This is a genomic window from Frondihabitans australicus, assembly GCF_003634555.1.
Lineage (GTDB): Bacteria > Actinomycetota > Actinomycetes > Actinomycetales > Microbacteriaceae > Frondihabitans > Frondihabitans australicus.
Genome location: NZ_RBKS01000001.1, coordinates 113,994 through 566,317 on the forward strand (window position 1 = coordinate 113,994; position 452,324 = coordinate 566,317).

A 452,324-nucleotide genomic window follows, 5' to 3' on the forward strand; every position below is an offset into this window, starting at 1 on the left:
GGCTCGTCGGAGCCCGGCCGCGACCTGGCCGCGAGGTACGACGACACCATGATCTCGATGGTGCGCACAGGAGCCGAGGGACGCGCCTACCGAGACGACATGCGGGCTCGGGTCGCCGCCTACGGGCGCAACCCCGACGACGTGAAGTTCATGTTCCTCGCCACGCCCACCATCGCCGCCACCGATGACGAGGCCTGGGCGATGGTCGAGGCCGCCCGCGCCTACCGGGCCAGCGACAAGGGCATCGAGTACAACCTCTGGAACATGTCGTACACCTCGGGCGGCCGGATCGACTTCGGCGGCATCGACCCCGACACGCTGATCCGCGACATCGACCTGACGAAGCAGAACGGCGAGAACACGTCGATCAAGAACCTGTTCGAAGGGCACGAGGACAAGACGCTGCGCGAGGTCGTCGCGACGTCGCACCAGGTCTCGGACATGGGCCTGTGGGGCTCGCCCGACACGGTCGCCGGCAAGATGGAGGACCTCATGGCCGAGATCGGCGGCGACGGCTTCCTGATCTACATGCCGACGACGCGCATGAACTTCGCGCTCGTGGCCGACGGCCTGGCCCCGGCGCTGCGTCGTCGCGGGCTGATCCGCGAGGAGTACACCGGCGGCACGCTGCGCGACAACCTGCGGGCGTTCTAGCCGCCGTCGCCCCCCGACCCCCTGGGCAACAGGGGTGCGCCCCGACCCGTTCCCCCGCGGGCCGGGGCGCTGTCGTTCAGGTGGCGTCGGAGCGTCGCCGGAGGTGGCGCGAGATGCGGCCCAGCGCCTGGTTGATGAAGAAGCCGACCGCGCCCACCAGTGGCAGGAGGAGGACGATCGCCGACCAGATGACCTTGATCAGGGTGGGGCGCTCGCGACCTGCCCACACCACGATCAGGGCCGTGAGCTCGAGCACGGCGATGACCACGGCCGTGACAATCCGCTCGCTGCCGTAAGCGCTCTCGAACATGGTCGTCTCCGTTCTCAGCCGTACAGGCTGACGCTCGTGCCGCTGACGCGGATGCCGAAGGCGCCCGAGACGCCGCTGCCGATGTGGACCACGTCGGCCTTGTACGTCAGCTCCGCCCAGGCCGGGCCCGCGGAACTCTGAGTCGCGCGCTTCACCGAGGCGGACACGGAACAGCCACCGATGGTGTTGGCGCATCGGGCACTGCGCACGTCTCGGACTTTCGCCTTGCCTGATGAGCTCGTTTGGTAGTCGACGACGAACGACGCGTTGCTGAAGATGTCGCTGATGCTGATCTTGCAGTTCGTGTTCCAGCCGCCCGAACCCAAGCAGCCCGACTTCGAACTCTCGATTGAGGGCGCACCATCGTCCGCGCCCTCCGTGGACATCGTTCGCCGCGAGCCGTCTGCGAAGACGTCGACGACACTGGCGCCGTCATCGGCCGACGAGGACGAGACGGGGACAGCGTCAGGTCGCGCGGAATCAGGGATGGATCCGGCCTCGATCTTCGCGACGAGTGCGACCTGCGTCTGGGCGGGAACACCGAGCGCATCCATTCTCGCGTGGAGACCGGCTACCTGCTGCTGCGTGATCGCGACGGGTTCAGCGCTCGCCGGAGTCGCCCCGATGAGGCTGCAGGCGCCGACGGCGAGCAGGGACGCCGCTGCGACGAGCGATCGACAGGCGGGCTGGGAACGGGGCGGCATGGAAGGCTCCTTTGGCTTGCGCGACGCGAGGCCGAGCGGCCTCGTAAGGAGAATGTCAAATCAGAGCCTGGTATGTCAATAATGATCCAGCGTCAGCACTCGATCACGTTGACGGCGAGCCCGGCCTCCGAGGTCTCCTTGTACGACGACGCCATGTCGCGCCCGGTCTGCCGCATCGTCTCGACCACGGTGTCGAGGCTGACGAAGTGCGAGCCGTCGCCGAGCAGCGCCAGCCGCGTGGCGGCGACCGCCGTGCCGGCCGCGATCGCGTTCCGCTCGATGCACGGCACCTGGACGAAGCCGCCGACCGGGTCGCAGGTGAGTCCGAGGTGGTGCTCCATCGCGATCTCGGCCGCGTTCTCGACCTGGCGAGGGGTTCCGCCCAGGATCGCGGTGAGTCCCGCCGCGGCCATCGACGATGCCGAGCCGACCTCGCCCTGGCACCCCGCCTCGGCTCCTGAGATCGACGCGTTGCGCTTGTAGAGCGAGCCGACGACGGCGCTCGTGAGCAGGTAGTCGCGGACGACCCTCGCACGCGGCACCCCGGCGAACTCGATCGCGTAGCGGCCGACGGCGGGGATGATGCCGGCCGCGCCGTTCGTCGGGGCCGTGACGACGCGACCGCCGCCCGCGTTCTCCTCGTTCACCGCGAGGGCGAACGCCTGGAGCCACTGGGCCGGGGCATCGGGCAGCGCGGGTTCGGCCCGCAGAGCTGCCGCGACCGAGGCGGCGCGGCGCGGCACCTTCATCCAGCCGGGCAGCACGCCGGTGGCTGACAGCCCGGCGTCGATGCACCCCTCCATCGCGCGCCAGCGCTGCTCGAGCCCGGCGGCGACGGCGTCCGACCCGTGCAGCGCGCACTCGTTCGCCCAGGCGATCTCGGCGATCGACTCGCCGCGCGCCGCGCAGAGCGCGAGCAGCTCGGCGGCGGTCGCGAAGCCGAGCGGCGCCTCCTGGGCGGGCAGCGCTCGGTCGTCGTCGCCCTCGCGCACCACGAAGCCGCCGCCGACCGAGAAGTACGTCTCGCGGGCGAGCACCCGGCCCGACTCGTCGACGGCCGACAGCTGCAGCGCGTTCGGGTGCTGCGGAAGGCGCGTCAGCGGGGCGAGGGTGAGGTCGTCGTCGCCCCAGGCGAGAGGGTGCGCGCCGAGGAGGCTCACCGATCCTGCACCCTGGGCTCTGGCGAGAGCACCGCGGACCTCGTCGGGGTCGCACGTCTCGGGCGCGAGGCCCTGCAGCCCCGCGATCACGGCGTCGGGCGTGCCGTGCCCGAGGCCGGTCGCCGCGAGCGATCCGAACAGCGTGACCGTCACTCGACCCACTGCCTCCAGGCCGCAGGATCGGCCCACGCCCTCGGCGAAGAGCCTCGCCGCGCGCATCGGCCCGACCGTGTGAGACGACGACGGCCCCACCCCCACCGAGAACAGGTCGAGGGCGGAGACGTAGTCGGTGGTGCGGGTGGCGACGCTGCCGGTGGTGCTCATGCTCTCGACGGTACGCCTGTCCGGCCGGGGCACAGCACACACCCGGCCGGACAGGATTCTTGTGCGCCCCTAGAAGGCCAGGAGGTTCTCGCGGAAGGTGTCGTGCTCGTAGCCGTCGCGGATGAGCCCGCGGCGACGGAGCACCGGCGCGAGGCCGTCGCACACCTCGGTGAGGTTCTTGCGGGTGACGGGCAGGCCGATGAGGAACCCGTCGCCGCCGGCCTCCTGCACGGCCTCGTCCATCTGCGCCGCGACGGTCTCGGGCGACCCGACGAGGCGCACCGAACCGGTCGTGTCGCGCTGTGCGGGAAGGGCCTCGCGCAGGGTCTTGCCGTCGGCCTTGGCGAGGAAGGCCTCGATCACCGACTGGTGGCCGTTGCTCTTGCCCTTCAGCTCCTGCGGCAGCGGCTCGTCGAGGTCGAACTTCGCGAAGTCGAAGCCGGAGGTGTACGAGAGGTTCGCCAGCTGGGCGTCGATCGAGTCCTTGGTGGCGGCCAGCATGCGCTCGTTCTTCTCCTCGGCCTCGCGGTCGGTGTCGCCGAGCACCGGCTGCACGAGGAAGAGCACCTTGAGGTCGTCGGGGTTGCGGCCGAAGCCCGCGGCCCGGCGGCGGATGTCGTCGCGGTACTCCTTCATGGCGGCGACGCCGGGCGCCGACGCGATGAGCGTGTCGGCGTTCTTCGCGCCGAGGTCGCGGCCCTTCGGCGACCCGCCGGCCTGGCAGAGCACTGGGTGGTGCTGCGGCGACGGCACCGTGTTGAGCGGTCCGCGCGTCCTGTAGAACTGTCCCTCGAAGTCGACGTGGCGTACCTTCTCGTGGTCGGCGAAGACGCCGGTGGCCTCGTCGAGCACGAGCGCGTCGGCGTCCCACGACGACCAGAGCGCCTTGACCGCCTGCACCCACTCGTCCGCCATCTCGTAGCGGAGGTCGTGCTCGAAGTGCTGCTCGTAGCCGTAGTTCTGGGCGGCGGCGTGAGGCGACGCGGTCACGAGGTTCATGCCGACGCGGCCGTGCGAGAGGTGGTCGAGGGTGTTCATGAGTCGCGCCGCGAGGAACGGCGGGTAGAACGGCGTGGCGGCGGTGGCGATGATGCCGAGGTGCTTCGTGGCCGCGGCCAGCAGGGGCACGAGGGGCATCGGATCCTGCCGGATGATGGCCGTGCGCAGCGAGTACTCGAACGACGAGCCGAAGACGTCAGGAAGCACCGAGGAGTCCTCGAGCATCATGTAGTCGAACCCGGCGCGCTCGAGGCTCGTCGCGGCGTCGATGAACAGCTGCGGGTTGGCGACGTCGCGACCGACGTTGCCCGACCACTGCTCATTCCAGCCGTAGGCGCCGAAACCGTAGCCGAGGAACCAGCCCAAGTGGAACATGCATCATCCAATCTCTGTGATGCCTCCACTGTGGAGGGCGCTCGTTACAGCCGGAGCGCGGTCAGGTAACCGCTGATTGCGCGACCGAAGCCGCTGTTCGCGCGCCCGATGTTGCAGGCTTGTAAAAGGATTCCGCGACCCCTCAGAATCCGCTGGGAGCGCTGTTACCATCGGCTCACCACTCGAAGCCGCCTGGTCTGAGGGGGGCAGGCGCGGAAGGATCCGGAGCCTGCCATGACGATCGCACCGCAAGACCACCCTCGCTTCGCCTCGCACCGCGGGGTCGACGAGCAGCCCGTGACGACGGAGCACCCGCGCGCGAAAGGCGGCACCGCCCGTGGCCGCCAGATCTCCGCTCGCCGGGTGCGCGACCTCATCACGGCCTCGATCCGGGCCGGCCTCATCGACGCGGACGACCCCCTGGCCGAGGAAGACCTCATGGTCGTCTTCGACACCAGCCGCGGCTCGGTGCGCGCCGCCCTCACGCAGCTGAGCGAGATCGGCTTCGTCGAGCGGAAGCGCCGGGTCGGCACGACGGTCAACCGCATCGGCATCAGCATGCCCCTCACCGACATCCAGGCCGTCCACGACGAGGTCTTCATCGACATCATCGAAGACCGGGTGGTGACGAGCTTCCCGCTGGTGCGCGAGCGGCTCCAGATCGACGAGCCCGAGGTGCGCATGGTCGAGAACACCTTCACCGCCGACGACGAGGTGATCGGCCTCCGCTCGGCCTACTACTCGCGGCGGTTCTCGCAGGATCCCCGGGTCGTCCCCACGACCAGCCCCATGTCCGAGACGATCCGCGTGTTCTTCGGCGCCGACCCGGGCCAGGTCACCGTGTCGATGGGCAGCGACGCGGCCGACGCGCACACCGCCCGCGTGCTCGGCGTCGCCGAGGGTCACCCGCTCATCGTGCGCGAGATGACCTACTACTCCTCCGACGGCCAGCCGCTGCAGACGGTGTTCGACCGGTTCCGCGGCGACCGCGTGAGGCTCGAAGCGGTCACGAGCGTCGTCTGAAGGTCAGCGGGCGAGGAGCGCGGCGAGCTCCACGGGGGTGATCGCCGGATCCTGCGCCATGGGCACGCCGTCGAGCTCGGTGACGGCCGCGATCTGCCGGCCGCTCGACGACAGCCAGACGGCCGAGGCGCCCTGCAGTTCGGCCAGAGTCATCGAGCGGTACTCGACCTTCGCGCCGCGCGCCTCGACGTCGGCGAAGAACGCGCCCTGCGTCGTGCCCTTGAGCACGCCCAGCTCGACCGGGGTCGTGACGTAGACGCCGTCGATCAGGGCGATGACGTTCGAGTTCGGCCCTTCGAGCACGATGCCGTCGGTCGAGACGAACACGACGTCGTCCGCGCCCCGCCGCGCCGCCTCGCGGAGGGCCGCCATGTTGATCGCGTACGAGAGCGTCTTGGCGCCCTGGAGAAGCCACGGCGACGTGTCGGCCACGTCGCTGCGGTAGCCGCGGTCGAGCGTGACGACCCGGATGCCGCCCTCGCGAGCGGCCCGGTACGACGGCGACGCGAACACGTGCACCCAGCCCGTCGGCACTCCGGTGCCCTCGACCCCGCGCGTGAAGATCACCTTGGCGAGCAGCTCGGTCTCCGGCTCGTCGGCCAGGTCGGCAGCGCGCAGGATCGCCGATCGCCACACGTCGAGATCGGGCGCCGGCAGGTCGAGCATGCGCGCCGATCGGGCGAAGCGCTCCAGGTGGGGTTCGAGCGCCTGCGCTCGCCCGCCCACGATCCCGACGCTCTCGAAGATCCCGTCGCCGCGGGTGGCGGACAGGTCGGCGACCGAGACGTGGGGCTTCGCGGGATCGACCTGGTCGACCGAGACGACGGCGCCCGTGGCGTCGTGGGTGAGCAGGAGGAGCACCGGTGCAGTCATGTGTCCGACCGTACCGCTACGGTGGTCGGCATGGCTGGCAGAGCATCGCGCGGAACGGGTGTCCAGGCACCGAGACTCGACGACGTCGATCCGCAGGGCCTCCGCGCGGTCGACGCCGCAGGGCTGGGCGAACGCGAGACGCACGACGGCGAGCTGTTCGACGGCGGCGACGTCTCGGGCGCCGACCTCCAGGGCTCGACGTTCACGGAGTGCCGGTTCGACGGCGTCACCCTCGGCGGCGCGCTGCTGCGCGGCAGCCGCTTCGTCGACACGGTGCTCGCCGACCCGTTCGCGCCCGAGCTCAGCGCGGCGCGCACCACCTGGAAGCGCGTGCGCGTCGACCGCCCGCGCTGGGGGAGCGCCGAGCTCTTCGACGCCGAGTTCGAGGGCGCGCTGATCCAGGGCGGCAAGATCGACTACCTCAACCTGCGCCAGTCGCAGCTGACCGACGTCGTCATCGAGGGCTGCTCCATCGGCGAGCTCGACCTCGGCGGCGTCACGGCCACGCGGGTCGCCCTCCGCGACTGCCGCCTCGGCACCCTCGACCTCACCCGCGCGACGCTGTCGTCGTTCGACCTGCGCGGCGCCACGTTCGACCGTCTCGACGGCGTCGACGGGCTCCGCGGCGCGGTCGTCGACGAGTACCAGCTGGCGCTCCTGGCACCGCTGCTGGCGGCGCAATCGGGGCTCGTGGTGGCCTAGAGCCCGCGTCGAGGCCGAGCGATCCCCGATCCTGCGCCCCTGTCACGCTTCGGCCGGCGGCGCAATGTCATGTGCCGAAACGCGTAAGCAATCCGAAACAAAGCGGTGATAGCGTCGCCTGCAAGCAACGCGCTCCGGGGTCAGTGAAAATCTGTACCGGCGGTATAGTCCGCGACCCGCTCGCTTCCTGCAGAGGCCGATCTCTGAAAGGGGCGGGCGGCTGAACTGGTGCAATTCCAGTGCCGACGGTGAAAGTCCGGATACGAGGCAGCGCGCGTGCTCGCGAGCCGGTGCGCCCGAAAGCAGGGGCCGGCTCCCGAGCGGCGACGACGAGTCGACCTTCCCCGGAGCACACCACAGACCGGAGAAGAGATGTTCACGGGAATCATCGAAGAGCGCGGCGTCGTCACGCGAGTCGACGACGTCGGGGACTCGGTGCGACTCACCGTCCGCGGCCCGAAGGTCGTCGACGACGTCCACCACGGCGACTCGATCGCCGTGAGCGGAGTCTGCCTCACCGTCGTCGAGTCCACGGCCGACTCGTTCACGGCCGACGTGATGAAGCAGACCCTCGTGATGTCGACCCACGGCGACCTCGCCGAGGGCTCCCCGGTCAACCTCGAGCGTGCCGCCCGCGTCGGCGACCGGCTCGGCGGCCACATCGTGCAGGGCCACGTCGACGGCACGGCGACCCTCGTCGAGGTGCACCCCGGAGAGGCCTGGCGCCGCCTCCGCTTCTCCCTCAGCGACGAGCTCGCGCCCCTCCTCGTCGACAAGGGGTCGATCACCCTCGAGGGCGTCAGCCTGACCGTGAGCGACATCTCCGAGGCAGGAGCAGCGGACGGCTGGTTCGAGGTGAACCTCATCCCCGAGACCCTCGCCGCCACCACCCTCGGCGAGAAGCAGGTCGGCGACCGCGTGAACGTCGAGACCGACGTGCTGGCCCGACACGTGCGCCGCATGCTCCGGATCGACGAGGTCGCCACGGCCGCGCTCGACGCCAGCCCCGTCGCGACGGTGGGTCTCTGATGCCGACGACCGCGCAGGGCCCTGCCGCGCACAACACGATCGAGTCGGCCCTCGAGCACCTTCGTCTCGGTCGCCCCGTGATCGTCGCCGACGACGAGAACCGCGAGAACGAGGGCGACATCGTCCTCTCCGCCGAGCTCGCCACGCAGGAGTGGATGGCGTGGCTCGTGCGCTGGTCGTCCGGCTTCGTCTGCGCGCCGATGACCGCCGAGATCGCCGACCGGCTGGACCTCCCGCCGATGGTCGCGCGCAACGAGGACGCCCGGGGAACGGCCTACACGATCAGCGTCGACGCGGCCCGCGGGGTGACCACGGGCATCAGCGCGCACGATCGCGCGCACACGCTGAACGTCCTCGCCTCGGCGGACAGCGTGCGCGGCGACCTGCACCGGCCCGGCCACATCCTGCCGCTTCGCGCGCTGCCCGGCGGCGTGCGCGTCCGCTCCGGCCACACCGAAGCGTCGGTCGACCTGATGATCGCCGCGGGCCTCCGCCCTGTCGCGGCGATCAGCGAGATCGTCGCCGACGACGCGGCCGGCGACATGATGCGCCTGCCCGAGCTGATCGAGTTCGGCGCGCGCGAGGGCGTTCCGGTCATCACGATCGCCCGGCTGATCGCATGGCTCGATCAGCAGGATCTCCACGCAGTCACCACCACAGAAGGAGTCACCGCATGAGCGGCGAGGGAGCACCCCAGGCCCAGGACATCGACGGCACCGGAGTCCGCGTGACGATCGTCGCCGGAACCTGGCACGACGTCATCACCGACGGCCTCATCGCAGGAGCCCAGCGCGCCCTCGACACGATGAACGCCACGACGACACTGGTGCGCGTGCCCGGCAGCTTCGAACTGCCGCTGGTCGCGAAGGCCGCGCTCGAGAACGGCGCCGACGCGGTGGTCGCCCTCGGCGTCATCATCCGCGGCGGCACGCCGCACTTCGAGTACGTGAGCGACGCGGCGACCTCGGGGCTCACCCGGGTCGCGCTCGACACCGGCAAGCCGGTCGGCTTCGGCCTGCTCACCCTGGACGACGAGCAGCAGGGCCTCGACCGCGCGGGCCTGCCCGACTCCAAGGAGGACAAGGGCGCCGAGGCGGCGGCGGCGGCCGTCGAGACGGTCCTCACGCTCCGGAAGCTGACCTCTCCAGCTCTCGCGAACTAGTCGCGGCGGCGCTGTCGGCGCGTCGAGGCGCTGCCCTCAGTCTTTTCCGACGATGCGGGCGGTCGCCTCGCGGACGACCTCGGCTCGCCGAGCGGTGTCCTCGTCGCTGTGCGCGCTCTGCCACTGCGGCGTGACGAACCACGACAGCACGAGGCCGAACACGATCGTGCCGAGCTCGTCGGGGCGCCAGTCGAGCGAGATGTCGCCGGCCTCCTGCGCCGCGAGCATGGCCGAGCGACGGCCCTCGAGCTCCTCGTGGTTCACGATGCCGGGCGCGACATACGTCACACCCTCGATCTGACCCCAGAGCAGCATCCGGGCGTCGTCGATGTGCTCGGCGAAGTGCACGTACAGCCTCGATGCCCAGCCGGGCATGTCGTGCGCGTCGAACGGCACGGCCGAGACCCAGCGGTCGACGCTGGCGCCGAGCGCGGTGTCGAAGAGTTCGCGCTTCGTGCGGAAGTGCGCGTAGAGGCGTTCCTTGCTCGCCTCCGCCTCCCGGGCGATGGTGTCGATGCGTGCGCCGGCGAGGCCTCTCTCGGCGAATTCGACCTGTGCTGCGGCGAGGATGCGGTCTCGAGGGGGTGTGTCCCGGCGTGCCATGAGATGAGTGTATGGGCTACGGGGCATCTCCGAAACAGGCGGTTCGGTGGGTGAACGCGAGGTGACTCGGCTCCTGCGCCCTCAGCCCGCAGCGCGGGTCATCGGGACGTGCCAGATGTCGTCCTCGAGGAACCTCTCGCCCGACGTCACGAAGCCGAAGCGGCCGTACCAGGCCTCCAGGCGCTCCTGCGCGTCGAGGCGGGTGAGACGCCCCTCGCACAGCTCGACGGCGCGGGTCATGAGGGCGCCGGCGTGGCCTGCGCCGCGGGCTTCGAGGGCGGTGGCGACGCGCCCGATCCTGCGATCGTCGCCGTCGTGGAGCACCCTCACGGTGGCCAGCACGCGGCCGTCGTCGCCCTCCGTCCACAGCAGGACGGTGCCCGGCTCGGTGTCGCGGCCGTCGAGCTCGGGGTAGGGGCAGTCCTGCTCGACGACGAAGACGTCGACCCTCAGGCGCAGGATCGCGTACAGCGTCACGGGGTCGATCGTGGCCAGCGGGGATTCGTGGTGCGTGGCGGGCATGCTCCGACAGTAGCGGGCGGCCGATGGTCGCGGGTCCGGACAAAACCGCATCGATGTGGTTCTTTGGAGGCGGGATCAGGCCCACCACCGACCGCTTCTCACCCGTGAGGGGGAACGGCCGGCCATCGAGCCCGGCCTTCGCACCATGACCAGCACCGCTCCCCGTGCCGTGGGCCTGCAGCGACCCCGGCTCCGTTCCGGCCTCGATCCTCTCGACCCGCTGGATCCGCTGGTGACGAGCGCGATCACCTCGCCGGTCGAGCCCCGCACCGACGGCCGGGTCGTGGTGGTGGGCGACGTGCTCGACGACATCATCGTGGCCCTCGACCGGCGCCCGGCAGTGGGCACCGACACCGACGCCACCATTCGGCACCGCGCGGGCGGCTCGGCCGCGAACACGGCCGCGTGGCTCGCTTCGCAGGGGGTCGGCGTCGACTTCGTCGGGCGCGTCGGGTCGAGCGACCTCCACCGCCACTCGCTGCTGCTGCAGAACGCCGGAGTCACGCCCCGCCTCCTCCACGACCCTCTCGAGCCGACCGGCACCGTCGTCATCACCGTGGCCGGCACCACGCGCACGATGCTCACCGACCGCGGTGCCAGCGCCGGCCTCGAGCTCGCATCGCTCGACGGGGCGCTGTTCGACGGCGCCGCGATCGTGCATCTCACCGGCTACAGCATCGTGCAGGATCCGACACCCGACGCCTTCCAGCACCTCGTCGCGCGGGTCCGCGCCGCGGGGGCGCTCCTCAGCGTCGACCCGGCGTCGTCGGGCTTCGTCTCGTCGTTCGGGCCCGCGGCCTTCCTCGACCTCGTCGACGGCGCCGACCTGTTCTTCCCGAGCCTCGACGAAGGAGCGCTGCTCACCGGTCGTGACGACCCCGACGCGATCGTGCAGGAGCTCCTGCCCCGGTTCGGCGCCGTGGCGCTCACGCTGCCGGACGGCGGAGCGGTCGCCGGCCGACGCGGCGGGAAGCTCGTGCACGCGGCGCCGTCGACGGTCCGCCTCGTCGACCCGGTGGGCACGGGCGACGCGTTCAGCGCCGGGTTCCTGGCGGCCTGGCTGAAGTCGCCGAGCCTCGCGCTGTCGGTGCGGCGCGGCACGAAGCTCGCCGCTCGCGCCCGGGCCGTCGTCGGCGGTCGTCCCGCCCGCTGATTCGTGCCGCGACGCTCAGCGCCGGCGACCCGCTCGGGCCGAGAACGCGTCGAGGGCTTTTATGAGAAAAGCCTCTATCTCATAAAATGCGTCCTCATTCTTATGAGCTAGGCGTCTCGCCGCCGCCGGCGTCGCTCGCGCGATGACGGTAGACGCCGGCCGTGAGCGCCGCGTACGAGGCGGCCACGATCTCCCGCAGCACCCCGAGGTCGACGCCGTCGAGCCTCTTCAGATAGAGGCAGCCGGTCGTCGTCCGGTGCGGGCCGAGGCGCGCCAGCTGCTTCTCGTACGTGGCGCAGCCGTCCATGAGGTACACGACCAGGCCCGTCGTCCGCACTCCGAACGCGGCGGCCGCCGAAGAGCCCGAATGGCCTGAGGCGTACTCGTAGTCGTAGTGGCCGAAGCCGATGATGCCCGCGTAGGGGAGCCACGGCTCCTGCCCCGTGATGTCGGCGAACAGATCGAGGAGAGCTGCAGCATCCGCACGGCGGGCCGGCGGCGCCCCCTCGAGTACCGCGCCCACCTCGGCCGGGATCTCGGTCATGGCTGGCGGGGCGGCTCGGCGCGCACGACGAGGGTCTGCACGCGGGGCGGCGACTCGGGGGTGAGGCGGATCTCGATCCGGAGCGAGCCGCGCTCGCCGGGGAGGCGCCAGACGAGGTGGGAGGGCGCCGACGACTCCTCGCCGGCGGCACTCGCCACCACGAGGGAGGTGTCGTCGTGGGCGGGCGGCTTCACGAGCGGGCCGATCGAGCCGATGGCCTCGGCCCATGCGGCACGTCGGCTGGGGAACGGGATGTCGAGGTCGACGTTCTCGCTGAGGAGCGACGGGGGGATCTCGGCTCCTGCGGTCACCGCCTGCTCGACCACGGTGCGCGCGGCGGCGGTCTCGGGCCAGATCGTCGTTGCCGGGGCAGCCCCGACCTCGCGGAGGAGGCCGTGCAGAGCGGTCGTGACGGGCACCGAGACCTGCGCGTAGGTGGCGTTCTCGAACCCGACCACGCCGACCCCCGACGCCGGATGCCACCGCATGTGCGCCGAGAAGCCGGGATAGCCGCCCGAGTGCGACACGATCGGCCCCAGCTCGGGGTCGTGCTCGACCATGACGCCGAAGCCGTAGCCGATCGGGTTCGCCCGGCCGGGGATGTCGCGGTACGCCTGCTGCATCTCTCGCCTCGAGGCCCGCGAGAGGATTCCGGGGTGGTCTCCGGGAGCGTCGCCGTCGCCCTGGTCGAACGCCGACGCCAGCCACCGCGCCCACCGCGACAGGTCGTCGACGGTCGAGAACAGCCCCCCGATCGACGAGAATAAGCCCGGCCCCGAGAAGGCCAGCGGCTCCCACACGCCGCCCCGTCTCCGGTGCCCGATCGCCGTGTGCGCGAGACCACCCGGCACGGTGAACGTCGTCGATGCAAGGCCCAGGGGGCGCAGGATCCGGTCGGTCACCACGTCACGGAACGGCCGCCCCGCCGCCTCGGCGACCACCCTGCCGAGCAGCGCGTAGCCGAGGTTGGAGTAGGCGAACCGCGTCCCCGGCACGCTGTCGAAGCTGAGGCCGCGGCGCAGGAGCGCGTCGAGCTCGCCGTCGGTGATGGACTCCTGCCGGTCGCCCCAGGGGTCGTCGGTGGGGAAGCCGCCCGACATCGTCAACAGCATGCGCACCGTCGGCACGGGGGAGTCGAGCGTGGGCAGGCGAACCTCGGCGAACGCCGGCACGAAGTCGGTGATCGGCTGGTCGAGGTTCAGGGCGCCCTCGTCGCGCAGCGCGAGGAGCGCCGTCGCCGTGAAGCTCTTCGTGCACGAGGCGATGCGGTAGACGGTCGCCGACGTCGGCGGGACGCCCTGCGTGTCGCCTTCCTCGACGATGACTCCGGTGGACCCCGTGCGGACGAGGCCGGTGCGCGTGAAGACACCCCACGAGGAGCTGGGTGCGTGCTCCGGCGACGCCCTGTCGGCGAAGAGCCGCTCGACGGCGTCGAGCGCCGGACCCGGGATCGTGATGCTGCTCGTCGTCACGCGAGGCCCGCCTTCCGTCGCATGTCCGCGTACGCGTCGAGGGCGTGCGCGCGGCTCTCTTTGAGGTCGACGATCGGCTCGGGGTAGTCGTCGGTGTCGACCTCGGGCACCCAGCGCGTCACGTACTCGCGGTGCCCGTCGAACTTGTCGGCCTGCAGCACCGGGTTGAAGACGCGGAAGTACGGGGCCGCGTCGGCCCCGGAGCCGGCGACCCACTGCCAGTTGCCCGGGTTGTTCGCCTCGTCGGCGTCGACCAGGGTGTCCCAGAACCACTGCTCGCCGACGCGCCAGTCGACCAGGAGGTTCTTGATGAGGAACGAGCCCACGACCATCCGGACCCGGTTGTGCATGACGCCGGTCTGCCACAGCTCGCGCATGCCGGCGTCGACGAGCGGGATGCCCGTGCGGCCGTGCCGCCACGCCTCGAGATCGGCCGCGTGCGGCTTCGCCCACGGGAACCCGTCGAACTCGTCGCGGTAGTTCGCCGTCGCCAGATCGGGGTTCGCGAAGAGCACCGTGTAGTTGAACTCGCGCCACACGATCTGGCGCAAGAAAGCCGCCGCCTGCTTCTTCGCGCCGTCGCTCAGTCGGCCCTCGCGCACCCGGTGCCACACCTGGAACGGGCTGATCTCGCCGAAGCGGAGGTAGGGCGAGAGGTGGCTCGTCGTGTCGTCGGCGGGGAAGTCGCGGTCGCCGTAGTCGGCGAGGTCGTCTTTGAGGAAGACCTCCAGCACGCGGTGGGCTGCCGCCTCGCCGACGTCCCAGCGCTCGCGGAAACCGCCCGCCCAGTCGGGCTTCGTCGGGAGCAGGGCCCAGGAGCCGAGGTCGTCGCTCTCGGGCGCCGGCTTCACGCCCGCGATGTGCGAGGGCGCCGGGTAAGGGTGGCGCGGCTCCTGCGACTCGAGGCACGCCCGGTAGAACGGCGTGAACACCTTGAAGGGGGTTCCCGAGCCGGTCTGGATGGTCCACGGCTCGAACAGGAGGCTGCCCTGGAACGAGTGCGCGTCGACACCGGCTTCGCGCAGGCTGGTCTTGAGGGCGGCGTCGGCATCGCGGGCTGCCTGGCCGTATCGGCGGTTCCAGAAGACCGCGCCGGCACCGGTCTGCTGCGCGAGCTTCTCGACCTCGTCGGCGCCCCGGCCGCGGCGGAGGGTGAGGTGCGCGCCGCGCTCGCGGAGGTCGTCGGAGAGGGCGGTGAGGCTGTGGTGCAGCCACCACCGGCTCGCGGCGCCGAGGGGGCGGATGCCGGGAGTCTCGTCGTCGAGGACGTAGACGACGATCACGCTCTCGCCCCGCTCGGTCGCCGCGTGCAGGGCCGGATTGTCGCCGACGCGGAGGTCGTCGCGGAGCCAGACGATCGAAGGGGAGGTCACGCCTGACTAGTCTGCCCGGGCGGACTCGACGGCGCCCTCAGAATCGGCGGTGATTTCGGCGTCGCCGTCGGGGCCGATCGCGGGGCCGAGCCGGAGCTTCGTGCACAGCTCCATCAGCTGCTGCAGCTCGTCGTGGTCGAGGGTGCCGCCCACGCGACGCGAGATGGCGTCGGCATGGCGGACGGCCGTGCGCCGGTACAGGTCGGAGCCGAGCGGAGTCATCGCGACGACGATGCCGCGGCCGTCGCCCGGGTCGGTGAGCTTCTCGACGATGCCTTTCGAGGCGAGGCGGTCGACCAGACGGCTGATGCTCGGCTGCGTGAGCAGGAGGTGCTGGGTCAGCTCTTTGATGCGGGCTCGCTTGTCGGGCTGGTTCGACAGGTTGAACAGCACGTCGTACTCGTTGAACGAGATCTCGCCCGAGGGGAAGCAGGCTGTGAGCTGGCGCATGATCGTGACCTGGGCGCGGAACAGCGACTCCCACGCGCTCACCGCGAGAGCCTTGTCGGTCGTCGGCGGCGCCTTGTCTGCCGTGGTCGTCATGTCTCCTCCGTCCCCCTGCGAAGCCACCATTGTACGGAGTACGACGACCCGTGCGGTGCTAGACCTGAGGCACTCGGGCGGAGGGTCCGCCCGGTCTATCAGGGAGGTCGGCCATGACCGACGCAGTGCCGCCCGCAGTGCCACCGCGCACCTACCCGCAGGGCGTGCCGAGCTGGATCGAGGGTCGGCATCGTGACGTCGACGCCGCCGCCGAGTTCTACGGGTCGCTGTTCGGCTGGACGCTCACCGAGCGGCTCCCGCCCGGAGCGCCCGGCTCGTATCGCATCGCGACCCGCGACGGGCTCGACGTCGGCGCTCTCGCGTCGCTGCCCGAGGGCGGGTCAGCCGAGTGGCGCACCTACTTCGCCGTCGACGACGCCGATCGCGTCGCCGCGGCGGTGCGCGACGCCGGAGGCAGGGCTGACGACCCCGAAGACGCAGGCCCTGGCGGCTCCGCCGGGCGAAGCGTCGACTGCCGCGACGACCGGGGTACGCCCTTCGGCCTCTGGCAGGCTCGCGAACGGCTCGGGGCGCAGTTCATCAACCGCCCGGGAGGGTGGGTCTTCAGCGACCTGCGGACCGAGGATCCGGCTGCCCACCTCGCCTTCTACCGAGACCTCTTCGGCTGGGCCGTGACCGACATGGGGCCCGACTCGTCGCGCATGCTCGGGGTCCCCGGCTACGGAGACCACCTGGCGGCGACCAGCGACCCGCACATCCGGGAGCGCCAGGCCGGAGCGCCCGCGGGCTTCGCCGACGTGTTCGGTGCCGCCCGGCGATCGTCGGGCACGGCGACGTGGCAGGTCGGGTTCAGCGTCGCCGATCGCGATGCGGCCGCAGGCACCATCGAGCGGCTGGGCGGCCGCGTGCTGACGACGGCGGACGAGAAGTGGACGAAGCTGGCGGACGCCCTGGACCCGGAGGGTGCCGCGTTCACGATCAACCAGTTCGTGCCGCAGGGTTGACGGGCAGGTTCTCGCGAGGTCGCCGGTGGCCGTTAACGGACTGAGGGTCGGTCCCAGAGGCTGGGGACCGACCCTCTCCCTTGCACCAAGAGTGTCCTGCAATCACATTCAACTGACGCTGCCACAGCAAACAACTTCAGTGACATCAATCTATAACGGTGAGGTAACGGCGGTCTAGTTACCGAATCGTTATTTTCCTGAAAAGTCACCCAGAGGACACGTTCCGCGGCCTATGTCGGGGTACGCCGCGTCCGCCGCCCGGGGGACTTCGTGACCTCCCAAAAACGACTGCCCCGACGCGAAATCACGTCGGGGCAGTCGTTTTTGGGAGGTCTGGGGCTAGAAGACGTCGGGGCTGGGGGTCGAAGCCTGACGGATCGACACGTCGGCGTGACGGTCGAACCGGTAGCCGACGCCACGGACGGTGCGCACGATGTCCTCGAACGCGCCGAGCTTCGAGCGGAGGCGGCGCACGTGCACGTCGATGGTGCGCTCGTTCGGCACCTCGTCGTCGCCGGCCGACCAGAGCGACGAGATCAGCTCGGCGCGATCGATAGTGCGGCCCTCGCGCAGGACCAGGTACTGCAGCAGCTCGAACTCCTTGTAGGTGAGCGGCGCGATGTCGCCGTCGAGCAGGAGGCGCTTGCGCGAGATGTCGACGACCACGCCGCCCCGGGCGCCGGGTTCTTCGTCGACCTCGGTCTGGCGGCGCTTCGCGAGGGCCGCGGGATCCTGCAGCGCCAGGCGCACGACGTCGACGTCGCGGCCGCCCGCACCCTCCGGCGCGAGGGCGACGGCGGCGTGGGTCTCGGCCGCGGGAGCGAGCTGCTGCGTGAGGGCGCGCAGCTGCGAGACGATCTCGCCGAGGCTGGTGCCGGCCTCGGCGGCCTTGAGCTCGTCGATGCCGACGTAGAGCACGAAGCCGCGGGCCTCGGTGCCGTCGGGGACCGCGCGGAGCCGCGGGGCAGGAGCCGGAGCCGGCTCGACGGCGGTCAGGTGACGCGGGGTCTGGGTGGACGTAGGGGCAGAGGTGTCGAGTGCGAGAGACATGGGGGTTGTGTCCTTGGGACGAGGGGACGACCCGTTCGTCCGCTGACTCAGGCAGGTGTGTCGTCGCCGAGTGCGGAGAAGGAACGCGATCGTCCTGTGTGTGCCGCGAGGCTCTACACGCCGAGCGAAATGGGGCTCAAGGCTGTGGAGCGGGGAGGGATGCCTCGCCGGTGGGCGAGCCGTGCATCCGGAGTCACCTCGCGAGCGGGTGTGCTCGCACTGAGGTCGTCGGTCGCAGACAGCGGTATCAGGCCTGCAGGCCGGCGGAGACTCGGCGGGGGTCGACGTCTTTACAGACGATGCCGATCAGGCATGCATTCGACAACACATGACCGCGGCGGCGTCTGCCGACATCATGCCGGCGCTCACCACATGACCTCGGGAGACGAACGTCTCTCGGATCGGGGCATACGCGTGTGCAGTCATAGAGAGAATTGTTTCGTAATGCGACTCGCGGTGTCAACCCGAGGGGCGCAGGATCAGCGACACCCGTCCGTCAGATCGGTGCTCGCTCCGTCACGCCAGCCCGTACAGGCGATCACCTGCATCGCCCAAGCCGGGGACGATATAGCCCTTCTCGTCCAGCTTCTCGTCGACCGCACCCAGCACGATCGACACGTCGCGGCCGTGCATCGCCTTCTCGACCGCGGCGAGGCCCTCCGGCGAGGCCAGGATGCACACGGCGGTGACGTCGACCGCGCCGCGCTTCAGCAGGAAGTCGATGGCGGCGATGAGCGACCCGCCGGTGGCGAGCATGGGGTCGAGCACGAAGCACTGCCGGTTCGACAGGTCGTCGGGCAGGCGCTCGGCGTAGGTCGTGGGCTCGAGCGTCTCTTCATCGCGCATCATGCCGAGGAACCCGACCTCGGCCGACGGGATCAGCTTCACCATGCCCTCGAGCATGCCGAGGCCGGCGCGCAGGATCGGCACCACCAGCGGCTTCGGCTTCGCGATCGACAGCCCCTTCGCGGGCGCGACCGGGGTGACGATGTCGACCTCGGAGGTGCGGACGTTGCGGGTCGCCTCGTAGGCGAGCAGCGTCACGAGCTCTTCGGTGAGGGCCCGGAACGTCGCGGACTTCGTGGTCCGGTCGCGGAGCACCGTCAGCTTGTGGGTGATGAGGGGGTGGTCGGCCACGTGCACTCGCATAGGCTCGAGGCTAGCGGAGCCCCGACCGCCCCGCTCCCGCACGAGACCTATCCACCACGAGCCAGGAGGGCGCATGCCGACGACGGCCCCGACGCCGCCCGAGTTCGATGCGTGGATCGGCGAGTGCCTCGGCGAGGCGGCCGGCTGCGCGGTCTCGGGCGACGTGCCCGTCGGCGCGATCGTGGTCGACCCCGAGGGGCGCGTGATCGGTCGCGGTCGAAACGAGCGCGAGCTCCTGCAGGACCCCACCGCCCACGCCGAGGTGCTCGCGCTTCGCCGGGCGGCCGAGGCGATCGGCGACTGGCACCTCGTGGGGTGCACGCTGATCGTGACCCTCGAGCCCTGCCCGATGTGCGCGGGGGCGATCCTGGCGGCGAGGATCCCGAGGGTCGTCTTCGGGGCGTGGGACGACAAGGCAGGAGCAGCCGGCAGTCTCTACGACATCCTGCGCGACCGGCGCCTGCCCCACCGGGCGGAGGTCTACGCCGGCGTCCGCGCCGAGGAGTGCGCGGCGCAGCTGAACGCCTTCTTCGAGACCAAGCGCTGAGTCGTCGTCGGCGGCGCTAGTCGCTCGACTTCAACACGATCGTCTCGGTCGGAGGCTCGGCCGCCGTGGGGGAGACCCAGACGTCGGGCTCGACGTAGATGACGCGAGCCACGGGGACGGCTCCGCGGATCCTGGCTTCGATCTGGTTGATCGCCGAGGCCACGTCGGCGAGCAGCTGCTTACCGGGCATCGCGACCTTCACCGCCACGAGCAGCTCGTCGGGGCCGAGGTAGAGCGTCTTCATGTGGATGATGCGCTCGACCTCGGGGCCCGAGGTGATCGCCGAGCGGATGGCGGCCACGTCGTCGGCGGACGCGCCCTCGCCGACGAGGAGGCTCTTCGTCTCGACGCCGAGGATGATGGCGACCAGGATCAGCAGCACGCCGATCAGCACCGTGCCGATGCCGTCGAACACGCCGTCGCCCGTGACGACGGTGAGCAGCACCCCGAGGAAGGCGAGCACGAGGCCGGTGAGCGCCGCCGTGTCTTCCAGCAGCAGCACCGGCAGCTCGGGCGCCTTCGCCCGCCGGATGAACTGGAACCAGCCGAGCGAGCCCTTGTGCGGCCGCGCCTCACCCAGCGCCGTCCGCAGCGAGAAGCCCTCCAGGAACATCGCGATCACGAGGATCCCGAGGGGCAGCCACCACACCTCGAGCGGGTGCGGGTGCCGCAGCTTGTCGACGCCCTCGTAGAGCGAGAAGACGCCGCCGACGGAGAACAGGATGATCGAGACGACGAACGCGTAGACGTAGCGCTCGCGCCCGTAGCCGAACGGGTGCTCCTCGTCGGCCACGCGCCGCGCGCGTCGGCCGCCCACGAGCAGCAGGAGCTGGTTGGCCGAGTCCGCGATCGAGTGGATGCCTTCGGCGAGCATGGACGCCGACCCGGAGAAGAACCAGGCGATCAGCTTGACGAGCGCGATGCCGAGGTTGGCGCTGAGCGCCGCCAGGATCGCCTTCGTGCCGTGGCCGTGGCCGCCGGATGACGCCTCGTCGGTCGCCTCTGCCGTCTCGCTCATGGGTGCTCGCCTCGCTCGTCTCGCGCGGACCCGCGGACCCCGCCGGTCGCCCGTCAATCCTAGGATGGACGAATGAGCACGAGCCTGCCCGCCACCGCGATTCTCGGAGCCGGATCGATGGGAGGCGCCATCCTCTCCGGCCTCGTCCACCCCGACGTCACCGTCGAGGGCGGCATCCGGGTGACGAACCGCACCGAGCAGAAGGCCGTCGCGCTGCGCCACGGCGGCGTCACCTCCCTCGCGACCGAGACCGACCCGGCCGCGAACGCGTCCGCCGTCACCGGCGCGAAGATCGTCCTGATCGGCGTGAAGCCGTACATGGTCATCGACCTGCTCCGCGAGATCGCTCCCGTGCTCGAGGCGGGCACGATCGTCGTGAGTCTCGCGGCCGGTATCACGACGGCGGCGATGGAGGAGGTGCTGCCCGAGACGGTGCCGGTGCTCCGCTCGATGCCGAACACCCCGGCGGTCGTGGGCCTCGCGGTGACGGGCCTCGCGGCCGGCTCGCGCGCCTCCGATGACGACGTCGCGCTGGCCCGCCGCCTCTTCGCCTGCGTCGGCGAGGTCGTGACGATCCCGGAGGACAAGATCGACGCGCTCTCGACGATCTCCGGCTCGGGGCCCGCCTACGTCTTCTACCTGATCGAGCAGCTCACCCGCACGGCGGTCGACCTCGGGTTCACCGAGCGGCAGGCGGCGACGATGGTGCAGGGCACGTTCCGCGGCGCCTCCGAGCTCCTCGCGCACGAGGGCCTCGACCCCGCGGAGCTGCGCCGTCGCGTGACCAGCCCGAACGGCACCACCGAGCGGGCGGTGGCCGTGCTCGAGGAGGGCGGGCTCGCAGGGCTCTTCGACCGGGCGACGGCTGCGGCGCTCGCGCGCGCACGGGAGATCGCGGCCGGGCAGTAGCCGGGACCCCGGCGCCAATCTACCCCTGGCACTTATTGAGCCCGACTTTCTTCGTCAATGATTGCGGTCGCCACCTGGATGAGTGTCCTCACAACGGCCGTGAGCTCGAACAGTGCGTAAAAGGCGAAGGTAAATGCGGCTACGAATAGGACTACGTGGGTTGCTGAAGCTCCAGCTGGCATCAGGTTCCTACCGGTTCCGAGAAGGTAGGCGAGGAAGCACACCAAAACAAGAGCAACTTGGCTCATCGCGGCCCACGCGAATACGAACACGAGATTGCTCAACGCAGAAAATGGCATCTTCTGCGCCTGGATCTTCGACCACCTTCGAAGACGGTCAGGCCCCGGGACACCAAGCGCTAGAACACAACCAGACACGCAGGCTCCGAAGCTGAGCGAGGAAAACGTCAAGCCCACGCCAGCTAGTTCAGTGATCCGGAGGTCGCGTGCCGGAGTGAATCGAATCGTCGCAGTCAAAGTCACTGCGACAGCAATCGCCGCAAACAACGACACGTCTAAGAGAATGCTTCGGCGGCGTTTCCAGACTTGACTCCGCCAGAAGGCGCTCTCAGGAATCGCGGCCAAGCTTCGCTCCCTCGAACTCAGTAGGGCCCCAAACCAAATATCGGCCTCCCACCCATTTCGTCATACGACGAATCCCACCCTGCCGTCTTTCGTCGCGGCCTGCCTACTTGTCCACAGGCGCGTTGGTCGTGCCGACATTCACTGTGTCGAGAGCGGTTGCGTCGATCAGTTCGTGCGCGGCGCCACTTAGGGCCTCGAGGTCCGAGGCGGCGTCTCCCTTGGCGGGAAGGAGCACGTTCGCCTTCCGTTGAAATCTTCCCAAGCTGATTCGCTTCGTGCCTGCGTCTGCAGGTGACTTGCCTGTAACGGCCACATCCTTAAGCGACGTAATCGGTTTTCTCGCGAGCTCAATGATGTCGTGGATGATGCCGCTAGCTTTGGAGAGTTCACCGCCACGTGGCGCCGTCATTTCTATTTTCGCTTTCGACGCGCCCGACTTATCAGCGTACGCATGGACGTCAGCTTCGGTATCTCCCCAATCGAGGTTAGGGCGCGAAAGCACGATTTCGGCGGATTTGATTTCGGTAAGCCGTTCGACCTCAGCGGCAAACTCTGAACTTGGACTGGGATTGAGATCGATTCGCAAATTTGGGTAGCCCAAATCGCGTCCACGCAGCTCAAAATAACGTGCGATCAAGCCAATGCCGACGCCCGGTCGCTTACGCTCTGTGACGAGAATGCGACTTTCGGGATCCACAAAAATCCAGACTGCATTCACGATTAGGCCGTTCGACAACTCGATGACTTCGTCGCGACCTGTCGAATTGTCGTAGAAAAGGGGAAGCTCGGTGGCGCTTCCGGAAACAAAGCGGAGGGCCCCTGCGCCCGGTTTGACCTCATCGTCTTTCTCGTCACGAACGCGTTGCGTGACCGAGACCATCTGATCACCCACCTCGTATCGGATCCCGACCACGCTTTCGGCAAAAAACCTCTCGAAGAAGTCGGGGTAGTCAATGACACCCTCGTTGGTCCTTCCATGGATCGAGTAAGCCAACAAAGTGCGTCGTAGCGACGGCATCAGTTCCCCCATCTTGCTTTGCTGTCTCAGCCAGATTATCTGTTAGGTGCGGCCGCACTGGCTCCAGCCACGCCCTAGTCGCCGAGGCTCGAGAAGCGCTCCAGCTGCGCCTCGGTGCCCGCCACGATGAGGATGTCGCCCGCCGAGACGACGGTGTCGGGCGCTGCCTCCTGGAAGGCGCCGCCCGGGCTCTTCACGCCGGCGATCCGCACGCCGTTCTTGGCCGCCCCGGCGAGGTCTCCGATCCTGCGACCGATGGCCGGCCCGGGAGGGTGCATCTTGACGATGGCGAAGTCGTCGTCGAACTCGATGTAGTCGAGCATGCGGCCGGAGACGAGGTGCGCGGTGCGCTCGCCGGCCTCGGCCTCGGGGTAGACGACGCGGGTGGCGCCGATGCGGGTGAGGATCCGGCCGTGGGTGTCGGAGATCGCCTTGGCCCAGATCTGCGGGATCCCGAGGTCGACGAGGTTCGACGTGATGAGCACGCTGCCCTCGATCGACTGGCCGACGCCGACGACCGCGACCTGGAAGTCGGCGGCGCCGATCTGGCGGAGAGCGTCGATGTCGCGCGCGTCAGCCTGCACGGCGTGGGTCACGCGGTCGGCCCAGCGCTGCACCGTCGCTGTGTCGTCGTCGACGATGAGGACGTCGCGGCCCTGCCGCACCAGCTGGGCGGCGGTCGCCGAGCCGAAGCGGCCGAGGCCGATCACGAGCACTGGGGCGTCGGGGGCGATGCGGTCAGCCAACGATCGGCCTCTCTTCGGGGCGGGTGAACAGCTGCCGCCGCTGGCTCTGCGCCAATGCGACGGCAAGGGTCACGGTACCAACGCGGCCCATCCACATGGTCACGGCGAGCACGTACTTCGCCGCGTCGGGCAGGTGCCCGGTGAGTCCCGTCGAGAGTCCGCACGTGGCGAAGGCGGAGATCACCTCGAAGAGCACGTGCGACAGGCTCTCGCGGGTGATCTGCTGCACGACGATCGTGCCCACGGCCACGATCGTGGCTCCCCACAGTGCGACGCTGACAGCGAGGCGGAGGACGTCGGAGGGGATCCGGCGACCGAACGCCTCCATGCTGCGTCGGCCGCGCGCCTCGGCCACGGCCGCCAGGAAGAGCACGGCCAGGGTGGTCACCTTGATGCCGCCGGCCGTCGACGCCGAGCCGCCGCCGATGAACATCAGCATGTCGGTGACCAGCAGGCTCGAGTCGTGCAGGTGCGCGATGTCGATCGTCGAGAAGCCTCCCGAGCGCGACATCGCGCTGAGGAAGAACGACTGGAACACCGTCGCTCCTGCGTCGTCGTGGCCGAAGGTGCGCGGGTTGTCGTACTCGAGCGCGAGGTACACCACGGCGCCCAGGACCAGCAGGATCGCGCTCGTCGTCAGCGTCAGCTTCGTGTGCAGCGACCAGCGCCGCGGATGCCGCAGGTTGCGCGTGACGACGTAGATCACCGGGAACCCGACGCTGCCGAGGATCACGGCGATCATGATCAGCGTGAGCGCCGCGTAGTCGTGTGCGAACGCGTCCAGGCCCTGCGCGTTCGGCGTGAAGCCGGTGTTCGTGAACGCCATCGCCGAGTAGTAGAAGGCGTCGAAGAACGCGTCGCGCACCGGGATCCCGTCGGCGACGAGGCGAGGGAAGAGCAGGAGCCCGATCGCGCCCTCGATCGCCAGCGCGCTGAGGGCCACGGTCCGCAGCAGCCCGCGCACGTCGCTCAGCCGGACCGCCTGCACCTCCGGCACCGGCCCGGCGTGGGCACGCAGCGGATTCGTGTCGCTCGCCGCCATCAGCCGCGACCGCAGCCCGAGCCGCCGCGTCACGACCATGCCGAGGATCGACGCCAGAGTCAGGACGCCGATGCCGCCCACCTGGACCCCGACGTAGACGACCGTGTCGCCGAACGTCGACCAGTGCGTGGCCATGTCGACGGTCGTGAGGCCGGTCACGCAGATGACCGAGACCGCCGTGAACAGGGCGTCCGGCAGGTCAGTCGCCGTGCCGTCCGCCGACGAGACCGGCAGGATCAGCAGCACCGTCACCACGAGGATCAGCGCCGTGAAGACCAGGATCGCGAACCGAGCCGGAGACCGCCTCGCCACCTGGTCGAGCGACCGCCTGATGCGCGACGGCACCGCCAGCGCGCCTCCCGGCGACCGCTCGGTCGTGCTCACCGGCCCTCCCGAATTCACCCGAAGCCGCCATGGTACTCGGGCGGCACCATCAGTACTCTTCACAGCATGGCCGACATCTACGCCGTGATCGCCGACCCCACGAGGCGCGACCTGCTCCGCCTCCTGCTCGACCGGCGCGGGGAGGGCGCCGGTGCATCACCGTCTGCGGCTGCGCCCGCGACGCAGTCGTCCCCGTCCGCGCCGTCTCCGTCGAGCGGCGACATCAGCGTCGGCGACATCGTGACCGCGCTCGGTTTCAGCCAGCCCACCGTGTCCAAGCACCTCCGCGTGCTCCGCGAGGCCGGACTCGTGCACGTGCGCGAGGTGGGCCAGCACCGCTACTACTCAGTCGACGAGGCGCCCCTGACGGAGGTCCTGGCGTGGCTCGAGCCGTTCTTCCCCGATCCTTCGCCCGCGGTCGCTCCGGGCGCAGGAGCCGCGCGCACGTCGCCCGTGCCGGTGCCCGCCCCGCTCCGCAGAGCCGCCGGGAACCTGCCCGACCCGTCCGACGTCGGAGCGTCGCTCGGCCGCACCGTCGCCGGTGCCCGCAGCCGGATCCTCGACCCCGTGAAGAAGCGTCTGGGCCACCGCGAACAGGGGTAGCGAACCGGCTTTACATCGCGTCACATGCGCCCCTAAAGTAGCCACAAGGCACACGAGTAACACTCAGGCGCCCCTTAGCCCGCTCGTCGCGCCGCCCGGCCGACGAGCCGGAGAACCCCGCTCGCCGCACCCCTCGTCGACGAGCCAGATCACAAGGCAGGACATGTCCGACGACCTGACAGGCGTGCGCTTCCTCACGGTGGCCGAAGTCGCCGACATGATGCGCGTCTCCAAGATGACCGTGTACCGCATGGTCCACTCGGGCGAGCTTCCGGCGATCCGCTTCGGCCGCTCCTTCCGTGTGCCCGACTCGGCCGTCACGGCCGTGCTGCGCACCGGCATCGCCGACGTCGGCTGAGCGCCGACCTCGCCGGTTCGTCTTTCCCGGCCAGGCCTAGTAGACTCTCCCAAGGTATTTTTCCGCGGTTCTCGTTTTCAGGGCCCGGTGGTCCGAGTCCGATAACACGACAACTGTGAGGTGCCCTATGGGTTCTGTCATCAAGAAGCGTCGCAAGCGCATGGCGAAGAAGAAGCACCGCAAGCTGCTTCGCAAGACGCGCCACCAGCGTCGCAACAAGAAGTAGCGATACTCGCAAGCGGGCCTCATCCTTCGGGTGGGGCCCGCTTTCGTGTGTCGCGACTTCCGTGCTGGTTTGGCTCGCTCCGCTCGCGTGCGGGCTGCGCCCGCGGGCGGTGCTGGTTTGGCGGCCTCCGGCCGCGCGCGGCTGCGCCGCTGTGGCGCGTATCGTGGAGGAGTGCCCGTTCCCCACGTGACGCTGCTGACGAAGCCCGGCTGCCACCTCTGCGACGACGCCCGCCTCGCCCTCGAGGCGGTGCTCGACGAGGTCGAGTTCCGCGGCGCCCGCGACTACGACGAGCTCAACATCCTGGAAGACCCCGCGCTCCTCGACGAGTACGCCGAGGAGATCCCCGTCGTGCTCATCGACGGCCGCATCCACACCATCTGGCGCGTGGACCCCGACCGGCTGCGCACCGCCCTCCGCGCAGCGACCCCGAAGGCGGCCCGCCCGTGACCGTCAAGCACATCGTGGTGTGGACCGTCGATGCGGCGAGCGAGACCGAGAAAGCCGAGGCTCTCGCGCGCATCGAAGGCCTTCTCACAGGGCTCGTCGGTCGCGTCCCGTCGATCCTGAGCCTGACCGTCGGCCTCAACGGCGCCTACCCCGACCGCAACGCCGACATCGCGCTCGTCGCCGACTTCGCCGACTACGAGGGTCTGGAGGCGTACCAGCAGCACCCCGACCACCGCGAGGTCTCCGCGACGATCGCGACGCTCGTGTCGTCTCGCGCCGCGATCGACTTCGAGTACTGAGCCCAGCGGCTCCTACGGCCTTACGGCTCGAGGCGCGTCGGCCCGCGGAACAGGTACGTCGTCTCGCGGAGGTTCGGCAGCTTCAGCATGAGCATGAGCACGCGGGCCAGACCCATGCCGAACCCGCCGTGCGGCGGAACGCCGTAGCGGAAGAAGTCGAGGTAGCCCGCCAGCTCTTCCGGCTCGAGGCCCTTGTCGCGGGCCTGCGCCTCGAGGATCTCGACGCGGTGCTCGCGCTGGGCGCCGGTCGAGATCTCGGTGCCGTTGAAGATGAGGTCGTAGCTGTTCGTGAGCTGTGGGTTGCCCTCGTGGCGCATGTGGTAGAACGGCCGGATCGACGAGGCGTAGTCGGTGAGGAACACGAACTGGTGCCCGAACTCCTCCGCGACGTAGGCCGAGATCTGACGCTCGCCCTCAGGGTCCATGTCGTCGTCGGCCCGAGGCACCTCGTAGCCGCGCTTCGCCACGATCTCCTTCGCCTCGGCGAGGGGGATGCGCGGGAACGGCACCGTCGGCACCGCGATCTCGACGTCGAAGAGCTCTTTGATGGCGTCGCCGTGCTTCTCCTTCACCGCGGTAAAGCCGGCCACCAGGAGCTCCTCGTGCAGCTTCATGACGTCCTCGTGCGACTCGATCCACGAGAACTCGGTGTCGACCGAGGTGAACTCGGTCGCGTGGCGCGAGGTGAACGACGGGTCGGCGCGGAACGCGGGCCCGACCTCGAAGATCTTGCCGAATCCCGCCGACTGGGCCATCTGCTTGAAGAACTGCGGGCTCTGGGCGAGGAACGCGTTGCCCTCGAAGTAGTCGACGCGGAACAGCTCGGCCTTCGACTCGGAGGCCGACGCCATGAGCTTCGGCGTCATGATCTCGACGAAGTCGTGCTCGACCCAGTAGGTGCGCAGGGCGTGCAGGAACGTCGTCTGGATCTTGAAGATCAGGGCGTGCGCGGGCACGCGGAGGTCGAGGAACCGCCAGTCCATGCGCTTGTCGATGCCCGAGTCGTCGGCGATCGGCGTCTCGGGGATCGCGAGAGCGGCCACGTCGAGCGACGCGACCTTGACCTCGACGCCGCCGAGCTTCACGCGCTCGTCGTGCTTGAGGGCGCCCTCGACCGAGACGAACGAGCCCTGCGAGAGCGACGAGATCGTCGTCGACACCTCGGAGGCGACCTCCGCGCCGTCCTCACCGAACGTGCGCGGGTTGACCAGCTGCAGCGCGCCCGACTCGTCGCGGAGCACGACGAACTGCACCTTCTTCTGATCGCGCACCGTCTCGACCCACCCGGACACCCTGACGGGGCCGTCGGTCATGGTCTGGAGGTCTGCGATGAGGGTGCGTGTGGTCACGGTCCTCGACTTTACCGTCTGGGCCGAGGTCTCTCGATTCCGAGCGAGTGTCTGATCCTGCGCCCTGAGAAAAAGCCCGGTGGGAGGTGTGAACGCGCGCGCAATCTACACTGGATGCCGTGCCCGCGAACCAGATCCATCTCGTCCGTCACGGCGAGGTGTACAACCCCGAGGGCGTCCTGTACGGGCGCATAGAGGGGTTCGGGCTGTCGGTGCTGGGGCAGCGCATGGCCGAGGCGGCCGCCCTCTTCCTGCAGAACCAGCAGGCGCCGGTGAAGGGCCTGTTCGCCAGCCCGCTGCAGCGGACGCAGGAGTCAGCGGCACCGTGGGCACGGCGATTCGACCTCGCTGTCCAGACCGACGACCGCCTCATCGAGCCGACGAACAAGTTCGAGGGCCGGCGCACCTCGGTCAAGCAGACCCTGAGCCACCCCGTCGAGTGGCCCTGGATCGCCAACCCGCTGAAGCCCAGCTGGGGCGAGGCGTACGTCTCCATCGCGGCGCGAATGCTCAAGGCCGTCGACGCCGCCTGGCAGAGCGTCGACGACGGCGACGTCGTCCTCGTGAGCCACCAGCTCCCGATCTGGATGGTGCACCGCAGCATCACCGGCGCCCGACTCTTCCACGACCCGAGGCGGAGGCGCTGCTCGCTGTCGAGCATCACCACCCTCGAGCGCCGCCGCGGCGCGTTCGTCGAGGTGAACTACCGAGAGCCCGCCGCCACTCTGCTGGCGACCGCCGTCGATTCTGGAGCCGCGTGAACCCTGTGCCAACGTCCCCCCTGTCGAGACGGGCGCTGCTGCGCCTGGGTGCGCTCGGCGCGCTGAGCGCCGGCACCGCCGCGACTCTCGCCGCCTGCACCTCGAACAACAGCCTCGTGCAGCAGTACAACAACGGCTCCGACAAGAACTACATCTCCGGCGACGGCTCCGTCGAGGAGTTCAAGCCGTCGGCCCGCAAAGACCCGATCGAGTTCTCGTCCACGACCGAGCACGGCAAGACGATCACGCGCAAGCAGTTCGAGGGCAAGGTCGTGGTGCTGAACTTCTGGTACGCGTCGTGCCCGCCCTGCCGCGCCGAGGCTCCTGCGCTCGAGTCGCTCGCGAAGAAGTACGCCGGCAAGGCGCAGTTCATCGGCGTAAACGTGCGCGACGAGGCCGACACGGCCATCGCGTTCGAGCGCAGCTTCAAGGTGACCTACCCCTCGGTCATCGACGCGACCGACGCGAAGGTCCAGCTCGCCCTCGCCGGCCAGCGCGGCCCGAACGCCACGCCGACCACGATCGTGCTCGACCAGAAGGGGCGCGTCGCCGCGCGCGTGCTCGGCGAGATCAACAAGAGCATCCTCGACACCCTGATCTCCGACACGGTCTCCGAGGCCCAGTAGGTGTTCCAGGGCAACCCGTTCTACGACGCGGTGACCAGCGGGCAGATGGCTCTGGCGCTGCCCGTCGCGATCCTGGCCGGCATCATCTCGTTCATCAGCCCCTGCGTGCTCCCGCTGGTGCCCGGCTACCTCGGGTACGTCGGGGGCCTCACCGGCGGGTCGCAGGATGCACGGGGCAAGCGGGTCGACCGGGCCCGTCTCGTACTCGGGGTGCTCCTCTTCATCCTCGGATTCACCGTCGTGTTCGTCGCCCTCAACACCGGCGCCAGCCTCGTGGGCTTCTGGTTCCTGCAGTGGCGCACCCTCATCACGCGCCTCATGGGCATCGTGGTCATCGCGATGGGCCTCGTCTTCGTCGGGAACTTCCCGCTCTTCCAGCGCACGGTGAAGCTCTCGATCAGCCCCCGCACGGGCCTGGTCGGCGCCCCGCTGCTCGGCCTCGTCTTCGGCCTCGGCTGGAGCCCGTGCCTGGGCCCCACGCTCGCCGCGATCGTCTCGCTGTCGTACAGCTCGGGGTCCGCCTGGCAGGGCTTTCTTCTCGGGCTGTTCTACTGTGTCGGCCTGGGCGTGCCGTTCCTGTTCGTCGCCCTCGGGCTCGGCTGGATGTCCCGCTCGATCGCGTTCGTCAAGAGGCACATCCGTGCCGTCAACCTCATCGGAGGCAGCCTTCTCGTGGCAATCGGAGTTCTCATGGTCGCCGGGGTCTGGACGGACCTCATGTCCCGTTTCGGGGCGGTGATCGCGAACTATGGCACGGTCGTCTGACGACACCACCGACGAGCGCAACGACCCGCTGCGGCCGTCCGACCACTTCGACTCGAAGGCGCCCGACCCGTCGGTGACGCAGCCGAAGCTCGGGCCGATCGGCTACGCCCGGTTCTTCTGGCGGCAGCTGACCAGCATGCGCACGGCGCTGTTCCTCCTGATGCTGCTCGCGGTTGCGGCGATCCCGGGCTCGCTCGTGCCCCAGACGTCGTCCGACCCCAACGGCGTCGTCCAGTACAAGGCCGACCACCCGGCGCTCTACCCGTGGGTCAAGGGCCTCGGGCTCTTCCACACCTACACGACGCCGTGGTTCTCGGCCGTGTATCTGCTGCTGTTCATCTCGCTGATCGGCTGCATCATCCCCCGCGTGAAGCACCACCTCGAGGCGCTGCGAGCGGCGCCGCCGAAGACTCCGGTGCGCCTGTCGCGTCTCGCCGGGTTCCAGTCGCACCCGCTGATCCAGAGCGTCCCCGAGGGCAAGGCTCCGGTGTCGGCCGAGATCGCGATCGCCGGAGCCCGCACCCAACTCCGCCGCCTCGGCTACCGCACCAAGGTCTACGGCGACTCGGTGAGCGCCGAGCGCGGCTACATGCGAGAGACCGGTAACCTCGTCTTCCACATCGCCCTGCTCGGCGTGCTGGTGACGGTCGCCATCGGCGGCGGCTTCGGCTACACCGGCCAGCGCGTCGTCGTCGCCGGGCAGTCGTTCTCGAACGTGCTGGGCTCGTACGACTCGTTCAACCCGGGTCGCTGGTTCAACGACACGTTCCTCGAGCCGTACAACATCAAGATCGACGACTTCACGGTGAAGTACTCCGACCAGACCGGCAGCGCCTTCGGCACGCCGATCGACTACAACGCGAAGGTCACCACGACCGAGCCGGGGCAGAAGTCGAAGACGTCGAACCTCCGCGTCAACGACCCGCTCGAGATCGGCGGCGACCAGGTCTACCTGCTCGGCAACGGCTACGCGGTGAACGTCACCGTGCGCGACGGCCAGGGCAACATCGCCCTGAAGGACAGCATCCCGTTCCTGCCTCAGGACGCCAACCTCACGTCGCTCGGCGTCATCAAGGTGCCGGACGCCAAGCCGACCCAGCTCGGCATGATCGGCTTCTTCTACCCGACGGCCACGACCGGCCAGGGCGGCGCGCTGTCGTCGAACTACCCCGACCTGGTCAACCCGGTTCTCACGCTCGACGTCTACTCGGGCAATCTGCACCTGAACAACGGCGTGCCGAAGTCGGTGTACGCGCTCAACACCGACGACCTCAAGCCGATCGCCGTCACCAACGCCAGCGGCAAGGCCGGCGTCGAGAAGGCGCTGACGCTGACGCCGGGGAAGACCGTCAAGCTCCCCGACGGGCTCGGCTCGATCCAGTTCACCGGCGTGACCCGCTACGTGTCGCTCGACGTCCACCACGACCCGTCGCAGGTCTGGGTGCTCGTCTTCGCCGTGCTCATCGTCCTGGGGCTGCTCACCGGCCTGTTCGTGCCCCGGAGGCGCGTGTGGGTGAAGGCGGTTCAGGGCGAGAACGGCATCACCCTCGAATACGCGGGTCTGGCCCGCGGCGAAGACCCGACGCTCGAGAGAGCCGTCGACGATCTCGCGAAGAGACATCTGGCCTCGCTGGGCTCGGCACAGGCCGCCGATCGACGTAAGGTGAACTCGTGACCGAAGCACAACTCTCGACCCTCTGCCTGTACTGCGCGTACTCGGCGATGGCGATCTACGTGATCTCGTTCATCGCGTTCGGGCTCGACCTCGCGAAGCGGTCGGGCGAGGCGCAGATGGCGGCGACGGCGGCCCTCAAGGCGCAGGCGCAGCGCGCGCGGGCGGCGGTCTCGGGCGGCCAGCTGGCCATGGCGGGCGGCGGTTCCGCTGCTCCTGCGACCACGGTCCTCGAGCGCACCGACGTGCCGGACCCCGACCGTGCACCGCGCCGCTCGTCGAAGTTCGAGCGCGTCGGCCTGTCGATGATGGGCCTCGGCCTCGTCGTGCACATCGCAGCCGTGGTCTTCCGCGGTCTCGCCGCCGGGCGCGTGCCGTGGGCCAACATGTTCGAGTTCGGCCTCACCGGCACGGCCCTCATCGTGCTCGCGTTCCTCGCGGTGAACCTCATGGTCAACGTGCGGTACCTCGGCACCTACGTCATGGGCCTCAACATCGTGCTGCTCGGCGTCGCCGTAGTGAACTTCTACGTGCCGGTCAGCCCGCTGGTGCCGGCGCTCCAGTCGTACTGGCTGGTCATCCACGTGTTCGTCGCCTGCCTCGGCACGGCGTTCTTCGCGATCGCCGCGGGCCTCTCGGCGGCGCAGATCATCCAGTCGCGCCGCGAGGCCGTCCGCAACCCCAAGGTCAAGCTCTTCGACACGCTTCCCGGCGCCGACCGCCTCGAAGACCTCGCGTACCGCATCGCGCTGGTCGGCTTCGTGCTCTGGACCTTCACGCTCATCGCCGGCGCGATCTGGGCCGAGAAGGCGTGGGGCCGCTACTGGGGCTGGGACACCAAAGAGGTCTGGACGTTCATCATCTGGGTCATCTACGCCGGCTACATCCACGCCCGCGCGACGCGCGGCTGGCGCGGCGCCCGGTCGTCGTACCTGTCGATCGTCGGCTTCGCGGCCGTCATGTTCAACTTCTCGGTCGTCAACCTGTTCTTCAAGGGCCTGCACGCCTACAGCGGCCTGTAGACCCCGGCCGGCGGGCTGCCCGGCCTCCGGCCAGCCCGGCCCTCAGGCCGTCCGGTACGGCCGGAAGAACTCCCGGATCTCGCGGGCGTAGAGCTCGGGGTCTTCGATCGGCGCGAAGTGCCCGCCGTGGTCGGGCCGGCTGACCCATGCCAGGTCGGTCGTGGTGCGCCGCAGCCAGGCGTCGGGCGCCGGAGCCTCGACGTCGGCGGGGAAGAGCGTGTAGCCGGTCGGCACCTCGATGGTGCGGGCGAACTCCGCCTCGGGCATGTTCTCGACGGCGCGGTACATCCGCATCGACGAGCCGATCGTGTTCGTCAGCCAGATCAGCGTGACGTCGGTCAGCATCGTGTCGCGGTCGAGCACGCTCGAGCCGTCGGCACGGTGATCGCTCCACGACCGGAGCTTCTCGACCACCCAGGCGGCCAGGCCCGCGGGGGAGTCGGCCAGCCCGACGGCGGGAGTCTGCGGCTTGGTCGACTGGATCGCCCCGTAGGCCGCCTCGTCGCGCTCCCACGGCTCGCGCCCGCGCAGCCAGTCGCGCTCCTCGGCGGTCAGCGTCGCGGGGTCGTAGTCGGGTGTGGCCACGGCGTCGGTGCGGTGGACGGCGATCACGCGCGACGGGTGGTCGAGGGCGACCCAGCGGACGAGGTTGCTGCCCATGTCGCCGCCGGCGGCAGCGAAGCGCGGGTAGCCGAGGCGGTCCATGAGCCGCGCCCACAGGTCGGCGACGCCGGGGAAGGCGAGATCGTGCGGGGCCGCGTCGGAGTAGCCGAAGCCCGGCATGTCGGGCACGACGACGTCGAAGGCGTCAGCCGGGTCGGCGCCGTGGGCCCCGGGATCGGTCAGCAGCGGCACGACCTCCGAGTAGCGCCAGAACGAGTCGGGCCACCCGTGGGCGAGCAGCAGCGGCATGGCGGGCGCGTCGCCTTTCGCGCGCGCGTGGACGAGGTGGATTCCCAGCCCGTCGATCTCGGTGCGGAACCGCGGCAGCGCGTTCAGCCGAGCCTCGGCCGCCCGCCAGTCGAACCCGTCGGCCCAGTAGGCGACGAGGTCGCGCAGCTCGGCCACGTCGGCACCCGCCGACCACCCGAGGCCCTCAGGGGCGTCCGGCCAGCGGGTGGCGAGCAGCCGCCGCCTCAGGTCGTCGAGATCGGCCTGCGAGGCGCGAGGCGCGAACGGCACGAGGGCATCCGAAGAGGGCATGTCAGCACCCTAGGGCGCACCCCCGACACCGAGACGAGGGCTCAGGAGCCCGCGGCGAGCAGCTCGTACGAGGCCCGAACCCGCTCGAACCACCACCGGCGCCGAGCGTTTTCCGCGGCGTGCTCGCGCAGCAGGTCGACGTCGACGTCGATGCGCCGCACGTCGACTCCGCCGTCGCGCGGCAGCAGCGGCTCGCGCGCCACGTCGGCGGTGAGCATCGCGGCCGTGCCGAGTCCGCAGTCGTGCTCGAGCACGGGCACCGACGCGGCCAGGAAAGCGCCCATCGCCAGCCCGACCGACGTGTCGATCGCGCTCGACACCACCACGGGCAGCCCCGCCTCGGCGACGATGCCGAGCGCCGCCGTCACGCCGCCGAGGGGCTGCGCCTTCACCACGAGCAGGTCTGCGGCCCCCGCCCGCGCCACGGCGAGCGGGTCGGCGGCCTTGCGGACGCTCTCGTCGGCGGCGACTCGCACCCCGAGCGAGGTGTCCGCGATCCTGCGCCTCACCTCGGCCAGCTCGGCCACGGTCGGCACCGGCTGCTCGACGTACTCGAGCCCGAACGGCGCGAGCTCGGTCAGCGCGGCGAGCGTCTCGTCGACCGACCAGTTCGTGTTCGCGTCGATGCGCACGCGGCCCTCGTCGCCGATGAACTCGCGCGCCGCACGCACCCTCGCGACGTCGTCCGCCAGCGACTGACCGCGCTCGGCGACCTTCACCTTCACCGTGCGGCAGCCGGGATAGCGGCGCAGGATCCGCGGCACGTCACCCGCGTCGACCGCCGGAAGCGTCGCGTTCACGGCGACCCGGTCGCGCAGCGCCCTGGGCTCGGGCCCCCACCCGAAGTCGATCGTCGCGCGCAGCCAGGCCGACGCCTCGGCGTCGTCGTACTCGAGGAACGGGCTGAACTCGGTCCAGCCCCGCGGGCCCTCGACGAGCAGCGCCTCGCGGTGATCGACCCCGCGGAACCGATCCCGGAGCGGAAGCGAGACGACGTGGGCGTCGCGGAGCAGGTCGTCGAGCGCGGGGAACGGCATGGGTCCAGTCTGCCCCTCGGCGGGCCCGCGCTCGGTGGGCGCCCGGCCGGCGCTCGGTAGTCTTGCAGGCATGAGTACCGCGGTGTCCGAGCTGTTCGATCCGACCGAGTGGGTGGAGGCGACCGGGGCGGGCGAGCTGACCGACCTCACGTACCACCACGACGTGAACGGCCAGTTGGCACGCATCGCCTTCAACCGTCCCGAGGTGCGCAACGCCTTCCGCCCGCAGACCGTCGACGAGCTCGCGCGCACCCTCGACGACGCGCGCATGAACCCCCGCATCGGCGTCGTGCTGCTCACCGGCAACGGGCCGAGCCCGAAGGACGGCGGCTGGGCGTTCTGCTCGGGCGGCGACCAGCGCATCCGCGGCCGCGACGGCTACAAGTACGAAGGCTCGCAGGAGCACACGCCGGATCCCGCACGCAACGGGCGCCTCCACATCCTCGAGGTGCAGCGCCTCATCCGCACCATGCCGAAGGTCGTCATCGCCGTCGTCCCCGGCTGGGCGGCCGGCGGCGGCCACTCGCTGCACGCGGTCTGCGACCTCACTCTCGCCAGCCGCGAGCACGGCCGGTTCAAGCAGACCGACGCCGACGTCGGCTCGTTCGACGGCGGTTACGGCAGCGCCTACTACGCCCGGCAGATCGGCCAGAAGTTCGCCCGCGAGGTGTTCTTCCTGGCGCAGGAGTACTCGGCGCAGCGCGCCTACGAGATGGGCGCGGTCAACGCGGTCGTCGACCACGATCAGCTCGAGGTCGAGGCGCTGCGCTGGGCCCGGATCATCATGACTAAGTCGCCCACGAGCATTCGGATGCTGAAGTTCTCGTTCAACGCCGTCGACGACGGCCTCGTGGGCCAGCAGGTGCTCGCCGGCGAGGCCACGCGTCTCGCCTACGGCACCGACGAGGCCGTCGAGGGTCGCGACTCGTTCCTCGAGAAGCGCGAGCCCGACTGGTCGCCCTACCCCTGGCAGTTCTAGGGCTCTCGACGTGAAGCCGCTCCTCGCCCTCGACGCGCGCGACCCCGCGCGCATCGTCGAGGCGCTCCGCGACGCGCTCTCCGGGGGCCCCGCGATCAATCCGCGGGTCGACGACTCGGTGCCGTCCGACCTGCCGGCCGAGGTCGAGACGAAGATCGCGCTGGTCATCGAGACCAGCGGGTCGACCGGCACGGCCAAGCGCGTCGCGCTCTCGTCGGGCGCCCTGCTCGCCGGTGCGGCGGCGGCCGACGCGGCCCTCGCGGGCCCCGGGCAGTGGGTGCTCGCGCTGCCCGCGCACTACGTGGCGGGGACGAACGTGATCGTCCGATCGATCGCGGCCCAGACGGAGCCCCGGATCCTGCGCCCCGGCCACTTCGACCCCGCCGACTTCGTCGCGGCCGCCGAGGCTCTCTACGGGCCCGCTCGCCGGGACGCCCCCGCTCGGTACGCGTCGCTCGTGCCCGCGCAGCTGTCGACGTTGCTCGACGCCGGTGCGGGGGAGGCCCTGCGGCTCTTCGACGCGATCCTCGTCGGCGGGCAGGCGACGCCGGCCGTGCTGCGGCGGCGCGCTCTCGACGAGGGCGTCACGGTCGTCCGCACCTACGGGTCTAGCGAGACGAGTGGCGGCTGCGTCTACGACGGCGTGCCGATCGGCGCGACCCGGGCGGCGGTCGTCGACGGGCAGCTCGAGCTGTCGGGGCCGACGCTCGCCGAGTACTACCTCGGCGACCCGGCACGCACCGCGGCGACGTTCGTCGAGCGCGACGGAGTGCGCTGGTATCGCACGGGCGACGCCGGCTCGGTCGCGGCCGACGGCTCGGTGACCGTGACCGGGCGCCTCGACGACGTCATCATCTCGGGCGGCGAGAAGGTGTCGCTCGGCACCGTTGAGCGGGCCGTGCGCGAGGTGCCCGGCTTCGAGCAGGCCGTCGTCGTGCGGTGCGCGTCCGAGCGCTGGGGCGAGGTGCCCGTGGTCGTCGTGGCGGGGCGTCGGGGGCAGGAGCAGGCGGACCTCCAGATCCTGCGCCCCGCGGTCCTCCAGGCGGCCGGCCGCGCGGCTCGGCCCGACGCCGTCGTGTCGATCGACGACCTGCCCCTCCTCGCGAGCGGGAAGCCCGACCGGGTGGCTCTGACCGCGCTGGTGGCGTCGTCGCGGGCGGTGCGGCCCTCATAGCCTTCGCCGGTACCATCTTCAGGTGGCTTCGACGAAAACCAAGAGCAAGGGCAGGGCGGCCGGTCGTCCGGGAGGGCGCCCGGGCAGGCCCGTGGCGCGCAAGGCCACCGCGGCCGACTGGATCAGCGGTGCCCGCCCGCGCACGTTGACCCTGGCCGTCGCCCCCGTGGTGCTGGGCAGCGCCGCCGCCTCGACCGTGAACCGGTTCGACTGGCACCTCGCGCTCCTCTGCCTGCTGGTCAGCCTCTTCCTGCAGATCGGCGTGAACTACTCCAACGACTACTCCGACGGCATCCGCGGCACCGACGCGTACCGTCTGGGCCCACCCCGTCTCACCGGCGGCGGGGTCGCCAACCCGAAGCGCGTGCGCAACGTCGCCTTCGTCTTCTTCGCCGCGGCCGCGGCCGCCGGCATCGCGGTCGTGATCATCACGCAGTTCTGGTGGCTGCTGGCCGTCGGCGCGGCGTGCGTCGTCGCCGCGTGGTTCTACACCGGCGGCAAGCGGCCGTACGGCTACAACGCCATGGGCGAGATCTTCGTCTTCGTGTTCTTCGGCCTGGTCGCGACCGCCGGCACCACGTTCGTGCAGATGCACCGAGTGCCCGAGGTCGCGTGGGTCATGGCGGTCATGATCGGCCTGTTCTCGTGCGCCGTGCTCATGATCAACAACATCCGCGACATCCCGCAGGACCGTTTGGCCGGCAAGAAGACGCTCGCCGTCGTCCTCGGCGGCCGCTGGGCCCGCATCGTGTACGCGCTGTTCCTCGTGCTGCCGTACGTGCTGCTGATCTACTTCGCGTTCCTGTACTTCGGCGGCGGGTACGTCTACTTCACCGGGTTCCTCACCGCGCCTGCGCTGATCATCGGGGTGACGGCGAAGACCCCGGGCGAGATGATCCTGGCGCTCAAGCTCTCGTCGTTCTCGGCGCTCGCGTTCTCGCTCGCGCTGAGCGCGGTCGTGTTCTTCCTGCTGTAGCGGCCGAGTTCGGCGTCGGGAGGAACTTCTTCCGCCCAGCGCGTCGCCGTGGCCCAAGCCGCGCCGCCCGGGAGGAAGTCAGCGCGCTTCGGGAGGAGCTCGGCGCCGTCTCGCCTGCGGCGGGAGGAAATCGCGCCCCGACGAACGGCACGGGAGGATCGCACACGGAGACTTCCTCCCGAAGCGCGGGCGGCGCGGGTCTGGGAGCGCTCGCCGCACGTCCGGGAGGAAATCGCCGCCGTCTCGACGGCTCCGGGAGGAAGTCGCTCCCCGACGAACAGCCCGGGAGCGCTCGCCGCACGCTCGGGAGGAAGTTCCTCCTCCTGAGTCCCGAGGCGGGGGAGCGTGGGAGCTAGTCGTCCTCGGCGGGCGGGCCCGAGCGACGGGCGGGCGCCGGGCGGACGGTCGCGGCCGAGCCGTCGGCGCCGTCGAGCACGGCGTCCTCGATGTCCGAGTCCTCGTCGTGCTCCGGCACCGCGCGCCGGCGCTCGATCGACGTGGCGACGCCCGTGCGGAGGCGCCCGAGCAGGATGTACGACAGCAGGAAGCCCACGGCCGCCGCGATCACAGCAGCCCAGAGGTACGACAGCCCGATGCCGTAGAGCACCACGAACGGCACCACGAACACGGCGATGCGGGCAAGGGTGTACAGGATCGCGGACTTCACGCCGTGCAGTCTAAACGAGCGAGCCCCCGAGCCCCCTGGCAGAGGAAGTGGCGCCCTGCTGGCAGGCCGCCCCGCCCGGCGAGGGCAGAATGAAGACGTGCCCGACTCCGCCCCAGACCACCTCCCGGCCCCGACCGGAAGCCCCGCGACCGACTTCGCCGTGATCCTGCTCGCCGAGCTCGAACGGGCGGGAGTCCGCGACATCGTGCTGAGCCCCGGCTCTCGCTCGCAGGCCCTCGCGCTGGCCGCCGCCGAGTTCGAGCGCGCCGGCCGGCTGCGTCTGCACGTGCGGCTCGACGAGCGGTCGAGCGGGTTCCTGGCGCTCGGGCTCGGCGTCGAGCAGGGAGTGCCGGCCGCGGTGGTGACGACGTCGGGCACGGCGGTCGCGAACCTTCACCCGGCGGTGCTGGAGGCTCACCACTCGGGGGTTCCGCTGCTCCTGCTCACCGCCGATCGCCCGCTCGAGCTGCGTGGCATCGGCTCGAACCAGACCACGCACCAGCCCCGCCTCTTCGGCGAGAGCCTGCGGATGCTCCGCGACATCGACGCCCCCACCGACTCCGGCGTCGACCTGCCGGTGGTGCGCGAGCTGGTCCGCGAGGCGATGTCGGCGGCGCTCGGCCGCTCGTCGAGCCCCGACCGCCCGGCCAGCCCCGGCCCCGTCCAGCTGAACGTCGCCTTCCGCGAGCCGCTCTCGGCGCCCGTGACGAGCCTGCCGCCGATCGAGCCCGAGGCCGCAGGATCCGGCAGCCGCCCGGCCACCCCCTCCTCGCCCCTCACCCTCGCGGTCGACGACACCCCGGCGACGGTGGTCGTCGCCGGACACGCCGCCGGCCCCGACGCCGAAGAGACGGCGCACCGCCTGGGCGCACCGCTGCTCGCCGAGGTCTCGAGCGGCGCCCGCTTCGGCCCGAACCTCGCCCCCGCCTACCGGCAGCTCCTCGACGACCCCGAGTTCGGCGGCCGGGTGCGTCGCGCCATCGTCTTCGGGCACCCCACGCTCACCCGGCAGGTGCCGGCGATGCTGAAGCGGCCGGGCGTCGAGGTGATCGTGGTGCGGGGCCCGGTCCCGGAGGCGTACGACCCGTCACGGCTGGCGACCGTCGTCGACGCGGCCGAGGTGGCCCAGGATCCGCGGTCGCGCGACGAGGCGCACCGGCGGTGGGTGGGCACGTGGGTTCAGCGCGGCCGGGAGCTTCTGGGGGATGAGTCTCCCGCTGCTCCTGCGCCCGAGGCCGCCACCGCGACCGACCCTCGTGAGCGCAACGCGTTCCTCCGCGGCGAGGTCGACGCCCTGCGCCGGCCGATCACGCGGCGCGGGCTCGTCGAGGCGCTCTGGAACGCGACCTGGCCGCACGACCGGCTCGTGCTCGGGGCGTCCCGTCTGATCCGCGAGGCCGACATCGCCGTGCCCGGCAAGAAGATCGCCGTGCACGCGAACCGGGGCCTCGCCGGCATCGACGGGACGATCGCCACGGCGACCGGCATCGGGCTGGCGAGCCAGGCCGGCGGCACACACGGCGGCCGGCTCGGCTGGGCGGAGGGAGCGCGGGGGATCACCCGTGTGCTCGTGGGCGACCTCACCCTGCTGCACGACGCCGGGTCGCTGCTGTTCGGCGAGGGGGAGGCCAGGCCGCGGATCCAGGTGATCGTCGGCAACGACTCCGGCGGCACGATCTTCGACGGCCTGGAGGTCGCGGCGGTCGCGCCCGCCGAGGCGATGCGCCGCGTGCAGACGACGCCGCAGCAGGCGTCGTTCGAGCGGCTCGCCGAGGCGTACGGGTGGGACTACGTGCGTGTCACGACCTGGGCCGAGCTGGAGCAGACGCTCGTGGGGCACTCGGGCCCGGTGGTCATCGAGGTGCCGCTGGGCTGACGCGCCCGGCACTCAGGGTCCGCGCCGCGGGCATGCTGGGCTGACGCGCCCCGCGCCCCCGGGCATAGAGTCAGGCATGACCAAGGCGTGGAAAGTCGAACCGACCGAGTCCCTGCGGGTGTCGAAGGGCTTCACGCTCGCCGACGTCGACACGGGCGCGACCCCCGGCTTCACGGGCGGCAAGAAGTACGGCGAGCAGGTGCTCGAGACCGGCGCCGAGCAGCTGTCCGAGCTGCAGGAGCGACTGTTCGCCGACTCGCGCGCGGGCGGCACGAAGAGCGTGCTGCTCGTGCTCCAGGCGATGGACACCGCCGGCAAGGGCGGCATCGTGCGCCACGTCGTCGGCGCCGTCGACCCGCAGGGAATCCACCACCACGCGTTCAAGCGCCCCACCGAGGAGGAGCTCGCGCACGACTTCCTCTGGCGGATCCGCAAGGAGGCTCCCGGTCCCGGCATGATCGGCGTCTTCGACCGGTCGCACTACGAGGACGTCCTCGTCGGCCGCGTCCGCTCGCTCGCGCCACTCGAGGAGATCGAGGAGCGCTACGGCCAGATCGTCGCGTTCGAGGAGGAGCTCGCCGCTACCGGCACGACGCTGGTGAAGGTCATGCTGCACACCTCCGCCGCCGAGCAGAAGGCGCGCCTCGCCGAGCGGCTCGACCGTCCCGACAAGTACTGGAAGTACAACCCCGGCGACATCGACGAGCGCGGCCTCTGGGCCGACTACCAGGACGCCTACCAGATCGCCCTCACCCGCACCTCGACCGAGACGGCGCCGTGGTTCGTCGTGCCCGCCGACCGCAAGTGGTACGCGCGGGCGGCGGTGCAGCGGCTCCTGCTGAACGCCCTGAAGGGCCTGCGGCTCGACTGGCCGGCCGCGGAGTTCGACGTCAAGGCCGAGAAGGCACGCCTCGCCGCCAGCTGACCCCGAGCAGGGCGCAGGATGTGGCGCGCCGCCGCCCTAGAGCCCCGCGGCCGGCGACGCCCACGCGGGCCTCGCCGGCAGAGGCCGCCCGGGCTCTTCGGGCACCGCCCGCGACAGCGCGTCGACCACGGGCTTGAGCTTCATCGTCGTCTCGGCGACCTCGCGCGCCGGGTCGGACTCGGCGACGATGCCGGCCCCCGCGAACGCCCGGATGGAGACGGGGTCGCCCGAGGCCGAGTACGTCACCTGCGCGCACCGGAGCGCGATCGCCCACTCGCCGTCGCCGTCGGCTCCGACCCAGCCCACGGGGCCGGCGTAGCGCCCGCGGTCGAACGGCTCGAGGCGGCGGATCGCCTCCAGGGCGGCCGGCGTGGGCGTGCCCGCGACCGCGGCGGTCGGGTGCAGCGCCCCGATGAGGTCGAGCGACGAGGCGCCGCCGGTGAGCCGCCCGCGCACGTCGCTGGCCAGGTGCCAGACGTTCGGCAGACGCAGGGTGAACGGGGTCTCGGCGGTGACGATGTCGGTGGCGTGCGGCGCCAGCGACTGCAGCAGGCTCTGCAGGGCGAACGCGTGCTCGTCGAGGTCCTTCGGCGAGGTCGCGAGGTCGGTGGCGGCCTGCGCGTCGCTGCGGGCGTCGGTGCCGCGTGCGGCGCTTCCGGCGAGCACGCGTGCCGTGACCTCGCCGCCCTCGCTGCACACGAGCGTCTCCGGGCTCGACCCGATGAGTCCGTCGATGGCGAACGTGTACGTGTCGGGGTAGGCGGTGGCGAGGTCCGCGGCCAGGACGCGCACGTCGGCTCCTGCGGGCAGAGCGCCCTCCAGGTAGCGGGCGAGCACGACCTTGCTCACCTCGCCCCGCCCGATCGACTCGGTGGCGGCCGTCACGGCCGCGGCGTACTCCGTCGGGCCGAACGACTCGGGGGCGCGCAGGGCGACGGAGAACTCGGCCCCGAGGGTCGCCGGGTCGGCGTTCTCGCTCGCCACGTCGGAGGCCGAGCCGATCCGGGTGATCCAGTGCACGCCGTCGCGATGCCCGAGCACGATGCGGGGCACCAGGAGCACGCTCACGTCGCCCGAGAAGTCGTCGAACGCGAACGACCCGAACGCCACGAGACCCGAGCCGCCGAGCCCCACCTCGTCGTCGATCTCGGCCGCGGCGGCGATCTCACGCCAGGCCTGGGCCGCCTCCTGCATCCGACGCGGCCCGGAGAACTCGAGCCGGAGCGCGGTGCCGACCCCGGCGATGCCGTCGTTCCGCCGCACGAACGCGAGCGGGCGACGGGGGTCGACGAGCGTGAGCAGCGGCGTGATGTCGTCGATGCGGGTGGTCTTGACAGTCAGCGGAGCGGGGTGTGCGTCGGACTTCTGGTCGGTCACCTCCACATCGTAACGACGCAGGATCCGAGACCCGCTCGGGGTTGCGTCCACTCTGCCTGGGTGTTCGTCGTGCATCCCCCGCACGGCAGCCGTACACGGGTGGGGCGCAGACCGAGCCGGTAGGATCACGGGGTGACCAAGGCCGATATGAGCAAGCAGCCGAGCGAGGTCGCCTCCATGTTCGACGGGGTGGCCGCGCACTACGACGTGACCAACGACATCCTGTCGGCCGGCAACGCCGTCCTCTGGCGCATCGCCACGGTCAAGGCGCTGAGCGCGAAGCGGGGCGAGAAGATCCTCGACATCGCCGCCGGCACCGGCACCTCGTCTGCCGCCATCGCCAAGACGGGCGCCGAGGTCACCGCACTCGACTTCTCGGCCGGCATGGTCGAGGTCGGCCGCAAGCGCCAGCCGCACATCGAGTTCGTCGTCGGCGACGCTGAAGACCTCCCGTTCGGCGACGACACGTTCGACGCCGTCACCATCTCCTTCGGCCTGCGCAACGTCAACCGGCCGCGCACGGCGCTCGCCGAGATGTACCGCGTTCTCAAGCCCGGCGGCCGCCTGGTCATCTGCGAGTTCTCGACGCCGACCCTCGCCGGCGTGAAGCTCGGGTACCAGGCGTACCTCCGCCACATCCTGCCCGGCATCGCCAAGGTCACGTCGTCGAACGGCCCCGCCTACTCGTACCTGGCCGAGTCGATCGAGAAGTGGCCCGACCAGCAGGTGCTCAGCACGTGGATCCGGGGTGCGGGCTTCACGCGCGTCGCCCACCGCAACCTGACCGGCGGCATCGTGGCCCTGCACCGAGGCCACAAGCCCGCGACGACCAGCCGCCGCCCCGGTTCGGCCCCCGCCTGACCGGCCCGACAAGTCCTGAGGTGATCCTGTGACCCCGAGCGCCCCCACCGCACGACGCGCGTCGACTCTGACCGCGTCGCTGGGGCTCGCCGAGAAGCTCTTCTCGTCGACGGCCGAGCGCCGCCTGCTCAAAGACATCGACGCCGGCCTCGAGCGCGTCGAAGAGGGCCTCATGGTCGAGATGGCGTTCGGCGACGACCTCGCCGACGTCACCAGTCGCTACCTCCTCGCCGCCGGCGGCAAGCGCACCCGGCCGACGCTCGCTCTCCTCGTCGCGCAGCTCGGCGAGGGCGCGACCGACGCCGTCGTCTCGGCCGCGCAGGCCGTCGAGATCACCCACCTGGCCTCGCTCTACCACGACGACGTCATGGACGACGCGGTCGTGCGCCGCGGGGTCCCGAGCGCCCAGACGAAGTGGGGCAACAACGTCGCCATCCTCACCGGCGACCTCCTCTTCGCCCGCGCTTCGACGATCGTGGCCGACCTGGGGGTCGAGGCGATCAAGCTCCAGGCGCAGACCTTCGAGCGCCTCTGCCTCGGCCAACTGCACGAGACCATCGGCCCGCGCGAGGGCGACGACCCGATCGAGCACTACCTCGACGTGCTCAGCGACAAGACCGGCTCGCTCATCTCGATGGCGGCCAAGGTCGGCGTGATGTTCTCCGGCGCCCCGCGCGAGTACCTCGGCCCGGTCGCGGCGTTCGGCGAGAAGATCGGCGTCGCCTTCCAGCTCGTCGACGACGTCATCGACCTCTCGCCCCAGCCCGAGGAGACCGGCAAGCGCGCCGGCACCGACCTCCTCGCCGGCGTCGAGACCCTGCCCGTGATGTACCTCCGTCGCGAGGCGCAGACCGACGTCGACTCGGCGGCTCTGCTCAGCGAGATCGAGGCCAACGTCAAGGCTGCGACCGCCGGCGGGCACGTCTCCGAGGCCGATCTCCAAGACACGGTGACTCAGCTGCGCGAGCACGACGTCACCCGCCGCACCCGCGACGAGGCGCGCCGCTGGGCCGCCGCCGCCGTCGACGCGCTCGGGCCGCTGCCCGAGGGCACGGTCAGGAAGGCGCTCACGCGCTTCGCCGATCGCGTCGTCGAGCGCACCGCCTGAGCCGTCGGCTCCGAACCACCACGACCTCAACCCCGGTCGCCTCCGCGCGGCCACGAGCAAAATCCCGCAGGAGAGTGAACCCACCCGTGACCACGTTGCGCCTGGCCATCGTCGGAGCCGGCCCCGCCGGCATCTACGCCGCCGACATCATCCTGAAGGCCGAACGCCAGTTCGACGTCCAGATCGACCTGTTCGAGCAGCTCCCGGCGCCCTACGGCCTCGTCCGCTACGGCGTCGCCCCCGACCACCCGCGCATTAAGGGCATCATCACCGCGCTCCGCGACGTCCTCGACCGGGGTGACATCCGCATCTTCGGCAACGTCCGCTACGGCGTCGACATCACCCTCGACGACCTCAAGAAGCACTACAACGCGGTCATCTTCTCGACCGGAGCCATCAAGGACGCCGACCTCGACATCCCCGGCATCGACGCCGCGGGCTCGTACGGCGCCGCCGACTTCGTCTCCTGGTTCGACGGCCACCCGGACGTGCCGCGCACCTGGCCGCTCGAGGCGGCTTCGGTCGGCGTCGTCGGTGTGGGCAACGTGGCGCTCGACGTCTCCCGGATCCTGGCCAAGCACGCCGACGACCTCCTCCCCACCGAGATCCCGGCCAACGTCTACGAGGGTCTGAAGGCCTCGCCGGTCACCGACGTGCACGTCTTCGGCCGCCGTGGCCCCGCCCAGGTGAAGTTCACTCCGCTGGAGCTCCGCGAGCTCGGCGAGATGCGCGACGTCGACATGATCGTGTACGACGAGGACTTCGACCACGACGAGGCGTCGCTGACCGCGATCAAGACCAACAAGCAGGTCTTCGTCATCGACAAGGTGCTGAACCAGTGGCGCGAGCGTTCGGTCGGCGAGGCGAGCCGACGTCTGCACCTGCACTTCTTCGCCAAGCCCGTCGAGGTCGTCACCGACGACGCCGGCCGCGTCGCGGCGCTGCGGTACGAGCGCACCCGCCCCGACGGCGCGGGCGGCGTCGAGGGCACCGGCGAGTTCCGCGAGGTGCCGATGCAGGCGCTCTACCGCGCCGTCGGCTACTTCGGGTCGCCCCTCGACGGCATCCCGTTCGACGAGAAGCGCGGCGTGATCCCGAACCACGAGGGCCAGGTGCTCGACGACACCGACCACGTCGTGCCCGGCGTCTATGCCACCGGCTGGATCAAGCGGGGGCCCGTCGGCCTGATCGGCCACACCAAGTCCGACGCGATGGAGACCGTCGCCCACGTCATCAACGACCAGGCGAACTGGTGGTCGCCGGCCGACCCGTCGCCGGCCGCGATCGTGTCGCTGCTCGAGGAGCGCGGCGTCGAGTACACCGACCTCGAGGGCTGGCACCGCCTCGACGAGCACGAGATCGCGCTCGGAGCGCCCGAAGAGCGCGCGCGCATCAAGGTCGTGCCACGCGACGAGATGGTCGCCATCTCGCGCGCGGGTGCGCCGGTGGGCGCCACGGAGTAGAGCGGGCCAGGAGCGGGCGGTGGTGCGAGCCTCGCCTGCTCCTGCGCCCCTCGCCGTTCGCTAGCGGAAGTTGACGAACTGCAGCGACACGTCGAGGTCGGCGTTCTTCAGCAGCGCCATCGTGGCCTGGAGGTCGTCGCGGCTCTTCGACTGCACACGCAGTTCGTCGCCCTGGATCTGGCTCTTGACGCTCTTCGGGCCCTCGTCGCGGATCAGCTTGTTGATCTTCTTCGCTGCGTCTTGGTCGATGCCGTCTTTCATCGAGATCTCGATGCGGTACTCCTTGCCGGAGGCGTAGGGGTCGCCCGCGTCGATCGACTTCAGCGAGATGCCGCGCTTGATGAGCTTCGACTCGTACACGTCGAGGACGGCTTTCGCGCGCTCTTCCGTGTTCGCCTTGATGAGGACCTTCTCGCCGCTGGTCTCGATGGAGGCGCCGACGTTCTTGAAGTCGTAGCGCTGCTCGACCTCTTTGCGCGCCTGGTTGAGCGCGTTGTCGGCCTCCATCTTGTCGACCTTGCTGACCACGTCGAAAGAGCTGTCTGCCATGCGTCCAGCCTACCCGCCCCCGTCTGCCGAGCTTCCGACCCCGTGCGGCGAATGGCGGCAGGGGAGGCGACAGGGGCGGCGAGCGGAGGCGTGGTCGAGAGGGGGCCCGGAAGGCTGTATTGTTGATGCGCACCTTGGTGCATGGCAAGTTACCCAAGCGGCCAAAGGGATCTGACTGTAAATCAGCCGGCGTAGCCTTCGGGGGTTCGAATCCCTCACTTGCCACTCGATGCGAGCCCCGCGTGAGCGGGGCTTTCTTCGTCTCTGAGGAGAAGACCATGACGAACCCGACACCGGCAGAGCTGCGCACGATCGCATCCGAGATCGCACGAGAGGCCGGCGCGCTCGCAGCCCGCCGCCGCGCCGAGGGCGTCGAGATCGCGGCCAGCAAGTCGAGCCCCGTCGATATCGTCACCCACACCGACCGCGAGGTCGAGGCGCTCATCCGCCGGCGCCTCGAAGAGCTCCGCCCGGGCGACGGATTCCTCGGCGAAGAGTCCAGCGCCGGCGGCCCGAGCCCCAGTGCCACAGGGCTCACCTGGGTCGTCGACCCGATCGACGGCACGGTCAACTTCGTCTACGGCCACCCCACCTACACGGTCAGCATCGCCGTGGTCGAAGGCGACCCCGACCCGCTCACCTGGCGTGCGCTCGCCTCCTGCGTCTACAACCCGTCCACTGGCGAAGAGTTCGCCGCCGCCCGAGGCGAGGGCGCCACCCTGACCCTCCATCACGCGGCACCGGGCGCAGGAGCAGGGCCACACCCCCTCCACCCCTCGTCGCCCCCCGACCTCTCGCAGTCCCTCCTCGCGACCGGATTCTCGTACGACCAGGCCCGCCGCGCTGAACAGGGCGCGCTCGTGGGCCCCCTCGTCTCGCGCGTGCGCGACATCCGGCGCATCGGCACGGCCTCGCTCGACCTCTGCTACGTCGCCGCGGGCCGGCTCGACGCGTACGTCGAGCGCGGGCTTCAGCCGTGGGACCTCGCGGGCGGCGTCCTCGTGGCCGAGGAGGCCGGAGCCGTCGTGCTCACTCCCGAGGGGGCCCAGGCGAGCAGCGCGCTGTCGTTCGTCGCGGCTCCGTCGATCGCGGTCGAGCTGGGGGAGGCTCTGCGCGAGATCGGTTGGTAGGGCAATGAAAGTGCAACGAATCTAGTATTTCATATTCACATGAGGTAAGGTCGAGGTCGACCGCCCGACAGGCCCCGACCTGAGGACTCGCCCATCGTGATCTCTCGCCGCACCCCCGACGCTCCGCGCACGCGCCGCACCACCTGGCAGCCCGTCACCGACCCCGAGGTGCTGCTCGAGCGAGCGCGCCGGGTCGACCGGGCCCGGGCGGAGGGTCGCCGGGGGCGTCGTCGGGGCGAGAGTCGACGGATTCGGGAGCGGCTGCGCCGGCTCCTGCGCCCCTCGGTGCCGCGTACGAGTCCCGGCACGCGGATCGCCGCTGCCGCGGCAATCGCCGTCGTCGGCGCCTCGATCGTGTCGACCTCGGTGCCGGCCAACGCGTACTACGTCGACACCCCGGCGGGCGCCGCGGCGAAGTTCGCCTCCGCCGCGCTCGTCACCGATGCCCAGCCCCGATCGAACGCGGTCATCGCGGCGGAGCAGGCGCAGAGCTTCGTCGCCGAGGGTGCGACTGCGCCCGATGCCTCGCGCGACGGCTACCGCGTGACGGTTCCGGCGCCGAAGCCGGTGTCGTCGACCGGAGCAGGCTCGCCGATCGGCGGGGCCGCGTCGCGCGCCGTGCAGTGGCCGTTCCCCGGCGGTGCACCGATCTCGAGCGGCTTCGGCGCTCGACAGGTGGCGCGGTGCAGCTTCTGCTCGACGAACCATCTCGGGCTCGACTTCACGCCCGGGGCGGGCACGCCGATCCACTCCGTCGCGGCGGGCGTCGTGTCGCGCGTCGACCGGGGCTCGGGTGCTCTCGGAGTGAACGTGTGGGTCGACCACGTGATCGCCGGCCGCGCCGTGACGACCGTCTACGCGCACATGCTCGCCGGGTCGCCGGCCGTGGCGCCGGGGCAGCGTGTCGCCGTCGGCCAGGTGCTCGGCCGCGTCGGCTCGACCGGCAACAGCACGGGCGCGCACCTGCACTTCGAGGTGCACGTCGCGGGCCGAGCAGTCGACCCGCTGCCCTGGCTGCGTGCGCACGCCGGCTGACGCCGCGCTGCGCTGCGCCGCGCCGCCTGCGCGCCCGCGCGCCTTCCGTCGAGTGGCAGAATTCTGCTGATCCCGACGCTCCGGATCAGCAGAAATCTGCCACTCGGCGGAGGGGGAGCGGGCGGGAGCGGGAGCCCGCGCCTAGACCTGCAGCCAGACCGTCGCGTCGGTGGGCAGCGCCGGGCCCTCGAGCGGCACCGACGACAGCAGCACCTCGCCGACGGGCAGCTCGACCGGCACCGACCCCGTGTTCGCGATCACGGTGACGTCGCCGTTGCGGAACGCCACGACCGACGCCCCGTAGCCCGGCAGCCACTCGACGCTGCCGGCGCCGAGCGCGAACTCCTCGCGGGTCTGCAGTGCCAGGCGGTAGAGCTCCAGCGTCGAGCCGGGCACGCCCTCCTGCGCGTCGCGGGCGTAGGGCGCCCAGTCGGCGGGCTGCGGCAGCCAGGCGGCGCCGGTGGTGTTGAAGCCGTACGCGGGGGCAGACGCCTGCCACGGGATCGGCACGCGGCACCCGTCACGGCCGTAGCGTTCGCCCTTGGTGCGGAACCACGTGGGATCCTGCCGCGCCTCGTCGGGTAGGTCGATGGCTTCGGGGAGCCCCAGCTCTTCGCCCTGGTAGATGTAGGCCGAGCCCGGCAGGGCGAGCATGAGGGCCGACGCGGCTCGGGCCCGGCGGAGGCCCACGGCGCGGTCGGGCAGGCCGGGGCTCTTCGGCCCGATGCCCGAGCCCTGCGGGCTGTCGGCCGTGAGCGCGAGGCGCGACGCGTGTCGCACGACGTCGTGGTTCGAGAGCACCCAGGTCGACGGAGCGCCGACCGACGAGAACACCGCGATCGAGGCGTCGATGACCTCACGGATGCGGGTGGCGGTCCAGCCGCTCTCGAGGTAGGTGAAGTTGAAGGCCTGCTGCATCTCGTCGGGCCGCACCCAGTTGGCGAGCTTCGACAGCGGCTCGACCCAGGCCTCGGCCACCAGGATCCGATCGCCCTCGTACGAGGCGACCACGTCGTGCCAGGTCCGGTAGATCTCGTGGACCCCGTCCTGGCCCCACCACGGCGGCATCTCGGCCTCGCCGGTGCCGCCGCCCATGCTGCCGGAGCCCGCGGGCGGCGTGTAGTCGGGAAGCCCCTCCTTCTTGATGAGGCCGTGCGCGACGTCGATGCGGAATCCGTCGACGCCGCGGTCGAGCCAGAAGCGCAGCACGTCGAGGAAGTCGGTTCGGACCTCGGGGTTCGTCCAGTCGAGGTCGGGCTGCGACGTGTCGAAGAGGTGGAGGTACCACTGGCCGGGCGTGCCGTCGGCCTCGGTGACGCGGGTCCAGGCGTCGCCGCCGAAGACGCTCGGCCAGTTGTTCGGCGGCAGCTCGCCGTCGGCGCCGCGGCCCTCGCGGAACATGTAGCGGGCGCGCTCGGGCGACCCGGGGCCCGCGGCGAGGGCCGCCTGGAACCACGGGTGGTCGGAGGAGGTGTGGTTCGGCACCAGGTCGACGATGAGCCGCAGACCCTGGGCGGTCGCCTCGGCGCGGAGGGCGTCGAAGTCGGCGAGCGTGCCGAAGATCGGATCGACGTCGCAGTAGTCCGAGACGTCGTAGCCGGCGTCGCGCTGGGGCGACTTCGAGAACGGCGACAGCCACACCGCGTCGACGCCGAGGTCGGCGAGGTCCCCGAGGTGCGCGGTGATGCCGCGGAGGTCGCCGATGCCGTCGCCCGAGCTGTCGGCGAACGAGCGCGGGTACACCTGGTAGATCACCGCCGTGCGCCACCACTCGTGGTTCTGGGCGGTCAGGGTCGCAGGATCCGCGACACGGTCTTCGGGGAGGCTGTCGAGCGCGTCAGACGGCTCCGCGGTCTCGTCGAGAGGCATGCCTCAACGATAGCGGCGGCGCGAGGTGCGCTTTTCGGCACGGGCCCTCGATGTGGGAATCTGATCGGTTACGTTTACTGGACTCGATCTCGATTGGCGCGACCCTGGCTCTGCAGAACGACCTCTTCCCCGACGTCGAGCGGCCCTACCCGCTCGCGCTCGGCACGAACGTCTTCGGGTGGACGGTCGGCGCCCCGACCGCCCTCGAGGTCCTCGACGTGTTCGTCGACTCCGGCGGCACCGTCATCGACACCGCGGACGTCTACTCGGCCTGGCTGCCGGGCAACTCCGGCGGCGAGTCCGAGACGATCATCGGCCGGTGGCTCTCGCGCCCCGGCAACCGCGACCGCGTGGTGGTGTCGACGAAGGTCGGCCAGCACCCCGACGCCCCCGGGCTCACCGCCGAGAGCGTGCGCCGTGCCGTCGACGCCTCGCTCGCGCGGCTCAAGACCGACCGCATCGATCTGCTATTCGCGCACTACGACGACGACGACACCCCGCTCGACGAGACCGTCGGCGTCTTCAGCGAGCTCGTCGACCAGGGCAAGATCCGCTACCCGGCCGCGTCGAACTACACCGGTTCGCGGATGCGCCAGGCGCTCGCCATCGCCGACCGAGACCGCGCCCACCCGTTCGCCGCCGTCCAGCCCGCGTACAACCTCGTGCGGCGCGCCGACTACGAGGCCGACCTCTGGCCGATCGTCGACCACTTCGACCTCGCCGTCCTGCCGCACTCGACCCTCGCGAGCGGGTTCCTCACCGCGAAGTACCGCGACCTGCAGAGCCTGTCGGAGTCGCCGAGGGGGTCTCGGGCGCTGAGCTACCTCACGCCGAGGAACATCCGGATCCTGGACGTCCAGATGGAGATCGCCGAGGCCCATGGCGTGGCCCCGGGCGCCGTCGCGATCGCGTGGACGGCGTCGCGCCCCCACGTGATCGGGGCGCTCGCCAGCGCGCGATCGGCGATCCAGCTCGAGAACCTTCTCGCGGCGGGGTCGCTCGAGCTCTCGGCCGACGAGCTGGAGAGGCTGACGGCGGTGTCGGATCCTGCGCTCGCCGACGACGCCGACGAGCAGACCTAGGCGCCGGTCTAGCCCGTCTGCACCGCGGGCGTCAGCGGTGTGACCGTTCGCGCCGTGCTGTCCCAGCGGCGAAGCGCTGTGGCGCCGGCGGCGGCGAGGGCCGCGTCGTCATCGCGCAGCACCTCGACCGCCTCCGCGAGCTGCGCCGACGTGAGCCGCGACGCGAGCGTCACGTGCGGCGTCCAGTGCCCGGGCAGAGTGTGCGCGGCGTCCGGCCCGTCGCCGAGCACCTCGTGCACGGCCGCGTGCAGGCGCAGGAGCCGCGGCGTCACCACCGCGAGCCGAGCCAGCACGAGCCCGCGCGGAGGCCTGCCGAAGACGACGAGTGCGCCGAGCCCCACGGGCACCGGCAGGCTCGCGGCCACGGCGCCCAGCCGCACGTCGAACTCCGCCCCGAGCCGCTCCCGCGCGGCCAGAGTGATATGCGGCGCGTTCGTGTCGCCGGTGTGCCGTGCCTGACTGGGGAGGCCGGCGTCGGCGAGGCGCGCCCACTGCCGCCGGATCGCGCGGTCGGACTCGGGGTCGAGGAGGAGCTCGATGCTGTGCACCGTCTGATCCTGCGCCCTGAGGCTCCGCCGTCTCAGGGAATAGTCATCGCCGAACGGAGTTGTCTGGTGGAGACCCCCCGAACGACCCGGATTCCCCGGAACGACAAGGAGACACCTATGGCTGACGCACCCCGCACCACCCTCGGAACCAGCGACGTCGAGATCTTCCCGCTCAACCTCGGCGGCAACGTCTTCGGCTGGACCGCCGACGAGAAGGCCTCGTTCGAGGTGCTCGACGCGTACGTCGAGGCCGGCGGCAACTTCGTCGACACGGCCGACGTCTACTCGGCCTTCGCGCCGGGCAACGTCGGCGGCGAGTCCGAGACGATCATCGGCAAGTGGATGAAGGCGCGCGGCAACCGCGCCGACATGGTCATCGCCACGAAGGTCGGCATGCTCGCCGGCTACGAGGGCACGTCGCGCGAGACCGTCCGGAAGGCCGTCGACGAGTCGCTTCGCCGCCTCGACACCGACTACATCGACCTCTACTACGCGCACCGCGACTTCACCGATCGCCCGGTCGAGGAGGCCGTCGAGGCCCTCAACGAGCAGGTCGAGCTCGGCAAGGTCCGTCTCACCGGCGCCTCGAATTTCTCCGGCCAGCGCCTCGAGCAGGCCCTCCGCTTCGCCGAGAGCGAGAACCTCGCCAAGTACGCGGCGATCCAGAACCACTACAGCCTCGTCGAGCGAGCCGACGTCGAGGCCGGCACGCCGACCGTCGCCTCGGTCGCGCTCTCCGAGGGCGTCTCGGTGCTGCCGTACTTCTCGCTCGCCTCGGGCTTCCTCACGGGCAAGTACCGCGACGGGGTCGAGGTCGACAGCCAGCGCGCAGGATCCGCGTCGAAGTACCTCGACGACCGTGGCCGCGCCGTGCTCGCCGCCCTCGACGAGGTGGCGGCAGCTCACTCGACCTCCGTCACGGCAGTCTCCCTCGCCTGGCTCCTGGCGCAGGAGTCGGTGGCCGCGCCGATCGCCAGCGCGCGCACCACGCAGCAGCTGCCCGACCTCATCGCAGCCGTCGGCCTGGTGCTCACCGGCGACGAGGTGGCCGCCCTGTCGGCTGCGTCCGGGGCCCCTGTAGCTGCGTAGTTCCGGTCTTCCGTTCCGCTGAGATCGCACTCGTCGTCGCGCTTGCCGCGTGCAGCCGACAACGGGTGCGATCTCGTCGTTCGCGCCCCCGAACTGAGGGCGCGTCACGTGGCGAATCGGCCTCCGAACTCCTGCTATCCTCGACTGGTGCCATTCGCCGGGCGGCTCCGCCCGGGCCGTCTCGAGACGGGCATGGCTGGCACGCCCCCTTAGCTCATTGGTAGAGCACTTCCTTGGTAAGGAAGAGGTAGTGGGTCCGATTCCCACAGGGGGCTCAGTGCTCCCGCACGACACGCTGTGTCCCTCAACGACACTGAAGGCGGTTGACGCCAAAGCGGTAATGTGGGCACTAGTCGGCACTGTCTCTCGCAGACGATGTCGGCCGCGGCGGGGTAGCTCAGGTGGTTAGAGCACACGGCTCATAATCGTGGTGTCGCGGGTTCGAGTCCCGCCCTCGCTACAAATGCGTGATGGCTCCGCCCTCCAGGGCGGGGCCATCACGCATTTGTAGCGTCGGCGGATCGAGAAGCCGCTCCTGGGCCCCGGGCGAGCAGTCCGCGGCGCGACGGAGCGGAGCGGAGCCGCGTCGAGGCGGCTCAGCAGGGAGTCGAGTCCCGCCCTCGCTACAGTGCGAACTGTATGACGCAGTGCGTGATGGCTCCGCCCTCCAGGGCGGGGCCATCACGCATTTGTAGCGAGGGCGGGACCGCATCAGCTGAGCCAGCGCCGCATCGCTCGCACCTGGTCGTCGCCGCGCTCGAGCGGAAGCCAGTGCCCCGCCGGCACGTCGACGATCGTCAGGTCGGAGCACGCCTCGCGCATCGGGTCGCCCTGCCGGTTGCCGTCGATGCCGCAGATGAGGTCCCACTCGCCGTTCACGAACAGCACCGGCATGGCGAGGCGACCGCCGTCGATCGCCGTGCGCGCGTAGGCGACGTTGGCGTCGTCGTTGACGTACCAGGCGCAGGAGCTGCGGAAGCCCGTCGTCTCGAACGCGTCCACGAGCTCGCCGAAGTCGTCGAGCGGCCACAGGGCCGCGTCGGGCGCGGTCGCCGGGGCCCGGTGCGCCGAGCCGAAGCGACCGCCCCGGCGCGTCACCGTCGCGGACGGCGCCACCCGGCCGACCGCGGACGGATCGCCGGAGCGGTAGATCGACGCGAGCGACGCCGCGGCGTCGGCATCCAGGTCGGCCACCGCCCTCTCGAAGTCCGTCGAGTACTCGCGGTAGTAGTCCCACTGGCCGTCCGGGTACTCATCGTCGGGGTAGATGTCGCGGTCGACCAGCGGGACCAGCGTCGAGAGCGCGTTTGAGCGGGGGTAGTACGCCCACGAGGTGAGCACGACACCGCGGCAGCGTACGGGCTCGTGTGCCGCAAGGGCGCCGACCACCGCGCTGCCCCAGTCGTGACCCACCCACACCGCCGGCTCGCCGCCGAGATGGTCGTGCAGCTCGCCCATGTCGGCGACTGCGTTCTCGACCGTGTACTCCGCGAGGTCGGTCGGCGCCGACGAGGCGCCGAACCCGCGCAGGTCGGGCGCGACGCAGTGCCAGCCGTCGGCGGCGAACGCCTCGAGCTGCGTGCGCCAGATGAGGCCGATGCTCGGCCAGCCGTGGAGGAAGAGCATCAGGGGGCCGTCGGCGGGACCGCACTCGAGATACGAGGTCGTGTGGCGCGGCGTCGTGTGCGCGCGCCGGGTGAGAGGGTTCGAGGAGGTCATGCCTGCTCCTGCTTCTTCGTGGTGTCGGAGGCGCCGCGCCGACGGATCCGGGCGGAGGCGACGGATGCCCCCGCGACGAGGGCGATGACGAGGCAGCCGTAGCCGAGGGCGGTCGGCTCGAGACCGACGGCCTCGACGGCGAGACCGGCGACGAGCGCCGGGACGCTGAACGCGAGGTAGCTGACGATGTACATCGTCGCGAACACCTCGCCGCGGCTCTCGGGGGGAGCCTTCTCGCCCAGGGCGTTGACGGCGAATCGGAACGAGGCACCGAATCCGGCGCCGGCGAGGACCGAGCCCACGAGGTACACGGGCAGCGAGGAGCTGGCGGTCGCGGCCATCGTGACCGCGACTCCGGCGGCCAGCGCGCCGTAGCCGAACGGCTCTCGAAGCTGCGGCCGCAGCGCAGCCGACAGAGCGGTGCCGGCGATCCCCGAGGCGAAGAACACGCCGAGCACCAGACCGATCACGAAGTGGCTCGTCACGCCGAGGAGGTCGCCGATCACCGACGAGCCGAGCGAGAGGTAGAGCCCGGCGAGTGCCCACGTCGCACTGATCGACGGGGCGAGAGCCGCAAACGTGGGCGCCACCTCGACGGGCAGGGCGGCGCTGGGCACGAGCGACCTCCACACAGACGGTCGTGTGCCCTCATGCCCGTCGACGTTCCGCTCGGCTCCCTCGCGTCCGGGCTCGGGAACGAGCCAGACCAGGCCGGCGAGCACGACGTAGACCGCGCCGAGCACCCAGTAGACGAGTTGGCGGGGCAGAGGAGCGAACTCGACGAGGGCACCGGAGAGCACGGCGCCGATCGCGATGCCGAGGGGAGAGAACGCGCTGCTGACGACCGAGCCGATCACGGGACCCGGCGCCGCGTCGAGGATCATCGCGGTGATGGTGCCGGTGGCTGCCCCGACGGCGAAGCCCTGGACGATCCGTGCGACCAGGAGCGTGCCCGTGCCTTCCGCGCCGGCGAAGAGCATCATGCCGACGGCGAGCAGCACGAGTGCGGCGGACGCGACCGGCCGGCGCCCTACGATGTCCGACACGGACCCCACCGTGAGCAGGGCGACGAGGAGAGCCACGACGTACACCGCGAAGACGACAGTGAGCACGAGCGACGAGAAGCCGAACAACCGCTGGTAGACCGGGTAGAGGGGTGAGGGAGCCGAGGCTGCGCTCAGCGTCGCAGCCCCCACGGTCGCCGCGACGACGAAGGCGGCTGACCGACCGAGCATGACATTCCCCCTTGAAGCCGAATAGTTTGCTTTAAGCGAGTGTAGGCACGTCGTGATCTTAAAGCCAAGAACTTGGGGATAATGGTCACATGACCGATCGCCCCGTCGTGCGTCGCACGGGCGGCCGCAGCAGCCGCGTCCTGGACTCCATCTACACCGCCGTCGGTGAACTCGTCGGCGCTCGGGCGGAGAAGATCACCTTCCCCGTGATCGCCGAGCGGGCCGGGGTCAACCCGACGACGCTCTACCGACGGTGGGTCGATGTCGACGCGCTGCTGGAGGAGGTCACGGTCGCCGCCCTCACCCGCGATGCCGACGCGGCTCCCGACACCGGATCGGTTCGCGGCGACCTCGAGGAGTGGGCCGGACTCGTCGTCCAGGACGTCACGAGGCCCGAGCGCGTCCGCTTCCTCCGCGCCATGGTCGGCGCCCGGACCGACCTGATCACCCGGTGCCTGATCACCGAGAAGCGCCGAGACCAGGCGTCCGACGTCGTGGGCCGAGCCGTGGAACGCGGCGAGGCCGCTCCGTCGGTCGCCCAGATCCTCGACCACGTGATCGCGCCGATCTACTACCGCGTCGTCTTCGCGCTCGAGGTGACCGACGCCGACGCTCGGTGCCTCGTCGACGACGTCCTCGCCATGGCCCGCTGACGGGAGCTCGTCGATTCCTCGAGAGGCATCGCCGCCGGCGTGATCGTCGTGCCCTGGCCGGCTACTCCTTCACGAACCGCACGGCCAGCGGGTAGCGGTAGAAGCGCCCGCGGTTCGCGGCCACCGTGGCGACGCTGCCGAAGATCACCCGGACGATCTGCGTGGCGAAGATGAGCACGTAGCCGAGGAAGAACAGCCCGATGCCCGGTGGCACCCTGTGATCCGACGCGCCCGAGAGACCCGACGCGAAGACGGTCGCCCAGCCGATGACGGCGACGACGCCGAACAGCACCTGCACGATGAGCGCGGTCAGCTGGAAGTTCCACTCCGTGACCACGTGATTCCGCACGAACGGCCCGCGGTCGCGGTAGAGCACGAAGAAGATGACGGCGGGGATGAAGCCGAAGAAGATGCTCAGCAGGTGCGTCAGCAACGAGTACTGACGCTCCTCGCCCGGCTGCAGGGGCGGCTGCGTCGACGGCTGCGCATACGGATTCGGCTGAGGGGTGCTCATGCTCGGCACTCTAATACGCCGGCGAGCTGCACTCGCATGCGCTGCGGCCCGTACCCCGCTGGGCGCCGCCGACCGTGCCGGACGTAGAGTGACGCATGCCCGCGATTCGCGCCATCGAGACGGCCGTCCCCCGGGCGGTCGCCGATCAACGGGCCCTCCGCGATCTGCTCCTGGGCCAGCCCGGCTACGGTCGTCTCGGGCGCCGACTGGTCACCGCGGCGTTCGACAACTCCGGAATCGAGTCGCGTCATGTGGCGATCGAGGAGTTCGCGACAGGAGCCGCGGGCCCGAATCCGGACTTCTTCGCAGCCGGCCGCATTCTCGACCCCGGCACCCGCACCCGCAACGACGCCTATGCCGACGCCGCCCCGGCGCTCCTCGCCGCGGCCGCGTCCCGCGCGATCGACGCCGTCCCCGGTCTCACCCGCCGAGACGTCACCCACGTCGTGACGATCTCCTGCACCGGCTTCTTCTCGCCCGGCCCCGACTTCGCGCTGGTGCGAGACCTCGGCCTCGACCCCGGCACGCAGCGCTACCACCTCGGCTTCATGGGCTGCTGCGCAGCATTCCCAGGGCTCAGGATCGCCGACCAGCTCGTCCGGGCCGACCCCTCGGCCGTCGTGCTCGTCGCCTCGGTCGAGCTCTGCTCGCTTCACGTGCACCTGGACGACGACCCCGACCAGATCGTCGCCTCGTCGGTCTTCGCCGACGGCGCCGCCTCCGCGATCGTGACCGCGACCCCGCCGGATGACCCCGCGGACGCCGGCCGCGCGGGCGCTGCGCCGTTCCTCGACCTGGAGGCGTTCCAGACGTCCATCGTGCCGGGCAGCGAGGCGGAGATGGCCTGGACGATCGGCGACCACGGCTTCGACATGACCCTGTCGAGCTACGTGCCGAAGGTCGTCGGCCAGAGCATCCGCCAGACCCTGGCCCCGCTCCTCGACGGCGCCGAGGCTCCGGAGGCGTGGGCGATCCATCCCGGAGGCCGCAGCATCCTCGACCGCGTGCAGGCGGCGCTCGCGCTCGACGACGAGCAGCTCGCGCTCAGTCGCGACGTCCTGCGCCGTTTCGGCAACATGTCGAGCGCGACGGTCCTGTTCGAGCTGGCAGAGCTTCTGCATCAGGCGGGCGTCGGTGCGATGGGCCGGGCGAGGGAGCGACGATCGGTCGCAGCCGTCGCGTTCGGGCCGGGTCTCACCGTGGAGGCCGCGCGGCTGACGCTGGTCGTCGGCCGTGCGGCTCCTGCGCCCTCGGGGTCGGACTCGGTCGCGCACGACGTGGCGGCCGCCGCGACCCGGCCATGATCGATCTCTCGAGGCGTGAGACGGCGCTGCCTGAGCTCATGGACGACCCCGACTGCGACCTCGACGCCCTGCACCGCACCTACGGCCACTTCGTGCTGGTCAACCGCCTGGTCGCAGGATGGCGGCCCCTCTACCGGCGACGCATCCGGCCGCTGCTGAGCCCTGCCGGGGCGCCGACCACCCTGCTCGACCTCGGTTCGGGCGGCGGCGACGTCGCCCGGGCCCTCGCCGCGTGGGCCCGCCGCGACGGACTGCGGCTCGACGTGACCGGCGCCGACCCGGACGACCGCGCCCACGCGTACGCCACGGCGCAGCCGCAGCCGCCCGGGGTGACGTTCGTGCGCGCGGCGAGTCGTGACCTCGTTGCCGAGGGGCGGCGATTCGACCTCGTAGTGTCGAACCATGTGGTCCACCATCTCGATGCCGCCGAGCTGGCCGGGGTGCTCCGAGACAGCGAAGGCCTAGCGGGGCGGCTCGTGCTGCACAACGACATCGCGCGGGGGCGCCTGGCCTACGGGGCGTACTGGGCGGCGACCGTGGCAGGGTTCCGCGGGTCGTTCATCCACCCCGACGGGCTGCTGTCGATCCGGCGCAGCTATCGGGCCGACGAGCTGCGTCGCGCGATCCCGGCCGGGTGGCGCGTCGAGAGGCCGTGGCCGTTCCGCCTGGTGCTCAGCTTCACGCCCGGGGCGCAGGAGCACGCGAATGCGTGACGTGGTGGTCGTGGGCCTCGACGACCGAGCCCCCGCGGCGGAGGTGCCGAATGCGTGACGTGGTGGTCGTCGGTGGCGGACCCGTCGGAGTCTTCCTCGCCGCCCTCCTCGCCGAGCGCGGCCTCGACGTCTCCGTGTGGGAGAAGCGCCGCACGCCCGACTCTTCTTCTCGCGCCATCGGCATCCACCCGCCGTCGCTCGCGGCCTTCACCCGCATCGACGCCGCCGACGAGATCGTCGAAGCCGCAACTCTCATCCGACGCGGACACGCGCGCAGCCGGGGCCGCACCCTCGGCACCGTCTCGTTCGACCGCGTCCACGACGAGTTCCCGTTCGTCGCCTCCCTGCCGCAGCACGCGACCCAGGCCGTGCTGGAGAGCCGCCTCGCCGAGCTCGCGCCGCAGGCCCTCCGCCGCGGCGTCGAGCTCACCGGTCTCGACGATCACGAGCCCGACCGCGTGCGGCTGCAGGGGAAGTCGGATTCGGGCCCGGTCTTCGACGTCGCGCGGCTCGTCGTCGGCGCCGACGGCGCCCGGAGCGCAGTGCGGCACCTCCTCGGCATCCCGGCCGAGCTCGTCGCCTACCCCGACCCGTACGCGATGGGCGACTTCCGCGACGACACCGGCGACGGCGACGACGCCGTGGTCCACCTCGAGCCCGGAGGCGTCGTCGAGTCCTTTCCGCTGCCCGGAGGCATGCGGCGGTTCGTGGTCCGGACGGGCGCGGGGTCCGGGCGCCCCACGGCCGAGACGGTCGCGGCGCTCGTGCAGGAGCGGACGGGGCATGCGCCGGATCCTGCGACCAGCACGATGGTCAGCGCGTTCGTGGCCCGGCGACGGATCGCCGAGTCGACCGTGCGCGGCCGGGTGGTGCTGATCGGCGACGCCGCCCACGAGATCAGCCCGATCGGCGGGCAGGGCATGAACCTCGGCTGGCTCGACGCCGACGCTCTCGCGCCGCTGCTCGTCGCCGGGGCCACGCGCGACCGCCTCGACGCCCTCGACTTCGGCGAGTTCGAGCGGGCGCGCCGCAGGGCGGCATGGCGCGCTGCCAAGCAGGCGGAGTCGAACATGGCGATGGGGCGGCCCCGGTCGGGTCTTCGGATGGCGGCGCGCGACGTCGGGTTCAGCGTGGCGCTGGCGGGGCCGGCCGCTCATGCGCTCGCACGGGCGTACACGATGGTCGCGCTCTAGCGAGCCTGTGCCGCGAGAGGCGTCGGGTCAGCCCGCCAGCCTCGTGCCGCTGAGGACCAGCTCGACGGCGATCACGAGCGACGCCAGGATCACGAGGCGGAACAGCGTGCGATCCGGTGGGCGGGTCAGCACCAGCCGCACGCCGACCGCCGAGATCGCCAGGGCGACGACGAGGCCGATCACCGCGACGAGGCTGACGCCCGCACCGCCCGCGGTGAGCAGCGGGCCGACGAGCACCAGCACCGAGGCGAGCACGAGCGCCCCGAACGCGACGAGCCCCGACAGCCGCGCGCCGAGGCGGTGGGGGAGTCCGCGCACGCCCGTGGCGTCGTCGTCGGCGAGGTCGGGCAGCACGTTCGTGAAGTGGATCGAGACGCCGAACACTGCGCCGACCGCGGTGGCCCACCAGGCCGCGGGGGTGCCGTCCTGCGCGGCGAGGGTGACGACGTCCGGCTGGAGCCCGAACGCGACGACGAAGGGCACGACCGACGCGGCGGTCCGCTTGAGGCCGAGGTTGTACGCCCACCCCGAGGCGACGAGCACGAAGTGGCAGACCGCGGCGGCGCGGCCGAGTGCGATCGAGACCGCCATGCCGACCACGAACGCCGACACCGCGGCGCGGAACACGACCACCCGCGACACGCGGCCGTCGGCGACCGGCTTGTCGGTGCGCCCGGATGCCGCGTCGCGGCGCGCGTCGACCCAGTCGTTCGACCAGCCGATCGACAGCTGCCCGAGCAGCACGGCGACGGCGATGACGGCGATGCGGGCCGGCGGGTAGCCGAGCGACACGGCCAGGAGCGCGGCGAGGATCGTGACGGCGAGGGTCGGGCCGGGGTGCGACGAGAGCGCGAGATCCCTCGCTCGGGTGAGCATGCGCCTCAGCATACGGAGAACGCCGCTCACGGGCCCCGCCCGCGCGCAGAGCGCAGAGCCTCAGGCAGGCACGGCCCCGCACGAAGAATGGCCCCCGCTCTGCAGGCGGAGGCCATTCTGTGCGACCGGTCGGCACAGCATCCCCGTGGGCCCGATTGGAGGAGGGCCCGTGGCGGATCAGAACCCGGGTGATCTGCCGCGTCGGCAGAACGGTCGCGTACGTCGAGTTACCATCCCAGACGTGACGGTCATGGTACGCCTCTGTTGACACGGTGAACAGGGGGTCGACCCCTGATTTTCACCGGGTTCGCAGGAGCAGACGAGGCCCCGCCGTAGACTCGTGGCCGTGTCAGTGAACCCCGACCTCGCGGGGCGGACCTTCCCGCCCGTCGCCCCCTACCTCGTCGGCCGTGAGAAGATCCGCGAGTTCGCTCGCGCCACCGCGTCGACGAGCCCGCTCTCCCTCGACCCCGAGGCCGCCCGCAAAGCCGGCTACGCCGACGTCGTCGCGCCGCCGACGTTCGCGATCGTGGTGCAGGAGTCGACCCTCCAGCAGCTCCTCGCCGAGCCCGACGCCGGCATCGACTTCTCGCGCGTCGTCCACGGCGACCAGCGCTTCACCTACACGCGCCCGATCGTCGCCGGCGACGAGCTCACCGCGACGCTCACCGTCGCGGGCGTCAAGTCGCTCGGCGGCCACTCGATGGTCACCGCCGAGTCGGTCATGGTCGACGGCGCCGGAGCCCACGTGGTCACCGCCGTCTCGACCCTCGTCGTCCGGGGCGACGAATGAGCGCCGCGCTCGAGGTCGGCGCCGTCGTCGCCGAGAAGACGCTCACGCTCACCCGCGACTCGCTCGTCCGCTACGCCGGCGCCTCGGGCGACTTCAACCCGATCCACTACCGCGACGACGTCGCGACGTCGGTCGGCCTGCCCGGCGTGCTCGCGCACGGCATGCTCACGATGGGCGTGGCCGTGCAGCCCGTCGTCGACTGGCTGGCCTCCGAGTCCGGGCCGGGCGTCGGCGGCTGGGTCGCCGACTACCAGGTCCGCTTCACCCGACCCGTCGTCGTCGACCCCGAGACCGGTGCCGAGCTCACGATCTCGGCGAAGCTCGGGCAGGTCGACGAAGCCGCGAAGACCGCGCGCGTCGACCTCACCGTGACCTTCGACGGCCAGACCGTGCTCGGCAAGGCCCAGGTGCGAGTGGCCTGGGCGTGAGCGACGCCGCCGCCCCGGGGCAGCCCGTCCTCGCCGACCTCACGACGATCGGCGTGGGTGGCCCGGCCGTCCGCCTGGTCGAGCCGACCACCGGCGACGAGCTGCTCGCCGCGGCGCGCGACGCGTTCACCTCCGACGAGCCGTGGTTCGTCCTCGGCGGGGGCTCGAACCTCGTCGTGGCCGACGACGGCTTCGACGGCACGGTGATCCGCGTGGCGACGCGAGGCATCGAGGTCCTTTCCGAGACCGACGACGGCGTCAGGATCCGCGTGGCGGCCGGCCACCCGTGGGACGACCTCGTCGCCGAGACCGTCGCCCGCGGCTGGTCGGGCATCGAGGCGCTCTCCGGCATCCCCGGCTCCGTCGGAGCGTCGCCCGTGCAGAACATCGGCGCCTACGGCCAGGAGGTCTCGGCCACCGTCGTCTCGGCCGACTTCCTCGACGCCGACACCCTGGAGTTCGTCCGAGTTCCGCGCGCGAACATGGGGCTCGCGTACCGCACCAGCGTGTTCAAGGCCGGCCAGTCGCATCCTGCGCGCCCCGGGGTCATCACCGCCGTCGAGTTCGAGCTGCACAACGGAGGCGGAGTCTCCGAGCCTGTCGCCTACGCCCAGCTCGCCTCGGCCCTCGGCGTCGCGCTCGGCGACCGTGTGCCCGTCGCGGATGTCCGTGACCGGGTGCTCGCCCTGCGCGCCTCGAAGGGCATGGTGCTCGACCCGGCCGACGCCGACACGCGCTCCTGCGGCTCGTTCTTCACCAACCCGATCGTGTCGCCCGAGGCGCTCGAAGGGGTGCCCGCCGACGCACCCCGGTGGGAGTCGAGCCCCGAGGCGCAGGATGTAGCGGTTCCCCTCGGCGAGCTCCCCGCCCCGCCACCGCCCCCGGCCCCCGCGGCCGTGAAGCTCTCGGCGGCGTGGCTGATCGAGCACTCGGGAATCCCGCGCGGCTTCTCCCTGCCCGGCTCGCGGGCGGCGATCTCGTCGAAGCACACTCTGGCGATCACGAACCGCGGGGGAGCGACGGCCGCCGAGGTGACGGAGCTCGCGCGCTTCGTGCAGAGCCGTGTGGCGTCGGAGTTCGGCGTGCTGCTGCACCCCGAGCCGATCCTGCTCGGGGCGTTCCTCTAGCGGTTCGTCGGGCGCCGGCCAACACTGGTGAAATGTCAGTGGTCTGTGGTCCACTTGTCGCACTTGCAAGCGCGACGAAGGGCTTCTCCACATGGCTTCACGCACGCACAGGCCGCCCTCCGGCGGCGCCCCGGTCATCGAAGCGCGCGGTCTCGCACGCACGTTCGTCACCCGCAAGGGCCGGGAGAAGAGCGAGGTGAAAGCCGTCGCCGGCGTCGATCTCACGGTCTCCGACGGCGAGATCGTCGGCTTCCTCGGCCCCAACGGCGCCGGCAAGACCACGACGCTCCGCATGCTCACCACCCTGCTGCAGCCGACCGCGGGCACCGCGACGGTCGCCGGGCACGACCTCCTCGACGACCCGGTCGGCGTCCGGCGGTCGATCGGCTACGTGTCGCAGAGCGGCTCGACGTCGCCGGTCGCCCTCGCGGGGGAGGAGATCGTCGACCACGGCATGCTCTACGGCGTCTCGCGAGCTCAGGCCGAGCGCCGCGGCCGCGAGCTCTTCGACCAGCTCGACCTCGACGGCCTCTGGGGCCGCAAGCCGTCGACCATGTCGGGCGGCCAGCGGCGGCGCCTCGACATCGCGATGGGCCTCGTCCACGACCCCACGCTGGTGTTCCTCGACGAGCCGACCACCGGCCTCGACCCGCAGGCCCGCTCGAACCTCTGGACCCACATCTCCGACCTCCGCGAGAAGCGCGGCAGCACGGTGTTCCTCACGACGCACTACCTCGACGAGGCCGACGCGCTCTGCGACCGGATCCTCGTGATCGACCACGGCTCGATCGTCGCCAGCGACACCCCGGAGGCCCTCAAGCGCGGTGTCGCCGGCGACCTCGTCGAGCTGGTGGTCGCCGACGAGGCCTCCGTCCGAGTGGCCGCCGAGCGCCTCGCGGCGGCGGCCGGCGTCTCCGAGCGATCGGGGGACGACACGTCGGTGACGGTCGACGAGCGGCTGGTCTCGGCGCGCGTGCGAGACGCCGGAGCGCGTGTGCCCGAGCTCCTGCGGGCCCTGGATGCCGACGGCATCGCGCTCGAGTCGATCGAGGTGAGGCGGCCCACCCTCGACGATGTGTTCCTCGACCTCACCGGCCGCTCGCTGCGAGAGGGGGAGTGACCATGACCGCCTCGTTCTGGCGCGAGACCGGCATCGTGTTCCGCCGGCAGATGCGCATCGCGCTCCGCAACCCCGCGTGGGTGATCATCGGGCTCGTGCAGCCGATCCTCTACCTCTGCCTGTTCGGGCCGCTGCTCAAGCCGCTGGCCGGCCAGCTCGGCACGACCAACGCCTACACGCTGTTCGTGCCCGGCCTGCTCATCCAGCTCGGCATCTTCGGGGCCCTGTTCGCCGGGTTCAGCCTCATCGCCGAGTGGCGTGCCGGCGTGATCGAGGCCGAGCGCGTGACGCCCGCGAGCCGCACGGCGCTGCTGTTCGGGCGGATCCTGCGCGATGTCCTGCAGCTCTTCGTGCAGGGCGTGGTGCTGATCGGCCTCGGCTTCGCGTTCGGTCTCCGGGGCAACCTCGTCGGCATGTTCTTCGGGCTGATCCTCACCGTCGCCCTCGGCACGGCCTGCGCCGCCGCGTCCAACGCGATCGCGCTGACGACGAAGAGCGAAGACGTCATGGCGCCCCTCATCAACAGCGTGGCGCTGCCCGTCCTGCTGCTCTCGGGAATCCTGCTGCCGATGACCATCGCACCGCAGTGGCTTCAGACCGTGAGCGACATCATCCCGACGAAGCACATCGTCGACGCCGTGCGCGAGCTGTTCTCGGGCGCGTGGACCCTCGAGCTGCTCTGGGGCGTGCTGTGGACCGTCGTACTCGTCACCGCCGCCCTCTGGTGGGGCACCCGCACGTTCAGGAGAGAGAACGCCTAAGCGAAGAGCTTCTGGAGGCGCTGCACGCCCTCGAGCAGGTCGTCGTCGCCGAGCGCGTACGAGAGGCGGAGGAACCCGCTGGGCCCGAACGCCTCGCCGGGCACGGTCGCGACCTCGGCCTGGTCGAGGATCAGGTCGGCGAGCTCGAGCGACGTCGTCGGCGTGACGCCGCCCCACTCGCGGCCGAGCAGCCCGGTCACGTCGGGGTAGACGTAGAAGGCGCCCTCGGGGGTCGGGCAGTTCACGCCGTCGATCCTGTTGAGCTCGCGGACGATCACCTGGCGCCTCGCGTCGAAGGCCTGGCGCATGGTCTCCACCGACTCCTGCGAGCCCGTGAGTGCCGCGATGGCCGCGCGCTGCGAGATGTTCGACACGTTCGACGACAGGTGCGACTGCAGGTTCGAGGCCGCCTTGGTGACGTCTGCGGGCGCGATCATCCAGCCCACGCGCCAGCCGGTCATGGCGTAGGTCTTCGCGACGCCGTTCACCAGGATCGCCGTGTCGGCGAGCTCCGGCACCGCCTGCGTGATCGAGACGGCCTTGACGCCGTCGTAGACGAGGTTCTGATAGATCTCGTCGGTGATCACCCAGATGCCGTGCTCGAGCGCCCACTCGCCGATGGCTCGCGTCTGCTCCTCCGAGTACACGGCGCCGGTCGGGTTCGACGGCGACACGAACAGGAGCACCTTCGTGCGGTCGGTGCGTGCGGCCTCGAGCTGCTCGACGGTCACCAGGTAGCCCTGGTCGGACCCCGCGAACACCTCGACGGGCACACCCCCGGCGAGCTTCACGGCCTCGGGGTAGGTGGTCCAGTACGGGGTGGGCAGGATCACCTCGTCGCCGTCGTCGACGATCGCCGCGAACGACTGGTAGACGGCCTGCTTGCCGCCGTTCGTGACGATCACCTGCGAGGCGGTCACGTGAGTGCCGGAGTCGCGCAGCGTCTTCTCGGCGATGGCCTGGCGCAGGTCGGGGAGCCCGGCGGCGGGCGTGTAGCGGTGGTTCTTCGGGTCGCGGGCCGCGGCGACAGCGGCCTCGACGATGTGGTCGGGCGTCGGGAAGTTCGGCTCGCCGGCCGCGTAGCTGATGACGTGCTTGCCGTCGGCCTGCAGCGCCTTCGCCTTGGCATCGACCTTGAGGGTCGCCGACTCAGCGATCGCGGCGATGCGGGCGCTGAGGCGAGGGTGTGCGGTGGCGGACGAGGGCGTGGTCTGGGCCGAGCTGTTCACGCCGTCGAGCCTAGCCGGGAGGCCGCCGTAACACGACAGGCCGATCCTGGCCAACTGGACTTGCCCAGGAAACTGCACCTACACTGTTCTGCGGTGGTGGAATCCACCAAGCTTTTCCATGCCTGCGATGCATCGGTTCCGGTGCCGCGCAGACGACCGACCCGCAGGGGGTGGGCGAGAAGTTCGACCGGGTTCCGCAGATCCTAGGGCGGTGGCTCAATTGGTAGAGCAGCGGTCTCCAAAACCGCAGGTTGCAGGTTCGAGTCCTGTCCGCCCTGCAGCCCTGTCCGCGCACGACGCGCGGGCTGGACGAACGTCCGCGAGCGTGCAGCGCGACCGGGCAGTGTCCACAGGATTCATTGTCCTGAGGCACGAGTGACCTGGAAGGCAAGTGCGTAGTGGCGAGAAAAGACGTTGACGTTCCCGACGAGGACGTCGTCGCGATCGCGAGGGCCGACGGCGCCGCGCGTCGTGGGCGTTTCGCGCGGATCGCGCTGTTCATCCGCCAGGTCATCAACGAACTGAAGAAGGTCGTCACCCCGACGCGCCGCGAGCTGTTCGGCTTCACCGGTGTCGTGCTCGTGTTCGTCGTCATCATGATGGCGCTCGTCTTCGGTCTCGACACCCTGTTCGGTTTCGTCGTGCAGTACGTCTTCGGAAACGGCGTCAACGCCTCGTAACCCCGAGACCGGTCGGTCGTGACGATCGACCAGGTCGCAGGATCGGGTACACCCGCACGCAGACAGCACTCCGACAGCCCGCCCCAGACAACGGAAGAAGAAGCCTTGCCCAAGAACGAGCGCGACGACATCGATCTCGCCACCGCCGCCGAGCAGTCCTCGGAGGTCGAGGAGGTCCAGGAGGGCTCCTCGCAGACCGCCGACGAGGACAGCGTCGAGGCCGCCGAGCAGCGGGCCCTCGAGATCGACGAGACGAACGCCGAGGGCACCGACGCGATCACGAACCTCGACGACCTGCTCGACTCGCTCGACCAGTCGGAGGACGAGCAGGCCGACGCCGTCGTCGACGACGCTCTCCAGGTGAACACCGCCGACGACGCCGAGGCCGCCATCGAGGCGACCGAGGACGAGGAAGAGGTCGACGAGGAGGACGAGGCCGAGGTCGACCCGTACGAGGCCTTCCGCTACGAGCTCCGCGGCAAGCCGGGCAAGTGGTACGTCATCCACTCCTACGCGGGCTTCGAGCGCCGCGTGAAGCAGAACATCGAGAACCGCATGGTCTCGATGACCATGGAGGACTTCATCTACCAGGTGGAGGTCCCGATGGAAGACGTCGTCGAGATCAAGAACGGCCAGCGCAAGCTCGTCACGCGCGTCCGCATCCCCGGCTACGTGCTCGTCCGCATGGACCTCAACGAGGACTCCTGGTCGGTCGTCCGCCACACCCCGGGCGTCACGGGCTTCGTGGGCAACGCCCACAACCCCACGCCGCTCCGCTTCGAGGAGGCCTTCAACATGCTGAAGAGCCTCGTCCAGGTGCAGGAGGCCGCCCCGGCCGCCAAGGGCTCGTCGAAGGGCGCGAAGGCCGCCCAGCGGGTCATCCCGGCCGAGGTCGACTTCGAGATCGGCGAGACGATCACCATCAAGGAGGGCTCGTTCGCCGGCCTTCCCGGAACGATCAACGAGATCAAGCCCGAATCGGGTAAGCTCACTGTGCTCGTTTCGCTGTTCGAGCGTGAGACGCCTGTCGAGCTGTCGTTCGACCAGGTCACGAAGCTCTGAACCGACACAAGACTTTAGGCCGTCAGGCCTGAATCACCGGATCGAGCCCTTCGGGGCGTCCGGGAGAGCACGGTGCAACCGCACCGGGTTCGAATCCACAAGAGAGAAGAATCACATGGCACCGAAAAAGAAGGTCACTGGTCTGATCAAGCTTCAGATCAACGCCGGCGCCGCGAACCCCGCCCCGCCCATCGGCCCGGCCCTGGGTCAGCACGGCGTGAACATCATGGAGTTCTGCAAGGCGTACAATGCGGCCACCGAGTCGCAGCGCGGCAACGTGATCCCCGTCGAGATCACCGTCTACGAGGACCGCTCGTTCACCTTCATCCTGAAGACCCCGCCGGCCGCCGAGCTCATCAAGAAGGCCGCCGGCCTCGCCAAGGGCTCCGCCACGCCGCACACCGTCAAGGTGGGCAAGCTGACGATGGACCAGGTCCGCGAGATCGCCCAGACCAAGCAGGCCGACCTCAACGCGAACGACATCGACGCCGCGGCGAAGATCATCGCCGGCACCGCCCGCTCCATGGGCATCACGGTCGACGCGTAGTCCGTCCTCCACTCAGACAACCGTGGGAGAGCCGGCCAGGCTCGCAACCACACTCTCGAAATCAGGAGATTTCACATGGCTCAGAAGTCCAAGGCGTACCGCGCCGCTGCCGAGAAGATCGAGGCAGGCAAGCTCTACACCCCGTCCGAGGCCGTCGCGGTCGCCCGTGAGACCGGCTCGAAGAAGTTCGACTCGACCGTCGAGGTCGCGCTGAAGCTCGGCGTCGACCCGCGCAAGGCGGACCAGATGGTGCGCGGCACCGTCATCCTGCCGCACGGCACCGGCAAGACCGCCCGCGTCATCGTCTTCGCGACGGGCGCTGCGGCCGAGGCCGCCATCGCGGCCGGCGCCGACGAGGTCGGCGGCGACGAGCTCATCGAGAAGGTCGCCGGCGGCTACACCGCGTTCGACTCGGCCGTCTCGACCCCCGAGCTCATGGGCAAGGTCGGTCGTCTCGGCAAGGTGCTCGGCCCGCGCGGCCTCATGCCCAACCCGAAGACCGGCACGGTCACCCCGAACGTCGGCCAGGCCGTCAGCGACATCAAGGGCGGAAAGATCGAGTTCCGCGTCGACAAGCACGCCAACGTGCACTTCGTCGTGGGCAAGGCCGGCTTCACCACCGAGCAGCTCAACGAGAACATCGACGCCGCTCTCGAAGAGGTCATCCGCCTCAAGCCGTCCTCGTCGAAGGGCCGCTACATCACCAAGGGCACCGTCTCGACCACCTTCGGTCCTGGCATCCCGCTCGACATCAACGCGCTGTAGGCGACGGTCGACAGAAGGCCCGCACCCCCTCGGGGTGCGGGCCTTCTCGCGTCGTGCGCGTCAGCTACTCGTCGGCGACCCGCAGCACGAGCTTGCCCCGGGTGTGGTGCTGCGCGAGCCGACGGTGGGCGTCCGCGACGTCCTCGAGGTCGTACACGTCGTCGACGTAGACGGTCACGTCGCCCGAGTCGATCAGGCGCGCGATGATCGCGAGGCACGTGGCGTCGGGGGCGGTCTCGTAGCCGGTGAGCCTCGCCCCGGCGCCGTTCGCTCGATCCTGCAGCCCCGGCACCTCGCGCGGAGGAACGTGGATCATGGTGCCCCCGAGCCTCAGCACCTCGATCGATCGCAGCGCGACGTCGTCGTCGTCGACGAGGTCGATCACGACGTCGACGACCGGCACTTCGTCCTCGAACAGACCGGCCGTGTAGTCGACCACCTGGGCCGCGCCGAGCTGACGCAGCCACGAGGCGTTGCGCGTCGAGGCCGTGGCGATCACGTGCGCGCCGAAGTAGGCGGCGAACTGGACCACAAAGTGACCCACGCCACCGGCGGCCGCGTGCACCAGGATCCGCTGGCCCTCGTGCGCCTTGGCCACATCGACGACGATGCCCCACGCGGTGAGCGCGGCCAGCGGCACTGCCGCGGCCTCCACGTGCGAGAGCGACGCCGGCTTCCTCGCAACCGAGAGCAGCGGCACGCTCACGTACTCGGCGTATGTGCCCGCCGCACGGGGCACCGACGCGACGCCGTAGACCTCGACGCCGGGCTTCAGCGTGCAGGCGGCATACGGACTCTCGACGACGACGCCCGAGAAGTCGCAGCCGAGCACCGCGGGCAGCTCCGGGGTGCCGCAGGAGCCGACGCGTCCGGCGCGCGCATCGGCGTCGAGCGGGTTGACCCCGGCCGCGATCACGCGGACGAGCACCTCCGACCCGAGGCGGCTCGGCGTCGCGATGGTCGCCTCGGTGAGCACGTCCGGCTCGCCGTTCTCGGTGATGACCATGGCTCGCATCGTGGCGGTCAGGGTCGGCCTTTCGGTCGTCGTCTTCATCGAGGGCCTTCCGTGGTTCAGGCTGGCCGGGCTCTTCTCGCGGCCCGGCGGCGTCCTCTCAGTCAAGTGGCGGCGTGAGTCCGATGTGTTTCGGGGGTGTCAAGCCTCGGGAAACTATCGATACGCTGAAAGGGTGAGACTCCTCTTCGGTTCCGTGCGCCTCGCCGTCGCGGTCGCGGTCGTCATCGCCGTGGCGTGCCAGTGGGCGCTCAGCCTCAACTCGCCGGTCTACGCGTTCGCCAACTTCTTCGGCTACTTCACGATCCAGAGCAACCTCATCGTGGCCGCGGTCATGGCGATCTCCGGCGCGCTGCTGGTCATGAACCGGGTCCAGCCGCACTGGCTGGTCCTCGCGCGCGCCGCCGCGACGGCCTACATCGCGACGACCGGCGTGGTCTTCAACGTGCTGCTCGTCAACGCGAGCCTCGACCAGTCGTTCAGCCTGCAGTGGGCGAGCGACGTCATGCACCGAGTCGTGCCGCTCGTCGTCGTGCTCGACTGGGTCTTCTTCGGCGACCGCAGCCGGATCCGGTGGTCTCGCCTGTGGTGGTTCCTCGCCTACCCGCTCGTCTGGGTGGTCGTGATCCTGCTGCGCGGCCAGAGCTTCGTGCCCTACCCGTTCCTCAACGTCGTGAAGCTCGGCTGGGGCGTCGTGCTGCTCTACTGCCTCGGCATCGCCATCTTCATCGCGGGGATGTCCGCGATCGTCATCTGGCTGAGCAGGTATCGGATCCTGACGTCGCCGGCGATCGACCTGCAGACCGTCAGCGCACGGTAGCGGCGAGGGCCTCGAGCACCTGGTCGGCGAGGTGGATCAGCTGCTCGATCTCGTCGTCGTCGCGGTCGACCCAGCGGCACTCCGGCTCGGCGGCGATCGGCACGAAGTCGACGTGCTGCTCCCAGACGACGAGCGTGCGCTCGGCGCCGAGGACGTACTGCTGCCACCACACCTGGCGCAGGTACGAGCGGGGGATCGACCGCCACGCCTTGGCCGTGGTCTTGATCTCGGCGAGCTCGAGCGTGCCGTCGGCCCGGACCCCGACGCCGTCGGGCGTGGCCAGGTGCAGTCGCTGGCCGCGGGCGTGGAAGAGCTTCGTGCTCGGGTCGATCCGGTGGTGAACCTTCACCCAGCGGGCGATCTCGGGCTCGCGATTGCGACCGTGGTCGGTGTAGGCGTTGCCCGAGAAGGTCGAGCCGAACAGCTTCTCGTTCACGACGGCCCGCACCGCCGCGGGGCTGGACAGACGGGCGACGTCGGTCGCGGTGATGCCTCGGCTGCGCGCCCGCAGCCAGGCGACGCGGTCGGACGAGTCGGCCAGGATCCGGTCGGTGTGGAGCCTCGCGGGCAGCGGCTCGTCCCAGAGGGAGAGAGTCGGCTGCACGAGGGTCACCCGACCATTGTCGCCCACGCCGGGCGTCAGAGCGCTTCGGCCGCCAGGGTGTCGAGGCTTTCGGGCGCGAGCGCGTGGTGGATGGCGAGCATGCTCGCACCGAGGATCGCCGCGCGGTCGGCGGCGCGCGACTGGACGATCGTGAGGTGCTCGGTCGCGAGCGGCATCGATCGCGAGTAGACGACCTCGCGGACGCCGGCCAGCAGGTGCTCGCCCGCCTCCGACATCGAGCCGCCGATGGCGATGACGGAGGGGTTGATGAGGTTGACGCAGGTGGTGAGCACCTCGCCGATGTCGCGCCCAGCCTGACGCACGGCGCGGACGGCGTCGATGTCGCCTCGGCGCACGAGGTCGACCACGTCGGATCCCCGGCTCACGTCGATCCCCTCGGCGCGCAGCGCGGCGACGATCGCCGGCCCGGACGCCACGGCCTCCAGGCAGCCGGTGTTGCCGCAGCGGCAGGCGATGCCGTGCCCGCGGCTGACCGGGATGTGCCCGATGTCGCCGGCGATGCCCTGGGCGCCGCGCTGCAGCTGTCCGCCCGAGATGATGCCGGAGCCGATGCCGGTCGCGACCTTGAGGAAGAAGAGGTGGTCGACGTCGGGCCACGAGTACGTGCGCTCGCCGAGGGCCATGATGTTGACGTCGTTGTCGACGTACACGGGCACGTCGATGTGTCGTCGCACCCAGCCGGGCACGTCGAAGGCGTCCCAGCCCGGCATGATCGGCGGGTTCACCGGGCGACCGGTGGAGAACTCGACGGGCCCGGGCAGTCCGATGCCGGCGGCGATGAGGTCGCCGCGCGTGCGGCCGAGTCGGCCCAGGAGCCGGTCGACCTGCTCGACGAGGAACGTCAGGACGACCTCGGGGCCGAGGTCGATCGGCAGCCGCTCGCGGTGGCTGATGAGCTCGTCGCCGAGAAGATCGGTGAGCGCGACGTGCGCGTGGCTCGCGCCGAGGTCGGCGGCCAGGACGATGCGCGACGAGGGGAGCAGGGCGATGCGCGACGGCGGCCGACCGCCGGTCGAGACGGCATCGGCGACGGGGCCGATGAGGCCGAGGTCGGTCAGCGTGTCGAGGCGCAGACCGATGGTCGAGCGGGCCAGACCGGTGAGCGCGGCCAGCTCGGCGCGGGTGCGCGGGGCGCCGTCGCGGAGGAGCTGGAACAGGTCGCCTGCTCCGGTGGATCCGAGGGCAGACGAGCGGATCGCGTCTGACATGAAGAGAGTAAAGCACAGGTTCCGACGGCCGTCAGGAAAAGATGTCGATGAACACGCTACTTTTGCTTGACCATCGACAGAAGTGCCCCTAGTGTGAGACCCGATCGACGCGGATGCCCGCGCGCTCACGGTTTCGACGCACTCGACGAGGAGGCACGCGGTGACGACGGTTCCACTCTCCGTTCAGCTCTACACGGTTCGCGAGGCCATCGCCGCCGATCTCCCGGGCACCCTCCGCCGCATCGCCGACCTCGGCTTCACGCAGGTCGAGCCCTGGGGCTTCGTCGAGAGGGTCGACGAATACGCCGAGCTGCTGCCGGCGCTCGGTCTCGCCCCGACGAGCGCGCACGCGCGTCTGGTGGGGCAGGATCTCGGCCCCATCGTCGCCGCGGCGAAGCGCCTGGGCATCGGCACCCTCATCGACCCCCACATCGACGACGCCCGCTGGACCACCCGCGACGGTGTCGAGGGGGTGGCCGCCGACCTGAACGCGATCGCCGCCGAGCTCGCGCCCGAGGGCATCGCGGTCGGCTACCACAACCACGCGTTCGAGCTCGAGAACCTCATCGACGGCGTCCCGGCCCTCGAGGTCCTCGCCGGGCACCTCTCGCCCGAGGTCGTGCTCGAGGTCGACACCTATTGGGTCGAGGTCGGCGGGCAGGATGCCCCCGAGCTCCTCGGCCGACTCGGCGACCGGGTCCGCTTCCTCCACGTGAAGGACGGCCCCATCACGAAGGACGACGCGCAGCAGGTCGCCGTCGGCGCAGGCTCGATGCCCGTCGTCGAGATCCTCCGCGCAGCTCCTCGCGCGCTTCCCGTCATCGAGCTCGACGACCACACCGGCGACGTGTTCACGGCCATCGCCGACAGCGTCGCGTATCTCGAGAGCGTGCTCGGCTGAGCCGCCTCCCTCCGACCCTCATTTCCTCCCTTGTCCCCGACGCAGCAGAGAAAGTTTCTATGAACTGAGAGAGAAGTTTCTGGCTTCCTTGAGTTCGTCACACAGCGATAACAATGCGAAAACTCAACGAAAATGACGTTGACACGGATCGCAAGGTCGGTGAAGATGAAGCCAGAAAGCAGTGTTTCGACCGAAAAGTCCCACAGCATCACGACATTCGGTTCGAAAGTTTCTATTCAATGACGAATACAGCGTCGGGCGAAGTGGCCCGCGCGAAAGGACACTGACAATGGCTAACGAAAACACGGGTTCGGCTTTCAGCCGTCGCGCCTTCCTCGGCGGGGCTGTCGGAGCCGGCGCCGTCGCGTTCCTCGCGGCCTGCTCGTCGAGCGGCGGATCGGGCAGCGGCTCGAAGACGATGAAGTTCTGGAACATGCCCTGGGGCAACACCGACTTCAACACCCTCGACAAGAAGATCACCCTCGCCTACAAGCCCAAGAGCGGCCTGCCGGCGGCGACCTACCAGGTCATCCAGTGGGCGAACTTCACCCAGACCTTCTCCTCGGCCGTCGCGTCGAACACCGGCCCCGCCGTCTCCTCCGGCGGTGGCACGCAGGCGTTCCAGTACGCCGCTCAGGGCAAGATCGCCTACGCCGACGACCTCATCTCGTCGTGGGGTAGCAACGGCCTCAAGGCCGACTTCCTCCCGGGCCTCCTCGACACGATGAAGACCGACAAGGGCTACGCGGCCGTCCCCTACAACCTCGACATGCGTGTCGCGTGGTACTCGAAGTCGCTCCTCGCCAAGGCCGGCACCACGGTGCCCACCGACTGGCAGAGCTACCTCGACACCTGCGCCGCGCTCAAGAAGATCGGCGTCTACGGCTGGGGCCAGGGTTCCGGCTCGGGCAACTTCACCGGCTCGCACATCATGGTCAGCTTCATGATCAACAACGGCGGCGGTCTCTTCGACGAGAACCAGAAGGCCAACTGCGTCACGAACGAGAACATCGAGGCCATGAACTTCATGCTCGAGCTCGTCTCGAAGGGCTACACCGACCCCGCGTGCGCCACGTACACCTCGGCGAACGTGCAGGCTCAGTGGAAGGCGAACAAGTTCGGCTTCGGCTGGGACGGCGCGGCGCTCGACCAGAACGTCGGCGGCACCAAGGCGGCCGACCTCTTCGTCGCCGACCCGCTGACCGGCCCCTCGGGCAAGAAGGGCGCGCTCTTCTTCCCGAACAACATCATGATGTACAAGAACACCCCCTCCCAGAAGGGCTCGGAGGCGTTCCTCACGTACTACTACAAGAACATGCACACGCTGTGGACGTCCAACACCGGCGTCGGCCTGCCCGTGCTCTCCTCGATCGCCGACCTCGCCGGCTTCAAGAAGAACGCCAACGCGGTCAAGGTCATCAACGAGTGGCAGCCCATCTCGAAGACGTGGGCCGCCCCCGGCGGCAGCGCGCTCTTCTCGGGCGTCTCGGCTGTGGACGGCACGCCGGCCATGACCACCTTCACCCAGTCGATCCTGGGCGGCAAGGTCACGGCCAAGGCCGCCCTCACCACCCTGCAGAACGCGATCCTTTCGTCCGCGTCCTGACCCATCGATGCGACGTGGCGGGCCTGACTGCCTCCCCACGGATCCAAGCCATCACGAAGGAGTGAAGTCATGACGGCCAATAGCGTCGCAGACAATCTGAAGCGCGCCCGGCGCGGAGTCGGTATGTCCGGCTCCGGGTCGGGCGCGCCCCGCCCGGTCCGTAAGTCGAAGCGGTTCGGGCCCCGCACGTGGACGCTGCTCGCGTTCGCGTTGCCGTCGCTGGTGCTTCTGCTGCTGATCAACCTGTACCCGGTGATCTACGCGTTCATCCAGTCGCTGCACAACGGCACCCTGCTCGACGCCGGCCCGTTCGTGGGCCTGCACAACTACCTGAACATCCTGACGGAGCCGGCGTTCTGGAAGGCGGCGGAGTTCACGCTGATCTTCACGATCGTGGGTGTGTTCGGGTCGTGGATCGTGGGCCTGCTGCTCTCGCTGCTGCTGCGCACCTACATTCCGGCGAACAACCTGTTCAAGGTGCTGCTGCTGCTGCCCTGGATCGTGCCGGTCGTGGTGTCGGCGACGAGCTGGAACTGGCTGGTAGCGACCCCGCAGTCGCCGCTGCCGATCCTGTTCGCGCACCTCGGCTTCGGCAACGTGCTCTTCCTCGCCGACCCGTTCCTCGCGCAGGTCGTGGTCTGCGTGTTCAAGGTGTGGATCTCGTTCCCGTTCATGATGATGATGATGTCGTCGGCGCTGGCCGCGGTCGACACCAACGTGTACGAGGCCGCGAAGGTCGACGGCTCCTCCGGGTTCAAGACGTTCCGGTACATCACGATGCCGATGATCGCCCGCACCACGTTCGTGTCGTGGATCCTCATGACGATCTTCTGCGTGAACGACTTCCCGACCATCTTCCTGCTGACCGGCGGCGGCCCGGTCAACGCCACCCAGTCGCTGGTGGTCCTGGCGTACCTGACGGTGTTCCAGAACTTCCAGACCGGCCCCGGCATCGCGATCGCGTTCCTGATGACCCTGGTCCTCGTCATCATCTCGGTCGCCCTGTACCGCCAGATCCGAAAGGTGAACATCGAATGAGCACCCTCAGCGTCCGCCGCGCCCGCGTCGGAGACACCGCGAAAGGCAGCGTCACCGCGCGTCGCCGCCGCACCCAGACCGAGCAGCGCAAGCGTGGCGGCTGGTGGAGGTTCACCCTCATCCTCATCGTCACCGCGGTCGTCCTCGTCCCGATCGTCGCGGTCGTGGGCCTGTCGTTCCAGCCCGGTCTCGGGTCGACGGCGAACGGGTTCACGTTCGAGAACTACTCGCTGATCTTCTCCCAGACGGCGGTGCTGACCTGGTTGCAGAACAGCCTCACGGTCACCGTCGTCACGGTCGTGATCGCGGTCGCCGTCGCGGCTCCCGCCGGGTACGTCCTCAGCCGAGCGCGGAACAAGCTCGTGTCGGGGTACTCGCTGGTGCTGTTCGTGGTGCAGTCCCTGCCGGTGGTGTCGGCGGTGATCCCGCTGTTCATCCTGTTCTCGAAGCTGGGCCTGGTCGACAACCTCGTCGGTGTCACGATCATCTACGTCGGATCGACGATGTCGGTCGCGATCTGGATGATGGCGGCGTACTACGACTCGATCCCGATCGCGCTCGAAGAGGCCGCGTGGATGGACGGCGCGTCCCTGTTCGGCTCCTTCACCCGCATCGTGCTCCGGAACTCGCTCCCGGGGATCCTGTCGACCGCGATCTTCTCGTTCCTGCTCGCCTGGAACGACTACCTGATCGCTCTCGTGTTCCTCCGCTCCGACCCGAACTACACCCTCCCCGTGGGTCTCGAGACGTTCTTCCAGCAGAACGCGACGAACTGGGGTCTCGTCATGGCGGTCGCCGTCGTGATGATGCTGCCCCCGATCATCCTGTTCGCGTTCCTGAACAAGTACTTCTCCGTCGGCGGCATCGGAGGCTCCCTCGCCGGCCGGTAGGCCAGGCCCGCGCAACAACCTCGGCCGCCGACCGGACGCTCGGTCGGCGGCCGATGCACGCCCCCCGCGACGCAGTCGCCCTCACAGAAATCGGTTCCCTCTCGCATGTCTGACACCCAGCCACCGCTCCGCCGGAAAGCCCTCGTGGTGCGAGGGGGGTGGGACGGCCACCAGCCGGTCGAGGCGACCGACCTGTTCGTCCCGTTCCTGGAGGCGAACTTCGGCGAGGTCCGCGTCGAGGACTCCACGGCGGTGTACGCCGACACCGACTATCTCCAGGGCGTCGACCTCATCGTGCAGACGGTGACGATGTCGACGATCGAGAAGGAGGAGTTCGAGGGCCTCCAGCAGGCGGTCATCTCAGGCACGGGCTTCGGCGGCTGGCACGGCGGCATCGCGGACTCGTTCCGCAACACCTCGGACTACCTGCACATGGTCGGCGGCCAGTTCGCCACCCACCCGGGCAACGACCCGAAGGATCGTCTCGGCGAGCAGTCCGACAACTACGTGCCGTACACGGTGAACATGACCGCAGCTGCGGCGACGCACCCGATCACCGAGGGCCTGACCGACTTCGACCTCACGACCGAGCAGTACTGGGTGCTGCACGACGACTACAACGATGTGCTCGCCACGACGACGCAGAAGGTGCGCCCGTGGGATCCCTTCCACCGCGAGGTGACGAGCCCCGCGATCTGGACCCGCCTCTGGGGCGAGGGCCGCATCTTCGTGACGACGCTGGGTCACCACGTCGACATCCTCGAGATCCCGACCGTCCGCACCATCATCGAAAGGGGACTGCTGTGGGCAGCCCGCTGAGAGTCGGCGTCATCGGCGTCGGAAAGATCTCCGAGCAGTACTTCGCCAGCCTCCCGAGCCTGCCGAACCTGACCCTCGTCGCGGTCGCGGACATCGACGCGGCACGCACGAAGCAGGTCGCCGACGAGCAGGGCGTGCGCGCCCTCACCGTCGACGAGCTCCTCGCCGACGAGTCGATCGACGCCGTGATCAACCTCACCATCCCGGCCGCGCACGTCGAGGTCGGCATGAAGGCGCTCTCGGCCGGCAAGCACGTCTTCGCCGAGAAGCCCCTGGGGCTCAACCCCGCCGAGGCGCAGCCGATGCTCGACCTCGCAGCCGAGAAGGGCCTCCGGGTCGGCAGCGCGCCCGACACCGTCCTCGGCACGGGCGTGCAGACCGCTCGCCAGGTGCTCGACTCGGGGCTCATCGGCGACGCGGTGGGCGCGCAGGTGCACTGGTCCGCTCCCGGCCACGAGCGCTGGCACCCGTCGCCGCTGTTCTACTACCAGCCCGGCGGCGGCCCACTGCTCGACATGGCGCCGTACTACCTCACGACGCTCATCACCCTGTTCGGCCCGATCGTGCGCGTCACCGGTCTCGCGACGCGTTCCAACCGGGAGCGCCACGTGTGGACGGGTCCGCTCGAGGGCACCCCGATCCCCGTCGACATCGACACGCACGTCACGGCTCTGATCGAGCACGCGAACGGCGTCACCACGACTCTCACCGTGAGCTTCGAGGTGTGGGCCACGAGGTCGCCGCTGTTCGAGGTCTACGGCACGAAGGGCACCCTGGCCGTCCCCGACCCGAACCGGTTCTCCGACCCCGTCGAGGTCGCCACCCAAGACGAGCCCGAGTGGCACGAGGTGCCGGTGTCCGCAGGATACGAGAACGCCGGCCGCGGCTACGGCCTGGCCGACATGGCCCGTGCGATCGAGACCGACCGGCCCCACCGCGCCTCCGGCCAGCTCGCGTTCCACGTCCTCGAGGCGATGGACGCCATCCTCCGCTCGAGCGCCGAGAAGCGCGAGATCGCCCTCACCTCGACCGTCGACCGACCCGAGCCCGTCCCGCACGGGGCCGCGCCCGAGACCTGGTAGCCGCGACCGAGGCCCGGTTGCACGACACCTGACGGGAGCCCAGTACGATGACGACTGTGCCGCACACCCGCGACGAGGCCGAGCGCGAGGCACGCGCCACGCTCTCGGAGGTGGCCGAGCGCGCCGGGGTCTCCATCTCGACCGTCTCCAAGGTGCTCAACGGGCGCAGCGGGGTCTCCCTCGACACGCGCAACCGGGTGACCTCGATCCTGCAGGACCGCCAGTACAACCGGCGAAACACCGCCTCGCCCATCGCGCCGCTGCTCGAGCTGGTGTGCACGGCGCTCGACTCGGCGTGGATGGTCGAGATCCTCGTCGGCGTCGAGCGCATTGCGCGTGAGAGCGGCCTCAGCCTCGTCGTCACCGGCATGAAAGACCGCGGGAAGCCCTCGGGCTCGTGGATCGAGGGCGTCCTGCAGCGGAAGCCGGCAGGCGTGATCCTTGTGATCTCCGATATCTCCGAGGGCAATCAGCACCAGCTCCGCAGCCACGGCATTCCGTTCGTCATGGTCGACCCGGAAGGCGATCCTGCGCCCGACGTCCCCTCGATCGGCTCGGCGAACTGGATGGGCGGGTTCATGGCGACCCGGCATCTCATCGAGCTGGGGCACCGCGACATCGCCTTCCTGGCGGGCCCGCAGTTCTTCCTGGCCGCGACGGCGCGCATGTCGGGGTACCGGGCGGCACTCGCCGGAGCGGGGATCCCTGAGCGGCCCGAGCTCGTCGGGCCATTCGGCGAGTTCAGCGAGCCGGCGGGCCGCCAGGTGGCGCTCCGGATGCTCGAACGCGACGACCGGCCGACGGCGATCTTCGCTGCGAGCGACATGCAGGCCCTCGGCGCGTACGCCGCGGCGCGCGACCTCGGCATCTCGATCCCGGACGAGCTCTCCGTCGTGGGCTACGACGACCTCCAGGTGACGCGCTTCGCCGGTCCGCCCTTGACGACCGTGCACCAGCCGATGACGGAGATGGCGGAGGAGGCCACGCGCCTCGTCCTCCGCCTCCGCGAGGAGCCCGCGCTCAAGTCGACGCGCCTCGAGCTCGCGACCAGCCTCGTGGTGCGGGGGAGCACCGCGGCGCCGGCCCCCGCGGCGGACTCCGCCCCGGGCCCGCAGCGGGCCTCCGTCTCGGTGCACGACTAGCGATGGCGCGCGGGCTCCTGCCGGGGCAGAGGTGCCGGCTCCTGCTCGTCGACGTCGGTTCGGGTGAGACGGCGATCGTCTTCGCGAGCGATCGGATTCTGCTCGAGGCGCCCAACTGGAGCCCCGACGGCCGCTGGCTCGTCGTGAACGGCGACGGACTGCTCTGGCGGCTGCCGGTGGCGGGCGGCGCGCTCGAGCCGATCGCGATGGGCGGCGTGCCCGAGATCAATAACGACCACGTGATCGCCCCCGACGGGCGCAGCGTGCTCGTGAGCGCGCGCGACGGCCATCTGTACGACGTGCCGTTCGAGGGCGGCGAGGGGCGCAGGATCACACGATCGCACCCTGAAGGTCGCGGCTACAAGAACTACCTGCACGGCGTCTCGCCCGACGGCGAGACGCTCTCGGTGATCGTCGGATCCCGGCCCACCGCCACGTCGACGCCCGACGAGTGGCGCACGAACGTCGCGCTCGTGTCGCGCTCGACCGGCGAGACCGCGCTCCTCACCGACGACGACCACCCGGACGACGGCGCCGAGTTCTCGCCCGACGGCGACTGGGTCTGGTTCTCGACCGAGCGCTTCACGACGGCACCCGGGCACGCGCAGCTGGCCCGCATCCGCCCCGACGGAACGGACCTCGTGCGCGAGTCGCACACCGACACCGTCGACTGGTTCCCGCACCCGTCGCCCGACGGCGCCCGCCTGCTCTCGCTGTCGTATCCGGCCGGGACCCTCGGCCACCCGGAGAACCGTGAGGTGGTGCTCAGGATCCGCGAGCTCACCCCGGGTTCCGACGACACGTCGACGACGCGCGACCTCCTCGCGCTCTTCGGCGGCCAGGGAACCAGCAATGTGCCCGGCTGGTCGCCCGACTCCCGTCGTGTCGCGATCGCGGACTACCCGCTCGCCTGACCACTGCCCGGGTCGGCTACGCCTCGGTGACCTTTCCGCCCTTGAGGCGCAGGCGTCGCTCGGCGCGGCGGGCGACGGCCGAGTCGTGCGTCACGAGCACGAAGGTCAGGCCGCGGTCGCGCCACTGCCCCTCGAGGAGGTCCATGATCTCGTCGCGGGTGTTCTCGTCCAGCGCGCCCGTGGGCTCGTCGGCCAGCAGGACCTGGGGCTCCTTCACGAGGGCGCGTGCGATCGCCACGCGCTGCTGCTGGCCGCCCGAGAGCTCCGCCGGGAGGTGATCGCCGCGGTCGCCGAGCCCGACGGACTCGAGTGCGGCGAACGCCTTCTTCTTCTGCTCGTCGCGCGGCAGCGTCCCGTGCGCGAACGCGGTCTCGACGTTCTCGGCGGCGGTGAGGGTCGGGATCAGGTTGAAGCTCTGGAAGACGAAGCCGATCTCGGTGGCCCGGATGTCGGCTAGCTTCGAGTCGGGGAGCTTCGAGACCTGCTTGTCGCCGAGCACGACATCGCCCGAGGTGGGCTTGTCGAGGGCGCCGAGCATCTGCAGGAGCGTCGACTTGCCGCCTCCTGTCGGCCCCTGGATCGCGACCATCTGGCCCGTGGGGATCTCGAGCGAGACCTTGCTGAGCGCGGTGACGGTGCGCTTCTTCTGGACGTACGTCTTGGTGACGTCGGTGAGCGTGTACATGGTGTCCTTGTCTTTCGTCGTGGAGTCGGTCAGGCGACGCTGCGGAGCGCCTCTGCGGGGCGGAGGCGGGAGGCGCGCCAGCCGCCGATGGCGCCGGCGAGGAGGCCGCCGACGATGGCCAGCACGACCGCGATGACGATGATCTCGACCGCGACGGGGGCGTGGAGGGTGACGGAGGTGGTGGCCTTGGCCGCTGCCTGGCCGAAGCGTGCCGCGGCTCCTGCAGCGCCCTCCGTGCCGGTACCCGTTCCGGTGCCGGTCCCGCCCGCTGCGCCGCCCGGCGCGCCGCCTCCGAAGCCGCCGCCACCGAAGGCCGTGGTCGTCGTCGCCCCGCCGGAGAGCGTCGGGCCGATGATGTTGATGACGAGCACGCCGATCAGGCCGACGGCCACGCCGACGACGCCGCCGATGAGGCCCTGGACGAACGACTCGCCCGCCACCTGCCGCACGATGCGGCCGTTCGACCAGCCGATCGCCTTCAGGGTGCCGAACTCACGGGTGCGGCGGGTGACGCCCGACACGGTGAACAGGATCGCGATGAGGAACGCCGCCGCGAGGACGAGCACCGAGAGCCAGGTGCCGAGGGTGGAGACGAGGCTCGACGCCGTCGAGAGCGAGCCGGAGACGCTGGAGGCGAGGTCCGCTTCATCCGAAACGGTCGCCTTGGGCAGCGCCTTCTCGAGGGCCGACTTGAGTGAGGAGACGTTGCCGGCCGAGTCGGCCGTGACGTAGATGTTCGTCACCTTCCCGGTCTCGCTCGAGATCTTCTGGGCGGTGTCGAGCGGGATGTACATGTTCGACGCCGTCGTGGACGACGACGAGGTCGAGGCGACGAGGCCGATCACGGTGAACTTCGTCGAGCCGATGGTGACGGTGTCGCCGACCTTCTTGCTGTTGGTCTTGGCGTACGACTTGTCGAGGATCACGACGTCCTTGCCGGTGTCGGCGGCCTTGAACGTCCGGCCGCTCGACAGCGAGACGCTGGAGATGGGGCCGACCGCGTCGGCGGTGACGTCGACGCCCTCGATGGTCGTCGAGTCGAACGAGAAGTTGCCGCCGCCGAAGCCGCCGCCGGTGACGCCGCCGCCCTCGGTGCCCGTGCCGGTTCCGCGCTGGAACCCGCCGGTCGTGCCGGAGCCGCTGCCGGTGCTGGTCGACGGCTTCTGCGTCACGGTGCCCGAGAAGTCCGTCATCTGCAGAGAGAGCGTCGCCGCTGCGGACTTCACCCCGGCGGTCTTCTTCACCGTGGCCAGCTGCGTGGAGGCGAACGCGGCGGTTCCGCGGGCGACGGTGACGCGGCTCTGGCTCAGGTTGGTCGAGCTGCCGGATCCTGCGTTCCCGGTGGACGAGCCGCCGCCCGAGCCGAAGCTGAACGTGGGGCGGCCGCCGGTCGACGACGGGGTCTCGGCCTGGCTGATGGTGATGTCGGTGCCGACGCCGTAGACGGACTGCAGGACCGTCGCCTGGGCGGCCTTCACACCGCCCGAGAACGAGTTGACGATGATGACGAGCGCGATGGCCAGGGCGAGGCCCGAGGCGATGATGGCCGTCTGCTTGCGTCGATTGCTGAGCTCTCTGAACAGGTAGGTCCAGAACATGGGTCTCCTCGTGAGGTGGGCGTGCGTGTCGCAGGGGATGGAAGGGGAACGGCCACGCGCAGAGGGCGCAGATGTCGGCCGGTGCCAGAAAAATAGGCGGGGGCGCTATGGCGGGACTATCGCCGACTTCGCAATTACCTATGAAGGAAGTCCTGGGCAGGCTCATCAGGGCGTCACAGTGGGCTCATAGGAATCAGCAGATACTTGGAAAGGTGACCACTTCAGCCCCCATCACCTCACCCGCCGCGCCGCGACTGACTCGCGCTGACGGCTCGCCCCTCCGCGTTCTCGTGGTCGACGACGAGAACTCCCTCACCGACCTGCTCTCCATGGCCCTCCGCTACGAGGGCTGGGAGGTCAAGGCGGCGCCGGACGGCCAGACCGCCCTCACGCTCGCCCGCGAGTTCAAGCCCGACGCCATCGTGCTCGACGTCATGCTCCCCGACATCGACGGCCTGCAGGTGCTCGGACGCCTCCGCACCGGGGGCGACGACACCCCGATCCTGTTCCTCACCGCGAAGGACGCCGTGGAGGACCGCGTGACCGGCCTCACCGCCGGCGGCGACGACTACGTCACCAAGCCGTTCAGCCTCGAAGAGGTGGTCGCCCGACTGCGCGGCCTGATCCGCCGCTCGGCCGCGATGGTGTCGGAGGGCGGCGACTCGCGCATCACCGTGGGCGACCTCGTGCTCGACGAGGAGAGCTACGAGGTGTCGCGTGCCGGTCGCGAGATCGAGCTCACCGCGACCGAGTTCGAGCTCCTGCGCTTCCTCATGCGCAACCCCCGCCGCGTGCTGTCGAAGGCGCAGATCCTCGACCGGGTCTGGAGCTACGACTTCGGCGGCAAGTCGAGCGTCGTCGAGATCTACATCTCGTACCTCCGCAAGAAGATCGACGCCGGCGAAGAGCCGATGATCCACACGGTCCGTGGCGTCGGGTACGTCATCAAGCCCGTCTCGTGACCACTGTTCCGACCGCCTCGTCGCCGTCGCGGGCGTCCGTCGTCTCACGTTGGGCTTCGGCCTTCCGCGGGCCGATGACCCTGCGCCGACGCCTCGTGCTGTCGATCGTGGCGCTCGCCGCGGGGCTCGCGATCGTCATCGGCCTGCTGAGCGTGATCGTGCTGCAGGCCGTGCTCGAGAAGCAGCTCGACACGCAGGTGCAGGGCGCGCTCAACCGCGCGACCGAGCAGATCAGCGGCATGCCGTCACCGGGATCTGACTCGTCGACGATCCAGGACGGTCGAGGTCAGTCTCCTGGCACCCTCACGGCCATTGCTCTCGGCAAAGAGAATTACTACTCCAGCCGGGTCACGGAACAGGGCGAGCGTGTCTCCATCGACTCCGCCGTCGCCAAGAAGCTCGAGGCCGTCACGCCTGGCCAAGACCCGAAAACCGTCGACCTCGGCGGCACGGTCGGGCGCCAGCGGGTCGCCGCCGTAGCGCTCAACGGCACGACGCGCTCAGGAGCAGCGATCACGGTCACCGTGGCCGTCGCTCTTCCGCTCGACAGTGTCACCGGCCCCGTGTCCAAGCTGATCGTCGGCATCGCCATCATCGCCGCCGTCGGCATCGCGGTCTCGATCTTCGTCGCCATGTTCACCGTCAAGTACGCCCTCGGCCCGCTGCAGCGCATGGCCGAGACCGCGTCTCGCGTCGCCGAGATGCCGCTCGACCGCGGCGAGGTCGCCCTCGACGCCCGCGTCGACGAGGAGGACACCGACCCGCGCACCGAGGTCGGCCGAGTCGGCGCCGCCATGAACCGCATGCTCGGTCACGTCTCGCATGCGCTCACGGCCCGGCAGGAGTCCGAGAACAAGGTGCGACAGTTCGTCGCCGACGCCTCGCACGAACTGCGCACGCCGCTCGCCAGCGTCCGCGGCTACGCCGAGCTCACCCGCCGCATGGGCAAGGACCTCCCGGAGGACGTGGTCTACGCGATGGGGCGCATCGAGTCCGAGTCCGTGCGCATGACCAGCCTGGTGGAGGAGCTCCTGCTGCTCGCGCGGCTCGACGAGGGAACCGACCTCGTCCTGAAAGACGTCGACCTCACCCGCATCGTGCTCGACGCCGTCCACGACACGCACGTCTCCGACACCGATCACCGTTACGAGGTGACGGTGCCCGAGGAGCCGATCCAGCTGCTCGGCGACCCGATGCGCCTGCACCAGGTCGTGGCGAACCTGCTCGGCAACGCCCGCACCCACACCCCCGAGGGCACCGAGGTCTGGGTGACGCTGGAGCGCTACGAAGGCACGCACGAGGCGGTCGTGACCATCGCCGACAACGGCCCCGGCATCGATCCTGCGGTCATGCCCGTGCTCTTCGAACGGTTCGCCCGCGCGGACTCGTCGCGAAGCCGGAAGGCAGGATCGACGGGACTCGGCCTCGCGATCGTCCAGGCCGTCGTGCACAGCCATGGCGGAACGGTCACCGCCGCTAACGGCACCCCCGGCGCCGTCTTCACCGTGCGGCTGCCCCTCGTGCGCTCGCTTCCCCAGGGCGCCCCCGTCGATCTGCCTGCCCCCGAGCCCGCCCGCTCGTAAGCACGGGTGAGGTGCCACGATCTGCTGATGCACGGAGCCGTTCATCAGCAGATCGTGGCACCTCACGATGCGCGCGCGAGCGGGAGGTGGCGACGAAAGCGTGCCGCCAGGGCAGCCGGGCGCTGCAGGTCGAGTTCGGTGACGTGGAGGGTCCTCCACCCGGCGTCGGCGAAACGTTCGCGTCGCGCGATGTCGCGCCGGAAGGTCGACGTCGAGGTGCGATGATGGTCGCCCTCATACTCCACCCCGATGCCCAAGCTCTCGTAGGCGAGGTCCGGGCGCCCGAGGTAGCCTCCGTCGTCGGCGTACATGCGCCGGTTGAGCTCCGGCGGCTCGACGCACCCGGCCCTCACGATGGCCAGCCGGAGCGCAGTCTCCTTCGGCGACCAGGATCGGGGACGCACCATCGAGAGCGCCTCGGCCAGTTTCGCGGCACCCCGGCGCCCGGCCCACCGCGTCACGAGCTCGTCGAGCTGGCGCATCGAGCGGTAGCGCGCGGGCCCGTGGGGCGACCACTTCGACAGGAGTGCGTCGCCCATCACCACGAGGTCGTCGAGCGAGAAGCGCTCGGCGCACTGCGCCCACGCCCGCAGCGGGGCGACGATCGGCAGACCGCGATGGTCCAGGATCAGCACGTCGCGGCTGCGATGGCCGATGACTCCCGGCCGTCGCGGTGCGCGGCCGTCGCCGGTCGCCATGACGTGGAGAGTCTCGTCGTGCAGCACGTCGAGGGGCACCGGGAGACCCCAGAGCACCGCCGCCGTCGTGTGGCTGAAGCACTGGTCGCCGGCGAGGAGGGGCGCGTATTGGCGACACCGGTCGAGTGCGGTGACCGGTTCCTCGTCGGTGCACCGCAGACCCCAGTGTGGAGCGCGGAGATCGAGGGCCCGGAGCCGATGCGGGCGCACGCCGCGCTCGAGGGCATCGGCGACGCGGAAGCGTTCGCGCGGCAGGTCTTGGGGGAGCGGTTCGCGGAGCATCCGGCATGATCCCCTGGTCGCCCTCCCTCTCGCTGGCGCTGTCCACACGTCCCTGGAGGTTGTCCACAGCACGTGAGGTGCCGCGTTCTGCTGATCGGACGGCGCCGGTATCAGCAGAACGTGGAATCTCACCTGCCGACGGCGGAGTTGCGGAGGAGAAAGGGCTCGCCTATAGTGAACGAAGCCCAAGACCGCTGGATGCAGTCGCGCGCGCAAGTGCGAGACGGCCGAAGGTTCTCTCACGAGAAGTCCCGCGCAGGTGTGTACGGCAAGACCGGTGTCATCGACATCAGTGTCAAGGCTCTGCGCTCCTGCGCAGAGCCTTTTTTCGTGTGAGCGCCCGGGGGCTGCCAGCATTCACACGTTAGGAGCGACATGGCGAACAAGGAAGCTTCGGTCGCCGAGCTCACGGAGTCCTTCCGTAGCTCGACCGCCGTCCTGCTCACCGAGTACCGCGGCCTCTCCGTGGCGCAGCTGAAGAGCCTGCGCAACGGAATCCGTCAGGATGCCACCTACGCCGTCGTGAAGAACACGCTCACCAAGATCGCCGCGAACAACGCGGGCATCAGCGCCTTCGACGCTGAGCTCGTGGGACCCTCGGCGATCGCCTTCGTGCACGGAGACCCGGTCACCGTCGCGAAGAGCCTGCGTGACTTCGCCAAGGCGAACCCCGAGCTGATCGTGAAGGGCGGTTACTTCGACGGTAACCCCCTGACCGCAGCCGAGGTCAACAAGCTCGCCGACCTCGAGTCGCGGGAGGTGCTGCTCGGCAAGCTGGCCGGCGCCTTCAAGGCCTCGCTGTTCGGTGCGGCCTACCTGTTCAACGCACCGCTGTCGCAGGCCGTTCGCACGGTCGACGCGCTGCGCGCGAAGCAGGACACCGCGGCCTGATCCGGCCCGCAGCAGTACTCACACCACCACACTTCAGCACTACCAACTAGGAGAAAATCATGGCAAAGCTCAGCCAGTACGAACTGATCGACGCTTTCAAGGAGCTCACGCTCATCGAGCTCTCGGAGTTCGTCAAGAAGTTCGAAGAGGTCTTCGAGGTCACCGCGGCCGCTCCGGTCGCCGTTGCCGGCCCCGCCGCTGCCGGCGGTGGCGCTGCCGCCGAAGAGGTCGAGGAGAAGGACTCGTTCGACGTCGTCCTCGAGTCGGCCGGCGACAAGAAGATCCAGGTCATCAAGGAGGTGCGCGGCCTCACGAGCCTCGGCCTCGGCGAGGCGAAGGCCGTCGTCGACGGTGCCCCCTCGACCGTTCTCGAGGGTGCCAACAAGGAGACCGCCGAGAAGGCCAAGGCTGCCCTCGAGGCTGCCGGCGCCACCGTCACCCTCAAGTAGTCGCGACGCAGGAGCGACTACAAGACAAGCACAGGGCGACCCCCGTGCAGGTCTAGCTTCAGGCCAACCCCGGTTCGAGAGAGCCGGGGTTGGCCTTTTTCTGCGCTAGACCCCGATATAACTCGCCAGCGCCTGCCCCGTCAGCGTCGACCGGTCCGCCACGAGCGCGGCCGGCGTCCCCTCGAACACCACGCGCCCGCCGTCGTGCCCGGCGCCCGGGCCGAGGTCGATGATCCAGTCCGCGTGGGCCATGACCGCCTGATGGTGCTCGATCACGATCACCGACTTGCCGGCGTCGACGAGGCGGTCGAGCAGGCCGAGCAGCTGTGAGACGTCGGCCAGGTGCAGCCCGGTCGTCGGCTCGTCGAGCACGTACACGCCGCCCTTCTCCGACATGTGCGTCGCGAGCTTGAGCCTCTGCCGCTCGCCGCCGGAGAGCGTCGTGAGCGGCTGGCCGATCGCGAGGTAGCCCAGCCCGACGTCGTCGAGATGGCGCAGGATCGCGGCCGCCGCCGGCGTCTTCGCGTCAGGCCCCGAGAAGAACTCGAGCGCCCGAGACACCGGCAGGGCCAGCACCTCCGAGATGTCGAGCCCGCCCAGCGTGTACTCCAGCACCGACTGGTCGAAGCGCTTGCCCTCGCACTCCTCGCAGGTCGACGAGACGCCGGCCATCAGGCCGAGGTCGGTGTAGATGACACCGGCGCCGTTGCAGTTCGGGCAGGCGCCCTCGGAGTTCGACGAGAAGAGCGCGGGCTTCACGCCGTTCGCCTTGGCGAACGCCTTGCGGATCGGGTCGAGGAGCCCGGTGTACGTCGCCGGGTTGCTGCGCCTCGAGCCCTTGATCGCGGACTGGTCGACCGTGACGATGGCCGACCCGTCGGCTCCTGCGCCCTTCTTCAGCGAGCCGTGGATCAGCGACGACTTGCCGGAGCCCGCCACTCCCGTGACGACCGTGAGCACTCCGAGCGGGACGTCGACGTCGACGTCCTGCAGGTTGTGCGACGTCGCCCCGCGGATCGGGATCGCCGACGTGGACGCCCGCACGGACACTTTGAGCGACGCGCGGTCGTCGAGGTGACGGCCGGTGACCGTGCCCGACGAGCGCAGCCCCGCGAGGTCGCCCTCGTAGCAGACCTCGCCGCCCGCCGGGCCGGCGCCGGGGCCGAGGTCGACGACGTGGTCGGCGATCGCGATCGTCTCGGGCTTGTGCTCGACGACGAGCACGGTGTTGCCCTTGTCGCGGAGGCGCAGCAGCAGCTCGTTCATCCGCTGGATGTCGTGCGGGTGGAGGCCCGTCGTGGGCTCGTCGAAGACGTAGGTGATGTCGGTGAGGGCCGAGCCCAGGTGGCGGATCATCTTGATGCGCTGGGCCTCGCCGCCGGAGAGCGTGCCGGTGGCGCGGTCGAGCGAGAGGTAGCCGAGGCCGATCTCGACGAACGAGTCGACGACGCGCTGGAGGGCGTCGACCAGCGGCGCCACGCCCGGGAGGTCGACCGACCGCAGCCACTCGGCGAGGTCGGTGATCTGCAGCGAGCAGACGTCCGCGATGCTCTTCCCGTCGATCTTCGACGACAGCGCCGCCTGGCTGAGCCGCGTCCCGCCGCACTCGGGGCAGTCGGTGAAGGTGACGGCGCGGTCGACGAACGCGCGCACGTGGGGCTGCAGGGCGTCGCGGTCCTTCGACAGGATCGACTTGGTCACCTTGCCGACGAGGCCCTCGTAGGTCATGTTGATGCCCGCGATCTTCATGCGGGTCGGCTCTTTGTAGAGGAAGTCCTGCAGCTGGGCCTCGGTGAACTCGCCGATCGGGGTGTCGCCGTCGTAGAAGCCCGACTCGGCGTACAGGCGGGTCATCCAGCCGTCGCCGGTGTAGCCCGGCACGCGGATCGCACCCTCGCGGAGGCTCTTCGAGGCGTCGTACAGCTCGTCGAGGTCGATGTCGCTCACGCGCCCCCGGCCCTCGCAGCGCGGGCACATGCCGCCCAGGCGGCTGAACCCGCGCGTCTCGGTCTTGCCGTTGACCGTGATCGAGCCGCCGCCCGAGGCGGAAGCCGTATTGAACGAGAAGGCCTGGGGCGATCCCAGGTGCGGTTCGCCCAGGCGGGAGAACAGGATCCGGAGCATCGCGTTGGCATCGGTGGCCGTGCCGACCGTCGAGCGCGGGTCGGCGCCCATCCGCTGCTGATCGACGATGATGACCGTCGTGAGCCCCTCGAGGACGTCGACGTCGGGGCGGGCGAGCGAGGGCATGAAGCCCTGCACGAACGCCGAGTAGGTCTCGTTGATGAGGCGCTGGGACTCGGCGGCGACCGTCGAGAAGACGAGCGACGACTTGCCGGATCCCGAGACGCCGGTGAACACCGTGAGGCGCCGCTTCGGGATCCGGACGCTGATGTCCTTGAGGTTGTTCTCGCGTGCCCCGCCGACGCGGATCCACTCGTGGGCGTCGCCGGCGCCCGGCCTGGGGTCTGTCATGGTTCCTCCTTCGGTCGGGTCAGGAGAAACCTACCAGCGGGGCCGCCGCCGTCAGTGCGAGTCGGTGAGCCCCAGGGCGATGGCGCGCGCGATGGCCTCGCGCCGGTTCGTCGCGCTCAGCTTGCGGTAGATGCTCCGCACGTGGCTCTTCACGGTGTTGACCGAGATGAACAGCTCGACGCCGATCTGGCTCAGGGTCGCGCCGGTGGCGAGGTGCCGCACGATCACCAGCTCGCGCTCGCTGAGCGGGTCCGCGAGGGCTGCGGTCTCGTCGGTCGCCCCGCCCGAGAGCCGATCGATGAGGGCCGCGGTCGCGGGGGACTGCGGCCGCTCCGTGGCCAGGGCGAGAAGGTGCTCGAGGACTTCGCCGGGCAGCGTGTCGAAGGGCCACGAGATGTCGTGAGTCGCGCCCGCGAGAAGGGCCCGGTCGAACGCGATGCCCGAGGCGATCGTCCGCCCGAGGTCGTAGTGCGCGGCGGCCGACAGCGCGTAGACCTGCGCCATCGCCCGGGTCGAGTGGAGGTCGCCGAGCCTCAGGCAGTCCTCGAGCGTGTCGAGCGCGGCCTGCGGGTCGCCGACGGTGAACTGGCTCAGAGCGATCAGGCGTGCGGGGCAGGTCACGTGGTGCTGCGACGGCTCGAGACCCGCCAGGGTGCTCCTGGCGGCGTCGGTCTCGCCGAGGCTGCGGAGGATCTCCGCTCGCAGGATCCGAGAGCCCGCCTCGAGCACGAGTTCTCCCGTGTACGACGCCGAGAGGCGGGCCACGCGGCCGAGCAGGTCGAGCGCCTCGATCGCCGCTCCGACGGCGTACCGGGAGAGCGCCTCGGCGAAGAGGGCGTCGGGCTCCCAGTCGCTGTTGCGGCTCGCGATGCGGAGGTCGCGCAGGAGCGAGTCGTGGTCGGCGGTCGACGAGTCCTGCTCGACGAGCAGCAGGAACCGGGTCAGCTGGGCGAGCGCTCCGAAGGCGCTGCGGCCGAGCTCGGTGCCCTCGGCGTGCTGGAGGGCGAGGTCGGAGTGCTTCTCGGCCTCGGCGAAGTCGCCGAGCTGGTAGGCGACGTAGGCGAGTCCGGAGTGCACCTCGACGGTCTCGGCGGGGGAGAGGTGCTCGTCGGCGAGACCCTCGGCCAGCGCCAGGGCGAACTGGCTCTCGTCGAAGGCGCCCAGGTGGATCCTGGTGAGGCCGAGCTGGAGCGAGAACGAGGCGCTGAGGTCGATCCGCCGGCTGATCTCCAGCGAGTCGTCCTGCTCGATGAGGGTGCGAGCGCGCTCGAGGTGGGCCAGGGCCGACACGAAGTCGCCCATCGACCGCTCGGTCGTCGCGAGCTGGATCAGATAGCCGGCGCGGACGTCCAGAGGGCTGGCCGGGTCGGCCGTGATGGCCTTGTCGACGGCGCGGAGCCAGGGCAGCGCGGCGCTGCGGCTCGTCGAGCCGATCGACCGGTGGCTCGCCGCCAGGGCCAGCAGGATGCGCGGACGGCCGCTCCACTCGCCCTCGGGCACGCTGCGGACGGCGTCGCGCAACCTCGAGCCCTGGATCGGAGCGATCTGCGGCCACATCGCCTCGATCGTCTCGAGCAGCGTTCGGTGGTCGAGCTGAAGGGCCGACGACGTTCTGGGGTCGACGGTCGTGTCGTTTCGGGAGTTCACGGGATACCTCTGCCACATCGGGTAGCTCCCCGGTCGGGACGGGGAATGCGGCGCGCGCCCGGCATCGGGGTGGTGATCGAACTGTGGGCGGATGCCCTGGCCGATCACTTCGGGTGGATGATCGGCCTGCCTCGATGCCTGACTCGGTTCACATCATAAACTGAGAGTTCGTCCCTCTACAGGCTTTTCGCTCATCTGCCCCAACTGGGGTCAGGCCGGTCTACGCTCAGGTCGTGAGCATGCGCGGCGGTGGCGGCGGTGGCCGCGGTGGCGGAGGCGGTCGGGTCTCGGCGGCCGACGCCCGTGCGCAGAAGGCTCTGAACGCCGAGGCGCCGAAGATCCCCGACCTCGTCAAGCGGATCCGCTCGCTCTTCTCCCCGCACGGCCGGGCGCTCGTCATCACGGTGATCCTGGTGCTCATCGGCGCGGCGATCAGCGTCCTCCCGCCGCTCCTGACGCAGCAGGCGTTCGACCGCGGGCTGTTCCCGAAGGGCGGCCCGAACCTGCCCGAGCTGTTCCGGCTGGTCGGCGAGATGGTGGCGCTCTGGATCCTGTCCGCCGCCATCGGCGTCTGGCAGACGTACCTCACCGCCACGGTGGGCAACAAGGTGATGGGAGCCCTGCGGATCCGGCTGTTCGGCCACCTGCAGCACATGGAGCTCGCTTTCTTCACCCGCACCAAGACCGGCATCATCCAGTCGCGCCTGCAGAACGACGTCGGCGGTGTGGCGAACGTGCTGAGCAACACGATCTCGAGCGTGCTCGGCAACACGGTCACCGTGATCGCGGCGTTCGTGGCGATGCTGCTGCTGTCGTGGCAGATGACGATCGTCGCGGTGGTCCTCCTGCCGGTCCTCGTCATCGCGCAGCGGCGCGTCGGGCAGGTGCGTGCCCGGATCGCGACGGCGACGCAGGAGTCGCTGTCGGACATGACGGCCATCACGCAGGAGACGCTGAGCGTGTCCGGGATCCTGCTGGCCAAGAGCTTCAACCAGCAGCGCACCGAGATCGAGCGGTACTCGGCCGAGAACCGCAATCAGATCCGTCTGCAGGTGAAGCAGCAGATGAGCGGCCAGTGGTTCTTCGCCACGGTGCAGATCTTCCTGTCGATCATCCCCGCCGTGATCTACGTCGTGGCGGCGTACCTGATCCAGGGCGGCGTCGATGTCACGGCGGGGACGATCGTCGCGTTCACGACCGTGCAGGCCCGTCTCACGTTCCCGCTCATGGCCCTCCTGCGCGTCGCCCTCGACATCCAGACGTCGGGCGCCCTGTTCGCCCGCATCTTCGAGTACCTCGACCTCCACCCGGCGATCCGCGACCCGAAGACGCCCAAGCACGTCCACCGCGAGGCCCTCGGCCGGGTCGAGTTCGACGACGTCTCGTTCTCGTACCCCGACGCGGAGCCGGGGGCGAAGACGCTCGACGGCCTCTCGTTCGACATCGAACCGGGGCAGTTCGCCGCCTTCGTCGGCCCCTCGGGTGCCGGCAAGACGACGGTGTCGTACCTGATCCCGCGCTTCTACGAGGTCTCGGGCGGCGGAGTCCGCTTCGCCGGCGTCGACGTGCGCGACCTCGAGCAGGAGGAGCTCGTGTCGCACATCGGCATCGTGAGCCAGGAGACCTACCTGTTCCACGCCACCATCGCCGACAACCTCCGCTACTCGCGGCCCGATGCGACGCAGGAGCAGCTGGAGCAGGCCGCCAGGCAGGCCAACATCCACGAGACGATCGCGTCGTTCCCCGACGGCTACGACACCGTCGTCGGCGAGCGGGGCTACCGGCTGTCGGGCGGCGAGAAGCAGCGGATCGCCATCGCCCGCGTGCTGCTGAAGGACCCAGCGGTCCTGGTGCTCGACGAGGCCACGAGCGCACTCGACTCGGTCTCCGAGCGGGTGGTGCAGGCCGCCCTCGACACCGCCGCCCGGGGCCGGACCACGATCGCCATCGCGCACCGGCTCTCGACCGTGCGGAGCGCCGACGTCATCTTCGTCGTGCAGGCCGGCCGCATCGTTGAGCGGGGCTCGCACGACGAGCTGCTCGAGCTCGGCGGGCTCTACGCGCAGCTCTACGACCAGCAGGTGTCGACCCCGGTCTGACCCTCCGGGATGGTTTGTACCCCGAACCGTCCTGCATTCGACCGTACCGAAGGCGCAGGAGCAGTGGTAATCATTGCTCAGGGGCACTGAGACCCACTCATGGATGTCCCCCGAGGGAGTCGACGTGAGCCAGGATTCCGCAGTCAGCAGCCCCGTTCCGCACCGCCGATTCCGGTGGCGAGCCCTGTTCGGGCGCGGATCGCTCGACATCCAGTCGAAGCTGCTGATCATGCTCCTGGCCGTGAGCGTCCTCGCGACGCTCGTCGTCGGAGCGATCGGCTACGTCTCGGGGCGGAACTCGCTCGAGCGGGCGGCCTTCCAGCAGGTAACGAACCTGCGTGAGTCGAGGTCGTCCGAGCTCAAGCGGACGATCGCCGAGATCCAGCAGGACGTGATCCTCGACAGCCGCAACCAGAGCGCGATCCAGGCGACCACGGCCTTCACGAACGGCTTCGACGCCCTCCAGAGCTCGCACATCAGCGCAGACCAGACGTCGGCGCTCTCGTCGTTCTACGCCGACGACTTCGCGCCGGCGCTGGAGAAGAACAGCGGGCAGACCACCGATCCGAGCCTGTTCGAGCCCACGTCGAACGCCCAGAAGTACCTGCAGTCGTACTACACGGTCCCGTTCAAGCTCGACTACGACAACGCCCTCGCGGTCGACGACGCGGGCGACGGCAGCGCCTGGTCGGCCGCGCACGCGAAGTACCACGACTACTTCCGAGAGCTGGTGAAGCAGGCGGGCTACGAGGACGTCCTGCTGCTCGACACGAAGGGGAACGTGGTCTACAGCGCGTACTCGGGCGTCGACCTCGGCACGAACGTGCTGACCGGGCCGTACTCGAAGTCGAACCTCACGACCGCCTACAACGCGTCGCTCCGCTCCAACTCCGTCGACTCGGCCGTCACCGCCGACTACGCGGACTACCAGCCCTCCCTGGACGCACCGACCGCGTGGGTCGCGTCTCCCGTCGGCTCCGGCGCGAACGTCGAGGGAGTGCTCGCGATCCAGGTTCCGACCGCCACCATCAACGCCGTCATGACCGGCAACGGGCAGTGGAAGAGCGACGGTCTCGGCGACACGGGGGAGGCGTACATCGCCGGGCCCGACAAGCTCATGCGGTCGGACTCGCGCGAGCTCCTGCAGCACCCGAAGGAGTTCGAGAAGGACGCCGTCGCGAACGGCACGCCGGTGGCCACCGCGAAGGAGGAGGTCGCGCGGGGGAGCAGCGTGCTGCTGCAGCCGGTCAACACCACCGCGGTGAACGACGGGTTGAAGGGCAGGAGCGGCACCCTCATCGACAGCGACTACGTCGGCCACCAGGCGCTCGTCGCCTACGCGCCGCTGTCGCTGAACGGGCTCAACTACGTCATCGTCGCGAAGATCAAGGCCTCCGAGGCGTTCGCGCCCGTGACGACGTTCACTCGCAACCTGGCGCTGTCGATGGCGGCGATCATCGTCATCGTCACGCTGCTGTCGCTGCTCCTCGCGCAGGTGTTCATCCGGCCGGTGAGACGCCTGCAGTCGGCGGTGAACCGGGTGAGCGCCGGCGACATCGGCGCCGAGGTGGAGACCAGGGCGGGCGACGAGTTCGGCGACCTCGGCATTTCGTTCAACGACATGAGCCGGAGCCTGAAGCTGAAACAGGATCTTCTGGACGAGCAGAAGGCCGAGAACGACCGGCTCCTGCTCACCCTGATGCCGGCCGACGTCGCCGAACGCTACAAGCAGGGCGAGGAGACCATCGCCGAGGACCACGCGGACGTCTCGGTGGCGTACGCCGACATCGTCGGCTTCGACGAGTTCGCGCGCGGCAAGAAGTCGGGCGAGGCGCTGGTCGCCCTCAACAGCATCTGGAAGCAGTTCGACGAGGCGGCCGACCGGCTGGGCGTCGAGAAGGTGCGGTCGACGCAGCGCGGCTATCTCGCCAACTGCGGCCTGACCGTGCCGAGGGTCGACAACGCCCGCCGCATCGTCGACTTCACGCTCGAGCAGCAGGCGATCGTCGAGCGGTTCAACGTCTCCACCGGGACGAAGCTGTCGCTGCGCGCGGGCCTCGACACCGGAAGCGTCACCAGCGGCCTCATCGGCCGCACGAACCTGGTCTACGACATGTGGGGCGACGCCGTGAGCCTGGCCTTCCGGGTGCAGGGCACCGGGGCGGTGCCGGGCATCTACGCCACCCAGCGCGTCATCGACAAGCTCGGCGACAGCGTCGACTCGACCGAGGAGGGCAGCGTGGAGACCTCGACCGGGCCACAGCGCGTCTACCGCATCGCAGGGGAGTCGAACCGTGCCTGAGCTCTGGCGCCAGTCGTGGTTCTGGCCGGCCGTCTTCGTGGTGGTCGGCCTCCCGATCCTGCTCATCGTCCTCACCGAGCTGGCGTCGAGCCTCGAGCGGCGCGGAAACGGCATCGCGTCGCTGGTGCGCCTCGCCCGCAACTTCGTCGTGCCGACGGCCGCGGTCGCGGTGCTGCTCGCCGAGATCACCAAGGCGGTCGGCTCGACCGACTTCACCTGGTCGAAGCTCGTCACGACGCTGTTCGGGTTCCTCGCCCTGCTGTTCATCCTCAACACGTTCAACCTGGTGCTGTTCAGGAACGCGAAGGAGGGCTCGTGGCGCGAGCGACTGCCCTCGATCTTCCTCGACATCGCGAGGATCATCCTCATCGCGATCGGTCTCGCGATCCTGTTCAAGCTGGTCTGGGGCACCGACGTCGCCGGGCTCTTCACGGCCCTCGGAGTCACGTCGATCGTCCTCGGCCTCGCGCTGCAGGGAGCGATCGGCAGCGTCGTGTCGGGCCTGCTGCTACTGTTCGAGCAGCCGTTCCGGCTCGGCGACTACCTCGACGCCGGAGGCACGCGCGGCCGGGTCGTCGAGGTCAACTGGCGCGCCGTGCACATCGACACCGGCAACGGAATCCAGATCATCCCCAACGCGTCGCTCGCCGGCTCGTCGTTCACCAACCTCAGCCTCGGCGGCCGCGCCTTCACGGTGTCGACGAAGGTCACCTTCACCACCGACGACCCGCCGGCCGAGGTGGTGGCGCTGCTCGTCGGCGTCGCCTCCGGGCTGCCGTCGCTCTACCCGAAGACGACCCCGGTGGCGGTGCCGCTCGGCGGCTCGGACTACGAGCTCTCGTTCGAGGTCCGCGGCCCCGGTGTCGAAGGCGAGGCGTTCGCGATGTTCCGCAGCAGGATCTGGTACGCCGCCCGGCGAGCCGGTCTCGGCCTCGACGGCGACACCACCGACGCCTTCGTGACACCCGAGCGCACCCAGGAGGCCCTCCGCCAGATCTCGCCGCTCTTGCACCTGACCGGAGACGACTCGACTGCGCTCCTGCCCGTCGTGCACCTCGAGCGCTACGCCGCCGGCGAGACCGCGGCGCAGGGCGGCGTGATCCCCACCTCGGTGCAGTTCATCCTGCGAGGCGTCGCCACTCTCGGGGTGCCGCTCGCCGACGGCGGACTCCTGCCCGCGGGCCGCATCGAGGCCGGCGACTACATCGGGCAGACGGCCCTGACCCGGGAGCCCCTGTCGATGTCGGTCGTCGCCGCCACGGAGCTCGCCGTGCTGCGCATGCCGGTCGACGTGCTCGACGCGCTCGTGCGGACGAGGCCCCGCCTCGCGCGCGAGCTCGGCGAGGTGATCGAGCGGCGGCACCGCATCGCCCGGGACGCGCTCGCCGCGGCGACGCCGTCCGAGCTCGGCACCACACGTCTCGCCCCGTCACACTCCAGGGGCGCTCGTTAGACTCGCAGGGTGAAGTTCGCCAAGACCGTCATCGACCTCGTCGGCAACACTCCGCTCGTGCAACTCAACAGTGTCACCGAGGGGATCTCGGCGACCGTCCTGGCGAAGGTCGAGTACCTCAACCCCGGCGGCTCGTCGAAAGACCGCATCGCGACGCGCATCATCGACGCGGCCGAGCGCGACGGTCTCCTGAAGCCCGGCGGCACGATCGTCGAGCCGACGAGCGGCAACACCGGCGTCGGGCTCGCGCTCGTCGCCCAGCAGCGCGGCTACCGGTGCGTGTTCGTCCTGCCCGACAAGGTCGGCGAGGACAAGCGGAACGTCCTGACGGCCTACGGCGCCGAGATCGTCGTCACCCCGACCGCCGTCGCGCCCGACAGCCCCGAGTCGTACTACAGCGTCTCCGACCGACTCGTGGCCGAGATTCCCGGCGCCTTCAAGCCGAACCAGTACGAGAACCCCAACGGTCCGCTCAGTCACTACGAGACCACCGGCCCGGAGATCTGGCGCGACACCGATCAGAAGATCACGCACTTCGTCGCGGGCGTCGGCACCGGGGGCACCATCTCGGGCACCGGCCGCTTCCTCAAGGAGGCGTCGAACGGAGCCGTGACCATCGTCGGCGCCGACCCCGAGGGCAGCGTCTACTCGGGCGGCACCGGTCGCCCCTACCTCGTCGAGGGCGTGGGCGAGGACTTCTGGCCGGGAGCCTACGACGGCTCGGTCGTCGACCGGATCATCGCCGTGTCGGACGCCCGCTCGTTCGACATCACGCGCCGCCTCGCCCGCGAAGAAGGCCTGCTGGTCGGCGGCTCGAGCGGCATGGCCGTCGCCGCCGCGCTCGACGTGGCGCGCGAGCTCGGCCCCGACGACGTCGTCGTCGTGCTCCTGCCCGACTCGGGCCGCGGCTACCTCGGCAAGATCTTCAACGAGAAGTGGATGCGCTCCTACGGGTTCAGCCAGGAGTCCGACGAGCGCACCGTCGGCGACCTCATCGCGTCGAAGTCCGGCGAGCTGCCCGACCTCGTGCACGCGCACCCGTCCGACACCGTCCGCGACGTCGTGCAGATCATGGCGAAGTACGGCGTCTCGCAGATGCCGGTCCTCTCGGCCGAGCCGCCCGTCGTCATCGGCGAGGTCGTCGGCGCGGTGGAGGAGAAGGCGCTGCTCGAGCAGGTCTTCTCGGGAGAGGCGCAGATGACCGATCCGATCGAGCGCTTCACCGGCGCGCCCCTCGCGCTCATCGGCTTGAACGAGCCGATCACCGCCGCCCGCCGCGCCCTCGAGCAGAGCGACGCGCTGCTCGTGACGAGCGACGGCAAGCCCGCCGCCGTCATCACGCGGCACGACCTCCTCGCCTTCTTGTCCGAATAGGACAGCCTGTCCGCCTCACACCCCTCTAGGACTCTTCCGTGACCTCCTCCTTCGAGACCCGCGCCATCCACGACGGTCAGGCGTTCGACCCGACCACGGGCGCCGTCGTCCCGCCGATCTACCAGACCTCGACGTTCGTGCAGGACGGCATCGGCGGCTTCCGCTCCGGGTACGAGTACGGCCGGTCGGCGAACCCGACCCGCGACTCGCTGCAGACGGTGCTCGCCTCCCTCGAGGGCGGATCACACGCGTTCAGCTTCGCGTCGGGGCTGGCTGCCGAGGACTCGCTCCTGCGCGCCGTCCTCTCGCCCGGTTCGCGCGTCGTCATGGGCAACGACGTCTACGGCGGCACCCACCGCCTTGTGAACCGGGTGTGGCGTCCGTGGGGCGTGGACCTCGTCACCGTCGACATGAGCGACCTCGACGCCGTCCGCGCCGTCGTCGCGGCCGCGCCGACCACCGTGCTCTGGGTCGAGACGCCGTCGAACCCGCTCATGAAGATCTCCGACATCGCGGCCCTCGCGTCGATCGGGCACGACGCGGGCGCGCTCGTCGTCGTCGACAACACGTTCGCGTCGCCGTACATCCAGCAGCCGCTCGCGCTCGGCGCCGACGTCGTGGTGCACTCGACCACGAAGTACCTCGGCGGTCACTCCGACACCCTCGGCGGGGCTCTGGTGCTGCAGGATGCCGAGCTGGCCGAGAAGGTCGGCTTCATCCAATTCGGCGTCGGCGCGGTGTCCGCTCCCATGGAGGCCTGGCTCACGGTCCGCGGCATCAAGACCCTCGGCGTGCGCGTCGACCGGCACTCCGAGAACGCGCAGGCGGTCGCCGAGGCCGTCGTCGGCCACCCGGCGGCGGCGCAGGTGTTCTACCCGGGCCTGTCGTCGCACCCAGGCCACGAGCTGGCCGCCCGTCAGATGAAGCGCTTCGGCGGAATGCTCTCGGTGGGGCTCGCCGGGGGAGCGGCGGCGGCGCGGCAGTTCGCCGAGGCGACGGAGATCTTCCAGCTCGCGGAGTCGCTCGGCGGCGTCGAGTCGCTGATCGGCTACCCGACCGCGATGACCCACGCGTCGGTCATCGGCACCGAGCTCGAGGTGCCCGACAACATCGTACGGCTCTCCGTCGGCATCGAGTCGGTCGACGACCTCGTCGCCGACGTCGTGCAGGCCCTCGACCGCGTGCAGTAGGCCGCCGCTGCGCCGCGTCGGCCGCGCCGCGCCGAGCGTCGTTCTATGCGCGCGGCCGCCGCGCGCGCTCGCTCGGCCATGGCCAGTCGTCGTCGGGCCCGTCCTGCAGCACGTACTGGTCGAGGTCGATCTCGGCGCCGATCCGGCCGAGCAGCGCTACCCACTCGGCCGAGACGCCGCCGCCGTGGCTCTGGAACGCTCGCCCGTCGAAGTAGCGCACGATCGATAGCGCCCGGTAGGGCTCGGCGGGCAGTCGCGCGACGTTCTCGAGCGCCGGGGCGTGGCGGGTGTAGAGGTCGTCGAGGTGATCCCACTCGAGGTCCCGGCTCGACAGCGTGGAGAACACCGACCATCGGCTGAACCGCCGCACGCGGTCGGAGGTCGCCCCGAGTTCCGGGGGCGGGTTGTAGTCCGGAGGCCACGGCCAAGGCTCGCCGATGCTCCAGGAGCGATCGGGGTCGGTGCCGAGGATCGACGTGATGTCTGCCGCCGACAGAACTTCGCTCGTGATCTCGAAGCTCACCCTGATGCGGTCGTCGGCCGGCGGATCGGCCTCGTCGTCGTCGCTCATCTCGGCAAGACTATCTCCCGCAGCAAGAGGAATGCATGTAGAATGTTGCATTCATGCAGCCGACGAGAGGGACGCCACGATGCCGCACGCAGACAGCGCTCCGACGCGCGCGACGACGAGGCGCGGGCGCCGGCGACGCCGCGCCGTGCGGCGGGGGCTCATCGCGGCGGCGGTGGTCGTGGCGCTGCTGGCCTCGGCCGTGGGAGCGGGGGCGCTGCTCCTGCGGTCCGAGGTCACGAAGAACGTCACAACCCTCCCCGCAAGCCAGGTCTTCCCCGACGAGGCGCAGCGGCCGGCGCCGTCGAAGGGGGCGAAGAACATCCTGCTGCTCGGCTCGGACTCTCGGCAGGCGAGCGACCAGCACGACCTCGACGGCGCCGGCGGGCAACGCTCCGACGTGATGATGCTTGCGCACATCCCGGCCGACCGCTCGGGCGTGCAGATCATGTCGATCATGCGCGACACCTGGGTCGACGTCCCGGGCCACGGGCAGGCGAAGATCAACGCGGCGCTCGCCTGGGGCGGCGTGCCGCTGACCGTCCGGACCGTCGAGAACCTGCTCGGCGTCCGCATCGACCACGTCGCCATCATCGACTTCGCCGGGGTCGAGGGCATCACGACCGCGCTCGGCGGTGTCTGGGTCGACAACGCGATGCCGTTCACGTCGGGCGGGCACTTCTTCGCTGCGGGCCCGATCGAACTCGAGGGGCCGCTCGCTCTCCGCTACGTGCGAGAGCGCCACGCCTTCGCCACCGCCGACTATCAGCGGGTGCAGAACCAGCAGGCGCTGCTGAAGGGGATCCTCGATCGCGCCGTCAGCCGCGACGTGCTCGGCGACCCGCGTCAGCTCCTCGGCTTCGTCAGCGAGACCTCGAAGTACCTCACCGTCGACAGCGGATTCACCACCGGCGAGGCGGCGTCGCTGGCCTACAGCCTCCGCGGCATCGACGGCAGCGCCATCGCGTTCTTCACGATGCCGACGGCGGGCACCGGCACGTCGGCCGACGGGCAGTCGATCATCAGGCTCGACCCCGGCGCCCTGGCGAAAGTGCGCTCGGCTCTCGCCGGCGATTCACTGCAGGAGCTCGCGAAGAGCCCCTCGGCTGATCGGTGACGGCGCCTAGTCCCACCACGTCGGGAACATCAGCATGATGTTGTCGACCAGCGCCTTGCGGCTCGCCCGCTTGCCCGTCAGCCAGTTCTCGATGACGCCGACGAGGCCGTGCGCCACGAACCCCGCGGCCAACGGCTCGGACAGTTCGCCGGGGCGCTTCGCCGACGCGCGCGAACGCTCGAGGTGGCCGAGAGACGACACCTCGAAGTGGTGCGCCAGGACGCGGTGCGTCGACGCATCGAGAGCGTCGGGCAGTGCGAGGCGGTAGATGTCGCGGTACTTGACCACGTGGTCGACCACGCGCTCCATGCCCTTTCGCGTGATGGCGGCCTCGTCGAGGCCGCCCTGCTCGCGGAGGGCGAGGTCGTCGGCACGGATCTGATCGAGCTCGGGCGTCAGCACGTCGACGAGCAGAGCCCCCGGCGATGTGGCGTGGCTGTAGAAGGTGGCCCGGTTGATGCCCGCGGCCCGAGTGACGTCGGCGACGGTGATCGACGACACCGGTGTCGCCGAGGCCAGTTCGACGATCGCCGCGTGAAGCGCCTTCGTCGTCTGGACGATTCGTGCGTCGACCATCGTCGGTCCTCCCCATGTTCGTTCGGTGCCCGAAGCCTAGCCCTCGGGGCTGTGCACGAGCAGTCGCCGATTATGCCAGGTCGGGGCCTGTTTTGCTCGCGCGGTCGAAGGGCGCACCACTAGCATTGAACGAACGACAGTCGTCGACTTGTCGTCCCTTTCCTCCGCATCGTCACGATCACTGACGTGCGCCCTGGCGTGTGAGCGCTCACTCTCGATCCTGAAGGACCACCGTGACCATCGTCGTTCATCCGGGCGACTCCCTGACCGCGCGCCAGCGACTCGTCTACGTCGTCGTCCTCGGCGCTCTCACCGCTCTCGGCCCCGCGACCATCGACCTCTACCTTCCGTCGTTCCCGTCGCTCGAGGCGGACTTCCAGGTGAGCACGGGCGTGATCCAGCTCACCCTCACGGCGACGACCATCGGCTTCGCCCTCGGGCAGCTGCTCGTCGGGCCGTGGAGCGACAAGGTCGGCCGCCGCACCCCGCTCATCGTGGCGAGCGCCGTGCACGTCTGCGCGAGCCTCGGCGCGGCGACGGCGCCGAGCGTCGAGGTGCTGGGCCTGTTCCGGGTGCTTCAGGGCATGGGCGCGGCGGCCGGCGGCGTCGTCGCGATGGCGCTCGTGCGCGACCTGTTCGGCGGGCGGCCGCTGGTGAAGATGCTGTCGCGCCTGGCCATGGTGAACGGGCTGGCGCCGATTCTCGCGCCGGTGATCGGGTCTCAGATCCTGCGCTTCACGTCGTGGCGGGGCATCTTCGTCTTCCTCATGGCCTACGGCGTGCTCGTCGTGCTCGCCGCCGTCTTCTTCATCGTCGAGACCCTCCCGCCGGAGCGCCGCCACGAGGCCGGCCACACGACGCTGCGGCAGCGCTACCGCGTGCTCTTCCGAGACCGGGTGTTCGTCGGCGTCGCCATCGTCGGGGCGATGGTGTTCTCGGGGTTGTTCGCGTATCTGGCGACGTCGTCGTTCCTGTTCCAGCAGGTCTACGGGCTGACCGCGCAGCAGTTCGGCGTGCTGTTCGCCATCAACTCGCTGGGCGTGGTGGTCGGCGTGCAGGTCTCGTCGAGGCTGGCGCAGCGGTACGGGCCGCAGTGGATCCTCGCCTGCTCGACCTCGGTGATGATCCTCGCGGCCGCGACCATCGTCGCGCTCGACTCGGCGCACCTCTTCGGCCTCGCCGGAGTGCTCGTGCCGCTGTGGATCTTCATCGCCTCGTGCGGCTTCTCGTTCCCGCAGGTGCAGGTTCTCGCGCTCGCGAACCACGGCAAGGAGGCCGGCACGGCGGCGTCGCTCCTCGGGGCGCTCAACTTCGGTCTGGCCGGCCTGATCTCGCCCGTCGTCGGCTTCATCGGGGTGTCGACGGCGGCGCCGATGGGTGCGGTGATGGTGTGCACGACGGCGATCGCGATCCTGAGCCTGTGGATTCTGGTGCGTCCGCGGACGGTGCCCGAGCTCGGCCACTGACGCCTGCGCGGCGTTTCGGCCGCTCCAGGGGGTGCGTGGGCGCGGGCTGACTTCTAGAGTGGCGACATGAGCGACGTTCAGAACGCGCAGGCGGCACTGGAGGCGGCTGTCGCGGCCGCCGAGAAGGCGAAGGCCGAGGCGGACGCCGCGCTGGCCAGAGTGCAGCAGCTCGCGGCCGACGCTGCTGCGGCGGCGCAGCAGGCGGCGGCGGGCACGAGCGCGGCGGCTGCGGTGGCGGCCCAAGCGCCGGCCCCGGCAGACGAGGGCGCGGCCCCGGGGGCGCAGGAGCCCGCCGGCACACCCGCCCCGGTCGAGTCTGCGGCGGCTCCTGCGCCCTCGGCCGACACCCCGGCACCACCGCCCGCTGCGCCGGAGGCCTCGGCCGCCGGCCCCCTCGCCGCGCCCGCCGTCGACGCGATCCGCGCCGGGTACGCGTTCGACGGGCCCGCCATCGAGGTCGGCGCCCTCGTCAACGGCGACGCGCGGGCGGACGTGCCCGTGCGGATCCCGCTGGCGATGATGAACCGCCACGGCCTCGTCGCCGGCGCCACCGGCACGGGCAAGACCAAGACCCTGCAGGTGCTCGCCGAGCAGCTGTCGGCCGCCGGCGTGGCGGTGTTCGCCGCCGACATGAAAGGCGACCTGTCGGGCATCGCGACGCCGGGGGAGTCGAACCCGAAGCTGCTCGAGCGCACGGAGGGCCTCGGCCAGCAGTGGACTCCGCGGGCGGCTCCGACCGAGTACTACGCGCTGGGCGGTAAGGGCACGGGCATTCCCGTGCGGGCGACGGTGGCCGGCTTCGGGCCGCTGCTGCTGGCGAAGGTGCTCGGGCTCAACGACACGCAGGAGTCGAGTCTCGGCCTCGTCTTCCACTACGCGGAGCAGGCCGGGCTCGCGCTGCTCGACCTGAGCGACCTCCGCGCCGTGCTCACCTACCTCACCAGCGACGAGGGGAAGGGCGAGCTGGCATCGCTCGGAGGCCTCAGCTCGCAGACGGCGGGCGTGATCCTGCGCGAGCTGATCACCTTCGCCGACCAGGGCGCCGACCAGTTCTTCGGCGAGCCGGAGATGGACACCGCCGAGTTCCTGCGGATCGCCCCCGACGGGCGCGGCGTCGTGAGCCTGCTGGAGCTGCCCGGGGTGGCGACGCAGCCGGCGCTGTTCTCGACCTTCCTCATGTGGATGCTCGCCGACCTCTACAACGACCTGCCCGAGGTGGGTGATCTCGACAAGCCCAGGCTCGTGTTCTTCTTCGACGAGGCGCACCTCCTGTTCACCGGAGCCTCGAAGGACTTCGTCGCGCAGATCACCCAGACCGTGCGGCTGATCCGCTCGAAGGGCGTCGGCATCGTGTTCGTGACGCAGACCCCGAAGGACGTGCCGAGCGACGTGCTGGCGCAGCTCGGCTCCAGGATCCAGCACCAGCTGCGGGCGTTCACCCCCGACGACGCCAAGGCGCTCAAGGCGACGGTCTCGACCTACCCGAAGAGCGGCTACGACCTCGGCGAGGTGCTGCAGTCGCTGGCGACCGGCGAGGCGATCGTCACCGTCATGAACGAGAAGGGCGCGCCGTCGCCCGTGGCGTGGACCAGGCTTCGCGCACCGCAGGGATCGATGTCGCCCACCCCGACTCCGGCGATGGAGGCGGCCGTCGCGGCGTCGCCGCTGCTCGCGACGTACGGCACGGCGATCGACCGGGAGTCGGCGCGCGAAATCCTGACCGCCAAGCTCGAGTCCGCCTCGGCAGCGGAGGCGGCCCGCGTCGCCGCGACCGAGCAGGCCAAGGCGCAGGCGGAGGCGGAGAAGGCCGCGGCCGCCGCGGCGAAGGCTGACGCAAAGGCCCAGGCCGACGCGGAGAGGGCCCGGGCCGCCGCGCAGAAGGAGTACGAGCGGCAGCAGCGCGAGTTCGAGAAGGCCGAGAAGGCGCGGCGCACCGCGGCCTCGCGCTCGACCACCACCCGGTCTCGCTCGACGTCGTCGCGCTCGCGGTCGTCGGCAGGCGACTCGCTCATGGGCGACCTGCTCGGCTCGAGCGCGAGCCAGAAGATCATGACCGAGGTGGTCAAGGGGATCTTCGGCACGCTGCGTCGACGCTAGCCGCGCGCGTCACCTCTCGACGAGGTGCTACACGCGGGTGCTACCTCTCGACGAGGTGCTGGACTCCCATGACGAGCAGGCCCACGGCGATGGCGCCTGCGCCGATCATGACGAGCCGGAACACCCGGGTCGCGTACCAGCCGCGCGCCATCGGGAACATCTCGTAGTAGTCGCCGCGCGAGAGCGGGAGGTCGTCGACGACGACCTGCACCTCGAGCGCCTCGGCGACGCGGACGATGTCGGCCTTCGACCAGAACAGCCCGTTCATGCCGTAGAGCCGGCGACCCTCGGCGTCGAGCACGAGCATCTGGGTCAGCGAGTCGTTCGACGATCCGCGGTAGACGCGGTTGAGGACGACGTGGTCGATCTCCGACCGCTCGATCGACACCGACGGCAGCAGCATGCGCCGCTTCACCAGGTGCGTCGGCGTGACCGCCGCGAAGACGAGCTTGTAGCGCAGGAACACCACGAAGAACGCGCCCGTCACGGCGGCCTCGGTGCTGAGCACGGCGGGCAGCGCCTCGCTCTCGACGGTGAGCCACAGCAGAGCGGCGAACACCGGCAGCAGGCTGCTCGCCCCCGAGACCAGCGCTGTGCGCCCCAGAGACTGGAGCGGTGTCGTGTAGATCGTGAACCCGGTTCGGTCGGGCCCGCGGGTGATGGTCATGCTTCCCCCATGGAATCGGAGCCTGCGCCTCCTCCACCCCTGGGGAGACGCCCTGGCTGGTACCACCGTAGGGCAGACCACCGTCACGGCGGACCGCCCAGTTCGGGTGGTATCCGACCAGCCGGTATGTTCTGTCGGGACGATCTCAGTCGTCGTCCGCGGCGCCGAACATCGTGTCGCGGAAGCGGTCCATCTCGCGCCGGTCGCGCTTCGTCGGGCGCCCTGCGCCGCGGTCGCGGAGCGGGATGTAGAGGAGCTCCTCGCGCTTCGGCGGGGGCGGGCTGGCGTCGATCAGTGCGGTGGCGGCGACGGGGGCGCCGACTCGCTTCACCAGGATCCTGCGGACCGTGACGATGCGCTCCCATCCCTCGATGCGCGTGCGGATCTCGTCGCCCGGCCGCACCGGCTGCGCGGCCTTCACGCGCTCGCCGTTGACGCGGACGTGCCCGGCGCGGCAGGCCGCGGTGGCCGCCGACCGCGTCTTGTAGATGCGCACGGCCCACAGCCACGCGTCGACGCGGGCGCTCGTGGGTTCGACGGCCGGCATCCGGTCATTTTACGTCCGCGTCGCGCGCCTCACCTCTCTGCGATCACGAGGGAGGAGGAAGCCGAGGGCGATGAGCCAGGCGAGCCCGGCGAAGCGGCCGATCGGCAGGAGAGCGTCGAATCCCGGCCACAGCAGAGCGAGGAAGGAGACCTCGGCGACGGCGGCGATCACGAGGCCCGCGGCGGCGAGAGGGCGCGGCACGAGGTGGAGGATGAACGACGGGACCGCTGCTCCTGCGACCAGAAGCCCCAGCCCGCCGACGAAGCCGACGCCGCCGAGCGCGAAGGCCACGTCGCGCACCAGGGTGATCGTGCCGGTGGTGACCGCGTGACCCGCACGGAGCGAGGGCGCACCGGAGCGGCCGATCGCCCAGGTGACCAGACCCGAGACGGCGAGCAGCACCGACGCCGAGATGCCGCCCACGAGGGCGATGTTCGGGCCGGGAACCCGGATTCCGAGGCGCAGGAGCCGGGCGTAGACGGTTGCGGCGTAGATGCCGAGGGGCACCGAGGCTGCGAACGTGAAGAAGCCGGTGAGTGTGTCGGACGCCGTGAACGTGGCGGCGGCCGCGACGGTGAAGGCGAGGCCGACGATCGCGAGCACACCGGCGGGAGGGCCGTCGGGTCGGCGTCGCGCACTGCGAGGTGGCTGGTTCTCGGTCATGCGCTGAATCATTCACCTTGTGAATCGTTCTGTCAATGACCTAAAGTGGGCGCATGCCTGAAGGAAACCGCCCGGCGCGGATCGGCTTCGCGCTCTCGCAGCTCGGTGCGCTGGCGGCCGGGATCTTCGCCGCCGAGACAGCGGCACTGGGGGTGACGCCGGCCGAGGCGGGCGTGGTGCGGATCATCGGCAGGTCGCCCGGCCTCAGCCAGCGAGAGCTCGCCGAGCGCCTCGGCACCGTGCAGAGCCGCGTCGTGGCCCTGGTCGACGGTCTCGAGCGTGGCGGCCACGTGTCGCGTGCCCGGAGCGCGACCGACAGGCGGGTGCAGGAGCTCGACCTCACGCCGTCGGGCCGCACCCTCCTCTCGGCGCTCCGTCGTGCCGCCGAGCGCCAGGATGTCGCTCTCACCGAAGGTCTCGCCCCCGAGGACGTGGCGACCCTCGCGGCTCTTCTCGCGCGCCTCACCGCCGCCCGCGCTCTGGACCCCGCCGTCCACCCCGCCTACCGTCCGCGCGCCAGCGCCGAGTGATCGTCGCCGGGAGAGGCTGTCGCCGGGCGCCCCCTCGCCGGCCGGCAGCGCAGCGTCCCGGCGCTTCAGCGCCGGGTGGAAGTGTCGCCGGGCAGAGCCTCGCCGGGCGTCCGCGGCAGCGGACCAGACCAGCACTGAGCCAGGCCCCTGGGAGGATGCGCAGCATCCGAACAGGGCAAAAGCATGGCGGAGAATGGGGGATTCGAACCCCCGAGGGCTTTCACCCAACACGCTTTCCAAGCGTGCGCCATAGGCCACTAGGCGAATTCTCCGTGGCGCCGGCTGCTTGTGGCGGCCGACGACCTAGAGAACTCTAGCCCAGGGGAGGGGTGGGGGGCGAACCAGCCATCGTTCATGTGGTGGCCGTACAGTTCTGAGCGTGTCGACTCGCATCTTCATCACCTCGGCTGAGGGTCATACCGGCAAATCGACGATCGCCCTCGGGGTGCTCGACACGCTGAGCCATGAGCTCGGCCGGGTGGGGGTGTTCCGGCCGGTGGCCCGGTCGGTGAGCGAGCCGGACTACGTGCTCGAGCTGCTTCTGGCGCACGACTCGGTGGATCTGCCGTACGAGCAGTGCGTGGGGGTCACGTACGACGAGGTGCATGCGGATCCTGATGCCGCTCTGGCCACCATCGTCGCGCGGTTCGCGGCGATCGAGCGTCAGTGCGACGCGGTCGTCATCGTGGGGTCGGACTACACGGATGTGGGCAGCCCGACCGAGCTGTCGTTCAACGCCCGGATCGCGGCGAACCTGGGCGCTCCGGTGCTGCTGGTGCTGGGCGGGCGGACCTCCGACGGCTCGCACGCGCGCACGGGCGCGGACATGCGGCAGGTGGCGGATGTCACGACGGCCGAGCTCCGGTCGGAGCACGCGAGTCTGCTGGCGGTGATCGCCAACCGCGCCGACCCCGAGCACCTCGACGAGATCGTCGCCGGGGTGCGCGAGTCGGTGGCGGCGTCGGCCGAGGGGGCCGAGCCGGTGCCCGTGTGGGCGCTTCCCGAGGACCGCGTGCTCGTGGCTCCGACCCTGCGCTCGGTGATGGACGCTACCGGGGCGCGCCTGGTGCGGGGCGACGAGGCCCTGCTCGAGCGAGAGGCCGTCGGCGTCGTCGTGGCGGCGATGTCGATGGAGAACGTCCTGCCGCGCCTCATCGAGGGCTCGGTCGTCGTGGTTCCCGGCGACCGGACGGACGTCCTCGTCGCGACCGTGCTGGCGCACGCATCGGAGACGTTCCCGTCGCTGGCGGGCATCATCCTCAACGGCGGCTTCGACCTCGCGCCGCAGGTGGTGCGGCTGCTCGGCGGCCTCGACAGCTCGCTGCCGATCCTCTGGAACGAGCTCGGAACCTACGACACCGCCCTCCGCATCACCGAGACGCGAGGTCGGCTCGCGGCCGACTCGACGCGCAAGTACGACCTCGCACTGTCGCTGTTCGAGACCCACGTCGACGGGGCCGCGCTGCTCGCCCTGCTTGAGGTGGCGCCGTCGCAGGTGGTCACGCCTCTCATGTTCGAGTACCAGCTGCTCGACCGGGCCCGCTCGATCCGGAAGCACATCGTGCTGCCCGAGGGCGACGACGACCGCATCCTGCGCGCCGCGTCGTCACTCCTGCAGCGCGGCGTCGCGAAGCTCACGCTCCTCGGCAACGAGTCGGCGGTCCGCGCCCGCGGCGCCGAGCTCGGCCTCGACCTGGCGGACGCCGACGTGCTCGACCCGAACGACCCTGCGCTGCAGCGCCAGTTCGCCGCCGAGTACGCGACCCTGCGCGCCCACAAGGGCACCACGGTCGACATGGCGATGGACACCGTGACCGACGTCTCGTACTTCGGAACCATGATGGTCAAGATGGGCCTCGCCGACGGCATGGTGTCGGGCGCGAAGCACACGACGGCGCACACGATCCGGCCGGCGTTCGAGGTCATCAAGACCCTGCCCGACGTGAGCGTCGTCTCGAGCGTCTTCCTCATGGCGCTCGCCGACCGCGTCCTCGTCTACGGCGACTGCGCCGTGATCCCCGATCCCACCGCCGAGCAGCTCGCCGACATCGCGATCTCGTCCGCGCAGACGGCGCAGCAGTTCGGCATCGAGCCGCGCATCGCGATGCTCAGCTACTCGACCGGCGACTCGGGCTCCGGCGCCGACGTCGACAAGGTCCGGCAGGCGACGGCACTCGTGCGCGAGCGCCGCCCCGACCTGCTCGTCGAGGGGCCGATCCAGTACGACGCCGCCGCCGACCCGACCGTCGCGGCGACGAAGATGCCCGACTCGCAGGTCGCCGGCCGTGCGACGGTGTTCATCTTCCCCGACCTCAACACCGGCAACAACACCTACAAGGCCGTGCAGCGCAGCGCGGGCGCGGTGGCGATCGGCCCGATCCTGCAGGGCCTCCGCAAACCGATCAACGACCTGTCGCGAGGTGCTCTGGTCTCCGACATCGTCAACACCGTCGCCATCACCGCCATCCAGGCCGGGACGCAGGAGCCGGGGTCACCCGCCGAAGCACCCGCCCCGACCCCCGAAGGAGCCTCGTCATGAGCGCCGTCCTCGTCGTCAACTCCGGCTCGTCGTCGTTCAAGTACCAGCTGATCGACCTCGACGGCGAACGGACGCTCGCGTCGGGGCTGGTGGAGCGGATCGGCGAGGAGGTCGGCGCCACGAAGCACAAGAACGCGCTCACGGGCGACGAGACGAGCAACGACTCGACTCCGATCCCGGATCACACGGCCGGCTTCGCCGTGATGCTGAAGGCGTTCGAGCAGCACGGCCCGTCATTCGACGAGCACCCGCTCATCGCGGTCGGCCATCGCGTGGTGCACGGCGGCTCGGAGTTCGACCGCGCCACGATCGTCACCCCCGAGGTCGAGCACGCGATCGACAGGCTCTCCGCTCTCGCGCCGCTCCACAATCCGGCGAACCTCGCCGGCATCCGCGCCGCGAAAACGGCGTTCCCAGACGCCCCGCAGGTCGCGGTCTTCGACACCGCGTTCCATCAGACGCTCGCTCCCGAGAGCTACACGTACGCCATCGACGACGCGCTCGCCCGCGAGTACGGCGTGCGGCGCTACGGCTTCCACGGCACGTCGCACAAGTTCGTCTCCGAGAAGGCGGCCGAGTTCCTGCGCAGGCCGCTCGCCGAGCTCAAGATGATCGTCCTGCACATCGGCAACGGCGCGTCGGCCACGGCGATCCGGGGCGGCCGCAGCATCGAGACGTCGATGGGCCTCACGCCGCTCGAGGGCCTCGTGATGGGCACGCGGTCGGGCGACGTCGACCCTGCCGTCGTCTTCCATCTCCACCGCGAGGCCGGCCTGTCGTTCGACGAGCTCGAGACGATGCTGAACAAGCGGTCCGGGCTCCTGGGCCTCACCGGCAACGGCGACATGCGCGACGTCCAGGACTCCGCGTCGCGAGGCGACGAGGTCGCAGAGGCGGCGCTCGCGGTCTACCGGCACCGGATCCGGCACTACGTCGGGGCGTACACCGCCCAGCTCGGAGGGCTCGACGCCATCGTGTTCACGGCGGGCGTCGGCGAGAACAACGCGCTCCTGCGGCGCCGCACCCTCGCCGGGCTCGAGTTCTTCGGCGTGCACATCGACGACGACCGCAACGAGCTCGCGAGCCGCGAGGCTCGCTTCATCTCTGAGGAGGGCGCGCCGGTGTCGGTGCTCGTCGTGCCGACCGACGAGGAGCTCGAGATCGCCCGGCAGGCCGCCGCCCTCGTCTGAGCCCTCTGGCAGGTCAGTAGCGGATCGTCACGAGGGCGTCGCTGATCGTCGCCTCGCCTGAGACGGTCTCGAACTGCGTGCGGACCGCGGTGCCCTCGTCGATCGCCGTCGCGACGATCGCGGCGACGTCGGCGCGGGGGATGCTGCCGCGCTCGAGGCGGCGGCCCACCGAGATGAGGCCAGTGGGCGCTTCGTCGGTGAGTGCTCCCGGCCGGACGATCGTCCAGTCGAGACCGTCGCGGGCGCGGAGGTCGGCGTCGGCCTCCGCCTTCGCGCGCAGGTAGACCTGGAACGTGTCGGCGTCGTCGGACGGCCACGCCGCACGGACCTCGTCGAACTCGTCGGCGTGCATCGCCGAGATCATGACGTAGCGGGTCACGCCCGCCTGCTCGGCGGCGTCGGCGAGCAGGATCGCGCCATCCCGGTCGATGGTGAGCTTGCGGGCGGCCCCACTGTTCCCTCCTCCGCCCGCGGCGAAGACCACGGCGTCGGCTCCGTCGAGGTGCCCGGCGAGGTCGGAGGCTTCGCAGTGCTCGAGGTCGAGTACGAGTGCTCGGGCTCCTGCGGCCTCGACGTCCGGCACGTGGTCGGGGTTGCGGACGATGCCGACGGGGTCGTGGCCGAGGTCGGCGAGCTGTCGCTCGAGGAGGAGGGCGATCTGGCCGTGGCCGCCCGCGATGACGATTCTCATGCCCCCACTCAACCCCGTGGCCCTGGGTGCGAACGAAAAGACTCCTCACGCACCCGCCACGCGAGGACGGCGAAGCCGGCCGCGCTAGCAAGCACTGCGATGGCGGGCCGCGCTTATTTCGAGCGAAGCGAAGAAAAGACTCCTCACGCACCCGCCAGAGCCCGGTTACCCTTGCTGCATTTCTGCCCTGGGGGAGTTGGCCTGGATGGCGCCACGTGAGGAGCCGGAGATCAGTGTAGCGGAATCGTGACTGGGCATTGCCCGGTAGACAGACCGGTCGGCACTTCTGCGGACACCACTCCTTTTGGGGGTACAAACGACCCGGTTCGGCCGGACACGTGTCTGAGAGTCTGTTTATGATGGGCGTCACGCACCACCTTCGAGGCCACTCACCACGGCTTCGCTGCACTCGCTCCTCACCAGGGCGTACCTCCCCTCACCAGGGAATCGCTGCTCCAGCCGGAGAAAGGATCGCGACTATGACGTCGCCTGCCAGGATCAGGACCTGCCGCCCACCGGGCACGCTTTCTCGCGCTCCGATCGGAGTCGGCGCGCCCGATCACTGACGCGCGCCGTCGATCACTCGCCCCGCATCACCCCGCTTCACCGGAGCCGCCGAACCACCGGCACCGTGCACCGCCGCTTCACCCCTTCGCCACCCACGGAGGGTTCGGATCAGTGACAGACACCGTCTGTCAGAAAGAGGCACCTCATGCTCCACTCGAGGTCTCGCACCCACACTCGTCCGGCCGGACTCTTCACCGGCCGACGTTCGCTGCTGTCGATCGCGGCGTCCCTGGTCGTCGGCGGCGTCATCGCCTCGATGACGGTCCTGCCCGCGCAGGCCGCGGCGGGCGACGTCAGCGAGGGCGAGGGCGTGCTGCTCTCCGGCAGCGGCATCGTCAACGTCAACAACATCGCCCAGCTGAAGGGCGCCTACTCGTCCAGCACGGCGACGTCGAGCCTCGGCACCGTCGCCAACCCGCTCGACCTCACCGCCCTGAACGCGGTCAACGTCAACCTCGGCAACGGCATCCAGCTGCTCGGCAACAACGGGATCCTGACCCTCGGGGTGAACGGGCAGTACGCGAACACCTCGACGACCGGCGCCGTGGCCTCGTCGGGTCTCGTCGGCTCCGACGGCAGCATCGCGGTCGGCCCGGGAACACCCGGCGGCACCTCGACCCTGAACCTCGAGCCCCTCTTCCAGACCGTCGGCGCGAACGCGTCGATCGCCAGCGCCGCGCAGCTCAACATCGGCGCACTCGCCTCTCGCATCCAGTCGACGCGCGGCACGACCACCTCGGTGTCGAAGACCTACGGCATCGCAGGAGCCAACGTCCAGCTCACGAGCCCGGCCATCGCCGGCCTCAACACGAGCCTGCAGACCGCCGTGAACACCACCAGCTCGACGCTGAACAACACGGTCGCGTCCACCGGCTTCGTCAACTCGCTCACGAGCGGGATCACGTCGTCGCTGAACACGGCGATCCAGGGCCTGATCCCGAACTCCAACCTCACCGGGACCACGGTGCAGGCCAGCATCAGCGGGCTCAACCTGTCCGCCGTGACCCAGCCGGTCCTGGCGCAGACGTACACGTCCGGCCCGGTGACGATCAACCCGAAGACGGGCTCGATCACGATCGACCTCAACACGCTCCAGGCGCTCAACGGCCAGGGCCCGAACACGAAGCTGCTGTCGACCCAGGCGCTGCAGGACATCGTCACCGGTGCCATCAAGGACATCCTGGTGACGCAGATCCCGGCAGCGCTCAACACGGCGATCGTCAGCGCCCTGAGCAACGCGACGCTGAAGGTCACGGTCGGCGCGGGCGTCACGCTCCTCGGTCTCAACATCGAGACGCTGAACCTCAACGCGTCGGTCCCGCTCAGCAACCTCATCGCGAACGGCACGAACACGCCTGCGACGGTCACGGCGACGCTCACCGCGCTGAACGGCGGCGTGAGCATCCCCGTCAACGTCCTGCTGCCGGCGCTGGCTCCGGTCGTGACGTCGATCACGTCCAACCTCGGAACCCTCCTGTCGCCGACGCTCAACGGCCTCACGACGACTCTCGGCACGACGCTGACCGCTGCGAACACGGTGCTGACACCTCTGGTCGGCCTCATCAACCAGGTCGTGTCGATCACCGTCAACGCGCAGGACTCGAACGGCGGCTTCCAGGACTCCCGCGGCAACACCCAGGGGTCGACCTCCGTCCACGCCCTGCAGCTGGCGATCCTGCCGGGTGCGAACGTCGCGACGATCAACCTGGCGACATCGACGGCGAACACCACGACCATCGCCCCGGTCGCGATCACCTCGCCGACCGCCAACCAGCAGTTCACGGTCGCGACGAGCACGACGACGCGGTCCATTCCGGTCTCCGGCACGGGTGAGCCCGGCGCCACCATCGCCGTCGACCTCGGCAACGGCCACACCGGCACGGCGACGGTCGGCACGGACGGCACGTGGTCGACGACGGTCTCCGGCATCGGCGTCGGCACCGTCACGGCCAGCGCGACGCAGACCTTCAACGGGGTGGCCGGCACGCCGGTGACACAGACCTTCAGCGTGGTCGCGCAGCAGCCGCTGTCCATCTCGGCGCCGACGGCCTCGCAGCAGTTCACGGTCGTGTCGTCGACGGCGACGCGGTCGATCACGGTGTCCGGCTCGGCGACGCCCGGTGCGACGATCGCGCTCGACCTCGGCGGCGGTCTCACCGCGTCGACGACCGCGGGCTCCGACGGCTCCTGGTCGACCTCGGTGCCCGGCGTCGGCGTCGGCAGCTACACCATCTCGGCCACGCAGGCCTCGGGCGGCGTGACCTCGGCGCCGGTGACCCGGCCGTTCACGGTCGTCGCCGGTGCGGCACTCACCGTGACGGCTCCCGCCGCGAACACGCAGTACGTCGTGCCGGGGTCGACCTCGACCACCACGGTCACCGTCACCGGCACGGCCCAGCCCGGCGCCGCTGTCACCGCCGACCTCGGCGGCGGCCTCACCGGCACCGCGACCGCGGCCGCCGACGGCAGTTACAGCATCCCCGTCACGGGCGTGGGCACCGGCGCCTACACCGTCAGCGTCACGCAAATCGTGGGCGGCGGCACGTCAGCAGCGATCACCCGCCCGATCTCGGTCGTCGCGGCCTCGCCCATCGTCCTGCAGAGTCCCGCGAACGGCGGCGTCTTCACGGTCGCCGGTCCGCAGGCCACCACTCCCGTCACCGTGACGGGCACGGCCCAGGCCGGCGCGACGGTGAACGTGCAGATCGCGACCGGCGTCACCGCGACGGTGACCGCGGGCCTGAACGGCGCGTGGAGCGCGAACTTCACGAACGTCGGCGTCGGCGCCTACACCGTGTCGGCGACACAGACCGTGGCCGGCGTCACGAGCGCACCGGTCACCTCGACGTTCTCGGTGGCCGCGGCTCCTGCCGTCACCATCACCGCGCCCGCGGCAGGCTCGTCGACCACCGTCGCCGACCCCTCGTCCACCATCCCCGTGACCGTCACCGGCACGGCAGGCAACAACGCCTCGGTGACCGTCTCGCTCGGCTCCGGCCGCACCCAGACCGTCACCGCCTCGGGCACCGGCACCTGGTCGGCTCCGTTCACCGGCGTGCCGGTCGGCGGGTACACGATCTCGGCCACGCAGACCGTCAACGGAACGACGTCGTCGCCGGTCACCAGCACCTACTCGATCGTCGCGGGCGCGCCGGTGGCCATCTCGGCTCCGGCCGCAGGAGCAGCGATCCCCGTCGCGGGCACCGGCTCCACCGCCGACATCCCCTTCACCGGCACCGCGCAGCCGGGCGCGAGCGTGACGGTGTCGCTGGGCTCCGGCATCACCGGCACCGCCACCGCCGACGGCAGCGGGACCTGGACGATCCCGATCGCGGGCGTCCCCACCGGCAGCTACACGGTCAGCGCCACCGAGACGATCGGCGGCACGACCTCGCCCGCCGTGACGCAGCCCCTCACGGTGCAGGTCGGCGCTCCTGTCGTCATCTCGAACCCGGCCGCCGGCGCGACGCAGACGGTGGTCACCGGAGGCCGGGCGACGGTCGCGACGAGCGGCACCGCCCAGCCGGGTGCCTCGGTCACGGTCAGCCTCGGCGCCGGACTCACGGCGACCACGACGGCCGGCCCGACGGGATCGTGGAGCGCCTCGATCGCGAACGTACCCGTGGGCGACTACGTGCTCAGCGCGTCCCAGACCATCAACGGCGGCACCTCCACCCCGGTCACGCAGGCGTTCCACGTCGCGGCCGCCACGGGCCTCGTGATCACGGCGCCATCGTCGGGCACGACCTTCACGGTCGCCTCGGGCACGGGCACCCACTCCACCACGGTGACCGGCGTCGGATCGGCCCTCGCGAATACCACCGTCACGCTCACCAGCCCCACGGTCGACCTCGGGGCCTCCGGCTCGCAGACGGTCGCCACCCCGCTCGGCTCGTGGTCGGCGACGTTCTCGAACCTGCCGGTCGGCACGTACACCGTGAACGCGTCGCAGACGATCGCCGGCTCGACGCAGAACGCGACCCCGACGACCTTCTCGATCTCGGCCGGCGCCCCGATCGCGATCACGTCGCCGACCTCGGCGACGCCCATCACCGTCGCCACGCCGACGTCGACGCAGTCCGTCGCGATCTCCGGCACCGCGCAGCCGGGCGCGGGCATCTCGGTGACCGTCGACTCGGGCACCCCTCTCACCACCACGGCCGACGCCTCGGGCGCCTGGTCGGTGACGGACAGCGGGGTCGGCGTCGGCACGCACGCGATCGTCGCGACGCAGACCGTCAACGGAACCACCTCCAGCGCCAACGGCGGCTTCACGATCAGCGCCGGGGCGGCATTCACGCTCGCGACGCCCGTCGACGGATCGACCGTCACCGTTGCCGACGCCTCGGGCACGCAGAACATCACGGTCTCCGGCACCGGCGACACCGGCGCCTCGGTCGCCGTCACGACCGGCTCGACGACCCAGACGGCGATCGTCGGCCTCAACGGCCAGTGGTCGACCACCTTCCTCGCCCTCGGCGTGGGTGCGCACACCTTCGGCGCCATCGAGACCGTCGGCGTCACCACGTCGCCCGTGCTCACCTCCACCGTGACCATCAGCGCAGGAGCACCGGTGACCATCACGGCTCCTCCCGCGGGCGACACGAAGGTCGTGGCGTCCCCCACGGCGACGACGTCCGAGACGGTGACGGGCACGAACGCGGCCGGCGCCACGGTGTCGGTCAGCCTCGGCGCGGGTCTCACCCAGGAGGCCACCGTCACCGGGACCACCTGGACCACGACCTTCGCGAACCTGCCGGTCGGGTCGTACACGGCGGCGGCGAGCCAGTCGCTGAACGGGACCGTCTCGGCTCCTGCGACCTCGTCGTTCTCGATCGCCGCCGGCGCCCCGGTCACGCTGACCGCCCCCGCGGACGGCTCGAAGGTCACGGTCGCCACGAGCGGCTCGACGACGACGATCCCGGTGTCGGGCACGGCCCAGCCGGGCGCCACGGTGAACGTGTCGCTCGGAGCCGGCCTCACGGCGACGACGACCGCCGACGCCACCACGGGCGCCTGGTCGACGAGCGTGGCGAACGTGCCGGTCGGCCTCCAGACCGTCAGCGCGACCCAGACGATCAACGGCACCACGTCGGCGGCGGTCACGTCGACCGTCGACGTCATCGTCGGTGCTCCGATCACCATCCAGACGCCGACCGAGGGGCAGGACTTCCCGGTCGCGGACGCCTCGTCGAAGACCACGGTCACCGTCGCGGGCACCGGACAGCCCGGTGCCTCGATCGCCCTGACCGTCAACGGCGGCGCCCCGATCGCGATCACCGTGCGCAACAGCGGCAGCTGGTCGACGACTCTCGCGAACACCCCCGTGGGGTCGTACGTGCTCAGCGCCGTGCAGACGGTGGGCGGCACGCAGTCGGATCCTGCGACCCGTGACTTCACGGTGCAGGCCGGAGCGGCCGTGACCATCGCCACGCCGACGCCCGACCAGACCGTCGTCGTGCCCACCGCGACGTCGACGACCGACGTCACCGTCACCGGCACCGCCGAGCCCGGGTCGACCGTCATGGCGACCACCGACTCCGGCCAGGCCGGCCAGGCCACGACCGGCACGGACGGGAAGTACTCCGTCACGATCCCGGACGTCTCCGTCGGAGCCGACCAGACGATCTCGGTGACGCAGTCGATCGACGGCACGACGTCGGCCACGCCGACCACCGTCACGATCTCGGTGGCGGCGGCCTCGCCCGTCACCGTCACGAACCCGGCTCCCGGGGTGGACGTCACGGTGTCGAGCCAGGCGGCGACCGCCGACGTGCCCTTCACCGGCACGGCGCAGGCCGACGCGACCGTGACCGTCAGCCTCGGCGGCGGCCTCACGGCGACCACGAAGGCCGGCGACGACGGCACCTGGGGCGTCACCGTGCACGGCGTGCCGGTCGGCGACTACACGGCGAGCGTCACGCAGACCATCGCCGGCGTCGTCTCGACGCCGGTCACGCAGCCGCTCTCGGTCTCGGTCGCCGCGCCGGTCGTGATCTCGCAGCCGACGAACGCGCACTCGTTCCCGGTGGCGAACACCGGCGACACCGTCCCCGTCCCCGTCTCCGGCACGGCCGAGCCCGGCGCCACGGTGACGGTGAAGCTCGACGGCGGCAGCGCCACCACGGTGACCGCCGACGGCACCACCGGCGCCTGGTCGACCTCGTTCCCGGACGTCGGCACCGGATCCCACACGCTCTCGGCCACCGAGGCCACCTCGGACGGCTCGACGACCCCCGCCCTCGCGGTGTTCACCGTCGACGTCGCACCGGCCGCGGTCATCACCAGCCCGACCGCCGGCCAGACCTTCCAGGTCGCCCAGGGCGACACGGCCACCGTGCCGGTCTCGGGCACCGGACTGCCCGGCGCCGGGATCTCCGTGCAGCTCGACGGCCAGGGCGCGCCGCAGACCACGACTGTCGACCAGACCGGCACGTGGAGCGTCCAGTTCACCGGCGTCGGCGAGGGCGATCACGACGTGACCGCCACGCAGTCGGTCGCCGGCGACACGCAGACGTCCGTCTCCGCGGGCTTCACCGTCGAGACGACGACGAACCCGGCGGCCCCGGTCGAGATCACGAGCCCCGACCAGGGCACCGTGCTCCCCGACACCAACGGCGACGGCTTCGTCGACGTGCCCGTCTCGGGCACCGGCCAGCCCGGCTCGACCATCACGGTCACCACGGCGACCGGCCAGACGGCGACCACCACGGTCGGCGACGACGGCACGTGGTCGGTCACGCTCCACCACGTGCCGGTGGGTGTGATCCGCCTCGCGGTCGTGCAGAAGACGAACGGCACGGTCACGGGGTCCGACCAGGTCGGGATCTCGGCCGAGGCTCTCGTCGCTCCTGCGATCGCGACGCCGGAGGCCGGCCAGCCCGTCCTCGTCACGTCGCCGACGGCGACCGCGGACATCCCGGTCACCGGCACCGGTGAGCCCGGCGCGTCGATCGCCGTCGACCTCGGCGGCGGCCTCACCGGCACGGCGACCGTCGGCGACGACGGGAAGTGGGGGACCACGATCCACGACGTCCCGGTCGGCGACCACACGATCTCCGTGACCGAGAGCCTCACCGGCGTCTCGCTGCCCGCGGTGACGCAGGACCTCACCGTCCAGGCCGGCACCGGCGTGGCAGTCTCGTCGCCCGCGGACGGCTCCTCGGTGACCGTCGCCTCGTCGACCTCCACGACGTCGCTCCCGGTGAGCGGCACCGCCGACCCCGGCGCGCTCGTCTCGGTGACGATCGACGGCGGCACGCCGAAGACCGTGAACGCGGCGACGGACGGCTCGTGGTCGGTCACGTTCCCCGGTGTCGCGACCGGCGACCACACGATCTCGGCGAGCGAGGAGCTCGCCGACGGCTCCACGACCCCGGTCACCTCGACCGTGACCGTGGCGGCCGCGGCGAAGGCCACGATCACGACGCCGCAGGCCGGCCAGCAGATCCAGGTCGCGCCGGGTTCCACAACGGTCGTCGTGGTCTCGGGCACCGGCGCCCCCGGCGCCAGCGTGAAGGTGCTGCTGGGCTCCGCGAGCCAGACCGTTCCGGTCGACGGCACCGGGGCCTGGACGGCGACGTTCACGCAGGTCGGCGTCGGCACGCACATCGCGTCCGCGACGCAGACGGTCCTCGGCACGACGCAGGATCCCGTGACGGTCACCTTCAGCGTCACGGCGACGTCGAACCCGGTGTCCGCGCCGACGATCACCAGCCCCTCCTCGGGCCAGATCATCCGCGACACCGACGGCGACGGCACCTTCGACGTGCCGGTGACCGGCACCGGCCAGCCCGGCTCGTCGATCACGGTCGACCTGGGCGACGCCATCACCCGCACCACGACCGTCGGCGACGACGGCACCTGGGCGGTCACCGTCACCAGCGTCCCCGACGGCACGCGCACCGTCGTCGCGACCCAGACCACGGGGCAGACGGTCACCGGATCGGCCTCGGTGCAGGTCACCGGAGCCGCGATCGCACCGATCACGGTCACGTCGCCGACCCCGGGGCAGACCGTGCCGGGCTCGACGACCGGCCCCACCACCGTCACGGTGACGGGCACCGCCGAACCGGGCGCCACCGTCTCGGTGTCGCTCGACAACGGCACGGCGATCACCACGACGGCCGACGGGTCGGGCGCCTGGAGCGTCGACGTGCCGAACGTGGGCCGGGGCGACCACACGGTCGCGGTGAGCGAGACGCTCGGGGCGGCCACGTCGGCTCCTGCGACCGTGCCGTTCACCGTGGCGCCCGCGACCTCGGCCACCGGCATCGCGATCCTCTCGCCCACGCCGAACGCGCTGCTCGTCGACACCGACAAGGACGGCTCGCACCCGGTGACCGTCACGGGCACCTCGGCGCCGAACGCGCCGGTGTCGGTGCGGCTCGACGGAACCGGGGCCGTGCAGACGACGACGGCCGACGCCTCGGGCGCCTGGAGCGTGACCTTCGGCGCCGTGGCCGACGGCGACCACACGGTCGTCGCGACCCAGACGGTGATGGGCACCGAGACCTCGACCGACCCGCAGTCGTTCTCGCTCGACATCATCGATCCGCTGACGCTGGCCCGACCGGCGCCCGGATCGACGTATGCGGCCGGGACCAACGGCCTCGCGTCGGTGCCGGTGATGGGCACCGCCGACCCGGACGCCGTTGTCACCATCACGCTCGACGGCGGCCGCTCGGTGCAGGTTCAGGCGGCCGACGACGGTACCTGGAGCTACACCTTCACGGGCGTGGCGCCGGGCACCCACACCTACGTCGTCACGCAGACCGTCGGCGCCTTCACCAGCGACCCGCTGGCGACGACGTTCACCGTGCGGAAGCTGGCGGTCAACGTCGGGCCCGGAGGCGACGGGAACGGCAACGGCAACGGCAACGGCAACGGCACAGGCCACACCGGCAACGGCGACGGCAACGGCGGCGGGACGAACGGCAACACGTCGCCCGCCGGCACGGGCAGCGACCAGACCTTCCTCGGTCAGGCGCTCGCCTACACAGGCTCCACCGTCTTCCCATGGGCGGTGGTGGGCGCGGCATTCCTCGCGCTGGGTCTCGGGATGTTGGGTGCATCCCGCGGACTGAGCAGGATCAGGGCGAGGAAGCGCTAGCGCCGTATAAAGGGGCGGTCCCTTCCGTTCGGGTGTGAAGGGGCCGCCCCGCTCTCTTCTCGGGCGTTCCGGTCGCAGGATCAGGAAGTCCGCGCACGGAGCCGGCGATCGGCCCGGAGGGTGTATTCGGTCACCGTCCGGTCCGGTCGTCTCCGCGCGCGCCCGCGTACCGCCGACCGGCGGAGCCGCCGTCCGCGAGCGGTCGGCAGTGTCGGTCGTGCCGACTACTCTGTGTGTGTGGTCACCGCCCTGTATCGCCGTTACCGGCCAGAGAACTTCGCCGAGCTCATCGGCCAGAATCAGGTGACCGATCCGCTGCGCACCGCCCTCCGCACGAACCGCGTCAACCACGCCTACCTTTTCTCGGGGCCGCGCGGCTGCGGCAAGACGACGTCGGCCCGGATCCTGGCGCGCTGCCTCAACTGCGCCGAGGGCCCGACCGACACCCCCTGCGGCGTGTGCCCGAGCTGCGTCGAGCTGTCGCGCGGCGGTTCCGGCTCGCTCGACGTCATCGAGATCGACGCCGCCAGCCACAACGGCGTCGACGACGCCCGCGACCTCCGCGACCGCGCGATCTTCGCCCCGGCTCGCGATCGCTACAAGATCTTCATCCTCGACGAGGCGCACATGGTCACGCCGCAGGGGTTCAACGCCCTGCTCAAGATCGTCGAAGAGCCGCCCGAGCACGTCAAGTTCATCTTCGCGACGACCGAGCCCGACAAGGTCATCGGCACGATCCGCTCGCGCACCCACCACTACCCGTTCCGCCTCGTGCCGCCGGCGCAGATGCTCGACTACGTGCAGCAGCTCTGCGAGTCCGAGGGCGTCTCGGCGGCGCCCGGCGTCCTGCCGCTCGTCGTCCGGGCCGGCGGTGGCTCGGTGCGCGACACGCTGTCGCTGCTCGATCAGCTGATCGCCGGCTCCGATGGCGGCGAGGTCCTCTACGAGACCGCCGTGGCCCTCCTCGGCTACACGCACGCCTCGCTCCTCGACGGCGTGGTGGACGCCCTCGGCGCCCACGACGGCGCCGCGGCGTTCGCCTCCGTCGACCGCGTCATCCAGACCGGTCAAGACCCCCGGCGCTTCGTCGAAGACCTCCTCGAGCGCCTCCGCGACCTCATCGTCGTCGGCGCGACCACCGACGGCGCCGCAGCCGTCCTCCGCGGCATCACGCCCGAAGAGCTCGAGCACCTGTCGCGCCAGTCGCACGCCTTCGGTGCCGCCGAGCTCTCGCGGTCGGCCGACGTCGTCAACCGCGCCCTGACCGAGATGACCGGCGCGACCTCCCCCCGTCTCCACCTCGAGCTCATGATCGCCCGTGTCCTCGTGCCGGAGGCCGACGAGTCCGAGCGCGGCGCCCTGGCGCGCGTCGAGCGGCTCGAGCGCCGTGTCGGGGTCAACGGGTCCGCCGGGTCGGTCGGTTCCGCCGGGCCGGTCGGCGGCGGAGCGCTCGGCGGCGGGGCGGTCGGTTCCGTTGGGCCGGTCAGCGGCGGTGCTGCCACGACGCCCGCGGGCGGCGCGCTCGCCGGTGCCACGGCCGCTCCCGTGCGCGCACCCGAGCAGCGGAGCACCGCTGCCCCCGCGACATCCGCGGCCGAGGCGGCTCCCGCGGCGACGGCGTCGTCGTCCGATCCCGCGACCGCGGCGGCCGCCTGGGCGGCGCACGCGCCGTCGGCTTCCGCCGGTGCCGGGCAGCAGGCCGTGGCACCCGCCTCGGCCGAGCGGTCGACGTCGTCTCCCGAGCCCGCGACTGCCGCCGCCGAGCAGTCGCCGGCAGGGGCTGAGAAGTCGGGCGGAGCGGCCGGAGGGTCGGCCACGGCGGGCTCGGGCGCGGCTCCTGCGCCCTCCGCAGCCGCAGGCCCGGTCAGCGTCGAACAGCTGCGCGACGCGTGGCCCGAGATCCTCGAGATCGTCGAGCGCGAGAAGCTCGCGGCGTGGATGGTCGTGATGACCGCCACCGTGCGCGCCTTCGCTGACGAGGTGCTGACCCTGACGTTCCCGAGCGCGAACGATGTCGAGCTGTTCAAGAAGCCCGCAGGAGGGGGCGAGGGCGTCAGCGAGTACCTCCGCCGGGCCATCCAGCAGCTGCTCGGAGTGCGGGTGAAGTACATCGCCCGAGTCGAGCGGCCCGACGACCCGCCCGTCGCGGCCTCCGCCGCGGCTGTGCCGGACGTCGCTGCCACGCCGGACGACGCGCCTGCTGCGAACGCCGTTGCCACGCCGGATGCCGCGCCTGCGACGAGCGCCTCCGCGCCCGTGGCCGCTGCGGCACCCGCCGCACCGCCCGCGGCCTCGCCTGCGACGCCCGCACCCACGAGTGCGCCGGCATCCGCTGGAGCCTCGGCATCGAGGCCGGCCGCCGAGCCGTCCTCGGCCGCGCCGTCCGCCGGCCGCCCCGCGCCGCAGGCCGCCGCCCGGCCGGCTCCCGCAGGGCCGGCCCCCGCGCAGCCCGCGGCGCCCACGACGAGCTGGGAGGTCGCGCAGATCCCTCAGTCGCCGCCGCCCGAGCCCGACGAGCCCGAGTACATCACCGAGGAGCCTCCGGGAGGGGCGCCGGTCTACGACTCCGAGCCGGCTGACGCCGGTGGTGCGGGTGTCGCCGCTCCTGCGCCCGCGACCTCGCCGAGCAGCGTCGCGAGCCCAGCGGGGCCCGCTGCAGCGGCGCCCCCCGCGCCCGTCGCCGTGACCGCCCCGCCGGCCGCTCCACGCGGCAACCCGGCCCGCGGCATCGCGCCCGGCTCGCGGTACGGCGAGGCCGTCGTGCGCGAGATCCTCGGGGCGCAGTTCATCCACGAAGAGACGATCGCACCGAAGGTGACGCCGCAGGCGCCGCCGACCGAGGGGGCCTGAGATGTACGAGGGCATCGTGCAAGACCTCATCGACGAGTTCGGCCGCCTGCCCGGGATCGGGCCGAAGTCGGCTCAGCGGATCGCGTTCCACATCCTGCAGACCGAGAACTTCGACACGTCGCGCCTGGCCGAACTGCTCGTCGACGTCAAGACGAAGGTGCGCTTCTGCGAGATCTGCGGCAACGTCACCGAAGAGACGACCTGCTCGATCTGCCGAGACCCGCGCCGGTCGCCGGCCGTGATCTGCGTGGTCGAAGAGGCGAAAGACGTCCAGGCGATCGAGCGCACCCGCGAGTTCCGCGGGCTCTACCACGTGCTCGGCGGCGCGATCAGCCCGATCGACGGAATCGGGCCCGACGACCTCCGGATCCGCCAGCTGGTGCAGCGTCTCGCCGACGACACCGTGCAGGAGGTGATCATCGCGACCGACCCCAACCTCGAGGGCGAGGCGACCGCGACCTACCTCTCGCGCATGCTCGCGCCGTTCGGACTGCGGGTCACGAGGCTCGCGTCGGGGCTGCCCGTCGGCGGCGACCTCGAGTACGCCGACGAGGTCACGCTCGGTCGCGCTTTCGAGGGCCGGCGGCTCGTCAGCGAGTAGTCCGAGGGGCGGCGGCTCGTCAGCGGATAAGCCGGGGGCCGTCCGTCGCTCGTCGCTCGTCGCTTCGTCGCTTCGGGAGGATGCCCGTGTGACATGGGGAGGAAAGCGCTTCGGGAGGATGCCCGCCCGATGCCCGGGAGGAGATCGCGTCGAGCGATCCTCCCGAGCGCGCGTTCCGAGCCCGCTGCTCCTCCTGGAATCGCGTTCTCGGTCGTCCCTCCTCCCGCGCCGCACGAATCTCCTCCCGAGCGCGACGGCTCCACGCGCGTCTTTCCTCCGGAAGCTGCGTTCTGACGCACGACTCCTCCCTGGGCGCTGATGTCCTCCCGGAGCGATCGATATCGAGGCGAACGGCGGCGCGAGGCCAGCCCGCGCCGGCCGTAACGCGCCGGAAACGTCCCATAGAATTGCGGGACGGCAGCGACCAGGCGCCGTGAACGACCCCCGGGAGCCAGGCAGTGAGCTTGATCGTGCAGAAATTCGGCGGATCCTCCGTCGCCGACGCCGAGAGCATCAAGCGTGTCGCCAAGCGCATCGTCGAGACGCGCAAGGCCGGCAACGAGGTCGTCGTCGCCGTCAGCGCGATGGGCGACACCACCGACGACCTCCTCGACCTCGCCCAGCAGGTCACCCCGATCCCGTCCGGCCGCGAGCTCGACATGCTTCTCACCGCGGGCGAGCGCATCTCGATGGCCCTGCTGGCCATGGCGATCCGCTCGATGGGCGTCGAGGCCCGCTCCTACACGGGCAGCCAGGCCGGCATGATCACCGACGCCCAGCACGGCAAGGCGCGCATCGTCGACGTCACCCCGGGCCGGATCCGAGAGGCCCTCGACCAGGGTGCGATCGCGATCGTCGCCGGCTTCCAGGGCTTCAACCGCTCCACCGGCGACATCACGACGCTCGGCCGGGGCGGCTCCGACACGACCGCGGTCGCCCTCGCGGCGGCCCTCGACGCCGACCTCTGCGAGATCTACACCGACGTCGACGGAATCTTCACCGCCGACCCGCGCGTTGTACCGCTTGCGAAGAAGCTCGACCGCATCACGAGCGAGGAGATGCTCGAACTGGCTGCGGCCGGGTCGAAGGTGCTCCACATCCGTGCCGTCGAGTACGCCCGCCGCCACGGCGTGAGCCTGCACGTGCGCTCGTCGTTCAACAACAACCCGGGCACGCTCGTCGTGAATCCGAAAGAGGGAGAGACCGTGGAAGAGCCGATCATCGCCGGTGTGGCCGGCGACCTCAGCGAGGGCAAGATCACCGTCGTCGGCGTGCCCGACAAGCCCGGCAAGGCCGCGCAGATCTTCCGCGTCGTCGCGAAGACCGGCGCGAACATCGACATGATCGTGCAGAACGTCTCCGCCGCGGCCACGAGCCTCACCGACATCTCGTTCACGCTCCCGAAGGCCGACGGCGCGACCGTCATGCAGGCCCTCGAGGCCGAGCGGGGCGACATCCAGTTCGCCGAGCTGCAGTACGACGACCAGATCGGCAAGCTGGCCCTCGTCGGCGCCGGCATGCGCACCAACGCCGGCGTGAGCGCGAAGCTCTTCACCGCGCTGTTCGAGGCGGGCATCAACATCGAGATGATCTCCACCAGCGAGATCCGCATCTCGGTCGTCACGCGCGCCGACACCCTCAACGACGCCCTGCGCGTCGTGCACTCCGCCTTCGACCTCGACGGCGACGAGCTCGCCGTCGTCCACGCCGGCACCGGCCGCTAGACCACCAGGAGCACCAGATGGGCCAGGAGCACCAGTTGAGCACAGGATTCCGCGTCGGCGTCGTCGGCGCCACCGGCCAGGTCGGCGCCGTCATGCGCCGTCTCCTCGAGGAGCGCGACTTCCCGATCTCCGAGATCCGCTTCTTCGCCACGGCCCGGAGCGCGGGCACGACGCTGCCGTTCAAGGGCGCCGAGATCGTCGTCGAAGACAGTGCCACCGCCGATCCTGCGGGCCTCGACATCGCCCTGTTCTCGGCCGGTGCCACGGGCTCCCGCGCTCTCGCGCCCAAGTTCGCCGCCGCGGGTGCGCTCGTGATCGACAACTCGAGCGCCTGGCGCATGGACCCCGACGTGCCGCTGGTCGTGAGCGAGGTCAACCCGCACGCGATCGACGAGGCGACCAAGGGCATCATCGCGAACCCGAACTGCACCACGATGGCGGCCATGCCGGTGCTGAAGGTGCTCGACGCCGAGGCGCACCTCGAGCGGCTGATCGTGAGCACGTACCAGGCCGTCTCGGGCTCCGGTCTCGCCGGCGCCGAAGAGCTCGCCGAGCAGGCGAAGGCCGCGCTCGGGCAAGACCTGCTGGGGCTCGTCCACGACGGCTCGAGCGTCGAGTTCCCCGCCCCGCAGAAGTACGTGGCGCCCATCGCGTTCGACGTGATCCCGTTCGCGGGCAACCTCGTCGACGACGGGCTGAACGAGACCGACGAGGAGAAGAAGCTGCGCAACGAGAGCCGCAAGATCCTCGAGCTGCCCGAGCTGCTCGTGTCGGGCACCTGCGTGCGCGTGCCTGTGTTCACCGGCCACTCGCTGTCGATCAACGCCGAGTTCGCCGAGTCGCTCAGCCCCGAGCGCGCTCGCGAGCTCCTGCGCGATGCTCCGGGGGTCGTGCTCACCGAGGTGCCGACGCCCCTCGAGGCCGCCGGCAAAGACCCGAGCTACGTGGGCAGGATCCGGGCCGACGAGGGCGTGCCGAATGGCCGGGGCCTCGCCCTGTTCATCTCGAACGACAACCTCCGCAAGGGCGCTGCCCTCAACGCGGTGCAGATCGCCGAGGTCGTCGTCGCGAAGCGCCGCGCCGCCGAGTCCGTCACCGCCTGACACCCGGCCGCGACGCGAGGCGCCTGACGCCGAGCGCCGTGAACACCGCGGCGACATCTCGTCGTCGAGAGACCCCCGCCTCTCCAGCAGACGTCCAGCGGGCACCCGGCCATAGACTTGACCGGTGACTGCTGCAACGGAGCCCATCGACGTCGCCCTGATCGGCGGCGGAATCATGTCCGCGACCCTCGGCACGCTGCTCAAGCAGCTCCAGCCCGACTGGTCGATCCGCGTCTACGAGGCGCTCAACGACGTGGCGCAGGAGAGCAGCAATCCCTGGAACAACGCGGGCACCGGTCACTCCGCGCTCTGCGAGCTGAACTACTCGCCCCAGAAGCCCGACGGCTCCATCGACATCACGAGCGCGATCAAGGTCAACGAGCAGTTCCAGGTCTCGCGCCAGTTCTGGTCGTTCATGGTCGGCCAGGGCTCGCTGCCCGAGCCCGAGCAGTTCATCAACCCGACGCCGCACATGTCGTTCGTCTGGGGTTCGGACAACGTCGAGTACCTCCGCAAGCGCTTCGAGACGATGCAGGGCCACCCGCTCTTCCAGGGGATGGAGTTCAGCGACGACCCCGAGCAGATCGCGAAGTGGGCGCCGGCGCTGATCCCCGGCCGAAACAAGGCCCAGCCGATCGCGGCCACGCACATCCTCGCCGGCACCGACGTCGACTTCGGCTCGCTGACCCGCAACCTCTTCTCGTACCTCACCGACAACGGCGCCGAGCTGCACCTCGGGCACCGCGTCACGAACATCTCGCGCGAGCGCGACCGCACCTGGCGCATCAGCCTCGCGGTGGGCGCGACCGCCGAGCCGCAGACGGTCCGCGCGCGCTTCGTCTTCGTCGGCGCAGGCGGCGGCGCGCTGAACCTCCTGCAGAAGTCGGGCATCCCCGAGATCCGCGGCTTCGGCGGCTTCCCCGTGTCGGGCGAGTTCCTCCGCACCGACAACCCCGCGGTCGTGGTGAAGCACCAGGCCAAGGTCTACGGCAAGGCCTCCGTCGGCGCCCCGCCGATGTCGGTGCCTCACCTCGACACCCGCGTCGTCGACGGCTCGGCGAGCCTCATGTTCGGCCCGTACGCCGGGTTCAGCCCCAAGTTCCTCAAGAGCGGCTCGTACCTCGACCTGTTCAAGTCGATCCGCCTGCACAACCTCTACCCGATGATCCGGGTGGCGCTGTCGAACATCGACCTGCTGAAGTACCTCATCAGCCAGCTCGCCGCATCGAAGCGCACCAAGTTCGACGCCCTCACCGACTTCATGCCCGACGCCGACCCGAAGGACTGGTACCGCATCACCGCCGGCCAGCGCGTCCAGGTCATCAAGGCCGACAAGGAGAAGGGCGGCGTCCTCCAGTTCGGCACCGAGGTCGTCACCGCGAAAGACGGCTCGATCGCGGGGCTGCTCGGCGCGAGCCCGGGGGCGTCGACGGCCGTGCCGATCATGCTCACGGTGCTCGAGCGCTGCTTCCCGTCGAAGAAGGCCGAGTGGGCGCCGAAGATCACCGCGATGATCCCGACGGCCGGCACCTCTCTCGCCGCCGACGAAAAGAAGGCCGCGAAGACGATGTCCGCGACCGCCGAGGCGCTCCACATCCACGCCTGACCTCCCCGGCCTCAGGTCGCAGGAGCCCGGCGCACGCGCCCTCCACGCCACGCCCGCGCGCCTCGGCAACGGTTGTCGTCATCCGTGCCGCGCGAGGGATATGATCACCTCTGGACCGCTTTCGGGGCACAAAAACTGCCCTGAGGGGGGTTCGAGACCGATCTGTCCCCTGATATCGGGGTACACGACAAGTCGATGATTTGGCATACTTCCAGTACGCCACGGTGTCGTCCCACGCGACGCCGACGATCCACACCGCGTCGTCGACCCGACGGCGCGCTGACGACCGGAGAGAAGGAGGGCTCGTGCTGCTCGGGCTCCCCAGCCATCTCGCTCCGCAGAGCTCCTCCCGCGCCATCGCCCGGGCGTGTCACGCGATCGCCACCGTCCTCCTCGTCGCTGCGACCGTCATCCTGGTCGCCGCGCAGATCACGAACCCGGCGCTCATTCTCTGGCCCGCCATGGTGGCGCTCGTCCCGATGCTGGCGCTCCTCCTCGTCGTGGAGCGGGTGCGCTCGACCGTCTCGACGATCGCCTACCTCGTCGTCGGCGCCGCGGCCGTCTACGTCTACGCCGTCACCGCGCTGGCCCAGTTCAGCTGGATCACGTCCTCCGACGCGTTCACGATCTCCCTGCCGAAGCTGGCCCTCGTCATGGTCGGCGGGTCGGGTCTCCGCGCTCGCCGCGGGCCCCTCTGGGCGACGTTCGGCCTGGTCGCGGGCGAGGTCGCGACGCAGATCGCGACCTGGCAGGCCGGCGCGACCCCGCGCATCGACGCCACGACCCTCCTCGGCTACGTCCTCATCGTGGCGACGATGGGCGGCTCGCTCATCGCGCGCGACCGCGCCCGCCGCGTCCAGCCGAACCTCCACCGCGCGGCGCGCGACGAGCAGGTCTCCGAGGTGCGGCACGAGATCGAGCAGCAGGCCTCCGCCCTCGTCCACGACACCGTGCTGAGCCACCTCGCCGCGATCTCGGTCGCCGCCGACGGTCGTCTCGACCCGTCGCTCGCCGCCGACATCCAGCGCGACCTCGAGGTCATCGTCGGTCAGGAGTGGCTGCACGAGAGCGTGGCCGACGCGTCGCACGTGCAGGGGGAGTGGGAGGCGAGTGAGCTGCATCGCGCGGTCGAGCAGGCCGAGGCGCAGGGGCTCGACGTGAGCGTGACGGGGGATGTCTCGGCTCCTGCGCGCCTGGCTCCTGCGGTCGCCCGCGCCCTGTCGCTGGCCGTCGCCCAGTGCTTCTCGAACGTTCTGCGCCATGCGGGCACGAAGCAGGCCGAGCTCGTGCTGCTCGCGAGCGACAGCGACGTGTCGGTCATGGTGATCGACAACGGGGTCGGGTTCGACGAGTCGAAGACGGGTGCGGATCGCCTCGGCGTGAAGAACTCGATCCGGGGCCGGATCGAGCGGGTCGGCGGCACGGTGCAGATCTGGTCGTCGCCGGGCAGCGGCACCTCGGTCATGTTCGGCCTGCCCGTGGGCGCACCCGGCGTGGTGGCCGCGGGCCCGCGGGGCGCCGAGCGCAGCGAGCTCGAGCGTGATCGCCCGGAAGACGCCGCGTGAGCATCCGCGAGTCGACCGCCCAGCAGACCGACCCGCTGGGCGCCCTCAATCAGAGGCCCATCACCGTCGTCATCGCGCTCTTCGCCGTGGTGCTGGCGGCGGGTCGCACCGTCGTCGACCACGACGCCGGCGCCGACGTGCCGCTCGCGGTCCTCGCCGTGGCGCTCGTGATGGTGGCCGCAGGAGTCATGGTGCGGGCGTCGAGTCCGTTCCGCGCGCCCTTCACCCGGCGCAGCTTCGGAGTCATCGCCGCCGCCGGCACGCTGGCCCTCGTGGTCGAGGGCGTGTCGACCTACCGCCACGACCTCTACGTCCACGACGACTGGGGCGGCGCCGTCCTCGGCCTGCTGCTGCTCTCGTGCGCGCCGTTCCGCCCCGGCCGCGATCTGGCCGTGGCCACCGGCGTCGGCGCCGTCGTCCAGGCCGTGGTCGTCGTGGCCGAGATCCCGTACTTCGCGACCCCCGCGCCTCCCGTCCTCTTCCTCGTCGTCGGCATCACGCCCGTGATCGCGCTCGGCGTCGGCGCGGCGGTCTACGCGGCGACGTTCGTGCACCTCGTGCGCCTGTGGCTCGAGAGGGCCTCCGCGCTCACCGTCGACGCGGCGCGCGAGATGCGACCGGGCATCGCGCGATCGGTGCAGCAGGATCGCGTGACCGGCCTCAACAAAGAGGTCGTCCCGTTCTTCACCGACCTCGTGGCGGGCGGGGAGGTCACCGAGGCCGATCGCCGCCGCGCCACCGAGGTCGCCACCGCGATCCGTCAGCGCATCGTCGACGAGAGCGACCGGTCGTGGCTCGAGCAGGTGCTGCTCGACGTCTGCCCTCGCGGCGAGGCCGGGACCGTGATCGACCGCGGGCGCCTGGCGGAGGCCATGACCAGCGACCAGCGAACCGCGATCCGCGCTGTCGTCGGCGCGATGGCGGTCGACCCCGACACCCGGTCGTCGAGCCTCGGCATCGTCCTGCACGACGACGCGCCGATGGTGCGAGCACTGATCCGGGTCGAGAGCTCGTCGCCCGACGTGGCGATCCGTCAGCACTACGCGCCGTACTTCGCCGTCTTGCGCATCCTGTTCACCGACCTGCACGTCGACGTGAGCGGTTCGTTCCTCACACTAAGGTTTTCATATGAGCAGCACTGACCCGATTGGCACGAGCAACCTCCGATCGAGCGGCTCTCGCACAGGTTCCGTCGCGTCGTGGAACTCCCTCTCGGCCGAGGCGCCCTCCCAGCGCCGGGTGCGCCTGGCGATCCTCGACGACCACGAGGTCCTCCTCGACAGCCTGTCGAGCTGGATCAACGTGAACGCCTACGACTTCGACCTCGTCCTGACGGCGCACACCTGGCTGCAGCTCGTGCACAGCGACAACTTCCCGACCGATCTCGTCTTCCTCGACTTCCAGTTGAAAGAGCCGGTGTCGATCGAGGCGCGCGTCCGCACGTGCCGCGCAGCGGGGGCGAAGGTCGTCGTGCTCTCCAGCCTCGATACGCGCGAGTCGCGTGAGCGGGCACTCGACGCCGGCGCGAGCGCGTTCCTCTCCAAGGCCCTGCCGATGCGCGAGGTCATGGACGCCGCGCGTCAAGTGATGGGCGTGGCGCGCGACAGCGCCCCGCAGCGCGACTGGCGTCCGCTGCCCGTGGGCGCGGCGAACCAGAGCCGCCCCAAGCTCTCCGCCGGCGAGGCGGAGGCGTTCCGGCTCTACGTCTCGGGCTTCTCGACGAACGAGGTCGCCCAGCAGATGAACGTGCAGTACGAGACGGCCAAGACCTACCTGCGCCGCGTGCGCGAGAAGTACGCGAAGGCGAACCGGCCGGCGTCGAAGAAGGCCGAGCTGATCCGGCGCGCCGCCGAAGACGGCTACCTGCAGTAGCGCCAGCACCCCGTCCCATGGCAAAGCGCTGATCCCAGTGGCAAAACTCTATTTCCGCTACGGAGCGATGAACTCCGGTAAATCGACCGCCCTCCTCCAGGCCGCCTACAACTACGAGGAGCGCCACCAGGGCGTCCTCCTCGCGAAGCCCGACACCGACACGAAGGGCGACGACCGCATCGTCTCGCGTCTCGGCGTCGAGCGCGAGGTCGACTTCCTCGTGGCACCCGGCGACGACCTCCTCGACGTGTTCGGTGCCGCGCGCCGTCGCGTCCGCGAGGGCTCGGGCGCCGAGGTCGCCTGCCTGCTCGTCGACGAGGTGCAGTTCCTAACGCCGCGTCAGATCGACGACCTCCTGCGCATCGCGGTCCTCGACGACATCCCTGTCCTCGCCTACGGCATCCGCACGGACTTCCGCACCGCGGCGTTCCCGGGCGCGGCGAGGCTGTTCGAGGTGGCCCACTCGCTCGAAGAGCTGAAGACGATCTGCCGGTGCGGCCGCAAGGCGATGTTCAACGCGCGCAAGGTCGACGGCGACTACGTGTTCGACGGCGACCAGGTCGCGATCGAGGGGCAGAGCGTCTGGTACGAGCCGCTGTGCGCGACCTGCTACCTGGAGGAGTCGGGCGGCGCGCTGGCCTGACGGCCCCCGGGTGGCGCAGCGGAGCTACGAGACGCTCGAGATCTCCAGCTCGCCCTGGTCGCTCATCACGGTCATGTGCGCCGTGAGGGGCCCCGAGGCCAGGTTCACCGTGCAGTCGAACGTGGTGCCGATCACGAGCGGCTCGGACGCCGGGCAGGTGACGCTCGTCGGCGTCAGGCGCGTCTTCGACACGATCGCCTGCTTGATGTTCGCCTCGGCGATCGCCTCGCTGTAGACGTAGTCCGTGGTGCCGTTGTCGTTCTGCGGGGTGCCGGCGTCCGGTGCCTGCGCGGGCTGAGCGGGTGCCGCCGCGGCGGGCGTCTGCACGGGTTCGGGCAGGTGCGTGTCGAGGAACACGAGGCCCGACACGATCGACTGCCCCACGAGCGCGATCGAGCACAGGATCAGCGCGACGATCGCCTTCGACCTGCCCCTGGGCAGGTATCCCTCGCGCACCCACGCGCTGCTCTGCCGGAGCCCGAGGATCGCCAGCACGATGCCGATGGCCGACGACAGCGGCACGAAGTAGTAGAGGGTGCCGTGCTCGACGACGAGGCGCACGGCGAGGAGTCCGACGCCGACGATGCCGAGGTAGAGCGCCCGGTTGGCCCGCCGGTTCCGCCACGGGTTCACGCGCAGCGGTGCGCCGGGGGCGTGGCCGGTCGGGCGTCCGTAGCCGTTCGCGCCGCCGCGTCCGTAGCCGGGGTCGAATCCGGGCGCAGGAGCAGCCGGAGCGTTCACCACCCACGCCGTGGGGGCGTGGAACCCGTCGTCCGGCGCACCCGGCGCCGGGAGTGCGGCGGGGGAGTGCTCGTCGGGCTCGGCGACGTGCACGGGCACCAGCGGGTTGACGGGGGTGAAGTCGGCGGGTGCGTGCTCCTGCGCCTCCTGGACCGCCGCGGAGGCGGCCGGGACGGACGGCACCTCGCCGGTGGCCTGCCGGAGGCTGCGACGCGACGGGAACGACCCGTCGGGCCGGGCGGCGACGGGCTCGACAGGCGCCGAGACGGGTTCTGCGGGCCCGGCGGCAGCGGAGCCCGGGGGAGGAGCGACCGCCTCGCCCGGGGATGAGTCGAGCGAGACGGCCGCCGTCGGTGACGCGGGTGCGTGGTCGAGGGTGCGGGTGGTCCAGCGGTCGCCGTCCCACCAGCGGTACGGGGCGGCTCCTGCGGGGTCGTCGTACCAGCCCGCGACGGGCCCGGCCGTCGTCGTGTCGGTCATGCGCCGAGGAAGGGCAGGTGGATGTCGTGGATGCCGGTGGGCACGATCGCGCCGATCGCGACGGCGACCTGGGCGGCCAGGGCCACCAGGCACACCAGGATCACGAGGAGCCCGGGTGCGCGCTGCGGGCGATGGCCTGCGGCGGTGAACCGTGCGGCGCGGACCATGCCGAGCAGGCCCAGGACCACGCCGGCGACCAGGGCCGCGGCGACCGCGAGGCCCGCGTACGAGGTGGCGGACGGGGCGCCCCACACCATGATGACGGCCTGGTAGAGCAGGCCGATGACGGCGAATCCGGCGCCGAGGTTGGCGAACGAATTGACGGGTGCCGGCTCCTGCGCCCGCGGGATCATCGTGGCGGAGAACGGGAGGCCCGTGCCGTAGACGGCGTAGTCGCTCGTCTGGGCGGGGCTGTTCTCGATCCACGCCTCGGGTGCGGTGAACTCGGGGGTCGACGGGCTGTGCGGCACCTCGCGGGCGACGAGCGGGTTCAACGGGATGAACTCGGGCGTCGCGAGGGCGGTCGCGGTGGCGGCCTCGGGTGTCGTGCGGTCCGTGGCCGCGTCGGACTCCGCGGAGACGGATGCCGCGGAGGGGGCATCCGTCTCGCCGTGGCGGAGTGCGCGACGACTGGGGAGGGGAGCGGCGAAGGCGAGCTGCGGCGCTTCGGCGCGTAGGGGGTCCTCCGTGGTGCGGAGGCTCCAGTGCTCGCCGTCCCACCAGCGGAAGGGCGCCTCCGTGGACGGGTCGGGGTACCACCCTGCCCTCGGCTGCTCGATCACCATCTCGCTCACGTGCGTCTCTCCCCCGCGAATTGTCTAGGTCCACCGTAGGAACCCCGTTAGCGGTCGAGGGAGCCCCACTTCAGGCGTCGTCCGTTCGGGGGACACCGCGCTACAGTCGTTGCCGGACCACTTCCCGGTGCGTCTCCTGCGCGAACGAGAGGACCACCCGCGTGCCCGTCCGCAAGAGCTCCGCCGTGGCCGACCGCATTCGGGCCCGGATCCACGACGGCAGCCTGCGCGAGGGCGACCTCGTGCCCTCCACGCGGGCGCTGGCCGCGGAGCTCGGGGTCTCGCGCGGCACGGTCGTGGCGGCGTACGAGCAGCTCGACGGCGAGGGGTATCTGCGGGCGGCGCCGGGGGCGGGGACCCGGGTGCTCGCGGCCCCTGCCGCTGCTCCTGCGACCCGGGAGCCGTCGGGCCCCGATGCCGTGTCCGGGGCCGCGGCAGTCGAGGTGCCCGCTTTCCGGATCGATCTGAGCCCGGGTGTGCCGAACGTGCGGGCGATCAGCGAGCGCGACTGGCGATCGGCCTGGCGGCACGCGGCCGCGCAGCCGTTCGAGAACCGCTTCTCGCCCGCCGCGGGCACGCCCGAGCTGCGGCGTGCGGTCGCCGCCCAGCTCAGCGTCTCGCGGGGCGTCGACGCCACGGCCGACGACGTCGTGATCACGTCGGGCACCTCGGAGACGCTGTCGCTCGTGGGGGAGGCCCTGCGGGTGCGGCTCGGGCGGGCTCCGCGGATCGCCGTGGAGGACCCCGGCTACCGCACCGGCCAGCGGGCGCTCATCAGCGCAGGGGCATCGGTCGTCGCGGTCCCGACGGTCGAGGGCGGTCTCGACGTCGCCGGACTCCGTCGCCTCCACGAGGCCGAACCGGTCGACGCGGTGATGGTGACGCCGAGCCACCAGTACCCGCTGGGCGGCAGCCTGCCCGTCGCGCGCCGGCTGGACCTGGTCGAGTGGGCCGCCTCGGCCCGGGCGGTCGTCGTCGAGGACGACTACGACAGCGAGTTCCGTCACCGCGGCGACCCGCTGCCGGCGCTCGCCAGCCTCGACCGTGCGGGCGTCGTCGTGCACGTGGGGAGCTTCTCGAAGACGTTCGACCCTCGGCTCCGGTGCGGGTATCTGATCCTGCCCCGGGTGGAGGCGGTGAGGCAGGCGCTGCTGGACGCGCGGACCGCGCGAGGGCCCGCGGTGGGGGAGCCCGTGCAGCACGCGGTGGCGCAGCTGCTGACGTCGGGGGCGTACCGGCGGCACCTGGGCCGGGCGCGCCGCGACTACACGCACCGGCGCGACCTGATCGCGGCCAGGGCGGCGCGGCCCGATGTGAGGGCCGCGGGCGTCGACGTGCGGGCGCTCGAGGGCGGCCTCCACGCGGTCGTGTCGTGGGCGGCGACGGGACCGTCCGCGGCGTCGGTGCTGGCGGCGCTCGCGGCGCAGGGCATCAGGGCGCAGGATCTGACGGTCTACCGCCTGACGCCCTCCCCGTCGTCGCGCCCTGCCCTCGTGGTCGGATACGCGCCCGTCCCCACTCCTGCCCTCCTCGAGGCTCTCGCCGCCCTCCGCGCGCTCCTCGCCGCCCCCCCGTTAGCCCCCGCCCGCACGAGCCACTTCCGGCAGGCCGGCGAGCGAAGCGATGCCCCCCCGAGTAACTCCCGGTAGGCCCGCAACGAGCGCAGCGAGTTGCACGTCGGCGGAGCCGACCAGACAAGCACAACGAAAAATTGGCTAGACCCAATAGGTCTAGCCAATTCTTTCGTCGGGGTAGCGGGATTTGAACCCACGACCTCCTCGTCCCGAACGAGGCGCGCTACCAAGCTGCGCCACACCCCGAGGTGTGTCGTCGTCTCGAGCCGGGGCTCGAAGCGACTCCACTACTTTAGCCCATGTTCGGACCGGTCAGTGTCACCAGGACGGCTTCGGGCGGGCAGGCGAACCGGAAGGGTGCGTAGATCGAGGTTCCGATGCCGGCGGAGACTTCGAGGCGGGCCGAGTGGAGTGCGTGGTTCCAGGTGCTGAGGCCTTTGACCTGGTCTCGGGGGATGTCGCAGTTGGTGACGAGGGCGCCGTAGCCGGGCACGCACACCTGGCCGCCGTGGGTGTGGCCGGCGAAGATCATGTCGGCGCCGTTGGTGACGAACGAGTTGAGCACGCGCTGGTAGGGGGCGTGGGTGAGGCCGATGCTGACGGCGCGGGGCCCGTCTTCGTCGTCCCAGCCGACGTTCTCGCGCAGGTCGTCCAGGATCGCGGGGACTTTGTCGAGCCGTGCCCAGCCGCGGTGGGCGTCGTTCACCCCGAAGAACTCGAAGCGGCTGCCCTTGAGCTCGAGCGCGTGGGCCGCGTTGTTGAGCGACAGCCAGCCGGAGTCGTCGAAGTACGCGGTGAGGCGGTCGTTGTCGAGCATGGTCGGCTTCTGGCCGGCCCGGCTGGGGCCGCCGAAGTAGGTCAGCGGGCTCTTGAACGTCGGCGCGATGTAGTCGTTGGAGCCGTGCACGTAGACGCCGGGGATTCCGCGGAACGGTTCGAGGGCGTATTCGAGCGCCTCGTAGGCGTCGATGTGCCCGAGGTTGTCGCCGGTGTTGACGATGAGGTCGGGTTCGAGGACGGCGAGTTCGCGCAGCCAGTCCTGCTTCTCGTGCTGCCACGGGGCCATGTGGATGTCGGAGAGGTGGAGGACGGTGATGGGTCGCGACCCGGCGGGCAGGAGCTCGACGGTCTCTCGGCGCACGTGGAACCTGCCGCGCTCGACGAACGTTCCGTAGGCGAACGCTGCAGCTGCTCCTGCGGCCATGAGGGTCGCTGCGCCGAGCGCGGTCTCGCTGCGGCGGGTCATGTGCAGTTCCCCGGGTCGGTGCCGGCGGTGCCGCCGCCGACGGTCAGCTGGATGGCGGTGTCGGCCGCGGCCTGACTGCCGCCGGCCGGGGTGGACGACTGCACGTCGCACTTCTGACTGTCGTCGGACTGCGCGTAGGTGACGGTCACCTTGGACGTGTCGAATCCGGCGCTCGAGAGTGCGCTCTCGGCGTCTTTCAGCGTCTGCCCGGTGACGGTGGGCACGGAGGTCGTGGCCTGGGAGCCGTCGCTGGGGTTGATCTGCACGCGCGTGCCCTGGGCGACGCTGACGCCCGCGGCGGGGCTGGTCGTGGCGATGTCGCCCTGCGGCTGCGACGAGGCGACGGGCGAGCCGATCGTGTAGCCGAGGCCGGCTGCGATGAGGGCGTTCTCGGCGTCGGTGGTGCTCATGCCCGTGACGTCGGGAACGGTCACGCCGGTGGTGCCGTAGATCTCGTCCTGCGGCGGATCGGTGAAGTCGCCGCCCTTGTAGAGGGTGTCGTTGACCGTCGCGATGGCGTTGAAGAGCGATGCGCGCGACGAGGCGTACTGTCCGTGCGGGCCGTACTCCTGCCGGAGGCTGGTCTTTCCCTCGATGTTGCCCATCCAGGTGACGGTGGTGAGCGCCGTGTTCGAGCCGATGAGCCAGATCTGGTCGGCGGCGTCGGTGGTGCCGGTCTTGGCGAAGTACTGACCGCCGTTGCCGGGGTCGGCGCCGACGGCCGTGCCGCCGCCGGTGAGCGTGCCCTTGAGCGCGTAGACGACACCGTGCGCGACGTCGGCCGACATGGCCCGCTTGCACGACTTGGGCTGGCCGCCGAGGTCTTTGCCGGTCGAGTCGATCGCCTTGTCGACGAGGATCGGCGAGCAGTAGACGCCGTTGTTGGCGATTCCGGCGTACGCGGCCGCCATCGTGAGCGGCGCGATGTAGTTCGTGCCGAGCACCGACGACGGGTTCGCCTCGAGCTGCGCACCGGTCTTGGCGGGGTGCACGCCGAGCGACTCGGCGGTCGTCTTGATGTCGCAGAGATCGAGGTCTTGCGCCATGGCGACGAAGGCCACGTTGACGGAGAGGGCGGTGGCGGTCATCACGCTCATGTTGCCGCGGATGTAGCCCTCGTCGTTCTTCGGCGAGTACGGCGGGCTCGGCACGATCTTCTTTCCGCACTGCGTGAACGGCGAGAAGGTGCGCGGTGTCGCGTCGACGTACTCGTTGAGCCCGTGGCCCTTCGCGAGCCAGTCGGCGAGCGTGAACGCCTTGTAGGTCGAGCCGGTCTGGAATCCGCCGGAGTTGCCGTAGGCCTCGTCGGTGGAGAAGTTGAGGGAGGTCTGGGTCGAGTTGCCGGAGCCCGCCGTGTAGTTCTTGTTCTGGGCCATGACGATCACGCGCCCCGTGCCCGGCTGCACCGAGTCGACGACGCCGCCGAGGTCGAACCTCGTCTCGGTGTTCGGGGCGTAGGAGTCGATCTGCGACTTGGCGTTGGCGGTGAGGTCGAGGTTCAGCGTCGTGTAGAGCTTGTAGCCGCCGGTCTTCCAGTTCGCCTCGCGCTCTTTGGTGGTGGAGCCCAGGAACGAGAAGTTGCCCACGTTGCGCTGCACGTAGTCGCAGAAGTTCTGCGCCCCGGGCCACGTCACCGCCGCGCAGCCCTGGGTGGGCGGTGTGAGCTTGACGTACTTGGCGGGGCTGATCTTGAGGGCCGCGTCGTAGTACTTCTGGTCGATGTCGCCCTCCTGCAGCATCGACTTGAGGATCACGTTGCGTCGGCCCTCGTTGGCCGCGTAGTTCTTCGGCGTCGACAGGTTGCGGCTCGTCGGGAACTGCACGATCGCGATGAGGCTGGCGGCCTCGATCGGCGTGAGGTCTTTCGCGCTCTTGTCGTAGTAGTGCTGTGCGGCTGCCTCGACGCCGTAGGCCTGGTCGCCGAAGTAGGCGATGTTGAGGTAGGCGAGCAGGATCTCGTTCTTCGTGTACTTCTTCTCGAGCCCGATGGCGAGCTTCATCTCCTGGAGCTTGCGGGTGATCGAGGTGTCGGTCGCCTCGGCCGACAGAGCCTTCTGCTCGGCGATGGTCGGCGCGTTCTGCGCCTGCGCGAGGCGGATGTTCTTGACCAGCTGCATCGTGAGCGTCGACCCGCCGCCCGCAGCGCCGAGGCCGCCGGTGACCGAGCCGATGCCGGCGCGGATGATCGAGGTGAGGTCGACGCCGCCGTGCTCGTAGAAACGGCGGTCCTCGCCGTCGACGGCCGCCTTCTTGAGGTTGTCGGAGACGTTGTCCCAGGTGTCGTTGACGCGGTTCTGGTCGTAGAGCGTGGCGAAGGCGACCTGCTTGCCGCCGGCGGTGGCGTAGAGGGTGTTGCGCTGCTGGAGCTGGCCGATCGAGATGTAGTCGGGAAGGCTGTTGAAGATGCCGACGGAACTGGACGCCGTGACGCTGCCGACCGCGAGAGCCGGGGTCACGCCGATGGTGACCAGAAGGCCGGCGAGGGCGCTGAAACCGACGAAGCCGAGGACGGCTCCGACGACAGACGTGGGCCTCTGTTTTGGGGCAGACATAGGATCAGGGTAAGTGATCGACCACACCGCCTGACTGAACGGACACCGAATATGGTCCTCTGGGAGTACTTCACGGCCCCCCTCATCAACCACAACACGACCGCGATCCTGAACAACTTCGGGTCGGAGGGGTGGGAGCTCGTGACGGTCCTCCAGAGCCCCGAGGGCGCCCTCGTCGCGTACCTCAAGCGACCGGTGCAGCAGGCGTGACCGGCGCCGTCGAGGCGCGCATCGCGTCGCTCGGCCTGACGCTTCCGCCGGTCGCGGCTCCCGCCGGCTCCTACGTGCCCGCCCTCCTCTCACGAGGCGTCGTCTACACGGCCGGGCAGTTGCCCTTCGTCGACGGAGCGCTCCCGGTCACCGGCAAGGTCGGCACCGCCGACGGCCTCGTCGACCCGGTCAGGGCGCAGGAGCTCGCGGCACAGTCCGCCCTCAATGCCCTGGCCGCTGCGAAGAGCGTCCTCGGCGACCTCGACCGGGTCGTCCGCGTCGTGAAGGTCACCGGGTTCGTCGCCTCCGACCCGTCGTTCACCGGGCAGCCCGGCGTGATCAACGGCGCCTCGGACGTCCTGGCGCAGATCTTCGGCGAGGCCGGTCGTCACGCCCGCAGCGCCGTGGGTGTCGCGGTGCTGCCGCTCGACTCGCCGGTCGAGGTGGAGCTGGTCCTCGAGGTCGAGTAGGTCCGCTTCTGAGCGCCCGTCGCTTCGCTCCTATCCGACGCGGATGGCCTGCATGACGGTGGTGTCGGCGAGGGTGGTGGTGTCGCCGATCTCGCGGCCCTCGGCGACGTCGCGGAGGAGGCGCCGCATGATCTTGCCCGAGCGGGTCTTCGGCAGCTCCTGCACGATCATGACCGTGCGCGGCTTGGCGATGGCGCCGATCTCGTGCGCGACGTGGTTCCGCAGCGCGGCCGCGGCTTCCTCCGGAGTCATGGTGTCGGCCTGCGAGGCGCGGAGGATCACGAACGCGACGACGGACTGACCGGTGGTCTCGTCGGCGGCGCCGACGACGGCGGCCTCGGCGACGATCGGGTGAGAGACGAGCGCGGACTCGATCTCGGCGGTCGAGAGCCGGTGGCCGGAGACGTTCATGACGTCGTCGACGCGGCCGAGGAGCCAGATGTCGCCGTCGTCGTCCTTCCGGGCGCCGTCGCCGGCGAAGTAGACGGAGCGGCCGAACTTCGACCAGTAGGTGTCGACGAACCGCTCGGTGTCGCCCCAGATGCCGCGCAGCATGCTCGGCCAGGGCTCGGTGATGACCAGGAGCCCGCCCTCGCCGTCACCCACGGGCACACCGTGGTCGTCGACGACGTCGACCGCGACACCGGGCAGCGGCACCTGCGCGGACCCCGGCTTCAGCGTCGTGACGCCCGGAAGCGCGGAGATCATGATCGACCCGGTCTCGGTCTGCCACCAGGTGTCGACGATCGGTGTGGCGCCTGCGCCGATGACGTCGCGGTACCAGACCCACGCCTCGGGGTTGATCGGCTCGCCCACGGACCCGAGGAGGCGCAGCGAGGAGAGGTCGCGGGAGGCGGGGATCTGCCGGCCGGTCTTCATCGCGGCGCGGATCGCGGTCGGTGCCGCGTAGAAGATCGTGACGCCGTACTTCTCGATGACGTCCCACCAGCGGCCCGGCACCGGGCTGTCGGGGGTGCCCTCGTAGATGACCTGGGTGGCGCCGTTGGCGAGGGGGCCGTAGACGACGTAGGTGTGCCCGGTGATCCAGCCGATGTCGGCCGTCGACCAGTACACGTCGGTCTCGGGGTGCAGGTCGAACACGTTCCTGTGCGTGTACGCGGCGCCGGTGAGGTACCCGCCGGAGGTGTGCAGGATCCCCTTCGGCTTCCCTGTGGTGCCGGAGGTGTACAGGATGAAGAGGGGATGCTCGGCCTCGAACGCCTGCGCCGTGTGCTCGGCGGCCTGCTCCTGCATCAGGTCGTCCCACCACAGGTCACGGCCCGAGGTGAACGCGACGTCGTTGCCGCCACGCTTCACGACGACGACCTTCTCGACGGTGGAGGGGCCGTGGACGGTCGCGTCGAGGGCCTCGTCGACCGCGGGCTTCAGCGGCGACACGACGCCCTTGCGCCAGCCGCCGTCGGCCGTGATGAGCACCTTCGCGCCGGCGTCGTCGACCCGCGAACGGATCGACTCGGCGCTGAACCCGCCGAACACGACCGAGTGGATCGCGCCGACCCGGGCGACGGCGAGCATCGCGACGATCGCCTCGGGGATGAGCGGCATGTAGATGACGACGCGGTCGCCGTCGCGGACACCGAGGCCTTCGAGCATGTTCGCCGCCTTCTTCACCTCGGCAGTGAGCTCGGCGTAGGTGATTGACCGGGAATCGCCCGGCTCTCCCTCCCAGTGCAGGGCGACGCGGTCACCGCGGCCCGCCTCGACGTGCCGGTCGAGGCAGTTGTAGGCGACGTTGAGGGTGCCGTCGGCGAACCACTTCGCGAACGGCGGGTTCGACCAGTCGAGCACCTCGGTGAACGGCTTCTCCCACGACACCAGCCCACGCGCCTGATCCGCCCAGAACCCGAGCCGGTCGGCCCTCGCCCGCTCGTACAGGCCCGCGTCCGCGACCGCGGAAGCCGTGAACTCGGCATCCGGAGCGAAGCGGCGGGTCTCGGTGAGGAGGTTGTCGATGTTGTCTGGCATGGGTTCCTTCTCGCGTCATTGCGTGGCTGTCTCGAGGCTGTCGAGGCGCGACTGTTCGCCCCCGGCGTCTCGCCTGTCGAACAATACTCTGGGAAGGACGTTGCGACTCCTTGCGCCCGGCGCGCTTTGGGGTACACTCATCGGAGTCGAACTCGTTTCGACGGGCAACGCACACGATTCCCCCCAATCGCGCGTTGCCGTGGCGGCGCCCGTTCCCCCCAACTGGCGCCGCCCCTCTCTTTTAACCGGCATGCCTCGAAGCCTGCCTTCTGCGGCCCTGCGAGACGCGCCTCGCGGTGATGCGCCTCTCCTCCACAATCGGCGGAAAGACGGGCGCTTTCGGCCACGGGTGTGCAGAACCGTCTGCCGCCCGCCCTCGCGACCTACCGTCGAGCATGTCCAGCACGACCGCACCGCACTCCACCGTCTCGCGTCCTCTCGATCGCGCCGAGCCGGGTGATCCGTTCGTCGTCGACCCTCGGGGCGGCACGCCGGGCGGCAGGGGGACAAACGTATGGCGCGGGGTACAGTCGCCCGCCACGCGGGCGGTGCCGGCGCAGTTCGGGCCGCTCGCCGGGGTGCTCGGGGATCCTGCCCTCACCGACCTCTTCGTGAACTCGACGGGCGACGTCTGGGTGGTCCGCGGCCGGGGCGCAGAACCGGTCGCGTCGCTGCGGCTCGATCGCGACGCCGCTCACCGCCTCGCGACCGGTCTCGTCTCGCTCGGCGGCCGACACGTCGACGAGGGCACGCCCTGCGCCGATGTCCGGTTGGCCGACGGCGTGCGCGTGCACGTGGTGCTGCCGCCCATCGCCCAGGGTGGCGCCGTGGTGTCGGTCCGGGTGCCGGGCGTGGGGATCCTCGACCTCGACGATCTCGAGCGACGCGGCCTCTTCGACCTCGTCGACCGCTCGACGGTGCAGGGCCTCATCGCGCGGAGGGCGAACCTCCTGATCACGGGCGCGACCGGCACGGGCAAGACGACGCTGCTCGCCGCGCTCCTCGGCAGCGCGCCGCCGCACGAGCGCATCGTCACGCTCGAGGACGTCGCAGAGCTCCGCATCGACCACCCGCACGTCGTCGCTCTCGAGGCCCGGCAGGCCAACCTCGAGGGCCGCGGCCGACTCGATCTGGCCCAGCTGGTCCGCGAGGCGCTCCGCATGCGGCCCGACCGCCTCGTCGTCGGCGAGTGCCGCGGCGTCGAGCTGCGCGAGATGCTCACCGCCCTCACCACGGGGCACGACGGAGGGGCCGGCACGCTGCACGCCTCAGGCCTCGGTGCCGTGCCCGCCCGCCTCGAGGCGCTCGGGGCCCTGGCGGGCATGGGGCCCGAGACCCTCGCCCGGCAGGTCGTCGCCGCATTCGACGCGGTCGTCCACCTCGAGGCGTTCCCGACCGAGACCGGGGCGACAGGGCGCAGGATCGCGGGGCTCGCCCGGTTCGCGCTCGACGGCCGAGATCGTCTGCGCGTCGAGACGGAGGCCTGAGGTGCTGCGACGTGGGGTGACGGATCGGCTCGTGCTGTGGCGTGGGGCGCGAGCGCGCGGCGCCGGCGGGCTCGGCGCCGCCGATGCGCTCGAACGCCTCGCCGTGCTGCTCGAGGCAGGCGTGGGGCCGGGCGCGGCCTGGAGACATCTCGACGACGGCGGGGGCGGTGCGTGCGCCCGGGCGGCGCGAGCCGCGGCGGGCTCTCTGGTGTGCGGCGAGCCGGCTGCTCCTGCGATCTCGGCCGCGGCGATCGACGAGTCGTGGCGCCAGGCGGCGGCCGCGTGGCAGGTCGCCGAGGCCAGCGGCGCACCGATCGGGCCGGCCCTGCGGTCGATGTCGGCGAGCCTCCGGGCGCAGGAGCAGACGCGGCACGACATCGACACAGCTCTCGCCGGCCCCCGCATGTCGTCCCGGGTCGTGCTCGCGCTGCCCGGGGTCGGCGTGCTGCTCGGCCTGATCCTCGGGCTCGACGGTCTCGGCCAGCTCGTCGCCCGCCCCCTCGGCTGGGCCCTGATGGTCGCGGCGGCCGCCCTCGTCGCCGTGGCGCACCTGTGGAACTCGCGTCTGATCGCGGCGGCCGAGCCCCCGGGCGCCGTCGCGGGCCTGGAGCTCGAGCTGGTCGCCGTCGCGATCGGCGGGGGAGGAGCCTGGGACGTTGCGCGGCGCCGGGTGGCGGACGCCCTGCAGCAGCACTGCCCGGCGTCGCTCGACGAGGGGGACTCCGCCGCGCTCGGCGAGGTGATGGCGCTGTCGCGTGCATCCGGCGCCCCGGGGGCCGAGCTGCTGCGGTCGGTCGCGGCCACGCGGCGGCGCGAGGCGCGGGCACGGTCCGCGGAGGCGGTCGAGCGGCTGGGAGTGCTGTCGATGCTGCCGCTGGGGGTGTGCATCCTGCCCGCCTTCGTCCTGGTCGGGGTGGTGCCGCTTGCCCTGTCGCTCCTCTCCTCCCCAGGCGGCGCGTGACGGCGGACTCTCCACAGATCGTGCTCGCCGGCCACGGGCGGGTGGCCCGGTACGGGAGCGTGGAGGCACCTCGACGAAAGGATTCCGATGACCTTCTTCTCCTCTTCTCCAGACCGCGGGGCGCGGGCCGGCCAGGGCGGCTGGCGCGACGACACCGGCGCGGTCACCGCCGAGTACGCCGTCGTGCTGCTGGCCGCGGTGGCGTTCGCCGGGGTGCTCGCGGCGATCCTGCGCTCCGGCGGTGTCCAGGGGCTGCTCACCGATCTCGTGCAGAAGGCGCTGTCGGGAGTGTGAGCGGTCACGACGAGGGCACGGCGACCGTCGAGTTCGCGCTCGTCCTGCCCGCGGTGGTGCTCACGCTCGCCGCGGCGCTCGCGGCGCTCGGCGCGGCGGGGCATGCGATCCGTCTCGCCGACGCCGCCGGGCTGGCCGCCCGCGCCGAGGGGCGCGGCGACGATGCCTCGGGGCGCGCCGCCGTCGCGAACCTCGCGCCGGGGGCACGCATGGCGGTCGACCGCGGCACGCTGGTCTGCGTCCGGCTCGACGACACCGCGCGGCTGGGCCCGCTGCCCGTTGCCGTCCCGCTCTCGGCGCGCAGCTGCGCGGCCGCCGACGGAGGCTGACGGTGGGCGTCGTCCTCGTCGCGGTGGTCGGCGCGGTGCTGATCGTGACGACGGGTGTGCTGGGCGCGGCCGGGATCCTGGTCGAGCGGCACCGTGTCGCACAGGCGGCCGACGCTGCCGCTCTCGCCGCCGCCGACGCCGCGTCCGGCCTCGTCGCCGGGCGGCCCTGCGACCGTGCGGCCGAGGTCGCCGGGGCCGTCTCGGTGGGCGTGGCCGACTGCGTCGTCGACGGCTCGACCGTCACCGTCGTGGCGTCGTCGGGCCCTTCCCTGATCCCGATCGCGGTGGCCGCCACGGCCGGTCAGCCCGTGTCCGCCGACAGCGGAAGCACTGATGATTCCAAGAAATGAAGACCAAGACCCGGGCTCTGTGTGTGTATGGTGTGCCTGTCGGGTGCGCCGACAGCGCGGCTTCCACCGGTCCGCGTGGCGACGAGGCCGAAGGCCACCCGTCGGCCGTGGCATCGTCCCGGCTCCGTCTCAGTCGGGCCTCGCGTTCCGTCTGATCCGGGCCACCGCGATTCCCTCGACCTATCGTCTGCGCCCGTCGCAGGCAGTCCTCTTACATTCAAGGAGTCCCGTGCCAGGCACCAAGAAGCTGGTCATCGTCGAGTCGCCCGCCAAGGCGAAGACGATCGGGCAGTACCTCGGCAGCGGCTACGAGGTCATGGCCTCGGTCGGCCACATCCGCGACCTCGTCGAGCCCAAGAACCTCCCGGCCGAGCTGAAGAAGGGGTCGCTGGGCAAGTTCTCGGTCGACGTCGAGAACGGCTTCGAGCCGTACTACGTCGTGTCCGACGCCAAGAAGAAGACGGTCGCCGACCTCAAGCGCGCCCTGAAGGGCGCCGACGAGCTCTACCTCGCCACTGATGAGGACCGCGAGGGCGAGGCCATCGCGTGGCACCTGCTCGAAGAGCTGAAGCCCAAGGTGCCGGTCAAGCGCATGGTGTTCCACGAGATCACCAAGGACGCCATCCAGAAGGCGCAGGAGAACACGCGAGAGCTCGACACCGCTCTCGTCGACGCCCAGGAGACCAGGCGCATCCTCGACCGCCTCTACGGGTACGAGGTCTCGCCCGTTCTCTGGCGCAAGGTGGGCCCGGGGCTCTCCGCCGGCCGCGTGCAGTCCGCCGCCACCCGCCTCGTCGTCGACCGCGAGCGCGAACGCCTCGCCTTCGTGTCGGCGAGCTACTGGGACCTCTCCGCGATCTTCTCTCCTGAGACCGAGCGGTCGCCGTTCCCGTCGCGCCTGGTGCGCGTCAACGGGACGCGCATCTCGTCGGGTCGCGACTTCGACGACCGCGGCGTGCTCACCAGCGACGCCCTCACCCTCGACGGCGAGACCGCGCAGGCGCTCGCCGAGGCGCTCTACCGCCCGGGCGTCGGCGTGCTCGTGCAGTCCGTCGAGTCCAAGCCCTACACCCGCCGTCCCGCCGCGCCGTTCACCACGTCGACGCTGCAGCAGGAGGCAGCCCGCAAGCTCCGCTTCTCGGCCCGCCAGACGATGAGCGTCGCGCAGTCGCTCTACGAGAACGGCTACATCACCTATATGCGAACCGACTCGCCGGCGCTCTCGCAGCAGGCGGTCGACGCGGCGCGGTCCCAGGCCAAGCGCCTCTACGGTGCCGACACGGTGCCCGACAAGCCCCGCGTCTACACCGGCAAGAGCAAGAACGCTCAGGAGGCCCACGAGGCCATCCGCCCCTCCGGCGACACGTTCAAGACCCCGTCCGAGCTCGAGAGCATCCTGCGCGGCAACGACTGGAAGCTCTACGACCTCATCTGGAAGCGGACCGTCGCCTCGCAGATGGCCGACGCGAAGGGCTCCACGGCGTCCGTCGTGGTCGCCGCCACGACCCTCGAGCCCGTCACAGGCATCGCCCAGGGCCCGGCGTCGCCGGCCTCGGGCACCCTCGCCGAGTTCGTCGCGACCGGTACCGTCATCACCTTCCGCGGCTTCCTCGCCGCCTACGAGGAGGGGCGCGACGAGGACCGCCACGCCGCCGACAACGCTCCGGCCGACGCGAAGCTCCCGCAGCTGACCGAGGGGCAGACGCTCTCGGTCGACGACGTCGAGGCCAAGGGTCACGACACCTCGGCTCCGCCGCGCTACACCGAGGCCAGCCTCGTCAAGACCCTCGAAGAGCTCGGCATCGGTCGCCCGTCGACGTACGCGGCCATCATGTCGACCATCGTCGACCGCGGCTACGTGACCCCGCGCGGCACGGCCCTCGTTCCGAACTGGATCGCGTTCTCGGTCGTCCGCCTCCTCGAGGACTACTTCGCCGACCTCGTCGAGTACGACTTCACCGCCAGCATGGAGGACGACCTCGACCTCATCGCCGGCGGCGAGGCCGACCGCGTCGACTGGCTCAACGGCTTCTACTTCGGCAACGACTCGCATCGCGGGCTGCGGAAGGTCATCGACAACCTCGGCGAGATCGACGCTCGCGACATCAACTCGATCCCGCTCGGCGAGGGGATCACGCTCCGCATCGGCCGCTACGGGCCGTACCTCGAGGCGCCCTCCGACGACCCCGAGACACCGCGCCGCGTGAATGTGCCCGAAGACCTCGCACCCGACGAGCTCACTCCCGCCAAGGCACGCGAGCTCATGGACGCTCCCGTCGTGGGCGACCGCGTGCTCGGCCTCAACCCCGACACGGGCAAAGAGGTCATCGTGAAGGACGGCCGGTTCGGCCCCTACGTCACCGAGCGCGTGCCCGAGGCCGAGCCCGAGATCGCCGTCGACTCCGAGACCGGCGAGATCATCGAGACCGCGGCCGAGGCCGACGCCAGCGCCGCAACCGCCGCCGAGGGCACCACCCTGACGAAGGCTCCCGCTCGCAAGAAGGCCGCTCCGAAGAAGGCCGCCGCGCCGAAGGAGCGTACGGCGTCGCTCTTCAAGTCGATGGCGGTCGACACGGTCGACCTCGACACGGCGCTCAAGCTGCTCGACCTGCCCCGCACGGTGGGCGCCGACCCCGAGTCGGGCGATGAGATCCTGGCGCAGAACGGCCGCTACGGCCCTTACCTCAAGAAGGGCACCGACACCCGGTCGCTCACCAGCGAGGACCAGATCTTCGACATCGACCTGGCCGGCGCTCTCGAGCTCTACGCGCAGCCCAAGTATGGCGCCCGGCGCGCCTCGAGCGCCCTCAAGGAGTTCGAGCAGCCCGACCCGGTCAGCGGCAAGGCGATCAAGATCAAGGACGGCCGCTTCGGCGCGTACGTCACCGACGGCGAGACCAACGCGACGATCCCGCGCGGCGAGACCGTCGAGGACGTCGACTACGACCGAGCCGTCCAGCTGATCGCCGACAAGCGCGCCAGGGGCCCGGTCAAGAAGGGCGCCGCCAAGAAGGCTCCCGCCCAAAAATCGACGGCGAAGAAGCCCGCCGCGAAGAAGACCACGACGACCGCGGCCGCGAAGAAGACCACCACGGCCGCGAAGAAGCCGGCCACCCGGCGTGCTCCCGCGAAGAAGACCGGTCTGCCGACGACGCAGGCGCCCGAGTCCGACTAGTGGCGAGTCTGTTCGTCACGCTCGAGGGCGGGGACGGCGTCGGGAAGTCGACGCAGGCCGCGCTCCTGGAGTCGTGGCTGATCGACCAGGGGCAGACGGTGGTGCGCACCCGCGAGCCCGGCGGCACGGACCTCGGCGGAGAGATCCGCCAGATGGTCCTCCACCGGCGCGGCCACATCGCCGAGCGCGCCGAAGCCCTTCTCTACGCGGCCGACCGGGCTCACCACGTCGCCACCGTGGTGCGGCCCGCACTCGAGCGCGGCGAGGTCGTCCTCCAAGACCGCTACCTCGACTCGTCGGTGGCGTACCAGGGCGCCGGCCGCGTGCTCGACCCCGCCGAGGTCCGCGACCTGTCGCTCTGGGCGACCGAGCGGCTCCTGCCCGACCTCACCGTGCTGCTCGACCTCGACGAGGCGGCCAGCCGCCGCCGACTCGACGCCGCCCGCACCGAGTACGACCGACTCGAGGCCGAGTCCGACAGCTTCCACGCCCGCGTGCGTGCCGCCTTCCTGGGGCTCGCCGCCGACGAGCCCGAGCGCTTTCTGGTGCTCGACGCGACCCGCTCGATCGACGACCTCCAGGCCGAGATCCGGGCCAGGGTCGCGACTATGCTGGGCTGACCATGGGCGTCTGGGACCACCTGACCGGTCAGGCCGAAGCGATCCGCGGCTTCGCGGCCGCGGCCGGCGTCGCGGCGCCCGGCGACCTCCCTCTCGACCTCGCCGACGAGGGTGCAGGAGGAGCCGAGAGCCGCTCGATGACCCACTCCTGGCTCATCACCGGCCCGCCCGGCTCCGGGCGATCCAACCTCGCCTACGCGTTCGCCGCAGCCCTCCTGTCACGCGGCCCCGACGACGAGGAGCAGACGCTGCGGCAGGTGCACGCGCGCACCCACCCCGACCTCGCCGTGCTGTCCACCGAGCGCGTCATCATCACGATCGACGAGGTGCGCCAGCTCGTCACCGCCTCGCAGTTCTCTCCCTCGGTCGGCCGGTACCGCGTCGTCGTCATCGAGGACGCCGACCGCATGACGGAGCGCACCTCCAACCTCCTGCTCAAGGCGCTGGAGGAGCCCCCGCCCCGCACCGTGTGGATCCTGTGCGCGCCGAGCGAGGCCGACCTCATCCCGACGATCCGGTCGCGGGTGCGCAGCGTCCGGCTGAGGGTGCCCGCCGTCGACGACGTCGCCGCCCTCCTCCGCGACCGGGACGGCGTCGACCCCGAGCTCGCGCTCGTCGCCGCGCGCGAGGCGCAGAGCCACATCGGCATGGCGCATCGACTGGCCACCGACCCCGACGCCCGCGCCCGGAGGCGCCAGACGCTCGACACCGCACTCGGCATCCGCAGCGTCGCCGACGCCGTGATGGCCGCGTCGACCCTCCTCGCCGTCGCCGGCGACGACGCCAAGGCGATCACCGAGATGCGCGACGCCGAAGAGCGCGAGAACGCCCTGCGATCGCTCGGCGTCGCCCCGGGCGGCACGATCCCGCCCGCCCTCCGGTCGCAGCTGCGCGCGCTCGAGGAGGACCAGAAGCGGCGCGCGACGAGATCGCTGCGCGACGGCATCGATCGGATCCTGGTCGACCTGCTCTCGCTCTACCGCGACATCCTCCTGCTGCAGCTCGGCGTCGGCGACGACCCCGTCAACCAGGCGATCCGCCCCTCGCTCGACGCCGCCGCGCAGGCCTCGACGCCCGCCGCGACCCTCGCCGTCCTCGACGCGATCACGACGGCCCGCACCCGCATCGAGGGCAACGTCGCGCCCGCCCTCGCCCTCGAGGCCATGCTCGTCGCCGTGGCGCGGCACAGCCGGACCAGCCGCGGGTAGCCGCGTCACACTCAGCGCCCCCGCGCGATGATCTGCCAGGATGACCCCGTGACCGACGTCAACCCCACGCCAGGCCTCCGAGAGCGCAAGCGTCTCGCCACCCGACGAGCCATCCAGGTCGCAGTGCTGCGGCTCGTCGCCGAACGGGGCTACGACGCCGTCACCGTCGAGATGATCAGCCGTTCCGCCGACGTCTCGCCGCGAACGTTCTTCAACTACTTCCCTTCGAAGGAAGACGCCGTCGTCGGCGACCCGCCCCGCATGCCCTCCGGCGAGCCGGAGGAGGCGTTCGTCCGCGGCGAGCCCACCGGCGAGCTCCTCGGCGACATCGTCGTCCTGCTCGACGAGGCGATGGCCGAGAACATCACCGACCGCGAACTGGTCCTCGAGCGCAGGAAGGTGCTGCGCCAGCACCCCGACCTGTTCGCCCGCCGCAGCGCGTCCCTCCACGAGTTCGAGAGCGAGCTGACCGCGGTGGTGAGCCGGCGGCTCCTGCGCGACGAACCCGACCTCGAGAGCGACCCCGCCCAGCTCGCCAGCCGGGCGCAGCTGCTCGGCCTCGTGATCATGGCGGCGCTCCGCCACGCCTGGGCGCAGTGGCTCGAAGGGGCCGCAGGAGCAGCCGACACCCACCCGGCCGACACCGCCGACGCTCTCGGCCACCACCTCGACGACAGCTTCGCCGCCCTGCGCGACCTCCTCTGACGTCTCCGCGATGCCCGATCGGGCGTCGTCCGGCGTCGCGTTCCGCGTGAGCGGACGTCTCGACGCGCCCGGAAATCCCTGTAACCCGAACTGAAAAGTCGGGGTTCATCAGGGATTTTTGCACGCTCGGCAATTGCACCCCGATGGTCGTACCCCGCACGCGGAGGTCTACCCCCCGAACGGGGGTCACGGTGCTGCATCGAAAAATAAGAATCCGCTTGGAATCACCGGATGTTCACCGACCGGCCACGGATTCGTCCGTGGCGAGGGGGCCTCCGTTCGGCCGCCGACTGCCACTGTGATGCCGCTGGAAAACGAGGTCGACTCCGATCCCGCGCCCCTCCCTCACAGCCCTCGCCACATCGAAGGATGACGTTGTCCACAGATTCGCCCCGCCTGCTCACGGTCGTGCGGGACCCGTCGGACGTCAGGTTCCGAGGCCTCGCCCGCACGGGCGGGATCCTGGTCCTCACGATCATGTCGCTGGTCGGTCTCTTCCTGGCCTTCCGCGCCTCGCAGGCGCTCCGCGTGGCGGGCCTCGGGTTCCTCACGACCCAGGCCTGGGACCCCGACGCCCACCACTTCGGCATCGCCGCCGTGCTGATCGGAACGCTCCTCATCGCCGCCGTCGCCATCGTCTTCGCCGTGCCGCTCGCGCTGGGCACGGCGCTCTACATCACCGAGTACGCGCCCGGCCGTGTGCGCTCGCTGTTCATCGGCCTCGTCGACCTGATGGCGGCGATCCCGAGCGTGGTCTACGGGCTGTGGGGCTTCTTCTTCCTGCAGAACCAGATCACGCCGGTGTCGCGCTGGATCTCGCAGTGGTTCGGCTGGATCCCGCTCTTCCGCGTGGACGGCGTCCACCTCGACGACCCGCTCGCGTCGTCCACCGTCTACACGTCGTCGACGTTCATCGCGGGGATCGTCGTCGGCCTCATGATCACGCCGATCGTGACGTCGATCATGCGCGAGGTGTTCTCGCAGGCGCCTCTGGGCGAGCGCGAGGGCGCCCTCGCACTCGGCTCGACTCGCTGGGGCATGATCCGTGCGGTGGTTCTGCCCTTCGGGCGAGGCGGCATGATCGGCGGGACGATGCTCGGTCTCGGGCGGGCGCTCGGCGAGACCATCGCCGTCTACATGATCATCTCGCCGGTGTTCGTGATCCAGCCGCATGTCCTCCAGTCGGGCGCGAGCTCGGTGTCGTCGCTCATCGCGCTGCGCTACGGCGATGCGACGCCGTTCGGCACGTCGGCCCTGATGGCCGCCGGGCTGACCCTCTTCCTGATGACCTTGTGCATCAATTTCGCCGCGTCGGCCGTCGTCGCACGATCGCGGTCGGGGGCGAGCAGCTAGTCATGACCGAGATCATCCAGGCGCCGAAGGGCGCCCCGTCAGCCCTGCCCGCAGGTCGCCGCGAGCGGCTCGTCCAGGCCGCGCCCACGAGCCCGTCGGACCCGTCCGAGGGCGGCTCGGGCACCGTCCTGCCCCTGCTCGAGCGCGAGTCGGAGCCGCGTCGGGGCCCCGAAGTGCGTCGGGTGAACGGCATGCGGATCAGCGACCTGCTGGCCATCGTCGGGGCGGGTCTCGCGTCGCTTGCGGTCACCGCGACGATCTTCGCCCAACTCGCTCCCGTGTCGGGCCCGATCGCCTTCGCCGCTGTTTTCTACGTGATGTTCCTCGTCTTCTACGCCCTGCTCGTGGCGGTGGAGGAGAGCGCGGCCGTGGTGCGAGACCGGGTCGTGTCGGCGGCTATCCACACGCTCGCGTTCGTCGTCGTGGCCACACTGGTCTTCGTCGTGGCGTTCAGCGTCGTCCGTGCGTCGAAGGCGCTGCCGCACTGGAACCTCTACACGCAGGACATGTCGCTGACGGGGCCGCTCGACCCGCTGTCGTCGGGCGGAGTGCTCCACGCCATCGCGGGCTCGCTGATCCAGATCAGCATCGCCCTCGTCATCACTGTGCCACTCGGGCTCACGACGGCTCTGTTCCTCACCGAGGTGCCCGGCCCGTTCGCCCGCTTCGTCCGAACCATCGTCGAGGCGATGACCGCCCTTCCGTCGATCGTCGCGGGTCTGTTCATCTATGCCAGCGTGATCCTCGTCCTCGGCGTCGACAAGTCGGGTTTCGCCGCCTCGCTCGCCATCAGCGTGATGATGCTGCCGATCATGATCCGGTCGGCCGACGTCGTCCTCCGGCTCGTACCGGCGACGCTCAAGGAGGCCTCGATCGGCCTCGGCGCCGGGCAGTGGCAGACCGTGTGGCGCGTCGTGCTCCCGACGTCCCGCTCCGGTCTCGTGACCGCGATCATCCTCGCCACGGCGCGGGGGATCGGCGAGACCAGCCCGGTCCTCTTGACCTCGGGCTTCACCGCCGGCCTCAACCTCGACCCGCTGCACGGGCCGATGATCTCCCTGCCGCTCGCGATCTTCGAGTTCGTGAAGTCGCCCGAGCCGAACATGATCGCTCGCGGATTCGGCGCCGCGGCAGTCCTCATGTTCCTGGTGCTCGCCCTCTTCGTCATCGCCCGCGTCATCGGCGCGCAGACGGTCGCCAGCCGTGAGCGGCGGGCCGAGCGGATTCGCAGGATCGGGAGCCTCCTCGGGGCCGGCGCCGCTCGCCTGGCGACGCTCACCGCTCCCGCGCGCTCCCGCGCGTCCGACCTCTCCGAGCGGTTCATCCCGACCCACCCCGCTCCGCAGGAGTTCCCCGTGTTCCCCGTTCCCCCCGAGAAGGACCCCTCGTGATCACCCCAAGAAGACGCACCCTCGGGGCGCTGCTGGCCGCCGCCGTGGTCGCCCTCGCGATCCTGCCCGCCGCGGCCGCCAGTGCGGCCACCTCCTACGTCCCGATCTCGGGCGCGGGGTCGTCGTGGTCGTCGAACGCGATCCAGCAGTGGGCCGTGAACGTGCAGCAGTACGGCATGCGCGTGAACTACGCGTCGACCGGCTCGTCCGACGGGCGCAACCAGTTCAAGGCCGGCACCGTCGACTTCGCCGTCTCGGAGATCCCCTACGGCATCACGGACGGCGGCGTGACGGACGCACCGCCGACGGTCGGCTACGCCTACATGCCCATCGTGGCGGGCGGCACGTCCTTCATGTACAACCTGAGCGCGGGCGGCAAGCAGGTCACGAACCTGCGACTGTCGGGCGCGACGCTCACGGGCATCTTCACCGGGACGATCACGAGCTGGGACGACCCGAAGATCAAGGCCGACAACCCGGGACTCGACCTCCCCAAGCGCCAGATCGTTCCCGTGGTGCGGTCCGACGGCTCCGGCTCGACGGCTCAGTTCACGACCTGGATGAGCAAGAAGTACCCGTCGGCGTGGAACGCCTACTGCAAGCAGGCCGGCCGACCCCTGCCCTGTGGGATCACGTCCAACTACCCGGTGATCCCAGGGAAGGGCTTCATCGCGCAGCCGAACTCGCAGGGCGTCTCGGGCTACGTCGCCCAGAAGGCCAACGTCGGCACGATCACCTACGTCGAATACTCCTACGCGCTGAAGACCGGCTACCCCGTCGCCAAGATCCTGAACAAGGCCAGCTACTACGTCGAGCCGACCGCCTCGAACGTGGCGGTCGGTCTGCTCGCCGCCAAGATCAACCAGAACAAGGCGTCGCCGCAGTACCTCACGCAGATCCTCGACGGTGTCTACGACAACCCCGACCCTCGCGCGTACCCCCTGTCGTCGTACTCCTACATGATCATCCCGACCTCGACGGCGACCAACTTCACGACGGCCAAGGGCAAGACCCTCGGCGCCTTCTCCAACTACTTCCTCTGCGAGGGGCAGCAGCAGGCGGAGGTGCTCGGCTACTCGCCGCTTCCGATCAACCTCGTCCAGGCCGGCCTCGACCAGGTGAAGCGGATCCCCGGCGTCGTGGCGACGGCGATCGACATCAAGAAGTGCAACAACCCGACGTTCTCGTCCGACGGCACCAACACGCTCGCGAAGAACGCCCCGCAGCCCTCGCCGTGCGACAAGCTCGGCGCCACGCAGTGCACGACGGGCACGGGCGGCGCGAAGGCGTCGACGCCGACGCAGGCCGGGTCGAGCGCGTCCTCGTCGGGCTCGACCGGCGCGGTCGCGTCGACGACCGGATCGTCGACTGGCACGAAGGCGACGGCGGGGTCGACAGCGACCGCGGGGGCGACGGCGGCCGCAGGATCGGGCGGCACCGGCTCCGGCACGACGGGCTCGGGCTCCGGAACTGGCTCCGCCTCCACCGTGAACGCCCTCGGCGACGGCTCGCCGGTCCAGTGCGACGCCGACAGCGGCGTCTGCCAGAACGTCGCGGCGCTGCCGGTCTCCGTGTCCGCGTCGAGCGGGTGGACGCCGCGCCAGTCGCTCATGGTCGGCGCCGTCGCCGCGCTCCTCGGCCTCGTAGTGGTCCCGCCGCTGGTCGGGCTGCTCCTCAGCCGCCGGAGGGTCCGCCGATGAACAGCCGCCACCTCGTCCGCCTCGGTTCGGCGGCTCTCGTCTTCGGCGTCGTCACGACCGCCGTCGCCGGCTCGCTGCTGGTGGCGACGATCCCCGCGTCGGCGTCGACCGCGGCCGCAGCGGGATCCGCTCCGTCCGCGACGACGTCGAACGCCACCGGATCCGCGGTGTCGACGACGTGGACGGCCGCGCAGGCGGCGCTGGGCGATCAGGGCTCCGCCGGGAGCGGTGCCGCGGATCCTGACGCCTCGGACTTCTCGTCGATGGCGTTCACCGTGAGCCAGACGCAGAACCTCGTCGACCAAGGCATCACCGTCAGCTGGACCGGCGCGAAGCCGACCTCGCCGGCCGAGTACGCGACGAACTACCTGCAGATCATGCAGTGCTGGGGCGACGAGGCCACCGGGCCGAGCCCCGAGCAGTGCGAGTGGGGCGCGCCCTCGGCCAGCATCAGCGCCCTCATGGGAGTCAACACCGCGAAGCGCGACCTCGTCGTCGGCGACGACCCGCTCGAGGATCCGACGCTCACCGGCGCGAAGGCAGACCCCGACTACCTCCTCGACCCGCCCGTGACGAACCCGTTCCAGAAGGCGTACCGGGTGCCGTTCCGCGCTGTCGACGGCACACTCGCGAAGTCGACCGTCGACCTCTCGAAGCAGTTCGACGCGACCACCACCAACGAGGTGAGCGCCGCCCGCACGGCCGGCGACGGCTCGGGGCAGGTGACGTTCGAGACGCAGACCGGCCTCGAGGCGCCGCAGCTCGGATGCGGCGAGGACGACACGGTGGGCAGAGTGACGTCGCCGCGCTCCTGCTGGCTCGTGATCGTCCCCCGCGGAAGCCACAACCTCGACGGTTCGGCCTCGACGTCGACCGCCGCGGGTCGGGTGACCGGCTCGCCGCTCTCCGAGACGGCCTGGCGCGACCGCGTCGTGGTCAGGCTGGGGTTCCGGTCGGTGGCGCAGTCGTGCCCGATCGGCAACAAGGAGCAGCGGCTCGTCGGCTCCGAGACCATCACCGAGGCGATCACGTCGTGGCAGCCGGCCCTGTGCGGACTCGGCACCACGTACGGGTTCTCGCAGATCGGAGACGATGAGGCCCACCACCAGATCGTGTCGACGATCGACGGCGCCTCGCGCCTGGCGATCGTCAACGACCCGCTCGACGCGGCCACGTCCGGCGGGACCGCGATCGACTACGCGCCGGTCGCGCAGTCCGCGATCGTCGTGGCGTTCACGATCGACTACCGGCTCTACCCGAACGCCCCGGCGCACAGCCGCGACGGACTTCAGGCCCTCGACCTCACGCTGAACGCCCGTCTCGTCGCCAAGCTGCTCACGCAGTCGTACCAGGCGGACGTCCCCGGCCGCGCCGCCGGCGACGCGGTGGTGAAGGCGAATCCGACGAGCATCGTCACCGATCCGGAGTTCCTTGCCCTCAACCCCACGTTCGTCGACTCGAAGAGCGACACGGCTCCGGCCGGCCTCATGGTCGCGCTCGGCAACGCGAACGCGAACGCGCGCGTCTGGGCCTGGCTGCGCGCCGACCCCGACGCCGACTCGTTCCTCAAGGGCCACGCGGACGAATGGGGCATGCGGATCAACCCGAGCTACCTGCCCCTCGACCTCGGGACCGATGCGACCGTCGACAGCTTCCCGAAGGCCGACCTGACCATCGCCAAGGGCGGAGACCCCGACGAGACGGGGTACGGCACGCTCGACATGCGCCCGTACATGAACGACATGCACGAGGGCGCCTACCGCACGCTCAAGGCCGATCCCAACGAGAAGGACTCCTGGAACCCGTACGGCCAGCCGAAGGGCTACACGTCGCTCGGCGCCCAGATCCCGGGAAGCCGCTTCCTCCTCTCCATCACCGACGCCGCCTCGGCCGCCCGCTACGGCCTCCCCACGGCGAAGCTGGTCAACGGGGCCGGCGAGGCCGTCGCCCCCACATCGGACTCGATCGCCAAGGGCATCGCGACGATGAAGCAGTCCGAGGTGCCCGGCGTGCTCGTCGCCGACCCGACCTCGGAGGCTTCGGGCGCGTATCCGCTGTCGATGATCAGCTATGCGGCCGTCAACGTGTGCGCCGCGACCTCGCAGCAGCGCGCCGACTACGCGAAGTTCATCGACTACGCCGCGGGCCGCGGGCAGACCCCGGGCGAGGCCAAGGGCGATCTGCCCGACGGCTACGTCCCCCTGTCGCAGGCGATGGAGCAGGGCGCGACGAAGGTCGCGGCACAGCTCACCGACTCGAAGGCGGTCGCGGCGCAGTGCCCCGCCGCCACCGTGCCGCCGGCGGCCGCCACGTCGCCGCAGACATCCACGGCACCGGTCGCCGACACGTCGGGCTCGGGCACGGACGCAGGAGCGACGGACGTCGCTCCGGCCGACACCGGCACCACGGGCGGGCAGGCCGCTGCTCCTGCAACCGTCTCCGGAGACGTCGACGAGGCGGCCCCGCTGAACCAGCGCACGAAGGACCAGCCGCTCTCCGCGACCCGCCTGGGTCTCGCGGGCGCGCTCGGCGCGGGGATACCCGCGCTCGGCATCGGTCCGTTCCTGATCCGCCGCGGGCGTCGGCTGGCGCAGCTCGCCGCCGCCCTCGTGTGACCGAGTTCCACCCACGCCTCCGCCGCCGGCGGGGACTCCAGGCCCCGCCACCGGCGAGGTCAGATCACAACGAAAGGAAACACCAGCCATGAAGGTCACCACCTTCTGCAAGTTCGGCGTCACGATCGGGGCAGCCGCCCTCATCGTGGGTGCCTTCGCCGTGCCGGCCGCCCAGGCCGACCCGACGCCCGCCGGCTCGTTCGGCACCCTCGTCGGACTCGGCTCGGACACGACGCAGGACGTCATGAACGGCGTCGCGACGGCGATCGGCGGCGGGCAGATCGCCTCCTACGACGCCACCAACGCCGGGCCCAGCGTCGTCACCCGCTCCGGCGGTATCGCGATCCCGCGAGTGTCGGGATCCGGCGCCGGCCGCGACGAGCTCCTCGTCTCGATCGGCCAGCTCGCCAACAAGTCGGGCGTCGCGCTCGCCGACGGCACGAGCACCACGGTCGACTCGTCGGTCGTCGGCCAGCTCGACTTCGCTCGCTCCTCGGGTGGGCCCGCGACGAACGTGCAGGCCGCCGACGGCGTCGTCGCCTACATCCCCTTCGCGCAGGATGCGGTCGACGTCGCGTTCGCCCCCGGCAGCCCGCTCGCGAAGATCCCCTTCTACATCGGCACCGGCAAGGAGGACAAGACCGAGCCGACGCTGTGGAACGTCTACCGCGGCGACGTCGCCTATGCCTACTTCAACGCCGACGGTTCGTACAACTCGGTCGGATCCTCCGCCACCGGCCCCGACGGCACCACGGTCTACAAGATCCAGCCGCTGCTCCCGAAGTACGGCTCGGGCACCCGCAGCTACTTCCTCGGCCAGCTCGGTCTCACCGACGCCTCCGGCTTCACGACGACGAACCCCTACGTCGCCGACACCGACAACGGGCAGCCGATCGAGGAGCACAACGGCCAGGCCGTGATCGACTACACCTCGGGCTCCACGCTCGCCATCGCACCGTTCTCGGTGAGCCAGTGGGTGGCGCAGGCGAACGGCGTCGGCACCGTCACCGACCGCCGCCACGGCGTCGTCCTCGCATCGCTCGGCCGGTCGGCCACCGGCCAGACGCCGGCCACCACCGGCAGCGGCACGTCTTACGCGACGAATCCCGGCTACGCCGGCTTCGTCCGCGACGTGTACAACATCGTGCCGTCGAGCCTGGCCGACGACCCGTCCAGCCAGATCGCCAAGACCTTCGTCGGCCCCAACTCGCTCGTCTGCAAGCAGACCGCGACCATCGAGGCCTACGGATTCCTGCCGGAGCCCGCCACGAGCGCCGCCACCACGTGCGGCTACTCCCAGCTGCGCGCGTTCACGGCCTCGACCTCGAGCACCGCGCTGACCATCGCCGCGTCCGCGACCATCGGCACCGCGATCAACGCCACCGCCACCGTCACCTCCTTCGGCAACGGCGGAGGCAAGGTGTACTTCTACCAGGGCCAGAACGTCGTCGGCTCCGGAGTCGTCGCCTCCGGTGCGACCACGGTCACGGCTCCCGTCACTCTCACGGGCACGGGCTCCGCGCAGGTCACCGCGCAGTTCGTCCCGGCCCTCGCCGGCGTCGGCGCGAGCGTCAGCTCGCCGTCGACCGTCGCGGTGAACGCCGCCCAGACCGTGTCGAGCACCAGCGTCAAGCCCGGATCGTTCGTCATCGGCAAGTCGTCGCCCTCAACCATCACGGTGGCGAACGGCGACCCGGCCGGCGGCACCGTCACGCTGAAGAGCGGCAACACCGTCCTCGGCACCGCGAAGCTCGCCGCCGGTGCGACCTCGGCCGTCATCTCGACGTACCCGCACGCGCTCACCTACGGCCTCGTCGCCAGCTACGTCCCGGCCACGTCGGCCTCGACGAAGTCGAACAGCGCGCTCGTCAGCGTGAAGGTCGCGAAGGGCTCGCCGAGCTTCAGCACCAGCACGCCCAAGACCGTGTCGCGCAAGGCTCACGCCGTGTTCAGCGTCGCCGTCGCCGGCCTCGGCACCACGCCGACCGGCACCGTCACCGTCAAGGAGGGCAGCAAGGTCCTGGTCTCCAAGAAGGGCCTGAACAACGGCAAGGCGCTGATCAGCGTCCCGCTGCTGGCTGACGGCACCCACAAGCTGACCGTGATCTACAGCGGCAGCACCCTTTGGAACACCGCCACCCGCACGGTGACCGTGAAGGTCGTCCACTAGGCCGACCCGGATGGGTCGCCCGGCCGGCATCCGCCGTGCCGGGCGACCCGCCCACCTCCTTCTTCCCCGTCCGTCCTCCCACGATTGCCGCCGATGACGAGTTCCCCCCTCACCGCCTCCTCAGGCTGGTCGCGAGACACCGCGAGTCCCGCCGCCCGGGCCCTTCCCGTGCTCGGCGAGCCCGACCGCTGGCGCTTCGGCGGCTCCGCTGTGATCGTGGTCGGACTGCTCCTCCTCGGCTTCGCCGTCCAGTTCATCGGCGTCTCGCAGATCAGCTACCTCCGCGACCAGCAGCTCGAGCTCGACTCGTTCCGCTACCAGCTCGCGAACGCGACCGCACCCGTCGGGCAGACGGGTCAGGACGGCCGCCTCGTCGACCCCGGGACACCGGTCGCGATCCTGCGAGCACCCAGCATCGGCCTGAACGCTGTCGTCCTCGAGGGAACGACCTCCGACATCACGCGCTCGGGCCCCGGGCACCGCCGCGACACCCCGCTGCCCGGGCAGGCCGGCGCGAGCGTCGTCTACGGGCGGCAGACCGGCTACGGCGGGCCCTTCGGCCAGATCGGCCGGCTGCACGTCGGCGACGTCCTCACCACCGTCACCGGACAGGGCCGGGCCCGCTACGTCGTCACCGACATCCGCTACCCGGGCGACCGCGTGCCCCAACCCCTGGCGGCAGGAGCAGGGAGACTCACTCTCGTCTCCGGCGCCGGCCTGCCCTACCTCCCCGACACCGTGGTCCGTGTCGACGCGAAACTCGTGACGAAAGCCGCCGTGACCCCCCAGCCCGTCTTCAGCTACGCCGCGCTTTCCCCGCAGGAGCTGACCATGGCGGGCGACGGAGACGTCTGGCCGTTCGTCGTGCTCGGCCTCATCGCTCTCGCCGGCATGGTCGCCCTCTTCGCCGTGGGCATGCGCCTCTGGGGGCGCCGGCAGACCCTCGTGGTCGCCGTGCCCGTCGTGCTCGCGGTCGGGCTGTTCGCCGCCGGCCAGCTCACCGTCCTGCTCCCGAACCTGATGTGAACCGAAAGACACCATGACCGACACAGACTCCCTCGCCTCCGAGTTCGACGCCTGGTTCGACCAGGCCACCGCCGTCGACACTCTCGACGATCCTGCGCCCGCCACTCTCGACGCCCGCGCCGTCTCGGCCTGGTTCGGCGACCACAAGGTTCTCGACCGAGTGTCGCTGACGATGCCCGCCGGGCAGGTCACCGCGCTCATCGGGCCGTCCGGATGCGGCAAGAGCACCTTCCTGCGCACCCTCAACCGCATGCACGAGCTCGTCCCCAAGGCGTCGCTCGCCGGCGAGGTGCTGCTCGACGACGTCGACATCTACGACGCCTCACGCCGCATCACGGACGCTCGGCGTCAGATCGGCATGGTGTTCCAGAAGCCCAATCCGTTCCCCGCCATGAGCATCCAGGACAACGTGCTCGCCGGGCTCGGGCTCACCGGCCGGAAACTCGACCGGGCCTCCCGGACCGACCTCGTCGAGGAGACCCTCACCAAGGCCGGCCTCTGGACCGAGGTGAAAGACCGCCTGCGCCAGGCCGGTGGCGGCCTCTCCGGCGGCCAGCAGCAGCGCCTCTGCATCGCGAGATCGCTCGCCGTGCGGCCCCGCGTGCTCCTGATGGACGAGCCCTGCTCCGCCCTCGACCCCACCTCCACCCGCCGCATCGAGCAGACCATCACCGAGCTCGCCAACGACGTCACCATCGTCATCGTCACCCACAACATGCAGCAGGCCCAGCGCGTCTCCGACCGGTGCGCCTTCTTCCTCGCGGAAGCCGGCACCCCCGGAGCAATCGTCGAACACGGCCCCACGCAGGACATGTTCGAGAACCCGCAGGATCCCCGGACCTCCGACTACGTCAACGGACGATTCGGGTAGCCCGACCACCAGACCCGGGGCCGTGACGGTGCAGATGCGGCCTCGTGGATCGGCCCCGCGGCGACTTTCGGAGCGCCACGCGCAGCCCGGGGCCGATCCGAATCACACCCGGTCGGGTGGTCACCGAGCACCCCCGCGATCAGGTACAGTATTTGACTGTGCCCGCGGCTCCCGAGCCGCGAACACGCCGCCTTAGCTCAGTCGGTAGAGCGATTCACTCGTAATGAATAGGTCATCAGTTCGATTCTGATAGGCGGCTCACGATCGGGGTGCGTCTGCGCTCCGCCTCCTTCGTCGGCTCCGCGCCGGACTCCCGCGTTGTGCTCGTGCCGCGAGCGGCTTCGCCGCCGCGGGCGGCCGGAGGCCGCGATCAGGTCAGTGCTCGTCTGGCGCCTCTCGGCGCGTGCCACTTCGCTGCGCTCATGGCGGGGGCGCGAGCGGCTCCGCCGCCGCGGCGGAATCCCCTCCTCCCGGTCATCGATGCGACCGACAAGCGGTGTGCCCGGGGAGGAAGTGGCCTTCCTTCATCCTCCCGGACGTCTCCTGCGCCTGACGTTTCCTCCCGAAGACCCGTCGCGCGGCCCGATCTCCTCCCGTGCCGCCGCGGCGCGAGACAGGGGTGTGCCAGGCTGGGGGAGTGGAACACTCGCGCATCGTCGTCGTCGGCTCGGCGAACCAGGACTACCTCGTGAGGGTCCCGCGCACCCCGCGACCCGGCGAGACGACGCTCGCCACGGGCATGACCAAGCAGCCCGGCGGCAAGGGCGCCAACCAGGCCGTCGCGGCAGCGCGACTCGGGGGCGACGTGCATTTCGTCGGCGCGGTCGGGCGTGACGACGACGGCGCCGTGATCCTGCGCGGCCTCGCCACCGACGGCGTGTCGGTCGACGACGTGCAGATCGTCGACGCGCACCCCACCGGCCTCGCCCTCATCTCGGTCGACGCCGACGGAGAGAACAGCATCACCGTCGTCTCGGGCGCGAACGCCACGGTCACGGCCGAGCGCGCCTCGGGCGTCGTCAGCCGACTCGCCGGGCCCGGCGCGATCGTCGTCGTGCAGGCCGAGCTCCCGGCGCCCGTCATCGAGGCCACGGTGCACGCGGCCCAGGGTGCAGGAGCCCGCGTCATCGTCAACCTCGCCCCCTACCTCCCGCTCGCCCCCGCCGCCCTGGCACTCGCCGACCCGCTGGTCGTCAACGAGACCGAGGCCGGCCAGCTCCTCGGATCCGACGTGTCCGATGTCGACGCGGCCCTGGCCGCGATGCCGCGCCTGCTCGAGCACGCCCGGTCGGCGGTCGTCACGCTCGGCGGCGCCGGTGCGGTCTGGGCGTCGCGCGAGGGCGACGGCGCGGGCGCAGGGGCCCACGTCCCGGCTCCGCAGGTGGCCGACGTGGTCGACACGACCGGCGCCGGCGACGCGTTCGTCGGCGCCGTGGCCTTCGCGCTCTCCCGCGGCGACGACCTCGGGAAGGCCGTCGCCCTCGGCGTCCGCGCCGGCAGCTTCGCGATCGGCGGCGTCGGTGCGCAGCGGTCGTACGCGCGGGCGGCCGACCTCGACGTGTGACCTCGCCGGGTGCGGGTGTCGGATCCTGCGCCGGATAGTCGTTCACGCCGCCTGCGCGAGATAGGCCACTCGTTCTGGGGTCGCCGAGTTCTCCACAGATGCCGCTTCCGGCATGGAATCGAGCCGACCCTTTCGTAGGATGGTCGCGATGACTTCCGACGACTCCTCCTCGGCCGGCGGCTTCGGCCGCGTCGGCGCGTGGGTGCGCACGCACAAGAGCACCTCGCTGATCCTCGCGGGCGCAGTGGCCGTCGTCCTCTTCGGCGGCGGGGCGCTCGCGGCGGGTGCGGCGACCGCTCCGTCCTCGTCGACCGCGGGCGGGCCCCAGGGTGCAGGAGGAGGCGGGGCGTCTTCCGCCCCCTCGCCGACCGCCAGCAAGACCCCGGCCGCCCCCGCCCGGCCCGTGCCGACGACCCTCCCCGGTGCGACGACCCTGCGCACCTGCTCGGTCGACAGCCAGGCCGCCGCCGCGGGGCTCGGCACCTTCCAGGGCACCGTCGTCAACTCGTCCACGGGCCAGACGCTCTTCGACCGCAACGGCTCGACCCCGGTGGCGACCGCGAGCGTCATGAAGACGCTGACGGCCTCGGTCGCCCTCGCGGTCCTTGGCCCCGACTACCGGTTCACCACCACGGTCAACGGCTCGGGCGCCGGCGGCACCATCTCGCTGATCGGCGGCGGCGACGCGACATTGAGCGCGACGCCCGTCGGCTCCGAGAGCTACTACAAGGGCGCCCCGAAGCTCGCGACGCTCGCCGCCGACGTCAAGGCCAAACTCGGCAGCAACGCGATCACCACGATCGACCTCGACTCGACGTACTGGAACAACGCCGACGCGTACGACTCCACCTGGCCCGTCACCGAGCGCACCATCGGCTACCAGCCCGAGGTCGTCCCGCTCATGGTCGACGGCGACCGCGCCGACCCCACGCAGCAGACCAGCCCGCGCAGCACCGACCCGGTCATGCGCGCAGGCCAGGCCTTCCAGCAGGCCCTCGTGGCCGCGGGCGTGAACGGCGCCTCGACGGCGAAGCTCGTCCAGGCGAAGAACACCTCGCACAACACCCTGGCGAAGGTGCAGTCGCAGCCGATCTCGACCCTCATCGGGCAGATGATCCCGAACAGCGACAACACGCTCGCCGAGATGATGGCACGCGTGTCGTCCAAGGTGTCGGGTGCCGACGGCTCGGCCGCGTCGCTCACCGACGTCTACAAGAAGGTGCTCAACAAGACCTACGGTCTCGACACGTCGAAGCTCACGATCATCGACGGCTCCGGCGAGAGCTACAAAGACGGCGTGCCGTCCTCCTTCGAGGCGGCGCTGATGACCCTGGTGCTCGGGCGCAACGCCAACCTCGGCATCCTGTACGACGCCCTGCCCATCTCGGGTCAGACGGGCACGCTCGCCACCCGCTTCACCGGTGCCAACGCGATCGCGCGCGGACAGGTCCACGCCAAGACCGGGTCGATCGCCACCGCCTACACGCTCGCGGGTGTCATCGACGCCAAGGACGGCACGAAGCTCACCTTCGCCTTCTTCGCCGAGGGCAACCTCAACGCCGCCACGTCGATGCAGGCGCTCGACACGCTGACGACGGCGGTCTACTCGTGCGGGGCGAACCTCTCCAACAACTGAGCCGCCTGCGGGTGGTGCGGTGTCGCCGGCCCGCGCTTCGCTCCTCCGGCCCGGCGCTGGCAGAATCGGATCATGACTCGCGCGCTTCTCATCGTCGACGTCCAGAACGACTTCACCGAGGGGGGCGCGCTCGGCGTCGAGGGCGGTGCGAAGGTCGCCGCCGGCATCACATCGCTGCTCCAGGCGAATCCCGGTCGCTACGACCTCGTGATGGCGTCGCGCGACTGGCATCACGGCGACGACGACAACGGCGGGCACTTCGCGGGCGCCTCGGCTCCTGATTTCATCAGCACCTGGCCCGTGCACTGCGTCGCGGGCACTCCGGGCGCCGAGTACCACCCTGGCCTCGCCGCCGATGCGATCGACGTGCACGTGCGGAAGGGGCAGGGCCGGCCCGCCTACTCGCTCTTCGAGGGCACGACCGACGACGGCGCCGCACCGTCCGAGGCGCTCGCCGCCGCGGGCGTGGACACGGTCGACGTGGTCGGAATCGCGACCGACCATTGCGTGCGGGCTACGGCCCTCGACGCGCGGCGAGCCGGCTTGGGCGTCAGGATCCTGAGCGACCTCGTGGCCGGCGTCGCCCCTGGGCCCAGCGCCGCCGCTCTCGACGAGCTCCGCGCCGCGGGTGCCGTCGTCGAGTCGAGCACCAGCGGGTCCTAGCGCGAGCCCTCATGTGCCTGGCCCGCGTGGCGCACAGGGATGCGGCGCCTTTCACGCGTGATCACGCGTCGCGTCGCGCCGCAGTGCGTGAAACGCGCCGCATCGGGGCGCGACAGGTGGCGCCGCAGTGCGTGAAACCGCCGCATCCCCGCACCGCCTGGCTACACGAGCAGCTGGTGCTTCGCGAGGTCGCGGTACAGGGGCGTCGTCTTCACGAGTTCGGAGTGCGTGCCCACGCCGACCACCTGCCCGTGCTCGAGCACGACGATCTGGTCGGAGTCGACGACGGTCGAGAGCCGGTGGGCGATCACGATGAGCGTGCGGTTCTCGGCCACGGCGTCGATGGCTTCGCGCAGCCGCTGCTCGTTGATGCCGTCGAGCGACGACGTGGACTCGTCGAGCAGCAGGATCGGCGGAGCCGCGAGCAGCGTGCGTGCGATCGCCAGCCTCTGCTTCTCGCCGCCCGAGAGCAGCACGCCGTCTTCGCCGACCTGGGTGTCGAGTCCGTGCGAGCCGCGTTCGAGGACGCTGGTGAGGTTCACGGCCTCGAGGACGCGACGGCAGTCGTCGTCGGTGGCATCGGGCCGCGAGAGCACGAGGTTGTCGCGGATCGTGCCGGCCAGCACAGGGGCGTCCTGCTCGACGTAGCCGATGCGGGCGCGGAGGTCGTCGCGGTCGAGCGATCGCACGTCGACGCCGTCGATCGACACGCCGCCGGAGTCGACGTCGTAGAACCGCTCGATGAGGGCGAGGATCGTCGACTTCCCGGCGCCCGACGGCCCGACGAGGGCCGTCCGCTGGCCGCGGCGAGCGGAGAAGCTCACGCCCCGCAGCACGGTGAGGTCGATGTCGTCCCGTCGCGCAGCCGCCTCCGGGTCGAGCGGGGGGAGGAGGCCGTCGTCGGCCGGCGGTGCCGCGGGGTAGGCGAACTGCACCGAGTCGAAGCGGACTGCGGCATCGGTATCGTCGTCGCCCTGCGAGTCGAGGCCGGAGCGCGAGACCGGGAGGTCGGCCGCGATGGCGGAGTCGCCCTCCTTCTCGCTGGGCAGCTCGATGATCTCCTGGATCCGGCCCAGGGCACCGAGAGCCGAGTTGACGCTCGTGACGGCGCCGAACGCGTTGCCGAGCGGCATGATCATGAGGAACAGGAACAGGATGAACGACACGAGCTGCGCGATCGTGTCGGCGCCGCTAGCCACGCGGAAGCCGCCCACGCCGAGGACCACGAGGAACGACACCTGCATGGCGACGCTGGCGATGGGCACGACGACCGCCGACGCGCTGGCGACCTCGAGCCCGCGGTCGTAGGCGCCCTCCGAGTCGACGTCGATGGCCCGGATCTCCCGCTCGGTCGCGCCCGAGGCGCGCACGGTGCGGATGGACGAGATCGCCCGCTCGACGGCGGCGGTGAGGTCGCCAACCTTGCGCTGCGCACGTTGGGAGGCCACCCTGATCCGGCGCGAGAGCGACACCACGACGACGACCGAGGCGGCCACCACGATCACGGTGAGACCGAGCAGCACGGGATCGATGATCGCCATGCCGACGATGGCGCCGGCGAAGGTGAAGACGCCGCCGATCGCGTCGACCAGACCCTGCGTGAGGACGGCGCGGAGAAGCGTCGTGTCGGAGCCGACGCGCGAGACGAGGTCGCCCGTGCGCCGGGCGTCGAACTCGCTGATCGGCAGGTGCAGCATTCGCGCGACGAGACGCCGCCGGCTCGACAGCACGACGGCCTCGCCGGTGCGCTGCAGCAGGTAGTGCTGCACGCCCGAGAGCACGCCGGAGATCACGACGAGCGCCACGAGGGCGACGACGAGCATGCCGAGGGGCTTGCTGTTCTGCACCAGCGAGATCACACGGCTGACCAGCAGAGGCTGCAGGAGCGACGCGGCCGAGCCCGCCAGGCTGAGCACGATGACGACGACCATCGTCTTCCTGTGCTCGAGCAGGTACGGCAGCAGCTGCGAGAACCGGGCCCGCGGCCCCTCGGGGATCGGCCTGCCGTTCTTGTCGAGACGGACTGGGCGGGGTCGTCGCCCGCGCCCCCGGCCGCGCGCGGGCGACGTCGAGGACGTGGCGGGGGAGGACGGCGCAGGACGCGCGGGGGTTTCGGTGCTCATGACGCCTTTCAGCGGGGATGCTCCGATTTTACGCGCGCACGGGAGAGCCCCCGACCGCGTGTGGAGAACGGCGGACGGGGGCTCGAAGGCGCCGTGACGTGCGAGCGGCAGGCGAGGAAGCGGCTCCTACGAGAGGTTCGCGGAGTAGTCGACGTCGCGCGTCTCGCGGCTGAGGAAGAGCGCGACCAGCGTGATGAGCGCCATCGCCGAGAGGTAGACGCCGACGAGCACGGTCGAGCCGTGCGCGGCGCCCCAGAGCGCCACGGCGATGAACGGCGCCACGGCCGCGCCCAGGATGCTCGACACGTTGTAGCTGATCGCCGAGCCGGTGTAGCGGACGTTCGCCGGGAAGAGCTCCGGCAGGATCGCTCCCATCGGCCCGAAGGTGAGCCCCATGAGGATGAAGCCCAGGATCAGGAGGCCCTGCGCGCCGGCGAAGCCCGCCGAGAAGAGCGGGACGAACAGGAACCCGAAGACCAGGATCCCGGCGGTCACGGCCATGAGCATCTTCCGGCGCCCGAAGCGTTCCGCGAGGGGGCCGGAGACGAGCGTGAAGATGCCGAAGAACGCGACGCCCACGATGAGCATCAGCAGGAACTGCGTGCGGGTGTAGCCGAGGCCGGGCACGAACGCGGCGGCCGAGAACGGCTTGCCCGCGGCCTTCGCCGCTGTCGCCGCGGTCGACGCCGTGGTGCCGTAGGTCAGCGTGAACGTGGTCATCAGGTAGAACAGCGTGTACGTCGCAAGCATGATGAACGTGCCGAGGATCACCTGGCGCCACGAAGTGCGGAACACGCGTCCGAGCGGCAGCTTCGAGACCTGCCCGGCCTCCTTCACGGCGGTGAAGGCCGGCGTCTCGATGAGGCGGAACCGCGCGTACAGGCCGATGATCACAAGGATCGCGCTGCCGAGGAACGGGATGCGCCAGCCCCACGACGCGAACGCGGCCGCCGACATGGTGAGGTTCAGGATGAGGAAGAGCCCGTTGGCGATCATGAACCCGATCGGCGCGCCCAGCTGCGGGAAGGTTCCGTAGATGGCGCGCTTGTTCGCGGGGGCGTTCTCGGTCGCGAGCAGTGCGGCGCCCGACCACTCGCCGCCGAGGCCGAAGCCCTGGGCGAAGCGCAGGATCACGAGGATCGTCGGCGCGGTGACGTGCCATCCGGGCACCGTCGCGGCAGGCAGGCAGCCGATGAGGAACGTGCCGATGCCCATGGTGAGGAGGGACGCGATGAGGGTGTTCTTGCGGCCGATGCGGTCGCCGAAGTGGCCGAACACGATCGAGCCGACCGGGCGCGCGATGAACGCGACGCCGAAGACGGCGAACGACGACAGGAGGGCGACGGTCGGGTCGGCGTTGGCGAAGAAGAGCGTCGGGAAGACGAGGACGGCGGCGGTCGCGTACGCGTAGAAGTCGTAGAACTCGATCGAGGTGCCGATGAGGCTCGCGACGATCACGCGGGCTCTCGAGTTCACGGCGGGTGAGGTCGACGGCGGGGCCGTCGTGGTGCTGGTGGACATGGGAGGCACTCCGAGAACGGGTGCGCCGGGGATCGCCGAAGGCGATGGGCGCGCGGCGCGGGGTCGGGGCGGACACGACCGGGGAGGCGGCGCAGGATGACGCGGAGGACTCCCGTGCGTCATCGCCACCGGGAAGGTGATCAGCCGCTTGTGACGGCCAGGGCGTCCATGTTACAGCAGGATGACGCCCGCCCCAACACGTGTCGCCGAGCCGACACCGACGACCCGAACGTGCGAGCGCAGGGTGGAGCGCTACGCGACCGGGTCGAACCCCGTGTCGAGCTGCCCGGGCAGGCGGTGGCCCATGCGGTCGCGCTTCGTGTCGAGGTACGACTCGTTGAACGCGCCGACGCCGACCACCAGCGGCACCATCTCGGTCACCTCGATGTCGTGCGCGGTCAGCTGGTCCTTCTTGTCGGGGTTGTTGCTCAGCAGCCGGATCGACGAGAGCCCGAGGTCGCGGAGGATCTCGGCCGCGGCGATGTACTCGCGGGCGTCGGCGGGGAGCCCCAGGGCGAGGTTCGCGTCGAGCGTGTCGAGGCCGTCCTCCTGCAGCCGGTAGGCGCGCAGCTTGTTGATGAGCCCGATGCCGCGGCCCTCGTGACCGCGGAGGTAGATGACGACGCCGCCGTGGTTGTGGATCGTGTCGAGGGCCGCGTCGAGCTGCGGGCCGCACTCGCACTTGAGCGAGCCGAACGCCTCGCCGGTCAGGCACTCGGAGTGCACGCGCACGAGCGCGCCGTCGACGGGCTCGCCCGAGACGATGGCGACGTGGTCGGCACCGGTGTCGAGGTCGCGGTAGGCGCGCATGGTGAACGTGCCGTGCGTCGTCGGCACGGTGGTCTCGACCTCGAAGGAGACGTGCGGTCGCACGGCGGGGGTGTCGGTCATGAGGGGCTCTCACTCTGATTGCGGGCGACGATCGCGAGGTCGCCGCCGAGGGACGTGACGCTGGTGACTCGGAGCCGCACAGCGTCGTCGATCGTGTCTACACCGAGGTCGCCGAGAGCGAGCCGTGGGCCTCCGAGCAGGGCGGGGGCGAGGTAGACGAGGTAGTCGTCGACGAGGCCGCGGCGCACGAACTCGCTGGCGACCGTGGGGCCGCCCTCGACGAAGACGCTGCGGATGTCGCGCGAGTAGAGGTCGGACAGCACCGCGTCCAGGTCGCGGGTGCGGCTGACGATCGCAGGATGCGGGTGGCGCAGAACGCGGGCACCCTCCGGGATCCCGCGCGAACCCACCACCACGGGCACGGGCTGGTCGGCGAGGAGCTCGCCGCCGTCGCCGCGTGCTGTCAGAGACGGGTCGTCGGCGAGCACCGTGCCGGTGCCCACGAGGATGGCGTCGTGGGCCGCGCGCTGCTCGTGCACGTGCGCTCGTGCGGCTGCTCCGGTGATCCACTGGCTCGTGCCGTCGGCGGCAGCGGCCCGGCCGTCGAGCGTGGAGGCCCACTTGACCGTCACGAACGGGCGGCCGAGGCGGACGGCGGTGAGCCAGCGTCGCATCCACTCCTCGACCTCGTCGGCGAGCACGCCGCCCTCGACGGGGATCCCGGCCTCGCGCAGCCGTGCAGCGCCGCCGCCGGAGTGCTCACCCGGGTCGGCGACGGAATAGACGACGCGACCGATGCCGGCCGCGATGAGCGCCTCGCTGCAGGGGCCGGTGCGGCCCCAGTGGTTGCACGGCTCGAGCGTGACGACCGCGGTGAGCCCGGCGGCCTGCCCGGGGGCGAGCTTCGAGAGGGCGTCCACCTCGGCGTGGGCGGTGCCTGCGCCACGGTGCCAGCCCTCGGCCACGACCGCGCCGTCCGCGTCGAGCAGCACGCACCCGACTCGCGCGTGGGTGCCGCGCTCGGGCCCGTTCGCCGCCAGCGCGAGCGCGCGCCGCATGGCGTGACGCAGCTCTTCGTGCGCGGGGGCTGCTGTGGTGCTCACGGTGCCTCGTTCGGTGTGGGTCGGCGAAGGTGCCGCGGGGCGGCTGCTTCGACCATAACCAACGCCACCGACGCGGCAGTATTCCGTGTCGCTGGCGAAATGAACTTCTTACATGCGGTGTCGGGAATCGTCACAGACCGACTCAGGGCGCAGGAGCCGACCCGGTCGCCTCCGCGGGCCACCCCGGCTTCTCGTCCCGCGAATCGTCGCGCCCGAGCCGTGCCTTCCAGCAGAGCGGGTGCCCCCGGTCGCGGTCGGGCTGCAGCCCCGGCCCCGACCCCGTGTACGTGAAGCCCGCCTTCCGTGCGACGCCGGCGGAGGCGACGTTGCCGACGTAGCCCTCCCAGAGCACGTCGTCGAGCCCGCCGTCGCCGAACGCCCAGTCGGCCACGAGGCGGACGGCCTCGGTCATGAGGCCCCGGCCACGTGCCTCCGGCGCCGCCCAGAAGCCCACGTCGTGGTGCATGAGCCGGATGCTCACCATGCCGACCAGGAGGCTCGACCCGGGCTCGCGGAGCCCCCAGGTGTATTCGCGCCCGGTGGTCCACCCGCGTTCGACGACCTGCGAGACGAAGAACTGGGCGTCCTGGAACGTGTAGGGCACCGGCACGGTGGTGAACCGCTGCAGCGTGTCGTCCTGGCAGGCGTCGTAGATCGCGCCGATGTCGGCCGTCCGCGGCACCTCGAGCCGCAGGCGGTCGGACGCCAGCACGAACGGCTTCACCATCGCGACACGACTCGGCCCCCGCGCGCTACGAGCGCACCCTGCGCACGAACCCGACGCGGTCGTAGACGGTGGCGAGGGTCTTCTCGGCGATCTCGCTCGCCCGGTCGGCGTTCGCCGAGAGCACCCGGTCGAGCTCGGCAGGATCAGCCAGAAGCTCGAGCGTCCGCTCGCGCACCGGCGTGAACGTCTCGACCACGGCCTCCGCGACGTCCTTCTTGAGGTCGCCGTAGCCGCGCCCGACGTAGCGCTCCTCGAGGACGGGGACGGAGTCGCCCGAGAAGGCCGACAGGATCGTGAGGAGGTTCGACACGCCCGCCTTCTCGCCGCGGTCGAAGCGGATCTCGCGGCCGGTGTCGGTGACCGCCGAGCGGATCTTCTTCGCGGTCTTCGACGGCTCGTCGAGCAGCCAGATGATTCCGGCCTCGGACTCGGCCGACTTCGACATCTTCGACTCGGGGTTCTGGAGGTCGTAGATGCGCGCGGTCTCTTTGGTGATGAAGGGCTCGGGCACGACGAAGGTCTCGCCGAAGCGCGAATTGAAGCGGTTCGCGAGGTCGCGGGTGAGCTCGACGTGCTGCTTCTGGTCGTCGCCGACCGGCACGAGCTCGGTGCCGTAGAGCAGGATGTCGGCGGCCATGAGGATCGGGTAGGTGAAGAGCCCGACCGACGCCGAGTCGGAGCCCTGCTTCGCCGACTTGTCCTTGAACTGGGTCATGCGGCCGGCCTCGCCGAAGCCGGTGATCGAGTTGAGCACCCAGGCCAGCTCGGCATGGGCGGGTACCTGCGACTGCACGAACAGGATCGAGCGCGCGGGGTCGATTCCGGCGGCGATGTACTGGGCCGCCGTCGCGCGGGTGCGGGCGCGGAGTGTCGCGGGATCCTGCGGCACGGTGATGGCGTGGAGGTCGACGACGCAGTAGACGGCGTCGTGGCCGTCTTGGAGGGCGACCCAGGGCTGCAGGGCGCCGATGAAGTTGCCGGCGTGGAGGGCGTCGGCCGACGGCTGCATGCCGGAGAAGAGACGGGGGAGGGTCATGACGAGGTCTTTCGAGAAGAGTGCGGAGTGAAGGACTAGATGTCGTAGTCGACGACCACGGGCGTGTGGTCGGACCATCGCTTGTCGTACGACTCGGCCCGGTCGACCGAGTAGTGCTTCACGCGGGCAGCGAGGGCCGGGGTGGCCATCTGGTAGTCGATGCGCCAGCCGGTGTCGTTGTCGAACGCGGCGCCGCGCCACGACCACCAGGTGTACGGGCCCTCGACGTCGCCCGCCTGCTGACGGCCGATGTCGACCCAGCCGAGGCCGCGCCCAGTGGACCCGTCGGCGCCCTCGACCTTCTTGCCCCTCGGGCCGAAGAAGCGGTCGAAGTAGGCGCGCTCGCGCGGCAGGAAGCCGGCGCGCTTGACGTTGCCCTTCCAGTTCTTGATGTCGAGCGGGGTGTGCCCGACATTGAGGTCGCCGACGACGACGGCGAGCTCGTTGTGCCTCTCGAGGGCGGGGAGCCGCCGCGACATGGCGTCGAGGAACTTCCACTTCTCGTCCTGCTTGGGGGTGTCGGCCTCGCCCGAGTGGACGTAGGTGGACACCACGGTCACGATCGTGCCGTCGACGTCGTAGTCGGCCTCGAGCCAGCGGCCGGCCGAGTCGAAGGTCTTCGCGCCGAGCTCGACGCGATGGATCTCCGCTTTGCGGCGGCTGGCGAGAGCGACGCCCGCGCGCCCCTTGGCGCTGGCCTCGTCGTGGACGACGTTCCACTCCGGCCCGAGGAGCTCGGTGATGTCGTCGGTCGACGCGCGGACCTCCTGGATGGCCAGAATGTCGACGTCGCGGCCGTCGAGCCACTCGCCCATGCCCTTGCGGTACGCGGCACGGATGCCGTTGGTGTTGATGGTGGCGAGGCGGAGGCGTGGCATAGGAAAACCCTAGCGGGCGCCACCGTCACGCGGCCCGGCTCCCGCGGCGCGGCACGGCGGTGCCGCGGGAGCCGGGCCGCGAGGCCGGACCGGAGCGAAGCGCTTACGCGTCGTGGTCGGTGTTGAGGAACTCGACCAGCGAGTCGGCGGTGGCGTCGGCGTCGTCGCCGTTCACGGTCAGCGTGACCTCGTCGCCCGTGTTCACGCCGAGACCGAGGAGCGCCAGGATGCTCGCCGCGTTCGCCGACTTGTCGCCCTTGGCGATCGTCACCTGGTGCCCCGAGGCCGTGACGGTCTGCACGAAGAGGGAGGCGGGGCGGGCGTGGAGGCCCGACGACGAGGCGACGGTGGTGGTGCGGGTGACTTCGGACATGCTGTTGCTCCTTGGTGAGGTGGGTGGTGATCGGTCGGGGAGGGCGCGTCAGTCGCGACCGGGCCAGAAGACCTCGGTGCCGGCCCCCTCGACCTCGCGCACGAGGTCGAGGTTCACTTTCGGGTCGGTGATGATCGTATCGATCGCGGCCACGGGCGAGATGCGCCCGAACTCCTCGCGACCGAACTTCGTGTGGTCGGCGAGCAGGATGCTGCGCCTCGCGGCCTTGATCAGCGCGCTCTTCACGGCGGCCTCGGCGATGTTGTGCGTCGTGAGGCCGCGCTCGGGCGTGATGCCGCCGGCCGAGATGAACGCCGTGTCGACCGACACCATGCCGACGAGCTGGTGGGTCCAGGTGCCGACGCCCGCGAGGGAGTCGCGGCGGATCGAGCCGCCGAGCAGGTGGAGGTCGATGCCGGGCCGGTTCGCGACCGCCATCGCCACGGGCAGCGAGTGTGTCACGACCGTGAGCCCGCGATCGGCGGGCAGCATCTGGGCCAGCAGGATCGTGGAGGTGCCCGCGTCGATGATGATCGACCCGTTCTCGGGGATCTCGTCGAGAGCCGCCTGCGCGATGACCATCTTCTCGGCCGTGTTGATGCCGCCGCGGTCGCCGACGCCCGGGTGGAAGGTCATCCGCTCGACCGGGATCGCACCGCCGTGCGCGCGCCGCACGAGGCCGCGGCGCTCCAGGCTGGTGAGGTCTCGCCGGATCGTCTCCGGGGTGACGGCGAGGAGTTCTGCGAGGTCCTTGACGTCGACGCGGCCGTGCTGCCGTGCCTCCTCGACGATGCGAAGGTGGCGTTCTGGTGCGTACATCGGTCCTCATCGGTGAGAAATGGGCATTTCTGCCCGGGATTTGCCCGGCTCTGAGTCATTCAAGCGCAAACAAATGTCTGTTGCTGCATTTTTATCTCTGAATTTGTTTGTTTGTCAATTCAGATCGATGTATGGTCTCTCCAGCGCACTCCTGTGCCAGCCCCTTGCCTCACCAGAACGACAAGAGATGAAGGAGTCTCGGATGCCTGAACTGCACGGCGTCGGCGTCGGACGCGGAACCGCGACCGGCCCGGTCCTCCGCATGGCCGAACCCCTCGGCGAGCCCGACTCGTCGCCCCTCCAGGGTGACGCGGCCTCGGCCAAGGCCTCCGTCGGCGAGGCCCTCGCCGCCGTGGCCGCCGATCTCGGCAAGCGCGGGCAGGCTGCGGGCGGAGACGCGCAGGCGGTTCTCGAGGCCCAGGCCCTCATGGCGCAGGACCCCTCGATCCTGGACGACGTCCACCGTCAGATCGACGAGGGCACGAACCCCGAGCGCGCCGTCTTCACCGCGTTCAAGTCCTTCCAGGACGTCCTGGCCGGCATGGGCGGCTACATGGGCGAGCGCGCCGCCGACCTCGGCGACGTGGCCCAGCGCATCATCGCTCAGCTGCGGGGCGTGCACGCGCCGGGCGTCCCCGAGTCCGACACCCCCTTCATCCTGGTCGCCCGCGATCTGGCCCCGGCCGACACGGCCCTCCTCGACCTCGACAAGGTGCTCGCCCTCGTGACCCGCGACGGCGGCCCGACCTCGCACACGGCGATCCTCGCCCGCGCCAAGGGCATCACGGCCATCGTCGGCGTCTCGAGCGCCGACGAGCTCTCCGACGGCCAGGTCGTCATCGTCGACGCCGCCGCCGGCGCCGTCGTCACCGACCCCACCGACGAGCAGGTCGCTGAGGCCGAGAAGAAGCGCGCCGAGCGCCTCGCCGCCGCCGACGCCCCGCTCACCGCCGGCGCGCTCGCCGACGGCACCGCCGTGCCGCTCCTGGCGAACCTCGGCTCGCCGAAGGACGCAGCGAACGCCGTCGAGCTCGGCGCCGAGGGCGTCGGCCTCTTCCGCACCGAGTTCCTCTTCCTCGACTCGCCGTACGCTCCCGACGTCGCCACGCAGAAGGCGTCCTACAAGGCCCTCCTCGAGGCGTTCCCCGGCAAGAAGGTCGTCGTCCGCGCGCTCGACGCGGGCGCCGACAAGCCTCTGCCGTTCCTCACCGACTCGGGGGAGGAGAACCCGGCCCTCGGCCGACGCGGGCTGCGCGCCCTGCGTCACCACCCCGAGATCCTGCGCGACCAGCTGACCGCTCTCGCCGAGGCCGACGCCGAGACCGAGGCCGACCTCTGGGTCATGGCGCCGATGGTCGCCGACGTCGAGGAGACCGAGTACTTCGTCTCGCTCGCCAAAGAGCTCGGCATCAAGACCGCGGGCGTCATGGCCGAGGTGCCGTCCGTCGCGCTCCTGGCCGAACAGGTCATCGCCGCCGCCGACTTCGTCTCGATCGGCACGAACGACCTCACCCAGTACACGATGGCCGCCGACCGCATGCTCGGCACGGTCGCCAGCTACCAGGATCCGTGGCACCCCGCCGTGCTGAGGCTCGTCGCACAGCTCGGCGCCGCCGGGGCCACCGCGCACAAGGGCGTCGGCATCTGCGGCGAGGCGGCCAGCGACCCGATGCTCGCCGTCGTGCTCGTCGGCCTGGGTGCCACCACCCTCTCGATGACCCCGGCCGCCCTCGCCGACGTCCGCGCCGAGCTGAAGAACCACACGCTCGACCAGGCCAAGGCTCTCGCCGCGGCCGCCGTCGCGGCTCCGTCCGCCGCTGCCGCGCGCGAGGCCGTCGCCCGAGCTTCGGCCGCCTCCTGACCCATGCTCACACTCCCCACCACACCAACCCCTTCAACCCTCCTCCCGACAGAAAGAAAGAACCGATCATGACAACGACGTCTGCAGGCGTAGCGCCGAAGACTGGAACCACGGGCCGCGTCCGGGTCCAGAAGTTCGGCGCCTTCCTCGCCGGAATGGTGATGCCCAACATCGCGATCTTCATCGCCTGGGGCTTCATCACGGCCTTCTTCATCCAGACCGGCTGGACCCCGGTCGGCGTCCTCGGCGGCTTCGGCACGACCGACGGCGTCGCGAACCCGGGTGTCGTCGGGCCGATCCTGACCTACCTGATCCCGCTCGCGATCGCCATCCAGGGCGGCCGGATGATCTACGACATCCGCGGTGCGGTCGTCGGCTCGATCTTCACCATGGGCGTCATCCTCGGGTCCGACTCGACGATGATCCTCGGCGCGATGATCTGCGGCCCGCTCGGCGCGTACCTCGTCAAGCAGATGGACCGCCTCTGGGACGGCAAGATCAAGCCCGGCTTCGAGATGCTCGTCAACAACTACTCCGCGGGCATCCTCGGCTTCGGCCTCTTCATGGCCGGATTCTTCTGGCTGTCGAAGCTGTTCAGCGTGATCGTGACCGGCCTCGGCAACGCGGTCGAGTTCCTGGTCAACCACAGCCTCCTGCCCCTGGCCAGCCTCTTCATCGAGCCGGCGAAGATCTTCTTCCTCAACAACGCCATCAACCACGGCGTGCTCGACCAGCTCGGCGCGCAGCAGGTGAAGGAGTCGGGCAAGTCGATCCTCTTCCTCCTCGAGGCGAACCCCGGCCCCGGTCTCGGCATCCTGCTCGCCTTCACCTTCTTCGGTGTCGGCGTCGCCCGCTCGACCGCTCCCGGCGCGATCATCATCCAGTTCTTCGGCGGCATCCACGAGATCTACTTCCCGTTCGTGCTGCAGAAGCCGATCCTCTTCATCGCGGTGATCCTCGGCGGTGCGACCGGTGTCGCCACGAACGTCGCGTTCAAGTCGGGCCTCACCGGCCCCGCCTCGCCGGGTTCGATCATCGCCGTCCTCGCGAACACCTCGCGTGACAGCTACGTCGGCGTGATCCTCTCGGTCATCCTCTCGGCCGCCGTCTCGGGCGTCGTGGCGTCGTTCTTCCTCATCACGACCCGCAAGCGCGACCTGGCCAACGCCGACGCCGGCGACATGAGCGCCGCGTTCGCGAAGATGCAGGCCTCGAAGGGCCGCGACGCCAACGCCGCGACCGCCGGTCTGTTCGCGGGCGCCTCGGCTCCTGCGACCGCCGAAGAGGCCGAGGCCACGATCCCGGCCGAGGTCCCCGGCTCGGGCGCCGGCACCACGACGGCGACCCGCGTCGAGAACATCGTGTTCGCCTGCGACGCCGGAATGGGCTCGAGCGCCATGGGCGCGAGCGTGCTGCGCAACAAGATCAAGAAGGCGGGCATCGAGGGGGTTACGGTGGTCAACAAGGCCATCGCCAACCTCTCCGGTGACGAGGACCTGATCATCACCCAGCAGCAGCTGACCGACCGTGCGAAGTCCATGAACCCCACGGCCCAGCACGTCTCGGTCGACAACTTCATGAACGCTCCGCAGTACGACGAGGTCGTCGAACAGCTCAGCCACCAGCAGTAACGACTACGAGAAAGAAGTCACGTCGATGACGAACCCCGTCCTCCAGAAGAGCCAGATCAAAGCCGACGGCACGGCCACCACCAAGCTGGAGGCCATGCGAGAGGCCTTCGAGATCCTTCTGGAGGCGGGGGCCGTCACGGCGGACTACCTTCCCGCCATGCTCGAGCGCGAGAAGACCGTGTCGACGTACATGGGCAACTTCCTCGCGATCCCGCACGGCACGAACGAGGCGAAGGGCGCGATCCTGGCCTCGGCCCTCTCGTTCGTCCGCTACGCCGAGCCCATCGACTGGGACGGCAACCCGGTGCACTTCGTCGTCGGCATCGCCGGCATCGGCAACGAGCACCTCGAGATCCTGTCGAAGATCGCCATCATCTTCTCCGACGACGACCAGGTCGCCTCGCTCCGCCAGGCGGCCGGCGCCGACGAGATCTACGCGCAGCTCGAAGAGGTCAACGAGTGACCACTGGCGCCACCAAGACCGCCGTCCACTTCGGCGCCGGCAACATCGGCCGCGGCTTCGTCGGGCTCCTGCTCCACGAGGCCGGCTACGAGGTCGTGTTCAGCGACGTGAACGCCGAGCTCATCGACGCCCTGGCGGCGGCCGACTCGTACACTGTGCACGAGGTCGGGGCGGGGGCGCAGGATCACGCGGTCACGAACTTCCAGGCCCTGAACTCGGCCGCTGATCCTGCCGCCGTGGTGGCCGCCGTGGCGTCTGCCGACGTCGTGACCTGCGCCGTCGGGCCGAACGTGCTGCGATTCATCGCTCCCACGATCGCCGAGGGCCTCGCCGCCCGCGACGCCTCGCTGCCGAAGGTCGCCGTGATGGCGTGCGAGAACGCGATCAACGCCACCGACCGGCTCGAGGAGTTCGTCGTCGCGGCCCTCCCCGGCGGCGAATCCGACCCCGCGCTCGCCAAGGCGGTCTTCGCGAACACCGCCGTCGACCGTATCGTGCCGGCGCAGGAGCCGGGGCAGGGCCTCGACGTCACCGTCGAGACGTACTTCGAGTGGGCCATCGACCGCACCCCGTTCGGCGGTGCCGAGCCGGAGATCCCCGGCGTGCACTGGGTCGACGGCCTCGAGGCGTCGATCGAGCGCAAGCTCTTCACCGTCAACACCGGCCACGCGACGACGGCTTACCACGGCTTCGTCGCCGGAGCGGACAAGATCTCCGACGCGATCGCCCTGCCCGACGTGCGCGCCGCCGTCGAGGCGGTGCTCGCCGAGACGAGCGCGTACCTCATCGCGAAGCACGAGCTGGACGCGGCGGCTCACGCGGACTACGTTGCGCGGATCCTGCAGCGGTTCGAGAACCCTCACCTGCCCGACACGGTCACGCGCGTCGGCCGCCAGCCGCTGCGCAAGCTGTCGCGCGACGAGCGCTTCGTGTCGCCAGGGGCGGCGATCGCCGAGGGTGGCATGGTGCCGTCCGCGATCTTGAACGCGATGGGCGCGGCGCTGAAGTTCGACGTGCCCGACGACGAGCAGTCGGTCGAGCTGCAGGCGCTGCTCGCCGACTCGTCGAAGGGCGACACCGAGATCGCGACGCAGATCACCGGCCTCGAGGCGACGCACCCGCTCGTGGCGCCGTTCTCCGAGCGGATCGCGCTCGCCCGCGCCTGAGCCCCGTATCTTGGGCCGCCCCGACCCGCGTCTCCAGACACCAAATTCCGGACACAACACCAACGTCCTCGTTGGAGTTGTGTCCGGAATTTGGTGCGCGCGGGGGCGTCAGGCGCCGAGCTGTGCCCGGACGACGTCGCCGATGATCCCGTAGACGCCCGCCTCGACCGCGAGCAGCGCCGGCGACGACGCCTCGCGGGCGGCCGCGAGCGTCACGTCGGGGTCGAGCTCGGCGAGCCCGGGGACGGGCGGCAGCAGGCGACGTGAGACCGCTTCGGCGTGCAGCCCGAGCAGCGTCGCCAGCCGGTGCGGCTCGAGCACGTCGGCGACGACCGCGGTGAGGACGTGCTGGGCGAGCGACTCGGCCTCCCGCCGCGACAGAGTCGCGGGACCGTGCCGCCCGCCCTCCGCTGAGACTCGGGCGGCAGCGAACGCCTCCCGCGCGAGCGCCGACTGCTGCTGCACGCTCGCGAACACGCCGGGCCAGCCCCAGGCGTCGTTGAGGAGGTCGTAGGGGACCGCAGCCGACGCGGCGCCCTGGCGCAGCCACAGGGGCGTGTGGCGCTCGTCGCGCGGATGAGCGGCCACGTCGCGCCCGTACGCCTCGTCGTCGGGCACGGCGCCGTCGGGGCCCGCGGCGAAGGGGCTCGCCGGGTTGTCGTAGACGCGTCGGTCGTAGTTGAAACGCCAGGTGAGGTCGCCCGTCGCCGCGACGGTGAGCGCCACCGAGAACCAGGTGCCCTTGTCGGCGACCGCCATGCGCTCTCGCAGGTCGTGGGCCTCGGCCGAGAGCGCCTCCGGCAGCGCGTGATCACGGGTCTGCCCCGCGCGGTCGATGGTCTCGACCCGGGCGAGCACCCGCCCGTCGATCTCGGCCCAGAACAGACCGGCCTCGGCCCAGTCCGTGCCGTCGAGGGAGCCGACGAGCGTCTCGGCGACACGCCGCTGGGTGTCGGCGTGCGTGCGGGCGTGCTCGGGCAGGTCGGCGATCTCGGCGTCCATGGCGGGCCTCTCGGTGTCAAGGGAGGTGCGGACGCCCCGGCTGTCGGGCCCGAGGCTTGATGCGAGCCTACAGATCCGCTGGGAATCCGGGCACGGCACTGCGCACGGCGACGCCGCCGGGTCTCGATCGGGTCGCAGGATCCGGCCCCTCGTCCACCCGACGAGAGTTCAATGGCGGCGTGGGCACCCCGATTCGCCATCCGCTGATCGACGCCATCACCGAGCGCGTCGCCCTGGTCGAGAGCCGGGCACAGGTGGTGCGTCTCAGCGCGCCGCTGGTGGATCTGCTGGCGCGTCCGCTCGCGGCTGGCCGCACCCTCGTGCTCCTGACGCCCGAGACGTCGCGGCTGACGATCGGCCTGCGCTCGGCCCTGGTCGCGGCCAAGGCCCGCTGGATGGTCACGACGGCGGGCGGCTTCCGCGACGGGCTCTCGGGGCTCGAGCACACGAGCCTCGACGAGGCCGTGGCCGCGGCGCACGTCGTGCCGGTCGACTCCGACGAGGACGACCCGGACGGCGCCGACGGCTCCAGCGGCCCCCGCCGCTCGGGCGGCGAGACGGGGTCGTCGACGCAGTTGAGCGTGGACGTGACGATCCTGCATCGGGGCGACAACGACACCCTCCTCGGCGGTGCGCTCGAGGCCCTCACCGAGGCGATCGGCGGCTACCGTCCGGTGGCCTGGGGGTCGTCGGAGCCTCTGGAGCGGCCGTGGGACCGCTGGGTGCTCACACAGGACGCCCGCCATCGCGCGCCGGAGCCGACGCGCATCATGGTCGAGGGCGAGCACGTCTCGGCCGCGGTGACGGCGCGCGTGACCGCTCGAGGCATCGAGGAGACCGTGGCGCTCACCGCCGACGTGCCGGGCGGCCCTGCGGGGCTCGACGCGGCCATCGACCGGCTCCGGGCGGTGCTCGCCGAGCTGACACGGACCTCCCTTCCCACGTTCGCCCTCGTCCTGGCGCGCGAGGGCGAAGCCGACAGGAGCTTCCGTCCCGTCACCTACCCGCCGCCGAACCCGGTGGCGCTGCTCATCGGCGCCCCGTCGGTGCGGCGACTCGACCTCCACGCGCAGACGTTCGCGCCCGAGCAGAGCATCGACGTCGTCGGGCGGCACGACCTGCCGGCGTTCCTGCTGCCGCTGGGGAGCGCCGAGGAGTCGGGCTGGGACGCCCTCCACGACGCCCTCGACTCAGTCGGAGGGGAGCGGCTCACGACGCTCGTCGAGGAGCCCCTCCTCGCCGTGTGGGACGACGACCTTCACGGCGACGTCGACTGGCACGGGGCGCCGCATCCGCACGACTTCCCGACCACCGAACCGGAGGGGTGACCCGGTGCCCCGCGAGATCACGATCCTGTCCAGCGCCCCGCACGACCTCTACGCGGTCGCCGACGCGGCCGAGGGAATCGGAAGCGCCGACTCGGTGCGGCAGATCGAAGGGGGAGCAGGAGTGCAGGTCGTCGATCGTTCGGGGCGAGACCTGCTCACGGTGTACGCGCCCCGGCTCCTGTCGACCCCCGGAGAGGTCGAGCGGCTGCTTCCCGCCGCGCCCGAGGTTTCACTGCCCACGTACTGGTGCGACGCGTTCGCGCCGCTCGACGACGACGGCGAGGCCGGCGTGTCGATCGCGCTGCGGTTGGCGTTGGCGCTGGGGGCTGTCTGCGTGGTGGAGGACTGAAAGGTCACGTCTACGACGCGGCGATCCCACAGCCTGGTTGCTCGGCGCGAAGGTGCGATCCGCGCCTGCGTGTTACTCGGGGGCTGCCACTGTGCTGGCTGGGTCGGCTCCGCCTCCAGTCAAGGCTGCTGTGATGAGAGGGCGGCCTACGGTCGACCTCTCAGCACAGCGGCTTTGACCTCCGCGATTGCTTGCGTCACCTGAATGCCACGAGGGCAGGCGTCGGTGCAGTTGAAGGTCGTCCGGCAGCGCCACACGCCCTCCTTGTCGTTGAGGATGTCGAGACGCACCTTCGCCTCCTCGTCGCGCGAGTCGAAGATGAAGCGGTGCGCGTTCACGATCGCGGCCGGGCCGAAGTACTGGCCGTCGGTCCAGAACACGGGGCACGACGACGTGCACGCGGCGCAGAGGATGCACTTGGTGGTGTCGTCGAAGCGCGCACGCTCGGCGACGGACTGCAGGCGCTCCTTCTCGGGCTTCGACGAGGCCTGCAGGAACGGCTGGATCTCGCGGTAGGACGCGAAGAACGGGTCCATGTCGACGACCAGGTCTTTCTCGAGGGGCAGGCCCTTGATCGCCTCGACGGTGATCGGCTTCGAGATGTCGAGGTCTTTCATCAGCGTCTTGCAGGCGAGCCGGTTGCGGCCGTTGATGCGCATCGCGTCGGACCCGCAGACGCCGTGGGCGCAGGAGCGGCGGAACGTGAGCGAGCCGTCCTGCTCCCACTTGATCTGGTGCAGCGCGTCGAGCACACGGTCGGTCGGCAGGAGCTCGACGGAGAACTCCTCCCAGTGGGGCTCGGAGTCGACATCGGGATCGAAGCGGCGGATCGAGAGCGTCGCGGTGAACTTCTGGATGGGAGCGTCTGCGGCAGGCGCTTTGTCCATGACGGCGTTGCTCATCTCAGTACTTCCGTTCCATCGGCTGGTAGTTCGTGATGACGACCGGCTTCGTCGAGAGCTTGATGTGGTCTCCTGCGTCGGCGGAGTGCGCGTCTCCCGTGAGGTACGCCATCGTGTGCACGAGCCAGTTCTCGTCGTCGCGCTTGGGGAAGTCCTCGCGGAAGTGGCCGCCGCGGCTCTCGGTGCGCGAGCGCGCCGAGTAGACGACGACCTCGGCGAGGTCGAGCAGGAAGCCCAGCTCGATCGCCTCGAGGAGGTCGGTGTTGAAGCGCTTCCCCTTGTCCTGCACCGAGATGTTGAGGTAGCGCTCGCGCAGCTCCTGGATCTTCTCGGTGACGGCGTTCAGGGTCTCCTCGGTGCGGAACACCTGGGCGTTCTCGTCCATGGAGTCCTGGAGCTCCTTGCGGAGCACGGCGATGCGCTCGGTGCCGGTGGCGCCGCGCACCTGCTCGACGAGACCGCGGACGAACGCGGCCGGGTCGTCGGGGATCGGCACGAAGTCGGCCGTCTTGACGTACTCGACGGCGTTGTTGCCGGCGCGCTTGCCGAAGACGTTGATGTCGAGCAGCGAGTTCGTGCCCAGACGGTTCGAGCCGTGCACGCTCACGCAGGCGCACTCGCCGGCGGCGTAGAGACCCGGCACGGGCGTGTCGTTGTCCTGGAGCACCTCGGCCTTGACGTTGGTGGGGATGCCGCCCATCGCGTAGTGCGCGGTCGGCAGGATCGGCACCGGCTCCGTGTAGGGCTCCACACCCAGGTACGTCCTGGCGAACTCCGTGATGTCGGGCAGCTTGGCGTCGATGACCTCGGGCGACAGGTGCGTGATGTCGAGGTAGACGTAGTCCTTGTTCGGGCCCGCGCCGCGACCCTCGCGGATCTCGGTGCGGATGCATCGCGCGACGATGTCGCGGGGCGCCAGGTCTTTGATGGTCGGCGCGTAGCGCTCCATGAAGCGCTCGCCCTCGCTGTTGCGGAGGATCGCGCCCTCGCCGCGGGCGGCCTCGGAGAGGAGGATGCCCAGGCCCGCGAGGCCGGTCGGGTGGAACTGGAAGAACTCCATGTCTTCGAGCGGGAGGCCCTTGCGCCACACGATGCCGACGCCGTCGCCGGTGAGGGTGTGGGCGTTCGAGGTCGTCTTGTAGATCTTGCCGAAGCCGCCGGTCGCGAAGATCACGGCCTTGCCCTGGAACACGTGCAGCTCGCCGGTCGCGAGCTCGTAGGCGACGACGCCCGCGGGGCGCTTCTGGCCGTCGACCTCGCCCATGATGAGGTCGAGCACGTAGAACTCGTTGAAGAAGTTGATGCCGAACTTCACGCAGTTCTGGTACAGCGTCTGCAGGATCATGTGGCCGGTGCGGTCGGCCGCGTAGCAGGCGCGACGCACGGGGTTCTTGCCGTGCTCGGCGGTGTGGCCGCCGAAGCGGCGCTGGTCGATCTTGCCCTCGGGCGTGCGGTTGAACGGCAGGCCCATGTTCTCGAGGTCGATGACGGCGTCGATGGCCTCTTTCGCGAGGATCTCCGCGGCGTCCTGGTCGACGAGGTAGTCGCCGCCCTTGACGGTGTCGAAGGTGTGCCACTCCCAGTTGTCGTCTTCGACGTTGGCGAGGGCGGCGGCCATCCCGCCCTGGGCCGCGCCGGTGTGCGAGCGCGTGGGGTAGAGCTTCGAGATCACCGCGGTCGACGCGTTCGGGCCGGCTTCGATGGCGGCGCGCATTCCGGCGCCGCCGGCGCCGACGATGACGATGTCGTGCTGGTGGTAGTGGACGCCGTCGATGGTCTTCACCGGGGCGAGGGAGGAGTCGGGGATGTCAGACACGAGTGCTTTCCGATGCGTTGCGAGACGAGGGCGTTAGGGCGCGGGGCAGAACGACGGCAGCTGCGACTGCAGCGCGCCGGACGGGCACGGGTTGAACGTCCAGACCACGAGCGTGCCGAGCAGGATCAGCACAGCGCTCGAGACGAGGAGGGCGATCAGCATGATGCGGCGCAGCGTGTGGTTCGACACGTAGTCGTTCACGATGGTGCGCATGCCGTTCGACCCGTGGATCAGGGCGAGCCAGAGCATCAGGGTGTCCCAGATGCGCCAGAACGGGCTCGCCCACTTGCCGGCGACGAAGGCGAAGTCGATGGCCTTGACTCCGCCCTGGTCGGCGATGAGGTTGGTGAACAGGTGGCCGAAGATGAGCACGATCAGCAGCACGCCGCTGCCGCGCATGTAGAGCCAGCCCCACTTCTCCCAGTTGGTGCCGCGCTTCGGCGCGCGCTGGGAGCGAGGAGCCTCGATACCCGAGAAGGTCTCTGTGGTCATGATCAGAACTCCGAGATGATGACGCCGATCTGGCGCGGGAGGAAGCCGGCGAGCAGGACGACCCAGAGGCCGATGACGATCCAGAACAGCAGCCGCTGGTGCTTCGCGCCGCCCGACCAGAAGTCGATGGCGATGATCCGGAGGCCGTTGAAGGCGTGGAAGGCGATCGCCGCGACGAGCACGGCCTCGCCGATGCCCATGATCGGCTGCTTGTAGGTGTCGATCACCGCGTTGTAGGCGCGGGGGCTGACCCGGAGGAGCGCGGAGTCGAGGATGTGCACCAGCAGGAAGAAGTAGATCGAGACGCCGGTGATGCGGTGCAGGACCCACGACCACATGCCCTCGGTGCCGCGATACAGGGTGCCCTGGATCATGCCGCTGGGTCGCGGCTCGGGGATGTTCGGTGCTGCTGCAGAGCCCGGTAGGACCCCTGTCGTCTGCTCGGCCATGAGCAACCCTCCATGCGGTTCGGGTGCGTTCTCAGAACGTCACCATCCTAGGCAACCACTCAGGTTCGCGCCGCAGAGGGGACCCTAACTCGGGCCGGTTTGTCTCGACGACGAGAGATTCGCCGGCTCCTGCGACCTGCGGGTGGCCGCGGTGCCGACGACCGACTGGTAGTGGCCGATCAGCTCGTCGCCGAGGTGCTCCCACGTGCGGCCCAGGATCGCGCGACGGCCTGCCTCGCCGAAGCGCGCCCGCTGCTCCGCGTTCGACACGAGGGAGAGGACCGCGCGGCGGTAGGCGTGGTCGTGGCGCGGGTCGACGAGGAAGCCGTCCTCGCCGTGGCGGACCAGGTCGACCGGGCCGCCGACGTTCGGCGCGACGACGGGGAGCCCCGCCGCGTGCGCCTCCTGGATGGTCTGGCCGAAGGTCTCGGTGGTGCCGGTGTGCACGAAGACGTCGAGGGCGGCGTAGGCCGTCGCGAGCTCCTCGCCGCGCAGCGACCCGAGGAAGGTCGGCTCGAGGTGCGCGAGCTTGCGGGCGAGGGCGGGCCTCGCGGGGCCGTCGCCGACGAGCACGAGGCGCATTCCCGGGATCCTGCGGAGGGATGCCAGCCGGTGCACCTCCTTCTCCGGCGCCAGGCGGCCCACGTAGCCGACGATCACCTCGTCGTCGGCGGCGAGATGGGCGCGCAGGAGCCGCGTGCCCGGGTCCGCCCGCCGGTTCGGGTGGTAGAGCGCCGAGTCGACCCCGCGGCCCCAGTGCGCCAGACGCTCGATGCCCCGCACCTCGAGGTCGTGGCGAGACGCCTCCGAGGGCACGAGGGTCAGCGTGGCGTTCTGGTGGATGCGCTTGAGGACGCTCCAGGCGAGCCTGGCCGCCGGGCGGCCGAGGCCGTTGCGGCCGGCGTACTTGGCCATGTCGGTCTGGAAGACGGCCACGCTCGGGATGTCGAAGCGCTGCGCGGCGGTCACAGCCTGGGCGCCCAGGATGAACGGGCTCGCCGCGTGCAGGACGTCCGGTGCGAAGCCCGCGATCAGCCCGGACAGGTGCGGGCCCGGGATGCCGACCGGGAACTGGCGGTAGGCGACGGACGGCATCCGGTGGATCGGGAAGCCGGCGAACTCGGTCGGACCCTTCGCGGTGCCCTCGGGGGCGATGACCATCGCCTCGTGCCCCCGGTCGCGGAGGTGCTCGAGCACCCGGCAGACGCTGGTGGTCACCCCGTTCACGGTCGGCAGAAAGCTCTCGGTCACGATTGCTACGCGCATGTGCGATCCCTCGGGTAGCCCACGATGCGACGGTACGTCGGCTGTGTGACGCCCCGGTGGACCCCGTGTGACCTCTCGGCGAACCTGCTGTGGCCGCCCTATAGGGTGTCCGCATGACCACTTCCCGAGAGAGCCTCGACCGGTTCTACAGCATCATCCCGGCCGGCGGAATCGGCTCGCGCCTGTGGCCGCTGAGCCGGGCGGACGCCCCCAAGTTCCTGCATGACCTCACCGGATCGGGCTCGACCCTCCTCCGCGGCACCTGGGACCGCCTCGCCCCGATCAACGGCGAGCAGCGGATCATGGTGGTCACCGGCCGGTCGCACCGCGCCGCCGTCGAGGAGCAGCTCCCGCAGCTCGCCGACCACAACGTCGTGCTCGAGTCCGAGCCCAAGGACTCCACCGCCGCCATCGGCCTCGCCGCGGCGATCCTGGCGAAGCGCGAGCCCGACGTCATCATCGGCTCGTTCGCGGCCGACCACGTCATCGCCGACCAGCGCGGCTTCGAGCGCGCCGTCGCCGAGGCCATCGGCGCGGCTGACGCCGGCTACATCGCCACGATCGGCATCACGCCGACCGAGCCGGCCATCGGCTTCGGCTACATCCACTGCGGCGGCTCCCTCGACATCGCGGACGCCCCGCACGCCAAGTCGGTCACCTCCTTCGTCGAGAAGCCCGAGCTCGAGACGGCCGAGGCCTACCTCGCCGACGGCAACTACCTCTGGAACGGCGGCATGTTCATCTCGCGCGCCGACGTGCTGCTGAAGCAGCTCGGCGAGACGCGCCCCGAGCTCCTGGCCGGGCTGCAGGAGCTCGCGGACGCCTGGGACACCTCCGCCCGCGGCGCCGTGGTCGACCGGGTGTGGCCGAACCTCGAGAAGATCGCGATCGACTACACCGTCGCCGAGCCCGCCGCCGCCCAGGGCCGCCTCGCGGTGATCCCCGGCGACTTCGACTGGGACGACGTGGGCGACTTCGCGTCCATCGCGAAGCTCCACTCGAAGGGCCGCGCCTCCGACCTGGCGATCCTCGGCGAGAACGCGCGCGTGCTCGCCGACTCGTCGTCCGGCATCGTGGTCAGTCAGGGCGAGCGCCTCATCTCGCTCATCGGCGTGAGCGACATCGTCGTCGTCGACACCCCCGACGCCCTCCTCGTGACGACGTCGGCGAACGCTCAGCGCGTGAAGAGCGTCGTCGACGCGCTGAAGCTCTCCGGCCGGAGCGACGTCCTCTAGCCATGGTCTCGCGGGGGCGCCGGTTCGCCCAGGTCGTCGGCATCGCCCGTCGTCACGGCCTTCTGCCGGTCGGGCGACTCGACCTGACCTCGGATCCTGCGACCCGCCTCGTCCGCGAGGCGCAGGCGGACCACCTGCGCCAGGCCCTCGAGGAGGCCGGCGGCGCGTTCGTCAAGCTCGGGCAGCTGTTCTCGACCCGGTCGGACATGCTGCCCGACGAGTACACCCGCGCCCTCTCGCGCCTGCAGCAGAGCGTCACGCCGGCGCCGTGGGGCGACGTGAAGGCGCTGCTGGAGGCCGAGTACGGCTCGCCGCTCGACGAGGTCTTCGCCTCGTTCGACGAGGTGCCGATCGCCGCGGCGTCTCTGGGGCAGGTGCATCGCGCGATCCTGCGGGACACCCGCGAGCCGGTCGCCGTGAAGGTGCAGCGCCCGGGCATCGAGGACGTCGTGCGGCGAGACGTCGACATCGCTCTGCGGTTCGCGAGCCTGATGACTCGCGTCTCGGCGAACGCCCGCTCGATCGGTCTGGACGAGGTCGCGAAGCAGTACACCGGCGACCTGCTGCGGCAGCTCGACTTCGACCTCGAGCGCCGCAACCTCCAGGCTCTGCGCGCGATCCAGCGGCGTGAGCCCGACCGCCACCCGCTGACGCTGCCCGAACCCCACCGCGACCTCTCGACGAGGCGCGTCTTCGTCATGGAGTTCGTCGAGGGAGAGACCCTCGCCACCTGGATCGAGCGGCACCGCCACTCGACCGACGGCCTCACGGAGGCGATGCGGCTCGTGCTGCACTCGTTCCTCGGGCAGATGGTGATCGACGGGCTCTACCACGCCGATCTTCACCCGGGGAACATCATCCTGATGCCCGACGGCTCGCCCGCGCTGGTCGACTTCGGGTCGGTCGGCCGACTCGACAACGAGCTGAAGGGCACGGTGCAGGAGCTTCTCGTCGCCTACCTGCAGTCCGACACCCAGCGCATCTCGGACGGCCTGCTGACCCTGGCGGCCGTGCCCGACGGCCTCGACGAGCGGGCGTTCCGCCGCGACGTGAGCGTCTTCGTCACCTACGATCTCGGGCCGGGCGCCGCGGTCGACGTCGACACGGTCGATCGGCTGGTCGAGGTGCTGCAGAAGTACCGGCTGACGATCCCGGCCGAGTTCGTCGCGGCCGCACGGGCTCTCGCGATCCTGGAGGGCACCCTGCGCTCCACCGTGCCCGACTTCGACCTGCTCGAGGAGTCGCGCGAGTTCGCTCGGGAGCAGATCCGCGACCAGGTGTCGCTCGGCAACCTGGGCAGGGTGATCTCGGGCGAGGTGATCGCCATGATGCCCGGCGTGCGGCGACTGCCCAGGCGGGTCGACAGGATCGGGGAGGCCCTCGAGACCGGGCGCCTCTCGGTCAACCTGCGCCTGCTCGCGGATCGGCGCGACCGCCGCACGTTGGCGACCTTCCTCCGCCAGACCCTCGCCACGATCACGGCCATCGTCTGCGGCGTGCTGGCGATCGTCTACCTCACGCAGCCTGCGCCGGCCTCGCCGGGAGTCCTCGTGCCGGCGGTGGCGGGCGGAATCCTGGGCGGCATCTCGATCGTCCTGTTCGCAATCGTGGCGATTTCGTTCGTCGTGGGCCGTCGGCGCGACTGATTCCTGCGTCGTTTCGATATCGGTGTCAAAACGGCGTCGAGTTGTCGATTACTCTCATGCGATGAGCCGTGCGGCAGATGCACGGTCGATCACAGTTTCGAGAGGATCAGCGTGACTATCTCTGTGCGCAAAGCCGCCCTCGCCGGTATCGCCATGGTCGGGGCCACCGTGCTCCTGGCCGGCTGTGGCTCGGCTCCGTCCGCTTCGAAGACGACGAGCGCGTCTTCGAAGTACCTGCCCTGCATGGTGTCGGACTCCGGCGGCTTCAACGACAAGTCGTTCAACGAGCTGGGCCTCGACGGCCTGAAGGAGGCCGCGTCCGGCCTCGGCACGAGCTACAAGGCGGTCGAGTCGGCCGACCAGACGGTGTACTCGTCGAACATCACCAGCCTCCTGAACCAGAAGTGCAACCTGATCATCACGGTCGGCTACCTCCTGTCGGACGCCACGAAGACCGCGGCGAAGGCGAACCCCAAGACGGACTTCGCCACCATCGACGACAACGAGATCGACGCCGCCAACGTGCGCCCGATCACGTTCGAGACCGACGAGGCCGCATTCCTCGGCGGCTACGCCGCGGCCAGCTACTCGAAGACCGGCGTCGTCGGCACCCTCGGCGGCCAGCAGATCCCGACCGTCACGATCTTCATGGACGGCTTTGCCGACGGCGTCGCCTACTACAACCAGCAGAAGCACAAGAACGTGAAGCTGGTCGGCTGGAACGAGAAGACGCAGAAGGGCGTCTTCACCGGCGGATTCGAGGCCGGCACCGCCGCCAAGCAGGCCGCTCAGACCCTCCTCGACCAGGACGCCGACGTCATCATGCCCGTCGGCGGCCCGATCTACCAGAGCGCGGCTCAGGCGATCAAGGACTCGAAGAAGGGCCAGGTGCTGATCGGCGTCGACTCCGACACCTACCAGACCGACCCGCAGAACGCGTCGCTCTTCCTCACCAGCGTCGAGAAGGGCATCGCGCCCGCGACGAAGGCCGTGGTCGAGGACGCCGCCAAGGGGAACTTCACGAAGACCCCGTACATCGGCACCCTGAAGAACGACGGCGTCGGCCTCGCCCCGTTCCACGACTACAAGGACAAGATCTCGTCCACGCTCCCCGCCGAGCTGAACACGATCAAGGCCGGCATCATCGACGGCTCGATCAAGGTCGAGTCGCCGGCGGCGCTCACCAAGTAGCACCACCCGTGGCCCGGGGCGACGCGCGCGCGTCGCCCCGGGCCTGGGGCCTGTCCTCGCCGGTGCGTGCCGCGCCGGCTTCTCTTCCAGAAGGCACCCGATGAAGCTCGAACTCCAGGGCATCACCAAGCGCTTCGGCGCACTCACCGCCAACGACCACATCGACCTCACCGCCGAGCCGGGCGAGATCCACGCCCTCCTCGGCGAGAACGGCGCCGGCAAGTCGACGCTGATGAACGTCCTCTACGGCCTCTACCAGGCCGACGAGGGGCGGATCCTGCTCGACGACGTGCCGCAGCACTTCGCCGGCCCCGGCGACGCGATGAACGCCGGCATCGGCATGGTCCACCAGCACTTCATGCTCGTCCCGGTGTTCACCGTCGCCGAGAACGTCATGCTCGGCCACGAGGAGACCACCTTCGGCGGTCGCCTCGACCTGCCGGGAGCCCGCGCGAAGGTGCGCGAGATCTCCCGCCGCTTCGGGTTCGACGTCGACCCCGACGCGATCGTCGAGGAGCTGCCCGTCGGCGTGCAGCAGCGCGTCGAGATCATCAAGGCGCTCTCCCGCGAGGCGAAGGTCCTGATCTTCGACGAGCCCACAGCCGTGCTCACGCCGCAGGAGACCGACGAGCTCATGGCGATCATGCGCCAGCTGCGCGACGCCGGCACCGCCATCGTCTTCATCACCCACAAGCTCCGCGAGGTCCGCGAGGTCGCCGACCGCATCACCGTGATCCGCCTCGGCAAGGTCGTCGGCGAGGCGGAGCCGACCGCGTCCAACGCCGAGCTGGCGTCGCTCATGGTCGGCCGCTCGGTCGAGCTCACCGTGCAGAAGGAGCCCGCGACGCCGGGCGAGACCGCGCTCGTCGTCGACGGCCTCCGGGTCATCGACGCGATCGGGCAGGTCGTCGTCGACGACGTGTCGTTCGAGCTGCATCGCGGCGAGATCCTGGCGATCGCGGGCGTGCAGGGCAACGGGCAGACCGAGCTGACCGAGGCGATCCTGGGCCTGCAGGATCGAGTCGAGGGTCGCATCCTGCTCGACGGCCGGGAGATCCAGGGGCAGAGCGTCCGCCGCGTGCTCGATGCCGGGGTCGGCTTCGTGCCCGAGGACCGCACCGAGGACGGCCTCGTCGGCGAGTTCACCATCGCCGAGAACCTCATGCTCGACCGCTCGTACCGCTCGCCGTTCGTGCGCCGCGGGTGGCTCAAGCTCGTCGACCTGGCGCAGTTCGCCGCCGACAAGGTGAAGGAGTTCGACATCAGGAGCCAGGGGATCACCACCCCGGTCGGCCGCCTGTCGGGCGGAAACCAGCAGAAGGTCGTGCTCGCCCGCGAGCTGTCGCGCGACCTGCGCCTGTTCGTCGCGGCCCAGCCCACGCGCGGCATCGACGTCGGCTCGATCGAGTTCGTGCACAAGCGGATCGTCGCCACACGCGACGAGGGCGTGCCCGTCATCGTCGTCTCGACCGAGCTCGACGAGGTCACCGCCCTGGCCGACCGCATCGCCGTGATGTACCGCGGCGCGATCGTCGGCATCGTGCCCGCCGACACGCCGCGTGACGTGCTCGGCCTGATGATGGCCGGCGAGACGCCCGACGCGCCCGACTCCGAGAACCACCAGAAGGAGCAGCTCGCATGAGCGAGGTCCAGCCCACGCCGTCGCGCGACGAGCGCAGCCGCACGATCCTGCGCGACATCGTCTCGTCGAACGCCATGATCTCGGTGCTGGCCGTCGTGCTCGCGCTCGTGATCTCCGGAATCCTGATCGCCGCGACCGACCCGACCGTCGAGAAGACCTCCGGCTACTTCTTCGCCCGGCCCGGCGACACCTTCCAGGCCATCTGGTCGTCGGTCTCGATCGCCTACTCGTCGATCTTCCAGGGCGCCGTCATCGACTTCCAGGCGTCGACGTTCGCTGGCGCGATCTCGCCGCTGTTCGACACGCTGAACTTCGCCATGCCGCTGATCGTGGCCGGCCTCGGCGTCGCCCTGTCGTTCCGCGCGGGCATGTTCAACATCGGCGGCCAGGGCCAGATCCTCGCCGGAGCCGCAGCGGCCGGCTGGGTGGGCTTCTCCTTCCACCTGCCCCTCGCGATCCACCTGCCGCTCGCCGTCATCGCCGGCATCGTCGGCGGGGCGTTCTGGGGCTTCCTCGTCGGATTCATCAAGGCCCGCACCGGCGCGCACGAGGTGATCCTCACGATCATGCTCAACTACGTCGCGTTCTACCTCATCTCGTTCATGCTCCGCACCCCCGGGCTCCTCCAGGCGAAGGGCACGACGAACCCGCAGTCCCCGGCGACGCTGCCCTCGGCGGTGCTGCCGCCGCTGCTGGGGTCGCAGTTCGCCGTCAACGTCGGCTTCCTGATCGTCATCGCCGCGACGTTCTTCTGCTCCTGGCTGCTGAACCGCTCGTCGCTCGGCTTCCGCTTCCGCGCGGTCGGCGAGAACCCGCACGCCTCCCGCACCGCGGGCATGTCGGTCAAGGGCGTCTACGTCTGGGCGATGGTGCTCTCGGGCGCCCTCGTCGGCATCGCCGGGGCCACGCAGGTGCTCGGCACGCTGACGACCGGCTTCTCGTCGGGCATCGACGCGGGCATCGGCTTCGACGCCATCACCGTGGCGCTGCTCGGCCGCTCGCGCCCGTGGGGCGTCTTCGGCGCGGGCCTCCTCTTCGGCGCCCTCAAGGCCGGCGGCTACGCCATGCAGGCCGCGAACGGCGTGCCGATCGACATCGTGCTCGTCGTGCAGTCGCTCATCGTGCTGTTCGTCGCGGCGCCCCCGCTGGTCCGCACGATCTTCCGGCTCAGGGCACCAGGAGCAGGCGGAGGCCCCTCGACCACCGCCAAGCCGCCCCGCAGGCTCCGCCGCGCCGCGGCGGAGTCGTCGACCGCGCAGACCGTGGAGGCCGCCCAGTGAGCACCCTGACCCCCGACGTCGCCGTCCCGGCGAGCGAGACCCCCGGGCTCTCGGTCGAGCGGACCCGGTCGTGGAAGGCGCCCATCGCGTTGGCCGTCTTCACGATCCTGGCGCTGCTGCTCGTCACGGCCGCGCACCGCGGCGGCCACTCGACCTTCCGCCTCGCGTCGAGCACCGACTTCGTCAAGCTGCCGAACGCCGTGCTGCCCACCGCGGGCACCGGCGTCGTGCTGACGATCGTGCTCGCCGTCATCACGCTGCTGGCGGCTGCGCAGGTCGCCCGCTGGCAGAAGGTGCCGCTGTGGCTCCTGGCGGTCTTCGGCGTGCTGTTCTTCGTGGCGTTCCTGACCTGGGCGGGATCCGACAACTCGATCCTCGTGCCGGGCCTGTTGATCGGATCGCTCGGCCTGTCGACCCCGCTCATCTTCGGCGCCCTCGGCGGCGTCATCTCCGAGCGCGTCGGCGTCGTCAACGTGGCCATTGAAGGGCAGCTGCTCGGCGGCGCGTTCGTCTCGGCCGTCGTCGCCAGCGTCACCGGCTCGCTCTGGGTGGGCCTCGTCTCGGCGCTCGTCGCCGGTGCCGTGGTCTCGATGGTGCTCGCGGTGTTCAGCATCCGCTACCTCGTCGACCAGGTGATCGTCGGCGTCGTCCTCAACGTGCTGGTCACCGGCCTCACGAGCTTCCTCTACGGCGAGGTGCTGACGAACTCGCCCGGCCTGAACAAGGGCCTGCGCTTCTCGGCCTGGGACATCCCCGGCCTCTCGCGCATCCCGCTCATCGGACCGCTGCTGTTCCAGCAGAACGTCGTCGTCTACCTGATGTACATCGCGATCGCCGCGGTCTTCATCGGACTGTTCCGCACCCGCTGGGGCCTCCGCCTCCGCGCGGTCGGCGAGCACCCGCAGGCGGCCGACACCGTGGGCATCAAGGTGAACGCGACGCGCTTCTGGAACGTCTCGCTGGCCGGCGCGATCGCAGGGCTCGGCGGCGCGTTCTTCACGCTCGGCGACCTGGGCGAGTTCCAGAAGGAGATGACGGCAGGAGCCGGCTACATCGCCCTCGCCGCAGTGATCTTCGGCCGCTGGGACCCCATCAGGGCCACCCTCGCCGCGCTCCTGTTCGGGTTCGCCTCCAACCTGCAGAACGTGCTCAGCGTCGTCGGATCGCCGGTGCCGAGCGAGTTCATGCTGATGCTGCCGTATGTCGTCACGATCCTCGCCGTGGCCGGCCTCGTCGGCCAGTCGCGGGGGCCGGCGGCCTCGGGCAAGCCGTACATCAAGTCGTAGGAGCCCCCATGCCGCACCACACCCCGCCCGCCGGAGTCGACGTCGACTGGGACGCCCTGCGCCAGACCGCGATCGCCGCCATGAGCCGCGCCTACGTGCCGTACTCGAAGTTCCCGGTCGGGGCTGCCGCGATCACGCTCGACGGGCGCGTCGTCTCCGGCTGCAACATCGAGAACGCCTCCTACGGCCTCACGCTCTGCGCCGAGTGCTCGCTCGTGACCGACCTCGTGATGGGCGGCGGCGGGCTCCTGGCCGCGTTCGCCTGCGTCGACGGCAACGGCGACGTGCTCATGCCGTGCGGCCGGTGCCGCCAGCTGCTGTACGAGCACTCGGCGGAGGGCATGATCCTCGACACCGTGTCGGGGTTCAAGACGATCGACGAGGTGATCCCGGACGCGTTCGGGCCGCGCCAGCTCGACGCGTACCGCGCATCGCAGGGCGGCGCGTCGTGAGCGCCGTCGAGCCGTTCGACGCCGTCGACCTGATCCGCGTCAAGCGCGGGGGAGGGGCGCTCTCGACCGAGCAGATCGACTGGCTCGTCGACGCGTACACGCGCGGCTACGTCGAGGACGCCCAGATGTCGGCGATGACGATGGCGATCTTCCTCAACGGCATGGAGCGCAGCGAGATCCGCGACCTCACACTGGCCATGATCGCCTCGGGGTCGACGATGTCGTTCGACTCGCTCGGCAAGCCCACCGTCGACAAGCACTCCACCGGCGGCGTCGGCGACAAGATCACCCTGCCGCTCGCGCCCCTGGTGTCGTCGTTCGGCGTCGCCGTGCCGCAGCTCTCCGGGCGCGGACTCGGGCACACCGGAGGCACGCTCGACAAGCTCGAGTCCATCCCGGGCTGGCAGGCGTCGATCTCGAACGAGAGGCTGTTCGAGATCCTGCGCGACTCCGGAGCCGTCGTCTGCGCGGCGGGAAGCGGCCTCGCACCCGCCGACGCGAAGCTCTACGCCCTGCGCGACACCACGGGCACCGTGGAGGCGATCCCGCTCATCGCGTCGTCGATCATGTCGAAGAAGATCGCCGAGGGCACCGCCGCGCTCGTGCTCGACGTGAAGTTCGGCTCCGGCGCGTTCATCCAGGACCTCGAGCAGTCGCGCCTTCTGGCCCGCACGATGGTCGACCTCGGCCGCGACGCCGGGGTCGCCACCACGGCTCTCGTCACGGACATGAGCGAGCCGCTCGGCCACACGATCGGCAACGCGCTCGAGGTCCGCGAGGCCGTCGAGGTGCTCGAGGGCGGCGGGCCCGCCGACGTGCGCTCGCTCACCGTGGCGCTGGCGCGCGAGATGCTCGCGCTCGCCGGGCAGCCCGACGCCGACGTCGAGGCGGCCCTCGACGACGGCCGCGCCCTCGACTCGTGGCGACGCATGATCACGGCCCAGGGCGGCGACCCCTCCGCCCCGCTGCCGGTCGCGCGCGAGACCCACGTCGTCACCGCGTCGTCGTCGGGCTACCTCGTGCGCCAGGACGCCCTGCCCTTCGGCGTCGCCGCCTGGCGGCTCGGCGCGGGGCGAGCCAGGAAGCAGGATCCCGTCATGGCTTCGGCCGGCCTCGAACTCCACGCCAAGCCGGGCGACCGCGTCGTCGAGGGGCAGCCCCTCTTCACGCTCCACACCGACGAGCCGTCGCGATTCGCGCGGGCGCTCGAGGCCGTCGAGGGTTCGTGGGAGATCGGCTCGGCTGCTCCTGCGCCCCGAACCCTCGTCGTGGACCGCCTCTCGTAGCGAACCTCCAGCCGCCGCTCGCGCGGCTTGTGGCCGTCGTTCAGATTCCTGGCGTCGGCCGCTAGTACGGTTGACCCATGAGCGCGCCGGATCAGGAGTACCGCTTGCCTGACGGTGGCCCGAGCATCGCCGCCCTGCCGAAGGTGTCGCTGCACGACCACCTAGACGGAGGCCTGCGCCCCTCGACGATCCTCGAGCTCGCCGACGAGGCCGGCATCGCCCTCCCCGCCTCCGACGCCACCGGGCTCACCGAGTGGTTCGCCTCGGCCGTGGCCGGCGCCTCTCTCGTCGACTACCTCAAGCGCTTCGACGTCACCAACGCCGTGATGCAGACGGCGCCGGCGCTCCGCCGCGTCGCCCACGAGTTCGTGCTCGACCTCGCCGCCGACGGCGTGATCCACGGCGAGGTGCGCTGGGGGCCGAGCCTCCACACCCGCGGCGGGCTCTCGCTCGACGAGGCGGTGGAGGCCGTGCAGGCGGGTTTCGACGACGCGACGCGCGACCTGGCCGAGCGCGGTCACCACGTAGGCGTGGGCCAGATCCTGTGCGCCCTCCGCAACGAGAGCCCCGTGGCCTCGCTCGAGATCGCCCAGCTCGCTCTCCGGCACCGTGTGGGCGAAGGGTCGGGGGGAGTCCTCGGCTTCGACATCGCCGGCCCCGAGGCGGGTTTCCCGCCCGCGGCGCATCGCGAGGCGTTCGACCTGCTGCAGGCCGAGTTCCTGCCCGTGACCGTGCACGCCGGCGAGGCGGACGGCCTCACGAGCATCCGCGGCGCGCTCATCGACGGGCACGCGCTGCGTCTCGGGCACGGGGTAAGGATCGCCGACGACATCAGCATCCTGCGCGACACCGGCGACGCCACCACGGTCGGGCTCGGGCCCATCGCCACCTGGGTGCGCGACCGCGAGATCGCCCTCGAGCTCTCGCCGACGTCGAACCTGCAGACCGGAGCCTTCGCCTCGCGCGGCGACGACTTCGACGACCACCCGTTCGACCTGCTCTACCAGCTCGGGTTCCGCGTGACGGTCAACACCGACAACCGGCTGATGAGCGCGACCAGCCTCAGCCGCGAGCTGGCGCTGCTCGCGCAGGCGTTCGATTACGGTCTCGACGACTTCGAGCGGTTCCAGCAGAACGCGGCAGCGAGCGCGTTCCTGCCGCTCGAGGAGCGCGACGCCCTCGCCGACCGCATCGCCCTCGGGTTCGCGGAGGCATGAGATGACCCTGCCCCCGATCCCCGACGACGCCATCGTGCTCGGCGCGACCGCGTCGACCTGGCAGGAGGCCGTCCGCACCGCGGGCTCGGCCCTCGTGCGCAGCGGTGCTGCGCGCCCCGGCTACTCCGACGCCATGGTGCGCATGATCGACGAGCACGGCCCGTACGTCGTGATCGCCCCGGGCCTCGCCCTCGCCCACGCCCGCCCCGACGACCAGGTGCTCGCCACCGGTCTCGCCGTCGTCACGCTCGCTACGCCCGTCGAGTTCGGGCACCCGCACAACGACCCCGTGCGGGTCGTGCTGGGCCTCGCCGTCGACTCGGTCGGCGGCCACCTCGAATCCATCGCCGACCTCGCCAACGTGTTCAACGACACGAGCGTGATCGTCGTCCTCGCCGACGCGGCCAGCCCCGACGAGGTGCGGTCGCTCATGGGGGTGTCGTCTCTCTGATGAAGATCGTGACCATCTGCGGCGCCGGGATCGGCTCCAGCGGCATTCTCAAGGTCAACGCCGAGCGCGTCCTGCAGCGGCTCGACATCGAGGCCGACGTGGTCGCCGCCGACATCGGGTCGGTGCGTGCGGTCGCTGAAGACGCGCAGGTGATCCTCACGTCAGCCGAGTTCGTCGATGCGATCGGGCCGACGTTCGCCGACGTCATCGTGATCGTCAACCACTTCGACCAGCAGGAGCTCGCCGAGAAGCTCGAGCGCGCCCTGGGTTAGGGCGGCTGTGCGCGTCCGCCGGGCGCGCCGTGTATCGCGTCGCGACGTTCGGGAGGAAGTCCGGCGCGTGCGGGAGGAACCTCGGCCGCACGACGGACCTTCCGGGAGGAAGTCCGGCGCGTGCGGGAGGATTTTGGCCATTTCTGGGCGCGTCGGGAGGAGTTCGCCGCGACTGTCGCTCGGTCGGGAGGATCGCTTGGCCGGATCTCCTCCCGAAAGAATCCCGCCGCCGTTGACTTTTCCTCCGCCACGCGCGCAAGGGCATTGGTTGTCCTCCCGAAGCGCCGAAGTCCTCCGGGGCGGACTCCGTAAGGCCGAAGACGTCGACCGGGGCGGCTGACACGCGGCCGCCGACCGTGCCATGGCGGACGCGGGGCTACCGGAGGAGGGCGCGGACACCGGCCTCGAGGTCTCGCAGGGCGGCGTCGGCCGTGCTCCTGCGGGCGGACGCGTCGCCCGTGGTGCTCCAGGTGTCGACGTAGACCTTGAGCTTGGGCTCGGTTCCGCTCGGGCGCACTATGACGCGCGCGCCGTCGCCGGACGCGTCGCCCGCGCCCGACCCCGCCCCGGCGCCGTCGCCCTCGCTCGGCCGGCCGTGCAACGCGAGGCGCAGCCGCAGGATGTCGGACGGCGGCAGCCCGTCGACCCCGCGCGAGAAGTCGTCGACGCCGACGACGGGGTGCCCGGCGATGTCGGTCGGCGGTGCCTCGCGGAGAGCCGCGGTGAGGGCGCTGATCCGCGAGAGGTCGGTCACCCGCAGGGACACCTGCGTGGACGCGTAGGCGCCGAACCGCTCGTCGAACGCGGCGAGCCGGTCGGCGATCGTGTGGCCGTCGAGCCGGAGCTCGGTCGCGAGCGCGAGGAAGTCGAGGGCGGCGGAGATCCCGTCTTTGTCGCGGACCTTCGCCGGGTCGACGAGGTAGCCGAGGGCCTCCTCGTAGCCGTAGGCGAGGTCGTCGACGCGCGATACCCACTTGAAGCCGGTGAGCGTCTCGGCGTAAGGGAGGTCGTAGGTGCGTGCCACGGCGGCCAGCGCCGGCGACGAGACGACGCTCGCGGCCAGCGCGCCGCGCCTGCCCGACGCCCGGAGCCGCTCGGCCGCCCGCCAGCCGAGCAGGGCGCCGACCTCGTTGCCGGTGAGCCGGCGCCAGGATGAGGACGATTCGCCCCCGGCGCGTCCGCCGCCCGGGATCGCGACCGCCAGCCGATCGGCGTCGGGGTCGTTCGCCAGGATCAGGTCGGCCTCGACGCGGTCGGCCGCGGCGTACGAGAGGTCCATCGCCCCGTCTTCCTCGGGGTTCGGGAACGCCACGGTCGGGAACGCCGCGTCGGGCACCGCCTGCTCGGGCACCGGGATCGGCTCGGCGAAGCCGGCCGTCGCGAACACGCGGCGCGCGACCTCCCACCCGACACCGTGCAGGGCCGTGTAGACGACCCTGGGCTGTCGTGAGCCCGCGGACCCGGCCGTGCCGGCGATCGCCGCCGTCGCACGGACGTACTCGCCGACGAGGTCGTCGCCTGCCGTCTCGTAGTCGCCGGACCGCGGCAGCGCCGACAGCGGCGACGACGCCACCCGCTCGATGTGCGCCGCGATCTCGGCGTCGGCCGGAGCGATGATCTGGCTGCCCTGGTCGTCACCGCCGAGGTAGACCTTGTAGCCGTTGTCGCGAGGAGGGTTGTGGCTGGCGGTCACCATCACGCCCGCGTCGGCGTCGAGATGCCGCACGGCGAAGGCGAGCACGGGTGTCGGAAGGGCCCGCGGCAGGATGACCGCCCGCACGCCGGCCCCGGCCATGATCTCGGCGGTGTCGCGGGCGAAGACGTCGCTGTTCGTGCGCCCGTCGTACCCGATGACCACCGAGGGCGCAGGATCCGACACCCGCCCGACCTTCTCGAGCACGTAGGCGGCGAGCCCGCCCGCGGCCTGGCCGACGAGCACCCGGTTCATGCGTCGGGGCCCGGCCCCGACCTCGCCCCGGAGGCCGGCGGTGCCGAAGGCGAGGCGGCCGTCGAAGCGCTCGGCGAGCTCGGCCGCCGCAGGAGAATCTGCAGGAGAAGAGTCGGCCGCCTCGATCAGCCGCGTGAGCTCGTCGCGCGTCACGTGGTCGGGGTCCTGGTCGCGCCAGGCGAGGGCCCGCGCCAAGAGATCGGCGTCGAGGTGCCCCGCATCTCGGAACGTCCCCGCATCGCCGGGCATCCCGGAAGCGGCACCGGCGCCGCTCACAGCGCCTCCACCACGCGCGCGAGGAGGTCGCCGATGACCGCCTCGGCGTCGCGCCCCGCCTGCAGCACCTCGGCGTGACTGAGCGGCGACGCGGAGATGCCCGCGGCGAGGTTCGTGATCAGCGAGAAGCCGAGCACCTCCATGCCGGCCTGCCTCGCGGCGATCGCCTCGAGTGCCGTGGACATGCCGACGATGTGGCCGCCGACGGCCTTCGCCATCTGCACTTCGGCCGGGGTCTCGTACTGGGGGCCGCGGAACTGCACATAGACGCCCTCGTCGAGCGACGGGTCGATCGACCGCGCGATGTCGCGCAGGCGTCGGCTGTAGAGATCGGTGAGGTCGATGAACGTCGCGCCCTCGAGCGGAGAGTCGGCCGTGAGGTTGATGTGGTCGCTGATGAGGACGGGCGTGCCCGGCTTCCAAGTCTCGCGGATGCCGCCGGCGCCGTTCGTGAGCACCATCGTCGTGGCGCCCGCCGCGGCCGCGGTCCGGACGCTGTGGACGACGCGCCGGACGCCCTTGCCCTCGTAGTAGTGCGTGCGCGCGCCGATGACGAGCGCGTGCCGGCCGTCGGGCAGGCGGATGCTCCGGAGCGAGCCGGTGTGGCCCGCCACGCCCGAGGCGCTGAACCCGGTCACCTGTGACGCGGGGATCTCGGCGACGGTCTCGCCGAGGAGGTCGGCCGCGCGGCCCCAGCCGCTGCCGAGGGTGAGCGCGACGTCGTGCCGGTCGACGCCCGTGGCCGCAGCGATCTCGGCAGCGGCCGTGCGGGCTACGTCGAACGGGTCGGCGGCGGGATCGTCCAGCGTGCCGGCGGGGCCGGAGGTGGTGCTCGAAGACATGCCCTCCACCCTAGACGGGCGAGGGTCGGGGATCGGAGTTGTCCACAGCCGTGCGGCGGTCCGGTGCTCCTGCGCCCTGGTCGTCACGCCGGGGAACCATAATGGCCCCATGAGCTACGAGTTCGAGCGGAAGCAGCGCCTGGCCATTCTGGGCGGCGGGCCCGGCGGATTCGAGGCGGCCCTGAGCGGCGCGCAGCTCGGCGCCGACGTCACGCTCGTCGAGCGCGTGGGCGTCGGCGGGTCGGCGGTCATCACCGACGTGGTGCCGTCGAAGACGCTCATCGCGGTGGCCGAGGCGACGAACGCGATCGGCGAGGCGGCCGACCTGGGCGTGCAGTTCTACACGAAGGGCGAGGCCGGACGACCCGTGCGCCCGCAGATCGCGGTGAACCTGCAGGCGGTCAACGAGCGGCTCCTGCGGCTGGCGCGGCAGCAGTCGGAAGACATGCGGGCGGCGCTGATCAGGGCGGGCGTCCGCATCATCCAAGGGGAGGGGCGCCTCGACGGCCCCGGCCGCATCGTCGTCTCGACCGGCACGGGCAAGGGCGGCATGGACTTCGACGAGGTCGAGGCCGACACCGTCGTCGTCAGCGTCGGGGCGAGGCCCCGCGAGCTCGAGAGCGCGAAGCCCGACGGCGAGCGGATCCTGACCTGGACCCAGCTCTACAGCCTTCCCACCGTGCCCGACCACCTCATCGTCGTCGGCTCGGGCGTCACCGGTGCCGAGTTCGCCAGCGCCTACACGGCGCTCGGGTCGAAGGTCACTCTCATCTCGAGCCGCGACCAGGTGCTGCCCGGCGAGGACGCCGACGCCGCCCGGGTCATCGAGGACGTCTTCACCCGCAACGGCATGACCGTGCTCGAGAAGTCGCGCGCCGAATCGGTCGAGCGCGACGGCGACGGCGTCGTGGCGATCCTCACCGACGGGCGCAGGATCACGGGAAGCCACTGCCTGATGGCGGTCGGCTCGATCCCGAACACCTCCGGCATCGGCCTGGAGGAGGCCGGCGTGCAGCTGACCGACTCGGGCCACATCCGCGTCAATCGCGTCGCGCGCACCTCGGTGCCGAACGTCTACGCCGCGGGCGACTGCTCGGAGTTCCTGCCGCTCGCCTCGGTCGCCTCGATGCAGGGCCGCACCGCCGTCTTCCACGCCATGGGCGACGCCGTGACCCCGATCGAGTTGCGCAACGTCACGTCGAACATCTTCACGCAGCCCGAGATCGCGACCGTCGGCTGGACCCAGAAGCAGATCGAAGACGGCATCGCCCAGGGCGAGATCTACAAGCTGCCGCTGGCGTCGAACCCGCGCGCGAAGATGATGGGGATCCGCGACGGCTTCGTGAAGATCTTCGCGCGCACCGGCTCCGGCACGGTCATCGGCGGCGTCATCGTCGCCCCGAAGGCCTCCGAGCTGGTGTTCCCGCTCGCGCTCGCCGTCGAGCACCGCCTCACCGTCGACCAGGTGGCGCGCGCGTTCACGGTCTACCCGTCGCTGTCGGGCAGCATCGCCGACGCCGCCCGGGCCATGCACATCGTCAACTGAGCGTTCGCTCACCCCTCCTCCCCAGCCGCAGGATCCGGCGGCCTGCCTCCACAGACCCGCTCGCCCCGCCCCGCTCGCCCGTGGACCGCGGCAGTGTCGTCGCATGCACTCCGCCTCCGCCGTGAACGCCGTCCGCCTCGCCGGCGGAATCGGCACGTCCGCGCAGCTCGTCACGGCCGGCGTCACGCCGTACGCGACACGGCAGGCGGTCGAGATCGGCGACCTCGTGCGCGTGCGGCGCGGCTTCTACGCCGTGCCGGACGCTTCGCCGCGCGCACTCCTCGCCGTGAGGTCGGGCGGCCGGCTCGCCGGTCTGTCCGCGGCCGAGAGCTTCGGACTGTGGGGTGGCTGGTCGACGCCACTCCACCTGTGCGTGTCAGGACACGCCGGTCATGTGGGCGGGCGCTCGCTGCCCGCCACGCGCGGCGTGCGCCTCGTCGACGGCACGAGAGCCATCGTGCACTGGAACGACGATCGGCGCGACCGGGACTGGTGCTGGCGGGTGTCGGTCGAGCGGTGCGTGCGTCAGATCCTGCGCTGGCACGACGCGGAGACCGCGCTGGCCGTGGTCGACACGGCGCTGACGGCCGGCCTGCTGCGGGCTGGCGACGTCGAGCGTCTCGCGCAGTCGCCGAGCCGCGTCACCGTGGCGGACCTCGAGCGATGTGCGGCCGGGGCGCAGTCGGGCGTCGAGTCGCTCGCGCGGCAGCGGCTCCAGCGCGCCGGACTCCGGGTCCGGCTGCAGCCGGAGGTTCCCGGGGTCGGTCACGTCGATCTCGGCATCGTCGGCACGATGGTCTACGTGGAGATCGACGGCTACGACTACCACAGCGACCCCGATCAGTTCACGGAGGATCGACGGCGTGACGCCGAGGCACGGCGCCGGGGTTTCGTGCCGCTCCGCTTCGCTGCCGCGCAGGTGCGCGACGCATGGCCGTGGGCCGAGCGGATGGTGCTCGGTGCCGTGGCGCAGACGCAGGTCGTGGCGCCCTTCGGGAGGTGATCCGCGCCCCAGGAGGATCAGCGGGGTCGTCGCGGTTTCCGTCGGGAGGAGGTCGCCGCTGGCCTTCCTCCGGGGAGACCGAAACGGGAGGCGAATCCCTCCCCGAGCACCGAGATCGGCCGGAGTTCCTCCCCCTCCGGAGAAAAATCCTCCCGTCAGGCGGGAGCGAGGGGCGCCGACTCCTCCCGGCCGCGCGAAGTCCTCCCAGCAGGAGCGAAGTCCCGGCCGCGCCCGCTCAGCGCGCGATGGCCGAGAGCGGCGCGGCGAAGACACGGGCGCGGCACGCGCCGCGCTCCAGGCGCCAGGCGCTAGTCGCCGATGGTGAGCAGCACGTGCCCCGACGACACGGTCGACCCGACCGTTGCGTCGATGCCAGTGATCGTGCCGTCGCGGTGGGCGGAGACCGGCTGCTCCATCTTCATCGCCTCGAGCACGAGCACGAGGTCGCCCTTGACGACCTTCTGCCCCTCTTCGACGGCGAGCTTGACGACGGTGGCCTGCATCGGCGCCTTGACGGCGTTGCCCGTGGCGGTGGCGAGGCCACCACCGGCGCCCGCGCCGCGACCCGCGCGCTTCCGCGGAGTGAGCGACGGAGCAGCGGCGGCACCGCCCCCGAACCCGCCGCGCGATCCGAGCGACGCCGGCAGGGTGACCTCGATGCGCTTGCCGTCGACCTCGACGACGACGGTGGCCCGCTCGGGCACGACCGACGGGGCGGTCGCCTCGCCGCTCCACGGCTCGATGCGGTTGTCGAACTCCGTCTCGATCCAGCGCGTGTAGATGCTGAAGGGCGCACCGTCGGCGGGCGCGAAGGCGGGGTCGTCGACGATCGCACGGTGGAACGGCAGGACCGTGGGCAATCCTGCGACCTCGAACTCCTCGAGGGCACGGCGAGCGCGCTCGAGGGCGTCCTCGCGCGACGACCCGGTGACGATGAGCTTCGCGAGCAGCGAGTCGAACGCGCCCGAGACCTCGTCGCCGGCCTGGACGCCCGAGTCCACGCGGATCCCGGGGCCGCCGGGGGCCTTGAACACGTGCACGGGGCCGGGGGCCGGGAAGAAGTTGCGACCGGGGTCCTCGCCGTTGATGCGGAACTCGAACGAGTGGCCGGTGGGTCGAGGATCGCCGTACTCGAGCACGCCCCCCTCGGCGACGCGGAACTGCTCGCGCACGAGGTCGATGCCCGTGACCTCTTCCGAGACCGGGTGCTCGACCTGGAGGCGGGTGTTCACCTCGAGGAACGACACGGTGCCGTCCTGCCCGATGAGGAACTCGCACGTGCCGGCACCGACGTACCCGACCTCGCGGAGGATCGCCTTCGACGCGGCGTAGAGCGCGTCCGTCTGCGCGGGAGTGAGGAACGGCGCGGGCGCCTCCTCCACGAGCTTCTGGTGGCGGCGCTGCAGCGAGCAGTCGCGGGTCGAGACCACGACCACGTTGCCGTGCTCGTCGGCGAGGCACTGGGTCTCGACATGACGGGGCTTGTCGAGGTACTTCTCGACGAAGCACTCGCCGCGGCCGAAGGCGGCGACGGCCTCGCGGACGGCCGAGTCGTAGAGCTCGGGGATCTCCTCGCGGGTGCGGGCGACCTTGAGGCCGCGACCGCCGCCGCCGAACGCCGCCTTGATGGCGACGGGCAGGCCGTACTGGTCGGCGAACTCGACGACCTCGTCGGAGCCCTCGACCGGGTTGAGCGTGCCGGGGGCGAGCGGAGCGCCCACCTTCTCGGCGATGTGGCGGGCCGAGACCTTGTCGCCGAGCTTCTCGATGGCGTCGGGCGAGGGGCCGATCCAGATCAGGCCGGCGTCGATGACGGCGCGGGCGAAGTCGGCGTTCTCGGCGAGGAACCCGTAGCCCGGGTGCACGGCGTCGGCACCTGAGCGCCGGGCGACCGAGAGGATCTTGTCGATGACGAGGTAGGTGTCGGCGCTGGTGGTGCCGTCGAGCGCGTAGGCCTCGTCGGCGAGCTTCGCGTGCAGGGCATCGCGGTCCTGGTCGGCGTAGACCGCGACACTGCGGATCGACGAGTCACGCGCGGCGCGGATCACGCGAACGGCGATCTCTCCACGGTTGGCGATGAGCACCTTGGTTATACGCGGCATAGTCCCCAAGCCTACGGCGACAGCCCGAAGCGCCTTTGGACGCACCGCACAAAAAGCGCGGGGAGCGCGCTGACGTCATCTACAAGCCTCGGTGACGTATCACCGGGGCGGGTCGAGGGGCGCAGGAGCCGGTGCTCCCGCCCGATTCCACAGCCGATGCCACTCGATGCCGAAGTGCGAGCGGAAGAGGTCGCGCAGCACCGGTATCGAGAGGCCCACCACCGCGCTCGGGGTGCCGGTGATGCCGGAGATGAACGCCCCCGCCAGCCCGTCGATCGTGAACGCGCCGGCGACCTCGAGCGGCTCGCCGCTGGCGACGTAGTGCGCGATCTCGGCCTCGGTGAGGTCGTCGGCGAAGGTGAGGTGCGCCGAGGCGTGCTGGGAGTGCCCGGCGTGGGGGCGCCCGCCGCGGTGGTCGATGAGGTGGTGACCCGAGTGGAGGACGCCTTCGCCGATCCTGGCCATCTGCCGCCACCTCTCGGCGGCGATCTCGGGCTCGTGCGGTTTGCCGAGCACCTGCCCCTCGATCTCGAACGCGCTGTCTCCGCCGAGGATGAAGCCGTCGATCTCCTCGCCGTCGACGCGCTCGCCGATGACGGCCTCGGCCTTCGCCCGGGCGAGCAGGGTCACGGTCTCGACGGCGGTGAGCCTGCGGCCGAGCGTGAGCTCTTCCTGCGCGACGGCGGCCTCCTCGTCGACGCCGGGGGAGATGAGCACGGGCTCGACGCCGGCTGCTCTCAGCAGCGAGAGCCGGGCGGGGGAGGTGCTCGCGAGATACAGCCGAACCGTCATGCCCTAAGAGTGTCAGAGACATGCGAGAGACTGGAGGGATGGGTGACTTCTTGGGTAAGGACGTCGAGCTCGACGTCACGTCGATCGCGCACGGCGGCATCTCGGTGGCGAGGCTCGACGGGCGAGTCGTGTTCGTCTCCGACGCGATCCCGGGCGAGCGGGTCGTGGCGCGGATCAGCGACGACAGCAAGAAGTCGTTCTGGCGCGCTGACACCGTCTCGGTGGTCGAGGCGTCGCCGCACCGCCGCGACCACGTCTGGAGCGCCGCCTCGATCGACCGCGACCCGGCGGATCGCGCCGGCGGCGCCGAGTTCGGCCACATCGCGCTCGAGCACCAGCGGGCGCTGAAGAAGCAGGTGCTCACCGAGGCGCTCGAGCGCATGGGCAAGACCACCGTCGACGTCGACGTCCAGCCGGTTCCCGGCGACGACGAGGTGAACGGCCTCGGCTGGCGGACCAGGATCAGCCTGCACGTCGACGAGCAGGGCCACGTCGGGCCTTACGCCGCCCGCTCGCACCGCGTCGTCCGCGTCGACGACCTGCCCCTGGCCACCGCCGAGGTCGAGACCGCGGCCCCGCTCGACCAGACCTTCCCCGGCGAGGAGCGCGTCGACGTTCTCGCCCCGTCGGAGGGCGGCGCGCGGCTGATCATCGGCGACCAGCGGCGCACCACGATCGTCGAGAGGGTCGGCGAGAGGGAGTTCCGTCTCGACGACGCCGGGTTCTGGCAGGTGCACCGCGGCGCGGCGGGCGTGCTGACGGAGGCCGTGCAGGCTCTCGTCGATCCTGCGCGCTTCGACCCGCGCGCCCACAACCTCGACCTCTACGGCGGGGTGGGCCTGCTCGCCGCGGCGGTCGGCGACCGCTTCGGGCAGGCGACGCGCATCACGAGCGTCGAGGCCGACGCCCGCGCCACGGACCACGCCGCCGAGAACCTGCAAGAGTGGATCGGCGCGACCGCCGAGACGGGTCGTGTGGAGCGCTGGATCCGGCAGCTCGCCGACGCCCCAGCCTCCGACCGCTCGAGACTGAAGGCCGCGACCGTCGTGCTGGACCCTCCCCGGTCGGGGGCTGGAAAGGCCGTTGTAGACGGGATAGCTTCGTTCGAACCGGCCCAGGTCGTCTACGTCGCGTGCGATCCGGTCGCCCTGGCCCGGGACGTCGCGCTCTTCCGAGAGCACGGCTACGAGGCGGAGGCCGTCCAGGCCTTCGACCTGTTCCCCCACACGCACCATCTTGAAACCGTGGTGCGCCTGATCCGCTGAGAGTCGCCCCGCCCGATACGATTGGGCTGGTGACGCCCGGGAATCAGGGACCCGACGCGCCCATCGAACGAAGGATGATCGTGCCAGAAACGACGACGGACCCGACTGCTGCGAACGAGACCACGACCGGGCGCCCGCCTGCCCGTCAGGTGCGCGTCGCGATCGTCGACGACCACGAGTCCGTCCGTCTCGGCATCCAGGCCGCCTGCCAGAACGAGGGCTTCGACGTCATCCTCACCGCCGCCGGCGTGCAGGAGTTCGTCGACAACCTCGCCGGCCGCGAGGTCGACGTCGTCGTGCTCGACCTGTCCCTCGGCGACGGCTCCACCGTGACCGAGAACGTCAAGCGAGTCCAGGCCACCGGCTCAGCCGTTCTCGTGCACTCCATCGCCGACCGCGTCGCCTCCGTGCGCGAGGCGCTCGCCGCCGGTGCCGCCGGCGTCATCCCCAAGTCGTCCGCGACGAAGACCGTCATGGCGGCCGTCGCGACCGTCGCCCGCGGCGACGTGCTCAACAACCTCGAGTGGGCGAGCGCCATCGACGCCGACCGCGACTTCGCGAAGGCGCAGCTCGGCCGGCGCGAGCGCGAGATCCTCCACCTCTACGCCTCGGGTCTGCCGCTCAAGCTCGCCGCCCAGCAGCTCGGCATCGGCTACTCGACCGCCCGCGAGTACCTCGACCGCATCCGCGTGAAGTACGTCGAGGTCGGCCGCCCGGCGCCGACGAAGGTCGACCTGCTCCGCCGCGCCGTGGAAGACGGCATCCTGCCGGGCCTGGATGCGGACGGCGGCGATGGCCGCTGACGAACCCTCCGGGGTTCCCTCCTCCCTCCGCCCGAGGCCCGCGCGCAACCCGATCTCGGGCCCCCTGCTCGACAAGATCTTCGCGCGCGCCCTCTCGGGCCTCGGCATCGTGTTCGGTCTCGAGGCCGTGCCGTTCGTCATCGCCCAGCAGTCCCACATGCAGGAGGCCTGGGGCTGGATCATCTCCCTGGCCATCTTCGGCGGCATCGCGGCCGTCGGCGTCGCGAGCCTCATCATGCGCGGCCTCGAGACGGCGGCCGCGTTCGTCGCGATCTCCTTCCTGGTCGCCCTCATCACGTGGCCCCTGGCGGTGCAGGATCCCACGGCCGTCCAGCCCCAGGTGCCCTGGCTCTGGTACCTGGTCACCGTGGCCACCTCGGCCGCAGCGATCGCGTTCTCGCTCTGGGTCGCGACCGGCTACCTGTTCCTCGCGCCGATCATCTACGGCCTCATCCGCCTGACGCCCTCCGGCGGCGGCGCCGACCCGCTCCGGGCCGGCCTCGACGCGGCGTACTCGATCATCCTGGGCGGCGCCGTCCTCATCCTCATCACGCTCCTGCGCCAGGCGTCGCACGCCGTCGACTCGGCGCAGAGCATGGCCGTCGCCCGCTACTCCGGCGCGATCCGCGAGCACGCCACCGAGCTCGAGCGCGTCCAGGTCGACGCGATCGTGCACGACAGCGTGCTCACGACGTTCATCTCCGCCGCGAGGGCGTTCTCGCCCGACGAGCAGGCGCTCGCGACGACCATGGCCAGGAACGCCATGTCGCACCTCACCAGCGCGGCCTCAGTAACCCCCTTCGACGAGTCCTCGACGTCGCTGCAGTCGATGCGCGAGCGGATCCGGGTGTTCATCCAGAACCTCGGCGCCGACGTCGAGATCCGCGCGAAGGGCCTCGACGACCACACGATTCCCGCGGCCGCGGCCGAGGCTCTCTACTCGGCGGCCGTGCAGGCCGTGGTCAACAGCGTGCAGCACGCCGGCGGCGAGGAGATCTCGCGCTGGGTCAGCATGAACTGGGAGCGCGAGCAGGTGCGCGTCGAGGTCGGCGACACCGGCTCCGGCTTCAACCCCGCGGCCGTGCCCGGCGAACGCCTCGGCGTCCGCGTCTCGATCACCGAACGCCTCGCCAACGCCGGCGGCGAGGCCGCCATCCACACCAAGACGGGCTCCGGCACCGTCATCCACCTGACCTGGCCGCGATCAGAACCCCGCCCCGCCGCCGTCCCCACCGAGCTCCAGGAGGACGCCTCGTGAACGTCAAGCTGCCCCGTTGGCTGCCGATCGGCCTCGCCGCACTCTTCTCGCTGTACCACCTGCTGCTCGCGGCGGTCTCGCTCACGACGCCTGCGCATCCTGCGCCCATCGTGGTCTGCATGGTGCTCTACGCGGGCGCCACGGCGCTCACCCTGTGGCCCTCGGGCATCCGCAAGAACATCACCATGCCCGTGTGGATGGCGTGCCTGTCGCTCGCCGTCGCAGTGATCCTGCCGCTCGCGGTCGCGTCGCAGCTCGATCCTCACGCGAAGGGCGGAAACGGCTACGCCACCTGGTACGTCGCCGCCGTGGGCACGCTGATGGTGATCGTGTCGACGCGTCGTCGTCAGGGCTTCGCCTGGGTCGGCGTCGGGTTCCTCGTGGTCCACTCGATCATCTGGTCGGGAGACTTCGCCGAGCTTGCGAACCTCGGCGTCGTCGGCAGCGTCAGCTGGGTGGCGATCTCGCACGCCCTCCAGGCGACGCTGGCCCGCGCCAGCCGCGACACCCGCGAGTTCATCCGCGCCGAGCAGGAGGCCGCCGACTGGCAGGCCGCTCAGGAGGCGCACGTCAACGAGCGCCAGTTCCGGCTGCTCCAGACCGGCCGCACGGCCCGCCCCATGCTGCAGCGCATCGTCGCGACCGGGGGCGACCTGTCGCCGGAGGAGCGCCAGGAGTGCCTCAACCTCGAGGGCGCGATCCGCGACGAGATCCGCGGCCGTCGCCTCCTCAGCGACGACGTCCGGCGCGAGGTCATGGCCGCTCGCCGCCGCGGCACCGTCGTGAGCCTGCTCGACGAGGGCGGTATCGACGACCTCGACGACGACGAGCTCGACCGCGTGCACCGCGAGCTCGCGTCGGCGATCCGCGACGCGTCGGCCGACCGGCTCATCATCCGCACGGTCGCGGCGGGCAGCGAGTACGCCGTGACCGTCGTCGGCCTGTCCAGCGAAGACCTGCAGTCGTCGACGCTCGGATCGAGCCACGCCGGCGCGGACGACGACGATGAAGACGACCCCTACGCCGACGACGAGGACGACGACGGCGAAGACGAAGTGAGCCTGTGGCTGCAGATCCCGCGGTCGTCGGTGCCGCAGGAGCACGTGGACGCCTAGCTCGTCCCCACGCCCGGCCACTGACCCCGTCGCCCGTCCCCGAGGGGGCGGGCGGCGCCCGTTAACGACCGAGGGCCGGACCCCCGAAGATCCGGCCCTGCACAAGCCCCGAGTCAGGGCGACAACCCGAATATCACCCTGACTCGCCGCCGAACAGTGACAGGCCCGCTTACCCTAGTAGGCCCCTGTTCGGTGGTGTAACTCTGAGAGAGACACCTAGCAACATCAATAATGCCGACGGGCCCCCCTCACGAAAAGTCGTCATTTAGGAGGACACTGGGGGGCAGACAAGATGGTTCGTTTTCGAGAAATGCCCCCCGTTATGGGGATCTTTCGGTGCGTGACATACGTGATGACACTCGAATGGGGGACAATCCGGGTCGCTTTTGACCCCTGCCGGGGCACACGAGCTTGGCAGCGGGGCACACGGCCGTCCGGAGGATGACACGGCCTCACAGGGGCACGCGTCCCGAGCCCTCAGCCGTGGTGGCGGCCCCACTGGCCGGGCCCGGGCGTGATCGGCTGCCGGAGGGCGCGACGGCTCTCCGACCAGGCGCTCTGGACGTGGGGTGTCACGACGGCGGCGGCCCGAGCGGCCTCCTCCGCAACGAGGGCTGCCAGCACGGCGGTCACCGCGGCGAGCTCCTCGGCCGAGGGGTCGCCCGAGACGACTCTGATCGCAGGATCGGCGGGAGCCCCGGCGGCATTCGAATCCTGCGCCCCCGGCCCCTCGTCGCCCGACAGCCCGACCGGGCCGGCCGCGTGCCGCCCGGTCACAGCGGGATGTTCCCGTGCTTCTTCGACGGCATCGACGCGCGCTTGGTGCGGAGGGCGCGGAACGCCTTGATCACGGCGCTCCGGGTCGCGGCGGGTTCGATGATGCCGTCGATCTCGCCCCGCTCGGCCGCGAGGAACGGCGACGCCACGTTGTAGGTGTAGTCGTTGGCGAGCTTGGTGCGCACCGCGGTGACGTCTTCGCCCTCGTCGGTCGCCCGCTTGATCTCGGACCGGTAGAGGATGTTGACCGCGCCCTGGCCGCCCATGACGGCGATCTCGGACGTCGGCCAGGCCAGGTTGATGTCGGCACCCAGCTGCTTCGAGCCCATGACGATGTAGGCGCCGCCGTACGCCTTGCGCGTGATGACGGTGACGAGCGGCACGGTCGCCTCGGCGTACGCGTAGAGGAGCTTCGCGCCGCGGCGGATGATGCCGGTCCACTCCTGGTCGGTGCCGGGCAGGAAGCCAGGCGTGTCGACCAGGGTCAGGATCGGGATCGAGAACGCGTCGCACAGCCGCACGAACCGCGCCGCCTTCTCGCCCGCGTCGATGTTGAGCGTGCCCGCCATGACGTTCGGCTGGTTCGCGATGATGCCGACCGAGCGGCCCTCGATGCGGCCGAAGCCGATGACGATGTTGGGGGAGAAGAGCGGCTGGACCTCGAGGAATTCGCCGTCGTCGAGCACGCCCTCGATGACCGCCTGCATGTCGTACGGCTGGTTCGGCGAGTCGGGGATCAGGGTGTTGAGCGCGCGGTCGGCGTCGGTGACCTCCATCTCGGGGTACGCCTCGAAGACCGGTGGGTCGGTGAGGTTGTTCTCGGGGAGGTACGAGAGCAGCGTGGCGACGTAGTCGAGCGCGTCGTCCTCGTCGGCGGCGAGGTAGTGCGAGACGCCGGAGATCTTGTTGTGGGTGAGCGCGCCGCCGAGTTCCTCGAAGCCGACGTCTTCGCCGGTGACTGTCTTGATGACGTCGGGGCCGGTGACGAACATCTGGCTGGTCTTGTCGACCATGATCACGAAGTCGGTGAGCGCGGGGGAGTACACCGCGCCGCCGGCCGCCGGGCCCATGATGATCGAGATCTGCGGGATCACGCCCGACGACTTCGTGTTGAGGCGGAAGATCTCGCCGTACTTGCCGAGGGCGACGACGCCCTCCTGGATCCGGGCGCCGCCCGAGTCGAGGATCCCGATGATCGGCACGCCGGTGCGCAGCGCGAGCTCCATCACCTTGATGATCTTCTCGCCGGCCACCTCGCCGAGCGAACCGCCGAACGTGGTGAAGTCCTGCGAGTAGACGGCGACGTTGCGGCCGCCGATGGTGCCGGTGCCGCTCACGACCGAGTCGCCGTAGGGGCGCTTGGCGTCCATGCCGAAGGCGGTCGTGCGGTGCCTGACGTACTCGTCGAGCTCGACGAACGAGCCCGGGTCGAGCAGCTGGTCGATGCGCTCGCGCGCGGTCTTCTTGCCCTTGGCGTGCTGCTTGGCGATGGCCTGCTCGCCCGGCCCGGTCACTGCCTCGTGATACCGGACCTTCAGGTCGGCGATCTTGCCGGCGGTCGTCGAGAGATCGGGAGCGTCGGTCGGGGTGGGGTCTGAAGTCACGGCCCCCACACTACCCAGCGCCTCGCCGCGACACGGTGTGGAGAACCGCCAAGAGTCGGGCTCGAACATGGTCGGTTCGAGTGCCGAACGTCGTTCTGAGGGCCGTTTTCCTCCCGGGGCGTGACCGCGGCAGGAGCGTGACGGGCGCGTCCGCTAATGTCCGGATCGTGCCCAGGATCCCGCTCAGACGCGTCGCCCTCGAGGCCGCCGGCGTGGCCCTCGCCGCGGCCTGGGGCCTCGTGGCGATCGCGCACGCCCTCGCGGGTGCCAAGCGGGATCTCCTTCTCGACGACGGCGACTCCGTGCTCCTGCCGCTCATCGTCCGCTCGTTCCGTGAGGGGCTGCCGAACGAGTGGGGCATGTCGCCCGTCCTCTTCGTCTTCCCCGAGCTGCCGCTCTATCTCGTCTCTGCCACGGTGACGACGGGCGTCGCAGCGGCCCTGCTGCTGAACGGCGTGCTCAACGTCGTGCTCCTGTACGGGCTGCTGCGGGTCGTGGCGGGTCGCGTGACGGCTCTGTCGGGCGGCGTGCGGCGGCGTGGGCACGGGCGAGCCGTCACGGGTGCGCTCGTGGGCACGGGCGGGTTCGCGATCCTGTGCCTGCTCGAGACCCGGCCCGGCGGCAATACCGGCGAGATCATGTCGCTGTACCTCACGACCACGTACTACGCCGGCACCGTCATGGCTCTGGTGGCGGCGACGGCGCTCGTCGTGCACCTTCTCGCCGGTGGTCGCAGGATCGGGGGCGCCGCCGGGGCCCTCGCCCTCCTCTCGGCCCTCGCCACCCTCTCGAACCCGCTGTACGCCCTCTGGGTGACCGGCCCGGTGCTCGTTACGGCGCTCGTGGTGGCGTGCCTGCGCTCGCGGTTCCGCCGCCCGCTCCTGACCCTCGCGGCGGTCGTCGTCGGCTCCGGCATCGGCTACGCCGCGAGGCTGCCGCTCGGGCCGTATCTCATCGCCCAGAAGGACGAGTACCTGCGCTGGCAGGGCCGTGCCGAGAGCGCGCAGTTCTACGGCGACGCGTTCCGCGTGCTCGTGCAGACGGTCGGAGGCCGCGTGGAGGTCGGCGTGTGGGCGGGGCTGATCCTGCTCTCCGTGGTCGGGGCCGTCCTGCGGCTCCGGCGGCGCCGCGACGACGCGGCCGGCCTCGTCGCCCTGCTCGCGATCGTCACGGTCGTCGTCGTCGCCGTCGGGCTCAACATCACGGGCAGCCTGGCGACGCGGTACGCCCTGCCGATCGTGTTCTCGCCGCTCGTGTCGCTCGCGGCGACGGTGGCGAGCGCGGACTGGAGAGCGCTCGGGCGGCGGACGCGCGACCGGCTGCCGCTCACTCGCGTGGGTTCGCGGCGGGCCGGGTCGCGGCGGGCCGGGTCGCAGGAGGCCGGATCGCCGCAGGCCGTGTCGCGGCTGCGTGCGGGCGGGCTTCGCGTGGCCGCGGGTCTCGGCGCTGCCGTCGTGGTCGCGACCCTCGTCGCTGCAGTGCCGTCGACGGCGAGCGTGGTCGCCGCCGGTAGCGCCTCGGGTGAGCCGGCCGCCCGGTGCCTCACCGACTGGTCGCGGGGCAAGGACGCCACGGGCGTGGCGCAGTTCTGGACCGTCCGCGGCCTGCAGACCTACGGCGGCGACGACGTGCACCTGCTGCAGGTGAACTCCGACCTGTCCGTCTACCCGTGGCTGACGAATCTGGCGGCCTATCGGCACGCGCGGGTAGGTTACGTGATCGTGGCCACCGGCGAGATCCCCGGCGGGCACACCGAAGGGTGGGCAGACACCGTGACTGCGCTCGGCACGCCACGCGACACCGTGCACTGCGACGGCTACGACATCGTCGACTTCCGGGGCACCCCGGCGCAGAAGGCGCTCACGTCGGCCGTCGTCGACAGCGCGGACGCGCAGGCGGCCCTGAGGGGGTTCGAGTGGTGAGCGACGAGGCGCCCGGCGGGGTCACCGATCCTGCGCCCTCTGGCCTGTCGGACTTGTCTGGCCTCTCGGGGCGGCAGCTGCTGCCCATCACGGCGGCCACGGCGTCGCACCTCGACTTCCGGCACACGACCGGGTCGACCAACACCGACCTCGCCGCGATCGCCGCCTCGCTGCCGCACCTGGCCGTCGTCGCCAGCCTCGACCAGCGCTCGGGCCGTGGCCGCCTCGACCGCCGGTGGTCATCGCCCGCCGGGCAGACTCTGGCCGCGAGCGTGCTGCTGCGCCCTCGCACCCCGTCGGGCGGGCCGCTGCCCGACGACGCGTGGGCGTGGTTCCCGTTGCTTGCCGGTACGGCCCTCCACGGGGCGATCGCCGATCTCCTGCCCGACGCCGACGTCACGGTGAAGTGGCCGAACGACGTGCAGATCCGGGGGCTCAAGGTGTCGGGTCTCCTCGCCGAGCTCGTGGCCGTCGACGGGGCGCAGGATGCCGTCGTCATGGGCGCCGGCCTCAACCTCACGATCCCGCCCGAGCACCTCCCCACGCCGACGTCGACGTCGTTGGCCATCGAAGGCGCCGCGGGCAGCGCGTACGAGATCGCCGACGCGGTGTTCGCCTCCTACCTCGTGCGCCTCGACGCGCTCGTCACGACGCTCGGGGGCGACGCGGGCGCTGCGGCCGTGCGTCAGGTCGTCGAGGCCGTCTGCGGCACGCTCGGTCGCCGAGTCCGCGTCGAGCTGCCCGACGGCACGAACCGCTTCGGCACGGCGCAGAACCTCGACGACGGAGGGAGACTCGTCGTTCTCGAGGATGACTCTTCGGCTCTTCTCACCGTCTCGGCCGGAGACGTCACTCACCTGAGGTATGAATGAGGCATGTCCGCGCCTGAGCCTGCCGCCGTCCTCCGCGAGGGCGCGCCCGAGCAGGTCATCGCGCGGCTCCGGCCGCACGGCCGCGTGCTGTTCTGGCCGTCGGTGCTGCTCGTCGTGATCTGCGCCGCGCTCGGCTTCTTCACCGGCAAGCTGCCGGCGGCGTGGATGAACCAGGCCCTCTGGATCGTGGGCGTCGTGCTCATCGCGCTCGTGTGGCTCCTGCCGCTTCTGGCGTGGTCGGGGCGCCACTACACGATCACGACGCGGCGCATCATCATCAAGCGCGGGCTCTTCGTCCGCACCCGGCAAGAGCTCATGCACACCCGCGGCTACGACCTCACCGTGCGGAAGAACGGCATGCAGTCGCTCTTCGGCTCGGGCGACGTGCTCATCAACTCCGGCCTCGAGCGGCCCGTCGTGCTCTGGGACGTCCCGTCCGCCGACCTCGTGCAGTCGACGCTGCACGACCTCATGGAGGAGAACATCTCCGCGGTGGCGCGCATGAGGCAGCAGGAGCAGACGCTCCCGCCCGACGCCTCGACCTACTGGGGCGGCCGCTAGCCCGCCCGGTGCGCCATGTCCACCGGACGCGGGGTTGTCGGGCGGCACGGCACCCGCGACGATCGGAGGATGACCGATGCCGCCGCCGCCGAGCCGCCGAGCTCTGGCGTCCCCGGCCTCGACATGCCGCGCTCGATCAGTGGTGGGCGCGCCGTGCTCGTGGGAGCCGGGCTCGTCGCCGCGCTTCTCGCCGACACGCTCGTCACCTGGCTCACCGCTCTGGTGGGGTTCTTCGGGGCGCTGACCGCGCAAAGCGGTCTCGTCTTGGCGGCTTCCGTCCTCGGCGCCATCGCACTTGGCGTCGTGCCGCAGCTCGTGGGAACGAGACGCGTCAGTCGTCGTCTTCCCGTCGGGCGGCGTCCGTTCCTGGTCGTCGCCGCCCTCTCCTCCGGCGGCCTCGTGCTGGCCGGATGGCTCGACACGACGCTCGTCTGGGCCGCGCATGCCAACGACTACTACCCTGACCAAGGGGCCTTCATGACGCTCGCGCACGTGGTCGTGCCGGCCGCCTGGCTGGCCTCGGCGATCGTGTGGGCGTGCTCCTGCCTGATGTCAGAAGCACGCCGCCGGACGGGCCGCGCGTACCGCTGGCCCGTGGTCGCGGCGGGCCTCGTCATGGGCGCGATCCAGGTGGCGTCGTGGTGCTGGCTCCAGGCCGGCCTGAGCGCCGGCGTCTTCTCGGCCTAGCCCGGCGTGCGCCGCCTCAGGTCGACGATGAACGCGACGGCACCGAGTGCGGCGAGTGCGCAGATGGATGACGTCGCGTAGATCGTTCGGGCGCGCCCGTCATCGCCGGTGAAGCAGGTCAGGCCCACGAGCGCGAGCACGAGCGCCGCGCCGGCGAAAGCGCCCGCGATGGCGGAGAGCCCGAGCATCCACTGAACGCGGGGCGGTGATGCGGCGGCTTCATTGGCTCCGGTCGAACTGTTCCTCATTGGTTGTTGCACCAGACTGCGACAGTGGGAGGGATGTTGTGGGCGACCATCCCGCGCCCGCGTGCTGTGCAGGTGGTGACTGCGCCCGATGCCACTGTCATGGCACCTGCGATCGTGCCCGCCACGACGGCACCCACTCCCGTTGCGGCCGTGACGACTGCGGCGATCGTTGCGAGGCCGGCGCCGCTCGTGATCAGCCCGAGGAACTTGGCTGAGTTGCACGAATTCATGTAGGCGTTGAGCTGGAGGCCCGTGTAGTCGTAGGAATTCTTTCCGACACATGCGCGCACTCGCGGCTCGGCCGCGAGTGCCATGCTGACCGTGACGGTGTCGACCGTGGCGTTCGTCACCTCTCTGCCAGCCGCAGACCACCCGGTCGCGAAGTCGTCGACCACGGCCTGACTGACTCCCGCCTCGCGAGCCGCCGAACCGTCGAAAGTCTCGTTGGCCGTGTCTATGGCGCTGTCGAGGCGTTGCCAGTCGCTCTGGGAGATCGCACCTGCCGACGCAGAGCGGACGGGTTCGGCGGTCGCTGGGTGCGACTGCGTTGCGGTCAGAGCTGCTGCTGCCAGAACGGACGCGGTGGCGAGAGCGATGAAATGAGGGGCGCTATGACCCATGACGACCTCCTATGTGAGCGACATCGTTGCCGCAGTGTCAGCGTGTCGGACAAGAACATAAAATGTCAAGTGAGAATTCTGCCAATATCCTCACGAGCCGGGCCGTCCTGGAGCGGAGCACGCGGAGCGCAGGCGGGGTCGGCTAGGGTCGTCTCGTGCGAATTTCAGTCATCGGATGCGGATACCTCGGTGCCGTCCACGCGGCCTGCATGGCCGAGCTGGGCCACGACGTCGTGGGGATCGACGTCGACGAACGCAAGATCGCCGAGCTTCAGGCGGGTCGCGGACCGTTCTTCGAGCCGGGCCTGCCCGAGGTGCTCACGCGCGCGCAGGCCACCGGCCGCCTTCGCTTCTCGACCGACCTCGCCGACGCCCGTGATGCGACGGTGCATTTCGTCGCCGTGGGCACACCGCAGACCAAGGGGTCGTTCAACGCCGACCTCACCTACGTGAACGCGGCCGTCGACGGGCTCCTGCCGCACCTCAAGAGCGGCGATCTCGTCGTCGGCAAGTCGACCGTGCCCGTGGGCACCGCCGCCCGCCTGGCCGGCGTGATCGAGGCCGCGGGCTCCGGTGCGACCCTGGCGTGGAACCCCGAGTTCCTCCGCGAGGGGTTCGCCGTCAAAGACACCCTCACCCCCGATCGGTTCGTCTACGGCGTCTCCGGGGGCGAGCAGACCGACGAGGGTGCGAAGGCCGCTGCGATCCTCGACGAGATCTACGCGAAGGCCCTCGCCACCGGCACCCCGCGCATCGTCACCGACTACGCCACGGCCGAGCTGGTCAAGGTCAGCGCAAACGCGTTCCTCGCGACGAAGATCTCGTTCATCAACGCCATGGCCGAGGTCGCCGAGGCGACCGGCGCGGACGTCACCCAGCTCGCCGACGCGATCGGCCACGACGCGCGCATCGGCCGCAAGTTCCTCAACGCCGGCCTCGGCTTCGGCGGCGGCTGCCTGCCCAAAGACATCCGTGCCTTCCGCGCCCGCGGCGACGAGCTCGGCCTCACCGACACCCTCTCGTTCCTCGGCGAGGTCGACGCGATCAACCTCCGCCGCCGCGAGCGCGTCGTCACGCTGACCCGCGAGCTCGTCGGCGACCTCCAGGGCGCCACGATCGGCGTGCTCGGCCTCGCGTTCAAGCCGAACAGCGACGACGTCCGCGACTCTCCGGCTCTCGACGTGGTGCAGAAGCTCCAGGCCGCAGGAGCAACGGTGGTCGCCTTCGACCCCGAAGCGAACGAGACCGCGCAGCGCAGTGTGCCCGGCCTCACCACGGCCGCCTCGGCCGCCGAGGCCTACAGCGGCGCCGACGCGGTGCTGGTCCTCACCGAGTGGCAGGAGTTCCGCGACCTCGACCCCGCCACGGTCGCCGCGGCCGTGAACCACAAGCGCGTCGTCGACGGCCGCAACTGCCTCGACGCCGCCGCCTGGCGCGCTGCCGGATTCGAGGTCCGCGGCCTCGGCCGCCCGTAGCGGGCGACCACGGGCAACGCTCTCACAGGTACGGAAAGGCGCACGAGATGGCACTCACGGTCGGCGTGATCGGCGGCGGGCAGCTCGCCCGGATGATGGTCCCCCCGGCGATCGGCCTTGGCCTCGAGATCGAGGTGCTCGCCGAGAACGAGGGCTCGTCGGCCCGCATCGCCGCGACCGAGGTCGGCGACTACCACGACGCCGACGTCGTCCTCGCCTTCGCGAAGGGCAAGGACGTCATCACGTTCGACCACGAGCACGTGCCGCAGCCGGTGCTGAAAGCTCTCGTCGACGCCGGCGTGAGCGTGCACCCCAGCCCTGCGGCCCTCTTCGTGGCGCAAGACAAACTGGTCATGCGCGAGCGCCTCAGCGCGATCGGACTGCCGGTGCCCGACTGGGCGAGGCTCTCGGCTCCTGCCGACCTCCAGGCCTTTCTCGACGAGCACGGCGGCCGCTGCGTCGTGAAGACGGCCCGTGGCGGCTACGACGGCAAGGGCGTCCGTGTCGTCAGCGACGCAGCGGCGGTCGACGACTGGTTCGCTCAGTTGAGCGACGACCCGGCCGGCATCGGCGCGGCGCTCCTCGCCGAAGAGCTGGTCGACTTCCGCCGCGAGCTCGCGCAGTCGGTGGCCCGCAGGCCGAGCGGCGACGTCGTCGCGTGGCCGGTCGTGGAGTCGATCCAGCGCGACGGCGTCTGCGCGGAGGTCATCGCGCCGGCTCCTGCGTCCGCCGGCCGCATCTCCGACATGGCGGAGGAGATCGCGCGCACCGTCGCCCGCGAGCTCGACGTCACGGGTGTCCTCGCGGTCGAGCTGTTCGAGACGACCGACGACCGCGTGCTCATCAACGAGCTCGCCATGCGCCCGCACAACACCGGCCACTGGTCGATCGACGGCTCGACGACGAGCCAGTTCGAGCAGCACCTGCGCGCCGTGCTCGACCTGCCGCTCGGCGACACCGGCACGCACGACGAGTGGAGCGTCATGGTCAACGTGCTCGGCGGCCCGGCCACCGGCACGATCGCCGATCGGCTGCCGCGCGCCATGGCCGACGAGCCGGGGGCCAAGATCCACGACTACGGCAAGGATCCTCGCCCGGGCCGCAAGGTCGGTCACGTCACGACGACGGGCGACGATCTCGACGACGTCGTGTATCGGGCGCGGGCGGCGGCCGAGCACTTCCTGGACTAGTGGGCGATCCGCTGCTCCTGCGCCCTTCGCTAGGCTCGTCGCGTGACTGACTCCGCTGCGCCCCTCGTCGCCCTCGTGATGGGCTCCGACTCCGACTGGCCCACGATGAAGTCGGCGGCCGACGTGCTGACCGAGTTCGAGATCCCCTACGAGGTCGAGGTCGTCTCGGCGCACCGCACGCCCGCGAAGATGATCGCCTTCGGCCAGGGCGCCGCTGCCCGGGGCGTGCGCGTGATCATCGCAGGAGCAGGCGGAGCCGCCCACCTCCCCGGCATGCTCGCCTCGGTGACGACCCTCCCGGTGGTGGGCGTCCCGGTGCCGCTGGCGAGGCTCGACGGCCTCGACTCGCTGCTCTCGATCGTGCAGATGCCCGCCGGGATCCCCGTCGCAACCGTCTCGATCGGCGGGGCCGCGAACGCGGGCCTGCTCGCGGCGCGGATCCTGGGAGCAGGAGACGAGGCGCTCACGGTCCGTCTCGCGGACTACGCCGCGGGTCTCGCCGAGCTCGTCGAGGGCAAGAACGAGGCCCTCAAGCGCTCCCTGTAGCGCGCTCCGCCCCGGTGCGCGGGTTGCGAACCGCCGACCGGCCAAAGAACCTGCGCGCGCGGTGGTTCGTTGGCCGGCCCGAGGTTCGTCGTGCGTCGCGCCGCGCCGCGCCGGGCCGCCCGCCGCCGTCAGAGGTCGGCGTGCAGCTGCCACACCTTCTCGGCCGAATCCCGCCACGAGAAGGCGCGCGCGCGGTCGAGCCCGATCACGCCGAGCCTGGTCGAGAGCTCGACGTCGTTGACGACCTGGTACATCGCCTGGGCGAGCCGCTCGGGGTAGCCGGCGGGGTCGTCGCGGGGGACGACCACCCCTGCTCCTGCGGCGACCTCGACCAGTGCCGGCGCGTCGGAGTGCACGACGGGAGTCCCGAGCGACAGGGCCTCGACGACGGGCAGCCCGAAGCCCTCGGCCAGCGACGGGTAGACGAACACCGAGGCGCGCTGCAGGAGCGCGGCGAGAGTCGCGTCGGGCACACGCCCCATCACCCGCACCCGCGTGTCGTCGAGCCCCGCCTGCTCGGCCACCGACGAGACCTGCACGTCGCCCCAGCCCTCGGGGCCGACCACGAGCAGCGGGATGTCGGGGGCGTCGGGGTGCGCCATGGCGCGGATCAGAGGCTCGAGGCCCTTGCGGGGCTCGAGCGTGCCGACGCTCAGCGCGTACCGCTCGGGCAGGTCGAGACGGTCGGCGATCTCGTCGGCGTCGTCGGGCACGGCGAGGTCGGGGCTGACCGCCCCGCCGATGACGCGCAGGCGGTCGCCGAAGTCGAAGTACTCGGCCAGCTCGGCGGCGACGGCGTGAGTGGGCACGACGACGGCGTCGGCGAACTTCCACGCCCGCTTGGCCATGGCCCGGTGCCACCGGACCCCCTGCGCGGTGAGCGTCTCGGGGTGCGTCCACGGCACGGTGTCGTGGATCGTCACGGCGGTCTGGGTCGCAGGGTCGAGCGATCGGTCGTGCTTGTAGAGCGGAGTGAAGAGGCTCGTGCCGTGGACCATGCCGCGGCCGGGGAGCCCGAGCGTGCCGGTCTGCCAGGCGATCGACAGCTCGCGGCGACCGAGGACGGAGCGGTAGAGGCTCGCCAGACCGGGCAGCTTGTCCTCGAGGCGGTCGTAGTCCTCCTGCGGGTGCGCGGAGACGATGCCCTCGACGTCGCAGCCGCGCGGGGCGACCTGGATGATCTGCTTCGTCAGCTCTTCGGTGTAGCGGCCGATGCCCCCGGGGACGGGCGCGAGCATCTGGTCAACGACTACTCGCAGCGTCATCATCGTGATCGAGAACTCCTGTGCTGGCCGCCTCGGCCAGCGCATCGCGCCAGGAACGCATGGGGGGCAGCCCAGCGCGGGCCCATGCGTCGTGACCGAGAACGCTGTAGCTCGGCCGGGGTGCAGGCCGGACGAACTGCGAGCTGTCGGTCGGCTTGACCCTATCAGGATCGAGACCGGCGACTCCGAAGACCGCCTGAGCGAACTCGTACCACGACGCCTGCCCGGAGTTCGTGCCGTGGTAGACCCCCGCGGGGGCGTCGGAGTCGACGAGCGCGACGATCTGGGCGGCGAGGTCGGAGGTCCAGGTGGGCTGCCCGAGCTGGTCGTCGACGACCGACACCGTGTCGTGGGCCCGGGCGAGACGGAGCATCGTGCGGGCGAAGTTGCCGCCGTGCTTCCCGTACAGCCAGGCCGTCCGCACGATGTAGGTTCCGTCGGGGTTCGCCGCGCGCGCCAGCCTCTCGCCCTCGGCCTTCGTGCGCCCGTAGGCGTTCAGCGGGTCGAGCGGAGTGTCTTCGGCGTACGGCATCGTCGCGGTGCCGTCGAAGACGTAGTCGGTCGAGATCTGCACGAGCTTCGCGCCGGCTGCGGCCGTGGCCTCGCCGAGCAGCCCGGCGGCGGTGCCGTTGACGAGCAGGGCCTCCGCCTCGTGCTCCTCGGCGTCGTCGACGCGGGTGTAGGCCGCGGCGTTGATGACGACGTCGTGTCCTTCGACGGCGTCCCTCACGGACTCCCGGTCGGTCACGTCGAGATCGGTGCGTCCGAGCACTGTGACGTCGCGGCCGAAGAGCGCCTCGACGAGGTCGGAGCCGAGCATTCCGCGGGCTCCTGCGACCAGGTACTTGCTGGGCTGCGACACGGCCGGCCTCAGTCGAGCGCCGCGGCGGCCTTGAGCGGCTCCCACCAGGCGCGGTTGTCGCGGTACCACTGCACGACGTCGGCCAGCCCCTGAGCGAACGGCACCTGCGGCTCGTACCCCAGCTCGGCGCGGATCTTCGCGATGTCGACCGAGTACCGGAGGTCGTGGCCGAGGCGGTCGGGCACGCGGTCGACGTACGACCAGTCGCGGCCGGTGGCTTCGAGCAGGAGCCCGGTGAGCTCCCGGTTGGTGAGCTCGGTGCCGCCCCCGATGTTGTACACCTCGCCCGCGCGGCCGCCCACGAGCACCATCGCGATGCCGCGGGTGTGGTCGTCGACGTGCAGCCAGTCGCGGATGTTGTTCCCCTCGCCGTAGAGCGGCACGTGCCGGTCGTCGATGAGGTTCGTGACGAAGAGCGGGATCACCTTCTCGGGGAAGTGGTAGGGCCCGTAGTTGTTCGAGCAGCGGGTGATCGACACGTTGAGGCCGTGCGTGCGGTGGTAGCTGCGGGCGAGCAGGTCGCTGCCGGCCTTCGACGCGGAGTAGGGGGAGTTCGGCTCGAGCGGGCGGTCTTCCGACCACGAGCCCTCGCTGATCGAGCCGTAGACCTCGTCGGTCGAGACGTGCACGAAGCGCTGCAGGTCGTGGCGGAGGGCGGCGTCGAGGAGGCGCTGGGTGCCGAGCACGTTCGTCTCGACGAAGATCGACGCGTCGCGCACCGAGCGATCGACGTGCGACTCGGCGGCGAAGTGGACGACGGCGTCGATGCTCGGGTAGAGCTCGTCGAGCAGGTCGGCGTCGCGGATGTCGCCGTGCACGAAGCGGTACCGCGGCGAGTCGGCGACCGGTGCGAGGTTCGCGAGGTTGCCCGAGTAGGTCAGCGCGTCGAGCACCGTCACCTCGGCGCCCTCGAGGCCCGGGTAGGCGTCCTCGAGGGTGCGACGCACGAAGTTCGAGCCGATGAAGCCGGCTCCGCCGGTGACCAGGATGCGCATGGACAGCCCTTCGGGTGGGGGAGGGTCGGTCCACCGATCATACGGGGCGCTCTCAGGCGGCGGCGCAAGCGGCGGCCCCGCCGGTCAGGTCACGCCGCGCGTGTCAGGCGACGGCGTACACGTCCACGTCGAAGGTGAGGCTGTCGCGGAACGACCAGGTGGCCGAGAAGCCGTCCCACGCCACGGTCTGCGACCCTCCGGTGGCCCCGGACGCCGCGAACAGCTTCCGATCGCTCGTCGGCATGCCGAGCGCGTCGAGCACGCAGCCGGCCGTGGCGCGGTCGACACCCGTCGGGTGCCCGGAGACGGGGGTCTCGAGGTGCAGGGCGCGTGCTCCTGCGATCACGCCCGGCTGGGTCGACGACAGGTTGCAGGATCCGAGAGCCTTCGACACGACGGCGCTCATCGACGGCGCCGTCGCCCGTGGCGCCTGCCGGGTCGAGGTCTGCGTCATCGCCGCGCAGCCCGTGGTCGCGAGAGCGACGGCGGTCAGGGCGGCGATCGCGGCGCATCGGGATGCTCGCATGACCGTTTCTCACCTTCATTGGTGGACAGACTGTATCCCCCGAATGGGGGACATGTCTACGGCTGTGCGCACAGCGGCCGGGCGGCCTCTCGGCCGGCGAGGCCATGATGGAGGGATGAAGACGACGACGCTTCCGACCGTCCCCAAGCCCGCCTCCACGATCATCCTGGGTCTCATGCGGATCATGCCGCTCGACGACTCGCAGGTCCGCGACCTCGTGTCCGCCGCCCGCGAGGAGGGGATCAACTTCTTCGACCACGCCGACGTCTATGGCGGCTCGCCGCACGCCGCCGAGGCCCACTTCGGCGACGCGGTGCAGTTCTCCTCCACCGAGCGCGAGGAGGTGATCCTCCAGTCGAAGGTCGGGATCCGCGACGGGTTCTGGGACTTCTCGACCGAGCATATCCTGGAGTCGGTCGACCTGTCGCTCAAGGCTCTGCGGACCGACTACCTCGACATCCTGCTGCTGCACCGCCCCGACCCGCTGGTCGAGCCGGAGGAGGTCGCCGCGGCGTTCGACGCGCTCGAGTCGTCGGGCAAGGTGCGCCACTTCGGTGTCTCGAACCACATGCCGCTGCAGGTCGAGCTGCTGAAGACCGCCGTGAAGCAGCCTCTCGTGGCGAACCAGGTGCAGCTGAGCGTGACCCACGCGCCGATGATCGCCGCCGGGGTCGCGGCCAACATGAAGGGGCTCGACCAGTCGCTCGACCTCGACAACGGGATCCTCGACTACAGCCGCATCCACGGCATGACGCTGCAGGCCTGGTCGCCGTTCCAGAAGGGGTTCTTCGACGGCATCTTCCTCGGCGACCGCGAGAACTACGCCGAGCTGAACGACGCGATCGACGAGCTGGCGGGCAAGTACGGGGTGGGGCCCGCGGCGATCGCCGTCGCGTGGATCACCCGGCATCCTGCCGACATGCAGGTGGTGCTCGGCACGACGAGCATCGAGCACCTGCGCGACTCGGCGAAGGGCGCCGACGTGGTGCTCACCCGGCAGGAGTGGTCGCGGCTGTTCACCGCGGCGGGCGCGATTCTCCCGTAGGCGCTGTCTCCCGTAGAGGCTCTATCTGCGACAAAACGCGACACCTGCGACGCTTCGGCGCGTCGCAGGTGTCGCGTTTTGTCGCGGGGGCGGGGCGGGCGGGGTCAGGGGAGCAGCGCGACGATCTCGGCGGCGGTCGCCGACTGGCCGATGCGGGGGAAGACGCTCGACACCGCGTAGTCGTGGCCGGCCGGGCTCATGTCGGTCATCGCGTCGGTGGCGAGCACGACGTGGTACCCGAGCTCGTGCGCGTGGCGAGCGGTCGACTCGACGCCCGCGGTCGTGGCGACACCGGTGACGACGACCTCGGTGGCGCCCTGCGCGCGCAGCCACTCGTCGAGGTCGGTGCCGGTGAACGAGCCCCAGGTCTTCTTCGTGACGACGTGGTCGCTCGGCTGCCGGTCTAGCTCGGGGGCGAACTCCGTCGCTTCGGGCGGCATCGCGAACGAGCCGCCCTCGGGTCGGAGGTCGGTGCGGCCGGGCGCGCCGGCGTCGACGTTGACGAGCACGACGGGCAGGCCCTTCGCACGGAACGCGTCGAGCAGGAGCCGGTTCGCGGCGAGCACGTCGGGGATCGGATGCGCGGTCTCCCGCCCCGTCACGCCGGCCTGGAGGTCGACGACGACGAGGGCGGTCACGGGGTCGAGTGCGGTGAGGGTCATGGGGTCTCCTTCGGTTCGCCGACGGCGGTCGCCGGCGCGGTCTCGGTGTCGAGGAGTCGCCCGAGCAGAGCGCTGGCCTCGGCCAGGCAGGCGATCTCGGAGGCGTCGAGGGTCTGCGTGAGGCGATTCGTGAACCAGTCCGTCTTCGCGACGCGGTTCGCGAGGAACTGCTCGTGAGCGTCGTCGGTCAGGGTGAGGATGGTCCGCCGGCCGTCGTTCGGGTCGGGGCGCCCGGTCACGTAGCCGAGGCCGTCGAGCACCGCGATGGTCGCGCCGAGCGACTGGGGGCGGACGCCCTCGGCTCGGGCGAGGTCGGAGACGCTGGCAGGGCCGTCTTTGAGCAGGCGGCTCAGGATCGAGGTCTGCGACGGAGAGAGATCGTTCGGCGCGGCGACCTCGCGCAGCCGTCGCTGCAGCCGGCTCATCACGACGCGCAGCTCGGTAGCGACCAGGGCGGCGGTCGGCTGAGTGGCGGCGGCCTGAGTGGCGGCGGCCTGCGCGTCAGCGGAAGGATTCATGACTTCACGGTAGCAGATAGGAAGCCAAAACTACCAAGTATGAACTTCATACCCGTCGGTAGGGCTGCGGAGGGCCCGCTGATACGCTCGCTGAGTGCAGACCCGAGAATTGGCGATCGCCGGCGCGTGGGAGTTCACCCCCGTCCAGCACGGCGACGATCGAGGCGTGTTCTTCGAGCAGTACCGCTACGAGAAGCTGGTCGAGACCGTCGGGCACCCCCTCGACCTGAAGCAGGTCAACACCTCGGTGTCGGCTCGGGGCGTCGTCCGCGGCATCCACTACGCCCTCGTCCCGCCGGGCCAGGCGAAGTACGTCTCGGCGCCGAAGGGCGCCTTCATCGACTTCATCGTCGACATCCGCGTCGGATCGCCGACGTTCGGCCGGTGGGACAGCGTGCTCATCGACGACGTCGACCGTCGCGCGATCTATCTCAGCGAGGGTCTCGGGCACGCGATCGTCGCGCTCACCGAGGGGGCGACCGTCAACTACCTCGTGTCGGAGGTCTTCAACCCGGAGCGCGAGAAGGGCCTGAGCGTCTCGGATCCTGCGATCGGCCTGACCTTCCCCGACGACCTCGGCGAGCCTCTGCTGTCGCCGAAGGACGTCGCCGCTCCCACCCTCGCCGAGGCGCAGGAGCTCGGCCTCCTGCCCCTCTACGACGAGTGCGTGGCCTACGCCTCGTCGCTCGGCGCGGGCCGCGGCGCGCAGGCCGCGGAGGCCGCGCTGTGAAGGGCATCATCCTCGCCGGCGGCTCGGGCACGCGGCTGTACCCGATCACCAAGGGCATCTCGAAGCAGCTGATGCCGATCTACGACAAGCCGATGATCTACTACCCCCTGTCGACGCTGATGTCGGCCGGCATCCGCGAGATCCTCATCATCACCACGCCCGAGGACGAAACGGCCTTCGCCCGGCTCCTCGGCGACGGGTCTGCGCTCGGGCTCGACATCTCGTACGCGGTCCAGCCCTCGCCCGACGGTCTCGCCCAGGCGTTCCTGATCGGTGCGGACTTCATCGGCGACGACAAGGTCGCCCTCGTGCTCGGCGACAACATCTTCCACGGCACCGGCCTCGGCACGAACCTCCGCGCCAACACCGACCCCGACGGCGGCGTCATCTTCGCCTACCACGTGGCGAATCCTCGGCGCTACGGCGTCGTCGAGTTCGACGAGGGCTTCACGGCGCTCTCGATCGAGGAGAAACCGCAGGAGCCGAAGAGCAACTACGCGGTGCCCGGCCTCTACTTCTACGACAACACCGTCGTCGAGGTGGCGCGCGGCATCACCCCCAGCGCCCGCGGCGAGCTCGAGATCACGACGGTCAACGAGCACTACCTGGCGCAGGGCAAGCTGCAGGTGCAGGTGCTCGAGCGCGGCACCGCCTGGCTCGACACCGGCACGCACGAGTCGATGATGCAGGCGTCGGAGTTCGTGCGCGTGATCGAGCAGCGGCAGGGCTTCAAGATCGGCTGCATCGAAGAGGTGGCTTGGCGACAGGGCTGGATCGACGACGCGGCGCTGTCGGCGCTCGCGGCCCCGCTGGCCAAGAGCGGCTACGGAGACTACCTGCGCGACCTGCTCGGCTGACCTGCCGGGCGGCTCCGGCGGCTCCGGGCGCGGCCGCGTGCTCCGGGTTACGCCTCGTCGTCCTCGACGGCGGAGAGGTCGTAGTACGGGCGGTGGGCGGAGTCGTCGGCGGAGCCGAGCAGACGCCGCTCGAGGTCGTCGAGCGAGGCTGCGCTCATCGCAGGAGCCCGAGGGCACTGAGCACGGCGACGGTGACGCTCGTCACCATGCCTGCCGTGGCCACGGCGGCTATCGCCTTGCCGATCCGGCGGTCGGTCGCCTCGGAGAGGTGCGGGTGGTGCTGCGCGGCGTCGGGCGAGGACGCCTCGACGTCGGTGAAAGCGGTGGTCGACATGGTCTTCTCTTCTCTGCGGCCCTGCGCCGTCAAGAACGACATGTGTGGTGGTTGAGGCGGGCCGGCCGTGAATCCGGCCCGTGGATCCAGTGAAGCACTGAACAACCTAGTTCGTCTAACTAGTTACTCGACGACTGCGCTTACCGGCTGGTCGGTTCTCCGCGGCCGGCCGCCTCGACCTCGGTGCGGGCCCCGTCGGGCTCGGCGTCGTCGTCCACGGCGAGAGCCTCGGCCATCTCGTCGAGGAACGCCGCGATCGTCGTCGACGCGGTCTCGTCGAGGCCCTCCGCGATCCTGATCATGCGTGCGTGCATGCCGTCGAGCGTGGCGCGCACCTCGACGTCCGAGCTGTCGGTCGTCGTGATGAGCACCCCCCGACGATCGGTGGGGTGCGGGTGCCGCTCGAGGTGCCCCGACTTCACGAGCCTGTTGACGAGCACCGAGGTCGAGGCGGTCGTGATGCCGAGGTGGTCGGCGAGGTCTTTCGCGCTCACCGGCTCGTCGCGCATCTGCGCCCGCAGAAGGAAGCGGATCGCCTCGAGGTCGGTCTCGCCCATCTTCATCGACGTGCGGGTTCGGCGGCGCATGTCGGACTCTGCCGCGCGATAGCGACGCAGGGCGTTGAGGACGCGGATGCCGCGATCGGTCTCGGCGGTGTCGGGCTCGTCGTACCAGTAGCCGGACGCGTCGAAGTCGGCGTCGTCGACCGGTCGGGAGCTGGCTTTCGGGCTGGCCATGCTCACATGGTAGTCGCTAGACGCTCTAGGGAAAACGAGGGGAGGGCCGCATCCGACGGTGACGGGTGCGGCCCTGCGTCGCCGGTCCGGGCGAGCTTCACGGGCAGGGGCCACAGACCGGCGGCGATGTCGCGGCACGGGTGCCGTCGACCTGACGCAGACCGTACGCCTGAGGTCACGCTCGCTCTGAGCGGATTGTCAGGCGTCGGCGAGGGCCACGCCCGCGCTCGCGCGCGCCAGCGCCCGCGGGGGAGCGACCTCGACGATCGTCGTCTCGAGCTCGGAGCCCATGGTCTGCAGCGAGTAGATGCGGCGGGCCTCGTCGCGGAAGCGCAGGGCCAGTGCCGCCCGGTCGGGACGCCCCGCGGTCTCGACCAGCAGCTCAGCCCACGCAGGCCCGTCGCCCGACGGCGCCTGGAGCCCGGTGACGCCCGGTCGCACTGCATCCTGCAGCCCCTCGATGCCCGACGCGACGGTCAGAAGCCCCGCCTGCGCCGACTCGATGACGACGAGGCCGAATCCCTCCATGTCGCCAGGAACGGGGATGTTCGGCTGCACGAAGAAGTCGGCCCCCGACAGGAGCAGCTCGCGGTCGGCGTCGGAGACGTACCCGAGCAGGTGCACGCGATCGGCGAGGCCGAGTCGCTGGGCGTCGGACAGGATGCCGTCGTGGTCCGGCCCGGATCCGGCGACCAGGTAGTGGAAGGTCTCGGGCAGGAGCGGCATGACGTTCTGCACGAACCACTGGACGCCCTTGCGCTTCACCAGGCGGCCCGTCGTCATGAGCACGACGGCGTCGTCGGGGAGGGCGTGGGCGGCCAGCACCTCGCGGCGCGCCTCGACGCGGTCGTCCGAGATCGCGCTCGCGAGCTCGATGCCCATCGTCACGACCTGGCCGCGGGCCGGGTCGACACCGGCCTCGACAGCCTGCTGGAGCGTCGCGCGACTGATCGCGAGCACCTTCGGCGCCCGGCGGAGAGCCGAGTGGACGACGAGACGGTAGAGCGGGTTCGTGTAGGTGATGTCGAGGCCGCAGACCATGGTGAGCGCGCGGCGGCGGAACAGTCTCGGGATCCAGCCGAGCGTCGCCCAGGCGAGCGCGTCGCCGAACAGGTAGACGTCGTCGCTGCCGGCGATCGACCGGCCGACGAGCCGCACGGCGGTGGCCGGGACCCACCAGAGGAGGTTCTTGTTCGAGCCGCGCTGGGCGATGAGGCCCGAGTGCCCGAAGGCCGACGTCAAGGCCAGATCGGTGTTGAAGGCCAGGGTCTCCATGCCGCCGACCGACGGCGGGAACTTGCGGGTGACGTACGTGACCTGCAGGCGCGGGTCGTTCTTCTGGCGGGCCCTGCGACGGCCGCCGATCGTGAAGAACAGCATCGCGATGTCGCCGAGGGTCATGAAGAGGCGGTCGACGACGGCGATGCCGAGCACCGCGTTCTGGCCCAGCGAGGGGCCGAGCACGAACACGAGGACCGCCTCGCGGACGCCGACGCCGGCCGGTGCGATGATCGCGACGAACCCGGCCACCCAGGCCAGCGCGTAGCCGCTGACCCCGTCGAGCAGCACCCGGGGCGAACCGCCGTCGGTGCCGATCGCGAGGAAGGCGAGCCCGAGGCCGAGGAACAGCCAGCTGAGCAGGGTCCAGCCCACCGCCGCGGCGAAGGCGGTGCCGTCGAGCCGGGGAAGGGCGCCCGCGCGGCGAAGCAGGCGGAGGGCGAGCATGATCACGCGGTTCAGCACCGGCGGGACGAGCACGATCAGGCCGCCGACCAGCAGGAGGATCAGCAGGTACCAGTAGTTGTGCACCAGCGCCGGGATCGTGAAGAGCACGCCGACGCCGTAGACGAGGCCGACCGTGGCGCTCATCAGCAGCGAGATGGTCATCGACGACACGCTCGTGATGGCGGACAGGCCGAACGCGCTGCCGAGTCGCGCGCTCGCCACGACCGGCCAGATGCCGCCGGGGATGTACTTGCCGAGCTGCGAGGTGAAGAAGACGCTCGCGGCCTCACGACGGCTGAGGTTGGTGCCCAGCGCCCGGACCACGGCCCGCCACGAGAGCATGTTGACGTAGAGCCCGCAGGCGATGGCGGCGCACGACAGGACGACCAGCGGCCACGCGATCACGCCGAGTTCTCGGACCATGGGGCCCCAGTTCTTCGCGATCGCCCAGATGAGGAAGCCGACGGCGACGACGCCGAAGACGATCTGGAGGAGGGTGCGAAGGCGCTTGAGCATGACGGGGCGGTGATCCGATCTGTGAGGCGGTGGAGCCGCTCGACTCTAACATCGAGGCCCTCGTCGACCCTGGCGCCTGTGGAGAACCCTGCGAACAGCGAGCCAGGGGCGCAGGATCGGCGTCAGCCGCGCGTGAGGAAGGCCGCCCGCACGGCGAGGCCCACCCGCACCACCGCCAGCACCGGCTTCCACACGAGTCCCGGGTGCGTCTTGGCGATGTACTGGTACGCGCTGCGGTGGTGCGCGCGCACCATGACGTCGGCGACCTTCTCGGTCGAGGCACCGCCGATGTGGACGACGGTGGCCTGCGGCACGAAGATGTTCCGCCAGCCCTTGAGGTACATGCGGCGCCCGAGGTCGACGTCCTCGAAGTACATGAAGAAGCGCTCGTCGAAGCCGCCGATCTGGTCGAACGCCGAGCGCCTCGCGAGCAGGAAGGCGCCCGAGAGCCAGCCGACCGCCGTCACCTCGTCGGACGACGACACGTCGCGCTGCTGGTACGCGCGGGTCCACGGGTTCGTGGGCCAGATGCCCGAGAGCACGGCGTGGCCGATGCCGGTGCGCATCGAGGGCAGCGACCTGGCCGACGGGTAGACGCTCCCGTCGGGCTCGAGGATCTTCGGCCCGAGCACGCCCGCCTCGGGGTGCGAGGCCGCCGCCTCCAGGAGGGTCGCGATCGCGCCCGGCGTCACCTGCGTGTCGGGGTTGGCGATCAGCACCCACTCGATGTCGGCCTCGAGCGAGCGTTCACCGATGTTGGCGGCCCGGCCGTAGCCCACGTTGCCGGGCGAGCGGATGAGCGTCACCGAGTCGTGCTCCGCGGCGGCGCGTTCGGGAGCGCCGTCGGTCGAGCCGTTGTCGACGACGATGATCCGGCCTCGGGCCTCGGGCTCGGTCTGGAGGGACTCGATGAACTCCTCGAGCGTGTCGCCGGGGGAGTACGTGATCGTGACGACCGCGACGGAGTTCTGCCCGGCGCTCATTCGGGTGCTCCTGCGGCCAGGCGGAACGCGGCCATGTGCTCGTCGGCCGAGCGCGCCCACGTGAACGACGCGGCGCGGGCGGGGCCGGCCTCCGCGTGCTCGGTGCGGGTCCGGGCGTCGAGCAGGAGCCCGCGCAGAGCCTCCTCGAGCGAGGTCGTGGTCGGCTCGGCATACACCGCCACCTCACCGCCCACCTCGGGCAGTGCGAGGCGCCGCGTCGTGAGCACGGCGGTGCCGCAGGCCATGCCCTCGAGGACGGGCAGGCCGAAGCCCTCGCCGTCGCTCGGGTAGGCGACGACCTCGGCGCCGGAGAGGAACGCGGGGAGGTCGCGGTCGTCGAGGAAGCCCGTCCACTGGACGCGCGGGGCGTGTCGGCGGGAGGTGAGGAGGGCGACCGCCTCGTCGTCCCACCCGGCGCCGCCGGCGAGCAGCAGCCGCCAGCCGCCGAACCGCTCGTCGGCGGTGACCGCGAGGAACGCCTCGACCAGGGGGACGACGTTCTTCCGCGGCTCGACAGTGCCGACGAAGGCGACGTAGGGGCCGGAGCCCTCGAAGCCGGAGGTCGCCCGCTGCCGGGCGGAGTCGCTCTGCGGGCTGAACCGGTCGGTGTCGATGCCGTGGTACGCCACGACGCCGTCGTCGACGCGGGCGCGGGTGGCGCGGCGCACTTCGTCGAGCGTGGCCTGGCTCGGCGTCACGATCGCCTTCGCGCGACGGACGGAGAAGCGGGTCCACGAGCGGAAGAAGAGGCGCTTGAGGCGCGAGTGCAGCTCGGGGTGGGAGAAGAAGGTGGCGTCGTGCAGCGTGACGACGACGGGCAGGCGCGAGCCCACGGGCATCGTGTAGTGCGGCGACAGGATCACGTCGGCACCGGTCGATGCGGCCAGGCGGGCCAGACCGACCTGCTCCCAGACGAGGCGGCCGGGAACGCTGCGGGCCCACGAGGGCACCACTCGCACCTCGGCTCCGGCGGCTCGGTCCGACCACATCTCGGCGTCGCGGGCCTGCGAGGCGACGACCAGGCGCAGGTCGTCTCGCTCGGCGAGAGCCGGCACCAGGTTCAGCAGGTAGCGGCCGACACCGCCGGCGTTGGCCGGGATGCTGGTCGCGTCGACGAGGGCAGTGAGAGGCACGGTCCAGCAAGGCTACAGGCTGAACCCGGGTGGATCCGGCCTCCTCCGGCGGCCCGGCGAGCCGTGGCCGCGTGCGCTCTTTAGTAGGGTTCTCGTGATGTTCGCCGTCCTCACCGCCGCGCTCGCCGCGCTCGTCTCTCTGATCGTCGGTCTTCCCTGGGGGCTCGTGCTCCGCCGCAGGGCCGACGACATCGTCGACCTCCTGAGCGACAGCGTCCTCGTCGGTCTCGTCCTCACGATCACCGGCCTCACGATGTACACCTACATCGGCTGGGCCGGTCTCGGCATCTCGGTCGTCGTCGAGCTGGCCCTCGTGGCCGTCATGGTCGTGCGCCGTCGCGAGCTGGGCTGGCCGCGGCTTCCGATCCGGCGCGAGTGGGTGTGGATCGCCGTCCTCGTCGTGATCCTCGCGGTCGCTCTCGTGCTGCGCCGCCACACCATCGACTTCATCACCTACACCGGCGACATGGGCGCGTACGTGAACTGGGCGAACCAGTTCCTGCGCACCGGTGGCTTCCACGCCTCCTGGCCGCCGCTGTACTCTGTGTTCCTGGCCTTCGGCGGGCTGCTGACCGGGGCCAAGGGCGTCACCGGGATCATCGCGATCACCGGGCTCCTGCTGATCCTCGGCGCGGTCCGCGTGCTGCGTCTCGTGGGCGTGAACGGGTGGGTGGCGCTCATCGTCGCCGGCGTCGTCGCCGTGCACCCCGAGTCGATCTGGTTCTCGCAGATCCCGCTGAGCGAGTCGCTCAACGCGCCCCTGCTGGTCATCTGGCTGCTCTCGATCATCGCCCTGTTCCGGGCGGAGCGCGTCGGGGTGTTCGCCTGGTCGTTCGTCGGCGGCGTGTCGATCCTCGCCCTGTCGCTGCTGCGCGGCACCGCCCCGATCCTCGTGTTCGCGCTCGCCCTCGTCGCCGTGATCGCGCTGATCGCACCGCGGTGGCGGTCGCTGGCGCCCCGGCTGTGGCTCCTCGTGGCGGCCAACGGCGCCGGATCCGCGATCGGCTTCTGGTACGGCGTCGACCGCATCCCCTCGTACTACGTCACCACGCAGATCCGCGAGCTGCTGCCGACCGGCCTGTACTCGAAGCTCGTCGAGATCGGGATCCTCAAGGCCACCGTCGTCTCGGCCCTCACGCTCGTCGTCGTCGTGGTGGTGCTCGCCGCCGTGTACGCGCTCGTCCGCCGCTACGCACCGCGTGTGGACGTCCTCGTAGCGTCCGGCGGCGGCGCATCCTCTGCCGACGCGGGCGACGAGGCGGCCGACGGCGGCTACAGCGTCGGCTGGGTGATCCGCGCCATCGAGGTGCTCCTCGCCCTCGGCATGCTGGTCGTCGTCCTCGACGCGAAGCACCGGGCAAGCGACGTGTGGCCGATACTTCATCGCGAGGCGTTCCTGCTGGTCGTCGTCGCGATCGTCACGCCGATCCTGCTGGCTGTGACCCGCCACGGTCGCGCCCAGGCCGCGCTCGCGATCGTCTCGTCGCTCGTGGTCATCGTCTTCGTGCAGCTGCAGAACAAGAGGCTCGAGGCCGTCAGCGTGCACACGACCTTCCTGTACTGGGACCGCTACCTCTACAGCGAGTTCTTCCCGGCCATGATCGTGCTCGTCGGGCTGGCCCTCGGCGTCGTCCACCGGGTCGTCGTCGTCCGGCTCGATCCGGCCACCCTGGTCGGCCGGGCAGCTCTCACCGGCGGCGCGACGCCGGCTGCGTCGGGCTCGCGCCTGCGTCGGCAGCTGGGTGTGACGACCGTCGCCGTCGCGATCCTCGCCCTCGTGCTCGTCAAGGCGGTGCTGCCCGTCTCGCGCTACATCCAGCACGACGAGCTCCTCCTCGGCGCCGGGCAGATCGAGACCGACCTCCAGGTCTCCATGACCGACACGACGAAGCCGTTCGTCTGGGGTTCGACGTCGGGCGCGTCCGTCGCCAGCTCCGGCTTCCCGAACACCTGGATGGCCTACGGCACGCCCCTGGCGGTGAGCTTCGGCCGAGAGTTCGCAAACTCGCAGCATACGCAGCCCAAGGGCGACTTCGCACCGGACCCGGTGCTCACCGCCGCGGCGCTCGACCAGGCGATGTCGTGCACGAAGTCCGACTCCGTCTACGTCGTCGAGAGCGAGACGGGCGGGAAGTCCCTGAAGAAGCGCCTGGCCGGCACCGACCTGACGGTGTCGCACCTCACGACGATCCGGCAGGACGTCGTGCAGCTCTCGCAGCTGACGCCGATGGACTCCTGGCACACGGCGTCGTACGTGTTCGGGGTCTACGAGGTGAGCGCGTCGAGCGTGCCCAGCGAAGCCGGCACCTGCGATGTCGTCACCGGCGACTAGCGCTCGGCGGTTCTGAGACGGGCTACGGCTCGAGGTCCGCGGCGACCATGGCGGCCACGACGGCGTCGAAGGTCTTCGTGGGAGCCCAGCCGAGCGCGTGTCGGATCCTGCCGGCGTCGCCGCGCATCTCGGTGGCGTCGGTGGGCCGGACGAACTGAGGGTCGACGCGCACGAGGTGCTGCCAGTCGTCGATGCCGGCGGCTGCGAACGCGGCGGCCACGAAGTCGCGGATCGTGTGCGACTCGCCGGTCGCGACGACGAAGTCGGCCGAGGCCGTGTCGCCCTCGGTGAGCGACTGCGCGATCCGGGCCATCGCCTCGGCGTAGTCGGGCGCCCAGCCCCAGTCGCGACGGGCGTCGAGGTTGCCGAGCACGAGCTCGCTCTGCTCGCCGCGAGAGATGCGCGCCACGCCCGCGGTGATCTTGCGAGTGACGAACGCCTCGGGCCGCCGCGGCGACTCGTGGTTGTAGAGGATCACGCTCGAGGCCCGCAGCCCGGCCGCGCGGTAGGCGCCCACGAGAGCGTGCGCGTACGCCTTCGACGCACCGTAGGGGTTCACCGGCGCGATCGGCGTCGTCTCGCTCTGGGGCGACTCGGCCGCCTGCCCGAACATCTCGGCGCTCGACGCCTGCACGAAGCCGCGCCGGGCGCCCGGGCGATCGGGGAGCGACCGCACCGCGTCGAGCAGGTTCGCCACGGCCGTGCCGTTCAGCTGCGCGACCTCGAGGGGCCTCGCCCAGGCGACGGCGACCGACGAGAGCGCGGCCAGGTTGACCGTGACGTCGGGTTCGACCTCGTCGACGACCCGGCGCACGGCGGGGAAGTCGACGAGGTCGGCGGTGTGCGGCACGACGCGCTCCGGGATCGCAGGATCAGGAGCGTCGTCGCGCTGGATGCCGTGCACCTCCCACCCGCGGGCGAGGAGGTTCTCGGCCAGGTAGCTGCCGGTCTGACCGGAGACTCCGGTGATGAGGGCTCTGGGCATGAGGGGGTCGTCCAGGGCGATCGGAACCGGCTGCGGCTAGCGGCCGGCCTTCGCCTTCTCGATCTCGAGGTCGGAGTCGACCATCTTCTTTACGAGGCCGTCGAATGACAGCGTCGGCTTCCAGCCCAGGGTCGAGGCGGCCTTCGCCGCGTCGCCGATGAGGAGGTCGACCTCGGCGGGGCGGAAGAACTGGGGGTCCTGGAACACGTGCTTCTCCCAGTCGGAGATGCCGACGTGGTTGAAGGCGATGTCGAGGTACTCGCGCACCGGGTGCGTCTCGCCGGTCGAGATGACGTAGTCGTCGGCGGTGTCCTGCTGCAGCATGCGCCACATGGCCTCGACGTAGTCGCCGGCGAAGCCCCAGTCGCGCTTGGCGTCGAGGTTGCCGAGCGAGAGCTTCTCCTGCAGGCCGAGCGCGATGCGCGCCACGGCGATCGAGATCTTGCGCGTCACGAACTCCGGGCCGCGGAGGGGCGACTCGTGGTTGAAGAGGATGCCCGACGAGGCGTGCATGCCGTACGACTCGCGGTAGTTGATGGTCATGTAGTGACCGAAGACCTTGGCGACGCCGTAGGGCGAGCGCGGCCACAGCAGCGTGGTCTCCTTCTGCGGGACCTCCTGCACGCGGCCGAACATCTCGGACGACGAGGCCTGGTAGAAGCGGACCTTCGAGACGTCCTCGCCGGCGTAGAGGCGGATCGCCTCGAGGATGTTCAAGACGCCGAGGCCGGTCACCTGGCTGGTGAGCTGCGCGTTCTCCCACGAGTAGGCCACGAACGAGATGGCGCCGAGGTTGTAGACCTCGTCGGGCTGCGCGGCGTTGAGGGCGCGGAGGAGGCTCGACTGGTCGAGGAGGTCACCGGTGAGGATCTTGACCTCGGGCGCCCACTCCTCGATGACCGATCGCTTCGGGTTGTTCTGACCGCGGACGAGTCCGTAGACCTCGTACCCCTTCGAGAGGAGCAGGCGGCTGAGGTACATGCCGTCCTGGCCCGTGACTCCGGTGATGAGGGCGCGCTTCGTCAATTCACATTCCTTTGGTTCGCGGGCAGACCCGGTCGGGGCCTCGAAGAAGTGTCGAGCCGTCAGCACGGCCTTTTCCGACACGCCACTATAGCGTCACGGCGTCTGCGCGCCCGCGAGGGAGGGACGGTGCGGTGCGGTCCGGGAGGTCACGAGAGCCGGGTGGCGTCGACCAGGAGGGGCTGCGACACGGTGTCGTCGTAGATCTCGAGGCGGAGCGACGTGTGCCCGGCGTTCTTGATCGGCAGGGCGAAGGTGACCTTCGTCCAGGTCGCGCCCACGGTGAACCGCTGCACGCCGACCTCCGCTGATCCGCCGAGGCCCCAGGCGGCGAGGCGCCCGGTGACGGTGGCGCCGGTTCCGGAGCGGACCCACGCGGTGGCCGTGTAGGTGTCGCCGACCTGCGGCGACGCGGTGACCGTCTGGCTGACCGACGTGCCGGCGGTCGTCGTCGTGAGGGACGCGGCCTGCGTGCCGTCCTCGGGTGCCGTGCCGAGCGTCTGTGCCGTGCCGGTGGTGAACGACTGGGCCGACGAGTTCGCGCTCCAGCCGGCGGTGCCGGCGTCGAAGGAGGCGTTGCTCAGCACGTTGCGCTGGAGGGACGCCGTGTCGAGCCACAGCGTGCCCTTGGAGGCGACGGTGTCGAGGTAGACCTCGGCCTTGAGGGACGTCGGGGCGGTCGCGCCCGGATCCAGCGACACGGTGATCTTCGTCCAGGCCTTCGCTACCGTGAACGGCTGGACGGTGACCGTCCGGGCCGATCCGCCGAGACCCCACAGGGCCACCCGGCCGTTGAACGCGCGCGTGTCGGCGCTCCTGAGCCAGACGGTGAAGTCGTAGCCGGTCGACGCGTCCTGCGTCACGGGGACGATCTGCGCGAAACTGCGGCCCGCGACGGGCGTGTTCGTCGCGGCGAACCACGAGCCGGACTGCGCCTGAGACGGCGACTTGTACACCTGGCGGTTCATCGCGCCGTTGCCGGGCACCCAGCCCGAGAAGGAGCCCTCGAAGCCGGGGTTCGCGAGCGTGTTGGCGAGCACGGGCGCCGCGCCGAAGGTGAGCGACGCGTCGTCGATCCACAGGGTCGCGCCGGTGGTGCCCAGACCGACGTCGAGGCGGACGGCCGAGTGGCCCGAGACGCGGAACGGGAGGGCGACGGCCACCTGGGTCCACGTGTTCGTCACGGTGAACGGCGTCGATGCGGTCTCGGTCGATCCGCCCGTCGCGGTCAGCGACACCGCGCCGGTGTAGGGCCGGGCGTCGGACGACCGCACCCACACGGTGGCGTTCGCCTGCTCACCGAGCACGGAGGCGCGGCTGACGGTCTGCGAGACGGCGCGGCCCGAGCCGGCCGTGTTCACGGCCAGGAAGGACGAGCCGTCCTGGGCCTGGCTGGTCGTGGCGATGGCGCGGTTCATCGTCCCGCCGCTCCACACCCAGCCGGACGCGGTGCGGCCCTCGAACGACGGCGACTTCAGGTAGTTGGCCGGGTTGCCGAACCAGTCCGAGAAGTAGAGGAAGAAGTTGCGATTGCCGTAGGCGCCGCACGGCGCCGAGCCGTACCCGGCCGCGAGGGCCGCCTTGTTCGGCGTGTAGGGCGTGTAGTTGTAGAGGCTCGCGGTGGCCTGGTTCTGGACGTAGACCGACGCGGACCCGCACGCCGAGCTCGGCGAGTACTGGATCACGTTCGTGTAGCCGGCGCGGTACCGGAAGTACGTCGGGTTCTTCGCGTACACCTGGAACTGGTGAGCGGCCGAGTACACCTGGTTGAAGAATCCGTAGTACGTCGAGTCGCAGGCGGCGGTGTCGGGGCAGCCGTAGCCCATCGCCGTCGTGTAGAGCCCGGTGGTGGGCCGCGAGGAGAGCACGAGGCCCTCCTCCTTCTGCAGGGTCACGAGGATCACCTCGGGGTTGATGCCGCACGCCGCGCCGACCTTCGCGATGATGGTCGCCGCCGTCTCGGAGGCTGCACCGGTGTACGCCGAGCAGTACGAGTCCGCGGCGCGCGTGGCGGTCTTCTGCGCGTAGTTCCGCAGGCACGTGTAGCCCGAGGTGCACGTCGGCACCTTCTGGTTGAGGAACGCCTGCACCTGCGCCGCGGTCATCGTCGCCGTGTTGTAGAAGGTGGAGTCGCTGATGATGTTCCCGGGCTGGAAGTCGCTCGCCGAGGTGGTCGCGGCAGCGGGCTCCTGCGACACGATCGCGACGGTGGCCGTCACGGCGGTCGCGGCGAGGGCGAACGGCAGCACGAGGGCGGTGAGGCGGCGCAGGATCCGACGGCCGCCGGGCGCCACGCCGCTCACAGGGTCACCGCGCTCTCGCCCGAGGTGCCGGCCGCGTCGGCCGACGAGTAGGCGATCGTGATGGTCCACGAGCCGTGCGCGAGCTTCGGCGACGTGATCGCCATCGCCCCGCAGTCGGTCGAAGACGGGCCGGCCGAGGCCGGGAACGCCTGTGTCACGGTCGCGGTGGCGTTCTTCACGGTCACCGTGCAGGTTCCGCCGTTCTCGACGAGGCCCGAGACGCCGCCGCCGAGCGTGAGCGTCTGGCCCGAGAACGAGTAGTAGCTGAGGTCGGGGGTGACCTTCTTCTTCGAGACGGTCTGGCCCGTGCCGCTGCCGGATCCGGCGCCCTGGTCTGCGCCCGAGCCGGTCGTGGCCGGCGCCGACGGGGCCGACGGCGTGCTGGGGGAGGGAGCGGCCGAGGTCGCAGGAGCCGAGGGGGGCGCCGACGGCGTCGACCCCACGGTCGTCGGACGCGCGGTGTGCCCGGCGGACGCCGTCACGGCGCGCGGGTGCGCGGCTGCGACCGCGGCCACGCCGATTCCGGCGCCGGCGACGACGACTGCGGCGGCGATCCAGATCGCCGTCGTTCTGCGACTCACGTGTACTCCCTAGCGTCGCGGCCTGTTCCCGAAAAGCACGCAACGCTTCACGGTAAGGTGTGCACTCGGTCGGGTGGCATCCCCCGATCGGGGCGGGCAGCCCCGCGCGAGACCGGCGCGAGAGCCGCCCCCGCCCGTGCCGCACCAGGGAGGAACACTGTGACGACGACACCCGAGCGCTCGGCGCCCGAGGAGGAGCTCCAGCAGCTCCGAGAGGCGGTTCTGGACGACTGGCTGGTCGTCACCTCCTCGGTCACCGACTACCTCCGTGACATCCAGCAGACGTTCTCGTGGCGCGTGACGCGCCCGCTACGCCGCGCACGGCAGTTCCAGAAGAAGGTCGACGAGGTCGGCGTGGTGCCCGCGAGCCAGCTGGCCGCGGTCGCCCTGGCGAAGAAGCTCGGGCGGTGATGGCCCGCACGCCGCTCCCCGCGCCGAAGCGCCCCGCTCGCCCCGTCGTGCCGCTCACGACGGACGCCCTGCGGGAGGCCTTCCGGCAGCGCATGCTGGTCGTGGCCGGGGTGCTCGGGGTCGAGGTGCCGTCCGCGGATCCTGCGGCCGAGGTGCTGGACGCCGTGGCGCGTCACGTGCGCGAGCGCGATCTCGTCGACGAGCTCTGGCTGCTCCACATCGGCATCACCGGCGCCTTCCCGCGCACCGACGAGCTCGAGGTGCTGAGGCGCAAGCTCATGCTGTCGAGTCCGGCCACCGCGATGCTCGCCGCGCTCGAGGCGACGATCGAGCTGCAGTCGCGGACCCACTCGGGACTGCGCACGATCGAGATCGCCGAGGGCGAGGTGCTTGTCGACGTCGACTTCTGCGCCCGCTACGAGCACAACACCGGGATCCAGCGCGTCGTGCGCAAGACCGTGCCGCAGTGGCAGGGGGACGACGACCGAGCGCACCGACTCGTCGCGTGGACCCAGGACAGCACCGGCTACCGCGCCCTCAGTGAGGTCGAGGAGGACCGCGTCCTCCACTGGGACGACCGCCGCTTCGAGAAGAGCGTCGACAAGCCGTGGAGCGACGCCGAGCTGGAGCTGGAGCACATCGTCATCCCGTGGCGGTCGACGATCCTCATCGCCGAGGTGCCGGCGTACCACCTGTGCAACCACCTCGCCGCGATCGCGGAGTCGAGCGGCAACCGCATGGTGCTCATCGGCTACGACGCGATCCCGCTCGTGAGCGCGTCGACGCTGCCCGACCTCGAGTCGGAGCGCTTCGCCCACTACCTCACCGTGATCAAGCACGCCGACCTCGTCGCCGGCATCAGCCGCTCGGCGGCCGACGAGTTCGCCGGTTTCGTCAAGACCCTGCCCAGCCAGGGCCTCACCGGCCCGGACGTCATCGAGGTGTCGCTGGCCACCGAGGTGTCCGAGTCGGCGAAGGCCGCGATCGACGCGGCCGCCGACCCCACCGAGAAGCTCGTGCTCTGCGTCGGCAGCCACGAGCCGCGCAAGAACCAGGACGCAGTGCTCTTCGCCGCCGAGCGCCTGTTCCGTCAGGGGCACGAGTTCCGCATGGTCTTCGTCGGCGGCGGCAGCCGGACAGCGACGCACCGGTTCGACCGCAGGGTGGCGGCACTCAAGCGCGAGGGCATGAACGTCGACTCGTATCGCGGCATGAGCGACCACGACCTGTGGAGCCTCTTCGCGCAGGCGCGCTTCACCGTGTTCGTCTCGCTCCACGAGGGGTTCGGCCTGCCCGTCGCCGAGTCCGTGGCGCTCGGCACGCCGGTGCTCACGAGCGACTTCGGCAGCCTCGACGAGGTCGCCGCCGCCGGCGGCTGCCTGCAGGTCGACCCGCACGACGACGAGGCGATCCTCGCCGGCATGTCCACTCTCCTTCTGGACGACACGGTGATCGAGCGTCTCCAGGGCGAGATCGCCGGCATCACGCAGAAGACCTGGCACGACTACGCCGACGAGCTCTGGCGCGTCACAGTCCCGAGCCGGGAGGCCGTCCGATGAGCCCGACCGCCCTCGACCGGGTCAAGGCGGGCCAGGTCGGCCTCGCCGCTCCCGACCACGCCCTCCGCGTCGCCGTCGCCGCGGTCGTCCCCGACGCCGCCGACTGGTCGACGCTGTCGGGCTGGCGTCTCGTCGAGGCCGCGTCGCTCGCGCTCGGCGAGGCGGACGAGAGCCTGTCGTACCTCCTCATCGCGTGCATCCAGCACGGCATCCCCGCCGAGCGCGACATCGTCGAGTTCACGCGCCGCTGGCGACTCGAGGGGCTGGCGAAGCCGCTGCAGGAGCTCCGCCGAAGCCGTCGGGCCCTCGTCGGCGGCGGCGTGCGCGTCGAGTCGGGCACCGTCGTCGACATCACCGACACGGGTCGCAGCCGATTCACGACCGGCATCCAGCGCGTCGCGCGCGAGACGCTCACCCGCTGGGCCGACGAGCACGACATCGTCCCGGTCTCGTGGACGGCGACCGGCGACCACCTCCTCGACTCGAAGCCCGCCGAGATCGCCCGCGCGATCCTCGACCCGAAGCTCCGATCGCGCGTCGCGCGAGTCTCGGGCGACGTCGTGATCCCGTTCGGCGGTCGCCTCGTCCTGCCCGAGATCTCGGTCGCCCGCGCGCGCACCGACCACCTGCGAGTCATCGCCAGGTTCGCCCGGGTCCGCTCGGTCGCGATCGGCTACGACTGCATCCCCGTCACCACGGCCGAGACGAGCGGCCCCGGCATGCCGGGAGCGTTCTCGAAGTACCTCGCCGCGCTCGCCGAGTTCAGCGCGGTCGTGCCGATCTCATCGGCCAGCACCATCGAGTACTCCGGCTGGAAGTCGATGCTCATCGGCGCAGGTCTCGCCGGGCCGGAGGTGCGCGAGATCGCTCTGCCGAGCGAGGCGTCCGAGGTCAGCGACGAGGTCATCGCCACGATCAGCAGCCAGCTCAGCCTCGACGGCAGCACCGTCGTGCTCGCCGTCGGCAGCCACGAGCCGCGGAAGAACCACCTCAACCTGCTCCTGGCCGCCGAGCTCAACTGGCGGCAGGGCCGCGAGTTCACCCTCGCCATGGTGGGCGGCAACGCCTGGGGCGACAGCGAGTTCCAGAAGTTCGTCAAGGAGCTCCGCCGCAAGGGGCGGTCGATCAAGCTGCTCTCGGGCGTCGACGACTCGGTCGTGTGGAGCCTGTACCGCATCGCACGGTTCTCCGTCTTCTGCAGCGTGAACGAGGGCTTCGGCCTCCCGGTGGTCGAGTCGCTCGCCAGCGGCACGCCGGTGCTCACGAGCGACTTCGGCAGCATGCGCGAACTGGGCGAGGGCTTCGGCGGCGTGCTCGCCGACCCGCACGACGCCCGGGCCATGGCGGCGTCGATCGGCGACCTGCTCACGGACGACTCTCTGATCCTGCGCCTGAAGGCCGAAGCGCACGGCCTCGAGCGCCCCACCTGGGGCGACTACGCGACGGCTCTCTGGGAGACCGTCGAACGCTGACCATCGAAGAGCAGGCTTCCGGCTGTGCTCTGGCATAATGAACCGCGCCCGATCCCAGCCCGCGACCCCGGCGACTCTCGTCGAGGTGCGCGCACGGCTCGCGACCCGGGCGAGAATCAGGAGTCTTGTGACGACGACAGCCGCAGCGCGCGAGCGCATCAGCCGTATCGAGAAGCTTCCCTTCGTGGCCGCGGGTGCACCCGACGCCGGCCCGATCGGCGGCTTCTTCGGCGGCGTCCGCGACGTGCTCACGCACCGCGCCCTTCTCGACCTGCTGATCAGGCGTGAGCTCAAGGCGCGCTACAAGGACTCCAGCCTCGGCTTCGTGTGGAGCTTCATCCGCCCCCTCACGATGCTGCTGATCTACTACGTGGCGATCGGCCAGTTCCTGGGCGCGGCGCGCTCGGTGCCGCAGTACGCGGTCTTCGTGTACTCGGGCCTCACGATCTGGGGCCTCTACAACGAGATCATCCAGGCGGGCACGTCGTCGATCCTGTCGAACGCCGGCCTCATCAAGAAGGTCTACGTGCCCCGCGAGCTGTTCCCGCTCGCGGCGGTGGGCAGCGCCCTGTTCAACTTCGGCATCCAGATGATCGTGCTGCTCGGCGCCATCGTGGTGACCGGGCAGTTCCCGCTGAGCTGGAACCTCCTCTACGCGCTCGCCGCGATCATCATCGTGGTCACGTTCGGCGTCGCGTTCGCGCTCTTCCTCTCGGCCTGGAACGTGTACCTGCGCGACATCCAGTACCTCGTCGAGGTGGCGCTGCTGATCCTGTTCTGGGCCTCGCCCATCGTCTACTCCTGGACCCAGGTGCAGACCATCGGAGCGACCCACCCATGGATCTCGTTCGTCTACCTGCTCAACCCGATGTCCGACGCCATTCTCGCCTTCCAGCGCGGCATGTGGGAGGCCGGATCGCACTCGAACGTGCTCGGTCTGAACGCCGACGGGTCCAAGCACGTCGTGCCGGCCATCGACTGGCCCGCGCACCTCGACGAGCGCCTCGCGATCCTGTTCGTGATCGGCCTCGTGCTCGTCTACATCGCGCAGCGCGTCTTCGCGCGCCTGCAGGGCAACTTCGCCCAGGAGATCTGACCCATGTCGACCGTCCCCGTCATCACGCTCAACGACGTCTCGAAGCGCTTCATCATCCGCAAGGAGAAGTCGCTGAAGGAGCGCCTGGTCAACTTCGGCCGCTCGCGCAAGCACAAGGAGGACTTCTGGGCCCTCCGCGACCTCACGCTCGACATCGAGGCGGGCACCACCGTCGGCCTCATCGGCGCCAACGGCTCCGGCAAGTCGACCCTGCTCAAGGTGATCGGCGGCATCATCCAGCCGACCGACGGCACCGTGCGCCGCCGCGGACAGCTGGCGGCGCTGCTCGAGCTGGGCGCCGGGTTCCACCCCGACCTCACCGGTCGTGAGAACGTCTTCCTCAACGGCGCGATCCTCGGCCTGTCGCAGAAGCAGATCGAGGGCTACTTCGAGTCGATCGTCGACTTCTCCGAGATCCGCGACTTCATCGACACGCAGGTGAAGTTCTACTCGTCCGGCATGTACGTGCGCCTCGCCTTCGCGATCGCGATCCACGTCGACCCCGACGTCCTGCTCGTCGACGAGGTCCTCGCCGTCGGCGACGAGCCGTTCCAGAAGAAGTGCCTCGATAAGATCAAGGAGTTCCAGCAGGAGGGACGCACGATCGTGCTGGTCACGCACGACCTCGGCACGGTCGAGGAGATGTGCGATCGCACCATCGTCCTCTCGCACGGCAACGTCATCTTCGACGGCGGCGCCACCGAGGGCGTCACGGCCCTCCGTCGGAACTTCGGCTGACCCGCCTCACCGGGCGTCCAGCCCGCGACGCTCGCGCGACCGATTCCGCGCCGAATCAGATCACACAACGAAAGGGACTCGTGAAGGTCTTCGTCCAGGTGCCCTGCCTCAACGAGGAGGAGACCCTCCCGCTCGTCCTCGAGAGCATCCCGAAGTCGATCCCGGGAGTGGACGAGCTCCACGTCCTCGTGATCGACGACGGCTCCAGCGACCGCACCGTCGAGGTGGCACGGGCGCACGGCGTCACCCACTTCGTCCACCACGTGCGCAACCAGGGCCTCGCCCGTTCCTTCCGGGACGGCGTCCACTACGCGCTCAGCCACGGCGCCGACATCGTCGTCAACACCGACGGCGACAACCAGTACCCGCAGTCGAAGATCGCCGACCTCGTGCAGCCGCTCATCGCAGGCGAGGCCGACATCGCGATCGGCGACCGGCAGACGCACCTGATCGAGCACTTCTCGCCGTTCAAGAAGCGCCTGCAGCGCATCGGCAGCCAGGTCGTCAACATCGCGGCCGAGACGCAGCTGCCCGACGCCGCGAGCGGGTTCCGCGCGTACAGCCGCGACGCCCTCATCAAGCTCAACGTGGTCACGCAGTTCAGCTACTGCATGGAGACCATCATCCAGGCCGGCAACAAGCGCATGCGGATCGCGAGCGTGCCGGTGGTGACGAACGCCAAGACGCGCGAGTCGCGCCTGTTCGGGTCGATGGGCGAGCACGTGTTCCGCTCGGCCGAGGCCATCATCCGCAGCTACTTCATGTTCAAGCCCCTGGCGTTCTTCGTCTGGGTCGGCATCGTGCTCGCCGTCGTCGGCGTGATCCCGTTCATCCGGTACGCCGTCCTCGAGATCACGCACACCGGCGGCAACCACCTGCAGTCGCTCCTGCTGGGCGTGTTCCTGCTGGTCGGGGCTGTGCTGTCGTTCGCCCTCGCGGTGATCGCGGACCTGCTGCGCACGAACCGGATCCTCGCCGAAGAGACCCTCGAGCGGCTCAAGGAGATCCAGTACGGCGTGAACCGCTGATCAGCCGGCGGTCGGCAGGTCGCTCGTCGGCCGGTCGAAGTGCGGCAGCCGCAGCCGCCACGACCGCTTCCGGGCCGAGATGGTCGCGATGGCGACGAACAGCATGAGGTTGCTCTCGGCGAGCAGGTAGCTCTCGGCCGAGGCGGTCACGGCGATGAGCAGCAGCACGAGCGCCGGCCAGACGTAGGCGACGATCGGGTGGTCGGAGGCGGTGAGCCACGACCGGAAGAACGCGAGAGCGCCCGCGGCGAGCAGGATCAGCAGCCCGATCACGCCGATCTGGAACCAGGTGTCGAAGAACGCCCCCAGCCCCGTCTCGCTCGGCCGCCCGTCGACGGTGATCTCGCTGAACGGGAAGACGTTCGTCTGCCAGGGCCCGGTGAAGCCCCAGCCGGTGATCGGGTGCTGCGTGATGAACAGCCTGATCGTGGTCCACAGCTCGAGCCGCACGCGGAGGTCGCCGGTCGCGCCGATCGCGACGAGCAGACGGTCGCGCGTGAACCAGGCCAGCCCGCCGCCCACGATGCACAGGGCGAGCAGCACCCCCTGCAGGATCGGCTTCCGCTCGGCCGGCGCCCGCCGCAGGGCTCGCAGGGCGATCGCGGCCACGACGAGCACGAGCACTGCGATCGAGGTCACCGGCGACGACGCGAACACGAGGCACAGCAGCGCGACGATCCCCGAGGCGATGGCGATGCCCTGCGTGATCGAGCGGGTGAACCACTCGACCGCGAAGGTGACCAGCCCCAGCGCCGCGAGGAACCCGAGGAAGTTGCGCGTGCCTCCGACGCCCTGGATCGGCCCGCCGGCGGCGAGATTGCCCTGGATCCCCAGGAAGGTGATCGGCTGGTCGATCAGCAGCCCCGAGAAGATCTCGAGTGAGAACGACACGGTGAGCAGGATCCGCAGAGCGTCGCCCGTCGCACGGATCACCTGCACCAGATCGCGGCCCAGGGCGAGGTACATGCCGAGGAACGCGAACGACAGGGCGTACATCACGCCGCCGATGGAGACCCAGGTGTACTGGCTCCAGAACACCGACGCGGTCGTGTAGCCGAAGAGCGCGATGAGCGACAGCGGCAGGATACCGTGCCACTCGATGCGGTGACGCGCGCCGAAGAGCGAGAGCGCGGCGAGGGCGACGAGCGTCGCCAGGATTCCGATGGAGCCGGGCCAGTCGACCAGGGCCCGGACCGTGTGGATGCCGAGCGCGTACAGGAGGATCGCGACCGCGAGCACCTGGCTGAACTGCCCGCCGGCGGAGAACCCGATCCAGGCCGAGAGGTACCGGCGCAGAGGGTCGCGCTGGTCGCCCGGTGTGCTCACCCGTCCCATTGTGTCAGGTCGTACGACCCGGGCGACGCCCGTCGACCGCCGGCACGACGACGCCCCCTGCCTATCGGGCAGGGGGCGTCGTGCGGCAGAGCCCTAGGAGATCGGGTTGAGAACCGGCCTGTCGGCGTTGCCCGTGAGCTTCTGGTCGTGGTGGAACATCGGCCACGAACCCGCCGCGGTCACGGTCGAGCCGTTGGTGTTGGGGAAGTCGTAGTGCAGCATGACGCCCTGACCGTGGCCGTTGTAGCCGGCGACGGTGAGGCCGACGTGGCCGTCCGACTCCTTGGTGACGAGGGCGGCGTTCTGGAACCCGTAGCCCGCCGCGAGACGCATGACCTGCTTGCCGGTCTTCCCGTCGAGGATGTACACGCCGGCCGGGGTCGGCACGATGACGTCCTGGTAGCCGGTGCCGAGGTCGGCGGTGGTCACGCCGCCGTAGACGCCGCCGGGGATCGCGGTCGCCCACTGGATGTGGCCGGTGACGCCCGACATCGCGTAGACGCGGCCGTTGTAGGCGGACAGGCGCGTGCCCTGGATCACGGAGAGCGCGCCGGTGCCCATGATGTTGGCGAGGGCGGGGCTCGAGTCGGTGATGCCGTTCAGCTTGGTCTGCCAGCGCAGCTTGCAGTTGTTGTCGACGGCGATCTCCTTGCCGGTGTCGCTGACGCCCTTGTAGTAGGCGCCGGTGCCGACGGTGATGCCGAAGTCGCCGCCACCGAAGAAGTGGCCGACGGCGGGGGAGGAGTACACGGTCTGGTTGGTGTTGTACTGGCACTTGAGGCCGCCGCTGGGCTTGGACGCGCCCGCGTTGCCGGTGCGCGACAGGATCCGGATGTGGCCGCCGTTGCCGTACACCGTGTTGTACGCGTTGCCCTTGGTCGAGTCGCCGCCCTCGATGATCTCGTCATGGCCCGAGTTGGTCGGGTCGGCGAGAGCCGGGGTGGAGAAGTTCGAGTCGGCCTGGAACCACGGGAACCCGACGCCCATCGTGCCGGTCGAGGTGACCATGTCCTGCATCTGGCCCATCGAGCCGCCGACGACGTCGTTGCCCGACTGCAGGTTGCCGATCGAGAGGGAGCCCATGACGCCGGTCGTGCCCTTGCCGGGCAGCGCGTTGGGAGTCTTGGTCCAGAGGGTGGAGCCGTTGGCGCTGCGGGCGCGGATGCCGCCGCGGGTCTTGGACGACGAGTTGCCCTCGCCGAAGAACACCTTGGCGGAGCTGCCGGAGCCGAGGACGGACGCGGTCGAGTCGACCGGCACGCCGCCCGTCGACTGCGGCCAGCCGGCGACGGTCTTGCCGTCGGAGAGGTGCACGGCGTACTCGTAGCCGAGGCGCGAGCCGACGACGGCCGACTGGCCGGACGAGTCGAGCGTGGCCACCATCGGCGACGACAGCGCGATCGCCTTCGACGAGACGACGATGTTCCACTTGAGCGTGGGCGTCGACACGGCGGCCTGCGCCGGCGTCGCGGCGACGAGGCCCGCGGCGGTGAGGATGCAGCCCGCGGCGATGGTGGCGCCGAGCTTGGCCGCGGTCGAGCGGTGCCGCCCTGCGACGGTGCGAACAGTCTTCTTCATGAATGAACCCCTACGTGGTGGACGCCGTTGATCGGACGGCGCTCGTCGAGAGAACCCCCGAATGGCTCTCTCGGATTCAGCAACAGTAAGCAAGAGTCACTTTCGTCACATAGACCCCGTTTATGGGACAGGTGAACGCGTCTGTCTGCTTTGTACCCCGGAGCGTACCCCGCTCCGAACGAGAGAGTTCGGAGCTGGCGCTCAGGCGGCGGGGACCGGCTCGCGGGGTGCCGTCCACCACCGGAAGTTGTCCAGGCGGGTCGACAGGCACACCGTGATCAGGAGGCCCCAGCCCCATTCGACGTTGAGCCGGGACTCGCCGAGGGCGTGGGTGAGCATGCACGCCATGACGAGCAGCGGCACGAGGTCGAGGCTGCTCCACGGCGCGGGGCTGGAGGCGCCCAGCATCCTGCGGTCGGTCGCCCACCACCACGAGCGGGCCGTCGTCGTGACGAGGACGGCCAGGAAGAGCACGAGTCCGATCCAGCCGAGCTGGAAGAACACGTCGAGGTAGGCGTCGTGCGCCTGCAGGTAGACGACGCCGTTGCGCTCGGCGAGGTCTTTGAAGGGCGAGTACGCGGGCTGCCACCAGCCGGTCCAGCCCCATCCTGCGATCGGCCGCTGGATCGCCAGGTCGTAGACGTCCTTCCAGATCGTTGTGCGGCCGGTGAGGTCGGGGCTCTTGTCGAGCAGGCGCAGGATCCGCGTGTGGCCCACGGCGACGACCACGGCCACCAGAGCCGCGATCACGATGGCCGCCACTCCGACGAGCCATCGCCGCTCGAGCCGCAGACGCCGCGCGAGCAGTGCCAGCCCGAGCACGACCGCGGTGACGACCAGGCAGGCGAGGACGGTCGACGAGCGGGTGAGGCCGAGCGCCAGGATCGACGACACGATGCCGAGCCACGCCATCCGTCGGTTGATCGACCCGGCGCTGGCCTGCAGCGCCGTCACGATGAGGGCGAGGAGGGCGAAGATCGCCAGCAGGTTGCTGTTGCCCGGCAGGCCCTGGATCTGACCGCCGGTGAACAGGTTGTCGCGGGTCCAGTAGAAGGCCGCCGGATGCGCCCCGGAGCAGTCGACGTACACCGGGCAGAACGGCTGCCGCACGAAGAGCGCGACGACGAGCTCGAAGAGCAGCGAGAGCACGACGATCGCCCGGAGCGCGCGGCCGAGCGCCGTGACGATGCCCTCCCATGAGGTCGTCGCGACGATCGCGAGCGGGGCGACGGTCGTCATGAGCTGGGTGGCGATGCCGAGCGCCGAGCCGAGCGGGTAGTCGGACCACAGGATCGACAGGGTGAGGTAGGCGAGAAACACGCCGAGGAGGAGGGGGAGCCGGTTCGCCGGGATCCGGTGCCGGTTGCGGACCACCAGGATCACCGAGGCGACGACCATGACGACGCACACGGCGCCCCAGCCGCCCCAGTTGATGGAGTTGCGGAGGGCGTCGCCGAAGAACAGCACCAGGAAGACGATGGTGGCGAAGGCGGTGCGCTCCGCCCCGTCGGCACCGTCGGGGGCGGGTCGGGTGCGCAGGAGCGGGCGGACTGCGGGCATGGGCCCAGGGTAGAGGACGCCGGGAGCCTCGGGCTGGACGTCGGCCGGGTCAGCTCCCGGGCACCGTGAAGAGCAGGTAGCGGCGGTGGTCGCTCGTGACGGCGGGCGTCGTGCCGCCGGTCGCGGCGCTGACGTAGGGCCGCCAGGCGTCGGGGTGGCCGATGAACCCGACCTGGTCGACCTCGACGGCGCAGGCCTTCGAGCGGTGCACGGCGGAGGCGAAGGCGCCGGGGGTGCCGGCGTTCTTCCAGAGGTCCCAGCCGCGCGTGCCGGTCACGGACCCGTAGCTCCAGCGGAGCCGGGCGTCGGTCGTGGCGAGGTAGAGCCGGCCCTCGTCGTAGTCCCCGAGCCCCGCGATGCGGCCGGAGTCGGGGAAGCTCTTCAGCGGCAGCTGGACCACGCCGCAGCCGGCCGGCAGCGCCTTCTCGGCGGCGGCGACGAACGAGGCCGCCTGCTCGTCGACGACCGGTGTGAGCGGCACGGCCCGGTGGACGCCGGCCAGCTGGTCGACGACCGCGACCACCACGATGACGGCGACGAGCGCCGGGCGCACGAGGCGTCGCGACGTCGCGCGGTCGACGAGGATCGCGACGAAGCCGAGGCCGAACAGCGCCAGGAAGATGCTGAACCGCGACCACGCCCGGATCTCGGGCCCCACGGCGACGGCCACGACGATGCCGAGCCCGGTCACGACGTAGAACAGGGCCGCCCACACCGACGCGAGCCCCAGCAGCCGCGTTCGGGGGTCGAGGGCGACGCGCCCGAACCAGGTGCGTTCGAGCGCCGTGCCGCCGACGACCGCGGCGACGAGGGCGAGCATGAGCAGGATCAGGCCGACGCTCGCCACCAGGGGCGTACCGGGGCTCTCGGTCAGCTTCAGGACGGGGCTCGAGCGCTGGTATTCGGCGACGAGCCGGCCCACGACCGGGATTCCGGTGCCGGTCCAGGGGGCGAGGAGGCTCGTGAGCCGCCCGGCGTACATCTCCGACTCCACCGGCGACCGCGAGGCGAAGTACGGCGCGTACCGCTGGCCGAAGCCCAGGCCGAGCACGACGAGCTCCGAGCCCACGAGCAGGCCCAGGGCCCCGGTCGTGACCGTCGGCACGACGAGGCTCCGCGCTCCGTCGCGGCGCAGCAGCACGCGGAAGGCCGCGACGAGCCAGACGCCGCCGACGACGATCAGCGCGAAGACGAAGTAGTAGGCGCCGGTGAGCGCGACGAGGAGGGTGAGGACGAGAGGCGGCAGGATCCTGCGCACCCGTCGCCCCCGAGAGGTCGTGGCCGCCGCCGCCCACCCCGCGAACGGATCGGTCTCGCGCCCGTTCACGACCAGCGCGAGGATTCCGGCCAGCGGCACCGCCCAGTAGTTCGCGATGAACGCGTGGCCGTAGCCGATGCGGATGAAGTGGTAGGGCGCCACCGCGAACAGCACGCCGAACAGGGCTGCGAGCGGCCTGGACACGCGCAGGGCGCGGAAGAAGAGCGTCGCCGTCACGCCGATCCCGAAGAAGGCCAGCAGGTCGAAGACGTCGAGCAGGGTCGTGCCCGAGTGGATCACCAGGGCGAGCAGACCGATCACGACGGCGGAGGCGACGTCGATCTGCCCGGTGAAGAAGACGTTGAGCCCGTGGGGGAAGCCGAGCGCCGGGTTGTCGATGTACGGGAAGGCCTGCGTGGCGCTCGTGAAGAGGATGTAGTGCAGGGTGCCGTCGTCCGATCCCGTCGACCAGCGCGCCGTCAGGAGCGACGGGGTGAGCCGCAGGGCCAGGGCGGCCGCGAGCACGCTGACGACGCCTGCCGCGACGGCCCAGACGCCCTCGCCGACAGGACCCCCCAGGCGTGATCGGCGCGCGTCGGTCATGACAGGCTCAGGGTAGCGTAGGGGCGGCCCGAACGAGAGTCACGAGGTACCCGCCATGTTCCTGTCCATCACCAACGTGCCGCGCGACTACGCGTGGGGCTCGACCGACGCCATCGCGCGGCTCCTGGGGCGCACGCCCTCGGGCAAGCCCGAGGCCGAGCTCTGGCTCGGAGCCCACCCCGGCTCGCCGAGTGTGATCGTGAACCCGGCCGTCGTAGACGGGCGTGCGAACCTCGCCGACTGGATCGAGGCGGAGCCCGACCGCGCGCTCGGCCAGGGGCGTCGCCACCTCCCGTTCCTCATGAAGGTGCTAGCCGCGGCCGCCCCGCTGTCGATCCAGGCGCACCCGACGCCCGAGCAGGCCCGGGCCGGGTTCGACCGCGAGAATCGTGCGGGCGTGCCGCTGGTGGCCACCGAGCGCAACTACAAGGACCCCTTCCCGAAGCCCGAGATCATCTACGCGCTGAGCGAGACGTTCGACGCGCTGTGCGGATTCCGCTCCGTCGCCGACGCCACGGCCGACGTTCAGGCGCTCGACGGCGGCACGGGCCGTCTGGGGGACCTGTCGGCGAAGCTCGGCGAGTCGCTCGAGGCCACCGTCGCGTGGCTCTTCGACGCCGACGCCGCAGCGGCCACGATCGCCGCCGTGAGCGAGCTAGCGGTCGCCGCCTCGGCCGCCGGGGCGGTCTCGCCGAACGTCGCGACCGTCGCCGAGCTGGTGGGCCTCTACCCCGGCGACGCCGGCGTGGTGGTGGCCCTGCTGCTCAACCGGGTGACGCTGTCGCGCGGCGAGGCGCTGTTCCTGCCCGCCGGCAACATCCACGCCTACCTCGGCGGGCTCGGCATCGAGCTCATGGCGCCGTCCGACAACGTCCTGCGCGGCGGGCTCACCCCGAAGCACGTCGACGTGCCCGAGCTGCTGCACGTGCTCGACTTCGACCCGCTGCCGCTGCCGTACCTCCGCGGCGTCGAGACGGCGCCCGGCGTCTGGCGCTTCGACCCGACCGACGTCGGATTCGCGCTGCTGCACGTCGTGCCCGGCGAGTCGGGCGCCGTCGTCTCGCTTGGGGGCCCGTCCATCGTCCTGGTCACCGAGGGCGAGTTGCATCTCAAGGGGCAGGACGGCAACATCCGCCTCTCGCGCGGCGAGGCCGTCTACGTGACGCCCGACGAGTGGCGCCTGGCCGTGACCGGCAGCGGCGAGGCGTTCGTCGCCACCTCGGCCTAGGTCGGGCGGGGCCGCCTAGGCGGCGAACGCCGACCGGTAGGCCGTCGGCGTCGTGCGCAGCGTGCGAGCGAAGTGGTGCCGCAGCACGGCGGCCGACCCGAACCCGGTGCGCTGCGCGATCGCGTCGAGCGTGAGGTCCGTCTCCTCGAGCAGGTGCTGGGCGCGCAGGAGCCGCTGACGGTTCAGCCAGGCGAGCGGCGTCGCGCCCACGTCCGCCCGGAACCGACGGGCGAAGGTCCTGGGCGACATGAGCGCGCGCCGCGCGAGCTCGTCGACGGTGAGGTCGCGGTCGAGGTTCTCGAGCATCCAGTCCGTCACGGCGGCGAGCGAGTCTGCGCGGCGCTCGGGCACCGGCGCCTTGATGTACTGCGCCTGGCCGCCCTCGCGCTGCGCCGGGATCACCATGCGGCGGGCGATCGCGTTGGCGGCTCCGGCCCCGAGCTCGCGCCGCACGAGGTGCAGGGCGGCGTCGATGCCGGCCGAGGTGCCCGCGCTCGTGATGAGCGAGCCCTCGTCGACGAAGAGCACGTCGGGGTCGACCGTGATGCTCGGGTGACGCTCGTGCAGGAGGTCGGCGTGCATCCAGTGCGTCGCCGCGCGGCGGCCGTCGAGGAGACCCGTGGCGGCGAGGGTGAATGCGCCGCTGCAGATGCTCAGGATCGTGGTGCCTCTCGCGTGCTCCTGCCGCAGGAGGTCGAGGTAGGCGGGGTCGATCACCGCCTCGGTGCCGTGCGCCGGGACGACGATCAGGTCGACGCCGCGGGCCCTCTCGAGCCCGTCGACGATGGTCATCGTGAAGCCCATGCTCGTGCGGACGGCGCCGGGGTGGGCGGTGACGATGCGGAAGTCGAAGGCGGGGCCGCCGGTGTCGCGGCGGTCGATGCCGAACACCTCGCAGGCGACGCCGAACTCGAACGGGGGCAGGCCGTCCACGGCGAGGACGGCGACGGAGCGGAGCACAGGGCCTCCCGACGTGGCAGGGGATCGATGGGGTATTCGATCCTGCCATAAATGCGGCCAGGATAGATTGAGGGCATGTCTTGGCTAGTGACCGGCGGCGCCGCGCTGTTCAACTAGCACAGGATCGGGTCCCCGTCGAACGATAGGTTGAGGGCATGTCTTGGCTAGTGACCGGCGGCGCCGGCTACATCGGGTCCCATGTCGTTCGAGCGCTCGCGGGAGAGGGGCTCGAGCCGGTCGTGCTCGACGACCTCTCGAGCGGCATCGCGTCGTTCGTGCCCGAGGGCGTGCCGTTCGCGAACGGGACGATCCTCGACGGCGACCTGCTGCGTCGCACGATCGACGAGCACGGGGTGACGGGCGTCGTGCACGTCGCCGGCTTCAAGTACGCGGGCGTGTCCGTCCAGCGCCCGCTGCACACCTACGAGCAGAACGTCACCGGCACGGCCCGTCTGCTCGAGGCGATGGCCGATCGCGGGGTGGATCGCATCGTCTTCTCGTCGAGCGCAGCGGTCTACGGCACGCCCGACACCGACACCGTCATCGAGGGCACGCCGAAGAACCCTGAGTCGCCCTACGGCGAGTCGAAGCTGATCGGCGAGTGGCTCCTGCGCGACCAGGGGCGGGCCGCCGGGCTGCGGCACACGAGCCTGCGCTACTTCAACGTCGTCGGCTCGGGCGAGCCCGACCTCTACGACGCGAGCCCGCACAACCTGTTCCCGCTGGTGTTCCAGGCGCTGCTCGACGGCAAGACGCCGCGGATCAACGGCGACGACTACGACACCCCCGACGGCACCTGCGTGCGCGACTACGTGCACGTGGCCGACCTGGCGATCTCGCACGCCGTCGCGGCCCGGAAGCTCGATGCGGGCGAGACGCTCGAGTCGGCCTACAACCTGGGCTCGGGCGACGGCGTCTCGGTGCGCCAGATCATGGACGCCATGGCCGAGGGCACCGGCATCGCGTTCACGCCGGAGATCGCGCCCCGCCGCCCCGGAGACCCCGACCGCATCGTCGCCAAGGGCGAGCTGGCCGCGCGCGACCTCGACTGGGAGATGCGTCACACGCTGCTCGAGATGGTCACGAGCGCGTGGGAGGCCCGGAAGGCGGCCGTCCCCGCGTAGTTCCGACACGCCCGGGGTGACAATCACCCTCATTCGGGGGTCGAGGGTTTTATGATGCCCGACTTGACGAAACGGGAGTTACACGAGTGTAATTACGTGTGTCGCAACCACAGGGGAAGCGATTGCAGACGAGGGGAGATGCGTAGTGGCCATCAACGACCGAAACGGATCCGTTCCCGACAACTGGCATGTCGATCCGGTCCTGCTGGGTGTTCCCGGCGTCCGGCGGCGCGACGTCGACGACGACGAGAACCAGCTGGCGTGGCAGGCCGACTCGCTCTGCGCGCAGACCGACCCCGAGGCGTTCTTCCCCGAGAAGGGCGGCTCGACCCGCGACGCGAAGAAGATCTGCGCGTCGTGCGACGTCCGTGCCCAGTGCCTCGAGTACGCCCTCCTGAACGACGAGCGCTTCGGCATCTGGGGCGGGCTGTCCGAGCGCGAGCGCCGCAAGCTCCGCAAGCGGGCGTAGCTCCTGATTTAGCTGTCAATGGCTGCGGCGCGCCCACCGGGTGCGCCGTTCGTCTGTTTCGGGCCCCTAGAGTCTCACCGTCATGCAGCCGAGAGTCACAGCGATCCTCGTCGCCCCGGGCGGCGCGAACTCCCTCGACAGAACCCTCGACGGTCTGTCGCGCCAGACGCGACCGCCCGAGGCCCTCGTCGTCGTCGACACCGGGGGAGCAGGATCCGCGGCGGGTCGACTCAACCTCTCCGGCGCCGCTCAACTGACCAGCGCCCCGCAGGCGAAGACCCTCGGGGCAGCAGTCGCCCACGCCCTGAGGGTGATGGGGCCGGGGGCCGCGGGAGCCGACGCGAACGACGAGTGGCTGTGGATCCTGGGCGACGACAACGCCCCCGACGAGAACGCCCTCGACGAGCTCATGGCGACGGTCGAGGTGGCGCCGTCGGTCGCGATCGCCGGCCCGAAGCTCATGCGCTGGGACGAGCCCGCCGTCATCTCGGAGTTCGGCGAGACCATGACCCGCTTCGGCTCGTCGATCGCACTCGTCTCGGGCGAACTCGACCAGGCCCAGCACGACGTGCAGGCGGATGTCCTCGGCGTGGCGGCGGGGGGCATGCTGGTGCGCCGCTCGGTGTGGACGGCGCTGGGCGGCTTCGATCCTGCGCTCCCGCACATCGACGCGTCGCTCGACTTCTCGACCCGCGCCAGGCTCGCCGGGCACCGCGTCGTGCTCGTGCCCGGCGCTCGCGTGCTCAGCCAGGGCGCGCCGGAGGACTTCGGCCGTAAACCCGGCGGCCACGCGCGTCGTGCCCGGCTGCGGCGCTCGGCCCAGCTGCACCGGCGTCTGGTCTACGCGGCAGGAGCCGCGCTCCCGTTCCACTGGCTGAGCCTCGTGCCGCTCGCGATCGTCCGCTCGGTGTGGCACCTTGTCGCGAAGAGCCCCGGCGCCGTCGTGGGCGAGTTCCGCGCCGCGTTCGGCACGGCCTTCGGGCGGTCGCACATCCTCGCCGCCCGCGCGAACCTGCGTCGAACCAAGACGCTCGGCTGGAGTGCGATCGCTCCGCTTCGCGCCGACTGGTCGACGATCCGCGAGCGACGGGTGTCGGAGCGCGACGCGCTGCTCGCCTCGGTCGAGGACGCCGCGATCCCGAAGGCCGGCTTCATCTCGTCGGGCGGCCTCTGGGTGACGGTGTTCGCGGCGATCGTCGGCGTGGTGGCGTTCTTCAGGTTCCTCGGCTCGCCGGCCGTCTCCGGCGGCGGCCTGCTGCCCGTCTCGACGACGGTGGGCAGCCTGTGGCACTCGGTCGGCTACGGCTGGCACGAGATCGGAACCGGCTTCGTCGGGCCGTCCGACCCGTTCGCCGGCCTCGTCGCCGTGCTCGGTTCGATCACGTTCTGGTCGCCGTCGACCGCGATCGTGATCTTCTACTTCCTCGCCCTCCCGATCTCCGCCATCGGCGCGTGGCTGGCGGCCCGCCGCATCACCCAGCGGTCGTGGGTGCCGTCGGTCGCGGCCCTGGTCTACTCGGTGTCGCCGCCCGTGCTCTCCGCCCTGCAGACCGGGCACCTCGGCGCGACGATCGCCCATGCCGCGCTGCCGTTCCTGGTGCTGGCGATGGTGTCGTCGGCGCGGAGCTGGTCGGCCGGAGCCACCGCCTCGATCCTGTTCGCCGTCGTGGCCGCCGCGAGCCCGCCGCTGATCCCCGCGCTCGTGATCGGCTGGATCGGCGCCATCGCCACCCGCCCGCGCGGCACCCACCGGATGCTGGGCATCCCCGTGCCCGCCATCGCCCTTTTCGTGCCGCTGGCGCTCGCCGACATCGCGCGCGGCAGCTGGTGGGCGATCTTCGCCGACCCCGGGGTGCCGTCCCGCACGGCTGCGGCGTCGCCTCTGCAGCTCGCGCTGGGCTCGCCCGAGACAGGCCTCAACGGCTGGACCGACCTCGTCGCGCACATCGGCATCACCGGCTCGACCATGGCGATCGTGATCGTCCTCGCCATGCTGCCGCTCGGGATCCTGGCCGCCTGCTCGGTCTTCCTGCCGACTCGCGGCCGGGCCGTGGCCTGCCTCGCCGTCGCTCTCCTCGGCTACGTCACCGCCGTCGCCGCGACGCACGTGCAGATCACGGGCGTCGGATCGTCGACCACCGCCGTCTGGGCCGGCTCCGGCCTCAGCCTCTACTTCGCCGGGCTGATCGGCGCGGCCTCGGTCGCCCTCGACCGCATCCCGCGGTTCACGCCGCCCGTGGGCGGGCTGCTGGGCGCGGTGGGGGTCGCCGCGTGCGTTCCGCTGATCCTGGCCAACCTGATGGGCGCAGGATCGGTGACTCCGTCGACGGGAAGAATCCTCTCCGCCTACGTCACCGCGGAGGCCGTCGCCAAGCCGAGCGTGGGCACGCTCGTGCTCAGTCCGCAGCCGAACGGGTCCCTCGCCGTGTCGCTGCAACGCGGCCAGGGCGAGACCCTCGACGCGCAGTCGACGCTCGACTCGACTCAGCAGCGCCTGTCGACGACGAGCCGCGACCTGACCACGCTCGCCGGCAACCTGGTGAGCCGCTCGGGATTCGATCCGTCGCACGACCTCCGCGAACTCGGCATCGGCTTCGTCGTGCTCGGCTCGAGCGGCGACACGGGAAAGGCGGGCGACCTGGAGCAGCGCGCCTCCGAGGCGCTCGACGCGAACGCGCTGTTCCTGCCGGCCGGAGACTCTACGAGCGGGCAGCTCTGGCGCTACGTCGACGCGACCGAGAAGAACCGCGCCACCCAGCCCGACGGGCCGCTCCGCGGAATCGTCCTCGGCACCTGGGGCATCGTCTTCGGCTCGGCGCTCCTCCTCGCGATCCCCACCACGCCAAGGCGTCGTCGCGCCCGGCCCGGAGGCCGCGAGATCGACCAGCCCGCCACGACCTTCGACGAGGAGCGAGATGAGTAGCCGCACCGTCCTCCAGGCCTCCGTCCGCTCGCTCGTGGGCGTCGTCGCCCTCGCCGTCGGCGCGGGCGTCATCGTCGCGGCCACCGTGCTGCCGCTGCCCAGCCTCAGCGAGACCCCGGCCGGCCGGACGGTCACGCCCGTGGCCCTCGATCAGCAGCGCGCCTGCCCGGGGTCCCTGCTCCAGCTCGCCGGCGACTCCGGCGCGTCGGCCACGACGGTCACGGCCGTCGGATCGGCGAACACGGTCACCGGCGCCGGCGACGGCGCCACGCCCACGTCGGCGACCCTGGCCGGCGCCGACGGCGCGTCGTCGTCACCGCTGTCCGTCACGGCCAAGGCGTCCGGGACCACCGTGCCGCAGGTCGCGGCCTCGCAGAGCGAGAGCGTGGCCGGCGCCGACCTGCGCGGCTTCGCGGCGGCGCCGTGCGCCGAGCCGACGTCGTCCACCTGGCTCGTCGGCGGCTCGACCGACACCGGCCGCACCACCCTGATCGTCCTGGTGAACCCGAGCGACGTGAACTCGACCGTCGACCTCACCGTCGCCGGCGAGAACGGGAAGGTCGATGGGCCGGGCCTCCAGGGCATCGTCGTCGCGCCCCGCAGTCAGAAGGTCGTGCCCCTCTCCGGCTTCTCGACGGGCCTCGCCTCGCCAGTGGTGCACGTCACCAGCCGCGGCGGTCAGATCACGGCGACGCTGCAGGTGGGGGTGGTGCGGACCCTGGAGCCCGGCGGCGCCGACATCGTGAGCGCGTCGGCCGCTCCTGCGAAGGAGGTCGTCGTGCCCGGCATCGTGATCCGCGACGGATCGGCCGTGCAGCAGAAGGCCGGAGACGACGGCTACGCCGACCTCAAGTCGGTGCTGCGCGCGTACGTGCCAGGAACGAAGAACGCCCAGATCAGCGTGCAGCTGTCGACCGCCGACGGCACCGGCTCGACGTTCACCGACACGATCGAGGCCGGCCAGGTCTCGGACGTCTCGCTCGACGGGCTCGCCGACGGCGTGTACACGGCGACCGTGAAGTCGTCCCAGCCGGTCGTGGCCGGGGCGCGCACGTCGAGCATCGCATCCGACGGCGGCATCGACCTCGCCTGGGTGGGCAGCGCTCCCGCGATCCACGGCTCGACCCTGTTCACGGTGGCGCCCGGCGGAGTGACGAAGGTCGCCCTGGCGAACCCGACCGGCAACGCCATCACGGCGACCCTCCAGGCCGTGGACTCGCGGGGTAGGGCGTCGTCGCGGACCATCACCATCGGCTCCGGCGCCTCGAAGCTCGCGACGGTCTCGTCGGGCGACACCCTCACGCTGACCCACGCCGACGGGCTGCGGGCGGCGCTCACCTACAGCGCGGCCGGGCAGCTGGCGGGCTACGCGATCGTGTCGCCGCAGGCGGTCTCGACGCCGGTCACCGTTTACCCGTAGGGGGATCGCTGCCGCTGGAGCCGTCAGTCGCGGTAGCGGTCCGGGGCGAGGTCCCACGGATCCTTGCCCAGGAGCTCGCCGACAGCCCGGAACACGTAGCCCTCGACGACCATCCGGTGCTGCCAGGCGGCGTTCTCTGCCTGACGCGACTCGGGCACCCGGGTGAGCCGCTCGATGGGAAGTCGGTAGAGCGTCACCGAGCGCCGCACGGCGTCGACGCGGTAGCGCTCGAGCGAGCTCGGCCCGCCGGAGGCGTCTCCGCGACGCGGGCCGGAGGTGCCCTCGGGCGCTGCGGCCGGGAGCCCCGCGACCTCGAACGTCACGTCGTCGAGGTCGTCCGGCCAGAGCTCGCGCAGGTACGTCGCCGTCTGGGCGACGATGTCGTCGAAGAGGTCGATGCGTGTCTGCAGGAACGGCAGGTTCGGCCCGGCGGCCGACGAGCGCAGACCCCGCCCGTGACGATCGCGGAAACCTGCGCGCCCGGAGGGGCGCACGCGAGAGGGGCGGGGCATGCCGCAAGCGTAGTCGCGTGGCGGGGCAGGGCGGCGGCCCGGGGCGCTCGGGCTCTGGTCGGGCGGGGCTGGCCGGATCCTGCGACCCGAGGGCTTAGTGTGGTTCCGAGATGAACGGTCGCCCCTGCAGCAAGGTCACCTGCCACGACGAGGCGGTGGCCACACTGACCTACGACTACGCCGACTCGATGGTCGTCGTCGGGCCGCTGTCGACGACGGTCGAACCGCACGGCTACGACCTGTGCGAGCGCCACGCCGAAAGACTCAGCGCCCCGCAGGGGTGGCAGGTCGTGCGCCATGTAGTTTTAGGGAATGACTTCTGATTCGCCCGTAGACCTCACCGCGTTCGTCAAGACCTACGACGTGCGCGGGCTGGTCGGATCCCAGCTCACCCCCGAGGTCGTCGAAGCCTTCGGCGCCGCCTTCGCCGACGAGATCGCCGCCACGTCGCCCGACGCGTCCGAGATCGTCGTGGGCCACGACATGCGCGACTCGTCGCCCGAGTTCGCCGCAGCCTTCGGCCGGGGCGCCACCGCCCGCGGGGCCGACGTCACACTGCTGGGCCTGTGCTCGACCGACGAGACCTATTTCGCCTCAGGATCACGCAACGCCCCCGCCGCCATGTTCACGGCGAGCCACAACCCGGCCACGTACAACGGCATCAAGTTCTCGCGCGCCGGCGCCCAGGGCATCTCGCTCGACACCGGCCTCGCGTCGATCCGCGACCGCGCCGCGGAGTTCCTGTCGTCGGGCGTACCCTCGGTCGACGAGCCCGGCACGGTGACCCCGTTCGACGCCCTGCCGTCGTACGCGGCGTACCTGCGCCAGCTGGTCGACCTCTCGTCGATCCGCCCGATCAAGATCGTCGTCGACGCCGGCAACGGCATGGGCGGCCTCACCGTCCCCGCCGTCCTCGGCACCGCCGCGGGCCTGCCCGAGCTGCCCATCGAGGTGATCCCGCTCTACTTCGAGCTCGACGGCACCTTCCCGAACCACGAGGCCAACCCGCTCGAGCCCAAGAACCTCGTCGACCTGCAGAAGGCCGTCGTCGAGCACGGCGCTGACCTCGGCCTCGCCTTCGACGGCGACGCCGACCGCTGCTTCGTCGTCGATGAGAAGGGCGAGGCGGTCACCCCGTCGGCCGTCGCGGCCATCGTCGCCGTGCGCGAGATCGCCCGGGTGCGCGCAGCGTCGCCCGACGAGTCGATCAGCGTCATCCACAACCTGCTCACCTCTCGCGCCGTCCCCGAGACCATCGAGGCCAACGGCGCCACCCCGGTGCGCACCCGCGTCGGCCACTCGCTCATCAAGGACGAGATGAAGGCCACCGGCGCCATCTTCGGCGGCGAGCACTCGGCGCACTACTACTTCCGCGACTTCTGGGGCGCCGACAACGGCATGCTCGCGGCGCTGCACACGCTGGCCGAGTTCGGGTCGCACGACGAGCCCCTATCGGCGCTCGCGGGCCGCTACACGCCCTACACCGCGTCGGGCGAGATCAACTCGACCGTCGCCGACATCCCGGCCGTCTACGCGCGCGTGGTCGAGGCGTTCACCGGTCGCGGCGAGTTCGACGAGCTCGACGGCCTCACCGTGTCGGGCTCGCTCGAGAACGGCGAGTTCTACTGGTTCAACGTGCGCCCGTCGAACACCGAGCCGCTGCTGCGACTCAACGCCGAGGCCGCGACGTTCGCCGGCATGGAGAAGATCCGCGACGAGGTGCTGGCGCTCATCCGCGCGTAGGTCGCTCACCCTTTTCCCGCTTGTCGCGACAAAACGCGACAAGCGCGACGTGCTTGGACGTCGCGCTTGTCGCGTTTTGTCGTAGCTCCGACGTCCGCGGGGTGTCGAGTACCCTAGGGGGGTATCGAGAAGGGATACATGATGGCGCACGAGACGGCCCACGTCGGCTACGTCGGCGACAAAGAGCAGATCATCAAGCGGCTGAAGCGCGCCGAGGGCCAGGTCCGCGGCCTCCAGCGCATGGTCGAGGACGACACGTACTGCATCGACATCCTCACCCAGGTCAGCGCCGCCACGAAGGCCCTCGAGACCGTCGCCCTGCAGCTGCTCGACGACCACCTCGCACACTGCGTGGCCGACGCGGTGGCCCAGGGCGGCGCCGCGGCCGACGAGAAGGTCCGCGAGGCCTCCGCGGCGATCGCGAGGCTCGTCCGCTCCTAGCCCCCGCGCCGCCCCTCCGCCCGGCGAGGGCCCGATCCGGGCGCAGGATCAGCGATACCCCGACCACCACACCCCGCCCGCCCCTCAGCGCCGCGGGAACCCGACCGGCGCCCCGTCGAGCGCCGGCCCCAGACGCGCGAGACCCGCCCGCTCGGACTGGAGCGCCCGCAGTTCGCGATCACGGCGGACCGCCTGCACCGCGACCACGAAGGTCTCGGGGTCGGTCGCCGGGAGCGGCGCGACGTACGGCGAGGCTTCGGTCGCGAGGGCGATGGCCACGCGGATCCTGCTCTCGGGGGTCATCTTCGCCGCCTGGCGCAGGAAGCTCGCCATGCGCCGCGCCAGCGAGTCGGGCAGTCGGGCGACGTCGGCCTGCATGGCCCATCCGGCAAGCGCTGGCGGCACCGCGTAGACGACCCCGGACTCGCGCGGCAGCCGCTCGTTGAGGGCGTAGGTGCCGGCCAGGAGGTCGCCGAGCCGCTGCGAGCGGGAGGTGAGCAGACCGACGATCACGGCCAGGCCGCCGGTCGTGCCGACGACCTCGAGGAGGCCGACCAGCGCCCGGGTGAGTGCGTGCCGGAAGCCGATCGATCCGCCATCGAGACGGATGACGCGGGCCCCGATGATCACCTTGCCGAGGGAGCGGCCGCGGGTCGCCGTCTCGATGGCGGTGGGCGCGACGATGAACGCGATGGCGACGGCGGCCACGAGGAACGCCTGCGAGGTGGCGCCGTCGATCAGCCCGCGGTCGTTGGCCAGCGAGATGACGATGACGAGCCCGACGAGGCCGAGCACGTAGGCGACGTAGTCGATCAGGGCGCCGAGCAGCCGCAGCACGAAGGGCGCGGGGCGCAGGTCGAGGCCCACCGCTTCGCCGGTCACCAGTTCGTCGTCGGAGGCCATAGCCCAGTGAACCATGCCGTGGCGGGTCGCACCGCGAGCGCCGCCCGCGTCTACGATCGACTCGATGGACGTCGACGCGTACACCGCAGCCCACGGGGCCGAGTGGCGAGAGCTCGACGACCTCGCGCGCCGCCGCCACCTCGACGGTGCGGGCGCCGACCGTCTCATCGACCTGTACCAGTCGGGCGCGGCGCAGCTCTCCAGCCTGAAATCGAGCGCAGGAGCAACGGTGGTCGGCGAGCGGCTCAGCCTCAGCCTCTCGCGGGCGCGTCTCCGGTTCACCGGCCAGGGTCGCAGCGTCGCCTCGCAGGTGCCCGCGTTCTTCGCCTACCAGCTGCCGGCGGCGATGTACCGCATCCGCTGGCTGACGCTCGTGATGGCCGCCGTCACCGCGGTCGTGGCGACGCTCTACGGCGTCTGGGCCGCGTCGGATCCTGCCGTCCTCGCCACCTTCGGCAGCGCGGAGTTCCGCAAGCAGTTCGCGACGCAGGACTTCGTGAAGTACTACTCCGAGAGCCCGCCGTCGTCGTTCACCGGCCAGGTGTGGACCAACAACGCGTTCCTCGCGGCGCAGAGCGTCGCGTTCGGCATCACCGGCGTCTACCCGGCCTACCTGCTGCTGACGAACGCCCAGAACATCGGCATCGACGCGGGGATCCTCGACAGCGTCGGGCGCCTGAAGTACTTCTTCCTGTACATCGCGCCGCACGGGCAGCTCGAGCTGTACAGCATCTTCATGGCGTTCGCCGCGGGCCTCATGATCTTCTGGTCGTGGATCGCCCCGGGCGGCAGGAGCCGCGTCCAGGCCCTCGCCGACACCGGCCGGGCGCTCATCACCCTCGCCGTGGGCCTCACGATCACCCTGCTCATGTCGGGGCTCATCGAGGGCTTCGTGACGCGCCAGCCGTGGCCGTGGGCGATCAAGATCGGCATCGGCACGGTCGCCCTGGCTGCCGTGGTGGTCTACCAGTGGGTGCTCGGCGGGCGCGCGTGGCGGGCCGGGCAGACGGGGGACCTCGACGAGTTCGAGGCGGGGGCGCGGCAGCTCGTCTCGGGCTAGCAGCGCGGTTGGTGCCGGGCCGATCGGGCCGAGGGGCTGATCGGTTCGAGGGAACCGATCGGCTAGAGGCGACCGGCCGCCTTGAGCGCGAGGTAGCGGTCGGCGAGGGCCGGCGGCAGCTCGGCCGGCGTGCCGGTGACGACGTCGGCGCCGAGCTGCCGGAGCGCCGCCGACACCCGCGACACGTCGAGCAGCGCCCGCGACGCGGCGGCCGCGCGGTAGACGTCGTCGGTGGTGCCCCGGTCGTCGACGAGGTCTCCGAGCACCGGGTCGAGGACGCTCGCCACGGAGACGAGGTGCCGCGACGTCAACTGCGGCAGGGCGGCGAGGAGCGACTGGGAGGCGCCGGGCGACGTCACCGTGGTGCAGAGCACGACCAGCGACCGCTGCGTCGTGATCGAGCGTACGAGCGCCGGCACGGCCGACCAGTCTGTCTCGAGGAGCTCCGGCTCGATCGGGGCCAGGGTCGTCACCAGGGCGTTCAGGAGCGCGGCTCCGGTCTGCCCCTGGACGCGGCCGCGCACTCGCCGGTCGATCACGGCGAGGTCGACGCGGTCGCCCGCGCGCGAGGCGAGGGCTCCGAGGAGCAGCGAGGCTTCGAACGCGGTGTCGAGGCGCGGCTCGTCGCCCACGCGTGCCGCCGAGGTGCGGCCGGAGTCGACCACGATGACGACTCTGCGATCGCGTTCGGGTCGCCACGTGCGGACCATCAGATCCTGCCGCCTGGCCGTGGCACGCCAGTCGATCGACCGGACGTCGTCGCCGCGCACGTAGTCGCGCAGGCTGTCGAACTCGGTGCCCTGGCCTCGGATCATCAGCGAGGTGCGGCCGTCGAGCTCACGGAGGCGCGCCAGGCGCGACGGCAGGTGTCGGCGGGAGGCGAAGCGCGGCAGCACGAGCACGGATCCGGCAGCGGGCAGCGTCTTCTGGCGCCCGGCGAGGCCGAGCGGCCCCAGACTCCGAACCGTGACCGCCGACGCCCGCCGCTCGCCCCGGCGGAAGGGAGTGAGCGCGGTCTGGACGACCGTCTGTCGCCCCGGCGCGATCGACACCCTGAACCGCGTGACGACGGCGCCCGCCGAGGGCTGCCAGGCGTCGCGCACTGTTCCCCGCAGTCGCCGACGACCCTCGTTGCGGACGGTCAGACGAGACGTCGCCGTCTCGCCGAGGCGCAGGGCGTCGGGCAGCTCGCGCCCGAGGCGCACCCGCTGCGGCGACCCTGCGAGCAGCAGGTCGAGGGCGGACAGGAGCAGGCAGAGCACCACCCAGCCGAGCAGCACCGGCCCGGCGAGGCCCGCCGGCACGGCGATGATCGGCACGACGCCCAGGAGGACGACGAGCACGAGGCGACCGGTGACGACCATGCTCAGATCGGGACCCGGGTCTGCTGCAGCACGCTTCGCAGCACTCCGTCGGCCGCGACGCCCTCGAGCTCGGCCTCGGGCCGCAGCTGCAGCCGGTGCCGCAGCACGGGGAGCGCCATCGCCTGCACGTGGTCGGGGGTGATCCGGTCGCTGCCGGTCAGCCAGGCCCAGGCCTTCGAGGCGGCCAGGAGCGCGGTCGAGCCGCGCGGCGACACGCCGATGCGCACCGAGGGGCTCTGCCTGGTCGCGCGGGCCAGGTCGACCATGTAGGCCAGCACGTCGGGGGCCACGCCGATCTGCCGGACCTCGGCCTGCGCGGCCTCGATCTCGCCCGCTCCGACGACCGCGGTCACGCCGGCCGCACGCAGGTCGCGCGGCGAGAACCCGCGCGAATGCCGCGACAGCACCTCGATCTCGGCGTCGCGGGGCGGGAGCTCGAGCGCGAGCTTCACGAGGAACCGATCGAGCTGAGCCTCGGGCAGCGTGTACGTGCCCTCGTACTCGATCGGGTTCATCGTCGCGCAGACCACGAACGGCGTCGGCAGCGGCCGCGAGACTCCGTCGACCGAGACCTGGCGCTCCTCCATCGCTTCGAGCAGCGCCGACTGCGTCTTCGGGGGCGTCCGGTTGATCTCGTCGGCGAGCAGGACGTTGGTGAACACCGGCCCGGAGCGGAACTCGAACTCGCCCTCCTTCGCGTCGTAGACCAGCGAACCCGTGATGTCACCGGGCATGAGGTCGGGCGTGAACTGCACGCGCGCCGTCTCGAGGTCGAGGGCGGCGCTGAGCGATCGCACGAGCAGCGTCTTCGCGACTCCTGGCACGCCCTCGAGGAGCGCGTGCCCGCCGGCCAGCAGCGTCACGATGAGGCCCGACACGGCGGCCTCCTGCCCGACGACGGCCTTGCCGACCTCCGCCCTGACCCGGGCGAACGACTGCTGCAGAGGGGTGGTCATGCGGTTCCTTTCGAGGGGGAGGCATCAGGATCGTGGGGCCGGCCCGGCCGCGCCGGTCGCGTCGCGCGCAGGGCCGCGGCCTCGAGGTCGGCGAGGTCGTCCGACATCGCCACGAGCTGCCGGTCGTCTCCCGGCGAGACCCCGACGAGCGTCGAGTGCACGCGGCGGGGATCGACGCCGAGCAGGGCTGCGACGCGAAGGACCACGTCGTCCACGGACGCACGGCTGCCGAGACCCGTGGCCGACGCGAGGCGCCCGATCGCGCCGATCCGCAGCTGGTCGAGGGCGTGGCCGCGCGATGATCCGCGCTGGTACAGGCGCGCCCGGCCCTCGACTGTCTCGGTCGAGCGGACGATCACGGGCAGGTTCTCGACGACGAGCGGGCCGAGTCGGCGGCCGCGCCAGAAGGCGGCGACGATCGCGGCGACGCCGAGGAGGGCGATGGCCGGAGTGACCCAGCCGGGAGTGAGGGACTGCAGAGTGCCGCCGCCGGACTTCGGCAGGTCGGCGAGGGTGGGCAGGTACCAGATGAGGGTGGGAGAGTCGCCGAGCAGGGTGAGCGCGAGCGCTGCGTCGTCGTGGTCGGTGATCACGCCGTTCTCGAGTGCCGACGACGCCCCGAGGGCCGTCGTCGTGTGTCCGTCCCGCTCGACCTGGACCAGGCCGTACGAGGTCTCGGCGCCGCTCGCCGACGGCAGGCACGAGGTGGTCCCGGCGTCGTCCGCAGCCGTGGGCGCGACCGTGAAGCCGTAGCCGCCGCCCGTCACCGTGCGCACCTTCGCCAGCGCCGGCAGGTCGCACGACGGGGTGAGCGTGGACGAGAGCGCGTCTTGGGCCTCGTGCACCCCCGGGGCCAGTGCGGCCAGGGCGTCCTGCCCAGCGTCCGCCACGACCGTGTGGTCGCCGAGCGACCCGAGCGACGCCCACTGCGAGCGGTCGAGGATCGCCTGCGGGTCGTACGCGAAGACGGTCACGCGACCGTCGGCCGCGGCGGCCGCCCGCGACGTCTGCCGCAGCGTCGACGTGACCTTCACCGTCACGCCCTCGCGCCGCAGCACCTCGACCAGCGCCTTCGAGCCGACCGGCGCCGCCGTGGTGGGCCCGAGAGTCTGCGCGCCCGACGACGCGAGGCCCGTCACCGTGATGGCGCCCACGATCGCAACGATCACGACCACGACGGCGACGACGATCACGCGGGTGCGTCGTCGCGAGCGAGGCGCCGCAGGATCGCCGAGCCCTGCGTCGCCGAATCCGCCCGAACCGCTCCCACCCGCCGGGCGCTCCGCCCGTCGCCGACCGTGTGCCGGCCGCGTCGGCTGCTCGGCGATCGTCACGCGCCCGCCCCGTCGTAGACGGCCTCGGCGCGCACAGCCGTCGACCGCGCGAGGTCGAGGTCGAGACGCCGGACGCTCTCGTACCCGTCGGCGTCGCCTGCCCGGTCGAGGTAGCGGACGCCGTCGAACCGCCCGGCCGCCTCTCGCAGCCGGTCGGCGTGCGACGGGAACAGCTCGGCCGCGCGCTCGCCGAAGCCGTGCGCCGTCGTGCCGGGCGACGTCGACAGCTCGCCGCGCTCGTCGAGGTCGCGGGCGATGGCACGGAACCGCTCGATGACGGCGGTCGTGAAGTCGCCCGAGGCCGCCGCGGCGTCGGCCGACCGCCTCAGGGCGTCGGCGGTGCGCACGTCGCCGTCGCCGAACAGCGGTGCGGGCCCGGCGCTGCGCCGCTGGAGCCGCGGCAGGCCGTAGATGCGGAACAGCACCAGCGCGGCCGCCACGATCAGCACGACCAGCACGGTGACCGCGATGGCCGAGGTGCCGTGCACCGTGCCGAACCGGATCGAGTCCAGCCAGTCGAAGAACTGCTGCGAGAGTCGGTCGAGCGCGTTCGGCTTCGCCGACTGGTACTCCTGCTTCTGGAGCTCCTGCTCGAGGAGCTGCCGCGCGTGCTGCGGCGAGGGCGTGACCGGGACGCTCACGGCTTCGCCCGGGCCCGGAGTGCCGGATCGGGGTTGGCGTACGGGTTGAAGAGCGGCTCGGGGGCGTCGAGGCGACCGTCTGCCCCGGCTCCGGCGTCGCGGGACTGCTGCGCCGCGCGTGCCTCGACGTAGCGCGAGAGCTCGAGGTCGAGGCCCTCGCGACGGATCCTGAGGTCGACGTAGAGGAGGGCCACGGTCGCCGAGAGGATCACGACGCCGATCGACGTGACGACGAGGGTGATCAGCTGGCCGCCGAACGACGCGGCCAGCTGGGTGATGATGCCGCCGAGGTCGGAGCCGCCGTTCGGCTGAAGGGTGCTCCCGACGAGGGAGGAGATCAACGACACCGGGACGTTGACGACGCTCGAGGCGATGTTGATCATCACGCCGACGAGGGCGATGATGCCGAACACCCGCCAGAAGCTGCCGCGGGTGAGGCGCCACGAGCGTGCGATCGCGGCTCGGAGCGGCAGCCGCTCGAGCAGCAGGACGCTGGGCACCAGCGCCGTCTTGGTGCCGATCCAGACCGCGAGGACGCCGACGCCGAAGAAGCCGACGAACCCGAGCAGCACGCCGAACCCGGCGCCGACCCCGCCGCCGAACGCGACCAGGAGCGCGATGACGCCGCCGATCAGGCCGAGGACCACCAGCGCCGCGGCCAGGAGGAGGAGGGTCCAGCCGACGAGCGCCCAGATCCGGCCGCGGGCCTGGCGCAGGAGGCCGCCCAGCCGCATCCGCTCGCCGACGACCTGGTGCGACGTCTCGAGGACGAACAGGCCCTGCAGGATCGACTGGATCGCGATGCTCAGCAGCATCGGGACGATGAGGATCGCGATGCTCTGCACGACCGTGCCGGCGATGACCGCCGACTGGTCGCGCTGGAGCGCGCCGTCGACGCGGGCGAACGCGGCGGCCACGGTGCCCGCGACGGCGCCCGCCGTGATGAGGAGGGAGACCACCTGGAAGAGCAGTGCGGTGCCGAACGTCGTGCGCGGGTTGCGCCGGAAGACTCCGAAGGCCGCGCCGAGGATGTCGCCGAGGTTCAGCGGTCGCAGCGGCACGAGGCCGGGCTTGGGCGGAGGCGTCCAGGCCGGTGGGCGCCCGCCGACCGGCGGCCCGGCGTACGGCGGCTGCTGGGGCGCGCCGTACGGCGGCTGCTGAGCCGCGCCGTAGGGGGGTGGCTGCGGCGCGGCATACGGAGGCTGCTGCGGCGTGCCGTATGGCGGCTGCTGCGGCCCGCCCGGGCTCGCCCACGGCTCGTTCCCGCTCATGCTCCCCCAGGTCTTCCTCGAATGGATATTCCAGTCATGCTCCCACAGACCTCCGACGCTCGTCCGGACCGCCCCGCCCCTTGTCCGCGCGAAGTTTCCTCCGCGGCATCCGGGGCTTCGTCGGATACTCTGGGAGCCGCCGCGCCACCCGGCGAGGCAGGCACTGGAGACCATGAACCCGCGAATCTTGGTCGTCGACGACGACCCCGCCCTCGCTGAGATGATCGGCATCGTGCTCCGCGCCGACGGGTTCGAGCCGTCGTTCTGCGCCGATGGGGCAGGGGCGCTGGCGGCCTTCCGCGAGACCCAGCCCGACCTCGTCCTGCTCGACCTCATGCTCCCGGGCATCGACGGCATCGAGGTGTGCCGCCTCATCCGCGCCGAGAGCGGTGCCCCGATCATCATGCTCACCGCGAAGAGCGACACCTCCGACGTGGTCCGCGGTCTCGAGTCCGGTGCCGACGACTACGTCGTGAAGCCGTTCAACCCGAAAGAGCTGGTCGCCAGGATCCGCACGCGCCTGCGTCCCGCTCCCGACTCCTCGGCCGACACCCTCGCCGTGGGCGACCTCACGCTCGACGTCGCCGCGCACGAGGTTCGGCGCGGCGCACAGGTCATCAACCTCACGCCGCTGGAGTTCGAGCTCCTGCACGCACTGGCGTCCAAGCCGCAGCAGGTGTTCACCCGCGAGATGCTGCTCGAGCAGGTCTGGGGCTACCACTACAAGGCCGACACGCGGCTCGTCAACGTGCACGTGCAGCGCCTGCGGGCGAAGGTCGAGCACGACCCCGACAACCCGCGCATCGTCTCCACGGTCCGCGGCGTCGGCTACCGTGCCGGGCAGAGCGTGGGCTGACGCCGTGAGGGGCCTGCGGGTGCGCACCTGGCCGCGCCGCATGCTGGGTTTCTGGCGGCGGTCGCTGGAGTTCCGCACGATCGCGATCACCGTGCTCCTGTCCACCATCGCCGTCACCGTGATCGGCTCGGCGATCTCGATCTCCATCGGGTCGAACATCTACGCGCAGCGCCGGCAGCAGATCGAGTCCGAGTCGGAGCGCGCGACGGTCCTGGCCCAGAACGTCTTCGACTCGGCGACGTCGAGCGAGGACTCCAACCAGGTCGAGCTCGACAGCCTCCAGAACCAGGCCCAGTCGGCGATCCTGTCGTCCACCTCGAGCCCCGGCGGCACCAGCATCGCCATGCTCCGCTCGCCCGGGCAGACGACGAGCCAGACCATCCAGAACATCGCGAGCCCGGACTTCCCGAACGCGGTCATCTCGAAGGAGCTCCGCGCCGCCGTCGACAAGGACACCGACAAGCTCCACTTCCAGGCGGTGTCGCTGTCGACGAGCTCGGGTCGCGAGCCCGGCATCGCGGTCGGGTCGACGCTCGAGGTGCCGACGGCCGGGCAGTACGAGCTCTACCTGGTGTACGACCTCAGCGACGCGCAGAAGACCCTCGACTTCATGCAGCAGACGCTCGCGATCGGCTCGATGGCGCTGGTGCTGCTCATCGCGGTGATCACCTACATCGTGGTGCGGCTCGTCGTCGGCCCGGTGCGCCTGGCGGCCGAGACCAGTCAGAAGATCGCCACCGGCCATCTGCAGGAGCGACTGCCCGAGTCGGGCGAAGACGTCGTCGCGACACTCGGCCGATCGTTCAACGGGATGGCCGACACCCTCCAGCGACAGATCCAGCAGCTGGCCGACCTCTCGCGGATGCAGCAGCGGTTCGTCTCCGACGTCTCGCACGAGCTCCGCACGCCGCTCACCACGATCCGGCTCGCCGGCGACATGCTCTTCGACAACCGCGAGGACTTCGACCCGCTTTCGGCGCGCACCGCCGAGCTCCTGCACACCCAGGTCGACCGCTTCGAGCTGCTCCTCGCCGACCTCCTCGAGATCTCCCGGTACGACGCCGGCGCCGTCGAACTCGAGCTCGAGCCGGTCGTGCTCGTCCGCCTGGTCGAGGAGAGCGTCGACGAGTTCGGGCCGCTCGCACAGGGCGCCGGGTCGACGATCGGCCTGGAGGCGCGCGGCGGGTACTTCGAGGCGGAGGTCGACCCGAGGAGGGTTCGGCGGATCCTGCGGAACCTGCTCGGCAACGCCATCGAGCACGGCGAGGGGCGCCCGATCACGGTCAGCGTCGACAGCGACGCCGAGTCGGTGGCGATCGCCGTCGACGACCGGGGCGTCGGCATGCGCGCCGAGCACGCCGAGCGGGTGTTCGACCGCTTCTGGCGGGCCGACCCGTCGCGCAAGCGCTCGATCGGCGGCACGGGTCTCGGCCTCTCGATCAGCCGGGAGGACGCCCAGTTGCACGGCGGCCGCCTCGAGGTGTGGTCGGAGCTCGGCGTCGGAACCCGGTTCGTCGTCACGCTGCCACGGCACAGCGGCGCCACGGCGACCACCAGCCCCATCGCCGTCGAGCGGCCGGAGTCGTTCGACGAGGTCGACTCGGAGGCCACCCGATGATCCGCCGACGCCTGGCCGCCACGCTGCTGGCCGTCGCGACCGTGGCGGTCCTGGCGGCGTGCTCGAGCCTGCCCACCTCCGGCCACGTCGAGACGGGCTCGACCATCACCAACAACGTGCAGAACGACATCGAGTACCTGCCGTCGGGCCCCGTGGCGGGCAGCGACCAGGAGCGCATCGTCCGCGACTTCATCGAGGCCGGCACCGGCTCGCAGGGCGACTACAAGGTCGCCCGCGAGTACCTCACGTCGTCGTTCGCGAAGAAGTGGAACCCGCACGCCGGCGTCCTGGTGCGGCAGGGCTCCGGCACCGTCTCGCAGATCACGCCGAACCAGATCACGTACACCGTGCAAAGCGCGGCGACGGTCGACGCCCAGGGCCACTACTCCGAGGCGCAGGGATCGACGCAGACCTCGCTGCGGTTCGGACTCGTGAAGGTCTCGGGGGAGTGGCGGCTGAGCTACGCGCCACCCGGCATCGTCCTGACCACGGCCAACTTCGACCTCGTCTTCCGGCCGCACGCGGTGTACTTCTACGACCCGACGTACGCCTACCTCGTGCCCGACGAGCGCTGGTTCCTCGCGCGGTCGTCGACGACCACCCGCATCGCGCAGGCGCTGCTGGCCGGCCCGTCGACGTGGCTCAAGGGGGCGGTCGTCTCGGCCTTCCCCTCCGGCACCGGTCTGGCGAACTCGGGGGTCAGCGTCTCGTCGGGGACGGCGCACGTCGACCTGTCGAGCCAGGCGTCGTCGGCCGACGCCACCGCCCGGTCGCGGATGCGAGCCCAGCTCGTCGCGAGCTTCTCCACGGTCTCGTCGGTCGGCGCCGTGTCGATCAGCGTCGACGGCGCGACGCTCGCGATCCCCGACGACACGGGTTCCGGGGCCTCGACCGATCCGGCCGTCGACGCCCGCCCGATGATCCTGTCGAAGAACGAGTCCGAGTTCGGCTTCGGCTCGTCCACCGGCGTCTCGCAGATCGCCGGCCTCTCCAAGGCGATCGTCGCGCTCCACCCGACGTCCGTCGAGGTCTCGGACAAGCTGAACCTCGCGGCCGTCGGCACGGTGTCTGGCGTCTACGCGGTCTCGTCGTCGGGGGCGTCGAAGAAGGTGGACTCGCGCGGCGACCTGATCGCGCCGACGATGGACGATCTCGGCTACGTCTGGTCCGCCAAGGCCAATGACCCCCGCTCCATCACCGCGTTCGCCGCCGACGGCACGCCGCACACGATCCAGACCTCGCTGCCCGCGGCCGAGCAGCTCGTGGCGTTCGCCATCTCGCGCGACTCCACCCGCATCGCCATGCTCATCGACGCCGACGGCACCACCAAGCTGCTCGTCGCGGCGATCCTGCGCGACAGCAAGCACGTGCCGACCGGGCTCGGCACGCCGCTGTCGATGACGCCCCCGTCGGGCTCGCCGGTCGCGGTCACCTGGGTCGACGAGCTCACCGTCGCCACGCTGTCGACCGACACCGAGGGCAACTCGCTCGTGTCCGAGCACGACGTCGGCGGCGAGTCCACCGACCTCGGCCGTCCGACCGGCACGGGCGTCGACATCGTGGGCGGCAACGGCGTCGACCGGGTCCGGATCCTCACCTCCAACGGCAACCTCCTCGAACCCCGCGGCAACGGCTGGGAAGACACCGGCATCTCCGCCGCCCTCCTCGCCACCCAGCGGTAGCGCGTCCGACGACTCCTCCACAGGCCCGCTCCGAGCACGGGTTCTCCACCGATGCGCTGCGCGCGCAGGGCGCAGGATCCGACACCCGGCACGCTCGAGGCATGTCCCGTCTCGACCTCGTCCTCCCGGCCCTCCGCGGCGCCCTCTCGCTCGTGTCCCCGTGCGACTGCGCGGGCTGCGGGCTCGGCGACCGGGAGCTCTGCGAGGACTGCGCTCGCCGCCTGTGCCCGCGAGTCGCCGAGGGCGCCCTGCCCGACGGCACGCCCCTGCGCACGGCCCTGGTCTACGACGGTGTCGTGCGCGACGTCCTGATCGCCTACAAAGAGCAGGGGCGCCTGAGACTCGGGCGGCGGTTCGGCCCGGCGCTCGCCGCGGCGCTCGACGCGTGGCCCGGGGTGCCGCTGCTGCTCGTCCCGTCGTCTGCGGCGGGGCGCCGGCGCCGCGGCTACGAGCCCGTCGAGCTGATCGCCCGGGCCGCGGCGCGGCCCTTCTGCCGACCGGGCCTCCGCCTCCGTCGTGCGACCGGGGTGCAGAAGGGCCGCACGCGCGCAGAGCGCGCGCTCGCCCGACACGGCTCGATGCGCGCCTCCCGGCGCCTGTCCGGCATCACAGTCGTGGTGGTCGACGACGTCTCGACGACCGGCGCGACCCTCGCTGAGGCCGTGCGGGCGGCCCGTGCGGCCGGGGCGGAGGTGGTCGGGGCGTGCGCGGTGGCGGCCGTGCCTCTGGCCGTGCGGCGATCCGCTGCTCCTGCGACCGCCGCCTTGGCATCGTCCCTGAATGTCGACGGGCAATCCGGCGAATGAGCGAACAGCACGTGACACGCAAGCGTCCACCTCGTTACGGTGGGCCTACGAGGCGTGAAAGCACTACCGCCTACACGAACGGCGGCACGCTGGAGTGGCTGGGAGAACGTCATGGACATTTCCGTAACGGGTCGAAACGTGGGGATCACCGATCGGTTCCGCGAGTACGCCACCGAGAAAGCCGAGAAGATCGCCGCCCTCGCGCCGCGCTCCCTCGCGTTCGAGATCAAGGTCACGCGCCACAACGAGAAGTCGTCCGGGCAGTCCGGCGACGACCGCGTCGAGCTGACCCTGATCGGGCCCGGGCCGCTGGTGCGCGCCGAGTCCAGCGGAGCCGACAAGTACGTCGCCTTCGATCTCGCCATCGCCCGCCTCGTCGAGCGCGTGCGTCGGGCGAAGGACCGCACGAAGGTCCACCGCGGTCAGCACCGCCCGACGTCGCTGCACGAGGCCAGCGCCGCCGACTTCACCGGCACCGGCATCACCCCCGCCAGCGCCGAGACCCTCGAGAAGGTCCGGACGGGCGCCATCAGCACCTCCGCCGACGACGAGACGGAGCTCGAAGACGTCTACTGCCCCGTCGTTATCCGCACCAAGGTCTTCGCCTCGACGCCGATGACCGTCGACGACGCCCTCTACTACATGGAGCTCGTCGGGCACGACTTCTACCTCTTCACCGACTCCGTCACCGGGCGCCCGAGCGTGGTCTACCGCCGCAAGGGCTGGGACTACGGGGTGATCGGCCTCGACGACTCCGCCGAGGGGTCGCAGGAGGCCGAGCTCCAGGCGAGGGCGGGTCTGGTGTCGTAGGCACCCTCGCCGTTCGGGTGCGGGATCCTGCGCCCTGATCGCGCCCCTGTGAACCGTCTGCCTCGGCAGGTCCGTTCACAGGGGCGCGCTCACTAGTCTTGGTAAGATCACGGGCTGGTAACAGCACCACTGCACCGCTTAGTTTGGGAGTTTCCGTGGCCAACGTTCTCGAGAAGGTCCTTCGCGTCGGCGAGGGCCGCACGCTTCGCCGCCTGAAGGCGTACGCGAACGCCGTCAACGATCTCGAAGAGGACTTCAAGACCCTCACCGACGAGGAGCTCCTGGGCGAGACCGTCGAGCTCCGCGAGCGGTACGCGAACGGCGAGTCGCTGGACGACCTGCTGCCCGAGGCGTTCGCCGCCGTGCGCGAGGCGTCGAGCCGCACCCTCGGCATGCGCCACTTCGACGTGCAGCTCATGGGCGGCGCCGCGCTGCACCTCGGCAACATCGCCGAGATGAAGACCGGTGAGGGCAAGACGCTGGTCGCCACGACCGCCGCGTACCTCAACGCGATCGCCTCCCGCGGCGTGCACGTGATCACGGTCAACGACTTCCTCGCGAGCTACCAGTCCGAGCTCATGGGCCGCGTGTTCCGCGCCCTCGGCATGACCACGGGCTGCATCCTCGCCGGCCAGACCCCGGCCGAGCGCCGCGAGCAGTACGCGGCCGACATCACCTACGGCACGAACAACGAATTCGGCTTCGACTACCTGCGCGACAACATGGCCTGGCAGGCGAGCGACATGGTGCAGCGCGGCCACTTCTTCGCCATCGTCGACGAGGTCGACTCGATCCTCATCGACGAGGCCCGCACGCCGCTCATCATCTCCGGCCCGTCGAACGGCGAGGCGAACCGCTGGTTCGCCGAGTTCGCGACGCTGGCCCGCCGCCTCCAGCCCGAGATCGACTACGAGGTCGACGAGAAGAAGCGCACCGTCGGCGTGCTCGAGCCCGGCATCGAGAAGGTCGAGGACTACCTCGGCATCGACAACCTCTACGAGTCGGCGAACACGCCCCTGATCTCGTTCCTCAACAACGCCATCAAGGCCGACGCGCTGTTCAAGCGCGACAAGGACTACGTCGTCATCAACGGCGAGGTGCTCATCGTCGACGAGCACACCGGCCGAATCCTGTCGGGCCGTCGCTACAACGAGGGCATCCACCAGGCGATCGAGGCGAAGGAGGGCGTCGAGGTCAAGGCCGAGAACCAGACCCTCGCCACGGTCACGCTGCAGAACTACTTCCGCCTCTACAAGAAGCTCTCCGGCATGACCGGTACGGCCGAGACCGAGGCGGCCGAGTTCATGTCGACCTACAAGCTCGGCGTCGTCCCGATCCCGACGAACAAGCCGATGCAGCGCAAAGACCAGACCGACCTCGTCTACAAGAACGAGCAGTCGAAGTTCGAGCAGGTCGCCGAAGACATCGCCGAGCGCCACGAGGCGGGCCAGCCCGTGCTCGTCGGCACGACCAGCGTCGAGAAGAGCGAGTACCTCTCGAAGCTCCTGGCGAAGAAGGGCATCAAGCACGAGGTCCTCAACGCGAAGAACCACGCGCGCGAGGCCGCGATCGTTGCCCAGGCGGGTCGACTCGGCGCCGTCACGGTCGCCACGAACATGGCCGGCCGAGGCACCGACATCATGCTCGGCGGCAACGCCGAGTTCCTCGCAGTCGCCGAGATGAATTCGCGGGGCCTCAGCCCGGTGGAGACGCCCGACGAGTACGAAGCCGCGTGGGACGACGTCTTCACGGCCCAGAAGGCGGCCGTCGAGGAGGAGGGCGACAAGGTCCGCGACGCCGGCGGCCTGTACGTCCTCGGCACCGAGCGCCACGAGTCGCGCCGCATCGACAACCAGTTGCGCGGTCGCTCCGGCCGTCAGGGCGATCCCGGCGAGAGCCGCTTCTACCTGTCGCTCACCGACGACCTCATGCGCCTGTTCAACTCCGGCGCCGCCGAGTCGCTCATGGGCCGCGGCAACGTGCCCGACGACCTCGCGATCGAGAACAAGATCGTCGGCCGCGCGATCCGCTCCGCCCAGTCGCAGGTCGAGAGCCGCAACGCCGAGATCCGCAAGAACGTCCTCAAGTACGACGACGTCCTCAACCGCCAGCGCGAGGCGATCTACTCCGACCGCCGTCACATCCTCGAGGGCGACGACCTCCAGGACCGCACGTCGGTCTTCCTCGAGAGCGTCGTCAACGAGGTCATCGAGTCGCACACCGGCGAGGGCAACCCCGACGACTGGGACCTCGACGCGATGTGGACCGAGCTCGGCACCCTCTACCCGATCTCGATCACGATCGACGAGGTCATCACCGAGGCCGGGTCGAAGGGCAAGGCGACGCGCGAGTTCCTCGAGCGCGAGATCCTCTCCGACGCCAAGGTGGCCTATACGGCCCGCGAAGAGACCCTCGGCGACTCGGCGATGCGCGAGCTCGAACGCAAGGTGGTGCTGTCGGTGATCGACCGCCGCTGGCGCGACCACCTCTACGAGATGGACTACCTGAAAGACGGCATCGGCCTGCGCGCCATGGCGCAGCGCGATCCGCTCGTCGAGTACCAGCGCGAGGGCTTCGCCCTGTTCCAGAACATGATGGGCGCCATCCGCGAGGAGAGCATCGGGTTCCTCTACAACCTCGAGGTCGAGGTGCAGAGCGAGATCGGCCACGAAGGTCACGACCACGGCCCGATCATCACGGCGAAGGGCCTCGGCGAGGGCGACAACGACGACTCCGTGCTCAACTTCTCTGCTCCCAACGCCGAGGGCGAGGTCGAGGTCCGCGACAAGGCGGGTCACCTCGAGCGTGCCGAGACGGCGCGGGCGCAGCGGCAGCAAGAGCTGACGGAGCGCCTCGCCGCCCCCGAGATCGCGGCCGCACGGGCCACCTCGGGCTCGGCGGAGGCCTCCGGTGGCACCGGCCCGAGCGCCCCGGCGAAGCGCGGCGCCTTCGGCCAGACCACGGCCGGCGACGACGACTCGCAGGTCGCCAACAACCGCGCCGAGCGTCGGGCGCAGAAGCGCCGCTAGCGCGTGGTTCGATCACGAGGGCCCCGGCTGCGTGCCGGGGCCTTCGTGCGTCACGAGGCCGGGCCGCATGGCACGGCCGGCGCGCGGGGCCGGGGCGCGGCGCGCTCGTGTCACAGCACGTGGATCGCCGTGGCCCGCCACCGCGTGCCCATGGTCTCGAGGCGCACGGCCACCGCCCGGCTCCGTGCCCGGCCGTGCATCACGACGACGGCCTCGACCACGTCGTCGCTCGGCCGCGTGAGTCGGACGGCACCCACCGAGAAGCGGGGTCGCTCGGCGGAGGTGCCGCGGGCGCTGCGAGCTCGCGTCGCCAGCACGACCCGCTTGAGCAGGTGCCGGTAGACCTCGTCGTTGACCCAGCGGGCGATCTGCTCGATCTCGCGCGCGCCGGCCAGGATCTCGACCACGCACCGCGCCAGGTTGGTCACGAGCGGTCGCGGGTCGGGCAGGTCGGTCGATTCGGCGTCGGTCGCAGGATCGGCCGGCCCGTCGTCGACACGCGTTCGGCGCCCCCGAGCCGGCGCCGCACCCCCGTCGATGCCGCGCAGCGCTCGCCCTGCGCTCGCCCCGACGCCGACCGTGCCTGATGACCGCCTGGAGGTCGATTGCGGGGGAGGCGCGGACTCGACGGCGGCGCTGCAGGCACCGCCCGGGGTGGCCTGCAGGATCGACTCGGCGTGTGACGACGTGGTCATGCGAACTGCTCTCGCTCGAAGGACTGAGCGCCCCGCGGTGGCGGGCGTAGCATCAACATATGACATTCGTGTCGAGCGACACGCCACAGAGCCTCTTCCTGTGGACAACTCGTTCTACGCGGGCGACGCGGGTGAGGCTGGCGAGCCCGGCGACTCGGGCCTCGCAGACCTCGGCGCCCCACGGCGCCTGCCGTCGAGGTCGGCGATGCTCGCGTGGTCGAACCCGCGGAAGAGGGCGGCTCGCCGCGCCTCCTCGTACTTCGCCTCGAGGAATCGGTCGAGCACCGTCCGTTCGACGCGCCACTCGTCGCGCCGCCCGATCCTGATGCCCAGAAGCTCTCCCGACTCGAGCAGGGCCTCGACGTCGGCGATCTCGAGGCTCAGCATCTCGGCGACGACCGCCGACGTGACGAACTGCCGCGAGGCGTCTCGCTGCGACCCGTCGCGCGCACCCTGATCCATATGTCGATTATCGGGCAGGGCGCAGGAGCCGGCCTGACCTTCCCCGGTGCGAAGCCCGGCGCCTCGGCGGTTAGGCTGAATCCCGTGTCGACGCTCAGTGATCTCGTTCTCGCCCAGGGCCGCTCCAGTGAGGCCGATGTCGAGTGGCTGCACCTGCTCGTCGGCGACTGGCAGCTGCTGGCCGACCTAGCATTCGCCGACATGGTGCTCTGGGTGCCCACGCAGGAGGGGTCGTTCGTCGCGGTCGCGCACGCGCGCCCGTCGAGCTCGGCGACGCTGTTCTACCGCGACTTCGTCGGGCAGGAGGTCAGGCCCGAGTGGCAGGCCCAGATCACGCAGGCGTTCGAGACCAGCCAGATCGTCGACTCAGCCGCCCCCGACTGGTACGAGGAGACCCCGACGCGCGTCCGCGCCGTGCCCGTCGTGCGTCGCCTGGGCGCCAGCCGCCCCGACGTCACCGACACCCCGATCGCCGTCATCACGCGCCACACGAACCTCTCCGAGGCCCGCACTCCGAGCCGTCAGGAGCTGACGTTCAACCAGTGCGCGAACGACCTGTTCGCGATGATCGCGTCGGGGGACTTCCCCGACCTCGGCGCCCCGACGGGCCCTCGCCGTGGGGCGCCGCGAGCCAGCGATGGGCTCCTGCGCCTCGATGTCGACGGCGTGGTCGTCTTCGCCAGCCCCAACGGGCTCTCGGCGTTCAACCGCATGGGCTTCCTCGGCGAGCTGGAGGGCGAGAGCCTGGCCGAGGTCACGACGGCGCTCCTCGCCGGCAAGCTCGTCATCGACGAGTCGCTGCCCCTCGTCGTCACCGGCCGTGCGCCCTGGCGCACCGACATCGAGGCCAAGGGCGTCACCGTGTCGCTGCGTGCGATCCCGCTGCGCGACCGAGGCGAGCGCGTCGGCGCGATCGTGCTCTGCCGCGACGTCACCGAGATGCGGCACCAGGAGCGCGAACTCATCACCAAAGACGCGACGATCCGCGAGATCCACCACCGCGTCAAGAACAACCTGCAGACCGTGGCGTCGCTGCTGCGCATCCAGGCGCGCCGCACGCAGACCGACGTCGCCCGCGACGCCCTCAACCAGGCGCAGCGTCGCGTCGCGTCGATCGCTGTCGTCCACGACACGCTGTCGGAGGGACTCAGCCAGAACGTCGACTTCGACACCGTCTTCGACCGCGTGCTCATGCTCATCGCCGAGGTCGCGTCGAGCCATAACACGACGGTGCGGCCGCAGCGCACCGGCACCTTCGGCGAGCTGCCGAGCGAGTACGCGACGCCGCTCGCGCTCGCCCTCACCGAGCTCGTCACGAACGCCGTCGAGCACGGCCTCGAGGGTCGCGACGGTGACGTCGAGATCAGCGCCCAGCGCACCGACGACGAGCTCACGGTCAAGGTGCGCGACAACGGGGTCGGCCTGCCCGAGGGCAAGGTCGGCTCGGGGCTCGGCACGCAGATCGTGCGCACGCTCATCCAGGGCGAGCTGAGCGGCACCATCGACTGGCACACGCTCGTCGGCTCGGGCACCGAGGTGACCATCGACGTGCCGCTGCGCTGGATGAAAGAGCCCGTCTAGCGCTCGGCCGAGCGGGCTTCGGCTGCTCCTGCGACCCGTGGCTTCAGGCGGGCAGGAGCACGCGGCACGACCACGCACGAAGGGCGCGTCGCCCGCCGATGTGCGGCTGGCGACGCGCCCCCCGGCGCTGCGTTCTCGCGAACGCTGTGATCGTGTGAAGTTGTTCTGGCGCGGTACCGGCCGCTGGCGCTGTGGCTAGCTGGCGCTCTGGCTAGCTGGCGCGGCGGGCGCGAGCGGCGCGGCGCTTGAGGGCGCGGCGCTCGTCTTCGCTGAGGCCGCCCCACACGCCCGAGTCCTGGGAGGTCTCGAGGGCGTACTGGAGGCAGGTCTCGGTGACGGAGCAGCGGCCGCACACCGCCTTCGCCTTGTCGATCTGGTCGACGGCGGGGCCCGTGTTCCCGACGGGGAAGAAGAGCTCTGGGTCCGCGGTCAGGCAGGCGGCCTTGTCACGCCAATCCATCTATGGGTACTCCTTTTTCGTGCGTCGAACGCGCGGCATCTGGCGGAGGGCACAGAAAATCACCGGGACGTTCTTGAGGGGGAAAGTAAAGAATGTGGGAGGCACGCACGGCAATGTGCGCGTCACTTCGACCTCGAATATGCTCGCATACTGGTGTGACCAAATCAAGGGGTTAACGGGAGGCGCACAGCGTGACAGAACCGGGAGCGGAAGCGACGACGGGCGACGACGGGCGACAGGTGTCGCGTCGCCGACCGCCGCAGTACTGGCTCCTGATTGTGCTGATCACCGCGGAGTTTCTCGCGGTCGCCGGCGTCACGATCGGACTCGTGGTCGAGCTGTTCGCCACGAGGCCGACGTCGTACGCCGCCGGCATCGCCGTGATCGTCATGGCCATCGTCGCCGCGGTCTGGCTGGCCTTCATCGTCGCCGGGGCGCTGCGCGGCCGGGCGTGGATCCGCGGCGCATCGTTCGTCTGGCAGGTGCTGCAGTTCGCCATCGGCATCGGCTGCTTCCAGGGCCTCACGGCGACGCCGGTCGTCGGCTGGCTGCTCGTCGTGCCGGCCGTCGTCGTGGCCGTGCTGCTGATGCTGCCGTCCGTCCGGGCGGTGACCGGCGCCCGCGGCTGACGCTCGCCCGTCGCCCCGCGCGCCTCGCACTTTCGTCGCCCCGCTCGCCTCGCACGTTCGCGTCGCCTGGCGCGCCTCGCCCTTTCACTTCGGGAGGAACTTCGTTCGCGGCAGGAGGAAGTCCGGCGCTTTCCAGCCGTGCCGGAGGAAAATCGTGCCCCTTTCGCCGACCCGGGAGGAACGCCGAGGTGTTCTTCCTCCCCACCGGCGAGCCGCCGAGGGGCGTCGGCACCACGGGAGGAGAACGCGTGCGAGAACACGCGTGCGGGAGGAAGTCTCGCCGATCCTGCGCCCTCCCTGCCGCAGCATCGGACGAAACGAAGGCTCGGGAGGACACGAGTTCCTCCCGAGCCTTCGCCGCGTCGTCGCCTACGCGTCGAGGCCGAGCTTCTTCCGCAGCGACCTCACGTGCCCCGTGGCCTTCACGTTGTAGAGCGGCAGCTCGACGCGCCCCTCCTCGTCGACGACGATCGTCGACCGGATCACGCCCGTGACCGTCTTGCCGTACAGCGACTTCTCGCCGTACGCCGCGTACTCCTGGTGCACCGTCAGATCGAGGTCGCTCAGCAGCGGGAAGTTGAGCCCCTGTTCGTCGCGGAACTTCGCCAGATCGGCCGTCGTGTCTTTCGACACCCCGAGCACCTGGTAGCCCGCCGACTTCAGCGAGTTGATGTTGTCGCGGAAGTCGCAGGCCTCCGTCGTGCACCCCGGAGTACCCGCCGCCGGGTAGAAGTACACGATGACCTTCTCGCCCCGGAAGTCGTGCAGCGACACCGTCTTGCCGGTCTCGTCGGGCAGGGTGAAGTCGGGCGCCGCGGCACCCTTCTCGAGGCGGTCGGCCATGGTTCTCCTTCAGGATGCACGCCCTTGCCAGGTGGTCCGGCGGGCTCGAATCTCATGCTAATGTTGTTCCTCGGTTGCCCGCCCCTCAGGGGAAGGCCACTACGCACCTCTAGCTCAATCGGCAGAGCAACTGACTCTTAATCAGTGGGTTCTGGGTTCAAGTCCCAGGGGGTGCACGGAATCCTGGATCCCTCGTGGTTGAAGCTTCGCTTTTTCCCCGGGGGATTCCTTCGTGTTGGTCTGGTCCGCTCCGCGGACGTGCGGCGAGAGTGTCTCGGGGGAGTGCTGCTCCCGCCGCGGAGGGCGGCATCGCTTCGCTCGCCTTGTGCGGGGGCGTCGCAACTTCGCTTCGCTCGTTGCGCGAGGGGCGGGGACGACGGCCAGCGCAGATGGGGCCGGGCTCAATTCGATACGAAGAGCCCGGACCCCGCCGACAGGGGGATGTCGGCCGCCACAGCGTAAGCCTCCCCGATGGGTGCACCAAGGGAATGCGCTTACCGACAGCGCCTGCTCGGTGAATACTGGTTGTCTGGGGTCGTCGGCTCGTGCTCGACCCTGACAGGACCTGCTCTCGCGGGTCGGGCGTGCCACGGGTGAGGTTCTGGAATGGGTCGGCTGGTGTACGGCGGGGAGCAGATCGAGTTCGACGACCGAACCCTCCTGCATCTGCAACTCCTCGTCGCATCGAAGCTGCAACGGCACGAGTGCTTCTTCCTGAACTGGCGCGTGGCGGCTCAGCTTGGTGGCGGACGCGCCAGCATCTGGCTCGCGGCCGGCGTTCCCGTCGCCTTCCACTTCGACTCGGCGAACCCCGGCCCGGTCAACACCCGGTGGCTGTCCGACATGACGAAAAGCCCCAGCTCCGACGCGGGGCCATTCGTCGTCGTCGAGCCCGAGCCAGCCCCGACCGACTCTCCCACTGAAGGGACGGACGGCTAGTCGTCGCTCGGCCGGGCTTCGTGGTGGGGGCGGCCGTGCGTGCGCCGCTCCTCCTTCATCTCCGCCTCGAACAGGTGGCGGCGGCCGCCGACCAGGTCGTCGCGAGCCGTCTGCTCGAAGTCCCTGACCGTGGCGTAATAGCCGTCGTCGTAATCCTCGACGACCTGGAAGGTCCATCGGCCGTGAATCACGTTGCGGCCGATCACGTCGGTGCGGAGGTGTTCCGCCAGCTCCTGCTGCCCTGCCGCATCCAGGAGGTCCGCGGCCTCGCCGAGCGCGAGATCGGCGCGGCCCGTCAAGCGGTGGAATCCGTACAGAAAACCCCTGGCCTGCTCGACGACCTCGAGGGCCTCGGAGAGCTTGCCGAGAGCCTCGACGGTCTCGTCGGTGACGCCCGCGGGGCGAGTGTGTGCCTCATCCGGGCGGTCGTCCGACGATGACAAGCCGTCTGCCCCTACGACCGGCGGACGCCGAGGGTCATGCCCCGCGCCCGGTCTTCTGCTGGAGTCGTTCGATGTGCTCGCTCGCCTCGGCCTTGGTCATCTCGGCCGGGAGCTCTTCGCCGGCTTCGCGGGCCAGCGTGTCGAGGTAGCTCTTCTGCGCCGCCGTGATGGGTTCGTCGCCAGTGACCCAGTCCTCGGGGTCCTTCGACGCCGGATTGGCAGGATCGGGTGCGGACCCGCCGAGCGTCTCACCGGTCGGGACGTCATCGCTGTGAACGTCGGCGGTGGTCTCTTCGGCGGGGTCAGGCTGGCTGTAGGTCATGCCCGGCACCGTACGCTCCAGCGACCGACCCGCCCGGCGCTTGTACCCCTGGGCGGTGGGATCAGTGCAGCAGAGAGACCGCCCGCGAGATGACGAGGCCCAGCAGGATGAACCCGCTGGCCGACTCCAGCGCCATGAGCGCCTTCGCGCGGGTGGTGAGGGGCATCGTGTCCGTGGGGCTGAACGCCATCGAGTTGGTCAGCGACAGGTAGAAGTAGTCGAAGTACGACGCGACCCAGCCGGTCTTGTCGGCGGAGCCCGAGGCGACCTCTTCGACCGCGTCGGCGTCTTCGTCCTGCGGGAACCGGAAGTCGGCGACGGGCATGTTGCGGCGTGCGACGTGCCGCCGGGTGACCGGCCCGCCGCGGTCGAGCTCCCAGTAGACGAGCGCGAACGCGATGATGCCGGTGAGCCAGACCTGGAGGGCCGCGAGCAGGAGCCGCGGCCCGTCGCCCGACGACCCGGTCACGAGCAGCACGACGAGCTGCACCAGGGCGGCCGTGTTCGCGGCCGCGAGCAGGAACGCCTGCCCCGACGACACGTATTTCGACCACCGCGTCTCGCGGTGCAGCCGCTGCGGGTTGACGATGAGCAGCGGGATCAGCAGGAGCAGGCCGACACCGGCGACCGTGTACCGCACCGGGGCGAAGAAGGTGCTGGGCAGCGTGACGTAGAGCGCGAGGGCGACGAGGAGCGCGACGATCGCGGGCAGGCGATGCTCGTCGCGGTGGCGCTGGAGTCCGAGCGACGCGACGCGGCTCCTGCGCGCGCTGGTCGCCGCACCGCGGTTGGCGTTGACGGCGCGGGGCGCGACGCCGCGCCGACTGGCACCCCGCGGTCTCGACACCAGGTCAGTCTGCCGCGGCGATGCTCCGAGCGGGTACAGGCGCGCACCCGCTCTCGACTCCAGCGGGGCGCGCAGGGGCGTGACCTGTCGACCGGATGGGGCACATCGCAAGTGAACCTGTGCTCGACATATCTGGCCGAGGGGATAGTCGGGAGCAGGTCGGTATCGCGCCGCACCTGCACGACCTCACCCGAAGGACACCATGTTCGAACACTTCGAGACACCCGAACAGATCTTCAGCTTCAAGCTCGGCGCCGCTCTCACCATGGAGAAGGACACCCTCGACATGTTGGCGGAGTTGGAGGCGACCACGTCCCGCCCGGAGCTGAAGCAGCTGTTCAGCGAGCACGCCGCCGAAACGCGTCAGCAGATCGCGAACATCGAGAAATCGTTCGAGCTCCTCGGCGAAGAGATCGTCGAGCAGCCCTCACCTACGACGAAGGGGCTCGCGAAAGAAGGAAGCGCGGGGATCAAGAAGACGGACGCGAGCATCGTCGACGCGATCCTGCTCTCCGGTGCCGTCGAGACGGAGCACTACGAGATCGCCGTGTACGAGGTGCTCGTCACGAACGCCGAGGCTCGCGGCGCGTCCGAGGTCGCGGCTCTGCTGACCGAGAACCTGAAGCAGGAGGAGGCGGCGTTGGACAAGGTCAAGGCTGCGGCGAAGACCATCTCGACCGAGGGCATCGCCTACCCGGTCGCAGCCGGCAGCTAGTTCGACCCCGGCGGACGGCGAGGTCGGAGTCGCCGGCCTCGCCGTCTCTCGCTTTCACGATGCGCAACCGATGCGCGTCAGCACCGAACAGACGTTGCGGTTGCAACGCAGAACTGGAGCATCATGCCCGAGATCACCGCCCACCACGGCCTGTTCCGCAACACCGACCTGCACGTCGACGACACCGGCGGAGACGGTCGTCCGATCGTCTTGATCCACGGCTGGCCGCTCTCGGGCGAATCGTGGAGGCTGCAGGTGCCGGTGTTCGTGGAGGCCGGCTATCGGGTCGTCACCTACGACCGGCGCGGCTTCGGGCGCAGCGACAAGCCGAAGACCGGATACGACTACGACCACCTCACCGACGATCTGCACGCCATCGTCGAGGCTCTCGACCTGACCGATGTGACGTTGGTCGGATTCTCGATGGGCGGTGGCGAGGTGGCCCGCTGGTTCGGCAGATTCGGCACCGAGCGGCTTCGCAGCGTCGTGTTCGCGTCCGGTGTGCCGCCCTACCTGATGCAGGGATCCGGAAACCCCGACGGCCCGCTGACGAAGGCGCAGGCCGCCGAGATGACCGCCGCCCTCACAAAAGACGAAGACGCGTTCTACGACGACTTCATCACCCAGTTCTATTCGGTCGACGGGGTGCTGAAAGTCACCGAGGAAGACCGGCAGGAGGCCATCGCCCTGGCGAAGCAGGCGTCGAAGGTCGCCGCTCTGGAGGCGATGGCAGCGTTCGCGACCACGGACTTCCGCGACGACCTCGCCAAGGTGACCGTGCCGACCCTGGTCATCCACGGCGACAGCGACGGCGTCGTCCCCCTCGAGGGCTCGGGCGCGCGTACGCACGCAGCGATCGCCGGGTCGGAGCTGTACGTCGTCAAGGGCGCCCCGCACGGCGTCACCGTCAGCAACACCGAGGAATGGAACCGCGCCGTCCTGGAGTTCCTCGGCAGATAGCGGAGAGTCATGAGCCTGCATCCAAGCGACCAGTGCGCCTTTGGTGATCTCACTACGCGGTCTCCGACGAATGGGAACAGTTGTGACCACCAGGCTCAGTTCGCCTCCGCAGGGGCACGGCCGGAGGCATAGGGGCAGCGAGGTCACCGGTGTCGCGGATGTCGTAGGCCACTGCTCGGGTACAAGCGATGCGGGCTCTGTCAGCGACCCGCGCCTAGCGTGAAGCGACGTCACGGCAACCGCCGCCCATCACGAGGAGTCATATGCCTGCCAGGATCGCCGTCGTCACCGGAGGGACCGCGGGTCTCGGCCGCGCCACCGTGCGCGAGCTCGCCCACCGGGGGTGGGATGTCGCGATCCTGGCCCGTGGGGAGAACGGCCTGCAGGGTGCTGCGGCCGACGTGATGCGCGAGGGGCGTCGGGCGCTGCCGCTGTCGGTCGACGTCGCCGACAACGCCGCGGTCGAGGCGGCCGCGGCCCGCATCGAGGAGGAGCTGGGCGAGATCGACCTGTGGGTGAACGATGCCATGGTCGGCATCTTCGGAGAGTTCCTCACGACCGACCCGGACGACTTCCAGCGGGCCACCCAGGTCACCTACTTCGGCTTCGTGAACGGCACGCGCGCGGCGCTGAAGCGCATGGTGCCGCGCGATCGCGGCCACGTGATCCAGATAGGGTCGGCGCTGGCGCACCGGGGCATCCCGCTGCAGGCCGCCTACTGCGCGTCGAAGCACGCGATCACCGGGTTCACCGAGTCGGTGACGACCGAGCTGATCCACAACAGGAGCAGCGTGCGGATCTCGCAGGTCGACATGCCGGCGATGAACACGATCCAGTTCAACTGGGTGAAGTCGCAGCTGCCCGACCACCCGCAGCCGGTGCCGACGATCTTCCAGCCCGAGACCTGCGCCCGCGCCGTCGCCGATGTCGCCGACAAGCCGCGCCGTCGTAGCTGGATCGGCGAGCCGACCGTCATGACGGTGCTCGGCAACCGGTTCGTGGCCCCGTTCCTCGACGTGTACCTGGCGAAGACCGGCTACTCGGGCCAGCAGGCGCCCGACAAGAAGGAGCCCATGCTCCCCACGAACCTCTACGAACCGGTGGCCGGAGACCACGGTGCCCGTGGCATCTTCAGCGACCAGGCGAAGGAGACGAGCCCGCAGATCTGGTACACGCAGCATCGCGCCGTGTCGTACGCCGCCGCGGTCGGTGCGGCCGCCGCCGGCGTGACCGCGCTGGTGGGAGCGTTCCGGAGGCGCGGGTGACCGACGACGCCGTCGTGGTGGGTGCGGGGCCCAATGGGCTCGCCGCCGCCGTGATCCTCGCCCGCGCCGGCCTCTCGGTGCGAGTGCTCGAGCGCAACGACACGATCGGCGGTGGTGCGCGGACCGCCGAGCTGACCCTGCCGGGTTTCCGCCACGACGTGTGCTCGGCGGTGCACCCGATGGGCGCGGCCTCGGGATTCTTCCGGCGCTTCGAATTGGACCGCAGGATCCGCATGCTCCCCCCCGATCTCAGCTACGCGCACCCCCTCGACGACGGCCGCGCGGGCCTGGCGTACCGCGATCTCCAGCAGACGGTGGTCGGCCTCGGCGTCGACGGCCGCTCGTACGAGGCGCTGCTCGGCGGCCTCGTCGACCGCGACGACCAGCTCGCGCAGTTCTCCCTGTCGACCCTGCTGCAGGTGCCTCGCCACCCGGCGACGATCGCCGCGTTCGGCCTGGCGATGCTCGACCAGGGCATGCCGTGGTGGAACGAGCGCTGGCACGGCGACGAGGCTCCCGCGATGCTCGCCGGCGTCATGGCGCATGCGATCCGCCCGCTGCCGAGCCTCTCCGCCTCCGCCGCCGGGCTGGCCCTCGCCGTTCACGCGCACGCTCGCGGCTGGCCGCTGCCCGCGGGTGGCAGCCAGTCGATCGTCGACGCGATGGCCGACGACATCCGCGCACACGGCGGCACGATCGAGACCGGTGTCGAGGTCACGAGCCTCGACGAGGTCGCAGGAGCCCGCGCAGTGATCCTCGACGTGACCGCCCGGGCGCTGGCCGTCCTCGGCGGCGATCGATGGCCCGCCTGGTACGCGCGGGCTCTCCGCCGGTTCCGCTACGGGAACGCCGCGTCGAAGGTCGACTTCGCCCTGTCGGAGCCGGTGCCGTGGCGGAACGCCGAGGTGCGGCGGTCTCCGACGGTCCACCTCGGCGGAGACCGGGCGGCGGTGGCGAGAGCCGAGCGTGAGGTCGCGCGGGGGCGTCACGCCGAGGAGCCGTTCGTGCTCGCCGTGCAGCCTGGGGCAGTCGACGAGTCGCGTGCTCCTGCGGGCAAGGCGGTGCTGTGGACCTACAGTCATGTGCCCCGCGACTCCGACATCGATCAGACCGAGGTGATCGCCTCGCAGATCGAGCGCTACGCGCCCGGGTTCCGCGACACGATCCTGGCGTCGTCGCACCGCACGGCGAGAGACCTCGAGAATTACGACCCGAACTACATCGGCGGCGACATCGCCTCGGGGGCACCGAGCGTGAAGCAGCTCATCGCCCGACCGGTGGTCGACACCGACCCGTGGCGCACCCCGATCAAGGGCGTCTATCTGGGGTCGTCGTCGACGCCGCCCGGGCCGAGCGTGCACGGGCTCGGCGGGGCGTACGCCGCCCGCAGCGCCCTCCGACACGAGTTCGGCATCACCGAGTTGCCGCACCTCGGCATCGACTCCTGATCTCCACTTTCATCACCAGCAACACCCGCATCCACTGAGAGGCACCGTCATGGCCGTCCGCCACCGCTATATCGAGGCCTCACCCGAGGCGGTCTTCGCCGTCCTCGCCGACGGCTGGCTGTTCCCCAGCTGGGTGGTCGGAGCGTCTCGCATCCGCGAGGTGGAGGACTCGTGGCCGGCGCCCGACTCTCGCATCCATCACTCGTTCGGCGTGTGGCCGGTCGTCATCGACGACACGACGTCGATCGTCACCTGGGATGCGCCCCGCCACGCGGAGTTCATCGCGCGCGGCTGGCCGATCGGAGAGGCGCACGTGATCATCGACGCTCAGCCTCGAGGCAGCGGGTGCGTCGTGCGCATGGACGAGTACGCGTCGTCCGGGCCGGGCGTGCTCGTGCCCGAGCCCCTGATGGCGGCGGCCATCAAGATCCGCAACAAAGAGGCGCTGCAGCGGCTGGCGTGGCTCGCCGAAGGCGGTGCGGCGCACGGCTAGTGGCGAAGTGGGCCCGGTCTACTGTCTGATCTCCGGCGGGAGGCCGCCGTGCTTCGGGGCGACGTGACGAAGGATGCGGTCCCATTCGGTGGCGATGACGAGGTGACCCGCTTCGGGTACGGAGACCATCTCGGCTCCTGCGATCCGCGAGCCGTACCAGCGAGCCTGCTTCTCGTCGACGGAGTCGTCGGTCGCGCCGGTCACGATCAGCGTGTCGGCGGTGACGTCACCGACGCCCGAGTGCCAGGAGGAGTCCCGGAAGGCGATGAGGTCGCCTGCGACGCCGAGGGATCCCTGCGTAGCCGCCTCGGCGACCGATCGCTCGAGGCGATGGCGAAGACCGGCGTTGGTGTCGTAGGCGGGGTCGTCGTCGGCGATGCCCACTGAAGACAGGTCTGCCCATCCGGTGTCGGCGATCTCCGTGGCGACGGCTTCGACGGAGTGGCCGGGTCGCGCGCGGAGCGCCTCGACGAGACCGGAGTGACGTTCGTCGCGGCCGGCGTGGTGTGGGGCACGCGGTGCCACGAGGGCGAGCCGATCGACCAGCTCGGGGTGACGAGCGGCGAGGGCCGCGGCGAATTCAGCGCCCGCGCCCCAGCCGATCACGCCGATCTTGCCGAAGTCGGCCTTGCTGACCTCGTCGGCCACGGTCTCGGCGGTCTGGATGTACTCGGCGACGTCGTCGGTGCGTCCGTCGATCGACGGCGCCTCGCCGAGCGGCAGCACGGCGGACGACCCGTAGCCGGGCCGGTCGAGGGTGATGAGCCTGACACCCCAGGTATCGGTGATCAGGGGGTCGGGATCGAACGCCCCCGCCATGCCAGTCGGCAGGCAGAAGACGACGAGTCGCCTCGCCAGAGCGTCACCCGATGCCGAGAATGCGACGCCGCGGCCGGAAGAGAGTGCGAAGATGCGATCGGCCATGCGGACGACGGTAGGCCGACATCGGCGTGTGCTGCCTGTGCTTGTACCCGGAGTGCGATGAAGATCGTCGGCGGGACCGCAAGGCGCGGTCGCAACCGGTGAAAACGTGTTTCAGCGTCTCCAGCCAGAAGGTCCTCAACGCCCTCTGCTGTCGCACGTCATTCAGGTGCCGCCAAGGCGTCGGGAACGCCACCGAGGATCCTCAGCAGGACAGCGACACGACGTCGGGAGGTGAACCCGAATGAGCGACCCCAAGCCCGCGAGCAACCCGGCACCGGACGTCGATCCTGACACCGGTACGGAGCCCGACGGCACCCCGGTGGAGAATCCCTCCGGTCACGGCGAACTGCGCCCGCGGCCTGACAGTTGTACCCCGAACACACGAAAGCGCGGGAACCCTGACGGGTTTCCGCGCTTCTGCTTTGTACGCCCGGCAGGTCAGGCCGGGGTGGTCGCGCTAGGCCGGGGATGTCTCTGATCGAGCGCAGGATCGGGGTCGCCCTCGGTTCGGCCACGGCGATCGCCGACTCGAAGCAGACGCTGATCTGCACCTACCTGTCGGCCTCGGTGCTGCTCGGCCTGCTGCTGAACACGCTCGCCGGGTGGTGGTGGGCCGACCCCGTCGCCGCACTCGTCATCGTGTACTTCGCGGTGCGCGAGGGCATCGAGGCGGCGTCAGCGCGCGTCACCGTTGCGATTCATGACGAGAAACGTCTTGCGACGGCACATTTCGTCGCGCGGCGAAACGGTCGGTTCGGCGTGCTCGGCGTCTCCCTACGCTGGCCTCCTCCGGTCGATGCGACTGCACCCGCAGCACAGCGTCTCGATCGGCCGACCCGCAAGGAGGCCCCGTGTCACCGTCCGATCGCTCCCGCCCCCGTCGTCGTCTCACGACGCTGCTCACCGGAATCGTCGCCTTCGCGATCGCCCTGACCGGCTGCACGGCCGCATCCGGGGCCAGCGAGGGCACGAGCTCCGGCAGCGAGACGCTGGACTGGGCGTCGGCATACCCTCCGACGAGTTGGGACCCCGTGGTGAACGGCTCGGGAGCCTCCTTCCGCGTGACGTCTCTGGCCTATGCGTCGCTCACGACGACGAACGAGCAGGGTGAGGCGGAGCCGGCGCTCGCGAAGAGCTGGAAGTACAACTCCGACGGCACGCAGGTGACGTTCACCCTGCGGTCGGGCCTCAAGTTCTCCGACGGGACGGCGCTCGACTCGACCGCGGTCAAGGACTACTTCGTGCGCGCCCAGACGCAGAAGACGTCGGCGCTGGTCGGCGAGGGCATCTCGGTGATCAAGTCGATCGACACCCCCGACGCCACCAGTGTCGTGATGAACCTGAGTCAGCCCGACTATCAGATCCCGCTGGTCGTGGCCGAGCGCGTCGGTCAGATCACGAACCCGAAGTACACGACGGCTCAGCTCGCGCAGAAGCCGGAGGGCGCGGGCCCGTTCAAGGCCGTCACGGTCGTGCCCGGCTCGAAGGCCGTGCTGGTGAAGAACCCGAACTACTGGGATGCGAAGAACATCCACATCACGAATGTCACCGTGTCGTTCGGCATCGATCCGACGCAGGTCGTCACCGGCCTGCAGTCGGGTGTCTACGACTTCGCCGACCTGGCGACGAGCCAGGCGAAGTCCGCGAAGGCCGCCGGCCTGGACGTCGTGCAACAGCCCGGGTTCAACGCCAACAACCTGAGCGTGAACACGACGATCGCGCCGTTCAACAACCCGAAGGTGCTCGAGGCGGTGCAGTACGCGGTGAACCGCGAGCAGATCGTCGACCAGGCGGACTTCGGCTACGGGACGGCGGCGTACGAGCCGTTCCCGAAGGGCTACATCGCCTACGACCCGACGTCGGCCGACGCTCACCCGTTCAGCGTGAGCAAGGCGAAGGCGCTGCTGGCCGAGGCGGGGTATCCGAACGGCTTCGCGGTGACGATGACGGTCAGCTCGACGTCGACGACGGCCGAGAACGAGCTCCTGCAGGCCCAGTTGAAAGCCGTGGGCATCGACGTGACCCTGAAGGTCGACGCGAACTGGGCGACGTCGTTCTTCGCCAAGAAGCTGCCGATCTCGACCTACGGCACCACCGGCCGCGACTCGCCGGTCCAGACGCTCCAGGCGCACTTCGGTGCCGCAGGCGCGCTGAACCTCAGCGGCAAGGACGGCGGTGCGGCCTATGACGCCGCCATCAGCAAGGCTCTGGCGACTCCGCTGACGTCGCCCGACTACCAGAAGAACATCCAGGCGGCGACGGCGGCCGGCATGGCGACCACGGGCCTGATCTTCACCGACACGGTGCCGAACCTCTTCGTGAAGACGAAGGCGGTCTCGAGCATCCCGAAGATCCCGGCCAAGATCACGTGGACGGGGGTGACGATCGGTGGGAGCAACTGACACGTCGCACGCCGATGGCCGCCGGATCGACGTCGTGCCGATTCCGGCTCAGCGTCCGCCCGCCGATGTCGATGTGCTCGTGGTCGGTGCTGGCCCGTCGGGTCTCGCCACGGCCATCGAGCTCGATCGGCACGGAGTGCGAGTCGCCGTTGTGGATCAGGCCAGCGAATTCACTCTGGTGCGCGCCGGCGCATTCAGCCATTCGCCGCGCACGGTCGAGTTCTTCCGCCGGTGGGGTCTCGTCGATCGGATCAAAGAGGAGTGGACGTTCCCGCCGGAGTGGAACCAGGGCACGCTGTTCCTCACCTCGCTCGTCGGGCACCGGCTGCAGGGCACCACGACACGCAGCTTCGCGAAGCCGGTCGGCACTCGGCACTCGTTCGAAGACCCGATCCGGCGCCCGCAGACGGTCCTGCAGAAGGTCTTCCTCGAGAAGCTGGCTTCGCGCGGCGTCGTCGTCTCGGGTGCGCAGCGGGTGACGGCGCTCGACGATCACGGCGACGGGGTCGTCACCACGGTGCAGGACGAGTCGACGGGACAGGATCATGCGATCCGGTCGCGGTACGTGATCGGGGCGGACGGCAGCCGTTCGACCGTGCGCAGCCTCGCGGGCATCACTCGCTCGGGGGAGTACGCGACCTCCCGGCACTTCCGCGTCGTCGTGCGCGTGAAAGGCGCTCTGCCGGAGAGGCTCCGCCCGTATCCGAGCGCCACGAACATCATCTTCAACCAGAGCTACACCGGGTTCCTCGCGGCGATCGACGCGACGGACTGGCGCATTCACGTCGGGCCCTTCCCGATCGACCACCGGCCCACCGACGACGAGTTCCTCGCAGCCGGCCGGTCGGCGTTCGGCTTCGACATCGACCTCGAGGTCGTGTCGATCACGCCGTTCTTCAAGAGCACGCGTCTGGCCGACGAGTTCGTGCGCGGCCGCGTGGTGCTCGTGGGCGACGCCGCGCACGTCCGAGCACCCGGCGGCAACCTCGGGCAGGGCTTCGGCGACGTCTTCAACCTCGGCTGGAAGCTCGCGGCCGTCCTCAGGGGCACGGGTGGTGACGAGCTCCTGCGCTCGTACCACGACGAGCGACACCGGCACGACGGCAGAGTCTCGGCGCACGCGCTCGCCTCGAGCATCGCGGCCGACGACCGCTGGGCGAGGGTGCGCGAGGTCGGCGTGCCCGACGACGCGGACCTCAGCGCCGAGGCCGACGGGCGCCGCGCGTCGATCGGCGCGATCATCGCGAACCACGACGGTCCGGCGATCGGCGTCGACCTCGACGAGCGCTACGACTCGTCGGGTGTGATCTGGTACGACGAGGGTCAACTCGAGTCCGACCCGGAATGGCACCCGAACCGGTACCTGCCGGAGGGTAGGCCCGCGCACCGCGCCCCGAACGGCAACATCGACCCGTACGGCGACACGCTCTACAACCGCATCGGCTCGGACACCGCGCTGCTCGTGCTCGGCCGCGACACGTCGCTCGTCGAGCCGTTCCACGCGGCAGCCAGGGAGCGCGGAATCGGCCTCGACGTCGTCTACCTCGACGAGAGCGACGCACGTCACGCCTACGGCGCGGACTTCGCTCTCGTGCGGCCGGACCATCACGTGGCCTGGCGGGGGAACGGGGAGGGATCGCCGGATCCTGCCGCCGTGCTCGACCAGACCTACGGGCGCGTGACCGTCGCGGTCGCTGCTGCCGCCGTGTAGCGGTTCGCCGGCACGTCGAGTCCGAGGTTGCCACGCAGGGTGTCGGCCTCGTACTCGGTGCGGAAGATGCCGCGCTCCTGCAGCAGGGGCACCACCTCGTCGGCGAAGCGGTGGAAGTCGCTCGGCAGGTTCTGCAGCAGGATGACGCCGTCGAGGCCGCCCTCGGCCAGCCAGAGCTCGAGCGTGTCGGCGATCGTCTCGGCCGTGCCGACGAACGGCGACGGGGGAGCGGCCGTGAAGTGCAGCACCGTCTCGCGAAGCGTCAGGCCGTTTTCGGCGGCGTGCCGCTTGATCGCGCTCGACTGCGTGCGTCCGCTGCGGTCGCCGAGCTCGCCCAGGTCGGGGAACGGCGCGTCGTAGTCGTACTGCGTGAAGTCGTGCCAGCCGAACGATCGGCTGAAGGCGGCGAGGCGGCGGTCGAACGGCTTCTCGTCGGCGATGGCCTGCTCCCGAGCCCGTGCCTCGCCGACCGTGTCGGCGATGATCGGGTTGATACCGGGCAGGATCAGGATGTCGTCCGCACGACGCCCCGCCGCCACAGCCCGTGTCTTGATGTCGGTGTAGAACGCCTTCGCCGCCTCCAGGTTCGGGGCGAACGTGAAGATGGCCTCGGCGGTCTCGGCTCCGAGATCTCGGCCCTCCGGTGAGTTGCCGGCCTGGAAGATCACCGGCTGCCCCTGCCTCGAGCGAGTGATGTTGAGCGCGCCCTCGACGTCGAAGTGCTCGCCGTGGTGGTCGACCTCGTGCCGTTTCGAGTGGTCGACGAACTGCCCGGTCTCGCGGTCGTAAGGGAACGCGTCGTCTTCGTACGAGTCCCACAGCTCCTGCACCACCCCGACGATCTCGTGCGCCCGGCCGTAGCGCTCGGCGTAGTCGTAGTGCTGCTTGCGGCCGTAGTTGCCGGCCGTGCCCTCATCCTGCGTGGTGACGACGTTCCAGCCGGCGCGGCCGTGGCTGATGAGGTCGAGCGAGGCGAAGCGGCGGGCGACGTTGAACGGCGAGTTGTACGACGACGAGACCGTGCCGACGAGTCCGATCCGCGAGGTCACCATGGCGACGGCGCTCAGCAGGGTGAGGGGTTCGAGTCGCGCGAGGTAGTGCGGCGGCGAGTCGTTGGTGATGTACGTGCTGTCGGCGATGAAGAAGAAGTCGAGCTTCGCGTCTTCGGCGATGCGGGCCCACTCGACGTACTTCTCGACGCGCAGACCGGCGTCGGGCTCGAGCTCGGGGTTCTGCCAGAGCGAGTACTGGCCGGGTCCGCCGACACCGTGGTACGCCGCGCCGATGTGAAGCTGCCTGCCCATGCGAGATCCTTTCGAAGCCGGTTCTTCCCTCAGCATCGCCGGAGCCCCGACCGCGGTCAAACGATCACGTCTGGTCGTGACGCAATCGGTCACGAGCAGTCATGCTTCGTCACGAACCCCGCCCTCTTTGCGAGGGCGCGGGAGTCGACCGATCTGGCACAGCTGAGCAGGCTCGGAGCACGATGGGGCGCATGACAGACATCGTTCAGGACTGGCTCGACAGGTACCTCGTCGCGTGGAAGTCGAACGCCGAGGCCGACATCCGCGCGTTGTTCACGGATGACGCCACCTACTCCGGCAGCCCGCTCGATCCCGAGCCCTGGGTCGGCGCGGATGCCATCGTCGCCGGCTGGGTGCAGTACCACGACGATCCAGGAACGTGGACCTTCGAAGGCGCTCCGCTCGTGACGGACGGCACGGTCGCGGTCGTTCAAGGCCGTACCGACTATTCGAACGGTCACACCTGGGCGAACCTCTGGGTGCTGCGGCTCGCGCCCGACGGGCGGGCGACGTCCTTCGTCGAGTGGGCCATCCGGCCGGGGCCGGTCGACCGCGGCTGAGATGGGGCCGTCAGCATCAGTATCCCCAGGATCTTGAGTGACAATCTGATCGCGGTCGCACCCGGATTCACCACTCTGGTTAGTCGGTCTGCCAGGGCTCAGGTGTCGTACTCCTCGCCGTCCCACGGCTCGTAGTAGGCGATGAAGTCGCCGGGCTGCACCGTGATCGAGACCACGCCGTCGAAGGCGGTCGGAACGAACCCGAACGTGACGTCGCGCACCTGCTCGGAGAAGGGCTCGACCTCGATCGGCTCGAGAACGTAGTCGCCGAGCGCGAGAAGCATCTCGTCGAGAACGCCCTCGGATTGCGTCGGCAGGCCTTGGGCGGGTGGAGCTCCGTCAGGCCTCTCGGCGTCTCTCACGTCGATGGAGTCGAAGCTGCCATCGGCGGTCCAGAAGAAGACGGCGACGAACGACCTGCTCCCGTCGAGGCTCGACTCGAACAGCTCGTCACTGGCGAAGAAGCGGCGGCCGTCGCCTGTCGTGCCGGCGAACGGCACGTGGTAGTCGTCGGGGACGATCGTGAAGCGAGCGGGAGTGCCGTCGGGAAACCTGGTTCGCTCTGCTGCCATAGGAGCACCCTATTCCGACCCGAGGGCACGCCCTGCGGCGACGGTCCACGCCGGATCAGGCCGTGACCTCGTAGACGAGCCGCGCGAACCGGCCGTGCGCCTCGGCCGACTTCAGGTGCAGGCGATCGGTCCCGAGGCGTCGCGGCAGCAGCGGCGCCCCGCCGGCGAGCGTCACCGGCGCCACGGTCAGCCGGATCTCGTCGAGCGCGCCGATGTCGGCGAACTGGCCGGCGAGGTCGCCGCCGCCCACGACCCAGACGTCGGCGTCGCCCGCAGCCTCGCGGATCGCCGCCAGGTGATCCGCGACGGGACCCGAGACGAACCGCACGTCGGCCCTCTCCGGCACGGGAAGCCGACGCGAGGTGAAGACGAACGTGGGCTTGTCGCCGTAGAACTCCTGCCACCGCGCAGGCTCGTCGAGCAGGTTCTCATGGTCGAGCACCCACTCGTAGGTCGTCGAGCCTTCGACGAGCACGCCGGCTCCGACCGGCACGAGACCGTCGTCGGGCAGGCCTTCGAGGTCGACCTCGAACAGCCACGCCAGCGAGTTCTCCTCGTCGGCCAGAAAGCCGTTCAGCGTGGTCGCCGTGTCGAACAGAATGCGTCCCATGCCCCGAGACTATGCGGGGCCAAGGGCCGAGGGGCGAGCTAGCCCGCGGCGAGACGCTCGAACGCGAGCCCGATCTCGTCATCGACGATCTGCACGCTGGTGCGCGTGCGCGTCTCGGGTCGCGCGAGGGAGTCGATGTGCCGGCCCAGGTGGGGATGGCTCAAAGGGCGCAGGACGATGTCGGTCGCGCCCGGCGGCAGCCCCATGTAACGGGGCATGAGCGCGATCGATCCGCTCGCCGCGACGATGTCCGCGGCGACCCTGAAGTCGTTCACGCGGTGGGCGACGGAGGGCGCGCTGCCGCTGATTCCCGTGATCGTCTGGAGCGCGTGGGCCAGGGGGAAGCCGTCGTGGACGGCCACCCAGACCTCGTCGTCCAGGTCGCCCGGCTCGATCGACGTGTGCGACGCCAAGCGGTGGTCGCGCCTCACGGCGATGTCGAGCGGTTCGATGAGGAGCGGCCGGACGCTCAGGGAGCGGGGCCACGGTGGGCTGCCGTCCAGACGATGTGCGATCACGAGATCGTGTTCGGCGGTGAGGCGAGGGAACTCCTCCTGAGCGACGTCGAAGTCGCTCAGCGAGACCGCCGGAAGAGCGGGACCGTCGAGAGCCCTCAGCAACGCGCCGAACATCGCCGATCCTGCACTGTGGAACGCGGCGACGGCGACGTGACCGGTCCGGGCCGTGCGATGCTCCTCCACCGCCTGAGTGGCGCGAGCCAAGGCCACCTCGACGTCCACGGCCGCTTCCGCGAGGGCGCGCCCCGCATCGGTGAGAACCGTCCGCCGGCCCATCCGCTGGGTCAGGGGAAGAGTCGACTGCCTCTGCAGGGCGGCGATCTGCTGAGACACCGACGACGGCGTCACGCGGAGCAGGGCGGCTACGGCGGCGATGCTGCCGCGATCGCCGAGCTCGCGAAGTGCCCGGAGCTGCGCTAGTTCCATAAGTTGAATCTAATGCGTTGCATCACAACTCAGTAGCTTGTCCTGTCGGAATGCGAGCAGGATCCTGACTGCATGGCTTCTCTCGTCTCCCGCTCTCGGGTCGACCTCCTCCTGCTCGTCGTCGCCGTGTCGTGGGGATCGACCTACCTCGTGGCGAAGGAGCTGCTCTCGGCCGACGCTGTCGTCGCGCTCCTCGCCGTCCGCCTGTCGCTGGCGGGGATCCTCCTGTGCTTCGTGACGCTGATCCGCGGCCGTGGTCCCGACCTGGGGGAGATCGGGCGAGGCTCCGTGTTGGGTCTCGTGCTGGCGACCGTCTTCGCGTTCGAGACGTTCGGGATCCTCCACACGTCCGCCACGAACGCGGGGGTCCTGATCAGCCTCACGATCGTCTTCACGCCCGCCCTCGATGCCGTCGTGTCGCGGCGCCTCCTGCCTCCCCGGTTTCTCGCCGCAGCCGGCCTGGCGGTCGTCGGAGTCGTGCTCCTCTCCGGCGGCGGCCTCCGTGGCCTGAGCCTGGGCGACGGACTGATCCTCGTCGCGGCAGTCGTCCGAGCGGTGCACGTGACCCTGACGCACCGCATGACCGCGCACCGGACCGTCGACTCCGTGAGCATGACCGCCATCCAGCTGCTCACGTGCGGAATCGTGTTCTCGCTCGCCTCGGTGTTCTTCGGCGTCTCGCTTCCGCACTTCGTCGGGGGCCTCGGGCTTCGGCAGATCGTGCTGCTGGGATACCTCGTTCTCCTCTGCACGGTGTTCGCATTCCTCGTGCAGACGTGGGCCGTGCGGCGGACCTCGCCGTCGCGGGTCAGTCTGCTGCTCGGCACGGAGCCGGTGTGGGCGGCCGTCATCGGGATCGTCATCGCGCACGATCGCGTCGGCGTTGCCGGATATCTCGGCATCGCGCTGATCCTGCTCGGAGCCCTGTGGGGTCGTCGGGTCGAGGGCAGCTCGGGCGACGGAACAGCGCGGTCTGCCCGTGGTCGTCGGGGAGCGGGAGGGACGACCACGACCCCGTCCTTGGTACCCGAATCGCGAGGCGCCGGCAGCTCAGCGGTGCAGCACGCCCGGCTCGACGTACATCGCGGGCACGGGCTCTGTCACGGAGACTTCGCCGAGTGCGTCGTCGATCGCGGCGAGTGTGGCCGCGTCCAGAGCGGTGCCGGCGGCTGATGCGTTCGCGTGAACCTGCTCCGGTCGCGAGGCACCGGTGATGACCGCTGCGACCTCGGAGCGCCGGAGGGCCCAGGCGAGGGCGAGCTGCGCCAGGGTGATACCGAGACCGTCTGCGATCGGCACGAGGCGCTGCACCGCCTCGAGCACGCCGGGCCGCAGCACGAGGTCGAAGAAGCGCGCCTGCTCGGGATCCGCCGCGCGGGAACCCTCTGGGAACGGCTCGCCCGGCAGGTACTTGCCGGTCAGGATTCCCTGCGCCAGCGGCGACCACACGACCTGGGAGACGCCGATGCCCGATGACAGGTCGAAGATGCGGGCTTCAGGAGCACGCCACAGCATCGAGTACTGAGGTTGCGACGCGACGAAGAGCTCGGGCCCGGCCAGCTCGATCGCCGCCTCGATCTGCTCGGGCAGCCATTCGCTGAAGCCGATGTGGCGGGCCTTGCCTTGGTCGACGACGCGCTGGAACGCCTCGATCGTCTCTTCGATCGGCACGTGCGTGTCGAACCGGTGCGCGTAGTAGAGGTCGACGTGGTCGGTCTGCAGCCGCTCGAGCGACGCGTCGATCTGCTTCGCGATCTGCGCGCCGGAGAGCCCGGAGTCGGTGTCGCTCATGGGGCCCCAGACCTTCGTGGCGAGCACGTACGAGTCGCGCGGGTGCGTCGAGAGGATCTCGCCCCACGCGCGTTCGGCCTCGCCGCGGCCGTACATGTTGGCGGTGTCGAAGAAGGTGATGCCGGCGTCGAACGCCGCCTCGGTGCAGGCTCGGGTGGTGTCGAAGCCGACCCCGCCCGCGAAGGTGACCCACGAGCCGAGGGCGATCTCCGAGACCCTGAGGTCCGAGCTGCCGATCTGTCGGTACTGCATGAACGACTCCTTCCGTCGTTGTGCGTTCGTGCCCGTTCCACGCTAGGAGCCGGTCGCCGAGCCGTCGTCACCGCGTCGAAGCGCACCCCGACAGGGTGAGGCTCCGACCTGCGAGCACGAGGCGGCCGACGTACGATTTCGGGCGTGGACGACTCCGGCAACCCTCTCGGCGCTTTCCTCCGCGCCCGGCGCGGACTCGTCGAGCCGTCGGACCACGGCATCCGAGACGGCGGTCGGCGGCGGGTGCCGGGCCTGCGGCGCGAGGAGCTCGCGTTCCTGGCCGGGGTGAGCGCGCCCTACTACGCGCGGCTCGAACAGGGGCGCGACCGTTCGCCGTCGCCCGGGGTGCTCGACGCGATCGCCGCCGTGCTCGGGCTCGACGCCGAGGCCGTCACGCACCTGCATCGACTCGCGGCACCCGCGAAGGCGGTCCGCGTCGACGCCGCGGCCATCCGCCGTGACGGACGATCGCCCGTCGAGGCGTCCGCGCGCCCGCGATCGACGCGGACGGCTGCCGTGTCGCCCCTCGTGCGCCGCATGATCGACGACCTGCACGGGCACGCGGCTCTCGTCGTCGGCCGCTACCGGGACGTGCTCGCCGCGAACGAGGTCGCGACCGCGCTCAATCCCGCCTTCAGCGCCGGACGCAACCTCGTGCGCGACACATTCCTCGACCCTGCGGCTCGAAGTCTCTACACCGACTGGCGGGCCGTCGCCGTGGGGGCGGTCGCGGGCCTGCGCGCCTCGGCCGGCCAGCGGCCCGACGATCCTGCCCTGCAGGAGCTCGTGGGCGAGCTCAGCGTGCACAGCCAGGATTTCCGCACGTTCTGGGCGCGTCACGACGTGCACGCGAAGACCCGGGGGAGCAAGCGCTTCCAGCATCCTGCGGTGGGAGGCCTCGACCTCGATTACCAGACGTTCGACGTGAACGGCGCCGACGGGCAGGTGCTCCACGTCTTCTCGGCGGAGCCCGGGACCTCGTCGGCCGACGGTCTCGCGCTGCTCGCGCTGACCACCGTGCGGCACGCCGGCTAGTTCGACCCGACATCCGCTCGACGACAGGTGTCGTCGCGCCGATCGGAACCGCTCGCGCGCCTTGCGGTCGCCGTCACGTCGCGTCTCAGTGACGTCGATCATTCTCCGGAGTCGGTCGGGCGCAGTCGAGGGGCCCGGAGACCATGCCTCCGGGCCCCTCGGCGTGAGGCCTACGCGTCGATCAGGACGGCGTTCTCGACAGCGTCGTGGGGAGCGTCGAGCGCGTGCCCCTCGGTGTCGAGGCTCGGCAGCAGACGGTCGAGCCAGGCCGGCAGCCACCACGCTGCCCGGCCGACCAGCGAGAGCAGAGCAGGCATGATGATCATCCGCACCAGGAAGGCGTCGGCGAGCACCCCGACCAGCAGGCCGAAGGCGGTCTCGGCGGCGAAGGTCATCGTGCTCGACGCGAAGCCTCCGAAGACGAAGCCCATGATCAGCGCCGCGGCGATGATGACCGGCCCCGACTTGCGGAAGCCCGCGACGATCGCCTCCTTCGGCGGCAGCCCGGACACGTACTCCTCGCGGATCCGCGACACCATGAACACCTGGTAGTCCATCGCGAGGCCGAAGAGCACTCCGACGAGGATGATCGGCAGGAGGCTCGTGAGCGGGTCGCCCTGCGGTGCCTGGATGATGCCGCCGAGCCAGCCCCACTGGAACACCGCGGTGAGCCCGCCGAACGCCGCGCCGAGCGAGAGCAGGTAGCCGGCCGTGGCGAACAGCGGCACGAGCAGTGACCGGAACATCACGATCATGAGCAGGAACGACAGGATCACGATCACCGCGACGTATTCGATCAGCGCCTGATTCATCAGGGCTGTGGTGTCGACGCCGATCGCCGTCTCACCCGTCACCGACAGCGTCACTCCCGAGATGCTCGACGCGTCGGCGCGGATGGCTCTCACGAGGTCGGTCGTGCTGGTGTCGATGGGCGAGCCGTCCGGGATCACCGTGATCAGCGCCGCGTCTCCCGACGCGTCGATCTGGGCCGGGACCACCGACTCGACGTCGTCGAGCCCTGTGAGCTTCGCATCGACGGCCTTCGCGTGATCCTGCATGTCGTCGCCCTGGGCGAGCACGATCAACGGCGACTGGACGCCCCCGAACTTGTCGACGATCAGGTCGTAGGCGGCGCGCTCGGTCGACGACGGGTCGCTGCCGCCGGGGATGTTCGCGACGGTCTTCATGCTGAAGAACGGCACCGCGATCACGGCCAGGACCACGACGGCCCCCAGGAGCATGGGCAGCGGCCGGTAGGCGACGTTGCGGCCCCAACCGCCGATGAACGTCCGCTTCGTGCGCACCGTCTCGACGAGCCGGCCGTCGAGCAGCTTCTTCCGGTCTTTCCGCGAGAGGGCCTTGATACCGAGCGACTTCATGAGCACGGGCAGCAGCGTCAGCGAGATGAGCACGGCCATGGCCACGGCGAAGGCGCCCGCGAATCCCATGTCCTGGATGCTCCCGATGCGGGTGATGACGAGGCCGACCAGGGCGATGATCACGGTGAGGCCCGCGAAGACCACCGCCGTGCCGGCGGTTCCGGTAGCACGGGCGACCGCGTCTTCGACCTTTCGGCCCGCTCGGAGCTCCGCGCGGAACCGGGTCAGGATGAACAGCGAGTAGTCGATGCCGACCGCCAGCCCGAGCATGCCCGGCAGCGTGATCGCCGTCGAGTCGAGCGAATGGAACGCCGACCAGGCGACGACGCCCACCGTGCCGATTCCCACGCCGACGATCGCGACGAGCATGTTGGCGCCGGCGGCGATCAGCGAGCCGAAGGTGATGAACAGCACCAGGAAGGCCACCAGGATCCCGATGATCTCGCCGGCGCCGAACGTCGAGTATGCCGGCGCGACGAGCTCGTCGCCGACCTCGATGCGCACGCTCTGGTCGTGCGCCGTGGCGAAGCTGTCGACACGATCGGAGACCGTCTGCGCGTTCGCCGTCGTGAGCCCTTCGAACGTCAGCGTCGAGACGACGGTCGTGCCGTCTTTCGAGACGTAGGGGCTGGTCGTGCTGTAGGGGTCGCTGGCCGACTTCACGTGCGGCAGGCTCTCGGCCTTCGTGAGGATCGACTCGATCTCGGCCTTGGTGGCGGGGTCGGTCGCCTTCGCGGATCCGCGCGCCTCGATGACGAGCTGCAGGGTGTTCGAGACCGAAGACGAGCCCGACGAGCTCGACGAGCCGCCGGTCGAGGGGAACTTCTCCTGCACCGTCTTCAGGGCGGTCGACGAACTCGTGGCGGGCATGCTCGTCGATCCGCCGTTCAGGTCGGCGCCGGAGGCCGAGATCACGATGAAGACTGCGAAGACGGCGAGCCAGGCGCCGATGATGAGGAGCCGGTGCCGGGCGCTGAAGCGCCCGATCGCGGCGAGAACTGTGGGCATGGCGAGACTCCAGAAGAGGAAGAGGGGTGAGATGCCGCTACTGCGTCGGGGCGGCTGATGACCCTCTAAGACTCCCGAGAACGGGGCTGCCGGTCGTCGTCGTTATCGACCGCCCTCTCTACTCCAGATGAAGTAGTCGGTGGCTCTCAGGCGAGTCCGGCGCGGTAGGCGAGCGCGACCAGCTGGGCACGGTCTCGGGCTCCGACCTTGGCCATCGCGCGACTCGCATGCGTCTTCACCGTGAACGGCGACACGAACAGCTCGGCGGCGATCGTGTCGTTGTCGCGGCCCGTGGCGATGGCGATCACGACGTCGCGCTCGCGCGCGGTGAGTGCCGAGAAGCGCTCGGCGAGCTCCTGGTCGACGACGACCGCGGGCTGCTCGGTCACGTGACCGATCACCGCGGCCGAGGCTGCCGGAGAGAGCGTGCCTCCGCCCGCGACCACCTCGAGCAGGCCTTCGGCGAGTGCAGCCGGGCCCACGCCCTTGCCGAGAAAGCCGTTCGCCCCGGCGCGCAGCGCGGCGAGCACCGTCGAATCCTGCTCGAAGGTGGTGAGCACGACGATCTTCAACTCCGTCGCCGCGTGCGTCTCGCGGAGCCGCCGGGTCGTCTCGACGCCGTCGATGCCCGGCATGCGGACGTCCATCAGCACGAGGTCGACTCCGCGATCCTGCGCCCCATCGCGCCCGGCCTTCTGCACGAAGGCCAACGCCTCGAAGCCGTCGGCGACGTCGCCGACCACCTCGAACGACTCGTGGGCCTCCAGGATCGTGCGGAGCCCCAGCCGGATCATCTCCTGGTCGTCGACCAGCAGCACCCGGATCACCCGGACACCCCCGTCGCCGGCAGGACGGCGGTCACGCGAAAGGCCCCGTCGCTCTCGACGACGTCGAGGGTGCCGCCGACCGACGCCACGCGCTCGCGCATGCCGAGCAGGCCGTAGCCCGACCCGGGCCCGTCCGACGCCGCTGCTACCGCGTTCGAGACCTCGATCAGCACGCTGTCGTCGTGCAGCACCATGGTGACCTCGGCGAGACCCGTTCCGTAGCGATGCGCGTTCGTGAGGGCCTCCTGCGCCACCCGGTAGGCGATCAGGGCGGCACCAGGATCGACGGAACTTCCGCCGCGGTCGACGTCGACCTCGCCCTCGACCCGCAGCCCGATCTCTTCGAACGAGTCGATGAGCGCCGGGATCGCCGCGAGATCGGGGGCCGGTGCCAGCGCGCCGCCCTCTGCATCGACCGACTCGTCGGCCCGCAGCAGCGCGAGGGTCTGCTGTGTCTCGGCGAGCACCGTCTGTACCGCCTGCCGGGCCGCTCGCAGCGATCGCTCCACCGCGACGGCGTCTGCACCGGCCGACACCTCGACGGCCCCGAGATGCATGCTGATCACGGCCACGTTGTGCCCGATGATGTCGTGCAGGTCGCGGGCGATGCGCAGACGCTCCTCGGCGGCCCGCCGCTCGGCCTCGATGGCTCCGCGCGCAACGGCGTCCTCGGCGCGGATCTCGAGCGATCGCAGGTATTGGCGCTGCAGGCGGAACGCGGCTCCTGAGGCCCCACCCGCCACGGGCGCGAAGATGCCCGCGATCGAATCGGTCTCGAGCGGGTTCACCGCGTGCAGGATCGCCGACACCGTGAACAGCACGACCATCGCCGCGGCCCCGACCACCACGCCCCGCACCGGCGGGAAGCCGCGCGACGTGATGCCGAAGAGGGTGAAAGCGACGACGCTGTACTCGACGATCGGATCCCAGGAGCCGAGGAGAGCGACCGCGACTCCGGCGAGTGCCATCAGCAGGCCGACCCAGGCGAAGCGACGCGACGCCACCGCGCCGGCCACGCTCAGCGCGATGCCGACGAACACGATCGGCTCGGCGCCCAGCTGGAAGACCCGGAACACGTCGATCGCCAGGGCGAGGAGGCTCACGCCGATCGCGACGTCTTGCTGGCGGTTCGCCGCGGGTGCCCAGAACGGCCGTTCAGGCAGGGCCTCGTCGGCGTGGGCGGTGCTCATGCCACGAGTCTGTCGCACGGGTGGCGCTTCCGCGTACTGCAGATGGAGTAGGCGCGCTGAGGCCGACCCCACCCCAGGGGTATAGACAGGGTCGATGGGCGCACCGGTGTCGTTCGCCGTCCAGACGAATCAGGCGGACGAGGCGGCAGAGGCGATCCGGGAGGGCTTCGGCTACCGGGTGGCCATTTCGGCGGGCGAGCTCTCGTACCGCCAGAGCGTCCTCGTCGGCGACGACGTCGCCTCCGCCCAGCTGCACCTCGGGGCGCACCTGAAGCTCGACCTCGCGCCGACCGACGAGCTCATGTTCGTCCAGCTGCTCTCGGGCACGTACCGCTACGACCCGTGGGGCGTCGAACGCGAGCTCGGAGCCGGGGCGTCCTTCCTGATGCCGCCCGGGCAGCAGATGAGCTTCGAGATCGATCACGCCGACGCGGCCACCTGCGCCTTCTCGGCGCGGACGTTCGCCGACATCGCCCGCGACGTGTTCGACCTCGACGACTTCACGCTCACCGAGGGCGTTTTCGCGCCGGGGGACCCCGCGAAGAACTGGCTGTGGCACCGGGCCGCCGACACCTACCGTGCCAGCACTCTCGGCGATCCTGCCGTCTACGACAGCGATCTCCTGGTGGCGGAGTCGACGAGGCAGCTCGTCGTCAGCGCGATCGTGACCTTCGGTCTGTTCGAGGTGCCCGAGCGGACCGCCGACGGCAGCGCGGCCGTGCGACGAGCCATGCTCTACGCCGACGAGAGGCTCCGGTCTCCTCTGACCGTCGAAGACCTCGCGTCGGCCGCTCGGCTGTCGTCGCGCGGGCTCACGCTGGCGTTCCAGCGCGAACGCGGACAGACGCCGATGCAGTACGTGCGCGACGGCCGCCTGGCGGGAGCCCGTGCCGACCTGATCGCGGCGGATCCGACGCGCGGTGAGACGGTCACGACGATCGCCGGCTCCTGGGGCTTCAGCAACGCCGGGCGCTTCGCCGCCCGCTACGCCGAGGTCTACGGCGAGTCTCCGCGCGCGACGCTGGCGGGCTGAGACGTGACGAAGGGCGGAGGGTGGTGAGTCCTCCGCCCTTGCCTCTCAGGATCCTGATCCCTCCTCCTGAGGCCCGACAATCCTGTCAGTCCTCGATCGTGATATCGAGCCATCATCAGGCCTTTTTTCGACGCGGGGTGGAATTTGGACGGTTCCTCACACGTCTCGTCCGCCGCCGGTCGGCCCGGGCTTCCGGATTCGTCTCGACCGTGCCGTCGGCGTCTCGTGCTCGCGAGCCGGCCCTGCTAGACCGCCGCGACCACGAGCTCCTCGCGCACGATCTCGGCACCGGCGCTCAGGGCGCTGAGCTTCGCCAGCGAGAGGTCGCGGTTGAAGGGCGCCATGCCGCAGTTCGTGCTCGGGATCAGCTTGTCGGCGTCGACGAACCGGAGGGCGCGACGAAGCGTGTCGGCGACCTCCTCCGGCGTCTCGACCTCGTCGTTCGCGACGTCGATCGCGCCGAGCATGACCTTCTTGCCGCGGATCAGCTCGATGAGGTCCATCGGCACGTGCGAGTGGTGGCTCTCGAGCGACACGGTGTCGATGATCGAGCGCTGGAGCATCGGAAAAGACGTCTCGTACTGACGCCACTCCGCCCCGAGAGTCGCCTTCCAATCGGTGTTCGCCTTGATGCCGTAGCCGTAGCAGATGTGCACGACGGTCTCGGCGCGCAGGCCCTCTGCGGCCCGCTCGAGCGCGGCCACGCCCCAGTCCTGCACCTCGTCGTGGAAGACGTTGAACGCCGGCTCGTCGAACTGGATGATGTCGACGCCCGCCGCCTCGAGGTCCCTCGCCTCCTGGTTCAGGATGGTGGCGAACTCCCACGCCAGCTTCTCGCGGCTCTTGTAGTGCCGGTCGTAGAGCGTGTCGATCATGGTCATCGGGCCGGGCAGGGCCCACTTGATCGGCTGGTCGGTCTGCTGCCGGAGGAACCTCGCATCGTCGACGAAGACGGCCTTCTCGCGACCGACGGCGCCGACGACGGTCGGCACGCTTGCGTCGTAGCGGTCTCGGATCCTGACGGTCTCGCGCTGCTCGAAGTCGACGCCGCTCAGGTGCTCGATGAACGTCGTCACGAAGTGCTGTCGGGTCTGCTCGCCGTCGCTGACGATGTCGATGCCGCGGGTGCGCTGCTCGTGGACGGCGATGCGAAGGGCGTCCTGCTTGCCCTCGACCAGGGCGTCGCCCTCGAGCTTCCACGGGGCCCACAGGGTCTCCGGCTCGGCGAGCCAGGTCGGCTTCGGCAGGCTGCCGACGATCGAGGTGGGAAGAAGGGCGCTCATGCTCGGGTGGTCTCCTGCGGTCATCGGGTGGGAACGGCGTAGTCGGCGGCCCAGGTGGCCAGCACCTCGCGGTGCGGGTTCACGAAGTGCTCCTCGGTGAACCGGCCCTGCGTGAGCGCGAGGCGGTTGCGCTCCTCGCGGTCGTAGGCGACCTGGGTCCGCGAGAAGTCCTGCGAGGTGAGACTCGGGCGGTAGACGTTCGCGGCGGCCGAGTTGGCGTTGTAGATCTCGGGCCGGTAGATCTTCTGGAACGTCTCCATCGTCGCGATCGTGCCGATGAGCTGCAGATTCGTGTAGTCGCCCAGGAGGTCGCCCGAGAAGTAGAAGGCGAGCGGCGCCACCGCGCCGGGCGGCATGAAGTAGCGGACCTGCAGGCCCATGCGGCCGAAGTAGGAGTCGGTGAGCGACGGATCGCCCTGCTCGTACTCGACGCCGAGGATCGGGTGGGCGTTCGCGGTGCGGTGGTAGGTGCGGCTCGTCGACACGCTGATGCAGATGACGGGGGTCATCGGGTAGCGATCGCGGTAGGCGTCCGAGGCGAGGAAGTGCTGGAACAGCTTGCCGTGGAGGTCGCCGAAGTCGTCGGGCACGGCCGGGGCGCCCGCGCCCTCGGCGAGGGACGGCAGGAGCACGCTGAAGTCGAAGTCGCGCACGTACGACGAGAAGTTGTTGCCGACGATGCCCTGGTGGCGCCGGCCGGTGAGGTGGTCGACGATGCCGACGTCGAGCACCTCGAGCAGCGGGAACTCCTGGTCGGCGCCCTCGGCCTCGAACTGGAGGGTGACGGAGACGATGTCGAGCTCGACCCGGTAGCGGTCGCCGTCGGGGTTGTCCCAGTGGGCGAGGTCGTTGAAACGACGGTCGATCATGGTCAGCGCGTTGCGGAGGTTCTCCTGGCGGCGCTCGCCTCGGGCGAGGTTCGCGAAGTTCGTCGTCGCCCGTGAGCTCTCGGAGGGCGTGTAGCCGTCGTCGAAGCGGGTGGTGGAGATCCTGAACGTGAATTCGTTCGCCATGTGCGGCCAATCCGGTCGAGCAGCGGCCGGGATGGCCCTGGTGTGTCGGTGAATCCATGGTGCAGGAGCGGCGGGGTCATCGGGTAATTCGAACCGACTATGTTCTCCTATAGTCTTTGCCTATGGCACGGCAGGCGAGCGGAATCACCCTCCAGCAGCTCCAGTACTTCATCGAGGTCGCGGCGGAGGGCTCGATCAGCGCGGCCGCCGACCTGCTCTACGTGGCGCAGCCCACGATGTCCGCCGCGATGAAAGACCTCGAGACGCGCGTCGGCCGCTCCCTCTTGGTCCGCTCGGCCCGCGGCGTCACGCTGACGACCGACGGTGTCGAGTTCCTCGGCTACGCCCGGCAGGTCGTCGAGCAGGCCGCCCTGCTCGAGCAGCGCTACCTCGGCAGGCCGCCGTCACGCCGCCTCCTCGGCGTGTCGGCGCAGCACTACTCGTTCGCCGTCGACGCGTTCGTCCGCATGGTGAGGGCCAGCGGTGCGGCCGAGTACGAGTTCTCCCTCCGCGAGACGCGGACGTGGGAGATCATCGAGGATGTCCGCACCCTCCGCAGCGAGGTGGGCATCCTCTACCGGAACGACTTCAACGGCCGGGTCATCGACAAGCTGCTCCGCGACTCCGGCCTCGTCTTCCACCCCCTGTTCGTCGCCGACCCGCACATCTTCATCTCCCGGAAGAACCCCCTGGCGGCGCAGGAGCGCGCGACACTCGCCGACCTCGCCGACCTGCCGCGCCTCACCTTCGACCAGGGTGACAACAACTCGTTCTACTTCGCAGAGGAGATCCTCTCGACGCTGTCGAGTCGGCGCGAGATCCGCGTCTCCGACCGCGCGACGATCTTCAACCTCATGATCGGCCTCGACGGCTACACGATCTCGACCGGCATCATCAGCGACGACCTCGACCCCGAGATCGTCGCGATCCCGCTGGACGTCGACGAGCGCATCGAGATCGGCTGGATCGGGCACTCCGCGATCCCGCTGACCGAGCAAGCGCTCCGCTACCTCGACGAGGTCCGCGCCGTCGTCACCGGGTTCGGTGTGGAGCTGCTCGGCTGAGTCGATTCTGCGGGTGCGCCGAGCGGGCTGCGACACCTGTCGAGAAGTGCTCATGGGTCACGAAGTGGTAACGGCGCGAGAAAATCCAAACCCCGGGGCGAGCGGTAGCGAAGACCTGACATCGGGCAAACGCCTATCGGACATTCACCGAATGCCCAACTCGCATCCACCAAGGGATAAGCAAATGCGTAAGATTTCTAAAGCCGGCATCAGCTTCGTCGCAGCCGGTCTCCTCGTCGCCGGCGCCGCCGGTGTCGGGGTCAGCCAGGCCAACGCCTCCTCCGCCCACCTCACCGCCGCATCGTCGAAGATCCCGGCCCCCGCAGCAGCCGTCCCCGCCCTCAAGGGCGGCATGACCGGCGTCGCCCTCGACAGCAACTTCCTCGCGGCCCTCAAGAGCCTCGGCCTCACCCCGAGCACCTACGGCTCCGCCAAGCTCAACGGCAGCGACATCACCTTCCCGATCACCGGCGGCTCGGTCGTCTACTGGTCGCCGAAGTCGCACTACCGCCCCTACGTGCAGGGCATCATCGAGCACGACGGCTCGGGCCTCAATCTGACGGCCGGCTCGACGACGGTCACGCTGTCGAACTTCACCATCAACCCCGGCAACTCGATCCTGTACGGCGACGTCTCCGTCAACGGCAAGGTCGCGGTCACGCAGGCCGACCTCTTCAACCTGTACGGCGGCACCCTCAAGCCGCTGCAGCTGCAGGGCGATGACGCCATCCTGACCGGCACGACGGTCCACGTCTCGGCCGACGCCGCCAAGCTCCTGGACTCCACGTTCAAGACCACGGCCGTGAAGAGCCAGCTCCTCGTGGGCGTCGCCACCATCACGGCTCAGATCAAGTAGTCGTCCGTCTCCGACGAGACGTTCTGCCCGAAGGCCCCCGCACTGCACGGTGCGGGGGCCTTTCGCGTGCTCAGGAGCCGGTCAGCCGCCGGCGAAGGGCGGCATGACGTCGACGGCGGCGACGCCTTCGAGCGAGGTCGCGAGGTCGCGGGTCGTGACGCCGTCGACGAGGTAGGAGCACCGGCTCCTGAGGTCCTCCCAGCGGTCGAGCTTCGAGCCGGCCAGGCCCGCGGTGACCTCGCTGAGCGCATCGCCCAGCGTGCTCGCGTCGACCTCGGCCTCGGAGCGGCCGACCGCCGCACGCGCTGCGGCGAAGAATCGCATCGTCGTCACGTCAGCCGCCGATCGCGCTCATGCCGCGAAGCGTCGGAAGGATGTCGACGTCGTCGGAGCCGTGGTCCCGCGGCTTCTTCAGCATCGCGTCGCGCCAGAGACGCGCGAGCTCGCCGTCGGTCGCGCCGGCCCTCAGGGCCGTGAGGAGATCCGTCTCGTCGTCGGAGAAGAGGCAGGTGCGCACGTGGCCGTCCGCGGTGAGCCGCGTGCGCGTGCAGTCGCCGCAGAACGACTCGGTGATGCTCGCGATGATCCCGATCGATCCCAGGATCTCGCCCGAGTGCGCCCGGACGACGTATCGCTCGGCCGGAGCGCCGTCCCGGGGCCCGCGAGCGGTCTCGAGGACGAACGCGGTGCCGAGCAGCGCCCTGATCTCGGACGCCGTGATCATCTCCTCGCGCTTCCAGACGTGATCGGGATCGAGCGGCATCTGCTCGATGAAGCGCAGCTCGATGTCGCGCTCGAGGCACCAGCGGAGGAGGTCGACCGCCAGGGCATCGTTGACGCCGCGGAGGAGCACGGCGTTCACCTTCACGCCCAGGCCGGCGTCCTGCGCCGCCCGGATGCCCTCGATCACGCGACTGAGGAACGGCCGGCGGGTGACGAGGGCGAAGGCCTCGGGATCGACCGTGTCGAGGGAGACGTTGACCCTCTCCAGCCCGGCCGCGCGAAGGGCTTCGGCGCGCGTCGCGAGGCCGATAGCGTTCGTCGTCAAAGAGATCTCGGTGAGGCCCGAGCAGCGGGCCACGACGTCGACGAGGTCGCGGCGGAGCAGGGGCTCGCCCCCGGTGAACCTCACCTTGCGGACGCCGAGCGACCGCACGGCGAGTTCCACGAGGCGCACGATCTCATCGGCGCTCATGATCGACTCGTCGGGTGTGACCGGCAGGCCCGCCGCGGGCATGCAGTAGGTGCAGCGGAGGTTGCAGCGTTCCGTCAGCGAGACCCGCAGATCGACCGCGGTTCGTCCATGACGATCGTCGAGGCCCATGGCCGGAAGGGTGATCACGGGTCGACCCTACGTCAGCCGCCTGCACGTCGTGCGGGGCCGAACGCGGCATCGGCGAGGCGCTGACCGACGAGCAGTCGTCCGAGCCTCCGCCACTCGTCCCGCGGCGTCCGGATGACCGTGACGACGATGATGAGCACGATCGCCACGCCGAGGGTCTCCCGGTAGAGGTGGACCGACGCGTGCAGCTGCCGGATCGTCATCGCGAGCCCGATGCCGAGCCACTCCCAGCGCTCGGACAGCACGACGAACGGGATCAGGAGCAGCACGTACCAGGGGTACCGAGGTGTGAGGACGAGGAAGACGGTGCCGATGAGGAACACCTCGCCGCTCCACGGCCTCGTGGAGTCCGTGAGCCGCACCGTGATCGCCAGTGCCACCAGGCCCAGGACACCGACCGCGATCGTCGCTGCATGGCCGTGGAAGAGGAGGGACACCAGCGCGTACCGGGTGCCGTCGTCGTAGCCCTCCTCCTTCAGATACCCGGGGAGGTAGCCGACGACCTTGGCTCCCGTCGTGACGATGTAGGGCACGTACAGCAGCCCGAATGTGACGACGCCCGCTGCGACGCCCGCCCAGGTGCGGCGACGGCCCAGGAGCGGACCGTACACGACGGCGGGGATGAGCTTGACCGCGGTGGCCGCGCCGAGGGCGATCCCGCCGAGGATCGGCCTGCGCAGCGTCAGGAGCAGGGCCCCGGTCGTGGCGAGGGCGGCGCCGAGCACGTCGACGTGCGAGTTCGTCACGGCTTCGGCGGCGACGAGGGGGCACCAGGCCCAGAGGACCGCCCACGCGGCAGGACGGCCCGACCGGCGGAGCACGACGAGCAGACCGAGGGTGACGCCGAGCGAGACAAGCAGCCCGGCGACCTGCATCGGCCAGTAGGTCGCGGTCACCGGGACGACCGAACGGACCAGCGCGAACCACAGCTCGGCCATCGGCGGATAGATCGTGTTGTCGTGCGGTCGGTTGATGGCGGTGCACAGGAGCGCGTGAGTCGTCGTCTCATGGGTGGTCATGATCCGCTGGCCGACGCAGTGCGCGGCTCCGCCCGCGTCCGACGGAGTCGGGAAGAGCCACTCCGGTCGGAGGTGCGTCAGGACGTGCGAGGCGGGCACATGTGCATAAGGTGAAAGTCCGTGCAACTGGACGATGCCGTCCCACGCGTATCGTGCGGAGTCGGTGCTCGTGTTCGGGGGGCCGCAGATCGCGGCCAGACCGACCACGAGGGCTCCTGCCACGATCAGCACCTCCGCCGATCGGCGTGACACGAATCGGAGGGTGAACGCCGCCACCGCGAAGATCGCCCAAGCGATCAGCGTCCACGCAACGAACACATCACGACGAACGACGGAGAGGAAGCCGAGATGGGTGACACCCCACCAGACGACGGCTCCGAGGGCGACCACGAGCAGCGAGGTCACGGCGACCGGGATCCTGCTTCTACGGTCGGCCATGGTGCGTCGAGGCTATCCCACCCCGGCTCCACACTCGGCACGATGAGGCGCCGGGTCGACGCGGGGCTCGGCGGCGTCCTCGGCGAGGCACGACACTCGCTGCGGTCGTCGAACCGGAACGCGCGCTCCGCCGTGGTCTTCGGCCGACTGCTCGGACTCGCGTTCGTGATCTGCTTCGCGACGGGCCTCTACAGCCACTTCCTGCAGGATCCGCTGCCCTGGATGCGGTTCCCGACGCATCCCGCACAGCTCTACCAGTTCACGCAGGGGCTGCACATCACCGCCGGCATCGCGATCATCCCGCTCCTGTTCGCGAAGCTCAACACGGTCATGCCGTCGCTGCTCAAGTACCCGCCGGTCACCGGGGTGCTCCACCTTCTCGAGCGGGCGTCCATCGCCGTGTTCGTGTCGGGAGCGCTCGTGCAGGTCTTCACCGGCCTGGTGAACACGTATCAGTGGTATCCGTGGCCGTTCCCCTTCCGGCAGACCCACTACGCGCTGTCGTTCGTGCTTATCGGCTCACTCGCCATCCACATCGGCGTCAAACTGCGGATCATCGTGCGGTACTGGCGCGCGCGTGACTCCTACGACTCCGAGGGGCGCTTCGTCCCGGACGCCACCGTGGGCAGTGAGCTCCTGCCCGATGGCGAGGCCGTCGCACCCCTTCCGCAGCACTTGCCCGGTCGACGCTTCGTCGGCCGCATCGAGCGCTGGATCGACGGTGCGGACACGCGGGCAGGGGCAGGGGTTCCCGGACCGTCGCCGGAGAAGCAGGCGGCGTCCGTCGCTCCTGCGCCCCGTGACCCGGCCGCCCGGGAGCGGCTGGCACGGCGAGGCTTCTTCGCCTCCGTCGGAACGGCCGTCGCGGGCGTCATCGTGCTCACCGGCGGGCAGTCGTTCGGCCTGCTCCGGCCGTTCAACGTCTTCGCCCCGAGGCTGCGGGGCCTCGGCCCGAACTCGCTGCCCGTGAACCGCTCGGCGAAGGCGGCGGGAGTGCTCGAGACAGCCGTCGACCCCGACTGGGGCCTGACCCTCGCGGGGAAGGGCATCCGCAAGAGCTTCTCGCGCGCCGACCTGCGCGCGATGGGTCTCGTCCAGGTCGACCTCCCCATCTCGTGCGTCGAGGGCTGGAGCCAGATGGCCACCTGGCGGGGGATCCGGATGCGAGACCTCGTCGCTCTCGTCGGCGCGCCCCCGGACTCGAAGCTCAAGGTGACGAGCCTCGAGAAGCACGGCGGCTACCGGATCATGGAGATGGGGCCCGAGTACACGCAGGACCCCACCACCCTGGTCGCCCTCGAGCTGAACGGCGCCGACCTCGACATCGAGCACGGTTTCCCGGCTCGTGTCATCGCTCCCGGGCGACCCGGCGTCCTCCAGACCAAGTGGATCTCCAGCATCGAGGTGATCGCGTGACCTCCGTCGCCATCGACCGCAGGGTCCGAATCGCTCGCGTCGTGCTGGTTCTCGTCGGCGTCCTCGTCATCGCCCTGGGCGCCTACACGATGGTGACCACGCTGAAGCCGAACCGGATCTGGGGGCTGGTCACGTGGCTGATCGCCGCGGTGATCCTCCACGACGCGATCCTGTCGCCCTTCGTGGTCGTCGTCGGCGTGCTCCTGCGCCGGGCGGGGCGCAGCGTCCACGCGGTCGCGCTCGTCGTGGCGCAGATCGCCATCGTCGTCGCGGCCGTGCTCCTGTCGACGGTCCTTCCGGAGATCGACGCCAAGCACCACGTGCAGCGCAATCCAACTGTCGTGCCGTTCGACTACGTGGCACGCCTCGCCGTCGTCGAGGCCGTGCTCGTCGTCATCGTCGTCGCGGCGCTCGTCGTCGGCTCACGTCGGCGCACGCACAGGGTCGCGGCGGACGCCGTGACCGACTGACGTTCAGGGGTCGTCGCCCCGCTAGCGCGACACGAGGCGCGTGAACGACCTCGTGCCCGTGGCCCAGGCCGAGTGGACTCGGAAGCCTGCCGCGGTCGCGTAGTCGGCGAGCGGACCCTGCCCGGTGGCGGCCCAGGGGAACCTCGCGCTGCTGCGGCCGTCGTGGTCGGTGACCGTCGCGAAGAATCGGCGGTCGGCACCGTGATCGGGGTTCGTCTCGACGATGACCGATCCGCCCTCTCGGACGATCTCGCGCGATCGCGCGAGCAGGCGGGCGGGGTCGCCGCCGATGCCGATGTTGCCGTCGATGAGGAACGCGGTGTCCCAGTGGCCCTCGTCGGGCACGGCGTCGAACACGGAGCCGAGCAGGACGTCCATGCCGGATTGCCGAGCGACACGCACGGCCTCGGCGGAGAGATCGACGCCGAGGGCGGGAAGCCCGAGCGATCGGGCGGCCACGAGCATGCGGCCGGGGCCGCAGCCGAGGTCGATCACGGGCCCGTCGACATCGGAGAACAGCGCGAGGTCGACCTCGTCGGCGGCCGCGCTCCAGCGCCCGACGTCGAACTCCTCGACGTCGTCGGGTCGATCGTCGGCACGGAGGATCAGCATGCCGTCGCTCCGGAGCGCGCTGGCGTACGGTTCGTCGCCACCGCCGCCGAACGTCGGCTCGATGTCGTCGCCGCGCCTCCCGGTCGTGGACATCAGAGCCTCCCGGCCGGGGTGAGCAGCTCGAGGCGCTCGAGTTCGGCGTCGAGGACGTAGGCGAACCGGGTATCGGGCGCGAGGCGGCCCACCTCCGTGGCGTCGTCGATCTCGTCGACGTCGCGGAGCGTGCCCAGGATCGAGACACGGAGCCCGTTCGACCGCAGGCGCTCCAGCTGGACCTCGCCGGTGCGCGGATGCGACATCGGGACCCCTCGGAGCATCGCGCCGTCCGGCCGGCGGAGCCAGAGGCCCCAGAACCCGCCGTCCTCGGCAGGACCGAACCAGGCGTCGACGTCGTCTCGGGCGGCGAACACCGGGGCCAGGAGCTCGGTCGAGAGCTGCGGTGTGTCCATGCCCACGAGGAGGGTCGGCTCGTCCATCGTGTCGAACATGGCGGCGAGGCGCTCGTCGAGTCCGCCCGTCACCTGCGGCAGCACGTCGAAGTCGTCGGAGTCCGGAGGGAGCACGTCGCCGTCGTAGAGCAGGACGCGTCGCGAGGCCGGGAGCCGGCGGACCAGCCGCATGGTGTCATGAAGACTCGCGGCGGCGACGCGAGCGGCTGCCTGGTCGCCGATGGTCCGGGCCAGTCTGGTCTTCACGCGGCCGGGCAGACACTCCTTGGCGACGATGACGACCGCCGTCACCGCCGGACCCCCTCGGTGAGACGGGCGGACGTCGCTCCGGTGGCGGCGCCCAGGAGGTCGGACTCCACGTCGTAGGCGCGGAGCAGCCGGCTCATGTCGGCGATCGCCGTCACGGTGCCGCGGATGGTGCCGGTCACCTTGCTCGCGCCGACCCGCGGGGCGTAGTCGATGTCGGACTCGTCGACCCGCAGTCCGGCGCGCCGAGAAGCGAGGACCATCTCGAGCGGGTAGCCGCTGCGCCTGTCCTCGAGTTCGAGCCCGAGGAGGTCCGCCCGTCGCATCACGCGAAGCGGACCGAGATCCGTCAGCCGGTACCCGGTCGCACGACGGAGGAGGAAGGCGAGGGCGCGATTGGCCAGGCGGGCGTGCAGCGACCAGGCGCCGGCGGACACGGGACGTCGTCGCCCCAACGCCAGGTCGACCTCGCCCCGGGCGACCCGCTCGACCAGCGGCACGAGGTCACGCGGGTCCATCGAGTCGTCCGCGTCGCAGAAGGCGATGAACTCGGCCGTGGACGCGGCCACACCGGCTGCGCACGCCGACCCGAACCCGCGGATCGGCTCGGAGACCACCGTGGCGCCCAGGGAGCGCGCGATGTCCGCCGAGCCGTCGGTCGAGCCGTTGTCGACCACGATCGCGCGGTACCCCTCCGGGAGTCGGGACAGGACCGAGGGGAGTGCTCGGGCCTCGTTGAGACACGGGAGCACGACGTCGACGTTCATACAGATCATTCGTTGCGGAGGCGTTCAGGGACGGGATTCCGGCCGAACTGGGGGAGCGCACAGCGGAATCGGACGCACGGCCTCACAGGACGGCCGGACGGAGGGGAGCGGTGCGCATCTCGTGCATCCCCTCGAGGAACCCCACACGGGCCGACCAGCCGAGCTCGTCCGCGATCCTGCGACTCGACGCCGTCACGTGACGGACGTCGCCGAGGCGGAACTCGCCCGTCACCACCGGAGTCGGCCCGTCGGGGCCCGCGAGCGCCGACGCCATCTCGCCGATGGTGTGGACGTGCCCCGAGCCGACGTTGTAGGCCCGGAACGAGTCGTCGCGCGCGGTCTCGGTCGCAGCGATCGACGCCAGGTTCGCCTCGGCGACGTCGGTCACGTGGACGAAGTCGCGGCGTTGGCCGCCGTCTTCGAAGACACGTGGAGCCTCGCCCCGCGCGAGGGCGGAACGGAAGATGGAGGCGACTCCGGCGTAGGGCGTGTTCGCGGGCATCCCGGGGCCGTAGACGTTGTGATACCGAAGGGCGATGGCGCGGCCGCCGGTGGAACGCGCCCAGGCCGCTGAGAGGTGCTCCTGCGCGACCTTGGTCTGCGCGTAGACGTTGCGCGGGTCGAGGCGCGCGTCTTCGGAGACGAAGTCGGGCACGAGCGGCGTGCCGTCGTCGTCGAGCGGTTCGAACAGGCCCGCTTCGAGGTCCTGGCGGCGGCGCGGGGGTGCTGCGGCAGGAGCCCCGGAGGCCGTCCGGTAGGCCCCCTCGCCGTAGACCACCATCGACGACGCGACGACGAGCCGACCCACGTCGAGCCGCTCCATCGCCGCGAGGAGGGTGGCGGTGCCGAGGTCGTTCGTCGACACGTAGTCGGGTGAGTCCTGGAAGTCGACGCCGAGGCCGACCTTCGCCGCCTGGTGGCAGACGACGTCGATGGAGTCGAGTGCCTCCTCGAGTGCAGCGGCGTCGCGGACGTCTCCGTGCAGTATCCGCACGCCGTCGGGCAGATGATCGGCGGCCGAGCGCTGGTGGACGTCGGGCCGGAACGAGTCGAGCACGCGTACTTCGTGACCCGCGCCGAGGGCCGCGCGAACGATCGCTGAGCCGATGAACCCGGCCCCGCCCGTGACGAGGAGCCGGCTCATCGGGCTCCGACCGGCATCGCCAGGACGCGAGCCGAGGCCTCGCGCGGCACGAGCTCACGGCCGACGAAGTCGTCGGGGACACGGGCGATCGTCGATTCGATCACGGCCACGATGGTCCGGTTCGCCGCCGCCAGCCGTTCCATCACGATCTCCTGCGACACGGCCTCGTCGTCGTTCTCGAGACCGGCGTCGGCGTCGGTCACGTACGAGACGTTGACGGTGCCGATGCCGAGCTCCGCCGCGAGGGGCACCTCCGGGGTCATCGTCATGTTCACCGTGTGGCCGCCCGCGGACCGGTACCAGCGGGACTCCGCCCGGGTCGAGAAGCGAGGCCCCTGGATCACGACGCACGTGCCCGTCGGTCGCGCCGGCACGCCCAGGTCCGCCAGGGCGGCGATCGCCGCCTGTCGCAGCCGTGGGTCGAACGGATCGGCGAACCCCAGGTGCTGGATCTCGCCGCCGTCGAAGAAGGTGTCGGCCCGGCCCCACGTGCGGTCGATGAGCTGGTCGGTCACCACGAATGTGCCCGGACCGTAGTCGGGATGGAGGCCCCCGACGGCGCTGGACGAGAGGATGGCGGTGACGCCGAGCGAGCCGAGCGCCCAGACGTTGGCCCGATGGTTGATCCGGTGCGGTGCCAGCGAGTGCTCTCGGCCGTGGCGCGTGAGGAAGGCGACGGGGCGCCCGGCCATCGTTCCTATGGTGATCGGGCTCGACGTGGCGCCGAACGGGGTCTCCGGATCGACTTCCACGGCGTCGCCGTCGAACAGCGAGTAGAGCCCGGACCCTCCGATGACGCCGATGGCGATCTTGCCGGATACAGCGCTCTGGTGATCCACGGTGCCCCTCGTCTCCGGCAGGAACCGGACCTCGATGTCGTACCGTGGCTACTGTACTGACGGGGTCATTACGGGATTCTCATAGTCGTGCCCCGGACCGCCATCGGAGGCTCCATGCGCACGATCGAACAGCACCGCGACGACATCGCCGAGCTTCTGTCGCCGGTTCTCGCCCGAGCCGCCGACGAGGTCGAGTCCGTCTCGCTCGACGAGATCGTCGCGGACGGCTCCGCGGGCCAGGGCTTCCGGATCCTGGGCCGAGACGTGGTCTCGCCGGTCGATCTGCCGCGGTTCGACAACTCGCAGATGGACGGCTTCGCCCTCCGGCACACCGACCACGGGGCCGTGCTCCGCGTCGTCTCCGCCATCGCGGCCGGCGTCGTGCCGCAGGAGCTCGCCGAGGGCACGACGGCTCCCATCATGACCGGCGCGCGGATGCCGATCGGGGCCGACGCCGTCGTGCCGGTGGAGAGCGTCGGTCCCGGCCGCTTCCCGGAGGCACTGACGCTCGACGAGATCGTCGCGCCGGAGGTGCGGGAGGGGACGTTCGTGCGGCGCGTCGGCTCCGACCTGCGTGCGGGCGAGCCTCTCGCGCACGCGGGGGACGCCGTCACGCCGGGCCTTCTCGGCGCTCTGGCCGCGGCGTCGGTGCGCACCGTCCAGGTGCGCCGGCGGCCGAGGGTGCTGATCGTGTCGACCGGCTCGGAGCTCTCCGGCGGCGACCCCGGTGCCGGAGCCGACGTCGCGCTCATCGGCGACGCGAACGGGGTGTCCCTGCGGGCCGCGTTCACCCAGGTGGGCGTGGACGCGCGCGCGGTCATGGTCGCCGACGACCCCGTCGCACTCGTCGACGCCCTCCGTCGCGAGCTGGAGACGGCGACCGACCTCGTCGTCACGACGGGCGGCATCAGCATGGGCGCGTTCGAGGTGGTGCGCGAAGCGCTCGAGCTCCGGGGCCTCACGGTGACCACCGTCGCGATGCAGCCCGGCGGGCCCCAGGCGTACGGCCCGGTCGACCTCGACACGGCGACGGTGCCGGTCGTGGCCTTCCCCGGCAACCCCGTCTCCGCGCTCATCTCGTTCGAGGTGTTCCTGCGGCCGATTTTCGCGGCGGCGTGCGGGCTGGATCCGGCGAGGCCAGGCTCCCTGGTCGAAGCGGCCGACGCGGCCGACTCGCCGGTCGGCAAGCACCAGATCCGGCGCGGCGTGGTCTCCGACGGCGTGGTGCGCTTCGTGGGCGGTGCCAGCTCGCATCTCATCGCGCACTACGCCGAGGCGACGCACCTCGTCCATGTCCCGGTGGGCGTGGACCGGGTCGAGCCGGGGGATACGCTGACGGTCTGGAGGATCCGATGAGCGATGCCCTGAGCCACGTGCGCTCCGACGGATCGGCGCGCATGGTCGACGTCTCCGCGAAAGACGTGACGTCTCGCACCGCCACGGCGCAGGCGATCGTCGTCACCCGACCCGACGTCCTGGAGCGGATCCTCGACGGGACGCTGCCCAAGGGCGAGGTCATCGCGACCGCTCGCGTCGCGGCCATCATGGGGGTGAAGCGGACGAGCGATCTGATCCCCATGTGCCATCCGCTGCCGGTCTCGAGTGTCGAGGTGGACATCGCCGGATCGGGTGACCGCCTCACTCTGACGGTCACCGTCGCGACGGTGGCACGGACCGGAGTGGAGATGGAGGCGCTCACGGGCGCCTCGATCGGTGCGCTGACCGTGTACGACATGATCAAGGCCGTCGATCGGGAGGCCGTCGTCGCGGACGTCCGCGTCCTCGAGAAGGACGGCGGTCGCTCCGGCCGCTGGTCGCGGTCGTGACCGGGCGAGCCGCGGTCGTCGTCGTCTCGACGCAGGCGTCGGCCGATCCGTCGCTCGACGCCACGGGCCCCGTCATCGCCCGGTGGCTGAGCGCACGCGGCTTCGACGTCGCCGAACCCGCGATCGTGCCCGACTCCGGCCCGATCGCCGAGACCGTGGTCGCCGCGATCGCGACGGGCGCCCGGGTCGTCATCACGACCGGGGGGACGGGCGTGAGCCCCACCGACCGCACGCCCGAGGCCGTCGGGCCGCTCCTCGACCTCGAGATCCCAGGCATCGTCGAGGAGATCCGGCGACGCGGCTCGGACGTCGGGCCGCGCTCGCTCCTCACCCGCGGAGTCGCCGGGATCTCCCAGGGCGGAGCCTTCGTGCTGACGCTGCCCGGTTCACGCGGCGGGGTCGGTGACGGCCTGGACGTCCTCGACGGCGTGCTCGACCACATCCTGGCCCAGCTGCACGGTGCCGGTCACGACCGACGGCAGTCGCGATGACCTCGTCCGTCGACGTGGTCGACCGGATGATCTCGGCGACCGAGCTGGCGCGGCTCCTGCAGACATCGGCCGACGGCGCGATGGTGACGTTCGAAGGCGTCGTGCGGGATCACGACGGCGGCCGCGCCGTCACCGCCCTCGACTACGAGGCGCACCCGGAGGCGACGGAGCGCCTTCGGGCGGTGGCGGCATCGGTGGCGTCGGACTTCCCGGCGGTCCGTCTGGCTGCGCTCCACCGCGTGGGCGCTCTGTCGATCGGGGATGTGGCGCTGGCGGTCGCGGTCGCGGCATCCCATCGGCAGGAGGCGTTCGCGGCCTGCTCGGCCCTGGTCGATCGGATCAAGGCGGAGGTCCCGATCTGGAAGAGGCAGGTCTTCGCCGACGGTTCCGACGAGTGGGTCGGTTCGCTGTGACGGAGTCGGCCGAAGAGCGGCGGCGAGTGCTGACGAGCCGCACCATGAGGCTCCCCGGGGGCGGCGAGGACGCCCGGGCGAGGCTGGCTCGGGCGAGCGTGCTCGTCGTGGGAGCGGGGGGACTCGGGTCGCCGGTCGTCGCGCTCCTCGCGGGCTCGGGCATCGGTCGTCTGACGGTGGTCGACCCCGACCGGGTCGAGCTGTCGAACCTCTCGCGGCAGACGCTGTTCTCGTCGGCCGACGTGGGCCGATCGAAGGCCGAGGTCGCCGTCGAGCGCGCGGCGTCCGTCGATCCGGACCTGTCCGTCGTCGCCCTGGTCGGCACGTTCCGGCCCGAGATGGTGGCCGGCCACGACGTCGTCATCGACGCCGCGGACTCGTCCGCCGTCACGCGTGCCGTCTCGGACGCGTGCGCAGGAGCCGACATCCCCTGGGTGTGGGGCGCCGTCCTGGGCTTCGACGGCCAGGCGAGCACGTTCTGGGACAGCCGGGGCATCGACTTCCACGACCTGCACCCCGTCGACTCGCCGGATTCGGGCAGCTGCGAGATCGACGGAGTCCTCCCGGCCCTGTGCCACGCGATCGGGGCAGTGATGGCCTCGCAGGTCGTCGCGATCGTGGCGGGGATCGGCGAACCCCTCCTCGGTGCCGTCGTCTCGGTCGACGCGTCCACGTGGGAGTGGTCGCGGACAGCGTTGCGGCGCGGTCCGTCGAGCACCCGCCCGAGCAGGTCGGCGCGCGTCGCGGTCCCGGAGCTCCGAGCGGCGCTCAGCGACAGTGCCGCCGTCGAGGCGAGGCCCGTCGTCGTCGACGTGCGCACGGACGACGAGCGGGCGACGGGCGGCATCCCGGGATCGACCGTGCCCGGCCGGCTGCCGGAGTCCGCCTCCGACCTCGTGGTCGTGTGCGAGCGGGGGCCCCGCGCGGAGGCCTGGGCGATCTCGGCCCGCTCGCGCGTCGGTGCTCGGATCCGGGTCCTCGACGGAGGCATGGCGGCGTGGCGGGCGGCCGGTGGGCCGCTCGACGTCAGTCCGGAGCCTTCCAGACGCTGATTCCCGCGGAGTCGATCGACACGGCGCACGCGTCTCCCGGCGACACGCTCGCGGCGTCGAGCGATTTCGTGGTGACGACGGCCCCGCCGTCGAGCCGGACCTCGACGACGCGAGCGCCGCCGAGGTCGATCACGTCGACGACGACTCCGGCGATGTGCCCGTCCGGGTCCAGCCGCACGGCTTCCGGGCGGACCGCCCACTGCACCCGATCTCGAACGCCCCGGTCGTGCCACGGCACGATCGCGCTCGAGCCTGCACGGAGGATCCCGTCATCTCCGACGCTCCCGGCATTCACCCCTCGAATGCCGACGAGGCCGGCGACCCGCGGCGACACGGGCGCGCGATAGACGTCGGCGACACGACCCTGCTGGAGGACTCGCCCTTCGTCGAGCACGATGACGTCGTCCGCGAGGTAGGCGGCCTCTTCCGGGTCGTGCGTGACGACGACCGTCGAGAGCCCCCGGTCTCGCTGGAGCCTCCGGAACTCGGCCCTCAGCTCGTCCCGGATCGGTCCGTCCAGCGCGGAGAACGGCTCGTCGAGCAGGATCACGCTCGGCGCGCGACTGAGCGCCTGCGCGAGGGCGACGCGCTGTCGCTGACCGCCCGACAGCTCGTCCGGCAGACGCGTCGCGAGCTCGGCGACCCCCAAGGTCTCCAGCCACCAGTGAGCGGCCGCGGGGTCGGCGCCCACGCCGAAGGTGACCTGCTGCCAGACGGTGCGGCGGGGCAGCAGCGCGCCGCCCTGGGCCACGTATCCGATGCTCCTGCTCTCGGCGGGGTGAGGCGACACGTCGTGCCCGTCCACGTCGACGTGGTTCGATCCGGCGTCGACGAGGCCGGCGATGGCGCGGAGGGTGAGGGTCTTGCCGGCTCCTGACGGCCCGAGCACGGCGATCCGCCGCCCGGGTCGACCGGTCGCGGCGCTGAGCCGGAAGGCGCCCCGACGCAGGGCGATGTCGAACCCGATGGTCGAGGCGACGGTCGGGTCGGGTTCGCGTGGCGAGGGCAGGGGCGCAGGAGCCCGCCGACGCCGCACGGGCACCAGCCCGATCGCGATGGCCACGACGGCGACCCCGAGGGCGAGTGCGGTCGGCGCCTGCGTCGTCGGCAGGCCGGACCCCTGGAACTGGACGTTCACGAAGACGGGCAGCGTGTACGGGTGGTACGCGATCAGCGCCGTGGCGCCGTATTCGCCGAGTGCCCTGAGCCAGGTGAGGACCAGGGCGGCGCGGATGCCGTCGCCGGCCGCGGGGAGCGCGACGCGCACGAAGCGCGCCCAGGGCCGATGGCCGAGGCTGGCAGCGACCGCGTCCAGCGCGGGGTCGAGCCCCCGGAACGCCGAACGCGCCCCGATCACGAGGAACGGCGCCGCGACGAACGTCTGCGCGATCACGACGCCGGCGAACGAATCGGTGAGTCCGTCGCCGAACAGCGTGCCCAGCGGCGTGTAGGGGCCGATCACGTAGACGAGCACGATGCCCGACATCACGGGCGGCAGGGCCAGCGGGAGCTGCACCAGGACACCCGCGATGCGCGAGATCCTGCTGTCCGAGGCGGCCAGCCACCAGGCCAGCGGCACACCGAGCGCGAAGATGATCGCGGTCGCGACTGTGGCCGAGAGCACGGAGGTCGCGAAAGCGCTCCAGAGCCCGGGCTCGGAGAAGCCGTGGTCGCCGGGAAGGGCGAATCGGACCGCGAACGCGACGATCGGGCCCAGCAGGTACACGGCCAGCAGGGCTGCCAGCCAGCGAAGCGCTCGCGGGCTGCCGGCGGGCAGGGGCGAGCGCCGAGCCACGACGGCTCCTACTTGCCGAGGACGCTCGACAGCGTCTTCGGGACGCCGCTGCCCGTCACGGTCGCCGGGGTGCTCACGTCGAAGCCGTTCTTCTTCAGCGTCGCCGTCCCCGACGGGCCGAGGAGGTACTGGATGAACGCCTGGCCGCCCTTCGCGTCAGGCGCGTGCGACAGCTCGGTGATCGTGTAGACGGCCTTCAGGTCTTCGCCCGTGAGAGGCACCGTCGGGATGCCGGCCGCCTTGGCCTCGCTCGCGTAGAAGAACGCCGCGTCGAGTTGCCCGGCCTGCAGTCGACCGACCAGCGATTCCTCCGGCTGGGTCGCCGTGAAGTCCTTCGCGAGGGCGGCCAGCGCCGGCTGGTCGTGCTTGGTCGCCGCGTCGTCGAGGGCCTTATTGCCGAGCTTCCCCTTGGGGTCGAGCTGAGCGTCGGTGCTGCCGAAGCGGAAGCCCGTCTGACCGATCACCTCGTACCACGGCTTCGACTTCAGCTGGGAAGCGAACGAGCTCTTCGGGTCGTAGCCGATCACGAGACGGGACGACGCGAACGTCGCGTACCAGCTCACCCAGTCGCCGTTGGCGGCGCCCTCGAGCGTGGCGTTCACGTCGGGGGAGGCGCTGATGAAGACGTCGGCCTTCGTCGTCTTGCCCTTGATCTGGGTCGCGAGCGCGCTGGATCCTGCACCCGTGCCCTGATACGAGAATCCGGTCTTCGCCTGGAAGGTGGGTCCGACCTGCTTCTCCATGAGATCGACGAGGGATCCCGCGTAGAGGACCTTCACGGTTCCGCTCCCGGTGATCTGCGTCGACGGCGACGAAGACGTCGAGTTCGAGTTCGAGGGAGCGGGTGTCGATGACGATCCCGAACAGGCGACGACGCCGGTGACGAGCCCGAGGGTGAGGGCGGCCGCAGTGACGCCGCGCAATGTTCTGTTCATCCGTTGAACCTATCTGTCGTCGGAGTGCGAGGGGTGGATCGCGTCGATTCGCGCTGCGACCGCGACCCACAGGGATCGAGGTGGAGACACCGGCAGTGCGAGCGGGAGGAGGAAGACCATGACGATCTCGTCCACCTCGTCCGACTCCGCGATGGTGCGCGCGCCCAGGAGACGGCCGGCTGTCGACACGGTGCGGAGAGGGGGCGATGACATGGCGGTTCCCTGGGCAAGGGTTGTCGCTTCGCGTCTCAGGTAGACGCGCAGAGCCGCCGGGGCCTGTCCTTGTCGAACTTCACCTGTCTCTTCGGAAGGACGAGGTGTTCGGATCGTTTTCGTGGGGCCGCCGTCGCGGCAGGACGGGGGAACGGCCGTGCAGAACGGCTCGACGGATCCATGGCCGACGAGGGCAGCGTAGGTTCGGGTCAGTCGCACCCCGACGAAAGGACGCCATGGCCGAGATCGCCGACGCCGCGGATCGCGCCGGCGACGCCGCGAGCGATGCCGCGGATCGCGCCGGTGACGCGGCCGATGAGGCGACCACCAGCCGACCGTTCCGCGCGGCGGCTCGAAGCGGATTCGCGGTCAACGGACTCCTGCACGTGCTCATCGGCATCCTGGCGATCCGGATCGCGACCGGCAACGGTGGATCGGGGCAGGCCGACCAGTCGGGAGCGCTGCGTCAGATCGCCTCGGTGCCCGCGGGCGTGGTCGTGCTGTGGGTGCTGGTGGTCGGCCTCGTCGCACTCGCCGGCTGGCACGTCGTGCAGATCGTTCACTCGCGCGGCCAGGAGCTCGACCACCCGTTCTGGCATCGGGTGACCCTCGCGTCGAAGGCCGTCGTCTTCCTCGCGATCGGCCTGACGGCCTTCACGTTCGCGCGCGGGGGCTCGACCGACTCGACGAAGTCGTCGAAGACCCTGAGCGCCAGGATTCTGGCCGCCCCGGGTGGTGAGCTCCTGCTGATCGTGATCGGCCTGGCGATCGTCGGCGTGGGCGTGTATTTCGTCGTGCGGGGAGTCACGGCCAAGTTCCGCAAAGAGCTCGACCTGCCGGGCGGGACGATCGGCAGCGCCGTGACCGTGCTCGGATTCGTCGGGTTCATCGCGAAAGGCGTGGCGCTCGCGGTCGTCGGCATCCTGTTCGTCGTCGCGGCGTGGACGTTCGACCCGCAGAAGGCGACGGGTCTCGACGGTGCTCTTCAGTCGTTGGCCGGCCTGCCGTTCGGCAGGGTGATCCTGTTCGTGGTCGGTGCCGGGGTGGTCTGCTACGGCCTCTACCTCGGCGCCCGCGCGCGCTGGGGAAAACTCGAGTGAGGCCCTCCGTCCGCGGTCGGTGACGAGCGCCCACGGCCGGGCACTCGACGGCTGTGTCGGGATTCGCCGCGCGCGGGACTACGGCGCGTCGACGAGCCGCTGGATCGTCCTCTACGACCGGGCCGGCGTCCGTGTCGCGACGGTCGTCCAGGAGGGCATGTTCCCGGAGAAACCGTGAGCCCGAATCAGGTGCCGGGGACGCGGTACCCGACGAGGGTGTAGTCGTTCGGGGTCTCGAAGACGGTTCCCGAGCCGACCGACAGCGCCTGCGGGTAGCCGCCGTAGGCGCTCGGGATCGCGACGGTCGCGAGCGGTGCTGTGCCCGTCGCCGTGGCCGAGTACCCCAGGAGCCGGTACTGGTCGCCGACGCACTGCGCGTTGACGTACTCGTTCACCACCCAGATCACGTTGCCTCCGCGGACGATGCCCTGCGCGTAGTCGCCGATGCTGGTCTGCCACTGCGTCTTCCCGGTGCTCGCCGACAGCCGGGCGATGTGACCGATGAAGCCGCTCTGGCACTGCGTGGGTCCGCCGGCCCGAATGGTGCGGTAGCTGATGAAGAGGCTCGTCGAGTCGGCGCCCGCTATGCCGATGTAGTCGAAGTCCCAGGAGTCGACGTCCACCGACCACAGCGGCTTGCACGAGGTCGTGCCGCAGCCGGTCGCCGAGAAAGCCTCGATGTCGTCGCCCGCGTTGACGAACACCCGACCGCCGGCGAGCACGGGCACGCCGTAGGAGATCGCCGGGTAGCTCGTCCACACCTTCTTGCCGGTGCTCGCGCTGTACGCGACCAGCCCTTCGCCGCCTCCGGTGTAGAAGTAGCCGCCGCCGGCCGCGGAGCCGTCGACGGAGTTCCTGCCGCCGTTGTCGTTGTCGGTGTACGGATGACTCCAGAGGAACGCGCCCGTCGAGAGCGAGTAGGCGTTCACGGAGTTGCTCGAGCCCTGGATGAAGACGCGCGTGCCGTCGGTCGTGGGTATGCCGGGGTAGCTGCGGTCGTCGCCCGCGGTGGTCGTCGGCGGGAAGAAAGCCCGCCAGAGGATCGTGTGCTTGGCCGCGTTCACGGCCAGGACGCCGCCGGCCGGATCCGTGCGGAAGGCGACGAGGATCGTCGACCCTGTGCCGGTCATGCCGAAGCCGTACGAGCTGAGCGCGTATGGGAAGGCCATGCTCCACAGCACGGCGCCGGTCTTCGGCGACGTCGCGTAGAGGCGAGGCGACGTTCCGCCGCCGACCGAATAGGCCACGCCGCCGAGCACGACGGGTGGGTAGGCGCCGTCGTTCCGGCCGGACTCGGCGTACGCCAGGCGGATCTTCGAGGACGTGCTCGTCGTGAGGACGTGCTCGCCCGGATTCGACGACGTGCTCCCGGCGCTGCCGTAGACCCCGGTCCACTGATCGGGCGTGGTCGCGGTGGTCGCCGCCGACGCCGCCGTGGCGACGCCGGGACCCAGCAGTGCCGCGGCCGCGAGTGCGAGGGCTGCGACCGCTGCGGCTCCGCGCCGCGCGACCCTCCCACCGGTGGATCGACCGAGCGAGTGGCGGCGGGACGTGCTGCGTTGCACGAGAACTCCTCAATAAGAGCGATAGCAGTGATCGGATGCTAGCGCCGAAGCAGCCCTCGCGACCTCCGTGGTCGGATCGCGCACGACTGGCACCCTCGCCTGATGACCGGGCGCGGGACTACGGCGCGTCGACGAGCCGCTGGATCGTCTCGGCGAGCCAGGCCTCGAGCGCCGCAGGCTCGCCGAGGTCGTCGCGCAGCACGCGCAGCCGCGCCGAGACGCCGAGCATGAGGATGTCGATCGCCTTCGCGCGAGACTCGGCCTCCTCGGCGGGCATTCCGTAGTGGGCGAGCTGGCGTCGCAGCGGCTCGAGGGATTCGCGGTCGAGGAATGCCGCGAGCTCCTGCGCCGCTTCGGGGCGCTCACCCGACGCACGCAGCAGCAGGAGCAGCGGATCGTCGCCCGGCTGCCCCGTCCACCGCGCGACGATCGAGCGCGCCAGCCTGAGCCCGAGACTCTCGCGCGGGCCGTCGTAGAGACGGTCGAGGGTGAGGCTCACGTCGGTCGCCGCCACGAACAGGCCCTCTTTGCCGCCGAAGTAGCGGGTGATGAGGTTGGGGGAGACCCCGGCGGCGGCGGCGACGGAGCGCACGGTGGTGCCGGCGAAGCCCTCGCGGGCGAACTCGTCACGGGCGGCCGCGAGGATCTCCGAGCGGGTGCGCGCGGAGTCGCGCGTGCGCGGGGAGTCGGTGCCCGCCGGGGAGTCCATGCCGCCACCCTATCCGTGGCGCGGCAGGTGTGTACACGCGAACACATAATGTGTACGCTTGTGCACATGGTCTTCCCCTTCGCCCCGGTCCCCGAATCCGCCCTCGACGACCTCCGCGCCCGACTCGCGCTCGCTCGGCTCGATCCGCTGCCCGGGGCAGAGGGATCGTCTCTCGGCACGTCGCACGACGACCTCGTGCGGCTGGTCGAGCGGTGGCGCGACGGCTACGACTGGCGCGCCGCCGAGTCTCGGATCCTGGGCCTGCCCTGGCAGCGGCTGGCCGTCGGGTCGCAGGATCACCGATACCTTCACGCGACAGCCCCTTCTCGCGACGCCCCCGCCGTCGTCCTCCTGCACGGCTGGCCCGATTCGGTGCTGAGGTTCGAGCGCCTGCTGCCGCTGCTGGGCGACCTGAACGTCGTCGTGCCCGCGCTCGCCGGGTTCCCGTTCGCCGCACCCTCCGCGCCCGGAGGCAGCCCGACGAGCGCGAGCATGGCCGACGACGTCGCTTCGCTCATGGAGGCGCTCGGCCATTCGCGCTATGCGGTCTCGGCCGGCGACGTCGGCGGAGACGTGGCCGAGGCGCTCGCGGTCGCTCATCCGGACCGCGTCGCGGCGCTGCACCTGACCAACGTGTCGCCGCTGCACGCCGTCTTCGCCGACCGGAGCGTGCTCGACGAGGAGTCGCTGGCGTACGTCGACGCGACCATGGCGTGGGCGCGCGCGGACGGCGCCTACATCGCGATCCAGGGATCCAGGCCCGCCACCGTGGCTGCGGCACTGCGCGACTCGCCCGTGGGACTGGCGGCGTGGATCGGCGAGAAGCTCATCGACTGGGCCGGAGAGCCGCTCGGCGACGACGCGATGCTCGACTGGATCACGGCGTACTGGATGACCGGCGCCATCGGCACGTCGTTCGCGAAGTACCGCGACCGGACGCCGCCCGCGCCGTACGTCGCGACCCCGACCGTGCTGAGCTCGTTCCCCGACGACCTCAAGCCGGCGCCGCTCTCTTTCGCGTCGCGGTTCGTGAACGTGCAGGAGCCCGTGGAGCACGACCGGGGCGGCCACTTCGCCGCCTTCGAGCGCCCCGGCGACTACGCCGCCGACCTGCGTCGCGCGATCGCCCTCGGCGGCCTCTGACCGCCGCGCGCTTCAGGGTCTGGCGGGCGACGGCATACGCCGGGCGTCAGAGCGCGTCGAGCCTCAGAGCGCGTCGCGATCGGGGTTCCGGTTGCCCTCGTCGTCGTAGGGCTTCTGCCAACCGTGCTCCTCGTACTCGTCGTTCACGCGCTTGCGCATCGACTTCGGCAGCCACTGGACGTTCGGGCCCGGGCCGCCCCTCCGCAGACGGACGATCGCCGTGATGCCGACCAGGACGACCGCCACACCGAAGATGATGAAGCCCGTCACGCCGCCTGACGAGTGCCCGGCGGCGACCACGTCGAACGCCCAGGTCGAGCCGGTCACGAGCGGACTCTGCGCCGCCGAGCTGCCAGGACGAGGCCGAGACCGACGACGAGGAGCGCGCCGCCGGCCACGCCGATCGGCGTCGAGTCGGAGCCGGTGAAGGCGAGTGTCTGACCCGTCGACGACGTGGTCACAGCGGCGGCGGCAAGGGTGAAGTCGACGGGAGCGGTCGGCGTCGTGACGATGGGGTCGCCGTCCTGGTCGAGCAGGATTTCGCCGTTCTCGTCGAGCAGCGTTCCGACGGCGATCGCCGTGTAGTCACCGGCAGCGGCCGTGTACGTCACGGACCAGGAGCCGTCGCTGCCGACCACGATCGGGGCGGCGGGAGCGGCCGGGTCGCTGGGAGACGACGCCTCCGGCGCGGCGGCCTTCGGTGCCGTGCGCGAGTCGGTCTGCTCGCGCGTCATGGCCGCCATCGACTTCTCGAGCTGCGCCTTGATCTCGGCGGTCGGGCCGTAGACGAGCACGATGTTCGAACCGGGGGTGCCGGTTCCCGAGAACGTCACGGTGGAGCCGACGAGCGCCTGCCCCTCGGTGGGCGCGGTGATCGTCGGGTCGCCGAGCAGCGCGACGGGCGCGACGGCGGTCGCGTGGCTGGTCTGGCCCGTGACGGTCACCTCGAAGTCGTAGCCCGAGGTGCCCTTCGGAAGGGTGATCTCCTCCGTGAGGGCGCCCGCGCCGTCGGCCAGCTGCACCGCGGTGCTCTGTGTGATCACGACGGCCGCGCCCGTGACGGCGTTCTTCATCGACACGGCGAGGGTCTCTCTCGGCGTGAAATTCGAGGCGTTGAGCTGGAGCCCCGTGGTCGTCGCCCGGTCGAGCGTCGTGACGATCGGGATCACGGAGGCGGTCGGATTGCCCGGGTTCGGAGCGGTCGCGAAGGTCACTGTGCGGGTGATGGGCGTCGTTCCGGGGAACAGGTCGGCATTGGCGCCGATGTCCGACACCGTGACCTGAGCCGAGGTCGCCCCGACGGGCAGCTTCGAGAAGTCGACGCCGAGGGAGTAGACGCCGGTCCCGTCCGTGTCGACGGAGCCGCCCTCCTCCTCGCCGTTCACGCCTGCATAGGCGACCTGCACGTGAGAGTCCGCGGCGGCCGTGCCCGAGAACGTGACGGTCGGCGAGATCTGCACGTCGCTCGCGGTGGGCGTGGTGACGGCGAAGTCAGCCGGGCGGAGGGCCGTGGTCGTGTTGTAGTTCACCTGGACCGGTGCGACCGCGGGATCGGCCGCGCCGTCCTTCATCGCCGTGACGGTCGACTGGACCCCCGCTGTCCCCGGCCCGCTCTCGGCGAGAGTGGCCGAGACCGACCAGGCGGTCCCCGTCACGACGGGGGCCGTCACCGTTGCGGCGGCCGTGGGGCCCGGGTTGAAGCCGATGTAGTACTGGACGGCGATCGTGTCTCCGACAGGCAGGTTCTCGCCGGTGTAGGTGATCGTGTCGGGGGTGGCGGAGTTGTCGTACGTTGTCGTGTTCGACGGCGACGTCACCGAGAACACCGGCTCGGCGGCGTGGGCAGGTCCGGAGGCGAGCAGCGCGCCGCCGAGGGCGAGGGCCAGCGCTGTCGGGGCGACGAGCGCCCTCCGCCAGGTGAGTGTGATCATGGTTCGACCCCCGTGCTCTGGCGGGGCGTCAGTGCCCGCACCGCAGACGAGGGCTCCGGTGGCGTCCCCGTGCCTGAGAGAACCTCAGTGCTAGGTGCGACGCTAACAGCCGGGACCAGGCACGGACAGGGCCGCGACCGAACTGTCCAGTTCGCGCAACTGGCGGCGAGATCAGGCGGTGGCGACCTTCGCGGCCAACCGGGACAGCGGATCCTGCAGCGCCTGCACCTGCTGCGAGATCGCGTTCGCGTCGGCCGCGCGGGTGGCGGCGTCGTAGGTGCGGTAGCCGCCGGGGGCGGAGGCGTCGCGGTAGGTGTTCAGGAGCGCGACGGTGCGGTCGAACTGCGTGCCGATCGTGGTCGTGACCGCCGGGTCGAGCTTCGCGAGCCCCGGCTTGAGGTAGGCGAACGCCTGCCTGGCGCCCTCGACGTTCGACGCGATGTCGACGAGGTCGGTGTGGCTGTAGGCGTCCTCCGTGCCGGTGACCTTCGACCGCTGGACCTCTTCGAGGAGGCCCGAGGCGCCGTTGGCGAGGTCCTCGGGGCGGTAGGAGAGCGACGACGCGAGGTCGCGGAGGGCGGTCACGTCGGCGACCAGGCCGTCCGCTGCGGCGACGGTGGACGCCGTGATCCTGCCCGCCTGGAACAGGTCGCGCTCGATGGCGTGGAAGCCGTGCCAGCCGACCTTCGGGTCGAGGTTCGTGGCGCGCATGTCGATGAGGTAGTCGAGGTTGCCGGCGTTGTCGGTGGGGGAGTAGCCCTTCTTGACGAACCCGTTCACGTCGCTCTCGATGTGCTCGTACGGGCCGCGCGCGTCGGCGCAGTCGATCTTCGCGCGGGCGAGGTCGCCGGCGTGGATGTCGTGCTGCAGGGTGGTCGACGCGGTGACGAGGCTGCCGATCTCGCCCGTGACGTACTGGGCGTAGCCCTTCGCTCCCTGACGCAGGAGGCCCGCGGTGCTCGTGTGCGAGGCGCCCGCGGCCGAGCCCGTCACCGTGAACGGCGTGAGCTCGCGGACCGCCCCGGGGCAGTAGAGCTGGTACGTTCCGCCGCCGAGCGTCACGGTGAAGGTCGCCGAGGCGAGCCCGGGCACGAGGTTCTCCTTCTCGCCGTAGATCCGCTGGTCCTGCAGCAGCTCGAACTCCGTGATCGCCGTCGACGACCGGTTGGTCACGGTGAACGTGACCGGCCCGGCGGCGACGCGGTTCGTCGACGCCGTGCAGCGATCCGAGCCGTCGTTCACCAGGGTCACCGAGACCTTCTGCACGCCGACGGCCGCCGACGCGGTGGTGGAGGGCGCAGGAGCCGAGGCGGTGCAGCCGGCCGCCGCGAGGAGGACGACCGTGCCCGCGGCGACCAGGGCGAGAGGGCGGCCGAGAGAGCGGGCGAGGGGGCGGCGGGCGAGGTCAGGCAGTGGCACGGTCGAGGCTCCTGGAGGTGCGTGGGGAGGACGGGCGGAACAGGGTGAGGGCGGCGAGGGCGAGCTGCGTGGCGGCCGCGATGCCGAGCGCGAGCGGCAGCCAGACGCGCCAGAGCGCCAGCTCGCTCCGGGCCGAATCGGCGGAGAGCGCCGCGGCCGCCCGATGGTCGACGCCCGTCGCCGACCAGGAGGTGCCCGGCAGCGAGTAGGTCCGGGACGACGTCAGACCGCCGCCGGACAGGGTCACGACGACCCGGTCGGAGCGGGACGCGTCGAGGAGCCCTCCGCCGACGGTCCACACGGTGCGGGCGGTGGTGACGGACCAGGCGGCGGTGAACGGGCCGGGCTCCTGCGTCGGACTGATTCCCACGGGGACGCGGCCGAAACGGCTCACGAGGTCGTCGACCGTGAGGGTCGCCGGGAGACCCTCTCCGGCGGAGTGCGAGACGGAACGCCAGCGGTCGGCGGCGACGCCGCGGTGGGAGTCGGCGGTGCGGGCGGACGAGGGGAGGCGGAGGGTCTCGGCGGCTCCTGCGCCCCCGGTCAGCGTGGCTGAGAGGCCGTGGTCGTCGGCCGAGACGAGGGTCAGGCGGCCGATCCCGGTGGTGCTCCGGACGGCGAGGGTGCCGTCGAGAGCGGTGGGTGCCGAGGGGACGGCGACGACGAGCGCCACGGCGGCGACGGCCAGACCGGCGGCGACGGCGAGCCGGATGCGCGGCACCGTCGACGGGCGCGGCCGGAGCCGCCGCGGCCAGAGCGTCAGGGCCAGCACCGGCACGAGGTAGAGGGCCCAGCCGAGCGCCTCGATCACCCGCGGGTCGGGCAGCACGCCCAGCAGGCCGTTCAGGACGGCGAAGCGGACCGACCCCGGCGGCACGAGCCAGGACAGGTCGACCGTCGTCTGCTGGCCGAGGGTCAGCCAGCCGGCCTCGTGCGCTCGCCGGAGCACCGTGACGACCAGCCCGGCCGCGACGAAGACGAGGAAGACGCCGGTGCCGACGAAGAACCGGCCGAGGTCGAGCCGGACCCCGCCCGTGTAGATGCCGAAGCCGATCGCGACCGCGACGGCGATCCCGACGACCGCACCGGCGGCGGCGAGCGCCGCGTTCGACGACGCCTGGAACGCCGCGAGCAGGAACACGCTCGTCTCGAAGCCCTCCTTGAGGATCGCGAGGAACGCCATGCCGGCGAGCCCCCACGCCGTGCCCCGCCCGAGGGCGCGCCGGGCGACGGTCTCGATGTCGTCGCGGAGGTTCCGCGAGTGCTTCCGCATCCACACCACCATCGCGGTGACGAAGGCGATCGCCACGACGCCGATGACCGCCTCCATGCCCTCCTGCTGCTGCTGGGGGAGCGCCTGCGCGACCACCTGGAGACCGACGCCGACCGCGATGCTGAGCGCGACCGAGGCGCCGACGCCGATCCACATCGGCCACAGCGGCACTCGATTGCGGCGGAGGAACGCGGCGATGATGCCGACGATGAGGGTGGCCTCGAGGCCTTCGCGCAGGCCGATGACGAGAGTCGCGATCACAGAAGTGAGGTAAGGCTGTCCTCACTCAGAAAGCTCTAAGAAGTGAGATCTCAGAGGTTTCTGAGAAGGCCTTCGCTCGACTTCGAGGTCGCACCCCCAGCCGACCAGGGAGATCACGTGCCCGTCATCCGTTCCGCCCTGCGGCGCGCCCGGCTCGCGCGCCGGGCCGTCCGCTACGAGGCCCTGGCGCGGTACCGCGCCCAGCCGATCCGCGCGGGCGAGGTCCTCTACGAGTCGTTCGCAGGATCCGGCGCCCTGTGCAACCCCGAGGCGATCTTCCGCGAGCTCCTCGCCGCCTCCGACCTGCCCGGCCTCCGTCACGTCTGGGTGCTCGCCGCCGGCGCCCACGAGGATCCGATCGTGGCGGAGTTCCGCGGCGACCCGCGCGTCCGCTTCGTGACCCGCGACTCCCTCCCGTACCTCCGGGCGGTGTCGACGGCCGAGTACCTGGTCAACAACGCGACGTTCCCGCACTGGTTCGCCAAGCGCCCCGGCCAGGTCTACGTCAACACCTGGCACGGCACGCCGCTGAAGACCATGGGCAACGACATGCCCGACGGCGGTCGCGAGGGCGGCAACACCCTCCGCAACTTCCTCCAGGCCGACTTCCTGCTCTCGCAGAACGCCTTCATGACCGACACGATGTACGCGTCGGCCTATCGCCTCCGCGGGCAGTTCGCCGGCCGCGTGATCGAGGAGGGCTACCCGCGGGTCGACCGGCAGGATCTGTCCGCCGCCGAGCACGACGCGGTCCTCGCCCGGCTCGAGTCCGCCGGGCTCCGCGTCCGCTCGCGGCGAGTGGTGCTGTACGCCCCGACGTGGCACGGCGACCGCTTCGCGGATCCTGCGGACGACGTCGCCGCTCTGCTCGACCGCGTCGAGCGCCTCCAGAGCCTCCTCGGCGAGGGCTTTGCGGTGCTCCTGAAGACGCATCAGATCCTGGAGCGGTACGTCTCGACGACCGCCGGGCTCGCCGCCGTGCTGGTGCCCTCGAACCTGCCCACCAACCTCGTGCTCGGCGTCACCGACACACTGATCACCGACTACTCCTCGATCTTCTTCGACTTCCTGGCGACGGGCCGCCGCATCGTGTTCCACGTGCCCGACGAGGAGGAGTACGACGCCGCGCGAGGCCGCTACTTCGGCGACGACGCGCTGCCCGGCCCGGTGACCGCCGACGTCGACGACCTCGCTCGGATGGTGGCGGCGGCGCCGGACGATCCGCGACTGCGAGCGGATGTGCGCGACGAGTGGCAGCGGCGCTTCACCCCGCACGGGCCGGGAGCCACGCGGCGCGTCGTCGACATCGTCTTCCGGCGCGATGCGGACGGGCATCGGGTGCGGGATCTATCGGCGCAGGAGAAGCCGTCGATCCTCATCCACGTCGGCAACCTCGCGTCGAACGGCATCACGGCGTCGGCGCTGAACCTCCTGCGCGCCCTGCCTCCCGAGCGATACGACGTGAGCGTCGCCTACACGCGGACCGCCTCGCGGCAGCAGGCGCACAACGCTCAGCAGATCCCGGCGCACGTGCGGCAGTTCCCGCGCGACGGCGGCATGAACGGCACCAAGTGGCGGCACGTGGTCCGGCGGCGTCGCTACGACCTGCGCGACGCCGCCGCCCACTCCGCCGAGCCCCGGCAGCGCGCGCTCTGGGACGACGAGTGGCGCCGCTGCTTCGGGTCGGCGAGCTTCGACGCCGTCGTCGACTTCTCGGGCTACAGCCCGTTCTGGGCGACGCTCCTGCTGCACTCGCCCGAGGCCCGGCGCACGATCTGGCTGCACAACGACATGGTCGCCGAGGTCGACCGGAAGGTCGGCGACCGCCGTCCGCTCGCGACGAGCCTGCCCTCCATCGCTGCGCTCTACCCGGAGTACGACCAGACCGTCGCCGTCTCGCCCGCCCTCGCCTCCATCAACTCCACGCGTCTTCCGGCGGAGGTGCTCCGCGGGCGCCCGATCCGCTCGGCTCTCAACCTGATCGACGCGAACCGGGTGCGGCGCCTGGCCGCGGCCCGTCCGTTCGAGAACGAGCCCGAGCCCGAGGGCGGCCGCCGCCCCGACTGGGTGCGGGCGCTCGAGCGACACGACGACGCCGTCTGGTTCGTGACCGTGGGCCGCTACACCCGCGAGAAGAACCAGGACCTCCTCGTCCGCGCGTTCGCCGAGGTGGCCCGCACCGACCCGCGCGTCCGACTCCTCGTGATCGGCCACGGCCCGCTCCGCGACGACCTCGAGGCCCTCGTCGACGAGCTGGGACTCGGCGGCATCGCGTTCATCACCGGCCCGCTCGACAACCCGTTCTCGGTGATGCGCTCGGCCGACTGCTTCGTGTTGTCGAGCTCGTACGAGGGTCAGCCGATGGTGCTCCTCGAAGCGGCCGTGGTCGGCCTGCCGATCATCTCGACCGACTTCGCGTCGATCCGCGACGCGCTGCCCGACGGAATGATCCACATCGTGCCGTCGGAGGTCGCCGCGCTCGCGACGGGCCTGCGGCTCTTCCTCGAGGGCAGGGTCACGCCCAGCCCGCTCGACACCCCGACCTACAACGCCCTGGCTCTCGCGCAGTTCGAGGCCGTCGCGCTCGGCCCGCGGCCGTCCGGCTCGCCGGCTCCGTCGAGCACCGGGGCGCAGGAGCCGACGTCACGCGTCGTCGAGATCGGCTGACCGGTCGTCGTACACCCGGTCGACGTCGGCGAGCACCGAGATGGCCTCGCGCACGGCGAATCCGAAGCCGAAGGCGACGATGCCGATACCGATCATGACGGACACGACGAAGACGCTCGAGTTCACGGTCGCTCCTCTCTGCTCTGCGCCCGATCGAGCCTGTGCTCGTTCGGGCTGACCGCAGAAGAGTGACCGACACGGACTCAGAAGCGTCTCAGATACGGCGCCGTGATCTCCCCGGTCAGTCTTCCGCGATTCTTAGAGGGCCTGCCCGAGGGTCGGGGCATGACCAATTCGACGAGCGCCGGACGCGACGTCCGCACCAGGCGCGCCGTGCCCCCGATGCTCCGACCGGGAACCGGCAGGAACGACTGGCTCGCCTTCGGAGTCGGCGCGATCGCCGTCGTCCTCGCCTTCGGGCTGATCCTCGCCCGGACCCCCGGCATGACGCGGATCGACATGTCGATCAGCGTCGCCCTCACCCGCCTGCACACCGGCGCCATCGGCGCGCTCGGGTCGGCGGTCTACAAGATCTTCAGCCCCGTCGAGGCGATCACCCTCACGGCGCTCATCGCCGTGGCGATCCTCGTCGTCTCGCGGAACCTCCGCCTGGCCGCGACCTTCGCCGCTCTCGTGGCGATCACCTGGATCCCCAGCGACATCGTCAAGATCCTGGTGCACCGGCTCCGCCCCGACGCCGACGAGCTGCCGCACCACCTCACGCCCATGCCGACCGACCCGTCGTACCCGAGCGGGCACATGGTATTCGTGACGACGCTGGTCATCGCCGTCGTCCTCCTGGCCCGGGGGAGCCGCTGGTCGGCCCTCGCCACGGGGCTCGGCGCCGTCGTGGTCGTCGTCGTCGCCCTCTGCCTGGTCACCGACGGGGTCCACTACGCGAGCGACGTGATCGCGTCGATCGTGTGGTCGCTCGGGGTGGCGCCGTTCGTGCTGGAGCTCTGGAACCGCTACGTGCTGCCGCGCACGTATCGGCTGTGAGCGAGACCGCCGGCCGGCTCCGGCTCCTGCTGATCGAGGACGACCCGGCCCTCGGCCCCCTGATCGAGGAGGTGCTGTCGGAGACGTACGACGTCGACCGGCGGGTCGACGGGCGCGACGGCCTCATCGCCGGCCTCGACCACGACTACGACGTCGTCGTGCTCGACCGCAGGCTGCCGTCGCTCGACGGCATCGCCGTGGTCCGCGCCCTCCGCAGGGGTCGGGTCGCCGTGCCGGTGCTCATGCTCACGGCCCTCGGAACCGTCCGCGACCGCGTCGAGGGGCTCGACGGGGGTGCCGACGACTACCTCGTCAAGCCGTTCGAGTTCGACGAGCTGCTGGCGCGGCTCCGGGCTCTCACCCGCTCGTTCGCGGACTCCGGCGTCCGCCTGCCGGTCGGCTCGTGGACCTTCACACCCGCCGACCGCATCCTCACCTCGCCGTACGGCGGCAGCGTCGTCCTCACCGACCGCGAGTCGGGCCTGCTCGCGGTGCTCGCCGCCGAGCCCGACCGCACCTTCTCGCGCGAGCACCTCCTGCGCGTCGTCTTCGCCGACAGCGAGCTGCCCGGCACCGTCGACACGTACGTGCACTACCTCCGCCGCAAGACCGAGCGCGACATCGTCCTCACCGTGCGCAACCGCGGCTACCGGCTCGGCGCGCTCTGACCCTCGTCGCGCTCCGACCTTCGTCGCGCTCGTCGCCCGTCAGGGCCGCCGCTCGAGCAGCACGCGCCGGTAGCTGTCGACGAGGCCTCGCGTCGCGGTCGGCCAGTCCCAGTCGAGGGCCAGGCCACGCGCCGCCGAGGCCAGATCGGTCTCACGCCCCGACTCCAGCAGGAGCCGCGCCGCCTCGACCGCGGCCGCAGGCTCCTCCGCGGGGAACAGCCGCGCCACCTCCCGCCCGCCGAGCAGCTCGACGCTGGCCGGCGACTCGGCCGCCACGATCGGCAGCCCGCTGGCGAGCGCCTCGAGAAGAACGAGGCCGAGCGTCTCCGTCGTCGACGAGAACACGAACAGGTCGGCGTCGGCGTACGCGCGCCAGAGGTCCTCGCCGGTGAGCGTGCCGAGGAACGTCGTCGGCGTGCCCTCGAAGACCGCGGCGAGCCGGTCGCGGTCGGGTCCGTCGCCGACGACGACGAGGTCGACGAGCCCGGAGGCGGCGAGGTCGTGAAGCCGGTGGAGCCCCTTCTCCCAGGCGAGCCGTCCGACCGAGAGGGCGACCGGGCGGTCGCCGGCGCGGGTCTCGCGGTGACGTCGTCGCGGGTCGAAGCGCTCGACGTCGACGCCGCGGCGCCAGGCGACCACGTGGCGGAATCCGTGGGCGGTCACGAGGGCGGCGGCGTGGGCGGAGGTGACGAGGGTGATCGAGGCTCTGCGGTGGATCCTGCGCATCCACCACCACACGAACCCCGAGAGGAACCCGAGCCGGTAGAACCTCGCGTAGGCGGCGAGATCGGTGTGGAACGACGCCACGAGGGGCAGATCGAGGCGGCGGGCGGCGCGGAGGCCGGCGAGGCCGAGCATCGCCGGCGTCACGAGGTGGACGATCTCCGGCTCGAACGCGGCGATCGCCCTCGTGACGCGCGGCAGCGGGAAGCCCCACGGCTCGCCGCCGTAGATGAACGGGATCGAGAAGCTCGGCACGCGCATCACGGAGAGGCCGTCCGGCAGCGGTACCTCGGCGGCCCCGCGGATCTCGGGCGCGACGACGAGCACCTCGTGGCCGTCGGCCAGGAGGCACTCGATCGTCATCGCCAGGCGGGTCACCACTCCGTTGACCGAAGGGGTCCAGGTCTCGGTGACGAAGGCGATCCTCACGTGTTCAGAGTGGCACAGCGTCAGCGCGGCACGGACTCGGCGGACAGGCGCGAAGGCCTGCGCCACAGCGAGGTGCTGGGGATCTTCGAGACGTCGACGCGGTCGGCGTTCCGGCGCACGATCTCGGTGACCTCCTCGAGGAGGCCGTCCGCGAGCCGGATCGGCTCGAGTCCGAGCTCGAGCAGGTGGTCGTTGGTGACCAGGAGCTCGTTCTCGGCCGCCTCCGTGCGCGGATTGTCGACGTTCTGGATCGTCGCCCCGGTGATCCGGGCGACGACCGCGGCGAGGTCGCGCACCCGGTGGGTCTCGGTCATCTGGTTCATGATCCGCACGCGCTCGCCGGCGGCGACCGGGTGCTCGACGGCCAGCCGGATGCACTGGACGCTGTTCTGGATGTGGATGAACGCCCGGGTCTGCCCGCCGGTGCCGTTCACGGTGAGCGGATGCCCGACGACGCCCTCGACCAGGAACCGGTTGAGCACGGTGCCGTAGTCGCCGTCGTAGTCGAAGCGATTGACGAGACGGTCGTCGCGGCGCGTCTCGGAGGTCTGCGTGCCCCAGACGATGCCCTGGTGCAGGTCGGTGATCCGGAGCCGGTCGACCCGGTTGTAGAACGCGAAGAGCAGCTGGTCGAGCGACTTCGTCATGTGATAGACGCTCCCCGGGCTCGTCGGGTACAGGATCTCCTGCGACACCGGCTCGCCGGTGGCGCCCTCGGTCGTCACCGTCAGGTAGCCCTCGGGCAGGGCGACGCCCGCGGTGCCGTAGCCGTAGACGCCCATCGTGCCCATGTGCACGACGTGCGGGTCGACGCCGCTCTCGACGATCGCCGCCAGGAGGTTGTGGGTGGCGTTGACGTTGTTGTCGACCGTGTAGCGCTTCGTGGCGGCCGACTTCATCGAGTACGGGGCGGCGCGCTGCTCGGCGAGGTGCACGACGGCGTCGGGCTCCTCCCGCAGGAGGATGTCGACGAGCCGGTCGAAGTCCTGGGCGACGTCGCAGGGTGCGAAGCGGATCTCGCGCCCGGTGACCTCGCGCCAGGCGGCGATGCGCTCCTCGATCGGACGGATCGGGGTGAGCGAGCCCACGCCGAGCTCGGTGTCGATCCTGCGCCGGGACAGGTTGTCGACGATGACGACGTCGTGGCCCGCGGCCGACAGCTCGAGGGCGGTGGGCCAGCCGATGAAGCCGTCGCCGCCGAGGATCAGTGTTCTCATTGCAGTCCCTCCAGGGGTGTCGAAGCAGGGTGCAGCGGCCGGTCGGCCGTCGCCACGGGGGTTCGTCGGGCGAGCTGTGTGACCGCGACCGCGACGGCGCAGGCCGCGACGACCTCGCCGGCGACGGCCCACGGCCCTGCCTGCAGACGGTCGCCGAACGCGATCGCGCCGATCGCGGTCGCCACGAGCGGGTCGGCCAGGGTCCAGGGCGGCAGCACCGCCGAGAGCGGGCCGGCCTGGTATGCGGCCTGGTTGAGCACGACCGCCACAGCGCCCACCGCGACCATGATCAGGCCCGCCAGGATCCAGGTGGCCGGGTTGCTCCCGGCCGTCACCTGCGCCAGCACCAGCTTCAGCAGCGGCGCCACCATGCCGTAGGCGATGCCCGATGCCAGACCGAACAGCGAGGCGCGGTACCGGGGCAGGGCGACGCCGCCGACCAGGACCGCGAGCGCGCCGAGCACCGCCGCCCCGGTCAGGCACGCGGCGAGCAGGGGCACGGACGGCAGCGCCCGACCGGCCGACGGCATCGCCAGCACGAGGAATCCGCCGAGCCCGGCGACGAGCAGCGCCGCCCACGACCACTCGACGGCGCTCGGCCGACGGTGCTCGAGCAGGGCCGAGGCCGGCAGGGCGAAGAGCACGGCGGACACGAGGATCGGCTGGACGACGCCCAGCTGCGCGCCGTCCAGAGCCACCGCGTGCAACACGAGCGCTGCTCCTGCGGCCGCGAAGCCGGCGAGCCAGACCGGCCGGTGCAGGAGGTGCCACAGGAGACCGAGGCGGAGCCCGGTGCCCTCGGGGCCGCGCTTCGCGGTGCCGTGCTGCAGCACGTTGGAGAGCGCGGCGCAGGCCGACGACGCGAGGGCCGCGACGATGGCGAGGCCGACCGACATCGCACCTCCACACGCCCTCCGGTGCCCCGCGCGAGATCGCGACGGGACCTTGCCGGTCGCTGCCATGCCACCAGCGGCGATCCCAGAAGCGGCTAAGAATGACAGGCCGCTCACGACCATGGTCCTCCGGCTTCTTAACGGAATCTGAGTGCCCGGTCGCCACCCTCGTCCTCGCCCCGGCGCAGTGCCGGAGCGACCACCGGAGCACAGAGGCAGTCGTGACGCAGATCCTTCAGACGGCCGCAGTCGGGACCTCCCGCGCGACGGGTCTCCGCCGCTACCGGCAGGTGCTGTGGCTGCTGACCAAGCGCGACCTCAAGGTCCGCTACACGACGAGCGTGCTCGGCTACGTGTGGTCGATCCTCGACCCGCTGCTCATGTCGCTGATCTACTACTTCGTCTTCACGAAGGTGTTCCACCGCAGTGTCGGCGAGGACCCGTACATCGTGTTCCTCCTGAGCGCGCTGCTGCCGTGGCAGTGGTTCAGCAACTCGGTCTCCGACAGCACGAAGGCGTTCATCACCGACGCGAAGCTCGTGCGGTCGACGAAGATCCCGCGGACCATCTGGGTGAACCGGATCGTCGCGTCGAAGGGCATCGAGTTCGTCCTGAGCATCCCGGTGCTGGCGTTCTTCGCGCTGGGATCGCACGCCGCGGTTCACTGGCAGATCGTCCTCTTCCCGGTGGCGGTGGTGCTCCAGATGGTGCTGATCACCGGCCTCAGCCTGATCATCGCCCCGCTCGTCGTCTTCTTCCGCGACCTCGAGCGCGCGGTGCGCCTGATCCTGCGGTTCCTCTTCTACGCCACGCCGATCATCTACTCGTCGAAGAGCCTGCCCCGCGAGTTCCGGCCGGTGATGGCCTTCAACCCCCTCGCCGGCATCTTCGACGTCTACCGGGCCACGTTCTTCCCGCAGGAGCTCATCAAGAAGGAGGCCGTCGTCGGCGCCGTCGTGTGCTTCGTGGTCCTGGGCGTGGGGCTCGTGGTGTTCCGCCTGTGCGAGCGCGCCGTGCTGAAGGAGATCTGATGGGCGCAGGATCAGCGCGTCGCGTCCTCCAGCTCACGCCGCCGCGCGAGGTCGCCTTCCTCGTCCGACGCCTCGCCGCCGAGCGTCGGGCGGTTCCGGTACTCGCGCCAGGTGAGGAGCACGATGATCGCGTCGAAGATCGTGAGGGCGAGCAGGCCCCAGCCGAAGTTCACGACGAGCTCGTACGACTGGTAGGCGATGAACGCGATGAGCACGCCGATCGCCCAGGGGTAGATGCGGTAGCGGTGCGTCGCGACGGCGAGCAGCAGGCCGATCTTCACGACCCCGTGGACGATGAGGTAGACCGCGGCGAAGGTCACGGCCGACGCCGTGAGTCCGCCGACGAAGTCGACGAGCCAGAGCGAGAGGGCGTCGTCGGGATCCTGACTGAGTCGCTGCTGCGTGAGGAACGTCGCCCAGCCCTGCAGGGCCTGCGGGCTGACGAGCGTGAGCAGGATGCCCGCGAGGACCTCGCCGATCCCGTACACGCCCTTGGCGACGACGCCCCAGCGGAACACGAGGTGGAGCAGGCCCGACTCGGTCGTCGGGGTGCCTGTGCGCGTCATCCTGCCCACCTCTCGTCTCGGAGCACCAGGCTCGCGTGGCCGCGCCCAGATTTGTGTAAGAAGCGTTCGCGTTCGTGTAAGAACCGGTAGGCGCGGCCGGCGGCACCGACCGTTCACCGAGTGGTCACGCGACAGCCATTCTCGGCCCGAGTTCGTTCCATACAGTTTCTAACGCTCGTTAGAAGCCAGGAACAACACTCAGCGCGAAGGATGAAACATGACTGCCCGATCCCGCATCGCCGCCCTCGGAGTCCTCGCCGTGGCGGCCGCCGCCCTGACCGGATGCACGGCGGCGGCTCACGGAACGACCACCGCGTCGACGGCCGCCACGAGCGCCGCGAAGGAGCCGCTCACGCTCTACGCCGCCGTCGCCTACGACGCGATGGTCTCGAAGGCGTTCACGGCCAAGACCGGGATCCCGGTGAAGGTCGTCGACGACAGCACCGGCCCGCTCCTCACCAAGATCGCCGCCGAGAAGAACAACCCGCAGTGGTCGCTGTTCTGGGCCGACGGCGCCACGGCGTACGCGTCGCTCGACCAGCAGGGCCTGCTCGGCTCGTACACGCCCTCGGCGTCGTACGACGCGGTCGGGAAGTCGGTCGTGCCGGCCGACCACAGCTACACGCCCACCGGTGTCACGCTCGTGCCGGGGCTCATCTACAACTCGGCCAAGATCTCGGCGCCGACCAGCTACGACGACCTCCTGTCGTCGACCTTCAAAAACCAGGGCGGTATGAACGACCCGGCGCAGTCCGGGCCCACCTATCCGCTCATCGCGGGCCTGATGAACCAGTTCGGCGGCGAGAAGAACGGCGTCGCCAAGGGCGAGGCGTACCTCTCGAAGCTCAAGGCGAACGGCATCAAGGTGTACCCGACGAACGGCGACACCCTGCACGCCCTCGAGACCGGCCAGATCAACTACGGCCTCATCCAGAGCTCCGCCGCCCTCGGCGAGGTGCTGACCGCCAAGACGAGCGCGACGTTCAAGCCGAAGGTGGTCTACCTCTCGAAGTCGACGCTGCTTCCGGCGAACCTCGCGATGTCGAAGAGCCTCGACGCCGTGCAGAAGAAGGAGGCCGGCGAGTACATCGACTTCGCGCTGTCGTCGCAGGGCCAGGCGCTCATGCAGAAGGCCGACCCGGCCGGCGACTCGCTGTTCTACCCGATCGTCTCGGGCGGCACCCCGCTGCCCGGCATGACGGCGTTCCCGACCGCGTACCAGACGATCGACCCGAAGTTCTGGGGTCCGCTCCAGGGCCAGGTCACGACCTGGTTCGACTCGAACGTCAAATGATCGCCCTCGCGACGCCGCGTGACGCGGCCGCCTCCCTCGCCGGAGAGGCCCTGACCGACTCCCCGGAGGCGGCCGCGCGCCGGCTGCCGCGTCGGCGGCGTCGCGTCAGCGCCCTCACCGTCTTCTGGGTCGTCATCGTCGCGATCCTGGTGCTGCCCATCGCGCTCTTCCTCGCCGTCGCGTTCAGCCCGGCGCTCCTGAGTCAGGGCCCGCAGTGGTTCACCCTCGACGCGTTCCGCCAGGCCCTCACCGGGCAGCTGCTCACAGGCGTCGTCGACTCGCTCGGCGTCGGCGTCTCGACGGCGGTGCTGTCGGCGGCGATCGGGTTCGCGCTGGCGTGGCTTGTGCTGCGGACGAACGCTCCGGGCCGCAGGATCGCGACGGGGCTCGTCTTCGCGCTGCTCCTGGCGCCCTCGTACCTCATCGCCCTCGGCTGGGAGCGTCTGCTCGAGCCGAACGGCGTCCTCGCCGTGCTGGGCGTGCCCGACGCCGGCCTGCGAGCGACGATCTACGGCCCGGTCGGAGTCGTCGTCGTGCTCACCATGAAGGGCATTCCGTTCGCGTTCCTCGCCATCGCGAACGCGGTCCGCGGCCTGGGCGACGAGTTCCAGGACGCCCTCCGGGTGCACGGGGGCGGTCGCGCGGCCGCCCTGCGCCTGAACGTCGCGATGCTGGCTCCGGCGATCTGGGCGGCGCTCGCGATCGTGTTCGCCGAGTCGGTGAGCGACTTCGGCGTTGCGTCGACGCTGGCGAACGACTCGCACTTCGTCGTCGCGACCTACACGCTCTACACGGCCGTCGAGGCGTTCCCGGTCGACTTCCCGGTGGCGTCGGCGGTCAGCTGGGTGCTCCTCGTGCTCGTCGCGCTCGCGCTCCTGGCGCAGGGGCGCGCGCTCCGCGGGCGCAGCTTCCGCGTGCTCGGGGGCCGCTCGCGGCCGGCGTCGCGTGCTCGGCTCGGCGTGCCAGGCGCCCTGACCGCCGCGCTCTTCGTCGGGGTGGTGGCCGTAGTGGGCGTGGGCGTCCCAGCGTTCGGCGCCGTCTCGGCCTCGCTCATCTCGAACCTCGGGTCGCTCGGGGCGCACAGCGTCACGCTCGGCAACTACACGCGGGTGCTCACCAGCCCCGACCTCCTCGGCCCGCTGAAGTACTCGGCGATCCTGGCCACCGTGACCGCCAGCGTGACGGTGGTCATGGCGACCGTGTGCGCGCGGCTCCTCGCCGCCTCGGGAGCGACCGCGAGCGGCAGGATCCTCGACCTCGTCCTACTCGGCGCCGTGGCCCTGCCTGGCATCGTCTTCGCCGCCGGCTACATCTTCGCCTACAACCTGCCGCTCACGAACGCCCTCGGGATCCACCTCTACGGCACCACGACGCTCCTGGTCCTCGCCTACATCGCGACCGCGCTGCCGTCGACGTCGCGCGTCCTCGTCGGCACGATGGGCCAGCTGCAGGAGTCGATGACGCACGCGTCCCGGGTTCACGGCAGCGGCGCCGCCCGCGCCTGGGCCACCATCGTGCTGCCGATCGTCTCCCGCCCGCTCCTGTCGGCCTGGCTGCTCACCTTCACCGCGACGCTCCTGGAGCTGCCGGTGTCGCAGCTGCTCGCGCCCGCCGGAACCCAGCCGGTCTCGGTCGGGATCGACGTCGCGCTCGGCAAGTACGACTTCGGCGGCGCGACCGCCATGGAGGTGCTCGCCATCCTGTTCGCCCTCGCCGTCGTCGGCGCCGGCTACGCCCTCTACCGCCTCGCCGCACCCGTCGGCTGGCGCACCCTCGGAAAGGCCCGGTGACCGCATGACCCTCCTCGACCGACGAACCGCAGCCGCACCCCGTGACGGAGGCGGCCACGAGGTGGTCGTGCGCGGCGCCACCAAGCGCTACGGCCGCGCCACGGCGCTCGACGGCGTCGACCTGGAGATCGAGCCGGGCCGGTTCATGGTGCTCCTCGGGCCGTCCGGCTCGGGCAAGACCACTCTGCTGCGGGGCATCGCCGGCATCGAGGCCTTCGACGACGGCACCGTCCACTTCGGCGACACGCCCATCAGCTCGGGGCGCACGAGCGTCCCCGCCGAGCGCCGCGACGTCGCCATGGTCTTCCAGGACTACGCGCTCTGGCCGCACATGACGGTGGCGCAGAACGTCGAGTACGCGCTCCGGAGGCGCTCCCTGCAGGGTTCCGCGCGGCGCAGCCTGGCGGCGACCGCACTCGAACGCGTCGGCCTCGACGGCCTCGGGGCGCGCTATCCGCACGAGCTCTCCGGCGGCCAGCAGCAGCGCGTCGCGCTGGCCCGCGCCGTGGTCGCCGAGCCCGCGCTGCTGCTGTTCGACGAGCCGCTGTCGAATCTCGACGCCGACCTCCGCGAGCGGCTCCGGGTGGAGATCTCGACCCTGGCTCGGTCGTCCGGCGCGACGTCGCTCTACATCACCCACGACCAGTCGGAGGCGTTCGCGCTCGCCGACGAGATCGCCGTGCTGCGCGACGGCCGAGTGGTGCAGCGCGGCACGCCGGAAGAGGTCTACCGGCACCCGGTGAACCCGTTCGTCGCGGGATTCACCGGCCTCGCGGGCGCGGTCGAGGGGACGGTCACCGGGGTCGCGGGGCCGTACGCGGTCGTGCGGGTGGGCGACGACGAGATCCTGGCGCGGCCCGGCCTCCTCGACGGGGTGAGCGGCGACGTCCGGATCCTGGTGCGCCCGACGGCCACCCGACTCGTCTCCGGCGACGCCCCCGAGGCGAGCGGGCATCTGGCCGGGCGCGTCGTCGACATCGCCTTCCGCGGCCGGGGTTACGACCACGTCGTCGAGACCGCTCACGGTCGACTCGCCGGCGTCTTCGCGGAGCGCTCCTGGCGTCGCGACGTGGGGTGCCGCATCGCGCTCGACCCGGACGGCTGCCTCGCCTTCCCCGCCTGACGACCGTCACACAAGAACCTAACGACTGTTAGAATCATTCGCGAACACGATCACTCACTCTGGAGGAGCCCATGAGCGCGAACGACATCGCCCTCTTCGTCGCCGTCTTTCTCGCCTGCGTCGTCGAGGCCGTCGAAGCGACGACCATCGTCCTGGCCGCCGGCACGAGCCGCAGCTGGCGCTCGGCCACGCAGGGCGTGATCGCCGGCGTCGTGCTCCTCGCGGTGGTCGTCGCCGTCGTGGGGCCGGCGATCCAGCTGCTGCCCCTCGACGTGCTGCGCGTCGTGGTGGGCGGGCTCCTGCTCGTCTTCGGCCTGCAGTGGCTGCGGAAGGCCGTCAACCGGTCGAGCGGCTACAAGCCGCTGCACGACGAGGCCGAGATCTACCGCAAGCAGCTCGACGCCGCCCGTGCCGCGCAGAACACCTCGAAGCTCTTCGTGAGCGACTGGTACGCGTTCACCCTGTCGTTCAAGGGCGTCGTGCTCGAGGGCCTCGAGGTCGTCTTCATCGTCCTCACCTTCGGCACGAACCAGAAGAACATCCCGGTGGCCGTCCTCGCCGCCGCGGTCGCGGTCGTCGTGGTGGTGCTGCTCGGCATCGCCGTGCGCGGGCCGCTCTCGCGCGTGCCCGAGAACACCATGAAGTTCGTCGTGGGCATCATGCTCACCTCGTTCGGCATCTTCTGGGGTGCCGAGGGCGCCGGAGCAGCGTGGCCGGGTGCCGACCTCTCCCTCCTGGTGATCGCGCCGAGCGTCGCCGTCTTCTGCCTGATCCTCGTCTTCGCCATGAGCGCGTACCGCCGCTCGAAGGGCATCCCCGCCGCCGGCGAGAAGAGCCCGGCCGCCGCGGCGTCCGCGGCCCCGGCCACCACGGTCGCGGGGGAGGGCCCGGTGGGCGGGGGCAGCCCGGCGGCGACCGCCACGGCGACGGTGACCGCGGCTCCTGCGACCACGGCCGCACCCGCGACGACGGCGCGGCGGGGCCTCGGCTCGCGCCTGGCCGCGATCGGCCTCTTCCTCTACGACTTCGTCATCGGCGACGACTGGCAGGTCGCGGCGGGCGTGGCGATCGGGCTGATCGTGACGGCTCTCGTGGCACCGGCCTGGGCGGGCGCGTTCCTCATCACGGCGCTCGTCGCGGCGGCGCTCCTGCCCTACAGCATCCGGCGCGCGCTGCGCTGACCGGGGCGACGCCGCGCGGGCGGGGCGTCAGTGGCCCTCGGGCTCCTCGGCGTAGACCCGTGCGGCGTACTCCTCGAGCGCGTCGGTGCACTTCTGCAGCGCCGCCTCGGCCTCGGCTCGCCCGGGGGCGCCGAACTCGTCGCGCGAGCGCACCTTCTCCAGCCAGTTGACCAGCTTGGTGTGGTCGACCTCGTTCTCCTCGAGCTCGGCGTACGTGAAGTGGTTCTTCGTGTACTCCTTCTCGATCTCGGCGAGGAATCCGGTGCAGCGGTCGACTATCTCGTCGTACTCGTCGGTGCGGGCGGCCTGGTAGGTGTCGAGGATGCTCGACTCGCCCACCAAGACACTGCTGCTCAGGAGCGAGGCCGTGCCCGACATCTCGAGGATCTCGTGGCGGAGCTTCCGCAGCGCGCGCTCGGCGGCGAGGCTCTTCGGGAGGGCTGCGACGGAGTTCTGCAGGTAGATCGCGCCGAGCGCCTTGAGCCGCCGCCACACCGTCGCGCGCAGGCGGGTGGGCTCGGACGGGATCCGGTACACCAGCACCAGCCACTCGCTGCTGGAGGGGGAGGAGGCCTCGGTGGTGGGGGAGTCGTCTGCCACAGTCGAAGTCTAGGCTTCCCGGCCCGATCGCCCGCGCCGGGTCACTGTGTCCAGAGCCCCAGGACGAACTGGTGCGTGTTGAAGAACAGCAGCAGGATGCTCGCGGCGAGCCCGGCGCGGAAGACCCAGCGCCTGCTCGGATGGTCGCGGTACGAGGCGACGGTCATCGTCAGCGGGAAGAGCAGCAGGCTCTCGCGCGACAGCGAGAGGTAGGTCGTGCTCGTCATGAGCGAGGCGAGGGTCGACCCGACGAGGATCACGGCGCCCCACCGCCGACGCCTCGCCAGCACGACGAGGCCCGCCAGGCACAGGATCGCGAACACCACCTCGAGCAGAGCCTGCGCCCGGAGAGGCGACGACCGTGCCGGGTCGAGCGCGGTCCTGAGCGTCTCGAGCCCCGACACCCACGGCACGGTGAACCGGCGATGCCAGCCGTGGCGCTCGGCGGTGAGCCAGGAGAGCGGGTCGCCGGTGACGGCGGCAAGGTAGACGAAGTAGCCGACGAGCGTCGAGAGCGACAGCGCGACGACCCCGACGGCGCGGAGGACGGCTCGGCGGGTGAGGCGACCGTGCTCCTGCAGTACCACCACGCCGAGCGCGACGGCGAGGAAGACGCCGTCGATGCGCGTGAGCGACGCGCCCGCCGCGAGGAGTCCGGCGGCCCACCAGCGGCCGCGCAGCGCGTGGTACCAGGCGAACACGGCGAACGCGAGGAAGAGCGACTCCGAGTACGACGCGGCGAGGAACACCGAGTAGGGCCCGGCCAGCAGGAGCACGACGGCGCCCGCGGCGACGCGCGGACCGAAGCGGTCCTCCGTGATGCGCCAGAGGCCAACCCCGGCGACGAACGACGGGATGGCGGCGGCGAGCCACAGCCCCACCAGCAGGTGCGGAACGGTCGGGCCCTGCCCCGGGAAGAGCACGAGGGTCGCGAGGCGGCCGGCCAGCGGGTAGCCGGGGAGGAACGCCTGGAGGTCGGGCGGGTCGGCGGCGGCGAAGTAGCCGTTGTGGGCGATCTCGAGGAAGTACGAGCTGTCCCAGTGGTACAGCAAAGTGAAGAACGAGTGCGGCACCGCCGGCTGAACCGGCACCGCCGTGCTCGTCGAGGTCACCACGAGCGAGTAGACCGTGAGCACGAGCCGGACGACGACCCAGATCGCGGCCGTCCCGAGGAGCGCGGGGCGCCACGACACACGCGCGAGCGACGGGGGCGGGGACGCGCGACGCGATCCGTCGAGCCTCGGTGCGCCGCGATCGAGCCCGGCCCCGTCGAGCGCGGTCACGCCGCCACCGTCGTGCGGTCGGCGGGGGCCGACGAGCGGGGTTCGAGGGCACCGGCGTGCGGAGCGGGCTCCTGCGCCCTGCCGCCCCGGAGGGTGTCGGTGAGGGCGAGAGCGACGATCACGACGAGCGAGACGACGCGGACGACTCCGTCGACCCCGGAGGGCAGGAGGTAGCTCGCTGCGGTGACGCCCACGCCCGCGACGATAGTCCCGGCCGGGAGACGGCGGCGCGCGGCACACGACGCGTCGAGGGCCAGGACCCCGAGGCCGAGGCCGGAGTCGTAGTAGTGGTACGTGGCCGGGTCGAGCAGCATCCGGACGGCCACGAGCAGCACCAATACAGAGGCCCAGCGTCGCCGCCACGCGGCCACGGCGATCAGGGCCGTCGCCCCGCCCAGTTGCAGGGGGCGATCCCACGGCGGAGTGACGGCCGGGTGCGAGCCGAACATCGCGAGCCCCGAGTTCTTCGCGACGGGGATCGCGAACGAGAAGATGCGGAGGGTGCCGACGTCGGCGACGAGGAACGGCAGCCAGGCCGAGGCCACGACGACCGCGACCGCGACCGCGGCCCGTGCGCGACTCTCCGGCCGGACCGCGAGCAGGAGGGCGACGAGCGGAAGCGCCCAGGGCTTGAAGTCGATCGCGATGCCGACCAGGGCGAGGGCTGCGACGTCACGCCGTCGTCTCGCCAGCGCGATCGCGGCGATCCCCGCGCCGAGGGCCAGGGCGTCGTCGAGGTGGGCGTAGTGCACGGCGACCTCGGTCCAGAGCATCGCGGCGCCGAGGGCGGCGACCGTCGTCGAGCGGTCGCCGGGGAACACGCCGCCCGTGCCCGGAGACGGTGAGTCGGCGATGTCGAGGGCGAGCAGGATCGCGCCGAGACCCGCCGCGAGCATCGTGACCACGGCCGCCGCCGCTCCTGCGCCTCCCGGGAGCGCGACCGAGAACAGCCCGCCGACGACGAAGGTCAGCGGCCCCATCTGCAGGTCGGGTGCCGTGGCATAGAGGTGGAGGCCGGACGGCGACCAGAGCAGCCGAGAGCCCTGCACGATGAAGTGCCAGGAGAAGAGGGCCGTGCCGCACAGGTGCAGCAGCGTGCCGATCAGCAGGGCCGCGCCGACGGAGAGCCGGCGGTGCGCGCTCGCGAGGTCGAGGAGGCGTCCGAGGCGGGCGGAGATCATCCTCCACGGGTACGCGAGCGCCTCACAGATGCGGCTCAGATGCGGGCCTCCGGGCGGCCTCTGGGCCTTTCCCCAGGGTGCCGGACGGCCTTAGAGGTTTCTGCGGCGCCGCCGGGAAGCCTGACGCCATGACAACCACTGCGACGACCCGCGGCGTGCTGCCCCTCCTCAACAAGGTGCCCGAGGTCACGGTCTACTTCTGGATCATCAAGTGCCTGTGCACGACCATCGGCGAGACGATGTCCGACAACCTGATGACGCTGTTCGCCGTCGGCGGCGACAACGCCTCCCCCGACCAGCTCCAGGTCGCCCTCTACGAGGTCTCGGCGGTCACGGCCGCGGTGCTGGCCGTGCTGCTGATCGTGCAGTTCAGGCTGCGGAGGTACGTCGCGGCGGTGTACTGGTCGACGATCGTCGTGATCAGCGTGCTGGGCACGCAGATCACCGACATGTTCGAGGGGCAGGGCGACGTGCCGAACAACATGGTCGCGATCACGGTCGTGTCGGTGACGCTCCTCGGCGCCGTCTTCCTCGCCTGGTGGCTCGTCGAGCGCACCCTCTCCATGCACTCGATCCGCACACCTCGCCGCGAGGCGTTCTACTGGTTGGCGATCCTCACCACGTTCGCGACCGGCACGGCCGTGGGTGATCTCATCGCCGAGACCTTCTCGCTCGGCTACCTCACGACCCTGGTCGTCTTCGCCGGCGTGATCGCCCTGATCGCGGCCGTGTGGAGGCTCACGCCGATCAGCCCGGTGCTCGCCTTCTGGCTCGCCTACATCATGACCCGGCCGCTCGGCGCCTCCACCGGCGACTGGCTGTCACAGCAGGGCAACCAGGGGCTCGGCCTCGGGACCGCGACGACGAGCTGGCTCTTCCTCGCCGTGATCGTCGCCCTCGTGGCCTTCCTCCAGATCCGCAAGCCGGACGTCACGACCCCCGAGCTCGCCCGTGGCTGAGGTCCGCCTGCTGGTGCACCACCTCGGCGTCGGCGCGCTCGCCAAGTACGGGCTGCTCGCGGGGGTCGTCGTCGGGATCCTCATGACGATCGCCGGATACGTCGCGTGGACGGCGTTCTCGAGCTCCGGCGGGTTCGCCTCGCTCGCGCAGACGCTCCTCGGCGACGGGCAGAGCTCGTCGGTCGCGTCGCTCCAGCGGGCGATCACGACCGGAAGCGTCATGAGCGTGGTGGTCGTCCTGGCCGCCGTGCAGGTCGTGACGACCGTCGTCGTCGCGGTGCTCGGCGGTCTGGCCTACAACGCCGCGGTGCGGTTCACCGGCGGCGTGATGCTCGGCTTCTCGTCGGCTCGCGCGTTCCGCCCGGGGCGCTAGAGCGCCCCGGGGCGCGAGGGCCGCCCGGCGCGCTAGCGCGGCCCGACGCGCCGATACACTGTGGGGCGATGAGCACCCTCGCCCTGCACAGAGACCACCGTTTCCGGTGGGCGTGGCGGCTGTCGGTCGTCACGGCTCTGGTCGGTGTCGCGGGTGGTCTGGCGGGCATCTCGGTGTATGTGGCGCTGCACACGATCCAGTGGGTCGCGTTCGGGTTCCCGTGGCACACGGGGCTCGAGGCGGCCGACGTGACGCAGCCGTGGGGGCGGTTCCTCGCCCTCGTCGCCGCGGGCGTGTTGGTGGCGCCGGCATGGTGGGCGCTGCGCCGGTACGGGACGAAGATCGTCGGCGTGCAGAAGGCGGTGGACGGCACCAGGATGCCGTCGCTGGTGACCGTCGGGAACGCGGGCATTCAGATCCTGGCGGTGGGTCTCGGCGCGTCGATCGGCAAGGAGGTCGCGCCGCGCGAGATCGGGGCGTGGCTGGCGCAGCTCGTCACGGCGCGGGCGGGCCTGACGGCGAGGGAGACCCGGATCCTGGTGGCCTGCGGTGCCGCCGCGGGCCTAGCCGCCGTCTACGACGTTCCCCTGGGTGGTGCGCTGTTCGCGGTCGAGGTGCTGCTGGGCGAGATCTCGTTCGCGACGGCGCTGCCGGCGTTCGCGACGAGTGCGATCGCCGCGTTCGTCGCCCGCCTCGTGGTACCGGTCGAGACGCTGTACGACGTGCCGCACATGCACATGTCGCCGTCGCTGCTGGTGTGGTCGATCATCGTCGGCCCAATCCTGGGGCTTGCTGGGGTGCGGTTCACCGCGTTGACGAACCGGGTGCAGCAGTTCGCGCCGAAGGGCGCCCTCCTGCTGTGGGTGCTCCCGGTCGTCTTCGCGCTCGTCGGCCTCGTCGCGGTCGCGTTCCCCGAGGTCATGGGGAACGGGCGGGCGCTGGGGCTGGTGGCGATGAACGAGCGGCTCTCGGATCCTGCCGTCTTCGGCCTGGTGCCGGTGGTGCTGATGCTGGTGCTCGCGGTGGCGAAGACGGTGACGACGACCGCGACGATCGGGTCGGGTGCGGTCGGCGGCACGCTGACGCCGTCGATCGCGATCGGGTCGGCCGCGGGCGCGTTCCTCGGCGGGCTGTGGATGCTGGCGTGGCCGGGGTCCGAGCTGGCGGCGTTCGCGTTCGTCGGCGCCGCGGCGTTCCTCGCGACGACGATGCGCGCCCCGTTCACGGCGCTGGTGCTGGTCGTGGAGTTCACCAACCAGGGCACGCAGATCCTGATCCCCGCCCTCCTGGCCGTCTCGGGGGCGGTCGCCGTCGGCTACGTCCTCGGCCGGAAGGGGCTCGCCGGCGTCGAATAGCCGCGCTCTAAAAGACGCGTGCGAACACGCCGAAAATGAGACTTGCACACATTGCAAGGTTGCGCTTTACTGACTCCGGGTCCCCAGAAATGAGGACCCCTCAGCCAGGATCGTCGCTTACCCCGTGGTCGATCCGGGCCGAGTAGTCACTCCGCCCTGGGGGAGAGGCGAAGCCGAGTCGGCGCCCCGGCGCACCCGAACGACTCGGCAGATCACACATCGCGCGAGCACCCGCGCGCGATGAACCGAAAGCGCGGCCGACGACGGCCGCTCTTCGGCGTACCCGAAAAATGCGACGACGCACCAGGGTCGTCGTGGCGATCACCCGAAGGATCACCAAGAACCATGAAGAACATCAAGCGCCGCGCCGCCGCTCTCGTCGGCTCCGTCGCCCTCCTCGGAGGCGCCGCCTGGATGGCCGCCGGCACCACCGGCGCCTACTTCAGCGACACGCACAACGGCAGTGTGTCCGGCACCGTCGGCTCGATCAAGGTGTCGGTCAAGGGCAACGGCACCGGCACCGACGGCCAGGACCTCAGCTTCTCGAACCTCCTGCCCGGCCAGGCGCAGTCGGTCACGCTGCAGTACGGCAACACCGGTCGCAACGCGGAGGACGTCTACATCACGTTCCCCAACGCCACCGCTCTGAGCGCCCTCGACGACCTCGGTCGCTACGGCGAGGTGCACATCACCGCCAACGGCAACCACATCTTCGACTCGGCCAACCTGAGTGACGCGGGCAACCCCGCCGACTACAGCAACGCGACGCCGATCAGCCGCTGGCCCCTGCTGTCGCAGTACAAGGTCGCCTCGAACGTGCAGCCCGGCCAGTACGGCACGGTGACCTTCTCGTTCAACTACTCGACCGGACTCAGCAACGCCTCGAACATCGACGCGATCACGGGCCCGGCGTTCAACACCTACCCGGCCGCAGACGGTCAGACCTACACCAACGCCTCTGACGGCACCGGCTCGGGTCTGCCCTACGCGATCGTCGCCACGCAGGTCGGCGTGATCCCGGGCGCCACGGGCTACCCGACGCCCTCCAACTAGTTCTACCGGCCGGGGTCCTGCGATCTCGCGGGGCCCCGGCACCCCTCCTCTCCATCCCGAAAGGAGCGCGCCATGACCCGACGGCGCCTCATCGGACTCGTCACCGCCGGCCTCCTCGTGCTGGCGGTCTTCGGCGTTCTCGCCACCCACGCCCTCCCGTATCGCGTCTACGTGATCCACACCGGTTCCATGAGCCCGACGATCCCCTCGACCAGCGCCGTCATCGTGCGCACGGGCGAGTACCGGGTCGGCCAGGTGGTCTCGTTCGAGACCGTCGACGGGGTCGTCACGCACCGCCTGACGAAGATCGGACCCGGCGGCGCCATCACGACCAAGGGCGACGCGAACTCGACCGCCGACCCGTACCGTCTCACGACGTCGGCCATCATCGGCGGCGTGGTGGCGGCTCCGCGCGACCTCGGCTACTGGCTGGAGTTCCTGAAGAACCCCCTTGGCCTCGCGACGGTCCTGCTGGGCGCGCTCGTGCTCTGGCAGATCTGGTCGCTGGCGTCCGCGGACGACGACGGCGAGGCCGAGTCCGAACCCGACGAGTCCGGGCTCGACCGCCGCAAGGCATTGACGCCGGGGCCGCGGCACGCCCTCGAACGGGCGGCCCACGCGGCGCGCTCGTCGGCGCCGCGAACGGGCGGAGCGTCGACCGCCTGAGGGCAGCGCGCCCGGGCGTGCTTGAGTGGGGGCATGCAGGGCGACGGCGCAGGATCCACGTGGTCGGGCACCTACACCTACACGGCCCGCGACGTGGTCCGCCCCACGGCGCCAGAGCAGGTCGCCGAGATCGTCGCCGGCGCCCGCCACGTCCGCGCCCTCGGCACGCGACACTCGTTCAACGACGTCGCCGACGGCCCCGGAACCCTCCTCGACCTCGGCGCCCTGCCAGCCGACCTCGTGGTCGACGCGGCGGAGGGCACCGCGACGCTCGGCGCCGGCACCCGCTACGGCGTCGTCGCGCCTGACCTCGACGCGGCAGGTTTCGCCTTCACGAACATGGGCTCGCTGCCGCACATCTCGATCGCCGGGGCCACAGCCACGGGCACCCATGGCTCGGGCACGCGCAACCGCTCGCTGTCGGCCGAGGTGCGGGCGCTCGAGATCGTCGATGCGGCGGGCGGCACTCGGATCCTGCGACGCGGCGACCCCGGCTGGGGCGGGGCGGGGCTGCACCTGGGCCTGCTCGGCGTCGTCACGCGCGTCACGCTCGACGTGGTCCCGGCGTTCCGGATGCGGCAGGACGCCTACGGTCCGCTTCCCTGGAGCGCGCTGCTCGAAGACGTGTCGGGCGTCTTCGGGGCGGGCTACAGCGTCTCGGGGTTCACGAACTGGGACGGCCGGGTCCGCGAGCTCCTGGTCAAATCGGTCGTGGGCGCAGGATCCGAGAGCCTTCCCGTGCCTGACGACCTCGCCGGCGCCCCACGGCTGCCCGGCGCCCCCGGCGACGCGCACCACACGGCCCGCGACGGCTCGGCCGGGCCGTGGTGGGATCGCCTGCCGCATTTTCCGATCGGGTCGGTGCCGTCGGTCGGGTCGGAGGTGCAGAGCGAGCACTTCGTGCCGCTGGCGCGTGCCGTCGAGGCGCTGGATGCGGTGGCTGCGCTCGCTGTGCGAATCCAGCCGCTGCTCCACGTGACGGAGCTGCGCACTCTGGCCGGTGACGACCTCTGGCTGTCGCCGACGCAGGGCCAGGACGTGCTCTGCATCGCCTTCACATGGAAGCGGATGCCCGACGAGGTGATGGCGCTGCTGCCCGCGATCGAGGAGGCGCTGCTGCCGTTCGGAGGGCGCCCGCACTGGGGCAAGCTGTCGTCGCTCGATGCCGCGACCATCGATGCGCTCTACCCGCGGCTGGCCGATTTCCGTGCGCTCGTGCGCCGCTCCGACCCCGACCGCAAGTTCGCGTCGCGCCTCGGTTCACGCCTCCTCGCCCTCTGATCGCCGGTCAGCCATAATTGATATGTTGGCGGGGTTTTCGGCGAAGGGTACGAGGTGTACGAGGTCACGATCGAAGTCGATGACGACATGATGGCGACAGTCCATGCGCTGGCACCGTGGGGGAGCGACAGTGAGCGCGTGGTCAGCGCCCTGCGAAGGCTCATTGATCAGCAGCGCCGACGTCAGTCCGAGGGGATCGAGCGCATGATCGAGCGCGAATTCACGGACGACCAGATCAATGCGACCGTGGTTCACAACGACCTGACCGGCCGTGATCGCGACGCCTGAGCGAGGGGCTCGCGGGCGCGGGAACGCGCTCGACGAAGGCATGGCGGCTTAAAACCTTACGGTGGTAGGTTTAAGGCGGCAGCACATGCAGAGCCGCGCCGACGCCGATCCAGGAGCCCCGATGAAGTACGAAAGCACCCCGTCCCCCCGAGTCGAGAAGCTCCTCGAAGCGATGAGCATCGACGAGAAGGTCGGCCAGCTCACCCAGTTCTTCTTCTTCGACCTGCCCGACGACGCCCCCGCGATCGACCTGCCCGGTGAGTCCGGCGACGGCGCCGCGATGACGGCCGGCGTCGAGCAGGCCCTCGACCACGGCACCGTCGGCTCCCTCCTCTTCGTCACCGACCCCGCCGCGACCAACCGCCTCCAGCGCCGCGCACTCGAGGGCAACCGCCACGGCATCCCGCTGATCTTCGGCTTCGACGTGATCCACGGGCTCCGCACGATCTTCCCGGTGCCGATCGCGCTCGCCGCGTCATGGGATCCCGCGCTCGCCGAGCGCGCGCAGACCGTCGCCGCTCGCGAGGCCCGCGCCGTCGGCATCCACTGGGCGTTCGCCCCGATGGTCGACATCGCCCGCGACGCCCGCTGGGGCCGCATGATCGAGGGCGCCGGCGAAGACCCGGTGCTCGGCGCGGCGATGGCCGCAGGCCAGGTGCGCGGCTTCCAGGGCGCCGGCGACGAGTCCGCTCCCGCCGTGACGACCGGTGCGCGCGACCGCATCCTGGCCGGCCCGAAGCACTTCGCCGGCTACGGCGGCGCCGTCGGCGGTCGCGACTACGACGAGGTCGACCTCTCCGACCAGGACTTCTGGAACACCTACGTCCAGCCGTTTCGCGGCGCGATCCAGGCCGGCGCGACGAACATCATGTCGGCATACATGGACCTCAACGGCGTGCCCGCGACCGGCAACCGCTGGCTGCTCACCGACGTCCTCCGCGACGAGCTCGGCTTCGACGGGTTCGTCGTGAGCGACGCCAACTCGGCCAAAGACCTCGCGACGCACCACTACGCCGACGGCGCCCCCGACGCGGCCGCCCGGGCGATCGAGGCCGGCCTCGACATGGAGATGGCGATCAGCGAGCCGTCGTTCGCGACCCTCGGCGACGCCGTCCGGTCGGGCCGTATCCCGGAGGCGCGCATCGACGAGAGCGTCCGCCGCATCCTGCGCCTGAAGGAAGAGCTGGGGCTGCTCGACGACCCGTTCGTCGACGAGCAGCGGGCTGCCGAGGTGCTCTCGGATCCTGCGCACCGCACCGAGTCGCGCGAGGTCGCCGAGCGCACGGCCGTGCTGCTGAAGAACGACGGCGGCCTGCTGCCGCTCGACCCGGCCGCGACCCCGAAGATCGCCGTGATCGGCCCGTTGGCGTCGTCTCGCCGTGACGTGATCGGCCCGTGGGTGTTCGACTTCGACCTCGACGAGACGGTGAGCGTGCTCGAGGGCATCGAGGCGTTCGTGCAGCGGGCAGGCGACCAGGGCGCAGGAGCCGCTGAAATCTCGTTCGCCCGAGGCTGCGCCGAGCCCAAACGCCTCTTCCCCTCGATGTTCGAGATGTTCGGCGACAACAGCCCGTCGGCGCCCGAAGGATTCGACGCTGCCGCCGCCCTCGACGAGGCCGTGGCGCTCGCCACGGCGTCGGACGTCGCGATCGTCGTCGTCGGCGAGCAGCAGGACATGATCGGCGAGAACGCTTCTCGCTCGTCGCTCGAGCTGCCGGGCGAGCAGCAGGCCATGCTCGAGGCCGTCGCCGCCACGGGCACGCCGGTGGTGGTCGTCGTGATGAACGGCCGCCCGCTCGACCTGCGTTGGGCGGCGTCGAACGTGCCCGCGATCCTCGACGTGTGGTACCCCGGCACGAAGGGCGGCGAGGCGGTCGCGAACCTGCTCTTCGGCGCGGCGACCCCGGCGGGCAAGCTGCCGTTCAGCTGGCCTCGCACGGTCGGCCAGATCCCGATGACGTACTCGCGCACCCGCTCGCACGACCCCGAGAAGCAGGGGCGCCGCTACTGGGACGACGAGAGCACCCCGCTCTTCCCGTTCGGCCACGGCCTCTCGTACACGTCGTTCTCGTACAGCGCGGCGTCGGTGTCGGCCGACTCGATCGACCTCGACGGCACCGTGACCGTGTCGGTCGAGGTGACCAACACCGGTCGGGTCGCAGGAGCCGAGGTGGCCCAGATGTACCTGCACCAGCGCTCCGGCACCTCGTCGCGCCCCCTGCGCCTCCTCAAGGGCTTCCGTCGAATCGAGCTCGCCCCGGGCGAGACCGCTTCCGTGCAGTTCGAGGTCGGCCCGGCCGAGCGGCGCTACTGGAGCGCGGCGACGCGCGACTGGGTGCTCGACGCCACAACTTTCGACGTGTGGGTCGGCGGCTCGTCCGACGCCTCTCAGCACGCGGAGTTCCGCGTCACGGAGTAGTCAGCCGCCGTGCTCGGTGGGCTCCAGCGGCACGGCGACGAGCGTGAAGCTCACCGGCACGGCGTCGGCCGGGCGGGTGTCGTGGTGGCCGATCGGGCGGCGTTCGGCGAGCGGCGCGACCACGGCGCGCCACGCGGCCAGCGCCTCGGCCAGCTCGTCGGGCGTGAGGTAGAGAAGGCTCTCGGAGACGCCGCCGGGAAGGGCCTGTCTGGGCTCCTGCGCCCGTCGCTCCTGCCAGGCCGCGAGGTCGGCGGCCGCCTGCTCGACGGCGTGGCGCTCGAGGTAGTCGGCCGGGGCGCGTGAGTCGGGGTCGCTCGAGTCGACGGAGAACGAGGTCGTCGCGACGCGCCAGGGTCGCGCGCGGGCGTCGGTGGCCTCGGCCGGCTCGACGAAGCCGTACTTCGCCAGCTGCCGCAGATGGTGGCTGGCGAGGGCGTGGCTGATGTCGAGGGATTTCGCGGCCTCGGCCGAGGTGAGCGTGCCCTCGCGGGCGACGAGGCTGTAGAGGCTGCGCCGGAGGGGATGCGCCAGGGCGCGGAGCGCCAGCGGATCGTCGACGGTTCGCGTCCCGACGCGGGCGGGTGTGGCCATGCCTCGATTGTCGCTCCCCGCGGTCACGCGCGCGACCTCAGCCCGACGAGCGCGACGCCGGCCACGACGACGTAGACCGCGCCCTGCGTGCAGATGACCGGGATGATGCCGAGCGGCGTGGCCAGCGCGCCGGCCGCCGCCGTGCTGAGGAGCATGGCCGCGTTCTGCAGGCTGGTGAGCGATCCGAAGACCCGCCCCCGGTCGCGGTCGGACGTCGCCGACTGGAAAAGCGTCAGCACGCCGGCCGTGACGGCCGCGCCCGGGAGTCCGACGATCGCGATGAGGGCGAACGCCGGCCACGCGGCCGGGTCGAGCAGGGGGTACAGGAAGAGCGCGAGGTCGAGCAGCCCGAAGGCGAGCGCTCCCCAGGTGAACAGGGCGCGCGGCCGGATCCGGGGCCCGAGGATGGTGATGACGAGCCCGCCGACGATGCCCCCGACGGCCTGGGCCGAGAGGATCGCGCCGTACAGCCCGACCGTGCCGCCCAGCACGTCGTCGACGAACGGGGCGAAGAGCGTGCCCATGGTGCCCTCGCCGACGCCGGTGAGCACGAAGAACGCGACGACGACGAGCAGCACGCGGCTGCGACGGATCACGGCGACGCCCTCGCGCCAGTCGTCGATGAGATGCAGCCGGTCGGCACGGTCGGCCGCGGGGGAGCGGTGCCTGATGGCGAGCAGGAGCGCGGCGGCGGCGACGAAGCTGACCGCGTCGGCCGCCGCCAACCCGCCGAGCCCGCCGATCCCGACCACCACGCCGCCGAGTGCGGCACCGATCAGCCGCGCGCCGTTGCGCACCTGCGCGTTCAGGGCGTTGACCCGGATCAGCCCGGCCTGATCGGGCACGAGCGACGGCAGGAGGCTCGCCTCCGCCGCCACGAAGAACGGCGAGACGACGCTCGTCAGGGCCACGACCATCACGATGATCCAGGCGTCGCCCGCCCCGCGCACGAGCACGAGGGGCCAGACGAGCGCCGCCGACGCGAGATTCGCCCCGATCATGATCCGTCGCCGGTCGCCCCGGTCGACGACGACGCCCGCCACCGAGCCGAGCACGGCCAGCGGCACCTGCGTCGCGAGCATCACCGCGGCCGACGCGAGGGTCGACCCGGTGAGCGCGAAGACCTCGAACGCGAGACCGACGCCGAGCACCCAGTCGCCGGTCTGCGAGACGAGCGAGGCGCCCAGGAGCAGGGTCACGTCGCGGTGGCCGCGCAGGCCCCGCCACACGGTCCCGCTCCGCCGCTCTCCCGCACGTGGCTCCGATACCAAAGACATGCTTGGAATCTTGCGCCGCGAGAACGATGATGTCAAGCGAGTGCTTGGAATCAGGCGGCGTGCGGAGCCGGCCCGGTGCTGTCACGCACGACGAGCGTGCTCGGCTCCGCCGCGACGTCCGCCACCTCTCGACCGTCGATGCGGTCCAGGAGGAGCGACGCCGCCAGTGCGCCGAGGCTGCGGGGGGAGGAGGTCAGGGTGGTCAGAGACGGGCGGACGTAGGTGCCGAGGGCCGTGCCGTCGAATCCTGCGACCGAGAGGTCACCGGGCACCGTGAGCCCGAGATCGAGGGCTCGGGCGACGAACCCGGCCGCCGTGAGGTCGTTGGCGCAGAACACGGCGGTGGGGCGCGCAGGATCGCCGCCCGCCGCACCCAGCAGGCTCGATGCGGCCGCCGCCCCGCCCGCGTAGGTGAAGTCGCCCTCGACCACCGTGCTGCCCTCGATGCCGTGCGCGGCGAGCGCCTCGAGCCACACGTCGCGCCGCCGGTTCGCGTGCTCGTACGCTGGCGGACCGCTGACGTGCGCGAAGGCGCGATGGCCCTGGGAGACGAGGTGGTCGACGAGGTCGCGGATGCCGTGCGCGCTGTCCTGCACGACGGCGGGGAACTCGGAGACGTGGCCCTCGGTTATCGCGACCGTAGGCACCTGGAGCTCGCGCAGCACGGGGATCCGGGGGTCGCCGACGAGGATCTCGTTGAGGAACACCCCGTCGACGCGACGGTCGAGGGCCATGCGCCGGTAGCGCTCGGTGTTCTCGGCGGCCGTCGTGCTCATCTGCAGGACCAGGGCGTAGCCGCGCCGGGCGAGCACCGACTCGATGCCGCCGAGGAAGCCGCCGAAGAACGGGTCTTCTTCGAAGACGTCGGGGTCGCGGTTCACGATGAGCCCGACGGCGTAGGCGCGCTGCGTCGAAAGGCTGCGGCCGCGCAGCGACGGGACGAAGCCGAGCTCGTCGGCCGCCGCCTGGATGCGGCGACGGGTCGCCTCGGAGACTCCCGGCCGGCCGTTCAGGGCGCTGGAGGCGGAGCTGATGGCGACGCCGGCGCGTTCGGCCACGTCGACGATCGTCACTCGGCGGTTCATGCGAGAAGTCTACCGAAGCGTTTCGGTAAAAGTGTGCTACCGTCCATTTTGCCGAAACGTTTCGGCACCGTGTGAACGAAGGAGTTCCCCATGGCACGCACCGCCCCCCGGCTGCGTCGATCGACCGTCCGAGCCGTCGCGCTGGTGACGGCGGCCGTCGCGACAGTCGCCCTCGCCGGCTGCACGAGCAGCACCTCGTCGTCGTCCACCGGGTCGACGACGGCCACCCCGAGCGGCACGCTCAACATCGCGGTCTCGAGCGGCGACGCCTCCGACACCGCGTTCAAGGCGATCAACGCCGCGTTCGAGAAGAAGTACCCGAAGGTCAAGATCAACTTCTCGTCGATCCCGAACAACAACTACCCGGCCGCCAAGTCGTCGCGGCTGACGGCCGGCAACGTCGACATCCTCATCGCCGCCCCGCAGGAGCTCCCGAGCTACGTCAGCAAGACCAGCGAGTCCGACGACGACCTCGCCGCCGACAACGGCGTGTTCCTTGACCTCACGAACCAGTCGTTCATGAAGGACTACACGCCGTCGCTGCTCAAGTCGCTCGCCTACAAGGGCAAGCAGTACACGGTGCCGACCGGCGTCAGCTACTACACCGGCGTCTTCTACAACAAGACGATGTTCGCCAAGAACGGCTGGAGCATCCCGACGACGTGGGATCAGTTCACCGCCCTGTCGCAGAAGATCCAGGCCTCCGGCGTGTCGCCCCTCGGCATCGGCGGCAAGGACAGCTGGCCGGCCGGTCTGACGATGATCTCCGCCGTGCAGGGCCTTTACCCGACACAGGCCGACAAGAACACGCTCGCGAAGGACATCTGGAAGAAGAAGACGTCGCTCTCGAGCTCGTCGTCGCAGGAGATCCTCGACCGCGTCAAGACCATGTACTCGTACGCCGAGCCGAACTTCGCCGGTGTCTCGTACGCGGCGGTGCCCGCCGGGTTCGCGGCCGGCAAGTACGCCATGACGCCCGACGGCACGTGGGACCAGCCGACGATCGCCGCGGCGGTCGGCTCGAAGTTCGACTACGGGTACTTCCCGATCCCGACGAGCAACACGGCCTCCGACAACGCCACGCTCGGCGGCAAGGTCGACCTGCGACTCGCTGTCGCCTCCGCGACGAAGAACAAGACCGCGGCCCTGGCCTACCTCGCGTTCTACTCGAACCCGAAGAACTACGCGACCTACGTGAAGCTCTCCGGCACCGCTCCGGCCGAGCCGAACATCCCCTCGTCGAGCTTCCTCACCGGCATCTCGAAGTACACGAAGACGTTCTCGCCCGCGTGGGACACCATCTGGGTGCCGAACTCGAAGGCCGGCGCCGCAGCGACGTTCCCGTTCAACTACGCCGGCCTCTCGCCGCTCGGCTCCGGTTCCGTCTCGACGGCCGCCAGCGCGTCCGAGAAGGACTGGCTCGCGGGGTTCTGATGTCGACCTCCTTCCCCTTCCCGCGCAGGAGCCCGATGCGCCTCACGTTCGCCCTCGGGGCGCTCGTGATCGGCGTGTTCGCGCTCGTCCCGGCCATCGGCGTCCTCGTGCTGTCGTTCACCGACATCCGCGGTCTGCCGTACCTGCCGGTCCACTGGGTGGGCATCGAGAACTACACGTCGTTCTTCTCGGCCGCCCACTTCGACTACAACCTCAACGCGATCAAGAACACGCTCGTCTACGCGATCGTGTCGACCGTGGTGCAGATCGCCCTGGCGCTCGGCATCGCCGTGCTGCTGAACACGAAGCTGCGCGGGCGCACGTTCGCTCGAGCGATCGTGTTCATGCCGACGGTGCTGGGCGTGACGGTGATCGGCCTCATCTGGTCGCTGATCTTCAACCCGAACTCCGGCCCGGCCGCCACGGTCTGGGGCTGGTTCGGGGTGAGCCCGGCGTTCTTCGGCGACCAGCACATGGCGCTCGGGCTCGTGATCTTCGTGCAGATCTGGTCGTCGCTCGGCATCTCGATCGTGATCTTCCTCGCCGGCCTCCAGGGCATCCCGACCGATCTCTACGAGTCCGCCGACATCGACGGCGCGTCGAGCTGGCAGAAGCTGCGGCTCGTCACGGTGCCGATGCTGGCGCCGTCGGTGACCGCCACCGTGCTGCTGGGCATCGTGTCGTCGCTGCAGAGCTATCAGCTGGCGTACGTGCTGACCGGTCCGAACAACTCGGCCACGCAGCTCCTGTCGCTCGCGATCTTCTCGCAGGGCTTCGGCGGCAGCGCGTCGACCGGCACCTCGCAGTCGCAGGGCTACGCCTCCGCGATCTCGATCGTGCAGTTCGTGATCGTGGGCGTCATCTCCCTGGCCGTGCTGGCCTACCTCCGTCGACGAGAGGCAAAACTGTGACCATCCACGCCGTCCGCACCCAGGCGCCTCCGGCTCCTGCGACCGTCGATAAGAGGCGCCGGCCCGTCCGGCCGGGGCAGGTCGTCAACTACGTCCTCGCCGCGATCGTCGTCGTCTGCTACCTGTTCCCGCTGCTGTTCCTGCTCAACACGGCGCTGAAGAGCAACGCCGCGTTCTCGGCCGACCCGATCGGCATTGTCACGAGCCCCGACTTCGGCAACTTCGCGACCGCCTGGACGCGCGGGAACTTCGGCGCCTACATCCTCAACAGCATCCTCTACACCGGGGCGGCGGCGCTGATCGGCACGTTCGTGTCGGTCGTCCTGGGATTCCCGGTGTCGCGCGGGTATCTGCGCGGATCGAAGTTCTGGTCGCTGGGCTTCGTGATCCTGCTGTTCCTGCCGAACGCGCTGATCACGCAGTTCCAGCTGCTGCTGCGCCTTCATCTCTACGACACGCAGATCGGCTACATCCTGATCATGGCGGCCGCCGTGGGCGTCGGGCCGATCCTGCTCTCGGGCTTCATCCGGTCGGTGCCGCGGGAGCTCGACGAGGCCGCGGCGATGGACGGCATCGGCTACTGGAGGTACCTCTTCACGTTCGTGGTGCCGCTGGCGCGGCCCGCGATCGCGACGATCTTCATCCTGCAGGCCATCGGCGTGTGGAACGACATCATCCTGGCGACGATCCTGCTGCCCGACTCGGCCAAGTCGCCGCTGACGCTCGGCCTGTTCGCCTTCCAGGGCACCTACACGAGCCAGTGGGGGCTGCTGGCGGCCGCGACCATGATCGTCGCGGCGCCGCTCGTCGTCGCCTACGTGTTCCTCCAGCGCTACCTCGTCGGCGGCGTCGTCGGAGGGGCGGTCAAGGGATGACCGGGCAGACCGCGCTGCGGACCGACCGTGTGCCCTACCGCCTCACCCGCGTCGGCGTCGTCATGTCTCCTGAGCCCGACGACGCCCACGAGGCCGAGGGGGTGCTCAACCCGGCGACCGCCTGGGGCCCGGACGGGTCGCTCTACCTGTTCCCGCGCCTCGTCTCGGACGGCAACGTGTCGCGCATCGGTCGCGCTCGCGTCGTCGTCACCGACGGCGTGCCCACCGGCGTCGAACGCCTCGGCGTGACTCTCGCACCCGACCGCGGGTGGGAGCACGGCACCGGCCACGGCGGCACCGAGGACCCCCGGATCACCTGGATCCCGTCGCTCGGCCTGCACGTCATGACCTACGTCGCCTTCGGCCCTCTCGGGCCGCGCCCGGCCGTCGCCGTGTCACGGGACACCGAGCACTGGCGCCGGCTCGGCCCGATCCAGTTCGAGTACGACGACGCGCTCGACACCGACCTCGGGCTCTTCCCGAACAAGGACGTCGTGTTCTTCCCCGAGGTCGTGCCCGACCCCGACGGCCGGCCGAGCTACGCGCTGCTGCACCGGCCGATGTGGGAACTGGAGTTCGCCCGGCCCGGCGAGGAGGCCCCGCTTCCGGCGGGCACCCTCGACGACCGCCCCGGCATCTGGATCTCGTACATTCCGGCCGAGACCGTCGAGCGGGACGTCACCGCACTGGTGCGCCCGTCGGGTCACCGCGTCGTCGCGCTCTCGGAGCGCCCCTGGGAGTCGCTGAAGATCGGCGCCGGTCCCGCCCCGCTGCGCATCCCGGAGGGCTGGCTCGTCGTGCACCACGGCGTCACCGGCGAGATGGTCGGCAGCACCTTCGTGCCGCAGAGCGGCCTCGTCTACGCGGCCGGCGCCATGATCCTCGACGCCGACGACCCGTCGCGGGTCATCGCTCGCACCGCGGTGCCGTTGCTCACCCCCGAGACGATCGACGAGCAGGACGGCGTGGCCGCCAACGTCGTCTTCCCGACCGCGATCGAGGAGATCGCCGGATCGCTGTACGTCTTCTACGGAATGGCCGACTCGAAGATCGGCGTCGCACGGCTGGAGCGCGAGTCGTGAGCGGCGTGACGCCGGCTCCGGCCCCGCTGCCGCTCTCGACCGAGGGCCTGCGCGCCGCACTCGACGAGGCCCTTGCGCTCCGCAACGACCGCACGGACGCCCTGTCGCAGGACGACTTCTCGGCCCGCTACCCCGAGCGACCCGACTGGGCGGTCGGCCCGTTCACCCGCGACCCGTCGCGCACCTTCGCGCCGACCGGGCAGTGGCCCGACCCGACCGGCATCGGCTGGACCTCGGAGTCGGTCTTCAACCCCTCGCTCATCGGCGACGGCGACGACCTCGTCATGTTCTACCGGTCGTCGCCGCGCAAGGAGTCGACGTCGTCGCGCATCGGGATGGCGCGGCGGGGCGAGCAGGGGTGGGTCGACGCACCGTCGAATCCTGCGATCTTCCCGACTCTCGACAACGAGCTGCTCGGCTGTGAGGACCCGAAGGTCTACCGGGCCGAAGGGCGCTGGTGGCTCTTCTACAACGGCATCTTCCCGGCGACGCAGGAGCTGCGGGACGCCTTCCCGTCACCCGGCTACCCCGTCGAGACGGTCGGCTGCGACATCGACCTCGCCGTCTCGGACGACCTCGTGACCTGGGAGAAGCTCGGGCCGATCCTCGACCACGAGACCTCGCGCCTCTGGGCGAAGGGCGCCGTGATCGTGCGCGACCCGTCCGGGAACGCGGTGAAGGTCGGCGGCTCGTACCTGATGTTCCTCAGCGAAGGGTGCGACGGGCGGCCGATGGTGGGCCGCTCGGACGACATGGCGACGTGGACCTTCACCGAGCGGCCCTACCTGTCGCTCGACGCGCTCGGCGGGCACCTGCACGAGGTCGCGTGCGCCGTCACCGGGCACCGCGGCGACGACCTGGTGCTCGACTTCTTCTACGGGGACGAGGAGGGGCGCTTCGCCGCGGCGCAGGCGCTCTACGACGTCAACGCGCCGTTCACGCAGCTCGACGTCCACCGCGGCGGATCGCTGTCGTGGGGCGGCCTCCTGCAGCACGGCAGCGAGTGGGTGCTCGCCCAGGGCTGGGACGCCCCGCCCGGAACCCGCGAGATCTCGCTCTACACGGCGCCCGTCGCGCCCTGACACCACGTATCAACGCTGACATCACGTACCAACGCTGACACCACGCACCACTCGAGAAGGAGACGCAATGTCGCGTTCTGAGAACACCCTCCATCGGTCGCCGAAGGCGGGGCTGCCCCGGCTCGTGGCCGCCGCCGGCGCGGTCGCCCTGGCCGTGGCCGGGATCGGCCTCCCGGTCGCCGCGCAGGCGGCGCCGTCTGCGCCGACCACCGCGTCTACGTCGGCGGGGTCGAAGGTCACGAACCTCGCCCACCTCGACTTCCTGCTCGACAGCGTCCCGCTGCCGACGGGAGTCGCCGGGCACTCCACCTACGAGCAGTCGTCGATGCCGACGGCCCAGGCGCCGTGGGTCTACGCGAACCACGAGAGCGACGGCACGTTCCAGCGCGTCGGCGGCGGCGCCATCACCGACGCCGCGAAGGGCTGGTACGCGCAGGGCGCCTTCGACGCCGACGACATCGCCCGCTCGGCTGTCGTCTACCTCCGCGACTGGAAGCAGAACCACACCGCCTCGAGCGAGCAGCACGCGTTCCAGCTCCTGCGCGAGCTCACCTACCTGCAGACGACGACGGGTCCGCACGCGGGCGACGTCGTGCTCTGGCAGCAGTCCGACGGCACGCTCAACCCGAGCGCGATCCCGGCCGACAACCCGAACCCGAGCGACTCCGGCAACTCGTACTGGCTGGCCAGGACGATCTGGGCGCTCGGAGAGGGGTACGCGCAGTTCCGTTCCGCCGATCCTGCGTTCGCAGCGTTCCTGCAGCAGCGCATGGACCTGTCGCTGACCGCCCTCACCCGCGAGAGTCTCGCGACCTACGGGAAGACGACGCTCTCGAACGGCACCCGCGTGCCGACGTGGCTGATCACCGGCAGCGCGGGCGCGACCGCCGAGGCCGTCGTGGGGCTCTCCGCGTACGTCACGGCCGATCCGCACGACCGGCTCGCGACGAAGGCGCTCTCCGAGTCGGCCGACGGGATCCAGGCCATGGCCGTCGGCGGCATCGGGACGTGGCCGTTCGGCGCGATCCTGCCCGAGACGACCGCCGTGAACTACTGGCACGCGTGGTCGGGCTTCGCACCCGACGCGCTCGCCGCCGCCTCGACACCGCTGCACCGGCCCGACCTGCTGAAGACCGCCGACACGGCGCTCGCGCAGTTCACCGCGCAGCTGCTCGCCTCGGGCGGCCCGGACAACGGGCTCACGCCGACGCCGTCCGACGCCAGCCAGATCGCCTATGGCACCGACTCGCTCGTCGAGTCGCTGCTCGACACGGCCGATCGCACGCACGATTCCGGGCTCGACTCCCTCGCCGCGGTGGCCGCGGGCTGGTACTTCGGCGCGAACCCGGCGGACGCGCCCGTCTACGACCCCGCGACCGGCGTCGGCGTCGACGGCATCAGCGCCACCGGCGAGCCGAACCTCAACTTCGGCGCGGAGTCGACGATCCACACCGAGCTGTCGATGCTGGCTCTCGACGCGCATCCGTCCGTCCGGGCGATCGCCACGACCCTCACGTCGAAGACCGCCGTGCAAGGGCAGAGCGTGGTCGAGGCCGAGTCCGGCGCTCTCACCGGCGGCGCCACCGTCGTCACCCCGTCGTCGCCGGCCGTCGGCTCGGGCGTGCTCTCGGGCGGCGCGTACGTGCAGGCGCCCGCCGGTTCGACCGTGACGGTCGCCCTGCCGGCCGGCATGGGCCCGGTGAACGTGTACCCGATCGTGAACCGCGGGGCAGCCGCGGCCGGGTCGACCACGTGGACGGCGTCCGCGCCGCACGGCCGCACGGTCGCGCTCGGCTCGACGCCCAACGGGGGAGTCGGGGCTCAGGGCGCAGGAGCCGCGCCCAACCTCCTCGCCCCCCTGTCGCTCCGCTCGGCAGCGCCCGCCGGCGCCACGAGCGTCACGGCGACCGTCCGATCCGGCAGCGCCCAGATCGACGCCCTCCTGGTCCAGCCGATCGTCTCGCACGTGGGGATGACGGGGCCGGCCGGCGCCTACGACCTCTACGTCAACGGCTCGTCGCGCACCGCGACGGAGACCGTCACGAGGTCGACGCCGGCACCGGCGACCGTGAGCCGATACGACTCGACCGGTCGGCTCGTGGGCACGTCGCGTGTCGTCGGCAGCCGCCTGGTGCTCGCAGTGCCGGCCGGCGGGTTCGTCACCGTGCGGTGACCGGGGAGGCGGCGGGCCCGTTCGATCGGTCGCGCCGCCGCGCCCGCACCGCGAGGGCCGCCACGACGCCGACCAGGATCACGCCGAAGCCGAGGCTTGTCGTCGACGTGCCGAGCTGCAGACCGTCGCCGTAGGGCGCCGGCACGCCGAGCCAGTCGGCGAACGACGCGCCGAGGGGCCGGGTGAACGTGTAGGCGAGCCAGAAGGCGAGCACCTCGTTCATCCGGAGCCAGCGGAAGCCGACGGCCGGCACGAGGATCGCGGCCAGGAAGACGAACGTCGCTGCGAACGTGCCGAGGCCGAGCGTCGTCGACACGAAGTCGCCGGCCGCGGTGCCGAGCGCGAAGGTGAAGAGCACCGTCAGCCAGTAGAAGAGCTCGCGCAGATGCGTCGTGATGCTGTGCACGTTCAGGGTCTTCTGCGTGACGTACCAGGCGGTGAAGACGGCGCCCTGCAGCACGAGGAGCAGGAGCGTCGACGCCCACAGCGGCATGCCGAGGTCCTGGTTCAGGAAGTCGGCCGACATGGTGCCGAAGATGCTCACCGCGGTCACGCCGAGCCAGTACACGGCCGGCACATAACGGCGCCGCGTGAACTGGATCACCATGCAGACCGCGAAGAAGGCGAGTCCGAGCAGGATCGCGAGGTGCTGGCCGAGGTAGTCGTTGAAGAAGACGAAGTCGGAGAAGGCCTCTCCGAAGGCGGTGGTGGCGAGCTTCGCGGCCCAGAAGGAGACCGTGATCTCGGGGACCTTCTGCAGGAGCGCCGTCGGGGCGGGTCGTTCGCGGGTGAGTGTCATGGCCCCAGCGTCGCCGCCGGCCGGCGGCGGCGAATCCATCGAACGTGGTCACTGTCGGGCGGGGCGGGTCAGACGAAGGTCTGACGTGCCCTGAGCCCGGACTCCCTAGCCTGGGGTGGTGACCCTCCTGCGCCTGGCCTCCATCGTGGTGGCCCCGATCGTGCTCACCGTCGCGGCCACGCACGAGCTGGCGTACAACGCGTCGCCGATCCTGCAGTGGGTCGCCGTCCTCGCCATGGTGTGGTCGCTCGTGGCCCGCCGTCGCGCGCCGGTCGCCGTGTTCGCCTTCGGGCTGGCGATGGTCGGCGTGATGGCGGCTGTGAACGTGGAGAGCGTCGGCGATCTCGCGATCCTGGTCGCCCTCTACAGCGTCGCCTCCCATCGCGACCTGAGGTACTCGCTGGCGTGCCTCGCGGCGGTCGAGCTCGGTGTCGTGCTCGTCGGCATGCGGATCGCGCCGCACGGGAGCGTCGGCGACACCGTGCTCGTGCTCTCGGCCATGTCGGCGGGCGCGTTCTTCCTGGGCACGACTGCCCGTGCGCAGCGGCGCTACCTCGCCTCGGTCGAGGACCGCGCCGAGCGGGTGGAGCGCGAGCGCGAGCACCTGGCCGAGCTCGCGGCCGCCGACGAGCGGGCCAGGATCGCCCGCGAGATGCACGACATCGTGGCGCACGGGCTCTCGGTCGTGATCACCCTCGCCGACGGCGCCGCCGAGATCACGCCGGCCGAGGCAGGGCCGGGGCGCGAGGCGATGCGCCAGGTCGCAGCGGCGGGCCGGCAGTCGCTCGCGGAGATGCGGAGCCTCCTCTCGGTGCTCCGGACGGACGACGTCGCCGAGCGGGAGCCGCAGCCCGACCTGGCAGCGCTCGAGGCGCTCGTCGACGACGTGCGCGCGACCGGGCTCGACGTCGACCTCGACCAGGACGCCGCCTGCAGCCGACTGCCGTCGACCGTCCAGGCGACCTTGTACCGGATCGTGCAGGAGTCGACGACGAACGTGCTGCGGCACGCGCCCACGGCGCAGCGGATCCTGATCGACCTCACCGTCCGCGGGGACACGGTGCGTTTCTCCATCGCGGAATTCGCGACCGAGCCCGCGCGCGTCGTGCCGGCCGGCGCCGGGAGCGGCAGTCACAGCGGCGGGAGCGGCGCCGGCCACGCCACGGCGCTGGGCTCGGGCAACGGCATCCGCGGCATGCGCGAGCGGGTGGCGCTCTTCGGCGGCGAGCTCGAGGCGGGGCCGACCGTCGACGGCTGGCTGGTGCGCGGCTACCTCCGGATGGCGCAGCCGTGACGATCTCGGTGCTCATCGTCGACGACCAGGCGCTCGTCCGCACCGGGTTCCGGTTCATGCTGCAGTCGACGCCCGACCTCGTCGTCGCCGGCGAGGCCGCCGACGGCCGACAGGCGGTCGCTCAGGCGCGTGCCCTGCGGCCCGACGTGGTGCTCATGGATGTGCGCATGCCGACGATGGACGGCATCGAGGCCACGCGCCGCATCGTCGCCGAGACGACGAGCCGCGTCCTGATCCTCACGACGTTCGACCTCGACGAGTACGCCTTCGAGGGTCTGGGCGCAGGAGCAAGCGGATTCCTCCTCAAAGACACCCCGCCGGCCGCGCTCTACGACGCCGTCCGAGCCGTCGCCGACGGAGACGCCGTCCTGACGCCCCGCATCACCCGCGACCTCGTCACCCGCTTCGCGGCGCAGTCCGTCGCGCCCCGGCCGCGACCTGCCGAGGGCCTGCCTATCGATGGCTTGGCCGCCGACGACCTGGCGGCCCTCACCCCGCGCGAGCAGGACGTCTTCCGGTCGATCGCCGCAGGGCTCAGCAATGCCGAGATCGCGGCCTCGCTCTTCCTCACCGAGGCGACGGTGAAGACGCACATCACCCGGCTTCTCGCCAAGCTGCACCTGCGCGATCGCGTCCAGGTCGTCATCTACGCGTGCGAGCGCGGTCTCGTCTGACGCGCGACGACGGTGCTGTCCTCGGAGGCGTGGCACTCGAGTGGTACGCTATCGTGTACTACCAAGGAGGTGGGTGATGTCCGCACTGACCGTCACCGAGGCCCGGAAGCGACTCTTCGGCCTCATCGAACAGGTGAACGACGACCACACGGCGGTCGAAGTGGTCTCGCGCCACGGCAACGCCGTCATCATGTCGAAGGACGACTACGACGCGATGACCGAGACGGCCTATCTCCTCAAGAGCCCGGCGAACGCCGAGCGCCTGCTGGAGTCGATCGTGCGAGCCCGCCGCGGCGAGTTCGAGCGTCACGACCTCATCGAGGAGTGAGCCGCAACCTGGCCTTCGACCCGAACGGGTGGGAGGACTACGTCCACTGGCAGACTCAGGACCGCAAGACGCTCAAGCGGATCAACGCCCTCTTGGCCGACGTCCAGCGCGATCCGTTCGCGGGAATCGGCAAGCCCGAGCCGCTCAAGCACGTCCTCACCAGCGCGTGGTCTCGTCGAATCGACGACACGAACCGGCTCGTCTACTACGTGACCGACGAGACGATCGTCGTGCTCCAGGCTCGGCACCACTACTAAGGTGCGCCCGGCCGGTGACATCTGTCACCGGCCGGACGCGGCGGGTCAGGCAGGCAGCTCGAACACCGGGGGAGTCGTCGGGTGCGACGGGGTGGGCGTCGACTCGACGGTCGCGGCGACGACGTCGTGGGCCTCGTAGCGGCCCGTCAGCGGGACGACGACACGACTCGAGCCGGACGTGAACGAGCCGGCCGCAGTGGCCTTTCCATCGCGCACCAGCCAGAGCTCGTACACCTTGCCCGAGCCGACGGCGGGAGCCCCGGAGACCACGACCACGCTGCGACCGAGCGACACGGACGACACGAGGCGGACGCTGGCCGAACCTCCGGAGAAGACGGCGGAGGTGCGCTGGGCGTCGGGAGCCGAGGCGACTGCGGCGTACGCCGTCGAGGCTCCGTGATCCTGCGACCTGTTGACGGCGAAGCCGGCTCCGATCCCGGCGACGACGAGCATCGCGGCGGCGGCGAGGCCCCCGACGAGGCCGAGGCGGCGACGGCGTGCGGCGGGGCGGGCAGCGGCGACGCGGGCCACGGGGCGGCCGCGACGCGGGACGGCGTGCTGACCGTCGACGAGATGGAGAGCGGGCCCAGGCGAGGGCACCTCGTCGAGCCGTGCGAACAGCGCGGCCTTCATCGACGCCGACGGCGCGACAGGAGTCGCGAGCGTGGCGAGGACGGCCGCGGCGGTCGCCTCGAACTCGGCGGCCTCGGCTTCGGTGTCGGCGCCGAGGGCCCGCCCGAGGCGGGGACGCAGAGCGGTGGGCTGGTCGATCATCGGCTGTCTCCCAACAGGCCTCGGAGTCGGATGAGGGCGTCGCGCAGACGCGTCTTGACGGTGCCGATCGGCACCCCGGTGCGGGCGGCGATCTCCGCCTGGGTGAGCCCGCCGAAGTAGGCGAGCTCGACTGCCTCGCGCTGGACGGCGCTGAGCTCCGTCATGGCCGCGGAGGCACGGGCGTACTCGAGCGACGTCTCGACGTCGCCCTCGACGGACGGCGCCTCTTCGTGGAAGTCGCGGATGCCGATCCTGAGATCGCGATCCCTCGACGACTGCGAGGCACGGACCCGGTCGATCGCCCGGCGGTGGGCCATCGTGAGGATCCAGGTCAGTGCCCGGCCGCGCTCCTGGTCGAAGCGGGACGAGGTCTGCCAGATCTCGAGGAACACCTCCTGCGAGACCTCCTCCGAGAGGGCGGGGTCGATCAGGATCCGACGGCACAGCCCCAGAACTCGGCTCGCGGTCAGCTCGTACACCGTCTCGAACGCGCCCCGATCGCCGCCGGCCACGGCCTGGAGGGCCGTGGTGAGCACGTCGTCGCCGGTGGGCTCTGCGAGGGTCATCGGGGCGTCGAGCAGAGCGACTCCGCCTCCGGGCCGATCACTGCCGCGCGGGCTCCGGGCCCGGTGCGTGTCGGAATCGATATGGACGAACGTGGTGTGCCTCCCACCTTGAGGGTCTTCACAGACCCGACGGTCGAGCAGCGCACCGTTCGCGTGCCGGAAAGCACCATGCGCACCTCGTCAACCCTGTCATTCAGCCAAGGGTGTTCGGAGCGGACCGCCTCAAGGTTGTGAACGAGTTGACCGACTGCGCCGCGCGGCTCGGCCCGCGGAGCGCGCCACCGGCTCCTGTTCACCCCGTCGTCCCCCGATTCACGCCTCAGATGAACGGGATGTGTCGTGTTCCTGGCAGTTCCAGGAAATTGCTGTACCCCGTGCAAACCCTCGAGCGGGTGCCCCCGAAGAGACACCATCTGCGCTCGCCTCCCCTGTTCGGGGGCCACGCACCGTCACCGACGACGACCACCACCCGAAACCGCCTCCACCCGAAGAGGAGCGTGACCCGTGTCGGCACCCACGACGCATTCCACGACCGGCCTGCTCACAGCAGGCTCGGCACCCCACCCGATCCTCACCCCGCAGCCGTCCGACGACGGCTCGTACGTGCCCAACCGGGGCGGCGCGGGCCTCGGCCACGCCGTGGCCGGCGGCTTCCACCTCCCGGCCTGGACGCCCGGCGAGTGGATCGGCTACTCGGCGCTCGTCGTCGCGTCGATCCTGCTGACCGCCGTCGCCATCTCGACGCTGTGGTGGATGCTGCACGCCTGGCGCTCGCGCGACAACCTCGACGGGACGACGTTCTCGGCGACGCCCCTGCCGGCGCGCCACCGCTTCACGCTCCTCGTCCCCGGGCGGCACGAGGAGGACGTCTTAGGCCAGACCCTCGACCGGCTGGCCGAGCAGGACCACCCCGACTTCGAGATCATCGCGATCGTCGGCCACGACGACCCCGGCACGGACCGGGTCGCCCGCGAGGCCGCGGCCCGCCACCCCGACCTCATCCGGGTCGTCGTCGACGAGACGAGCCCGAAGAACAAGCCGAAGGCGCTCAACCTCGCGCTGCAGACCGCCACGGGCGACATCGTCGGGGTGTTCGACGCGGAGGACGAGGTGCATCCCCGGCTCCTGAGCCTCGTCGACTCGCGCTTCACCGAGACCGACGCCGACGTGGTGCAGGGCGGCGTGCAGCTCATGAACTTCCGCACGTCGTGGTGGAGCCTCCGCAACGTGCTCGAGTACTACTTCTGGTTCCGGTCGCGGCTGCACTTCCACGCGAAGTCGAAGTTCATCCCGCTCGGCGGCAACACCGTGTTCGTGACCAAGGAGCGCCTCGACTGGTCGGAGGGCTGGGACGCCTCCTGCCTCGCCGAGGACTGCGAGCTCGGCGTGCGGCTCTCGAGCGCCGGCGCCAAGGTCGTCGTCGCCTACAGCCCCGAGGTCGTCACCCGCGAGGAGACTCCCGGCTCGTTCACGTCGCTGCTCAAGCAGCGCACCCGCTGGAACCAGGGCTTCATGCAGGTGCTCGGCAAGGGCGAGTGGAAGAAGCTGCCGACGATGAAGCAGCGCTTCTACGCGCGCTACCTGCTCACCATGCCGTTCATCCAGGCGATCACGGGCCTCCTGATCCCGGTCTCGGTGATCCTGATGCTCACGGTGAAGGTGCCGACGGGTGTGGCGCTCATCTCGTTCATCCCGCTCGCGCCGACGCTGGTGCTGCTGGCCGTCGAGTTCACCGGGCTCGCCGAGTTCGGGCGGACGTACGGCGAGAAGGTCCGCGCCCGCGACTACTTCCGCCTGGTCTGGGGCCTGATCCCGTACCAGATCTTCCTGGCCCTCGCGGCCGTCCGTGCGGTCTACCGCCAGCTGCGCCAGCAGAACGGCTGGGAGAAGACCGAGCACACCGGCGCCCACCGCGACGCCCCGGCGCAGGATGCGACGGTCACCCCGATCGGTGCCGCCCGGCCCGCACCCGAACCCGCCTTCCTCATGGCGTCTGGAGACGAGCGATGACGACGACCACCGAGCGCCCCGCAGCGCCTCCGGCCAGCCCGATCACCCTCGACACCTCGAGGAACGCCGCACCCGTCGCGCCCCGCTCGCGCGTCCGCGACTGGCTCGGCCGACACGGCGCGACACTCTCGTGGCTCCTGCCCGTCCTCGCGATCGTCGGCGTGGTGCAGCGGATCAACATGACCGGCTCGCCGCAGCGCATCGACGACGAGGGCACCTACACCGCCCAGGCCTGGGCGATCGGCCACCTCGGGGAGCTGACGCACTACACCTACTGGTACGACCACCCGCCGCTCGGCTGGATCCAGATCGCCGGCTACCTGGGGCTCACCGACGGCTGGGCCCGGTACTCGCAGGCGGTCTACGCCGGTCGCGAAGCCATGCTGTTCTTCGCGCTGGTCTCGGTCCTGCTGGTGTGGCTCCTGGGGCGCAGGATCGGCCTCGGCCGCCCGGCCGCAGCCGTCGGGGCCCTGGTGTTCGGCGTCTCGCCCCTCGCGATCCAGTACCACCGGACCGTGTACCTGGACAACGTGGCCGTTCCCTGGCTCCTGCTCGCCTTCTGGCTCGCGATGACGAAGAAGAACCAGCTCGCCGGATTCGTCGGCGCCGCCTTCGCGTTCGGCATCGCGGTGCTGTCGAAGGAGACCTTCCTGCTGGCGCTGCCGTTCCTCGCCTGGACGATGATCCGGTCGTCCGACCGGTCGACCCGCCGGTACACCCTGGCGACGTCCGGCGCCGTGCTCGCTCTCGTCGGCTTCTCGTACGTCGCGCTCGCCGCGGTGAAGGGCGAGCTGCTGCCGGGCAAGAACCACACGAGCCTCATCACGGGCCTCACCTTCCAGCTCGGCACCCGCAACTCGTCGGGGTCGATCTTCGACACGAAGAGCCTGTTCTTCCAGACGGTCAGCCAGTGGTGGAACCTCGACCAGGTCTTCATCGTCCTGGCTCTCCTCGCCGCGATCAGCGGCCTCTTCTTCCGTCGCACGCGCCCGTTCGCAGCCCTCGTGGTCTTCGCGGTCGCCGTGATGTTCCGCCCGAACAGCTACGTGCCCGTGCCCTACGTGATCATGGTGATCCCGTTCGGCGCCCTGCTCATCGCCGCAGTGTCGGACAGCGCCGTAAGGGCGTACCGAGAGCGCCGAGGCGGTGCGATCACCACGACGGCGAACCGCATCGGCGCCACCGCGTGGCTGGTCGCCGCGGCCGTCGCCGTCGCCGCGATCGTCCCGCTGTGGACGACGCAGCTGCGCGGCTTCGTCGCGGCCGACCTCGACTCGCCGATGGTCGGCGCCGAGAAGTGGGTCGACGACAACGTGCCGCACTCCTCGCGCCTGCTCGTCGACGACTCGATGTGGGTCGACCTCGTGAACGACGGGTTCGCCCGCGACAACGTCATCTGGTTCTACAAGCTCGACACCGACTCGGCGGTCCGGGCGCAGAACCCGAACGGCTGGAAGGACAGCGACTACGTCATCGAGACGAACTCGGTGCGCACCTCCGCCTACGCCGAGCCGAACATCAAGAAGGCGGTCGCCAACTCCACCGTCGTCGCCTCGTTCGGCACCGGGACCCAGCAGGTCACGGTCCGGCAGATCCACCCGCAGGGCCTCGCCGCGTACCAGGCGTCGGCGAAGGCGCAGGCCGCCGCCCGCGCGGCGATGGGCGCGCAGCTGGCCGCGAACCGCGACCTCACGGCGTCGTCGCAGGTGGTCACCGCCCTGAAGCAGGGCCGGGTCAACGCCCGCGCCGAGATCGTGCTCGGGCAGCTCCTCGCCACCGGGCCCGTCACCGTCTCGAACCTGTCGACCCTGCCCGGCGAGTCGTCCGAGCCCTATCGCCGGCTCGTCCTCAAGGCCTCGGCCCTGCCCGGCGCGCAGCTGGACGCCTGGCTCGAGGGGGTCGGCGACGCCTACCGGCCCTCGACCGTCACCCCGGGCGGCGGGGGCACCGCTGTCGCCGTGTTCCCGGCCGTCGACACCATCACCACGACGGGCTGACGGCTGCTCCTGCGCCCTGAAGCCCACACCCGAACCAGCACCACCCACCCCACCCGAAAGAAGGTCTCACCGTGACACGCATCACGACACAGCCGCCCCAGACACGTGGCGGCCTCCCGAGACGACTCGTCGTCGGATTCATCGTCGTCGCCGCAGTTCTGCTGGCCTCCGCCGCCGCGCTGTTCGGCGGTGCGAGCCAGGCCAAGGCCGCAGGATCAGGCGAGGGCTGGGTCCGGGTCGGCCATCTCTCGCCCGACACGAAGGCCGTCGACGTCACGCTGACCTCGCTCGCCGGCGGACAGGTCGTCTACAAGCTCGACGACGTGACCTATGGCCAGGTGAGCCCGTACAAGGAGCTGCCCGACGGCACCTACACCGTCGCCATGCGGGCGGCCGGAGCCGCGGCGTCGGCGAAGCCCGTCATCAGCGACTCGATCACGGTCGCCACCGGCAAGCCGATCACCGTCGTCGCGTACGGCAAGAACGCCGCGCTCAAGACCACGGTGTTCCAGGACGACCTCACGGCGCCCGCCGCCGGTGACGCACGCATCCGCCTCGTGCAGGCGGCCACCGTGTCGAAGTCGGTCAGCGTGAAGACGTCGACGGGCACGCCCGTGGCGACGAACGCGCCGTTCGGCAGCGCCTCCGGCTACGCGTCCGTCGGCGCCGGCAAGTGGACCCTCGACCTGACCGGAAAGCAGAAGGCGACCGCGTCGACCGCGAACGTCTCGCTCGCGAGCGGCTCGATCACGACGCTGTTCGTGCTCGACAACTCGAAGAACGGCATCACGATCGTCCCGGTGGTCGACTCTGCCGCGACGACCACCACGCCGAAGGGCGGGGTGCAGACGGGCGGCGGCTACGAGGCCACCCATCCGCAGCTCGACCTGACGAGCGGCTTCGTGCCGTTCAGTGCGGTCGGCTGAGCCCTGTCGGTCAAGACGAAAGCACTCATCGCCTCAGGCGCGGCACTGGCTGTCGTCGTGACGGGAGGCATCGCCGCCGTCGCCGTGGGGCTGCCGGGGTCGGACTCGTCCGCCCCGGCCCCCTCGGCATCGGCGACCTCGACTCCCACGTCGAACGACCGCGCGACGTCGACACGGTCGGCCAAGCAGATCGGCCAGGCCTTCCTCGCCGACTACCTCGACTCGTCGGGGCGGATCGTGCGCCGCGACCAGGGCGGCGACACCGTCAGCGAGGGGCAGGGCTACGGCATGCTCGTCGCGGTCGGCGTCGGCGACCGGTCGGCGTTCCGATCGATCTGGACGTGGACGAAGTCGAACCTCGAACGGAAGGACGGCCTCATGGCCTGGCAGTGGAAGAACGGGAAGGTCGTCGACGAGCAGCCCGCGAGCGACGCCGACCTCGACATCGCCCGCGCCCTCGTCCTCGCCGGGACGACCTTCCACGACGCCTCCTACACGAAGGCCGGCAAGGCGCTCGCCGGCCACATCGCCGACGACCTCACCGTCGGGACACCCGACGGCCGCGTGCTGCTGCCCGGCCTTTGGGCGAAGCAGGCCGGCGGAACGGCCGGGCCGTGGTCGTACGACCCGTCGTACGCGGCGCCGGCGACGTTCTCGCTGCTGGCGAAGGCCACGGGCGACGACCGGTGGTCCCAGCTGGTGACGGGGTCGCGGAAGGTGACCGGCCGGATCCTGCAGTCCACCGCGCTGCCCGCCGACTGGGAACAGATCAGGGCCGACGGCTCGGTCGTGCCGCTGCCCAACGCCACGGGCAGCGGAGGGACGGTCATGTACGGCTACGACGCGGGGCGCGTGGCCCTGCGATACGCCGCGTCGTGCTCGGCCGACGACACGGCGCTCGCCGCGAAGCTGGCGGCGCCCCTCGCGGGCAAGAGCCCGCTGCCGATGGAACTCGACCTCGGCGGCACGCCCCTGAACCAGGATCAGAGCCCCCTCGGCTACGACGCACGAGCGGCGGCACGAGCCTCGGCCGGCGACGCCTCGGGAGCCCGGAGCGATCTGCGCGCCGCCGACCGGCTGGCCCAGCGGACCCCGACCTACTACGGCTCGGCCTGGGACGCCCTCGCGGCACTCCAGCTCGAGACCACGACCCTCGGCGGATGCTCGCCGCTTGCGGGGGAGTGATCGTGCAGCGCTCTCGCCTCCGTTCCGCCCTCGTCGTCGTGGCGCTCGGCGCCGCCGCCGTGCTCGGCCTCGCCGGGTGCGCAGGAGCCGGGGCGTCGTCCGCCGGCCCCACACCGACCCCCTCGCCCACGGCCACGCACGACACCGACGCCGCCGGGCGAATCCAGGATCCGTCGTCGACCTCGCTCTCACAGGCCCCCGCCGCCGGCGTGGTGCCGACGCGCGTCTCGATCCCCGCGATCGGCGTGAACGCGGGCCTGCAGGATCTCGCGATCGCCGCCGACGGGTCGCTCAACCCGCCCGTCGGCGTCGTCGACGCCGGCTGGTACGCCAAGGGCGTCGTGCCCGGCGCGGTCGGCCCGGCCGTGATCGCCGGGCACATCGACTCGACGACGCAGCCCGGCGTCTTCCTGCACCTGGCGAAGCTGGTGCCGGGCGACACCGTGACCGTGACGATGTCGTCGGGGTCGGTCGAGACCTGGAAGGTGTCGGGGTCGCGCGCGGCCCTCAAGACTGCCTTCCCGACCAGCGACGTCTACGGCACCAGCCCGACCCCGCAGCTCCGGCTCATCACCTGCGGCGGCACGTTCAACGCCGCGATCGGTCACTACAACGAGAACACGATCGTGTTCGCCGACCTGGTCTCGTCGACCGCCCCGACGAAGTAGCGCTCAGGGCGTCGGCATGCCGCCGTCGACGTGCAGGGTCTCGCCGACCACGTACGACGACTCGTTGCTCGCGAGAAACACGAACGCCGGCGCGAGCTCGGCGGGCTGCCCCCAGCGGCCCAGGTAGGTCTGGTCGCCGGCGGTGGGCAGCGCCTCCGGCGGCTGGCCGCCCGCGGGCTGCAGCGGGGTCCAGATCGGGCCGGGTGCGACGGCGTTGACCCGAATGCCCTTCGGCGCGAGCTGCGCCGCGAGCCCCTTGGCGAGGTTGTTCACGGTCGCCTTCGTCGCCGCGTAGTGCACCAGGTGCGGCGACGGCGCGTACGCCTGGATCGACGTCGTGTTGATGATCGCGGAGCCCGGCGGAAGGTGAGGCACGGCCGCCTTGGTGATCCAGAATGTCGCGTAGGCGTTCGTCTTGAACGTCTGATCGAACTCGTCGTCGCTGATGTCGACGATGCTCTCGACGTTCTGCTGCTTGCCCGCGTTGTTCACGACGATGTCGAGGCCGCCCAGTCCGTCGACGGCCCTCTGCACGGCCTCCCGCGCGAAGGCGGCGTCCTTGAGGTCTCCGGCGATGTCGACGGCCGTGCGGCCCGCCTCGCGGACGAGCGCCAGGATCCTGTCGGCGTCCTCCTGCTCTTCGGGGAGGTGGACGATCGCGACGTCGGCGCCCTCGCGCGCGTACGCGATGGCGACCGCGGCTCCGATGCCGGAGTCGCCGCCGGTGATCAGCGCCTTGCGGCCCTCGAGCCTGCCGGAGCCGCGATAGGTCTCCTCGCCGTGGTCGGCGGGCACGTTCTCGGCCATCTCGGCGTCCGTGCCGGCGCCTTCGAGGTACTGCTCGTCGGGCTTCCGGTCGGCGTACATCGCGGTCGGGTCCTGCATCGTGTACTGGTCCATGTCGGTCCTCTCGTCAGGCGCCGACGGTACGCGCGGCCCCGATCCGGCCCGCCCGGGATGTCACCCGCCCTGTCCGTTCTGCGACGACACGTCGGAGGCACCCGGGCCGAGGATCAGGCGGCGTCGGGGACGGTCGCGAGCAGTTCGCGGGTCTGCCGCACGTAGTCGTCCTGGAACGCAGGGTCCATCACCTGGTGGGAGCCGCGCATGGGCCGGGCGTTCTCGTCGTAGTAGGTGCCCGTGGCTCCTGCGCCCGTGAGAATGCCCGCGATGACCCGGCCGGCGCGCTTCGGGGTGGTGAAGTGGGGCAGCAGCGTGAGCGCCGGGGCCAGCATCTTCGACAGACGCAGGAGCGCGGGCGACGCGTCACGCGAGAGGTTCGACCCCGGGTTGACGCCCGGCTCGATCGCCGAGAAGCGCAGCCGCGGGTACTCGCGGGCGAAGGCGAGCGCCGTCGCGAGATTGCCCTGCTTCGACGTGGCGTAGGCGTCGGCGCCCGGCAGCCGCGAGCCGCCGTCGGTGAGCCACTCGCCGCGCGACGACGCCTCGACCGAGATGAAGCGGGAGCCGCGGAAGCCGGCGCGGACGGCGGGCACGCGCTCGGGGTCTTCGACGGCGGAGACGATGAACACGACGTGCGTGCCGTCGGCGAGCTGGGGGAGGAGAGCCTCGGTGAACGCGAACGGCCCGAGGTGGTCGGTGGCGTAGGTGCCGTCGAATCCCTGCGGGCTCGAGAACGGCTTCATCGACATGATGCCGGCGTTGTTGAGGACGCCGCCGATCGGCAGTCCGAGGGCCGCGACCTCACGGGCAGCGCGACGCGCGGAGGGGATGTCGGCGAGGTCGCCGGTGACGCTCACGGCGCTGCCGCCGGCCTCGCGGATCTCCGCCTCGACGGCGGCGAGCTTGGCGGGGCTCCGCCCGACGAGCACGACGGTGCCGTGCTTCGCGAGCTCGAGGGCGGTGCGGTGTCCGATGCCCGACGTGGGGCCGGTGATCACCCAGGCGGAGCCGCCTGCGGTACCCGCGGTGCCGGGAGCGGCTGGATCGGTGGGGGTCATGTCGAGCCTTTCGTCGTGGGGCCGTCTCTCGGGCCCCGTCTTCCTCGATACTCCGCGTCGCGCCGGAGCGGAACCAGTGGCCCCGATGTCGTAGGACTGCCGGGGCCAGGACAACGCACCGCGCAGCCGAGCACACTGGGCGCATGGAAGCGAGCGAGTTCGGTCGGATGGTGCGGCGCCGCCGTGAGGCGACGGCCCCCGCCGACGTGGGCCTGCCCGTAGGTTCGCGGCGCCGGGCTCCCGGGCTCCGCCGCGAGGAGCTTGCCGGTCTCGCGGGCATCTCGCCCGACTACCTCACCCGGCTCGAGCAGGGCCGCGCCACATCGCCGTCGGCGCAGGTGGTCGAGGCGCTGGCGCGGGCACTGCGGCTGTCGGACTCCGACCGCGACCTGCTCTATCGGCTCGCCGGGCACGCCGCTCCGGGCCTCGACCTCATGCCGACCCGCATCCCGGCCAGCATCTCGAGGATGCTCGACCGCTTCGCCACGACTCCCGTGGGAGTCTTCGACGCCACCAACACTCTCCTCGTGGCCAACCGCCCGTATGACGCGCTGATGGGCGACACGACCGCGTGGAAGGGCCTCGAGCGCACGTCGCTCTGGCGCCACCTCGTCGGCCCCGGCTCCCGCGTCGTCCACACTCCGGCCGAGTTCGACGAGCTGATCCGCCTGCAGGTCGCGGACCTCCGCCTCACCGCGGCTCGGTATCCGCGCGACGCGTCGCTCGCGTCGCTCGTTGCGCGGCTCACGGACGCGAGCCCGCTGTTCGCGTCGCTCTGGCGGACCGGGTCGACCGAGCTGCCGCGCGAGCTGGGCCGCCGAAAGGTCGTCGATCATCCGGCCGTAGGGCGGATCGAGCTCGACTGCGACACGCTGATCGTGGCCCAGGACGACCTGCGGATCCTGATCTACACCGCCGAGCCCGGCACGGAGGACGCCGCGCGGCTCGACCTCGCGATCGTCGTCGGCACGCAGGCCCTGGTCGACTAGGCCCGGGCCTCGGGCGACGACCCGAAACGCAGCCCGAGCCCGACCTCGCGGGTGTCGCGCAGTCGCCCGCCCGAGACCTCGACGGGCGCAGGATCCGACAGCACCCCGCACTCCCCGAACATCGCGCCCTCGACCACCTCGGCGGGCGACTCGGCGTCGAGCGCGAGGGCGAGGGGCCCCGAGAGCTCGGGCAGCAGATGCAGGGCGATCGTCGCGCCGGCGTCGGCGATCTCGGCCGCGATGTCGAGGAGCGGGGTGATGCCGCCGACGCGCACCACGTTCGGCTGCAGCACGGCGGCGGCGCCCGATCGGGCGAACTCGCGGAAGCGGTACCGCGTGTGGAGGTTCTCGCCGCAGGCGACGGGGGTGGGGATGGCCTTCGCGAGCTCCTGGTAGCCCTCGAGGTCGTCGGCGCGCAGGGGTTCCTCGATCCAGGCGGGGTCGACGTCGCCGAGCACGCGCATCGCCGCACGGGCGTCGTCGCGGCTCCAGCGCTGGTTGGCGTCGAGCATCAGCCTCCGGTCGTCGCCGAGGAGCGCGCGGACCTCCCTGACGCGCGACACGTCGCGGGCGAGGTCGGGGGAGCCGACCTTGATCTTCACGGCGTCGAAGCCCGCGTCGATCCACCGCTGCACCTGCGCCAGCAGGTCGTCGAGCGGGTAGTGCAGGTTGACGCCGCTGCCGTAGGCCGCGACGTCGTCGCGTCGGCGGCCGAGGAGGTCGGCGATGGGAAGCCCCGCGCGACGCGCGGCGAGATCCCACAGCGCGGTGTCGAGGCCGGCCGTCGCGATCGTGGTGACGCCGCCGGATCCGGCCTCGTGCAGGTGCGCCCAGAGGTCGGGCCAGAGCGTCCGGGCGTCGGCGGTCCGACCGACGGCCCACGACGCGATGTCGTGATCGAGCATCGCCCGCACACTCGCGGCGCCGATCGAGGGCGTCCACGACAGACCCCAGCCGGTCGCGCCGTCGGTGTCGTCGACGCGTGTCTCGATGACGGTCACGGCGGGGACGTCGTCGGCCCATGGGCGGCGGAGGGGCACGCGGATCGCGCGGGTGGTGAGCGCTGCGATGCGCGAGTCGGAGGATGCGCGCGAGTCGGCGGGTGCGACCGAGCCGGCGGGCACCCCCGTGTTCGCGGGCATCAGGCCCGAGGCGCCGCGGCGGTGGCCGAGCGTGTGTCGGCGAGCTCCTGCGCCAGCCGTTCACCCGCCTCGAGGATCGTGCCGAGGCGCGCCAGCTGCTCGTCGGTCGGATCGGCCAGCGGAGGCCGCACCGAGCCGACCGGCACGCCCTGCAGGCGCAGCCCGGCCTTGACGAGCGACACGGCGAAGCCCGGCGTCTCGTCGCGCAGTCGCACCAGCGGCAGGTAGAACTCGCGCAGGATCCGGAGGCGCGTCGGCTCGTCGCCCGCTCGGTACGCCTCGTAGAACGCGGTCGCGATACCCGGTGCCATCGCGAAGGCCGCCGACGAGTAGAGCGGCACGCCGATGCCCCGGTAGGCCGCCTGCGACACCTCGGCCGTGAGGAGCCCGTTGAAGAAGAGGAGGTCGGGGCGGATCGCCGTGGCGGCGGCGACGAGCTCCTGCATCATCGCGATGTCGCCGTGGCCGTCCTTCACGCCGATGACCCGCGGGTCGGCGACGAGCCGCTCGACGGTGGCGGCCCGATAGAGGGCGTTGGCCCGGTGGTAGAGCACGACCGGCAGGTCGGCTGCCTCGACGATCGTCTCGACCCAGCGCGCCAGGCCGTGCTGCGGGCCCGAGACGAGATACGGGGGCAGCAGGAGCAGGGCGTCCGCCCCGGTGTCGCGCATCCTCCGCGCGCTCTCGATCGCGTCTCCGAGGGCGCCGCCCACCCCGGCGACCACGGGCACGCGATCGTCGGCCGGTCGCCCTGCGACGGCTTGGGCGGCAACGCGCGCGACGACCGCGCGCTCGGCGATCGAGAGCGCGTGGAACTCGCCGGTGCCGCATCCGGCGAACACTGCACCCGCGCCGTCGTCGAGCCGTGCCGCCACGTGGTCGCGAAGCACCCCCTCGTCGACGTCGCCGCCGTCGCCGAACGGTGTGACCGGGAAGAACAGGACTCCGTCGAACGTGAGGGGAGCGGGCATGGGGGAATCCTACGATCCCCGACGGTCTCGCCGCCCGTAGGTCTAGACGGCGACCGTGGCGAGCGTCACCTCGGCCCACTCCGGCTCCCACGAGCCGACGAGGGTGGCCTCGGGCGGCGCGGGCCGGACCAGGGGTTCGCTCGCCGGCAGACGCGACACCGTCACCCGCAGGGTCGGCGTCGTCGCGGTCGAGGAGCTCGCAGTGTCGGACACCGTGACGGCCTCGGGCTCCGGCACCGAGATCCGTGCCGCGGCCTCGGACCCACCACCGCGCACGACGGCATTCGGTTCGCGCGCCACCTCGACGCCGTCGATCTCGTAGTGCTCTTCGGCCTGCGTGGCACCCGTCAGAACGGCTGTCACGAGCGCCACCAGCGAGGCGGGATCGCCGAGGCCGTCGTAGACATAGCGCGTGCCGAGCACGGAGTGGCTGAGGGTGCCGATGAGGTGCCCCTCCGCGCCGACGAGCGGAGTGTCGCGATAGGTCAGGGGCACCTGGAGCACGGGCCCGTCACCGGCGCGCACGAAGAGGGTCTCGATGCCCACGAGCCCCTCGGGGTCGTCGAACCGGAACGCCGCGACCTTGTCGAGGGGTGCTCCCGCTTCGCCGCGGAACCACGGGCGGCTCTTGACCCACGCGTCGACGAGCTCTGTCTTGGAGGGCACGAGTTCGGCCCGGTGGATGAGTGCCATGCTGCGATCCTAGGAGCGGCCGGCGCACGGCGGATCCAGAGGCGGGGCATCGAGTCCCCACTGACGACGCTCGTAGCGTCGCCAGGGTGTCCGTCGAAGCTCCTCCCGCCTCCGGGGCGGAGCCCGGGGCGTGGCGAGCCGCGGCGGGTGCACCGCAGCCACCCCGCACCGGCCGCCTGCACGAGCTCGACCTGCTGCGCGTCATCACCTTCTGCGGCGTGATCGCCGTGCACACGATCTCGTTCACGGCCCCCTCGACCTCGACCGGCGCCTACGCGCTGCTCATGCTGCTGCACTGCACACGCGACGTGTTCTTCTCGCTGACCGCGTTCCTCCTGGCCCGCACCGCGCTCGCCGACCCGACACGAGCGCGGCGCGGAGCCCGCAGGCGCTACCTCCTTGTCGCGGTGCCGTACCTCGCCTGGTCGCTGATCTACGTGGTCGTCGACAGCGGCGAGGCGGGCGACCCGCTGCGGCTCCTGGGCACCTACGCCGCCGACGTCGTCATGGGCACGGCCGAGTACCACCTGTACTTCCTGCTCGTGACGCTGCAGCTGTACGCGGCGATGCCGTGGATCGTGCGTCAGGTGAAGCGCTTCGCCGGGCGGCCGTGGCCGATCCTGCTCGCAGCCCTCGCGGTGCAGGGAGGCATCGTCGCCGTCGCCGAGTACCTCCCGGCGCAGATCGCGTGGATGCACGACGCCGAGCAGCAGCTCCTGCCCACCTACCTCTTCTCGGTCGTGCTCGGCGTCGTCGCGGCGACGCGAGAGCGTGCCCTGCTCGAGTGGGTCCGCTCGAGGCGCGCCGCCCTGGCGGGGCTGTTCGGCGCAGGAGCATGCGCCACCGTCGCCGTCTTCCTCGCCCAGCGCCAGGCCGGTCTCTCCCCGCAGAACGCCGCCGCAGCCCTCCAGCCCGTCACGGTGCTCTGGAGCGCTCTCGCGGCCGTCGCCCTGCTCGCGGTCGGCGCCGTCTGGGCGGACCATCGCCGCCCGGCCTCGCGGGCATCTCGGGCGGTGGCCTGGGCCAGCGACCGGTCGTTCGGCGTCTACCTGGCGCACCCGCTCGTGCTCGCCGGGCTCCTCGCCGGTGGCTGGTTCGTCGGGCACACGGGGTTCCCGTCGCGCACCGCGGTGGCGTACGTGCTCGTCGTCGCGGGCGCCATCGGTCTCGTCGAGGTGCTGCGGCGCTCGCCGCTGAGTCTCCCGCTCACCGGGCGGCCGCGAATCGGGCCCGCCGCGGCGCATATCGGAACGCCCAGAACAGGCTGGCCGTTCGGTGAGCGCGCGTGGTCGCGGCCGGGGAAGCGGGCGGACGCACCCTAGCGTGGCCCGGGTGCGTCGCGAACCGAGCGACCATCGTGCCCCGAGGAGTCCCGCGTGCCGAAGAGACGCTCCGCAGCCCAGGCGCGGCTGATGCGACCCTTGAATCGCCGCACGGGCCTCGTCGCCGGCATCATGCTGGCGCTGATCCTGGCCCTCGCGGTCCGGCTCGTCGACCTGCAGGTCGTCGACGCGCGCACCCTCGACGCCGAGTCGAACAGCCAGATCTCGGTGACGCAGCCGATCTACGCCGACCGCGGCGACATCGACTCCGCCGACGGCACGGTGCTGGCGTCGACCGTGCTGCGGTACGACGTGACCGCTGCTCCTGCGGAGGCGTCGACCTTCAGCCGCGCCGACGGGAAGAAGAGCGAGAAGGTCACGGTCGAGCAGGCGATGATCTCGCTCGCCAAGATCACCGGCACCCCGGCCAAAACGCTGCTGAGCAGGATCACGGCGAACCCGAAATCGCAGTACGCCCTGCTCGCCTCGAGTGTCGACGTCTCGGCGTACGACTCGATCACGGCGCTGAAGATCCCGTACGTCTACCTCGAGCGGCACACGGCGCGGACCTACCCCGATGGCGCCGTCGCCGGAAACCTCGTCGGCTTCACCGGCGACTCGGGCGCGCAGGCCGGTCTCGAGCTCAAGGAGAACTCGTGCCTCGCCGGCACGGACGGCTCGGAGACCTACGAGCGCTCCGCCGACGGCACCGCCCTACCGGGCACGACGACCGTGACGAAGAAGGCGGTCTCGGGTGGCACGGTCGAGACGACCATCGACGCCGACCTGCAGTATCAGGTGCAGCAGGTGCTCGACGAGCAGGTGAAGGCTCTCGGCGCCCAGTCGGGCACGGCCATCGTCGAGCGCGTGTCGGACGGCCACCTGCTCGCGGTGGCGGACTCGCCGAGCGTCGACCCCAACAATGTGAACGGCACGGCGTCGGGAAACCTCTACTCGAAGGCGTTCACGGACCTCTACGAGCCGGGCTCCACGATGAAGGTGCTGTCGGCGGCGTCGCTGATCGACCAGGGCAAGGCGTCGCCCTCGACCGAGGTGACCGTGCCCGACGAGCGGACCTTCCCCTGGGGCGGCCGCATCGGCGACGCCGAGACGCACCCGGTCGAGAAGCTCACGCTGACGGGGATCCTGGCGAACTCGTCGAACGTCGGCATCTCGCTGATCGGTACGCGCCTGTCGAAGCAGGAGCGCTACGACTACCTCGAGAAGTTCGGCCTCGGGCAGGTCTCGGGCGTCGACTTCCCGGGCGAGCCGACCGCGCCGCTCAAGCCGGTGTCGCAGTGGGACGAGCAGACGAACTACAACGAGCTGTTCGGGCAGGGCATCTCGGCGACCGCGATCCAGATGGCCGACGCCTACCAGGCCATCGCGAACGGCGGCGTCCGGATCCCGGCGACACTCGTGACCGGATGCCGCAGCGCCGACGGGACCGTGACGAAGACGGCGGCGCAGACGCCGGTCAGGGTGGTCTCGTCGTCGACGTCGAAGCAGATGCTCGAGATGATGGAGACGACGATGCAGTCCGGCACGCTGAGCGGGACGGCGCCGATCTCGGGCTACTCGATCGCGACCAAGACCGGCACCGCGCAGATCGCCGACGCCCCGAACGGCGGCTACGGGCAGGACTACGTCACCTCGGTCGCCGCCATCGCGCCGGCCGCCGACCCGCAGTACGTCGTCTTCATCACGTTCACGAAGCCGACCGTCAACAAGACCTCGGCGGGCGTCGGCCCGGCGTTCCGCGAGATCACGAGCGACGTGCTCCAGGACTACCGGGTCACGCCGAACGACCAGGAGTCGAACCTGCCGACGATCTGGTGACCGGCGCGTGACACCCGACTCCCAGCGAGCATCGGCTGACTGGCGAGAAACGTCCAGATTTCCTACGGCCCGCTCATAGCCGATCTCAGGAGCCTCGGAATCGGACATGAGACGCGCATGTCCCGGCCGACACAGCAACGGCCGCGCCCCTGAACGAAGAAGTCCCATGCCCGGCACCACAGCTCTGCCCTCGTGGCTGATGTCCCTCCCGATCACCTCCTTCCGAGTCCTCGCCGTCGTCGACGTCGTGGCCGCGATCCTCGCGATCGTTCTCCTGCTGCCGATGCGGAGGCGTCGATGGTGGCTCTGGGTATCGGTGGCCGCCCTCGTCGGCGCCGTCGCGGGCGGCGTGACGATCTGGTGGGTCGGCGACGTCCAGGACGTCTTCGACGTGTCGCCGACGTGGGTCGACCGGATCTGGACCGGCGTCGTGTTCGCCGGGGTCCTCGTGGCCCTGGTCAACATCGCCCTGGCCGGATGGCTCCGCAAGGCCGTCGCGGTGCTGGCGATCGTCGCGATCGTGCTCGCCGGCGGTCTGGCGATCAACCGCGACGTGGGGGAGTTCCTCACGCCCAGCCAGCTGCTCGGCACGAACGGGTATCGGCGGATCCTGCTGCCGAAGGAGAAGCGGCTGGACCCGGCGGCCGAGGCCGCGGCCGACGCCTTCGACCCGACGCTCTACGAGACCTGGCGCGCGCCGTCGACGATGCCCGACAAGGGCCGTGTCGGCGAGGTGAGCATCCCCGGCACGGTGTCGCACTTCCACGCCCGTGACGCGATGGTCTACCTGCCGCCCGCGGCCCTGGTGAAGCACGCGCCCTCCCTGCCGGTCGTGATCCTGATGTCGGGGCAGCCGGCCAGCCCGAGCTCGGTGATCGACGCCGGCCACATCCCGGCGACCCTGAACGCGTTCGCCCGCAAGAACCACGGGCTGGCTCCGATCGTCGTGGTGCCCGACCAGCTCGGAGCGAGCGAGGACAACCCGATGTGCGTGAACGGCGCGCTCGGCAACAGCGCCACCTACCTGCTCGACGACGTGCCGACCTGGATTCGCGACCATCTGCACGTCGAGACCGGGCGCCTCGCCTGGACGGTCGGCGGCTTCTCGCAGGGCGCGACGTGCTCGATCCAGTTCGCGACCGCGCACCCTCAGATGTTCGGGCAGTTCATCGACATCTCGGGGCAGCAGTACCCGACCCTCGACAACGACCAGCAGGCCATCGTGGAGGGCTTCGGCGGCAGCACGCAGGCGTTCGACGACGCCAAGCCCGCCACGATCATGGCCCGGCACGGCCGCTACCAAGACCTCGACGCGCTCTTCGGGTACGGCCAGTTCGACGAGAAGTACGGCGCCAACTCGAAGGTGATGTCGGCTCTCGCCGAGCACTACGGCATCCGCGTGACCCGCTACGTCTCGCTCGGCAGCGCCCACGACTGGACCACCGCGACGAACGGGTTCGCCGAGGGCATCGGGCTGTTCTTTCCGCGGATGGGGCTCTCGGCGACGAGGCAGTCGCTGTGAGCGCGGCCTCGGGCGGCCCCGACCGCGCGCCTGCCTCTGGCCCGGCGTCAGCGCCCCGGTCTCCGGGCGCGGCAGTCGCCGTGAGCCTGTGGGCGGCGCTCCGTCGCCACCCGGTCACGGCGCTGACCGCGCTCGTTGCCGCCGTCCTGCCCGACCCGCTGCCGGAGCGGATCCTCGGGGTCGTGGCCGCCGTCGCCCTGATGGGCCTGGCCGAGTCGCGGCTCGGATCGCGCCGCACCCTCGTCGTCGCGCTCACCGGCTCGGCGGCGGCGATCGGCGCGGCGGCCGCCCTCACGTCGGTCGCCGAGCACGTCCCGGCGGGTTGGGCGCACGACGTCGTGGCGCACGCCGACGTGTCGCCGATCACGCCGTCGCTCGCGGCCGTGATGGCCGCGTCGGCGGTGCTGAGCCCGCTCTGGCGGCGCAGGATCCGGCTGCTCGGCTTCGCGGCCATCATCGCGTTGGTGCTCTACGACGGCCGGCCGTCCAGCCTGTACGCGCTGATCGGCGCCCTCGTCGGGCTCGCCGCCGGCCGGGTGATCCGACGAGGCACCCGCGCGCCCGTCGGCTGGTCGCAGAGCACCCGCCACGAGGCCCGCGTGCTGCTCTCGGGAGTCGTCGCGCTCACGGCGATCGGTCCGCTCATCACGCTGTCGGCCCGCGCGCCCGCGGGTGTTCTCGCGCCTCTCGGCGGCCTGTTCGAGGACCGCTACAGTGTCAGCCGGTCGGCCGCGCAGAGGTGCGCGGACATCGGCCAGGCGCTGTTCGCCCGGGGGACCTCCGCGGGCTCCTGCGTCCGCGACATGGCCCTGGCCGACCTTCACGGGCCGGGCACGATCGCGCTCAGCGTGCTTCCGCTGGCGACGCTGCTCGTCGCGGCCGCGTTCATCCGCCGCGGCAGCCGGCTCGCCGTGATCGCGGCGGTGACGGTGAACCTCCTCCTCGCGGGGCTCGCCGCCGTGTACTACGCGGTGCTGCCGCTGGCGGTCGACCCCGCGGGCAGCGAGCGCGGCGCGAGATTCCGACTGCTGTTCGTCCACGGGCTGTCGATCGTCACTCCGCTCGCGGTCGCCGTCGTGCTGCTCGTGTTCCTGCGTCATTTCGCCGTCCGCACGCCCCGCCGTGTCACGGCCGCGTACCTCGGTGTCGTCGCCGTGGCGTTCGCGGCGCTGTCGGCCCTCTACGTCGGGGTCGCGGCGAGTCACCTGGGGGAGTTCCGGCCGTCGAGCGGCCTCGGGGACGTGATCCTGCTCACACCCCAGCGGTTCGTGCCGCTCGGGTACCTGGGCCCCGAGCACCTCGGCCCGGTGCCGGCCGGCGGTGTCGCGCGCGTCGCGTTCGAGAGCGTCGGCGCCGTGTTCTGGCTCGTCGTCGCGGGCGGCCTGGCCGTGGCCGCGGGGCGGACGGCCGTGAGGGGCGCAGGAGCGCGGGATCGTGCCGACCTCCGCCGGCTCCTGCGCCAGGGCGCCCCCGGGGCGATGTCGCACATGGCGACGTGGCCCGGGAACTCGCTGTGGTTCGCCCCCGACCGGACGGCCGCCGTCGCCTATCGCCGCGTCGGATCGACCGCGATCACGCTCGGCGACCCGCTGTGCGACCCCGATGCGGCGCCCAGCGTGGTGCTCGGCTTCGCCCGGTGGTGCGACGAGCACGGCCTCACCCCGGTGTTCTACAGCGTCGACGCCGACCTCGAGCCGACGTTCGCGAGGCTGGGCTGGCGCACCATGCCGATCGCGGAGGAGACCGTGATCCGCACGGCGACGTTCTCGATGACGGGCAAGAAGTGGCAGGACGTCCGGTCGAGCATCAACCGTGCGGCCACCCGCGACATCGAGGCGGTCTGGACGCGGTACGCCGACCTCGGAGCGGGGCAGCTCGACCAGATCGAGCAGCTCTCGGAGGACTGGGTCGCCGGCAAGAGGCTGCCCGAGCTCGGCTTCACCCTCGGCGGCCTCGAGGAGATGGACGACCCCGACGTGCGCCTCATGCTCGCCGTCGACGACGCCGGGCGCGTGCTCGCCGTCACCAGCTGGCTGCCCACCTGGCGCGCCGGCGTCGTCGTCGGCTGGACCCTCGACTTCATGCGTCGGCAGGACGACGCCATGAACGGGATCATGGAGTTCCTCATCGCCCAGGTCGCGCTCCGGGCGCAGCAGGATGGCGTCGAGTTCGTCAGCCTCTCGGCCGCGCCGCTCGCGACCGTGCCGGGCGAAGCGGGCGCGACGAGTCAGACCGAGCGTCTGCTGGCCGCCCTGAGCCGCATGCTCGAGCCCGCCTACGGTTTCCGCTCGCTGCTGACCTTCAAGCTGAAGTTCCAGCCCGAGCTGTCGCCGCTGCTCATGGCCTACCCCGACCCCGTGCAGCTCCCCGCCATCGCCACGGCCCTCACCCGCGCCTACCTGCCCGGCCTCTCGCCGCGCACTGTCGCCGCCCTCCTCGCGCCGTGACCCCCGCCGCCGGTAGCCTCGCGACATGGACGCCCGAGACGCCTTCCGCGACATGCTCCGCGATCGCGTGGGGCCGGGGCTGCGCGAGCTCGGCTTCGCCGGCTCCGGCAACACCTGGCGACTGCGCGGCGACGCCGGGGACTGGGCGGTGGTGAACTTCCAGAAGTCGCAGTGGGGCTCATCGCAGGCGGTGCGCTTCTACATCAACATGCTCTTCGTGCTGGAGCCGATGCGCGAGTTCCTGGTGGACTACGAGCAGCGGCGACCCTCCCGGATCCCGGGACGATTCGACCACGTGTGGGAGAAGAGGCTCGACCGCCTTCCGCGAAAGGGCCTCAGCATGCGGCAGATTTGGGACTTCGCGGACGGCGCCGATGCCGAGGGAGTCGCGGCCGAGGTCGTGTCGACCGTCGAGGTCGCGGCGATGCCGACGTTTCGTCGCCTGCTCGATCGGAAGTCGTTCGTCGCAGAGCTCGCGAACGCCGAGAACGGGGGAATGCTCGGCGGGTGGTTGAGTCGAACCTCTCCCGAGGGTACGCGCGCGCTCATTCTCAGCGAGGCGGGTCCCGGCAACGAGGTGGGCGCCCTGCTGCAGTCTCTCGAAGCCGGTCTCCGCGTCGAGGACGGTGTCGAGGAGGGCACCTGGGACCACCGTCAGCTCGCCATCATCGAGTGGATTCGACGGCGGCTCGAGCAGCCCGAGGAGTGATGCGGGAAGTGGAGTAGCGTCCGGGCATGACAGCACGGTTCGTGTACTGGATGAACGTCTCGCTCGACCTCTACATCGAGGGCGGCCCGAACGAGCACGGCGACCTCGACGGGCCCGGCTGGGTGCGCATCGACGAGCAGCTCCACCGCGAGTTCAACGCGCGGGCCGCGGCCCTATCGACCATGGTGCAGGGCCGCACCGTGTACGAGCTCATGGATCCGTTCTGGCCCGACGCCCGCACCAACGAGAGCTTCCCCGATTACCTCCGCGAGTACGGCGAGATTTGGACCTCGAAGCCGAAGATCCTCGTCTCCCGCACGCGCACGTCGGCCGAGCATGGCACGCGCACCTTCGGCAGCGACGGTGACGCCATAGAACAGCTGGCCGAGCTGCGGGCCGCAGGATCCGGCGACATCGGCGTCGGCGGATCGAACCTCGCCTCGCAGCTCCTGCGAGCCCACCTCCTCGACGAGCTGATGATCTTCACCCACCCGAGCCTCCTCGGCGCAGGCAAGCCCCTCTTCGACCGCCTCGACGAGCCCGTCGAACTCGATCTGCTCGAGCAGCGCTCGTTCGACCAGGGCGTGACGCTGCACCGCTACAGCGTGCGCGGGGCCCTGCCGGCCTAGGGTGCCGCCCGTCTATCGGTCCGACGGCGTATCCGCGGCCGATCGGCGTAGCCGCGAGTCCTAGGAGCCGCGGGCTGGCCGGACGGGCGCGGGCTGGCCGGAAAGCCGCGGGCGGGCCGAACAGCCGCGGGCAGGCCGGACGGCCGCGGGCGGGCCGAAAAGCCGCGGGGCCGCCGGACGGGCGCGCTTGAGCGGCGCGGAGGGCCACACGCCCAGCGCGACGTGGCACGATCGAGGGAGGAGGTCACCAATGACGATCGACACCACCACCGCAGGCGCCCCCACGACGGGCGGAGCGGGCGGGGCAGACGACGAGCTCGCGCGGGTTCCCGCGATCCTGCGCCAGGCCCAGACGGCTCACGACGAGTGGTCGGCCCTGCCCCTCGAACGCCGGGCCGAGCTGCTGCGGGCCATCGCCGACGGGCTCGACGAGGCGGCCGGCACTCTGATCCCGATCGCCGAGCGCGAGACCGGGCTGACGACGGCGAGGCTCACCGGCGAGCTGACCCGCACCACCTTCCAGGTGCGGCTGTTCGCACGGGTGGTCGAGCGCGGCGAATTCCTCGGCCTGCGCGTCGACCACGCCGACGCCGACTGGCCGATGGGCGCACCCCGCCCGGACCTCCGCCGCATCCTCGTGCCGATGGGCCCGGTGCTGGTCTTCGCAGCCGGCAACTTCCCGTTCGCGTTCTCGGTCGTCGGCGGCGACACCGCGTCGGCGCTCGCCGCGGGCAGCGCCGTCGTGCTCAAGGCGCACCCCGGCCACCCCGAGCTCTCGCGCGCGACCCTCGACGTCGTCGCGGCCTCCGTCGACGCGGCGGGCGGCCCGGCGAATCTACTGCAGGGCCTGTTTTCGCAGGAGGCCGGCGTCGCAGCCCTCACAGCCCGCGAGATCAAGGCGTCCGCGTTCACCGGGTCGATCCGCGGCGGTCGCGCCCTGTTCGACATCGCGCAGTCGCGGCCCGAGCCGATCCCGTTCTACGGCGAGCTGGGCAGCACCAACCCGGTCTTCGTGCTGCCTGAGGCCGCAGGAGCCCGCGCAGACTCGATCGCCGAAGGCTTCCTCGCGTCCGTCACCGGCAGCCAGGGGCAGCTGTGCACGAAGCCGGGCGTGCTCTTCGTGCCCACCGGCAGCCCGGTGCTCGCGGCGGTGGCGGGAGCGTCGTCGACCGGGCCGGCGCGGCTCCTGGACCCCCGGATCGAGGCGAACTACCTGAACCGCCTCGAGTCGCTGCGCGAGCGCGCCGACGTGTCGGTGCTCTGGGACGACGACGCCTCGCTGGCGACGCCGCCCTCGCCGAGCGTGCTGCGCACCACGATCGACGCGGTGCTCGCCGACCCGGAGACACTCGTGGCAGAGACCTTCGGGCCGACCAGCCTCGTCGTCGAGTACACCGACGTCGCCGACCTGACCCGCGTCGCCCGGGGCCTCGAAGGGCAGCTCACCTCCACCGTCGTCGGCGACGAGGGCGACACGGCCGCCGCCGGGCCTCTGGTTCAGGAGCTCACGCAGCACGCGGGGCGCGTCCTCTGGAACATGTGGCCCACCGGCGTCTCGGTCACCTACGCGCAGACCCACGGCGGCCCGTACCCGGCGACGACGGCTCCGGGCTCGACGTCGGTGGGGACGACGGCGATCGAGCGGTTCCTGCGCCCGGTCACGTACCAGAACCTGCCCGACGCGCTGCTGCCGGAGGCGCTGCGCCGCGGCAACCCGCTCGGGCTGCCGCGCACCGTCGACGGTGTCCGCGAGGCCTGATTCGCGACACAACGCGACACCTGCGACGCGCCCGCACGTCGCAGGTGTCGCGTTTTGTCGCGCGATGGGGAGGAGCCGGGGAGCGCAGGGGAGGGGGACAGCGGCGCGCGCCTGAGCGAGCGGGCAGGGCCCGGCGAGTAGACCGAGGAGGACCCCGAACGAAGGAGCGATCCATGCACGCGTCCCCGAAGATGCAGGAGAACCTGCAGAAGGTTCTCGTCGACCTCATCGACCTCCACCTCCAGGGCAAGGAGGCTCACTGGAATATCCTCGGCCACAACTTCCGAGACCTGCACCTGCAGCTCGACGAGCTGGTCGACGCGGCCCGCGAGTTCTCGGACGACATCGCCGAGCGCATGCGCGCCCTGTTCCTCGTCCCCGATGGTCGCGCGTCGACGATCGCGGCGTCGTCGCACCTCGACCAGTTCCCCGAGGGCGAGATCTCGACGCACGACGCGATCGACGCCGTCACCCTGCGGATCTACCAGGCCACGGGCACCATGCGCGAGGTCCACGACGGCGTCGACTCCGAAGACCCGTCGACCGCCGACCTCCTCCACGCGATCATCGACCGGCTCGAGCAGATCGCCTGGATGATGGGCGCCGAGAACCGCCTGCCGCGCGAGTCGATCGCCGAGGCACTCGGCGACGAGGCCGCGACCGCTTCGACGATCAGCTAGGCCGTCGTGGATCTCGGAATCTCGAACCGCACAGCACTCGTCTTCGGCGCCGACTCCGGCATCGGCTGGAACACGGCTCGCCTGCTTCTGGACGAGGGGGCGACCGTGGTCGTCAGCGATCTCGACCAGGAGTCGCTCGACGAGGCCGCCGCGACCCTGAAGGCGCCGAAGGGCAAGCTCTTCTCGTTCGCCGCCGACGTCCGCAGGGCCGCGAGCCTGGCCGACCTCCACGCGAAGGTGCGCGAGGCGGTGGGCCAGATCGACATCCTGGTGCAGTCCTCGGGCGTCACCGGCGCGCAGGGCTACTTCCACGAGATCGACGAGGAGGGCTGGGCGTCGACGATCGACATCGACCTGATGGGCCCGGTCAGGATCACGCGAGAGTTCATCGCCGACCTGCGCGAGGGCGGCTGGGGCCGCATCGTGTACCTCGTGTCGGAGGACGCCCCGCAGCCGTACGACGACGAGCTGCCCTACTGCGCCGCGAAGGCGGGTGTCCTGTCGTTCGCGAAGGGGCTCTCGCGCACCTACGCCACCGAAGGGCTGCTCGTGAACACCGTCTCGCCGGCGTTCATCCACACCCCGATGACCGACGCGATGATGGAGAAGCGCGCGAAGCAGATCGGCACCAGCGTCGACGAGGCGATCGTCTCGTTCCTCGACGAGAAGCGCCCCTACATGGAGCTCAAGCGCCGCGGCGAGCCCGAGGAGGTCGCCAACGTGATCGCCTTCCTCTGCTCCGACCGCGCGAGCTTCGTCAACGGCTCGAACTACCGAGTCGACTCCGGCTCGGTCGCGACGATCTAGGCGGGCCACCCCACACCGATGGCATCAGGATCCGACAGCGGGTCGGGGCGAAAGCGCCCCGGCCCGCGATTCCGCACCGACCGAAACCGCACCCCTCCGGGCGTCCGCCCCCACGCCGACCTGCGCCGACGCGACGGCTTCGTGCCGCTCGAGACCTACGCGCCGATCGGCGACGGCCGCACCGTCGGCCTCGTCGCGCTCGACGGCAGCATCGACTGGCTGGCGCTGCCCGAGCTCGACACGGCGCCCGTCTTCTCGGCGATCCTCGACCCCGAGCACGGCGGCTCGATCTCCCTCCACCCGAGTGAGCCCGCCACCGTGCGGCGTCACTACGAGGACGACTCGAACGTGCTCGTCACCGAGTGGACCACCGACTCCGGCATGTGCCGGGTGACCGACGCGATGCTCACCGGCACGGCGGGGCGCCTGCCGTGGGCACAGCTGGCGCGCGTCGTACACGGGGTGGAGGGCGAGGTCGCCATGACGTGGGAGGTCGTGCCCGGGCGGGCACTCGGATCCTGCGTTCCCGAACGCCGCGAGACGGCGAACGGCACCGTGCTGGTCTGCGACTCGGTGACCCTCGGCGTGAGCGAGCAGGGCTTCGGCTCGGTGGCGCGCGACGACGTGGGGTTCGGCGGCGGGTTCACCACGGGTGCCGGAACCGAGCACGTGCTGACGGTCGTGGGGACGGACGGCGAGCCGCTGCTCATTCCCGACCCCGCCGACGTGCCCGGGCAGCTCGACGTGACCCGGGCGAACTGGGACCGCTGGTCGTCGGCCATCGACTACGACGGGCCGTGGGACGCCCAGGTGCGGCGGAGCGCCCTCGCGCTCAAGCTGCTGATCCACGCGCCGAGCGGCGCGATCGCGGCCGCCGCGACGACCTCGCTGCCGGAGGACAGGCGCGGAGGCAAGAACTGGGACTACCGGTTCGCCTGGGTGCGCGACCTCGCCTACACCGTGCGGGCCATCTCGAGCCTCGGCTTCCGGGAGGAGGCGCACGCCGCGGTGTCGTGGCTCCTGCGCACCATCCGTCAGCACGAAGACGACATGCCGATCTTCTACACGCTGCAGGGCGACAAGTCCGACGGTGTGACCGAGTCGGACGCCCCCGGCTGGAACGGCATCGGCCCCGTGACCGTCGGCAACCACGCTGTGTCGCAGCTGCAGCTCGGGGTGTGGGGAGACGTGCTCGACGTGATGGCCCAGTACGTCGCGCAGGGCAATCAACTGGATCCTGCGACCGCCGGCCTGCTCGAGAGGCTCGCGGACTCGGCGTGCCGCCAGTGGCCGAAGAAGGACTCGGCGATGTGGGAGCTCGACGACGAGCAGCACTACACCTCGGGCAAGCTCGGCTGCTGGCAGGCCCTCGACCGCGCGATCGAGCTTCACGACGCAGGGCAGATCGCAGGCGACCGCGAGACCTGGGCGAAGAACCGGCGGCTCATCGAGCAGTGGGTCGATGAGAACGGGTGGAACGAGGAACGCGGCGCCTACGTCATGCGCCCCGGAACCTCGGCGCTCGACACGGCGGTGCTGCTGCACACGATGTCGGGCTTCGACCGCGGGCCCCGCATGTCGGCCACGATCGACGCCATCGTCTCCGAGCTCGAGCGCGACGGGCTCGTCTTCCGCTACTCGGGCGTCGCCGAGGAGGAGGGCGCGTTCGTCGCGTGCTCGTTCTGGCTGGTGACCGCTCTGGCACAGGTCGGCAGGATCGACGAGGCCCGCTCGCTGATGGAGAAGGCGGTCGCGCACGCCAACGACGTGGGCGTCTACTCCGAGATGATCAGCGTCGACGACGGCTCGTTCCTCGGGAACCTGCCGCAGGCGCTGTCGCACCTCGCGCTCGTGCAGGCCGCGCTCGCGATCCGCGACGCGGAGCGCGCCTGAGCGGTGCGCGCCTGAGCGTTGCGCCGTCCCCACACCAAATTTCGGACAAAACTCCAACGATTTTCGTGGAGTTTTGTCCGGAATTTGGTGCTGGGGGCGCGCGGCGGGCCGACGCTTCAGGCGGGGCGACGCCAGACGCTCACGTGCGACGTGCTCTCGGTCGTGAACGGCGCGCGCGACCAGTCGGCGTAGCGCGCCTCGAGCGTGAGCCCGGCGAGCTGCGCCATGAGATCCAGCTCGGAGGGCCACACATACCGGTAGTGGTGCGGTACGGAGCGGAACGAGCCGCCCGCCTGCCGCACGAAGTGGTGCGAGACCGCCCGCTGCGAGACGAGGTCGTAGGTGTCGAAGCCGACGTGGTTGTCGGAGATATCGAATGGCACCCCGAGCGCTCCCGGCGGCAGGCTGCGCAGCGACGGCACGCCGACCTCGACGACGAAGCGGCCGCCGGGCGTGAGGTGTCGGGCGGCGTTCCGGAAGCAGGAGACCTGGGCGTCCTGCGTCCAGAGATTGCCGATCGTGTTGTACACGAGGTAGACGAGCGAGAAGTCGCCGTCGACGCGGGTCGACGACATGTCGCCCATCGTGACCGGGAGGTCGGGGCTCTTCTCGCGCAGCTTCGCGGCCATCGCCTCGGAGTACTCGAGGCCCTGCACCGGCACGCCGCGGGCGGCGAGCGGGATCGCCACGCGGCCGGTGCCGATGGCGAACTCGAGGGCTGCGCCGCCGTCCGCCGCCTCGGCGAGGAATGCTGTCGTCGCGTCGAGCAGCGCTGGCGCGAACATGGGGTCGTCGGGGTTGTCGTACGTGTCGGCCTGGACGTTGGTCCAGAGGTCGCTGGGCACGGCGTCGTCGCTCATGCGGCGAGGCTACTCGCCGTCGCTTCCGGGCGGAGGTCAGCGGAGGGCGGGGAGCAGCGAGCGGATCAGCCCGGCGACCGCGTCGGGGCGCTCGACGGGTAGCAGGTGCGCGGCGCCGTCGACCACGGCGAGCCGACCGCGCGGGTAACGGGGGAGGTTCAGGCGGCGCTGGGCGGTTTCGCCGAGAGGGCCGTCCGCTGCTCCTGCGGCCACGACCGCGGGAACGTCGAGCGTGCCCAGACCCGCAGTGGTGCGCAGACCCGGAGTGCAGTCGCGCAGCGAGCCCTCGGTCAGCCACGAGCGCCAGGCTGCGGGCGCGCTGCGGGTCACGTCGGCGACGATGCGCGCGTCGACGGCAGCGGCCAGTGGCGCCGCAATGTTGTCGTCGACGAACGTGCGCGCATCATCGCGAGAGATGGCGTCGCCCCGGGCAAATCCGAGCATCTGCTCGCGCGCTTCGTCGGACATGGGCTCAGGATCGGGAGGTGACGCCGCGAGAAGCACCACTCCCGCCGGTGCCTGCACGCCCGACACCCCCGTCAGCGCGCGGGAGGTCACGAGGGTCGCGACCTTGCCGCCCATCGAGTGTCCGGCGAGCAGGTACGGCGCCCCGTCGAGTGCCCGCAAGCGCTCCTCGACGAGCGCGATCGCGGCGTCGAGCAGCGACCCGGGCGGCGCGGGCTCGTCGCCGAACCCGGGCAGGTCGGGGGTCAGGATCCGAAGGTCGTCGGCGACAAGTGGCCGCACGTGGTCGAACAGCCTGCCGCTGAGGCCGAGGCCGTGCAGGCAGACGAGTGCGGGCCGGGTGTCGTTCACCCGCCCGACCGTACGCGGCTCCTGCGCCCCGCCTCTCAGCCCTGGCCCGCCGTGCCGCCTTGGACCGCCTCGCCCTTGATCGTCGTGCTCGCTGCAGATAACGTTTCATTCGCGGCCGAACGGCCGCACACCTTCGCGCCGGACACTGCACGCCGGTTGGGGAGCGGGTTCCGCTCTCAAGTGCACGATGATGACTCTCTCTCGCGCGGCCGCGTTGCCGCAGTCTCATGTCCGTCGGCAGGAAGGCTCTCGAGCCGCTCGCGCATGAGCGGCCGACACATCTCGTTGTCCCTGACCGGAGATGAGATATTCATTCTGCGCGCCGCGCTCCTGCTGTGGGGCGACTTACCCGCAGTTCCGGAGACATTGGCCGTCGCACTGGGGTTCGAGGACCAACGTGACTTCGCGCAATCACGCCGACCCCTGATGGAGTCGTTTCGAGCTGACGCCGGTCTGACAGTCGAGGACTGGGACCGGGTCCTGGCAGCGACAGAGACGATCTTCGTCAGCCATCGGTGGGGCCTCGGCGCCGAATGGCGCCGCCGGACGGCGTACTCCGACGAGATGACGCTTCACCTGCTGCGCGGCGTATCTCGGAGGCTGGCTCTAGCCCGACAGGACGGAGACGACAGGGAGGTGCGGTGATCATGGGATTGTCGATACGGGCCGAAAACCAGATTCACGAACGAATCGCGAGAGTGTTCGACGATTCCGCCGCTTCGATCATGAGCTTCTGCGAGGCGGGTGAAAACTCGAGTGTGCGACGAGGCGTGTTCAAGTACGGCGACACGATGTTCAACTCACTGCAGATCCGGCGCCTTCTCGACGAGATCGAGGCCGTGCCGTACAGCGAGAGATCTCCTGCGCTTCACGAACTGGCAGAAGCCGGTTACCTTGCCATTCGGCGGCGGGGCTACCTGTTTTTCCTCGGGGACTGATGAAGGCATCTCTGCGCGGTTTCAGCCAGGCCGGCTCACTCATGACAGGACGACGAAGAGGCGATTCATGACGAACATCACGGGATATGAGCTACCTTTCGATCTCGACCTCACCGGCGAAGAACGGGCGCTGCTCAGGCGCGGTCTGAACGAATGGGGAGGACCGGCCCGACCGACGGACGCCTTGGCTGTGATGCTCGGATTCGCTGACAAGAATGACCTGTGGCGTTCGGGCGAGTACCTGAGGAAACTGCTGCAAGCGCAGGAATCGATGACGGCGACGGACTGGCACCGGATTCTCTTTGCTGTCGAGGTCGTCTTCGTCAGCGATCGTTGGGGTTCCGGTTGGGACTGGAGCATCACAACGGGTTTCTCGGACGAGGCGACTATTGGCATCCTCCGGAGCATCCAGCGCAAACTCAGCCGAAGGCTGCGCAGCCTGAATTAAATTGGCCCCACGCCGGCCGCACCCGGGTACAGACCGACGAGGAATGCGACGTGATCGGTCAGGTCGCCCGACCGGAGCGCGGCCACGACGACGTCCTCGTAGTCGGCCTTGAGGGCTGCGGGCACGAGGATGGCATCGAAGCCGTGCGACAGGAGGACCGCGTTCATGACGTACCGGCCCGTGCGCTTGTTGCCGTCGAGGTAGAACTGCTCGTAGGCGGCGAAGGCCGCCCACGTGGCACCGCGGAGCACCGGATGCTCGATCGCGAGGATCCTGCGCAGTCCCGCATCGAAGACGCCGTGCGTGAGTCGCGCGTCTAGGGCGCGGAACCGCTCGCCGCGGCCGAGAGCGACGAGCGGCCCCTCGTACTGCGCACGCTGATCGCCCCGGAAGGCCGTCGACTTCAAGCCGAGATGCGCCGAGATGAACAGGTGGAGGTCGTCGGAGATCTGCTGGCCCGGCTCGATCTCACCCGTCTGCACCCGATCGATGAGGAAGCCCACGGCCCGCTGCATGTCGCGGACCTGGAACTCCTCGCCCTCGGTGTGCCCGGGCACATGCGTGCCTCCCATGACCTCGACGATCTCGGGCTCGGTGTACGAGATCCCTTCGAGCCACGCGTCGTTGAACACGGCGCCGGTCTGCCGGTCGCGGAAACGGGCGACGACCTCGGGCACGGTTCGCTGGGTGGCACGTTCGATGTCGATGCCGTCGAGGTCCCAGGAGGGCTCGGGGACGGCGATGACGTCAGCAGGAGCCGACGGAAACCGCGCGAGCAGGGCGTCCCAGTCGACCGTCGACTCACTCACGACGCGAGCCGGACGTCGTCGATGCTGGCCGCGAGGACGCGGCTCAGCGGCCCTGCGTCGCCGCCGTCCGCGCACACGACGAGTGCGCGGCGGTACTCCGCCGCGAGGCGGTAGGGGGGATAGACCCACGCGTAGCCGTGGTGGACCAGGAGCCCGTTCGCACGTGTGGAGGCAAGAGTGGCGTCCGCCCCGGCCGTGAGGGCTCGCGCGAGCCAGTCGAGGGCTCGCGCCACGGGCGCCAGCGTCGGCCTGTCGGCGACGAGCGAGCCGTTCACGACGGCCGTGAGGGCGCGGGGCTCGGCGGCTCCGGCGGCATCAAGCGTCTGACGGATCGAGCGGGCGATCAGCTGAGCGCGCCGAACATCCACGGGGTCGCCGGCGACCGACCAGCCGTCGACGATCGTCTTGATCGCGCCCCAGGTCAGGTCGAGTCGCTCGGCGGTGGCATACGCCTCGACGATCTCTGCGGTCTCGCGGCGAGTTCGGGCGATCGACGTCTCGCGGCCGACGCGGGCCGTCTCGATGGCGGCGACGGCGTCGACATCGAGGGGCGGACGCCACGAGGCGGGTTCGGTTGCGAGCGAGACGGGCGCCAGCGTACGGCCGAGGGCGCGCAGGATCCGGTCGGCGGTGTCGATGCGCGGTTGCTTGCGGTTGGTCTCGTAGTCGGTGATGGCTGCACGAGACGTGTGGGACCGCTCGGCGAGCTCGGCGATCGAGACGCCGGCGCGCTCGCGGGCGTCACGCAGATCGTCGCCGAACATGCTTCCTCCTGTACTCGATTGAGTACACTGTAGCGCGGAAGGTCCTTGACAAGGTGGATTTACGCGGCGACGGGCGTCAGTCGCTGCTTCACCCACTGCGAGAACCGGTGCGCGGGCTTCTCGACCACGCGGTAGAACGCCCAGCCGACGACGAGGGAGAGCGGCACCGAGATGATGCCCGACCAGTCCTCGAGTCCGCGCGGCAGCAGCTGCGCGACGCCGACGACGATCGGCTCGTGGGTCAGGTAGAGGCTGAACGAGATCATGCCAAGCCACCGGACGACGGGGGTGGTGAGGAATCGGCGGGCTCCGGCGCTCCCCAGGGCGATGAAGACGAAGAGGGCCGCGCCGAGCAGCACCGGGAAGGCGGTGACGCCCAGGAGCCGCGCGGGCAACACCGGGGCGAGCGTCCACCGCGCCGTGATGAGCAGCGACGCCACCACGGTGAGAGCGACCCAGGTGACGGCCGTGCGCCGCCCGGGCTGCCGGTTGACGCGGTCGGCGAGCCCGGTGACGCGGGGGAGCGCCGCCGCGAAGAGGGCACCGATGCCGAACGCGGGCATGTACTCGAGGCTGGGGTGGCTGGCGACGGCGACGGTCCCCAGGGCGCTCACGGCGCAGAGCACGAACGCCATCTGCAGCCAGCCGCGCTCCAGCTTCACGGCGACGAACACGTACAGGGGCAGGAGCAGGGAGAACCACATCTCCCACTGGAGAGACCACAGCGGCCCGTCGATGCTGTTCGCCCCGTCGAGGAGCACGGCGTCGCGGGCGATCTTGAGGAGGTTGATGCCCTCGGCGTGATCCTGCATGTAGGCCGCGGGGTCGTGCGCGAGCACCTGGCGGGGCAGCACGCTGATGACGAGCAGGCACCACACGATCGCCGCGAAGACGGGCAGGTACAGGCGCAGCAGCCGCGACGGGTAATAGGCGCGCCAGGCGAACTTCGCCGCGCGCAGCACCGGCAGCGTGAGCACGAAGCCCTAGAGGATGAAGAAGACGAGCACCCCCTCGGTGCCCGAGAGCACGATGCGCAGCGGCGAGTAGTCGAACCAGGCCCAGGAGCCGGCACCTCGCCCGGTGAACTCGGGGTTCGAGAACTGCGGGACGACCATGACGGCGTGGTAGACGAGCACCATCAGCGCGGCGACGCCTCGGAGTCCGTCGAGGTTCTCGAACCGGCGCGGGGCGGCGACGGTCGAGGTGTGGGGCGATGCGGGCGCGGCGGTGCGCGCGCCCTCCGGGTCAGCGGTTCGGGCCGCTTCGGGTGGGGTCACGCCCTAAACTTAAGGTGTCCTCAGAAAAGGGGACAGGCCCCGAACGGGGGGCTGGCCCCCGGCGACAAAACGCGACAGCTGCGACGCCGAGACGCGTCGCAGGTGTCGCGTTTTGTCGCGCGCGGCGGGGCTCAGACCGACGCGGCGTGCCGATCGAGGAACTCGTACACCTCCGAGTCGTCGATGCCGGGGAACGTCCCGGTGGGCAGCGGCGACAGGATGTGCGCGTGCAGCCGTGCGCTCGGCCACGACTGGTCCTCCCAGCGTTCCGCCAACGACGCGGGTGCCCGTCGGCAGCACGACTCGTCCGGGCAGGTCGAGGCCCCTCGCGAGGTCGTCTCGCGCCCCCGGAACCACTTCGCGTCGGCGAACGGCACGCCGGTCGTGATCGAGAACGCCCCGTCGGCCGTCGTGCCGGTCTGCGTCGAGCACCAGAACGTGCCGGCCGGGGTGTCGTTGTACTGGTAGAGCTCGGTGGTGCCGTTGTCGCGGTCGAACGCCGTTCGGGCGCTCCACTTGCGGCACACGATCTGGCCTTCGATCGCCCCGGTCACGTCGACCGGCAACGGCAGGCCGTCGTTCTCGTACGCCTTCTGGATCGCGCCGTCGTCGGTGATGCGCAGGAAGTGCATCGTGAGGTCGAGGTGCGACGTGGCGAGGTTGGTGAGGCGCAGGGCGGCGGACTCCTGCGTCACGCCGAACGCGTCGCGGAAGTCGGCGACCGAGAGGTTCTTCTCCTTCTTCGCCTCGGTGAGGAACGCGACCGCCGCCGTGCGAGGCATGAGGCAGCACGCGGCGAAGTAGTTGATCTCGAGCCGCTGCCGCAGGAACTCGGCGTAGTCGCCCGGCCGTTGATGTCCGAGCACCCGGTGCGCCATCGCCTGCAGTGCCATCGAGCGCAGGCCGTGGCCGCCGGGAATCGAGGCCGGCGGCAGGTAGATGCGGCCGTTCGCGAGGTCGGTCACCGAGCGGGCGGAGTGGGGGAGGTCGTTCACGTAGACGAGCGAGAACCCGAGCTCCTCGGCCATGACCTGCACCGACCGGTGCGAGAGGGCGCCGCGGACGTGGCCGCTGCGGCGGACGAAGTCCTCTGCGACCTCTTCGATCGCGGGGATGTAGTTGTCCTCCGCCCTCATGCGCAGCCGGATCTCCGTGTTCGCGCGCCTCGCCTCCTCCGGCGTCGCGATCGCGAGCCGGCCTCGCCGTTCGAGCTCCCGGTGCAGCCCGACGATCGCCTCGAGCGTCTCGGAGGGGGTGCCCGCGGTCGGCTTGATCTGCGGGAGGCCGAGGGAGCCGTAGAGCTGCCCCGCCTGGATCCTGCTCACCTCGATCTCGAGGGCCGAGCGCGGGTCGGGGGCCTCGGGCCGCAGCAGGTCGGCTGTCGTGACGCCGAGCGACTCGGCGATGCGCCCGAGCAGGGAGACCCGGGGCTCGCGTCGGCCGTTCTCGAGAAGGGAGAGCTGGCTCGGCGAGATGCCGACCTGCTCGCCGAGGTCGGAGAGGGTGAGTGACCGGGCCGTGCGGTAGTGCCGGATCCGGTGACCGAGGGTGGAGACATCGCCATCGAGTGCCATGTGCTTGACGATAGCGAAAGATCGTCGATTCTTTCCAGTGATTTCTTCGCAGGATCCGCGCAAACCGCCGAAGGATGAAAGCGCAGGGCGAAGCAGCCCGATCTTCTTGGAGGGGTCATCGATGATCAGCAATCCGAATCCGCGCTACCGCACGACCGAGAACGTCGTGGCCGGCGCCCCGCGAGTCCGTCTCGACGCCTGGGTGGCCGAGATCGCGGCCCTCACGCAGCCCGACCGCGTCGTGTGGTGCGACGGATCGGACGCCGAGCGAGAGCGCCTCACCGCTGAGATGGTGGCCGAGGGCAAGCTCATCGCCCTCGACCCGGTGAAGCGCCCGAACAGCTACCTCGCCCGCACGTCGGACGACGACGTCGCGCGCGTGGAGAGCCGCACCTTCATCTGCTCGATCGACGAGGCCGACGCCGGCCCGACGAACAACTGGCGGGCGCCGTCCGTGATGAAGCAGGAGCTGACCGACCTCTTCCGCGGCAGCATGCGGGGTCGCACGATGTACGTCGTCCCCTTCGCGATGGGGCCCGACGGCTCGGAGCTCACCCGCCTCGGCGTCGAGGTCACCGACAGTCCCTACGTCGTGCTCTCGATGGCGATCATGACGCGTGTCGGAGCCCGCGTGCTCCGCGAGATCGAGGCAGGCACGCCGTGGGTGGCCACCCTGCACAGCGTCGGCTATCCGCTGGTCGACGCCGACGGGCAGACCCGCGATGACGTCGAGTGGCCGTCGAACGAGATGAAGTACATCGCCCAGTTCCCCGACTCCCGCGAGATATGGTCGTTCGGCTCGGGCTACGGCGGCAACGCCCTCTTGGCGAAGAAGTGCTTCGCCCTCCGCATCGCGTCGGTGATGGCCCGCGACGAGGGCTGGCTCGCCGAGCACATGCTGCTCATCCGCCTGAACTCGCCGAAGGGCCGCAGCTACCACGTGGCCGCCGCGTTCCCCTCCGCCTGCGGCAAGACGAACCTGGCGATGCTCAAGCCGACCCTGCCGGGCTGGAGCGTCGAGACCATCGGCGACGACATCGCCTGGATGAAGAAGGGCTCCGACGGGCGGCTCCACGCGATCAACCCCGAGGCGGGATTCTTCGGCGTGGCCCCCGGCACCGGCCCGACGTCGAACCCCACCGCGATCGACACCGTCGCGAGCGACACGATCTTCACGAACGTCGCCCTCACCGACGACGGCGACGTCTGGTGGGAGGGCCTCACCGACGAACCGCCGGCGCACCTCATCGACTGGCGGGGTGACGACTGGGTCGCAGGATCCGAGACCCCCGCGGCGCACCCCAACTCGCGCTTCACCGTCTCCCTCGACAACTGCCCGCAGCTCGCCGCCGACGCGCACGAGTCGGTGCCCATCGACGCCATCCTCTTCGGCGGTCGCCGCGCGACGAACCTCCCGCTCGTGGCGCAGGCGCGCGACTGGACTCACGGCGTCTTCCTCGGCGCCACCATCTCGTCCGAGCAGACGGCCGCCGCCGAGGGGACGGTCGGCGAGCTGCGCCGCGACCCGTTCGCGATGCTGCCGTTCTGCGGCTACGACATGGCGGACCACTGGTCGCACTGGCTCGACGTCGGCCGCGAGCTCGGTCGCAGGGCTCCTGCGATCTTCCAGGTCAACTGGTTCCGCAAGGGCGACGACGGGGGCTTCCTCTGGCCGGGCTTCGGCGAGAACTCGCGCGTGCTCGACTGGATCATCCGCCGGGTCGAGAAGGAGGTCGCGTTCGTCGAGTCGCCCGCCGGCCGCCTGCCGCGTCCGGGCGATCTCGACCTGGACGGCATCGACGTCTCGGACGACGCGCTCGAGCAGCTCTTCCACATCGACGCCGACGCCTGGCTCGACGAGCTCGGCCTCACCGAGGAGTTCTTCGATACGTTCGGCGAGCGGGTCCACCCCGACCTCCGCGGCGTGCTGCGGTCGCTGCGGTACGAGCTGCAGCGGGAGGCGCGCATCCACGCCGCCCGCACGCTGGTCGAGTCGGCGGGCGGCTCGCTGGCGGCGCGCGAGTCGGACGAGGCGGCGGCCTGATGGCGGCGCGCGACGAGCTCGACGACACCCTCGAGCTCGCCTGGTCGGACCGCCTCGCGGCGGCGGAGAGCATGATCCCGATCATCGGCCGCCTGCACCGCGAGTCGGGCGTGGTCGTGTCGCTCCACGGTCAGCCCCTGCTCGGCCAGTCGCCGATCGGCATCGTCAAAGCCCACCGCTTCACGCGCCGGGTGGAGGAGACCGAGGTCCCTCTGGTCGAGACGCTGGCCGTGCTCACCGAGCTCGCGCGCGCCGACCTCGGGCCCGCCTCCGTCGACGTCGCGGAGCTCGCACAGCGATTCCGGCAGGAGGGCGGCGGGACGACCCTCGCCGACTACCTGCGCGACGAGTTCTTCCTCGCCGGTCGGCCCGCCGCGGCAGCCGTGGAGGCCGCCGCCGCAGCCTCGTCGCCGTCGTCCAAGCAGGACGTCGTGCTCTACGGCTTCGGCAGGATCGGCCGCATGCTCGCCCGCATCCTCATCGAGCGGGCCGGCGCGGGATCGACGCTCGCACTCCGCGCCGTCGTCGTGAAGCGCCGCGGCGAGCACGACATCGTCAAGCGCGCCAGCCTGCTCCGCCGCGACTCGATCCACGGGCCGTTCGAGGGCACGATCACCGTCGACGAGGCGAACGACGTGATCATCGCCAACGGCACCAGGATCCAGTTCCTCTACTCGGACTCGCCGGCCGAGGTCGACTACGCAGCGCATGCGATCCATGACGCGATCGTCGTCGACAACACGGGCCGGTGGCGGGACCGCGCGGGGCTCTCACAGCACCTCCAGAGCTCGGGAGCCTCGCGCGTCATCCTCACCGCACCGGGCAAGGGCGACGTGCCGAACGTCGTCCACGGGATCAATCACGAGCTCGCCTCGGGCGAGACGATCGTCAGCGCCGCCTCCTGCACGACGAACGCGATCGTGCCCGTGCTGCAGGTGATGTCGGATCGCTTCGGCATCCGGCACGGGCACGTCGAGACGGTCCACTCGTTCACGAACGACCAGAACCTCGTCGACAACTTCCACTCGGGCGACCGCCGGGGGCGCGCCGCCGGGCTGAACATGGTGATCACCGAGACGGGCGCGGCGAAGGCCGCCGAGAAGGCGCTGCCGGAGCTCGCCGGTCGTCTCACCGCGAACGCCGTGCGCGTCCCGACCCCGAACGTCTCCCTCGCGATCCTGCACCTCTCGCTCGAGACGGTCGTGTCACGCGACGACGTGAACGCCGTGCTCCGGGAGTCGTCGCTCTCCGGGCCCCTGCGTCGCCAGATCGACTACATCGAGTCGCCCGAGGTCGTGTCGACGGACTTCCGCGGATCCCGGCGCGCAGGAGTCGTCGACGGTCTGGCGACCATCGGCACCGGCGACGGCCACGTCGTGCTCTACGTCTGGTACGACAACGAGTCGGGCTACAGCCGTCAGGTCGTGCGCGTGCTGCGCGAGATGGTCGGCGGCGACAGCGTCACGATCCCGGCGCCTCGCGCCACCGCACTGAAGGAAGGCGTCACCGCATGACCCTGCTCGACCCCGTCGCACCCGCCACCCTGTTCACGCATCCCGATCGCAACCTCGGCATGGAGCTCGTCCGCGCCACGGAGGCGGCGGCCATCCGCTCCGCTCCGTGGATCGGCCGCGGTGAGAAGAACCTGGCCGACGGGGCGGCGGTCGATGCGATGCGGAAGTTCCTCGGCACGGTCGACTTCGACGGCGTCGTGGTGATCGGCGAGGGCGAGAAGGACCATGCGCCGATGCTCTTCAACGGCGAGCACGTCGGCACGGGCAACGGGCCCTCCTGCGACATCGCCGTCGATCCCATCGACGGGACCTCCCTGACGGCCGCCGGCCGTATGAACGCACTCTCGGTGATCGCCGTCTCCGACCGGGGCTCGATGTACGACCCGTCGGCCGTGTTCTACATGGACAAGATCGTCACCGGCCCCGAGGGGCGCGGGCTCATCGACCTCGACCTCCCGATCGGCGAGAACATCCGACGCCTCGCCGACGCCAAAGGCGTGACCGTGGGCGACATCGTCGTCGCGGTGCTCGACCGTCCCCGTCACGCCGGTTTGATCGCCGACATTCGGGCTGCAGGAGCCGGCACTCGTCTGCTCCTGGACGGTGACGTGGCCGGTGGCATCAACGCCGCCCGCCCGGACTCGCGGATCGACATGTGCGTCGGTGTCGGCGGCACGCCGGAGGGCATCATCACGGCGTGCGCGGTGAAGGCCCTCGGAGGTGTGATCCAGGGTCGGCTGAAGCCGAAGGACGACGAGGAGCGGCAGAAGGCCCTCGATGCGGGCCACGACCTCGACCGGATCCTCGACCAGGACGACCTGGTGACGGGCGACAACACGTATTTCGTGGCGACGGGTGTGACGGACGGGGCGCTGGTCGCGGGGGTGCAGCGGAGCAACGGGATGATCCGGACGGAGTCGCTGATCCTGCGCTCGCACTCGGGCACCCAGCGTCGCGTGATCGCCGACCACCTCGAGTCGAAGTGGTACGGCGAGGACTGACCCCGGTCACGGCGACAAAACGCGACACCTGCGACGTCTCAGAACGTCGCAGGTGTCGCGTTTTGTCGCGGGGGCCAGCAGCTAGGCGCCGTCGATGTGCACGTAGACGGGCGTGCCCCACACCTTCTGCACCTCGACGTCGCGACCCACGTTCGGAGCGTCGACCATGTAGCCGTCGCCGATGTAGATGCCGATGTGCTGGTGCGGGTACACGACGAGGTCGCCGGGCCTGGCGTTCTTCACGTCGATCGGGGTGCCGAGGGCGGCGATGCCGTCGACGTCATGCGGCACGGCGATGCCGTACTTCGCGTAGACGTACATGACCAGGCCGGAGCAGTCGAAACCGGTCTTGGGGTCCGCGCCGTCGTGGACGTAGGGCACCTTGCCGACGTACTGGGTGGCCGCCGCGACGATGCCGACGGCGGTGGCCGAGGCGCCCTTGAGCGTGGCCGGGTCGACGACATCGGCGACCGTGCCCGTGGTGGTCACGGTGACACCGGTCGAGCCGTCACCGGTCGTGCTCGTGTTCGGTTCGCTCGCCGCCGCGACCGCGGAGTACGAGATGGACGACACCGGGGCCGCCAGGATCGCGGCGATCGCCGCCGACTTGCGCACCGCACCCGACTGCGCCGCCGCCTGCTTCGCGGCGAGCACCGCCGGAGCGGTCGCGGTGAAGCCGTCGCGGGCCGTCGACGCTGTCTCGGTCGCGGTGGCCGGAACCGTGTACGACTGGGCCTTAGGAGCCACGACACGCGGCGCGATGCGGGAGTGAGTGTGTGCCGTGGGCAGTGCGGCGGCGTTCGCGGGGACGGTCATCGTGAGCGAGAGCCCCGCGACGGCGACGACGGCCGATGAGGTGATGGCGGCGCGACGGAAGGCGGCGCCCGACACCCGCGGGAGGTCGAACGACGGCGTCGGCAGCGAGAGCTGGCGGCGTGCCGGCTCGGCGCGGTGGCGTCGGGAGGGCGCGGCGCGGTGTCGTCCTGAGCCCTCGAAAGTCATGCCTCCACGGTACGGACGGGGCTCGGGGGCCACGAGCCCCCCTTCTCGTGGCACCCGAACGGGCGGGCGACGTCGCGGCGGCGCCAGGGTCACCCGCGGGTGGTGTAGAAACTTCCCATGCCCTCTCTCGACGCCGCTGAGACCGCCGACCTGCGACGCCGGATCGTCGACGCCGGCATCGACGCGATCCGGGCGACCGGCCACTCGACGGTCACGCTCGACGACATCGCCCGGCAGGCCGACCTCGAGGTCGCCGAGGTGGAGTCGGCGTTCCCGATCTGGGACCTCCTCATGGTGTCGATCATCGACGGGTGGGTGGGCGTGATCCGCCGCGACCAGGCGCTGATCGCCGAGCGAGACGGGGCCGTCGCCTACGTGCGGAGCCTCGTCGAGGCGGCGGCCTCGGATCCTGCGATGGTCCGCACCCGGCTGGCCTTCATCGGTGCGGCGTCCGACGAGAACCACGCCGCGAACGGCTGGTACCGGTCGAGCTACGCGCAGTTCATGCAGGACGTCACCCTGTTCTTCACCCGCGACATCGTCGCCAAGCGGGAACCCCGGACGGTGTCGCCGAGGTTCGCCGCCGAGCAGCTCATCGCGCTCTACGAGGGCCTGCAGGTGCAGTCGACGATGCTCGACACGGTCGACCTGCTCACCGCGTGGGACCGCGCCGTCGGCTTCCTGCACTTCGGGTGGTCCGAGGGCGCGTAGCCCGGCACGGGTGAGGCAACCGCGGGGTCAGCGGTGCCGCGGGGTCAGCGGGCGCCGGAGGCCTCGATGCGGGCTCCCGCGACGAGGGCGGCGGCGGCGGCCTCCACGGCCCGACTCCGGTACGCCTCGTCGTGCTCGGGGTCGACGACGGCCGTGACCGCCTCGGGCTCCGTGAACCACATGCGTGCGAGCGCCTGGACGGCGAGGGCCAGGGCGGCGGGGTCGAGGGCGGGGTCGAGGGTCGCAGGCGCCGCGTCGGGGGCCGGGGGAGTGTCGGCGTGCTCCTGCGCCCGTCGGATCGCCTCGATCTTGCTCGACATCGCCTCGTCTGTCGCCGTCGAGCGGCCGCCCGTGCGCTCGAGCTGGTACCAGGTGGCGAAGCGCTGCACGTCGGGGTGCTCGACGCCGGCCTCGTGGAGCCGGCGAGCGTAGCCGGGCAGGTCGGCAGGATCGAGAGCGACCTCGGCCACGGTGCGCTCGGAGATGTCGGCGAGCACGGCGTCGAAGAGGGCCTCTTTGCTGCCGAAGTAGGTGTAGACGAGACCGGCGCTGCAGGCGGCCCGCGAGGCGATGGTGTCGATCCGGGTGCCGGCGAGGCCGCTGCGGGCGAACTCGGTGAGGGCGGCGTCGAGGAGTCGGCGCTTCTTGTCGTCGGGATTGCGTTCGCGCATGGAGCCCAGTCTAGTAAATGAACGATCATTTGACAGCAGGCGCGCCACGACTTAGGGTCGGACTTATTGAACGCTCATTCATAAGGAGAGACCATGGCGCGCACGACCCGCTGGACCCGCGACGATCTCGGCCCCCAGGACGACAGGACGGTCGTGGTGACCGGCGGCTCCGGAGGCATCGGCCTGCGCACGGCGGAGGTGTTCGCCGAACGGGGAGCACGCGTGATCATCGGTGCGCGCGACGCGGCGAAGGCGACGGCCGCCGTCGACAGCGTGCGCGCGGCCGCCCGGCGCGCGGGGCGGACCACGCGCAGCGACGGCGTCGACTGGCGCCCCCTCGACCTCGCCGACCTCGGCTCGGTGCGTGGCTTCGCCGACGATGTCCTGGGGATGACCCCGTCGATCGACCTGCTGGTGAACTGCGCCGGCGTCATGGCGATCCCCGAGTGCCGACTCACGGCCGACGGCATCGAGATGCACTTCGGCACGAACCACATCGGCCACTTCGCTCTCACCGGACTCCTGCTGCCGGCCCTGGGCGCCGGGCGGCCCGCCCGGGTCGTCACGGTGAGCGCCCAATCGGCCCGCACCGCGCGACTCGACGTCGACGACCTCCAGCGCGAGAATCCCCGGTACGCGCCGATGGCCGCCTACGGCAACTCGAAGCTGGCCAACGTCCTCTTCGCGGTCGAACTGAACCGGCACGTCGACCCGGCGCGCGTCCTCAGCGTGCCGGTGCACCCGGGCACCGCCCGGACCGGCATCCAGCAGTACTCGACGAGCCGGGTCTACCGCGGAGTCGGCCAGGTCATCATGCGCGCCGTCGGCCAGCCGCTCGACCGCGTCGCCGACCCGATCGCGTTCGCCGCGACGAGTCCGGAGGCGACGCCGATGTCGTTCGTCGCGCCGACCGGCCCGTTCGAGCTCGGCGGGGCGCCCGGGTTCGTGCGGCTGCCGGCGCAGGCCGACGACGACGCCCTCCGCGCCGCGCTCTGGGCCGAGTCCGAGCGGCTCAGCGGCGTCGCCTACTGAACCACGCCGGCCGGCGGCGATCCGCCCTGAGCAGAACGTCGCGCCCGAGCGCCTCCCGTGTGGCTGACTGGGGTGACGACGAGAAAGGCGGCAGGATGCGCGGAGTCGTGTTCGTCCACGGAGCCCTGGTGCGCGACGGCGAGTGGTGGTGGCGCCCCGTCGCCGAGCGGCTCGAGGCGGAGGGTGGGGTGACTAGCCGAGCGGTGCTGCTGCCGTCGTGCGGCGAGACCGCGGCTCCTGCGGGCTCGGCAGGCCTCGCAGACGACGCCGCGGCGCTGCGCGACACGCTCGACGAGTTCGACGAAGCGGTCGTCGTCGGGCACTCGTACGGCGGCACCGTGATCGCCGAGGGGGCCGACCACCCGGCCGTGAGGCACCTCGTCTACATCAGCTCGTATCTGCCCGACACCGGCGAGGCGCAGGGCGGGATCATGGCCGACGAGCCCGACCCGGTGCGGGTCGCGATGACGGAAGACGGTTGTGTGCGCGTCGACGGGTTGGACGAGGCGGCGTTCGCGGCTCGGTTTCTGAACGACGTGCCGGACGAGTCCGTGCCGGCCGAGGCGTGGAGTCGGGTCGTGCCCCAGGGCTTCGGCGCGTTCGCGACGCCGACGACCGGCGCGGCGTGGCAGGGCCGGGAGTCGACGGCGCTCGTCTGCCTCGACGACATGGGCACCTCGGTCGGTCTGCAACGTCGGCACGCGGCGCGGGCGACCCACGCCGTCGAGCTGCCGACCGGGCACCACCCGTTCCTGTCGCGGCCCGACCTCGTCGCGAGCGAGCTCTCGCGGATCCTGCGGTCGCTCTGAACGACGGGCGCCGGACGACGGACAACGGGCGACGGCAGACAGGCGACGGCCGCGCCGAAGGGTGTACCACCAGGGCATCCCTCGACGGGCGCGGCGCTCGTAGTGTCGAGGCATGACACCCAGCCCCCTCGCCTCGACCGACCCCGAGTTCTGGTCGTTCTACAGCGCGTTCGCCTTCGGCGACATCCTCGAGCACTCCTCGCTCGACGAGCACGACCGGCTCGTCTACCAGCTGGCCGCCACGATCTCGGTCGGCGCCGTCTCGGAGTTCCGCGCCCTCCTCGAGCTCGCGCTCGACTCGGGCGTCACACCCGTCGAGGTCAAGGAGGTCGCCTACCAGGCGGTCGCCTACGTCGGCATCGCCCGCGTCGTCGACTTCCTCTTCGCGATCAACCAGGAGCTCGCCGCACGCGGCATCGACCTCCCGCTGCCCGGCCAGTCCAAGACCACGCCCGACACCCGAGCCGAGCTCGGCCTGGCGAAGCAGGGGGAGATCGTCGGCGCCGAGAGGCTCGCCGGGATGCGGTCCGCGGCTCCTGCCGATGCGATGCACTTCCAGGAGTTCCTGGCCGCCAACTGCTTCGGCGACTACTACACGCGCACCGGGTTCGGCGTGCGGCAGCGCGAGCTCATCACGTTCGCACTGCTCGTCGCGCTCGGCGGCGCCGACGCCCAGGTGCGCGGTCACGTCACGGCGAACGTGAACGTCGGCAACACGCGGCAGAACCTGCTCGACGTGCTGACCGTGCTCGTGCCGTACATCGGCTACCCCCGCACCCTGAACGGCCTCGCCGCCGTCAACGAGGTCGCACCCGCCTCGACGAAGGAGTCCTGATGAAGACACGCACTCTCGGCCCGAACCGCCTCGAGGTCTCCGCCGTCGGCCTCGGCTGCATGACGATGACGGGTGGATACGGCCAGGACCCCGACCGCGGCGAGATGCTCGGGCTCCTGCGCTCCGCTCTCGACCTGGGCGTGACGTTCTTCGACACCGCCGAGATCTACGGGCTGCACGCGAACGAGGAGCTGGTCGGCGAGGGCCTCGCCGCGGACCTCGACCGGGTGGTGATCGCGACGAAGTTCGCCAACCACATCGACCCCGACACGCGCCGGGTCACCGGCCGGATGCTGCGCCCCGACGAGGTCGCCACGGCGGTCGAGGGCTCGCTCACGCGCCTGGGCGTCGACGCGATCGACCTCTACTACCAGCACCGCGTCAACCCGGACTACCCGATCGAGGAGTTCGCCGGAGCCGTCGGCGACCTGATCCGCGCCGGCAAGGTGAAGAACTACGGCATGTCGGAGGCCGCCGCCGACACGATCCGCCGTGCGCACGCGGTCACACCCGTGGCCGCCGTGCAGAGCGAGTACTCGCTCTGGTGGCGGCGCCCCGAGGAGGGCGTGCTCGACGCGTGCCGTGAGCTCGGCATCGGCTTCGTGCCGTTCAGTCCGCTCGGCAAGGGATTCCTCACCGGCACGATCGACGCGTCGCGCACCTTCGAGCCGGGCGCCGACCTGCGAGCCAGCATCCCGCGCTTCGAGCCGGCGGCGCTCGAGCAGAACGTCGCGCTCGTCGACGGGGTGCGGGCGATCGCCTCCGAGAGAGGTGCGACGCCCGGCCAGGTCGCGCTCGCGTGGCTTCTGACGCAGGAGCCATGGATCGTCCCGATCCCGGGCACGACCAAGCTCGCTCGCGTCGAGGAGAACAGCGCCGCTGCCGATCTCGAGCTCACCGCCGACGAGGTGGCTCGGCTGACCGCGCTCTCGGACTCGATCGAGATCGTCGGCGGGCGCTACCCGGACTTCCTCGAGGCGCAGACGAACCTCTGACCGCCCGGGCCGCACGCGACTCTAGCCGCGGCGCGCCGGCAGGAGGATACTGCCGTGCAACGCCGCGTGAGGCGCGGCCCGGGAGGCCGGCATGGAGACCCCGTTCGACAGCGACTACGTCGACGTGCTCATCGTCGGCGCCGGGGCGTCCGGCATCGGTGCGGCGTGCCTCCTGCAGCGCGAGCTGCCCGGCAAGACGTGGGCGATCGTCGAGGCGCGCGAGCGCAGCGGCGGCACCTGGGACCTCTTCCGCTACCCCGGCGTCCGCAGCGACTCCGACATGTTCACGCTGAGCTACTCGTTCCGCCCGTGGCTGCGCCCGGAGTCGATGGCCTAGGGCGCCGACATCCTCGACTACGTCCGCGAGACCGCCGACGAGTTCGACGTCACCGACCGGATCCGCTTCGGGCACCGGGTGCTCCGAGCCGCCTGGTCGAGTGACGACGCGGTGTGGCGCACGACGGTCGTGCCTCCCGGCGGCGACGAGCGGACCCTCACGTCCTCGTTCCTCTACGTCTGCAGCGGCTACTACGACTACGACGAGCCCTACGACGCCCACCTGTCCGGGCTCGCCGACTTCGCCGGCGACGTCCTGCACCCGCAGCACTGGCCCGACGGCTACGACGTCGGCGGCCGCCGCGTGGTCGTCGTCGGCAGCGGGGCGACCGCGGTGAGCATGGTCCCCGAGCTCACGCGCACGGCCCGCAGCGTCGTGATGCTCCAGCGCACGCCGTCGTTCGTGCTGTCTCTGCCGCGGGTCGACCCCACCTCGGACGCCCTCCGCGCGCTCCTGCCGCCTCAGGCCGCGCATCGCGCGAATCGCACCAAGAACGCCCTCGTCGCCTTCGGCATCTACCAGGCCTGCCGCCGTGCGCCCGGGCTGGCCCGCCGGGCGCTCACCGGGCTCGCCGGGCGGGCCCTGCCGCCGGGCGCCGACGCCGGCACCCTCTTCGACCCGCCGTATGAGCCGTGGGACCAGCGGCTGTGCATGGTGCCCGACAACGACCTCTTCGAGGCGGTGGGCGCAGGAGCCGAGATCGTCACCGACACCATCGACACCTTCACGCGCACGGGCATCCGTCTGACGTCGGGCCGCGTGCTCGAGGCCGATGCCATCGTCACGGCCACCGGTCTCGCCGTGAAGCCTGCGGGCGGCATCGCCGTCGAGGTCGACGGGGCGCCGGTGGACATCGGCGAGACCTGGTTCTTCCGCGGGGTGCTCGTGAGCGGACTGCCGAACTTCGGGCTGTGCGTCGGCTACACGAACTCGACCTGGACGCTGCGGGCGGAGTTGTCGACGAGGTTCGTGTGCCGGCTCCTGAAGCATCTGGACCGGCATGGGCTGACCGTCGCCGTGCCCGACGCGCCGCCCGAGGGCGAGCCGCCGCTGCCCCTGCTCGACCTCACGTCGGGGTACCTCGCTCGCTCAGCGCACCTCCTGCCGAGGCGGGCGGCTTCGGCGCCGTGGAACCTGACGCAGAACTACCTCCGCGACAGTTTCGACGCCGTCGCGGTGCCGGTCGGTCGCGGGCTGACGTTCGCGCGGACGCCGGTGAGGCCGCGGGGCGCCGGGCAGCGCGAGACGGTCGGCGCCTGACGGTCGACCCCTGACGGTCAGCCCCTGACGGTCAGTGGCTGAGAGCTCCGAGGGCCCGCACGATGCCCGCGAGATCGTCCGACGGCAGCACTCCGAAGAACGCCGCGTCGGCGGCCTCGACGGCACCGTTCGCCTGGTTCGCGAGCGCCACGCCCCGCTCGGTCGGCTCGAGCGCGACTGCCCGACCGTCGCCCGGATGCTTCGCACGGGTGACGAGCCCCTTCGCCTCGAGCGCCCGGACCACCTGCGACGTCATCATCACGTCGGTGCCCGCGTGGGCGGCGAGGTCGCGCTGCGTCACCGGGGCGGCCACGCCGTCGAGGTCGGGCGCACGGTCGAGATACGCCAGCGACGCCAGCAGCACGAACTGCACGTGCGTCAGGTCGAACGGCGCGAGAGCGGCCCTGATCTGGCGCTGCCACACGTTCGTGACGCGCCAGAGGGCGAGGCCGGGGCTGCCGGCCGACTCCGGGAAGGCGGTCTCAAAGCGGGCCATCACGCCTCGGCCGGCGCGACGGCGGCGGGGCTCTCGCTCGAGTCGGTCAGCGGGGCGCCGTGCTCGGCGGCCGCGAACAGCTCCGCCAGGGCGGCGGGGAAGTCGGCGCTGATCTGCGGGCCGAGTTCGGGCGCGACGCTGTCGGATCCTGCGCCGTCGATGACGAGGGTGTGGGTGACAGTCGTGCCGCCGCCGGGCAGGGGTGCGAGGTCGTGCCGGAAGGCGAGGGTGATGTCGCCGTAGACGGTGACGTCGGCGTAGACGCGCTCAGGTTCGACGTGGGTGATGGTGGACTCCATGGGATCCTGCCCCTGCGGAGTCACGGTGAGCGTGGTGCCGACGGCGAACGGGCCGTGCAGCTCGAACGTGTCGGACTCGGGGCCGATCTTCGTGCCCGAGTGCAGCGCCTCGATCATCGCCCACACAGCGGCGGGTGAGGCGGTGGTGGTGCCGGTGTGCGAGGTGGTCCACATGGTGTTCTCCCATCAACTAATAAGTGCGCTTACTATATGACGGGCGTTCGGCCGCGGTCAAGAGAGCGAAGGCCCCTTACCGACACTTTCTATCGAAAGTGTCGGTAAGGGCGCGGGGTCAGGCGGCAGGAGCCGGCGCGGCCGCGTTCACGAGAGGGATGACGCGCCGCCCGAACGTCTCGACGTCGGTGGTGAAGTCCGGGAACGACAGCACCGTCCGCCCCACCCCGCCGTCGGACTCGAGGTGGCGGAAGAACGCCGCCACCCGCTCGTACGACCCCACGAGGTGCGGGTGGAAGAGCGCCGGGTGGTACACGATCGCCGCCCGATCCTCGGGGAAGACCACCTCGGGGATGTCGTGCGTCAGCCCGTTGAGCCGGTTCGACGCGGTGCCGACGGTGTCGGCCTGCCCGGCGACGATGAGGCCCTGCGCGTTGTCGAAGTCGACCTCGCGGCAGATCTCGTAGAACTGCTCGATGGCCGCGTCGTCGGTCTCGGCCGCGATGACGCCGTAGAGCGCGGCGCTGTCGACGTTCCTGCCGGTCTCGGCGGTCGCTGAGAGCAGCCCGGCGCGCGCCGCCTTCACCTCCTCGTAGGTGCCCTGCACGAAGTTGAAGTCGGCGTAGGCCGCGGTGATCGCCTGCGACTTCGCCGACAGGCCGGGCACGACGATCCGCACGCCGTGGGCCGGGCGGGGCTGCACGAGGCTGTCGTCGAGCTGGAAGAACTCGCTCTTCCGGTTCGAGCGGCCGGTGGCCCACAGCTCGAGCAGGATCCGGATGTACTCGCGGCTGTAGTCGTACCGCGACTCCATGTAGCCCTCGGGCCACAGCCCCATCTGGGCGTACTCGGCCTTGTTCCAGCCGGCGACGACGTTGAGCACGAAGCGCCCGCCCGACGCGTCGTCGTAGGTCGCGGCCATGCGCGCGGCCATCGACGGGTGGAGGGTCGGGGCCGCCACGGAGCCCCAGATCTCGAGGGTCTTCGTCTCGGGGATCAGGAGCCCGGAGAGACCCATCGGGTCGAGGCTCTGATCCCAGAACCCGTCGCCGTTGCCGTAGCCGCGGAGCTTCGACATGTTGAGCAGGAACGTGTAGCCGGTCTCCTCCGCCACGTGGGCGATGTCGGTGTTCATCGCCACGGTCGGCGTGAAGGAGGGGACGGCCTTGGAGAGGATGTAGCCGTCGTTGGTCGTGGGCATGAAGATGCCGAAGTGCATGGGGTGCCTTTCCTGGCGGGTGAGGGGGGTCGGGGGAGGAAAGGCGGTTCAGGTGCCGTGGGCGATCTGCCCGGTGCCCCAGGCCAGGTGCGCGCACGCCGACGGCAGCGTCGTCGGGTCGCCCGGTCGGGTGTTCATGGTGTGAACATAACGAGCGTACGTTTCGACGCTGTTTCGCCAGCGCGAAAGTCGGGTTTCAGCTTCCGAGCGGCAGCTTCGCCCGAGCGCGACGCCACCGCGGCTCGAACACCGCCCGGTTGAGCAGGCGCACGGGTGCGGGGATGCGGCGGGTGAGCATCATGTACCGCGTCGACGGCTCGGCGTACGACAGCATCCTCGGCAGGAGGTCGGCCATCTCGCGGGCGCCGAGCCCCTTCACCATGTCCTGCTCGAGGCGCGCCCATGCGGCGGGGGAGAGCCGCGTGGCGAAGAGCGGCGCCACCAGGGACTCCTCGCGCTCGAGGTGCTCGCCGACGATGCGCCCCAGCTCGTCGAGCTGGCGCACGAGCGCCGATCTCTGCGCATCGAAGTCGGCGGCGTGGACGAGCGACGGCAGGTCGCGCGTCCGCTCGTCGACGGCGGCGAGTGTCCGCAGCACGGCGCTGTGATCGGCCTCCAGCTCGGCGAGGGCAGACGCCGCCTCGGGCGCGAGGGTGCGCAGCTGCGGCCAGATGCGGTGGTCCTCCGACTGCATGTGGTGCACGAGCGACGCCGAGAACGACGCCCACCACTTCGCCAGCGCCCACGCGGCCTGCGTGTCATCGCGCCGGAGCGCCAGCAGCTGGGCGCTCTGGTCACGGATCTCGCCGCGGATCTGGTCGTGCACGAGCATCCAGCCGCGCACGTCGTTGTCATCGGCCCGCGTCTGCTCGACCATGTCGCCTCCCCGGCGAAGGCCTTCGGGTGCCTCCGCCTGGCACGGACGCTAACGGCGCCGCCACGTCATGCCAATACGCACAATCGCGTAGACGTGGCACCGTGGTGCGACGACCGTGGGAGGGGTCAGGCGGTCGCGCGCAGCTCGTCGATGACGCTCTGCAGCTGCGCGGCGGCCGCTGCGTCAGCGGCATCGGCATCGCCGGCGACGACGGCGTCGATGATGCTCAGGAGCTGAGGCAGCGACTGAGCGGGCCGCCCCGGCCGCATCGCCAGGCGGAACTGGAAGCGCACGACCTGCACGTTCAGCCGCTCCAGCTGCCTCGCCGCCACGACCTGCCCGCTGTACTCGATCACGAGGTCGTGCAGCCGTCGGTTGAGCGTCGAGTACGTCTCGACGGCGCCCTGCGCGACGGCCTCGCGGAGGCCGTCGCCCACCGCCACGAGTGCGGCGCGCTGGGAGGGCGTCGCGAGGACTGCGGCCTTCCGCGCGCACAGCCGCTCCAGGGCCGACCGGCACTCGGTGATCTGCACGGCCTCGTCGACGCTGACCACGCGGATGCGGGCGCCCCGGTGCGGCACGAGCTCGACGACGTCGTCGGCGGCGAGGTCCGAGAGGGCCTCGCGGGCCGAGTTGCGGGTCACGCCGTACTGGTCCGCCAGATCCTGCTCGACCAGTCGCTGGCCGGGGACGAGCTCGCCGGCCCAGAGAGCTCGTCGGATCGCATCGGCCACGTGCGTGCGGCCGGCGGCGCCCTTGATCGCGGTGATGGTCACGTCGGCTCCTGTCTCGTCCTGGTCATTCTGGCACGCGGCCGAAAAAATTCACGAAAAAATCGCTGACAAGATTGTCAACAATGTCGTCAACGAGTACCGTGGGTCGCATCGAGCGGCAAGGAGGCCCGGATGATCATCGACTGCCACGGTCACTACACGACGGCGCCGACTGCGCTGGGCGACTGGCGCGATCGTCAGATCGCCTCGCTCGAGCGCGGGGAGACCGCACCTGACCCGCGGTCTCTCCGCATCTCCGACGACGAGATCCGCGAGTCGATCGAGGCGAACCAGCTTCGCCAGATGGATGCGCGCGGCATCGACGTCACCGTCTTCTCGCCCCGCGCCTCGTTCATGGCCCACCACGTCGGCGGCTTCGAGACCTCGAGCGTCTGGGCGGCGATCTGCAACGACCTCTGCGCCCGCGTCGTCGCGCTCTACCCGACGAGGTTCGCCCTCGGCGCCATGCTGCCGCAGTCGCCCGGGGTCGACCCGGCGACCTGCCTGCCCGAGCTGGACCGCGCCGTCACCGAGCTGGGCGCCGTCGCCGTGAACCTCAACCCCGACCCGTCGGGCGGGCACTGGACGTCGCCGCCGCTCACCGATCGCTCGTGGTACCCGCTCTACGAGCGCCTGGTCGAGCTCGACGTGCCCGCGATGGTGCACGTGTCGACGAGCGTGAACCCCGCCTTCCACACCACCGGTGCGCACTACCTCAACGCCGACACGACCGCGTTCATGCAGCTCGTCGAGGGCGACCTGTTCCGCGACTTCCCGACCCTCCGCCTCGTGATCCCGCACGGCGGCGGGGCGGTGCCGTACCACTGGGGCCGGTTCCGCGGGCTCGCTCAGGCTCTGGGGAAGCAGGAGCTGCGGGAGCACCTGCTGGGCAACGTGTTCTTCGACACCTGCGTCTACCACCAGCCCGGCATCGACCTGCTCCTCGACGTGATCGGGCACGAGAACGTGCTCTTCGCCTCCGAGATGATCGGCGCCGTGCGCGGCGTCGACCCCGACACCGGCCACCACTTCGACGACACGCGACGCTACGTCGAGGCGGCGGACCTCTCGCCGGAGGAGCTCGAGGCGATCGAGTCCGGAAACGCGCTGCGGGTCTACCCGAGGCTCGCGGCGGCACTTCAGAAGGAGACGGCATGAACGACATCGGAGTGGTCCGCACCAGGATCACGCGCACCGACCCCGCGCTCGTCGACCGCCTGGCCGCGCTCGACGTGGCCACGGTCCACGAGGCGATGGGGCGCCGAGGGCTCATGCGGCCGTACCTGCGGCCGGTGTACCCGGGGGCGAGGCTCTGCGGGACGGCGGTCACCGTGCTCCTGCAGCCCGGAGACAACTGGATGATGCACGTCGCGGCCGAGCAGGTGCGCCCGGGCGACGTGGTCGTCGCGGCGTGCACGACGGAGTCGGAGGACGGCTTCTTCGGCGAGCTGCTCGCCACGAGCATGCGGGCTCACGGCGCGACCGGGCTCGTCGTCGACGGAGGCTGCCGCGACGTCGCCGAGCTCGAGGCCATGGACTTCCCGGTGTTCAGCCGCGCCGTCCACGCCAAGGGCACGGTCAAGGCGACGCTCGGCTCGGTCAACGTGCCGGTGGTCTGCGGCAACGCCCTGGTGCATCCGGGCGACGTCGTGCTCGCCGACGCCGACGGGGTCGTCGTGATCCCGCGGGCCGAGGCCGCAGCCGTCGCCGACGCTGGCGAGAAGCGGCGCGACGACGAGGTCGGCAAGCGCGCCCGCCTCGCCGCCAGCGAGCTCGGCCTCGACATCTACTCCATGCGCGGCCCCCTCGAGGCTGCGGGACTCCGCTACATCGACGATCCGGAGGATCACGAATGACGACCTTCACCGACGCGCACACGCACGTCATCTCGACCGATTTCGACGCCTACCCGCGCGACCCGATCGGCGGAAAGCAGTCGACCTGGTCCGAGGAGCACCCCGTCGACGTCGACGGCCTCCTCGCCGCCATGGACGCGGCCGGCGTCGCCCAGGCCGTCGCAGTCCAGGCCTCGACCGTCTACGGCCACGACAACCGCTACCTCGCAGCCTCTGTCGCGGCCCACCGCGACCGCCTCGTCGGCGTCTACTCGCTCGACGCGATGGCCCCCGACGCGGTCGCCACGATCCAGCGCTGGCAGGAGGCGGGCCTGAACGGCTTCCGCCTCTTCACCACCGGCACGACGATGCCCGGCCAGGCCGACTGGCTGGGCCACCCCGACTCGTACCCGGCGTGGGCGTACGCCGAAGAGCACGGAATCCCGGTCTGCCTCCAGATGACGATCGACGGCATCCCCGCCCTCCAGAAGACCCTCGAGAGGTACCCAGGATCGCGAGTGGTTCTCGACCACTGCGCCCGCCCCGACCTCTCCGACGGAGCCCCGTACCGCACGTCGCACGGCCTGTTCGACCTCGCGGCCTTCGACGGCGTCCACCTGAAGCTGACCCACCGCGCGATCGGCGCCGCTGCGAAGGGGGCCTCGACCGTCGAGGCGTTCCTCGACGCGCTGCTGTCGACCTACGGGTCGTCGAGGCTCATGTGGGGCTCGAACTTCCCGGCCGCCGACGGCTCGCTCGCGTCGCTCGTCAAGGAGGGGCGCGAGTCGCTCGCCTTCCTCGACGACGCCGATGCCGCGAACGTCTTCGGCGGCACGGTGCGGCGCTTCTACGCGATGGCGGAGGCGAGCGCGAATGTCTGAGTCGAGAGACGAGTCGCCGATCCTGCGGATGGCGCTCGGGAAGCACGAGATCGCCCGCCTGCTGCGCGACCGCGAGATCACCGACCCGGGTGTGCGCTTCGACTTCGCCGACGTCGAGCCGATCCACAGGGCGTTCGCGCCGATGGTGCGCGAGCAGGCGTTCGACGTGTCGGAGCTCGCCATCGTCACGGCCCTCCAGGCGATCGCCTACGACCACCCGATCGCGCTGCTGCCGGTCGTCGTGGCGGGGCGCTTCCAGCGCAAGTGCCTCATCTCGCACGCGTCGAACCCGATCCGCGACGCCCGAGAGCTCGTCGGGAAGACCGTCGGGGTGCGGTCGTACACGCAGACGACGGGCTTCTGGATCCGGTCGCACCTCGCCGAGGACTACGGGGTCGCCGCCTCCGACATCACCTGGATCACCCAGGACGAGCCGCACGTGCCCGAGGCGGTCGAGCCGTCGTTCGTGCACCGCACCCTCGAGCGCCCCCTCGTCGACGCGCTGCGCGACGGCGAGATCGACGCGGCGATCCTCGGCAACGACCTGCCGAGCGGCGACGAGTGGGTGCCGGTCATCGACCACGCCGCCGACCGCGACCACGCGTGGGCGCTGAAGCACGGCTACGTGCCGATCAACCACCTCGTCTCGGTCTCGCTGACGGCGCTCGACGAGCACCCCGAGGCCGTGGCTCGCACGCTGGGCCTCCTCGAGCGGGCCGACGCGAAGGCCTCCGAGTCGCAGGATCTGCCCGTCACCCTCGCCGGGCTCGACCGCCTCCGAGGACCCGTCGACGAGATCGCCGCCGCCTGCCTCGCGCAGGGCATGCTTCCCCGCCCCGTCACGAGCGACGAGGTGTTCGCCCCCGTCAGCGAGCTGCTCGCGGCCCGGGCCTGAGCGCTTCGCAGGAGCCGGTGCCGCCGGCTCCTGCACCCACCCCACCGCAACGATCCCCGACGCGCCCCATCGCAGTGGCGCAGAGACGAGACAGAGAATGTCCGCACAGATCGCATCCCCGGCCCCGGGCCGGGGTGGCCGCTTCAGCTTCACGCAGCTGAACCCGTTCTCGAGGCCGCTCTACAAAGACCTCACCTTCCAGGTGCTCACCGGCATGGTTGTCGGCGTCCTCCTCGGCGTGTTCGTGCCGAAGGTCGGTCTCAACGTCAACGACGTGTCGACGATCTTCATCAACCTGATCCAGATGGTGGTGGGCCTGATCGTGTTCTGCACGGTCACGCTCGGCATCGCCAAGGTGCGCGACTTCGGCAAGGTCGGCCGCATCGCGATCAAGGCGATGGTCTACTTCGAGGTCATCACCACGTTCGCGCTGATCATCGGCCTGGTCACGATCAACATCCTGCGACCCGGCGTGGGCCTCCACATCGACCCGTCGACGCTGTCGCAGAGCGCGAGCACCAAGGCGGCGACCAACGAATCGTTCGGCACGTTCGTGACGAGCCTCGTTCCGACGAGCGCCATCGGGGCGTTCTCGTCGGGGAACATTCTGCAGATCCTGATCTTCTCGGTGCTGTTCGGCTGCGGCGTCTCGGCCGTCGGCGAGAAGGCGGCGCCGCTCATCTCCGTCGTCGAGACCACGCAGTCGGCGCTGTTCTGGATGATCCGCCAGATCATGAAGCTCGCCCCGCTCGCCGCCTGCGCCGCCATCGCCTTCTCGGTCGCGACCTACGGCCTGCACACGCTGGTGTCGCTCGGCGCGCTCGTGCTCGAGTTCTTCCTCACCGTCGTGCTCTTCTTCGTGCTCGTGCTCTGGCCCGTGTCGCACTACGCCAACGTCAGCCTGCTGAAGCTCATGCGGTACATCCGCAACGAGCTGCTGCTCGTGATCGGCACGTCGTCGTCCGAGAGCGTGTTCCCGCAGCTCACCGAGAAGCTCAAGAAGCTCGGCGTCAGCGACGAAGTCGTGGGCCTCGTGCTGCCGACGGCGTACAGCTTCAACCACGACGGCACGTGCCTGTTCTTCGCCGCGACGAGCGTGTTCCTGGCGCAGGCCACCGACACGCACCTCGGCTGGACGGGCCAGCTCACCCTGATGATCGTGCTCCTGCTCACGTCGAAGGGCGGGGCGGGGGTCGCAGGATCCTCGATCCCGATCCTCGCGCTGACGCTCGCCGCGACCCACATCATCCCCGTGGCCAGCGTCGCGCTGATCCTGGGCGTGCAGAAGATCATGTCGGCCGCGTTCGTCTTCGCGAACATCACCGGGAACTGCGTGGCGACGGTGGTGGTCGGCAAATGGGAGAAGGCGATCGACTGGGATCAGATGCATCGCGAGCTCGACGCGGGCTACGTCGAGCCGTCGGCCTTCACCCGGAAGGCCGACGAGACCGAGCAGGAGCAGCCGGCGCTCGTCTCGCAGTAGCGGCCGGCGCCCGGCTCAGAACGACCGCAGGTTCTCCCGCAGGGTCGTGTGCGCGTACGAGGTGCGCACGACCCCGCGGCGCTGCAGCGCCGGCACGAGCCCGTTCGTGATGTCGTTGATGTACTCGCGCGAGACCGGCTGGCCGAAGATCAAGAAGCCGTCGCCGCCGACCTCCTGCATGAACTCGTCCATCTCGGCGGCCACGCTGTCGGGCGTGCCGACGAGCGGAACCGTCTCGATGCGCATGGCGCTCATGCCCTCGCGGATCGTGCGGCCGCCGAGCACCTTCCGCCAGATGTCGAGCTGGCCCTGGTGGCCGTTCGTCGTGACGTCGTCCGGCAGGGGCTGGTCGGGGTCGAACTGCAGGAAGTCGATCTCCATCGTGCCGGCCATGTGCGCCATCTGCAGCTCCATGGCGTGCTGCTTGTCGGCGAACCAGCGGTCGCGCTTCTCGCGGGCGAGCTCCATCGTCTCGGCGAGGATCGGCTGGATCACGGGGAAGATCTTGATCTCGTCAGGATCCCGGCCCATCGCCTCGGCGCGCCGACGCACGTCGGCCCGGTACTCCTTCGCGCCCTCCACGCCGTTCGGGATCGTCAGGATCACGTCGCTGTTCGCCGCCGCGAAGTCGCGGCCCTTCGGCGACGAGCCGGCCTGGCAGAACACGGGGCGGCCGCCGGGCCCGGCCGGCAGATTCAGGGGCCCACGCGACTTGTAGAACCGGCCCTCGTGGTTCACCTCGTGCACCTTGGTGTGGTCGGCGTAGTAGCCGGTCTCGGGGTCGGCGACGATCGCGTCGGGCTCCCACGACGCCCAGAGCTTCTTGGCCACGTCGACGAACTCGGCCGCCATCTCGTAGCGGAGGTCGTGCTCGGGCAGCACGTCGAGGCCGTAGTTCTGCGCGGCGAGGTCCTCGCTCGAGGTGACGATGTTCCAGCCGATGCGGCCCTGGGTGATGTTGTTGAGCGTCGCGAACTGCCGAGCCAGGTGCCACGGGTGGTAGAACGTCGTCGACGCGGTGGCGATGATGCCGATCCGCTCGGTCGCCTCGGCGAGCATCGACGCCGTGACCACCGGATCCATCTTCGGCGCGTAGACCGCGTGCTTCAGCTCCATCTCCATGTCGCCGCCGAGCACGTTCGGCACCATGAGCGAGTCCTCGATCATGATGAAGTCCATGCACGCCTTCTCCATGGCGCGCACCATGTCGACGTGGAACCGGCCCGAGAAGAAGTTCTCGACCGGGTCGTTGCCGCGGAAGGCGGTGTTCCAGTTCGGTGCGGTGAGGTTGGCGAACCAGCCGAGGCGGAAGGGATCAGCAGACATGGGTCGAGTGTGGGGGAGCGGGGTTTCTGTGCCGCAACGCGTGGATTCCGCCGGGGTTACGCCGATCCTGCGCCCGTGATCGCACCACGCCGAGACTTTTACGGCGGCGCAATGGCGGCGCAAATGCGCGTCGGTACCGTCTGGTCATGTTCAAACTCGGTTGGTTCGTGAACGGCTTCGCACCCAAGACCTGGCACGGCCCCTGGGCGGGTGAGAACCGCACGGAGTGGATGGGGCCCGGCTTCTGGCAGGACGTCGCCCGCGGCCTCGAGCGCGGCGGATTCGACATGTTCTTCCTGGAGGACACCGCCATGATCGAGGACACCTACGAGGGCTCCGCCGCTTACACGCTGCGGCACGCCGCCATGGCGCCGAAGAACGACCCGATGCCCCTGATGCCTCTGCTCGCGGCCGCGACGAAGCACATCGGCCTGGTGTCGACGATCTCGACGATCCAGTACCCGCCGTATCTGGCCGCCCGACTCGGCACGACGCTCGACCACCTCACCGAGGGCAGGATCGGCTTCAACGTCGTCACGAGCGTCAGCCATCGGGTCGCGCAGAACTACGGCTACGAGCGCCACCTCGAGCACGACGAGCGTTACGTGATGGCCGAGGAGTGGATGGACGCCGTCTCGCAGCTCTGGGAGTCGTGGGAGCCGGACGCCCTCGTGCTCGAGACCGACCCGCCGTTCTTCGCCGACCACACGAAGGTGAAGGCCGTCGACTTCGAGGGGAAGTACTTCCGCACCCGCGGCCCGCTCAACACCGTGCCGGGGCCGCAGCGACGCCCGGTGATCGCGCAGGCCGGCGGCTCGCCGAAGGGTCGAGACCTCGCCGCGCGCAACGCCGACGTCATGCTCGGGCTCGTGCAGAGCCCGGAGGAGATGGTGGAGTTCCGCGCGGACATGGACCGCCGCCTCGCCGCCTTCGGCCGCGACCCCGACGACCTGCACATCTTCTTCATGGCGCACGCCTACATCGGCGAGAGCGACCGCGACGGCCGGGAGCGCTTCGACGCCGTGGCCGCCTCACGCCACGATCCGTCGGCGATCGCGGCCAAGCTCTGGGCGATGTCGTACACCTCCGGCGGCGAGATCGACTTCTCGAAGTTCGACCTCGACGGCCCCGTGCCGACTCGCCTGGGGAATGGCGAGACCACCACGCACAAGGCCTGGACGGCCGCAGGAGCCGGCAAGACCCTGCGCGACGTCGTCACCGGCCCCGCCAACTACGGCCTCGACTTCGTGGGGTCCGCCGCGACGATCGCCTCGCAGATGGACGAGGTCATGCGGGCGACCGGACGCATGGACGGGTTCCTGATCCAGGGCATCGAGGACGAGCTGACCCGGCGCTCCCTCGCCGAGGTCACCGACGGCCTGTGCCCCGAGCTGAAGCGCCGCGGCCTGATCCGGAAGTCGTACGAGCACGACACCTTCCGCGAGAACCTCGAGTCCTGGTAGCCCCACTGCGACAAAACGCGACACCTGCGACGTGGATCCACGTCGCAGGTGTCGCGTTTTGTCGTGAAGAGAGACAGCGTCGCGCCTACTAGGCGGGGTCGCGGAGGTTGTCGCGCAGCAGCTGATGCTTGAAGCCCGAGCGGATCAGGCCGCGACGACGCAGCGCGGGCGAGAGCGCGTCGGTGATCGTCGAGATGTAGTGGCGGCTCATCGGCTGGTTGTAGATGAGGAACCCGTCGCCGCCCACGTACTCCATCACGGCCTCCATCTCGTCGGCGACGGTCTCGGCCGTGCCCACCAGCGGGAGCGACGAGATCCTGCCGCCCGAGGCCGCCTCGCGGATCGTCTTGTCGCCCCAGGCGCGCTTCGTGTTCTCGAGTGTCGACTGGTGGCCGTTCGTCGTGACGTCGGCCGGCAGCGGCTTGTCGGGGTCGAAGACGCTCATGTCGATCTCCTGCGTCGCCTCGAAGTGCGACATGTTGATCTCGAAGTTCGTCTCCTTGCGCCCGTTCCACTCGTCCTGGATCTCCCGGGCGTGCTCCTCGGTCTCGCCGATCAGCGGCAGGATCACGAAGAAGATCTTGATGTCGTCGGGGTTGCGACCGAAGCCCTCCGCGCGCTTCCGAATGTCGTCGCGGAACGCCTTCATCTCCTCCGGGCCGTTGGGGATGTTCAGGATCAGGTCGGTGTGCTTCGCCGCGAAGTCGCGGCCCTTGGGCGAGCCTCCCGCCTGGCAGTACACCGGGTAGTGCTGGGGCGACCGCGGCACGTTGAGCGGCCCGCGGGTCTTGTAGAAGCGCCCCTCGAAGTCGGCCCGGTGGACCTTCGTGTAGTCGGCGTAGTAGCCGGTCTCGGGGGAGGCCGTGATGGCGTCCTCGTCCCACGAGTCCCAGAGGGCCTCGGCAGCGCGCTTGAACTCGTCGGCCATCTCGTAGCGGAGGTCGTGCTCGGGCAGCTTGTCCATGCCGAAGTTCTGCGCGGCGCGGTCCTCGGACGACGTCACCATGTTCCAGCCGATTCGGCCGCGCGTGAGGTGGTCGAGCGTCGCGAACTGGCGGGCCAGCTGGAACGGGTTGTAGAACGTGGTCGACGCGGTGCAGATGATGCCGATGTGCTCGGTCGCGTAGGCGAGCATCGAGGCGGCGACCACCGGGTCGAGCTTGGGGGCGTAACGGGCGTGCTTGAGGGCCATCTCGCTGTTGCCCCTGTACATGTCGGGGACCATGAGGGAGTCCTCGAGCATGAGGAAGTCGAAGCCGGCCCGCTCGAGGTTGCGGGCCTGGTCGATGTAGAACCGGCCGTCCATCCAGTTCGTCGCATCGTCGGTGACGTACGGGGAGGTGGGCGATGCCGTCCACTCCGGGGCGGTGAGGTTGCCGAACCAGCCGAGTTGGAACACGTGGTGCCTTTCTGAGTGTGGGTGGGACGACCGAGGGGTGCCGACGAGACGTCGGCACCCCTCGGGGTGGGGCGGGTCGGAGCTACTTCGAGAGCTTCAGGTTGTAGTAGTCCATCCACTGGTCGGAGCGGGACGCGTAGCCCGAGACCTTCTTGTTGAGGAGCACGTTCGGCTGCGTCTGGCCGATGAACACGATCGGGCTCTGGTCGATGTAGATCTGCTCGGCGGCGTTCCAGGCCTTGCCCGCCTCGGCCGAGTAGGCGTCCTCGTACGTGTAGCCCTTGGCCACGGCGTCGTAGAACGGCTGGTACTCCCAGTCGGCGAAGTTGTTGCCGGAGCCCTTGGCCGTGTACACGGTGAGCTCGTAGCCGGGGACCATCGTGATCGCGTAGTCGCGGAGGATGAACGCCTGCGACGAGTGGTCGGACCGCTGCAGGTTGAACTGCGACTGGTTGACCTTGTTGATCGTGATGTCGAAGCCGGCGGCGCTGGCCGCGGATTGAATCTGGACCGCGGCGTTCACCATGTCGGAGTCGGAGGCCGACACCGTGAGGGCGAACTTCACCGGGGTGGTGACGCCGGCCTCCTTGAGGAGCTCCTTGGCCTTGGCGACGTCGTACGTGTAGTCGGGCAGGCCCGTGCCGTCGTAGCCCGGGGCCTTCCGGTCGAGGAAGCCGGAGCCGTTGCGCACGGCGAGTCCGTGGAACACGTTCTTGATGATCTTGTCGTAGGGCACCGCGTAGGCCATCGCCTGGCGGACCTTGACGTTGTTGAACGGCGCCTTGTTGGTGACGAGCGGGAACTCGATGTACTGGTTGGAGTCCTTGACCTCGGGGACGATGACGTTCGAGTTGCTCTTCGCCTGGGCGCTGGCCGCGGGGTCGACGTTCTCGGCGATGTCGGCGGTGCCCGACTCGACGGCCGTCACGCGGGCTCCTGAGTCGGGAACCACTCGCACGATGATCTTCTTGACCGCCGCCTGGCCGAGCACGAAGTCCTTGCGGGCGACGAGGGTGGCGCCCGACGACGCGTTCCAGGTCGTGACCTCGTAGGGGCCGAAGCCGAAGTTCGGGTGCGTCGCCGACCACTTCACGGCGTACGGGTCGGCCTTCGTCGCGTGCTGCTTCAGCCACGTCGAGTCGTAGATCTCGCCGATGAGGTCGGAGAGGAGCGCCTTGAGCTGCGCGCCGTAGCCGGCCCGGGCGATCGTGAACGACACGGTGTGGGTGTCGATCACCTTGATCTGCTTGGCGGGGTCGTAGAGCACCGGCGAGCCGGCGCCGTAGGCGATGGCGGTCGGGGTGTTGTACTTGCGCTGGAACGACCAGAGGACGTCTTCGGCGGTGAGCTTGTTGCCGTGGGCCGAGACCGCGTTCGTGAGGTGGAAGGTGTAGGTGAGGCCGTCGCTGGAGACGTCGACCGACTTCGCCAGGTACGGGTCGAACTTCGACGCGTTCTGCGTCTCGACGCCGTTCTCGCTCGTCTTCTCGTACGGCTTCTTGAGCAGCGTCGCCTGAGTATTGATCGACTGCTCGAGGCCGGAGAACGCGTAGTCGACCGCCCACCCCATGTTGTTGTCGGGCTCGACGATGGTGAGGGTGTCGGAGGAGGCGGAGCTCGACGAGCCTCCCTGAGACGAGCAGGCGGCGAGGACCACGAAGAGTCCTGCTGTCGCGAGGGCGATTCCGGCCTTGACGACGCGGCGCTGGCGCAGCGGCGTCCGGCCGACCGGGGGTGCGATGGGCATGGCTGTACTCCTGGGAGGTGGGTGGTGCGGTGGGAAGGGAGGGAAGGGGAGCTGTGGGCCGGCTCAGCCGTGCCGGATGATCCGGCGGTTGAGCGCGACCATGAAGACGGTGGTGAGCAGCATGGCGACCGAGGGGAAGAGCACCGGCCACCACTTGCCGACGAGCACGCCCTGCTCTTCGGTCGAGATCATCGAGCCCCACTCGGGAGTGGGCGGGGCGAGGCCGACGCCGAGGAATCCGAGGCCCGCGACGATGCCGATGGCCGACGCGAACACGAGCGTCGCGTTCTCGAGGGCGGGCCAGGCGGCGTTCGGCAGGATGTAGCGGAAGGTCCGCGAGAAGCCCGACTCGCCCGACACGGCCGCGTTCTCGAGGAACACCTCGCCCGAGACGCGCAGCACCTCGCTGCGGACCAGGCGAGCCTGGTTGGGGCTGAGCGCGACAACCATGGCCAGGATCAGGCTGACCTCGTTGGCGCCGAAGAACGCGACGAGCACGAGGCCGATGATGATCGCGGGCAGAGCCTGGAGGAGATCCAGGATCCGCACGATCAGCCCGCCGACGACGCGCACGCCCGCCACGTTCGAGCGTTCGGCGACGGCCGCGACGACTCCGACGATCATGCCGACCAGGGTGCAGGCGACCGCGGCGCCGAGGCCGATGACGACGTCGTAGCGGAAGCCGGCGACGGTCCGCGAGAAGACGTCCATGCCGGTGGAGTCGGTGCCGAACCAGTGGGTGGCGCCGGGCAGCACGTAGGTGTCGGCGATGACCTTCGTCGACGGGAACCGGCTCAGGTGGTTGCCGAACGCGCAGAGGAACAGGATCACGACCACGCCGAGCCCGTACAGGAACGTGCTGATGCGAGGCATGCGGCGGGGCGCCGACGGGACCATCAGGTCGTCCGCGGGCAGGGTCTTCTCGACGATCTCGGTGGCTGACGACATCAGGCACGCACCTTTCGAGGGGAGTCGGCGGAGCGGAGGAGGGAGGGGCGGAACTCAGGACGCGGCACGGAACACCCGCCTCCTGGGGTCCAGGACCCCGGTGATGATGTCGACGAGGAGGAACACGATCAGCGAGATCAGCGCGATGGCGAGCAGGATGCCCTGCAGTGCCAGGTAGTCCGACCGCTTCACCGCGTTGACCGCGTAGTTCGCCGACCCCTGCAGGGCGAACAGCTGCTCGACGACGACGGCGCCGCCGAGGAGGTAGCCGAAGAGCGTGCCGAACATGGCCACCGCCGGGGGAGCGGCGCGGCGCCACACCGAGGCGAGCACCGTGGAGTTCTTCCAGCCGGTCGAGACGAGGAACTTCGTCGAGTTCGCGCCCGCCGCCGCCTCGATGGAGGGGATCAGCACCTTGACGAGCATCGGCCCGTAGGCGAGGACCAGCACGAGGCAGGGCAGCCACAGGTGCGCGATCTCGGAGGTGAACACGGCCGAGTCGCCGGCGATGAGCGCGTCGATCAGCGGGAACCCGGTGACCGTGGGCGGAGCGCTGAGCGTGACGTCGAAGAGACCGATCGGCGCCGGCGCGATGTGCAGCAGCAGGTACAGCACCAGGATCCCGAAGATGCCGATCACGAAGTCCGGCACCGCCCCGGCGGCCCGTGCGATCCAGACGCAGATGCGCGAGACGGCGCTGTCGGGCCGGAGCATCACGCTCGTGCCGACGAGGAAGCCGAGCAGCACGATCCCGAAGGAGGCGAGCAGCGCGGTCTCCACGGTGCCGGGGATGACCCGGATCAGGTCGGCGAGCACCTCGGATCCCGAGGCGAAGCTGGTGCCCAGGTGCAGGGTCACCAGGTTGCCGAGGTAGGTGAGCAGCTGGTGCCCGATCGACCCGTTCAGCCCGAGGGCCTTCTGCGTCGAGAGGTACTGCGCGTGCGTCTGGTTCTGGCCGCCGGCCGCGTTGATCACCGGGTCGCCGGGGATCAGACGGACGAGGAAGAACACCGCGATGGCGAAGAAGAACAGGTAGATCGGCAGCATCACGACGCGCCGGGCCCACCAGAGGTGGTTGTTGGCAAGGATCTTCATAGCTCTCCTCATGCGTCGTAGGTGTAGGCGTCGACGAGCTGACGCGTGTAGTCGTGCTCGGGCTCTTCGAGCACGCGGCGGGTGGGCCCGTGCTCGACGACAACGCCGTTCTTCATCACGACGACGTCGTGGGTCATGAACGCCGTCGTCGGCAGTCCGTGCGAGACGAACATGAGCGCGCAGTCGGCGGTGTCGCAGTACTCCTTGAGCAGGTTGAGCACCGTGCCCTGCACGGAGACGTCGAGAGCGGAGACGGCCTCGTCGGCCAGCAGCACCTTCGGCTCGGGTATGACCGCGCGCACGATCGCGAAGCGCTGCCGCTGGCCGCCCGAGAGGGCCGCGGGCTTGCGGTCGAGGAGCGCCGCATCGAGGCCCATCTGCACCGTGAGCGACTCCATGCGGTCCTTCGCGTCCTTCGCGGTGAGGCCGCAGAGGGTCGTGTTGACGCGCATCATCGACTTCCGGATCGTCCATCGCGGGTTGAACGCGCCGCCGGTGTCCTGGCCGATCCACTGGATCGCGCGACGGTAGGCCAGCCACTCGGCCTGCGAGAACGAGTGGATGTCGCGCCCTTGGTAGAGCACGCGGCCCGACGTCGGGCGATCGAGGCCGAGAGCCATGCGCACGAGCGTCGACTTGCCGGATCCGGACTCGCCGATGATCCCGATGCGCTGGGACTCCTGCAGCGTCAGCGACACGTCGTCGAGGGCGGTGTGCGACTCGAGGCCCGTGCGGAACACGCGGGTGACGTTCTCGAACGCCAGGATCCCGCTCGGCTCGCGGGTGGCCGTCCCCTCGGGGGCGAGCGTCGTCTGGCTCATGCCGTGAACTCCTGGTTCGCGTCGATGGTGCGGAGGCGCTCGACGTCCCAGTTGGAGAGGGTGGGGATCGAGTCGAGGAGCCCGCGGCCGTACGAGGAGCCGGGGGCCTGTGCCGCGAGCTCCTGCGGTGTCATCGACTCCACGACGCGGCCGTTCCTCATCACGACGAGGTGGTCGACGTAGCGGGCGCAGAGCGCGATGTCGTGCGAGACGATGAGAAGCGCAGCACCCGTGGTGGCGGTGAGCTCGGAGAGGACCTCCATGGTCTCGCGGGCCAGCGAGGCGTCGAGGGCGCTCGTCGGCTCGTCGGCGATCACGAGCTGCGGCTCGGCGGCGAGGGCCAGGGCGATCATGACGCGCTGCCTCATGCCGCCGGAGAGCCTCGCG

General features: G+C 70.7%; 412 protein-coding genes, 8 tRNA genes, 1 other RNA gene, 5 pseudogenes and 1 riboswitch (2 of these 427 cut by a window edge). Of the genes and pseudogenes, 249 read left to right on the forward strand and 177 right to left on the reverse strand.

The features are described from left to right. Positions 1–654, forward strand: the 3' portion of a protein-coding gene (locus tag C8E83_RS00515; protein ID WP_121367940.1) for an NtaA/DmoA family FMN-dependent monooxygenase. It extends 681 nt beyond the left edge of the window; only the last 654 of its 1,335 coding nucleotides appear in the window; the start codon falls outside the window, past its left edge; the stop codon is at positions 652–654. Positions 655–730: 76 nt separating this feature from the next. Here C8E83_RS00515 and C8E83_RS00520 read toward each other — a convergent pair whose 3' ends face one another. The 4 genes from C8E83_RS00520 to C8E83_RS00535 all read right to left on the reverse strand — a co-directional run bounded on the left by C8E83_RS00520 (position 731) and on the right by C8E83_RS00535 (position 4,526). Beyond that, positions 731–964 carry a hypothetical protein gene (locus tag C8E83_RS00520; RefSeq protein ID WP_121367941.1) on the reverse strand — a complete coding sequence of 78 codons (234 nt, stop codon included), beginning with the start codon at positions 962–964 and terminating at the stop codon, positions 731–733. Positions 965–978: 14 nt separating this feature from the next. Next, positions 979–1,668, reverse strand: a complete 690-nt coding sequence (locus C8E83_RS00525) for a hypothetical protein (protein WP_121367942.1) — start codon at positions 1,666–1,668, stop codon at positions 979–981. 92 nt (positions 1,669–1,760) lie between these two features. Beyond that, a complete protein-coding gene (locus C8E83_RS00530; RefSeq protein WP_121367943.1) occupies positions 1,761–3,152 on the reverse strand; it encodes an L-serine ammonia-lyase in 1,392 nt (463 codons plus the stop codon). 69 nt (positions 3,153–3,221) lie between these two features. After that, a complete protein-coding gene (locus C8E83_RS00535; RefSeq protein WP_121367944.1) occupies positions 3,222–4,526 on the reverse strand; it encodes an NtaA/DmoA family FMN-dependent monooxygenase in 1,305 nt (434 codons plus the stop codon). A 234-nt stretch (positions 4,527–4,760) separates the two neighbouring features. On the opposite strand from C8E83_RS00535, the gene C8E83_RS00540 reads away from it, so the two are divergent. Continuing rightward, complete coding sequence (locus C8E83_RS00540) at positions 4,761–5,549, forward strand: GntR family transcriptional regulator (protein ID WP_121367945.1); 789 nt, start codon at positions 4,761–4,763, stop codon at positions 5,547–5,549. A gap of 3 nt (positions 5,550–5,552) precedes the next feature. On the opposite strand, the gene C8E83_RS00545 is transcribed toward C8E83_RS00540, so the two are convergent. Further along, positions 5,553–6,422 carry an aminodeoxychorismate lyase gene (locus C8E83_RS00545; RefSeq protein WP_121367946.1) on the reverse strand — a complete coding sequence of 290 codons (870 nt, stop codon included), beginning with the start codon at positions 6,420–6,422 and terminating at the stop codon, positions 5,553–5,555. Positions 6,423–6,452: 30 nt separating this feature from the next. Between C8E83_RS00545 and C8E83_RS00550 the strand changes: the two genes are divergently transcribed. From C8E83_RS00550 to ribH, 4 genes and pseudogenes are all read left to right on the forward strand, one after another. Next, positions 6,453–7,124 carry a pentapeptide repeat-containing protein gene (locus C8E83_RS00550; protein ID WP_121371654.1) on the forward strand — a complete coding sequence of 224 codons (672 nt, stop codon included), beginning with the start codon at positions 6,453–6,455 and terminating at the stop codon, positions 7,122–7,124. 126 nt (positions 7,125–7,250) lie between these two features. After that, a riboswitch (FMN riboswitch) is annotated at positions 7,251–7,401 on the forward strand. A 95-nt stretch (positions 7,402–7,496) separates the two neighbouring features. Continuing rightward, a complete protein-coding gene (locus tag C8E83_RS00555; RefSeq protein ID WP_121367947.1) occupies positions 7,497–8,153 on the forward strand; it encodes a riboflavin synthase in 657 nt (218 codons plus the stop codon). Beyond that, a pseudogene (gene ribB / locus C8E83_RS00560) lies at positions 8,153–8,791 on the forward strand (3,4-dihydroxy-2-butanone-4-phosphate synthase); the annotation flags it as partial. The gene C8E83_RS00555 and the pseudogene ribB, both read left to right, overlap by 1 nt. A gap of 35 nt (positions 8,792–8,826) precedes the next feature. After that, positions 8,827–9,315, forward strand: coding sequence for a 6,7-dimethyl-8-ribityllumazine synthase (ribH, locus tag C8E83_RS00565; RefSeq protein ID WP_121367949.1), 489 nt, complete (start codon positions 8,827–8,829; stop codon positions 9,313–9,315). 36 nt (positions 9,316–9,351) lie between these two features. Here the strand turns inward: ribH and C8E83_RS00570 are convergent, their stop codons facing one another. After that, positions 9,352–9,918, reverse strand: coding sequence for a TetR/AcrR family transcriptional regulator (locus tag C8E83_RS00570; RefSeq protein ID WP_170159801.1), 567 nt, complete (start codon positions 9,916–9,918; stop codon positions 9,352–9,354). An 81-nt stretch (positions 9,919–9,999) separates the two neighbouring features. Then, on the reverse strand, positions 10,000–10,440 hold the full coding sequence (locus tag C8E83_RS00575) for a GNAT family N-acetyltransferase (protein ID WP_121367951.1): 441 nt from the start codon (positions 10,438–10,440) through the stop codon (positions 10,000–10,002). Between the two features lie 145 nt (positions 10,441–10,585). On the opposite strand from C8E83_RS00575, the gene C8E83_RS00580 reads away from it, so the two are divergent. Further along, positions 10,586–11,593 (forward strand): carbohydrate kinase family protein, encoded by a 1,008-nt coding sequence (locus C8E83_RS00580; RefSeq protein WP_121367952.1) that lies wholly within the window; start codon positions 10,586–10,588, stop codon positions 11,591–11,593. Positions 11,594–11,693: 100 nt separating this feature from the next. On the opposite strand, the gene C8E83_RS00585 is transcribed toward C8E83_RS00580, so the two are convergent. Genes C8E83_RS00585 through C8E83_RS00600 form a run of 4 tightly spaced genes read right to left on the reverse strand, consistent with a single transcriptional unit; the run spans position 11,694 to position 15,525 of the window. Beyond that, positions 11,694–12,137, reverse strand: a complete 444-nt coding sequence (locus C8E83_RS00585; protein WP_245981305.1) for a DUF1801 domain-containing protein — start codon at positions 12,135–12,137, stop codon at positions 11,694–11,696. After that, a complete protein-coding gene (locus C8E83_RS00590; RefSeq protein ID WP_170159802.1) occupies positions 12,134–13,609 on the reverse strand; it encodes a serine hydrolase domain-containing protein in 1,476 nt (491 codons plus the stop codon). The genes C8E83_RS00585 and C8E83_RS00590 overlap by 4 nt, the downstream gene beginning before the upstream one ends. Next, positions 13,606–14,982 carry a cryptochrome/photolyase family protein gene (locus C8E83_RS00595; protein ID WP_121367954.1) on the reverse strand — a complete coding sequence of 459 codons (1,377 nt, stop codon included), beginning with the start codon at positions 14,980–14,982 and terminating at the stop codon, positions 13,606–13,608. The genes C8E83_RS00590 and C8E83_RS00595 overlap by 4 nt, the downstream gene beginning before the upstream one ends. Positions 14,983–14,988: 6 nt before the next feature. Further along, a complete protein-coding gene (locus C8E83_RS00600; protein ID WP_121367955.1) occupies positions 14,989–15,525 on the reverse strand; it encodes a MarR family winged helix-turn-helix transcriptional regulator in 537 nt (178 codons plus the stop codon). A gap of 113 nt (positions 15,526–15,638) precedes the next feature. On the opposite strand from C8E83_RS00600, the gene C8E83_RS00605 reads away from it, so the two are divergent. Continuing rightward, a complete protein-coding gene (locus C8E83_RS00605) occupies positions 15,639–16,490 on the forward strand; it encodes a VOC family protein (RefSeq protein ID WP_121367956.1) in 852 nt (283 codons plus the stop codon). A gap of 339 nt (positions 16,491–16,829) precedes the next feature. Here C8E83_RS00605 and C8E83_RS00610 read toward each other — a convergent pair whose 3' ends face one another. Further along, complete coding sequence (locus C8E83_RS00610; RefSeq protein WP_121367957.1) at positions 16,830–17,540, reverse strand: winged helix-turn-helix domain-containing protein; 711 nt, start codon at positions 17,538–17,540, stop codon at positions 16,830–16,832. A gap of 516 nt (positions 17,541–18,056) precedes the next feature. After that, positions 18,057–18,689 (reverse strand): uracil phosphoribosyltransferase, encoded by a 633-nt coding sequence (upp, locus tag C8E83_RS00615; RefSeq protein WP_121367958.1) that lies wholly within the window; start codon positions 18,687–18,689, stop codon positions 18,057–18,059. A 73-nt stretch (positions 18,690–18,762) separates the two neighbouring features. Between upp and tadA the strand changes: the two genes are divergently transcribed. Further along, positions 18,763–19,236: a tRNA adenosine(34) deaminase TadA gene (gene tadA, locus C8E83_RS00620; protein WP_121367959.1), complete on the forward strand. Its 474-nt coding sequence runs from the start codon at positions 18,763–18,765 to the stop codon at positions 19,234–19,236. A 16-nt stretch (positions 19,237–19,252) separates the two neighbouring features. On the opposite strand, the gene C8E83_RS00625 is transcribed toward tadA, so the two are convergent. Then, the gene (locus C8E83_RS00625) at positions 19,253–20,254 is read right to left on the reverse strand and encodes a cation diffusion facilitator family transporter (protein WP_121367960.1); all 1,002 of its coding nucleotides are present in this window, start codon (positions 20,252–20,254) and stop codon (positions 19,253–19,255) included. A 72-nt stretch (positions 20,255–20,326) separates the two neighbouring features. Here C8E83_RS00625 and proC point away from each other — a divergent pair, with 72 nt between their 5' ends. Continuing rightward, positions 20,327–21,163: a pyrroline-5-carboxylate reductase gene (gene proC, locus C8E83_RS00630; protein WP_121367961.1), complete on the forward strand. Its 837-nt coding sequence runs from the start codon at positions 20,327–20,329 to the stop codon at positions 21,161–21,163. Positions 21,164–21,850: 687 nt separating this feature from the next. Here proC and C8E83_RS19120 read toward each other — a convergent pair. The 3 genes from C8E83_RS19120 to C8E83_RS00645 all read right to left on the reverse strand — a co-directional run bounded on the left by C8E83_RS19120 (position 21,851) and on the right by C8E83_RS00645 (position 24,937). Next, positions 21,851–22,777 carry a DUF4747 family protein gene (locus tag C8E83_RS19120; protein WP_147430038.1) on the reverse strand — a complete coding sequence of 309 codons (927 nt, stop codon included), beginning with the start codon at positions 22,775–22,777 and terminating at the stop codon, positions 21,851–21,853. Positions 22,778–22,839: 62 nt separating this feature from the next. Further along, positions 22,840–23,511, reverse strand: a complete 672-nt coding sequence (locus C8E83_RS00640; protein ID WP_121367963.1) for a potassium channel family protein — start codon at positions 23,509–23,511, stop codon at positions 22,840–22,842. Beyond that, positions 23,504–24,937: a TrkH family potassium uptake protein gene (locus C8E83_RS00645; RefSeq protein ID WP_121367964.1), complete on the reverse strand. Its 1,434-nt coding sequence runs from the start codon at positions 24,935–24,937 to the stop codon at positions 23,504–23,506. The genes C8E83_RS00640 and C8E83_RS00645 overlap by 8 nt, the downstream gene beginning before the upstream one ends. Before the next feature lie 66 nt (positions 24,938–25,003). Between C8E83_RS00645 and C8E83_RS00650 the strand changes: the two genes are divergently transcribed. The 5 genes from C8E83_RS00650 to C8E83_RS00670 all read left to right on the forward strand — a co-directional run bounded on the left by C8E83_RS00650 (position 25,004) and on the right by C8E83_RS00670 (position 26,873). Further along, the gene (locus tag C8E83_RS00650; RefSeq protein WP_121367965.1) at positions 25,004–25,540 is read left to right on the forward strand and encodes an ArsR/SmtB family transcription factor; all 537 of its coding nucleotides are present in this window, start codon (positions 25,004–25,006) and stop codon (positions 25,538–25,540) included. A 163-nt stretch (positions 25,541–25,703) separates the two neighbouring features. Beyond that, on the forward strand, positions 25,704–25,898 hold the full coding sequence (locus C8E83_RS00655) for a helix-turn-helix domain-containing protein (protein ID WP_121367966.1): 195 nt from the start codon (positions 25,704–25,706) through the stop codon (positions 25,896–25,898). A gap of 127 nt (positions 25,899–26,025) precedes the next feature. Continuing rightward, positions 26,026–26,124, forward strand: coding sequence for a 30S ribosomal protein bS22 (locus C8E83_RS00660; RefSeq protein WP_003792170.1), 99 nt, complete (start codon positions 26,026–26,028; stop codon positions 26,122–26,124). A 171-nt stretch (positions 26,125–26,295) separates the two neighbouring features. Beyond that, complete coding sequence (locus C8E83_RS00665) at positions 26,296–26,574, forward strand: glutaredoxin family protein (protein WP_121367967.1); 279 nt, start codon at positions 26,296–26,298, stop codon at positions 26,572–26,574. Continuing rightward, complete coding sequence (locus tag C8E83_RS00670; protein WP_170159803.1) at positions 26,571–26,873, forward strand: Dabb family protein; 303 nt, start codon at positions 26,571–26,573, stop codon at positions 26,871–26,873. The genes C8E83_RS00665 and C8E83_RS00670 overlap by 4 nt, the downstream gene beginning before the upstream one ends. 20 nt (positions 26,874–26,893) lie before the next feature. Here C8E83_RS00670 and aspS read toward each other — a convergent pair whose 3' ends face one another. After that, a complete protein-coding gene (aspS, locus tag C8E83_RS00675) occupies positions 26,894–28,222 on the reverse strand; it encodes an aspartate--tRNA(Asn) ligase (RefSeq protein WP_121367968.1) in 1,329 nt (442 codons plus the stop codon). Between the two features lie 119 nt (positions 28,223–28,341). On the opposite strand from aspS, the gene C8E83_RS00680 reads away from it, so the two are divergent. The 5 genes from C8E83_RS00680 to ccsB are packed head-to-tail and all read left to right on the forward strand — an operon-like array spanning position 28,342 to position 33,068. After that, positions 28,342–28,983 carry a histidine phosphatase family protein gene (locus C8E83_RS00680; RefSeq protein WP_121367969.1) on the forward strand — a complete coding sequence of 214 codons (642 nt, stop codon included), beginning with the start codon at positions 28,342–28,344 and terminating at the stop codon, positions 28,981–28,983. A 5-nt stretch (positions 28,984–28,988) separates the two neighbouring features. Continuing rightward, positions 28,989–29,609: a TlpA family protein disulfide reductase gene (locus C8E83_RS00685; protein ID WP_245981307.1), complete on the forward strand. Its 621-nt coding sequence runs from the start codon at positions 28,989–28,991 to the stop codon at positions 29,607–29,609. Between the two features lie 45 nt (positions 29,610–29,654). After that, positions 29,655–30,374, forward strand: coding sequence for a cytochrome c biogenesis CcdA family protein (locus C8E83_RS00690; RefSeq protein ID WP_121371658.1), 720 nt, complete (start codon positions 29,655–29,657; stop codon positions 30,372–30,374). Next, positions 30,358–32,049: a cytochrome c biogenesis protein ResB gene (gene resB, locus C8E83_RS00695; RefSeq protein ID WP_121367970.1), complete on the forward strand. Its 1,692-nt coding sequence runs from the start codon at positions 30,358–30,360 to the stop codon at positions 32,047–32,049. The genes C8E83_RS00690 and resB overlap by 17 nt, the downstream gene beginning before the upstream one ends. Further along, positions 32,046–33,068, forward strand: coding sequence for a c-type cytochrome biogenesis protein CcsB (gene ccsB, locus C8E83_RS00700; protein ID WP_245981311.1), 1,023 nt, complete (start codon positions 32,046–32,048; stop codon positions 33,066–33,068). The genes resB and ccsB overlap by 4 nt, the downstream gene beginning before the upstream one ends. 42 nt (positions 33,069–33,110) lie before the next feature. Here ccsB and C8E83_RS00705 read toward each other — a convergent pair whose 3' ends face one another. Both C8E83_RS00705 and C8E83_RS00710 read right to left on the reverse strand, forming a co-directional pair. Beyond that, positions 33,111–34,271, reverse strand: coding sequence for an epoxide hydrolase family protein (locus C8E83_RS00705; protein WP_121367971.1), 1,161 nt, complete (start codon positions 34,269–34,271; stop codon positions 33,111–33,113). Positions 34,272–34,312: 41 nt separating this feature from the next. Next, positions 34,313–35,308, reverse strand: a complete 996-nt coding sequence (locus C8E83_RS00710; RefSeq protein WP_121367972.1) for an o-succinylbenzoate synthase — start codon at positions 35,306–35,308, stop codon at positions 34,313–34,315. Between the two features lie 70 nt (positions 35,309–35,378). Here C8E83_RS00710 and C8E83_RS00715 point away from each other — a divergent pair, with 70 nt between their 5' ends. From C8E83_RS00715 to C8E83_RS00725, 3 genes are read left to right on the forward strand one after another with little or no spacing between them, the layout of a single operon-like run. Further along, positions 35,379–36,287, forward strand: a complete 909-nt coding sequence (locus tag C8E83_RS00715; RefSeq protein WP_121367973.1) for a 1,4-dihydroxy-2-naphthoyl-CoA synthase — start codon at positions 35,379–35,381, stop codon at positions 36,285–36,287. A 10-nt stretch (positions 36,288–36,297) separates the two neighbouring features. Next, positions 36,298–37,461 (forward strand): AMP-binding protein, encoded by a 1,164-nt coding sequence (locus tag C8E83_RS00720; RefSeq protein WP_121367974.1) that lies wholly within the window; start codon positions 36,298–36,300, stop codon positions 37,459–37,461. Positions 37,462–37,483: 22 nt separating this feature from the next. Beyond that, a complete protein-coding gene (locus C8E83_RS00725; protein WP_121367975.1) occupies positions 37,484–38,437 on the forward strand; it encodes a 1,4-dihydroxy-2-naphthoate polyprenyltransferase in 954 nt (317 codons plus the stop codon). A gap of 352 nt (positions 38,438–38,789) precedes the next feature. On the opposite strand, the gene C8E83_RS19350 is transcribed toward C8E83_RS00725, so the two are convergent. Then, the gene (locus C8E83_RS19350; RefSeq protein WP_170159804.1) at positions 38,790–39,104 is read right to left on the reverse strand and encodes a DUF4229 domain-containing protein; all 315 of its coding nucleotides are present in this window, start codon (positions 39,102–39,104) and stop codon (positions 38,790–38,792) included. Between the two features lie 97 nt (positions 39,105–39,201). Here C8E83_RS19350 and menD point away from each other — a divergent pair, with 97 nt between their 5' ends. Together menD and C8E83_RS00740 are read left to right on the forward strand one after the other, a co-directional pair. After that, on the forward strand, positions 39,202–40,980 hold the full coding sequence (menD, locus tag C8E83_RS00735) for a 2-succinyl-5-enolpyruvyl-6-hydroxy-3-cyclohexene-1-carboxylic-acid synthase (protein ID WP_245981313.1): 1,779 nt from the start codon (positions 39,202–39,204) through the stop codon (positions 40,978–40,980). A 76-nt stretch (positions 40,981–41,056) separates the two neighbouring features. Then, complete coding sequence (locus C8E83_RS00740) at positions 41,057–41,905, forward strand: PPK2 family polyphosphate kinase (RefSeq protein ID WP_121367977.1); 849 nt, start codon at positions 41,057–41,059, stop codon at positions 41,903–41,905. A 36-nt stretch (positions 41,906–41,941) separates the two neighbouring features. Here C8E83_RS00740 and C8E83_RS00745 read toward each other — a convergent pair whose 3' ends face one another. Beyond that, a complete protein-coding gene (locus C8E83_RS00745; RefSeq protein WP_245981314.1) occupies positions 41,942–43,282 on the reverse strand; it encodes an isochorismate synthase in 1,341 nt (446 codons plus the stop codon). Positions 43,283–43,414: 132 nt separating this feature from the next. Here C8E83_RS00745 and ubiE point away from each other — a divergent pair, with 132 nt between their 5' ends. The 3 genes from ubiE (at position 43,415) to C8E83_RS00760 (ending at position 46,714) form a co-directional block, all read left to right on the forward strand. Continuing rightward, complete coding sequence (gene ubiE / locus C8E83_RS00750) at positions 43,415–44,143, forward strand: bifunctional demethylmenaquinone methyltransferase/2-methoxy-6-polyprenyl-1,4-benzoquinol methylase UbiE (RefSeq protein WP_211331639.1); 729 nt, start codon at positions 43,415–43,417, stop codon at positions 44,141–44,143. Positions 44,144–44,171: 28 nt separating this feature from the next. Further along, on the forward strand, positions 44,172–45,251 hold the full coding sequence (locus tag C8E83_RS00755) for a polyprenyl synthetase family protein (protein WP_121367980.1): 1,080 nt from the start codon (positions 44,172–44,174) through the stop codon (positions 45,249–45,251). A gap of 86 nt (positions 45,252–45,337) precedes the next feature. After that, positions 45,338–46,714, forward strand: coding sequence for a ferredoxin--NADP reductase domain-containing protein (locus C8E83_RS00760; protein WP_121367981.1), 1,377 nt, complete (start codon positions 45,338–45,340; stop codon positions 46,712–46,714). A gap of 60 nt (positions 46,715–46,774) precedes the next feature. Here the strand turns inward: C8E83_RS00760 and C8E83_RS00765 are convergent, their stop codons facing one another. Continuing rightward, positions 46,775–47,263, reverse strand: coding sequence for a YajQ family cyclic di-GMP-binding protein (locus C8E83_RS00765; protein ID WP_121367982.1), 489 nt, complete (start codon positions 47,261–47,263; stop codon positions 46,775–46,777). 143 nt (positions 47,264–47,406) lie between these two features. On the opposite strand from C8E83_RS00765, the gene C8E83_RS00770 reads away from it, so the two are divergent. From C8E83_RS00770 to C8E83_RS00780, 3 genes are all read left to right on the forward strand, one after another. Beyond that, a tRNA-Tyr gene (locus C8E83_RS00770) sits at positions 47,407–47,488 on the forward strand. 53 nt (positions 47,489–47,541) lie between these two features. After that, positions 47,542–48,393, forward strand: a complete 852-nt coding sequence (locus C8E83_RS00775) for an inositol monophosphatase family protein (RefSeq protein WP_121371661.1) — start codon at positions 47,542–47,544, stop codon at positions 48,391–48,393. Positions 48,394–48,489: 96 nt separating this feature from the next. Beyond that, positions 48,490–49,428, forward strand: coding sequence for a M23 family metallopeptidase (locus tag C8E83_RS00780; RefSeq protein WP_170159805.1), 939 nt, complete (start codon positions 48,490–48,492; stop codon positions 49,426–49,428). Positions 49,429–49,569: 141 nt separating this feature from the next. On the opposite strand, the gene C8E83_RS00785 is transcribed toward C8E83_RS00780, so the two are convergent. Beyond that, positions 49,570–51,297, reverse strand: coding sequence for a glycoside hydrolase family 13 protein (locus C8E83_RS00785; RefSeq protein WP_121367984.1), 1,728 nt, complete (start codon positions 51,295–51,297; stop codon positions 49,570–49,572). A gap of 50 nt (positions 51,298–51,347) precedes the next feature. Between C8E83_RS00785 and C8E83_RS00790 the strand changes: the two genes are divergently transcribed. Then, positions 51,348–52,379 carry an aldo/keto reductase gene (locus tag C8E83_RS00790; RefSeq protein WP_121367985.1) on the forward strand — a complete coding sequence of 344 codons (1,032 nt, stop codon included), beginning with the start codon at positions 51,348–51,350 and terminating at the stop codon, positions 52,377–52,379. A gap of 8 nt (positions 52,380–52,387) precedes the next feature. Here C8E83_RS00790 and C8E83_RS00795 read toward each other — a convergent pair whose 3' ends face one another. Then, entirely contained in the window at positions 52,388–52,927 is a 540-nt protein-coding gene (locus tag C8E83_RS00795) for a 2'-5' RNA ligase family protein (protein WP_121367986.1), read from the reverse strand. Between the two features lie 117 nt (positions 52,928–53,044). On the opposite strand from C8E83_RS00795, the gene C8E83_RS00800 reads away from it, so the two are divergent. The 3 genes from C8E83_RS00800 to C8E83_RS00810 all read left to right on the forward strand — a co-directional run bounded on the left by C8E83_RS00800 (position 53,045) and on the right by C8E83_RS00810 (position 54,476). Then, positions 53,045–54,016 (forward strand): aldo/keto reductase, encoded by a 972-nt coding sequence (locus C8E83_RS00800; RefSeq protein ID WP_121367987.1) that lies wholly within the window; start codon positions 53,045–53,047, stop codon positions 54,014–54,016. Between the two features lie 203 nt (positions 54,017–54,219). Further along, a tRNA-Thr gene (locus C8E83_RS00805) sits at positions 54,220–54,291 on the forward strand. Between the two features lie 111 nt (positions 54,292–54,402). Continuing rightward, positions 54,403–54,476 (forward strand) — tRNA-Met (locus C8E83_RS00810). Positions 54,477–54,727: 251 nt separating this feature from the next. Here C8E83_RS00810 and C8E83_RS00815 read toward each other — a convergent pair. Beyond that, positions 54,728–55,735, reverse strand: a complete 1,008-nt coding sequence (locus C8E83_RS00815) for an alpha/beta fold hydrolase (RefSeq protein ID WP_121367988.1) — start codon at positions 55,733–55,735, stop codon at positions 54,728–54,730. Further along, positions 55,732–56,970 carry an MFS transporter gene (locus C8E83_RS00820; protein ID WP_121367989.1) on the reverse strand — a complete coding sequence of 413 codons (1,239 nt, stop codon included), beginning with the start codon at positions 56,968–56,970 and terminating at the stop codon, positions 55,732–55,734. Before C8E83_RS00820 ends, C8E83_RS00815 begins: the two co-directional genes overlap by 4 nt. Positions 56,971–57,059: 89 nt before the next feature. Here C8E83_RS00820 and C8E83_RS00825 point away from each other — a divergent pair, with 89 nt between their 5' ends. Further along, the gene (locus C8E83_RS00825) at positions 57,060–57,623 is read left to right on the forward strand and encodes a TetR/AcrR family transcriptional regulator (protein WP_121367990.1); all 564 of its coding nucleotides are present in this window, start codon (positions 57,060–57,062) and stop codon (positions 57,621–57,623) included. A gap of 61 nt (positions 57,624–57,684) precedes the next feature. On the opposite strand, the gene C8E83_RS00830 is transcribed toward C8E83_RS00825, so the two are convergent. Further along, positions 57,685–58,137: a DUF4870 domain-containing protein gene (locus C8E83_RS00830; RefSeq protein WP_121367991.1), complete on the reverse strand. Its 453-nt coding sequence runs from the start codon at positions 58,135–58,137 to the stop codon at positions 57,685–57,687. Between the two features lie 95 nt (positions 58,138–58,232). Between C8E83_RS00830 and C8E83_RS00835 the strand changes: the two genes are divergently transcribed. Genes C8E83_RS00835 through C8E83_RS00845 form a run of 3 tightly spaced genes read left to right on the forward strand, consistent with a single transcriptional unit; the run spans position 58,233 to position 61,347 of the window. Next, the gene (locus tag C8E83_RS00835; protein WP_121367992.1) at positions 58,233–59,441 is read left to right on the forward strand and encodes a type III polyketide synthase; all 1,209 of its coding nucleotides are present in this window, start codon (positions 58,233–58,235) and stop codon (positions 59,439–59,441) included. Beyond that, on the forward strand, positions 59,438–60,154 hold the full coding sequence (locus tag C8E83_RS00840; RefSeq protein ID WP_121367993.1) for a class I SAM-dependent methyltransferase: 717 nt from the start codon (positions 59,438–59,440) through the stop codon (positions 60,152–60,154). The genes C8E83_RS00835 and C8E83_RS00840 overlap by 4 nt, the downstream gene beginning before the upstream one ends. Before the next feature lie 50 nt (positions 60,155–60,204). Then, positions 60,205–61,347: an FAD-dependent oxidoreductase gene (locus C8E83_RS00845; RefSeq protein WP_121367994.1), complete on the forward strand. Its 1,143-nt coding sequence runs from the start codon at positions 60,205–60,207 to the stop codon at positions 61,345–61,347. Positions 61,348–61,374: 27 nt separating this feature from the next. Here the strand turns inward: C8E83_RS00845 and C8E83_RS00850 are convergent, their stop codons facing one another. Continuing rightward, a complete protein-coding gene (locus C8E83_RS00850; protein WP_121367995.1) occupies positions 61,375–62,223 on the reverse strand; it encodes a UbiA family prenyltransferase in 849 nt (282 codons plus the stop codon). 346 nt (positions 62,224–62,569) lie between these two features. Here C8E83_RS00850 and C8E83_RS00855 point away from each other — a divergent pair, with 346 nt between their 5' ends. The 5 genes from C8E83_RS00855 to C8E83_RS00875 all read left to right on the forward strand — a co-directional run bounded on the left by C8E83_RS00855 (position 62,570) and on the right by C8E83_RS00875 (position 66,452). Further along, positions 62,570–63,016, forward strand: coding sequence for a MaoC family dehydratase N-terminal domain-containing protein (locus C8E83_RS00855; RefSeq protein WP_121371662.1), 447 nt, complete (start codon positions 62,570–62,572; stop codon positions 63,014–63,016). After that, positions 63,013–63,444, forward strand: a complete 432-nt coding sequence (locus C8E83_RS00860) for a MaoC/PaaZ C-terminal domain-containing protein (RefSeq protein WP_121367996.1) — start codon at positions 63,013–63,015, stop codon at positions 63,442–63,444. The genes C8E83_RS00855 and C8E83_RS00860 overlap by 4 nt, the downstream gene beginning before the upstream one ends. Next, a complete protein-coding gene (locus tag C8E83_RS00865) occupies positions 63,441–64,571 on the forward strand; it encodes a UDP-N-acetylmuramate dehydrogenase (protein ID WP_121367997.1) in 1,131 nt (376 codons plus the stop codon). Before C8E83_RS00860 ends, C8E83_RS00865 begins: the two co-directional genes overlap by 4 nt. Before the next feature lie 91 nt (positions 64,572–64,662). Further along, positions 64,663–65,691 carry an ATP-binding cassette domain-containing protein gene (locus C8E83_RS00870; RefSeq protein WP_121367998.1) on the forward strand — a complete coding sequence of 343 codons (1,029 nt, stop codon included), beginning with the start codon at positions 64,663–64,665 and terminating at the stop codon, positions 65,689–65,691. Positions 65,692–65,693: 2 nt separating this feature from the next. Next, on the forward strand, positions 65,694–66,452 hold the full coding sequence (locus C8E83_RS00875) for an ABC transporter permease (RefSeq protein ID WP_121367999.1): 759 nt from the start codon (positions 65,694–65,696) through the stop codon (positions 66,450–66,452). Here the strand turns inward: C8E83_RS00875 and C8E83_RS00880 are convergent. Continuing rightward, entirely contained in the window at positions 66,449–67,681 is a 1,233-nt protein-coding gene (locus C8E83_RS00880; protein WP_121368000.1) for a pyridoxal phosphate-dependent aminotransferase, read from the reverse strand. The genes C8E83_RS00875 and C8E83_RS00880 overlap by 4 nt on opposite strands. A gap of 205 nt (positions 67,682–67,886) precedes the next feature. Here C8E83_RS00880 and C8E83_RS00885 point away from each other — a divergent pair. From C8E83_RS00885 to rplA, 5 genes are all read left to right on the forward strand, one after another. Further along, positions 67,887–67,959, forward strand: a tRNA-Trp gene (locus C8E83_RS00885). A gap of 120 nt (positions 67,960–68,079) precedes the next feature. Beyond that, positions 68,080–68,361: a preprotein translocase subunit SecE gene (gene secE / locus C8E83_RS00890; protein WP_121368001.1), complete on the forward strand. Its 282-nt coding sequence runs from the start codon at positions 68,080–68,082 to the stop codon at positions 68,359–68,361. 105 nt (positions 68,362–68,466) lie between these two features. Beyond that, the gene (gene nusG, locus C8E83_RS00895; protein WP_121368002.1) at positions 68,467–69,423 is read left to right on the forward strand and encodes a transcription termination/antitermination protein NusG; all 957 of its coding nucleotides are present in this window, start codon (positions 68,467–68,469) and stop codon (positions 69,421–69,423) included. Positions 69,424–69,538: 115 nt separating this feature from the next. Continuing rightward, complete coding sequence (gene rplK / locus C8E83_RS00900; protein ID WP_121368003.1) at positions 69,539–69,970, forward strand: 50S ribosomal protein L11; 432 nt, start codon at positions 69,539–69,541, stop codon at positions 69,968–69,970. A 75-nt stretch (positions 69,971–70,045) separates the two neighbouring features. Further along, positions 70,046–70,735 (forward strand): 50S ribosomal protein L1, encoded by a 690-nt coding sequence (gene rplA, locus C8E83_RS00905; protein ID WP_121368004.1) that lies wholly within the window; start codon positions 70,046–70,048, stop codon positions 70,733–70,735. A gap of 64 nt (positions 70,736–70,799) precedes the next feature. Here rplA and C8E83_RS00910 read toward each other — a convergent pair whose 3' ends face one another. Further along, positions 70,800–71,789, reverse strand: coding sequence for an NADP-dependent oxidoreductase (locus C8E83_RS00910; protein ID WP_245981316.1), 990 nt, complete (start codon positions 71,787–71,789; stop codon positions 70,800–70,802). Positions 71,790–71,922: 133 nt separating this feature from the next. Between C8E83_RS00910 and C8E83_RS00915 the strand changes: the two genes are divergently transcribed. Continuing rightward, a complete protein-coding gene (locus C8E83_RS00915) occupies positions 71,923–72,567 on the forward strand; it encodes a Pr6Pr family membrane protein (RefSeq protein WP_121368005.1) in 645 nt (214 codons plus the stop codon). Here C8E83_RS00915 and C8E83_RS00920 read toward each other — a convergent pair. Beyond that, positions 72,554–73,171, reverse strand: a complete 618-nt coding sequence (locus C8E83_RS00920) for a YqaJ viral recombinase family protein (protein WP_121371664.1) — start codon at positions 73,169–73,171, stop codon at positions 72,554–72,556. The two genes, C8E83_RS00915 and C8E83_RS00920, sit on opposite strands and share 14 nt — an antisense overlap. A gap of 35 nt (positions 73,172–73,206) precedes the next feature. Next, on the reverse strand, positions 73,207–74,400 hold the full coding sequence (locus C8E83_RS00925; protein ID WP_121368006.1) for an ROK family transcriptional regulator: 1,194 nt from the start codon (positions 74,398–74,400) through the stop codon (positions 73,207–73,209). A 160-nt stretch (positions 74,401–74,560) separates the two neighbouring features. Here C8E83_RS00925 and C8E83_RS00930 point away from each other — a divergent pair, with 160 nt between their 5' ends. The 8 genes from C8E83_RS00930 (at position 74,561) to C8E83_RS00965 (ending at position 82,792) form a co-directional block, all read left to right on the forward strand. Then, entirely contained in the window at positions 74,561–75,301 is a 741-nt protein-coding gene (locus tag C8E83_RS00930; protein ID WP_121368007.1) for a sugar phosphate isomerase/epimerase family protein, read from the forward strand. A 289-nt stretch (positions 75,302–75,590) separates the two neighbouring features. Further along, entirely contained in the window at positions 75,591–76,907 is a 1,317-nt protein-coding gene (locus tag C8E83_RS00935; protein WP_121368008.1) for an ABC transporter substrate-binding protein, read from the forward strand. A gap of 69 nt (positions 76,908–76,976) precedes the next feature. Beyond that, the gene (locus C8E83_RS00940; protein ID WP_121368009.1) at positions 76,977–77,945 is read left to right on the forward strand and encodes a carbohydrate ABC transporter permease; all 969 of its coding nucleotides are present in this window, start codon (positions 76,977–76,979) and stop codon (positions 77,943–77,945) included. Then, positions 77,942–78,835, forward strand: coding sequence for a carbohydrate ABC transporter permease (locus C8E83_RS00945; protein ID WP_121368010.1), 894 nt, complete (start codon positions 77,942–77,944; stop codon positions 78,833–78,835). The genes C8E83_RS00940 and C8E83_RS00945 overlap by 4 nt, the downstream gene beginning before the upstream one ends. A 105-nt stretch (positions 78,836–78,940) precedes the next feature. Beyond that, the gene (locus tag C8E83_RS00950; protein WP_121368011.1) at positions 78,941–79,654 is read left to right on the forward strand and encodes a ThuA domain-containing protein; all 714 of its coding nucleotides are present in this window, start codon (positions 78,941–78,943) and stop codon (positions 79,652–79,654) included. After that, positions 79,639–80,736: a Gfo/Idh/MocA family protein gene (locus C8E83_RS00955; protein ID WP_121368012.1), complete on the forward strand. Its 1,098-nt coding sequence runs from the start codon at positions 79,639–79,641 to the stop codon at positions 80,734–80,736. The genes C8E83_RS00950 and C8E83_RS00955 overlap by 16 nt, the downstream gene beginning before the upstream one ends. A 56-nt stretch (positions 80,737–80,792) precedes the next feature. After that, a complete protein-coding gene (locus tag C8E83_RS00960) occupies positions 80,793–81,878 on the forward strand; it encodes a LacI family DNA-binding transcriptional regulator (protein WP_245981318.1) in 1,086 nt (361 codons plus the stop codon). A gap of 2 nt (positions 81,879–81,880) precedes the next feature. Then, positions 81,881–82,792, forward strand: a complete 912-nt coding sequence (locus C8E83_RS00965; protein WP_121368014.1) for a TolB family protein — start codon at positions 81,881–81,883, stop codon at positions 82,790–82,792. A gap of 16 nt (positions 82,793–82,808) precedes the next feature. On the opposite strand, the gene C8E83_RS00970 is transcribed toward C8E83_RS00965, so the two are convergent. Both C8E83_RS00970 and C8E83_RS00975 read right to left on the reverse strand, forming a co-directional pair. Next, positions 82,809–83,477 carry an ABC transporter ATP-binding protein gene (locus C8E83_RS00970; protein ID WP_121368015.1) on the reverse strand — a complete coding sequence of 223 codons (669 nt, stop codon included), beginning with the start codon at positions 83,475–83,477 and terminating at the stop codon, positions 82,809–82,811. A gap of 29 nt (positions 83,478–83,506) precedes the next feature. Beyond that, complete coding sequence (locus C8E83_RS00975) at positions 83,507–85,075, reverse strand: ABC transporter permease (protein ID WP_121368016.1); 1,569 nt, start codon at positions 85,073–85,075, stop codon at positions 83,507–83,509. A 200-nt stretch (positions 85,076–85,275) separates the two neighbouring features. Between C8E83_RS00975 and C8E83_RS00980 the strand changes: the two genes are divergently transcribed. Both C8E83_RS00980 and C8E83_RS00985 read left to right on the forward strand, forming a co-directional pair. Beyond that, a complete protein-coding gene (locus C8E83_RS00980; protein ID WP_281270833.1) occupies positions 85,276–86,037 on the forward strand; it encodes a response regulator transcription factor in 762 nt (253 codons plus the stop codon). After that, positions 86,034–87,620 (forward strand): sensor histidine kinase, encoded by a 1,587-nt coding sequence (locus C8E83_RS00985; protein WP_245981320.1) that lies wholly within the window; start codon positions 86,034–86,036, stop codon positions 87,618–87,620. The genes C8E83_RS00980 and C8E83_RS00985 overlap by 4 nt, the downstream gene beginning before the upstream one ends. Positions 87,621–87,682: 62 nt before the next feature. On the opposite strand, the gene C8E83_RS00990 is transcribed toward C8E83_RS00985, so the two are convergent. Beyond that, positions 87,683–88,600, reverse strand: coding sequence for a hypothetical protein (locus C8E83_RS00990; protein WP_147430039.1), 918 nt, complete (start codon positions 88,598–88,600; stop codon positions 87,683–87,685). Between the two features lie 375 nt (positions 88,601–88,975). Here C8E83_RS00990 and rplJ point away from each other — a divergent pair, with 375 nt between their 5' ends. Continuing rightward, positions 88,976–89,491 carry a 50S ribosomal protein L10 gene (gene rplJ, locus C8E83_RS01000; protein WP_121368021.1) on the forward strand — a complete coding sequence of 172 codons (516 nt, stop codon included), beginning with the start codon at positions 88,976–88,978 and terminating at the stop codon, positions 89,489–89,491. Between the two features lie 59 nt (positions 89,492–89,550). Continuing rightward, entirely contained in the window at positions 89,551–89,940 is a 390-nt protein-coding gene (gene rplL / locus C8E83_RS01005) for a 50S ribosomal protein L7/L12 (RefSeq protein ID WP_121368022.1), read from the forward strand. A 105-nt stretch (positions 89,941–90,045) separates the two neighbouring features. Here rplL and C8E83_RS01010 read toward each other — a convergent pair whose 3' ends face one another. Next, on the reverse strand, positions 90,046–92,415 hold the full coding sequence (locus tag C8E83_RS01010; RefSeq protein ID WP_121368023.1) for an ATP-binding cassette domain-containing protein: 2,370 nt from the start codon (positions 92,413–92,415) through the stop codon (positions 90,046–90,048). Positions 92,416–92,466: 51 nt separating this feature from the next. Next, positions 92,467–94,062: a helix-turn-helix transcriptional regulator gene (locus tag C8E83_RS19785; RefSeq protein WP_245981322.1), complete on the reverse strand. Its 1,596-nt coding sequence runs from the start codon at positions 94,060–94,062 to the stop codon at positions 92,467–92,469. A 239-nt stretch (positions 94,063–94,301) separates the two neighbouring features. Between C8E83_RS19785 and C8E83_RS01020 the strand changes: the two genes are divergently transcribed. The 5 genes from C8E83_RS01020 to C8E83_RS01040 all read left to right on the forward strand — a co-directional run bounded on the left by C8E83_RS01020 (position 94,302) and on the right by C8E83_RS01040 (position 102,480). Next, positions 94,302–96,161, forward strand: coding sequence for an ABC transporter ATP-binding protein (locus C8E83_RS01020; protein WP_121368024.1), 1,860 nt, complete (start codon positions 94,302–94,304; stop codon positions 96,159–96,161). Between the two features lie 124 nt (positions 96,162–96,285). Further along, complete coding sequence (locus C8E83_RS01025) at positions 96,286–98,463, forward strand: adenylate/guanylate cyclase domain-containing protein (protein WP_147430040.1); 2,178 nt, start codon at positions 96,286–96,288, stop codon at positions 98,461–98,463. Positions 98,464–98,749: 286 nt separating this feature from the next. Beyond that, entirely contained in the window at positions 98,750–99,916 is a 1,167-nt protein-coding gene (locus C8E83_RS01030; protein WP_425454773.1) for a mechanosensitive ion channel domain-containing protein, read from the forward strand. Between the two features lie 9 nt (positions 99,917–99,925). Beyond that, a complete protein-coding gene (locus C8E83_RS01035) occupies positions 99,926–101,290 on the forward strand; it encodes a cystathionine beta-synthase (protein ID WP_121368027.1) in 1,365 nt (454 codons plus the stop codon). 38 nt (positions 101,291–101,328) lie between these two features. Next, on the forward strand, positions 101,329–102,480 hold the full coding sequence (locus C8E83_RS01040) for a cystathionine gamma-synthase (protein WP_121368028.1): 1,152 nt from the start codon (positions 101,329–101,331) through the stop codon (positions 102,478–102,480). Positions 102,481–102,523: 43 nt separating this feature from the next. Here the strand turns inward: C8E83_RS01040 and C8E83_RS01045 are convergent, their stop codons facing one another. After that, entirely contained in the window at positions 102,524–103,051 is a 528-nt protein-coding gene (locus C8E83_RS01045) for a DUF4279 domain-containing protein (protein ID WP_170159806.1), read from the reverse strand. A 79-nt stretch (positions 103,052–103,130) separates the two neighbouring features. On the opposite strand from C8E83_RS01045, the gene C8E83_RS01050 reads away from it, so the two are divergent. Next, positions 103,131–104,165 (forward strand): LCP family protein, encoded by a 1,035-nt coding sequence (locus tag C8E83_RS01050; RefSeq protein ID WP_170159807.1) that lies wholly within the window; start codon positions 103,131–103,133, stop codon positions 104,163–104,165. A gap of 6 nt (positions 104,166–104,171) precedes the next feature. On the opposite strand, the gene C8E83_RS01055 is transcribed toward C8E83_RS01050, so the two are convergent. Next, positions 104,172–104,741 carry a TetR/AcrR family transcriptional regulator gene (locus C8E83_RS01055; RefSeq protein ID WP_121368031.1) on the reverse strand — a complete coding sequence of 190 codons (570 nt, stop codon included), beginning with the start codon at positions 104,739–104,741 and terminating at the stop codon, positions 104,172–104,174. Between the two features lie 233 nt (positions 104,742–104,974). Here C8E83_RS01055 and C8E83_RS01060 point away from each other — a divergent pair, with 233 nt between their 5' ends. Together C8E83_RS01060 and C8E83_RS01065 are read left to right on the forward strand one after the other, a co-directional pair. Next, positions 104,975–106,207, forward strand: a complete 1,233-nt coding sequence (locus tag C8E83_RS01060) for a multidrug effflux MFS transporter (RefSeq protein WP_121368032.1) — start codon at positions 104,975–104,977, stop codon at positions 106,205–106,207. A 66-nt stretch (positions 106,208–106,273) separates the two neighbouring features. Further along, positions 106,274–108,304, forward strand: coding sequence for a helicase HerA-like domain-containing protein (locus C8E83_RS01065; protein ID WP_121368033.1), 2,031 nt, complete (start codon positions 106,274–106,276; stop codon positions 108,302–108,304). A 40-nt stretch (positions 108,305–108,344) separates the two neighbouring features. Here C8E83_RS01065 and C8E83_RS01070 read toward each other — a convergent pair whose 3' ends face one another. The 3 genes from C8E83_RS01070 to C8E83_RS01080 all read right to left on the reverse strand — a co-directional run bounded on the left by C8E83_RS01070 (position 108,345) and on the right by C8E83_RS01080 (position 110,181). Beyond that, positions 108,345–108,971: a hypothetical protein gene (locus tag C8E83_RS01070; RefSeq protein WP_121368034.1), complete on the reverse strand. Its 627-nt coding sequence runs from the start codon at positions 108,969–108,971 to the stop codon at positions 108,345–108,347. 145 nt (positions 108,972–109,116) lie between these two features. Further along, positions 109,117–109,518: an RNA-binding S4 domain-containing protein gene (locus tag C8E83_RS01075; RefSeq protein ID WP_121368035.1), complete on the reverse strand. Its 402-nt coding sequence runs from the start codon at positions 109,516–109,518 to the stop codon at positions 109,117–109,119. Between the two features lie 9 nt (positions 109,519–109,527). Continuing rightward, the gene (locus C8E83_RS01080) at positions 109,528–110,181 is read right to left on the reverse strand and encodes a hypothetical protein (protein WP_211331640.1); all 654 of its coding nucleotides are present in this window, start codon (positions 110,179–110,181) and stop codon (positions 109,528–109,530) included. A gap of 53 nt (positions 110,182–110,234) precedes the next feature. Between C8E83_RS01080 and C8E83_RS01085 the strand changes: the two genes are divergently transcribed. Beyond that, entirely contained in the window at positions 110,235–110,711 is a 477-nt protein-coding gene (locus C8E83_RS01085) for a MarR family winged helix-turn-helix transcriptional regulator (RefSeq protein WP_121368036.1), read from the forward strand. Positions 110,712–110,895: 184 nt separating this feature from the next. Here the strand turns inward: C8E83_RS01085 and C8E83_RS01090 are convergent. Beyond that, a tRNA-Ser gene (locus C8E83_RS01090) sits at positions 110,896–110,983 on the reverse strand. A gap of 107 nt (positions 110,984–111,090) precedes the next feature. Here C8E83_RS01090 and pta point away from each other — a divergent pair. Then, the gene (gene pta, locus C8E83_RS01095) at positions 111,091–113,250 is read left to right on the forward strand and encodes a phosphate acetyltransferase (RefSeq protein WP_121368037.1); all 2,160 of its coding nucleotides are present in this window, start codon (positions 111,091–111,093) and stop codon (positions 113,248–113,250) included. After that, positions 113,247–114,440 (forward strand): acetate/propionate family kinase, encoded by a 1,194-nt coding sequence (locus tag C8E83_RS01100; protein ID WP_121368038.1) that lies wholly within the window; start codon positions 113,247–113,249, stop codon positions 114,438–114,440. The genes pta and C8E83_RS01100 overlap by 4 nt, the downstream gene beginning before the upstream one ends. Before the next feature lie 13 nt (positions 114,441–114,453). On the opposite strand, the gene C8E83_RS01105 is transcribed toward C8E83_RS01100, so the two are convergent. Next, positions 114,454–115,131 (reverse strand): SDR family oxidoreductase, encoded by a 678-nt coding sequence (locus C8E83_RS01105; protein WP_121368039.1) that lies wholly within the window; start codon positions 115,129–115,131, stop codon positions 114,454–114,456. A 131-nt stretch (positions 115,132–115,262) separates the two neighbouring features. Continuing rightward, an RNA gene (gene ffs, locus C8E83_RS01110) (signal recognition particle sRNA small type) lies at positions 115,263–115,359 on the reverse strand. 484 nt (positions 115,360–115,843) lie between these two features. On the opposite strand from ffs, the gene C8E83_RS01115 reads away from it, so the two are divergent. The 10 genes from C8E83_RS01115 (at position 115,844) to C8E83_RS01160 (ending at position 136,774) form a co-directional block, all read left to right on the forward strand. Then, positions 115,844–124,810 (forward strand): choice-of-anchor G family protein, encoded by an 8,967-nt coding sequence (locus C8E83_RS01115; protein WP_121368040.1) that lies wholly within the window; start codon positions 115,844–115,846, stop codon positions 124,808–124,810. A gap of 237 nt (positions 124,811–125,047) precedes the next feature. Further along, entirely contained in the window at positions 125,048–127,660 is a 2,613-nt protein-coding gene (locus C8E83_RS01120) for a DNA polymerase III subunit gamma and tau (protein ID WP_121368041.1), read from the forward strand. A gap of 1 nt (position 127,661) precedes the next feature. Beyond that, the gene (gene recR, locus C8E83_RS01125) at positions 127,662–128,261 is read left to right on the forward strand and encodes a recombination mediator RecR (protein WP_121368042.1); all 600 of its coding nucleotides are present in this window, start codon (positions 127,662–127,664) and stop codon (positions 128,259–128,261) included. 458 nt (positions 128,262–128,719) lie between these two features. Then, positions 128,720–129,985, forward strand: coding sequence for an aspartate kinase (locus tag C8E83_RS01130; RefSeq protein WP_121368043.1), 1,266 nt, complete (start codon positions 128,720–128,722; stop codon positions 129,983–129,985). Positions 129,986–130,020: 35 nt separating this feature from the next. Further along, positions 130,021–131,088 (forward strand): aspartate-semialdehyde dehydrogenase, encoded by a 1,068-nt coding sequence (locus C8E83_RS01135; protein ID WP_425454748.1) that lies wholly within the window; start codon positions 130,021–130,023, stop codon positions 131,086–131,088. A 124-nt stretch (positions 131,089–131,212) separates the two neighbouring features. Further along, entirely contained in the window at positions 131,213–132,694 is a 1,482-nt protein-coding gene (locus C8E83_RS01140; protein ID WP_121368045.1) for a malate:quinone oxidoreductase, read from the forward strand. 200 nt (positions 132,695–132,894) lie between these two features. Beyond that, a complete protein-coding gene (locus C8E83_RS01145) occupies positions 132,895–134,259 on the forward strand; it encodes a sensor histidine kinase (RefSeq protein ID WP_121368046.1) in 1,365 nt (454 codons plus the stop codon). Continuing rightward, positions 134,256–135,401 carry a hypothetical protein gene (locus C8E83_RS01150; RefSeq protein WP_121368047.1) on the forward strand — a complete coding sequence of 382 codons (1,146 nt, stop codon included), beginning with the start codon at positions 134,256–134,258 and terminating at the stop codon, positions 135,399–135,401. The genes C8E83_RS01145 and C8E83_RS01150 overlap by 4 nt, the downstream gene beginning before the upstream one ends. Beyond that, a complete protein-coding gene (locus tag C8E83_RS01155; protein WP_121368048.1) occupies positions 135,388–136,131 on the forward strand; it encodes a response regulator transcription factor in 744 nt (247 codons plus the stop codon). Before C8E83_RS01150 ends, C8E83_RS01155 begins: the two co-directional genes overlap by 14 nt. A 37-nt stretch (positions 136,132–136,168) precedes the next feature. Continuing rightward, positions 136,169–136,774 (forward strand): thymidine kinase, encoded by a 606-nt coding sequence (locus C8E83_RS01160; protein WP_121368049.1) that lies wholly within the window; start codon positions 136,169–136,171, stop codon positions 136,772–136,774. 24 nt (positions 136,775–136,798) lie between these two features. Here the strand turns inward: C8E83_RS01160 and C8E83_RS01165 are convergent, their stop codons facing one another. Further along, a complete protein-coding gene (locus C8E83_RS01165; RefSeq protein ID WP_121368050.1) occupies positions 136,799–137,995 on the reverse strand; it encodes a DUF2510 domain-containing protein in 1,197 nt (398 codons plus the stop codon). After that, positions 137,992–138,780 (reverse strand): DUF2510 domain-containing protein, encoded by a 789-nt coding sequence (locus C8E83_RS01170; protein ID WP_121368051.1) that lies wholly within the window; start codon positions 138,778–138,780, stop codon positions 137,992–137,994. Before C8E83_RS01170 ends, C8E83_RS01165 begins: the two co-directional genes overlap by 4 nt. A gap of 170 nt (positions 138,781–138,950) precedes the next feature. Between C8E83_RS01170 and pdxR the strand changes: the two genes are divergently transcribed. Continuing rightward, positions 138,951–140,438: a MocR-like pyridoxine biosynthesis transcription factor PdxR gene (pdxR, locus tag C8E83_RS01175; protein ID WP_170159809.1), complete on the forward strand. Its 1,488-nt coding sequence runs from the start codon at positions 138,951–138,953 to the stop codon at positions 140,436–140,438. Between the two features lie 97 nt (positions 140,439–140,535). Here the strand turns inward: pdxR and C8E83_RS01180 are convergent. From C8E83_RS01180 to C8E83_RS01190, 3 genes are all read right to left on the reverse strand, one after another. After that, positions 140,536–140,609, reverse strand: a tRNA-Pro gene (locus C8E83_RS01180). 46 nt (positions 140,610–140,655) lie between these two features. Beyond that, a complete protein-coding gene (locus C8E83_RS01185) occupies positions 140,656–141,609 on the reverse strand; it encodes a metallophosphoesterase (RefSeq protein WP_121368052.1) in 954 nt (317 codons plus the stop codon). After that, positions 141,606–144,161 carry a transglycosylase domain-containing protein gene (locus C8E83_RS01190; RefSeq protein ID WP_121368053.1) on the reverse strand — a complete coding sequence of 852 codons (2,556 nt, stop codon included), beginning with the start codon at positions 144,159–144,161 and terminating at the stop codon, positions 141,606–141,608. The genes C8E83_RS01185 and C8E83_RS01190 overlap by 4 nt, the downstream gene beginning before the upstream one ends. Positions 144,162–144,212: 51 nt before the next feature. On the opposite strand from C8E83_RS01190, the gene sp36 reads away from it, so the two are divergent. Together sp36 and C8E83_RS01195 are read left to right on the forward strand one after the other, a co-directional pair. Further along, complete coding sequence (gene sp36 / locus C8E83_RS19355) at positions 144,213–144,371, forward strand: Sp36 family protein (protein WP_170159810.1); 159 nt, start codon at positions 144,213–144,215, stop codon at positions 144,369–144,371. After that, entirely contained in the window at positions 144,368–144,841 is a 474-nt protein-coding gene (locus tag C8E83_RS01195; protein WP_121368054.1) for a RidA family protein, read from the forward strand. Before sp36 ends, C8E83_RS01195 begins: the two co-directional genes overlap by 4 nt. 30 nt (positions 144,842–144,871) lie before the next feature. Here the strand turns inward: C8E83_RS01195 and acs are convergent, their stop codons facing one another. Continuing rightward, complete coding sequence (gene acs / locus C8E83_RS01200; protein ID WP_121368055.1) at positions 144,872–146,827, reverse strand: acetate--CoA ligase; 1,956 nt, start codon at positions 146,825–146,827, stop codon at positions 144,872–144,874. 395 nt (positions 146,828–147,222) lie between these two features. Between acs and C8E83_RS01205 the strand changes: the two genes are divergently transcribed. The 20 genes from C8E83_RS01205 to C8E83_RS01295 all read left to right on the forward strand — a co-directional run bounded on the left by C8E83_RS01205 (position 147,223) and on the right by C8E83_RS01295 (position 170,945). Further along, a complete protein-coding gene (locus C8E83_RS01205) occupies positions 147,223–148,314 on the forward strand; it encodes a TadA family conjugal transfer-associated ATPase (protein WP_121368056.1) in 1,092 nt (363 codons plus the stop codon). Between the two features lie 31 nt (positions 148,315–148,345). Then, entirely contained in the window at positions 148,346–149,275 is a 930-nt protein-coding gene (locus C8E83_RS01210; RefSeq protein WP_170159811.1) for a type II secretion system F family protein, read from the forward strand. Positions 149,276–149,362: 87 nt separating this feature from the next. Further along, on the forward strand, positions 149,363–149,569 hold the full coding sequence (locus C8E83_RS01215) for a DUF4244 domain-containing protein (RefSeq protein WP_121368058.1): 207 nt from the start codon (positions 149,363–149,365) through the stop codon (positions 149,567–149,569). Next, positions 149,566–149,898, forward strand: coding sequence for a TadE family type IV pilus minor pilin (locus tag C8E83_RS19360; RefSeq protein WP_170159793.1), 333 nt, complete (start codon positions 149,566–149,568; stop codon positions 149,896–149,898). Before C8E83_RS01215 ends, C8E83_RS19360 begins: the two co-directional genes overlap by 4 nt. A 2-nt stretch (positions 149,899–149,900) precedes the next feature. Further along, the gene (locus tag C8E83_RS01220; protein ID WP_245981324.1) at positions 149,901–150,248 is read left to right on the forward strand and encodes an Rv3654c family TadE-like protein; all 348 of its coding nucleotides are present in this window, start codon (positions 149,901–149,903) and stop codon (positions 150,246–150,248) included. Between the two features lie 229 nt (positions 150,249–150,477). After that, on the forward strand, positions 150,478–153,423 hold the full coding sequence (topA, locus tag C8E83_RS01225) for a type I DNA topoisomerase (RefSeq protein WP_121368059.1): 2,946 nt from the start codon (positions 150,478–150,480) through the stop codon (positions 153,421–153,423). Further along, positions 153,423–154,043 (forward strand): dTMP kinase, encoded by a 621-nt coding sequence (gene tmk / locus C8E83_RS01230; RefSeq protein ID WP_121368060.1) that lies wholly within the window; start codon positions 153,423–153,425, stop codon positions 154,041–154,043. The genes topA and tmk overlap by 1 nt, the downstream gene beginning before the upstream one ends. Positions 154,044–154,045: 2 nt before the next feature. Next, the gene (locus C8E83_RS01235) at positions 154,046–155,251 is read left to right on the forward strand and encodes a DNA polymerase III subunit delta' (RefSeq protein WP_121368061.1); all 1,206 of its coding nucleotides are present in this window, start codon (positions 154,046–154,048) and stop codon (positions 155,249–155,251) included. A 48-nt stretch (positions 155,252–155,299) separates the two neighbouring features. Beyond that, positions 155,300–155,956 carry a TetR/AcrR family transcriptional regulator gene (locus tag C8E83_RS19715; protein WP_245981326.1) on the forward strand — a complete coding sequence of 219 codons (657 nt, stop codon included), beginning with the start codon at positions 155,300–155,302 and terminating at the stop codon, positions 155,954–155,956. A 375-nt stretch (positions 155,957–156,331) separates the two neighbouring features. Further along, positions 156,332–157,309 (forward strand): phosphate ABC transporter permease subunit PstC, encoded by a 978-nt coding sequence (gene pstC, locus C8E83_RS01245; RefSeq protein ID WP_245981328.1) that lies wholly within the window; start codon positions 156,332–156,334, stop codon positions 157,307–157,309. Positions 157,310–157,311: 2 nt separating this feature from the next. Further along, positions 157,312–158,700, forward strand: coding sequence for a phosphate ABC transporter permease PstA (gene pstA / locus C8E83_RS01250; RefSeq protein WP_211331642.1), 1,389 nt, complete (start codon positions 157,312–157,314; stop codon positions 158,698–158,700). Next, positions 158,697–160,400 carry a phosphate ABC transporter substrate-binding protein PstS gene (gene pstS / locus C8E83_RS01255; protein WP_245981330.1) on the forward strand — a complete coding sequence of 568 codons (1,704 nt, stop codon included), beginning with the start codon at positions 158,697–158,699 and terminating at the stop codon, positions 160,398–160,400. The genes pstA and pstS overlap by 4 nt, the downstream gene beginning before the upstream one ends. Further along, complete coding sequence (locus C8E83_RS01260) at positions 160,397–163,015, forward strand: hypothetical protein (RefSeq protein ID WP_121368063.1); 2,619 nt, start codon at positions 160,397–160,399, stop codon at positions 163,013–163,015. The genes pstS and C8E83_RS01260 overlap by 4 nt, the downstream gene beginning before the upstream one ends. A gap of 88 nt (positions 163,016–163,103) precedes the next feature. Next, complete coding sequence (locus tag C8E83_RS01265; protein ID WP_121368064.1) at positions 163,104–165,185, forward strand: Ig-like domain-containing protein; 2,082 nt, start codon at positions 163,104–163,106, stop codon at positions 165,183–165,185. 93 nt (positions 165,186–165,278) lie between these two features. Next, the gene (locus tag C8E83_RS01270) at positions 165,279–166,211 is read left to right on the forward strand and encodes a sortase (protein WP_121368065.1); all 933 of its coding nucleotides are present in this window, start codon (positions 165,279–165,281) and stop codon (positions 166,209–166,211) included. A gap of 13 nt (positions 166,212–166,224) precedes the next feature. Then, positions 166,225–167,082: a phosphate ABC transporter ATP-binding protein gene (locus tag C8E83_RS01275; protein ID WP_121368066.1), complete on the forward strand. Its 858-nt coding sequence runs from the start codon at positions 166,225–166,227 to the stop codon at positions 167,080–167,082. Positions 167,083–167,268: 186 nt separating this feature from the next. Continuing rightward, positions 167,269–167,341: transfer RNA gene (locus C8E83_RS01280), tRNA-Thr, on the forward strand. A gap of 378 nt (positions 167,342–167,719) precedes the next feature. Beyond that, the gene (locus tag C8E83_RS01285) at positions 167,720–168,646 is read left to right on the forward strand and encodes a ribokinase (RefSeq protein ID WP_121368067.1); all 927 of its coding nucleotides are present in this window, start codon (positions 167,720–167,722) and stop codon (positions 168,644–168,646) included. Between the two features lie 148 nt (positions 168,647–168,794). Beyond that, positions 168,795–170,282: a D-alanyl-D-alanine carboxypeptidase/D-alanyl-D-alanine endopeptidase gene (gene dacB, locus C8E83_RS01290; RefSeq protein WP_147430042.1), complete on the forward strand. Its 1,488-nt coding sequence runs from the start codon at positions 168,795–168,797 to the stop codon at positions 170,280–170,282. A gap of 72 nt (positions 170,283–170,354) precedes the next feature. Continuing rightward, entirely contained in the window at positions 170,355–170,945 is a 591-nt protein-coding gene (locus tag C8E83_RS01295; protein ID WP_121368069.1) for an isochorismatase family protein, read from the forward strand. 161 nt (positions 170,946–171,106) lie between these two features. On the opposite strand, the gene C8E83_RS01300 is transcribed toward C8E83_RS01295, so the two are convergent. From C8E83_RS01300 to C8E83_RS01340, 9 genes and pseudogenes are all read right to left on the reverse strand, one after another. Further along, positions 171,107–173,068, reverse strand: a complete 1,962-nt coding sequence (locus C8E83_RS01300) for an ABC transporter ATP-binding protein (protein WP_121368070.1) — start codon at positions 173,066–173,068, stop codon at positions 171,107–171,109. A 126-nt stretch (positions 173,069–173,194) separates the two neighbouring features. Beyond that, positions 173,195–174,589: an MFS transporter gene (locus C8E83_RS01305; protein ID WP_121368071.1), complete on the reverse strand. Its 1,395-nt coding sequence runs from the start codon at positions 174,587–174,589 to the stop codon at positions 173,195–173,197. Between the two features lie 252 nt (positions 174,590–174,841). Then, positions 174,842–175,450, reverse strand: a pseudogene (gene ribA, locus C8E83_RS01310) (GTP cyclohydrolase II); the annotation flags it as partial. A gap of 26 nt (positions 175,451–175,476) precedes the next feature. Continuing rightward, on the reverse strand, positions 175,477–176,478 hold the full coding sequence (gene ribD / locus C8E83_RS01315) for a bifunctional diaminohydroxyphosphoribosylaminopyrimidine deaminase/5-amino-6-(5-phosphoribosylamino)uracil reductase RibD (RefSeq protein ID WP_121368073.1): 1,002 nt from the start codon (positions 176,476–176,478) through the stop codon (positions 175,477–175,479). 187 nt (positions 176,479–176,665) lie between these two features. Next, positions 176,666–177,250 (reverse strand): GNAT family N-acetyltransferase, encoded by a 585-nt coding sequence (locus C8E83_RS01320; protein ID WP_121368074.1) that lies wholly within the window; start codon positions 177,248–177,250, stop codon positions 176,666–176,668. 25 nt (positions 177,251–177,275) lie between these two features. After that, positions 177,276–178,286 carry a tryptophan--tRNA ligase gene (gene trpS, locus C8E83_RS01325; protein WP_245981332.1) on the reverse strand — a complete coding sequence of 337 codons (1,011 nt, stop codon included), beginning with the start codon at positions 178,284–178,286 and terminating at the stop codon, positions 177,276–177,278. 35 nt (positions 178,287–178,321) lie between these two features. Continuing rightward, positions 178,322–179,164: an exodeoxyribonuclease III gene (locus C8E83_RS01330; protein ID WP_121368075.1), complete on the reverse strand. Its 843-nt coding sequence runs from the start codon at positions 179,162–179,164 to the stop codon at positions 178,322–178,324. A gap of 103 nt (positions 179,165–179,267) precedes the next feature. Continuing rightward, positions 179,268–179,537 carry an HPr family phosphocarrier protein gene (locus tag C8E83_RS01335; RefSeq protein ID WP_121368076.1) on the reverse strand — a complete coding sequence of 90 codons (270 nt, stop codon included), beginning with the start codon at positions 179,535–179,537 and terminating at the stop codon, positions 179,268–179,270. Between the two features lie 48 nt (positions 179,538–179,585). After that, positions 179,586–180,356, reverse strand: a complete 771-nt coding sequence (locus C8E83_RS01340; RefSeq protein WP_121368077.1) for a DeoR/GlpR family DNA-binding transcription regulator — start codon at positions 180,354–180,356, stop codon at positions 179,586–179,588. Positions 180,357–180,558: 202 nt separating this feature from the next. On the opposite strand from C8E83_RS01340, the gene ptsP reads away from it, so the two are divergent. The 4 genes from ptsP (at position 180,559) to C8E83_RS01360 (ending at position 185,477) form a co-directional block, all read left to right on the forward strand. Further along, a complete protein-coding gene (gene ptsP, locus C8E83_RS01345) occupies positions 180,559–182,217 on the forward strand; it encodes a phosphoenolpyruvate--protein phosphotransferase (protein ID WP_121371671.1) in 1,659 nt (552 codons plus the stop codon). 68 nt (positions 182,218–182,285) lie between these two features. Beyond that, positions 182,286–183,848: a PTS mannitol transporter subunit IIBC gene (locus tag C8E83_RS01350; protein WP_170159812.1), complete on the forward strand. Its 1,563-nt coding sequence runs from the start codon at positions 182,286–182,288 to the stop codon at positions 183,846–183,848. Between the two features lie 25 nt (positions 183,849–183,873). Continuing rightward, positions 183,874–184,311: a PTS mannitol transporter subunit IIA gene (locus C8E83_RS01355; protein WP_121368079.1), complete on the forward strand. Its 438-nt coding sequence runs from the start codon at positions 183,874–183,876 to the stop codon at positions 184,309–184,311. Then, the gene (locus tag C8E83_RS01360) at positions 184,308–185,477 is read left to right on the forward strand and encodes a mannitol-1-phosphate 5-dehydrogenase (RefSeq protein WP_121368080.1); all 1,170 of its coding nucleotides are present in this window, start codon (positions 184,308–184,310) and stop codon (positions 185,475–185,477) included. The genes C8E83_RS01355 and C8E83_RS01360 overlap by 4 nt, the downstream gene beginning before the upstream one ends. 108 nt (positions 185,478–185,585) lie before the next feature. Here the strand turns inward: C8E83_RS01360 and C8E83_RS01365 are convergent, their stop codons facing one another. Continuing rightward, on the reverse strand, positions 185,586–186,479 hold the full coding sequence (locus C8E83_RS01365; protein ID WP_121368081.1) for a hypothetical protein: 894 nt from the start codon (positions 186,477–186,479) through the stop codon (positions 185,586–185,588). Between the two features lie 179 nt (positions 186,480–186,658). Between C8E83_RS01365 and C8E83_RS01370 the strand changes: the two genes are divergently transcribed. Together C8E83_RS01370 and C8E83_RS01375 are read left to right on the forward strand one after the other, a co-directional pair. Further along, positions 186,659–187,807: a DUF6177 family protein gene (locus C8E83_RS01370; protein ID WP_121368082.1), complete on the forward strand. Its 1,149-nt coding sequence runs from the start codon at positions 186,659–186,661 to the stop codon at positions 187,805–187,807. 4 nt (positions 187,808–187,811) lie between these two features. After that, positions 187,812–188,156: a hypothetical protein gene (locus tag C8E83_RS01375; RefSeq protein WP_121368083.1), complete on the forward strand. Its 345-nt coding sequence runs from the start codon at positions 187,812–187,814 to the stop codon at positions 188,154–188,156. 146 nt (positions 188,157–188,302) lie between these two features. Here C8E83_RS01375 and C8E83_RS01380 read toward each other — a convergent pair whose 3' ends face one another. The 5 genes from C8E83_RS01380 to C8E83_RS01400 all read right to left on the reverse strand — a co-directional run bounded on the left by C8E83_RS01380 (position 188,303) and on the right by C8E83_RS01400 (position 193,081). Then, the gene (locus C8E83_RS01380) at positions 188,303–189,058 is read right to left on the reverse strand and encodes a succinate dehydrogenase iron-sulfur subunit (protein ID WP_121368084.1); all 756 of its coding nucleotides are present in this window, start codon (positions 189,056–189,058) and stop codon (positions 188,303–188,305) included. A 1-nt stretch (position 189,059) separates the two neighbouring features. Next, positions 189,060–190,874 carry a succinate dehydrogenase flavoprotein subunit gene (sdhA, locus tag C8E83_RS01385; RefSeq protein WP_245981334.1) on the reverse strand — a complete coding sequence of 605 codons (1,815 nt, stop codon included), beginning with the start codon at positions 190,872–190,874 and terminating at the stop codon, positions 189,060–189,062. Positions 190,875–190,907: 33 nt separating this feature from the next. Then, positions 190,908–191,366: a succinate dehydrogenase hydrophobic membrane anchor subunit gene (locus C8E83_RS01390; protein WP_121368085.1), complete on the reverse strand. Its 459-nt coding sequence runs from the start codon at positions 191,364–191,366 to the stop codon at positions 190,908–190,910. 2 nt (positions 191,367–191,368) lie between these two features. Beyond that, positions 191,369–191,740, reverse strand: coding sequence for a succinate dehydrogenase, cytochrome b556 subunit (gene sdhC / locus C8E83_RS01395; protein WP_211331744.1), 372 nt, complete (start codon positions 191,738–191,740; stop codon positions 191,369–191,371). Positions 191,741–191,899: 159 nt separating this feature from the next. Then, a complete protein-coding gene (locus C8E83_RS01400; RefSeq protein ID WP_121368087.1) occupies positions 191,900–193,081 on the reverse strand; it encodes a glycosyltransferase family 4 protein in 1,182 nt (393 codons plus the stop codon). Positions 193,082–193,194: 113 nt separating this feature from the next. Between C8E83_RS01400 and C8E83_RS01405 the strand changes: the two genes are divergently transcribed. From C8E83_RS01405 to C8E83_RS01455, 11 genes are all read left to right on the forward strand, one after another. Continuing rightward, a complete protein-coding gene (locus tag C8E83_RS01405) occupies positions 193,195–194,316 on the forward strand; it encodes a mannose-1-phosphate guanylyltransferase (RefSeq protein WP_121368088.1) in 1,122 nt (373 codons plus the stop codon). Between the two features lie 2 nt (positions 194,317–194,318). Beyond that, positions 194,319–195,962, forward strand: a complete 1,644-nt coding sequence (locus C8E83_RS01410) for an ABC1 kinase family protein (RefSeq protein ID WP_121368089.1) — start codon at positions 194,319–194,321, stop codon at positions 195,960–195,962. Between the two features lie 111 nt (positions 195,963–196,073). Further along, a complete protein-coding gene (locus tag C8E83_RS01415; protein ID WP_121368090.1) occupies positions 196,074–197,153 on the forward strand; it encodes a BMP family lipoprotein in 1,080 nt (359 codons plus the stop codon). A gap of 100 nt (positions 197,154–197,253) precedes the next feature. Next, on the forward strand, positions 197,254–198,795 hold the full coding sequence (locus C8E83_RS01420) for an ABC transporter ATP-binding protein (protein WP_121368091.1): 1,542 nt from the start codon (positions 197,254–197,256) through the stop codon (positions 198,793–198,795). Next, on the forward strand, positions 198,792–200,075 hold the full coding sequence (locus C8E83_RS01425) for an ABC transporter permease (RefSeq protein ID WP_121368092.1): 1,284 nt from the start codon (positions 198,792–198,794) through the stop codon (positions 200,073–200,075). Before C8E83_RS01420 ends, C8E83_RS01425 begins: the two co-directional genes overlap by 4 nt. Further along, positions 200,072–201,361, forward strand: coding sequence for an ABC transporter permease (locus tag C8E83_RS01430; protein ID WP_121368093.1), 1,290 nt, complete (start codon positions 200,072–200,074; stop codon positions 201,359–201,361). The genes C8E83_RS01425 and C8E83_RS01430 overlap by 4 nt, the downstream gene beginning before the upstream one ends. Before the next feature lie 8 nt (positions 201,362–201,369). Continuing rightward, positions 201,370–201,813, forward strand: coding sequence for a cytidine deaminase (locus C8E83_RS01435; protein ID WP_121368094.1), 444 nt, complete (start codon positions 201,370–201,372; stop codon positions 201,811–201,813). Continuing rightward, the gene (locus C8E83_RS01440) at positions 201,810–203,099 is read left to right on the forward strand and encodes a thymidine phosphorylase (protein WP_121368095.1); all 1,290 of its coding nucleotides are present in this window, start codon (positions 201,810–201,812) and stop codon (positions 203,097–203,099) included. Before C8E83_RS01435 ends, C8E83_RS01440 begins: the two co-directional genes overlap by 4 nt. A gap of 77 nt (positions 203,100–203,176) precedes the next feature. Continuing rightward, on the forward strand, positions 203,177–204,316 hold the full coding sequence (locus C8E83_RS01445) for an adenosine deaminase (protein ID WP_121368096.1): 1,140 nt from the start codon (positions 203,177–203,179) through the stop codon (positions 204,314–204,316). Position 204,317: 1 nt separating this feature from the next. Then, positions 204,318–204,767, forward strand: a complete 450-nt coding sequence (locus C8E83_RS01450; protein ID WP_121368097.1) for a PTS sugar transporter subunit IIA — start codon at positions 204,318–204,320, stop codon at positions 204,765–204,767. Beyond that, positions 204,767–205,039: a PTS sugar transporter subunit IIB gene (locus C8E83_RS01455; RefSeq protein WP_121368098.1), complete on the forward strand. Its 273-nt coding sequence runs from the start codon at positions 204,767–204,769 to the stop codon at positions 205,037–205,039. The genes C8E83_RS01450 and C8E83_RS01455 overlap by 1 nt, the downstream gene beginning before the upstream one ends. Before the next feature lie 376 nt (positions 205,040–205,415). Here C8E83_RS01455 and C8E83_RS01460 read toward each other — a convergent pair whose 3' ends face one another. Together C8E83_RS01460 and C8E83_RS01465 are read right to left on the reverse strand one after the other, a co-directional pair. Then, positions 205,416–207,236, reverse strand: coding sequence for a phospho-sugar mutase (locus tag C8E83_RS01460; protein WP_121368099.1), 1,821 nt, complete (start codon positions 207,234–207,236; stop codon positions 205,416–205,418). 23 nt (positions 207,237–207,259) lie between these two features. Continuing rightward, a complete protein-coding gene (locus C8E83_RS01465) occupies positions 207,260–208,105 on the reverse strand; it encodes a purine-nucleoside phosphorylase (protein WP_121371673.1) in 846 nt (281 codons plus the stop codon). Positions 208,106–208,214: 109 nt separating this feature from the next. On the opposite strand from C8E83_RS01465, the gene C8E83_RS01470 reads away from it, so the two are divergent. Continuing rightward, complete coding sequence (locus C8E83_RS01470; RefSeq protein WP_121368100.1) at positions 208,215–209,651, forward strand: NAD(P)H-quinone dehydrogenase; 1,437 nt, start codon at positions 208,215–208,217, stop codon at positions 209,649–209,651. A 103-nt stretch (positions 209,652–209,754) separates the two neighbouring features. Beyond that, the gene (locus tag C8E83_RS01475; protein WP_121368101.1) at positions 209,755–210,654 is read left to right on the forward strand and encodes a type IV toxin-antitoxin system AbiEi family antitoxin domain-containing protein; all 900 of its coding nucleotides are present in this window, start codon (positions 209,755–209,757) and stop codon (positions 210,652–210,654) included. 308 nt (positions 210,655–210,962) lie between these two features. On the opposite strand, the gene C8E83_RS01480 is transcribed toward C8E83_RS01475, so the two are convergent. Together C8E83_RS01480 and C8E83_RS01485 are read right to left on the reverse strand one after the other, a co-directional pair. Continuing rightward, on the reverse strand, positions 210,963–212,756 hold the full coding sequence (locus tag C8E83_RS01480; RefSeq protein ID WP_121368102.1) for an acetyl/propionyl/methylcrotonyl-CoA carboxylase subunit alpha: 1,794 nt from the start codon (positions 212,754–212,756) through the stop codon (positions 210,963–210,965). A gap of 99 nt (positions 212,757–212,855) precedes the next feature. Continuing rightward, positions 212,856–213,548, reverse strand: coding sequence for a Maf family protein (locus C8E83_RS01485; protein WP_121368103.1), 693 nt, complete (start codon positions 213,546–213,548; stop codon positions 212,856–212,858). A 38-nt stretch (positions 213,549–213,586) separates the two neighbouring features. Between C8E83_RS01485 and C8E83_RS01490 the strand changes: the two genes are divergently transcribed. The 4 genes from C8E83_RS01490 (at position 213,587) to C8E83_RS01505 (ending at position 217,989) form a co-directional block, all read left to right on the forward strand. Further along, positions 213,587–214,813: a class I SAM-dependent RNA methyltransferase gene (locus C8E83_RS01490; RefSeq protein WP_121368104.1), complete on the forward strand. Its 1,227-nt coding sequence runs from the start codon at positions 213,587–213,589 to the stop codon at positions 214,811–214,813. 149 nt (positions 214,814–214,962) lie between these two features. After that, the gene (locus C8E83_RS01495) at positions 214,963–215,616 is read left to right on the forward strand and encodes a response regulator transcription factor (RefSeq protein ID WP_121371674.1); all 654 of its coding nucleotides are present in this window, start codon (positions 214,963–214,965) and stop codon (positions 215,614–215,616) included. After that, the gene (locus tag C8E83_RS01500) at positions 215,606–216,874 is read left to right on the forward strand and encodes a sensor histidine kinase (protein WP_147430043.1); all 1,269 of its coding nucleotides are present in this window, start codon (positions 215,606–215,608) and stop codon (positions 216,872–216,874) included. The genes C8E83_RS01495 and C8E83_RS01500 overlap by 11 nt, the downstream gene beginning before the upstream one ends. After that, on the forward strand, positions 216,871–217,989 hold the full coding sequence (locus C8E83_RS01505) for a hypothetical protein (RefSeq protein WP_121368106.1): 1,119 nt from the start codon (positions 216,871–216,873) through the stop codon (positions 217,987–217,989). Before C8E83_RS01500 ends, C8E83_RS01505 begins: the two co-directional genes overlap by 4 nt. A 477-nt stretch (positions 217,990–218,466) precedes the next feature. Here the strand turns inward: C8E83_RS01505 and C8E83_RS01510 are convergent, their stop codons facing one another. Next, on the reverse strand, positions 218,467–218,766 hold the full coding sequence (locus C8E83_RS01510; protein WP_245981336.1) for an acyl-CoA carboxylase epsilon subunit: 300 nt from the start codon (positions 218,764–218,766) through the stop codon (positions 218,467–218,469). Continuing rightward, positions 218,763–220,370 (reverse strand): acyl-CoA carboxylase subunit beta, encoded by a 1,608-nt coding sequence (locus C8E83_RS01515; protein WP_425454749.1) that lies wholly within the window; start codon positions 220,368–220,370, stop codon positions 218,763–218,765. Before C8E83_RS01515 ends, C8E83_RS01510 begins: the two co-directional genes overlap by 4 nt. Positions 220,371–220,537: 167 nt before the next feature. Here C8E83_RS01515 and C8E83_RS01520 point away from each other — a divergent pair, with 167 nt between their 5' ends. From C8E83_RS01520 to C8E83_RS01535, 4 genes are all read left to right on the forward strand, one after another. Next, a complete protein-coding gene (locus tag C8E83_RS01520) occupies positions 220,538–222,292 on the forward strand; it encodes a hypothetical protein (protein ID WP_121368108.1) in 1,755 nt (584 codons plus the stop codon). Beyond that, a complete protein-coding gene (locus C8E83_RS01525; RefSeq protein WP_245981339.1) occupies positions 222,286–223,164 on the forward strand; it encodes a biotin--[acetyl-CoA-carboxylase] ligase in 879 nt (292 codons plus the stop codon). The genes C8E83_RS01520 and C8E83_RS01525 overlap by 7 nt, the downstream gene beginning before the upstream one ends. Before the next feature lie 3 nt (positions 223,165–223,167). Then, entirely contained in the window at positions 223,168–223,725 is a 558-nt protein-coding gene (locus tag C8E83_RS01530) for a PH domain-containing protein (RefSeq protein ID WP_245981341.1), read from the forward strand. A 69-nt stretch (positions 223,726–223,794) separates the two neighbouring features. After that, positions 223,795–224,412: a hypothetical protein gene (locus tag C8E83_RS01535; RefSeq protein ID WP_121368109.1), complete on the forward strand. Its 618-nt coding sequence runs from the start codon at positions 223,795–223,797 to the stop codon at positions 224,410–224,412. Here the strand turns inward: C8E83_RS01535 and C8E83_RS01540 are convergent. Both C8E83_RS01540 and C8E83_RS01545 read right to left on the reverse strand, forming a co-directional pair. Beyond that, positions 224,409–224,600, reverse strand: coding sequence for a hypothetical protein (locus tag C8E83_RS01540; RefSeq protein WP_121368110.1), 192 nt, complete (start codon positions 224,598–224,600; stop codon positions 224,409–224,411). The two genes, C8E83_RS01535 and C8E83_RS01540, sit on opposite strands and share 4 nt — an antisense overlap. 56 nt (positions 224,601–224,656) lie before the next feature. After that, on the reverse strand, positions 224,657–225,055 hold the full coding sequence (locus tag C8E83_RS01545) for a hypothetical protein (protein ID WP_121368111.1): 399 nt from the start codon (positions 225,053–225,055) through the stop codon (positions 224,657–224,659). 380 nt (positions 225,056–225,435) lie between these two features. Here C8E83_RS01545 and C8E83_RS01550 point away from each other — a divergent pair, with 380 nt between their 5' ends. The 3 genes from C8E83_RS01550 to purE all read left to right on the forward strand — a co-directional run bounded on the left by C8E83_RS01550 (position 225,436) and on the right by purE (position 228,491). Next, entirely contained in the window at positions 225,436–226,755 is a 1,320-nt protein-coding gene (locus C8E83_RS01550; RefSeq protein WP_121368112.1) for a UDP-glucose dehydrogenase family protein, read from the forward strand. Positions 226,756–226,802: 47 nt separating this feature from the next. Then, a complete protein-coding gene (locus C8E83_RS01555; protein WP_121368113.1) occupies positions 226,803–227,945 on the forward strand; it encodes a 5-(carboxyamino)imidazole ribonucleotide synthase in 1,143 nt (380 codons plus the stop codon). A 78-nt stretch (positions 227,946–228,023) separates the two neighbouring features. Further along, a complete protein-coding gene (purE, locus tag C8E83_RS01560) occupies positions 228,024–228,491 on the forward strand; it encodes a 5-(carboxyamino)imidazole ribonucleotide mutase (RefSeq protein ID WP_121371678.1) in 468 nt (155 codons plus the stop codon). Positions 228,492–228,619: 128 nt separating this feature from the next. Here purE and C8E83_RS01565 read toward each other — a convergent pair whose 3' ends face one another. The 4 genes from C8E83_RS01565 to C8E83_RS01580 all read right to left on the reverse strand — a co-directional run bounded on the left by C8E83_RS01565 (position 228,620) and on the right by C8E83_RS01580 (position 232,139). Further along, complete coding sequence (locus C8E83_RS01565) at positions 228,620–229,756, reverse strand: glycosyltransferase family 4 protein (RefSeq protein WP_342768892.1); 1,137 nt, start codon at positions 229,754–229,756, stop codon at positions 228,620–228,622. Further along, positions 229,734–230,618, reverse strand: a complete 885-nt coding sequence (gene rfbD / locus C8E83_RS01570; protein ID WP_281270786.1) for a dTDP-4-dehydrorhamnose reductase — start codon at positions 230,616–230,618, stop codon at positions 229,734–229,736. Before rfbD ends, C8E83_RS01565 begins: the two co-directional genes overlap by 23 nt. Before the next feature lie 8 nt (positions 230,619–230,626). Continuing rightward, positions 230,627–231,613 (reverse strand): dTDP-glucose 4,6-dehydratase, encoded by a 987-nt coding sequence (gene rfbB / locus C8E83_RS01575; protein ID WP_121368115.1) that lies wholly within the window; start codon positions 231,611–231,613, stop codon positions 230,627–230,629. Positions 231,614–231,716: 103 nt separating this feature from the next. Then, complete coding sequence (locus C8E83_RS01580; protein WP_121368116.1) at positions 231,717–232,139, reverse strand: hypothetical protein; 423 nt, start codon at positions 232,137–232,139, stop codon at positions 231,717–231,719. Positions 232,140–232,254: 115 nt separating this feature from the next. On the opposite strand from C8E83_RS01580, the gene C8E83_RS01585 reads away from it, so the two are divergent. After that, entirely contained in the window at positions 232,255–233,184 is a 930-nt protein-coding gene (locus tag C8E83_RS01585; protein WP_121368117.1) for an aldo/keto reductase, read from the forward strand. 104 nt (positions 233,185–233,288) lie between these two features. Here the strand turns inward: C8E83_RS01585 and C8E83_RS01590 are convergent, their stop codons facing one another. Beyond that, positions 233,289–233,846 (reverse strand): cysteine hydrolase family protein, encoded by a 558-nt coding sequence (locus C8E83_RS01590; protein ID WP_121368118.1) that lies wholly within the window; start codon positions 233,844–233,846, stop codon positions 233,289–233,291. After that, positions 233,843–234,364: a MarR family winged helix-turn-helix transcriptional regulator gene (locus C8E83_RS01595; protein WP_121368119.1), complete on the reverse strand. Its 522-nt coding sequence runs from the start codon at positions 234,362–234,364 to the stop codon at positions 233,843–233,845. The genes C8E83_RS01590 and C8E83_RS01595 overlap by 4 nt, the downstream gene beginning before the upstream one ends. A 94-nt stretch (positions 234,365–234,458) precedes the next feature. Between C8E83_RS01595 and C8E83_RS01600 the strand changes: the two genes are divergently transcribed. Next, complete coding sequence (locus tag C8E83_RS01600) at positions 234,459–235,094, forward strand: dTDP-4-dehydrorhamnose 3,5-epimerase family protein (RefSeq protein WP_121368120.1); 636 nt, start codon at positions 234,459–234,461, stop codon at positions 235,092–235,094. Next, positions 235,091–235,951 (forward strand): glucose-1-phosphate thymidylyltransferase RfbA, encoded by an 861-nt coding sequence (gene rfbA, locus C8E83_RS01605; RefSeq protein WP_121368121.1) that lies wholly within the window; start codon positions 235,091–235,093, stop codon positions 235,949–235,951. Before C8E83_RS01600 ends, rfbA begins: the two co-directional genes overlap by 4 nt. 154 nt (positions 235,952–236,105) lie before the next feature. On the opposite strand, the gene C8E83_RS01610 is transcribed toward rfbA, so the two are convergent. The 5 genes from C8E83_RS01610 to C8E83_RS01630 all read right to left on the reverse strand — a co-directional run bounded on the left by C8E83_RS01610 (position 236,106) and on the right by C8E83_RS01630 (position 241,379). Next, positions 236,106–236,285 carry a hypothetical protein gene (locus tag C8E83_RS01610; RefSeq protein WP_147430044.1) on the reverse strand — a complete coding sequence of 60 codons (180 nt, stop codon included), beginning with the start codon at positions 236,283–236,285 and terminating at the stop codon, positions 236,106–236,108. 140 nt (positions 236,286–236,425) lie between these two features. Continuing rightward, the gene (locus C8E83_RS01615) at positions 236,426–237,022 is read right to left on the reverse strand and encodes a MarR family winged helix-turn-helix transcriptional regulator (RefSeq protein ID WP_121368123.1); all 597 of its coding nucleotides are present in this window, start codon (positions 237,020–237,022) and stop codon (positions 236,426–236,428) included. A gap of 198 nt (positions 237,023–237,220) precedes the next feature. Continuing rightward, positions 237,221–239,263 (reverse strand): glycosyltransferase, encoded by a 2,043-nt coding sequence (locus tag C8E83_RS01620; RefSeq protein WP_121368124.1) that lies wholly within the window; start codon positions 239,261–239,263, stop codon positions 237,221–237,223. A gap of 122 nt (positions 239,264–239,385) precedes the next feature. Beyond that, positions 239,386–240,246: a glycosyltransferase family 2 protein gene (locus C8E83_RS01625; RefSeq protein ID WP_121368125.1), complete on the reverse strand. Its 861-nt coding sequence runs from the start codon at positions 240,244–240,246 to the stop codon at positions 239,386–239,388. Beyond that, on the reverse strand, positions 240,243–241,379 hold the full coding sequence (locus C8E83_RS01630; protein ID WP_121368126.1) for a glycosyltransferase family 4 protein: 1,137 nt from the start codon (positions 241,377–241,379) through the stop codon (positions 240,243–240,245). The genes C8E83_RS01625 and C8E83_RS01630 overlap by 4 nt, the downstream gene beginning before the upstream one ends. Before the next feature lie 97 nt (positions 241,380–241,476). On the opposite strand from C8E83_RS01630, the gene C8E83_RS01635 reads away from it, so the two are divergent. Further along, complete coding sequence (locus C8E83_RS01635) at positions 241,477–243,711, forward strand: glycosyltransferase family protein (RefSeq protein WP_147430045.1); 2,235 nt, start codon at positions 241,477–241,479, stop codon at positions 243,709–243,711. 22 nt (positions 243,712–243,733) lie between these two features. Here the strand turns inward: C8E83_RS01635 and C8E83_RS01640 are convergent, their stop codons facing one another. From C8E83_RS01640 to C8E83_RS01655, 4 genes are all read right to left on the reverse strand, one after another. Then, positions 243,734–244,696 (reverse strand): GDP-mannose 4,6-dehydratase, encoded by a 963-nt coding sequence (locus C8E83_RS01640; protein ID WP_121368128.1) that lies wholly within the window; start codon positions 244,694–244,696, stop codon positions 243,734–243,736. Between the two features lie 36 nt (positions 244,697–244,732). After that, positions 244,733–245,677, reverse strand: a complete 945-nt coding sequence (locus C8E83_RS01645; protein ID WP_245981855.1) for a GDP-mannose 4,6-dehydratase — start codon at positions 245,675–245,677, stop codon at positions 244,733–244,735. Between the two features lie 191 nt (positions 245,678–245,868). Then, positions 245,869–248,022, reverse strand: a complete 2,154-nt coding sequence (locus tag C8E83_RS01650) for a carbohydrate binding domain-containing protein (protein WP_121368130.1) — start codon at positions 248,020–248,022, stop codon at positions 245,869–245,871. Further along, the gene (locus C8E83_RS01655; RefSeq protein ID WP_121368131.1) at positions 248,019–248,603 is read right to left on the reverse strand and encodes a hypothetical protein; all 585 of its coding nucleotides are present in this window, start codon (positions 248,601–248,603) and stop codon (positions 248,019–248,021) included. Before C8E83_RS01655 ends, C8E83_RS01650 begins: the two co-directional genes overlap by 4 nt. A gap of 159 nt (positions 248,604–248,762) precedes the next feature. Between C8E83_RS01655 and C8E83_RS01660 the strand changes: the two genes are divergently transcribed. The 6 genes and pseudogenes from C8E83_RS01660 (at position 248,763) to C8E83_RS01685 (ending at position 254,907) form a co-directional block, all read left to right on the forward strand. Next, the gene (locus C8E83_RS01660) at positions 248,763–249,014 is read left to right on the forward strand and encodes a hypothetical protein (protein WP_121368132.1); all 252 of its coding nucleotides are present in this window, start codon (positions 248,763–248,765) and stop codon (positions 249,012–249,014) included. Continuing rightward, a complete protein-coding gene (locus C8E83_RS01665; protein ID WP_121368133.1) occupies positions 249,014–250,573 on the forward strand; it encodes a glycosyltransferase in 1,560 nt (519 codons plus the stop codon). Before C8E83_RS01660 ends, C8E83_RS01665 begins: the two co-directional genes overlap by 1 nt. After that, the gene (locus C8E83_RS01670) at positions 250,570–252,045 is read left to right on the forward strand and encodes a glycosyltransferase (protein WP_121368134.1); all 1,476 of its coding nucleotides are present in this window, start codon (positions 250,570–250,572) and stop codon (positions 252,043–252,045) included. The genes C8E83_RS01665 and C8E83_RS01670 overlap by 4 nt, the downstream gene beginning before the upstream one ends. A 127-nt stretch (positions 252,046–252,172) precedes the next feature. Continuing rightward, positions 252,173–253,141, forward strand: coding sequence for an ABC transporter permease (locus C8E83_RS01675; protein WP_245981347.1), 969 nt, complete (start codon positions 252,173–252,175; stop codon positions 253,139–253,141). A gap of 3 nt (positions 253,142–253,144) precedes the next feature. Next, a pseudogene (locus C8E83_RS01680) lies at positions 253,145–253,864 on the forward strand (ABC transporter ATP-binding protein); the annotation flags it as partial. A gap of 95 nt (positions 253,865–253,959) precedes the next feature. Then, entirely contained in the window at positions 253,960–254,907 is a 948-nt protein-coding gene (locus tag C8E83_RS01685) for a glycosyltransferase family 2 protein (RefSeq protein WP_121368137.1), read from the forward strand. Here the strand turns inward: C8E83_RS01685 and C8E83_RS01690 are convergent, their stop codons facing one another. From C8E83_RS01690 to C8E83_RS01705, 4 genes are all read right to left on the reverse strand, one after another. Next, a complete protein-coding gene (locus C8E83_RS01690; RefSeq protein WP_147430046.1) occupies positions 254,908–256,233 on the reverse strand; it encodes an O-antigen ligase family protein in 1,326 nt (441 codons plus the stop codon). Between the two features lie 102 nt (positions 256,234–256,335). Next, positions 256,336–257,820, reverse strand: a complete 1,485-nt coding sequence (locus tag C8E83_RS01695) for a hypothetical protein (RefSeq protein ID WP_121368139.1) — start codon at positions 257,818–257,820, stop codon at positions 256,336–256,338. Between the two features lie 201 nt (positions 257,821–258,021). Further along, positions 258,022–259,380: an O-antigen ligase family protein gene (locus C8E83_RS01700; RefSeq protein WP_121368140.1), complete on the reverse strand. Its 1,359-nt coding sequence runs from the start codon at positions 259,378–259,380 to the stop codon at positions 258,022–258,024. A gap of 49 nt (positions 259,381–259,429) precedes the next feature. After that, positions 259,430–261,241, reverse strand: a complete 1,812-nt coding sequence (locus C8E83_RS01705) for a hypothetical protein (protein WP_121368141.1) — start codon at positions 261,239–261,241, stop codon at positions 259,430–259,432. A 55-nt stretch (positions 261,242–261,296) separates the two neighbouring features. Between C8E83_RS01705 and manA the strand changes: the two genes are divergently transcribed. Beyond that, positions 261,297–262,469, forward strand: a complete 1,173-nt coding sequence (manA, locus tag C8E83_RS01710) for a mannose-6-phosphate isomerase, class I (RefSeq protein ID WP_121368142.1) — start codon at positions 261,297–261,299, stop codon at positions 262,467–262,469. A gap of 15 nt (positions 262,470–262,484) precedes the next feature. On the opposite strand, the gene C8E83_RS01715 is transcribed toward manA, so the two are convergent. Next, complete coding sequence (locus C8E83_RS01715; RefSeq protein WP_121368143.1) at positions 262,485–263,429, reverse strand: GlxA family transcriptional regulator; 945 nt, start codon at positions 263,427–263,429, stop codon at positions 262,485–262,487. A 155-nt stretch (positions 263,430–263,584) separates the two neighbouring features. Between C8E83_RS01715 and galE the strand changes: the two genes are divergently transcribed. The 4 genes from galE (at position 263,585) to C8E83_RS01735 (ending at position 269,365) form a co-directional block, all read left to right on the forward strand. Further along, positions 263,585–264,553, forward strand: a complete 969-nt coding sequence (galE, locus tag C8E83_RS01720) for a UDP-glucose 4-epimerase GalE (RefSeq protein WP_121368144.1) — start codon at positions 263,585–263,587, stop codon at positions 264,551–264,553. Positions 264,554–264,698: 145 nt separating this feature from the next. Next, a complete protein-coding gene (locus C8E83_RS01725; RefSeq protein WP_121368145.1) occupies positions 264,699–265,022 on the forward strand; it encodes a WhiB family transcriptional regulator in 324 nt (107 codons plus the stop codon). A gap of 82 nt (positions 265,023–265,104) precedes the next feature. After that, positions 265,105–267,945 (forward strand): glycosyltransferase family 2 protein, encoded by a 2,841-nt coding sequence (locus C8E83_RS01730; RefSeq protein WP_121368146.1) that lies wholly within the window; start codon positions 265,105–265,107, stop codon positions 267,943–267,945. Next, on the forward strand, positions 267,938–269,365 hold the full coding sequence (locus tag C8E83_RS01735; RefSeq protein ID WP_121368147.1) for a DUF5719 family protein: 1,428 nt from the start codon (positions 267,938–267,940) through the stop codon (positions 269,363–269,365). The genes C8E83_RS01730 and C8E83_RS01735 overlap by 8 nt, the downstream gene beginning before the upstream one ends. Positions 269,366–269,388: 23 nt before the next feature. Here the strand turns inward: C8E83_RS01735 and C8E83_RS01740 are convergent, their stop codons facing one another. Continuing rightward, complete coding sequence (locus tag C8E83_RS01740) at positions 269,389–269,877, reverse strand: metallopeptidase family protein (RefSeq protein WP_121368148.1); 489 nt, start codon at positions 269,875–269,877, stop codon at positions 269,389–269,391. 110 nt (positions 269,878–269,987) lie between these two features. On the opposite strand from C8E83_RS01740, the gene C8E83_RS01745 reads away from it, so the two are divergent. The 3 genes from C8E83_RS01745 to C8E83_RS01755 all read left to right on the forward strand — a co-directional run bounded on the left by C8E83_RS01745 (position 269,988) and on the right by C8E83_RS01755 (position 272,061). Continuing rightward, positions 269,988–270,200 carry a DUF3499 family protein gene (locus tag C8E83_RS01745; protein WP_121368149.1) on the forward strand — a complete coding sequence of 71 codons (213 nt, stop codon included), beginning with the start codon at positions 269,988–269,990 and terminating at the stop codon, positions 270,198–270,200. Beyond that, the gene (locus C8E83_RS01750) at positions 270,190–271,620 is read left to right on the forward strand and encodes a phosphomannomutase/phosphoglucomutase (protein ID WP_121368150.1); all 1,431 of its coding nucleotides are present in this window, start codon (positions 270,190–270,192) and stop codon (positions 271,618–271,620) included. The genes C8E83_RS01745 and C8E83_RS01750 overlap by 11 nt, the downstream gene beginning before the upstream one ends. Before the next feature lie 141 nt (positions 271,621–271,761). Continuing rightward, the gene (locus C8E83_RS01755; protein ID WP_121371680.1) at positions 271,762–272,061 is read left to right on the forward strand and encodes a metal-sensitive transcriptional regulator; all 300 of its coding nucleotides are present in this window, start codon (positions 271,762–271,764) and stop codon (positions 272,059–272,061) included. 84 nt (positions 272,062–272,145) lie between these two features. On the opposite strand, the gene C8E83_RS01760 is transcribed toward C8E83_RS01755, so the two are convergent. Continuing rightward, the gene (locus C8E83_RS01760) at positions 272,146–272,979 is read right to left on the reverse strand and encodes an RDD family protein (protein ID WP_121371681.1); all 834 of its coding nucleotides are present in this window, start codon (positions 272,977–272,979) and stop codon (positions 272,146–272,148) included. A gap of 49 nt (positions 272,980–273,028) precedes the next feature. On the opposite strand from C8E83_RS01760, the gene C8E83_RS01765 reads away from it, so the two are divergent. Further along, positions 273,029–274,024, forward strand: coding sequence for a stage II sporulation protein M (locus C8E83_RS01765; RefSeq protein ID WP_121368151.1), 996 nt, complete (start codon positions 273,029–273,031; stop codon positions 274,022–274,024). Between the two features lie 62 nt (positions 274,025–274,086). On the opposite strand, the gene C8E83_RS01770 is transcribed toward C8E83_RS01765, so the two are convergent. From C8E83_RS01770 to C8E83_RS01790, 5 genes are read right to left on the reverse strand one after another with little or no spacing between them, the layout of a single operon-like run. Then, the gene (locus C8E83_RS01770) at positions 274,087–275,388 is read right to left on the reverse strand and encodes a DUF58 domain-containing protein (RefSeq protein WP_121368152.1); all 1,302 of its coding nucleotides are present in this window, start codon (positions 275,386–275,388) and stop codon (positions 274,087–274,089) included. A gap of 2 nt (positions 275,389–275,390) precedes the next feature. Then, a complete protein-coding gene (locus C8E83_RS01775; protein WP_121368153.1) occupies positions 275,391–276,344 on the reverse strand; it encodes an AAA family ATPase in 954 nt (317 codons plus the stop codon). Further along, a complete protein-coding gene (locus C8E83_RS01780) occupies positions 276,341–277,678 on the reverse strand; it encodes a DUF4350 domain-containing protein (protein WP_147430047.1) in 1,338 nt (445 codons plus the stop codon). Before C8E83_RS01780 ends, C8E83_RS01775 begins: the two co-directional genes overlap by 4 nt. Then, complete coding sequence (locus C8E83_RS01785) at positions 277,675–278,319, reverse strand: DUF4129 domain-containing protein (RefSeq protein WP_121368155.1); 645 nt, start codon at positions 278,317–278,319, stop codon at positions 277,675–277,677. Before C8E83_RS01785 ends, C8E83_RS01780 begins: the two co-directional genes overlap by 4 nt. Next, positions 278,316–279,590 carry a hypothetical protein gene (locus tag C8E83_RS01790; protein WP_147430048.1) on the reverse strand — a complete coding sequence of 425 codons (1,275 nt, stop codon included), beginning with the start codon at positions 279,588–279,590 and terminating at the stop codon, positions 278,316–278,318. The genes C8E83_RS01785 and C8E83_RS01790 overlap by 4 nt, the downstream gene beginning before the upstream one ends. Positions 279,591–279,762: 172 nt before the next feature. Here C8E83_RS01790 and mtrA point away from each other — a divergent pair, with 172 nt between their 5' ends. The 6 genes from mtrA (at position 279,763) to secA (ending at position 288,391) form a co-directional block, all read left to right on the forward strand. Next, a complete protein-coding gene (mtrA, locus tag C8E83_RS01795; RefSeq protein ID WP_121368157.1) occupies positions 279,763–280,446 on the forward strand; it encodes an MtrAB system response regulator MtrA in 684 nt (227 codons plus the stop codon). Between the two features lie 19 nt (positions 280,447–280,465). Then, positions 280,466–282,064, forward strand: coding sequence for an MtrAB system histidine kinase MtrB (gene mtrB / locus C8E83_RS01800; protein WP_245981349.1), 1,599 nt, complete (start codon positions 280,466–280,468; stop codon positions 282,062–282,064). After that, positions 282,061–283,746 (forward strand): LpqB family beta-propeller domain-containing protein, encoded by a 1,686-nt coding sequence (locus tag C8E83_RS01805; protein WP_121368158.1) that lies wholly within the window; start codon positions 282,061–282,063, stop codon positions 283,744–283,746. Before mtrB ends, C8E83_RS01805 begins: the two co-directional genes overlap by 4 nt. A 101-nt stretch (positions 283,747–283,847) precedes the next feature. After that, positions 283,848–284,552, forward strand: coding sequence for a ComF family protein (locus tag C8E83_RS01810; RefSeq protein WP_121368159.1), 705 nt, complete (start codon positions 283,848–283,850; stop codon positions 284,550–284,552). Between the two features lie 111 nt (positions 284,553–284,663). Further along, entirely contained in the window at positions 284,664–285,362 is a 699-nt protein-coding gene (gene hpf, locus C8E83_RS01815) for a ribosome hibernation-promoting factor, HPF/YfiA family (RefSeq protein ID WP_121368160.1), read from the forward strand. Positions 285,363–285,517: 155 nt separating this feature from the next. Then, positions 285,518–288,391, forward strand: coding sequence for a preprotein translocase subunit SecA (secA, locus tag C8E83_RS01820; protein WP_121368161.1), 2,874 nt, complete (start codon positions 285,518–285,520; stop codon positions 288,389–288,391). Between the two features lie 110 nt (positions 288,392–288,501). Here secA and C8E83_RS19790 read toward each other — a convergent pair whose 3' ends face one another. Both C8E83_RS19790 and C8E83_RS01830 read right to left on the reverse strand, forming a co-directional pair. Beyond that, entirely contained in the window at positions 288,502–289,086 is a 585-nt protein-coding gene (locus C8E83_RS19790; RefSeq protein WP_245981350.1) for an Rv3235 family protein, read from the reverse strand. A gap of 114 nt (positions 289,087–289,200) precedes the next feature. Continuing rightward, positions 289,201–289,548, reverse strand: coding sequence for a helix-turn-helix domain-containing protein (locus C8E83_RS01830; protein ID WP_121368162.1), 348 nt, complete (start codon positions 289,546–289,548; stop codon positions 289,201–289,203). Positions 289,549–289,632: 84 nt separating this feature from the next. Between C8E83_RS01830 and C8E83_RS01835 the strand changes: the two genes are divergently transcribed. After that, positions 289,633–291,129 (forward strand): sensor histidine kinase, encoded by a 1,497-nt coding sequence (locus C8E83_RS01835; protein ID WP_121371684.1) that lies wholly within the window; start codon positions 289,633–289,635, stop codon positions 291,127–291,129. A 211-nt stretch (positions 291,130–291,340) separates the two neighbouring features. Here C8E83_RS01835 and C8E83_RS01840 read toward each other — a convergent pair whose 3' ends face one another. Further along, positions 291,341–291,589 carry a WhiB family transcriptional regulator gene (locus C8E83_RS01840; protein ID WP_055959328.1) on the reverse strand — a complete coding sequence of 83 codons (249 nt, stop codon included), beginning with the start codon at positions 291,587–291,589 and terminating at the stop codon, positions 291,341–291,343. Between the two features lie 191 nt (positions 291,590–291,780). On the opposite strand from C8E83_RS01840, the gene C8E83_RS01845 reads away from it, so the two are divergent. Next, a complete protein-coding gene (locus C8E83_RS01845; RefSeq protein WP_245981351.1) occupies positions 291,781–292,218 on the forward strand; it encodes a hypothetical protein in 438 nt (145 codons plus the stop codon). A 369-nt stretch (positions 292,219–292,587) separates the two neighbouring features. Here C8E83_RS01845 and bcp read toward each other — a convergent pair whose 3' ends face one another. Then, positions 292,588–293,061: a thioredoxin-dependent thiol peroxidase gene (gene bcp / locus C8E83_RS01850; RefSeq protein WP_121368164.1), complete on the reverse strand. Its 474-nt coding sequence runs from the start codon at positions 293,059–293,061 to the stop codon at positions 292,588–292,590. Positions 293,062–293,164: 103 nt separating this feature from the next. Here bcp and C8E83_RS01855 point away from each other — a divergent pair. Beyond that, positions 293,165–293,237 (forward strand) — tRNA-Lys (locus tag C8E83_RS01855). 430 nt (positions 293,238–293,667) lie between these two features. Beyond that, a complete protein-coding gene (locus C8E83_RS01860) occupies positions 293,668–294,000 on the forward strand; it encodes a DUF7882 family protein (protein ID WP_147430049.1) in 333 nt (110 codons plus the stop codon). On the opposite strand, the gene C8E83_RS01865 is transcribed toward C8E83_RS01860, so the two are convergent. The 3 genes from C8E83_RS01865 to C8E83_RS01875 all read right to left on the reverse strand — a co-directional run bounded on the left by C8E83_RS01865 (position 293,997) and on the right by C8E83_RS01875 (position 295,612). Beyond that, on the reverse strand, positions 293,997–294,443 hold the full coding sequence (locus tag C8E83_RS01865) for a hypothetical protein (RefSeq protein ID WP_121368166.1): 447 nt from the start codon (positions 294,441–294,443) through the stop codon (positions 293,997–293,999). The two genes, C8E83_RS01860 and C8E83_RS01865, sit on opposite strands and share 4 nt — an antisense overlap. A 34-nt stretch (positions 294,444–294,477) precedes the next feature. After that, positions 294,478–294,765: a DUF3072 domain-containing protein gene (locus tag C8E83_RS01870; RefSeq protein WP_121368167.1), complete on the reverse strand. Its 288-nt coding sequence runs from the start codon at positions 294,763–294,765 to the stop codon at positions 294,478–294,480. A gap of 61 nt (positions 294,766–294,826) precedes the next feature. Next, entirely contained in the window at positions 294,827–295,612 is a 786-nt protein-coding gene (locus C8E83_RS01875; RefSeq protein WP_245981352.1) for a hypothetical protein, read from the reverse strand. A 202-nt stretch (positions 295,613–295,814) separates the two neighbouring features. On the opposite strand from C8E83_RS01875, the gene C8E83_RS01880 reads away from it, so the two are divergent. The 5 genes from C8E83_RS01880 (at position 295,815) to C8E83_RS01900 (ending at position 300,493) form a co-directional block, all read left to right on the forward strand. Beyond that, positions 295,815–296,327 carry a DUF892 family protein gene (locus tag C8E83_RS01880; protein ID WP_121368168.1) on the forward strand — a complete coding sequence of 171 codons (513 nt, stop codon included), beginning with the start codon at positions 295,815–295,817 and terminating at the stop codon, positions 296,325–296,327. Positions 296,328–296,450: 123 nt separating this feature from the next. Beyond that, positions 296,451–297,287 (forward strand): alpha/beta fold hydrolase, encoded by an 837-nt coding sequence (locus tag C8E83_RS01885; RefSeq protein ID WP_121368169.1) that lies wholly within the window; start codon positions 296,451–296,453, stop codon positions 297,285–297,287. 263 nt (positions 297,288–297,550) lie between these two features. Beyond that, positions 297,551–298,552 carry an SDR family oxidoreductase gene (locus C8E83_RS01890; RefSeq protein ID WP_121368170.1) on the forward strand — a complete coding sequence of 334 codons (1,002 nt, stop codon included), beginning with the start codon at positions 297,551–297,553 and terminating at the stop codon, positions 298,550–298,552. Further along, on the forward strand, positions 298,549–300,000 hold the full coding sequence (locus tag C8E83_RS01895) for a phytoene desaturase family protein (protein ID WP_121368171.1): 1,452 nt from the start codon (positions 298,549–298,551) through the stop codon (positions 299,998–300,000). The genes C8E83_RS01890 and C8E83_RS01895 overlap by 4 nt, the downstream gene beginning before the upstream one ends. Before the next feature lie 49 nt (positions 300,001–300,049). After that, on the forward strand, positions 300,050–300,493 hold the full coding sequence (locus tag C8E83_RS01900; protein WP_121368172.1) for an SRPBCC family protein: 444 nt from the start codon (positions 300,050–300,052) through the stop codon (positions 300,491–300,493). 18 nt (positions 300,494–300,511) lie between these two features. Here the strand turns inward: C8E83_RS01900 and C8E83_RS01905 are convergent, their stop codons facing one another. Beyond that, positions 300,512–301,417 carry an alpha/beta fold hydrolase gene (locus tag C8E83_RS01905; protein ID WP_121368173.1) on the reverse strand — a complete coding sequence of 302 codons (906 nt, stop codon included), beginning with the start codon at positions 301,415–301,417 and terminating at the stop codon, positions 300,512–300,514. A 462-nt stretch (positions 301,418–301,879) separates the two neighbouring features. Between C8E83_RS01905 and C8E83_RS01910 the strand changes: the two are divergent. From C8E83_RS01910 to C8E83_RS01920, 3 genes and pseudogenes are all read left to right on the forward strand, one after another. Continuing rightward, a pseudogene (locus C8E83_RS01910) lies at positions 301,880–302,089 on the forward strand (cobalt transporter); the annotation flags it as partial. 179 nt (positions 302,090–302,268) lie between these two features. Beyond that, the gene (locus tag C8E83_RS01915) at positions 302,269–303,819 is read left to right on the forward strand and encodes an ABC transporter substrate-binding protein (protein ID WP_121368174.1); all 1,551 of its coding nucleotides are present in this window, start codon (positions 302,269–302,271) and stop codon (positions 303,817–303,819) included. After that, on the forward strand, positions 303,806–305,530 hold the full coding sequence (locus C8E83_RS01920; RefSeq protein ID WP_121368175.1) for an FAD-dependent oxidoreductase: 1,725 nt from the start codon (positions 303,806–303,808) through the stop codon (positions 305,528–305,530). The genes C8E83_RS01915 and C8E83_RS01920 overlap by 14 nt, the downstream gene beginning before the upstream one ends. On the opposite strand, the gene C8E83_RS01925 is transcribed toward C8E83_RS01920, so the two are convergent. Next, positions 305,488–306,834: an LLM class flavin-dependent oxidoreductase gene (locus tag C8E83_RS01925; protein WP_121368176.1), complete on the reverse strand. Its 1,347-nt coding sequence runs from the start codon at positions 306,832–306,834 to the stop codon at positions 305,488–305,490. The two genes, C8E83_RS01920 and C8E83_RS01925, sit on opposite strands and share 43 nt — an antisense overlap. A gap of 191 nt (positions 306,835–307,025) precedes the next feature. Here C8E83_RS01925 and C8E83_RS01930 point away from each other — a divergent pair, with 191 nt between their 5' ends. Beyond that, positions 307,026–307,394 (forward strand): nuclear transport factor 2 family protein, encoded by a 369-nt coding sequence (locus C8E83_RS01930; protein WP_121368177.1) that lies wholly within the window; start codon positions 307,026–307,028, stop codon positions 307,392–307,394. Between the two features lie 98 nt (positions 307,395–307,492). On the opposite strand, the gene C8E83_RS01935 is transcribed toward C8E83_RS01930, so the two are convergent. Genes C8E83_RS01935 through C8E83_RS01945 form a run of 3 tightly spaced genes read right to left on the reverse strand, consistent with a single transcriptional unit; the run spans position 307,493 to position 309,520 of the window. After that, complete coding sequence (locus tag C8E83_RS01935) at positions 307,493–307,966, reverse strand: hypothetical protein (RefSeq protein ID WP_121368178.1); 474 nt, start codon at positions 307,964–307,966, stop codon at positions 307,493–307,495. Between the two features lie 55 nt (positions 307,967–308,021). Then, positions 308,022–308,576: a dihydrofolate reductase family protein gene (locus C8E83_RS01940; RefSeq protein ID WP_121368179.1), complete on the reverse strand. Its 555-nt coding sequence runs from the start codon at positions 308,574–308,576 to the stop codon at positions 308,022–308,024. Positions 308,577–308,614: 38 nt separating this feature from the next. Then, positions 308,615–309,520, reverse strand: a complete 906-nt coding sequence (locus tag C8E83_RS01945) for a LysR family transcriptional regulator (RefSeq protein WP_121368180.1) — start codon at positions 309,518–309,520, stop codon at positions 308,615–308,617. Between the two features lie 72 nt (positions 309,521–309,592). Here C8E83_RS01945 and C8E83_RS01950 point away from each other — a divergent pair. Next, positions 309,593–310,435: pseudogene (locus C8E83_RS01950) on the forward strand (DMT family transporter); the annotation flags it as partial. 135 nt (positions 310,436–310,570) lie between these two features. Here C8E83_RS01950 and C8E83_RS19795 read toward each other — a convergent pair. Beyond that, positions 310,571–311,563 (reverse strand): aldo/keto reductase, encoded by a 993-nt coding sequence (locus C8E83_RS19795; protein WP_121368182.1) that lies wholly within the window; start codon positions 311,561–311,563, stop codon positions 310,571–310,573. A gap of 144 nt (positions 311,564–311,707) precedes the next feature. On the opposite strand from C8E83_RS19795, the gene C8E83_RS01960 reads away from it, so the two are divergent. Further along, entirely contained in the window at positions 311,708–312,598 is an 891-nt protein-coding gene (locus C8E83_RS01960; RefSeq protein ID WP_170159813.1) for a helix-turn-helix domain-containing protein, read from the forward strand. 170 nt (positions 312,599–312,768) lie between these two features. On the opposite strand, the gene C8E83_RS01965 is transcribed toward C8E83_RS01960, so the two are convergent. From C8E83_RS01965 to C8E83_RS01975, 3 genes are all read right to left on the reverse strand, one after another. Continuing rightward, positions 312,769–314,985, reverse strand: coding sequence for an MMPL family transporter (locus C8E83_RS01965; protein WP_121368184.1), 2,217 nt, complete (start codon positions 314,983–314,985; stop codon positions 312,769–312,771). Between the two features lie 146 nt (positions 314,986–315,131). Further along, entirely contained in the window at positions 315,132–315,812 is a 681-nt protein-coding gene (locus tag C8E83_RS01970; protein WP_121368185.1) for a response regulator transcription factor, read from the reverse strand. Then, a complete protein-coding gene (locus C8E83_RS01975; protein WP_121368186.1) occupies positions 315,809–317,002 on the reverse strand; it encodes a sensor histidine kinase in 1,194 nt (397 codons plus the stop codon). The genes C8E83_RS01970 and C8E83_RS01975 overlap by 4 nt, the downstream gene beginning before the upstream one ends. A 94-nt stretch (positions 317,003–317,096) precedes the next feature. On the opposite strand from C8E83_RS01975, the gene C8E83_RS01980 reads away from it, so the two are divergent. Further along, positions 317,097–318,035 (forward strand): helix-turn-helix transcriptional regulator, encoded by a 939-nt coding sequence (locus C8E83_RS01980; RefSeq protein WP_121368187.1) that lies wholly within the window; start codon positions 317,097–317,099, stop codon positions 318,033–318,035. 245 nt (positions 318,036–318,280) lie between these two features. Here C8E83_RS01980 and C8E83_RS01985 read toward each other — a convergent pair whose 3' ends face one another. Further along, entirely contained in the window at positions 318,281–319,318 is a 1,038-nt protein-coding gene (locus tag C8E83_RS01985) for a methionine synthase (protein ID WP_121368188.1), read from the reverse strand. 20 nt (positions 319,319–319,338) lie between these two features. Then, positions 319,339–320,331 (reverse strand): DUF1852 domain-containing protein, encoded by a 993-nt coding sequence (locus tag C8E83_RS01990; RefSeq protein ID WP_121368189.1) that lies wholly within the window; start codon positions 320,329–320,331, stop codon positions 319,339–319,341. A 122-nt stretch (positions 320,332–320,453) separates the two neighbouring features. Between C8E83_RS01990 and C8E83_RS01995 the strand changes: the two genes are divergently transcribed. Both C8E83_RS01995 and C8E83_RS02000 read left to right on the forward strand, forming a co-directional pair. Beyond that, positions 320,454–321,395: a LysR family transcriptional regulator gene (locus C8E83_RS01995; protein ID WP_121368190.1), complete on the forward strand. Its 942-nt coding sequence runs from the start codon at positions 320,454–320,456 to the stop codon at positions 321,393–321,395. Between the two features lie 184 nt (positions 321,396–321,579). Continuing rightward, on the forward strand, positions 321,580–322,251 hold the full coding sequence (locus C8E83_RS02000; protein WP_121368191.1) for a hypothetical protein: 672 nt from the start codon (positions 321,580–321,582) through the stop codon (positions 322,249–322,251). Between the two features lie 81 nt (positions 322,252–322,332). Here C8E83_RS02000 and C8E83_RS02005 read toward each other — a convergent pair whose 3' ends face one another. The 3 genes from C8E83_RS02005 to C8E83_RS02015 are packed head-to-tail and all read right to left on the reverse strand — an operon-like array spanning position 322,333 to position 325,050. Next, the gene (locus C8E83_RS02005) at positions 322,333–322,575 is read right to left on the reverse strand and encodes a MoaD/ThiS family protein (protein ID WP_121371686.1); all 243 of its coding nucleotides are present in this window, start codon (positions 322,573–322,575) and stop codon (positions 322,333–322,335) included. A 10-nt stretch (positions 322,576–322,585) separates the two neighbouring features. Beyond that, positions 322,586–323,575 carry a GTP 3',8-cyclase MoaA gene (gene moaA, locus C8E83_RS02010; RefSeq protein ID WP_121371687.1) on the reverse strand — a complete coding sequence of 330 codons (990 nt, stop codon included), beginning with the start codon at positions 323,573–323,575 and terminating at the stop codon, positions 322,586–322,588. A gap of 32 nt (positions 323,576–323,607) precedes the next feature. Continuing rightward, positions 323,608–325,050 (reverse strand): glycosyltransferase family 87 protein, encoded by a 1,443-nt coding sequence (locus C8E83_RS02015; RefSeq protein WP_121368192.1) that lies wholly within the window; start codon positions 325,048–325,050, stop codon positions 323,608–323,610. A gap of 42 nt (positions 325,051–325,092) precedes the next feature. On the opposite strand from C8E83_RS02015, the gene C8E83_RS02020 reads away from it, so the two are divergent. Both C8E83_RS02020 and C8E83_RS02025 read left to right on the forward strand, forming a co-directional pair. Further along, positions 325,093–326,466, forward strand: coding sequence for a molybdopterin-dependent oxidoreductase (locus C8E83_RS02020; protein ID WP_121368193.1), 1,374 nt, complete (start codon positions 325,093–325,095; stop codon positions 326,464–326,466). Beyond that, positions 326,463–326,936, forward strand: a complete 474-nt coding sequence (locus C8E83_RS02025) for a hypothetical protein (RefSeq protein ID WP_121368194.1) — start codon at positions 326,463–326,465, stop codon at positions 326,934–326,936. Before C8E83_RS02020 ends, C8E83_RS02025 begins: the two co-directional genes overlap by 4 nt. 21 nt (positions 326,937–326,957) lie before the next feature. On the opposite strand, the gene C8E83_RS02030 is transcribed toward C8E83_RS02025, so the two are convergent. From C8E83_RS02030 to C8E83_RS02050, 5 genes are all read right to left on the reverse strand, one after another. Next, the gene (locus tag C8E83_RS02030; protein ID WP_121368195.1) at positions 326,958–327,641 is read right to left on the reverse strand and encodes a class I SAM-dependent methyltransferase; all 684 of its coding nucleotides are present in this window, start codon (positions 327,639–327,641) and stop codon (positions 326,958–326,960) included. After that, entirely contained in the window at positions 327,641–328,288 is a 648-nt protein-coding gene (locus C8E83_RS02035; protein ID WP_121368196.1) for a TIGR04282 family arsenosugar biosynthesis glycosyltransferase, read from the reverse strand. The genes C8E83_RS02030 and C8E83_RS02035 overlap by 1 nt, the downstream gene beginning before the upstream one ends. Then, entirely contained in the window at positions 328,285–329,010 is a 726-nt protein-coding gene (locus tag C8E83_RS02040) for a glycosyltransferase family 2 protein (RefSeq protein ID WP_342768894.1), read from the reverse strand. Before C8E83_RS02040 ends, C8E83_RS02035 begins: the two co-directional genes overlap by 4 nt. An 82-nt stretch (positions 329,011–329,092) precedes the next feature. Continuing rightward, the gene (locus C8E83_RS02045) at positions 329,093–330,154 is read right to left on the reverse strand and encodes an NAD-dependent epimerase/dehydratase family protein (protein ID WP_121368198.1); all 1,062 of its coding nucleotides are present in this window, start codon (positions 330,152–330,154) and stop codon (positions 329,093–329,095) included. Beyond that, positions 330,151–330,993, reverse strand: a complete 843-nt coding sequence (locus C8E83_RS02050) for an MTAP family purine nucleoside phosphorylase (protein ID WP_121368199.1) — start codon at positions 330,991–330,993, stop codon at positions 330,151–330,153. Before C8E83_RS02050 ends, C8E83_RS02045 begins: the two co-directional genes overlap by 4 nt. A 114-nt stretch (positions 330,994–331,107) precedes the next feature. On the opposite strand from C8E83_RS02050, the gene C8E83_RS02055 reads away from it, so the two are divergent. The 5 genes from C8E83_RS02055 to C8E83_RS02075 are packed head-to-tail and all read left to right on the forward strand — an operon-like array spanning position 331,108 to position 334,775. Further along, the gene (locus tag C8E83_RS02055; RefSeq protein ID WP_121368200.1) at positions 331,108–332,349 is read left to right on the forward strand and encodes a molybdopterin molybdotransferase MoeA; all 1,242 of its coding nucleotides are present in this window, start codon (positions 331,108–331,110) and stop codon (positions 332,347–332,349) included. Continuing rightward, positions 332,346–332,819, forward strand: coding sequence for a cyclic pyranopterin monophosphate synthase MoaC (moaC, locus tag C8E83_RS02060; protein WP_121368201.1), 474 nt, complete (start codon positions 332,346–332,348; stop codon positions 332,817–332,819). Before C8E83_RS02055 ends, moaC begins: the two co-directional genes overlap by 4 nt. Further along, the gene (locus tag C8E83_RS02065) at positions 332,816–333,310 is read left to right on the forward strand and encodes a MogA/MoaB family molybdenum cofactor biosynthesis protein (protein WP_245981354.1); all 495 of its coding nucleotides are present in this window, start codon (positions 332,816–332,818) and stop codon (positions 333,308–333,310) included. The genes moaC and C8E83_RS02065 overlap by 4 nt, the downstream gene beginning before the upstream one ends. Next, positions 333,307–333,723 carry a molybdenum cofactor biosynthesis protein MoaE gene (locus C8E83_RS02070; protein WP_121368203.1) on the forward strand — a complete coding sequence of 139 codons (417 nt, stop codon included), beginning with the start codon at positions 333,307–333,309 and terminating at the stop codon, positions 333,721–333,723. Before C8E83_RS02065 ends, C8E83_RS02070 begins: the two co-directional genes overlap by 4 nt. A 44-nt stretch (positions 333,724–333,767) precedes the next feature. After that, entirely contained in the window at positions 333,768–334,775 is a 1,008-nt protein-coding gene (locus C8E83_RS02075; protein WP_147430050.1) for a HesA/MoeB/ThiF family protein, read from the forward strand. Here C8E83_RS02075 and C8E83_RS02080 read toward each other — a convergent pair. From C8E83_RS02080 to C8E83_RS02090, 3 genes are read right to left on the reverse strand one after another with little or no spacing between them, the layout of a single operon-like run. Then, positions 334,750–336,570 carry an ABC transporter ATP-binding protein/permease gene (locus C8E83_RS02080; RefSeq protein ID WP_121368205.1) on the reverse strand — a complete coding sequence of 607 codons (1,821 nt, stop codon included), beginning with the start codon at positions 336,568–336,570 and terminating at the stop codon, positions 334,750–334,752. The genes C8E83_RS02075 and C8E83_RS02080 overlap by 26 nt on opposite strands. An 8-nt stretch (positions 336,571–336,578) precedes the next feature. Beyond that, complete coding sequence (locus C8E83_RS02085) at positions 336,579–337,505, reverse strand: substrate-binding domain-containing protein (protein WP_121368206.1); 927 nt, start codon at positions 337,503–337,505, stop codon at positions 336,579–336,581. Positions 337,506–337,514: 9 nt separating this feature from the next. After that, complete coding sequence (locus C8E83_RS02090; RefSeq protein ID WP_121368207.1) at positions 337,515–337,718, reverse strand: hypothetical protein; 204 nt, start codon at positions 337,716–337,718, stop codon at positions 337,515–337,517. 236 nt (positions 337,719–337,954) lie between these two features. On the opposite strand from C8E83_RS02090, the gene C8E83_RS02095 reads away from it, so the two are divergent. Beyond that, on the forward strand, positions 337,955–338,818 hold the full coding sequence (locus C8E83_RS02095; protein WP_121368208.1) for a DUF1206 domain-containing protein: 864 nt from the start codon (positions 337,955–337,957) through the stop codon (positions 338,816–338,818). Between the two features lie 185 nt (positions 338,819–339,003). Here C8E83_RS02095 and C8E83_RS02100 read toward each other — a convergent pair whose 3' ends face one another. Both C8E83_RS02100 and C8E83_RS02105 read right to left on the reverse strand, forming a co-directional pair. Continuing rightward, positions 339,004–340,383, reverse strand: a complete 1,380-nt coding sequence (locus C8E83_RS02100) for an outer membrane protein assembly factor BamB family protein (RefSeq protein WP_121368209.1) — start codon at positions 340,381–340,383, stop codon at positions 339,004–339,006. A 118-nt stretch (positions 340,384–340,501) separates the two neighbouring features. Beyond that, positions 340,502–341,092: a TetR/AcrR family transcriptional regulator gene (locus C8E83_RS02105; RefSeq protein ID WP_121368210.1), complete on the reverse strand. Its 591-nt coding sequence runs from the start codon at positions 341,090–341,092 to the stop codon at positions 340,502–340,504. Between the two features lie 66 nt (positions 341,093–341,158). Between C8E83_RS02105 and C8E83_RS02110 the strand changes: the two genes are divergently transcribed. Next, entirely contained in the window at positions 341,159–342,235 is a 1,077-nt protein-coding gene (locus C8E83_RS02110; protein WP_121368211.1) for an epoxide hydrolase family protein, read from the forward strand. A 63-nt stretch (positions 342,236–342,298) separates the two neighbouring features. On the opposite strand, the gene C8E83_RS02115 is transcribed toward C8E83_RS02110, so the two are convergent. The 4 genes from C8E83_RS02115 to efeU all read right to left on the reverse strand — a co-directional run bounded on the left by C8E83_RS02115 (position 342,299) and on the right by efeU (position 347,119). Continuing rightward, entirely contained in the window at positions 342,299–342,562 is a 264-nt protein-coding gene (locus tag C8E83_RS02115; protein ID WP_121368212.1) for a hypothetical protein, read from the reverse strand. Beyond that, the gene (locus C8E83_RS19365; RefSeq protein ID WP_170159814.1) at positions 342,559–344,166 is read right to left on the reverse strand and encodes an LPXTG cell wall anchor domain-containing protein; all 1,608 of its coding nucleotides are present in this window, start codon (positions 344,164–344,166) and stop codon (positions 342,559–342,561) included. The genes C8E83_RS02115 and C8E83_RS19365 overlap by 4 nt, the downstream gene beginning before the upstream one ends. A gap of 171 nt (positions 344,167–344,337) precedes the next feature. Next, positions 344,338–345,585 (reverse strand): iron uptake system protein EfeO, encoded by a 1,248-nt coding sequence (efeO, locus tag C8E83_RS02125; RefSeq protein ID WP_245981357.1) that lies wholly within the window; start codon positions 345,583–345,585, stop codon positions 344,338–344,340. Beyond that, positions 345,572–347,119, reverse strand: coding sequence for an iron uptake transporter permease EfeU (efeU, locus tag C8E83_RS02130; protein WP_121368213.1), 1,548 nt, complete (start codon positions 347,117–347,119; stop codon positions 345,572–345,574). The genes efeO and efeU overlap by 14 nt, the downstream gene beginning before the upstream one ends. 117 nt (positions 347,120–347,236) lie before the next feature. Here efeU and C8E83_RS02135 point away from each other — a divergent pair, with 117 nt between their 5' ends. Further along, positions 347,237–349,786 (forward strand): glycosyltransferase, encoded by a 2,550-nt coding sequence (locus C8E83_RS02135; protein WP_170159815.1) that lies wholly within the window; start codon positions 347,237–347,239, stop codon positions 349,784–349,786. Here C8E83_RS02135 and C8E83_RS19370 read toward each other — a convergent pair. Continuing rightward, complete coding sequence (locus C8E83_RS19370; protein ID WP_170159816.1) at positions 349,763–349,912, reverse strand: hypothetical protein; 150 nt, start codon at positions 349,910–349,912, stop codon at positions 349,763–349,765. The genes C8E83_RS02135 and C8E83_RS19370 overlap by 24 nt on opposite strands. A 159-nt stretch (positions 349,913–350,071) precedes the next feature. Here C8E83_RS19370 and C8E83_RS02140 point away from each other — a divergent pair, with 159 nt between their 5' ends. Then, positions 350,072–350,785 carry a phosphatase PAP2 family protein gene (locus C8E83_RS02140; protein WP_121368215.1) on the forward strand — a complete coding sequence of 238 codons (714 nt, stop codon included), beginning with the start codon at positions 350,072–350,074 and terminating at the stop codon, positions 350,783–350,785. Beyond that, positions 350,782–351,453 (forward strand): response regulator transcription factor, encoded by a 672-nt coding sequence (locus C8E83_RS02145; RefSeq protein WP_121368216.1) that lies wholly within the window; start codon positions 350,782–350,784, stop codon positions 351,451–351,453. Before C8E83_RS02140 ends, C8E83_RS02145 begins: the two co-directional genes overlap by 4 nt. A 39-nt stretch (positions 351,454–351,492) precedes the next feature. Here C8E83_RS02145 and C8E83_RS02150 read toward each other — a convergent pair whose 3' ends face one another. The 3 genes from C8E83_RS02150 to C8E83_RS02160 are packed head-to-tail and all read right to left on the reverse strand — an operon-like array spanning position 351,493 to position 354,718. After that, the gene (locus C8E83_RS02150) at positions 351,493–352,605 is read right to left on the reverse strand and encodes a glycosyltransferase family 4 protein (RefSeq protein WP_147430051.1); all 1,113 of its coding nucleotides are present in this window, start codon (positions 352,603–352,605) and stop codon (positions 351,493–351,495) included. A 20-nt stretch (positions 352,606–352,625) separates the two neighbouring features. Beyond that, on the reverse strand, positions 352,626–353,822 hold the full coding sequence (locus tag C8E83_RS02155) for an NAD-dependent epimerase/dehydratase family protein (protein WP_121368218.1): 1,197 nt from the start codon (positions 353,820–353,822) through the stop codon (positions 352,626–352,628). Further along, positions 353,819–354,718, reverse strand: coding sequence for a DMT family transporter (locus C8E83_RS02160; RefSeq protein WP_121368219.1), 900 nt, complete (start codon positions 354,716–354,718; stop codon positions 353,819–353,821). The genes C8E83_RS02155 and C8E83_RS02160 overlap by 4 nt, the downstream gene beginning before the upstream one ends. A 227-nt stretch (positions 354,719–354,945) precedes the next feature. Here C8E83_RS02160 and C8E83_RS02165 point away from each other — a divergent pair, with 227 nt between their 5' ends. Further along, positions 354,946–355,746, forward strand: a complete 801-nt coding sequence (locus tag C8E83_RS02165; RefSeq protein ID WP_245981858.1) for an ABC transporter permease — start codon at positions 354,946–354,948, stop codon at positions 355,744–355,746. An 11-nt stretch (positions 355,747–355,757) separates the two neighbouring features. On the opposite strand, the gene C8E83_RS02170 is transcribed toward C8E83_RS02165, so the two are convergent. Continuing rightward, positions 355,758–356,312 (reverse strand): DUF2127 domain-containing protein, encoded by a 555-nt coding sequence (locus tag C8E83_RS02170; protein ID WP_121368221.1) that lies wholly within the window; start codon positions 356,310–356,312, stop codon positions 355,758–355,760. A gap of 217 nt (positions 356,313–356,529) precedes the next feature. Between C8E83_RS02170 and C8E83_RS02175 the strand changes: the two genes are divergently transcribed. The 4 genes from C8E83_RS02175 to C8E83_RS19720 all read left to right on the forward strand — a co-directional run bounded on the left by C8E83_RS02175 (position 356,530) and on the right by C8E83_RS19720 (position 361,700). Further along, positions 356,530–357,606 (forward strand): ABC transporter substrate-binding protein, encoded by a 1,077-nt coding sequence (locus tag C8E83_RS02175; protein ID WP_121368222.1) that lies wholly within the window; start codon positions 356,530–356,532, stop codon positions 357,604–357,606. Further along, positions 357,603–359,396, forward strand: a complete 1,794-nt coding sequence (locus tag C8E83_RS02180) for an ABC transporter permease (RefSeq protein WP_121368223.1) — start codon at positions 357,603–357,605, stop codon at positions 359,394–359,396. Before C8E83_RS02175 ends, C8E83_RS02180 begins: the two co-directional genes overlap by 4 nt. Before the next feature lie 4 nt (positions 359,397–359,400). Next, positions 359,401–360,519 (forward strand): ABC transporter ATP-binding protein, encoded by a 1,119-nt coding sequence (locus C8E83_RS02185; protein ID WP_121368224.1) that lies wholly within the window; start codon positions 359,401–359,403, stop codon positions 360,517–360,519. 71 nt (positions 360,520–360,590) lie between these two features. Then, on the forward strand, positions 360,591–361,700 hold the full coding sequence (locus C8E83_RS19720; protein ID WP_211331644.1) for a COG4280 domain-containing protein: 1,110 nt from the start codon (positions 360,591–360,593) through the stop codon (positions 361,698–361,700). Between the two features lie 27 nt (positions 361,701–361,727). On the opposite strand, the gene C8E83_RS02195 is transcribed toward C8E83_RS19720, so the two are convergent. From C8E83_RS02195 to C8E83_RS19375, 3 genes are read right to left on the reverse strand one after another with little or no spacing between them, the layout of a single operon-like run. Beyond that, positions 361,728–362,300, reverse strand: a complete 573-nt coding sequence (locus C8E83_RS02195) for a Chromate resistance protein ChrB (RefSeq protein ID WP_121368225.1) — start codon at positions 362,298–362,300, stop codon at positions 361,728–361,730. A gap of 41 nt (positions 362,301–362,341) precedes the next feature. After that, complete coding sequence (locus tag C8E83_RS02200) at positions 362,342–363,583, reverse strand: mannosyltransferase family protein (protein ID WP_170159817.1); 1,242 nt, start codon at positions 363,581–363,583, stop codon at positions 362,342–362,344. After that, the gene (locus C8E83_RS19375; RefSeq protein ID WP_170159818.1) at positions 363,580–364,764 is read right to left on the reverse strand and encodes a hypothetical protein; all 1,185 of its coding nucleotides are present in this window, start codon (positions 364,762–364,764) and stop codon (positions 363,580–363,582) included. Before C8E83_RS19375 ends, C8E83_RS02200 begins: the two co-directional genes overlap by 4 nt. A gap of 128 nt (positions 364,765–364,892) precedes the next feature. On the opposite strand from C8E83_RS19375, the gene C8E83_RS02205 reads away from it, so the two are divergent. From C8E83_RS02205 to C8E83_RS02240, 8 genes are all read left to right on the forward strand, one after another. After that, positions 364,893–365,723 (forward strand): COG4705 family protein, encoded by an 831-nt coding sequence (locus C8E83_RS02205; RefSeq protein ID WP_121368227.1) that lies wholly within the window; start codon positions 364,893–364,895, stop codon positions 365,721–365,723. Then, positions 365,716–366,096 carry a DUF3566 domain-containing protein gene (locus C8E83_RS02210; RefSeq protein ID WP_121368228.1) on the forward strand — a complete coding sequence of 127 codons (381 nt, stop codon included), beginning with the start codon at positions 365,716–365,718 and terminating at the stop codon, positions 366,094–366,096. Before C8E83_RS02205 ends, C8E83_RS02210 begins: the two co-directional genes overlap by 8 nt. A 68-nt stretch (positions 366,097–366,164) precedes the next feature. Next, positions 366,165–367,451, forward strand: a complete 1,287-nt coding sequence (locus C8E83_RS02215) for a chloride channel protein (protein ID WP_121368229.1) — start codon at positions 366,165–366,167, stop codon at positions 367,449–367,451. Positions 367,452–367,796: 345 nt separating this feature from the next. Beyond that, positions 367,797–368,504, forward strand: a complete 708-nt coding sequence (locus C8E83_RS02220; protein ID WP_121368230.1) for a hypothetical protein — start codon at positions 367,797–367,799, stop codon at positions 368,502–368,504. Positions 368,505–368,576: 72 nt separating this feature from the next. Continuing rightward, positions 368,577–369,170 (forward strand): signal peptidase I, encoded by a 594-nt coding sequence (locus C8E83_RS02225; protein ID WP_121368231.1) that lies wholly within the window; start codon positions 368,577–368,579, stop codon positions 369,168–369,170. Between the two features lie 33 nt (positions 369,171–369,203). Beyond that, positions 369,204–370,451 (forward strand): D-arabinono-1,4-lactone oxidase, encoded by a 1,248-nt coding sequence (locus tag C8E83_RS02230; RefSeq protein ID WP_121368232.1) that lies wholly within the window; start codon positions 369,204–369,206, stop codon positions 370,449–370,451. A 54-nt stretch (positions 370,452–370,505) separates the two neighbouring features. Continuing rightward, entirely contained in the window at positions 370,506–370,739 is a 234-nt protein-coding gene (locus tag C8E83_RS02235) for a hypothetical protein (protein ID WP_121368233.1), read from the forward strand. Positions 370,740–370,824: 85 nt separating this feature from the next. Next, on the forward strand, positions 370,825–373,158 hold the full coding sequence (locus C8E83_RS02240; RefSeq protein ID WP_211331645.1) for a glycoside hydrolase family 3 N-terminal domain-containing protein: 2,334 nt from the start codon (positions 370,825–370,827) through the stop codon (positions 373,156–373,158). Here C8E83_RS02240 and C8E83_RS02245 read toward each other — a convergent pair whose 3' ends face one another. The 3 genes from C8E83_RS02245 to C8E83_RS02255 all read right to left on the reverse strand — a co-directional run bounded on the left by C8E83_RS02245 (position 373,159) and on the right by C8E83_RS02255 (position 376,111). Next, positions 373,159–373,749, reverse strand: coding sequence for a helix-turn-helix domain-containing protein (locus C8E83_RS02245; RefSeq protein ID WP_121368235.1), 591 nt, complete (start codon positions 373,747–373,749; stop codon positions 373,159–373,161). A 23-nt stretch (positions 373,750–373,772) separates the two neighbouring features. Then, positions 373,773–374,978 carry an MFS transporter gene (locus C8E83_RS02250; protein ID WP_170159819.1) on the reverse strand — a complete coding sequence of 402 codons (1,206 nt, stop codon included), beginning with the start codon at positions 374,976–374,978 and terminating at the stop codon, positions 373,773–373,775. A 98-nt stretch (positions 374,979–375,076) separates the two neighbouring features. Then, positions 375,077–376,111: a LacI family DNA-binding transcriptional regulator gene (locus C8E83_RS02255; RefSeq protein WP_121368237.1), complete on the reverse strand. Its 1,035-nt coding sequence runs from the start codon at positions 376,109–376,111 to the stop codon at positions 375,077–375,079. Positions 376,112–376,201: 90 nt separating this feature from the next. Here C8E83_RS02255 and C8E83_RS02260 point away from each other — a divergent pair, with 90 nt between their 5' ends. The 6 genes from C8E83_RS02260 to C8E83_RS02285 all read left to right on the forward strand — a co-directional run bounded on the left by C8E83_RS02260 (position 376,202) and on the right by C8E83_RS02285 (position 383,668). Beyond that, entirely contained in the window at positions 376,202–377,545 is a 1,344-nt protein-coding gene (locus C8E83_RS02260; protein ID WP_121368238.1) for an ABC transporter substrate-binding protein, read from the forward strand. Continuing rightward, positions 377,545–378,456, forward strand: coding sequence for a carbohydrate ABC transporter permease (locus tag C8E83_RS02265; RefSeq protein ID WP_121368239.1), 912 nt, complete (start codon positions 377,545–377,547; stop codon positions 378,454–378,456). The genes C8E83_RS02260 and C8E83_RS02265 overlap by 1 nt, the downstream gene beginning before the upstream one ends. Continuing rightward, entirely contained in the window at positions 378,453–379,331 is an 879-nt protein-coding gene (locus C8E83_RS02270; RefSeq protein WP_121368240.1) for a carbohydrate ABC transporter permease, read from the forward strand. The genes C8E83_RS02265 and C8E83_RS02270 overlap by 4 nt, the downstream gene beginning before the upstream one ends. Next, complete coding sequence (locus tag C8E83_RS02275) at positions 379,328–380,413, forward strand: glycoside hydrolase family 130 protein (protein WP_121368241.1); 1,086 nt, start codon at positions 379,328–379,330, stop codon at positions 380,411–380,413. Before C8E83_RS02270 ends, C8E83_RS02275 begins: the two co-directional genes overlap by 4 nt. After that, the gene (locus C8E83_RS02280; protein WP_245981359.1) at positions 380,410–381,495 is read left to right on the forward strand and encodes a glycoside hydrolase family 130 protein; all 1,086 of its coding nucleotides are present in this window, start codon (positions 380,410–380,412) and stop codon (positions 381,493–381,495) included. The genes C8E83_RS02275 and C8E83_RS02280 overlap by 4 nt, the downstream gene beginning before the upstream one ends. Positions 381,496–381,562: 67 nt before the next feature. Then, positions 381,563–383,668: a hypothetical protein gene (locus tag C8E83_RS02285; protein ID WP_245981360.1), complete on the forward strand. Its 2,106-nt coding sequence runs from the start codon at positions 381,563–381,565 to the stop codon at positions 383,666–383,668. Here C8E83_RS02285 and C8E83_RS02290 read toward each other — a convergent pair. Next, positions 383,655–384,467: a COG4705 family protein gene (locus tag C8E83_RS02290; protein ID WP_121368242.1), complete on the reverse strand. Its 813-nt coding sequence runs from the start codon at positions 384,465–384,467 to the stop codon at positions 383,655–383,657. The two genes, C8E83_RS02285 and C8E83_RS02290, sit on opposite strands and share 14 nt — an antisense overlap. Positions 384,468–384,585: 118 nt before the next feature. Between C8E83_RS02290 and C8E83_RS02295 the strand changes: the two genes are divergently transcribed. The 4 genes from C8E83_RS02295 to C8E83_RS02310 all read left to right on the forward strand — a co-directional run bounded on the left by C8E83_RS02295 (position 384,586) and on the right by C8E83_RS02310 (position 387,020). Next, a complete protein-coding gene (locus tag C8E83_RS02295) occupies positions 384,586–385,761 on the forward strand; it encodes a sensor histidine kinase (protein ID WP_147430052.1) in 1,176 nt (391 codons plus the stop codon). Next, complete coding sequence (locus C8E83_RS02300; RefSeq protein WP_121368244.1) at positions 385,758–386,435, forward strand: response regulator; 678 nt, start codon at positions 385,758–385,760, stop codon at positions 386,433–386,435. The genes C8E83_RS02295 and C8E83_RS02300 overlap by 4 nt, the downstream gene beginning before the upstream one ends. 76 nt (positions 386,436–386,511) lie before the next feature. Further along, the gene (locus C8E83_RS02305; RefSeq protein ID WP_121368245.1) at positions 386,512–386,763 is read left to right on the forward strand and encodes a type II toxin-antitoxin system Phd/YefM family antitoxin; all 252 of its coding nucleotides are present in this window, start codon (positions 386,512–386,514) and stop codon (positions 386,761–386,763) included. Further along, on the forward strand, positions 386,760–387,020 hold the full coding sequence (locus C8E83_RS02310) for a Txe/YoeB family addiction module toxin (protein WP_121368246.1): 261 nt from the start codon (positions 386,760–386,762) through the stop codon (positions 387,018–387,020). Before C8E83_RS02305 ends, C8E83_RS02310 begins: the two co-directional genes overlap by 4 nt. A 45-nt stretch (positions 387,021–387,065) precedes the next feature. Here the strand turns inward: C8E83_RS02310 and C8E83_RS02315 are convergent, their stop codons facing one another. Both C8E83_RS02315 and sigK read right to left on the reverse strand, forming a co-directional pair. Then, complete coding sequence (locus C8E83_RS02315) at positions 387,066–387,794, reverse strand: anti-sigma factor (protein ID WP_121368247.1); 729 nt, start codon at positions 387,792–387,794, stop codon at positions 387,066–387,068. Further along, a complete protein-coding gene (sigK, locus tag C8E83_RS02320; protein WP_121368248.1) occupies positions 387,791–388,360 on the reverse strand; it encodes an ECF RNA polymerase sigma factor SigK in 570 nt (189 codons plus the stop codon). The genes C8E83_RS02315 and sigK overlap by 4 nt, the downstream gene beginning before the upstream one ends. A gap of 504 nt (positions 388,361–388,864) precedes the next feature. Between sigK and C8E83_RS02325 the strand changes: the two genes are divergently transcribed. From C8E83_RS02325 to C8E83_RS02345, 5 genes are all read left to right on the forward strand, one after another. Next, entirely contained in the window at positions 388,865–390,370 is a 1,506-nt protein-coding gene (locus C8E83_RS02325; protein ID WP_245981362.1) for a glycosyltransferase, read from the forward strand. Next, positions 390,367–392,367, forward strand: a complete 2,001-nt coding sequence (locus C8E83_RS02330; protein ID WP_121368249.1) for an ArnT family glycosyltransferase — start codon at positions 390,367–390,369, stop codon at positions 392,365–392,367. The genes C8E83_RS02325 and C8E83_RS02330 overlap by 4 nt, the downstream gene beginning before the upstream one ends. 71 nt (positions 392,368–392,438) lie before the next feature. Next, positions 392,439–393,293, forward strand: a complete 855-nt coding sequence (locus C8E83_RS02335) for a DUF4397 domain-containing protein (protein ID WP_121368250.1) — start codon at positions 392,439–392,441, stop codon at positions 393,291–393,293. 57 nt (positions 393,294–393,350) lie between these two features. Then, positions 393,351–394,478, forward strand: a complete 1,128-nt coding sequence (locus C8E83_RS02340) for a family 8 glycosyl hydrolase (RefSeq protein ID WP_121368251.1) — start codon at positions 393,351–393,353, stop codon at positions 394,476–394,478. Between the two features lie 2 nt (positions 394,479–394,480). Next, positions 394,481–395,146, forward strand: a complete 666-nt coding sequence (locus C8E83_RS02345) for a sortase domain-containing protein (protein ID WP_170159820.1) — start codon at positions 394,481–394,483, stop codon at positions 395,144–395,146. Between the two features lie 3 nt (positions 395,147–395,149). On the opposite strand, the gene C8E83_RS02350 is transcribed toward C8E83_RS02345, so the two are convergent. Together C8E83_RS02350 and C8E83_RS02355 are read right to left on the reverse strand one after the other, a co-directional pair. Further along, positions 395,150–396,046 carry a glucose 1-dehydrogenase gene (locus tag C8E83_RS02350; RefSeq protein ID WP_245981365.1) on the reverse strand — a complete coding sequence of 299 codons (897 nt, stop codon included), beginning with the start codon at positions 396,044–396,046 and terminating at the stop codon, positions 395,150–395,152. A 113-nt stretch (positions 396,047–396,159) separates the two neighbouring features. Next, complete coding sequence (locus C8E83_RS02355; protein ID WP_121368253.1) at positions 396,160–397,107, reverse strand: SDR family NAD(P)-dependent oxidoreductase; 948 nt, start codon at positions 397,105–397,107, stop codon at positions 396,160–396,162. 143 nt (positions 397,108–397,250) lie between these two features. Between C8E83_RS02355 and C8E83_RS02360 the strand changes: the two genes are divergently transcribed. Beyond that, on the forward strand, positions 397,251–398,096 hold the full coding sequence (locus C8E83_RS02360; protein ID WP_121368254.1) for a helix-turn-helix transcriptional regulator: 846 nt from the start codon (positions 397,251–397,253) through the stop codon (positions 398,094–398,096). Here the strand turns inward: C8E83_RS02360 and C8E83_RS02365 are convergent. Genes C8E83_RS02365 through C8E83_RS02375 form a run of 3 tightly spaced genes read right to left on the reverse strand, consistent with a single transcriptional unit; the run spans position 398,093 to position 400,902 of the window. Further along, positions 398,093–399,238 (reverse strand): mandelate racemase/muconate lactonizing enzyme family protein, encoded by a 1,146-nt coding sequence (locus tag C8E83_RS02365; protein WP_121368255.1) that lies wholly within the window; start codon positions 399,236–399,238, stop codon positions 398,093–398,095. The genes C8E83_RS02360 and C8E83_RS02365 overlap by 4 nt on opposite strands. Continuing rightward, the gene (locus tag C8E83_RS02370) at positions 399,238–400,209 is read right to left on the reverse strand and encodes a 5-dehydro-4-deoxyglucarate dehydratase (RefSeq protein WP_121368256.1); all 972 of its coding nucleotides are present in this window, start codon (positions 400,207–400,209) and stop codon (positions 399,238–399,240) included. The genes C8E83_RS02365 and C8E83_RS02370 overlap by 1 nt, the downstream gene beginning before the upstream one ends. A 42-nt stretch (positions 400,210–400,251) precedes the next feature. Further along, positions 400,252–400,902: a CG0192-related protein gene (locus tag C8E83_RS02375; protein WP_147430053.1), complete on the reverse strand. Its 651-nt coding sequence runs from the start codon at positions 400,900–400,902 to the stop codon at positions 400,252–400,254. Between the two features lie 86 nt (positions 400,903–400,988). Here C8E83_RS02375 and C8E83_RS02380 point away from each other — a divergent pair, with 86 nt between their 5' ends. From C8E83_RS02380 to C8E83_RS02425, 10 genes are all read left to right on the forward strand, one after another. Then, the gene (locus tag C8E83_RS02380) at positions 400,989–402,224 is read left to right on the forward strand and encodes an acyltransferase (protein WP_170159821.1); all 1,236 of its coding nucleotides are present in this window, start codon (positions 400,989–400,991) and stop codon (positions 402,222–402,224) included. A gap of 90 nt (positions 402,225–402,314) precedes the next feature. Further along, positions 402,315–404,063 carry a peptidoglycan D,D-transpeptidase FtsI family protein gene (locus C8E83_RS02385; RefSeq protein ID WP_121368259.1) on the forward strand — a complete coding sequence of 583 codons (1,749 nt, stop codon included), beginning with the start codon at positions 402,315–402,317 and terminating at the stop codon, positions 404,061–404,063. A gap of 166 nt (positions 404,064–404,229) precedes the next feature. Then, on the forward strand, positions 404,230–405,585 hold the full coding sequence (locus C8E83_RS02390) for an alpha/beta hydrolase (protein WP_121368260.1): 1,356 nt from the start codon (positions 404,230–404,232) through the stop codon (positions 405,583–405,585). An 80-nt stretch (positions 405,586–405,665) separates the two neighbouring features. After that, positions 405,666–408,032, forward strand: a complete 2,367-nt coding sequence (locus C8E83_RS02395; RefSeq protein ID WP_147430054.1) for a bifunctional lysylphosphatidylglycerol flippase/synthetase MprF — start codon at positions 405,666–405,668, stop codon at positions 408,030–408,032. A 25-nt stretch (positions 408,033–408,057) separates the two neighbouring features. Beyond that, on the forward strand, positions 408,058–408,741 hold the full coding sequence (locus C8E83_RS02400; RefSeq protein WP_121368262.1) for a DUF4304 domain-containing protein: 684 nt from the start codon (positions 408,058–408,060) through the stop codon (positions 408,739–408,741). A gap of 26 nt (positions 408,742–408,767) precedes the next feature. Then, positions 408,768–409,370: a dihydrofolate reductase family protein gene (locus C8E83_RS02405; protein WP_121368263.1), complete on the forward strand. Its 603-nt coding sequence runs from the start codon at positions 408,768–408,770 to the stop codon at positions 409,368–409,370. Between the two features lie 250 nt (positions 409,371–409,620). Next, positions 409,621–411,129, forward strand: a complete 1,509-nt coding sequence (locus tag C8E83_RS02410) for an aldehyde dehydrogenase (NADP(+)) (protein WP_121368264.1) — start codon at positions 409,621–409,623, stop codon at positions 411,127–411,129. Positions 411,130–411,302: 173 nt separating this feature from the next. Further along, positions 411,303–411,809 (forward strand): Dps family protein, encoded by a 507-nt coding sequence (locus tag C8E83_RS02415; protein WP_121368265.1) that lies wholly within the window; start codon positions 411,303–411,305, stop codon positions 411,807–411,809. Positions 411,810–411,815: 6 nt separating this feature from the next. Further along, positions 411,816–412,616 (forward strand): SDR family NAD(P)-dependent oxidoreductase, encoded by an 801-nt coding sequence (locus tag C8E83_RS02420; RefSeq protein ID WP_121368266.1) that lies wholly within the window; start codon positions 411,816–411,818, stop codon positions 412,614–412,616. Between the two features lie 18 nt (positions 412,617–412,634). Next, positions 412,635–414,509 carry a glycoside hydrolase family 15 protein gene (locus tag C8E83_RS02425; RefSeq protein ID WP_121368267.1) on the forward strand — a complete coding sequence of 625 codons (1,875 nt, stop codon included), beginning with the start codon at positions 412,635–412,637 and terminating at the stop codon, positions 414,507–414,509. A gap of 116 nt (positions 414,510–414,625) precedes the next feature. On the opposite strand, the gene C8E83_RS02430 is transcribed toward C8E83_RS02425, so the two are convergent. Both C8E83_RS02430 and C8E83_RS02435 read right to left on the reverse strand, forming a co-directional pair. Next, positions 414,626–415,369, reverse strand: coding sequence for a class I SAM-dependent DNA methyltransferase (locus tag C8E83_RS02430; protein ID WP_121368268.1), 744 nt, complete (start codon positions 415,367–415,369; stop codon positions 414,626–414,628). 36 nt (positions 415,370–415,405) lie between these two features. Further along, the gene (locus C8E83_RS02435; RefSeq protein ID WP_170159822.1) at positions 415,406–416,185 is read right to left on the reverse strand and encodes an alpha/beta fold hydrolase; all 780 of its coding nucleotides are present in this window, start codon (positions 416,183–416,185) and stop codon (positions 415,406–415,408) included. Positions 416,186–416,449: 264 nt separating this feature from the next. Here C8E83_RS02435 and C8E83_RS02440 point away from each other — a divergent pair, with 264 nt between their 5' ends. The 3 genes from C8E83_RS02440 (at position 416,450) to C8E83_RS02450 (ending at position 417,571) form a co-directional block, all read left to right on the forward strand. After that, entirely contained in the window at positions 416,450–416,830 is a 381-nt protein-coding gene (locus tag C8E83_RS02440; RefSeq protein ID WP_121368270.1) for a hypothetical protein, read from the forward strand. Between the two features lie 53 nt (positions 416,831–416,883). Next, positions 416,884–417,123, forward strand: coding sequence for a hypothetical protein (locus C8E83_RS02445; protein WP_147430055.1), 240 nt, complete (start codon positions 416,884–416,886; stop codon positions 417,121–417,123). Between the two features lie 67 nt (positions 417,124–417,190). Next, on the forward strand, positions 417,191–417,571 hold the full coding sequence (locus C8E83_RS02450; protein ID WP_121368272.1) for a hypothetical protein: 381 nt from the start codon (positions 417,191–417,193) through the stop codon (positions 417,569–417,571). Here C8E83_RS02450 and C8E83_RS02455 read toward each other — a convergent pair. The 5 genes from C8E83_RS02455 to C8E83_RS02475 all read right to left on the reverse strand — a co-directional run bounded on the left by C8E83_RS02455 (position 417,568) and on the right by C8E83_RS02475 (position 421,995). Next, on the reverse strand, positions 417,568–418,380 hold the full coding sequence (locus C8E83_RS02455; protein ID WP_121368273.1) for a Fic family protein: 813 nt from the start codon (positions 418,378–418,380) through the stop codon (positions 417,568–417,570). The genes C8E83_RS02450 and C8E83_RS02455 overlap by 4 nt on opposite strands. Then, positions 418,377–419,144 carry a helix-turn-helix transcriptional regulator gene (locus C8E83_RS02460; protein WP_121368274.1) on the reverse strand — a complete coding sequence of 256 codons (768 nt, stop codon included), beginning with the start codon at positions 419,142–419,144 and terminating at the stop codon, positions 418,377–418,379. Before C8E83_RS02460 ends, C8E83_RS02455 begins: the two co-directional genes overlap by 4 nt. A 59-nt stretch (positions 419,145–419,203) precedes the next feature. Beyond that, positions 419,204–420,121: an acyltransferase family protein gene (locus C8E83_RS02465; protein ID WP_121368275.1), complete on the reverse strand. Its 918-nt coding sequence runs from the start codon at positions 420,119–420,121 to the stop codon at positions 419,204–419,206. Positions 420,122–420,127: 6 nt separating this feature from the next. Continuing rightward, on the reverse strand, positions 420,128–420,421 hold the full coding sequence (locus tag C8E83_RS02470; RefSeq protein ID WP_121368276.1) for a heparan-alpha-glucosaminide N-acetyltransferase domain-containing protein: 294 nt from the start codon (positions 420,419–420,421) through the stop codon (positions 420,128–420,130). A 131-nt stretch (positions 420,422–420,552) separates the two neighbouring features. Further along, positions 420,553–421,995, reverse strand: coding sequence for a helix-turn-helix transcriptional regulator (locus C8E83_RS02475; RefSeq protein WP_121368277.1), 1,443 nt, complete (start codon positions 421,993–421,995; stop codon positions 420,553–420,555). A gap of 121 nt (positions 421,996–422,116) precedes the next feature. Between C8E83_RS02475 and C8E83_RS02480 the strand changes: the two genes are divergently transcribed. The 3 genes from C8E83_RS02480 to glpX are packed head-to-tail and all read left to right on the forward strand — an operon-like array spanning position 422,117 to position 426,554. Further along, on the forward strand, positions 422,117–424,039 hold the full coding sequence (locus C8E83_RS02480) for a phosphoenolpyruvate carboxykinase (GTP) (RefSeq protein ID WP_121368278.1): 1,923 nt from the start codon (positions 422,117–422,119) through the stop codon (positions 424,037–424,039). Further along, positions 424,039–425,553: a glyceraldehyde-3-phosphate dehydrogenase gene (locus C8E83_RS02485; protein WP_121368279.1), complete on the forward strand. Its 1,515-nt coding sequence runs from the start codon at positions 424,039–424,041 to the stop codon at positions 425,551–425,553. Before C8E83_RS02480 ends, C8E83_RS02485 begins: the two co-directional genes overlap by 1 nt. After that, positions 425,550–426,554, forward strand: a complete 1,005-nt coding sequence (gene glpX, locus C8E83_RS02490) for a class II fructose-bisphosphatase (RefSeq protein WP_121368280.1) — start codon at positions 425,550–425,552, stop codon at positions 426,552–426,554. The genes C8E83_RS02485 and glpX overlap by 4 nt, the downstream gene beginning before the upstream one ends. An 81-nt stretch (positions 426,555–426,635) precedes the next feature. On the opposite strand, the gene C8E83_RS02495 is transcribed toward glpX, so the two are convergent. Next, a complete protein-coding gene (locus C8E83_RS02495; protein ID WP_121368281.1) occupies positions 426,636–427,556 on the reverse strand; it encodes a C40 family peptidase in 921 nt (306 codons plus the stop codon). 117 nt (positions 427,557–427,673) lie between these two features. Between C8E83_RS02495 and C8E83_RS02500 the strand changes: the two genes are divergently transcribed. Beyond that, positions 427,674–428,267 (forward strand): TetR/AcrR family transcriptional regulator, encoded by a 594-nt coding sequence (locus C8E83_RS02500; RefSeq protein ID WP_121368282.1) that lies wholly within the window; start codon positions 427,674–427,676, stop codon positions 428,265–428,267. A gap of 44 nt (positions 428,268–428,311) precedes the next feature. Here the strand turns inward: C8E83_RS02500 and C8E83_RS02505 are convergent, their stop codons facing one another. Next, positions 428,312–428,938, reverse strand: coding sequence for a TetR/AcrR family transcriptional regulator (locus C8E83_RS02505; protein WP_121368283.1), 627 nt, complete (start codon positions 428,936–428,938; stop codon positions 428,312–428,314). Between the two features lie 93 nt (positions 428,939–429,031). Between C8E83_RS02505 and C8E83_RS02510 the strand changes: the two genes are divergently transcribed. The 6 genes from C8E83_RS02510 (at position 429,032) to C8E83_RS02530 (ending at position 434,206) form a co-directional block, all read left to right on the forward strand. Beyond that, positions 429,032–429,970, forward strand: coding sequence for an SDR family NAD(P)-dependent oxidoreductase (locus C8E83_RS02510; RefSeq protein ID WP_121368284.1), 939 nt, complete (start codon positions 429,032–429,034; stop codon positions 429,968–429,970). 59 nt (positions 429,971–430,029) lie between these two features. Further along, a complete protein-coding gene (locus C8E83_RS02515) occupies positions 430,030–430,779 on the forward strand; it encodes an alpha/beta fold hydrolase (RefSeq protein ID WP_245981367.1) in 750 nt (249 codons plus the stop codon). Positions 430,780–430,891: 112 nt separating this feature from the next. Continuing rightward, positions 430,892–431,614: a carboxymuconolactone decarboxylase family protein gene (locus tag C8E83_RS02520; RefSeq protein ID WP_121368286.1), complete on the forward strand. Its 723-nt coding sequence runs from the start codon at positions 430,892–430,894 to the stop codon at positions 431,612–431,614. Beyond that, complete coding sequence (locus C8E83_RS02525; RefSeq protein ID WP_121368287.1) at positions 431,614–432,609, forward strand: aldo/keto reductase; 996 nt, start codon at positions 431,614–431,616, stop codon at positions 432,607–432,609. The genes C8E83_RS02520 and C8E83_RS02525 overlap by 1 nt, the downstream gene beginning before the upstream one ends. Positions 432,610–432,700: 91 nt before the next feature. Beyond that, the gene (locus C8E83_RS19800; RefSeq protein ID WP_245981368.1) at positions 432,701–432,946 is read left to right on the forward strand and encodes an NAD(P)-binding protein; all 246 of its coding nucleotides are present in this window, start codon (positions 432,701–432,703) and stop codon (positions 432,944–432,946) included. A 9-nt stretch (positions 432,947–432,955) separates the two neighbouring features. Then, the gene (locus C8E83_RS02530) at positions 432,956–434,206 is read left to right on the forward strand and encodes a flavin-containing monooxygenase (protein ID WP_281270834.1); all 1,251 of its coding nucleotides are present in this window, start codon (positions 432,956–432,958) and stop codon (positions 434,204–434,206) included. 31 nt (positions 434,207–434,237) lie between these two features. Here the strand turns inward: C8E83_RS02530 and C8E83_RS02535 are convergent, their stop codons facing one another. The 5 genes from C8E83_RS02535 to C8E83_RS02555 form a co-directional block, all read right to left on the reverse strand. Continuing rightward, positions 434,238–434,702 carry a MarR family winged helix-turn-helix transcriptional regulator gene (locus tag C8E83_RS02535; RefSeq protein ID WP_121368288.1) on the reverse strand — a complete coding sequence of 155 codons (465 nt, stop codon included), beginning with the start codon at positions 434,700–434,702 and terminating at the stop codon, positions 434,238–434,240. Then, the gene (locus tag C8E83_RS02540; protein ID WP_121368289.1) at positions 434,702–435,175 is read right to left on the reverse strand and encodes an SRPBCC family protein; all 474 of its coding nucleotides are present in this window, start codon (positions 435,173–435,175) and stop codon (positions 434,702–434,704) included. Before C8E83_RS02540 ends, C8E83_RS02535 begins: the two co-directional genes overlap by 1 nt. A gap of 118 nt (positions 435,176–435,293) precedes the next feature. Further along, positions 435,294–436,394, reverse strand: a complete 1,101-nt coding sequence (locus C8E83_RS02545) for an LLM class flavin-dependent oxidoreductase (RefSeq protein ID WP_121368290.1) — start codon at positions 436,392–436,394, stop codon at positions 435,294–435,296. 196 nt (positions 436,395–436,590) lie between these two features. Beyond that, positions 436,591–437,271 carry a hemerythrin domain-containing protein gene (locus C8E83_RS02550; RefSeq protein WP_121368291.1) on the reverse strand — a complete coding sequence of 227 codons (681 nt, stop codon included), beginning with the start codon at positions 437,269–437,271 and terminating at the stop codon, positions 436,591–436,593. A gap of 125 nt (positions 437,272–437,396) precedes the next feature. Further along, positions 437,397–438,047 (reverse strand): GntR family transcriptional regulator, encoded by a 651-nt coding sequence (locus tag C8E83_RS02555; protein ID WP_211331646.1) that lies wholly within the window; start codon positions 438,045–438,047, stop codon positions 437,397–437,399. A gap of 129 nt (positions 438,048–438,176) precedes the next feature. Here C8E83_RS02555 and C8E83_RS02560 point away from each other — a divergent pair, with 129 nt between their 5' ends. The 5 genes from C8E83_RS02560 to C8E83_RS02580 all read left to right on the forward strand — a co-directional run bounded on the left by C8E83_RS02560 (position 438,177) and on the right by C8E83_RS02580 (position 443,138). Beyond that, a complete protein-coding gene (locus C8E83_RS02560) occupies positions 438,177–439,202 on the forward strand; it encodes an amidohydrolase family protein (RefSeq protein WP_121368292.1) in 1,026 nt (341 codons plus the stop codon). Next, positions 439,199–439,900: a 4-carboxy-4-hydroxy-2-oxoadipate aldolase/oxaloacetate decarboxylase gene (gene ligK, locus C8E83_RS02565; RefSeq protein ID WP_121368293.1), complete on the forward strand. Its 702-nt coding sequence runs from the start codon at positions 439,199–439,201 to the stop codon at positions 439,898–439,900. Before C8E83_RS02560 ends, ligK begins: the two co-directional genes overlap by 4 nt. Further along, positions 439,897–440,760: an amidohydrolase family protein gene (locus C8E83_RS02570; protein ID WP_121368294.1), complete on the forward strand. Its 864-nt coding sequence runs from the start codon at positions 439,897–439,899 to the stop codon at positions 440,758–440,760. The genes ligK and C8E83_RS02570 overlap by 4 nt, the downstream gene beginning before the upstream one ends. Beyond that, the gene (locus C8E83_RS02575; protein ID WP_211331647.1) at positions 440,753–441,655 is read left to right on the forward strand and encodes a substrate-binding domain-containing protein; all 903 of its coding nucleotides are present in this window, start codon (positions 440,753–440,755) and stop codon (positions 441,653–441,655) included. The genes C8E83_RS02570 and C8E83_RS02575 overlap by 8 nt, the downstream gene beginning before the upstream one ends. A 97-nt stretch (positions 441,656–441,752) precedes the next feature. After that, the gene (locus C8E83_RS02580; RefSeq protein WP_121368296.1) at positions 441,753–443,138 is read left to right on the forward strand and encodes a cation:dicarboxylate symporter family transporter; all 1,386 of its coding nucleotides are present in this window, start codon (positions 441,753–441,755) and stop codon (positions 443,136–443,138) included. A gap of 15 nt (positions 443,139–443,153) precedes the next feature. Here the strand turns inward: C8E83_RS02580 and C8E83_RS02585 are convergent, their stop codons facing one another. Next, on the reverse strand, positions 443,154–444,464 hold the full coding sequence (locus C8E83_RS02585; protein ID WP_121368297.1) for an NtaA/DmoA family FMN-dependent monooxygenase: 1,311 nt from the start codon (positions 444,462–444,464) through the stop codon (positions 443,154–443,156). 146 nt (positions 444,465–444,610) lie between these two features. Between C8E83_RS02585 and C8E83_RS02590 the strand changes: the two genes are divergently transcribed. Continuing rightward, positions 444,611–445,927 carry an NtaA/DmoA family FMN-dependent monooxygenase gene (locus C8E83_RS02590; protein ID WP_121368298.1) on the forward strand — a complete coding sequence of 439 codons (1,317 nt, stop codon included), beginning with the start codon at positions 444,611–444,613 and terminating at the stop codon, positions 445,925–445,927. A gap of 88 nt (positions 445,928–446,015) precedes the next feature. On the opposite strand, the gene C8E83_RS02595 is transcribed toward C8E83_RS02590, so the two are convergent. The 6 genes from C8E83_RS02595 to C8E83_RS02620 form a co-directional block, all read right to left on the reverse strand. Further along, on the reverse strand, positions 446,016–447,326 hold the full coding sequence (locus C8E83_RS02595; RefSeq protein WP_211331648.1) for an NtaA/DmoA family FMN-dependent monooxygenase: 1,311 nt from the start codon (positions 447,324–447,326) through the stop codon (positions 446,016–446,018). Positions 447,327–447,408: 82 nt separating this feature from the next. Beyond that, the gene (locus tag C8E83_RS02600; RefSeq protein WP_121368299.1) at positions 447,409–449,073 is read right to left on the reverse strand and encodes an ABC transporter substrate-binding protein; all 1,665 of its coding nucleotides are present in this window, start codon (positions 449,071–449,073) and stop codon (positions 447,409–447,411) included. A 63-nt stretch (positions 449,074–449,136) separates the two neighbouring features. Next, on the reverse strand, positions 449,137–450,021 hold the full coding sequence (locus C8E83_RS02605; protein WP_121368300.1) for an ABC transporter permease: 885 nt from the start codon (positions 450,019–450,021) through the stop codon (positions 449,137–449,139). Between the two features lie 54 nt (positions 450,022–450,075). Continuing rightward, complete coding sequence (locus tag C8E83_RS02610) at positions 450,076–451,116, reverse strand: ABC transporter permease (RefSeq protein WP_170159823.1); 1,041 nt, start codon at positions 451,114–451,116, stop codon at positions 450,076–450,078. Between the two features lie 8 nt (positions 451,117–451,124). Further along, entirely contained in the window at positions 451,125–451,937 is an 813-nt protein-coding gene (locus tag C8E83_RS02615) for an ABC transporter ATP-binding protein (protein ID WP_121368302.1), read from the reverse strand. Next, positions 451,934–452,324 carry the final stretch of an ATP-binding cassette domain-containing protein gene (locus C8E83_RS02620; protein WP_121368303.1) on the reverse strand. It continues 482 nt past the right edge of the window, so 391 of the gene's 873 nt are visible here — the last part of the coding sequence; the start codon falls outside the window, past its right edge; it ends in the stop codon at positions 451,934–451,936. The genes C8E83_RS02615 and C8E83_RS02620 overlap by 4 nt, the downstream gene beginning before the upstream one ends.

Excerpts from the sequence above, each read along its gene's own strand:
- C8E83_RS00520 (WP_121367941.1), bottom strand. The coding sequence starts at position 964 with ATGTTCGAGAGCGCTTACGGCAGCGAGCGGATTGTCACGGCCGTGGTC.
- C8E83_RS00525 (WP_121367942.1), bottom strand. The coding sequence starts at position 1,668 with ATGCCGCCCCGTTCCCAGCCCGCCTGTCGATCGCTCGTCGCAGCGGCG.
- C8E83_RS00530 (WP_121367943.1), bottom strand. The coding sequence starts at position 3,152 with ATGAGCACCACCGGCAGCGTCGCCACCCGCACCACCGACTACGTCTCC.
- C8E83_RS00535 (WP_121367944.1), bottom strand. The coding sequence starts at position 4,526 with ATGTTCCACTTGGGCTGGTTCCTCGGCTACGGTTTCGGCGCCTACGGC.
- C8E83_RS00540 (WP_121367945.1), top strand. The coding sequence starts at position 4,761 with ATGACGATCGCACCGCAAGACCACCCTCGCTTCGCCTCGCACCGCGGG.
- C8E83_RS00545 (WP_121367946.1), bottom strand. The coding sequence starts at position 6,422 with ATGACTGCACCGGTGCTCCTCCTGCTCACCCACGACGCCACGGGCGCC.
- C8E83_RS00550 (WP_121371654.1), top strand. The coding sequence starts at position 6,453 with ATGGCTGGCAGAGCATCGCGCGGAACGGGTGTCCAGGCACCGAGACTC.
- C8E83_RS00555 (WP_121367947.1), top strand. The coding sequence starts at position 7,497 with ATGTTCACGGGAATCATCGAAGAGCGCGGCGTCGTCACGCGAGTCGAC.
- ribH (WP_121367949.1), top strand. The coding sequence starts at position 8,827 with ATGAGCGGCGAGGGAGCACCCCAGGCCCAGGACATCGACGGCACCGGA.
- C8E83_RS00570 (WP_170159801.1), bottom strand. The coding sequence starts at position 9,918 with ATGGCACGCCGGGACACACCCCCTCGAGACCGCATCCTCGCCGCAGCA.
- C8E83_RS00575 (WP_121367951.1), bottom strand. The coding sequence starts at position 10,440 with ATGCCCGCCACGCACCACGAATCCCCGCTGGCCACGATCGACCCCGTG.
- C8E83_RS00580 (WP_121367952.1), top strand. The coding sequence starts at position 10,586 with ATGACCAGCACCGCTCCCCGTGCCGTGGGCCTGCAGCGACCCCGGCTC.
- C8E83_RS00585 (WP_245981305.1), bottom strand. The coding sequence starts at position 12,137 with ATGACCGAGATCCCGGCCGAGGTGGGCGCGGTACTCGAGGGGGCGCCG.
- C8E83_RS00600 (WP_121367955.1), bottom strand. The coding sequence starts at position 15,525 with ATGACGACCACGGCAGACAAGGCGCCGCCGACGACCGACAAGGCTCTC.
- C8E83_RS00605 (WP_121367956.1), top strand. The coding sequence starts at position 15,639 with ATGACCGACGCAGTGCCGCCCGCAGTGCCACCGCGCACCTACCCGCAG.
- C8E83_RS00610 (WP_121367957.1), bottom strand. The coding sequence starts at position 17,540 with ATGTCTCTCGCACTCGACACCTCTGCCCCTACGTCCACCCAGACCCCG.
- upp (WP_121367958.1), bottom strand. The coding sequence starts at position 18,689 with ATGCGAGTGCACGTGGCCGACCACCCCCTCATCACCCACAAGCTGACG.
- tadA (WP_121367959.1), top strand. The coding sequence starts at position 18,763 with ATGCCGACGACGGCCCCGACGCCGCCCGAGTTCGATGCGTGGATCGGC.
- C8E83_RS00625 (WP_121367960.1), bottom strand. The coding sequence starts at position 20,254 with ATGAGCGAGACGGCAGAGGCGACCGACGAGGCGTCATCCGGCGGCCAC.
- proC (WP_121367961.1), top strand. The coding sequence starts at position 20,327 with ATGAGCACGAGCCTGCCCGCCACCGCGATTCTCGGAGCCGGATCGATG.
- C8E83_RS19120 (WP_147430038.1), bottom strand. The coding sequence starts at position 22,777 with ATGGGGGAACTGATGCCGTCGCTACGACGCACTTTGTTGGCTTACTCG.
- C8E83_RS00650 (WP_121367965.1), top strand. The coding sequence starts at position 25,004 with ATGGCCGACATCTACGCCGTGATCGCCGACCCCACGAGGCGCGACCTG.
- C8E83_RS00655 (WP_121367966.1), top strand. The coding sequence starts at position 25,704 with ATGTCCGACGACCTGACAGGCGTGCGCTTCCTCACGGTGGCCGAAGTC.
- C8E83_RS00660 (WP_003792170.1), top strand. The coding sequence starts at position 26,026 with ATGGGTTCTGTCATCAAGAAGCGTCGCAAGCGCATGGCGAAGAAGAAG.
- C8E83_RS00690 (WP_121371658.1), top strand. The coding sequence starts at position 29,655 with ATGGCTCTGGCGCTGCCCGTCGCGATCCTGGCCGGCATCATCTCGTTC.
- resB (WP_121367970.1), top strand. The coding sequence starts at position 30,358 with ATGGCACGGTCGTCTGACGACACCACCGACGAGCGCAACGACCCGCTG.
- C8E83_RS00705 (WP_121367971.1), bottom strand. The coding sequence starts at position 34,271 with ATGCCCTCTTCGGATGCCCTCGTGCCGTTCGCGCCTCGCGCCTCGCAG.
- C8E83_RS00710 (WP_121367972.1), bottom strand. The coding sequence starts at position 35,308 with ATGCCGTTCCCCGCGCTCGACGACCTGCTCCGCGACGCCCACGTCGTC.
- C8E83_RS00715 (WP_121367973.1), top strand. The coding sequence starts at position 35,379 with ATGAGTACCGCGGTGTCCGAGCTGTTCGATCCGACCGAGTGGGTGGAG.
- C8E83_RS00740 (WP_121367977.1), top strand. The coding sequence starts at position 41,057 with ATGACCAAGGCGTGGAAAGTCGAACCGACCGAGTCCCTGCGGGTGTCG.
- C8E83_RS00765 (WP_121367982.1), bottom strand. The coding sequence starts at position 47,263 with ATGGCAGACAGCTCTTTCGACGTGGTCAGCAAGGTCGACAAGATGGAG.
- C8E83_RS00775 (WP_121371661.1), top strand. The coding sequence starts at position 47,542 with ATGACGAACCCGACACCGGCAGAGCTGCGCACGATCGCATCCGAGATC.
- C8E83_RS00785 (WP_121367984.1), bottom strand. The coding sequence starts at position 51,297 with ATGCCTCTCGACGAGACCGCGGAGCCGTCTGACGCGCTCGACAGCCTC.
- C8E83_RS00790 (WP_121367985.1), top strand. The coding sequence starts at position 51,348 with ATGTGGGAATCTGATCGGTTACGTTTACTGGACTCGATCTCGATTGGC.
- C8E83_RS00800 (WP_121367987.1), top strand. The coding sequence starts at position 53,045 with ATGGCTGACGCACCCCGCACCACCCTCGGAACCAGCGACGTCGAGATC.
- C8E83_RS00815 (WP_121367988.1), bottom strand. The coding sequence starts at position 55,735 with ATGACCTCCTCGAACCCTCTCACCCGGCGCGCGCACACGACGCCGCGC.
- C8E83_RS00820 (WP_121367989.1), bottom strand. The coding sequence starts at position 56,970 with ATGCTCGGTCGGTCAGCCGCCTTCGTCGTCGCGGCGACCGTGGGGGCT.
- C8E83_RS00825 (WP_121367990.1), top strand. The coding sequence starts at position 57,060 with ATGACCGATCGCCCCGTCGTGCGTCGCACGGGCGGCCGCAGCAGCCGC.
- C8E83_RS00830 (WP_121367991.1), bottom strand. The coding sequence starts at position 58,137 with ATGAGCACCCCTCAGCCGAATCCGTATGCGCAGCCGTCGACGCAGCCG.
- C8E83_RS00835 (WP_121367992.1), top strand. The coding sequence starts at position 58,233 with ATGCCCGCGATTCGCGCCATCGAGACGGCCGTCCCCCGGGCGGTCGCC.
- C8E83_RS00840 (WP_121367993.1), top strand. The coding sequence starts at position 59,438 with ATGATCGATCTCTCGAGGCGTGAGACGGCGCTGCCTGAGCTCATGGAC.
- C8E83_RS00845 (WP_121367994.1), top strand. The coding sequence starts at position 60,205 with ATGCGTGACGTGGTGGTCGTCGGTGGCGGACCCGTCGGAGTCTTCCTC.
- C8E83_RS00850 (WP_121367995.1), bottom strand. The coding sequence starts at position 62,223 with ATGCTCACCCGAGCGAGGGATCTCGCGCTCTCGTCGCACCCCGGCCCG.
- C8E83_RS00860 (WP_121367996.1), top strand. The coding sequence starts at position 63,013 with ATGAGCGCCGCGCTCGAGGTCGGCGCCGTCGTCGCCGAGAAGACGCTC.
- C8E83_RS00870 (WP_121367998.1), top strand. The coding sequence starts at position 64,663 with ATGGCTTCACGCACGCACAGGCCGCCCTCCGGCGGCGCCCCGGTCATC.
- C8E83_RS00875 (WP_121367999.1), top strand. The coding sequence starts at position 65,694 with ATGACCGCCTCGTTCTGGCGCGAGACCGGCATCGTGTTCCGCCGGCAG.
- rplK (WP_121368003.1), top strand. The coding sequence starts at position 69,539 with ATGGCACCGAAAAAGAAGGTCACTGGTCTGATCAAGCTTCAGATCAAC.
- rplA (WP_121368004.1), top strand. The coding sequence starts at position 70,046 with ATGGCTCAGAAGTCCAAGGCGTACCGCGCCGCTGCCGAGAAGATCGAG.
- C8E83_RS00910 (WP_245981316.1), bottom strand. The coding sequence starts at position 71,789 with ATGAAGACGACGACCGAAAGGCCGACCCTGACCGCCACGATGCGAGCC.
- C8E83_RS00925 (WP_121368006.1), bottom strand. The coding sequence starts at position 74,400 with ATGTCAGACGCGATCCGCTCGTCTGCCCTCGGATCCACCGGAGCAGGC.
- C8E83_RS00935 (WP_121368008.1), top strand. The coding sequence starts at position 75,591 with ATGGCTAACGAAAACACGGGTTCGGCTTTCAGCCGTCGCGCCTTCCTC.
- C8E83_RS00940 (WP_121368009.1), top strand. The coding sequence starts at position 76,977 with ATGACGGCCAATAGCGTCGCAGACAATCTGAAGCGCGCCCGGCGCGGA.
- C8E83_RS00945 (WP_121368010.1), top strand. The coding sequence starts at position 77,942 with ATGAGCACCCTCAGCGTCCGCCGCGCCCGCGTCGGAGACACCGCGAAA.
- C8E83_RS00950 (WP_121368011.1), top strand. The coding sequence starts at position 78,941 with ATGTCTGACACCCAGCCACCGCTCCGCCGGAAAGCCCTCGTGGTGCGA.
- C8E83_RS00965 (WP_121368014.1), top strand. The coding sequence starts at position 81,881 with ATGGCGCGCGGGCTCCTGCCGGGGCAGAGGTGCCGGCTCCTGCTCGTC.
- C8E83_RS00970 (WP_121368015.1), bottom strand. The coding sequence starts at position 83,477 with ATGTACACGCTCACCGACGTCACCAAGACGTACGTCCAGAAGAAGCGC.
- C8E83_RS00975 (WP_121368016.1), bottom strand. The coding sequence starts at position 85,075 with ATGTTCTGGACCTACCTGTTCAGAGAGCTCAGCAATCGACGCAAGCAG.
- C8E83_RS00990 (WP_147430039.1), bottom strand. The coding sequence starts at position 88,600 with ATGCTCCGCGAACCGCTCCCCCAAGACCTGCCGCGCGAACGCTTCCGC.
- rplJ (WP_121368021.1), top strand. The coding sequence starts at position 88,976 with ATGGCGAACAAGGAAGCTTCGGTCGCCGAGCTCACGGAGTCCTTCCGT.
- rplL (WP_121368022.1), top strand. The coding sequence starts at position 89,551 with ATGGCAAAGCTCAGCCAGTACGAACTGATCGACGCTTTCAAGGAGCTC.
- C8E83_RS01010 (WP_121368023.1), bottom strand. The coding sequence starts at position 92,415 with ATGACAGACCCCAGGCCGGGCGCCGGCGACGCCCACGAGTGGATCCGC.
- C8E83_RS01020 (WP_121368024.1), top strand. The coding sequence starts at position 94,302 with ATGCGCGGCGGTGGCGGCGGTGGCCGCGGTGGCGGAGGCGGTCGGGTC.
- C8E83_RS01045 (WP_170159806.1), bottom strand. The coding sequence starts at position 103,051 with ATGAGCGACGACGACGAGGCCGATCCGCCGGCCGACGACCGCATCAGG.
- C8E83_RS01050 (WP_170159807.1), top strand. The coding sequence starts at position 103,131 with ATGCCGCACGCAGACAGCGCTCCGACGCGCGCGACGACGAGGCGCGGG.
- C8E83_RS01055 (WP_121368031.1), bottom strand. The coding sequence starts at position 104,741 with ATGGTCGACGCACGAATCGTCCAGACGACGAAGGCGCTTCACGCGGCG.
- C8E83_RS01065 (WP_121368033.1), top strand. The coding sequence starts at position 106,274 with ATGAGCGACGTTCAGAACGCGCAGGCGGCACTGGAGGCGGCTGTCGCG.
- C8E83_RS01070 (WP_121368034.1), bottom strand. The coding sequence starts at position 108,971 with ATGACCATCACCCGCGGGCCCGACCGAACCGGGTTCACGATCTACACG.
- C8E83_RS01075 (WP_121368035.1), bottom strand. The coding sequence starts at position 109,518 with ATGCCGGCCGTCGAACCCACGAGCGCCCGCGTCGACGCGTGGCTGTGG.
- C8E83_RS01080 (WP_211331640.1), bottom strand. The coding sequence starts at position 110,181 with ATGACCGAGAACCAGCCACCTCGCAGTGCGCGACGCCGACCCGACGGC.
- C8E83_RS01085 (WP_121368036.1), top strand. The coding sequence starts at position 110,235 with ATGCCTGAAGGAAACCGCCCGGCGCGGATCGGCTTCGCGCTCTCGCAG.
- C8E83_RS01100 (WP_121368038.1), top strand. The coding sequence starts at position 113,247 with ATGAGCGCCGTCCTCGTCGTCAACTCCGGCTCGTCGTCGTTCAAGTAC.
- C8E83_RS01105 (WP_121368039.1), bottom strand. The coding sequence starts at position 115,131 with ATGAGAATCGTCATCGCGGGCGGCCACGGCCAGATCGCCCTCCTCCTC.
- C8E83_RS01115 (WP_121368040.1), top strand. The coding sequence starts at position 115,844 with ATGCTCCACTCGAGGTCTCGCACCCACACTCGTCCGGCCGGACTCTTC.
- recR (WP_121368042.1), top strand. The coding sequence starts at position 127,662 with ATGTACGAGGGCATCGTGCAAGACCTCATCGACGAGTTCGGCCGCCTG.
- C8E83_RS01155 (WP_121368048.1), top strand. The coding sequence starts at position 135,388 with ATGAGCAGCACTGACCCGATTGGCACGAGCAACCTCCGATCGAGCGGC.
- C8E83_RS01165 (WP_121368050.1), bottom strand. The coding sequence starts at position 137,995 with ATGACCGACACGACGACGGCCGGGCCCGTCGCGGGCTGGTACGACGAC.
- C8E83_RS01170 (WP_121368051.1), bottom strand. The coding sequence starts at position 138,780 with ATGGTGATCGAGCAGCCGAGGGCAGGGTGGTACCCCGACCCGTCCACG.
- C8E83_RS01185 (WP_121368052.1), bottom strand. The coding sequence starts at position 141,609 with ATGACCCGCCGCAGCGAGACCGCGCTCGGCGCAGCGACCCTCATGGCC.
- C8E83_RS01190 (WP_121368053.1), bottom strand. The coding sequence starts at position 144,161 with ATGTCTGCCCCAAAACAGAGGCCCACGTCTGTCGTCGGAGCCGTCCTC.
- sp36 (WP_170159810.1), top strand. The coding sequence starts at position 144,213 with ATGGTCCTCTGGGAGTACTTCACGGCCCCCCTCATCAACCACAACACG.
- acs (WP_121368055.1), bottom strand. The coding sequence starts at position 146,827 with ATGCCAGACAACATCGACAACCTCCTCACCGAGACCCGCCGCTTCGCT.
- C8E83_RS01205 (WP_121368056.1), top strand. The coding sequence starts at position 147,223 with ATGTCCAGCACGACCGCACCGCACTCCACCGTCTCGCGTCCTCTCGAT.
- C8E83_RS01215 (WP_121368058.1), top strand. The coding sequence starts at position 149,363 with ATGACCTTCTTCTCCTCTTCTCCAGACCGCGGGGCGCGGGCCGGCCAG.
- C8E83_RS01235 (WP_121368061.1), top strand. The coding sequence starts at position 154,046 with ATGGGCGTCTGGGACCACCTGACCGGTCAGGCCGAAGCGATCCGCGGC.
- pstA (WP_211331642.1), top strand. The coding sequence starts at position 157,312 with ATGACCGAGATCATCCAGGCGCCGAAGGGCGCCCCGTCAGCCCTGCCC.
- C8E83_RS01260 (WP_121368063.1), top strand. The coding sequence starts at position 160,397 with ATGAACAGCCGCCACCTCGTCCGCCTCGGTTCGGCGGCTCTCGTCTTC.
- C8E83_RS01265 (WP_121368064.1), top strand. The coding sequence starts at position 163,104 with ATGAAGGTCACCACCTTCTGCAAGTTCGGCGTCACGATCGGGGCAGCC.
- C8E83_RS01270 (WP_121368065.1), top strand. The coding sequence starts at position 165,279 with ATGACGAGTTCCCCCCTCACCGCCTCCTCAGGCTGGTCGCGAGACACC.
- C8E83_RS01275 (WP_121368066.1), top strand. The coding sequence starts at position 166,225 with ATGACCGACACAGACTCCCTCGCCTCCGAGTTCGACGCCTGGTTCGAC.
- dacB (WP_147430042.1), top strand. The coding sequence starts at position 168,795 with ATGACTTCCGACGACTCCTCCTCGGCCGGCGGCTTCGGCCGCGTCGGC.
- C8E83_RS01295 (WP_121368069.1), top strand. The coding sequence starts at position 170,355 with ATGACTCGCGCGCTTCTCATCGTCGACGTCCAGAACGACTTCACCGAG.
- C8E83_RS01300 (WP_121368070.1), bottom strand. The coding sequence starts at position 173,068 with ATGAGCACCGAAACCCCCGCGCGTCCTGCGCCGTCCTCCCCCGCCACG.
- C8E83_RS01305 (WP_121368071.1), bottom strand. The coding sequence starts at position 174,589 with ATGTCCACCAGCACCACGACGGCCCCGCCGTCGACCTCACCCGCCGTG.
- ribD (WP_121368073.1), bottom strand. The coding sequence starts at position 176,478 with ATGCGGCGCGCGCTCGCGCTGGCGGCGAACGGGCCCGAGCGCGGCACC.
- C8E83_RS01320 (WP_121368074.1), bottom strand. The coding sequence starts at position 177,250 with ATGGTGAAGCCGTTCGTGCTGGCGTCCGACCGCCTGCGGCTCGAGGTG.
- trpS (WP_245981332.1), bottom strand. The coding sequence starts at position 178,286 with ATGACCCTCCCCCGTCTCTTCTCCGGCATGCAGCCGTCGGCCGACGCC.
- C8E83_RS01330 (WP_121368075.1), bottom strand. The coding sequence starts at position 179,164 with ATGCCACGCCTCCGCCTCGCCACCATCAACACCAACGGCATCCGTGCC.
- C8E83_RS01335 (WP_121368076.1), bottom strand. The coding sequence starts at position 179,537 with ATGTCCGAAGTCACCCGCACCACCACCGTCGCCTCGTCGTCGGGCCTC.
- C8E83_RS01340 (WP_121368077.1), bottom strand. The coding sequence starts at position 180,356 with ATGTACGCACCAGAACGCCACCTTCGCATCGTCGAGGAGGCACGGCAG.
- ptsP (WP_121371671.1), top strand. The coding sequence starts at position 180,559 with ATGCCTGAACTGCACGGCGTCGGCGTCGGACGCGGAACCGCGACCGGC.
- C8E83_RS01350 (WP_170159812.1), top strand. The coding sequence starts at position 182,286 with ATGACAACGACGTCTGCAGGCGTAGCGCCGAAGACTGGAACCACGGGC.
- C8E83_RS01355 (WP_121368079.1), top strand. The coding sequence starts at position 183,874 with ATGACGAACCCCGTCCTCCAGAAGAGCCAGATCAAAGCCGACGGCACG.
- C8E83_RS01365 (WP_121368081.1), bottom strand. The coding sequence starts at position 186,479 with ATGGACGCCGAGATCGCCGACCTGCCCGAGCACGCCCGCACGCACGCC.
- C8E83_RS01380 (WP_121368084.1), bottom strand. The coding sequence starts at position 189,058 with ATGAGCAACGCCGTCATGGACAAAGCGCCTGCCGCAGACGCTCCCATC.
- C8E83_RS01390 (WP_121368085.1), bottom strand. The coding sequence starts at position 191,366 with ATGACCACAGAGACCTTCTCGGGTATCGAGGCTCCTCGCTCCCAGCGC.
- sdhC (WP_211331744.1), bottom strand. The coding sequence starts at position 191,740 with ATGATCCAGGGCACCCTGTATCGCGGCACCGAGGGCATGTGGTCGTGG.
- C8E83_RS01400 (WP_121368087.1), bottom strand. The coding sequence starts at position 193,081 with ATGCGCGTAGCAATCGTGACCGAGAGCTTTCTGCCGACCGTGAACGGG.
- C8E83_RS01405 (WP_121368088.1), top strand. The coding sequence starts at position 193,195 with ATGACCACTTCCCGAGAGAGCCTCGACCGGTTCTACAGCATCATCCCG.
- C8E83_RS01410 (WP_121368089.1), top strand. The coding sequence starts at position 194,319 with ATGGTCTCGCGGGGGCGCCGGTTCGCCCAGGTCGTCGGCATCGCCCGT.
- C8E83_RS01420 (WP_121368091.1), top strand. The coding sequence starts at position 197,254 with ATGAAGCTCGAACTCCAGGGCATCACCAAGCGCTTCGGCGCACTCACC.
- C8E83_RS01425 (WP_121368092.1), top strand. The coding sequence starts at position 198,792 with ATGAGCGAGGTCCAGCCCACGCCGTCGCGCGACGAGCGCAGCCGCACG.
- C8E83_RS01435 (WP_121368094.1), top strand. The coding sequence starts at position 201,370 with ATGCCGCACCACACCCCGCCCGCCGGAGTCGACGTCGACTGGGACGCC.
- C8E83_RS01445 (WP_121368096.1), top strand. The coding sequence starts at position 203,177 with ATGAGCGCGCCGGATCAGGAGTACCGCTTGCCTGACGGTGGCCCGAGC.
- C8E83_RS01450 (WP_121368097.1), top strand. The coding sequence starts at position 204,318 with ATGACCCTGCCCCCGATCCCCGACGACGCCATCGTGCTCGGCGCGACC.
- C8E83_RS01455 (WP_121368098.1), top strand. The coding sequence starts at position 204,767 with ATGAAGATCGTGACCATCTGCGGCGCCGGGATCGGCTCCAGCGGCATT.
- C8E83_RS01460 (WP_121368099.1), bottom strand. The coding sequence starts at position 207,236 with ATGCCCGGCGATGCGGGGACGTTCCGAGATGCGGGGCACCTCGACGCC.
- C8E83_RS01465 (WP_121371673.1), bottom strand. The coding sequence starts at position 208,105 with ATGTCTTCGAGCACCACCTCCGGCCCCGCCGGCACGCTGGACGATCCC.
- C8E83_RS01470 (WP_121368100.1), top strand. The coding sequence starts at position 208,215 with ATGAGCTACGAGTTCGAGCGGAAGCAGCGCCTGGCCATTCTGGGCGGC.
- C8E83_RS01475 (WP_121368101.1), top strand. The coding sequence starts at position 209,755 with ATGCACTCCGCCTCCGCCGTGAACGCCGTCCGCCTCGCCGGCGGAATC.
- C8E83_RS01480 (WP_121368102.1), bottom strand. The coding sequence starts at position 212,756 with ATGCCGCGTATAACCAAGGTGCTCATCGCCAACCGTGGAGAGATCGCC.
- C8E83_RS01485 (WP_121368103.1), bottom strand. The coding sequence starts at position 213,548 with ATGACGGTTCGGCTGTATCTCGCGAGCACCTCCCCCGCCCGGCTCTCG.
- C8E83_RS01490 (WP_121368104.1), top strand. The coding sequence starts at position 213,587 with ATGGGTGACTTCTTGGGTAAGGACGTCGAGCTCGACGTCACGTCGATC.
- C8E83_RS01500 (WP_147430043.1), top strand. The coding sequence starts at position 215,606 with ATGGCCGCTGACGAACCCTCCGGGGTTCCCTCCTCCCTCCGCCCGAGG.
- C8E83_RS01530 (WP_245981341.1), top strand. The coding sequence starts at position 223,168 with ATGTCCGCGCCTGAGCCTGCCGCCGTCCTCCGCGAGGGCGCGCCCGAG.
- C8E83_RS01535 (WP_121368109.1), top strand. The coding sequence starts at position 223,795 with ATGACCGATGCCGCCGCCGCCGAGCCGCCGAGCTCTGGCGTCCCCGGC.
- C8E83_RS01540 (WP_121368110.1), bottom strand. The coding sequence starts at position 224,600 with ATGCTCGGGCTCTCCGCCATCGCGGGCGCTTTCGCCGGCGCGGCGCTC.
- C8E83_RS01555 (WP_121368113.1), top strand. The coding sequence starts at position 226,803 with ATGGCACTCACGGTCGGCGTGATCGGCGGCGGGCAGCTCGCCCGGATG.
- purE (WP_121371678.1), top strand. The coding sequence starts at position 228,024 with ATGGGCTCCGACTCCGACTGGCCCACGATGAAGTCGGCGGCCGACGTG.
- C8E83_RS01565 (WP_342768892.1), bottom strand. The coding sequence starts at position 229,756 with ATGACGCTGCGAGTAGTCGTTGACCAGATGCTCGCGCCCGTCCCCGGG.
- rfbB (WP_121368115.1), bottom strand. The coding sequence starts at position 231,613 with ATGCGCATCCTGGTCACCGGCGGAGCCGGCTTCATCGGCTCGAACTTC.
- C8E83_RS01580 (WP_121368116.1), bottom strand. The coding sequence starts at position 232,139 with ATGCGAGCATCCCGATGCGCCGCGATCGCCGCCCTGACCGCCGTCGCT.
- C8E83_RS01585 (WP_121368117.1), top strand. The coding sequence starts at position 232,255 with ATGAAGACGACGACGCTTCCGACCGTCCCCAAGCCCGCCTCCACGATC.
- C8E83_RS01590 (WP_121368118.1), bottom strand. The coding sequence starts at position 233,846 with ATGACCCTCACCGCACTCGACCCCGTGACCGCCCTCGTCGTCGTCGAC.
- C8E83_RS01595 (WP_121368119.1), bottom strand. The coding sequence starts at position 234,364 with ATGAATCCTTCCGCTGACGCGCAGGCCGCCGCCACTCAGGCCGCCGCC.
- C8E83_RS01610 (WP_147430044.1), bottom strand. The coding sequence starts at position 236,285 with ATGTCGACCACCGCTTTCACCGACGTCGAGGCGTCCTCGCCCGACGCC.
- C8E83_RS01615 (WP_121368123.1), bottom strand. The coding sequence starts at position 237,022 with ATGGCCAGCCCGAAAGCCAGCTCCCGACCGGTCGACGACGCCGACTTC.
- C8E83_RS01620 (WP_121368124.1), bottom strand. The coding sequence starts at position 239,263 with ATGCTCAAGCGCCTTCGCACCCTCCTCCAGATCGTCTTCGGCGTCGTC.
- C8E83_RS01625 (WP_121368125.1), bottom strand. The coding sequence starts at position 240,246 with ATGAGCGCCGGGCAGAACTCCGTCGCGGTCGTCACGATCACGTACTCC.
- C8E83_RS01635 (WP_147430045.1), top strand. The coding sequence starts at position 241,477 with ATGTTCGCCGTCCTCACCGCCGCGCTCGCCGCGCTCGTCTCTCTGATC.
- C8E83_RS01640 (WP_121368128.1), bottom strand. The coding sequence starts at position 244,696 with ATGCCCAGAGCCCTCATCACCGGAGTCTCCGGTCAGACCGGCAGCTAC.
- C8E83_RS01645 (WP_245981855.1), bottom strand. The coding sequence starts at position 245,677 with ATGTACCTCAGCCGCCTGCTCCTCTCGAAGGGGTACGAGGTCTACGGA.
- C8E83_RS01665 (WP_121368133.1), top strand. The coding sequence starts at position 249,014 with ATGGCCCGCACGCCGCTCCCCGCGCCGAAGCGCCCCGCTCGCCCCGTC.
- C8E83_RS01670 (WP_121368134.1), top strand. The coding sequence starts at position 250,570 with ATGAGCCCGACCGCCCTCGACCGGGTCAAGGCGGGCCAGGTCGGCCTC.
- C8E83_RS01695 (WP_121368139.1), bottom strand. The coding sequence starts at position 257,820 with ATGAAGAAGACTGTTCGCACCGTCGCAGGGCGGCACCGCTCGACCGCG.
- C8E83_RS01700 (WP_121368140.1), bottom strand. The coding sequence starts at position 259,380 with ATGCCCGCAGTCCGCCCGCTCCTGCGCACCCGACCCGCCCCCGACGGT.
- C8E83_RS01705 (WP_121368141.1), bottom strand. The coding sequence starts at position 261,241 with ATGACCGACGCGCGCCGATCACGCCTGGGGGGTCCTGTCGGCGAGGGC.
- manA (WP_121368142.1), top strand. The coding sequence starts at position 261,297 with ATGTTCCTGTCCATCACCAACGTGCCGCGCGACTACGCGTGGGGCTCG.
- galE (WP_121368144.1), top strand. The coding sequence starts at position 263,585 with ATGTCTTGGCTAGTGACCGGCGGCGCCGGCTACATCGGGTCCCATGTC.
- C8E83_RS01730 (WP_121368146.1), top strand. The coding sequence starts at position 265,105 with ATGCAGCCGAGAGTCACAGCGATCCTCGTCGCCCCGGGCGGCGCGAAC.
- C8E83_RS01735 (WP_121368147.1), top strand. The coding sequence starts at position 267,938 with ATGAGTAGCCGCACCGTCCTCCAGGCCTCCGTCCGCTCGCTCGTGGGC.
- C8E83_RS01740 (WP_121368148.1), bottom strand. The coding sequence starts at position 269,877 with ATGCCCCGCCCCTCTCGCGTGCGCCCCTCCGGGCGCGCAGGTTTCCGC.
- C8E83_RS01745 (WP_121368149.1), top strand. The coding sequence starts at position 269,988 with ATGAACGGTCGCCCCTGCAGCAAGGTCACCTGCCACGACGAGGCGGTG.
- C8E83_RS01750 (WP_121368150.1), top strand. The coding sequence starts at position 270,190 with ATGACTTCTGATTCGCCCGTAGACCTCACCGCGTTCGTCAAGACCTAC.
- C8E83_RS01755 (WP_121371680.1), top strand. The coding sequence starts at position 271,762 with ATGGCGCACGAGACGGCCCACGTCGGCTACGTCGGCGACAAAGAGCAG.
- C8E83_RS01760 (WP_121371681.1), bottom strand. The coding sequence starts at position 272,979 with ATGGTTCACTGGGCTATGGCCTCCGACGACGAACTGGTGACCGGCGAA.
- C8E83_RS01765 (WP_121368151.1), top strand. The coding sequence starts at position 273,029 with ATGGACGTCGACGCGTACACCGCAGCCCACGGGGCCGAGTGGCGAGAG.
- C8E83_RS01770 (WP_121368152.1), bottom strand. The coding sequence starts at position 275,388 with ATGGTCGTCACCGGTCGCCTCGTGCTCGTCGTCCTCCTGGGCGTCGTG.
- C8E83_RS01775 (WP_121368153.1), bottom strand. The coding sequence starts at position 276,344 with ATGACCACCCCTCTGCAGCAGTCGTTCGCCCGGGTCAGGGCGGAGGTC.
- C8E83_RS01790 (WP_147430048.1), bottom strand. The coding sequence starts at position 279,590 with ATGAGCGGGAACGAGCCGTGGGCGAGCCCGGGCGGGCCGCAGCAGCCG.
- mtrA (WP_121368157.1), top strand. The coding sequence starts at position 279,763 with ATGAACCCGCGAATCTTGGTCGTCGACGACGACCCCGCCCTCGCTGAG.
- C8E83_RS01805 (WP_121368158.1), top strand. The coding sequence starts at position 282,061 with ATGATCCGCCGACGCCTGGCCGCCACGCTGCTGGCCGTCGCGACCGTG.
- C8E83_RS01810 (WP_121368159.1), top strand. The coding sequence starts at position 283,848 with ATGTCCCGTCTCGACCTCGTCCTCCCGGCCCTCCGCGGCGCCCTCTCG.
- hpf (WP_121368160.1), top strand. The coding sequence starts at position 284,664 with ATGGACATTTCCGTAACGGGTCGAAACGTGGGGATCACCGATCGGTTC.
- C8E83_RS19790 (WP_245981350.1), bottom strand. The coding sequence starts at position 289,086 with ATGACCACGTCGTCACACGCCGAGTCGATCCTGCAGGCCACCCCGGGC.
- C8E83_RS01830 (WP_121368162.1), bottom strand. The coding sequence starts at position 289,548 with ATGGATCAGGGTGCGCGCGACGGGTCGCAGCGAGACGCCTCGCGGCAG.
- C8E83_RS01840 (WP_055959328.1), bottom strand. The coding sequence starts at position 291,589 with ATGGATTGGCGTGACAAGGCCGCCTGCCTGACCGCGGACCCAGAGCTC.
- bcp (WP_121368164.1), bottom strand. The coding sequence starts at position 293,061 with ATGGCCGACCGCCTCGAGAAGGGTGCCGCGGCGCCCGACTTCACCCTG.
- C8E83_RS01860 (WP_147430049.1), top strand. The coding sequence starts at position 293,668 with ATGGGTCGGCTGGTGTACGGCGGGGAGCAGATCGAGTTCGACGACCGA.
- C8E83_RS01870 (WP_121368167.1), bottom strand. The coding sequence starts at position 294,765 with ATGACCTACAGCCAGCCTGACCCCGCCGAAGAGACCACCGCCGACGTT.
- C8E83_RS01880 (WP_121368168.1), top strand. The coding sequence starts at position 295,815 with ATGTTCGAACACTTCGAGACACCCGAACAGATCTTCAGCTTCAAGCTC.
- C8E83_RS01885 (WP_121368169.1), top strand. The coding sequence starts at position 296,451 with ATGCCCGAGATCACCGCCCACCACGGCCTGTTCCGCAACACCGACCTG.
- C8E83_RS01890 (WP_121368170.1), top strand. The coding sequence starts at position 297,551 with ATGCCTGCCAGGATCGCCGTCGTCACCGGAGGGACCGCGGGTCTCGGC.
- C8E83_RS01900 (WP_121368172.1), top strand. The coding sequence starts at position 300,050 with ATGGCCGTCCGCCACCGCTATATCGAGGCCTCACCCGAGGCGGTCTTC.
- C8E83_RS01905 (WP_121368173.1), bottom strand. The coding sequence starts at position 301,417 with ATGGCCGATCGCATCTTCGCACTCTCTTCCGGCCGCGGCGTCGCATTC.
- C8E83_RS01925 (WP_121368176.1), bottom strand. The coding sequence starts at position 306,834 with ATGGGCAGGCAGCTTCACATCGGCGCGGCGTACCACGGTGTCGGCGGA.
- C8E83_RS01930 (WP_121368177.1), top strand. The coding sequence starts at position 307,026 with ATGACAGACATCGTTCAGGACTGGCTCGACAGGTACCTCGTCGCGTGG.
- C8E83_RS01935 (WP_121368178.1), bottom strand. The coding sequence starts at position 307,966 with ATGGCAGCAGAGCGAACCAGGTTTCCCGACGGCACTCCCGCTCGCTTC.
- C8E83_RS01940 (WP_121368179.1), bottom strand. The coding sequence starts at position 308,576 with ATGGGACGCATTCTGTTCGACACGGCGACCACGCTGAACGGCTTTCTG.
- C8E83_RS01945 (WP_121368180.1), bottom strand. The coding sequence starts at position 309,520 with ATGGAACTAGCGCAGCTCCGGGCACTTCGCGAGCTCGGCGATCGCGGC.
- C8E83_RS19795 (WP_121368182.1), bottom strand. The coding sequence starts at position 311,563 with ATGCAGTACCGACAGATCGGCAGCTCGGACCTCAGGGTCTCGGAGATC.
- C8E83_RS01965 (WP_121368184.1), bottom strand. The coding sequence starts at position 314,985 with ATGCCCACAGTTCTCGCCGCGATCGGGCGCTTCAGCGCCCGGCACCGG.
- C8E83_RS01975 (WP_121368186.1), bottom strand. The coding sequence starts at position 317,002 with ATGAGCACCGCCCACGCCGACGAGGCCCTGCCTGAACGGCCGTTCTGG.
- C8E83_RS01980 (WP_121368187.1), top strand. The coding sequence starts at position 317,097 with ATGGGCGCACCGGTGTCGTTCGCCGTCCAGACGAATCAGGCGGACGAG.
- C8E83_RS01985 (WP_121368188.1), bottom strand. The coding sequence starts at position 319,318 with ATGAGCGCCCTTCTTCCCACCTCGATCGTCGGCAGCCTGCCGAAGCCG.
- C8E83_RS01990 (WP_121368189.1), bottom strand. The coding sequence starts at position 320,331 with ATGGCGAACGAATTCACGTTCAGGATCTCCACCACCCGCTTCGACGAC.
- C8E83_RS01995 (WP_121368190.1), top strand. The coding sequence starts at position 320,454 with ATGGCACGGCAGGCGAGCGGAATCACCCTCCAGCAGCTCCAGTACTTC.
- C8E83_RS02000 (WP_121368191.1), top strand. The coding sequence starts at position 321,580 with ATGCGTAAGATTTCTAAAGCCGGCATCAGCTTCGTCGCAGCCGGTCTC.
- C8E83_RS02005 (WP_121371686.1), bottom strand. The coding sequence starts at position 322,575 with ATGCGATTCTTCGCCGCAGCGCGTGCGGCGGTCGGCCGCTCCGAGGCC.
- moaA (WP_121371687.1), bottom strand. The coding sequence starts at position 323,575 with ATGGGCCTCGACGATCGTCATGGACGAACCGCGGTCGATCTGCGGGTC.
- C8E83_RS02015 (WP_121368192.1), bottom strand. The coding sequence starts at position 325,050 with ATGGCCGACCGTAGAAGCAGGATCCCGGTCGCCGTGACCTCGCTGCTC.
- C8E83_RS02020 (WP_121368193.1), top strand. The coding sequence starts at position 325,093 with ATGAGGCGCCGGGTCGACGCGGGGCTCGGCGGCGTCCTCGGCGAGGCA.
- C8E83_RS02030 (WP_121368195.1), bottom strand. The coding sequence starts at position 327,641 with ATGTCCACGACCGGGAGGCGCGGCGACGACATCGAGCCGACGTTCGGC.
- C8E83_RS02040 (WP_342768894.1), bottom strand. The coding sequence starts at position 329,010 with ATGAACGTCGACGTCGTGCTCCCGTGTCTCAACGAGGCCCGAGCACTC.
- C8E83_RS02045 (WP_121368198.1), bottom strand. The coding sequence starts at position 330,154 with ATGAGCCGGCTCCTCGTCACGGGCGGGGCCGGGTTCATCGGCTCAGCG.
- C8E83_RS02055 (WP_121368200.1), top strand. The coding sequence starts at position 331,108 with ATGCGCACGATCGAACAGCACCGCGACGACATCGCCGAGCTTCTGTCG.
- moaC (WP_121368201.1), top strand. The coding sequence starts at position 332,346 with ATGAGCGATGCCCTGAGCCACGTGCGCTCCGACGGATCGGCGCGCATG.
- C8E83_RS02070 (WP_121368203.1), top strand. The coding sequence starts at position 333,307 with ATGACCTCGTCCGTCGACGTGGTCGACCGGATGATCTCGGCGACCGAG.
- C8E83_RS02075 (WP_147430050.1), top strand. The coding sequence starts at position 333,768 with ATGAGGCTCCCCGGGGGCGGCGAGGACGCCCGGGCGAGGCTGGCTCGG.
- C8E83_RS02085 (WP_121368206.1), bottom strand. The coding sequence starts at position 337,505 with ATGAACAGAACATTGCGCGGCGTCACTGCGGCCGCCCTCACCCTCGGG.
- C8E83_RS02090 (WP_121368207.1), bottom strand. The coding sequence starts at position 337,718 with ATGTCATCGCCCCCTCTCCGCACCGTGTCGACAGCCGGCCGTCTCCTG.
- C8E83_RS02095 (WP_121368208.1), top strand. The coding sequence starts at position 337,955 with ATGGCCGAGATCGCCGACGCCGCGGATCGCGCCGGCGACGCCGCGAGC.
- C8E83_RS02105 (WP_121368210.1), bottom strand. The coding sequence starts at position 341,092 with ATGGACTCCCCGGCGGGCACCGACTCCCCGCGCACGCGCGACTCCGCG.
- C8E83_RS02110 (WP_121368211.1), top strand. The coding sequence starts at position 341,159 with ATGGTCTTCCCCTTCGCCCCGGTCCCCGAATCCGCCCTCGACGACCTC.
- C8E83_RS19365 (WP_170159814.1), bottom strand. The coding sequence starts at position 344,166 with ATGATCACACTCACCTGGCGGAGGGCGCTCGTCGCCCCGACAGCGCTG.
- C8E83_RS02140 (WP_121368215.1), top strand. The coding sequence starts at position 350,072 with ATGACCAATTCGACGAGCGCCGGACGCGACGTCCGCACCAGGCGCGCC.
- C8E83_RS02155 (WP_121368218.1), bottom strand. The coding sequence starts at position 353,822 with ATGAGAACACTGATCCTCGGCGGCGACGGCTTCATCGGCTGGCCCACC.
- C8E83_RS02160 (WP_121368219.1), bottom strand. The coding sequence starts at position 354,718 with ATGTCGGTCGGCCTCGCCATCGTCGCGGCCCTCGCGTCGTCGGCCTGC.
- C8E83_RS02170 (WP_121368221.1), bottom strand. The coding sequence starts at position 356,312 with ATGACGCGCACAGGCACCCCGACGACCGAGTCGGGCCTGCTCCACCTC.
- C8E83_RS02175 (WP_121368222.1), top strand. The coding sequence starts at position 356,530 with ATGACTGCCCGATCCCGCATCGCCGCCCTCGGAGTCCTCGCCGTGGCG.
- C8E83_RS02180 (WP_121368223.1), top strand. The coding sequence starts at position 357,603 with ATGATCGCCCTCGCGACGCCGCGTGACGCGGCCGCCTCCCTCGCCGGA.
- C8E83_RS02185 (WP_121368224.1), top strand. The coding sequence starts at position 359,401 with ATGACCCTCCTCGACCGACGAACCGCAGCCGCACCCCGTGACGGAGGC.
- C8E83_RS19720 (WP_211331644.1), top strand. The coding sequence starts at position 360,591 with ATGAGCGCGAACGACATCGCCCTCTTCGTCGCCGTCTTTCTCGCCTGC.
- C8E83_RS19375 (WP_170159818.1), bottom strand. The coding sequence starts at position 364,764 with ATGATCTCCGCCCGCCTCGGACGCCTCCTCGACCTCGCGAGCGCGCAC.
- C8E83_RS02205 (WP_121368227.1), top strand. The coding sequence starts at position 364,893 with ATGACAACCACTGCGACGACCCGCGGCGTGCTGCCCCTCCTCAACAAG.
- C8E83_RS02215 (WP_121368229.1), top strand. The coding sequence starts at position 366,165 with ATGAGCACCCTCGCCCTGCACAGAGACCACCGTTTCCGGTGGGCGTGG.
- C8E83_RS02220 (WP_121368230.1), top strand. The coding sequence starts at position 367,797 with ATGAAGAACATCAAGCGCCGCGCCGCCGCTCTCGTCGGCTCCGTCGCC.
- C8E83_RS02225 (WP_121368231.1), top strand. The coding sequence starts at position 368,577 with ATGACCCGACGGCGCCTCATCGGACTCGTCACCGCCGGCCTCCTCGTG.
- C8E83_RS02230 (WP_121368232.1), top strand. The coding sequence starts at position 369,204 with ATGCAGGGCGACGGCGCAGGATCCACGTGGTCGGGCACCTACACCTAC.
- C8E83_RS02240 (WP_211331645.1), top strand. The coding sequence starts at position 370,825 with ATGCAGAGCCGCGCCGACGCCGATCCAGGAGCCCCGATGAAGTACGAA.
- C8E83_RS02245 (WP_121368235.1), bottom strand. The coding sequence starts at position 373,749 with ATGGCCACACCCGCCCGCGTCGGGACGCGAACCGTCGACGATCCGCTG.
- C8E83_RS02255 (WP_121368237.1), bottom strand. The coding sequence starts at position 376,111 with ATGAACCGCCGAGTGACGATCGTCGACGTGGCCGAACGCGCCGGCGTC.
- C8E83_RS02260 (WP_121368238.1), top strand. The coding sequence starts at position 376,202 with ATGGCACGCACCGCCCCCCGGCTGCGTCGATCGACCGTCCGAGCCGTC.
- C8E83_RS02265 (WP_121368239.1), top strand. The coding sequence starts at position 377,545 with ATGTCGACCTCCTTCCCCTTCCCGCGCAGGAGCCCGATGCGCCTCACG.
- C8E83_RS02275 (WP_121368241.1), top strand. The coding sequence starts at position 379,328 with ATGACCGGGCAGACCGCGCTGCGGACCGACCGTGTGCCCTACCGCCTC.
- C8E83_RS02285 (WP_245981360.1), top strand. The coding sequence starts at position 381,563 with ATGTCGCGTTCTGAGAACACCCTCCATCGGTCGCCGAAGGCGGGGCTG.
- C8E83_RS02290 (WP_121368242.1), bottom strand. The coding sequence starts at position 384,467 with ATGACACTCACCCGCGAACGACCCGCCCCGACGGCGCTCCTGCAGAAG.
- C8E83_RS02305 (WP_121368245.1), top strand. The coding sequence starts at position 386,512 with ATGTCCGCACTGACCGTCACCGAGGCCCGGAAGCGACTCTTCGGCCTC.
- C8E83_RS02315 (WP_121368247.1), bottom strand. The coding sequence starts at position 387,794 with ATGATCGACCAGCCCACCGCTCTGCGTCCCCGCCTCGGGCGGGCCCTC.
- sigK (WP_121368248.1), bottom strand. The coding sequence starts at position 388,360 with ATGACCCTCGCAGAGCCCACCGGCGACGACGTGCTCACCACGGCCCTC.
- C8E83_RS02330 (WP_121368249.1), top strand. The coding sequence starts at position 390,367 with ATGACGACGACCACCGAGCGCCCCGCAGCGCCTCCGGCCAGCCCGATC.
- C8E83_RS02350 (WP_245981365.1), bottom strand. The coding sequence starts at position 396,046 with ATGGACCAGTACACGATGCAGGACCCGACCGCGATGTACGCCGACCGG.
- C8E83_RS02355 (WP_121368253.1), bottom strand. The coding sequence starts at position 397,107 with ATGACCCCCACCGATCCAGCCGCTCCCGGCACCGCGGGTACCGCAGGC.
- C8E83_RS02360 (WP_121368254.1), top strand. The coding sequence starts at position 397,251 with ATGGAAGCGAGCGAGTTCGGTCGGATGGTGCGGCGCCGCCGTGAGGCG.
- C8E83_RS02365 (WP_121368255.1), bottom strand. The coding sequence starts at position 399,238 with ATGCCCGCGAACACGGGGGTGCCCGCCGGCTCGGTCGCACCCGCCGAC.
- C8E83_RS02370 (WP_121368256.1), bottom strand. The coding sequence starts at position 400,209 with ATGCCCGCTCCCCTCACGTTCGACGGAGTCCTGTTCTTCCCGGTCACA.
- C8E83_RS02375 (WP_147430053.1), bottom strand. The coding sequence starts at position 400,902 with ATGGCACTCATCCACCGGGCCGAACTCGTGCCCTCCAAGACAGAGCTC.
- C8E83_RS02385 (WP_121368259.1), top strand. The coding sequence starts at position 402,315 with ATGCGACCCTTGAATCGCCGCACGGGCCTCGTCGCCGGCATCATGCTG.
- C8E83_RS02390 (WP_121368260.1), top strand. The coding sequence starts at position 404,230 with ATGCCCGGCACCACAGCTCTGCCCTCGTGGCTGATGTCCCTCCCGATC.
- C8E83_RS02400 (WP_121368262.1), top strand. The coding sequence starts at position 408,058 with ATGGACGCCCGAGACGCCTTCCGCGACATGCTCCGCGATCGCGTGGGG.
- C8E83_RS02405 (WP_121368263.1), top strand. The coding sequence starts at position 408,768 with ATGACAGCACGGTTCGTGTACTGGATGAACGTCTCGCTCGACCTCTAC.
- C8E83_RS02410 (WP_121368264.1), top strand. The coding sequence starts at position 409,621 with ATGACGATCGACACCACCACCGCAGGCGCCCCCACGACGGGCGGAGCG.
- C8E83_RS02415 (WP_121368265.1), top strand. The coding sequence starts at position 411,303 with ATGCACGCGTCCCCGAAGATGCAGGAGAACCTGCAGAAGGTTCTCGTC.
- C8E83_RS02425 (WP_121368267.1), top strand. The coding sequence starts at position 412,635 with ATGGCATCAGGATCCGACAGCGGGTCGGGGCGAAAGCGCCCCGGCCCG.
- C8E83_RS02430 (WP_121368268.1), bottom strand. The coding sequence starts at position 415,369 with ATGAGCGACGACGCCGTGCCCAGCGACCTCTGGACCAACGTCCAGGCC.
- C8E83_RS02440 (WP_121368270.1), top strand. The coding sequence starts at position 416,450 with ATGAGCGGCCGACACATCTCGTTGTCCCTGACCGGAGATGAGATATTC.
- C8E83_RS02450 (WP_121368272.1), top strand. The coding sequence starts at position 417,191 with ATGACGAACATCACGGGATATGAGCTACCTTTCGATCTCGACCTCACC.
- C8E83_RS02460 (WP_121368274.1), bottom strand. The coding sequence starts at position 419,144 with ATGTTCGGCGACGATCTGCGTGACGCCCGCGAGCGCGCCGGCGTCTCG.
- C8E83_RS02475 (WP_121368277.1), bottom strand. The coding sequence starts at position 421,995 with ATGGCACTCGATGGCGATGTCTCCACCCTCGGTCACCGGATCCGGCAC.
- C8E83_RS02480 (WP_121368278.1), top strand. The coding sequence starts at position 422,117 with ATGATCAGCAATCCGAATCCGCGCTACCGCACGACCGAGAACGTCGTG.
- C8E83_RS02485 (WP_121368279.1), top strand. The coding sequence starts at position 424,039 with ATGGCGGCGCGCGACGAGCTCGACGACACCCTCGAGCTCGCCTGGTCG.
- glpX (WP_121368280.1), top strand. The coding sequence starts at position 425,550 with ATGACCCTGCTCGACCCCGTCGCACCCGCCACCCTGTTCACGCATCCC.
- C8E83_RS02495 (WP_121368281.1), bottom strand. The coding sequence starts at position 427,556 with ATGACTTTCGAGGGCTCAGGACGACACCGCGCCGCGCCCTCCCGACGC.
- C8E83_RS02500 (WP_121368282.1), top strand. The coding sequence starts at position 427,674 with ATGCCCTCTCTCGACGCCGCTGAGACCGCCGACCTGCGACGCCGGATC.
- C8E83_RS02505 (WP_121368283.1), bottom strand. The coding sequence starts at position 428,938 with ATGCGCGAACGCAATCCCGACGACAAGAAGCGCCGACTCCTCGACGCC.
- C8E83_RS02510 (WP_121368284.1), top strand. The coding sequence starts at position 429,032 with ATGGCGCGCACGACCCGCTGGACCCGCGACGATCTCGGCCCCCAGGAC.
- C8E83_RS02520 (WP_121368286.1), top strand. The coding sequence starts at position 430,892 with ATGACACCCAGCCCCCTCGCCTCGACCGACCCCGAGTTCTGGTCGTTC.
- C8E83_RS02525 (WP_121368287.1), top strand. The coding sequence starts at position 431,614 with ATGAAGACACGCACTCTCGGCCCGAACCGCCTCGAGGTCTCCGCCGTC.
- C8E83_RS19800 (WP_245981368.1), top strand. The coding sequence starts at position 432,701 with ATGGAGACCCCGTTCGACAGCGACTACGTCGACGTGCTCATCGTCGGC.
- C8E83_RS02535 (WP_121368288.1), bottom strand. The coding sequence starts at position 434,702 with ATGGCCCGCTTTGAGACCGCCTTCCCGGAGTCGGCCGGCAGCCCCGGC.
- C8E83_RS02540 (WP_121368289.1), bottom strand. The coding sequence starts at position 435,175 with ATGTGGACCACCTCGCACACCGGCACCACCACCGCCTCACCCGCCGCT.
- C8E83_RS02545 (WP_121368290.1), bottom strand. The coding sequence starts at position 436,394 with ATGCACTTCGGCATCTTCATGCCCACGACCAACGACGGCTACATCCTC.
- C8E83_RS02550 (WP_121368291.1), bottom strand. The coding sequence starts at position 437,271 with ATGGTCGAGCAGACGCGGGCCGATGACAACGACGTGCGCGGCTGGATG.
- C8E83_RS02560 (WP_121368292.1), top strand. The coding sequence starts at position 438,177 with ATGATCATCGACTGCCACGGTCACTACACGACGGCGCCGACTGCGCTG.
- ligK (WP_121368293.1), top strand. The coding sequence starts at position 439,199 with ATGAACGACATCGGAGTGGTCCGCACCAGGATCACGCGCACCGACCCC.
- C8E83_RS02570 (WP_121368294.1), top strand. The coding sequence starts at position 439,897 with ATGACGACCTTCACCGACGCGCACACGCACGTCATCTCGACCGATTTC.
- C8E83_RS02575 (WP_211331647.1), top strand. The coding sequence starts at position 440,753 with ATGTCTGAGTCGAGAGACGAGTCGCCGATCCTGCGGATGGCGCTCGGG.
- C8E83_RS02580 (WP_121368296.1), top strand. The coding sequence starts at position 441,753 with ATGTCCGCACAGATCGCATCCCCGGCCCCGGGCCGGGGTGGCCGCTTC.
- C8E83_RS02585 (WP_121368297.1), bottom strand. The coding sequence starts at position 444,464 with ATGTCTGCTGATCCCTTCCGCCTCGGCTGGTTCGCCAACCTCACCGCA.
- C8E83_RS02590 (WP_121368298.1), top strand. The coding sequence starts at position 444,611 with ATGTTCAAACTCGGTTGGTTCGTGAACGGCTTCGCACCCAAGACCTGG.
- C8E83_RS02600 (WP_121368299.1), bottom strand. The coding sequence starts at position 449,073 with ATGCCCATCGCACCCCCGGTCGGCCGGACGCCGCTGCGCCAGCGCCGC.
- C8E83_RS02605 (WP_121368300.1), bottom strand. The coding sequence starts at position 450,021 with ATGTCGTCAGCCACCGAGATCGTCGAGAAGACCCTGCCCGCGGACGAC.
- C8E83_RS02610 (WP_170159823.1), bottom strand. The coding sequence starts at position 451,116 with ATGAAGATCCTTGCCAACAACCACCTCTGGTGGGCCCGGCGCGTCGTG.
- C8E83_RS02615 (WP_121368302.1), bottom strand. The coding sequence starts at position 451,937 with ATGAGCCAGACGACGCTCGCCCCCGAGGGGACGGCCACCCGCGAGCCG.